Origin of the sequence: Rhodoferax aquaticus (assembly GCF_006974105.1) — a bacterium.
GTDB classification, from domain to species: Bacteria; Pseudomonadota; Gammaproteobacteria; order Burkholderiales; family Burkholderiaceae_C; genus Allorhodoferax; species Allorhodoferax aquaticus_A.
This window is the reverse complement of sequence record NZ_CP036282.1, coordinates 2,631,054-3,086,744: the sequence shown is the minus strand read 5'-3', so window position 1 is coordinate 3,086,744 and position 455,691 is coordinate 2,631,054. Positions and strand designations below refer to the sequence as shown.

The window sequence follows — 455,691 nt, the reverse complement described above, 5'->3', positions numbered from 1 at the left end:
GGTGCAAGACCTGTGGCCCGAAAGTCTCTCGGCGACCGGTTATGTGCGCAACGCCCGCGTGCTGCATGCGGTGAAGTGGGTGGTGCGCTGGATATACCGGCACACTGATCTGCTGCTGGTGCAATCGCATGCGTTCGAAGCGCCCGTTGCGGCCCTAGCACCGGGCAAGCCCGTAGCCTATTACCCCAACTCGGTTGATGGGACGTTTGCTGAGCCCCCATCCCCAGACGTCCTCCTTCCCGTAGTTCCGGCGCTGGATGAAGGCTTCGCCGTCGTGTTTGCCGGCAATGTGGGGGCGGGCCAGGCGGTGGAGGTGATGGTGGAGACGGCCTCTTTGCTCAAGGATGTTCCGCAAATCCGTTTCGTTGTCTTCGGGCAAGGCAGCCGATGGGACTGGATGCATGAGCAGGTGCAAAGCCGGGCGCTAACCAATCTTCATTTGCCCGGGCGCTTTCCGGTCAACACCATGCCGGGTTTGATGCAAAAGGCAGGGGCGCTGTTGGTGACTTTGGCCGACGAGCCGATTTTTGCCATGACTGTGCCCAACAAAGTACAGGCCTATATGGCAGCGGGTCGCCCCATCTTAGCCTGCCTCAACGGTGAAGGCGCGCGTCTGGTGGGGGAGGCGCAGGCCGGTTTGAGCGTGCCGGCGCAGGATGCCAAGGCCCTGGCAGCTGCCGTTTTGCGGTTGTACCAGATGCCATCCGAAGACAGGGCGAGGCTGGGTGCCAATGGGCGGCGCTACTTCAAGGCGCATTTCGATCACGACAAACTTGTAGATGAGCTGATGGCGCACTTGCGCGCTACGTCCAAAACTGGTGAGGATGCGGTATGAAGGTTCTGGTGTTCGGCGCAAGCGGCATGATCGGCAGCGCCATGTTCCGCGTGCTCAGTGCAAAAAAAGAGTGGCAGGTGTGGGGCACCTTGCGCTCTGCTGATGGCAAGAGATTTTTCTCACGCGAGCAGCAAGACAAGCTGCTGGCCGGTGTTGATGTGGAAAAGCATGACGCCCTGGTGCGGATGTTTGCGCGCGTGAAGCCGGAGGTGGTGGTCAACTGCATTGGCTTGACCAAGCACCACAAGGTGGCGGAGGATCCGCAGTTGGCGCTGCCGCTCAACGCGCTGTTGCCTCATCGCATGGCAGACCTATGCGCTGTGGCGGGTGCCCGCTTGATTCATGTGAGTACCGACTGTGTCTTTGCCGGTACCAAAGGCAATTATGCCGAAACAGATGCGCCGGATGCGGGTGATGTGTACGGCAAGTCCAAGTATCTGGGCGAAGTGGACTACTCGCATGCCATCACCTTGCGCACCTCGACCATCGGCCATGAACTGCAGAGCGCCTACGGCTTGCTAGAGTGGTTCTTGGCGCAGCAGGGAAGCTGCAAGGGATTCAACCGCGCCATCTTCTCGGGCCTGCCCAGTACTGAATTTGCGCGCGTGGTGCGAGAAGTGGTGATCCCTCAACATGATTTGCACGGGCTGTACCATGTGGGCGCAGATCCGATAGGCAAGTATGAGTTGCTGAAGTTCATTGCCAAAGCGTATTGCAAGCAGATTGATGTTGTTCGTGATGATGAGTTTACGATCGATCGTTCGCTCAACTCCTCGCGCTTTAGCCAAGTTACGGGTTACAAGGCGGCAGGTTGGCCGGAACTAATTCACGCAATGCACGCATCCAGATAACACGGGACAACCAGAACGGGGACAACATGTTCAATAACAAGGTGTTGATGATTACCGGCGGGACGGGGTCTTTTGGCCACACCGTCTTGAAGCGCTTTTTGGCCACCGATGTGCGTGAAATCCGTATCTTCAGCCGCGATGAAAAAAAGCAGGAAGAGATGCGCATTGCGCTCAACCATAGCAAGCTGAAGTTCTACATCGGCGATGTGCGTGAGTACGACAGCGTTTCGCAGGCCATCAAGGGGGTGGACTATGTGTTCCATGCTGCGGCCTTGAAACAGGTGCCATCTTGCGAGTTCTATCCGATGGAGGCTGTGCGTACCAATGTGCTGGGCACTGAGAACGTTATGAACGCCGCCACGGCCAATGGCGTCAAGCGGGTGGTGGTTCTCAGTACCGACAAGGCAGTGTACCCCATCAATGCCATGGGTATCTCCAAGGCGATGGCTGAAAAACTGATGGTTGCCAAGGCACGCACCCAGCGAGAAAACGAGACTGTAATGTGTGCCACCCGATACGGAAACGTTATGGCGTCAAGGGGCTCTGTTATTCCGCTGTTTGTGTCGCAGATCAAGGAGGGTAAGCCGTTGACGGTGACTGACCCGGCCATGACGCGCTTTTTGATGTCGTTGGAAGACTCCGTGGACTTGGTTTTGTATGCCTTCCAGCACGGCAAGCAGGGCGACCTGTTTGTGCAGAAGGCGCCGGCTTCCACCGTGGCCGACCTGGCCCAGGCGCTCAAGGAAATTTTCAGGAAAGACAACCCCGTTCGCATCATCGGAACGCGTCATGGGGAAAAACTCTATGAGTCCCTGATTTCTCGCGAGGAAATGGCCAAGGCGGAAGACATGGGCGACTATTTCCGTGTGCCTGCCGATAACCGGGATTTGAATTATGCCCAGTACTTCAGCGAGGGAGAGGAAAAGTTGTCGCATCTGGACGACTACACCTCGCACAACACGGATCGGCTGGATGTTGAGCGGATCAAAAAACTTTTGCTAGAACTGGATTACATCAAGGAAGAACTCCATGCTTAAAGTCATGACCATCGTGGGCACTCGGCCCGAGCTCATCAAGATGAGCCGTGTGATCGCCGAGTTGGACCGTCACACCCGGCACGTGCTCGTTCATACCGGGCAAAACTACGACTACGAACTGAACCAGATTTTTTTTGAGGACCTGGAAATCCGCAAGCCTGATCATTTTCTGGGCGCGGTCGGAGAAAACGCCGCGCAAACCATTGCGCAGGTCATCATGAAGGCCGACGAAATCTTTGCCAAAGAAGAGCCGGATGCCGTGCTGCTTTATGGTGACACTAATTCATGCTTGGCCGTGATTGCCGCCAAGCGGCGGAAGATCCCGGTGTTCCACATGGAGGCGGGCAACCGCTGCTTTGACCAGCGTGTGCCCGAGGAGCTCAACCGCAAAGTACTGGATCACCTGAGCGACATTAACCTCGTGCTGACCGAGCATGCTCGCCGCTATCTGATTGCCGAAGGAATCCGGCCAGAGACCATAGTCAAGACAGGCTCGCACATGGACGAAGTGCTGACGCACTACATGCCAAGCATCGAAAAGTCAGATGCAGTGCAACGACTCGGATTCAAGCGCGGCGAGTTTTTCGTGGTCAGCGCCCACCGTGAAGAAAATGTAGATACTCCAGAAAACTTGCGCGATCTGGTCACCACGCTAAACGCGCTAGCCGACACTTACGGTTTCCCGATCATCGTTTCCACGCACCCGCGCACTCGCAAGCGCTTGGATGCGCTGGGCGTGACAGAAATTCACTCATTAGTAGATTTTGCCAGACCTCTAGGTTTTTTTGACTTTATAAAGTTGCAGATGGAGGCCAAATGCGTGATCTCTGACAGCGGTACCATCACTGAAGAGTCCACTTTGCTGAATATTCCCGCTATTACCATCCGCTACGCGCATGAGCGCCCGGAGGGCATGGATGAGGGTACGTTGATCATGTGCGGCCTCAAGAAAGAAGAAGTGCTCTATGCCGTTAAAGTTGTCTGTGAGCAATTTGCCGAGCATGGTCCTATGCGCCAAGTGACGGACTATCTAGCACCGGCGGTCTCACGCAAAATTTTACGCTTGGTGATGAGTTACACCGGATATGTGAACCGCACTGTATGGCGGCAGTGAGGTCCACGTGTCGCTATAGCTTGCCCTGACTGCGCATCAGGGTGATGAAACAGGCAAACATGCTAGTGAAAGATACTGAGCCCTACATTGCCCCCTTAACAGCGCATACGAAGTTCTTTTGTACATATCTTCGCTGTTTATCTGCATGATCAGCCGGCTGAACGAGGGTATGAACATTCCTGGTGAGGTGCTTATTCGAGTACTTGAGCCCGCTGCTGTTTGAGGTGATGTGCCTCCTCATGATTGGACACGATCAGACGAGAATATCGTGCCCCAATCCCGCAAAGCACATAGGCGGACTAAATGACGAAGTGGTCACAGGAACCCGCATCAAACCAAATAGTGGATGCATTTTTCCAAATCGAACCCAAACTGTTCTATAAAGTGGGCTTGCAGGCCTGCCCTTTACTCATAGAGCGTCGTAGACCCAATGAAGAGAATTTTTGACTTAATGCTCGCACTGCTGGCCGCAATCCTATTTGGCGTGCCCTTGCTTATCACCTCTGTAATGGTGCGGATGACTTCGCCAGGGCCTGTGCTTTATTGGAGTGACCGTGTCGGCCGCAATAACAAGATTTTCAAGATGCCCAAGTTTCGCTCCATGTGTGTAGACACCCCCGCAGTGGCCACCCACTTGCTGAACAGCCCTGAGAATTACCTGACCCCCATCGGCTCCTTTCTGCGTAAATCCAGCCTAGACGAATTGCCTCAACTCTGGAGCATACTCAAAGGTGACATGAGCTTTGTCGGCCCCCGGCCCGCGCTATTCAACCAGAAGGACCTGATTGCGCTGCGCACCCAAGCGGGGGTGCACGCACTGGTACCTGGTCTTACCGGCTGGGCGCAAGTGAACGGTCGCGACGAATTGCCCATTCCTCAAAAAGTGCAACTCGACGTGTACTACCTGCAGAGTCGCTCCTTCGGGTTGGACTTGAAAATACTCTGGATGACAGCACTGAAGGTCCTCGCTAGAGATGGGGTTTCCCATTGAGCCAAATAAAAGATCAGTCTCCTCCGACTGCGATCGACGTCGTGCACCGTCTGTTGGGCGGTCTGGCCGCCCCTGTTTTGGCCCTGCCACGTCCCGCCAAACGTGCCATTGCATTAGCGGTAGACGGCGGTTTGTGTGTTTTGACGGTTTGGCTGGCTTTTTACTTGCGACTTGGTGAGTTTCAGCCTATTTCGGGAGCGATGCTATGGCCGGTTGGTGCATCGATTGCGATTGCAATACCTATATTTGTGACGGCTGGACTCTATAGGGCTATCTTTAGATACAGCGGACTACCTGCGATGGTGGCAGTCGCACGAGTGATGGTGTTGTATGGAGTGCTTTTTGCCACTGTTTTTACCTTCTTGGGTGTTCCCGGTGTGCCACGCACGGTGGGCTTAATCCAGCCACTGTTGCTGCTCGTTTTTGTGGGCTCTGCGCGGGCTATCGCACGTATTTGGCTTGGTGGGTTGTACCAAAGTCAGCTCAAAAAGTTTGCGGTGCCGCAGGTTCTGATCTACGGAGCCGGCAGTGCTGGGCGGCAATTGGCTGCAGCGATGGGCAATAGTCACGAAATGCGCGTGGTGGGCTTTTTGGATGACGATGATCGTTTGCACGGCCATGTGCTCAATGGTCTGCCCATCTACAACCCGGGGGACTTGGGGGAGATTCTGCCCCAAGTCCCCGTGACAGACGTTCTACTTGCGCTGCCTTCTGTATCCCGCCAGCGTCGTAACGAGATATTGGAATCGCTTACGCCGCACAGGCTTGCGCTGCGCACGCTGCCGGGTGTAGCTGATCTGGCTGCCGGCAGGGTTAGTCTTAGTGATGTGCGGGACCTAGACATTGATGACCTGTTGGGTCGCGAACCCGTCAAGCCCAATATGTTGCTCCTCAACCGAAACACCCTTGGCAAGGTTGTGCTAGTAACTGGGGCTGGAGGAAGCATTGGCAGCGAATTGTGCCGCCAGATTCTTAGGGCCAAGCCTAAGCTACTGCTTTTGTTGGAAATGAGCGAATTCGCCCTGTACCAAATCCACCAAGAGCTCCACGCCATTGCCTTGGACTCGGCTGTTGAAGTTGTGCCGCTTCTAGGGTCTGCCTGCGACGAAGTGCGTGTGCACGAGATCATGGATACATGGAAGCCGCACACTGTGTACCACGCCGCAGCTTACAAGCATGTGCCTCTGGTGGAACACAACCCGGCAGAGGGAGTGCGCAATAACGTTTGGGGAACCCGGGTCTGCGCGGAAGCCGCGATGCGCCATGGTGTTCAAAGCTTTGTGCTAATTAGTACCGATAAGGCTGTGCGACCCACCAACATCATGGGGGCTACCAAGCGATTGGCGGAAATGGTGCTGCAGGCCTTGGCACAGAACAATCGCAAAACAGCCTTCTCAATGGTACGTTTTGGTAACGTGCTTGGATCTAGTGGGTCCGTAGTGCCTCTGTTCAGGGCTCAAATCATGAGTGGGGGTCCTATAACATTAACGCATAGTGACATCACACGTTACTTCATGACCATTCCTGAAGCTGCTCAATTGGTTATCCAAGCTGGCGCTATGGCAAGCGGAGGTGACGTGTTTGTTCTAGATATGGGGCAGCCGGTACGGATCTACGATCTTGCTGAGCGCATGGTGCTGCTGAGCGGGTTGACCGTTAAAGACGATGACCACCCAAATGGGGATATCGAGGTTGTGACTACCGGCTTGCGCCCTGGAGAAAAACTCTACGAAGAGTTGTTGATCGGTGATGACCCTCAACCTACTCAGCACACGCGCATTATGAAGGCCCACGAGGTTTTTGTGCCATGGGACAAGCTACAAGAGGCCTTAGATTCTCTGAATTTGGCCATGAGCGTGAATGACGTGCCCGTGATTCGAGCCTTGCTGCAGCAATTGGTACCCGGCTACCAGCCTAGTGGCGAGGTGGTTGACTGGGTGCACTTGGCACTGGAGCGAGACGCAGTCGCAAATGAATAGATCCCATAAGTAACGCGGCCGACTTTGACTCAAAATTTGGATAACGGTCAGCTTACTTTGCGCAGAGAAGTTGGCGCTATGGACATCTTTACGAGTTTACTCAAGATACTGAGCAGCACCATCACACGTCCTTCCGCATCTGCCATTTGATAAACGGCTTCGAGCCCGGCAAATGGGCCATCCACCACAACGACTTGTTCACCGCGTTCAAAGTGTCGGTGCATGACTAGTCCTTGTGCTGATTGCGCACGAATCAGACTGATCAACTCATCGGAAACCTTTGCGGGTACGTTGCCGAATGTGACTAGACGGCTAACGCCCGTGGTTGAGCGAATAGGGGCCCAACTCTGCCCCTGTTTGCTGGTGTCTAGCCGTATAAAGAGGTAGCGTGGAAACAGTGGATCCTTCACGGCTTGAAGCTTGCCATTGCGAATTTTCTCTACAAGAATTTCGGGCAAGAAACACTCGAAGCCTTGACGTTCAAGGTTTTCGACTGCAACGAGTTCTTGGCGAATTTTTGTGTGAACTAAAAACCAGTTTTCCATTGTTATTGCCCCCCCCTTGGTCTTTATTTATGCCATTTACTTCTCGCATTATCTAGCCAAAGAAGCTGGGCGAGGTAGAGTCGACGCACTGGCCTCGGTTCTAGTCCCAATTTCAAACTATCTTTTGAGGCTTACTACAGCTTTGCTCTTGCAATGAGGTCCTGAGCGTAGATCCGGTCGGTAGATAATCCACGTGTCGTCACAGATATTGATAATCGACCACTTAAAGGAGCAACTTATGGCCAAGGGACAGCAAAAGACAAACAAAGAAGCGAAAAAGCCCAAGAAGGATACTTCTCCACCAAAGCCTGTATCAGGTGAGCCAATTCGGGCTGCTGTTACTACCGCGATCATTCCTCGCGGAAAGCTAAAGAGCAAGCCAGCGTAACCATCAAGACTCAGTTGTTTAGCAAGGCACTGATTTCAGACGCATGGGTTTGAAGCAGTGTGACCAAGCTAGGGTCGAAATCAGAGCCTGACCTTGCATAAATATGAGCCAATGCGTCCTTTAACGGCAAAGCTGCGTGGTACGGGCGCTGGGTTAGCATGGCGTCTAAAGTGTCGGCAATCGCGGCAATGCGAGCAACCAAGCTGATGTTCTCGCCTTTGAGTCCTTGAGGGTAACCGCTTCCATCCCAGCGCTCATGGTGTTCGAGGGCGATGATTGCGCCTAGGGCATGCACGCGGGCTTTGGAGCGTGACAGCATGGTGTGCCCAAGCATGGCATGCCCTTTGAGTATTTCGTGCTCCTCGGGAGTCAATGGAACTGCCTTATTCAGTATGGCATCCGGAACGCAAGCTTTTCCCGCGTCGTGCAAACTGCTTGCCACCCGGATGAGTTCAACGTCTTGTTCACTGGCCCCAGTCCAAGTAGCCAGCAAGGCTGCCAAATCCCCTACACGTTGCCAATGCGGCAGTGATTCAGAGCTACGCAGTTCGATCGCACTGCCAAGGATGGAAATCGTTGCACGTTGCGCGTGCTCAGAATCTTCACGTAAGAGCAACGCATCGTAAGTGCTTGCAACATTCCTAGAAAGGATTTCTAGCAGCTCCCGGGCTTCTGGCTTGATCGCTTCTGGAAACACCATGTAGATGATGCTTTCACTGCCAGCTCGGGTACGGAAGTAGCCCGCATAGTGCTGGTCGGCGTGGTGTGACTTTTTCTCTGATAGCACGCGATGAATGGTGTCTTGAACGTCAGCAGGGAGTTGGTGCAGGCCGTCCCCTGTCAATAGCTCGGAGTACCCGGCCGTAGCCGCAAGGACCCTGATTTTTCCGTTAAACGCATTGGCCGTGTAAGCCGAAACACGGCTGGCGCAGAGTCCCTCACCATTCAAGTTGAGCAACAAGTTGACCTGTTCCAACAAGGCGGAGCCGAACGTATGCAAGTTGTCAGAGTCGCAAATGTGTCCAATGCACTCTATGGACCGTCGTAGTCCTTGGCGGGCTTGCTCAATACGCATTAGGTCGCGGTAGGCTCGCAAACCGGCATAGAACACCGTAATGAGCTTGCGGCGGGTCAGGTCCGTCTTTTCTTTGTAGTCGTTGATGTCATAGTCGCGAATCACCTGTTCTTCGGGCGCTTGGCCAGGTTGACCTGTGCGCAAAACAATGCGAACGTTGACGTTGTGCAGCTCGTTGCGAATGTGTTTGGCCAAGTCTAAGCCTGCGACGTCTGTTTCCATCACCACATCTAGCAAGATCAGCGCAATGTCATTGGGCTTTGCCAGCACTGAGCGGGCTTCTTTGGCGCTGTAGCAATGGGTAAACAAGAGAGGGCGGCCATCCATCTCAAAGTCCGCCATAACCATTTTGGTCACCTCGTGCACAGCGGGTTCGTCATCTACGACGAGTACATGCCAAGGCACAATGCCTTCCCGTTTAGTGGAGTTCAGGGGCTCGTCACTAAAAACCATATCATCTGACATTGGCTCGCCTCAAATTGGTGAGAAACATGTATGCAACAGTCTAACGGATTGGTGCTGCGATACTAGTGTTTATGCAACTTCAAGAAGTACTTTATTCCCAAGGTTTCGGCACACGCCGGGTTTGTGCCGGGCTCATCCAGCAGGGTCTGGTTCATGTGTTTCCACTAGATGCGCCTGATACGCCCGTGCTTTGTACACAAGCAACTGCGGATTTTGTAGCGCCGGGGCTTCGCTTTCAGGTTCAGGGTGTCGTTTGGCCCTACGCTGAAAAAGCGTACATCCTGTTAAACAAGCCTAGTGGCACAGAGTGCTCACAAAAACCATCAACTTACCCCAGTATCTACACGCTTTTGCCTTCTCCACTGCGTTTGCGCCCACAAAAGGCCGCCGTGCAGGGAGTGCAGGCAGTGGGGAGATTGGATCAAGACACCACTGGGCTGTTACTTCTTACCGATGACGGCAAGTTTATCCACCGTATGAGCTCACCCAAGCACCATGTGGCCAAAGTTTACGAAGTTACGGTCAAGCATGCGCTGACACCGATTCAAGTTCAGCGTTTGCTGGATGGAGTGGTCTTAGATGATGATCCTAAGCCTGTGCGCGCTGCTGCATGTGAGGCGGTTGATGATTTCCATTTACGGCTTACCTTGACGGAAGGTAAGTACCACCAAGTCAAGCGAATGGTGGCTGCAGTCAGCAACCGTGTGGAAGGTTTGCACCGTTCTCAGATCGGAGGGCTTCGCCTTCCTTCTGATTTGGCACCGGGTCAATGGAGGTGGCTCAGCTCTGAGGATTTGGCGTCAATAGCGGCATGAGTGGTGTGCTTACGAGGCACACGCGATCCATTGGCGATATATACCAATTTGTGGGCTGAATTGGTGCTGATGCAAGTATCGCGACTGGACGATATGGGGCTTTAGATTTGAATTGCGCGCCAAGTACACTTGCTGTCTCTAGCAAAGTGGTTTATTTGTGAAATTTCTCAGCCTTGTATTGTCTTTTTTTGTAGGTGTTTGGGCCGTCAGCGCCGCCCAGTCAGCGGATGCAGCCCCCAGCAACCCGATTTACGTATTGAACTCGTTGGAGGCCAGTGTCAGCGTTGTGGACCCGCAGACTTGGACCGAAGTGAGGCGCATCCCGACTGGGAAAGAGCCTCACCACTTGTACCTTACGCCAGATGAAAAGTCGTTGATCATCGCGAACGCTTTGGGTGACTCCCTGTTGTTGATTGATCCGAAAACAGGGGCGGTTCAGCGCACGATTCGGGATATTCTGGATCCCTATCACTTGCGGTTTTCGCCTGACATGAAGTGGTTTGTGATTGCTGGCAACCGTCTTAACCACGTTGACATCTACCGCTGGGACGGAGTCAACCTTGCTTTGGCAAAGCGCATTTCTACCGGCAAGACGCCCAGCCATTTGTGGATCGACTCCAAGAGCACCACGGTGTATGCCACGATGCAAGAAAGTGACGAATTGGTGGTGATCGACCTACCCACCCAAACGATCAAGTCGCGCACAAAAACCGGGTCTTTACCGGCGGATGTGTATGGGACGCCTGATGATAGATTTGTAATGTTGGGTATGACCGGTGGCTCAGGGGTGGAGGTCTATGACGTCTCTGGCCCGTCCCCGCGCTTGGTGAAAACCATTCCCACCGGCGATGGCGCACATGCGTTTCGCAGTGCAGGCGACAAACGCCATGTGTTTGTCAGCAACCGGGTGGCCAATACCATCAGCAAGATTGACCACCAAACGATGACCGTGGTTGACAACTACCCAGCCCCAAGTGGCCCCGACTGTATGGACCTGAGTGCCGATGGTCGCTTCATCTACGTGGCGTCGCGCTGGGCCAAAAAACTCACGGTGATCGATACCACCACGCGTAAAGTCGTGCGACAGGTCAAAGTTGGCAAATCACCGCATGGTGTTTGGACCTTGGACCATGCGCCACGCTGACCTTGTCTCGCAGCACCCATAGGGCAAGGCACCATGCGCAAAAGAAACGGGTACTACGCTTCATTTTTGATAGCTGCTTGCGCTTATAGTTCGGGGGCTTGGGGCCTAAACCCCTGTAGCAAGCCTGTCTATTTGACACTGGATACGGGTCACATGGAAGTGGCCCCTTTGATTGCCGAAATACTGCTGCGAAACCAAGTCAAAGTGACTTTTTTTGCAGCCAATGAGCGCACTAAAGTGGGCGACGGTAGTCTGGGCAACCACTGGAGTGCGTGGTGGAAGGCCCGTGCCGCTGAGGGCCATGAATTTGCCTCGCATACCTATGACCATGCAGTATGGAGGGGTGATCTACCTGGGGTGCAGCCTCGGTTTCGGATGAAGCCGACTGCAGGCGCTCTGGAAGGCCGCGAGTTCACTTGGGATGCTGCCAAGTACTGCAGCCAGATCAGCTATGCGGCGGAGCGCCTCAAAGACTTTACCGGCAAGGCTCCTTTGCCTTTGTTCAGAGCCCCTGGTGGCAAGACCTCGCCACGCTTGTTGGAAGTGGCGCGTGGCTGTGGATACGCACATGTGGGCTGGTCAGCCGCTGGCTTTTTGGGCGATGAGTTGTCTAGCGAAAAATTCAGTAACGCAGCCTTGCTGCAAAAAGCCTTGCGAGATGTGCGCCAAGGGGACATCTTAATGGCGCACTTAGGGATTTGGTCGCGCAAAGACCCTTGGGCACCCGCTGTGCTCGAGCCTCTGATTGTGGGACTCAAGGCCAAAGGGTTTTGTTTTGATACCTTGCGCAACCACCCCGCCTATACCGATTGGATCGCCAGCCACCCAGGCTGATACCTCCGACTGCTACCATGGAAACACTCGTTAACTATTTCGAGCAAGCGCAGGCTTGGATCTTTGAGACCTTGGTGCAGCCCTTTATGTTTTTTGCGGGGCTCGGTGGGTTTTTGGAGGATGGCTATAGCGCCAGCGGCTGGTTTTTGGTTGGCCTGTGTCAACTGGCCGTAATGCTCTTGGTTTTTGGGCCTTTGCAGCGCTGGAAGCCTGTAGAGCCCATCATTGACAAGGCGGCGATTCGCACAGACATTGTCTACACCTTGATGCATCGCTTGGGCTTGGTGCGTTTGGCTTTGTTCTTTTCACTGGAGCCTTTAATCGATAGCGTGATTGGCCAGTTGCGTGTGGCAGGCCTTAGTACATTCCATTTTGATGATCTTTGGCCAGGGGTAAGCGACCAAGCTTGGGTGAGTTTGCTGGTCTACTTGCTGGTGTTCGACTTCGTGAACTATTGGATTCATAGGGGGCAGCACCAGTGGAATTGGTGGTGGAAGCTGCATGCGCTCCACCATTCTCAGAGGCAGATGACGATGTGGAGCGACAACCGTAATCACTTGCTAGATGATGTCATTCGCGACGGCATCATTGCCGTGGTGGCTCTGCTAATTGGTATCCCTCCAGCGCAGTTTGTTGCTGTGGTGGCATTCGTCCAGTTGAGTGAGAGCTTTCAGCATGCGAACTTGCGCGTCTGGTTCGGTGTTTGGGGCGAGCGCCTGTGGGTGAGTCCCCGTTTCCATCGCTTGCACCACAGCGTGGGGATTGGTCATGAATCCAACGGTCGCCAGACCTTGGGGGGGCACAATTTTGGTGTGCTTCTACCTTGGTGGGACATGTTGTTCGGTACGGCTAATTTTGAAGTCCGTTATGACCCAACCGGCGTGCGCGACCAAGTCGAGCAGGGCGTGGATTACGGGCGCGGCTTCTGGGCTCAGCAGTGGCTAGGTTTGCGGCGCTTGTGGCACTAACGGTGCAGCTATCGCAGATCAAGGCCCGATCCGTCAAGGTATGCTAGCCGCATGAATCTCTTATTTGATGCGTTTTGGCGCGCCGTTGCCTATTGCTTGCATCCGCGCGTCATTTTTCTGTCTTTGTTGCCTTTAGTCCTCATGGTGGCGCTGACGGGAGGGTTGGCCTACTTCTTCTGGGATGCCGCCATGGACGGAGTGCGTGCAACCCTAGATGGCTCGGAGCTGATGGGCCGAGGGTGGGCGTGGCTAGAAAGTGTCGGCGCTGGCAACTTCAAGATGGTGTTAGTGCCGCTGATTGTGATTTTGCTGGCGACGCCGGTCATCGTCGTTGTGTGTTTGCTGGCGGTCTCATTGCTCATGACGCCTGTGATGCTGCGTTTGGTTGAGTCGCGCAGATTTACAGGCTTAGAGCGCAAAAAAGGTGGTTCTTTCTTCGCAGGGCTCGCGTGGTCATTGGGTTCCAGTGTGCTTGCGCTACTGGCCATTGTGGTTTCCATGCCTCTGTGGCTCATTCCACCCTTGGTACTTGTATTGCCGCCCTTGATATGGGGGTGGCTGACCTACCGCGTCATGGCGTACGACGCATTGGCCGACCATGCCAGTGTGGACGAGCGTAAAGAACTCATGCGTCGCCATCGCATGGTATTGCTGGGTATGGGGGTTTTTGCTGGCTTTTTGGGTGCCGCGCCCAGTCTTATATGGTCCTTGGGCATGATGACATTGGTCTACGCTGCGGTGCTGGTGCCAATGTCCATCTGGCTATACACCTTGGTATTCGCGTTTGCCTCTTTATGGTTTGCGCACTTCTGCTTAGGCGCCCTCCATGCCTTGCGCGAGGAGCAAGCAGTGGCTACCTCCTCTGCAGCAAGTGGCTTGGATGTTGTCGATGTGCAAGCGACCGTGGTTTCTCCCACTACCTTAACGCAGTGAGCTCGTATGAACTTTGGTTTGGTCATTATTGGCGACGAAATACTGTCTGGAAAACGAGAGGACAAGCATTTCGCGAAGTCGGTCGAACTGCTGAGCGCTAGAGGCCTGCAGCTTGCCTATGCGGACTACGTGGGTGATGCCCCTGACCGCATTACGGCCACGCTTGCGCGAGCCTTCGCATCAGGAGATACGGTGTTTTCTTTCGGTGGCATAGGCGCCACGCCCGATGACCACACACGCCAATGTGCGGCGCGCGCGTTAGGCTGTGAAATGGCCTTGCATCCCGAGGCCGAAGCCTTGATTATCGAACGCATGCAGGACGTTGCGCGGGAAACAGGTACTCCCTACGAGCCCCAGCGCAGCGATAACGTGCACCGACTCAACATGGGCGTGTTTCCTGTAGGCGCGAGCATCATTCCTAATCCGTACAACAAGATCGCTGGCTTTAGTGCCACGGGATCTGGGGGAGGGCGGGTGCACTTTGTGCCCGGGTTTCCGATCATGGCTTGGCCCATGGTGGAATGGGTCTTGGATACCCATTACGCCCACCTGTTTGTTCGCGACGAGTGGAAAGAGCAATCCATCATTGTGTTTGGTGCCATGGAATCCACGCTTACACCGTTGATGGAAACATTGGAGCGCTTGTACGCCGTTAAAGTGTTCAGTTTGCCCAGCGTTGATCATCCGCAGTATGGGCGCCATATAGAGCTCGGTGTGAAGGGCTCCCCCGATGTGGTGGCCCAAGCTTTTGATGCCTTGCTTGGCGGTCTGCGCGCATTGGATGTGCCACTGGGCCCCGAATTGGTGCGGTCGTAGTTCTCACCTTTTTGGTGCATTTTGCTTTTTTGTGGTGCGTCTGAGCTTTGTGAACCAAATCGGTACTTTGGTGTCTTTCGTGGTGCGTGGTCACGCAATGCACGCTTTCTCAAGGCAGAATAGCCCAAGGAAATGAAAAACGGGCAAATGCAGGTTTTGGCACAAAAACTGCAGTGCAAGTGAAGTAAACCTTTTAACAACCGTGTAACAGGAGTATTTGATGGCCAAGACCGTCGCTGACGTGATGAAGATGGTGAAAGAAAACGAAGTCAAGTTTGTTGACTTCCGTTTCACCGATACCCGTGGCAAGCAACAGCACACTACTGTGCCTGTGTCCCATTTTGACGAAGATAAATTTACGTCTGGGCATGCATTTGATGGCTCCTCCATCGCAGGTTGGAAGGGCATTGAAGCGTCCGACATGTTGTTGATGCCCGATCCCAATACCGCCAACATCGATCCTTTCTTTGAAGAAACCACCATCATCATGAATTGTGATGTGGTGGAGCCAAGCGACGGCAAGTCCTACGACCGTGACCCACGTTCGATTGCTAAGCGCGCGGAAGCCTACCTCAAGGCCTCTGGCATTGGCGACACGGCCTACTTCGGTCCTGAGCCAGAATTTTTCATTTTCGACGGCGTTCGTTGGAGCACAGAACCCAACAATACGTTCTACGAAGTAGACGAGTACGAAGCCCCATGGAACACGGGTGCCAAGCTGGAAGGCGGCAACCGCGGTCACCGTCCCACCGTCAAGGGTGGCTACTTCCCCGTTCCTCCTGTTGACAGCACGCAAGACATGCGCGCTGAGATGTCCCTGATCCTCGAATCTTTGGGCATCCCAGTGGAAGTGTTCCACCACGAAGTGGCAGGCGCTGGCCAAAACGAAATCGGCACACGCTTTTCCACCTTGGTAGAGCGCGCTGACTGGACCATGTTGCAAAAGTACGTGGTGCACAACGTGGCCAATGCGTACGGCAAGACAGCCACTTTCATGCCCAAGCCATACCACGGTGACAACGGCTCCGGCATGCACGTGCACCAGTCCGTGTGGAAAGACGGCAAGAACCTGTTCGCCGGCGACGGCTATGCAGGTCTGTCTGACTTCGCGCTGTACTACATCGGCGGCATCATCAAGCACGCACGTGCCCTGAACGCCATCACCAACCCCGGCACCAACAGCTACAAGCGTTTGGTTCCTCACTTCGAAGCTCCGGTCAAGTTGGCGTACTCTGCCAAGAACCGTTCTGCTTCCATCCGTATTCCTTTCGTGGCAAACCCCAAGGGCCGTCGCGTGGAAGCACGTTTCCCTGATCCATTGATGAACCCTTACCTCGGCTTCGCAGCCTTGTTGATGGCAGGTCTGGACGGCGTGGAAAACAAAATCCATCTTGGCGAAGCAGCTACCAAAGACTTGTACCACTTGCCACCGGAAGAAGACAAACTGGTCCCAACCGTGTGCCACAGCTTGGACCAAGCTCTGGAGCACTTGGACAAAGACCGCGCGTTCTTGACCAAGGGTGGCGTGTTCACCGACAGCATGATCGATGCATACATTGACTTGAAGATGCAAGAAGTCACGCGTTACCGTATGTCTGTGCACCCTGTTGAATATGATATGTACTTCTCTTTGTAAGCCATAGGGCCGAACGGCCTTGGTTTTCAGCGAAAAAGGGACGGCAACAGCCGTCCCTTTTTCATTGGCGTATGGCTTTTCCTTTTGTATCCAAAGGTTTCCCTTTTTGTTAGGTTTTAGGTTTTTCGAGTTTTTGACGCATACTTGCCGCGTTGCCCTGTGTTTAGGGCGTGAACTTCGTATGAAAACCATTTTCTTTCTTCCACTTGCCTTGGCCTTTTTGATGAGCCCCGTTCTGGCTCAAGAGCGCATTTACCGCTGTGGCAACGAGTACACCAACACTATTACGGAGGCACAGGCCAAAACCTGCAAGCTGATCTCGGGTGGCAATGTCACCGTGGTTCCAGCAGCCAAGACCGCCGCGTCCTCAGCTCCCAAGGTCGCGACTCCCTCTCAGCCCGGCCAGCGCGTGGATGCGAACGACCAACGTGCTAAAGACTCCGATGCTAGGTTGATTCTTGAGAGCGAACTCAAAAAAGCCGAGGCACGCCAGGCCGAGTTGCTCAAGGAGTTCAACAATGGCGAGCCGGAAAAACAAGGCGCTGAAGCGCGCAATCACCAAAAGTATTTAGACCGTGTGGCTGAACTCAAGGCCAACATTGCCCGAAATGAGAGCGACATTGCGGGCATTCGCCGAGAAATCTCGCGCTTACCCAATGCCAGTGGGGGGGCAAGCAACTCCTCCAGCGCGAAGCAATAGCGAACCACGCCTAGCGCTGGCCCTGGTTAGGCATAGCACTTGCAACGAGTCCTAGCCCCAACACCAGCGAGCTTTTGTGCAATTTCAATCATTTGACCAACTGGCAACTTTGATTGCCGTAGTAGAGGCCGACGCCTCTGTGTTGTTTTCTAACTCAGCCTTAGAGGATGCTCTTGGCAGCTCGCGCCGGAGCATTGTGGGCTCTTGTTTTGCCGATTCCTTTACCGAACCGCACGCGCTCCATGTCGCGCTAGACGGCGCGCGCGGCAATAACTTTGCAGCGGTGCGTTATGACGCTTGGCTCAAGCGAGTCGGCATGGAGCCTATGCCCGTGCATGTCATCATCACCCGAACCGACTTGGTGGAGCACACCATCGTGGAAATGGTGCCTTTGGAGCAGCAAACTCGCCAAGACCGCGAGGAGCGCTTGGCCGAGCAGGCCCAGTCCAACAAAGAGTTGATTCGCAACCTTGCGCACGAGATCAAGAATCCATTGGGTGGCATACGGGGGGCAGCCCAGTTGCTCGAGATGGAGATGGAATCGCCCGAGCTTACCGAATACACCCAAGTCATCATTCGCGAAGCCGACCGTTTGCAGAGCTTGGTAGACCGCTTGCTGGCGCCTCACCGTCGCCCCCACTTGGTAGGAGATGTCAATATCCACGAGGTGTGTGAACGTGTGCGTTCTTTGATCTTGGCGGAGTTCCCCAAGGGCTTGCGTGTCGTGCGTGACTACGATATCTCCATCCCTGAGTTCCGAGGCGACCGAGAGCAGCTGATTCAAACGGTGCTCAATATTGCACACAACGCCTGCCACGCCTTGGCAGATCGGCGTCAGGCAGGCGATGCCGAGCTGACGTTTCGTACGCGGGTGACTCGGCAAATCACGTTTGGTAAACAGCGCTATCGGTTGGCATTGGAATTGCATGTGATTGACAACGGACCTGGCATTCCAGAGTCGATCAAAGACCGCATTTTTTACCCGCTGGTGTCGGGCAGAGAAGGTGGTTCGGGGCTGGGGCTTACATTGGCGCAAACCTTTGTGCAACAGCATCACGGATTGATCGAAGTCGACAGCGTGCCAGGCCGTACGGACTTCAAAATTTTGATTCCGCTCCCCTAAACTTGCAGTAACACAGGATCGCCCACCCATGAAGCCGATTTGGATCGTAGATGATGACCAGTCCATACGCTTTGTGCTGGAGAAAGCGCTGCTGCGTGAGCACTTGCCCACGCGCAGCTTCTCTAATTCACGTGACGTACTCAGCGCGCTCAATACCAGCGCCGACGACGAAGGCCCACAAATTTTGGTGAGCGACATCCGCATGCCAGGCGGCTCAGGTCTCGAGCTTTTAGAAAAGGTCAAGGCCAAGCACCCCGGCTTGCCCGTGATCATCATGACTGCGTTCTCAGACTTGGACAGCGCCGTCAGCGCTTTTCAAGGCGGTGCATTTGAGTACCTGCCCAAGCCCTTTGATTTGCCCAAAGCGGTTGAGCTGATTCGGCGCGCAGTAGATGAAAGTTTGCGTGAAGAAGTGGCTGAAGAACGCATGGGTGAAGCGCCAGAGATGTTGGGGCAAGCACCCGCCATGCAAGACGTGTTCAGGGCTATCGGGCGTTTGTCCCAAAGCCATGTGACCGTAATGATTACTGGCGAGTCTGGCTCAGGCAAAGAGTTGGTTGCACGCGCGTTGCACAAGCACTCGCAGCGCGCCAACGGCCCGTTTGTGGCCATCAACACCGCCGCTATTCCCAAAGACCTGCTTGAGAGCGAACTCTTCGGCCATGAGCGTGGTGCCTTCACCGGCGCGCAAACCATGCGCCGTGGGCGCTTTGAGCAAGCCGATGGGGGCACCTTGTTCTTGGATGAAATTGGCGATATGCCATTCGAGTTGCAAACGCGCCTCTTGCGTGTGCTCTCCGACGGGCATTTTTACCGGGTGGGTGGCCACAGTGCGGTCAAAACCAATGTGCGCGTGATTGCTGCAACCCACCAAGACTTGGAGCAGCGTGTCAAAGACGGTGGCTTTCGCGAAGATTTGTTTCACCGCTTGAACGTAATCCGCTTGCGTTTACCGCCCTTGCGCGAACGCAAAGAAGACATTCCTATGCTCACCCGGCACTTTCTGCAGCAAAGCGCAAAACAGCTGGGTGTGGAGCCTAAGCGTATTTCGGACGGCGCGCTGACGTGGTTGGAGGGCTTTGCTTTTCCGGGCAATGTGCGCCAATTGGAAAACGTGTGCCATTGGCTCACTGTGATGGCGCCGTCGCAAGTCATTGAGCCCAAAGATTTGCCGCCAGAAGTCATTGCTTCCCATGCGACAGACGTGGCAAGTGCAAAACCTATCCTTCTGCCTAGCTCCCCAGCGGTTGAACCACCTGCACCCGTCAGCCCGCACATGGTAGTCCACAGTGCGCCAGTCGTTGTTGCGACAGTAGGTCAACCCCCGGTGGCCAACGCAGTGGGGTGGGAAGGTGAGCTCGAGCAAGAGGCTTTGGCCTTATTGGGCAGCAATGCTAATGAGGTGTGGGACTCCCTGAGTCGTCGCTTTGAGTCGCGTCTCATCATGGCAGCTTTGGCCAATACCAAGGGCCGTCGCATTGAAGCTGCGCACAAATTGGGCATTGGCCGCAACACCATCACCCGCAAAATCCAAGAATTGGGCTTGGAATAGGGGCTGCTAAATCGGGCTCTGGTGTTCACGGATCTTTCACAGGCAGCTACGAATGGAGTAGCAACTTCACAAGTACCGGCTTTCGCCGGTCTTTTGCTTTTGTCGTTCGAAAGAGATCCATTGCGTGTTTCTCGTGCAGCCGCTTGTCGCATGCAAATCTTGCGCAATGCCGCACCAACTAGCGACTCGCCCATGACTATTTGAGCTCGTCGGTGCTAGCCGGTCACTTATAGGCTGCGACCCGCAGTGAGCGTGAAAGGTGGTCGCAGATGAGACCATTGCAGTGGCCAATACGCGTGATCAGCGAGGCAAGGTGTGTTGGGGTTGCACCCTCTCTTGCCGTGTAACGTGCAGCACAGTTTTGCTACTCCCCCATGGCAGAACTACGAAGCCTAGGGCCAGGGAGGGTTTCCCTAGGGCAAGAACTGGTTATGCTTTGTGACGTTGCAATAAGGGAGAGATGAAATGCCGACCACTGTGTATGGCTTGTGTCTAACGATTTTGCTCTGCTTTATGACGCCAACGTTTGCACAAGGCATTCAGGGGGAGGGTCCTGGCAGTACATCGTTGGAAACAATCCCTCGCCTTGATGACGCTTTTGCACCTCCATTGAACGCGCCGGTTACGGTAGTTCGGCAATATTTCACCGACCATATGCAGCGTCTAGGCAGTCTGCCTAGTTACGCCTCCTCCTTGGCCTTGTACAAGGCTTGGAATGCCGCTTTGCCGCAGGAACAATTGCCAAAGGACAAACTTTTGAACTTACTGGCTGATGGTGCACAGCACGACGCTTCCATCATATTTAATCAGCCTCACTTCGACGCCCCCGATGAGCGATTTTCTGGTCGCTTAATGATCGGTCTTGACTTGTATTTCGCTGGGCGTGATGAAGAAGTATTGGCACACGCCGAAAAAATCATCGTTGACACGCGAAAAGAACGAAGGTCCAAGTACTCCCGATACGCCCGAGGTTTAAGTCCGTTTGATGGATGGAGTCCATTTCGAGGCAGTTCCGCTGTCTTGGGTTTGGCAGGAGCTCTTGAGCTAAAGGCTCGCGTGTTGATGCGAAAAGGCAGTTTTCGACAAGCCTTGGCTGCTGCTGAAGATGGTATTGACGCCGCCGAGGAAGCCTTGGACATAGTCAAGGTCATGCCGCCTAATGAGGTTGCCGCTGCCGCTGAGTTTCAATCTAAGGAAACTCTTGCTACTCTGCAACTCCTAAAAATGCGAGCTCAAGTTGCGACCGGTTCGATCCTCCAAGGGACACGCACGCTGGAGACATACCTTTCGCTTTCCCGCGAAGTGGAAGCGCACCCGCGCTTTTTTTGGAATCTCGGTGTCTCGCAGTACAACCAGCGCAACTTTGTTCAGGCTGAGCAAAACTTCCGTAGAGCCGATGCTGCAGCTGAAAGGTCGGGGTACAGGTCGCTGTCATTCTTTAGATCAGACTGTGGGCAGGGCATCATTGGAGCCTTGGTAGGTCAAAAAAAGTGGGCAGCAGTGAACCGTGAACTGGCGCGATACGATGCACTTGCTGGTGAAGATGAGACCCTCAAATACCGCATTCGATACCAGTTTGAAAGAGGCTACGCATACCTGCTGACGAGTGAGCGGTTGGAAGAGTCAGAAACACTATTCCAGGAGTTGCTGGCGTATTCCACAGATGGTTTGTTGTCTGCGCATGCAAAGGGTCTTCGAGGCGTCGCACTTTGGAGACTCAGAAGAGATTCGGCTATGGCACTTGCACTACTCAAAGAAGCCGTGGACGTTTACATGAAGCCGATTTACTTTAGTGACCAGGCCTTAGGCCTCAATGCAGATGTGCGAGACCTTGTCATTGGCACATATGTGGAGGCGATATTTCAAACGGCCGGTGAAGACCCTATGCAAGCGCTTGGTCCTGCCGAGTGGGTTGGAAGTAGCAGCGTACAAAGCGCGCTTGCCGATGCAGCGATTCGGTCCGCGACTAAAGACCCAGCAATATCAGAATTGGTGCGAAAAGACCAAGATCTTAAAAACGAAATCCGTAACTTACGCACAAAGGCTGCTGTGGAGCTGGACAGCGAAGTAACTTCCAAGGTCAACGCTCTGAATCTTATTCGCGCGGAAGTGCAGGTGAAGATCAAGGCAATATTCCCAGAGTACGAGATGCTGGTGTCCCCGTCGCCGCCAAACCTTGCAACCGCCACCAAAGAACTAGCGGTTGACGAGGTGTTCGTCTTGCTTTTGCCAACGGACAAAAGCGTTTTTGTTTGGACGCTTTCAGCGGATGGGAAAAACGTATCGGCGCAGATTACGTTGCCAAAAGCCGAATTACAAAAAATGGTCAAGGATTTGCGCGTAACTCTAGACTTCGCAGAGATGGGTCGCAATCTCACGCCTTTTAACAAAATGGCAAGTGCAGAGTTGTATCGACGATTGTTGTTACCAGTAGAGGCGAGTTTAAAAGGCAAGAAGCACATCATAGTGGCCGCTGGTGGTGTACTTGGACAGATTCCTTTCGGTGTGCTCCTTAGTGAGCCAAGTAAGAACGTGAATGACAGCAGCCCCTTCCTCATCAAGCAGTTCGCTATCAGTCATGTGCCCAGCTTGAGTGCTTGGCTTTCCGTAAGAATGCTTGCACAAAACAAGCGCGCGCCTGAAACATTGATTGCTTGGGGGGATCCGACTTTTGGTGGTTTGAATAGGTATGAGGTTGCAGCAGGCAAGAGTGTGCGTAGTCTGGAATTGACTAGATCTCAGCAGCAAATGCCCGCAGGTGGGCCTATTGAGCGAGAAAGCCTGCGTTACTCAGACATTCCCAGATTGCCCGAGACGCGCGATGAGCTCATGGCAATTGCGGGAATACTGCAAGCGAATCCAAGTGCGGATTTGCACCTCGGTGATAAGGCTACTAAGACAAGCGTATTGAATAGCAGTGCAAGTGGGGAACTGGCGCGGAAAAAAGTAGTTGTCTTTGCTACTCACGGCCTGATGGCAGGGGACTTACCCAACCTTCAGCAACCTGCCTTGGCCTTGGCAAATGTTGACGATACCGACCAAGACTCTCTAAGCAACTTGTTGTTGCTTGAAGATGTCCTCGGCCTGAAGCTCAATTCAGATTGGGTTGTGCTTTCTGCTTGCAATACGGCTGCGGCAGATGGAAAGGTGGAGGAGGCGATGAGCGGACTAGCGCGAGGATTTTTTTATGCGGGCAGTCGAAGCTTGCTTGTTACTCATTGGGCCGTGGAGACGGAGAGCGCGAAATTGCTTACCACCAATACCTTTCAGCATTACACCGAAAATCCCGGCGCACGCAAGGCAGAGAGTTTGCGTCAAGCCATGCTATCCGTGATGGCAAAGCCAGCCTATCAGCATCCGGCATATTGGGCCCCTTATGCGTTAGTGGGGGATGGCGCACGTTGAGAACAACCTCGCTTGAAGTCAAATTCACCTAACTAGCTTGATCATGGGGCAAGCGCCTACGGCACAAGATCCACCACCACCGGTGCGTGGTCGCTAGGGCGTTCGTTCTTGCGCGGCGTTTTGTCGATGGTGCAGGCCGTGACCGAAGGGCGCAGGGCGTGGCTCACCAAAATGTGGTCGATGCGCATGCCGCGGTTGCGCCTGAAGCCTGCGTCGCGGTAGTCCCACCAGCTGAAGGACTTGGCGGGCTGCTCAAACAGGCGGTGGCTATCAGTGAGCCCCAAGGCAATTAGTGCGCGCAGGTGGTAGCGCTCTTCCTCAGTGCAGTGTATGGTGCCTTCTAGGTTTGCCGGGTCCCAGACATCGTCTTCGTCAAAGGTGATGTTGTAGTCGCCCATCAGCACCAGCTTGGGATGAGCGGCAAGCTCTTCTTTCACCCAGCGGCGCAGGGCAGTCAGCCATTCCATCTTGTATTCAAATTTGTCACTACCTGGCTCTTGCCCGTTGGGAAAATACGCGCCAATGACGCGCACCCCGTCGACCGTGCCTGTGATCACGCGCGACATGTCGTCGTCAAAGCCGGGGATGTTTTTGATGACATCGGTGGCTGGGGTGCGTGAGAGCAAGGCTACGCCGTTGTAGGTCTTTTGGCCAAACCAGTGCGCGTGGTAACCCGCAGCGGTGAAGGCGTCAGCCGGAAACTTCTCGTCGGTGAGTTTGAGTTCTTGCAGTGCGAGCACGTCCACGGGATTGGCGGTCAGCCAGTCCAGCACTTGGGGCAGGCGCACGCCCAGGGAGTTGACGTTCCAGGTGGCGAGCTTCATACGGAATTACGGGTATAGGTTACAAAACTGAAGGGCAGCCCGCTGGCTGCGACATGCCGCTCTCGGGTGGTCTCACGCCACGCAGCGCCCAAGGTGGGGGCAAAGGCATCGCCTTCAAACGCTGTGTCAATTTCGGTGACCACGGCGGTATGGGCCAAGGGCTCAGCTAGCGCATAGAGTTGGGCACCACCGATGACCCAAACGTCTGGAGAATGCTCGCAAAATTGTAGCGCACTGTGCATATCTGATGCGCGCTGAGCCCCACTTTCGCTCCAGTCTGTCTGGCGGGTGACTACTACGTTAGTGCGGCCGGGTAGGGGGCGAAATTTGGGTGGCAATGAATCCCAAGTTTTGCGCCCCATGATGACTGGGCAGCCCAGAGTAGTGCGCTTGAAGTGCGCCAGATCTTCTGGCAAGTGCCAAGGCAGAGTGCCCTTGATGCCGATCACGCCGTTCGCGGCGCAGGCGTAGATGAGGTGGAGTCGCATGCGGATGGGTCGCAGTCTGGCAAAGGGTCAGTGATTAGGCGGTGGGTCGATGATGAGTAAGGTGCCGTGGCTGCCCGGTGCTACGGCGTGGGGCACGCCTTGCGGCACTAAGTACAGCTGCCCAGCCTGCACCTCTACCACTTTATCGTCAATCTCTAGACGCATGCAGCCTTCAAGTACCAGTAGCGCCTCGGTGAAGTCATGGCTTTCTGCTGCGTACGCAGCTTCGTCCATGCGCAGCACCTTGATGTTGGCCCCCGCAGCCTGTCCCACTGCGGTGGATGCCCATGCCTTTTCCAAGCCCGCACTGCGGGCCAATACATCGATAACTGTCACAAAATTCCTTAAACCGCCACCGGCGCTTTGATTGCGGGGTGGCACTCGTAACCTTGCACCTCAAAGTCCTCAAACTGGTAGTCGAAGATGCTCTCGGGCTTACGTTTGATATGCAGTGTGGGGTAGGCCATGGGCGCGCGGCTTAATTGCAGATCCACCTGCTCAGTGTGGTTGCTGTAGATGTGGCAGTCGCCACCGGTCCAGATGAAGTCGCCCACATCCAGGTCGCACTGCTGGGCCACCATGTGGGTGAGCAGGGCGTAGCTGGCAATGTTGAAGGGCACGCCCAAGAAAATGTCGGCGCTGCGTTGGTAGAGCTGGCAGCTCAGTTTGCCTTTACCGCCTTCGGTCTCAGGAGGTGCGACATAGAACTGGAAGAAGGCGTGGCAGGGCATCAGCGCCATCTTGCTGAGTTCGGCCACGTTCCAAGCGCTCACGATGATGCGGCGGCTGTCGGGGTTGCTTTTGAGGGTGTTGATCACGTCGGCAATCTGGTCGATGTGGCCGCCATCCGGTGTAGGCCAGCTGCGCCACTGAACGCCGTACACCGGGCCCAGGTCGCCGGTCTCGGGGTTGGCCCATTCGTCCCAAATGCTCACGTTGCGTTCCTTGAGCCAGTTGTTGTTGCTAGACCCGGTTAGGAACCACAGCAACTCTTGGATGATGCTACGCAGGTGCACTTTCTTGGTGGTGACCAGCGGGAAACCCTCATTCAAATCAAAACGCATTTGATAGCCGAACACGCTCTTGGTGCCAGTGCCAGTGCGGTCGGCCTTGAATACGCCAGCGGTGTGCACATGGCGCATAAAGTCTTCGTACTGGGAGCGGATAGGGTATTTCATGGTTCTTGGCTACTTTGCGGCTGGGTGCGAGACGTATCCACTGGGTGTGGGTCTCGCATTTTAGGCCTTGGCAGCTGGACCTCGCGCTGCGTTGACGCTGGCTGTGTGAAGCCCCAGTGTGCATGGGCTCCGAGGCTTCACGGGACGGGCGGTTTGGAGTTACAAGCGTTTGATGTTGGGCAAACGACCGACTAACTTGCCATCGGCGTAAACCAGCCCTCCGTCAGCGCCGGGGTCTGCATAAAACTCGACATAGTGCGCGTTGATGTCATGGTCTTTAGGGGCTGCTGGCGCAATGGCGCGGGCTAAGCGGTTGAGCGTGAAGCTTGCGGCGCGCAAGATCAGGGCGAGCGTGAGGCGGGCAGTGCGGCTGGGTTTGCCGATGACGGGCGTGAGGCTGTTTGTCAGCGAATGGCTCATGGTGTTTCTCCGGCCTTGCCCGCAAGCGAGGGGCTTAGGCCTTAGGGTTTATGTTTTGTGTTTTATGTGGATAGGACTGGGGTAGTTCAGTGCGCCGCACGCGCAAGGTCGCGCAGTGAAAACTCGTTGTGCTGCAAATGTTCTAGAGGTGTTCATGGTGATTCCTGATAAAGAAGTGGTAACAAAAAAACGTCAAGGGTCTGTCACGCGGCTGCAAAGGCGCAGCAATCGCAGGTGACAAGACCGCAGACGTTGCCGAGGTTCAACAGTCAACTGCCAAGTCGCTTTAGCCCAATGAAATCCGTTTGGCTAGAGCGGCACCGAGCAGGGTTAGGGTGAAAACGAGGGAGGTGGGCGGTCGCCACCCAGAAAGAGTTGAGCAACAAACGCAAATAAATGATAAACGAGTGATTATCAAAAATAGGTGTTTGATGACCAAAAAAAAGTGGGACTTACTTTTTGTGTTTGATTGGCACCACACCGGTTTGGGTGCTAAGCCATAGGGAGTGTTCGTCAGATGCGGCCGCTCTGGTCGCAGGGATTGCAGAGGCGTGTGGCGCCGAATTGGGTTTGGGTTTTGCCGCACTTTGGCGCGCCGGGCTAGTTTCAGAAGGCGAAGCGTTCAAGACTTCCCCCAGCAATTCCAATAGGCGCTGGCGCGCTCTGCTTGGGTGTCTGCGGTAGTAGGTGAGTACCAAACCGACGATGAAACGCTCGTCATCGTCCTGCGGGGCGCTTGACGGCGCCTCTGGCTTGTTTACCTGCAACGCAGGCGCTGGTGGCTTCCCTGCACGGGGCTGGTCCATCCAGCCGTGTGGCTTGTGGTTGCGTGTTTCAAACTGTCGCGCAAGGCGCTCGCCAATTTGCCGTGACCGGCTTTTGATTTGGCTCCAGTAACTAGGTTGAATGCCTAGCTTCTCTGCAAACCGCCGCTCCAAGCCCCACAGTGTGGCTGCATCCGGGTTCTTCACTGTGTTGAACACAAACTCGTCGAACAGAAAAATGGCGTTGTCAAAACGTAACTGTGCGAGATCGGGCTCTTTGGACATGCGGCGATGATAAACGGTCCATATTCAAAGCCAAACACAGGGGTTGGCCGCCAAGGGCTTAGCGGCGTAAGACGCGGCCTGGGTTCATGGTGTTCTGAGGGTCTATCGCTGTCTTGATGCTGCGCATCAGTTGCAGTGCCACGGGAGACTTGTGTTGCTCTAACTTGCCCAGCTTAAGACTGCCAATGCCATGCTCTGCCGAGATGGAGCCACCGTAGCGTTGCACGGCGGCGTACACCACCGCGTTGACGTGCTTTTCTTGGTTTTTCAAAAACGCCTCGGCATCGCTGTCCACTGGTGCTTGCACGTTGTAATGCAAATTACCGTCGCCTAAGTGGCCGTAATTCACAAGGCGAACACCCGCAAATGCGGCCCCCAACGCTGCATCCGTTTCCCGCACAAAGTCGGGGATACGCGATACCGCAATGGAGATATCGTGCTTGATGTTCAAACCTTCTTGGGCTTGCGCGAGTGGAATGCTTTCGCGTATGTGCCACAGCGCGCGGGCTTGGGCCAAGTTTTCGGCCACTACGGCATCCAGCACGCAGCCGTCAGCCATGGCTGCTTCTAGCAAGCGCTCGAACTGTGCGCGGGCATGGTCTTCGGACTCGTGGTCTGAGTTTTCCAGAACAACACAGTAGGCAGCTTCGCCTGCAAACGGGACACGCATTTGCGGGAAGTGTTTGGTCACCAGGCTGAGCGCAAACTGGCCCATGACTTCAAAGCCAGTCAGCCCAGCGCTGAGGTATTTGTGAGCCAAGCCCAGCAGCTGGACTGCGGCTTCCAAAGAGGGCACCGCCGCAAACGCGGTAAGTTGAGACGCTGGCAAGGGGTACAAGCGCATGGTGGCAGCGGTGATCACGCCCAAGGTGCCTTCGGAGCCAATGAATAAATGCCTCAGGTCGTAGCCCGTGTTGTCTTTGCGCAAGCCCGTCAAACCCTCCCATACTTCGCCTTGCGCGGTCACCACTTCCAGGCCCAAGCACAGCTCGCGGGTGTTGCCGTAGCGCACAACCTGGGTGCCGCCTGCGTTAGTGCCCAGGTTGCCGCCAATGGTGCAGCTGCCTTCTGAGGCCAAGCTAAGTGGAAACAGGAAACCTGCTTGCTCGCAAGTCTCTTGTAGGTTTTGTAGCACACAACCCGCGTCCACGGTGATGGTGAGGTTGGCTGCATCGAGCTTGCGCACTTGGTTCATGCGTTGCAGGCTCAACACCACTTGCGTGCCACTGGCATCAGGCGTGGAGCCCACCACCATGCCGGTGTTACCGCCTTGGGGGACGATGCTCACGCCCGCCGCCACACAGGCTTTCACCACCAAAGCCACTTCCGCCGTGGATGCGGGGCGCACCACTGCCAAGGCTTTGCCATGTTCTCGCTTGCGCCAGTCTTGCTCGTAGGCGCTTAGGTTGCCTTCAGTTAAGACATGGCTTGCGCCAATGCCTTCCCGCAGTGTGTTCAGTAAAGCGTTGTATTTGTTCATAGGGCAATGCTGGCTTGATCGCCCGCGGCGTTGGCTTTGCCATGCTTGAGGCGCGTACGAATGTGCACGATGCAGGCCACAAAAAGTGTGATGCAGAGTACGACTTCCAACAAGGCGCAATAGCTGCTGGGCGCGCTATCGCTATAGGCGCGCACCACACCCTCTGTAAAGTACAACCAGACCACCAAGCTGACCCAGCGGTAGGTGTACATGCGATTTTTGAGCAGCCCCGCCAAGGGAATGCACAGGGGCAGCGCTTTCAGTGCCAACCATGATCCACCGGGGCGCAAAGGGGCTAGCACAAGCTCCCACGCCAGGCATAGAAGGATCAATCCGATCAGGCTGGCAGTCGCCGCCCACCGGCTTAAAGCGACAGTATTCAAAGTGGGTCTAGAGGTCTGGGTCAAGGTAGGGGCGGGTTGCGTAGTCATGTCAATGGCATCATAGCGGGATGCGATTCATTCAACTCATTCAGTTTTGGTTACAAGAGGTGGCCCGCGTGCCATGGTTGTACGCCATTCAAACCATGCGGGAGCGTTTTCGTGAGGACCGCTTGGGTCTCACGGCCAGCAGTTTGACCTTTACCACTACCATCGCGTTGGTGCCTGTCATTACGGTGGCCTTGGCTGTGTTTACTGCGTTTCCGATGTTTGCCAAGTTTCAGGACGTGCTGCAAAAGTGGTTGATTGCGAGCCTGGTACCAGACAACATAGCGCGACAGGTGTTGGGCTACCTGACGCAGTTCTCTGGCAAAGCCAGCAAGTTGGGCGCAGCGGGTTTGGCGGTGTTGTTTGGTACAGCCTTGGCGCTCATTTTTACGATTGACCGCACCTTGAACAGCATCTGGCGGGTCCGGACGCCGCGGCCCTTTGCGCAAAAGATGCTGATTTATTGGGCGGCTATCAGCTTGGGGCCATTGATTTTGGGGGTGAGCTTAAGCCTGACGTCGTATGCCTTGAGCGCTTCCAAAGGCCTGGTTGGGGGGATGCCAGGGGGGCTTGGCCTTTTGCTGGATGGCTTGCAGTACGTGCTGGTGGCCGCTGGTTTGGCAGCGATGTTCCGTTACGTGCCTAACACCCATGTGCGTTGGGACCATGCGTGGATGGGGGGCTTTTTTGTCTCCACCGGGATGGAAGTCGCGAAGAAACTGTTGGCGATGTACTTAAGCTCGGTTCCCACCTACTCGGTGGTGTATGGGGCGTTTGCGACAGTCCCCATACTCTTGGTCTGGATCTACACCGCATGGGTCATCGTGCTGCTAGGCGCTGCACTCACCGCACACCTTCCCAGCTTGCTGGCGGCCAGGCCGCGTGAGCGGGGTGAGTTAGGTTTGCAGTTCCAGCTGGCCTTGGAGGTTTTGCAGGTTCTGGATGCAGCGCGGCATGCGGACACCAAAGGGCTGGGCGCGGGGCAAATGGGCGCGCAATTGCAAATTGACCCCCTGCGTTTGGAGCCCGTGCTCGAAGCACTGGTCGCGCTGGACTGGGTGGCGCGCTTGAATGAAACCCTCGTGAATGGCCACGACGCGCGTTATGTCTTGCTGGTGAACCCCGAGCAGACCATGCTGGAGCCATTGCTCCAAGCGCTGCTCTTGCCCTTGAATGAAGTGACGCAAAAAATATGGGAAAACGGCGGTTTACGCAATACCAGTCTGCGCGAGGCACTATAAAAACTATAGTGAGACTTTGCCTAGCCACATGTCCTTGTACATCACCCAGTCGCCCATAAAGCTATAGAGCGGGCGCTTGAACGAGGCGGGCTTGTTCTTCTCAAAGCCAAAGTGACCTACCCAGGCGCAGGCGTAACCACACAGCAGGCCATAGAGCACCAACTGCACTTGGCCTGTGACAAACACCATGGCCAAGCACAGCAAGCCCAAAGAGGAGCCCAAAAAGTGCATGCGGCGGCAAGCCTTGTTGCTGTGTTCGCCCAAGTAAAAAGGGTAGAACTCGGCAAAGCTGCTGAAGCTTTGCACCGTAGCTGTATCGGCCGCTGCCTGCGTGGTGGAGGTTTCCATGCGCGTCTCCTTGGTTAGGTAGGGCCGATTATGGGTTTAGGGTTGCAAAAACTGCACTAGGGCTTTCAGCAGGTGCTCGGGCGTTTCGCTCATTTGGTGGTGCCCTCCGGGCAGCATGGCCACTTCGGCCAGCGCTGTCTTGGCGATCAAGCCTTGTGCAGCTTTAGGTGGTGTCATTTGGTCGGTTTCCCCTAAGACATACAAGACAGGGCAGGTGACTTTCGAGATAGCCTCCAAGCCGCCCGCGTAATTGTTGCAGGCGCTAAACCCCGCATGGAACACATTAACCTGTCGGTTGCTTGCCAGGACCCGACGCCCTAAGGCCATAGACGCCCCATATACCCATGTGCCCGGGCCTAACACAGACGGTGGCGCACACAGGGTTGAGCGAGAAAACACATTGACCATCTCCAGCGCCTGCATCGGGGTGTTGAGCGAAGACTCCAGTAAAGCGGGCGCTACTTTCATGGGGAAGGCGGTACCAATAAGCACCAACTGCTTGATACGCTGCGGCGCTCTGGCAGCGGTCTCCAAGGCGATGAGGGAGCCCCAGCTATGCCCGATGAGCGTAGCTTGCTGCAGGCCCACGGCGTCCAGCACTGCCATCACAAAGTCTGCAGCCTCTTCCACGGAAGTTGGCGCAGGGCCCGCGCTCTTGCAATGGCCTGGCAAGTCTAGGGCCAACACGTTCCAGCCGTGGTGTGCGAAGTAACGGCTTTGCAATGCCCAGACGCTGTGGTCGTGGAGCACTCCGTGAACAAAGACCATGGTCGGTTTGGCAGCATCAAACGGTTTGCCGCCGGTATAGCAATAGGTGCTGTGGCCGTTGACGGTGAGGTTCATGCTGCAGCTCCTGCGCCTGCCTTTTCAGCAATTTTGAGTGCGCGCTTGAGGTCGTCAATCAGGTCATCAGCGTCTTCCAATCCAATGCTTAGGCGAATGGTGCCTTGGCTGATGCCAGCGGCTGTCAGCGCTGCATCGTTCATGCGAAAGTGGGTGGTACTCGCGGGGTGAATGACCAAGCTGCGGCAGTCCCCTACGTTGGCCAAATGGCTGAAAATTTTGAGCGATTCGACAAACTTTTTGCCTTGCTCGCGGCTGCCCTCGAGGTCAAAGCTAAAAACCGACCCTGCACCTCGTGGCAGCAGTTTTTGCGCCAGTGCGTAGCTAGGGTGCGTGTCCAAAATAGGGTGGCCTACCCGTGAAACAAAGGCGTGGCGCGACAAGAATTCCACGACTTTTTCGGTGTTGCGCATATGGCGCTCCATGCGCAACGACAAGGTTTCTATGCCTTGCAAAATCAGCCACGCGGAGTGAGGGCTCAAGCAAGCACCAAAGTCGCGCAAGCCCTCACGGCGTGCGCGGAGCAAAAATGCGCCCACGGTGGACTCTTCGTCAAACACCATGTTGTGAAAGCCATCGTACGGTGCACTCAAGGTGGGAAATTTGTCGCCATGGCCCCAATCAAAGCTGCCACCGTCCACCACCAAACCGCCAATCACGGTGCCATGGCCGCTCAAAAATTTGGTAGCCGAGTGGTAGACCAAGTCCGCGCCGTGCTCAAAGGGTTTAATGAGCCAAGGGCTGGTGAGCGTGGAGTCCACCAGCAAGGGCACACCGGCGTCATGCGCGATGGCCGCTACATGGGGGATGTCCAGCACGTCCAAGCCCGGGTTGCCCACAGTCTCACCAAAAAAAAGCTTGGTGTTGGGGCGCACGGCGGCTTTCCATGCGTCTAAGTCATTGGGAGGCACAAAAGTAGTTTCAATCCCAAAACGCCGCAAGGTGTAGTGCAGCAGGTTTTGCGAGCCACCATACAGCGCCGTGCTTGCGACGATATGGGCGCCTGCTCCCATCAGTGTGGCCACGCACAGATGCAGTGCGGCTTGGCCACTGGCAGTGCTAACAGCACCAATGCCACCTTCAAGCGCGGCAATGCGTTGCTCTAGCACAGCGTTGGTAGGGTTGCTGATGCGCGAGTACACATGGCCTGCGCGCTCCAAGTTGAAGAGTGATGCAGCATGTTCGCTAGACTCAAAAACAAAGGATGTGCTCAAGTGAATGGGCACGGCGCGTGCACCCGTGGCGTCTGGCGTGGCGCCTGCGTGTAAAGCTAGGGTGTCGAAACTAGGGGCTGCGTAGCCTGGCATAGGGTTCTCCGGGGGACACTCGGTGTAGATATGCCGCAATTGTGGGCTATATTAAAGTGACCTTTTTAAACCGTGCGTTGCTAGGAAGAAACATGAAAGTCAGTGATATTTTGCGAGTCAAGGGCAGCGTGCTTTTCACCACGACGCCTGAAGATACTTTGGCCGATGCTGCGCAGCTCATGGCGGAAAAAGACATAGGCTCACTGGTGGTGATATCGCACGGGCGGGTGGTTGGTATGTTGTCCTTTCGCGAAGTCATTCAGGCGGTCGTGAAGAACGGTGGGACCTTTGGCACGACGACGGTGTACCGCGCGATGGATGCGGGCCCCTTGATTTGCACCATGGAAACCGAGATGGACGAGGTGCGCCGCATGATGCTGGAGCGACATGCGCGCTATATGCCAGTCATTGACAACCGAATGCTCATGGGTGTCATCAGCTTCTACGACGTAGCCAAAGCTGTAGTAGATAGCCAAAACTTTGAGAACAAAATGCTCAAAGCCTACATCCGCGACTGGCCGGATGACGCTAATAAAGACGCCGCCAACTAGGCAAATTGCGCGCATGGCCGCTTGGTGCGCGCTAGCTCGCGGATAATCGAGCGCTATGAGCGGAAACACATTTGGACATCTCTTTGCAGTCACCAACTTTGGTGAATCCCACGGCCCGGCCATTGGCTGCGTAATTGACGGATGCCCTCCGGGCATGGATTTGACTGAGGCTGACATACAAGGTGACTTGGATCGCCGTCGCCCAGGGACGTCCAAGTTTGTCACCCAGCGTAATGAGCCCGATGCGGTTCAAATTTTGAGCGGCGTGTACCAAGGCAAAACAACGGGTACGCCTATTGCGCTGCTCATTCAAAACACCGATCAGCGAAGCAAAGACTACGGCAATATTCTGGAAACCTTTCGCCCAGGCCATGCCGACTACACCTATTTTCAAAAGTACGGCATTCGCGACCCACGGGGTGGTGGCCGTTCCAGTGCACGCTTAACGGCACCCATGGTGGCGGCGGGTGCGGTGGCCAAAAAGTGGCTGAAAGAGCATTACGGCACAGCGTTTCGCGGGTGTATGACCCAGGTGGGCGAGTTGCCCGTGGGTTTTGAATCTTGGGACCATGTGCCCAACAACCCCTTCTTTGCCCCTGTCGCTGACGTCAGTGCCCTGGAGGAATACATGGAGGCTCTGCGTAAGGGTGGTGATTCCTGCGGCGCACGCATTCGCGTGGTGGCCAGTGGCGTGCCCGTGGGCTTGGGCGAACCTTTGTTTGACAAAATGGATGCAGACATTGCCTACGCGATGATGGGCATTAACGCTGTCAAGGGTGTTGAAATTGGTGCTGGCTTTGCCAGCATTGCCCAGCGTGGCAGTGTGCATGGGGACTCCTTGACCCCTGTCGGGTTCGCCAGCAATAACGCCGGCGGCGTGTTGGGCGGCATCAGCACTGGGCAAGACTTAGAGGTCAGTATTGCGATCAAGCCAACCAGTTCCATTTTGACGCCTCGTGACTCCATAGACGTGGAAGGCAACCCCACGGCCGTCGTGACCAAAGGCCGGCATGACCCTTGCGTGGGCATTCGCGCCACACCAATTGCAGAAGCGATGTTGGCTCTGGTGGTGATGGACCATGTGCTGCGTCACCGCGCACAGTGTGGCGATGTACACACTTCGCTCAAGGCTATTCCAGCCTCAGCCTCTTAGGGCATGGCGCTGACCGAGGCTCAGACTGCCCAGCGTCGGAATATTCTTCCCTTCGCAGCACTTACCGCGGCCTACTGCACCCACGCGGGTTTTTTTAATCCGTTTTTGCCGTTATGGCTCAAAGACCTGGGCTTGAGCTTGGTCTCCATTAGCTTGCTGACTTCCATTCAGGCGGCCACACGCATGTTTGCACCCTACGCTTGGGGGGCGTTAAGCGACCGCACGGGCGAGCGCGTCAAAATGCTGCGATGGGGGGCTGGCTTGGCCCTGGTTGGTTCTTTGGGTTTGTGGTGGAACGGCGGCATGTGGTGGCTGGGACTGGTGTTGTTGTTTGTGTTCACACACACCAGCGGCATGATGCCCATGACAGAGGCCGCAGTTGCCCACGTGGTGAGCCATGGGGGCGTGTTTGATACCAAGCTGTATGGGCGTGTGCGCCTATGGGGGTCTTTGGGTTTCATGTTGGCAGTGCTGGGAGCAGGTGCGTGGTTTGAGCACGTGGGTATGGCGAGTTTTCCTTGCATGGTTACCTTAAGCTTGGTCGCACTGCTGATCTGTGCGTACCAGATGCCGGATGCTAAAGAGACACCTCAGGATCGCCATGACAAGGTGCAGTCTATGCGGCCCGTTTTGGCCCAAGCTTCGGTGCGCTGGCTGTTTGGCTCCATGTTTTTCCATGTGCTGTCACATATGGGTATTTACACTTTCTTTTCACTCTACTTAGACGCCTTGGGCTACAGCAAAACCATGATTGGTCTGCTGTGGGCGGTATCGGTCACCGTGGAAATCGCTTGGTTTTTTACACAAAGCCGCTGGTTGCCGCGTTTTAGCTTGAGTGCATGGTTGGTGATATGTGCCACCGTGATGGCGTTTCGCATGGCCGTGACCGCATCGATGGCCTCTATGTTGTGGGTGCTGGTGATTGCGCAAGCCTTGCATGCCCTCACATTTGCGGCCCACCACAGCGCTAGCATTGCCCTGATATCGCATTACTTTCCGGGTAATTTGCGTGGGCGGGGCCAAGCCTTGTACACCGTAGTGGCGTACGGCATACCCGGGGTAATTGGCAGTTTGTTAGGCGGGTTGCTTAGCGAGCGCTTTGGTTTAGCCAGTGTTTTTTGGGCCACGGGGCTTACCAGTGTGCTGGCAGGCGCATGCGCTTACCAAGTATGGCGCAATCACCATCGGCTAGTGGCCCCAACCCCTGCCTAAGCTGCTAGGCTTACCGTGTTTGATTAACGACGCATTGGTACTGAACTATGAAAACCGCGCTCATATTGAATGGACCCAACCTCAACCTCTTGGGCACCCGCGAGCCCCACGTCTACGGCTCACAAACGCTGCAAGACGTGCAGCTCTTGTGCGAGCGGGCCTGCGTAGCCAATGGTTTTGTTGCCGACTTTCGGCAAACCAACCATGAAGGTGTCTTGGTGGATTGGCTGCACGAGGCGGGGCGCCTGCATGCGGCCGGTGATTTGGCCGGTGTGATTCTCAATGCGGGGGCTTACACCCATACCAGCGTAGCGCTGCACGACGCTATCAAGGGTACGGGCATTATGTTGATTGAGTTGCACATCAGCAACGTGCATGCCCGCGAGGTATTTCGCCACCACTCCTTCATCTCGCCAGCCGCCAAGGCTGTGATGGCGGGCTTCGGTGTGAACGGCTATGCACTGGCCATTGCGGGACTGGCTGGCATGCAGTCTGCTTGAACTGCCCGCCCTCAGTGACTAGGTGCGGTGTACTTGCGCACAATGGCGGTCACTTTGCCATCGCGCCTTAGCTTGTCTAGCGCTTGCTGCAAGCGTTCCACGTAGCCGGGGTCGGAGTTCAGGTTCATGGCGAAAAAGTAAGAGCCGCCTTCACTGAGCTTCATGAGTTTGCCCACTGAGTTGCTGCTCAGGTTCGCATTGCGCAGATTCCAGTCCATACCCACCTCTGTATCTACCATGGCGTCTACCAGCCCACGGGAAAGCAGTTTGAGTACGTTAGCGTTTGAGCTGTCTTCCACGAACGTTGAGTCGGGTACTCCCAGTCCCTGCAAGTCTTGCTGTGCCGCTTCGTCCCGCACAATGCCAATGCGCAGTTGATGGAGGTCACTCGGCAAGCGGACCTTGCTTTCTAGTCCCGCTTTGCCATAGACCCACGTAGTGCGGGGCAAAATAGGGCCAACCCACAAAAATTCACTTTCGCGCGAAGGTTTGCGTGCTGTGGTGTAGACGATGGTGTTAGGTTTTGCGCCTGCTGCTTTATACGCTCTGGCCCATGGCACTAACTTGAATTCACACTGCAGTTTTGCCTCCACGCACATGGCCCGCAATAGGTCGGTTGAGATACCTTTGACAGCCCCGTCTTCAGCAAAGTTGTAGGGAGCCCAGTCTTCTGTATAGGCCACGATTTGCGCTTTGGTGGGCTGCGCATTGGCATGGCTGCCATACGCCATCACCGCTGCCGCAAAGAGCCACAGTGTCCAGTTCGTGAAGGGCCTTAAGGCGCAAATATTCACAATTTCCCCTATTTGTTCCAGAAATGATACTAGTCTGAACTTGGTTTGGGGGGAAGAACTTTGGGTATACCTGCCCAATGGCGATCTACTGCAAGGTGGTGTTGAGCAGCGTATCGGCCATCCAAGCATGGGCATCGGACTGGGCGTAGTTGGCGTGGCTGAAGAGCTTGACGCAATAGTCGGGTATGGCGAACGGTGGCGTGTGCAGCGCAATAGCGGCTGCCTGCTGCAAGGTTCTGGCTGCCAAACGTGGCATGGTCATCAGCATATCGCTGTGACCAACGATGAAGGGTGCCGCCAGCACAGTAGGCAGGTGCACGGCAACTTGTCGTTGCAGGTTCAAATCGTCGAGCAGTTGGTCGATGTCGCCGCGCGCCTGGTTCCACGGGGTGACGACCACATGCTTGCACGCCAAATAGCTTTCCAGCGTTAGGCCTTCGGAACATACCGCATGGTTTTTGCTGCTCACCACAACGTATTGGTCTACAAACCAATCTTGCGCCACGATGTCGGGCGCGTAGCTGCTGGCTGGCAGGTCATAGCCAATTGAAAAGTCCACACGACCAGCGCGCAAGTCGTCCAAAGGAATGTTGTGGTCGGCATACCGCACGCGCAGGCTCAAGTGGGGCGCGAGCTTTTGAATGGCTGCAATGCACTTGGGCAGGACCGCAAATGCCGTGAAATCGGTAGAGGCAAATGTGAAAGTGCGCTCACTGCGACTGGGATGGAACGTTTGGCCACGCTCTAGCGTCTCGCCCAACAACTTGAGGGCCAGTGAGATGGAGTCCGCCATGGCGATGGACTTCGTGGTGGGCACCATCTGAGTCCCTTGGCGCACAAACAAAGCGTCGTCCAAAGCCACCCGCAAGCGAGACAAGCCATGGCTGAAAGCGGAGGGGCTCATCGCCAACTCATGGGCGGCCTCCGTCACTGAGCGCAGTCTGTAGAGCGCATGGAACAGCTGCAGCAAATTGAGATCTAGCCGCCTGAGATTGTGTTGAATTTCATTCATTTGATGATGATGAAAATGCACTTGTTTCATTTTAAGGGGGTCATTAAGATACCTCGAAATGCACTTTGTCTTCTCCCAACAACAGAACGGATATCCCAGTGAGCCTTGTGATTCGACCCGCCGTGGCTGCCGATGCAGCCGCCATTCATGCCTTTATCGTTGAGCTTGCCATCTATGAAAAAGCGGAGCACGAGGTAGTTGCCAGTGTTTCAGATGTAGCGCAAAGCCTGTTTGCACCCGAGTCGCCAGCCAAGGGTCTGATGTGCGAGCGCGATGGCGAGGCCATTGGCTACGCCGTCTATTTTTTGAGCTATTCCACCTGGTTAGGGCGCAAGGGCATGTACCTAGAGGATTTGTACATCTCTCCCAAGCAGCGTGGCGCTGGCGCGGGCAAACAATTACTGCGGCACTTGGCCACCATTGCCGCAGACAGCGGCTGTGGGCGCCTGGAGTGGAGTGTGTTGGACTGGAATACCCCAGCCATCGACTTTTACCAGTCCCTAGGTGCGAAGCCTCAAAGTGAGTGGGTACGTTACCGAATGGCGGGTGACACCCTCACCAACTTTGCCTACGGCACATAGGCACGGTTCATGATGCCGGGCCCTTGCGTCTAGCTGCAGAGGTCCTTGTTACTGCCTTCCCAATTGCACGTAATTTGCTGAGCACGCGCGCACGCCAGCCCGTATGATGACCGGGCTTGCACCACCGTTCTTGGCATGGGGGGTACTTTGGCTCACAACAATCCGCTGGACTTCACGGACAAAGCGACCGTTTTGGTGGTCGACGACTCCACCGAGAACTTGGCTTTGATGTCATCGCTTCTCAAAGGGACCTATCGACTCAAGGTCGCCAATTCGGGTGATAAAGCGCTGGTCTATGCCAAGTTGGATCCGCAGCCCGATGTGATTTTGCTGGACGTCATGATGCCGGGAATGTCTGGCTATGAGGTGATCAAAAAGCTCAAGGCAGACCCGGCTACGCGAGCGATCCCCGTGATTTTTTTAACCGCCATGGCGTCGGCAGAGGACGAACGACGGGGGCTTGAAATGGGTGCCGCAGACTACATTACCAAGCCCATTTCGCCAGCCACCATGCTGGCGCGCGTGCGCACCCAGCTTGAGAACAAAGTGGTGGCCGACTTTTTGCGGGACCAAAATTTGTTTCTAGAGGCGCAGGTGCAGCGCCGTAGCGGCGAGCTTTCGGCCATCCAGGATGTCACTATTTTGGCGATGGCTTCTCTCGCCGAAACGCGGGACTCGGATACAGGCAACCACATTCGGCGCACCCAGCACTATGTCAAGCAACTGGCGCTCAAGCTCAGCACCCATCCGCGTTTTGGCTATTTTCTGACGCCTGAAACCATTGAGATGCTGTACAAGTCCGCGCCGCTGCACGACATCGGCAAGGTGGGCATTCCCGATCGCATCTTGCTTAAGCCGGGTCGCTTTACACCTGACGAATTTGAGATCATGAAGACGCATACGACCCTAGGCCGTGATGCCATTGCAGCCGCTGAACGCCAACTAGGCATGGAGGTGGACTTCTTGCGCTTTGCCAAAGAGATCGCGTACGGGCACCAAGAGAAGTGGGATGGCAGTGGCTACCCGCTGGGGCTGGCCGGGGACGCCATTCCCATCTCCGCACGCCTGATGGCAGTGGCCGATGTCTATGACGCCTTGATCAGCCGACGGGTCTACAAAGAAGGTATGCCCCACGAAAAGGCTGTCGCCATCATTCAAGAGGGCAGGGGCTCGCACTTTGATCCGGACATGGTGGACGCGTTTATGGACCTGCAAGAAACCTTTCAAGCCATCGCCCAACGCTATGGCGACTCCGACGATGACTTGACCGCCAAGGTCACCCAAATGGCACGCTTGCAAGACCTAGGCGCGGCCTGAGCCATGCAAGAACAAACCGTAGCCGCACAGCGGCGCCAGTACAACAAATGGGTTGCCACAGAGTCCATTGAGGACTACGCGTTGCGGTACTCCCCCGCCAGCTTCAGAAAGTGGTCGCCAGCAGTGATTGGTACCACCATGATTGGGACCAACTCAGCCTTGTCCTATGAGGCCATTGGTGCCTTGTTGTTACTGGACTTTGGGTTTGCCAACGCGATGTGGGCCATGGTCTTTGCCGCCGTTGTGATACTGGCGGTGGGTTGGCCCATATGCCACTACTCGGCCAAGCACAGCATTGACATGGACTTGCTGACCCGGGCCGCAGGCTTTGGCTATGTGGGCTCGACCTTCACGTCGCTCATCTATGCATCGTTTACCTTTATTTTCTTGGCCCTAGAGACTGCGATCATGGCCCAGGCTGTGAAGCTGTGCTTTGGCATTCCCTTGTGGTTGGGCTACATCTTGTGCACGGTGGTGGTGATTCCCATTGTTTTCTATGGGGTCACCGCCATTAACCGGTTTCACCGCTGGACGCAGTTGGTCTGGATTGTGTTGCTCGTAGTCCCGTTTTATTTTGTGCTGACCCGCCAGGCCGACGCGGTGCACATGCTCGTCAACTTCAGTGGCGAAGTCAGTCAAAGCAAGGCCTTTGACTGGCTGCACTTTGGTGTTGCCGCCGGCATTTCATTCTCCCTCATTGCCCAAATTGGCGAGCAGGTCGACTACCTGCGCTTTATGCCGGAGCGCGGCAAGCACAACCGCTGGAGTTGGTGGGGCAATATGTTCTTGGGTGGGCCAGGCTGGATTCTGATTGCCTTCGTCAAGCAATTGGGCGGAGCTTTACTGGCCGCGGTGGCTGTTGTGGCAGGCTTGGCGGTGGTCGACGCCAAAGAGCCCATTCAGATTTTCCGACACGCCTTTGGCTTTGCCATTGCCAACCCGGACACCGCGCTGTTGGTCAGCGCCATGCTGGTGATCGTGTCCGAGCTCAAGGTCAATGTGACCAACGCCTACGCGGGTTCACTGGCGTGGTCGAACTTTTTCTCCCGCTTGACGCATTCACATCCCGGGCGCGTGGTGTGGCTATTCTTTAACTGCGGCATAGCGCTGTTGCTGATGGAAATGAACCTGTTCGAAGCGATGAACAGCGTGCTGGGCATGTACTCCAACATTGCGGTGGCTTGGATTTGCGCCGTGGTTGCAGACTTGGCGGTTAACAAGCCGCTGGGATTGAGCCCTCCTATCGTGGAGTTCAAGCGTGCTCACCTGTACAACGTCAACCCAGTCGGGGTGGTGAGCATGGTTGTGGCTTCCATCGCGGCCTCCATCGCGTTTGCGGGGTGGTGGGGTGAGCTTGCCCAAGCCTATTCATGGCTGATTGCCGCCGGTGTCGCCTTCGTGTTGGCGCCGCTGATGGCGTGGTGGACCAAAGGGCGCTACTACATTGCCCGGCAGAGCATTTTTCCGGTGGACGTCAAAACCCTGGTGCGTTGCACCGTGTGCGCGCAAGACTATGCGCCTGCAGACTCTGCCCATTGCCCACACCATGGCGGGGCCATTTGCTCCCTCTGTTGCACCCTTGAGTCCACCTGCCACGACCGTTGCAAGCCCACCGTCAAGGGGCCTGTGGCGTACTACCGAGAGGCGGTTCATCGGCTATTGAACTGGGTCTGGCCCCGTGCTCTGGGGATGCAAGTGACGCAGCGTGTGGCCAATTTTTCTTTGGTGTGGGTGGGCATGCTGCTGGTGATGGCCGGTATCTTGTGGGTCACGGTGCCCAGTGCGAGCACGGATGTGGGGGCCATGCATACCTTCGGTTTGCGGGCGTTTGTAGGCTTGGGTTTGCTAGCCAGTCTGACGACCTGGTGGATTGTCTTGGTGGGCGAGAGCCGTGACCTCGCAGAGTCCGAACTGCGCACGGCCAAAGACCGCGCCGAGGACGCGACCCAGGCAAAAAGCGACTTTTTGGCCAATATGTCGCATGAGATACGGACCCCCATGAACGCGATCATTGGCATGTCGTATCTGGCGCTGCAGACCGACTTGGATGTCAAACAGCGCAACTACATTGCCAAGGCACATCGCGCGGCGGAGAGCCTGCTCGGCATCATCAATGACATTTTGGACTTCTCGAAAATAGAGGCAGGCAAGCTCACCATGGAGCGGGTGGAGTTTCGCCTCGAAGATGTGATGGACCACCTCACCAATTTGGTGGGGCTGCGGGCCGAAGACAAAGGCTTGGAACTCTTGTTCAAAGTGCAGGGCGATGTGCCCACCAGTTTGCTGGGAGATCCCTTGCGCCTGGGGCAAATCTTGGTCAATTTAGGCGCCAATGCGGTCAAGTTCACAGAGCATGGCGAGGTGCTGATCAGCGTGGACGTGGTGCGCTGCGATGCGGGCATGGTGGAGCTGCATTTCGGAGTGCAAGACACCGGCATCGGCATGACCGCTGAGCAATGTAGCCGCATGTTTGAGTCTTTCAGCCAAGCCGATGCGTCCACCACCCGCAAATATGGGGGTACCGGTTTGGGGCTTGCCATTTCCAAACAGTTGGTAGAAGCCATGGACGGCCGCATCTGGGTGGAGTCGCAGTTGGGCAAGGGCTCTACCTTTCATTTCCAAGCCAAGTTTGGTTTGCAAGCGCAGCAGCAGGCGCGGCGCATGGTGCTGGCGCAAGAACTCACCGGTCTGCGCGCCTTGGTGGCGGATGACAACATGGCTGCGCGCGAAATCATGCAAGCCATGTTGACGGACTTGGGCATGGAAGTCACGGTGTGCAAAGACGGGGCCCAGGCAGCGCAAGCGGCTCTGCAAGCCCATGCAGCAGGGCAAGACTATTCCATCATGCTGCTCGACTGGAAGATGCCGGTGCTAGATGGTGTGGCCTGCCTGGCGCAGTTACGCGAAAGTCTGCCTGCTCACGCACTGCCCCAATGTGTCATGGTCACCTCCTATGGCCGAGAGCAACTGGCCCACTTGCCTGCTTCGGTGCTGGGCTCTGTCCAGGGCTTGCTGACCAAGCCAGTCACACGCTCCTCGTTGTTGGGGGGCATCGCACGCGCGCTGAACAAGACCGATTTGCTGGATGTCCATAGCGCGCGCGCCACGGAGCGCCCAGACCAACTGCGCCAAGACATGGCACGCGTGCAGGGAGCCCGGATCCTGTTGGTGGAAGACAATGAGATGAACCAAGAACTGGCAAGCACTTTGCTGCGCCAAGCGGGCGTCCATGTCACCCTCGCTCAAAACGGCCAAGAGGCATTGGACATTTTGGCTACGGAAGCGAATTTCGCCTGTGTTTTGATGGATTGCCAAATGCCCGTGATGGATGGCTATGAGGCCACCCGGCGCATGCGCGCAGACCCGCGCTGGCAAAGCCTGTGCGTGATTGCGATGACGGCCGATGTGTTGGCCAGCGACCGCGAGCAGGTGCAAGCTGCGGGCATGGATGACTACATCGCCAAGCCCGTGAATGTGCCCCAGATGTTTGCTACTTTGGCGCGTTGGATCAAAGCTGGCGCAGACTATGGCGCGGGTCTGGCGCGTCCCTTGGCGGGGCAACACAGCCTTGGCTTGCCACCTTTGGCCGGCATTGATATGGCGCAGGGTCTGTTCCACACCCTCAATGACAGCACGCTGTACCAACAACAACTGCGCAAGTTCTTAGCAGCGCAAAGTGCGTTTGAGCTGCTCTTTAGCCAAGCGTGGCAAGCCCATGATCTGGCCACATGCCAGCGGCTGGCCCATACCCTCAAAGGCAACGCAGGCACGATAGGTGCACAGCACGTGCAAACGCAAGCAGCCCGGCTCGAACTGGCGTGCGGTAGCGGTGATGCGGCCCAGGCGCAGCATGCGCTGGCGGACACCCTACAAGCATTGACGGAGGTGCTCCATGGCTTGCAGGCAGCAGCGTGGCTCATGGCGTCTTCTAGCCCGGATGTACCGTTGGATGCATCGTCAGAGGCAGTGGCCGCCAGCGCGGAGTCGGTTCGCCAAGCCTTGCAAGTGTTGCGTGGGCAGCTTGATACGGCAGACCCCGAAGCAGCAGACACGGTGCAGGCGCTGTTAACCCACGCATTGCCACCTGCCACACGGCAGACTTTGCTTTCCCTCGTTGCGCCTATTGATGCCTTTGAGTTTGAGCGTGCCGCTGCGCTGCTGGCGCCGCTGGTGCCTTAACCCAAGGCTCCATCCGAGCGCATTCCCTGTGCGGTCAAGCGCAGCACACGGTCCGCTTGGGCGGTCGCAGCGCTGGAGTGCGTGACCAAGACCAAGGCGGTGCCATGCTGGCGGCATTGCCCAACCAGGGCCTGCATCACGACGGCAGCAGTGCTGGGGTCTAGGTTGCCTGTGGGTTCATCGGCCAGTAGTAAACGGGGGCTGTGCACCAAGGCGCGGGCAATGGCCACACGCTGCAGTTGTCCGCCACTCAGCTGCTGCGGCAGACGGCTACCCAATGCCCCCAAACCCAGTGCTTCTAGCATGGTGTGTACGCGGGCATCGTCTTTGCGTTGTAGCAAGAGCAAGGGCAGAGCCACGTTTTGGGCGACATCCAAATGCGGCAGTACGTGAAATGCCTGAAAGACAAAGCCAATCTTCTCCCGGCGCAAGGCGGCTTTGGCGTCGTCTTTCATCGTGCTTAGCTCGGCGCCGTCTACCTGCACACTGCCGCTGTCCCAGGTGTCTAAGCCTGCCATGCAATTCAAGAGGGTGGACTTGCCAACGCCTGACTCTCCCATGATGGCAACAAACTCCCCTGGTCTGACGGCAAGGTCTACGTTGGCAAACACCGCCGTGGGACCGTAGAGTTTGCTGAGCTGGTGAATCGTGAGCATGGTGCGGCGTGGAGAACTCAGGCCGCAGCCTGCTGCTGAACCTGCTGAACCTGCTGCGCCACCAAGTCCAGCACCTGCGCGAGCGCATTGGGGCCGTCGGCGGCGACTGCATGGCGTTGGGGCATAGAGCGCAGCCACGTCACCTGGCGTTTGGCCAGCTGCCGGGTGGCGATGATGCCCAGCTCACGCCAAGCGGCGTGGCCTTGGCTGAGCGCGGGGTCAGCGTCCAAAGCCTCCCACGCTTGGCGGTAGCCTACACAGCGCATAGAGGGAAGGTCGGCGTGCAGGTCGCCTCGGGCGCGTAACTGCTGCACCTCTGCCACAAAGCCTGCCGCGATCATGGCGTCAAAACGCTGTGCAATGCGTTGGTGCAGCCACGCTCGGTCCATCGGCTCAAGTGAAATAAGGGCTGTAGCGTGCATGGATAAAGCGGGTTCAGTTTCTTTTTTTGTAGCATGAAAGTGTGAGAGCGGCAGGCCCGATGCGCGGTACACCTCCAGCGCGCGCTGGATGCGCTGGCTGTCGCCAGGGGCGAGGCGTGCGGCGGTGACCGGGTCGACCAGAGCCAACTCAGCATGCAGGGCGGGCCAGCCTTTGGCGTGGGCTTCGTCTTCCAGTTGGGCGCGTAAGGCCGGGTCCGCGCTGGGCATGGGGTCTATGCCATCGGCCAAGGCCTTGAAGTACAGCATGGTGCCTCCCACCAACAGCGGCAATTTGCCACGCGCAGCGATTGCGCGAATAAGGGTTCGCGCATCGTTTACAAACTCAGCGGCGCTGTAGGCCTGCAAGGGGTCACGGATATCAATGAGGTGGTGCGGCACGCTGGCCATCTCGGCGGCGCTGGGCTTGGCGGTACCAATGTCCATGCCACGGTACACCAAGGCCGAGTCGACGCTGATGATCTCTACCGCGTGGTGTTGCGCAATAGCCAGTGCGGCTGCAGTTTTGCCGCAGGCGGTGGGCCCCGCCAAACAGATATGAAAGGGCAGGGCTTCGTCAGTGCGGGTGTCAGAAAGCGTTACAGGCATGGCGTGACTGTAACCCGCCCCAAACACGCTTTAATGCGCGTGGACTATGCCTTTGCGCGCCACGGAACGCAGTAGCGCGCTTAAGCCCAAGGCGGCGACGCTGAGGCCCACAATCAAAGCAATCCAAAAGCCTTCAGCCCCCATGGCTTGGGCGGGGCGCCAGGGCAGCCACTCAGGCGCCAGTCCCAAGACACAGCCCAGCGGAAGGGAGAACCCCCAAAACGCGGTGAGGTGAATCACCATGGGAATGCGGGTGACCTTGTAGCCACGTATCGCGCAACTGGTGGCCACCTGCGTGGCGTCGGACAGTTGAAAGAGCGCGGCAAACGTCAGCAAGTGCGCAGCCAAGAGCAAGACCGCTGGGTCGTTGGTGTAGGCCGCCGCAATGTGGTGGTTGAACACGCCCATCCCTAGGGCACTCACGCTGGCACAGCCCAAGGCCAGTGCCACGCCTACCCACGCACGAAACCGTGCGGTGGCCGGATCGCCCGCCCCCAAGGACTGGCCCACACGCGTTGATAAGGCGATGCCCAGGCTCAAAGGCAACATAAACACCAGTGAGGAGAAGTTCAGAGCGATTTGGTGCGCTGATATCTGCGTGCTGCCAAACTTGGCAACCAGCAGGGCAATGAAGCCAAATGCGCTGGTTTCTGCAAAGTAGGTCACTCCAATGGGCAGGCCCAAACGCAGCAGGCTGGCAATTTTGGGCCAGTTAGGTCCCTCATAGTGGGCAAACGGCCAAGTGCTGCGGTAGGCCGGGTCATGGCGCATCCACCACAGCAAGCCCCCTAAGTTGAACCACACGCACAGCATGGTGGCCCAAGCGCAGCCCAAACCACCTAAGGCCGGAAATCCCAGCTTGCCAAACACCAGCAGTCCATTGACGGCAATATTGAGTAGCAGCGCACCGATCGCAATGACCATCAAGGGTTTGGTTTGGTTGAGGCTGGCGCTGTAGCTGTACAGCACGCGGTAGGCCGCAAATGCCGGCAGCGCTAGGCTGGTGATGTAAACAAACTGCTTGGCAATGTCTCGCACCACAGGCTCTAGGCTCAGGTGGTCAAACACCAGCGTGCCAGCGTTGGCCAGCACCATGGCCAGCAGCCCTATGCCCAGGCTCTTCCAAAGCGCTTGGCGCACCACATGGGGCACTAGGTGGAATTCACGCGCGCCTACGTGGTGAGACACCACGGGGCTCACCGACATCATGACCCCCATAACGGTGACGACCGTGATGAACCAGATCGATACGCCGAGCGACACGCCCGCCAAGTCTTGTGCAGAGGCATGCCCCGCCATGGCCACGTCGGCCACCGACATCCCCACATTGGCCAACTGCCCTATCAAAATGGGCCATGCCAACTGCCACAAGGCAGCAATTTCTTTGCGCACGCGCTGGGACAATGGGAGGAGGGCGTCGGGAGAAGTGTATACAGTCATGGAGGGCCCATTCTACGGCCCCGATGGAGCAGCCCCCCACTAGAAGCGCTGCATGTCGAGTAGGGGATGCCGCAGCCGCGCCAAGCGCCTCCATGCATGCAATTGCAAGGCTAAATTGCCCCTAGCCGCCCGTTGAATAAGCGGGGTTAGCTATATAAATAATAGCGTTTGGTGGCTGTGACGCTTAGCGCCGCACCCGCCCGTCTTCAGTCAGCATGGTCATTTCTACACACTTGGACCCTGCCTTGGGGCAGTTACTCAAGTCAAGACTTAGGCTCCCCAAGTCGTAGTGGTCCATTGCAAACACTATGTTCAAAAATCGCTCGTGGCCCAGCGCTTTGCCGGTTTGCCGCACCCATTGCGTGAAGGCCTTGGCGGCAATGCATCCTTCGTAGCCATCGTCCAAGGTGCGCAAGTCGATGCGCCTACCGTGGACGCCACCTTTGACCCATGGGCTTAGGCCCCATCCCGCTCAAGCAGCTATCACTGCACGACAACGCATGTTGGGGTACCTGCCGCAGGTGTTGACGCAATTTGTGACCTTGCGGTGTCTGAGGAAACCAACCCATCCCCTCACAAACCCTTGTGCAACGTGTGCAGGGCATACGTGTGTGCGAAGTGGTCTTGCTTGGGTGTGTGCCGTTGTGCCGCGATACCCACGAAGTCAGGGTATTCACTAGGAGCTAAGCATGTCGACTAGTGATTCAATTCAATTACTTCAATTTGAATGAAGTAATTGAGGATGGCGTTATCAAGGCACCAAGTCAACAAAGGGCCGTGTATTGATGAGGTAAGCAAGTGCCTGTGGAGCAAAGCGCCAATCTGTGCGGGATCAACAACTTATGAGGAGATAAAGCGATGCAACAACGTAGAGCGATTTTGGTAGCTGCCCTGGTGGCAGGCAGCCTTTTATCGGCCGCCGCCCACGCCGAAAAGACATTGAGTGCCTTGTTCATGGCGCAAGCTGCGTACAGCGAAGATGACGTTCGGGCCATGACCAGTGACTTTGAAAAAGCAAATCCCGGCGTCAAGGTGAAGTTGGAATTTGTCCCGTACGACGCCTTGCATGACAAGATTGTGGCGGCGCACGGCGCGGGCTCCGGCGGTTACGACGTAGTGCTATTCGACGTGGTGTGGCCTGCAGAATTTGCCAGCAAGGGCTTCTTGCAAGACGTCACCAAACGCATTGCGGTGGGCGACATCCCCAAGGTATTTCCCGGCGCGTGGACCACCGTAAGCTATAAAGACAAGTTCTACGGCATGCCTTGGATCTTGGACACCAAGTTCTTGTTCTACAACACCGAAATGCTGAAGAAGGCCGGAATCTCGGCACCTCCAAAGACTTGGGGCGAACTGGAAAAGCAAGCCAAAATCATCAAAGACAAAGGCATTGTGAAATACCCCGTAGTGTGGAGTTGGGCCCAAAAAGAGGCCATGATTTGTGACTACACCACCTTGTCGGTGTCCTACGGCGGCAAGTTCTTCACCGACGGCAAACCAAGTTTTCACCTGGGCGGCTCACTCGAAGCTGTGCAGTACATGAAGGCCTCTATCGACGCGGGCCTGAGCAACCCCAACTCCCGTGAATACGAAGAAGAAGATGTTCGCAAAGTCTTCTCCAACGGCGACGCAGCGTTCGCCTTGAACTGGGGCTATATGTACAACATGGCCAAAGACCCCAAAGAAAGCAAAGTGGTCGGCAAGGTCGGCATTGTGTCAGCCCCTGGCGTGGACGGCAAAACCGTGGCATCGGCGGTGAATGGCTCAATGGGCTTGGGCATCACAGCCAAAAGTGCGAACCCAGAGGAAGCTTGGAAGTTCATTGCCCATATGAGTGCGCCGGCGACCCAGGAAAAGTACGCCAAGCTTAGCCTGCCTATCTGGAAAGCATCGTTTAGCAAGCCCGCTGTGAAACAAGGCCAAGAAGACTATGTGAATGCGGCGGCCAAGTCCTTGGAGGTGATGGCTGCACGCCCAGAAACACCGGTGTACCAAGAGCTGTCGTCCATCCTGCAAAAGAACCTTCATAGCGTATTGTTAGGCAAGGCCAAGCCCGATGCGGCAATGAAGCTGGCGTCTGACGCAGCGGCCAAACTGAAGTAAGCGTTATGGGCAGTGCCGCAACCGCAAGACGCATGCAAGCATGGGGGCTGTTGACCCCCATGCTGGTGATCATGGTCGGGATTACGGCCTGGCCCTTGATGCGCACCATTTGGCTGAGTTTTACTTCTACGTCCATAGGCGGGGAACCGGCCCAATGGGTGGGCCTTGAAAACTACTGGCAGGCCTTGAGCAATACAGCCTTTCAGGAGTCCTTGGGGCACACGCTGTATTTCACTTTCGTTTCGGTCAGTTTGGAGTTGGTGCTGGGCGTAGCCGTTGGCTTGCTGCTCAACCAGCCATTCAAAGGCCAGGCTTTTGCGCGGGCCTTGCTGGTCTTGCCGTGGGCCTTACCCACCATTGTCAACGCCATGATGTGGCGTCTCATCGATGGCCCAGAGTACGGTGCATTGAACGCGCTGCTGGTTCAAACGGGCCTGTTGGAGGACTACCGCTCGTGGCTGGGCGACCCAGACATTGCCATGGAGATGGTTATCGTGGCCGACGTCTGGAAAAACTACCCGTTTGTCGCCTTGATCATGCTGGCCAGCTTGCAGTCTGTGCCTGCTGATCTCTATGAGGCCGCGCGCCTAGATGGCGCAGGCACCCTGGCTAGGTTTTGGTATGTCACCGTGCCCGGCGTGATGGCCCCTTTGAGTGTGGCCATCGTGTTGCGCACGATCGACGCATTCAAAGTGTTTGACGTGATCTACGTCATGACCAAAGGGGGGCCTGCCGACAGCACCAAAGCGCTGAGCTTTGTGGTGTACCAAGAGGCGTTTTCTTACCTTCGCATCGGCAGTGGTGCGGCATACGCCATCTTGATGGCGGGCATCTCCGCCCTCTTGATTGCCCTTTACGTCGCCATGCTCCGCAAGCAAGAAGGCAGCACATGAAGTATCAAAGATTAGGGGCACGCGTGGCCCTGTACGCCGCGGTGGCCTTGTTTGTCGTTGTCACTTTGGCGCCCTTGTACTGGCTGTTGGTGATGAGCGTCAGCACGCCGGTGGCCCTCACGCGCATCCCTTTGCAATGGTGGCCTGACAGCTGGGACTTTTCGCGCTACACCAAGCTGATTTCGGACGCTGGTGGCCCAGTTGCGGAGCGCTTCTTGGCGGCCCTGCGCAACAGTTTGGTGGTCTCAGTGGCCAGTACTGTGATCGCGATGGTGGCAGCCATTCCGGCGGCGTACAGCTTCTCACGCTACCCGGGCCGCCAAGGTGTTTTGTACGGTGCGGTCGCGGTGTACATGTTGCCCAGTGTGGCCTTTGTGTTGCCTTTGTATCTCATACTCAGTGGCCTTGGCATGCTCAACAACGTGCTCTCCTTGGTCTTGGTGTACTGCACCATCTTGTTGCCATTCACGACATGGATGCTCAAAAACAACTTTGATCAAGTCCCCCATGACATTGAGCAGGCTGCACACATTGACGGCGCAGGGGTGCTTGGGGTGATTTGGCGCATCACCTTGCCATTGGCGCTACCTGCGCTTGGCGCAACCGCACTGTTTGCGTTTTTGTTGGCGTGGGATGAGTTTTTCTATGCCTTGATTTACACCAACGATATTCGCGCCAAGACGCTGCCCGTGACGATTGCGGACTTCGCCGCAGGACGCGCCACGGACTACGGCTTGATCTCAGCCGTAGGTGTTCTGGCGGCGCTACCGCCCATGCTGATTGGCTTGCTGCTGCAGCGCACCCTGGTGTCGGGCCTGACCGCCGGTGGCACCAAAGGCTAAATGCAGACCCGTTTGCACTCCGTGTCTGCGGGCCTCCTCATGACCTTACCCTCTATGCAAGTGAATCAAAACGTACTGGCCATCGATATTGGTGGGACATTGGTGAAGTTGGGCGTGGTCGACCCAACGGGTTGTGTGCACCACAGCTTTCACATTGACACCCGTGCATCACGCGGAGCCCATGCCTTGTTTGACGAACTGGCCGGCATTGCGCAATCCCTGGTGCAGCCCTATGCACTGGCGGGTGTGGCCGTTTCAACCTTGGGCGTGATTGACACGGTGTCCGGCACGGTACGTGGCGCGTCGGATGCAATTCCCGGCTACCTGGGGCTTTCACCTAAACAGTTGCTGTGGGACGCTCTGCAGATGCCCGTGCTGGTCGAAAACGATGTGAATTGCGTAGCCCTAGCCGAAGGCTGGTTAGGTGCTGCGCAGGGTGTTGAGAACTTCGTGGCCTTGACCCTAGGAACAGGAATTGGCGGTGGGGTGTTCATGGGTTCCCAGTTGTACCGTGGCGCGCACGCCGCCGCTGGGGAATGGGGTTATATGGTGGTAGGCGGTGAACGTTGGGAAGACGTGGCTTCGCTGCGCGGCCTAGGCCGATTGGGTGCTCGCGCTATTGCGGGCTGCACGTTGGATGCAAAAGCCATATTTGAACGCGCCGACGCTGGCAGCGTGCCCCATGCAGCCGTGGTGCAAGAGTGGCTGGAGTTGCTGGCCAGCGGTCTTGCCAACTTGATCTATGCCTTTGATCCGCAATGCATTGTCTTAGGAGGCGGCATTACCGGGCGTGGGCCCCGCGTGCTGGCCGAAATACAAGCTGCTCTAGACGCTTTGTTGCACCCGGACTTTGTGGGCCTGCAAGAACTTCGATTGGCTGCGGCGGGCAACCACGCCGGTTTGCTCGGTGCGGCACGCGCTTGGTTTTTGGCACACCCCGCTGGGCTGGCCTAAGCATTTTCTTTATTGACCGTTTGAGAACACACCATGGCCACCGTATCACTGAGCAATATCCAAAAAACCTATGACAGCAAGACCCACGTCATCAAAGGCGTAGACCTGCACATTGACGATGGCGAGTTTGTCGTGTTTGTAGGGCCCTCGGGTTGTGGCAAATCTACGCTGCTGCGCATGATTGCGGGCTTGGAAGACATCAGCGCCGGGGAGTTGCGCATCGGAGAGCGCTTGGTGAACGACGTGTCAGCCTCCAAGCGCGGCGTGGCCATGGTGTTTCAGAGTTACGCCTTGTATCCCCACATGACGGTGTTTGAGAACATGGCTTTCAGTTTGAAGCTGGGAGGGGTTGATAAGGCCACGGCCCAAACCATGGTGCACAAGGCCGCGGAGATATTGCAGATCAGCCATCTTTTGGAGCGCAAACCCAAAGCCCTGTCGGGTGGGCAGCGTCAGCGCGTGGCCATAGGCCGCTCAATTGTGCGCGACCCTCAGGTGTTTTTGTTTGACGAGCCTTTGTCTAACCTGGATGCGTCGCTGCGGGTGCAGATGCGCATTGAGCTCTCCAAGCTCCACAAAGAACTGGGCACCACCATGGTGTATGTCACGCATGACCAGGTGGAGGCCATGACCTTGGCAGACCGCATTGTCATTTTCAACGGCGGAAAGATTGAGCAAGTGGGTTCGCCCTTGGCGTTGTACAACCATCCCGTCAACCTGTTCGTGGCAAGCTTTTTGGGCTCGCCCGGTATCAACCTTGCCACCGTGCAGTTGGAGCAGCACCTGGCTGATGGCGTGGTCGTTCGCCTGCAAGATGGCGACCTGCTGACCCTGCCACTGCGAGCCCAGGCGTATGCATGCGGTGCGCAGTTCACCTTGGGTATTCGCCCAGAGCATGTAACGAGCAGCCAGACTTCAGACGCCCTTGGAGTCCGTGGGCAGTTTGAGTTGGTCGAGCATTTAGGAGATGTGCAATTGGCGTACTATCGAATTCACGGAGCGCAGACCAATTGGAGCGTCAAGCTATCGGCGCAAACACCCTTAGATGAGCTTGCGGGCGCGAAGCAATTGTTTTTCGCGCCAGCGCATTGCAACTTGTTTGACGCTAACGGATTGGCGCTCCAGCGACACTGACACAGCCCCAGGGCAAGGACACACGCAAATGCACAAGGCCACGATGGCATGAGTTTTTCCGGCACAAATTTAGAGAATGCGCGGCTGCACAACCGCCGCGTGGTCCTGGAATCCATACGGCAGCACACACGCCTGTCCCGCGCTGATATCACCCGCTTGACCGGGCTGACGCCGCAAACCATCTCCAACATCACCAGTGAGCTGTTGGCGCAAGGCTTCTTGAGCACCTTGCCCGCAGAAAGTGGGGGGCGAGGTCAACCCGCCGTGCCATTTGTCATCAATCCACAAGGGGCTTATTCGGTGGGCGTACAGCTCAGCCAGCACAGCCTGCAAGCGGTAGCGGTCGACCTGTGCGGGGCGGTAGTGGCCAGAGCGCATGCCGCAGTGGATCGGGTTCGCCCCGCACAGGCCGTCGCCCCGTTGAAAGACGTCTTGCAGCGTTTGCAGCAGTTGGCTGGTTTTCCTATGGCCAAGCTCTTGGGCATGGGGGTGGCCACACCGGGTCCATTCGGTGTAGATGGCTTAAGTGCCATTGGTCCCACCACCTTGCCCGGTTGGCAAGATCTGTCGGTGGGCGAGCAGCTGTCGGCTGCATTGGGTTTACCTGTGATGGTGGCCAATGACGCGAGCGCTGCCGCCATCGGAGAGCGCTTGTATGGGGCTGGCAGCACCCTGAGCAACTTTGTCTACATGTTCGTAGGCGAGGGCTTGGGGGCGGGATTGTTTCTCAACGGGCAGGTGTTTGACGGCGTTGCCAACAACGCGGGGGAGCTGGGGCACATTGTGGTGGAGCGCAACGGGCGTGCTTGTTACTGTGGGAACCATGGGTGTCTGGAGCGTTACCTGTCCCTGTGGGCGGCCTATGAAGCCCTGGGGTTTGAAGACCCCACCCAGGCAACACCAGAGGACTTGCTGCACGCCATGGAGCGCAATGACCCGCGTTTGGCAGCTTGGCTGGACGAGGCTGCCACCTATATGCGCCAAGCCATCAACATGCTGGAGTGCATGTTAGACATTGAAACCATCATTGTGGGCGGCCTGCTGCCTGTGCCCATTCTGGAAAAGATCATTGCCCGTTTGGCGCCGTTGTACGCATCGGTCGGCAACCGGTCCAACCGCAAAGTAGCCCGGTTGCTCGTTGGCAACGTGGGGAGCGAAATTACGGCACAAGGTGCAGCCGCCTTGCCCATCTTCCATGAGATGAACCCCAGCTTTAACGTGCTGTTAAAGAACCATTGAACGCGTTGGCCCTAAAGACTGTGCGCTAGTCTTTAGGGCTGAATAACCCTTGATCCGTATCAAGGATTGGCGCGTCGGCATACGCTGCTTCCTGTAATTTCAGAAAATACTGAAAATTCAGAAAGAGGCGTAAATTCATGAACCTTCCTCCGCTTACCCAGCGCTTTGTCTTGCATTTTGGTGAGATGGGCAGTCGCTGGGGTATCAACCGCACGGTGGGGCAAATCTATGCCCTGTTGTATGTGTCAGCCAAGCCGCTCAACGCCGATGAAGTGGGCGAGGCCTTGAGCTTTTCGCGCTCCAATGTGTCCATGGGCCTCAAGGAGTTGCAGTCGTGGAACCTGGTGCGCTTGATTCACCAGCCCAAAGACCGGCGTGAGTACTTTCAGGCACCCGAAGACGTGTGGGCGATCTTTCGCACTTTGGCGGCTGAGCGGCGCAAGCGTGAAATCGACCCCACCTTATCCATGTTGCGTGAGGCACTGATGGAACAACCCAGTGTGAGCGAAGACATCCACGCCCAAGCCCGCATGACGCAGATGCATGACTTCATTGAGATGATGACCGACTGGCTGGACGACATGCAACAGATGGACTCAGACACCCTGCGCAGCCTCATGCAAATGGGCTCCAAAGTACAGAAACTGTTGGAGTTCAAAACCCGGGTGAAACAGGCGTTTAGCCTAAGCCCAGAGCCGGCCGAGCAAGCCTGGGGCGTGCAGCCAAGCCCTTCGCCAAACGATGGTGCCATCGGTACGCAAGCGACGCATGCGGCGGACACCGCGACCCAAGTGTCCACCACAGCAATGCAATCAATCCCGACCCCAGCTAAGGAGTAAGCCATGGACACCGTTGACCCTGTGGTCTTGGCCCGCATTCAGTTTGCGGCCAATATGACCTTTCACATCTTGTTTCCCACGATCAGCATTTCGATGGGCTGGGTCTTGCTCTTTTTCAAAAAGAGGTTCACCGCGACAGGGCAGCAGCACTGGATGGAGGCTTACCAGTTTTGGGTCAAAATTTTCGCGCTCACTTTTGCGCTGGGCGTGGTCAGTGGCATCACCATGAGTTTCCAGTTTGGCACCAACTGGCCGGGCTTTATGAATACGGTGGGCAATGTGGCTGGACCGCTCTTAGCCTATGAGGTGTTGACCGCCTTCTTCTTGGAAGCCACCATGCTCGGCATCATGTTGTTTGGCCGAGGCCGTGTGAGTGAGCGTGTGCACACCTGGGCTACGTTTTTGGTGGCGGCGGGAACCACCATGTCGGCGTTCTGGATACTTGCGCTCAATTCCTGGATGCATACCCCCGCCGGTTTTGAAATGGTCAATGGGCAAGCCCACGTCACCAGTTGGATGCAAGTCATTTTCAACCCCTCATTTCCCTATCGGCTTACGCATATGCTGATAGCGTCCGGCCTGACGGTGGCCTTTTTGCTCGCGGGTATCAGTGCTTACCGCTGGCTCAAAGGCGACCATGGGTTGGAGGTAAAAGCAGGCCTGCGCACGGGGATCTACCTCGCGGCAGCGCTGATTCCCGTCCAGATCGTGGTGGGCGACATGCACGGGGTCAACACCTTGCACCACCAGCCTGCCAAGATTGCGGCAATGGAAGGCATCTGGCAAACCCAGAAGGGCGCTCCCGCCGTGCTGTTTGCCTTGCCAGATGCGTCCACGCAGTCCAATCGTTTCGAGGTGGCCATCCCCAAGCTGGCTTCGTTGTACCTCACCCACGACTGGGAAGGAGAAGTCAAAGGGATTGACGCCTTTGGCACCCAGCACCCTCCGGTGGCACCTGTGTTCTTTGCGTTTCGCATCATGGTGGGCGTGGGCATGCTGATGCTTGCCGTGAGTTGGTTGAGCGCTTGGCGCATGCGCCGGGGCCGGGACCTGGCCACTTGGCAAGCGCGTGTCTTGGTAGCCATGACATTTGCGGGATGGGTGGCTCTGCTGGCGGGCTGGTATGTGACTGAAATAGGACGTCAGCCATGGCTCGTGCAGGGAGTACTCACCACAGCCCAAGCCGCGTCCCAAGTGCCAGCCAGCAACATCGCATTGACCCTCACGATGTACCTCAGCCTGTACGCCGTGTTGCTCACTGCGTATGTCAGCGTGGTCTTCCACTTGGCTAAAAAAACCAGCACCGCCAACACCTTGCCAGGAGCCCAACATGCTTAATACCGTACCCATTGTGATCCCTGATCTCAGTGTCCCCGCGGGCTGGTTGCCTCTGGTCTTCGCCTTGGTCATGGCCTTGGCCATGCTGGCCTATGTGATCTTGGACGGCTATGACCTCGGGGTGGGAGTGCTCTTGCGCCGTGCTGATGACGAAGCGCAAAAAGACACCATGATTGCCAGCATCGGGCCGTTTTGGGATGCAAACGAAACCTGGCTGGTTTTGGGTGTGGGCGTGCTCCTCGTGGCATTTCCTATGGCACACGGCTTGATCTTGGGGGCTTTGTACTTGCCCGTTGCGCTCATGCTGTTAGCGCTCACCTTGCGCGGTGTGGCCTTTGACTTTCGGGTCAAAGCACGTGCTGAGCACAAGCCCCTGTGGGACCGCGCGTTCTACCTAGGCTCATTGCTTGCCGGGTGGTCACAAGGCTACATGCTGGGCGGTCTCATTACCGGCTTCAAAGACGACTGGGCCACCCATTTGTTTAGCGCTCTGATCGGCTTGTGCTTAGTGTCTGCCTACTGCCTGTTAGGTGCGGGCTGGCTCATCATGAAGACCGAAGGCGCGTTGCAGCTCAAGGCCGTGGCTTGGGCGCGGGGGAGCTGGATGTTTACGGCCGCAGGTGTCGCAGCCATCTCTTTGGCCACGCCTTTGGTGAGTAGCCGCATTTTTGACAAGTGGTTTAGCTTCCCCAATTTGGTGATGCTTTTGCCCATTCCCGCCATGACGGTTGCCTTGTTCTTTGTGATCGCGCGCAGCCTCAAGCGCCTGCCTACGCGCCTAGCCCAAGGCAACCAGTACGGTGCGGCCGTGCCGTTTGCATGTACTGTCGGCGTGTTTTTGCTGGCGTTTTATGGCCTGGCTTACAGCTTGTTCCCGTGGTTGGTGGTCGATACCTTGACCCTGTGGCAAGCCGCGAGTTCTCCTGAGGCTTTGATGGTGATCTTTTATGGGGTGGTGGTCGTGCTGCCCGTCATCATTGGCTACACCGTGTTCGCCTACCGGGTGTTTTGGGGCAAATCCACTGCACTGAAGTACTGACGGGTCCTTATTGCGGATGCCTCTTTTCGGAGTGGGGATTGTCTGTCGGTTGGGCGGAGTGGGGTGGTTTACCATCGCGGTCCACCATGACCGACGCACGCCCCCTTTCCCCTCTGCAAATCCCTGAAGAAGACATCGAGATCAGCGCCATTCGCGCCCAAGGCGCGGGCGGACAAAACGTCAACAAGGTCAGCAGCGCTATCCACTTGCGCTTTGACATTGGTAAATCTTCTTTGGCTGATGATGTGAAAGAACGATTGCTGGCCTTGGCAGATAGCCGCATCACCAAAGCGGGCATCCTGGTCATCAAGGCCCAGACACAGCGCACCCAAGATATGAACCGCATGGACGCCCTGCTGCGCTTGCATGCGTTGGTCAACAGTGTGGCGGTGCCGCCCAAAAACCGCAGACCCACCAAGCCAAGCTACAGCTCGAAAATGCGCGTAAAAGCGGCTAAGGCGCAGAGATCACAAGTTAAAGCCTTGCGTGCCCGGGTGGCCGAGTAAGGTGGCCAAACGCTGACAGAGGCTCAAAAACACTCGCTAAACCTCCAAGGCGTCGATAAGATGGCAGTCTATGGAGCCCACCCAACCCCACGCAGCCTCTGAGGCGGACGAGTTCGTCATTGCGCAATTGTTGAGGCGTGTCGCGTGGGCAGCGCTTGTGATGTGCGTTGTGTCATTTATTGCGCTTGTGGTGGAATACGGATTGAACCCTGAGCGCTTGATTTCCGTAGCGGCAGTAACCCTGAGCTTGAACTTGGCCTTGTGGCGGCTGCATTATTCGGTGCGCCAAGGCGCTGCAGTCTTTGTCATAGGGACTTGGCTGGGCGCAGCCGTGTCCACCGTTGCACTGGCAGGTGTACACAGTGCCAACTGGTTGATTTTTGTAGCGCTGCTGTTTCTAACGGGTTGGGCGCTTGGTCGGGTATGGTTGTGGTGCCTCACGGCGGCGACGATTCTCTTGGCATTGGGGCTCACCTTTGCTGAGCTACAAGGCTACATAGTCCCCACGCCCAGAGCCTCTGCCATGGTCATCGCGGTGACGGTGGTGGGGAGCTTAGTCTTCATCGCCATCTTGACAGCCTCCGCCTACCAAACCCTTAGCAAGGGGCGCGACAGAGCACTGGCCTTGGCCAAAGAAATGGGCGCAAACAATGTCACCCTGGCCCAACGCGAGCGTGATCTTGAAATGATCATGAACCAAGTGCCTGCCGGCATTGCCTCGTTCGACACGCAATCACGCTTACGCATGGGCAATGTGCATTACGCGGCCTTGTTTGGTGCAAAGCCCCAAGATTTGGTGGGCCGCGCGGTGAAGGATTACGTGCCTGCAGACACCTTGGCTTATTTGATGGCGTACTGGGAGCGTTGCCTTGGCGGTGAGCGTGTGGTGTATCGCCGTGAAAACCACCATCCGGTGACTGGGGCGGTGACCGTCGTGGATGTGGTACTGGAGCCTGAATACGAGCACGGGCAGGTGGTCGGTATGTTTGCACTGATAACAGACGTCACCGAGAAGGTGGCGGCTGAAGCAGAGCTGCACGAGCTCAATGGTTCTCTGGAGAAAAGGGTGACCCAGCGCACGCTGGAGCTGGAAGTCGCCTTGGCCCGCTTGCGAACCTCGCAAGAAAAGCTGGCCCGCAGCGAAACCAAAGCCGCGCTCAGTACGTTGGTGGCCAGTGTGTCGCACGAGCTCAGCACCCCCATTGGCAATAGTTTGATGACGGCCACTACCTTGGTCGACGAAGGAAAAAAGTTCGAGAAGCTGCTCAGCGCACACCAACTCAAACGCTCAGAGCTCACCCAGTTTGTGCAAATGGTGCACGGCGGCAACGACCTCATGCTGCGCAACTTGCAGCGCGCCGTCGAGCTGTTGGCGAACTTCAGGCAAGTGGCGAATGACCAAGCCAGCCAGCAACGCCGCCAGTTTGACTTGGCGACCATGGTGGCTGAGGTGATGGAGACGCTGAGCCCCAGCCTGAGGCGCACGTCCCACAAAGTGGTGCTGGACATTGCCCCGGGCATCACCATGGACAGCCTGCCCGGCGCGCTGGGGCAGGTGATCATCAACCTGACCAACAATGCGATCTTGCATGGGTTTGAGGGGCGCACCGGCGGAGTTTTTACGATCAGCGCTCTGCCGCCCCACCCTCTGGAAGAAAGCCAGAAGAGCGACACCCAAGACCAAGGGGCCGCGCCTGCTGGCGCAGAGCCCGCATTGTTTGTCACCCTGGTGTTTGAAGACAATGGCGTTGGCATTGCGCCGGAGACGATGGAACGTCTGTTCGAGCCTTTTTTCAGCACCAAAAAGGGCAAAGGCGGCACGGGGCTGGGTATGGGGATTGTGGAGAGCCTCGTGTTCAAGACCTTGGGTGGCACCATCCGTGTGCAATCCACCGTGGGCGTTGGCACACGCTTTGAGGTTTGCTTGCCTTTGCGTGCACCAGAGGGCCACGCCCGCACTTAAGGCGTGAGGCTAAACGCCTGCGAAGTCACCTGCTAGTAGGGCTTTGCGCTGCGTGGGCTCAAACTTTTCGATGGCATAGCGCAGCATGGTGCGGGGCATGGCGGCGTGGTGACGTTTGATAAACGCCAGCAAGGCCTTGGCATCGCGCTTGCCCAACTCGCGCAACATCCAGCCACAGGCTTTGTGCATCAGGTCTTGGGGGTCAGCCAGCAGCATTTCGCACAGGGCCAAGGTGTCGCTGGATTCGTTTGCGCGCAAGAAGGCAAAGGTGGAGAGCACCGCAATGCGCCTGTCCCACATCACCGGCGATTGCGCCAAGGTGTACAGCACCGCGCGGTCATGTGTCAGCAAGTAGGGGCCGCTGATGTAGGGTGCCGAGCTGTCCACCAAGTTCCAGTTGTTCACCCGGTGGCGCTGTGCCATGTAGGTGGTGTAGACGGCTTCTTGTGTGGCTGCATCACCTTTTTCAAAACGCCGCACCATGATGGCCAGCGCCATCAAGCGTGCCTCGTTATACGGCGACTGCAGCAGCGCGATGCAGTCAGACAGCGCAAGTTGGTTGAACTGGCGCGCGTGCTGGCGCACCTCAGGCACACGGATGCCGTAGAACAGGTCGCCCTCGCCATACTGGCCCTTGCCGGTCTGAAAGTACTGCGCGGCAGTGCGCGCTTTGCCGGGGTGGGCCAGCGCCGCCAGTCGTTCCAAGGCCAGCTGGCCTTCGGCAGATAAGTTAGCTACTGCGTGAGGAGACTTTGCGCTGGGCATAGGTGTGGGTACAGCCACTAGCGAGGACTAGCGCCCGCGTAAGAACAGGCTGTCCAACTCGCTGAGTTTGAGTTGACGCCAGGTGGGGCGGCCGTGGTTGCACTGGTCGGAGCGCTCGGTATCTTCCATTTGGCGCAGCAGGGCGTTCATCTCTTCTAAGGTGAGTTTGCGGTTGGCGCGCACGGCGCCGTGGCAGGCCATGGTGCCCAAGAGTTCGTTTTGCGCGCGCTGAATCACGGTGCTGGCATCGTGCTGGGCCAGCTCGGCCAACACGCTGCGCGCCAGTTCCACCACATCGCCTTGGGCCAAGCTGGTGGGCACGGCGCGCACCGCCAGCGTTTTGGGTGAGAAGGGGCTGATTTCCAGGCCCAAGGTGTGCAAGGTGCTGCTGTGCTCTTCGGCGGTGGCCACTTCATCGGCCGTCGCCGCAAAGGTGGCTGGAATCAGGAGGGGCTGACTGGCCAAGGGGTACACGGTGCCATCAGGCGCGGTCATGCTGATTTGCTTTTTGAGCCGCTCGTAGACGATGCGCTCGTGCGCTGCGTGCATGTCCACAATCACCAAGCCCTGGCGGTTCTCCGCCAAGATGTACACGCCTTGCAGCTGGGCCAAGGCCCGGCCTAAGGGCCAATCGCCAGGCGGCAAGTCAGGCGCGGCGTTGGTTCCTGGGCCTGTCTGCGCGGGTGGGGGCTGGTCAGCGCCAAAGCTGGCGCTAGGTGCCCGCTGCCACAGCGCCGCTACGTCGCTGACCCGGTGTCCGCCACTGTCTTCATTTGCTCTGAAATTGATAGCTGGCTGCGCAGAATACATGGGCGCCAATGGCATATTAGTGCCTGAAAATGCGTTGGCGGCTAAATCCGTGGCTTGCGTGTTGTTGGAGGGAACCGCCTCGGTGCTGCGCAGGTAGTGGGGCAGCGTGTGTGCCGGCGGCGCTGAGGTGTCGCTATCGTGCGCAGTGGGCAACAGGCTGGCGGCAGCTTCAGCCAATGCGGCACGGGGCGCGGCCAAAGCGTCTTCTACCCCGTGGCGCATGGCTTGGTGCACTTCGCGGCTATCTCGGAACCGCACCTCGATTTTGGTGGGGTGTACGTTCACATCCACCCGCGTGGGGTCAATCTCTACGTACAGCGCGTACACCGGCTGGCGGTGGCCGTGCAGCACGTCTTCATAGGCGCTGCGCGCGCCATGCGTCAACACCTTGTCGCGCACAAAGCGGCCATTCACATAGCAAAACTGCTGGTCCGCGCGCGAGCGCGCTGCGTCGGGTATACCGGCACGGCCCCACACGCGCACGGTGGGTGTGAGGTCGCTGCGGGTGGCGCTGGTGCGGTAGTTCACCACCACCGAGCGCTCCACAAACTCGCTGCCCAGCACATCGGCCAAGCGTTGGTCCAGCGCGGTCATGGGGTCAGGGTGCTCGCAGCGGCGCCATTGCTCTACCAGTTTGCCGTCGGACCAAATGGCAAAGCCCACATCAGGGCGGGCCAGCGCATGGCGGCGCACGGCTTCTACGCAATGGGCCAACTCTGTGGCGTCCGTCTTCAAAAACTTGCGGCGTGCAGGCGTGCTGTAAAACAGCTCTTTGACCTCAACTGTGGTGCCCCCACTGCGCGCCACCGGGCTGAGTTCGCCGGTGCGCCCGTCTAGCAAATAAGCGGCTGATTCGCCACTGGCGCGCGACAGTATTGCGCAGTCAGCTATGGAGTTGATAGCGGCCAGTGCCTCGCCTCGAAAGCCCATGGTGGCCACAGACTCCAGGTCTTGCAGATTGCCAATTTTGCTGGTGGCGTGGCGCTTAAAAGCAATGTGCAGCTCATCGCGCACGATGCCACTGCCGTTGTCTTCCACCGAAATCAGCCGCACCCCACCGGCCAGCAGGCGCACGGTGACCTGGGTGGCGCCTGCGTCCAAGGCGTTGTCGACCAGCTCACGCACTACCGAGGCGGGGCGTTCGACCACCTCGCCCGCGGCAATTTGGCTGATCAGCTCGTCAGGCAGTTCACGGATGGGGCGGCGGGGGAGGGGGGGTAGAGGTGCGTTCACCTAGACATTCTAATTTTTGTGCCCACCCTTGCCTGAACGCGGTGCCTAAAGCGCGGGCTACGGGGCCTAGGGGTGAGCAGTGATAATCCCCGTCCATGGAAATCATTACTTTTTTGCTCGACTTCATTCTCCACGTAGACAAGCATTTGGAGACCTTTGTCCAAAGCTACGGCATGTGGGTGTACGCGCTGCTGTTCGTCATTATTTTTGTAGAGACCGGCGTGGTGGTCATGCCGTTCTTGCCGGGCGACTCGCTCTTGTTTGTGGTGGGCGCCATGTGCGGCGTGGGCCTGATGAGCTACCCGCTGGCAGTGGGCTTGCTGCTAGCCGCTGCGATTTTGGGCAACCAGTGCAATTACGCCATTGGCCGTTACTTTGGCCCCAAGGTGTTTCAGTGGGAAAACTCGCGCTTGTTTAACAAGGCGGCGTTTGACGCTGCGCATGCGTTTTATGAAAAGTACGGTGGCATTACCATCGTGGCCGCCCGCTTTATGCCGTTTTTGCGCACCTTCGCCCCCTTTGTGGCGGGTGTGGCCAATATGACCCGCGCCAAGTTCACGTTTTTTGATGTGACGGGCGGCACTCTGTGGGTGGTGGGCATCATCACCGTGGGCTACTTCTTTGGGAACATCCCGTTCGTGAAAGCCCACCTCGACAAAATCATCTGGGCCATGATCCTGATCCCTGGCCTGTTTGTCATGGCCGGCGCTTGGAAAGCACGCCGCAATGCCAAGGCGGCTTAGACCCACTTAAGCGCTTACGTTACAGAAAACCAAGTCTGCAAGTCCGCTACTGCTAAATCCAAAAACGCGCGCAGTGTGGCGGAGACGAAGCGTTGACGGGGGTAGACCAAGTGCACCGGGTCTGCCTTGGCTTGCCAGCTGGGGAGCACGCGTACCAAAGCGGTGGCAGCTGGGTTAGCCAGGGCGGCAGACTGCACCACGTAGGTGGGCAGCAGCGCCACCCCTTGGTGGGCTTGGGCCATCGACAAAATCAAGTTCAAGTCGTTGGCAATCAGCTGTGCGCCCAAGGGCACGGTTTCTAGCTGGGCACCGCTGGACAGCGTCCATTGCGCTTTGCCCAGTGCGGTGAACTGCAGGCATACATGCTGCGCTAAGTCCTGTGGCTCTGCCAAGGAAGGCGCTGTGTCGAGATAACCCGCACTGGCAAACGGTGCCCAGCAGGCCACGCCTACTTGGCGGGCCACTAGGCTGGAGTCTTGCAAGTTGCCAACGCGAATGGCTACGTCCACGCCTTCGCTTACCAAGTCCACCTGGCGGTCGGTGAGCAGCAACTCTAGCTGCACCGCAGGGTAGGCGGCCCGGAACTTGCCCGCTAAGCGGGCCAAGCCGTCGTAGCCCAAGTCCACCGGGGCGGTGACGTGCAGCTTGCCTTGGGGCTCTTGCAGCGACGCGCGCACCGCCGACTCCGCCACATGCAGCAACTCCAGCCCTTGCGATGCGTGGGCAAAGTAGGCTTGGCCCTTGTCGGTGAGCAAGAGGCTGCGCGTGGTGCGCTGGAGCAGGGTCACGCCCAAGCGTTGTTCCAGCCGGGCTACGCGGGAGCTGATGGTGGACACAGGCAAGCCCAAGCTGCGCGCCGCAGCGCTAAAGCTGCCCATTTGCACCACTTTGACAAACACGGCGGTTTCATTCAGGTCCAAAGGTTTGGTGTGCATGGCGTGCGTAGGTGTTAAGGCTTGATATTTCATTTAATGGAAATATGTTTGTGCATTTTCCCATCTAGTGGTGGCGCGAGGCCTGCCCTACATTCCTAGCAAAGGAACGATGACGATGAAAACACTCCGCTTTATCAAACGCAGCAACGGCAAACATTGGGTGGGCGATGGCTTTCCGGTGCACAACATCTTCTCGTACAACGACATCGCGCAAGACATGTCGCCGTTTTTGATGTTGGACTACGCATCGCCCACCACTTTTGATAGCACGACACGCAAGCGTGGTGTGGGCTCGCACCCCCATAGGGGCATTGAGACGGTGAGCATTATTTATGCGGGCGAAGTCTCGCACCGCGACTCTGCAGGCGCTGGCGGCACCATCGGCCCCGGCGATGTGCAATGGATGACGGCGGCCTCTGGCTTGGTGCATGAAGAGTTTCACAGCGCCGCCTACGCGCAGACGGGAGGCGACTTTGAGATGGTGCAACTGTGGGTGAACTTGCGTGCCAAAGACAAGATGATTCGCCCGTCGTACCAAGGCATCACCCAAGCGCAGATTCCCGTGATTGCCTTGCCGGCAGAGGCGGGCCATGTGCGGGTGATTGCGGGCGACTACCAAGGCACCGCAGGTGCGGCGAGCACCCATAGCCCTATGAACTTGTGGGACGTGGTGGTCAAAGCTGGCAGCACGGTGCAGTTTCAGTTGCCGCAAGGGCATAGCGCGTCTTTGTTTGTGATGCGCGGTAGCGTGGCGGTGGATGGCAAAACTGTGGGCCCCGCCTCTTTGGCGGTGCTAGAGCGCGCAGGCACTGTGCTGCAGTTTGAGGCGCTGGAAGACAGCACGCTCTTGTTCATGGGCGGTGAGCCTTTGAATGAACCGGTGGTGGGCTATGGCCCGTTTGTGATGAACACGCAAGCGGAAATCCACCAAGCGTTTGCCGACTTTCAGGCCGGGCGCATGGGGCAAATTGCCGAAGTCGCTTGAGCGTAGAGCCCAGCGCAGGGGCTTAGGCACCCACTTTCAAAAACAGCCCTTGGTCGGGGGCAAAGTTGGCGTGCAAGGGCAGTAGCGCCCCGCCCAGCGCGCGGGCGTCGGGGCCTACATTGCCCGCAATCACGGTGGCAGGCCACAGGCCTTCCCAGTTGTAGCTTGTGAGGGCTGCGTTGGTGCGCTCAATGACTTGGTTTTGCAGGGCGGGGCAGAAGGAGCCGTCAATGACCACGGTGTCTATGTCTAAAAACGCGGTGCCACTGACCACACAGTGCGCCAGGGCTTGCGCCGCCGTATCAATCCAGGCTTGGGTTTCGCTGGCAAATGCCTCGCTCAAGGCCCGTTCGTCGTAGGCCGCACTGGGGTCTAGGCCCTGGGCCAAGTAGCGTTGCTCCAGCTCCCAAAGGGACGCTTGGCTGACCAATTGCTCGGGCATTTGGGTGCCACCAGACAAGCCTAGGGGCAAAGAAGCCACCGCCCCCGCATTGCCATGGGCACCCATATGCAGGTGGGAGTTGATGACCAAGCCACCACCCACAAAAGTGTCCACAAACAAGTACAAATAGCTTTTGACATCGCGCCCACGCCCGCTCACCAACTCGGCCACGCAGGCGGCCACCGTGTCTTTGGCAAAGCTGACGGGCGCGTCAATCATGGCCTGCACGCGCGCGCAAGTCAATGTCATTCCATTCGGTGCTTTGTGCTTCGGACAGGCCCAGCATCTTGTGCCAGCCGCCCAGCTGAAACGGGGCCGCTACACCCACGCCCACCAAGCGCGGGGCCAAGTCGCCCAAGGCCTGCAGCATGGCTTTCATGCGCTGGTCAATGGCGGGCAGGAGGGTGGCCGCGTCGGGGAAGGCGTATTCCAGGCTTTGGCGCTGCCGCACCTAGCCTGTGAAGTCCACCAACAACCAGTCGGCACTGCGCCGCCCAATCTTGATGCCCAACGAAAACGCGCCATCGGGGTTGAGGGCAATGGGCACCGAGGGCTGGCCAATGCGGCCGCGAATGGGGTCATGCCGAATCAGCAGTCCGTCTTCGTCCAAGCGGGTGATGATGAGGCCGATGGTCTGGGCTGTAAGCCCCGTGAGCCTGGCCAAGTCGGCCTTGGCGAGGCTGCCGTTGAGGCGAATGGTTTGCAGGACAACCCGCTCGTTAAAAGCCCGCATACCCACATGGTTGGAGCCACGGGGGCGCAGTGGTTGAAGGGCGTTGGGCGGGGTGCTGTCTTGCGTCATGGACGCAGATTTTCACCGATCACGCCCTTGCGCAGAATAAAGTTAGCAAAAGGCTGCTTTTCGCCGGTGAGCACGATGGCATAGGCCGCGCGCGCGCGGTCGTAAAACGCAAAGCGCTCCACAGCTTCTGCACTTTGGCTAGGCAGCATATGGGGCACCAGCAAAGCCATCACCTCGCGCTGCACGGCAGACGCATAGTCGGATGCCGCGCCACTCACGTGCATAAACGCGGCAGGGTGGGGCACATCTTCGGCCAAGGGCATGAGTGCGGTAATGGCTTGCACCACTGGGGGCAAGGTGGTGCCGGGCAGGCGCAACACGGGCTTGCCCGCTGCAATACTCATGGCAGTGAAATTGGCATCAGCCACTACCAAAGCATCGTCGTGGCCCATTTCCATGAGCAGCTTGAGAAGCTCTGGCGTGAGCAGGGGCGAGATACCTTTAAGCATGCGCGTCTTCCGGTAGTTCCTGCACCGTCTTGGCGCCTGTCATCACGGCCACGGTGTCGCTCATGCTGATGGTTTTGGGGTTGACCACGGCTGCCCGTTTGCCCAGGCGTTGGATGTGGATGCGGTCTGCAATCTCAAACACATGGGGCATGTTGTGGCTGATCAAAATCACGGGCAAGCCTTTGTCGCGCACCCGACGAATGAGCTCCAGCACCATATTGCCTTCCTTCACGCCAAGCGCCGCAGTGGGTTCGTCCAAAATCACCACATGCTGGGCGAACGCCGCCGCACGGGCCACGGCCACGCACTGGCGCTGCCCGCCGGAGAGCGTTTCTACCGCTTGGGTCATGGAGCGAATGCCAACTTTGAGCTCGGCCATGCGGCTCATTGCTTGCTCCAACATGGTTTTCTTGTCGAGCAGCCGCAAGAGCTGGCCTACTGCGCCGGGCTTGATGAGTTCACGGCCCAAGAACAAGTTCTCAGCAATCGTCATGGCTGGCGCTACGGCCAAGTCTTGGTACACCGTCTCAATGCCGTTGCGTCGCGCATCAATCGGCGACTTAAAGCGCATGGGCTTGCCGTCAAGCAGCAGTTCACCTTCGTCGGGCACCGTGGCGCCCGATAGCGCTTTGATGAGTGACGACTTGCCCGCGCCGTTGTCACCAATCACCGCCAGAATTTCGCCAGCGCGTAGCTCAAAGTCGGTGCCGTCCAAGGCGGTCACTTGCCCATAGCGTTTGACCAAGCCTTTGGCCTGCATCACCAATGGCTCATGGGTCATAGAAGAAGTGCTAGATGTGCGCATTAGCGTGCTCCCTTACGCGACATTTGGTCAGCTGCTACGGCCAAAATGACCAAGATGCCAGTAATCAAGGTTTGGTAGACGGAGGCCACACCCATGAGCGTGAGGCCATTGCGAAACACGCCCACAATCACCGCGCCAACCAAAGTGCCCAAAATAATGCCGCGCCCGCCAAAGAGGCTGGTACCACCCAAAACCACCGCCGTAATAGCGTCCAGGTTCTCAGTTTGGCCCGCGTTGGGGTCGCCCACGCCGGTGCGCGCCACCGACAACAGGGCGGCAATGCCGTAGAACAATCCGGCCATGGCATACACCGTGATCAACACACGGTCTACGCTAATACCGGTCAGGCGCGCTGCTTCGGGCGCATTGCCCACGGCGTACAGATGGCGGCCCGGTGCAGTGTCGCGCAGTACAAACCAGGCGACTACATACAGAACCAGCATGGTCACGGTGCCCAGGCTGACTTCGGCTTGGCCCAAGTTAAACGTGTTGCCAAGCGCGGTGAGTTCAAGCGGCAAGTTGGGAATGATTTGCGCCTTGGAGTAAATCTGGGTAATGGCAAACGCAATGTTCAGCGTGCCCAAAGTCACAATAAACGGGGGCAGCTTGGCGCGCGTGACCAAGAGGCCGTTGAGCAAACCAAATGCGGTGGTAACCGCCAAGCCGCAGGCAATGGCGACATAGGGGTTCAAGCCGTAGTGCACGGCAAACTTGGTCATGATGACGCCGCCCAGGGCCATCACCATGCCGCACGACAGGTCAATCCCTGCCGTCAAAATAACCAGTGTTTGTCCGATGGCAATGACACCGACCACCATCACTTGCTGCAGCACCAAAGACAGGTTCTCGGCAGACAAAAAGCGCTCAGACTGGGTGGTAAAAAATAGGCAGGTGACCAACAAGGCCAGCCAGGGGCCCAATGCGCCCCAGGGGATATTGCGTGGTGAAGTGTTCATGGGCGCGGCCCCCAAAAAAGATAAAAACAGGGTGCGCCAGCCTGTAGCGTGGCGCACCCCAAAAGGCAACTTGCTCTGTGCTGCGTTTGTGTTTCAAACAGCTATGGGAGCAAGCGGTTGTCGCAAGTTACTTTTCGCCCCAGCACAGGTCCAAACCTGTTTTGGTGTCTTTGCTGTCGACGCCCTTAATGGCTTTGGCTGAAATCAAAGTCACGCCAGTGTCTGTGTAACCCGACGACTTTTTGCCACCCTTGGCATAGCTCACGCCAGCGGCTACACCCAATGCAGCCATCTTCAGTGGGTACTGTTGTGAGGTCGCGGTGATGATGCCGGAAGCGGTGTCACGAATGCCTTGGCAGCCGCCGTCCACAGACAAAATGGTCACGCCCTTTTCTTTGCCAGCTTTTTTCAGTGCGTTGTAGGCACCTGCAGCAGCGGGCTCATTGATGGTGTACACCACATTGATGTCCGGGTTCTTTTGCAGGCAGTTTTCCATGGCGGTTTGGCCCTTGGCTTGGTCGCCAAAGCTGTCGGCCATACACACAATGGATGCGTCGGTGGACAGCTCGTTGGACTTGGCATCCGCAGCGTTCAGGCCAAAGCCTTTCATGAAGCCGTTGTGGCGTTGAGCACCCACGGGGTGGCCGGGGAACAAGTCCAAAGTAGCAATCTTGGCGGGCTTGCCACCCATGACCGCTTTGGCGTATTGGCCGATCAGCACGCCCGCCTTGTAGTTGTCGGTAGCAAACAGCGCGTCAGCGCCGTCAAACGGGCTGTCCAGCGCAATCACTTGCACGCCTTTGGCTTGCAGCTTTTTCACGGTGGGGATGATGGCGTCGCCACTGGCGGTGATCAAAATGGTTTTCGCACCGGCGGCTGCCATGTTTTCCAGCGCGGTGATTTGGGCGGCGGTGTCGCCGTCAATCTTTCCGGAGGCAGTCAGCAACTTGGCTCCCAGCTTTTTCGCTTCGGCTTCAGCGCCTTCTTTCATTTTCACGAAGAATGCGTTGGTTTCTGTTTTGGTGATCAAGCCGATCACAGGCTCGCCAGCCGCAAAGGCGGTGGAGGTTGCCAAAGCAAGTGCCGATAGCATCAAAGTGGTGGTAACTTTTTTCATGTGGAATCTCCAGTGTGTTTGACTGTCCGTTGTGTGGCGTTTGGGCTTGCACCCCCAAACAAATTTGCGCTTTACCTTGCGGCGCCGGTGAACTATAGTCCCGTAGCACTTACTAAATCAAGTTACTTTAATTAAGGAAAACCCTGATATGGCGCAAAAAAGTATCGACCTGCAGGTTGCCACTGCCGGAGAAGCGCTGATCGATTTGATCCGCGAACCGGATGGCCGACTCAAGCCGTGTTTGGGGGGCGCGGTGTACAACCTCACCCGGGCACTGGCCCGCCAAGAGGTGCAAACGCTGTACCTCAATCCCTTATCCAAAGACCGCTTTGGGCGTGAACTCAGTGCAGCCATGCTGCAAGACGGTGTGCGCCTTGCAGTACCCGAACCCGTGCTGCAAGTCACATCACTTGCGGTGGTGGGGGTGAATGACCAGGGCCACCCTGACTACGCTTTTTACCGAGAAGGTGTGGCGGACCGTGCCATCACCGCACAGCAAATGAACGCTGCTTGTGAGGCGGCAGAAACACTTTCTATCGTGTGCACCGGTGCGCTGGCCTTGTCGCCCGACGACGCAGACACCTATTTGCCCTGGCTGGCTGCGCAACGCCAATCGGGCCGCACCGTGATAGTGGATGCCAACTTGCGCCCCTCGGTCATGCCGAATATGACGCGCTACCGCAGCCACGTGCTCACGGCTTTGCAGTTTGCAGACGTCATCAAAGTCAGCGACGAGGACCTGGACAACCTGAATATCGAAGGCAGCAGTGACGTAGAACGCGCTGGCGCATTGTTTGCCCAAACCCCTGCGCACTTTGTGGCACTCACACGGGGCGCGCAGGGCGCAGCGCTGCTCACGCGCCAAGGCCAGGTGTTTTACGCCCGAGAAACAGCAGCCGTCCAGGTGGTGGACACGGTCGGGGCAGGCGACTGCTTTTTGGCGGGCATGGTGGCGTCCATGTTAGAGCAAGGCTTGGCGGCTGATTGGGGCGCTGAGCTGGTGGAGCCTAGCCAAGCCCAGGCGCTGTTGTTCAACGCCATTGCCAGCGCGACCTTGTGCGTGATGCAACGTGGCGCGGTACCCCCTAGCCGGGCCCAGGTGCAGGCACGGGTTGCCACAGCGGGCTTGGAGTTTCGGGCATGAGCATCGCGCAAGTTTGGCTGGATCAGGCCGCAGCCCTCATCGCCACCGGCCAGCGCAAGATATTGGGCATTGCCGCCCCCCCGGGCGCGGGCAAGTCCACCTTTGCGCAAGCCTTGCAAGCGCACTTCCCTCACGAGAGCTTGGTGCTGCCTATGGATGGCTTCCATCTGGCCAACAGCGAGTTAAACCGCTTGGGCCGCGCGCAGCGCAAGGGCGCGCCTGACACCTTTGACGCGGCGGGCTATGTGAACGTACTGGCACGCATTCGCAGCCAAGTCATGGTGGCCAATCACTCTGCTGACACGGCACACACGATTTACGCGCCGGACTTTAGACGCGAGTTTTCAGAAGGCATTGCAGGCGCCATTGCGGTAGAGCCGCACATCAAACTCGTGATTACCGAGGGCAACTACTTGCTGTTGCAAGAGGGCGCGTGGCGCCATGTGCGGGCGCAGCTCGATGTCGCCTGGTATCTGTCTGTGGATGACACCGTGCGCAATGCACGTTTGGCGGGGCGCCACATGCGCTACGGCCGGACGCAAGAAGAAGCCTTGGCCTGGATTGCCCAGACCGACGAGCCCAATGCCGTGCGCATTGCGGCCAGCCGCCACTTGGCGGATGCCCAAGTGCCTTGGGACGAGCTTTAAAGAGTCTTAGCTACCAATACAAACGCCCCAAACCGCAAGCGCACAGCGCAGCTATTTGAGGCGAAGTACAAGCCCGCTGGGCGGCAAGGCCCCTACAGGCAAGGCTTAAACCAGATTACTGGTTAGCCCATTCGTGGCGGTCAGCTGCAGCAAACAGGTCGTGCGCAAAGTCGCGCTCATACTTAGGCAGGCTAGCGGCATAGGCGCGCAATTGTTCCGCTTCTTCAAAAGCGGTCAGTTTGCGCGGCGCTACAACGCTGCTTTGGGTGGCTGCAGCCCACAATGCCGCGACCAGCTTTTGGGCTGCCGTGGCCAATTCTTTAACCGCAGAACCCACGTTAGAGGCTGGGGCAGAAGCGGCTTGCGCAGTGTTCAAAGTGGTAGTCGTCATGATGAGGCTCCTTCAAAGTTAATCATGTTGCACTGCAGTATAGGGTAAACCCTAAACCCATGGGTTACAAAGGGGTTACTTTGGGGCAGCAGTGTGAAACCAGCAACACTTTCTCTCTACAGCACACTTTAGATTGCGCTCTTTAGGCCGTTCTCGGGTCGATCACAGTCCTATTTGGGGCGTAATCCGTATGTACCTCACTTCGCCGAGTGCAATGCCCGGCGGGAGCGCACCGCCGCAGCCAGCTCCTGCAGCACGGGCAAGGTTTGCGCCATGCTGATACAGGCGTCGGTCACCGACACCCCATGCTTCAAGGGTGTGCCAGGCAAGATGTCTTGTCGGCCTTCGTTCAGGTGGCTTTCAATCATCAAGCCTGTGATGCGCAGGTCGCCTGCGGCAACTTGGGCCGCCACTTCACCGGCCACGGTGATTTGGCGTTGGTGTTGCTTGCTGCTGTTGGCATGGCTCACATCAATCATCACCTGCTCGCGCAAGCCAGCCGCTTTGAGCAAAGCGCAGGCCGCGTCCACATCGGCCGCTGAGTAGTTAGGTTGCTTGCCGCCCCGCAGAATGACGTGGCAGTCATCGTTGCCGCGGGTTTCAAAAATGGCCGCTTGTCCCATTTTGGTCATGCCCATAAACGCATGCGCCGCTTGGGCCGCCTGAATGGCGTCGGTCGCTACTTTGATGCCGCCGTCTGTACCGTTCTTAAAGCCCACGGGGCACGACAGGCCGCTGGCCAGTTGGCGGTGGCTTTGGCTCTCGGTGGTGCGCGCACCAATGGCACCCCAGCTCACCAACTCACTGATGAACTGTGGGCTGAGCAAATCCAAAAACTCTGTGCCCACGGGCAGGTCAATGGCCAGCACATCCAGCAACAGCTTGCGCGCCATCTCCAAACCCTCATTAATGGCAAAGCTGCCATCCAGGTGGGGGTCATTGATATAGCCCTTCCAGCCCACGGTGGTGCGTGGCTTCTCAAAATACACGCGCATCACCACCAGCAAGTCGTCTTTCAATGCATCGGCTTGTTCCTTGAGCTGCCACGCATAGTCCATGGCCTGCTCGTGGTCGTGGATAGAGCAGGGCCCAACGACCACCACCAAGCGGTCGTCTTTGCCGTGCAAGATCTTAGAAATAGCCGCACGGCTGCTCTCCACCAGCGCCTGCGCTGCATCCGGCACAGGCAGCTTTTCTTCCAGCAGCGCTGGCGTGATCAGCGGGCGTACACCTGCAATGCGGGTGTCATCAATGCGGGTGGTGTCGTGGGTCGTCAGCGGCGCAGAAACAGAAGTCGTCATACTATGAATTTAATAGCTGCTTGCGCAGTGTGGATGAGGGTTGGGGCCGTATTTTGCCACTAAGTGACTGGAAAGCGCGGATTTGGCAGCCCAGCACTTGTAATGTCGAGCGTGTTCCCATCAACCTTGAAAAAGCGCACTTGCTCAGTGCCGTTCCAAGAAGTCGTTCGCGATCGAAGAATTTTGACGCGACGCCTTATAAATTTTGATTGACTCCCGTTCTGTCAAGATTGCTTGGATAGTCACTGTTTTGATCCAATGCGTTCTTCCCCCCAATCAAAACAGCCTTGCTGCTGGGGAAATGCTAAAAAAACTGAAGTTACGTTCGGCGGACTGAGTAGACTTCGCCCTGTAAAAGCTTTCTTTACTCCACATGCCACTGCAACAAGACATCCGTTTCTGTACCAGTTCAGACGGCGTGAAGATTGCCACTACATCAAGTGGCTCAGGTTTTCCAATAGTTCGGGCCGGCACCTGGCTCAGTCATTTGGACTGTGACGCCAGACACACAGAGCCACAAGCCTATATCAAGGCACTGAGCAAGGGCTACACCTATGTTCGATACGACACAAGAGGCTGCGGGCTTTCCGACCGCAGAGTAACCTCCGTAACGTTTGAGGACGGTATCAAAGACCTCGAGGCCGTTGTGGCCGCGCACGGGCTCAAGCGGTTTGCTCTTTTTGGAATGTCAATGGGTGCCGCAACTTCTATTGCATATGCAGCGCGTCACCCGGATCAAGTTTCCCACCTGGTGTTGTTAAGTGGATTTGCTACCTCCGTGTTCAGTACGCCCAATGTCAGCCAAACAGCAATTGATGAAGCGGAGTTGGTCATCAAGAGTGCTGAATTGGGGTGGAATAACTCGAAGTCGGTCTTCCGAAAGCTATTTGTAGCGCAGTTGCTCGGCAACCCTACGCCGGAACAACAACGCGAGTTGGAAGAGCGCATGCAGCTCTCGATGACTCCCGAAATCGCCGCAACCTATTTGCGCAACAACTACTCGATAGATGTCAGCACGGAATGCGCTCAGCTTCAGGTTCCAACCTTGGTGTTTCACTGCCGCAAGGACGAGATGATCGGTTTTGAACAAGGCCGCAAGATGGCTTCTCGTATTGCTGGCTCCCGGTTTGTTCCATTGGACGCGCAAGGGCATGTATTGCTGTCGACCGAACCTGCCATGAAGGTCTTTGAAGCAGAGTTGTCAGAATTTCTCGGCACTAAAGCACCAGCACGTCCATTGACACCGCGTCAGGCAGAAGTGCTCAGGGAAGTGGCGTTGGGCAATACGGATAAGGAAGTTGCCAAAGCACTGGGCTTGAGTCCCAGAACCGTGGAAATGCATGTGGCCGCTGCCATCAAAGCCCTTGGATGTTCGAACCGCGCTGAAGCGGTACATCGCGCCGGAACCCTCGGGCTACTGGATAGCTAAACCGCTTGCAGAGTAGCGCTACGGTATCGATTACCGTAGTCACAGGGGGGCAATACCGTAGTCTTCACGGTAGCCGTGCGTCTAGCTTCGTTCGACACTGACTCCACTGGAATCACGCAAGGAGAAAGACATGTTGATCGCCATTTCGCACCCTACATCCTCCATTTTTTCCGCCATCCACTGGATGGGAATCAAGCGAGCTGACTTGGGGAAGGATGAACCACAGGGGCTCGACCATGTCGTTCATGAAATGCAACTCAACCGCGGCCGAATACGCGAAGTAGAGGCTCCGTTGGGCGTCACATTGGAATGCACAGCTGGCCGGATATGGATTACCTTGGACCATGATCCGCGCGATGTGATCCTCGATCCTGGGCAGGCATTCGTGGTGGACCGCGACCAGCGTACTTTGGTAATGGCACTGGAAAAAGCGAGCGTCAGGATTTCACGCCCGGAACTAGCTTGAGCTATGGGCGGTTTAAATCATGAAAATTGAAACCGAGTTCGATGTCGAATATCAGGAAACCGGTAAGGGCGACGCTATCGTCTTTGTACCAGGATCTTTCTTAACGGGTTCATCTTGGCGGCCTATTGCTTCTCCATTGTCAGAGCGGTACCGGACGATTACCACCAGCTTGTCTGGATATGGAAAAACCCAGGAACGCAGAACGCCTGGTGGTAAGCACATGGAAGATCAGATGGACGTGCTGGAAGCGGTTCTGAAAAAGGTCGACGCTCCAGCGCACTTGGTAGCCCATTCATTTGGAGCCTATTGCGCACTGTTGCTTGCCATTCGCCGCCCCTGCAACTTGCTTAGCCTGACATTTTTTGAGCCTACAGTTTTCGGTTTACTGGCGCTAAGCAATGAAGCTGCTTTGCATCAGGACATGATCGGCACGCATGCGCCAGCACTGATCGCAATCATCGATGACAACGTCGGTCGTCAGCAATCAACAAGGTCTTAAATCAAACCGAAAGCGAGGGACAGATGGTTCAATGGATCGCCGGACTACCCGTTGCAATTCTTGTGGTGGCGGTGGCTGCTGTCGTCCTACTGAATTGGGTGTTCCCTCTGACTGGAGCGCAGTTGTTGCAGAAGTTGCTTCGGAACAAAGGCGGCCTTGTGCAAACGCAATTGCACATCAATGGCTTGGCCGTACCCTATCTTGTCGCAGGCAACGGTGAGCCTTTGATACTGGTACACGGGTTTACGGCCAACAAAGACACCTTCGACGCGATGGCACCCTATCTCACCTCAAGGTACACCTTGTATGCTGTGGACTTGCCGGGCCACGGAGATGCGGAAAGAGACATGAATGCAGACTTCAGCATGGCGGCACTGGTGGAATATGTCAGACAATTTGTGCAAGCGCTCGGGATCAACCGTGTGCATTTGGCTGGCAGTTCCATGGGTGGCGGTGTGGTCAGCTTTTATGCAGCGAGCTATCCAAACGAGGTCGCCAGTGTTTGGCTGCTAGATGCTGCGGTGACCCGTGAGTTCCTCACCGACTCGGAACATATCAAACGGTACGACGCGACTGGAACATTTCCCTATCTGATTCAAAACCATGCTGAGCACGCCCGCAAACTGGACCTGGTGTTTGGTAAGCCAGCCAAGATGCCCCACTGTTTGAAGTTTGCATTTGCCGAAGCGGCTATCCGAGACTTCGCAATCCAAAGCGCCATCTTGCAGCAGGTACGCAAAACGATCCCTATAGATCAGGTTTACAGCAATCTGCGTACACCAGCCCTCATCGTGACCGGTGACCATGACCTCGTTGTTCCACCCTCGTCAGCGCACACGCTAGCAAAAGTCTTTCCGCAAAGCACGCTTCAGGTCATCGAAGGGGCAGGCCACATCCCTATGGTGGAACGCCCGCGCAGGTGTGCACATGATTACTTGCAGTTCCGAACGAAGATCGCTGCCTAGTCAAAAGTAGGCTCCGCATTTTCAGAAACACCACGTCGAGCGACCACAATCGCGCCACTGCCGACATACTCCGTGTTCGATGGCGGACGGTCATTCTTGACAGTACCCGATTTGCTCCACATTTGATAGCTGCCCGCGCAATATCCATGGGCGCCAAGGCCATATTTCTCCAGTGTGAGGCCGCTTACTCCGTAGCCCCCACCGCCGCCACAAACGCAATCTCTAGCAAGTAGTCTGGGCTGGCCATTTCAGCGCTGACGCACACGCGGGCGGGAGCGCAGCCAGACGGGAGCCATTCGGCCCACAGCGCGTTGAAGGTGGCGCGCTCGTGCATGTGTTTGATGTAAATCGTGGCTTGCAGCAGCTGGCGTTTGCTAGAGCCAGCCAGCGCCAGCGTGCGCTCGGCTTGGGCGAGCAGGGCCAGGGTTTGGCTGCTGATGTCGGTGCCGCTTTCGGGCACTTCTACAAAGTAGGCGGTGCCCTTGTGTACGACAGCGTCTGACCATTGGGCTTGGGGGTTGATGCGTTGAATCATGCCGCCATGCTAACGCAGTGTGCGGCGTGTTTACACCAGCCCGCAGCGCTGCATGACTTCACGCCATGCGGCTAGCTTGCGCTCAAAACTCCATCTGGCGTTGGCCGGGCTGGTGCTGGGGAGTTGGTACACGGGCACGCCCAGCGTTTGGGTGTGGCGGGCGTGTTTGAAGCTCTCGCCGCCGTTGTGGGCGATGGCGCCTAAGTGCGGCAGCTGCAAGGCGGCGATGTTGTTGGGCACGGCGTTGCGGATGGCGCTGTCCAAGCTGCCGCTGCGCTCGCAGCTGGCATACACGTCCCACACGCCCAGGCCGCGCTCTAGCAGCCATTTGCTGCGATTTTCATAGCTGCTTGCGCTTATTCCATGTGCGCTAGAGGGCCAAATGGCCTCTAGGATTCGCCAAAATTGGTTTTGCGGATGGGCGTAGTACTGCTGCAGCTCCAATGAGCGCACCCCGGGAAAGCTACCCAGTATCAACACCCGGGTGGCGGGCGAGACCACAGGCGCTAAGCCTGTGAGCGATTCGGATGCTAAGTTGGAAGCGGGTGGTTTGCTGCGGGGCATGGAGTAGGTAGCTTATGGATGGCAAGGCACTGCTGCGTATTGTGGCGGCGCCTTGGCCTGAACCCCGCGCCTTTAGTTCAGCCGCATGCCTGCCACCAGTGCTTCCACGTTGTGCCGCATCATTTGCAAATAGGTAGCACCCGGCTCTGTGCTGCTGGAGAGCGCGTCTGCATACAGGCTAGCGCCCAAGGTGGTGCCTGCGTCTTGGGCGAGCTGGGCGATGAGTTTGGGGTTGCCCATGTTTTCAACAAACACCGCGCGAATCTTTTCACGTTTGATTTGGGCAATCAGCTGGGCGACTTGCTTGGCACTGGGCTCGGTCTCGGTGTTGACGCCTTGCGGAGCCAAGAACTGCACGCCGTAGCGTGCGGCAAAGTAGCCAAAGGCGTCGTGGGAGGTGATGACCTTGCGCTTGGCGACTGGCACTTGGTCAAACTGCGCTTGGGCCCAAGCGTCTAGGGCTTGCAGTTCTGTGATGTAAGCCTGTGCATTGGCAGCGTAGTGGGATGCGCCTGCTGGGTCTAGCTTGCTCAGCGCAGCCGCAATGTTGCGCGCATAGAGCACCACATTCTTGGGGTTTTGCCAGGCGTGGGGGTCAGCTTCGCTGTGGCCGTCATGCGCCATGCTGCGGGGTTTGATGCCGGTGGAGGCTATGAGCGTTGCCCCGCGGTAGCCGGTGGACTTGGCCAGTTTGGTCGCCCAGGGCTCAAAGCCCAAGCCATTGGTGACCCAAAGTTGGGTCCTCTGCAAAGCTTTGGCATGGCTGGGCTTGGGCTCAAACACATGGGCATCTTCGTTGGGCCCTACCAGCGTGGTGACTGTGACGCGCTGCGCCCCCACCACCCGCACCAAGTCCCCCAAGATGCTGAAGCTGGCAGTAACCGCTACGGTGTCTGCTGCCAAGGCAGAGTGCCCCAGCAAGCCGCAGGCACTAAGGCTTGCGAGCAAGGACTGGCTAAAACGACGACGGCTAAGTGCAATGGTGTGCATGGTGACAAACGTGCGGAGTGGATAAATCGGGTGGTATTTGTGTGGGCGGTGCGGCTAAGCCACACGGTGCGGGCGGCGAAGCACGCGCGGCAGGTAGCCGCCGGGTGCCACGAGCAGCGAAGCAAAATACAAAGCACCGGCGCAGCCAATGATGGTGGGGCCCGAGGGCGTGTCGCAGTGGTAAGACAGCAGCAGGCCCAGCGCGCCCGCTACCACCGCTTGGCCGCTGGCATTGAGCAGTTGGGCCGGCAAGGTGTCATGCCAGAGCTTGGCCGACACAGCGGGCAGCATCATGAGGCCCACCGCCATGAGCGTGCCCAGGGTTTGAAAGCCCGCCACCAGGTTGATTACTACCAGCATCAAAAAGCCTTGTTGCCATACCCAGCTGCCGTGGCGCAAGCGTTGCCACAGCGTGCCGCCCTTGCGGTGGTGGGCGCTTAAGAACACGGGGTCAAAGGTTTCCAGCACCAGCCCGCGATACATCAGCGCCAAGGCCAGCACACTGGCGCTGGACACACAAGCCACCAGCAGCAAGCCTGCGCGGTCCACGCCCAGCGCGCTGCCAAACAAAATGTGCAACAGGTCGAGTTGGGTGCCGTGGCTGGCGATCAGCGTCACGCCCAGGGCGAGCGCCACCAGGTAAATGGCGGCCAAGCTGGCGTCCTCTTTGAGTGTGGTGAAACGGCTCACGGCCCCGGCAATGCCCGCCACCAGCATGCCTGCGAGCACACCGCCCAAAGCCATGGCAGTGAGCGACAAGCCGCTGACCATGTAGCCAATGGCCACCCCCGGTAGCACTGCGTGGCTGAGTGCGTCGCCCAGCAAGCTCATGCGCCGCAGCGTGAGCAACACGCCCAAAGGCGCAGCGCTCAATGCCAGTGCGAGCGTGGCCACCAAGGCGCGGCGCATGAACGCAAACTCAGAAAAGGGAGCGACAACGGTGTCCCACACAAGGGCAAGGAGATAGTCCATATGACTTAGCAAGAGGAAGTGAGAGTGGGTGATGCGGGCTACACGGTGCACAGCGCCGCTTGCTCATCCCACGCTTCAGCCATGGCGCGGGCGCGGGCCCAGTGGTCTGGAGTGAGCACCTGTGCCGTGGGCCCCCATGCAATACAGGTGCGAGCCAGCAACAAGGTGTGCGGGAAATGGGCATGCACAACGGCGTCGTCATGCAGCACGGCAAGCACCGTGCGGCCCTGCAGGTGCCAGCGCTGCACCAAAGCGAGCAGGCTGTGCGTGGTTTTGGCGTCTACGGCGTTAAAGGGTTCGTCCAACAAAATGAGTGGGGCGTCTTGCACCATCAACCTGGCAAACAGCACCCGCTGCAACTGGCCGGTGGATAGGCTGCCCACTGTGCGTCTCTCAAACCCTTGCAGGCCAACCGTGTGCAAAGCATGTGCTACCTGGCTGAGCATGGCTGCTGTGGCAGTGCCCCACGCACCGGTACGCCCCCACAGACCCAAGAGCACACAGTCGCGCACATCCATCGGAAAGCTGCGGTCTAGCTCGCTTTGCTGCGGCAAGTAGGCAACGGCTTGCTGCGGTAGGTGCAATTGCACTGGCGGAAGGCTGCCAGTGGGTGCGTAGGCTTGCCCGTGCAAGATCCCCGCAATGCTTTTGAGCAGGGTACTTTTGCCCGCGCCATTGGGCCCCACTACGGCCGTGAGCGAACCCTGCAGCAGCTGCCCGCTGATGTGCTGCAGCGCAGGGTGCTGGCGGTAGCTCACCGTGAGATTGTTCAGCGTGAGCACAGGCGTTGGATACTGGGGCTGGCTCATAGCGGCGCGACCTCCAGCAGCGCCCACGCCACTCCCAGCCACAGCACCAACAAGGCAGGCATCACTGCCGCCACACGCCAGCTAGCAGGCCATGCCATCACACTGCAGCGCAGCACCGGGGCAGCCTCAGTCTCATCGTGTTCGGTGCCAAAGTTGCCGGGTGTAGCAGATGGTCTGTGCCTGAAAGTTTGGGGGCGCAGTGGGGTGAAGGCAATGGGTGTCTGCATGGTGGCGGAGCTGGCGAAATGAGCGATTGAGGTCAATGGCAAGGCTAGGAGCAAGGGCTAGGCGGCGGGCGAGCAGCTTTGTAAAGATGGCGAAGTCGTCACAAACCAAGGTGATAATGCAACCCGATTGCGATATAGTCTATCGCAACTTAATTGCATTTTTGCTTTTATTGCAACTTGGTTGCAATAAGTTTATCAACCACTGCTCTCCACTCTGGCGCCATGGCATCTCAATTTCCACCTGCTCCCGCTGCTGCGGACCCGATTGATGCGCTCTTGTCGGCCCATGGCCTGCGCCGCACGGCGGCCGCGCGCAAAGTGCTGGGCCTGCTGCTGGCGCATGCTGACATCAGCTACACCCATGCCCAGCTGCAAATTGCGCTGGCCGATGAGGGCGACGCCGCGCTAGACCGCGTGACGCTGTACCGTTTGATTGACCGGCTCACCCAGGTGGGCTTGCTCTTGTGCCGGGTGGACAGCCAGCGCGTGCGCCGCTACCAAGCCATGCCGCCCAGCGTGCACGCCATTCCGCACTTTGAGTGCCAAAGCTGCCACCGTGACAGCCCTTTGAGCGGCGCCTTGAAAGCCAATGCCGAAGATTTGGAGCGCGCCGCCCAAACTGCGCTGGAAGCACTGCAAGCCTTGGGCTACCAAGGCATGCACATGGACTTGGCGGTGCGCGGCGTGTGCGCGGATTGCGCCACTGGCGTACCACTTGCCGCGCCAAGCGCGACCCCAGGAGCCGCCGCATGATTCGCACCCAAGGTCTGACCTACGCCTACCCCGGCGGCAACGCCCTGGAGTTTCCTGATGTGGATGTGGCGCAGGGCGCAGTGCTGCTGCTCAGTGGTCCTTCGGGCTGTGGCAAGTCCACCTGGTTGGCGCTGGTGGCTGCACTGGTAGCGCCCAGCAGCGGCAGCTTGGTGGTGGCCGAGCAGCCTTTGCATGCTCTAAAAAATGTAGCGGCTGACGCATGGCGGGCGAGCGCAGTGGGCTTTTTGCCGCAAAAACTGCACCTGAGCGCTGCGCTCACGGTGTACCAAAACTTGGCCTTGAGTTTTTGGGCTGCGGGCTTGGCCGAAGACAGCGCGCGCATCCATGCCGCGCTACAAGCCTTGGGGGTGCACGGCTTGGCCCAACGCAAGCCAAGCCAGCTCTCGGGCGGGCAGGCGCAGCGTGTGGCCTTGGCCCGCGCCGTGCTGCTGCAACCCCGTGTGCTTCTGGCCGACGAGCCCACCGCCAGCTTGGACGATGAGGCCGCCGCCGATGCCGTGGCCTTGCTGCTCAACACGGCCAGCCAGCACCACGCCACGCTGGTGATCGCCACCCACGACGCCCGCGTAGCAACCCTTATTGGTGCCCATTCGCAAGGCCAAATTGGCCTGCAGTGCTTGTCCCTATTGCGCAAGCCGCTATCTAATGCAGAGCAATCTGGGCAAGCGGGGTCTGCCCTAGCGGCGTCCTCGACCAGGGGCGGGGAGGGCACCGTATGAAGACCTTGGCAATTTCTTGGCGCTATCTGTGGTCACGCCCCTTGGCGGCGGGGCTCAATGTGCTGCTGCTGAGCCTGGGGCTGGCATCCATCACGTTTTTGATGCTGGTGGGCTTTCAGCTGTCCAAAGCGTTTGACCGAGATTTGGCGGGAATCGACGTGGTGGTGGGCGCCAAGGGCAGCCCCATGCAGCTGATTTTGTCGGGCGTGCTGCATATTGATGTGCCGCCGGGCAACATTCCGCTCAAAGCCGTGCGCGAGCTTGAGAAGAATCCGCTGATCGCCAGCATCATCCCCGTGAGCTTGGGGGATAACTTTCAGGCCTACCGCATTGTGGGCACCTCACCCGCTTACATCAGCCATTACGACGCGCAACTGGCTCAGGGCGCGGTGTGGACCCAGCCCATGCAGGCCGTGGTGGGCGCAACTGTGGCGCGCAAGTTGGGCTTGCAGCTGGGCATGCGTTTTGTAGGGTCACATGGCTTGGGGGCAGGTGGCCACAGCCATGGTGACAACCCGTACACCGTGGTGGGCATTTTGGCGCCCAGCGGCAGTGTGCTGGACCGCCTGATCTTGACGGACACCGCCTCGGTATGGAAGGTGCACGAAGACTACACCGCCTCCCCCGACGACAGCGCCGAAGACCGCGCCGTGATGGAAGAGGAGCGCGAAATCACCATGGCGCTGGTGCGCTACAAAACTCCCATGGCGGCGGTGAGCTTCCCTCGCTATGTGAACACCAGCACCGAGATGCAGGCGGCCGCACCCGCGCTAGAAATTACCCGGCTGCTCAATATGCTGGGCTTGGGCACCGATGTGCTGCGTGCGTTTGCTGGTGTGCTTTTGCTGACTGCGGGATTGAGTGTGTTCATCGCCTTGTTGAGTGCGGTACGTGAGCGCCGGGCAGATCTTGCGCTCTTGCGCATGCTGGGCGCTGGCCCCGCCAAGGTGGCGGCATTGTTGCTGTGTGAGGCACTGTGGCTGGGCTTGGTGGCCTCTGTGCTGGGCTTGCTTTTGGGGCAGGGCTTTGCCGCAGCACTGGGCTGGTTCTTGAAACTCGATAACTCGTTGCTCATTGGCGGCTTGGTGTGGCCCCTAGAGCTGGCCGTGGTGCCTCTACTTGCGCTGGGTGTTTCTTTGTTGTCGGCGCTGTTGCCAGCCATAGGCGCCTACCGCGTGAGCGTGCTGGAACTCTTGCAGTCACGCTAATTGTTTAATCCTTGGAGATATGTTTTATGAAAAAAATGCTTCTAGCCCTTGTGGTGTGTGCGCTGACAGCTACGGTTTGTGTAGCAAAAGAGAGTGACGCTGAGACCAAGGCCGACGTTGCCAAGCACCGCGCCATGGCCGCTGCCCACTTGGCCGCAGCGCAGTGCCGTGAGTCTGGCAAAGACGAAGACCTGTGTAACAAGGAGCTACAAGCGGCTTGCAAGGGCTTGGCCATTGGCAAATTTTGCGGAATGAAACATGAGCACTAAACTTGAGCAAGTTGTCGGGTACGTGGCCCGCTGATGCTCGGTTTTATTTACAGAGGTGTCGCTATGCGCTTTACATCACTTAAACATTCACTTTTGGCCTGTGCCGTGGTGGTCTTCACTTTGCCCATGGTCGCAACTGCGCAGCTGAGTTCCCCTATGGGCGGCGCGATTCCTGCTGGCACGGGCGCAGGAGTGCACAGCCCGAATAGTCCCTTCGCTCCACTGGTAGACCGTGCCGATGTGTTGCCCTGGTCGGTGCTCACCACCATCAAAACCAAGGTGGAAAAAAACCGTGTGCTGCCGGTCTTCCCAAGCACCGTGCAAGCCTTGAACCAAAAGAGCCAGCGCATTCAGGGCTTCATGATGCCGTTGGAGCCTGGCGAAAAGCAAAAGCACTTTTTGCTGAGTTCGGTGCCTTTGACCTGTTCGTTTTGCTTGCCCGGCGGGCCAGAGAGCATGGTGGAAGTCAAAACCAAAACGCCGGTGAAATACTCGATGGAAGCCGTGGTGGTTGAGGGCCAGTTTGCGGTGCTCAATGACGACCCCTATGGCTTGTATTACCGCATCACCGACGGTGTGGCGGTGAAGTAAGACCCACGTCTATCGCACCATGAATCAGATTCACGCAGCGCTAGAGATGCCCGCAGTAGTGCCACAAGGGCAGGCCGCAGGCGATGCTGTGTTGTCTGCAGCGTCACCCACGTTGCCCGCTTGGCTAGAAGCGGGCTTGCAGTCTGGTGCGGAGCACGTGACTATTCTGGCGCAGCGGGCCTACCGGCTGCGCGCCGTGCAGGTGGACGCGCCCTTGCTGGTGGTGCCCCTGTCAGGCGTGAAGCGGCTGGATGTGGACGGCAAGCACGCTGAAGTGGCCTGCGGTGAGTTCGTCATGCTGCACCAAGCGTGCAGCATGGGTGTTGAAAACCTGCCCCCTCCCGGCACCCAGGCTTACCGCGCATGGGTGCTGTCCTTCCCATGGCGGGTGGTAGCGCTGGCGCGGACCTTGGTGGGCGCGCATGGGGCGGACGCGCCGCGCACGGCAGCTCTGGCAAAAGCATTCAGCGCCGGGGACATCACGGCACTTTTGCCCGGCGTGCGGGCTTATCTGGCCGCCATGGCACCTATGGGTGAGGTGCCCAATGCTGCGCAACGCGACCACGCCATGCTGGGCTTGCTGCTGGCACTGGCACGCTGCGGGCATGACCAATTCTTGCATGCACAAGACCCTTCGCTGGCAGCGCGCATTCGCTTGCTGGTGGCCGCAGCCCCCGCACGCAACTGGGCGTCGGGTGATTTTGAGCTGGCCTTGCATGTGAGTGGTGCCACGCTGCGCAGGCGTTTGGCGCAAGAAGAAACTTCTTTGCGCGCTATCTTGCGTGAGACGCGCTTGCAACACGGTTTGGGCTTGCTGCAGTCCAGCCGCAAACCGTTGAAGTCGATTGCCTTGGCCTGCGGCTACCAGTCGGTGGCGAGCTTTAGCAAAGGCTTTGTGGCCCAGTTCGGCGTGGACCCCGGGGCGGTGTCCTTCGCGTGAACTATGGGCTTGCGCCGTGCGTGAGCGTTTCACGCACCGTTTTGAGCGCCTGACCTAGGCGCTTTCTTGGAACATTGAGCTCAACACACAGCGTATCTGCGCTGCCTGTGTCGGCTTAAGAGATCGGCATTTCAGATCTTGTTTGTTACCAGGAGTTTGTATGAAGAAAAGTTTGATTTCCGTTTTGTGCGCAGTAGGTTTTGGCGCAGGTGTGTCAATGAGTGCACATGCCTTGGACTTGAGCAGCACCGATATTGCCAATGGCAAAACGTTGACTTCTGCCCAGGTGTTTGAAGGCTTTGGTTGCACGGGTGGCAATGTGTCCCCCGCCTTGAGCTGGAGCAACGTGCCCGCGGGCACCAAGAGCTTTGCTATCACCGCGTACGACCCTGACGCACCTACCGGCAGCGGCTGGTGGCATTGGACTGCGTATGACCTGCCAGCAGCGCTGCGCAGCTTGCCCAGCGGGGCTGGCAAAGCAGGCGCCTTGCCTGCTGGTGCTAAGCACGGGCGCAATGACTACGGCAGCCAAGAGTTTGGTGGCGCATGCCCACCGCCCGGCGACAAGCCGCACCGTTATATCTTTACGGTGTTTGCCTTAGGTGTCGACAAGCTCGAAGTACCCGCCGACGCCTCTGCAGCCTTGATTGGCTACATGCTGAACGCTAACAAGTTGGGCACTGCCAGCATCACAGCCCGCTTTGGTCGCTAGTCTGCTTGGCCCCCCTTTGCTGGCTACTTGCAGGGGTCTGGTGCGAGGAACGTGCCTATTGGGAGCCGGATGCCGGTTGGCTCAGTGCTGCTAGTTGAGCTTTCAAAGCCGCATTCTCCGCTTGAAGTGTGATGACGGTTTGCTTCAGCCGGGCAATCACACCTTCAGGTGTTTCCGGTTCAGTGCGCTCAACCACGTTGGCGGCGCGCACTTGCCGCGCCGCTTGTTGCAGTTCTTTCTTCCCACCCGCCACGGCGGTGACTTGCGCTTCGAGGGGTAGGGATGCCACAGTTGCTGCGGCGTTGATCGAGATTGCGCCTGATTTGACGGCTGCCACCAGCTCTGGGGCTGCAGATTTTTGAATCTTTTCTATCTGGGTGATGGCGGCGCTGCTGATACGCGCAGCCTTCGCTACCGCTTCTCGGCTACTAAGGTTAGGCACTGGATGGTTTGCCTCTTGTGGTGAGTCTTGCGCTGGTGCTGCGCCAGATGGTTGCGTATCGTCTGTTTTCTCACTAGGTTCCGCACGTGATTTGGACGCCAGTATGTCTTTCTTGCGCAGGGCCAGCACACCGCGTTGAAAGTCGGATACGCTGCGACGCCCCAAGTGCTGGTCAATCATCCAAAGATGCACGTCCTCCAGAGACTTGAACTGCTCGTTTTGGATCGTCCTATAGGGAATACCGTGCCTTGTGCAGATACTGTAGCGATTGTGTCCGTCCACTAAGACGTCACCCCACAGAACCAATGCGTCGCGACAGCCTTCGCTGCGTAGACTGCGCTCCAAAGCTTCGTATTCATCGGGGGTTAAAGGATCTATGTAGGCGAGGAGGTCTTGATTGATGAGGATGGACATGGGACATTCGAGTAAGGCGCACTGGCGCATCCGACGATTCTATTGGTGGAGGTCAGTGGGGTCGTTGATGTCGCTGATTGCGCGCGGCGCGACCGCTTGATTACTTGGGTGTTGGCATCCGGGCCATTTAGGAATGCGAACCCCGCTTCGGTTGCCATCTTTCTCGTTGATTCCCATCTTTTTGGAAATTTTTTCAAAAAGTGCGATCTTTTGTATTTCTTTGAAAAAGAGCGGTATATAATTCAAGGCTTCGCTGATCACAGCGTCTTAAAAGAAGGTAGTTGAAAGACTGCTTGGTTCGTTAAAAATTTACAGCCGATAAGTGTGGGCGTTTGAAGGCGATTGCCAAGTTCTTCGGAACTATGTCTTAACTGACATACAAACGCTCATGAAGTAAAAAAGATGTGAAATTCGTCAAAGAAAATCACGTCGATTCCAATTTATGAGTGGCTCGAGAGAGCAAAAAATTCAAGATCGAACTATAGAGTTTGATCCTGGCTCAGATTGAACGCTGGCGGCATGCCTTACACATGCAAGTCGAACGGCAGCACGGGAGCAATCCTGGTGGCGAGTGGCGAACGGGTGAGTAATATATCGGAACGTGCCCAGTCGTGGGGGATAACGCAGCGAAAGCTGTGCTAATACCGCATACGATCTACGGATGAAAGCGGGGGACTCGCAAGAGCCTCGCGCGATTGGAGCGGCCGATATCAGATTAGCTAGTTGGTGAGGTAAAGGCTCACCAAGGCGACGATCTGTAGCTGGTCTGAGAGGACGACCAGCCACACTGGAACTGAGACACGGTCCAGACTCCTACGGGAGGCAGCAGTGGGGAATTTTGGACAATGGGCGCAAGCCTGATCCAGCAATGCCGCGTGCAGGATGAAGGCCTTCGGGTTGTAAACTGCTTTTGTACGGAACGAAACGGTCTGCCCTAATACGGTGGGCTAATGACGGTACCGTAAGAATAAGCACCGGCTAACTACGTGCCAGCAGCCGCGGTAATACGTAGGGTGCGAGCGTTAATCGGAATTACTGGGCGTAAAGCGTGCGCAGGCGGTTATATAAGACAGATGTGAAATCCCCGGGCTCAACCTGGGACCTGCATTTGTGACTGTATAGCTAGAGTACGGTAGAGGGGGATGGAATTCCGCGTGTAGCAGTGAAATGCGTAGATATGCGGAGGAACACCGATGGCGAAGGCAATCCCCTGGACCTGTACTGACGCTCATGCACGAAAGCGTGGGGAGCAAACAGGATTAGATACCCTGGTAGTCCACGCCCTAAACGATGTCAACTGGTTGTTGGGTCTTCACTGACTCAGTAACGAAGCTAACGCGTGAAGTTGACCGCCTGGGGAGTACGGCCGCAAGGTTGAAACTCAAAGGAATTGACGGGGACCCGCACAAGCGGTGGATGATGTGGTTTAATTCGATGCAACGCGAAAAACCTTACCCACCTTTGACATGTACGGAAGTCGCTAGAGATAGCTTCGTGCTCGAAAGAGAGCCGTAACACAGGTGCTGCATGGCTGTCGTCAGCTCGTGTCGTGAGATGTTGGGTTAAGTCCCGCAACGAGCGCAACCCTTGTCATTAGTTGCTACATTTAGTTGGGCACTCTAATGAGACTGCCGGTGACAAGCCGGAGGAAGGTGGGGATGACGTCAAGTCCTCATGGCCCTTATAGGTGGGGCTACACACGTCATACAATGGCTGGTACAAAGGGTTGCCAACCCGCGAGGGGGAGCTAATCCCATAAAGCCAGTCGTAGTCCGGATCGCAGTCTGCAACTCGACTGCGTGAAGTCGGAATCGCTAGTAATCGTGGATCAGAATGTCACGGTGAATACGTTCCCGGGTCTTGTACACACCGCCCGTCACACCATGGGAGCGGGTTCTGCCAGAAGTAGTTAGCCTAACCGCAAGGAGGGCGATTACCACGGCAGGGTTCGTGACTGGGGTGAAGTCGTAACAAGGTAGCCGTATCGGAAGGTGCGGCTGGATCACCTCCTTTCTGGAAACTGCAATTTAATTTGAACGCTCACACTTATCGGTTGTTGGAAGGTTGTCGCTGAGGACTTAACTTGAACTCATGTTCAGGCTTGGTAAAAAGTGACCGGCTTGGGTCTGTAGCTCAGTTGGTTAGAGCACTGTGTTGATAACGCAGGGGTCGTTGGTTCGAGACCAACCAGACCCACCAATGTCGTTCAAGAGCGTCATCCAACGCCTTCTGGCTAAGATTTTGAATTCCTTGCGGAATTGGGGGTGTAGCTCAGCTGGGAGAGCGGCTGCTTTGCAAGCAGTAGGTAGCGGGTTCGAGTCCTGTCACCTCCACCAATCTTTTAATTTCTTATCTGATTAGTATTAATCAACACCAAAGTTGCTTCGAAAGAGGCTGCTTTGTTGTTGATCGGGATTACCTGATCAATCGGCTGTTCTTTAACAATTTATAGAGTTTAATCAGCGTTGCTAACTTTAAGCTGCGTGAGGAAACTGCACATTCGTAAAGGTTTAGTGCAGACCGTGCCTTGCGTAGTTGTTAGCAACAATTTTTGATTGCGTCAAAATGAATATCAAACTTTGTTTGAAATTCGAAAGTAAGTTAGACGAGTTTTTTACGAAAGTAAGAGGCGGCGTCATTTACGGCATAACGCGATTGGTGAAAGACCAATCAAACATTCCTTGAAAACAACTTTAAATCTCGCAAGAGAAGTCAAAGTTATAGGGTCAAGTGAATAAGAGCACATGGTGGATGCCTTGGCAATGATAGGCGACGAAGGACGTGATAGCCTGCGATAAGCTTCGGGGAGCTGGCAAATTAGCTTTGATCCGGAGATTTCCGAATGGGGAAACCCACCCTTAGGGGTATCGCATACTGAATACATAGGTATGCGAGGCGAACCGGGTGAACTGAAACATCTCAGTAGCTCGAGGAAAAGACATCAACCGAGATTCCGAAAGTAGTGGCGAGCGAAATCGGAGAAGCCTGCAAGTGATAGCACAAGACATAACGGAACAGCCTGGAAATGCTGGCCATAGCGGGTGATAGCCCCGTACGTGAAATGACCTGTGTGGTACTGAGCTTGCGAAAAGTAGGGCGGGACACGAGAAATCCTGTCTGAATATGGGGGGACCATCCTCCAAGGCTAAATACTCATCATTGACCGATAGTGAACTAGTACCGTGAGGGAAAGGCGAAAAGAACCCCGGGAGGGGAGTGAAATAGATCCTGAAACCGTGTGCTTACAAAAAGTAGGAGCCCGCAAGGGTGACTGCGTACCTTTTGTATAATGGGTCAGCGACTTACATTCAGTGGCAAGGTTAACCGAATAGGGAAGCCGTAGAGAAATCGAGTCCGAATAGGGCGAATTAGTCGCTGGGTGTAGACCCGAAACCAAGTGATCTATCCATGGCCAGGATGAAGGTGCCGTAACAGGTACTGGAGGTCCGAACCGACTAGTGTTGCAAAACTAGCGGATGAGCTGTGGATAGGGGTGAAAGGCTAAACAAACTTGGAAATAGCTGGTTCTCTCCGAAAACTATTTAGGTAGTGCCTCAAGTATTACCGTCGGGGGTAGAGCACTGTTTTGGCTAGGGGGTCATGGCGACTTACCAAACCAATGCAAACTCCGAATACCGACGAGTACAGCTTGGGAGACAGAGCACCGGGTGCTAACGTCCGGACTCAAGAGGGAAACAACCCAGACCGCCAGCTAAGGTCCCTAAAATTGGCTAAGTGGGAAACGAAGTGGGAAGGCTAAAACAGTCAGGATGTTGGCTTAGAAGCAGCCATCATTTAAAGAAAGCGTAATAGCTCACTGATCGAGTCGTCCTGCGCGGAAGATGTAACGGGGCTAAGCCAGTTACCGAAGCTGCGGATTTGCAATTTATTGCAAGTGGTAGGAGAGCGTTCTGTAAGCCTGTGAAGGTGCGTTGTAAAGCGTGCTGGAGGTATCAGAAGTGCGAATGCTGACATGAGTAGCGTTAAAGGGGGTGAAAAGCCCCCTCGCCGTAAGCGCAAGGTTTTCTACGCAACGTTCATCGGCGTAGAGTGAGTCGGCCCCTAAGGCGAGGCAGAGATGCGTAGTTGATGGGAAACAGGTCAATATTCCTGTACCGATGTGTAGTGCGATGTGGGGACGGAGAAGGTTAGCTCAGCCAACTGTTGGATATGTTGGTTCAAGCCTGTAGTCGTGCCTGGTAGGTAAATCCGCCGGGCTTAGATGAGGGGTGATAACGAGGCTGCTTGCAGCCGAAGTGAGTGATACCCTGCTTCCAGGAAAAGCCACTAAGCTTCAGCTACACACGACCGTACCGCAAACCGACACTGGTGCGCGAGATGAGTATTCTAAGGCGCTTGAGAGAACTCAGGAGAAGGAACTCGGCAAATTGACACCGTAACTTCGGAAGAAGGTGTGCCTTTAGTAGGTGAAGGGATTTACTCCTGGAGCCCAATGAGGTTGCAAAAAATCGGTGGCTGCGACTGTTTATTAAAAACACAGCACTCTGCAAACACGAAAGTGGACGTATAGGGTGTGACGCCTGCCCGGTGCTGGAAGATTAAATGATGGGGTGCAAGCTCTTGATTGAAGTCCCAGTAAACGGCGGCCGTAACTATAACGGTCCTAAGGTAGCGAAATTCCTTGTCGGGTAAGTTCCGACCTGCACGAATGGCGTAACGATGGCCACACTGTCTCCTCCTGAGACTCAGCGAAGTTGAAATGTTTGTGATGATGCAATCTCCCCGCGGAAAGACGGAAAGACCCCATGAACCTTTACTGTAGCTTTGTATTGGACTTTGAACAGATCTGTGTAGGATAGGTGGGAGGCTTTGAAGTAGGGTCGCTAGATCTTATGGAGCCAACGTTGAAATACCACCCTGGTGTGTTTGAGGTTCTAACCTAGGTCCATTATCTGGATCGGGGACAGTGCATGGTAGGCAGTTTGACTGGGGCGGTCTCCTCCCAAAGCGTAACGGAGGAGTTCGAAGGTACGCTAGTTACGGTCGGACATCGTGACGATAGTGCAATGGCATAAGCGTGCTTAACTGCGAGACTGACAAGTCGAGCAGATGCGAAAGCAGGACATAGTGATCCGGTGGTTCTGTATGGAAGGGCCATCGCTCAACGGATAAAAGGTACTCTGGGGATAACAGGCTGATACCGCCCAAGAGTTCATATCGACGGCGGTGTTTGGCACCTCGATGTCGGCTCATCTCATCCTGGGGCTGTAGCCGGTCCCAAGGGTATGGCTGTTCGCCATTTAAAGAGGTACGTGAGCTGGGTTTAAAACGTCGTGAGACAGTTTGGTCCCTATCTTCCGTGGGCGCTGCAGATTTGAGGAAGCCTGCTCCTAGTACGAGAGGACCGGAGTGGACACACCTCTGGTGTATCGGTTGTCACGCCAGTGGCATTGCCGAGTAGCTAAGTGTGGAAGAGATAACCGCTGAAAGCATCTAAGCGGGAAACTCGTTTCAAGATGAGATCTGCCGGGGCCTTGAGCCCCCTAAAGAGTCGTTCAAGACCAGGACGTTGATAGGTCGGGTGTGGAAGCGCAGTAATGCGTTAAGCTAACCGATACTAATTGCTCGTGCGGCTTGACCCTATAACTTTGATCGTTAGATCAAGGAAGTTATGCCAAGTTGACGCATTCAAAAATCCTGACAGTACGCAAGTACACAGGTTCGTTAAATCGATGAAGCTGATTAGCTCTATAAATTGGTTGTCTTGACTGGTTCATTCCACATCAAGATGACAAAAAGTTATGCCTGACGACCATAGCGAGTTGGTACCACTCCTTCCCATCCCGAACAGGACCGTGAAACGACTCTGCGCCAATGATAGTGCGGATCCCCGTGTGAAAGTAGGACATCGTCAGGCTATTCAACCGAAAACGCCCCCTGTGATCAGGGGGCGTTTTTTTTTGACCAAAAACTCCCATAACGAACTCTCTCCGTACTTCAGCCAGATTGGCTCTTAATGCTACGTACGTCCAGTGGGACTTCCAAATGGTCTCGTACTGTCAGCATGACTACTTCCCACGGATGTGGGTGAACACCTCCGGGAATTGAGGAGGCTCCAAAGTTCGAGTGAATGGAGTCATGAACAAGTAGTCAAACCGATTTAGTCCTGAGGTGCGATGGTAATCCCTTCGATAAACTAACCTACCGAGGTAATCTCACCTCGAAGTCCTTCGGAACGGCGTTGGCAGCTTTGAGTCTTTACTCATTCCCAAGTGCGAACGTCGCTTCGTAGGCTTTGGCGACAAGATCGTGGCCATGTACGCACGCGGCCTGGCGGTGCGCGAGATTCAAGGCTTCCTAGCCGAGTAGTACGTCACGCAAGTCTCGCCGGAGTTCATCAGCTCGGTCACGGACGCTGTGGTGTCCGAGGTGACGACTTTGCAGGCACGCCCTCTGGAGCCCATGCATCCAGTGGTCTTCTTTGACGCCTTGCGGGTGAAGATTCGAGAGGACGCGGTGGTACGGAATAAGGCCATCTACCTGGCCCAGGGCGTGCAGAGGACGGCACGCGCGACATTCTGGGCCTGTGGATTGAGAACACCGAAGGCGCCAATGTCTGGATGAAGGTGTTTAACGATCTCAAAACGCGCGGGGACAACGACATCCTTATTGCCGTTAACCGATAGTCTCAAGGGGATGCAGGAGGCGCTGGGTACCGTGTTCCCGGCCACCACGCTGCAAACTTGCATCGTTCACCTTACCCGCAACAGTCTGGACTATGCCAGTTGGAAGTATCGCAAGGCGCTGTCAGCAGCCATCAAGCCGATCTACACTGCGCCCAGTGCTGAAGAAGTCCTAGTGGAATTGGAGGCGCTTGAGGCAGGTTTATGGGGAGCCAAGTTCCCCACCGTAGCGGCAGCCTGGAGACGCAACTGGGACAAGGTTATTCCGTTCTTCGCCTTCCCGGCACACATCCGGCGGGTGATCTACACCACCAATGCCATTGAGAGTGTGAATGCTCGACTACGCAAAATCATCAAAACAAGGGGGCACTTCCCTTCGGACGATGCGGCCAGCAAACGCATATGGCTGGCCCTGCGCAATATCACTGCCGACTGGAGCCGAGCCAATAGAGATTCGAAAGAAGTGATGAACCAGTTCGCGATCCTCTACCAGGATCGCTTCATCAACAAAGTCTATTACGCTAACATTCGCTTTCACCATCCCGTGGGTAAGCAGTCCCGCCTCACACACAGAAATTCAGACACTCCCCCTGCAATGGGTGCACCGGGTTAACCACGTCAGACTACTCAAACCTATGGAAGCTATACCGTCGGCAGAAGCTGAGGCAAACTATTGGCGATAACTCGAACGGCAGTCCGAGATAGCCACTTCAACTTAAACTAACTTGCCGCCTCCAAAACCGGGGCTGTTCATACTGCCAAGCCAAGCGACTACGCCCGGTCTTTAGGCATGCTAGCTACTTTTGGGGCCACGAAACCCGCCGCCTCCAAAACCGCCCGAACGGCCGCCGCCGCCAAAAGATCTTCCACCACGTCTTGCCCCACGGTCTGCCATCATGTCCACACTTGTGCGAAGCGGGTCTGGTTGACCTTGCGAGGCGCGGGGTGACCGTGTTTCGCCACCATAGGACCCGCTGCTTGACAGTTGGGCGTGGTTGGCACTACCTTGATTGCTCTGGGGTGGGCGATTCCGTTGCGGGCGCGCGGCCTGATCTCCTCTAGTGGAGTTAGCTCCCCCAGCGTGGTTTCCAGCACCGCGAGCACTTGGTGTGTTGCGTCCGTTCGAGTTGGTTGCAGAGCGTCCGCCACCAGAGGTGTTTTTAGTTTCACGCACCCTTTGCAGCATTTCTGTGCGTGCATTGCGCGCGGCTGCCTGCATGACATCCCGGCTCGGCGGCTTGCCTGCGCCGCCCCATATGGTCTGGCGCCCCATTGCAATGGGCTCAGCCTTTTCCCCTGCTTCAGGGCCAAAACCTTCGACCACCCTAACTTCAATAGCTTGTTTGGTGAAGCGTTCGATATCTTTCATGAACCCTTCCTCGTCCAAACACACTAGGTTGACGGCGGCACCGTCAGCGCCAGCACGGCCGGTGCGCCCGATGCGGTGGACGTAGTCCTCGCTGACGTTCGGGATTTCATAGTTAACAACGTGTGGCAGATCATCAATATCAATGCCTCGGGCTGCGATATCCGTCGCCACCAGTGCTCGCACTTCACCACTTTTGAAACCTGAGAGCGCTTGGGTTCTTGCTGATTGGCTTTTGTTTCCATGCAATGCCATGGCACTGATACCGTTTTTTTCAAGGAACTCAGCGACGTTGTTGGCACCAAATTTTGTGCGCGTGAATACTAGGACTTGGCTCCAGTTGTGCTCATTGATGATATGAGCCAGCAGCGCCTTTTTCTTGCCGCGTCCCACAGGATGAATGACTTGCGTGATGCGTTGAACAGTCGTGTTGCGCGGAGTTACTTGCACGCTTTGCGGGTTCTTCAACAGGCCGTTTGCCAATTCGCGGATTTCGTCGCTGAAGGTTGCAGAGAAAAGCAAGCTTTGCTTTTCTTTGGGCACAATAGCCAAGACCTTTTTCACGTCATGAATGAAACCCATATCGAGCATCCGATCTGCTTCGTCTAGAACTAGCATTTGTACCTGTCCTAGATCAAGCATTCCTTGCTGCTGAAGGTCCAACAGTCGTCCAGGTGTCGCGACCAAGATGTCCACCCCTTTTTTTAGTTTGGAAATCTGTGGATTCATGCCCACACCACCAAAGATAACTGTAGAGGTTAGCTGCAAGTACTGACCATAAGTACGTACAGACTCTTCAACCTGTGCTGCTAGTTCTCGCGTTGGGGTTAAAACTAAAGCGCGTATGCCAGTTCCACCAAATTTGTTTTGGGCGCTGCGGCTCATTGAAAGGCGGTGTAGTAGGGGCAAAGTAAATGCGGCAGTCTTGCCTGTGCCAGTTTGCGCGCCTCCGAGCAGATCGTGTCCAGCCAAGACTACAGGAATGGCCTGTGCTTGAATTGCTGTTGGAGTGTCATAGCCTTGCTCACGCACAGCTTTTAGGATGGCTGGAGCCAGATTCAGTTCTTCGAAGTTCATAGTGATGCGCCTTTGCTAGGCGCTTGGCATATCGGCCTGTCCGTATGCGGGTGCATGCGTTCAGTCAAAGGCAGATAGATTCAAAAAGCGGGAAGAAATGTGTTCTCTCTATCCCCAGCAAGTTGCTGTTATCGTGGGCAACTGACGCTCCACAACACGTGTATTGTCGCACGGGAATGCGATTTAGACATAACAGTTTTGTGGCTGTGTGTTTTTTGAATCGGCGCAGCCGTAACAAACTGTCAGTTTTTGAGAACTATTGTCCATAAGAGCGAAAATGCCAGCACGATGAAGAAATTCACCATAAGACGCCTCGGTGTAGCACATGAGCCCGGCCAAACTGTGCCCACACTTCATGCCTGTGTAGAGGCCATACTCGAGCAAAGCGGCGTTCTTGTGGACGACGTCCTAGGCGGATTGCAAGCATTTGTTGCGCCAACCAACACCAAGATCCAAGCCGCCCAGAAGCATCCGCACAGCGAGACAGTCGTTCGGGACTTGTGCATACAGCGTGAGTCGGTAAAGCAAACCTTTGCGACCTCTTTGCGAATGGTTTTGTTTGGTGGTGGGCCAACCCAGACGAGTGACCAACCCTTGGTGCGCTTTGATGACTTCCAGTTTTTGGAAGACGAACAGATTGATGCCAATATTGAACTCGCCTTGGCGCAGCAAGAGGTGATGCTCGCCGTAGATGAAGTGTTGCCCGCGTTGCATGCGTTGGTTAGCACTTTGATGGGATGGGTGACTGTGCGGCCTGCGCTCAATCCGCTGAAGCCTGAGTCGTTTGTCTATGCCTTGCGCGAGACGATGTTGGTACACGTGCCTGAAACGGGTGTTCGTAAAGCTTTGATGGCTCCTGCCGCGACGGTCTTGGGGGCGAGTTTGCGCCAGCTGTACCGCGAGATGTCAGAGTGGCTGCGGTCACAGGGGGTGGAGCCAGCCTTGGTAGGGGCGGGCAAAGGCGACTCAGCGGCAAGAGGAAAGCCAGTCGAAAACACCGTGACACGCACACTGTTGACTTTAGATAGGTTGCGTAAGCTCTTAGCTGGCGATTTGCCCCTTGGGCCAGTCCAGTCGCAGCAGGGTGACTTTAGCCACACGGTACCGGCTTCCGTTGTTGCGCTGGAAGATCTCAAATTGGTGGAGCCAATGATTAAGCGGTTGGCAGATCGTGCCAAGTCAGCGGCTCATGCAAAACCATTGGTGTTGAAAGTTGCGGGTGACGGAACACCATTTAAGCGACCTTCTGCCTCAAAGAAGTATTTGGGGCGGCAGCTTGGTGAAGAGGTGGTGCGGCTGATGCTAGAGAGCTTGATGGGTGACCGGCGCCTTCTTGCAGAGGTTCGCCAAGGTCTTCAGAGCATGGAGCCATTGCTGATTCAGCTTTCCCATACAGACGCTCGTTTCTTTAGTGATCGCCAGCATCCAGCGCGTCAACTATTGGAGAAAATAACCCATCGTAGCTTGGCCTATAGCAGTCCAGAAGAGCCGGGGTTCCTCTCATTTTTGGGGGATTTCCATAAGGGGGTTGAGCTGCTTAAGGCCGGCAACGCAGACGCAGACGCATTTGCGCAGGTTTTGGCCGATTTGGAGCAAGCATGGGCCTATGAAGAAACTGCTCAAAGACGACGCGCCCAAGAGGCTGCTAGAGGCTTGGTACATGCCGAGCAGCGCAATCTCTTAGCAGAGCGCTTAGCGCAAGAATTCTTGGTGCGCCTCAAGCAAACCAGTGTCCCCAAATGCGTATCTGCCTTTTTGCTGGGACCGTGGGCACAAGTGGTTGCTGAGTCACAGTTGCGCTGCGTGGATGGCACCATTGACTCCGATGGTTACTACGCCTTGGTAGATGATCTGATGTGGAGCGCTCGATTGCGATTGGTTAGGAAAAATCGTGCCCGCTTAGTGCAAATTGTGCCGGCTATGTTGGTCAAGCTGCGCCAAGGGCTGGGTGTGATCGCTTATCCTCAGGATCGAATAGAAGCTTTTTTTGATGAGCTGATCTCTTTGCATGAGCAAGCGTTCGATACTGCAAAACCGACGCAAACTGAAGACCTCTCACTAGAAGCTGATGCTGATCAGGGTGATGCGGTTGATACATTGGCTCAAGCTGCGCCTAGCTTCTGGATTTCTGAGCCTGAAGCCGCTGAGACCAGTCTGTTGGACGAAGCGTATGCAATCGCCCCTGACCAGCTAGACCAACCCGAAATACCTGATCCTGAAGAAGCTCAGACGTGGACGGTTGATACGTTGGTTGTTGGTACTTGGGTTGATCTCGCACTGGCTGGCCAGTGGGTGCGCGCCCAAATGACCTGGGTGAGCCCCCACCGAACGTTGTTTATGTTTATCTCCGGTGGTGAGTTGGCGCATTCGATGTCACTGCGTACTTTGACACGACTGCGCAGTTTTGGCCTGGTTCGACTCGTTTCTGATGGGCGGGTGATGGACAACGCCCTAGATTCAGTCGCCCAAATTGCTCTGCGCAATGATGCTGATAAACGGCCAGAGCGGCGATAAATCTAAAGTGTGAAATTGGAACCTTGGGCGGAGCAGTCGATAATGCTGCTTTTACACCCAAAAAAACTGTATCGCAATGGCCCAATACGTATTCACTATGAACCGCGTCGGCAAGATAGTGCCGCCTAAGCGTCATATTCTTAAAGACATTTCGCTTAGCTTTTTTCCAGGTGCCAAGATTGGTGTTCTAGGAACCAATGGATCTGGTAAATCTACTTTGCTCAAGATCATGGCAGGGTTAGACAAAGACATTGAAGGCGAGGCGATGCCTATGCCCGGCCTCAATATCGGCTACCTGCCTCAGGAGCCCAAGCTCGACCCCACCCAAACTGTGCGTGAAAGTGTCGAGGCAGGAATGGGAAAAGTGTTTGCTGCAAAGGCCCGATTGGAAGAGGTGTACACCGCTTACGGCGCAGAAGACGCTGACTTTGACGCTTTGGCAGTGGAGCAAGCTGAGTTAGAGGCCATCATTGCAACCGCCGGAACCGACTCTGAGCATCAGCTTGAAATAGCGGCGGATGCTTTGCGGCTGCCTCCTTGGGACGCTAACATTGGTGTGTTGTCTGGCGGAGAAAAGCGACGCGTCGCACTGTGCCGCTTACTTTTGTCTAAGCCCGATATGCTGTTGCTTGACGAGCCCACCAACCACTTGGACGCCGAATCCGTAGATTGGTTAGAACAGTTTTTGCAACGTTATTCTGGAACGGTCGTTGCCATCACGCATGATCGCTACTTCTTAGACAATGCTGCTGAGTGGATTCTGGAGTTGGACCGTGGGTCTGGTATTCCCTATAAAGGGAACTACAGCGATTGGTTGACCCAAAAGGGCGCGCGCTTGGAAGCTGAGCAAAAGGGTGAAGAAGCTCGTGCCAAAGCCTTGAAGAAAGAGCTGGAATGGTCACGGCAGAACCCTAAAGCACGACAAGCCAAGAGTAAGGCCCGTTTGGCTCGCTTCGAAGAATTGAGCGACTTCGAATATCAAAAGCGTAACGAAACCAATGAAATATTCATCCCCGTGGCAGACCGCTTGGGCCATGAAGTCATTGAGTTCACCAACGTGACCAAATCATTTGGCGATCGGGTGTTGATAGATAACCTGAGTTTCAAGATCCCGGCGGGCGCGATTGTGGGCATTATTGGCCCTAACGGCGCGGGCAAATCGACCTTGTTTAAACTGATTGCTGGGCGTGAGCAAGCGGACTCGGGTACCGTCAAAATCGGCCAAACGGTGAAGATGGCGTTTGTGGATCAACACCGCGATGATTTGTCCAACGATAAGACCGTTTGGGAAGATGTGTCTGGTGGACTTGACATCCTTAATGTTGGCAAGTTTCAAATGGCCAGCCGCGCCTACTGTGGTCGGTTTAACTTCAACGGTGCTGACCAGCAGAAGAAGGTCGGAATGTTGTCCGGTGGTGAGCGCGGACGCTTGCACTTGGCAAAAACACTGATCGCAGGCGGCAACGTGCTGATGTTGGATGAGCCGTCCAACGATTTGGACGTTGAAACACTTCGCGCCTTGGAAGACGCCTTGCTAGAGTTCGCCGGTACCATGTTGGTGATTAGCCATGACCGTTGGTTCTTGGATCGTATTGCTACCCATATCTTGGCTGCCGAGGGCGAAAGCCAGTGGACTTTCTTCGACGGTAACTACCAAGAGTACGAAGCAGACAAGAAGAAGCGTTTGGGTGAAGAAGGTGCCAAGCCGAAGCGCATGCGTTACAAGGCCCTGAAGTAAAGCGTATAGCGGAGACATATGCAAGCCAGCGAGCCAGTTAGCGGCGTCCATTCTGAGTTGTACAAAGCCACCATTGACGAAGCGCTGGCCAGCAGTGGCCCGCTCATGGGGCGTTTGGTGGCAGCGGTGGTTCGCATGTTTTACAGCCGCGAACTCACGGCCCGGACGGTGCATGAACGGGACTCGCTGATCGTTGCCAGCAAGCTTCTCCAAAGCAAGGAGGCCGATTTACGCGCTTTGTTTACCAAGTCACTTCGCGCCGCCATTGAGGCACCGCAAGAAGTAAAAAAAGGCAATCAGCTCAATATGGCCGAAATGCATTTCGACCAATTAGAGTTGATGGACGAAAACCAGGTCATTGCCAGTGTCGTGATGGCAAGGGCGCAACAGACTATTCTTTTGGCGGCGGAAGCGGCGCTGACTGAGCTGACCGCGTTGATCTGCAGCACCTTAGGTTTGAAAACCGTGCGCCCTGATAGCAACCCGTTGCGGACGCAGGTTTACGTCACTGCTCTGCAAAACACGGTGGAGCTTGTTGGGGTGCCCGAGGGTGCCAGACGGGAGTGGATGGGCGCAATGAGTGAAGCCCTTGGCCCTGAGCTTCGGCAGTTGTATGCAATGTGGACGGAGCAACTCAGACGCCAAGGCGTTGAGGCGGCGGCTTATGTGGTTCTCCCCAAATTTGTAGACGCCAACGCCGGAGTTGGTAGGCCCGGTAGCGTCGCCGCAGACAATTTGCGATCTGATCTTGCAAAAGCGCCATTGCCAGCGACTGGCGCGACCCCGCGACCTATCCAGAGTTTGTCAAGCGTTGCGGGGCAACTCCCGGGATTGCCCGAGTTGCCGCCGGTACCTGCGGGTCCGATGGCTCAGGCTCAACAGCCTAACAGCACCGTCGACACTGAGAAGCTGCTCACCCTTGACAAGCTGCGCCGTTTGTTGGCCGGAGAGTTGGATACACCTGTAGCGGGCAACCGCATTGAAGACTTTGCCCGCCAGTTTGCCCGCGAGTTTGAGGGCGATGCAAATCAGCCCTTGCCCCCCATTACCGACTTTGACGGCACTGTCCCCGCGGCTCTTGAGGCGCTGACTGAGATGAAGCAAGTTGATCGCATGGTCAACGCACTCCAAAAGCGCCGTGGGCAAACCCAAAGTGTAGATGGCCTCGGTGGTGCATCGGTAGGCGCGGTACGGCAAGCTTTACGGGAACAAGCCTCGGGTTTGGCGCAAGTATTGAGCCTAGAAGTCGTCACTTTAATGGTCGACAATATGGCGCGCAACGCTCAGTTGCTAGAGCCCGTGCAAGCCTTGATAGCCAGCTTAGAACCCGCTCTATTGCGTTTAGCCTTGGTCGATCCGCGATTTTTTACCGATAAGCAGCATCCAGCGCGAGCTTTGTTGCAAGAGCTCACGCATCGCAGCATCGCGTACGAATCAAGTTCAGTGGCAGGCTTTCCTGAGTTTCTTGAGCAGCTCAAACAAGCAGTAGTCCCCCTCAATGCACTGCGCATTGACGACGCAGAACCCTTTGAGGCGGCCCTTCAGCAGCTGCGCGGCGTATGGATGCGCAGCGCGCAACAGAAGGAACAGGCGCGTGCCGAATCAGTGCGAGTGCTTCAGCATGCTGAGCAACGCAACCTATTGGCAGAAAAAATTGCCCGAAAGATTGAAGCACATCCAGACTCGGCCAGTGTGCCCGAGGTGGTCATTGAATTCTTGTGCGGGCCATGGGCCCAAGTTGTTGCACAGGCCCGCATTGTGGGCGGTGACGCTGCGGGTTCTGCGGACAAGTATCAAGCCCTGATTTCTGCCATGTTGTGGAGTGCCCACCCTGAGTTGGCCCGTAAGAACATTGGCAAGCTCACGCGCTTAGTGCCCCTGTTGTTGTCTACTGTGCGCGAAGGGTTGGAGACCATTCGTTATCCGGCAACAAAAACCGGAGCATTTTTGGAAGCCTTGATGGGTTTGCATCAGTTGGCGTTTAGTGCAACTGCAGCGTCCAACAAAGTGCCGGAATCGACGCAAGCCAACGACGTACCGTTGCCGGTATTGCCTCGCGTGAGCAATTTGTCGCGTTTGGTGGAGGAGGGGGATCCGTGGATTGCGCCCGAAGAGGCAAAAACTTCGAACTTCATGGAACTCCCTGATTTGCTCAAGACCAGCGCGCAAACCGCGCCAAGTGTTTTGGCAACGCAAATCCCAATCTCAGAAGAGCTCGTTGATGCGCTGCCCTTGGGCTCGTGGGTAGAGCTGCTAAGTGATGACAAATGGGTGCGCACGCAACTGACTTGGGCCAGTCCGCACGGAACGCTTTTCTTGTTCACCAGTGCTTTGGGCAACAGCCAGTCCATGACGCGACGCTCCCGCGACAAACTGCTTGCGGCGGGTAGTTTGCGCATCGTGACCGGACAAACCGTGGTCGACGGTGCTTTGGATGCTGTGGCGCAAATTGCAATGCGCAACAGCGTTGACACTACGTATTGAGCAGCTTTTGGCGCACGAGCTCTACGTGGTTACGTAGGGAATAGAGTTCGTCGGCATAGGACAAGGGAACAATGACCTTTTCTACGCGACCCTCCAGTATCTTCAGTTCGTCCAAGAGTGCATCTTTTTGCTGGCCCGCTTCGGCGCGCTCCTCAATATCGCGCAACTGTGCATACCAACGGAACACCCGTGAACGTACCCTAAAGGCGTACAGCGGCGGGGCAATTTTTCCAAGCGGTAGCAAGACGGCCACGATGATGCCGAGGGCGAGCCACATGCGTTCCACCAAATTAGCCCAAGAGAATGGCAAATAGCGTTGCAACGTAGGCACACCCGCCCGTAAGGTGCGCTCTGCTTCGGGGGCCAGCGGGTAATCTGTTTCGGTAGCCTTCGGAAAGTCGCGCGCACGGTTAAACCAACCTGCCCCCCCATGCAGGCTCAGCGTGGCCTGTGACACCAATTGAAGCAGTGCGGGATGCACCTCCTCACTGGCCAGCAGCGTCGTGGTGGTGGCGATCATGCGCACATCTTCTTTGGGTAGATTGCGCGCCAGGTCCACCACCCCTCGGGGCAACACGACGGGCGTCAAGTAGGGCAATCTGCGAGAGTAGGCCTCGTTTTGGCTAAAGTCTAAGAGGCGGATGCCTGGCGTTTGCAACAGCATTTGAACCAAAGGGGCCTCGGGTGCAGAGGCAAACACCAAAGCGTCTAGCTTGCCATTGAGCAGGTCCATGGTCGCTGGTGTGGGCTCCAATTGAGACAGCCTAACCGATGACATGTCCACATGGTTCATCTCCAGCAGTGCTTTCATCATGAGGGGAACCCCACTGCCCGGCGCTCCAACATTGATGCGCATGTGGCGCAATTGGGCCAATTGCGTCAGTTGGCCAGAAGCCGATACCCGCCGGGCTGCAGCGTCTCGGTAGAAAAGCCAAACAGGCTCCACAAACAAGCTGCCGAGTGACAGCAATGCATCCTCCCCATCCGGGTTGGGGCTTACGCTGCCGCCCTGCACAAACCCCAAGTCGGCCTGGCCGCTTCTTAGCAACTCCCAGTTGGCGGACGAGCCTTCTGAGGGCAGCAGTACAACTTCGATGCCATTGGCCTGTAGTTTCTTTGCGTACCGAGCACCAAACTCTGCATACGCACTCTGGCTGGGGCCTGTAGCCAAGGTGATGCGTTTGGGGGGAGTGGGGTTGAGCCACCAAAAGGCCAACCAAAGCAGCGCCACTGCAGCGATCACCAAGGGACTGGCAGAGGTGAGTAAGTCACGTACCGACAAGAGGAATGATTTGATTGACTTTGGCATCTTGCGGAGTGTGTTTTTGTGAAAACTGCCTTTTGCGCTTATCCATAAAGCGTAGCCTGCTATCAATTAAGAAGCGTGCGTTTGCTGCACGCAGTGCGCAGCGCAGATGGTTCCCCTAGTGAACTGTGACATAGCTTTGTACTACTTGCTGCGTGGCTGGCACCCGCAGTGCCAACTTGGGCGAAAAAACAGCTTTCCATACGGGTGGAATTTTGTCATGATGAATCTGCCGTTCCTACCCAGTCTTTGAGGCATCCAATGAGGGGGCAATCATTTTGCGCATCGTTCGCCTAAGCGTGTGTCTGTGTTTGCTTGTGCCTTGGTGCGCCGTAGCGCAGTCGCTGGAAGGGTCGCGCGCGTGGGGCGACGCAGAGGTCACCGCACTATGGTTTGGGCTTGTGCCTGTGTTGATTGTGTCCCTCGGCATTGGCCTGCACTGGTTTTGGGCAAAGTACACGCAGCGATTAAGTACCTTGACGCAATTCGGTGCGTTTCCCTTGTGGCTGGCCTGTCTGGTGCTCGCCATAGGGTTGGGTCTGACCTACGCGCAGGTGCAGCGCATGCAAACGCTGCTGTATACCGATGCTTGGTTGCGCTTTCAGCAGCAAACTGAGCGCATTGAGTCAGATATTCAAACTCGGTTTGAAAAGGTGTTGTTCCTTTTGCGTGGATTGCGCGGCGCGTTGTTGGTGCACCCGCAGATGTCGCGCGCGGATTTGCGCGACTGGATCCAATCTCGGGATCTTGATGCGGAGATCCCGGGTGCCGTGGGCATCAGCATAGTGGACAAGGTCCTTCGCAGCGACCTCAGTGCCTATGTGCAGAAGCAACGTAAAGACCAAATGCCCAGCTTCACGGTGCGCACGGTGGGTGAGGCTGCTGAGCTGTTCGTTGTGAGAGCGATTGAACCGCTTGAGCGCAATCGCGCTGCCTTGGGTTATGACGTGGGCTCAGAGCTTACACGTCGTAGCGCTGCACAAAGAGCCATGCTAGAAGGCACTGCGGCGTTGACCGGGCGCATCACCTTGCTGCAAGACCGCCTACAAACCTCAGGATTCATTTACTTTTTGCCGGTATACAACGAGCCCACGATTCCTGCTTCGCCACAAGCGAGGCGAAAAGCGCTGCGTACCTGGGTCAATGCGCCCATCGTGCTGTCGGACCTACTTGCGCCAACGAGAGAACTGGCGCAGGGGCTCACAGGGTTTCAGCTGTTTGATGACACGGCCATCTCTAGCAGCCGACTTGTCTATGACAGCCAGCATGACGATGGGATGTCGGGAGTGGTAGACGTAGACCAATCAGCGCGTGCGGCCATGTTTGCTACCGATCGGCCTATCCTGATTGGTGGGCAGGTGTTTGTTTTTAGGGCCTACACCAGTGAGGCATTTGAGCGCGGCGTGGACTTGTCTCAGTTATCGCGTCTGGCGATAGCTGGCTCGTTGTTAAGCCTGGCAATGAGCGTGGTGACATGGTTGCTTTTGGTCGGCCGTGCGCGCTCGCATGCCTTGGCAAGGAACATGACGCAAGACTTGGCGCGCCTATCGTTGGTGGCCCAACGTACTTCTAGCGCTGTTTTGTTTACGGACGCCCAGCAGCGCATCGTGTGGGTCAATGCGGGCTTCACCCGGCTTACCGGCTACAGCTTTGAAGAGGCTCTTGGGCAGCACCCCCGGTTTTTGTTGCATAGCGCGCAAGAGAGCGCGGAGGTGCGGGCCTCCATTGAAAAAGCACTTAACGATGGCTTAGACGCGAAAGAGTTGCTGCTCAACCGCGCAAAAGATGGCCACGACTATTGGGTGAATGTCGAAATACAAACGCTGCGCGACCCCAGTGGTGCCATTTCTGGCTACATGGCTATTCACACCAATGTGACTGAGCAGATTGAGGCTAGCGAAGCCCTTGCCCAAGAGAAGCAGCGCGCGGATCGCATTTTGGAAGGTACCAACGTCGGCACCTGGGAGCTCAATTGCCAGACGGGCGAGAGCCGGGTCAACGAGCGTTGGAGCGGTATGCTGGGGTTCGCGTTGGAACACGTGGCGCACGACACGTCCGGCTTTTGGGCTCGGCACGTCCACCCGGACGACTTGGTGCGCTCTAACAACGCGCTCAATAACTGCATTTCGGGCAGCCAAGACGACTACGCGTGTGAACTTCGCATTCAGCACAAAAACGGTCAGTGGCTGTGGGTGCTGAGCCGGGGCAAAGTGCTGTCGCGCTTGCCTGATGGAAAAGCCGAGTGGATTGCCGGCATCCATATGGACATTAGTGAGTCCAAAAAAACCGAAGCCGCTTTGCGCGACATGGAGTCCTTTTTAGACCGCGCAGGTCGGTCCGCAGGTTTAGGTGCCTGGCAAAGCGACATGCATTTTGACGAGATTGTGTGGAGCGCGCACACCTGTGATATCCACGGTCAAGAGCCAGGCTACCGGCCTACGTTAGACCAAATGCTTAGCTACTACCCATTGGATGCAAAAAATCAGCTGCGCAATGCTATGGACCAATCGGTCAACACCGGTGTTGGCTGGGATCTGACCTTGCCCTTTACCTCGGCACAAGGCACCGAGAAGTGGGTACGTATGGTAGGCGAGGTTGAATTTGACGACAGTGGACCTGTGCGCTGGGTGGGCGCGTTTCAAGACGTTACGCAGGCACAGCAAGCACGCTTAGACGCGGAGCGCAGCGAAAGCCTCTTGCGCGGTGCCATTGATGTGATCAATGAAGCGTTTGTCTTGTACGACCCGCAAGACCGCTTGGTGTTTTGCAATGAAAAGTACCGCCGCCTCTACAGTCAATCAGCCGATCTGATTGTTCCTGGAGCCACGTTTGAGAGCATTGTGCGTGGGGGAGCCGAGCGCGGCCAGTACCCAGCCGCTCTTGGGGATATAGACGCTTGGGTTGCCGAGCGCGTTGCCATTCACCGTGCGGGAGATACTGAGCTAGAGCAGCGCTTGGACGATGGCCGCTGGGTACGGGTGGTGGAGCGCAGGATGGCAGACGGGCATATCGTGGGCTTTAGAGTGGACATGACCGCACTCAAAAACTCGACCGAACAGGCCCAAGAGGCCAGTGCCCGCTTGGCCGACACGGCGGCCGCCTTGCAGTCGGTGTTGGATTCAGCGGTCAATGTCGCTATTTTTGCCACCGACCTTGACCGCATTGTCACGGTGTTTAATCAAGGTGCCCAGCGCATGCTGGGCTACAACCCAGAAGAGTTGATTGGAGTAACAGGCCTCAGGGATTTGGTCGATACAGGGCAGTTGTCGCAAGTGAACCAAGCGCTTCGGGCAACTTTGGGGCGGCAACCGCTGACTGCGGAACTGTTTGACTATGTCTGCCAAACCGCTGAGCAAACCCCTTGGACACTGGTGCGCAAGGACGGCAGCAAGTTCCTGTCATCACTGACCGTGTCACCAATGGTTAATGGCGCGGGGGTACAGGTTGGCTACCTTGGCATCGCCTACGACATGTCGCGGCAAAAAGAACACGAAGCGTCTTTGCAACTGGCGATGGCCCAGGCCCAAGAGTCCAGCATCGCCAAGAGCCAGTTTTTGGCCAATATGAGCCATGAAATTCGCACGCCCATGAATGCGATTTTGGGCATGCTGAAGCTTTTGTCAGCCACAGCCTTGTCCGAACGGCAGCGCGACTACACAGCCAAGACTGAAGGGGCTGCTCGGTCCTTGCTCGGGTTGCTCAACGATATCTTGGATTTCTCAAAGGTAGAAGCCGGAAAGATGCAGCTTGAGCTTCATTCATTTGAGCTAAACCATCTCATGGCGGATTTGTCGGTCATTTTGTCTGCCAACCTTGGGGCCAAAAACGTTGACATCGTGTTTGAGATCGACCCCCGTATACCCAGTTCACTCGTGGGCGATGCGCTGCGGTTGAAGCAAATACTGATCAATTTGGCTGGCAATGCAGTCAAGTTCACCGAGCAAGGGCAGGTGCTGATTGCGTGGCGACTGGTTGCTCAAAAAGACGCCCAAGTGGTCATCGATGTGTCTGTGAGCGACTCTGGCATTGGTATAGCGCCTGAAAACCAAGCACGTATTTTTGAAGGGTTCTCGCAAGCCGAGGCGAGCACCACCCGGCGTTTTGGGGGAACAGGCTTGGGTTTGGCCATTTGCACGCGCTTAGTGGGGCTCATGGGGGGCAAACTCTCTTTGCAAAGCACCTTGGGCGAAGGCAGCACCTTCAGTTTTCAGATTGAGCTAGCCATCCCACCCAGCGACCTGGCGCATGCGCTGATGGTGGATACAGAGCCAGCGAGCCCGACCAACGCCCGCCCCCCACGTCGCCATGTGCTGTTGGTTGATGACAACCTGGTTGTGTTGCGCGCCTGTACTGCAGCGATGCAAGCGCTGGGATGGGAGGTCGCGCATGCATCCACCGGAGAGGCCGGCGTAGAGGCCCTTCGTGCAGCCTTGGCGCAAGCCCGAGGTGCGGACGATTCTGTCTTCGATGCCATTTTTGTGGACTGGCAAATGCCGGAGCTCGACGGGTGGCAAACCCTTCGCCGCATGCGGCGCGAATACGGGCAGCGACCATTGCCCAAGTTTGTCATGCTGAGCGGCCAGGGCCGAGAACTGCTGGCGCAACGCAGCCAGCGCGAGCAAGAGCTTATTGATGCTTTTTTGGTCAAGCCTTTGACTGGCACTATGTTTGCCGGCGTGTTTGCCTCAGCGACTGGGGGGGTAATTGCCAATCCGTATGAAGTCGCTGGCGCTGGTGAAGCCTTGCCCTTGGCTGGCCTTCGCTTGCTGGTGGTAGAAGACAATTTGATCAACCAGCAAGTCGCGCAAGAGTTGCTGGCTGCCCAAGGCGCCGCAGTCAGTTTGGCGGGCAACGGGCGCCTAGGGGTGGACGCTATCGCGAGCGCGCAACCCATGTTCGATCTGGTTTTGATGGACTTGCAAATGCCGGAAATGGATGGCTTGAGTGCCGCCCGCTATATCCGCAACGAATTGCAGATGGCTGACTTGCCCATCATCGCCATGACCGCAAACGCCATGAGCTCTGACCGAGAGGCCTGTTTAGCGGCCGGCATGAATGACCATGTGGGCAAGCCGTTTGACTTAACCGACTTGGTGGCTACTGTGCTGCGCTACTCCCGCCGCAGGCCAGACACCGGGCCCGCCCACACAGTCGCTGGCGGGAGCACGTCTTCCAGCGCCCACGACGAAGTCGCGGCCATAGACTGGCCTGAGGGCTTTGATGGCCTGCGTGCAGTGCAACGCATGGGCGGCAAGCTGTCGCTATACAGCCGAACCCTGCAGGCCTTTTGGCAAGATGCGCAAACACTAGGCACCCGATTAGAGGTGGCTTACCTAGCGGGTGATGGGGGGGCCGTTCAGCGGGAGGCGCATGCGTTCAAAGGCTTGGCACGCACGGTCGGTTTGCCTGCATTGGCAGATGGCGCAGCGCAGCTAGAAACGCTTGCAAAGCAGGGGGAAGTTGATTCCCAGCTTCGCGAAGCTGCAAACCAGCTGGTTGCGCAAGTTTCACAACACGCACCCATGATAGGGCGTGTGTTGGCAAAGTTACAGCAGCTACTCGCATCTCAAGAAGCACTGAGTAGGCCTGGGCCTAGCGATGCGGATCTGCAGCAGCTATACCAAGCGTTGCAGGACGACGACATGGCTGCTATGGAACTTCATGCACAGATGCGCCAAGCCAGCGACGCCACCCTAGACGCTCGGATGATGGTGCTTGACACCGCCATGGCAGATCTCGATTTTCCTGCGGCGGCGGCGGCCTGCAAACTCTTGCTGGACGAACTGCGCACTTAACCCAATAATGCGTAAACAAGGAGTAAGCCATGGATGGAACCCAAGCCGCCAACTCAGGCCCAAAGCTCAAGGTGCTGGTTGCGGAAGACAATCTGATTAACCAACGCTTGGCCATCAATATGCTCGGTGCCTTGGGGCATACCGGTGTGATTGTGGGAGATGGTGAAAAGGCCTTGAAGTGCCTCGCCAAGTTGAAATTTGACGTGGTGTTGATGGACGTGATGATGCCTGTCATGGATGGTTTAGCAGCAGTGGCGGCTATCCGTGCCAAAGAGCAGACGGAAGGTGGACATACCCGCATCATCATGGCCACTGCGCACACCGAGTCTGAAGAAAAAGCAAAATTCAAGCGCGCAGGTGCGGACGGGTATGTCGCCAAACCCATCGAAATAGAGCAATTGAGTGCTGAATTGAACCGTGTTATGGCGATTCGCTAGCTCAGCCTCGCAGTAGCATGTCGAGCGTTGTTGAAGACTTGGTTTTGTAAGGGTGGCCTTTTCATGATGACTTCTTCCGCTAAACCATTGAGTGTCAGCGCATGGCTGCAACCCGGCGTGACCGTGATGCAGCAATTCCCTATGCGGACCAAGCTGCTTTTCATGAGCGCTTTGCTCATTGTTCCCCTCCTGATGGTGGGGTATGCACAGCTGTCTACTTTGATGGAGAGCTACCACACTACTCGCTCAGAGATCACAGGCTTGCGCGTGGTGTCACTCCTTACAGACGCGGCAACCGAAGTGCAAGTGCACCGCGCCGAGCTCTTGCTCTCTGGCAAGCCTGAGTTTGACGCGGCTCGCAGTCAAACCCAGCAACGTTTGGCTGCAGCCGTGGGCGCGGTGGACTTGGTGGTTCAAAAAGAGCCGCAACTCGACTTGAAACCCGCTTGGTCAGCGCTGCGCAGTGACTTACAAGGCCTCGCCACATCGACCACCGGTGGCACAGATGCAGCCGGGCTCGCCAAGCACACCAAAGCCGTCGACGACTTGCGTAAGCTCGCCCTGTATGCCGGCGAAACCTCAACTCTGGTGCTGGATCCGTATGCGGATGCATACTTTTTGCAAAACGTGTTGGTTGAAGATGCCATTCCATGGATAGAGGCGGTGAGCCGTACCCGTGCAGTAGGGGCGGCGTGGATGGCCCAAGCCAGCGACAAGGCCAACCATGCAGCTTCTTTGGCAACGTTGGTAGGCTTGGTGGATGCCCGAAGCAGTGCGATCTCTGAAAAGTTTGCCGCCATTCGCCGTGCAGGGCGTGATGACATTCCCAAAGAGGGCGCGCAAGCGGTGGCCGCAAGCCAAGCGTTTACCGCGCTCGCGGCGCAAAGTGTGGGACAAGAGCCTAGCGCTGAGGTGGCCAAAGCCATTTTTGAGTCCGGTGGCAAGGCACTGGAGGAGGGGCGCGCCTTTCGCAAGCAAGCATCTGCGTTGCTGCTGCGAATCTTGGAGGAACGCGCCAGCGGCATACTGTCGCAAATTGTGATCTTGGGCGGTATCTCTCTGATTGGCCTATTGGCCATGATGTACCTCATGGCAGGCTTCTACTTTGCGACTATTCAAAGCTTAGAGAAACTCCACGTAGCCCTGATAGCGGGTACCGCAGGCAATCTGGCCACCAAAATTGACACCTCTGGCAAGGACGAGATGGCCACCATTAGCGGCGAGTTTGAGAAGATGTTGGAGGTACTCTCCACCTTGGTTGCCAATGTGCGAAGCGCCTCGGCCATGGTGACCCATGTGGGGGGGCAGTTGGTGGAAGACGGTCACTTGCTGTCGCAGCGTACCCAGTCGCAAGCGGTGAGCTTGGAAGAGGCTACCTCGAATGTGGGCGAAGTCAGTGAGACGGTGGCGCGCAATTCAGAAGCGGCACAAGAGGTTAGCCTGATGACCAAGAGCCTTCAGCAAGAGGCTGAGCATGCGAGTGGGCTCATGGGGCAAACCGTAGGTGGTATGGAAGAACTGCAAGCCACCTCTGGGCGCATGTCTGAAATCATCGGCACGATTGATGGCATTGCTTTTCAAACGAACTTGTTGGCCCTCAACGCCGCAGTGGAAGCAGCCCGCGCGGGTGAGCAAGGCAAGGGCTTCGCCGTGGTAGCGGCTGAAGTGCGTGCCTTGGCCCGCCGCAGCCAAACCTCAGCGGCTGAGATTCGTCACCTCATTGTGGACTCTACCAACCGAGTGGGCACCACGGTTAAAGCGATTCAGTCGGTCAACACCCTGATGAGTAGCTTGGTGACGGGTATCAGTGAAATCGCGCAAAACGTAGACGCCATGGCGCAGGGCAGCGTCAAGCAGAGCATTGCTTTGGGCGAAGTTGTGCAGGCGGTTGGCGACCTGGACAAAGTCACTATTGAAAATTCGGGCTTGGTGGACCGCACGTCTCACCGATCAAGCCGCCTCATGCAACGCTCACGCCAACTGGAGGAAGCGGTGACCCATATTCAGCTTCGCCAGGGTACCGCGGACGAGGCGCTCAACATGGCCCAGCGCGCGCACGAGTTGATTCAGCGGGTCGGTTTTGAGGGGGCTTCCGAGGCTTTCCACAATCCAAACTCTGGTTTTGTAGACCGCGACTTGTATGTGTTTGTGTTCGACCGGGCTGGGGTGTACCGTGTCATGGGAGCAGACAGAACGCGTGTGGGGACAAGCCTGTTTGACGCTCCTGGGCTAGATGCTCAGCAGCTGCTCGACGACGCCTGGGACCGCTGCGACAAGGGCGGCGGCTGGGTGGAGTACAACATCGTTAACCCGGTTACAGGGGAAGTAAAAGGCAAGACTTCTTTTGTTCTGCCTATCGATAGCGAACGTTTGGTAGGGTGCGGTGCGTACCGCTCATTGGTTGATGCTTAGCGACTTTGCTACCAATGGGCAGCGGCTTGGCATTACAAGGGATGTTCTGCGTAAAACTTGCCGCCGTGAAACAGCAGGGGTGAAGCCCCTTGTGCATAGGTACAGCGTTCGACTTCACCCACAAAAATAACGTGGTCGCCTTCTTCGTAGCGACTACGGTTAAAACATTCGAACCGGGCCACGGCACCTTCAAGTAACGGAGCGCCGCCTGCCCCTGGCGTGAAAGCAACTCCGGCAAACCTGTCCAATCCCTTACCTGCAAATTGCTTCGCTAAGTCCTGCTGGTCGGCGCTCAGAATATTGATGGCGTAATGAGAGCCGGCGCTAAACGCCGCCATAGACCCCGCAGAACGGGCCAAACTCCAGAGCACCAACGGTGGCGACATAGAGACGGAGTTGAATGAGTTTGCCGTCAGACCAATGGGGGTACCCGTCTCAGACAGCGCTGTAACAATCGTCACGCCTGTGGCAAACATGCCCAAGGCAGAACGAAACTCAGCGGCAGAAAAATTGGGTGGAGTGGCCTTTTCGGGGCTAGCGTTAGAAAGCATGCCTGCAATTTAACTGATATTGCTCCAACGCGATGCGATGGGGTTGATTAGCTGGCTACTTAAGCAGGCACTCTACAATCTATACATGCTCAAAAAAAGAATCGTATTGGCAGTGCTTGCTACTTTATCCATAGCTTCTCAGGCAGTAACAACAAGGGTGTGCAGTGATTATTCGTCTGTGGTCCCGAATCTGAAACCATCGCTGTGTGAGTCCGCCAAACTGGAAGACATGCAGGCCCGATCGGTTCAGGGCCGAGTGCTTTGGGGGCGTGATGTGCAGGCCGAAGACGCGCAGTTGCGTGTTTTGGTGATTGGCGGCATTCATGGCGACGAAATGTCGTCTAGTGCTCTGGTTTTTCATTGGATCGCACTGGCGCAGACGCCACCAGCAGACATGCCTAAACCGATCCATTGGCGTTTTATACCTTCGCTCAACCCGGATGGCCTGTTTTCGCGCCCGCCCAAGCGTGTCAATGCACGCGGTGTTGATCTGAATCGCAACTTCCCTACGCCCAACTGGTCGCGCGATGCCAAGGTGTACTGGGAGTCGCGCACCCGCAAAGATCCCCGGCGTTGGCCAGGGGTGAAGCCCTTGTCTGAGCCGGAGTCCAAGTTTCTGCATGAACAAATGGACAGCTTCAAGCCGAATTTGATTGTCAGTGTGCATGCGCCTTACGGAGTGTTGGATTTTGACGGTCCCATGGTTCCGCCTAGCAAGCTGGGGCGCTTGTTTTTGGACCAAGTGGGGATCTTCCCAGGCTCATTGGGCAACTACGGTGGGGTGCACAAAGGCGTGCCGGTGGTCACCATAGAACTGCCTAGCGCAGCCAAAGCAGCAACTGACAAAGAGACCAACCAAATGTGGCTAGACCTGATGCGTTGGATCACTGAGCGCCTTGGCACCAATGCCAAAGTGGCGACGCAGTAAGGGTCTATCGCGCCGCTAGCGGCGCAAAGCAAAAAAGCCCGGTACGAACTTCGTACCGGGCTTTTTTTGTGGGTAAACGGCGTGCTTAGTGTCCCAAGATCTTGGACAAAAAGTCTTTGCTGCGCTCGCTTTGTGGGTTGTTGAAAAAGTCGTGGGGGTTGTTTTGCTCCACGATTTGGCCTTGGTCCATGAAAATCACACGGTCAGCCACGGCTTTGGCAAAGCCCATTTCATGGGTCACGCACAGCATGGTGATGCCTTGGCTCGCCATTTCAATCATCACGTCCAGCACTTCCTTGATCATTTCTGGGTCAAGTGCTGAAGTAGGCTCATCGAACAGCATGATTTTGGGCTTGAGGCACAAGGCTCGCGCAATCGCAACGCGCTGTTGCTGACCGCCAGACAGCTGCAAGGGGTACTTATGGGCTTGCTCAGCAATGCGCACGCGCTTGAGTTGTTCCATGGCCTTTTCTTCGGCTTCCTTCTTGGGCACCTTACCGACCCACATAGGGGACAGGGTCAGGTTCTCCAAAACCGTGAGGTGGGGGAAGAGGTTGAACTGCTGGAACACCATACCGACTTTTTTGCGAATGTCGTCAATGGCCTTGACATCGTCCGTCACTTCCACACCGTCCACCCACAAATGCCCTTGTTGGTGCTCTTCCAAGCGGTTGATACAGCGAATCAGGGTGGACTTACCGGAGCCGGACGGCCCGCAAATGACGATGCGCTCGCCTTGCTTGACGTTGAGGTCGATGTCACGCAGCACGTGGAAGCTGTTGCCGTACCACTTGTTGAGTTTTTCAAATTTGATGATGGGTTCTGACATAGTGATTCAATCAGCGAAATGTTAGGGGGCTGGATAGTGAGGGGGGCTGCAATGGCAGAGATCAATCAGCGCAGCTTGCTTTTGTTAACTTGTGTTTCGACCCAGCCGCTGTAGCGCGACATCGAGAAGCAAAACACAAAATAAATGGCCGCAATGAACAAGTAGCCTTCAATTTTGAAAGGCCTCCAGTCCGAGTCCGAATTCAGCGCCAATGAAAGGGCGCCTGTGAGCTCGTACAAACTGACAATAGTGACCAAAGACGTGTCTTTGAAGGTCGAGATAAAGTTGTTCATGATGCTTGGGACCACCATCGCCAGGGCCTGGGGCAGCACGATCTTGCGCTGAGTTTGCCAGTAGGACAGACCCAAGGTCGCTGCAGCTTCAATTTGCCCTTTGGGAATAGCCTGCAATCCACCACGAATGACTTCGGCCATGTAGGCAGCGGCAAACAGGGTGATACCGACCAGCACACGAATCAGCACATCAATCGAGAAACCTTCGGGCATGAACAGCGGGAACATAAACGACGCCATGAACAGCACCGAGATAAGAGGCACGCCACGGATGAGTTCCACGTAAATCGTACATACCGTCTTGATGGCGGGAAGGTTAGACCTACGCCCCAACGCCACCACGAGGGCAATCGGAAAAGCCATCGTCAGAGACAGCGTGGACAAGAGCAAAGTCAGCGGCAAACCACCCCAGCGGTCGGTTTCTACTTTGAGTAAGCCTAGCGAGCCGCCATACATGAGGGTAAAGAACACGCCGAGCACCAAGGCCCACAGCAACGCCAGCCATGCATGCCAAAACGCGCGCATGCAGCTTGCGACTAGCAGCCCTAGCATCAATGCCGTGGCGACCAGTGGACGCCATTGCTCTTCAAAAGGATAGCGGCCAAACAGAATGATGCGGTATTTCTCCGTCACCACACCCCAGCAGGCACCAACGCCCTCGACCCGACATGCGTCAAAGTTGGGTGCCCAAGAAGCGCGAAAAATGCCCCAGCTTAGTAACTGCGGCAGCCAGTACAAGATGGCACCGCCAATGACCAGTGTCATTAGCGAGGTAACAAAGTCGCCAAATAAATTGACGCGAACCCAGGCGATCAGGCCTCGGTGTTGCACCGGCGCTGGGCGAGGTGCAATGGGTTGAAATAAGGTGGCAGTCATAGGTTCTGTGTGCGGTTCAACGCTCTTTGATGGCTGAGCGGGTGTTGTACCAATTCATCAGCAAGGATGTAGACAAAGAAGTGGTGAGGTAGACCAGCATCACGATGGCGATGCACTCCACAGCTCGGCCCGTTTGATTCAGCGAGGTGTTGGCAATGGACACCACATCGGGGTAGCCAATGGCCACCGCCAATGAAGAGTTTTTGGTCAGGTTCAAAAACTGGTTGGTCATGGGGGGAATGATCACCCGCAGGGCTTGCGGCAACATCACCAAGCGCATAGATTGGCTAGGGTTGAGGCCCAAGGCGGAGGCCGCTTCACTTTGACCGCGCGCGACGGACTGAATACCCGAGCGCACCACCTCAGCCACAAAGGCCGCGGTGTAAATGGTCAGCCCCACCAGCACTGCCAGAAACTCGGGGGTTAGGGAGCCACCATTTTCAATAGCAAACTCTCCCTTGATCGGTGCATTGAAAGTTGAGGGGGCGCCGCCGATTAACCAGCCCAACACACCCGTAGCCAAGAGTAAACCGAGGGGCACCCAAAACATACTTTTCAGGACGCCAGTTTTTTCAAACTGCTGGTAAGCCCATTTGCGGTACAGGACCGCAAACACAGCGCCCAAAAGCAGACCCAATAAACCCCACAAATGGCCACTGGCCCACACCGGGATCGGAAAACTCAATCCCCCCTTGCTCAGAAACATGGGGCCTATGACCCACGCATCCAAGGAGTCGGGCAGGCCTTCTGTAAAGAGCAGGTACCACATCAGCAACTGAAGCAACACAGGGACGTTGCGGAAAAACTCAACGTAGGCATAGCACACACCACGCACCAGCGCATTGCGTGAAAAACGACCCACACCGATCAAAGTACCCAAAATCGTGGTCAAAACAATACCCATCACTGCAATGCGCAGTGTGTTGGTAAGGCCCACCAAAAATGCTTGCCAGTACGGTTGGGCTGAGTCAAACGCGTACAAACTCTCGCCAATGTCAAAGCCAGCAGGCCCTAACAAAAAATCAAAACCGCTTTGAATGCCACGCGCCTTCATGTTAGTGAGCGTGTTGTGGGCTAAGAACCAAACGGCAAGGCCGATCAGCACAATGGCAATCAGCTGATAAATCAAGCCTCTAAACGCTTGGCTGCGCCAAGACCAGCTTTTCTTTTTGGGGGGGGATGTCGATGTCATGGGTAAGTGCTCTCAAGAGGGTGCAGTGCTGTCCTGCAAGCTTGGAAGAGGGATAAAAAAAACTGCTGCCAGTACAAGATGCCTGTACCGGCAGCAGTTTTTATGTCAGCGCAAAAGTCTGAGTCAGCTTAGCGAATAGGGTACGCGTACATCAAGCCGCCCTTGTTCCACAGGTTGTTCAAACCACGTGGCAAGTTCAGAGGGGACTTCGGTCCAACATTGCGCTCAAAGCTTTCACCGTAGTTGCCGGTCGTCTTGATGGCACGTGCCAGCCATTCTTTGTCCAGACCCAACAGCTTGCCTGTGTCTTCGTTGCCACCGCCCAAGAGACGCTGTACCACGGGGTCGGTGCTAGTGGCCTTCATTTGATCTACGTTGGCTTGGGTTACGCCGTACTCTTCAGCTTCCAACAGGCCGAATTGCACCCATTTCACAATGGCAGTCCACTCGTCATCACCACGACGAACCATGGGTCCGAGGGGTTCTTTAGAGATGAGCTCAGGCAGGATGATGTGTTCTTTGGGGTCTTTGGCCACTTTGGCGCGTGTAGACGACAAGCCAGATGCATCGGTGGTGTACGCAATGCAACGCCCTGTGAAGTACGCGTTTTCAGCAGCTTCCAGCTTTTCAAACACGACAGGCTTGATGTTCAAAGCGTTAGCTTTGGAATAGTCTGTCAAGTTCTTTTCTGTTGTGGTGCCGGATTGCACGCAAACCGTTTGGCCTTTGAGCTGCTTAGCGCTCTTGATCTTGCTCTTGACTGGAACCATGAAGCCTTGACCGTCGTAGTAGTTGACGGTTGTTGCTGTCAGACCCAAAGACGCATCACGGGACAGTGTGAATGTGGTGTTGCGGGCCAAAACGTCTACTTCGCCAGACTGCAATGCGGTGAAACGCTGTTGTGCGTTCAAGGGAACGTACTTGACTTTTTCTGCGTCGCTCAGGGTCGCTGCAGCCAAAGCGCGGCAGACATCCACATCCAAACCAGACCATTTGCCAGCGGAGTCAGCGGCAGCAAAGCCAGCCAAACCGGTGTTTACGCCGCAAACAATTTGGCCACGCGCCTTGATGGCATCCAAAGTTTTGCCGGCGTGTGCTGGAGCCGCCAATACGGCGCCCATTGCGGCTACAACTGCAGCCAAGGTCTTCACGGTATTCAATTTCATTTGCTTTTTTCCTGCGACAAAAAGTTGGTTTCAAAAAAGGCCTTTTTGGGTTGCCCTTAGGCTAGGTCCCTGTCGGGAAGTTTAGCCGCACCCATTTCACCCAAAACTCGGGGTTTACTCTGGTTTTCTATGCATTATTTTCATAAGCTTAGACCGTTGTTCCTCGAGGCGTGCAAAGCATAAAGCAGTATCTGTGCCAAAACTGAAGAAAGACTGTCGCCGCTTGGGTGCTCTCAATGCTGTGTTTGCATGTGGTCATGCGCCAGCGGTCTAAGACGCTCGGCAGTGGCGTTGCTTGTCTCAGTTGGCCACCTGCAGCACCAACTTGCCAAAGTTTTCCCCGCTAAACAGCTTGAGCAAGGCGTTCGGGAATTGGTCAAGGCCTACGACCACGTCTTCCTTACTCTTCATGCGGCCGTCTTGGAGGTAGTTCGCCATCTCGGAGATGGCCACGTGGTAGCGGTCTGCATAGTCAAACACGACGATGCCCTCCATCCGTGCACGGTTCACCAACAGGCTCAGGTAGTTTTTCGGGCCTTGCACCGCGGTGGTGCTGTTGTACTGGCTGATGGCACCACAAATAATGATGCGCGCTTTGCGGTTGATGCGGGCCAAAACGTGGTCCAAAATTTCGCCGCCTACATTGTCGAAGTAAACGTCTACCCCTTGCGCACAATGCGCTTTGAGCCCATCGCGAACTGCGGTGGGCCCCGCCTTGTAGTCAATGCAGGCATCAAAACCAAGTTCCTTGACGACCCAGTCGCACTTGGCTGCACCACCCGCAATACCCACCACGCGGCAGCCCTTGATTTTTGCCAACTGCCCCACGGTTTGCCCTACAGCCCCAGCTGCGCCGGACACCACCACGGTCTCCCCAGCCTGTGGTTGCCCGACATCCATCAGCCCGAAGTAGCCGGTCATGCCCGGCATCCCCAGCACGTTGAGCCACTGGGTCAGGCTGCCCACCGAAAGGTCTATTTTTGCCAAGCCACTGCGGCGAATGTCCTGAGCACCCACTGATAGATACTCTTGAACACCAAAACCAGCGCTCACCATATCGCCTACGGCATAGCCAGGATGCTTGGACGCGATCACGGTTCCAACCCCTCCCGCGCGCATGACCTCGCCAATGGCTACCGGCGGGATGTAGCTTTTGCCTTCGTTCATCCAGCCGCGCATGGCAGGGTCTAAAGACAATGCCAAGGTTTTGAGTAGCACCCCGCCTTCAGATGGTTCCTCCACACCTTGCTGGGTGTGCTCCCAGTTGGCGTCGGTAGGTAGTCCTACCGGCCGCGAAGCCAAGCGAATTTGGTGATTGACGAGAGAGCTGATCGCGTGTGTTGTCATGGGGGTTACCTTGTGTGTGCAGCTACCGTGCCTGTAGTGTGTGGCACCAATGCGCATGGTAATTTGTAGAAACACCATACCCAGTTACCAATGTGACATGGGTCTTCGCCTGGGTTCCCCAACGGGTGCGCCGTGGGGATGCTGATCGTGGCTTTTTCGGCGTTTGCGCTTACGGGGTAAGCGCCATGTGCTACACAATTTATAGTGTTATGTAGCGCCCAGCGCGGTGATTGATGGCCAGTGTTTGATTGACCATGACCGCGCCCAAGACGGACAGCAAGACACTGTGCCAGTCCACCAAGGCTAGAGAACACAGCACAATGCTGCAGTCAATGGCCATTTGAATTTTGCCTGCGCGCCAACCAAAGCGCTCTTGGCAATACAAGACCAGCACGTTCAGGCCTCCCAAGCTTGCACGGTGGCGAAACAGAATCAGCATGCCAGCCCCCATGAGCAGGCCTCCCATGACTGCGCTGAACCACGGATTGAGTTGCTCAAACTGCACCACGCTCGGCAACACATTGGTCCAGACCGACAGCAAGCCCACAGCGCTGAACGTTTTCAAGGTAAATGCCTTGCCCATGCGCTTATAGGCCAGGCCATAAAACGGCAGGTTGATGATGAAGAACAGAGCGCCAAAGTTCCAGCCGCTTGCATAGTGGGCGAGAAACGCGAGACCAGCCGTGCCACCCGTCAGCAAGCCGGTGTGGCCAAACATCAGAACCCCAAACGCGACAAACAAGCTGCCTGTAACCAGTGCTTGGATGTCCTCGTAGGGTTTGTGCTTGAGCGAAGGCGACGGTGCCTGCATTACGCGGGTTCGGCTAGCAACTCTGCGTCAGCTTGCGTGCGAGAGCGAGCGGGGGGCTGGGTGTCGGAGCAAGAGTCACCGCCGCAACCGTGAATCGCCTGCATGGGCAGCGCTTGGGGCTGGGCAATACGACCGGTTGCGGGGTCAAAGCCCACGTTGCGCAGGTGCAGGGCCAAAGCGGCATCCATGCTTTGCGCATGGTGGGCAAACCACATGCCCAGCTCAAACGCCATTTGGCGCACCACGTCCAGCTCGCCTTGGCGACCGCGTTGCAAACCTTCGCGCATGATTTGCAGAATGACCTTGTGTTGGGAGGAGTGGCAGTTGCTGGAAGAAAAGCCGGTCTGCTCCATCCACCGGTCTTCGCCGGCGAAATGGGCCTCGGTATGGTCTATCAAGGTGCTCCACGCGGTCACCAGTTCGGCATCTGGGGCCTGCGCCACCACAGCGAGCAGATCAATGAACTCGTGATGAACATCGTCCATCAGGGGCAAGTTGAGCGAAAGGGCGTCGCTCCACACCATGATGGCGTGGTGGGTGTTAGCTGGGTTTGGCTGGGGCATGGGGTTCTCCGTTGCAGAGCTTCAACCATATTGCCTCTCAAGGTCCGGCACTTTGACGCACATCAGACAGCTGCCAAATTCCAGCCCGATAATGGGCTCCCTATTGCGTTGTCTAGCCCCCTTTATTGTTATGACTGTTTCGTTTCCACCTCCTTCACTATCGCGTGCCGAAGCATTGGGCGATGTACTTCAGACGCAAGGCTTTGCCGTTTTGGGTACCCAGCAAATGACGGACGCAGCCAAGGTGAACCCCGATCAGCTCTTGGATTGGTGCAGTTTGTGGAACACGCTACCGCCAGACGCCTACTTGAAAGACGGCGGGCGCTACAGGCGCAGGCGGCACTCTAGTTTTGTGATTGACGGCTTGCACGCCATGCAAGCACCGCATCGTCCCCATTGGCAGCCTGTGGACTACAACGCGCTGCACGGAGGCATGCAGCGGCACTTCGACCCGATGGAACCAGCGATGGTGAACCAAGCTGACTGGGCAAAGCTATTGGTCTGGTTGGCACAGGTGTGCTCGGGCCTCAAAGGCCCACAAACTTGGTATGCAGAGGCGCACCAGTTTCGCATTGACACCACGGATGGCATAGGGCGCCCCACGCCCGAAGGTGCCCACCGGGACGGCGTTGACTTGGTTGCGGTGTTCCTTGTCGCACGCCATGGGGTCAAGGGCGGGGAAACTCGCGTGTTTGACGCGGCGGGCCCCAACGGCCAGCGCTTTACCTTGACCGAGCCTTGGTCGGTCTTGCTTTTGGATGACAACAAGGTCATCCATGAGTCCACCCCCATTCAGCCCGAGCAAGATGGTGCCTACCGTGACACCTTGGTGGTGACCTTGCGGGGCGGCGGCTTCCAAGATGAAACGCCAACGCCCGGCTAAGCGGGGCGAACCTACCGTCTTTGCCCCTGTGGAGCCAGGTCTCGCGCGGTGCACAGTTCAACCTTAGACCCAACTCTAGGAGCCCCATGGCTTGTTCCTCGGTAGAGCTGCAGAAAAAGTGCGATGACCTTGCCTCCAAATGGCAGGCCTTGGTCCAAGCGCCTGTGTTTGATCGATTTGTTGAGTTCGCCGTGGCTTCAGCCAGCACGACGGAGTTCTTCGCCGCCAATGGCTTGCCGGGCCTGAAGCAATCAGCGCTCGGCATCGAAAAGCTGGTGCTCGCGGTGCTTGACACGTGGAGTGGTGGACCATTCCCTGCGGATGCCAAGCTCAGCTTGGATGGGCAAATGGCTGAGTTGGGGGCCCGTGTACTCACCTACATCCAGGACCATGCCTCTACGCTGTTAGAGCGCCGAGAACACCAAGGCGTGGGCCTTCACGCCAGCGTGGCACCGCCCAAAACCATACGGTTTGTCACGCATCACCCTGATCACTGGGCGCCCTTGATCGGGCAGACCGGGTACTTCAATATCCAAGCCCAGTGCTGTTCGCTGGAGCATTGCTTAGCGGCACGCCAAGAGCCTTCTATTGTGTTGGTGGATGCCCATGGTTTTAGTGGGTCCGCCTTTGCTGACGCGGTGCATGACCTGCGTGAGCGGTTCTCTGCCACCCGCATCCTGGGGGTAAGCCTGGCCGCAGACTTTGATGCCATCAATACCGCCTTGCGTGCGGGGTGTGACTACTGCTTTTCCAGTGAAACCGCCCACGCGCTGGTCATGGAGCGTATTGTCAAACTCTGCAATACCGAGGAGGAGCCGATTTACCGCGTGCTGGTCGTGGAAGACTCCAAAACCGCCAGCGCATTGATTCGTCGCACGCTGACCGAAGGGGGGATTGAGTCGCAAGCCGTCACTAGACCGCAAGACGTGCTGACCCACTTGATGCAGTTTCAACCTGACTTGGTGCTCATGGATATGCACATGCCAGGCTGCACTGGCGTCGAAGTGACACGGGTGATTCGCCAGCATGCAGAGTTTTTGTCCATCCCCGTTGTCTACCTGTCGGGCGAAACCAATGTGGCTTTGCAAGTGGACGCCTTGCGCATGGGGGGCGACCACTTTTTGACCAAGCCGTTTAACCCCGTGGTCTTGAACGCGGTGGTCAAGAGCAAGATTGAGCGCTATCGCAGCCTGCGGCGCACCATGTACCAAGACAGCCTGACCGGGCTGCTCAACCACACCTCCTCCAAGCAGCAAGTGGACACGGCCATTCGCAGTGCGTTGGCGCAAGGCACGGCATTGTGTGTGGCTATGGTCGATATCGACTACTTTAAAAAGGTGAACGACAGCTATGGACACCCCGCGGGCGATCAGGTGATACGCAGCCTGGCGTGGTTGCTCAAGCAGCGCCTTCGCAAAACCGATGCGGTGGGCCGCTACGGTGGTGAAGAGTTCTTGGTGGTGTTGCCTGGCACTTCTTTGGCCCACGCGCGGCAATTTTTAGACGCAATCCGTGCAGACTTCAGCCATATTTCGCACCCCCATGACACGGGCACGTTTACCAATACGTTCTCCTGCGGCATTGCCCAGTGGCATGTGGGCATGGTCTCCGACAGGGTGGTGAAACAGGCAGACGATGCCCTCTACGACGCCAAACGCAGTGGCCGAAACCAGATCAAAGTCTGTGAGCCGGATTTTTAGAACACCGCAAGGTCAAAAGGGCTGCAGCCGCCCATTCCATAAGCGCAGTTTGCTATTTAAATAATAGCGAACTGCGCGGGTCGACTCAGGCTTATTGCCGTTCGCGCTCAAAGATGGCTGCAATGCCTTGTCCACCACCAATGCACATGGTCACCAGCGCGTAGCGGCCATTGATGCGCTCCAGCTCATACAAAGCCTTCACAGTAATCACTGCGCCAGTGGCACCGATGGGGTGACCCAGCGAGATGCCGGAGCCGTTGGGGTTGACCTTGGCGGGGTCCAATCCTAGGTCTTTGGTGACCGCGCAGGCTTGGGCTGCAAATGCTTCGTTGGCTTCAATCACGTCGAGGTCGTGCACCGTCAAACCGGCTTTTTGCAAGGACAATTTGGACGCGGGCACCGGGCCTATGCCCATGTACTTGGGGTCCACGCCCGCATGGGCATAGGCCACCAAGCGGGCCAAGGGTTTGAGGCCGCGCGCCTGCGCCACGCGCTTTTCCATCAGTACCACGGCGGCCGCGGCGTCATTGATGCCGGAGGCGTTACCCGCGGTCACGGTGCCGTTTTCTTTGATGAAGACGGGCTTGAGCTTGCTCATGTCGTCGAGCTTGCAGTCGGGGCGGAAATGCTCGTCGGTAGCGTAGGCCACTTCGCCTTTTTTGCTCTTGAGCATGACAGGCGTGATTTGGCTGGTGAAGTAGCCAGCGGCTGTGGCCTTCTGGGCGCGCTGGTGGCTTTCCACGGCCAGTGCGTCTTGCTCTTCACGGCTGATGCCCCATTTGGCGGCAATGTTTTCGGCCGTGACACCCATGTGAATCGCGTGGAAGGGGTCGTGCAGGGCGCCTATCATCATGTCCACCATCTTGGTGTCACCCATGCGGGCACCCCAGCGCATGTTCAGGGAAGCAAAGGGCGCGCGGCTCATGTTTTCGGCGCCACCGCCAATGGCTACCTCGGCATCGCCCAGCAGAATGCTCTGGCTGGCGTTCACAATGGCCTGCAGGCCCGAGCCGCACAGGCGGTTCACGTTGTAAGCCGGGGTTTCCTGGGCGCAGCCGCCGTTGATGGCAGCGACGCGGCTGAGGTACATGTCCTTGGGCTCGGTGTTGACCACATGGCCGAACACAACGTGGCCCACGTCTTTGCCTTCAACATTGGCGCGGGCTAGTGATTCGCGCACCACGTGTGCAGCCAGGTCGGTGGCGGGAGTGTCTTTGAGGCTGCCCCCAAAGGTACCAATGGCGGTGCGCACAGCGCTGACGACGACGACTTCACGGGACATAGCAAACTCCTCTTGAAAAGAAATACGTAAAAAAGTGATAGGCCACGTTTAAAGCACTCCACATGCCTTGGCCATTAGCGATATACATCGCACAGTGTGCCTTGAAAAAGCGCTCAGTTTGCCCCGCAAGTTGTTCTAGAGATTGCAGCCGAAAACGCGTATGCTGGACTATGGCCCGTTTGCACACGTTCTTCGCTGCTTTTGGTAAGCGCCCAGCCGCTGCGCTGGTGTTGTTGCTGGTAGCGTTTGGAGCCAGCAGCGCGTTGGCCAAATTGCCACAGCGCAACATGACCGTAGAGTTGTGGGTGCTAAGCGAAGAGCAAGCTGCTCAGCGCTACCCCCCAAGTTCCGCCAACACCGTGCGAACACTTGCCACCCATGAAGACCTGCCAGAAGTACAAAAGGTGTTTGTCATGAATGGGGAGCGTGCACAACTCAAGCTCAACGCCGCCGTGCCAGTGCAATGGGTTAAATCCGCAGTCACGAGCTCTAGCGCATCGGCGGCAAGCAATGGCGACAGCAGCAGCACCCAAGGCCAAGGCTTGAGTCAGTCGCTGACCTGGGCTGATACCGGCCAAAGCATCAGTGCCTTGGTGCGTTGGCCCGGCGGTGCAGCACCTGCTGTCTTGGAGCTTGAAGTCGATGTGGCTAGCCTGCCCGACAACGCGCGGGGCAATCTGCCCAACCCTGGCACACAGCGTTTAGCCACCACCGTGGCCGTGCCCTTGGGCGTTTGGACCACCATCGCGGTGACCGGCGGGCGCGTGCCGGTGCAACAACCGGGTACCTACAGTGCAGGCTCCAAAGGGGCGAGCGAGCAAAAACTCATACAAGTGCGCGTGTTGGCACCATAGTGGGCTGGAATGTGCTGCCTTCAGTCGCGCACGTCACCCACGGCATGGGCACCAAAGTCCGCTCTGGCCAGGTAGGCCAAAACCTTCTTCGCAGCGTCAGCGGGGCTGCTTAACTGTCCATGGCTGTGCAGACCTTCAAAGCTCGCGCGATCCGGAAAATGCGCTGCATCCGCACCTCGCAGCTGCACTTGCATATCGGTGTCGATCACGCCCGGTGCAAGCGAACACACTTTGGCGCCGTTCGGCAGCAATGCTTCGTCCAAAGCGAGGCAGCGGGTGAAATGGTCCATGCCCGCTTTGGCCGCGCAATAGGCCGCTTGCGATGCCATAGCCCGGCGGCCTAAGCCCGAGGACACGTTCAAAATCTTGCGTGGCACTTGCCACGTTGAGGTCGCCTGCAGAAACGCGGCACACAAGGCCATGGGGGCCTCCAAGCCCACGCGTAACGCATGCGCTAGGTCGTCGGCCTGCGCCTCCCGCAGGGGCACCAAAGCAGGTATCACCCCGGCGTTGTTGATCAGCGTGGCACTGGCCCATTGCGCCTCTTGGGTGCCAACAAGCCATGCGCTCAGGCGGTGACTGGCACCCGCACTGTCGCTTAAATCTTGGCTCCATTGCACAACGGTGGCTTTGTGGGAGCTTGCCCATGTGTCCAAGCTACTTTCGGTTTTGCGTGACATGCACACCACCGTGTGGCCCGCCGCCAAAAGTTGCTGTGCCATGGCCAAGCCCATGCCGCGCGATGCGCCAGTTAAAACGAAGAGGTGTGTGCGTGGTGTGTCCATATCAGGCTCGACTAGGTAGGTGCGTCACTGTAACGGGTTCAATCGCAGCCTTGGCAAACGGTCTCTTGCGTGGCTGGCCATCCCTAGGCCCTAGACCTCTGGTGTGTGGCACACAAAGCAGAGCTTGTTGCCATCCGGGTCGCGAACATAGGCTCCGTAGTAGTCGGCATGGTACTGAGGCCGCAGACCTGGCAGGCCCTCGCAGTAGCCCCCGTTGGCTATGGCCGTGTCGTAAACAATTCTGACCGTCTCGCGATTCGGTGCCAGAAATGCCACCATTTGCCCATTGCCCGGATCGTGCGCTTGCTGGTTGTGGGGCACACCCATGAGAAACAGGGGTCTAGCCCCGTCGCCTGAATGCCAGCCTGCCCACGGGCGGCTTGTGTCGCAAAACCGCGCTTGAATACCTAAGGCAGACATCAAAGGCTCGTAGAAAGCGAGTGCCCGATCAAAGTCACTGACGCCCACAAAGATATGAGAAAACAAGTTGATCCCTTTGAGGTGGAGGGTGGAGTAAAGGGGCGGGTGCCCGAAGTCGGTCGTTCCAAGGCACCAAACCGCTGCAAGAGATGACACACATTACACAAGTTTTGCGAAACGGAACAAAGTCATCGGCGTGCAGCTAGTCCTTAGCGGTCCACGCTGGCCATGCGCTCAGGGCTGTAGCGCATGCCACTCACTTGAGCCATGGATGCTTCTAAAGCGCCCATTTCGGACGGCGTGATGGTCACCTGCAAGGCCGCCACGTTTTGCTCCAAGTATTTGCGTTGTTTGGTCCCCGGGATGGGCACGAGGTCTGAGCCCTTGTGCAAGACCCACGCCAGTGCCAGTTGTGCCGGCGTCACGCCTTTGGCTTGTGCCATGGTGTGCACGGCTTGGGCCGCGCGCATATTGGCGTCATAGTTGTCGCCTTGCAGGCGTGGGTCCAGGTGGCGAAAGTCGCTGGCGGGGTAGTCTTCAGCGCGCTTGGCGGTACCCGTTAAAAAGCCCCGCCCCAGCGGGCCAAAGGGCACCAGCCCAATGCCCAACTCGCGCAGCACGGGCAAGACATCGGCTTCCAAATTGCGCTCCCACAAGGAGTACTCGCTTTGCAGCGCGCTGATAGGGTGGGTGGCGTGTGCGCGGCGGATGTTGGCAACCCCGGCTTCTGATAGCCCCAAGTAGCGCACTTTGCCTTCCTCTACCAAGCGGGCCATGGCGCCCACCACGTCTTCAATGGGCACTTGCGGGTCGACCCGGTGTTGGTACAGCAGGTCAATCACATCGGTTTGCAAGCGCTGGAGCGAGCCTTCCACCGCAGTGCGGATGTGCTCGGGGCGGCTGTTGAGCCCTTGCACTTGCCCGTTGTTAATGGCAAAGCCAAATTTGGTAGCCAGTACCACGCCAGCGCGTCGCCCCTTAAGCGCTCGGCCCAAGAGGGTTTCGTTGGCATAGGGACCGTATTGCTCGGCCGTGTCAAAGAAGTTGATGCCCAGGTCCAGGGCCCGGTGGATGGTTTGGATGGACTCGGCCTCATCGGCCGGGCCATAGGCATCGCTCATGCCCATGCAGCCCAGGCCTATGGCGCTGACGCTTAAGCCTTGTGTGCCCAATGCGCGTTGTGGAATCTGTGGTGTAGTCATTGGGTTACCTTGGTTGTAAGAAGCACTTGTCGTATGTCGGGGAGGGCTGCTTAGGCAGCCGCCTTAGCGCGTGGCCATGGGAACACCCAGTCGCGTTGGTGCGCCACGATGGCCAGCAAGATCAGGCCCATGCCCAGCACTTGTGTGCCTTGTAGCACCAGGCGAAACACCAGCAAGTCCACGGCGATAGCCACCAAGGGGTAGATGAAGGACAGAGCCGCAATTCGTTGCGCGCTCAAGCGCTGAAACGCGGCGTACATCAGGTTGTACATGAGCCCTGTGTGCACCAGCCCTAGGGTGAGTAGCGAGGCCCATGCGGTGGGCGTGAAACTGCTGATGGAAAAATTGGCCCAAGGTGCCAGCAAGCCCACACCGAGCAAGAGCTGCAGTCCAGCAATTTGCGCCGGGGCTATGCCACTGAGCTTGCGGGTGGCCAGCGTGGCCACTGCATACAGCAGAGCAGCGGCGAGTGCCATCGCGACACCTTGCAGCATGTCTGCCTGCATGGGGCCACCCCATTGCAGCCCTGTGGTGAGGGCTACACCTAAGAGGGCCAGCACCAGCCACGGCATTTTTTGCCACTGGGGCGCCTCACCTTGCACCATCGCCGCGAGCAAGATCAAGAAGAAAGGTTGCACGTGGTACACCACGGTGGAAATGGCGATGCCGCTCAGGCGGTAGCTGGTAAACAAAAACAGCCAGTTCACGATCAAGGCCACGGCGCCCACCAGTAGCCAAGCCACTGCCCTGCGGTTCATCGGCTTCCAGCCGCGTTGCATGCTCAGCCAAATGAGCAGGGCTGCAGCGCCGATCAGGCAGCGAAACCACACCACACTCCAGGCGCTTTGGCCGCTGGCTATGACCAAAAGCCCAATGGTGCCGGATAAGGTCATCGCAAGCGCCATGCGCCAAGCACCGCCTTGGGGTAGCTGGGAGGGTTGAGTGCGTGAAAGAGTATGGGCCATAGTTGAAGAGGCTGTTGTGCGGTGATGGCGCAAGTATGGTTTGCCTTGAATGGAATAACAATTCGGTAAATAATCAAATAACTGTTGTAAAAAATTCAACAGTTGAGCGCGCCGCTGTGGTTTGTGCAGCAGGCTGCAGTACCCCAATCGGGCCACGGCAAGGAGAACTACATGGAAATGCTCAACGAGATGGCTGTGTTTTCGCAGGTGGTGGACAGCGGTGGGTTTTCTGCTGCTGCACGCCAATTGCGCCTCACCACCTCTGCAGTGAGTCGCCATGTGACGCGGCTAGAGCAGCAGCTAGGTGGGCGGCTGTTGCAGCGCACCACGCGCTCTATCAAACTCACCGAACTGGGCGCGCAGGTCTACGCGGGGTGCGCCCGCATGCTGTCAACCGCGCGCGAAGTGCATACGCTGGCGGGCAGCTACAGCGCGCGGCCTAACGGCCTGGTGCGGCTTACCGCCCCCGTGGTGTTTGGCCAGGTATGGCTGGCCCCGCGATTGCCGGGATTTTTGGCACGCTACCCCGATGTATCGGTGCAGCTGAGCTTGGTGGACCGCAATGTAGATTTGGTGGAAGACGGGGTAGACCTTGCCATTCGCATCTCGCGCGAGCTCAGCCCAACGCTGGCAGCGCGCACGGTGTGCGCCATGCGCTATGTGCTGGTGGCAAGCCCTGATTACTTGGCTACGTACGGTGTGCCCGCCCATCCCGCTGACCTGCAAACCCACGCCTGCATCTACCTAGGCTATGGTGCCTATGGAGACACGTGGACCTTGCACCCATTGGCGCAGGGCGCAGATGCCAAGACGCCACCCAAAGGCAAGGCCACAGGCCAAGGTAAGGGCAAGCGCTCGGAGTCTGTCGCACTAGACGACACCGTGCAGGTCAAGGTGGCCAGCCGCGCCGCGGTGAACAACAGCGCGGCCATCATGGCCATGGTCCAGGCCCATGGCGGCATAGGCTTGGTGCCAGACTTCAGTGCGCAAGCGGCACTGGCCAGTGGTGCGGTCCATCATGTCTTGCCCGATTGGGCGATGGGTGAGCCCTACACCGGCACGGTGTATGCGGTGTACACGCCGGGGCCGCATCTGCCTCTGAAAACGCGAGCCCTGATTGACTACCTGGTAGCGTAGTGGGGCGCTCGCGCAAAGCACCCTCTGTTTAGGTCGCGCTGCGCCGGGTGTGCGCCGCTTTGGCGTATGCAGCGCGGTCAAGGTCCACAATTTCCACGCTGATTTGCACATCCATATGGTCGGGTACAGAGTACTGGGCCTCAATGGCTGCAAGTACCGCCTCGGACAACTGGCGTTTGATCTCCGCATTACGGCCACTCAGAATCGCCAGCTTGCCGTGGATAAAGCCACGCAAGCCATCGCCTGCTGTGCCTACGGCAAATGCTTCCAAAGGAATCGCACGGCTTTTGATGTCAATCTCCGCGCCAAACTGCCCCGAGGCAAACAGGGCTTGGTTGGCAGCCCGCAGCAGCGCTTGGGCGTCCAGGGCTGGCAGGTTGGTGGTGTGTTCTAGGGTGAAGTGGGGCATGGCTGAGGTGTGGCAAGGTGGGCAAAAACGTTGACGGCCCGTCAACTACGATACCGTCACTGTTTATACCCTGTGCCCGTGTCTATCACCCCGCAAACCCTATGCAAACCAAAAACGCGCTCCTTGTCATCGATATGCAAACCGAGTGGCTGCAGCCCAGCGCCGGGCGCTTTGATTTGGAGGGCGTGTTGGCGCGCATCAACCAAGTAGCGCAGCACTACCGTGCGCGTGGCGACGCCGTGGTATTTGTGCGCCACAAGAATGAAGAGGCACCTGTGGGCAGCCCAGGCTGGCAAATTGATGCACGTTTGCCAGTGCTGCCCACGGACCATGTGGTGGACAAATCGGCTTGCGATTCCTTCGTGCAGACCACGCTATCCGCTCTTTTGCAGGGGTTGGGCGTGGGTCACATCACCATCAGCGGCATGGCAACTGAGTTTTGTGTGGACAGCACCGTGCGCGCGGCCCTGTCTGCGGGCTTTGATGTCACGGCATTGGCCGACGGCCACACCACAGGAGATCGGCCCCACCTCAGTGCCCAGGCCATCGTCACCCACCACAACTGGGTGTGGACCCATTTAGCTCCGCCCGCGGGCCGGGTGCTACGGGTGCTGACCACTAGCGAAGTGTTGAGCAACGCTGTGCCGGTTCCCTCGCAATAGACCTCGTGCGACCCAGTCGGTGTGTGCGAAAACCTGCTTGCAGAAGGCGAGGTTTTGGCGCCCAATACGTACTTTATTGAGGGCGCTCAAGCACTGGTCGTAGACCATGCCGCGTCACGCACAGAGACTTATGGACACATTGAGCTTGGCATCAGTAACTCAGTCTGCCGCGCGCTGGCTTCTGTGTGCTGCGCTACAAACATGTGGGCTTAGTGCTTTAGCGCAGACCTTGCCTTTGGCCGCAACCGATTGGCCCCCGTTTGAGTTTGCTGACGCCCAAGGCATGGCAACCGGCGCAGATACCGAAGTCATCCAAGCCGCATTCGAGCGCATGCAACTGAGCGCCAGTATCCGTATTCAACCGTGGGCGCGGGTAGAGCAGCAGGGGGCCAAGGGAGAGTTCGCCGCTATTTACAGCGTGATCAAAACCCCGGAGCGTATGCAAAACTTTGTGTTTTCAGACCCCATTAGCAGTTCCAAAATGGTGTTCTTCAAGCGCAAGAGCCAAGCCCTGCAATGGCAGTCGTTGGCAGATTTGAGCGCCTACACCGTTGGTATATCGGCGGGTTTTGCTTACCCTGAGGTATTCACTCAAGCCGTGCAGGCCAAGCAGTTCAAAGCGGTGGTGCCGTCGTATGGGGCCTCTGCTGATTTGTCTAGCCTGAAAGGCCTGCAAAGAGGGGTTGTCGATGTAGTTATTTGCGAACTTAGTGTGTGCCAATACCTCATCAAAACCCATGCCACAGACCTGACTGGCATAGACCACATGCCCACGCTCATTGGCACCGAGTTGCCCATGTATTTGGCTTTCTCAAAAAACTGGCCCCGGGCAGAAGCGCTGGCCCATGAGTTCAATCTGGCACTTGCCAAAGTCACGTCGAGTGGCGCACGCAAAAAGATCTACAAAAAATACGGTATGCAATCGGAGTGAACTCTGTCGCTTGAGTTAAGGCAGTGGCACCGCCCCGGGGGCACGGTGATCAGGTGCCCCCCCCATTTGCGTCAAGCCCACAGCATCGCCCAATGACTTTTTGAGGCGTACCGAGTTGGGGTTGAGCGGGTGCGCCGTAGCGGGGCTGGGCATGGCCGCTATAGCTGCGGCGCTGAGGTGTTCACGGGGGTGTGGCATTGCTTCTCCCTATGGTGGTTTTGTTGCTATGGTTTGTGTAGCTGCTTGCGCTTATTCCATGGGCGCAACAGGCACTTTTCCCCTGAATTCAAATATCTGCGCCTTCAATCAGAAACTTCACTTTGCGCACGCCTTGCCATTCGTCTGCGTCTAAGCGAAAGGCCAGCGTCACTTTGGGGGGCAGGGGGTCTGTGTGGCCAAACCAAATGCCGTCTACCGGCTCGCCTTGGTGCTTGAGCTTGAGCGCCAAATGCTTTTCGCCCACCAAGCGCTGCGACACCACTTCCAACTCTTCGCTAAACGTGGGGGCTGCAAAGCCTTGGCCCCACACTTCTTTGTGCAAGGTGTCCACCAGGTCGACCCGGCGGTACTCAGGGGCCAAGGGGCCGTCGGTTTCTAGGCGGCGGGTGAGGGTGGCTTCGTCTAACCACTCTTGGGCGACTTCGTTCAGGCCTTGTTCAAAGTCGTCAAAGTGCTCTTCGGCAATGGTGCATCCTGCGGCCATGGCGTGGCCGCCAAAGCGCAGCAGCACGCCGGGGTAGCGCTTGGCTACCAAGTCGAGTGCGTCGCGCAAATGAAAGCCGGGGATGGACCGGCCCGAGCCCTTGAGCTCATGTTCTTTGCCCGGTGCGGCGCTGGCGGCAAACACAAAGCTGGGGCGGTGCAACTTGTCTTTGATGCGGCTGGCCACAATGCCCACCACACCTTCGTGGAAGTCGGGGTCAAACACGCAAACGGCCGGTGGCGGCTCGTCGCCCTCGTCAAACAAGCCTTCCACAATGTGCATGGCTTGCTCGCGCATATCGCCTTCAATGACACGGCGCTCGCGGTTGATGTTGTCTAGTGCCTTGGCCAATTCGTCGGCACGCCCAGCATCGTCGGTCAGCAAGCATTCAATGCCCAAGGTCATGTCGCTCAAGCGGCCTGCGGCATTGATGCGTGGCCCCAAGGCAAAGCCAAAGTCAAAGGTGGTGGCGACATTCGCCTTGCGTCCAGCTGCTATAAAAAGACTAGCTAGTCCCGCAGGCATAGCCAGCGCGCGCACGCGTTTGAGGCCTTGGGCCACGATGCGGCGGTTGTTGGCATCCAGCTTCACCACATCGGCCACGGTGCCCAGCGCCACCAGCGGCAGCAGGACGTCTAACTTGGGTTGGCTGGCGGCATCAAACACGCCACGCTGGCGCAGTTCGCTGCGCAGTGCCATCAGCACGTAAAACATGACCCCCACGCCTGCGATGGACTTGCTCTCAAATGGGCAGCCGGGTTGGTTGGGGTTGACGATCACATCTGCATCTGGGAGCAAAACGGCCCCCACGTTCGGCACTGCCGTGTCCTCACTGCCCCCCGAGGGGGCGTGCCCCGCCTGGGGGCGGCCCGGCGACGGTGCTGCTGCCGGCAAGTGGTGGTCGGTCACCAGCACCTGCAGGCCCAGGCGCTTGGCATGGGCCACGCCGTCTAGGCTGGCAATGCCGTTGTCTACGGTAATCAGTACATCAGCGCCTTGGTCCTTCACGCGCTGGGCAATCGGGGCGGTCAGGCCATAGCCATCCACCACGCGGTCTGGCACCAGGTAGCTCACATGCTTGGCGCCCAGCAAACGCAGGCCGCGCACGGCCACGGCGCATGCGGTGGCGCCGTCGCAGTCGTAGTCCGCCACTACGCACAGGCGCAAGTTGTTAGCAATAGCATCGGCTAGCAAGACGGCTGCGCGGTCGGCCCCTAGCAGGGTGGTGGGCGGCAGCAGTTTGGCCAGGGCGTCGTTCAGTTCTTCGTTGCTAGTGACGCCCCGTGCGGCGTACAGCCGCGCCAAGAGCGGGTGCACACCCGCTTGCTCAAGCGCCCACACGCTACGGGGAGGAATGTCACGGGGAATAATGTTCATAGGCTTTGCAAAATCGATAAGGTCTTGGGGGTGCGCCAAGTGCGGGCGAGGCGGGCCCAGGCGCTCAGGGGCTGGGTGCTGTAGCTGTGGGCGCTTAGCTCGCCACACATGGTGAGCTGCACGGCTTGGCCGCTTTGTGCAGCGGCCAGCAGCGGTGCCAGCTCTTGCGCGTCTAGGGTATGCCAAGCAGCCAGCCAAGCTTGCGCGTGGTCTTGCTGGGCAGGGCGGCGTAGGGTGTCCACCACGCGCACGGCTTGCGCTTGGACGTTCGCGTGCGCTGGCAGATCACCGGTGCCGCTGACCCAAAACGAGTTCACGATGGCTTGCCGGCGCGCACTGCGGGCGTCGTTCAAGGGGTGGGTGTAGAGCAGCATTTGCATTTCATTTTGCAAACGGCGCAGCGTTTTGGCCTGCGCTTGGCGGGGCATCCACGCATCCACCGACTTGCCGTGTACCCGCTCCACGCTGGCCGTGGGCAGTCGCTTGAACACCTCGCCCTCGGCCAGCCAGGTGTTGGTGGTGAAGGGGTGCAGGCGGATGCCATCTTCCAAAAAGTAGGCTTGCATAGCAGCCATAAAGGCGCTGGACTCTTCGTCGCTCAAGCCCAAGTCCTCAGGCGCGGCCATAGACACATGGTCGGCATGAATTTGCCAGTGGCAGGGCGTAATGTGCGCCCAGGCTGCTGAAGGCTTGCCGGACGTGAGGCCCAAGCGCTGCGCGTCCCAAGCCGCCCACGGGATCAGGCCATCGTCGGCTGGCATGCCCATGGCCCTTGCTTGCACGTGCTCGGCAACGGCGCAGAGGCTCTCAGGCGCCAGTTGCACAGCGGGCAGGGGCGAGAGCACACGCAGCAGCGCCGTCAATTGGGGCAGCTGTAGCTGCGCCATAGCGGCACGGCATGCGTCGCTATCTGGGGCTGCATAAGGAATCAGGAGGTGCATGGGGCCGAATTGTCCTGTGAAATGGATAGGCGCATGCTGTGCAAGTTAAGCCCGGGGTCGCTGGGGTTGGGTTCCATTGCATCGGCAGCTTCGGTAAAGCCAGCTGATTGGTAAAGCTGGCGCGCTTGGGTGTTTGCGGCCGCCACCAGCAGAGTCAGCGCATCGGCATGCACGCTGCGCGCATAGTCCACGACCGCCTGAATGAGCCGCTTGCCCAGCCCTTGGCCTCTGTGCGACGGTGCCACCCACATAGCCACCACCAGCACTTCGCGTTCTTGGAGAACCGCGCCGCACATTCCTACGGGCGTTGCGCCGTCATGCGCGATGAAGTACTTGGGTGGCGTTTGGTGCGCCGCGCGCATTTGCCAATCGAGGTCTGAGTATTGGGCGGCGTCTTGTAGGGTCAAAAGAAAGGCGCGCGGTGCTTCGCGCAACGATTGCAGTCGCACAGATTTCAGCGCGGGCCAGTCGTGCGCTTGCGTGGCAGTGATGAACGTGGGCATGGGGCTAGGGTGGTGTGCAGCCAGCTTACCATTCTCGCAAGAGGGGGGGGCCTAGCGTGCCACGCCTGTTTCCAGCGAGAACAGCGCAAACTCGTCGCGCTGCTTGGCGGACACGGCGGCCCAAAAGCCCAAGCCTTGTGCATTAGTTTTGAACACCAATACATGGCACATGGGGATGGCCTGTGCCTGCAGACCCGCCAGTCCAGCGTGCAGCAACTGCTTGCCCACACCCCGGCGTTTGCAGGCGGGCGACACGACCAAGTGGTGGATAAACCCGCGGCGCCCATCGTGGCCACACAAAATGGTGCCCACTAGCGCATGCCCTTGGTAGGCGGCATAGCTCAAGCCCTCGTTCCTTTGCAAAAAACGCTCGATGGGGCCGCGCTCGTCAGACGTGTTGATAGGGGTGCTCGATGTGTGCCACAGGGCGATGGCAGCGTCATAGTCGCTGGGTTGAAACACTTTGAGGCTAATGTCCATGGTGCAAACTGCGGTAGGGGGAAAGATGTTTATCAGAGCTGCAGCATAGCCAATCCCCTGCGGGCACTGGCTAACAAACCGGCAGGCCAATCCCGCTTACCATTGCGCACCTCTCACATACGCCCATGAAAATTCCTTTTCTTCAGCACATTCCTTACGAACTTTTGATTGGCTGGCGCTACACGCGTGCAGGCCGGTCTACGCGGCGCAATGGGTTTATCTCGTTCATCTCGGGCGTGTCCATGCTGGGCATTGCGCTGGGGGTGGCAGCGCTCATCATTGTGCTGAGCGTGATGAACGGCTTTCAAAAGGAAGTGCGTGACCGCATGCTGGGTGTGGTGTCGCACATCGAAATCTACGCTGCAGGCGGCCAAGCCTTGGCCGATGTGAGCCAAACCATCGCCCAAGCCAAGGCCAACCCACAAGTGATGGGTGCTGCACCTTTTATAGCGGCCCAAGCCCTGCTGGCGCGCGGTGAAGATATGAAAGGCGTCATGGTGCGTGGTATTGACCCCGCCTTGGAGCATGAAGTCACCGACTTGTCGAGCGCAGCCCAATCGGGCGTGCTGAGCAAGCTGGTGCCTGGCGAGTTTGGTGTGGTGCTGGGCGCAGAGCTGGCCCGCAGCCTGGGCGTGCGCGAGGGCGACAAAGTGACCTTGGTAGCTCCCAGTGGCCAAGTCACCCCCGCCGGTGTGGTGCCGCGCTTGAAGCAAATGTCGGTGGTGGGACTGTTTGACTCAGGCCACTACGAGTACGACTCGGCCATGGCCTTTGTGCATTGGCAAGATGCGGCCAAAGTGTTCCGCTTGGAAGGCCCATCGGGCATACGCCTGAAGCTGCACGACCTGCACCAAGCCCGCCAAGTGGCCGAAGAGCTAAGCCGCACCATGACAGGCGACCTGTACCTGCGCGACTGGACCCGCCAAAACCGCACATGGTTTGCTGCCGTGCAGGTAGAAAAACGCATGATGTTCATCATCCTCACGCTCATCGTGGCGGTGGCCGCATTCAACTTGGTGAGTACCTTGGTGATGACGGTGACCGACAAGCGGGCTGACATTGCCATCCTGCGCACCCTGGGCGCAAGCCCCGGCAGCATCATGGGCATTTTTGTGGTGCAAGGTGCCATGGTTGGGGTGATTGGCACCTTGGCCGGGCTGCTGTTGGGGCTGGGCATTGCCTACAACATTGACGTGATCGTGCCCGCGCTAGAACAGGCCTTGGGGGCCAGCTTTTTGCCCAAAGACATTTACCTGATCAGCCGCATGCCGAGCGACCCGCAGCAGGGCGACATCGTGCCCATTGCGGTCATTGCGCTGGTGCTGGCCTTTGTGGCCACGCTGTACCCCAGCTGGCGTGCGTCCCAAGTTAACCCCGCAGAGGCTTTGCGTTATGAGTGAGATGACCCCAACCCGCCCCGAAGCCTTTGGCGCTGCGCACTACCGCATGGTGGCCGAGATGGCGGGCACCCCCCAGCCAGTGCCATCGACCGAAGTGGTGCTCCGCGCCCAAGGGCTCACCAAGCGCTTTACCGAAGGCCGCCTAGACCTGACCGTGCTGCATGGCGTAGATCTGCAAGTGCACCGTGGTGAAACGCTGGCCATTGTGGGTGCCTCAGGCTCTGGCAAAAGCACGCTGCTGCATTTGATGGGCGGGCTTGATGCACCTACCAGCGGCTCGGTGGAGCTGCTGGGCCAGCCCTTGGCAGGCCGCAGCGCCGCAGAGCAGGGGCGTCTGCGCAATAAGCACCTGGGCTTTGTGTACCAGTTTCACCACCTGCTGCCTGAATTCAGTGCGCTCGACAATGTGGCCATGCCATTGACCATTCGGCGTGTAGCGCCCGCTGATGCAGCGCAAGCAGCTATGAATATGCTAGCGTTGGTGGGCTTGAAAGACCGGGTGCACCACCGCCCCGCAGAGCTGTCGGGTGGCGAACGCCAACGCGTAGCCATCGCCCGCGCTTTGGTCACCAACCCCGACTGCGTGCTGGCCGATGAGCCCACCGGCAACCTGGACCGCAGCACCGCCGATGGCGTGTTCGAGCTCATGCTAGAACTCGCCCGCGCCCAAGGCACCGCCTTCGTCCTAGTCACCCACGACACCACCTTAGCCGCCCGCTGCACCCGCCAGTTGACCCTGGTGTCGGGGCGGTTGGGGCGACTTACTTAACTTGGATTCTGTTGTGCATGGTTTCCCTGTGCGCGTTAGTCTGTCGTTCGTTTTGAGTTTTTGCAGATGAACTAATAAAAATCCCCCAATTGATGCCATGCTTCTTGATCTAACTAGGCGTTTGATTCTAGTTGCGAAACTTGTTTAGCCATTTGAGATTTTTAAGCGGAAGCCATTTTTTAATAATAAAAATTGCTTTCAATAGTTATTCGCGCAAATATAAATTTTGCATATTTGTTTTTTGTGCTGCGCATCTTTTTTTCGGAATATAAAAATTCTGTGTTTTGCAAGTTTTGGCTATTTTTATTTGGTGTATTTGATTCTGTTACTTTGTTGGAAATTTATGGAAATCGATAATGTTATTCTTTTGTAAATTATTTGTTGTGAAGCTATGAATATTTTTTACAAGTTGATTGCTTATACGTTTTTCCTTGCAAGCCACTTTTGCTGGGCTCAGCCGATCGAGGCGCGCGTAGCTTTGGTGATTGGAAATTCATCATATAAAAATGCGCCTCTGAAGAACCCAGCAAATGACTCTCATGACATGGCAAAAAAGCTTGGTAGCCTAGGTTTTTACGTTGTTGAACGCAAAGATTTAACCATTAGGCAAATCGGCGCTACTTTGCGAGAGTTTGGTTCAAAGTTGACGCCAGGTGGTGTAGCGCTGGTTTTTTATGCTGGACACGGACTACAAATAAAGGGCAAAAATTATTTTCCTGCAGTTGATGCGGATATTAATGGTGAGGAAGATGTTCCAAATCAAAGTCTCTCAACTGAGCAAATAATGGATACCTTGGCGGATGCAAAGACAAGATTGAATTTGGTGTTCCTAGATGCGTGTCGAGATAATCCATTTGCACGCGGTTTCCGTTCATCGTCTCGTGGATTGTCGAGAGAGTCCGCGCCGTCTGGAACTTTAGTATCTTTTGCAACGCGACCAGGTAGCGTTGCATCCGACGGCGATGGTAGGAATGGACTCTACACCGGGGTCTTATTGCGCGAAATGGCAAATGTGAACATGCCTATTGAACAGCTTCTAAAGAAGGTGGTCGGCGGAGTAAAGCAGGCATCTGCCAATCAGCAAGAGCCTTGGATGGAGGGGAGCATAGAGGGTGATTTTTGTTTTGCGTTATGTGGTCCCGATGGCTCTAGTTCTGCAGATGATCATGCGCTATGGGGTTATGTCAAGGATAGTAATAATATTTCTGACTTTAATTCTTATATTGAAAAATTTCCAGCGGGTTTATTTGTTGCTATCGCGAAGAATAGAGTGTTAGCTCTGGAGCGCATTAATTTGGATCGCTTGCAAACCCTTAATAAGAGCGCCGCAAGTAGTACTGAGCCACCAAGCAAATATATTGTGCAGCCATCTTCAAAACCGAAGGAAAATCTCGTATTTTTGGAAGAGTCAACCAAGAATAGTTGGTCAAACAAGACCATTAAGGACTGCTTCGAATGTCCCGAAGTAGTTCTTTTGTCTGGCGGGAAATATGTAATGGGAGTTGACGATGGTTCAAATGCAGCTCCAGCTCATACGGTGACCGTTGGTGCATTTGGGATTGGCAAAATAGAGGTCACTCAGAGTCAATGGCAGTATATTATGGGAAGTAATCCTAGCCGTTTTAAGACTGTGGGTGTTGACTTGCCTGTCGAAAATATTAGTTGGAATGATGCAAAAACATTCGTTAAAAAACTAAGCGCGAAGACCGGGAAGAAATATCGTTTGCCAACAGAGGCTGAGTGGGAATACTCTGCGAGAGCTAATGCTTTGGGAAAGTGGAGCTATGGTGATGACGAAGATCGATTGGGTGAATTTGCTTGGTACGGTGCCAACAGTGGTGGTATGTCTCATCCTGTTTCTCAGAAAAGGCCAAATAATTTCGGTCTGTTTGATATGTATGGAAATGTAGAGGAATGGGTTGAGGATTGTTATCATCCAGACTATGCTGATGCACCAACGGATGGTACTGCCTGGTTAATCGATTGCAAGAGTGATTATCGCGTGCGCCGCGGCGGTAGCTGGGGGTATGACGCTAAAGAAATGCTGGCTTCATCGCGGTCGCATGCTGCTCCTGGGTTTGCTCGGCACTATTTGGGTATACGTGTTGCACGCGACTTGAATTAGTCCATATTGTTTCTGTTGCTAGTAGTTTTGTGACGCGCTGGCTCGTAATGATCCAACGAAGCTTTGCAAAAAAATTATTTTAGAAAATATGTGATTAACCTAGATTTGCAATTTGTATAGTGAATTTGGCTGAGTTGGCTTTTGTATATTCAAGGAGTAGCTGCAAGCGCCGCGCGCAAGGTCTCCACACACATGCTAGCGTTGGTGGGTTTGAAAGACCGCGTGCACCACCGCCCCGCAGAGCTGTCGGGTGGCGAACGCCAACGCGTAGCCATCGCCCGCGCCTTGGTCACCAACCCTGACTGCGTGCTGGCCGATGAGCCCACCGGCAACCTGGACCGCAGCACCGCCGATGGCGTGTTCGAGCTCATGCTAGAACTCGCCCGCGCCCAAGGCACCGCCTTCGTCCTAGTCACCCACGACACCACCTTAGCCGCGCGCTGCACCCGCCAGCTGACGCTGGTGTCGGGGCGGTTGGGGCGGATGGGGTGAGCTTGCTGTGAGTTCGCCACATTGCGTAGGCAGGGGCTGCGCGATCAATAGTCGCCGCCTCGCTGATCTTGGAACCATGCGGCAGCTCCTAGCATTCCAGCATCGGCGCCCAGCGTGGCCCGCTCAACACGCACGTGGTACACCGCTGGATATCGATGCAATGCCGACTCAATCCAGTTGAGCATGTTCGGGGCGAGCCCCACACTCCCACCCAATACAAGCACTTGAAGGTCCAACTGCGCATGCGCGCTGGCAATTGCACTGGCAACTGCATGGGAGGCCCGTTGCACGATGTCCAACGCAAGGGCATCTCCGCCACGGGCACTGTCTAGCAATTCGCTGCTGGTCATGCTGCGACCGAATCGATGACTGGCTTGTCGTGCCAAGGCCGTACCCGACGCAATGGCTTCCAAACAGCCCAAGCGTCCACACCCACACATGCTGGGGGCATCGATGGGAGGCACATCGATTGCAACATGCCCGATGTGACCGGCTAGGCCATGGGAGCCTTCACGCAGGGTCCCTCCTAAAACCAAGCCCCCGCCCACACCGGTAGAAAGGGTCATGAAGAGTAGATCTTGGCACGATGCCTTGCGTAGACAGTATTCTCCCCACGCAGCGGCCTGCGCGTCGTTGATGGCTACGACCGGCGCTCCCAGTAGCTGTGCCAGACGTGGTATCAATGGGAAGCCATCCCAAAACGAGATGGTCTTGTGATTGAAGGACTGAACCCTGTCTCCGTTCACATAGCCAGTCACAGCCACTGCAATGCCGCTAGGGAGCGGTCGGCCGGTTGCCAGGCGTGCAATGGTTTGCAGGAATTCGGCCTCCGTGTCTGGCATCGGTAGCTGTCGACGGTCTATACACGCTCCGTTGACTACATGGGCGGCAGCAATTTTGGTTCCGCCAATGTCAATGGCTAGGATCACAAGTGCTCCTTTGAAATGGCATGGGTAAACCATTCGGTGATGTGCTCAATCCGAGTAATCGCTGATCCCACGGTCACACAGAAAGCGCCTTGGCGCATAGCCAAGGCAGCCTGCTGGGGTGTGCGAATGCGTCCCTCGGCGACGACGCGGCAGCCCAGTTTTGCCAAACGTGCAATCAGCGCAAAGTCTGGGTTATCGGAGTCGGTTGCTGTCTCTGCGGTGTAACCCGACAGGGTTGTTCCGATCAAGTCGCACCCCAAGCTCCAGGCCGACACAGCGTCCGCCTCGGTGGCGCAGTCCGCCATTGCAATGCATCCAGCTGTACGGCAAGCCCCCAATAGCCGACTGCAGCTCTCTGGCCTCGTGCGCAAGGTGGCGTCGAAGGCGATGATTGCTGCACCCGCGCCGCCTAGGTCCAGCACATCTTGAATCCAAGGGGTGATCCGCACAGGGGAGTCCGTGAGGTCCCTTTTAACAATACCAATGACAGGGACTGTCACCACTGCGGTAACGGCGCGCACATTGTCCACGCCCTCAACGCGAAGAGCGCAAGCACCACCTGCAACTGCTGCCTGGGCCATCGCCACGACGATGTCGGTGCGGTCCATGGCACTGCCAGGAAGGGACTGACAGGACACGACAAGGCCGCTTTCAATTTGTTTCAGTACGGTCGAATTCAGCATCATGATCCATTGGATTTGGCTAGAGGGACGATCGCCGCCCCCCGCGTTTGTTCAGACATAGGTGTGGTGGGTCAGGCTCGCCCGTAGTCGTCTTGCAGTCTGACGATGTCATCTTCACCAAGGTACTGCCCCAGCTGAACCTCGATGATCTCGAGCGGCATATCAGTCACGTTCTCCAGCCGGTGAACTTCGCCGAGTGGGATGTCAATATGCTGGCCAACACGAAGATCCCATGCGTGTGACCCCACGGTGACCCGTGCTTGGCCGTCCACTACGACCCAGTGCTCTGCACGTTGGTGGTGCTTTTGCAAGCTTAGCTTTTGCCCGGGGTGCACCAGAATCCGTTTGACTTTATTGGTTGTCCGCTCGGATACCGTCTCATACCAACCCCATGGCCTATGCATGCGTGACGCTCCCTCCCCAACGGGCAAAGGAGTTTCATTTGCTATGCGCATGGAGCAGTTGATCGTAGAGGGGGTTAGGCCATCCATTGGGGAAAGCCCAGCGCGTCTAGATTTTTCGACAACGCATTGAACTCGGCATCGCGCATCGCCACCAAGGGCAGCCGCGTAGGCCCACAGTCAATGCCCGTCAACTTCATCATGGACTTCAACGCTGGCAGAGGGCGGAACTTTTTGACCGCTTCAACCATGTGCGCAGATAGCAATTGGAGTCGCTGTGCTTGGGCATGATCCCCTTGTGCAAAAGCAGCTTGAATTTGGTGATATAGCGCCGGAGCTAGGTTGTAGGTGCTGCCGACCGCGCCGACCGCGCCAGAGGCAATGCCACTTAACAGCATTTCATCCACCCCAAAAACCATGTTGTAGCGGCCGCCCTCCAACGCTGCACACGACTGAAACTCATACAGGGTCGGTGCCGTGTATTTGATGCCGGCTAGATTTGGAATGCGAGTGCCTGCTTGTTTCAGGAACTCCACCATGTCTAGCGTCACTCCGGATAGGCCGGGGATGTGGTAGTAGTAGAAGGGCAATTTGGGTGCCGCCGCCGCGATTGCTGCCATGTTGTCGACCAGCTCTGAAACGTTGGCTGGCCGCATGTAGAACGGAGGCAGAGCAGACACCGCTGCAGCGCCAATGCTTTGCGCGTGAGCCGCCAAGTCACAAGCATCTGCCAGCGCGGTGTGTCCCACATGCGCCACTGCAGCAATGCGACCTTTGGACGCCGTGACGTAGGCTTCCAGCGTAGCTTTACGTTCTGCAGTGGACAAAGAAGAGCCCTCTCCTGTTGTGCCGCAAACAAAAATAGATTGGATTTTGTGCTTAACCAAGCGTTCGACGATGGGTGCGGTTTGCGCCAAGTTCAGACTTCCGTCTTGGTGCATAGGGGTAAAGGTGGCGGGCACCAGGCCGGTCATCCAAAATTTTTCAGACATAGGTTTCTCCAGTTAATGTGTGTGGTTAGGTAGTGGTTTAAAGAACGGAGCGCGGGTCCAACGCATCGCGCAGTCCGTCACCAATGAAGTTGATGCTCAGCACCGCCAGGGCAATCATCAGACCGGGGACGATCCAAAGCCATGGCATGCCTTCGAGGATGGATAGCGTCTGTGCGTCACGCAACATGTTTCCCCAGCTGGGTGTAGGGGCCTGCACGCCAAGTCCTAGAAATGACAGGGCGGCCTCTTGCAAAATGGCATTGGCCATGCCAAACGTTGCTGCGACGGTCACCGTACCGACGACGTTGGGCAGCAAGTGCCGATACATGATTTGAATGGGGGGCACGCCGATAGAGCGCGCTGCCAGCACAAACTGCTGCTCTCTAAAGGACAGCATCTGGCCACGTACCAGACGCGCTACACCCGGCCAAGTCAGCATCCCAATCACCAACATGGTGTTGTAAATGCTCGGACCCAGGGCGGCAGCCACAGTGATGATGATGACCATGGAAGGAAAGGCCATCACCATGTCTGTCATCCGCATGAGAAGCAAGTCGGTTCTTCCGCTGGCATACCCGGAAACACTGCCGATCAAAACACCGATCAGCGTGGAGAGGGACACGGCAACCAAGCCCACCGACATGGAAACTTGGCTGGCGTGTATCACCCGTGACCAGACATCTCGGCCTGTGGTGTCGGTGCCAAGCCAATGCGCCGCACTCGGCGCTTGGCCCATGGCTTCCAAGTTGAGGTCATTGGGTGGGTAGCGTTCAATCAATGGCGCGAAAACTGCCGCCGCGAGCATCAAGGTCAAAATCACCAAACCGAGTAGAGCCAGTCGGTGGCGCATAAAGCGCTTGCGTGCTTTGCGCATAAGGCTCTCGCCTTGAACGGTTGGCAACGACGTCGCCACAGTGGGTAGAGTGGTAGTTGTCATGGGTTTTTAGTCGTAACGGATACGGGGGTCTAGCCAACCATAGGCAATGTCTGTCAGGAGGTTGCTGGCCAATACGATGGAGGCCGACATGAGCACGTAGCCCATGATCACCGGTGAATCGCGGCCCGTGACCGCATTGATAAACATGAGGCCAATTCCTGGCCATTGGAAGATCATTTCAATAATGACGGAGCCACCAAAGAGCACGGGCAGAGACAGCCCCACCACAGTGACGACGGGGATCAAGGCGTTGCGCAAGATGTGCCGTGTGGTGACTCGGAAGCTATTGAGTCCTTTGGCACGTGCAGTGCGCACGTAGTCGTTGTTCATCACTTCCAGCACACTGGCGCGTGTATAGCGCATGAACGTGGCTGTGCGCGCTATCCCCAAGGCGAGGGCAGGCAGGACCAGGTGGCGCAGGTTGTCGATTAACGAGTATTCAGTCCCTGCAGTCACCATGCCGGAGGTTGGGAGGATCTGCAGTTGCAGCGCAAAACCGTATACCAGCACCATTCCCAGGAAAAACTCTGGAATCGATATGCCTGCAAAACCGACAAAGGTGAGTGAGTAGTCCAGCCACGAATACTGTTTCAAGGCGGAAATCACGCCAAGCGTAACGCCTAAAACGATCGCAATGAACAAGGCCACACCCATCAACTGCAGGGTCGCGGGAAGCCGTGCTGAGATGATGTCGATGACAGACTCTCCGCTCTGAAAAGAGTAGCCCAGCTTGCCTTGCAGAAGCTGCCCAACCCATCGACCATATTGCTCATAGACGGGCACATCCAGCCCCAGTTGTCCGCGGCGCAACTTGATGAGGTCTTCGGCTTGTGGGGTTTCGTTGGATATCATCGCCAGCACAGCGTCGCCGGGCATCTTGGATGCTATAAAAAACACGATCACCGTAATGCCGAACAGGATGGGAATACTGATCAACAAGCGGCGCAGGATGTAGGTGAACATAGTGTGATTTCTGCAAGTGGTGGCCAGTTGGAGAGGCAATGTGTGCTGCCCCTTCCAAATGGCTGAGATCCAGGGTTACTTGGCTTCCCACTTCTCAACTTCGTTGTAGACAGGTACGTCAAAGATCAAGTTGGGCATTTGGGCATAGTGCTCGGATGCACCCACGATGCGCTTGTTAAACGCCATCGGCCGTACTTCATACCAAAGCCAACCGCGGAACATGTCTTCGTTGAGGATCTTGGAAATTTCGCGGTAGTGCGGTGCACGCTTTTCCCGAGAGGATTCGCTGAGCGCAAGGTCGTAGAGCTCGTCGATCCGTTTGTTGCAGTAGGTAAATGCGAGTTGAGTGCCGCAGCGGCTCGTGAAAGCACCTAACGATGGATCTAGGCCTTGGCCGTTGGCGAAATAGCCCATTTCAAAGGATCCGTCTTTGTAGACTGTTTGGATCTCGGCAGGGTTGAGCAAGCGAGGAACGATATTGATACCCACCGCAGCCAGGTAGGCCTGGATGGCGGTGACGGTGTCCTTGTTGACCTGGTCCGCGTAGTAATAAATGAAATCGATCTTGCGGCTGCTGTCCCATCCGGCGGCTGCCAGCAATTGCTTGGCTTTTGCTGGGTCGTACTTGTACGGGTTCAAAGCAGGTGACTGAGCCCAAGCTGCCGGGAACATCGTGTTGGATATCTTTCCGGTGCCTTTTTTCACCGTGGCAATGATCTTTTCGCGGTCTATGGCGTACACCATGGCTTGGCGGACCCGCACATCCTTCAAATACTCTTGGGCGTGGTTGAACTGGAGGTAGGTGGGCAAGCCCGCGTCCATATTGGGGAATACGTTGAGCGTTGCCACTTTCTGAACACGCTCGATATCGCTCACTGGAACTCCTCCGCCTTCATACGACATCACGTCGATTTCGTTGGTGCTGAGCGCATTAACGATGGATGGAATGTCAGCAAATATGCGATAGATGATTCGGTCGGCTTTGGGCTTACCCAAGAAATACCCATCGTTACGCGCAACTTCGATGTATTGGTCTGGGACGTACTTCGTCCACTTGAAGGGGCCTGTCCCCACGCGGTTTTGTGTCCAGTAGCTGGCTTGCTGCAGCTCGGAGGGTTTGATCGCAGCCAGCAAATGCTTGGGAAGCATAGAAATCGATATTTGCTGCAACTCAACCCACAGTGGACGCACACCCACCAACTCCACCTTGACCGTCAGTGGGTCTACTTTCGTGACCCCCGCGAGTGAGGATGCTTTGCCGTCACGAAACTCTTGATACCCCTTGATATCCAGCAGCTTGGCCGCATACGGAGAGGCAATTGCTGGGTCGGCATAGGTGTTGAGGGAGAACACCACGTCATCCGCGGTAAATGGTTTCCCATCGTGCCACTTGACGCCCTTGCGCAGCTTGAAAATCCAAGTTTTTCCGTTGTCTGGCGTCGACCACGACTCTGCCAACAAGGCCTTGACGCCATTGCCAGTCCAGTTCACATGCGCAAGTCCCTGTAAAACCGTTTCGTCTAGGCGGCGTCCACAGGTCGTCCATAGAGGGCCGGCCATGCACCCGGTTCGGAAGGCCTGCCGAATGACCCCCGAGGTAACTTCCGAACTTTGGGCAGAAGCACCGAGCGGCGCTGCCATCAATGTGGCTAATAAGACAGCGTTGGCTGTTGCTAGAAGTGAATGACGAACTGACATGGCGTATCTCCTTTTAGTAATGGATGCTTTTTTGCCAAAAAGCGAGGGGGAACTGGTGGGTCTAGGCGTGGTGGCAGGCAGCTTGGTGCTGTGGACCTAGCGCATTGAGGTCGCGAAGCACGGGGGCCGTTTCTCGGCAAAGCTCGGTGGCCCGCCAGCAACGTGGTGCAAAGCGGCAACCTACTGGGTGGTTGGCTGGGTTCGGCACATCACCTTGCAAGGTGATGCGTTGGCGCGTTCTTTCAGTCTTAGGGTTGGGCGACGGAATGGCCGACAGCAGCGCGATGGTGTAGGGGTGCCGGGGGCTGTCAAACACCGAGTCACGCTCACCCATCTCGACGATCTGACCGGCATACATGACTGCTACCCGGTCACTGATGTAGCGAACCATTGAGAGATCATGCGAGACCATGAGGTAGGTTAGGCCCAGTTGCGCACGCAGGTCAGCCATGAGGTTCACAACCTGGGCCTGAATCGAAACATCCAGCGCGGAAATGGGTTCGTCAGCCACGATAAGGGCCGGATTCGTAGCCAGTGCCCGAGCGAGGCCGATGCGCTGGCGTTGTCCTCCGGAAAACTCGTGGGGGTAACGGTTAATGAAAGAGGGGTTGAGTCCCACCAGTTGCATCAACTCCTGCGTGCGCTCCCTCCTCTCGGGTGCGGTACCCATGCGGTGCACGTTGAGTGGCTCGATGATGATGCTGCCCACTGTCATGCGGGGGTTCAAGGAGGAATAGGGATCCTGAAACACCATTTGCATGTTTTGACGAAGCTTGCGCATGGCTTTGGGGTTGACGTCCAAAAGGTCGTGATTCTGGAAAAGAACCTTTCCTGACGTGGCCTCAAGCAGACGCAAAATGGCTAAGCCGGTGGTTGATTTTCCGCAACCACTTTCGCCCACTAAACCCAAGGTTTCGCCCCGGCGCAGGTCAAAAGAAACGCCGTCGACGGCTTTGACTGCGCCGACTTGCTTCCTGAGCATGCCCTTGTAGATGGGAAAGTGCACCTTGAGGTCTTGGACCTCTAGAAGTTTTTCGGTACTTTGTGCGTATGTCATGTCGCGACTCCAGGCATCGGGGTAGTCAAGAACTCGTCGGAACGCCAGCAACGTACGCTTCTGCCGGGGATGATTTCAGACAGGAGAGGAAGAGAATTGCTGCACTTCTCCATTGCATAAGCGCAACGTGGTGCAAAGGGGCAAGAACTTGGCTCGCGACGCAAGTCTGGCGGCATGCCCTCAATGGACTGCAGACGGCCCTGGCCTTGACCTGAGAGCTTGGGAATGGCATTGAGCAAACCCCTTGTGTAGGGGTGGAGCGGGTGCTCAAACAGCGCGTCAACAGGGGCTTGTTCGACGATGTGCCCACCATACATCACGGCGACTTTGTCGACGACGCCAGCTACCAAGGCAAGGTTGTGGCTGATCCAAATAGCAGCCATGCCCAACTGTTTTTGTAAGGTGCGAATCAGATCAACAATTTGCGCCTGAATCGTGACATCAAGGGCTGTTGTGGGTTCGTCAGCAATCAGCAAACTGGGTTTGCATGCGAGCGCCATGGCAATCATGATTCGCTGACGTTGTCCGCCTGAGAATTGGTGTGGAAAGTTGTCTATGCGCTCCTGCGGACGGGGAAGACCGACCAAGCCAAGCATTTCAATGGCGAGTTCCCGTGCAGCTTTGTTGCCAAGCGCCAGGTGGAGTTTGATTGCCTCGGTCATTTGCACTCCGACAGACAACACCGGGTTGAGTGAAGTCATCGGATCTTGAAAAATCATGGCAATGCGTTTGCCTCGTATTTTTCGCATCTCGTGCTCTGGCAGCGCAAGTAAGTCCTGCCCCTCAAACAAGGCTTTCCCACCCTCGATACGGCCTGGAGGGAAGCGGATCAGACGCATCACGGACATGACGCTCACCGATTTGCCGGAACCACTTTCGCCCACTATGGCCATTGACTCGCCCGGGTTTAAGGTGAACGAGACGCCGTTTACGGCGTGGATCGTTTGGCCATCCGAGTAAAAGCGGGTGACCAAGTTGTTGACATCAAGAAGAGCTTGCATGGTCAAGTGCCTGATGGGTCGATGGGGTGTTCCGTTGCCGTAGCGACTGGGCCGGTCTCCAGTGCTTTGCCGAAGCGGCGCTCGATGTTGTGAAAGTGCTCGCGCATTTGTTGCTGGGCGAGCAGTGGTTCCCGTCTGCGCATGGCACTCAATAAGTCGCGGTGTGCTTGGACTGTTCCCATTGGATCTGCATCTTCACCAATGGACTTGGCAGGTAAAGCGTTGTAGACCACCCAAAACACATCGATGAGCCTTAGAAGTGAGTCATTTCCCAAGGTCGCATACAACATGCGGTGAAAGGCGCGATCCTCTTGTGCGGTCGGCTCACCCGCAGCGGCCTTAAGCGCCCAGGCATCCAGCAACACCTCGATTGCGTCAAGTTCTTGATCGGTGATGACTGCAGCGGCTTGCGCTACGGCGGATGCTTCAAGCCATTCGCGAATTTGCAGTATTTCTGCGGCCCGCGCAGGTTGAAAGAGCAAGCCATATGAAAGGAAGTCGAGAACCGAGTCGAAGTTGAATTCCCGGACACGCACACCATTGCCGTGGCGTGTTTCCACAATGCCTAGCGACTCCAATGCCTTTATGGCTTCTCGTACCGAGCCCCGACTGACTCCCAAATCATCGGCCAGTTGGCCTTCAGGCGGCAACAAATCGCCGGGGCCAAGCTTGCGGTCCATGATGAGTTGCTTGACCTGGTCTTGAATAGCCTGCTTGAGTAGGGGCCCCCTCACAAGCTTTTCCATAACGATTGACATGGATGTCTCCTGGATATGCTGAATTATTAGATATCGGATATCTTACTGTAGGATATCCGGTGTTTGCAACACGCATCGATGAATTTTTATGGGCCGACTGGCAATGCAACTCTTTGAAAGCGAATCAACACGTATGAACACCCCCCTTGTGGCTAACCCGTCTCAAAGTCCGACAGACTGCCTAAGCTTTAAGTGGCGGGAGTTGCCCGCCATTCCTCCTAATCAAAGGTGCTGGTCGCCCGCGATCCCTGTGGGTGCGCCAGAGTGGCACCAGATCGGATTGGGGGGCGCTATCAGCGGAGTTCACAACGACTGGCTCTTGGTTGGCGGCGGTGCAAACTTCCCTGAACCGGGTTTAACCGTGACGCGCCCCAACAACCTTGGCAAGGTGTACTGGGATGAAGCGTTTGCACTGAACTTGACAAGCAACGTTTGGTCAGCGAAGCCAATGAAACTGCCAAAAGCCCTGGCCTATGCTGCGACGATCAGCTTGCCCGAAGGCGTCCTGGTTCTGGGGGGCGAAGGCTTTGAAAGTGCCAATGGTTCGCTGTGTGAGAAGGTGCAGCCTTCTGCGGATGTCTGCCTCATGCGTTTTGATGGGCATTTGGAAACATTGAGCTTCCAGGACTACCCAAGCCTCCCCTATGCGATGAGCAGCCCAAGTGCTTGCCTGCTAGGGCGCAGTGTGTTTTTGCAAAATGGCCAAGATGTCTATAGCCTGAACCTAGACTCGATTGCCGAGGGTTGGTCTCGACTGGGCACGTGTCCCGGTGATGCACGATCAGCTGCGTTAACGTCAGGCGTCGGCGATAGATTCCTCATTGCAAGTGGCCGTTCTTTAAAGCCAGACGCTGATGTCATTCTTCGCGACGCGTATGCCTACGAACCCAAGACCAGGGCATGGACGGTATTGCCAGACATGCCCTTGGGGGCCATGGCAGGTATGGCCTTTGCCGTTCAAGGCAGATTCTTTGTTGTTGTGGGTGGCGATGGCAACGAGGCGCGCGCGCGTGAGTATCGTAGGCTAGACGCAGAACGCAAGCTAGCGCAGGAGGGGAGCGCAGGCTGGGTACACGCCAATACGGCAATGACCTTTTTGCACGACCATCACACTGGCTTTAATCAGCAAATACAAGTTTTCGATGGCCTCACAGGCACGTGGTCTCAGTGTGGCTTTCTTCCTAGCGCGGCCCCAGTTACATCGCAACCGGTTCAGTGGCGTGACGAACTGCTATTGGTTTCTGGAGAGGTATCGCCGGGCAAACGGACTCCGAAAATTTGGGCAGGTAAGCCGCAACTATGCAGCAAGTAGTGGCAGTTAAGGCTGCAAGAAAGACCGAACGGCAAGGTTCAGCCAGGTCTGTTTGGCGGGGACTGGGTAAGCCGGCGGAGTGCCCTGTTTCTGCCGGTAGGTGTGGGCTGGCTTTTGGCTGACAACGTCCTGCCGATTGCGGCAGCCGCCCTTGGGCGAAAACGCTGCGCGTACCGCACACCCACCTCATGTTGCCGGGTGTTACCTGCCTTTGGGGTTGTGTGCTTCGCCTTGAACTGGCTTGCGTGGTAGTTTGACCTTGGTCCACACAGGAGCCCGGCGCACCAGATCTACGACTTGTAGGACGGAGTGCGCGCGCATGGTTGCGATTTTTGCCAATGGGCTGTTGCCGTTGACGATGCTGTAGTGCAGCAGCCCAGTTTGTAAGGCAGCCATTTGCAGCATGACGGCTTCGGTGTCTTGAACTTCGGCTTTATCAAGCTTCCAGCAAGCGTGGAGCAGTTCGCTCATGTAGGTCCACATGGCTTCTGGGGCTCTGGCGTGGGACCAGAATGTGCGCTTCATTTCTGAGTCGGGCTCTAGGCCTGGCTCTAAGTACACAAACCGGAAATGGTCTTGGTGGGCTATCCAGTAGTCCAAATAGGCTTCCACGTACGCGGCGATCTTGGCATACGGTGAGCGGTGGCGCTGCGCAAGCTCTACGCAGCCTGTATGGCAAGCCAACAGGATGTAGTCGCGCAAGTGGCTTGCCAGGATGCCTTTGCTGGGGAAGTAACGGTAGATCGCCATGGGCGAGATGCCCGCAGCATCTGAAATGCCTCGCAAGGTCACGGCGTCTGCGCCGTCGCGGGTCAGTATTCCCTTGGCAATTTCAATGAGTTCTTCCTTGAACTCATTCTTGTCATTGGCGCTTCGGCGCCGTGTCTGCTTCACCACTGGCTGGGGGGCTTGGGTGTTGCTGGTTTCACTTGGGGGCATGGGGTCTGTCATGGGTGGCTAGAGGCTTTTGCTCTGGCGGTGGTTCTGTCGCACATTTTCCGGTTAATTGTAGTTGTACGCAAATTAAGCGTACATACACCCCTAAATCGTGTGGTTAAGATTATACGTAGATTACTAATACGCTTAATAAGCGTACAATTAAGCTTACAGTACTCAATAGTCTTTGCCATCCATGCTCTCTACCTCTCTTGTCACGCCGCTGCATGCAGCCCAGTTGCCCCGCGTTTTCGATGGCGGGCGGTCGCCGGCTGCTTCCCGTGATATGTTGATCTTTAGCTGCGGAACAGAGCGCTATGGCTTGGATTTGCGCTGCGTTCAGGAGATTCGCCGTTACACGCAGCCGACCCGCCTGTTTAGCGCATCGCTCGACTGCTTTGGCGTGGTGAACTTGCGAGGCTGCATCGTCCCGCTGTTTGATCTGCACCGCGTGTTGGGACACCAGCCTACCGTTTTGGGTACCCATTCGGTGGTCGTGGTTGCCAAGCTACAGCGCGGCACGGTGGGCCTCGTGGTGGATGCCGTAGATGAGGTGGTCACGATCCAGCCCCACGCCATCCAGAGCCCGCCGCAGGGCGTGCACGCGAGCACCTCGCCTCACATTTTGGGCCTCACCGAACTTCACCAGCGCCTTGTCGTTCTGCTGGATGGGGATCGCTTGATGCCAAACGCCACCTTGCAGTAAGCCCCGCTCAGGGTTCCTCTGCGGCACTTTGTTTATTACCCGCTATTCGATTTCTTTAATTCATGAAAACCAAATTTTCTCTCTCTAACGCGTCTGTCGCCACGCGAATATCCGTGCTGGGCAGCACGGGTATCGCTGTGGTTCTATTGGCCATTTGTACTTGGATGACTGTGATCCAAACGGGCACCGCCCGCGTTGATCGCGTGCAGGATGCAGGGGATAAAGCAGGCGCCCTGGTGGCCACCATAGACTCATTCGATCTGGCGTCTCGCAGTCTGCTGGACCGCACTTTCAAGGCTTTTCGTGCAGAGTTTGCAGTCACCCTGACGTTGAATGAAGCCCAAACCGAGCTCAAAAGTGCCGGCGTCACGCTCAATGGTGACTTCACCGCTGTCGATAACTTGTTCAAGACGACAGGCTCCGTAGGGACTGTGTTCGCCAAGAAGGGGGACGACTTTCTGCGCATCACCACATCGCTCAAAAAAGAGAATGGCGAACGTGCCATGGGCACTGTGTTGGACAAATCAGGCGCTGCCTATGCCGCACTGAGCGCCGGGCAGCCCTTTGTGGGCCGAGCGCTGCTGTTTGGTAAGTACTACTTGACGCGCTATGAACCCGTCAAAGATGAAGCAGGCCATATCGTGGGCGCTTTGTTCATCGGCTACGACTTGACGGCCTTTCAAGGTGCGCTAGAGAAAATGGTGAACGAGGTGCATCTCTATGGGTCTGGTGGCTTGTACGTGATCGACCCCAAAAAAGGCTGGGGCGATGCACAGTTTGTTTTTCACCCCCGCCAGCAAGGGAAAAAAGTCCTAGAAGCCTACCCGGGTTTGGCTCAACAACTGGAGACGATGGGCAATGCATCTGAAAGCACGGCAACCCCAAGTGCCAATGTTTTTGCAACCAAGGGCGATGACCACTGGGCTGTGGTGCGCAAGAGCACAGCCACGGGTTGGTGGGTGGTTGCCGAGGTGTCCGATCGTGAGGCGATGGCTGCCCATTGGGCCGCCATTGTGCCGGTGTGGTTGATGCTGGGTGGCGCTGCGCTTTCGTTGGGGCTGGGCTTGTTCTTAATGACACGGCACTTGGTGTCACGCCCCTTGCAAGAGCTCAGCACGGTCATCAATCGGGTGTCCGAAGGCGACTTGAGCCAATCTGCGTACAGCGACCGAAAGGACGAAATCGGTGCCCTCATGGGCTGCGTGGAACGCATGCGTATGGACTTGAACTCTTTGTTCGCTTACGTCCGAGAGAGCAGCGACAACATCTACATAGCGAGCTCCGAAGTGGCAGTGGGGAGTGCGGACTTGAGTGGACGCACCGAGCGTACCGCAAGCAATTTGCAGCAGACCGCTGCCAGCGTAGAGCAACTGACCGGCACCTTGCAGCAAACCGCAGAAAGCACGCGCCAAGCCAACGCATTGGCCCATTCAGCACAGTCTGAGGCGGTGCATGGCGGCGCATTGGTCAATGGAGTCATTGCCGCTATGACGGACATCAACCAAAGCAGTCAGCAAATCTCGGAAATCATTGCCGTGATCGACAACATTGCGTTTCAGACCAATATTCTGGCGCTCAACGCAGCCGTAGAGGCCGCCCGTGCAGGCGACCATGGGCGTGGTTTTTCTGTGGTGGCCACAGAGGTGCGCAATTTGGCAAGCCAGTCTGCATCGGCCGCGAAGGACATCAAGACCTTGATCAATTCCAGTGTTGAGCGCGTCCAGCAAGGGTTCACCATTGCCAACGAATCGGGCGATGCGATGCAAAACCTTATGCAATCCATCAAGCGGGTCAATAGCCTCATTCAGGGGATCAGCACCGCGACCGTGGAACAAACCCTGGCGGTGCAGCAAGTCAACCAAGCGGTTGGTCACATTGACCAAGCTACGCAAGAGAACGCAGCCTTGGTCGAAGAAAGCGCCGCCGCCGCTGAAAGTTTGAAGCAGCAGGCAGAGCGGGTCACCAGCCTCATCAATACATTGAAGCTGGACCGTAAGCTAGACCTGATCGCAGCGTGAGTTTGGGCGAACCGTTGGTTGGCCGTCCCTTGGCGGGACGTGTTGTCGTGCAAGGTAGATCGCGCAGGGCTGGCTGGGGTCAACACACCTCGCACGTTCACGGGCGTCTATTGATAGCAAGCTGGGACGCCAGTCGGAACCTTGAAATGCACCACGCGCAAAGTGCTCAAACTTTGGCGCATGCCATTGACCTTGGGAAACAGGGGCCTTGGGCCAAAATTCTGGTCATTCGCGATTCTCTGGTGACCTCGCTGGAAGTGCTCTCGGCCATCAGGCAGATGGGCGCCACCCTAGTGCGCGAGCACCAACTGGTGGCCTTTGCTTGGGTGATTGAGCCCTCGGTACTCGGATACACCTTGCTATGTGATCGCTATGCGAGCTTGCACAAAGGCTTGCTAGAAACCCCGGTCTTTGACAACCTTGCTGCTGCGGTCTACTCAGTTGAAAAAACGCTCGCCGAACACCCGCGACCCAGCTGCACAAACTAGACCGTTGTTGTTTCGACTGGTGCGAGGACGAGGTAATTGGCTCAAGGCATAGCCGCAAGCGCTGCGCGCACAGCTTCTATGCGCTTGCGGTTCAGGCCGCGATCGCCTTTGCCGATGCGGGAGGCAGAGCGCACTTGGATGACTTTGGCCGCAGGGTCAAACCAGAACTCCACGTCGTCTACAAACTTCATCAGTGGCGTGGTGTATTGCGCATACAGGTAGTCGGGGGCGCTGTTGATGAGCTTGGCGCCTTCCATGCCTTCCACAATCGCCTTGATCTTGGCGATGGTGGCAGGGCCGTCGCCGCGCAGTGCCAAGGGGGCAATGGTGGAGTACTGGCGCTGTGGGTGGTCTGGATAAAGGTCGGCCTGGCTGCTCACGCTGTTGTTGGTGGCTGACAAGCCTTTGAGCTTGCCCTGGTGCACACCCAAATCGGTGGGGGCTGTGCCTTGCAGCAGACCCAACTGGCCCGCTGCGATGGCACTGAGCACCAATGCCAAAACTACGATCACGATCCATTTGATGACCAACATACTGTTTCTTCCTTGTTTTATGCATTGCTAAGGAGCGTGCCCGCCCCCGTGGGCGCAGTATCGCACCGTGCTATCGCATATCTTTCCTTGGTTTATGTCAATGAGTTGCATTGGCGACAGCGTGCTTGCACCTGGCGGAGCGGCCTGAAACGTGCAGCCGTGCCTATACTTCTCGCATGAAAAACATTTCCGACCTTCGCAAGAGCTACGAACGCGCTGAACTGGACGAAAGCGCGTCGCACGCCGACCCATTGCAGCAATTTGAACAGTGGCTCAAAGAGGCCATCAGCAGCGAAGTGCCAGAGCCCAATGCCATGACGGTGGCCACGGTGGGGAGCAACTTGCGCCCCTCGACCCGCGTGGTGCTGATTAAGGGCTACGACGCGCAAGGCATCGTGTGGTATACCAATTACGAGAGCCGCAAGGGGCATGAGTTGGCTGGCAACCCCTATGCAGCACTGCAGTTCCACTGGGTGGAGTTGGAGCGCGTGGTGCGTATTGAAGGCGTGGTGGAAAGAGTAAGTGATGCTGAGAGCGACGCGTATTTCCACAGCCGTCCTCTGGACTCGCGCATAGGCGCTTGGGCATCGCCCCAAAGCGAGGTGATTTCAGGGCGCACGGTGTTGGTGACCAATGCCGCCAAATATGCCGCGCAATTCTTGTTGCAGCCACCACGCCCACCGCACTGGGGTGGCTATCGCCTGAAACCCGACAACTGGCAGTTCTGGCAAGGGCGCAAAAGTCGCTTGCACGACCGCCTGCGCTACTCGCTAGAGGCCGACGGCACTTGGTTGCGCGAGCGTTTGGCGCCTTAGGCACAGGCTTGCGCTTTGCTGACGGCTCGGCGGATTTAAGGGTTTGCCGGGGGCATCGGGCCAGTTCTGCACCCGTAAGCTGCGGCTCCAGTCATTGGGGCAAGTATGAAAAATCGTTGGTACAGCAGTGTGTTTGCAGTGAGCGCGTTGGCACTTGGGTGTGTTGCAACTGGTGCGTGGGCGCAGGCCGCCAAGCCTTTGCGCATTGGTTTGATAGGGCCGTTTACCGGGCCTTCGTCTGACTTTGGCCTGCCTATGCTCAACGGGGCCAAGCTTGCGGTGGACGAGATCAATGCGGCTGGAGGTTACTTAGGCCGCATGGTGGAGCTGGTGGTGAAAGATGACACGGCCAACCCCGATGTGGGGCTACAAAAGTCGCAAGAGCTGATGCAAGAGCAGGTGATTGCCACTATCGGGTTTTGCAACACGGGGGTGGCCATGAAGTCGCTCGATGTGTTTCAAAACGCCAAGTCGCCCTTGATCGTGCCCTGTGCCACGGGCACCCCCATCACCGCCAAGTACCCCGCGGCAGAGAGTTATGTGTTCCGTAACTCGGCACGCGATGCCATTCAAGCGCCCTTTGTGGTGAACGACATTGTGTCGCGGGGCTGGACCAAGGTGGCCGTGCTGGCAGACAAAACGGGCTATGGCGAGGCAGGCTTGCAAGATGTGGTGAAGGCACTGGCCGCTAAAGACCTCAAGCCTGTGTATGTGGGCCGATTTGACTTGGGCGTGACCGACCTGCAGGCTGACCTGAAAGCCGCCCAAGCTGCAGGTGCCAATGTGATTTTTAGCTACACCGTGGGCCCTGAGGCCGCCGCTATTGCCAAGAGCCGCCAGGCGATTGGCTGGAAGGTGCCGCAAGTGGGGGCCTGGCCTTTGTCATTCCCATTGTTTATTGACGGTGCACGAGACGCCTCAGAAGGCGCGCTGATGGCGCAAACCTTTATTGCTGAGCCCAGCAACGAGCGCAAGATGTCTTTCTTAAGCGCGTATGGGCGCAAGTTCAGCAGCAAAAAAATTGCAGTACCGATGGCAGCTGCCCAAGGCTATGACTCGGTGTATTTGTTGTCCTACGCTTTGCTGTCCATCCGCAATGGAGACATGTCCGGACCTTCGGTGAAAGCCGCCTTAGAAAACATTCCGCGCGTGTACTACGGCGTGACAGCCACCCACGAAAAGCCTTTTAGCAAAGACGATAAAGAGGCCATCAGCAGCAACATGCTGGTCATGGGCATGGTCAAGAACGGTGCGGTAACCTTCGCCTATGCAGAAGACCGATCACGCAACCTCATCGTGCAGCGCAAGCAAAGCGCGCACTAGGCGACAGCATGCGGTGGATTGATACCCACTGCCACTTGGACGCGCCTGAGCTCATGGCCCAGGCCGCCGCGATGCATCAGCGCACGCGTGCTAGCGGCGTGGTGCATTGCGTCATCCCTGCGGTGGAAGTGTCCAATCTGGCCACGGTGCGCGCGTTGGCCCATGCGCAGGGCGACAGCTATTGCCTGGGCATTCACCCCTTGTACGTCAAACGTGCTGCAGAAGGCGACTTGGCGGTGCTGGACGCCGCACTGGCCCAGTACCAAAGCGACCCGCGCCTCGTGGCTGTGGGTGAGATCGGCTTGGACTATTTTGTGCCGGAGCTGACCCAGAGCCCACTGCGTGAAGCACAGGAGCACTACTACCGCGCACAGCTCAAACTAGCGCGCAAGTACCAGTTGCCTGTGGTGGTGCATGTGCGCCGCTCGGCAGATAAGCTGCTGAAGCATTTGCGTGAGGTGGGGCAGGGCGGCTATCGCTGGCACGGCATTGCCCATGCGTTTAACGGCAGCTTGGAGCAGGCACAGGCATTTATCGATTTGGGCTTCAAACTGGGCTTTGGCGGCGCGGTGACCTACGAGCGCGCCTTGCAGTTGCGCCGCTTGGCCACCCAGCTGCCCCTAGACGCGCTGGTGCTAGAGACGGACGCGCCAGACATTCCGCCCCACTGGCTCTACACCACGGCCGAGCAGCGCGCAGCGGGTGTGCCCCAGGGCGTAAACACACCGGCGGAGCTGCCCCGCATCGCGCAGGTGATTGCGGAGCTGCGTGGCATGCCGCTACAAGACTTGGCCGCTGCCACCACGCGCAACGCTTGCGAAGCGTTGCCCAAGCTGGGCGCGCTGCTGGTATAAATCCCCATGGCAAAAACTGACACGATTGATTTTCCCGAAGTTAACTTTTCGGAAGAGGGCCCCATTCGGCACCTGCATTTGGGCAGCGAATGGATTCAAGGCTCTATGTATGTCGATGAACCCAATGCTTTGGTGCATGAGTACATCCAGCGCATGATGGCTTGGCTGCTGTTTGTCGACCCCACCACGGTGGGTAAGCGCCAAGCCCTGCAACTGGGCCTGGGAGCAGGGTCCCTGACCAAGTTTTGCGCCAAAGAGTTGCGCATGAAAACCACGGCGATTGAGCTGAACCCCCAAGTACTGCATGCCTGCCGTGGGTGGTTCAAGCTGCCCATGGACAACACCCGCATGCAAGTGGTGTTGGGCGATGCCGCTAAAGAGATCCAGCAAGCGCGCTGGCTGGGCGCGGTGGACGCGCTGCAGGTCGACCTGTACGACGAAGAAGCAGCTGCCCCGGTGTTGGACAGCGAGGCGTTTTATGCAGATTGCCGCAACACCCTGACGTATGAGGGCTGCATGACGGTGAACCTGTTTGGCCGCACATCGAGCTTTCAAAAAAGCGTGGACAAGATTGCCGCTGCGTTTGGCATGGATGCGATTTGGGCCTTCAAGTCCACCCGCGAAGGCAATACGGTGGTGCTGGCACAGCGCACCGTCACCCGCCCCAAGCGCGACGTGTTGGTGGCGCGGGCTGATTACATCAAAGACCACTGGGGCTTGCCTGCAGACAAATGGGTGCGGGTATTCAAGCCCGTGAAAACATGAGCACTTCCGCAAAACCGGCTGTCCCCACGGCACGAGTGCATGCGCATGTAGGCCCCGTGGATTGGCGCCTCTTGGTGCAGTGGTTGCACCAAGACGGCGTGATTGCCAAAGAAGAGGCGCAGCGCACCATTGCGCGCTGCTCTCAGGCTGAAAGCGCGCAGCACGCCTTGGTGCGGCTGGCCAGCGTGTCCATGCTGCGGGCCAGTGATGGCAAGCCCTTGGACATGGAGCTGTTGACCCAATGGCTGGCGGGCCGCGCGGGGCTGGACTATTTGCGCATTGATCCACTCAAGGTGGATGTGGGCAAGGTAGCCGATGCCATGAGTGCCGCCTATGCAGAGCGGCACAAGGTGCTGACCGTGGCGGTGGCACCTACCCAAGTTACCGTAGCAACTGCTGAGCCTTTCGTCACCGATTGGGTGGCCGAGGTGGAGCGCCAGTCCAAGCGCAGCGTGCGCCGGGTGGTCTCCAGCCCGCAAGAAATTCATCGCTACACCGTAGAGTTTTATGCCCTGGCCAAGTCGGTGCGGGCAGCCAGCAAGTCAGGTGTGAACAATGGCGCGAGTTTTGAGCAACTGGTGGAGCTGGGCAAAACCAACAAGCAGCTAGATGCCAATGACCAGGGCGTGGTGCAGGTGGTGGACTGGCTGTGGCAATACGCATTTGACCAACGCGCCAGCGACATTCACTTGGAGCCACGGCGCGAGCAGGGCGTGATCCGCTTCCGCATTGACGGGGTGCTGCACCCGGTCTACCAAATGCCTATGGGCGTACTCAACGCCATGACGGCGCGTATCAAGCTCTTAGGGCGCATGGACGTGGTGGAGCGCCGCCGCCCGCAAGACGGCCGCATCAAAACCCGCAACCCGCGTGGCGATGAGGTGGAAATGCGTATCTCGACCTTGCCCACCGCCTTTGGCGAAAAGATGGTGATGCGTATTTTTGACCCTGACAACACAGTCAAAGAGCTAGACGCCTTGGGCTTTACCAGCCATGACGCACAGCGTTGGGAGAGTTTGGTCAAACGCCCGCATGGCATTATTTTGGTGACGGGCCCTACCGGCTCGGGCAAGACCACCACGCTGTATTCCACCCTCAAGCGGGTGGCGACCGAAGAAGTGAACGTCAGCACCGTGGAAGACCCGATTGAAATGATCGAGGCCTCGTTCAACCAAACCCAGGTGCAGCCGCAGCTGGACTTTGGCTTTCCACAAGGCCTGCGCGCTTTGATGCGCCAAGACCCCGACATCATCATGGTCGGCGAGATCCGCGACCGAGAAACCGCGGAGATGGCCGTGCAAGCCGCGCTCACTGGGCATTTGGTGTTTTCTACCTTGCACACCAATGACGCGCCCTCGGCCGTGACGCGGCTGATGGAATTGGGCGTGCCGTCTTACTTGATCAACGCCACCTTGCTAGGCGTTTTGGCGCAGCGCTTGGTGCGTACCTTGTGCAAGGTGTGCAAAGTGCGTGACGAGTCCGCCAACCGCGAGGCCCTGGTCGAACTGGTGAAGCCGTGGCAAATCAATGGCGGCTACAAACCCTATATGCCCGTCGGCTGTGTGGACTGCCGCATGACGGGCTTTATGGGCCGCATGGGTTTGTATGAGCTGCTGGTGGTCAGTGAGGCCTTCAAGTCCAAGGTGAACGACGAGCCCGCGACCGATGTCCTGCGCAAGCAAGCCATTGCCGATGGCATGCGCCCTTTGCGGCTAGCCGGTGCCTTGCGTGTTGCCGAAGGCCTGACCGTGATTGAAGAGGTGCTGTCGTCCACCCCCAGCTTGACTTAGTCTCAGGTGAAACACTTGGAAAAGTGCCAATGTTTAAGGGCAAAATGGCCCGTTGTTTGTGAGCTACGTTTGATCTAAGGAAAACACACAATGAATATAAAAAGTCAAAAAGATTTTTTCTCGGGCCTGATGTTTATGGGCGTTGGAGTGGCCTTTGCGTGGGGTGCTACCAACTACACCATCGGCAATGGCGCACGCATGGGGCCTGGTTACTTTCCGCTGGTGCTGGGTGTTTTGCTGGCGTTGTTGGGCGGCATCATTACCTTCAAGGCCTTGGTGGTGGAGACCGTGGATGGCGACAAAATTGGCAGCATGGCCTGGAAGCCACTGTTCTTCATCATCGCGGCCAACTTGGTGTTTGGGGCCATGCTGGGCGGCTTGCCCATCATTGGCTTGCCGCCCTTGGGGCTCATCTTAGGGATCTATGCGCTGACCTTTATTGCTGCCAACGCGGGTGATGAGTTCAAATTCATCGAGGTCTTGGTGTTGGCCACGATTTTGGCAGCCCTGAGCTATGGCGCATTTATCTTGCTGTTGAAGTTGCAGTTCCCTGTGTGGCCAGCGTTTATCACTGCCTAAGGAACCCAGACCATGGATTTATTTGCAAACCTTTCTTTGGGCTTTGGGGTCGCCTTTACCCTGCAAAACCTGATGTATGCCTTTATTGGCTGCTTGTTGGGCACGCTCATTGGCGTCTTGCCGGGCATCGGGCCCTTGGCCACCATTGCCATGCTGTTGCCCGCGACCTACGCTCTGCCCCCGGTGGCTGCGCTCATCATGCTGGCCGGTATTTACTACGGCGCGCAATACGGCGGCTCTACCACCGCAATTTTGGTGAACTTACCTGGTGAGTCTTCATCCGTGGTGACGGTGATTGACGGCTACCAAATGGCCCGCAACGGCCGTGCGGGCCCCGCGCTGGCAGCGGCAGGTTTGGGCTCGTTCTTTGCGGGTTGTGTGGGTACTTTGATCTTGGCCGCGTTTGCTGCGCCACTGACCGAGCTGGCCTTTAAGTTTGGCCCGGCGGAGTATTTCTCGCTGATGATTTTGGGCTTGATTGGTGCCGTGGTCTTGGCCTCTGGTTCGCTGCTGAAAGCCATTGCCATGATCATCTTGGGCTTGCTCTTGGGCATGGTGGGCACCGACGTGAATTCGGGTGTGGCGCGCTTTAGCTTTGAGATTCCTGAGCTGACCGACGGCATTGGCTTTATCGTCATCGCCATGGGGGTGTTTGGCTACGGTGAAATCATCAGCAACCTGTCCAAGCACGAGAGCGAACGCGAAGTGTTCACCGCCTCTGTCTCCGGCCTCATGCCTACTAAGCAAGATTTCAAAGACATGGTTCCCGCGGTATTGCGTGGTACGGCCTTGGGCTCTATCTTGGGCATCTTGCCCGGTGGCGGTGCCGTGATGGCTTCGTTTGCGGCGTACACCTTGGAAAAGAAAACCAAGCTGCGTCCCGGCGAAGTTCCCTTTGGCAAGGGCAATATCCGTGGTGTTGCGTCGCCTGAAGCCGCGAACAACGCGGGCTCACAAACATCCTTCATTCCCTTGCTGACCTTGGGTATTCCGCCCAACGCCGTCATGGCTTTGATGGTGGGTGCGATGACCATCCACAACATCCAACCTGGCCCCCAGGTGATGACCAGCAACCCCGAGCTGTTTTGGGGTTTGATTGCGTCCATGTGGATTGGTAACTTGATGCTGGTGATCTTGAACCTGCCACTCATCGGTATTTGGATCAAACTGCTCAGCGTGCCTTACCGTTGGTTGTTCCCGTCCATCGTGCTGTTCTGCGCGATTGGGGTTTACTCCACGAATAACAACACCTTTGACATTTGGATGGTCGGTTTGTTTGGTGTGATTGGCTATTTGTTCATCAAGCTGGGCGCGGAACCCGCACCCTTGCTGCTGGGCTTTATCTTGGGGCCAATGATGGAAGAGTATTTGCGCCGCGCCTTGTTGCTCTCGCGCGGTGACTGGAGCGTGTTTGTCACGCGGCCTTTGTCTGCCAGCTTGTTGGCAGCAGCGGCTTTGTTGCTCTTGGTGGTGCTGATGCCATCCGTCAAGTCCAAGCGCGAAGAAGCGTTTGTGGATGACTAAGGCCAAGGCTTAAGCTGCGTTTGAAAAATCCCCGATGCGTCGGGGATTTTTTTTGCCTATCGTACAGCGTGGCGATAGTAATTGCCAATGCGATCCATTAGATCAATCAACCCAGAGCATGGGCATTAGCCCCTAAGATTGCACCTGTTCATTCATCGAACAATCAATTCAAGAGGAAATCACCATGTCTTTGATCAATACGCAAGTCCAGCCTTTCAAGAACGAAGCCTTCCACAACGGCAAGTTCGTGACCGTGACCAATGAGACCCTCAAGGGCAAGTGGAACGTGTTCATCTTCATGCCTGCAGCCTTCACCTTCAACTGCCCAACAGAAGTAGAAGACGCTGCCGAACACTACGCTGAATTCCAAAAGGCCGGTGCTGAGGTGTACATCGTGACCACCGACACCCATTTCGCCCACAAGGTGTGGCACGAAACTTCCCCCGCAGTGGGCAAGGCTAAGTTCCCCTTGATCGGTGACCCAACACATGCCCTGACACGTGCGTTTGACGTGCATATCGACGAAGAAGGTTTGGCATTGCGCGGCACTTTCGTGATCAATCCAGATGGCGTGATCAAGACGATGGAAGTTCATTCCAACGAAATCGCCCGTGACGTGAAGGAAACCGTGCGTAAGTTGAAAGCTGCGCAGTACACCGCCGCTAACCCTGGCCAAGTGTGCCCCGCTAAGTGGAACGAAGGCGCGAAGACCATTGCACCTTCCATCGACTTGGTTGGCAAAATCTAAGTTACCGGCTTCCCACCGGTGGGCGGTGTGTACCGCTCACCAGCCGGACAGGGTCCTGCTGCATGTGCAGCGGGCCGTCCGGCTTTTTTTTACCCAAAATATGGCTTAAGCGCTCACACAATGTGCGCAAGAAGCTACTAAATAGATAGCAACAAGGAACCACCATGCTCGACGACACACTCAAATCCCAACTCGGCGCTTACCTGGAGCGCGTAACGCTGCCGATCGAGATGGTGGCGTCCCTTGGTGATGACGATAACTCCGCGCAAATGCGTGAGCTGTTGCAGACCATTCAGAGCCTGCGCGCCGACAAAATTTCGGTCGCCTACGACGGCACCGACGCCCGCAAGCCCTCGTTCAGCCTTCAACGGGCTGGCACAGATACTTCTTTAAGATTTGCCGGTCTGCCTCTGGGGCATGAGTTCACCTCCTTGGTACTGGCCCTGTTGTGGAGTGGTGGCCACCCGCCTAAGGTTGAGCAAGTCCTCATCGAACAGATCAAGGCTTTGTCCCCTGCGCACGGCGGTGACTTCAACTTCGAGGTCTACATGAGCCTCACCTGCCACAACTGCCCGGACGTGGTGCAAGCGCTAAGCCTCATGGCGATTTTTAACCCCAAGGTCAAAACTACCGTGATTGAAGGCGGCGCGTTCCAAGACGAAGTGAATGCCCGCGAAATCATGGCCGTGCCTAGCGTCTACCTCAACGGCGCGTTGTTTGGCAACGGCCGCATGCTGGTAGAAGAAATTGTGGCCAAGCTCGACACCGGCGCTGCCGACAAAGACGCGGCCAAACTGTCTGCCAAAGACCCGTATGACGTGCTCATCGTCGGCGGTGGCCCTGCAGGTGCAGCAGCTGCGGTGTACGCCGCCCGCAAAGGCATCCGCGTGGGTGTGGCGGCCGAGCGCTTTGGCGGTCAGACCAACGACACCATGGCCATCGAGAACTACCCCTCGGTGCAAGAAACCGATGGCCCCAAGTTCGCTGCCGCCCTGGAAGCCCAGACCCGCTCGTATGGCGTAGACATCATGAACCTGCAGCGCGCCGACAAAATCGTGCCCGCCGCAGAGGCTGGAGGCTTGACCGAAGTGGTGCTGGCCAACGGTGGCACGCTCAAGGCCAAGACCGTGATCTTGTCCACCGGCGCCCGCTGGCGCAATGTCAATGTGCCGGGTGAGGCCGAGTACAAAAACAAAGGCGTGGCCTACTGCCCGCACTGCGACGGCCCCTTGTTCAAGGGCAAAGACGTGGCGGTGATTGGTGGCGGCAACTCCGGCATCGAAGCCGCTATCGACCTGGCCGGCGTGGTCAAGTACGTGACGGTGATTGAGTTCGCCGACCAGCTGAAGGCCGACGCCGTGCTGGTCAAAAAGCTGCACAGCCTGCCCAATGTGACCGTGCATACCAACGCCCAGACCACCGAGATCACCGGTGCGGACGGCAAGGTGAACGGTCTGAAGTACAAAGACCGCGCCACCGGCGTGGAGCACCACATTGCGCTGGAAGGCGTGTTTGTGCAAATCGGCCTGGTGCCTAACACCGAGTTCCTGAAGGGCGTGGTGGACCTGAGTAAGTTCGGCGAAATCGTGGTGGATTCACGCGGCCACACCAACGTGCCCGGCGTGTTTGCCGCTGGCGACTGCACCACCGTGCCCTACAAGCAAATCGTGATTGCAGCCAGCGAAGGCTCCAAGGCCGCGCTGAGTGCGTTTGACCACTTGATCCGGCACTGAACGGACCCATCGCCCCATTTGCGCTAAGCGTGTTGAGGCCTTGGTTTTTGATGCAAAAGGGCGCTGTGGCGCCCTTTGCTATTGCGTATGCAGCTATGAAATTGGTAGTGTGATTGGCTGGCTTGTGCTCCCCGAGCCTGCGGATCACTTGGCCCAACATGGTGGATGTGCGCCGGTTCATCCTTTACAGTGCAGTCGTTTGCATTTTCATCTTCAACTCAAAGCGTTCACAATGACTGCTCCCTCTTTGCTCAAACTTGACTCGGTCGTGGCACCCGATGTGTATTTCCTGCCACCTGAAAAGCTGATCAGTGGCAATCCGCAGCAAACCATGTGGATGCATTACACCGACCCCACCCAACAGTTTTTTTCTGGCGTATGGCGCAGTGAGCCCGGCAAGTGGCGCGTTGCCTACACTGAAGAAGAGTACTGCCACATGCTAGAAGGCCGCAGCATTGTGACCAATGCGGACGGCGAGGCGGTCACAGTCTCCGCAGGAGACAGCTTTGTCATCCCCCGTGGGTTCACGGGGACGTGGGAAGTGGTGGAGACCACAAGCAAGCGCTTTGTGATCTATGAGGCGGCCACAGCCTAGACTGTGTTGCGCCGCAGACGGTTTGGGAATCGCCGCCGCATCGCGATAGTTCCGCCGTGACTTCTGGGCCCTGTGCCATTACGACACAATGGGCCGACCACCAACCAGCGCTAACGCGCATCAGTACCCAAGATGCACCACCCGAAAATTTCCCAATGGCTGCTCACTTTCCTTGCGGGGTGTGTCCTGCTGGTACTCGCGCTATTGCTAGCTGGTTGGCTCGCCACGCTTGCTGCGCCGAGTGCACTTGGGTTGCAAGGGTGGCCCGCAAGTTGGCGTGAATTCGTCCTGCGTTCTTCATTCATGTCTCACCTCCCGATGACAGTTTTCAGTGCGCTGTTCGCTTGGCTGGTTTTGCGTTGGCAGCGTGCACGTGGATTGGTTGTGGTGCTGGTTCTTATTGCGCCGTGGCTGATGTACTGCGTGTGGGCAGCGTCTAGCTGGTACCAAGGAACACAGTTTTCACCGATGGAAATCGTGGGCTTGGAGTTATCTGGCCACCAATGGGTCGGGCGTTTCTCTGTGCCATTGGGCGTTTGGCTTGCAAGCTTTTTGAGCACAAATAGGCGTTAAATTGGTGTTTTCTCACGTAACCCATAGAGCTACTTCATGATCACCTGCTACCTGCGCTACATCATTGACCCCCACAAACTGCCTGAGTTTGAGCATTACGCCAAGCTGTGGATTCCTTTGGTGAACAAGCTGGGTGGGCAGCACCACGGTTACTTCATGCCGTCGGAAGGGGTAAACAACGTGGCCTTGGCCATGTTTTCCTTCCCCAGCCTTGCACTGTACGAAGCGTACCGAACCCAGTCGTTCCAAGACCCAGAATGCCAAGCTGCCTTCCAACTGGCAGAAGAAGGGCGCTTCATCCTCAGCTACGAGCGCAGTTTTTTCAGGCCGGTGTTTGCCTAGGTCTTCTACCCCTGGTGGATAGAGCGGCGAAGCCCATAGAGGACAATCCACCCCCCTTTGCATCTCTACCATCCCACGTGCCTGTACGTATCTATCTTGCCCCCATGGAAGGGCTTCTCGACTTTGTGTTGCGCGACATCCTGACCCGTGTGGGCGGGGTGGAAAAGTGCGTGTCGGAGTTCATCCGTATCACGCACACGCTGATGTCCGAGAAGGCGATGTTGCGTACGGTGCCAGAGCTGGCCTTCGGCGCGCGCACCTATGCGGGCGTGCCGGTGTGGCCGCAGCTGCTGGGCTCGGATGCGCCCTGCATGGCCGAGAATGCCGCTCGCTTGGCCGAGATGGGCTCGCCAGGCATTGACTTGAACTTCGGTTGTCCGGCCAAAGTGGTCAACCGCCATGGCGGCGGTGCCACGCTCTTGCAAGACCCGGAGATTCTTCACACCATCGTGGCCGCTGTGCGCGCGGCGGTGCCGGGCCACATTCCGGTGACGGCCAAGATGCGCCTAGGCTACAACGACGACAGCCTGGCTCTGGACTGCGCCCGCGCGCTGGAGGCGGGTGGCGCGGCCGAGATTGTGGTGCACGCCCGCACCAAAGCGCAGGGCTACCGCCCGCCTGCCTACTGGGACCGCGTGGCCGATGTGAGAGGCGCGGTGCAGGTGCCGGTGGTGGTGAATGGCGAAATCTGGAACGTGCAAGACGCGCAAGCTGCGGTGGCGCAAAGTGGCTGCAGCACCTTGATGTTGGGGCGTGGCATTGTGGCGCGCCCCGCGTTGGCCCGCAGCATTTTGGCCGCCATGGGCACCGCGCCTGGCAGCATCGCCCATCCGGGTGAGGATTGGAGCTGGCAAGACTTAGGGCCGCTGATGCACGCCTTCTGGCAAGTGGCCAGCACGCGCCTAGAGCAAAAGCAGCAGGCCGGGCGCGTCAAGCAGTGGCTCAACCTGCTGCGCCGCCACTACCCGCAAGCGCAAATTGCATTTGATGAGATGCGCACGCTCACGCGCCCCAGCGATGTGGACGCCTGGATACGGATTTCTATTCCCGTTTAAGGGGCTAATGGGCTGTTTGCGCGCATCGAATAAGCGCAGTGAGCTATGAAATTTGTAGCAGTTGCCTGCGGACTGGCGCACGGACCCTAGTCGCTGAAAAACCCCTCAAATCCGCTGCTGGGTTCAAACCGACCTTTGCGAATACACAGCCGAGTCGGGCCGGGAATTGCCTTGTGGGGCAGGTCGTGGCGCGCGTCACCGGGGTAGCACATGAAGCGCAGGCCGTCTTCCTCAAACACTTGGGGCAGTATGGTGGGTGGGCGGCGCTGCTGCGCTTCTTGCAGCACGCTAGCCACATGGGCATGGCGTGCCAAATGTGCCAAGCCCATGATTTGAGGTGGCGCTAGTGCGATCTGCCCGTCCCAGTATTGTTCAAGTGCAGTGCGGGGTGCTAGCCACACACTTTGCGTGGTTTCAAAGTTGTCGTGGCGGGCTGTTTGGGTATGAGGCACGGCAGCAACAAAGAAGCGGGTGTCGAAGCGCTTGCTCATCAAGGGCGAGAGCGCAGGCGTGATCCAACGTGACCAGGGGTGCACCGCTCGCGTGTGCAAGGTGAGTCGCTGCGTTTGAAGCATGGTGGCAAAGGGCGTGCCTCGCAATTGCGCTAAGGCCTCGGCTTGTTCAGGACGCTCAGATGATGTGCTGAACAAAATGCCAGCCTCTTCGTAAGTTTCGCGCAGGGCTGCCACAAACAATCCTGCGGCGACTGACTCCGGGGTGCTGGTTTCACCCAGTGTTTGGTGCAAGGCCAGCGAGGCTTGGTCTAGCAGGCCACTGGCGGCCAAGGCTTCGTCTTGGGCGTCAAGCTTTCCACCCGGAAAGACGTAGGCGCCACCCATCACGTCAGACTGCTCGCTGCGCCGCATCAAAAATACCTCTAGGCCTTGTGTGCCGTCACGCAGCAAGACCACGCTGGCGGCGTGGCGCACGGGAGCTTGGCTAGGCGCTTCGCTGCTGTTCAAGGTCATGGTGTGGCTTGTGTTTGTGGGGGTTGAATTGTGCGTGTGCAGCGCGATATAGGCAGGATATCAGCGAATGGACTTGGCGCCTGCAGACACTGCTGCCCTGTGGTACCTTCGCTGCCCATACGAAATTGAAGGGCCCGAGGAATGAATCAAGCAAAGAACGCAGCAATCGCCTTGGCACCCGAGCGCTTGCTTGGTATCAAACGCGGTGTTGAAAAGGAAAGCGTGCGCTCCTTGCCAGACGGTGGCCTGGCCATGACGCCCCACCCCAACGGCCTAGGCTCGGCACTCACACACCCCCACATCACCACCGACTTCAGCGAGTCGCAGGTTGAGCTGATTACCGGTGTGCATGCGGGCGTTCAAGAGTGCCTGGACCAATTGCAGCAGGTGCAAACCTTTACCGACAGCCAGTTGGGCGATGAAATGCTGTGGGCCTCTAGCATGCCCACTTGTTTGCCGGAAGACGATGCAATTCCCTTGGGGCAATACGGCAGCTCTAATGTCGGGCGCACCAAAACCATTTACCGCATGGGCCTGGGCTACCGCTACGGCAGGCGCATGCAAACCATCTCAGGCATTCACTACAACTGGTCTTTGCCCGGTGTCAGCAGTGAGCAGTACTTTGGTTTGATCCGTAACTTCAGGCGCCACGCATTCTTGCCCTTGTTCTTGTTCGGTGCGTCGCCTGCCGTATGCGGAAGTTTTGTGGCGGGCCGTGAGCACAAGCTTCAAGCGCTGTCTGAGCAGACCATGCACTTGCCGTATGCCACTTCGCTGCGCATGGGCCGTTTGGGCTATCAGAGCGATGCACAGGCCTCGCTGGCCGTGAGTTACAACAGCCTTGAGGGGTACGGCGCATCTTTGCAAGACGCCTTGACACGACCTTACCCAGGTTACGAAGCCATAGGCGTGCGCGGGCCTGACGGTAACTACCGGCAGTTGGCCACCAGCCTATTGCAGATTGAGAACGAGTTTTACGGCACCATCCGCCCCAAGCGGGTGATTCGCGCGGGCGAGCGCCCCTTGCATGCGCTGCGCGAGCGCGGGGTGGAGTACGTCGAAGTGCGCTTGATGGATTTAGACCCGTTTGAGCCTGTCGGTATCAACGCCCAAACGGTGCGGTGGCTCGATGTGTTTTTATTGCACTGTTTGCAAACCAACAGTCCACCTGACACGCCTGCAGAGATTGCGGCACTGGCGCGCAACCAACATAAGACCGCAGAGCGTGGGCGCGAGCCTGGCCTGCAGCTGGAGCGGGGCGATGCCCAAGTGATCTTGGTGGAGTGGGCGGCACAACTGCTCGATGAGATGCTGCCTTTTGCGGCTGCGCTGGATGCGGCTCACGGCGGGGCTGATTACACCACCGCAATACATGCGGCTCAACATAGCGTGCTTGCCCCTGACACGCTGCCTTCTGCCCGTGTGTTACGTGCTGTTCAAGAGGAGTACAAGGGCTCGTTCGTTGACTTTGTACGCGCCCAATCCGCAGCGATTCAGCGCGCCATGCGCCATGCCCCACTGGATGTCCAGCAAGCGGCGCACCATAGGCAGTTGGCGCAAATCTCGCGGGACGAGCAGCGCCATATTGAGCAAAGCGACAGCTTTGTGTTTGATGACTATTTGAAAGAGTATTTGTCACCCGCCCGCTTGGTGTTGAAGCGCTGAACACGCGAAGCGCTTGGCCCACAAAAAAAAAGCCAGTCACGAGGACTGGCTTTTTTGTGGGCGTCAGCGGTGCTTAGGCGGCAACGGCAGGCGCAGCAGCCGCCTTAGGTTCTGCTGGCTTGGCAGCGGCTTTTGCGGGAGCAGCTTTAGCCTTAGGTGCTGCGGCCTTGGGAGCAGCAGGCTTTGCGGCCGGCTTAGCAGCAGGGGCTGCCTTCTTGGCTACGGGACGCTTGGGCATCGCAACTTTAACCTTGGCTTTTTTGCCAGAGATTTTGTTAACCAATGCGCCAGAAGATGCTTCCAGTTTGGCTGCCACCGAGATCGCGGCTTCAGCGGCTGGTACAGCTGCCACTGCCAATGTGCTCAGTGTGTCCAAGCCGGTGGCTTGTTCAAAGCGGCTTGCATTGGCTGCAACTTGTGCAACGCCTTTGCCAGCCAAGGCAACAGCCTTGTTCACGGCAACGTCAGCGCCGTCAGAAGTCAATGTCACGCCTTGTACGTACAGGGCGCTGATTTTCTTTTGTGCGGACAATGCGTTGTTGCGCACGTCTGCGCTGATGCGCTTACCCACTTTTTGCACGCCGTTTGCCCATGCTTGGTCGGCGTAGCCCACGGCACGCTCGTTGCCCACACGGTAGGCGTTGATCACGTTCTTGGCAGTGTTGCCATAGGACTCGATCAGTTCGTTGGTCACAGTCGACAGGTTCTTAGCGCTCATGGTGAGATCCTCAAAGTAGTGGGTAAGGTTGTTGCTGAAACCGATTCTCACGATTCACCCTAGTGGAGACACCTTAATTCGCGTTGTTTTCCTAGAGGTAACGGTCTAAGCCCGCAGCGCTGGCAAGCCAGTGGCGTTGCCGTTCATGGCTGGATAAACTATGGGGGTTGCGCGCCGCTTTGCGCGAGCCGTCCCAAGCCGATGTAGTTCTGAAGGGGAGTGGCACTACCGCAGTTCCTCAAGTCTCTCGGTTCACCTGTTTTTCGCACTTTCGGCGCTTGTCGCCAAAGCACTCGGCACATCACTTCAAAGAAAGATCAGCAGCATGGCCATTCAGTGGTTTCCAGGGCATATGCACCTCACCCGCAAGGCGATTCAAGAGCGCATCAAAGAGATTGATGTGGTCATTGAACTGTTAGATGCACGCTTGCCTGGCTCCAGCGCCAACCCCATGCTGGCCGAAATCACTGCAGCCAAGCCCGCTTTGAAGGTGTTGAACAAGCAAGACCTGGCCGACCCTGTGCGCACTGCGCTGTGGCTGGAGCATTTCAATGCCTTGCCGGGTACGCAAGCGTTGGGCTTGGATGCCAGCATGAGCACCCCTGCCAAGGCCTTGGTGCAGGCATGCCACGCGCTTGCTCCCAAACGAGGCGGTATGGCCAAGCCGATGCGGGTATTGATCTGTGGCATTCCCAATGTCGGTAAGTCCACCCTCATCAACACGCTGAAGGGCAAACGTGCCGCCAAGACGGGTGACGAAGCAGGTATTACCAAGTTAGAGCAACGCATCACCATTGCAGATGACTTCTACCTGTATGACACGCCCGGCGTGCTGTGGCCGCGCATCATCGTAGCCAAGAGCGGCTACAACCTGGCGGCAAGTGGGGCCATTGGGCGCAATGCCTTTGATGAACAAGAGGTGGCGTTGGAGTTGCTGGACTACTTGCGCCAGAACTATGCACCGGCCCTAGAGGCGCGCTACAACTTCACGGGTGCGGCGGAGATGACGGACGAGCAAATCTTGGACGTGGTGGCCCGCAAACGCGGTGGCCTGATGGCGGGTGGCAAGCTCAATTTGCAAAAGGCCGCTGAGGTTGCGATCTACGACTTTCGTGCGGGCAGCTTAGGCCGCATCACGCTAGAAACCCCGCCTGAGTACGCCGAGTGGCTGGCCCACGGACAAAAGCTAGATGCAGAGCGTCAGGTCAAGAAAGATGCGATTGAGCAGGCTCGGTTGATCCGCTTGAAGAAGATTCCCCGGCCACCCCGCGTGCAAGATGGGGATAGGGAACTTTCTGACTGAAACAGGGCGTTTTCGCCCATGTAATCTGCGCAATTAGCTATATTTTTAATAGCAAATAGGTTTTGTTTTTGACGGTTGATTATTTTGAAATCCATACTTCCTCTTAGCTTGTTGGTGCGCCCTGATGGGGCCGACCCCAACCCCTTGGTGATTTACCACGGTAAAAACTGCCCCGATGGTTTTGCTGCGGCGCTCGCGGCTTGGTTGTTTTACGCAGGTAACGCTGAGTTCTTGGGCCTAGACCATGGGGATGTGAAAACGGTGGACGATCTACCCCCTTTGGATGGGCGCGCGGTCTACATCTTGGACTTCTCTTTCTCTGCCGAGCTTTTGCGTGCCATGGAAGCACGCGTTGCCAAATTGGTCATGCTGGACCACCATAAAAGTGCGGCCGATCGCCTAGAGGGCTTTGAGTGCACCTGCGGCGCGGTGTATTTCGACATGAAGAAGTCTGGAGCCCACTTGGCGTGGGAGTTTTTCTTGCCCGATCGCCCTGTGCCCCACTTGGTGCGCTATGTGGAAGACCGTGACATCTGGGTATGGCAGTACCCCGAGAGCGCCGCGTTCTTGGCGGCCCTCGACATGGAGCCTTGTGAGTTTGAGCGCTGGAGTGAGATTGCCAGCTTTGATGCAACCCAAATCCAGACCTTTATGGCCCGCGGCCAGGCCATGGACGACAAGTTTTGCAAGCTGGCAGAGCAAATCGCCGAGTCTGCACGCCCCTTGCGCTTTAACGGTGTGGACGGTCTGATGGTCAACGCACCCGGCGCGTTTCATAGTTTGGTGGGAGACATGCTTTCCGCCCAAAGTGGCACCTTTGCACTGATGTGGAGTGTGGACAAGACCGGCATCATCAAAGCGGGTCTGCGCTCTAAGCCTGGCTTTAACTGCATCCCCTTGGCTGAAAGCATGCGCGGCGGTGGGCATGCCCAAGCCTGTGGCTTCAAAATGGGGGCGGAGCGACTGCCTGAGCTGTTGACAGGGGTCTTTAGAGGCAGCGAGGCTGCTTAGTCAGGCGTTGGCATCCTCAATTCACCCCATCTCACTGGCCAGGGTTTAGGCGGGGCTGGCCACACTCCACTGCTTGGTGATGACACCTTGGCGATTCACGCTCTCCATCTGCACCCCAAAACCCCAAAGACGAGCAGCGTGCTTCAAGACTTCCAAGGTGCTGTCGCCCAGTGGGCGGTCTTGGTATTGCGTGTGGCGCAGAGAAAGCGATCGGTCCCCGCGTCGGTTAACGTTCCATACTTGGATGTTGGGCTCGCGCGTGCCTAAGTCATATTGCTGCGATAAGGCTTTGCGCACGTCGCGGTAGCCTTGTTCATCGTGAATGGCTGAAACCTGAAGCTCGCTTTGCTTGTCATCGTCGTGAATGGCAAACAAGCGCAAGTCTCTGATCAGTTTGGGGCTTAAAAACTGACCGATAAAGCTCTCGTCTTTGTAGTTGCGCATCGCATGGTCCAACGTGGGCAGCCATGGTTGTCCAACGAGATCCGGGAACCAAGCACGGTCTTCTTCGGTAGGGTTCTCGCAAATGCGCTTGATGTCGGTATACATCGCAAACCCCAGCGCATAGGGATTGATGCCACTGTAGGCGCGGTGGCCCACTGGAGGCTGAAAAATCACGTTGGTGTGCGAACTTAGCCATTCCAGCATGGTGCCGTTGCTCAGGTAGCCATCGTCGTACATGGTGTTGAGCAAGCGGTGGTGCCAAAACGTGGCCCACCCTTCGTTCATGACCTGGGTTTGGCGCTGTGGGTAGAAGTACTGGGCGATTTTTCGCACTAGGCGCACCACCTCCCGCTGCCACGGCTCGAGCAGCGGCGCGTTTTTCTCGATGAAGTACAGCAAGTTTTCTTGCGGCTCGCTGGGGAAGCGCTGTGCCTCTGGGGCCTCATCTGCCTTGTCCTCTTTCTTTGGCACTGTGCGCCACATATCGTCTACCTGCTGTTGGGCATAGGCCTCGCGGGCTTTGCGTTCGCTGAGCTCTTGCGCCAAACTCTTTTTGCTAGGCCTGCGGTACCGGTCTACGCCGTAGTTGGCCAGGGCATGGCAAGAGTCTAGAAAGGCTTCCACTGTTTCCAGACCGTAGCGCTCTTCGCACTCGGCAATGTAGTGGCGCGCAAACACCAAGTAGTCGATGATGGAGGACGCATCTGTCCACATGCGAAACAGGTAGTTGCCTTTGAAAAAACTGTTGTGCCCGTAAGCGGCATGGGCAATGACCAAGGCCTGCATGGCCGTGGAGTTTTCTTCCATCAGGTAGCTGATGCAGGGGTCTGAGTTGATGACAATTTCGTAGGCCAAGCCCATCTGGCCGCGCCGGTAGCGCTTGTCGGTGGCAATGAACTCTTTGCCATAGCTCCAGTGGCGGTAGTTAATGGGCATGCCTACGCTGGCATAAGCATCCATCATCTGCTCGGCAGTGATGATTTCCAGTTGGTTCGGGTAGGTGTCTAGCCCATAGCGGCGTGCGGTTTGCGCGATCACATCGTGATAACGCTCGATCAGATCAAAGGTCCAGTCGCGTTGGTCTGGCAGGGGCTGCTCGGGCCTAGGGCCTGCGGGCAATGGCGCTTGTAGCGGGGTCATGTGGGTGCCCCTTCTTTTTTGAACAGGTCACGGAACACGGGGTAGATGTGCGAAGGCTCCGTTACTTTGCGCATGGCAAAGTTGGGGTGCTCTTGGCCAATGCTCACGTACTCTTGCCACAGGTTTTGCTCTTCTTCGGCCACCTGCACATACGCGTAGTAGCGGCACAGCGGCAGCAGGCTTTCGGTGATGAGTTTGCGGCAGTAGATGCTGTCGGAGCCATAGTTGTCGCCATCGCTGGCTTGCGCGGCATAGATGTTCCACTCGTCAGGCGCATAGCGTTCTTGGGCAATTTTTTGCATGAGCTCCAGCGCGCTGCTGACCACGGTGCCGCCGCTTTCGGTGGCGTGGAAGAAGTCGTCTTCGTTGACTTCCTGGGCTTGGGTGTGGTGGCGAATGAAGACGATGTCGATCTTCTCGTAATGCCGCGTCAAAAACAGATAGAGCAGAATGAAAAACTGCTTCGCCAGTTCCTTGCGTGACTCATCCATGGACCCCGACACGTCCATGAGGCAAAACATCACCGCTTTGGCAGAGGGCACCGGGGTTTTGACGCGCCCCCTGAAGCGCAAATCTAAGGGGTCCAAGAATGGGATGTGCTTGATGCGCTGTTCTAGCGCCGCAATGGCCAGGCGCAAGGCCTTGATCTCAGACTCATGCCCCTGGCCTTGCGCCTCTAACAACGCTAGTTGCTTTTTCAACTCCTTGAGCTCGCGCCGTGGGCCTGTGCCTAGGGCGAGGCGACGGCCTAAAGCGCCGCGCATGGAGCGCACGACGTCCAGGTTGTTCGGCGTGCCTTCGCGGGTGTAGCCAGCGCGGTGGGTCTTCCATTCGGGAATGTCGTTGATTTGCTTGCGAATCAAATTGGGGAGTGCCAGGTCGTCAAAAAACACCTGCATGAATTCTTCTTTGCTCAGCGTAAAGACAAAGTCGTCGTTTCCCTCTCCGGAGTCACTGGCTTGGCCGCCTCCAGAGCCCGCGCCACCGCCTTTGGGGCGTTGGATGCGGTCGCCGCGCAAGTGGTCTTTGTTGCCCGGGTGCACGGTGTCACGCACACCACCTTGCCCATGGTGGAAGGTGGGTTCGTTGATGTCTTTTTTGGGGATGCTGATGTTCTCAGCCTGCTCCATATCGCGAATGCCGCGCCCGGAGACGGCTTTGCGCACAGCTTCGCGAATCTGCTCTTTGTGGCGGTTTAAAAACCGCTCACGGTTGCCGATGGACTTGTTCTTGCCGGCTAGCCGGCGGTCAATGATGTGCAGGGCCACGCGAATCCTTTCGGATCACACAACTACGAACCTACGAACTCTTTCTTACGCGCAAATACCATTCGCACAAGAGGCGAACCTGTTTGGCGGTGTAACCTTTGTCCACCATGCGGGTCACAAAGTCTTCGTGCTTTTTGGCTTCGTCAGCGCTGGCTTTGGCGTTAAAGCTGATGACTGGCAGCAACTCTTCGGTGTTGGAGAACATTTTTTTCTCAATCACCAAGCGCAGCTTTTCGTAGCTGGTCCAGTTAGGGTTCTTGCCCTGGTTGCCAGCGCGGGCGCGCAGCACAAAGTTCACAATTTCATTGCGGAAATCTTTGGGGTTGGCAATGCCTGCTGGCTTTTCGATTTTCTCTAGCTCAGCATTGAGCGCTACTCGGTCAAACACTTCGCCCGTGTCGGTGTCGCGGTACTCATTGTCTTGAATCCAATAGTCGGCATAGGTGACATAGCGGTCAAAGATGTTTTGGCCGTATTCGCTATAGCTTTCTAGATACGCGGTTTGGATCTCCTTGCCAATGAACTCGGCGTAGCGCGGGGCCAGTAGCTCTTTGATGAAGCCCGTGTACTTTTGCTCCAGATCGGCAGGGAACTGCTCGCGCTCAATTTGCTGCTCCAGCACGTACATCAGGTGCACCGGGTTGGCCGCAACTTCTGCGCTGTCAAAGTTAAACACCTTGGACAAAATCTTGAACGCAAAGCGAGTGGATACACCGCTCATGCCTTCGTCCACGCCTGCAAAGTCGCGGTATTCGTGGTAGCTCTTGGCACGCGGGTCGGTGTCTTTGAGGCTCTCGCCGTCGTACACCTCCATCTTGCTGTACAGGCTGGAGTTTTCAGGTTCTTTGAGCCGGGTGAGCATGGCAAACTGGCTCATCATGCGCAGAGTGCCAGGCGCGCATTTGGCTTGGCCAAGTGAAGACTCGCGGATGAGTTTTTCGTAAATCTTGACCTCTTCGCTCACACGTAAGCAGTAGGGCACTTTGACGATATAGATGCGGTCCAAGAACGCTTCATTGTGCTTGTTGTTGCGAAAGGCTTTCCATTCGCTCTCATTGCTATGCGCCAAAACTACGCCGTCAAAGGGGATGGCACCAAAGCCTTCGGTGCCTTTGAAGTTGCCCTCTTGGGTGGCCGTGAGCAAAGGGTGCAAGACCTTGATCGGCGCCTTGAACATTTCCACAAACTCCAGCAAACCTTGGTTGGCTTGGCACAGGCCGCCAGAAAAGCTGTAGGCGTCGGGGTCGTCTTGTGAAAAGCTCTCCAGCTTGCGAATGTCCACCTTGCCCACGAGCGAGGAAATGTCTTGGTTGTTCTCGTCACTGGGTTCGGTCTTGGCAATGCCCAATTGCTTGAGGGTGCTGGGGTAGCGTTTGACGACCTTGAACTGGCGAATGTCGCCACCAAACTCGTCGAGGCGCTTGACCGCCCAAGGCGACAAAATGCGTTGCAGGTAGCGTGGCGGAATGCCAAAGTTCTCTTGCAAGATGGGGCCGTCTTCGGCCGCGTCAAACAGGCCCAAGGGGCTCTCGTTCACCGGCGAGCCTTTGATGGCATAAAACGGCACTTGCTGCATCAGGTGCTTCAAGCGTTCCGCCAGAGAGCTTTTGCCGCCGCCTACGGGCCCCAGCAAGTACAAAATTTGTTTGCGCTCTTCCAAGCCTTGCGCCGCATGGCGGAAGTAGCTCACCACTTGCTCTATGGCGTCTTCCATGCCGTAGAACTCGGCAAAGGCGGGGTAGATTTTGATGACTTTGTTGGCAAAGATGCGCGAGAGTCGCGGGTTGTTGCGGGTGTCCAGCAACTCAGGCTCGCCGATGGCTTTGAGCATGCGCTCCGCTGCAGTGGCGTAGGCGAGGGGGTTACGTTTGCACTCGGCCAAGTACTCGTCCAAGCTCAACTCTTCTTCTCGGTTGCGTGCGTAGCGAGCTGCGTAGTTACCAATCGCGTCCATAAGACCTCCTGATCGAAAACCTCATCTAACCCGGGGACCATACCCTGCAATGTCAGTATAGGCCTGTCGGTTTTGACTGTCCAACAGTATGCTGGTTTAACACTATTCTAGGTAAGGGGCATTGGACTAAGCACCATAACTGGGTGGGGTGGGCAATGCTTATTAGTGGTTTGTTGTGGCCTTGCAAGTGCCGCTTTGGCGTTGAACGTGGGCCTCTGGATTGAGGACCGCAGTTGGTGGCCGTTCTCTCTTGGGTGCGAGCAGCTGCAATCAGAGTTTTTTGAAGTAATTTGGCCTCTGGCGCTTATCTGGATTGCGCAGGAAGCTATTAAAGGTGTAGCAAGTGAAATGCGGTCGGCTGGCTCCGGTGCAACTTTTGACTTGTATCAATGCGTCTAAGTGCGGGTCGGGACATGATGAAGGTCTTGGCTCCAAGCGTGTACCCACCCGGGGCACTGCGTCTTGGATCGACTCATCCATTTGACAAAGAGGGACGTATGTTTCATCACATTGTGTTAGCCACCGACGGTTCACCCGCATCCGACCATGCCGTAACTTTGGCTGTGGGCTTGGCGCGCACCCATGGTGCGAAACTGACGGCTGTGTATGCCATCGATCCCTACCCATACTTGGGCCTGGGCGAAGTCAATCCTATGGGTTTTCAGGCTTACATTTCCGCTGCGCAGACACAGGCAGAAGAAGCCTACGCCAAAGTTCGCGTCTTGTGCGCAGCTAGTGACAAGGCACCCTCCGTAGAGCTGCAAGTGCGTATGGTGGAGGACCAAGCCGTCTCAACCGGTATTGTGCAAACCGCGCAAGCAGAAGGAGCCGACTTGATTGTGGTTGGCTCTCACGGCCGAAGCGGTATCGCGCGCCTGATGCTGGGCAGCGTCGCCTCCAAGGTAGTTGCGGAGTCGCCAATACCGGTGCTGGTGGCGCGCTAAACACTAACACTTAGCGTCAGCGCCTCAGCGCCTCAGCGCCTCAGCGCCTCAGCGCCTGTGGGGGCGCTGTCCTAGCGCTCTCCCCACACTAAGCAGCGCTTATTGCGCAGCGTCTTTGAAAAAGCGTATGCGCTCGGCGTCAGCCGGGTGCGATGAAAACGCCATCCCCAGCGGCGAGTCTTCTTCCTCGTTCGCATCGGTTTTTTCTTGGCGTGTGGCTGCCGTGCCGGGGGTGTCGCTTGCTCCCTTTTTCTTGTCTGCTTGGTCTTGTTGGTACTGTTGCAGCCGCTCGAACATGCTCACCATGACGGCGGGCGAAATAGACGCAGCCTTGAGCACATGCACCGCGTAGGCATCGGCTTCGCGCTCGGCATCGCGTGAGTACTGGGCCTGCCCTAGCAAAATGGGCATGGTGGCCAGCACGGTGCTGAAGTCGCCAAACAGCACCGCCCCCAAACTACCCAGCACCGCGCTTTGCACCACCATGCGCATGCCGTGGCGGTGTTGCACATGGCCCAACTCATGGCCGATGACGGCGGTGAGGACCTTGTCGTCGCCTTGCACCAGCTCGACCATCTCGTCGGTCAAGATCATGGTGCCACCAGGAAGTGCAAAGGCATTGGGGCCAATATGGCTTTGCCGGAACAGAAGCTTCCATTCGGGCAGGGTGCCCGCTGGCAAGGGTGCCAAATTGCGTGCAATGGCTGCGCGCAAGCGGTTTTGTTCTTCCTCTGAAAGCTTGCTTGGGCCCATCCAAGTTTGGTCAATGGCGGCCAACGTGGTTTCGCCCAAGGCGCTATCCACTGTCAAAGGGGTGGCCGCCACCACGTAGCGGGACGCCGCTGGCAGTCCCCACAGCTGAATCGACACCAAAACCATGAGCAAAGCCAGTACGCTAGCGCCTACCCAACGCCAACTTTGCTGTGCGGTGACGATCCATGACTCGCTGTGTCCACCCGCTAGGCTCCACTGGTCCCAGGCCTGTACATCGCTGCACTGCACGGTACCACCATCCGGGAAATGGGCAATTCGCATGCCGTGGCGGGTCCGCTCGGGCCATTGCATGCGTGCTATGGGGGCGCTGCGGTCAATGCCATCGCCCAGCACGCGCAAAACGCCTTGGCGTAAATGCAGTTGCACCGCATGGCCACGGGCACTGGTTCCGTCAAAATACAAAGCGCTCAGTGGGGTATCCGGCACATCCATAAAGCTCACAAACCCATGTCAATCCCAAAGAAGTCGCCAGCGGCGTCCCCAGCCGCGTCGCCTTCATTGACGCGGGCTGCCCCAAAGAGTGCCAGCGGGTCGATGTTGGATTTGATGAACACGGACTCCAGCCGTAAACGCGCCATAGCCACGGCGGCAAACGGCCAATACAAGCCCAAGGTGATCACAACCAAGCACCAGTTCTTAATGGTTTGCCACAGCAGTGCGCGCACAGACAGCTTGCTGATAAAGCGCATGGAGCTGTTGCCTGTTTTGGTCCACACCAAGTTCTGAATCTTGGCGATGGTGTAGGGCTTGAGCACGACGAATACCACAGCCATGCCTACAAAGAATCCAAATCCCATTCCAAAGACACTGGCAATACCCAGGCTCGCACTGTCATTGCCACCACCGCTTGTGGCTAAGCCAAAGGCGATAAGCCAAAAGACGGCGCCGCTAGCCAGTACAGAAAGCACCGCCACGCCAATCGCTTTGCCAGAGAGTTTGTAGAAGTCCAGCGCAGTCGCTTTGAACGTGGTTTGTAAGCTGCCCAGGGCGTAGTTATTGTGCTGATAGCGCTTCAAGTTCCATAGCAACCATGGCGTTATTGCTATGCAAAGCAGCATGATGCCTGCCATGGTCCAGAGCAGCCACATGTTTTCCTTGGGGGCTGCATCTTCAGGTGCAAATGAGGCTAGACCAATAATGAGAATCGCTGGGATAAACAGGGGCATGGCTGCTGCGTATGCGCCGCCAAGGGTGCCAGTGAAGGACAGGCGTAAGCCGCGCCAGCTGGTGTTGGCCATGCGGAACTGCATCGAAGACTTCAGCAGAGCAGGCCATATTCCTGCAACGATGACCAGCGCAATAAGCCCCGCCATGGGCGACGCGTTTGACGCTGCTGAGTACAAGCCAAACAACACACCTACGAGCATTGAGCCTTTGAACATGGTCCGCGGATTGCCATGGAAGCCCAGTGGTGTCCCGTCTACCAAGGTGTTGCCGTAGAAATAGCGCATGCGCCGCACTTTGGCCCACGGGTAATAAATGCCCAAGGTGATGATGAGCAAAAAGATGTTGACGATCCAAATGCGGAAGTATTCGCTGCCGGAGCCCGTGAATTCAATGGGGAGCTGCACCGGACGCTGCAGTGGCGAGTGCGCCATGCCCGGTACATCCGATTGACTCATGCTGGCTACGTTCATCGCAACTGTCTCCTAGTTCGGTCAAAGTAGCCCAAATCATAGGTGCAATTCACCGCATTTTTGGGAGTGCGGTGTGGTGGCAGCCGCGATTTACCCAACCCCTTGTTGAACAGCAGGACATTGGGGGAAGGTCATGCGTATGCTGGCACCCACGTCGGCGTGCGGAGCAGCGCTTGCTGCGTCGAGCTTGTTCTTGAGTAACTCTATGTGTCCACCCAGCACGTTCGTGACCAGGTTGTAAACGATGTGCATACCCAAGCCCGATCCGCCTCTTCCCAGCTTGGTTGTGAAGAAGGGGTCAAACACCTTGTCCCTGTGCTGTTCTGGTATGCCAACGCCATCGTCACTGAAAACAAGTTCCACCCACCCCTCGTTGAGGGTCCGCGTGCGCAAGTGCATGGTGCCCTGCGCCCGTCCTTCAAAGCCGTGGGAGAGTGAGTTGCTAATCAGATTAGTCAAGACTTGACCCAGGGCGCCTGGGTAGCTTTCCATGGCAATGTCTGGGGCCAAGTCGGTGGTCAAGGTGTATGGCGTCTTGTTATACAAAGGAACCAAGGTCGTGAGCAGTTCCTTGAGCATGGTGCTTAGGTCAAAGGCGCGACGTTTGTCACTTGACTGGTCAACGGCCACTTGTTTAAAGCTTCGCACCAGCTCGGCTGCACGCATGAGCGTGCGAACCAGGACTTCTGCCCCTTCGTTGCAGGCAAGCAACGAGCTTTCAATGAGTGACTTGCGGGGCCTTGGCGCGTGAATTTCATTGACCAAAGTCTGGGTGTGGTCTTGCATGGTGCTCGCGATGGTGACGCCGATACCAATGGGGGTATTGAGTTCATGCGCTACACCCGCCACGATGGAGCCCAACGCGGCCATTTTTTCCGACCTTAGCAGTTCCCCCTGCATGCTGCGCAAACTTGCGAGTGCTTGGTTCAGCTCGGTGTTGGCCTCTTCGAGGGTTTGGGTTCTTTGTTGTACGCGGGCTTCGAGTTCTATGTTGAGTTCCCGAATCTCATGCTCGGTTGCCCGCTGCCTAGTCACATCTATGGGGGACAAAAGCGCAAGCGACTGTCCATTGAAATCCACCACCCGCCCAGACATTCTGCATAGCAAGATACTTCCGTCCTTGTGGCGCAGTGGTGTCTCAAGGCTGTCTAGCTTGCCCTCGCTCTGCAACGCTGCGAAGTAAGGCGCACGTTCGTCGGGATAGACCCATAACCGCACCTCATGGGCGGTGCGGCCAATCACCTCGTTGCTAGCAAAGCCAAATTGCGCGCTCCAGCTTTCATTGATTTCGACCATTTGGTGGTTGTCCAAACGGACCAACGCAAGCGGCACCGGGGAATGCCTGAACATGCTCGAAAACTTTTGCTCGCTCCTGCGTAAGAAAGCGTCAACCTCGCGCAGTGAGTCCTGCGAACGCCCTAGCTTGTTGATGTGTTGAATCAACAAAAACGTGAGCGCAGATACAAACAAGACCGTGACACCCGAGAAGAGAATGCGGTCAGTGCTACGGGCGCGCCAATTTGCCAAAACGGTACTCTGCTCCCTCGCAAATACCGTGGTGATCGGAAAGCCCTCGATCTTTCTGTAAATGTAGATGCGTGGGATCGCTTTCTTTTCGTCAAGAAAGTGTGTGTCTTCAAAGGTTCCCTCTGCAAGGGGGCTCTTGGATACGCTGCTGCTCGCCGAACTTTTGAGCGTATGAAAGACTTTGGATTCCGTGATGTCCATGCCCATTTGGGCCTCGTCGAATGGAGAGCGAACAATCAAAAATCCTGCGTCTGCAAACAATGCAACCAAGGCGTTGCTGTCCGCCGCGACACGTGCATACACGCCACTAAAGTAAGAAACACTGACATCTGTACTCAAAATGCCAAGGTACTGGCCGGTACTTGTATATATGTTCCGTGCGAGTGGAACCACGAGTTCTCCGTCGTAAAACCGCTTGAATGGTTTGCCGATCACGGGGTCCGTGTGGTCCGTGTTTTGCAGCAGAAAGGGGATGTAGGTGCGATCGTCAGCATCCGTTTGGTAAGCCGGGTAGTCAATGGAACTGACATACGCTTGGCCTCGGGGGTTCACAAACTGCAAAGACTTCAACACTTTGGTGAAGGATTGGGCCTTAGTCAGTACCCCACGAATCGTGGCGTCGGACACTTGCCCTCGGGTTTGAGCCGCTTGGATGGACTTGACGACCCCGTCAAGATTGCGACTTGCCTCGCGCAGGGTGAGTTGGGCATGCTCTTCCAATAGTCGCACAGCCACCTGTCCGTGCTCCTTCTCAGAAGCGAGGGTCAGCTGTTTGTCTTGCGCAATCGCCCACCATGTTTGGCTCAGTATGGCCAATACGGTGGCAACAACGGCCAGCAAAATGTAGCCACTTGCGTAGCCTTGTCGTTTGTGCGGGTCCTGTAGTGGCAAGATGTAAAGGGTGCGGGTTGGATGAAGGGCTGGGTGAGGTGCCTACTTGTAGATACCGGTACCGAGGCAGATTTGTGTACCGGGGATACGTTCGACATAACCACTCTTGGGCTCAATTTCTTTGGTCAAAGGGTGGGGCCATCGGTAGTCGACCCAGCCGCGCCCTGGGTTTTTACATTTTTCTGCCATTTTGCGTATGAGTGGCACGCCTTCCGAGTCCAGCATATCAATCATGACCTTTCCGCGTATTTTTGGGTTTTTACCATGTACGGCCTGGAAGCCTTGGTAATCCAAGCTATAGAGGTACAGGTCTCCATTGGGGTTGATGTCGCTGCGCACATTGAACGGGCTGTCTAGTTGGTTGAACTCGGTGAAAGCGTCGCCCATTCCATGTTGTTTGACATAGGCTTGCGCTTTTTTCATGAGGGCCTGCGCCTGTGCAGCGCTGCTTCTTACGGGGGCGTTTTGCGCCGCTGCGCCGCCCACGCACAAGCCCAGCGCTATGGAAAGTAGCGCCCTGCAGCTTTGCCGCATTACCCTGGACATATGCATGCGCTTGTTGACGGGGCAGTACCTGGCTTTGTTCATTTGTAGTACCCGCTGCTAATGTAAAGGCCCTCATAGCGCTCGGTATAAGAGCGCTTAACGCTTACTTCTTTGGTCACCGGGTTGGGCCACTTGTAGGTTTGCCAACCCTTGCCTGACTTGCTATTGCCTAGGCTTAGAACGGTTTTGATGACGAGCTTGCCGTCAGCGTCTCGCAAATCCAGCATGTTCTTGCCTATCATTTTGTCGTTGATATGCGCAAGCGCAACCCCTTGCGCGTTATAGACAAACAAGTAGAGATCACCCTTGATAAAAGCTCCTTTCGGATTGACAAACTCGCGAAGGGCCGCCTCTTTGCCGTTGGCTTTGACATAGGCGATGGCGTTTTTTACCAAAGCCTCCACTTCTTGTGCCTGCTGACTCTCACTGCCGTGCGCGAGTGTTAGGAAGAGCCCAACGATCAAACAGCACAGACGTTTACCAAGTAATCGGACCATCTTGCTCTCCATGCTGGTCTCCTGTGGTGGGTTGCTTGTATTTCTGATCGTACAAGCACCGCTGGGTAAGCCGAATGATAGGAGCAATCTTTAGATTTAGCGAGCGTCAAGAAGCCGCCCTATGCTTGCCGAGTGCGGCATGTGGTGCGATACTGAAACGGGCATAACCCATTCATTGTTAAGACTGGTTCAAGGAGTGTTCTATGAGCGTGGTACCGCCAGAGCAAGACGACGACTGGCTGATCGACGACGCTGACCCAGAGACTGGTCCGCAAGACGCCAACACACTCAAGCCTTGGCGCATCTTGATCGTAGATGACGAACCTGACATCCACTTGGTGACCCGCATGGCGCTGAACAAGGTGATGTCTCGCGGTCGCCCGATTGAGATACTGTCCGCATACAGCGGTGCCCAAGGCTTCGAGATCCTCTCGAAGGAGTCCGACATTGCACTCGTCTTGCTCGACGTGGTCATGGAAACGGACCACGCAGGTCTGATGCTTGCCCAAGACATCCGTAAACAACTGGACAATCAAATGGTGCGCATTGTGCTGCGCACCGGGCAGGCCGGGCAAGCACCAGAAGAAAGCGTGATTGTTGATTACGACATCAACGACTACAAATCCAAAACAGAGCTCACCCAAAGCAAGTTGTTTGTGACCGTCGTAGCTTCCTTGCGCGCCTATGAAGGGCTTGTGGCCATTGAGCACCATTACTTTGACATGGCAGAGCGCGAGCGTGTGGAAAACGAGTTACGAAGCGCAAAAGAAGCGGCTGAAACCATTGCCGCGTCTAAAGGCCAGTTTCTGGCCAATATGAGCCATGAAATCCGCACGCCCATGAATGCCATTTTGGGCATGCTGAAGCTTTTGCAGGACACAGATCTGAATCCCCGTCAGTTGGAGTACACCGATAAAACCGAAGGTGCGGCCAAGTCATTGCTGGGGCTTTTGAATGATATTTTGGACTTTTCCAAGATCGACGCAGGCAAGATGGTGTTGGATCCCCAGCCTTTTGCGATGGATCAACTGCTGCGGAACTTGGCCGTTATTTTTTCCGCAAGTTTGGGCAAAAAGCCCTTGGAGCTCATGTTTGATGTGGACCCCCATGTGCCCAGCACCTTGGTGGGTGACGCCATGCGACTGCAGCAAGTACTGATCAACTTAGGGGGGAACGCCATCAAGTTCACCCACCAAGGCGAGATTACGCTCCAAGTGAAAGTGCTGCAGGCTTCAGAGGCCAGCATTGATTTGCATTTCGCCATGAAAGACACAGGCATCGGCATTGCCGCTGAGCAACGCAGCAACATCTTTGCTGACTTTACGCAAGCTGAAGCATCGACCACACGCCGATACGGGGGGACTGGCTTGGGCTTGTCCATCTCTCAGCGTTTGGTCAACCTGATGGGCGGCACGTTAGAACTCGATAGCACCCTCGGGCACGGAAGTGACTTCCATTTTCAAGTCACTATGGGCATGCCTGAGGTCCAGGCAGATGCCCCATGGGTCGCGGGCACCGGGCTGGACACCTTGCTGATTGAAGACCACCCGACAGCACGTGCCCTTACCACAAGGATGCTCGAATCACTAGGGTGGACGGTGGATGCGGTGGCGGGTGGCGCCCAGGCGCTTGCGCATTTGCAGGCTCGCTTGGACACGGGTGTTGCACCCTACCAAGTGGTGTTTGTCGATTGGGCCATGCCCGGCATGGATGGCTGGGAGACCATGGCTGCGATGAGGAGCATGCTCCCTGTTGGCCAATCTCCGATTATGGTGATGCTCAGTGGGCATGGAAGGAATCAGCTATCGGACCGTAGCCTGCAAGAGCAAAGTGAGCTCAACGCTTTTTTGGTCAAGCCCATTACCGCAGGCATGCTGCGAGACGTGGTGCAGCAAGCGCAAGAAGGGCGTAGCAATGTACGCGCTATACCCCGCCCCAAAACGGAGAAGCCTAGGCGCTTGCAGGGCTTGCGCCTTTTGTTGGTTGAAGACAACTTGATCAACCAACAAGTGGCCAGAGAGTTGCTGGCCGCAGCGGGTGCCATTGTGGATATTGCCGAAAATGGGCAAGAGGGAGTCGATGCCGTGGTCATGGCCAAACCAGCCTATGACCTCGTTTTGATGGACGTGCAAATGCCCGTCATGGATGGCTTTGAGGCGACGCAGCGTATTCGCCAGAACCCCGCTTTTGCAAAGCTGCCGATCGTAGCAATGACTGCCAACGCCATGGCCTCTGACCGCGACGCTTGCTTGGCTGCCGGTATGGACGCCCATGTCGGCAAGCCCTTTGATTTGACTGAGCTCATCAGCGTCATTTTGGACCACACCAAACGCAAGGAAGGGGGGGCCTATAGCGCTGTCGGGGCCGTTGCGCCGGGCAAACAGACTGTAGAAGCTGGAGCGCCTTCTGAGATTGAATCTCTGCCGCGCACCGATGCTGTAAACGTCAAAGGCGCCTTGGCGCATATGGACGATAGCGTGGAGCTCTATGTGGGTGTGTTGGATGAGTACTTGCGTGACCTTGCCCTGCAGCCCGACAAACTAGATGCCGCGCTGCAGCGCAAAGACCTGCTCACCGCTACCCGCATGCTGCACACCCTGAAAGGTCTGTCCACCATGGTGGGGGCGAGCTACATGGCGGCTATTGCCAAGAAATTGGAGCGCGACGTCAAGGCGGCAGACAAAACTTTGGACGTTGACGCGGTAAAAGCGCTGTTTCGTGCGGCGGTGAATGCGACGCAACAGTCCATGGCACCTATTGCTCAGCAGCTTCGAGCCCATCTTCCTGCCTCCGCCGAGCCGACCAAAGTCCTAGATCGGGAGCGCGTAGTCAAAGACTTAAGCGCCTTATTGGCCATGCTGGAGCAAGATGACATGGAGGCCGTTGAAGTGTACGCAGTCCTCAGGCAAGCCCACCCAGGCCTCACTGGGCGATGGTGGGACACGCTGGCCACTACGATGGCAGATCTTGACTTTGTCGCGGCGGCCCAAGCGTGCCAAATGGGCCTGGATCAGTTGGCTTAGACGCAGGTTTTCTTGAGCCATTCTGCGAAGGCCGCACATTCCCAGCGGTCCATCATGCCAGTGCGCCAGCACAGGTAGTGGGCATGGGGGCTGGGGACATTCATGTCAAACAAGCGCACCAAGGCGCCGTTTTCAAGCCACGGCGCTCCCAGCTTGAGGCGGACTAGAGCAACGCCCATTCCCGCCGCTGCGGCATCGCACATAAGGCCGATGTCATTGAACTGGGACCCTTCTAAAGGTTCTGGCCAATCGAGGTGGTTGGCTGCGTACCAGGTACGCCAAGGTTCCAAGGGACTGCGCAGCAGAGGTTCACCTTCCAAATCCTGTGGCAGTGAAAACGGCCCTCGCTCACGCACAAAACTTGGCGACGCCAAGGGCGTTACTTCGTCCTTGATGAGGCAGGTGTGTTCAACATCGGCATAGCGGCCTGTGCCAAAGCGCACCATCAGGTCAGCGTCTTCGGCAACCACGTCAAGCAGTGGGATGGAGACCTGCAGGGTCAGCTCGATTTCAGGGTACGCCTCTGTAAACTGCCGCAGCCTTGGGATCAAGATGGAGCGTGAAAACGTGGGGGTCACGGCGACCCGCAACTTGCGCTTACCTGGGGCCGCGCTGGCGCTTGGGAACTTTTGTAAAGACGCCAAACCCTCCCGTACATGCGCCAAATACTCAATGCCTTCTGTGGTGAGCGAAAAATCAGCTCTGCCAAACAGCTTAGTCCCAATGATCTGCTCCAGCTGCTTCACGCGGTGGCTGACAGCGCTGGGGGTGACACACAGCTCTTCAGAGGCCTGGGTCACACTGCGCAAGCGGGCCAAGGCCTCAAACGTCAGCAAGCACTGAATGGGGGGTATTCGTGAAGGACTCATAGTGGGTCTATATGCCTAAGTAGCGCTGCTCAAGGTGGCGCTTAAAGTGTGCAGGGTTCAGCGACTCGCCGGTGGCGCGCTCTACCAATTCGGGGGTAGCCCAGCGACTGGCTTGGCTCCATATATGGTTTTGCAGCCAGTTGAAGATGCTAGATAGATCGCCTCGCGCAACTTGCGCATCGAGGTCTGGTGTGGCCTGGCGAAGCGTGTTGAAGTACTGTGCCGCATACATGGCACCCAAGGTGTAGCTGGGGAAGTAGCCAAAGCTGCCATCCGTCCAATGGATATCTTGCAAGCAGCCGTCGCGGTAGTTGCCCCGGGTGTCCACGCCGAGGTACGCCATCATTTTTTCGTCCCAGAGCGCGGGGATGTCATCCGGCGCAATGTCGTCGTTGACCAGGGCACGCTCAATCTCGAACCGCAAGATCACATGGGCGGGGTAACACAGTTCGTCCGCATCGACGCGAATGAAACCAGGGGCCACGCGCGTGTAGATGCGCGCGAGGTTGCTCGGCTCAAATGCGGATTGGTCACCCAGATGCTGGCGTATCAAGGGTGCAATCAGTTGCAAAAAGGCAGGGCTACGGCCCAGCTGCATTTCGAAAGCCAAACTCTGGCTTTCGTGGATGCCCATGGAGCGCGCGCGGCCGACGGGCAAGTGGGCCCATGCACGCGGCAGATTCTGCTCGTAGCGGGCGTGCCCGGTTTCATGCACCACCCCCATCATGCTGCGCATGAAATCCTCTTCGCTGTACCGGGTGGTAATGCGCACATCTTGCGCGACACCGCCACAGAAAGGATGCGTGGACACATCCAGTCGGCCCGCCGAGAAGTCAAACCCTAAGACTTCCATCACGGCCAAGCCCAACGCGCGCTGCTTCTCCACGGGGAAAGGGCCTTGCGCAGGCGTAAAAGACTCTGAAGCCTGTTTGTCTCGCACACGCTGAATGAGGCCCGGGAGCCATTGCTTTACGTCGCCAAAAATACGCTCAATGTGTGCGCTTTGGGTGCCAGGCTCGTACTTGGCCATCAATGCGTCGTAAGGCGACAGCCCTTGTGCTTGCGACAAAACCTGCGCCTCCTCTCGGGATAAGCGCACCACCTCACGAAAGTTATCCAAGAAGCCTTGCCAATCATGGGTCTTGCGCTGCGTGCGCCAAGCATGCTCGCACCGTGAGCCCGCAAGTGATTTGGCCTCTACCAAATGCGCTGGCATGACAAGGCTGTACTCCCAATCACGCTGCATTTCGTGCAGGTTGGCGCGATCCCAATCCGTCAAATTCTCCTGCTGGGCCGCTTGCAACTGGGCGGTCATGGCTGGGTCGGTCAGCGTTTGGTGCATGAGCATGTGCAACTCGGCCATGGCTGCGCTGCGTGCCTCGTTGCCTTGTGGCGGCATCATCGCGGCTTGGTCCCAGGACGCAATGGCGGCCAAGTGCTGGTAGCGGTACAGGCGGGTGAATGTGGCGGTCAGCGCGTCGTAGGCGGGAGTTGTCATGCGTGTTCTGTAGCCAAGAGAGTAAATCAGTAGAAAAGGCAAGCTTTGCAGCCACATTGTCACATCCAGCGCGGCCTGCTTGTCGGTTTTCATACCATTAGCTACAGTGGTTTTGGCGCTCTCGGTGTACAAACGGAGCCTCGTGTGGGAGCGCCTTGTGTGCGCTGACGGCTTTGGCTTTCTGATGTGGAACAGCCTGCTTGGCGAGTGATTCGCCTGAAACATGTCTTGAGGAAGCACTATGAAAGTTGTAATTCTGAACAATGCCGCTGAGGTTGCCGCCTACGGTGCACAGATATTTGTGAAACACATCAACGCCAAGCCCACCGCGGTGTTGGGGCTGGCAACAGGTTCTACCCCGGTTGCGCTCTACAAAGAACTCATAGCCGCTTACCAACAAGGGCAGGTGTCTTTCAAACATGTCAGTACGTTTAACCTCGATGAGTATTTGGGCCTCAGCGGGAGCCACCCCCAAAGTTACCGCCACTTCATGAACGGGCAGTTGTTTGACCATGTGGACATCAACAAGGCCAACACGGCGGTGCCAGCGGGCGATGCTGCGAACCCCTTGGAAGCGTGTGCCGCCTATGAAGCGGCGATTGTGGCTAAGGGAGGGGTGGACATTCAGTTGCTGGGCATCGGGCGCAATGGGCACATTGGTTTCAATGAGCCTTCGTCATCCTTGCGTTCACGTACCCGCGTGAAAACCCTGACCCGCGCCACCATTGATGACAATGCGCGATTTTTTGGCCCCGACGAATTTCAGCCACACCTATCTTTGACCATGGGGATTGGCACGATTCTGGAGTCCAAGAAAATAGTGCTACTGGCGACAGGCGAGAGCAAGGCTGATGCCATCAAGGCAACTGTGGAAGGGCCTTTGTCAGCCTCTTGTCCCGCGTCGGCCTTGCAATGGCATGAGCAGACGGTACTCATCGTCGATGAAGCGGCCGCCAGCAAGCTGTCTGACATCGACTTCTTCAAGCACATTGAGGCTGAGAACCAAAAACTGGTGCACCAATTCGCCACTTAGGAGACAGCGCTAGGTGCGCCTGGCGCTGACAGGGTGGCATCGCGTGTCACTTTAGAGCAGCGTGCTGGTTTTGGGCAAATATGCCCTGCTGCGCCCATTAAATAAGCGTGAACAGCTACTGTATTGATAGCGAAATGCGTTTCTTGGATCGGGCTCTAGTCGTTTCTGCGTAGTGCTGCTGGTCGTATCCGAGGTTACAGTGATGTAGAGGCTTTGCCTTCCATCACCATAACAACGAGGTACGACAATGCGATTTTCCGAAGACCACCTGGACGTGCTGACCTGCAGCGACAGCGTTCAGCGGCCTATCCATGTGTGGGCGGCTGAGCAGCCCAAAGCCGTTATTCTGGCAATTCACGGAGGGCTAGCCCACGCGGGTGACTATGTGACGCCGGCCCTGTATTTCAGGGCGCGAGGGTTTGCGACCGTGAGCTACGACATGGTGGGGCATGACCGCAAGCGGCGGGTGGATATTCCCAGCTTTGAAAACTTTTTAGCGGACACCGAGCTGTTGCTGAAGTGGATCAAGCGGAAGTACCCGCAGCTCCCGGTTTTTGTCATGGGCCATTCCATGGGCGCATTGATCGCAACCCACCTAGGGCTAGGGCGCTTTGCCAAAGACCCGGTCATCAAGGGCTTTGTGCTGTCCTCACCTTACTATGTCAACGCTATCCAAGTGCCAGCGGTATTGCTGAAGCTCTCGAGCGTGTTGTCCAAGTTGTTTCCCACCATGAAGGTGCCCATGGAGTCCATGACCGACATGCTGACCCATGACGCCACTATCACGGCGCGCCACCATGCCGATGAGTTAGACGACACACGTGCTTCTGAGGCTAGTTTCCGGTTTGCCGCCGCCTTACTGGGGGCTCAGGCTGCATTGAAGGGTACTCTGGCGGGCTGGCGTCAGCCTGTGTTTGCCGTGCTTGCCGGGCAAGACAAGCTTGCCAATGTCAGTGCATCGCAAGCGATGTTCAAGACCATGCCGCAGCACCTGTTGGACCTGCATGTGTATGCAGACAACTACCATGAGAACTTCAACGAAACCAACCGCGAGGAGATCTACGCAAGCTTGTTGGAGTGGCTGGAAGCGAGGCTATTGGCTGCTTAGATGCTGCACTGCTGGGTTTGCTTGGTCTGATCAAGGTGGGGCTGGCACGGAGATTGTTGACTTGTGTCAAGTTGCAAGGCAAGGGGCCAACCTATAGTTGGCCCTAGTTTTTGCAACGGTGCCATGCACCCATTTACTCCCGATCTATGCCAGTTGAACTTTACCGAGACGCAAGCCACACCTGTCTGATGTTTACCGACCTGATTGATGGGGACGCGCAGGCCGTGCAGTCCAATCAATTCTTGATTGTGGACAACGGCAGTGGCGCCATCATTGACCCGGGCGGCAACCTTGCGTTCAACGAATTGTTCATGGGCCTGAGCCGCCACTTCACGCCGCAAAACCTCTCCTATTTGTTTGCCTCGCATGCGGACCCTGACATCATTGCATCGCTAGACCGTTGGATGACATCCACACCTGCCAAGCTCGTGATCTCGCGCGTGTGGGAGCGCTTCGTCCCCCATTTCACCAAGGTGGGTAAGACCGACAACCGCATCATTGGCGTGCCTGACCAGGGTGGAAAGCTGCCTTTGGGGCGCAATGAGCTGTGGGTGCTGCCCGCGCACTTTTTGCACTCTGAAGGGAACTTCCATTTTTACGACCCTGTGAGCCGCATCCTGTTCACCGGCGACCTCGGGGTATCTATGACCAGCGGTCAACGTGCGCAAACACCTGTGACGCGGCTCGCAGACCAGTTGCCCCTTATGGAAGGTTTCCACAAGCGCTATATGGTCAGCAACAAGGTCTTGCGCTTGTGGGTCCAGATGGCGCGCAAGCTCGACATCAGCATGCTGGTGCCCCAGCATGGCGCGCCCATTACAGGCCCCGCCATTGCCGAGTTCTTTGAGTGGGCTGAAAACTTGTACTGCGGTGTCGATCTGTTTGACGAGCGCAACTACCAATTGCCCAGCGCGCGGCTGATCGCCTGAGGCGTAGGGTGCCCGCCAAGGCCGGAGTCTTTGCAGGCTGGGCTATGGGCAGACCCCAATCCCACTTTTTGCGCCACTGCTTTGATCGACATGTCGGTGCGCTCCAAGAGGCTTTGGGCCAAAGCCAAGCGCTGGTTTAGCAAGCATTGGCCCACGGTGCACCCTGTGATTTGCTTGAATTGGCGCGCTCAATGTACTGCGCCTGCCCCCCTTGGCGGTGCGGCGCCAGCACCCTACGCCGCGCCACGCGCTTGGCAATCTCGGCCCCCCAGTCGGTGCGCAGCAAGTGCAAACCACAGTCCAGCCCAGCGGCACTGCCAGCTGAGGTGACGATGCTGCCATCGTCCACGTACAAGACCGCGGAGTCTCCATCCACCTTGGGAAAGCGTTGGGCAACGTCGTCGGCCAATTGGCAATTGCCAATTGCCAGTGGCTGATGTCGTTAAACACCACCACGGCCACTGTGCTGGTGAATTGCTACAAAAAATATAGCTGTATGCGCAATAGATATGGGCGCAAACAGTACTTTTTCCTAAGTTTTGCGACCGTGATGGTGCATGCTTGACTATATATTTTTGTAGAGTAATATGCAAATATGTTGTGGAATCTACTTATTGTTTCAATGCCCACCGAAAACACCACGGCGCGTATGCGTGCGTGGCGGGCGCTCAAGGCATGTGGTGCAGCGGTGTTGCGTGATGGTGTTTACCTGGTGCCAGCAAGCCCCAGCACGCAAGCCAGTCTGGCGTCTGTGGGCGAAGATGTGCTGGCCCATGGAGGCTTGGCCTACCATTTGGCGTTGGATTCAGTCGCTCCCTACGACTTTGAACCTTTGTTTGACCGCAGTACCGAATTTGCGGCGTGGATGCACGATGTGCAAGCCTGCGGCGCGCAACTCAAGCCCGACAACGCGGCCGAAAGTGTGAAGGCAGCGCGTAAGCTGCGTAAAACTTTTACCCAGTTGTGTGCCATTGATTTCTTTGCGGGGGAGGTGCAAAAGCAAGCCGCGCAGGCTTTACTTGAGCTGGAGGCTAAGGTGCATCAAGCCCTGTCCCCCAATGAGCCCATGGCAGCGCCAGCCCAAGCCATAGCCCGGCTGGACCGCGCTGAGTACTTGGGTCGCACCTGGGCCACGCGCAGTCGCCCTTGGGCCGACCGTCTCGCCTGTGCATGGCTCATCAAGCGCCATATTGACGCCAACGCCACGCTTTTGTGGCTCAGCAGCCCCGAAGAATGCCCCACAGATGCGCTGGGCTTTGACTTTGACGGCGCGCGCTTCTCCCACGTAGGCGCAAAAGTGAGTTTTGAAGTGCTGCTAGCAAGCTTTGCGTGGGACAGCCCCGCATGGCAGCGCCTTGGGGCATTGGTGCACTACTTGGACGTTGGGGGCATTGAACCCCCTGAGGCTGCAGGCATTGAGCGTGTTTTGGCCGGGCTATGCACTGCGTTTGCGGACGATGATCAACTGCTCGTGGCCGCAAGTGCGGTGTTCGATGGCTTGCTGGCCTCTTTCGAGAAAGAAGTAAAGGTATGAACACAGCGACTGTTGCCCAGGGGCATGAGATGCCTGCCCCGGTGAGTTTTGCCCAGGCATTTTGGTTCTGGCTCAAGCTGGGGTTCATTAGCTTTGGGGGCCCCGCCGGGCAAATCGCCCTCATGCACACGGAGCTGGTGGAGCGAAGGCGCTGGATCAGTGAGAAGCGGTTTTTGCACGCCTTGAACTACTGCATGCTGCTCCCCGGCCCAGAGGCGCAGCAGTTGGCGACTTACATTGGCTGGCTGATGCACCGCACACGGGGCGGCATCGTGGCTGGGGTTTTGTTTGTGTTGCCGTCGCTGCTCATTCTCATTGGTTTGTCCTGGGTCTATGTCGCTTTCGGCAGCCAGCCCGTAGTTGCGGGTGTTTTCTTTGGCCTCAAACCCGCAGTGACCGCACTGGTGCTGCACGCGGCCCACCGCATTGGCACGCGCGCCTTGAAAAACAACTACCTGTGGGCGATTGCAGGGCTGGCTTTTGTGGGCATCGCGTTCTGGGGCTTGCCATTTCCCGTCATTGTGTTGGCGGCGGCGGCCATTGGCTTTTGGGGCGCGCGTTGGGCCCCGCAGGTGTTTGCCGTTGGTGGTGGGCACGGCGCAGCCAAGGCTAACTATGGCCCCGCCTTGATTGACGACACCACACCCACGCCTGCACATGCCAGATTTAACAAGCGTGCTTTGCTGTGGGTGGCAGGTTCGGGTGTGGGGCTGTGGGGCGCAGCCATGTTGGCGCTACTGGCTCTCTATGGTTGGCATGGTGCTTTTACCCAAATGGCGTGGTTTTTTACCAAAGCTGCACTGCTCACATTCGGTGGGGCCTATGCCGTGTTGCCCTACGTGGTGCAGGGGGCAGTAGATCACTACCAATGGCTCACCCCAGCGCAAATGATGGACGGCTTGGCGCTGGGCGAAACCACGCCCGGCCCGCTCATCATGGTGGTTGCGTTTGTTGGTTTTGTCGGCGCTTGGACACATGCCGTACTGGGGCCGGATGCCTTGTTTTTAGGTGGTGCCGTGGCCGCTGTGGGGGTGACCTTTTTTACGTTTCTACCTTCCTTTGTTTTCATCTTGGCCGGTGGGCCGTTTATTGAGTCAACCCATGGCAATTTGAAACTCACGGCGCCTCTGACTGCCATTACGGCAGCGGTGGTGGGCGTAGTTGCCAACCTGGCATTGTTCTTTGCTTACCACGTGCTCTGGCGCAGCGGGTTTCAGGGGCCGTTTGACTATGTCTCTGCCGCCATTGCCTGTGCTGCTGCAGTGTCTTTGTTCTATTTCAAGCACGGGGTCATGGCCGTCTTAGCCGCGTGCGCCGCCGCAGGTTGGCTGCTGGCGTATGCCGCCCCCACACTCATTCAACTTCACTAAACAAAGGGTTTCACTATGTTTCTCACTCCCATGCCTCTGCCATTTGACCCAGCTGCTACTGCAGGACTCTCTGAAAAGTTGCACTTAAGCCACCACCAAAACAATTATGGGGGGGCGGTCAAGCGCCTCAATGCCATTCGCGAAGAGTTGTCGCAGCAACCCATTGCGCTAATGCCGGGCTATGCACTCAATGGCCTTAAGCGAGAGGAACTCATCGCCACCAACTCTAAGCTGCTCCATGAGCTCTACTTTGATAGCCTGGGCGGAGCGGGTCAGGCCATGGTGCCCGCCATGGAGCTGGCCCTCATGGCAAGCTTTGGCAGCGTGGCCCGCTGGCGTGACGAGTTTGTAGCCATGGGAAAGGCCTTAGGGGGCGGGTCAGGATGGGTGACGCTGGTCTTCGTGCCCCAAGAGGGGCGTATGGTCAACCAATGGGCTGCTGATCACACGCACATGGTCGCTGGTGGAACGCCGGTCTTGGCGATGGATATGTACGAGCACGCCTACCACCTAGACCACGGCGCCAACGTGGCTGCCTATGTGGACGCGTTTATGGGCAACATTGCCTGGGACAAGGTGTATGCGCGTTACCAACATGCGGTGCATGCAGTGGGAGAAGCTTTGGCGGCGCCCCCCGATACGGTCGACGCCGCGTTTGTGGTGGATGTGCGGCGTGCGGGCGTGTTTGCACAAGCCTCCGCCATGCTGCCGGGGGCCGTATGGAAAGACCCCGCTTTGGTGGCGCAATGGGCGGCTGAGCTGCCCACGGACCGCGAGGTCTTGGTCTACTGCATCTATGGCCATGAAGTAGGGCGCTCAACCGCCATGCAACTCAAAGCACGTGGTGTGAACGCGCGCTACCTGAGTGGTGGCATCGATGCGTGGGAGAAGACCGGCAAGCCTGTACAAGCCAAGGCCTAGTGACCCCGGCGCTGGCTGCTACAAAATTTGTAGGCCGCCCCACGTGTCGTTAGAAATGTGTGTAATACACACTACTGTCTAGCGACCTGAAAGTTACAAGCATGAGGATTGTCGGTGAGTTCAAAAGGTGGGTGTGCTGCATAGCCACATGGGCGTGTGCGTCAGCGTGTACTGCCCAAGTGGTGTTCCCATTGCCTGCGGATAAGGACCGTGCCCGCTTTGACTTTGAGTTCACCGTTTTGCAGCAGGCTTTAAGTGTGGACCACAAGCAGGCATCAGGACCGTTGCCCTTGGCGAGCACGGTGGTCTGGAGCGAGCATGGCATGAACTTGGATCGCGCACTTTTAGAGCTTGCTGCCGGACGCATTTCTATAGTGCCGCGTTTCGCTACGCCCACGTTGGCGCAGAGCTTTACGGAGGTCGACTTTGCAATCGACAAGGGCTTGCAGAGCAAGCGGGTGCTGCTAACCCGAAAAGATGTGTTGCCCAAGTTGGCCGGTGTGCGTGATGCCATAGAACTGAAGCCCCTTCGCTTTGGGGTGCTGGTGGGTTGGCGAGACAAGCAGCTGCTCCAAGATGCAGGCTATTCGGTGGAAGCCACCAATGCGTTCGACGGCTTGTTTCAAATGCTGGCCAAGGGCCGCACGGACGCCATTTTGGTGGGTGCGTTGCACCATGCCCAAATTACACCCCTGATGTCGAAGTACAAAGGCTTGGTGACTGAGCCCTCGCTGTTCATTGAGGTGCCTACGGAGCAACGCTTTTACACCGCCCTCACAACTGAGGGCGCAGCGCTAGCCCGGCAGGTGCAAGCAGGCTTGCAGTCTTTGCAGCGCAGCGGGGAGTTCGACAAGATTCACCTGCACTACTTCGGGCAGCCCGAGCGTTTGTTGCAAGGGCGCAGAAGAGTCACGCTTACCCCCCACAACTAGCATCGCAGGGTGCCATGGTGTGCGCGAACTGCAGGTGTCGCGCTTACAGCGCAATGCCGGCCATGGCCGCTAAGGCGGCGGTGTCCATTGCCCCCACGTTGCTAAGAACCTGACCCGTCTGTGCGTTCTTGGTGATCACAAAAGGCACGGATTCAACCTTGAGGCTATTCAACAACTGCGTGTTGGTCTTGATAACGGCCTCTTGTTCGGAACTAAGTTTAGGGGTGTCTGATAGGCCGCCAGTGCCGGCTAGCAAAGATGCCTCATGCACCGCCATAAGTTCCGCTGGGTTCGGTGCTGCCAAAAGGGCTGCCCCTTGCGGCGCACTTTTGCCGTTGATGAATGAAATGGGAATCCAGACGAACTTTGCTTTCTTCATCAGCGGTTGGGCCGCGTTCCACAGGTGTGCACAGTGGGGGCACTGCGGATCAAACATCACGTAAACCGTGTTGGCGCTCATCAACGCGCCCACTGTGAACCCTTTGGCGGTGCTAGTGACTTGGTCCAAGGTGGATTGCGTAGGCTTTGCGCCGGAGCCGGAGCTTGCGACCGGCAAATCATCCGGTTTGCTGCAGCCAACGAGGGCCAGAGCCGCGCCTCCTAGCAGTGGAGCGGCAAGCAGACGGAGTGCGGAGCGGCGAGCAAGCGCGAAAGACGAGGCTGAAGTGGCAAGGGTCATAAACAAGGAAAGGAATGGTTGGAAAAGTCGGCACTGGCAGCAAGTGGTGTAGCCAAGCCTAGGGAGTTTAGGAAGATAGAGTGCGGTTGGCTTCTATAGGTTCCCGTGCTGGGTGTGATTACTTTTTAAGCATGGGCTGCAAAGCCCCGCTGCATGCGGGTTTGGAGGCTTGTAAACAATGTTATCCACAAGGTGGTGCACAGTATCGGCGGGTAAGTTGCGGGGGGCTGCTTGCAGAGTTTTTGAGGGTGTGTCAAAGCATATTTTGCGCAAATTTCCATACCATAAATTTTCTTCCCATTCGAGAGCCGGGTCACTGCGAATGTAAACACGCGTGGGTGTGATGCTTTTTAAGGCACCGTGTGCAAAGCACCTATTGGCGCGGGTTTGGGCAGTTGTGCCAGCACTTATCCACAAAGTGGCCCACAGTAATTTGGAGTAAGTTTTTGCAGGTATTTAGGGGACCGCGCCTAGCAAAATTTGTTTGTCCAAGGGGCTGGGCTGCTGGATTTGGCCTGTGGATGCCGCCAGCCCATCCTGTGCCTGTCGGGTGGTCCACACCGCGCGGCTTGAATAAGCTGAACCCGCACCCAAGTGAGGCAACAAGCGGCGTGTGCCCCACAACCATCACAAAGACTGGACTCTAGGTTGGCGATTTATTTACTCGGTCTCTTTGCCTTGTGCATCATTTTGGGCATTGCGGGGCAACCACTATGGAAGACCTACCAGCGCAAGCGGTGGGCGCAGCATCCGTTTCCAGCGCACTGGCGCAAGATCTTGCGTAAGCGCGTGCCATTGGTGGGGCGTTTGCCTACGCATTTGCAACTGCAGCTCAAAAAGCACATGCAGGCCTTCATTGCAGAAAAGCCGTTTATTGCCTGTGGTGGCTTGCGTTTGACGGAAGAAATGCGCGTCGTGATTGCGGCGCAAGCATGCTTGTTGGTGCTGAACCGCTCGCTAGCCCACTTTGACCATGTGCGGCAAATCTTGGTGTATCCGGCGGCCTTTGCAGTGGATCGCGTGAGTACCGATGGCGCAGGTGTGCAGCAAGAGCACCGCCAAGCTTTGGCAGGGGAGTCTTGGTCCCAAGGGCAGGTCATTTTGTCTTGGCAAGATGCTTTGGAAGGGGCAGCAGAACCCAGTGACGGCCGCAATGTGGTCATTCATGAGTTTGCCCACCAGCTAGACCAAGAAAACGGCGCGGCCCACGGCGCGCCACCGCCCAGCGTGGGCAATACTGCGCATGACCCGGTGCGCTGGCAGCGGGTGATGGGGGCCGCATTTTCCGACTTACAGCTTGCGGCGACGCAGGGGCATGCAACCTTGCTCAACCACTATGGCGCGCAAGACCCTGCGGAGTTTTTTGCCGTAGCGTCAGAGACCTTCTTTGAGCAAGGTGCTGCGCTGCAAAGCGACAATGTGGCGCTGTACCAAGCACTCAAGGCTTACTACCAAGTAGACCCGGCGGCTTGGTAAGCGCGAGCCGCCCAGGTGACGTATGGGTCTTACTGCGCCCAGAGCCTGCCATAGGCACCGCTGGCTTTGAGCTTATTCAGGCCCGTGTCACATCAACGGTGTCTTCGTTTGCGTTTGCATGTGCAAGTCAGCGGCTTCGTTTAGTGAATGCTACGGGGCGCCTGTGTCGGCACCCACGGCGGCCCACGCACAGCCGATTGAGTGCTTAAGCACCTACCTTCACGCCCTTCCAAAAGGCCACGTGGCCGCGAATGGACTCCGCCTCTGGCTTGGGGTCTGCGTAGTACCACACCGCGTCAATATTCATTTCGCCATTGACGATGAGCGAGTAGTAGCTGGCCTGGCCTTTCCAAGCGCAGGTGGTTTTGTGGTTGCTAAAAGTCACGTACTCGCGCTTGAGCGCACTTTCGGGAAAGTAGTGGTTGCCTTCAACCAAGACGGTGTCGTCGCTCTCCGCAATCACGGTGTTGTTCCAAATGGCTTTCATGGGGTTCCCTTTGCATGAGGTGAGGCAGTGTTAGCGCTGCAATAACGAGCCCATGGGCCAAGCTTGACGCCTTGGCCCATGGGCTTGGTTTCATTGTGCCTGCGCTTGGATCGCAGCGCTTGCGCCAATTGCCGTGGGGGCGCACATTGGTTGGCCCCAGCCGTTAGCCACTAGCGTGGCACATGTAGCCTCAGCGGTCACCGTGGCGTTGCGCAATTGGGTTTTGCCTGCGGGGCGCAAAGCCACGTAGCGCTTGCCATCTGGCGAGGGTGCCGGGTCGCGCAGCACATGCCCCGTCTTTTCCAGTGGCAAGACCAGCCTTAGCACCCCAGACATCGAAAGCCCTAGTGGCCGCGCCAAGTCTGCCACGGCAATGCGGCCCAATGGCGCGCGGGCGATGCGTGTGAGCAAGACCAAGTCTTGGTAAGACAGGCCGTGGGCCCAGGCCAGTTCCTCGTCTAAGGCGAGCTGGATTTGGGCATGTGCAAAGCTGGTTTGCAGGCACACATCTAAGGGTGAGTGAGTGAAGCAGCGTGTCATAGCGATGTCCTCACGCATTACTGGCTTGCTCGGTGGCTTGCGCTGCATGGGTCGGCTTGGTCGGAAGGTTGTATCCCCGCGCCGAAAAGCACTGCAACTCCTCTTGCCAAAGCGCCAGAGATGCAGCTAATTCCGCTGCATAGTCAAAATCTGGTTGTTCACGCTCTGCAATGCGGTCCAAAACTTCAAATTGAAACGCCTGCGGCCCATGGTTCAGCCAGTCGGCCAACAAGGCCTTGTTGCGATGCGTTTGCATGCTGAGTTCAAACCGATGGCGGTTCATCGCTCCCGCAAGGTTGCTGCTGCCGCCCACGTATACGCGTTGGTTCACCGTGTTGCGGATGGCAAATACGCCCATGGGCACCATGGTTGCCATGTATTGGTCTTTGAGAGTTTTGTTCTTTGACATATTGCAAAAAAAGGATGTGGCGCTCACCAAATATGCGTGAGCAGCTACTAAATTGATAGTGGTGCGGGCTTTTGCCCACGTCGGCTTGCGGCCGCTCAGTCGGTGCCGGGCACCATGGCGTGCTTGCCCATGGTCAAAACGACATGCCCATGCTGATTGGCAAACGCTTGCGCTTGTTCGTAGGTGCTAAACCAGTGGTTAAGGCTGCCTGTAGCGCCATTAGGGTGCAATAAGTGGGCCACTGCTTCTAGGCATTGCTCGCGCAATACAGGCAGGTAGGTCTCCCAATCGGCAAAGCCCGCTTCCACAGCCAAGGTGCGCAAGAAATGCTTGCGCTGCAGTGCATGGCGGCGTTGGTAGATCGTCTTCAGTGGTTCGTGTGCAAACACGCCGGCGGCATGGGCGCGCCGGATGGCGGGCATGGCTACGCTGATGGGGCCTTTTTGCGCGGCGCGATGCAACTTGCGCGCGAGTTGCAGCATGGCGTCGACGGCGGTACTGTCGCGTGCTTGCTCTTGTGGCGGTTCACCATCACTGATGGGGTGCGGTGGGGTGTGGATGCTTTCTTTGCGCATACCAGCTCCTTGTAGTCCAAGGGCCGTTCTCGCAATGGGCCAATGAGGAGGGGTATGCAAGCGAGGTGCTTGCGATGCAGGTGCTAAGGCTTTCGCGAGTGGGCGTCCTGTGAGCCCGCCGCGATTGTAGCAAGCACCGACCTTTGCGACGCTAGGCCATGGGCAGGCGCGACTTGCAGCGGGGGAAATTGCTGCATCCCCAAAAACCGGAGCCACCTGCGCGAGGCTTGCGTTCTAGCATCTTGACGCCGCAACTTGCGCAGGTAGGGCGCCAGTAGTCGCCCTCGTACGCAACGTCTAGCAACGCTTTTTGCTGCTCTGGAGAACGCTTGGCAATCAATGCAAGCAAGCCTCTACCGTCCAGCGCGTTGATGCCATTGGCCTTGGCAAACGAAACGGCATCTTCGGTGAACGTAGATGTCGTTGCGTAGGTGCCGCGTTTAAGGCCATGTGAAGCCATGACACCAAAGAACTCGCGCATCTCTTTCACGCCCACGGGTTTACCTTGCCAATGCTTGCATTGCACAACGGCTGCGGGTCCTTTGGCATTGCGGGAATGAAGCCAAATGTCAACCCCACCGTCAGCCCCATGCGATTGGGACTTGGTTTCGAAGCCGGCCTGCGCAAACAAGGCCTCGCACACGGCCTCAAATCGACGCCACTCAATAGAGGCAAACACCGCCTTGCTCCACAGCGACTTTTGCGCCAGTTGTCCAGCCTTCGCCAAGTGACGCCCCCTAAACTCCACTTCGATCACATTGGATTCGCTAGGTGGGCTGGATTTCAATGGGGCTGGCTTGGTTGCGTAAAACGGGGCCGGTCTGGTGCTGAGCGACCCCTTGAACTTGGGGAGGGACGGGGTGCGACTCTTGTAGCTCGAATAGGCCAACATGACTAACCCTGCGGTGAGCAGCAGCACGCCAGGCACCATGAGCGCTTTGGCAAGCATGAGGCCGATGGCGGAGTTGCCCAAAAGCTGCGGCCCAAAGAGCATGGCAGCGCCTAACAAGGAAACGGTGACCCCCATCTCGTGCGCAGATCGCCTCAGCGTCTGTGGACGGGTGCGTCGATTAGGACGTGCCAAATGCAAGCTCCCTCAAGGTTTGGGTGCGGTCCATCTCTTACCACTTGGACCGCTTGGTGCGTGATTTTACTTGAAGTATCGGGCCACCGCGCTCATGGAATATGCGCAACTAGCTAGCAAATATGTAGCAAATTTCGTTTTTTAATGGGACTGATTGCGTTACACGCTACGAGGGTAGCTTGGCGCTTACCCAACGCACAATATCCGCAGATCCCATGGCACCGGCTTGTCGGGCAACTTCCCGGCCATTGACATACAAGGCCAAGGTCGGAATGCTGCGGATGTTGAAACGCCCACCCAACGAAGGCACAGCTTCCGTGTCAACTTTGGCTAACCGAACCCGCGGCTCAAGCTGCTTAGCGGCGGCCTCATAAGCGGGTGCCATGGTCCGGCACGGGCCGCACCAGGGCGCCCAAAAGTCGACCAGCACAGGGATGTGATTGCGCGCAATGTGCTTGTCAAACGCCGCTTCGTCCAAGGCCGTTGGGTGCCCTGTGAACAAAGCTGCTTTGCAACTGCCGCAGTCCGGTTGGTGCGAGAGCTGTTCCACGCGTACCCGGTTGGTGGTGTGGCAATGGGGGCAAACAATGTGCAGGGTGTCGGTAGTCATGGTGCATATCTGGAGTCAAAACAAATAGTATCAAGTACCGTTATTGGGCGGCGCACGCAGCAGTGTTTCGCCACAATGGCTCAACGCTACCTAACGCACGGAGTCAGCATGTACATTGGAGAACTCGCAAAGAGCACGGGAGCCTCGCCCAAAGCGATTCGTCTGTATGAGTCTATGGGCTTACTGGGGAAGGTGCTGAGGAGTGGCGCCTACCGCGTGTACTCAGAGCGCCACGTGGCACAAGTGCGACTGATCAAACAAGCGCAAACCATGGGTTTCAAACTGGCTGACGTGGTGCCTGCTATGCGCGCCGGTAGCGTGGAGCCCGACTGGGCGCTGTTGATGCAGCAAGTGGAGCACAAACGCTCTGAGATTGCCCTTGAAATCGTTCGACTGAAGCAACTAGACCAGCAGTTGTGCCAGATCAATGTCGAAATACGCGTCTGTGCAGAACTCGCTTGACTCTGTCCCTAGGGGCAGACTTAGGGTGGTGGCTTCCTCAATTTGAAGCACCTCCATGCCAAAAAATGTACTCGTGGTACTCGGCCACCCTTCCAACACTAGCTTTAGTGCAGCCCTTGCAGACACCTACCTAAAGGCTGCGCATGCGGCGGGCCATACCGTGCGCTTGCTGCGCTTGGCGGACCTCAGTTTTGACCCTATCTTGCATGGCAGCAACCCGCATGCGCAGGCACTAGAGCCAGACTTGCTGGCAGCGCAAGAGAGCATTGTGTGGGCACACCATGTGGTGTGGGTTTTCCCCGTGTGGTGGGGCGGCGTGCCGGCCTTGCTGAAAGGGTTCTTGGACCGGGCCTTTACTTCCGGCTATGCCTATAAGTTCAACAAGGGTTCGCCGTTGCCGGTGCCCTTGTTGAAAGGGCGCACCTCGCACTTGGTGGTGCCCATGGACACGCCGCCTTGGTACTACCGCTGGGTCTACCGCATGCCCGCAATCCAGCAAATGAAAAAAACTACCTTGGAATTCTGTGGTTTGCGCCCCGTGCGGACCTTGATGCTAGGACCCATCATCCACTCCACCCCAGCGCAGCGCGAGCAAATGTTGGAGCAGGTGGCCAAGCTCGCTCGCACCCTATAACACAGAGTTGCCGGGTGAAAACCCCCTGCGCGGCCGCTGCCTAAAGTTTGGGCAGCCTCTCCAAACCCAAGCGGGGCAAGGGTTTGGCGGCTTGTGAACACGCTTATCCACAGACGAGTCCACAGTAGGGCGGGGTAAGTTTATTTGCGAATTCGCAATCAAGCCTTCGCCCACACCAACAACAGGTTGTTGGCGGGCATGTCAATGCGGGCTTGCAGCCGCAGGCCCGCAGCCTGCGCCTCATCTTGCACCGCTGCAACCGTACGTATGCCCCAGCTAGGGTCATGGGTGCGCAAACTTTGGTCAAACTCTTGGTTGCTCGGCAAGGGCACCACGCCGTCTTCAAAGTAGGGGCCGTAAGTAATGAGCAGGCCTTGTGCATTCAGTGCCTTGGTGCTGCCGCGCATCAAGGCACCGCAGGCCTCCCACGGGGCAATGTGCAGCATGTTGATGCACAGCACCAAGTCAAAGCCCGCAGGCTCCATGGTCCAAGGTTCTCGGCACACATCGAGTTGCAATGCCTCCAGCACATTGTCTAAACCTGCTTCGGCCGCGCGCACCTCAATGTTGTACAGGGCGCCGCGGTGCACTTCAGTAGGCTGCCAGGTCCAGTCGGGCATGTGCTGCGCAAACCAACACACGTGCTGCCCAGTGCCTGAGGCGATCTCTAGTGCATGGCCCTGTGCGGGTACCAAGGCCTGCAGCCGCTCCAATATAGGGTGTTTGTTGCGTTCAGCGGACGGGCTAAAGTCGGGCTGCGCCATAGGGCTTAGTGGGTCACCATTTCGTAAATGACTTCCTCGCTCTCCACCAAATCCAAAATGTCGTTGAGCACGTTCTCGTTGTCGGTATTGGTCCAGGTTTCTTCGGGGTTGCTGGCAAACAGAGGTTCAATGGCCAGGTCAAGGTACTGACCGTCGGGCATTTTGATGACTTCGCCACCTTCGGAGGTGGTGATCAGTTCCCAGTCATCGGGTACCGACATTTCTAGTTTGATGGTGACGTTGAGTCGTTTCATGGTGTGTTCCTCGTAATGATCTTGAGAGCGTAACCGATGCCATGTAGGGCCTGTAAACGCTAGCTTTCCCTAGTTTGAGGCCCTATGTGGCGGTACACATACGCTTGCGCGCCCCGAAACGCAATGGTGCCTTCGCGCTGTGCGCCCATGCGCTGCGCCACGGCGTTGGATGGTGTGTTGTCTGTTAGCACCACGCTGACTGCGGTTTGCCAGCCAAAGTCTTGGTAGGCGGCTTGCAGGGCGCGGGTGGCTGCTTCGGTCGCGAAGCCTTTGCCATGGTGCCCCAGCATGAGTGCCCACGTAATCTCTGGCTCAACCCAAGCCTCGGGAAACCACATGCCCGCCAAGCCCACGTAAGCGCCGCTGGCCTTTTCTTCCAATGCCCATGGTCCATAGCCACGCAGTGCCCAGTGCCCGGAATAGACCGCAAACTTGCGCCAAGCATCTTCCCGGTTGCAAGGGCCGCCATAGGTGGCAGACACAGGGCTGGCGTAAAACGCGGCCATGGTGTCAAAGTCGCTCTCGCGAAATGCCCGCAACAGCAGGCGATCCGATTCGAGGGTAGGGATGGTGAACGTCATAGGGTGTTGGGCTGTTGATGGGGCGGCACGGGGCAGCGTTTTTCTCAGCGATGATAGAGGCCTATGCACGCCCAACTCCCCACGCCCGATAAAGACGCCATTGCCTTGCTTCCTGCCTTTGAACGCTTGGGGCCTGATCGCATTACCTTGGTTAACACTGGGGCCCAGGCGCAAGAAGCCTTGGTGCAGTTGGCCAAGGCCAAAGCTTGGGGCTTTGATACGGAGTCCAAACCCACCTTCAAGGTGGGTGAAGTCTCAGACGGGCCGCATGTGTTGCAGCTCTCTACCCGTGCGCGTGCCTGGGTGATCCAGCTGCATGACCCGCAATGCTTGGCCATTGCCGCGCAACTCATGGCGATGCCCGGCATCACCAAAGCCGGTTTTGGCTTGGGGGATGACCGCAAACGCATCTTGCACAAACTGGGGGTGGAGCCTGTGGGCGTGCTGGAGCTCAACACCATTTTTAGGGAACGCGGCTACCGCAAAGACATGGGCGTCAAAGGTGCCGTGGCCGTGCTGTTTCACCAGCGCTTTATCAAGTCTAAAAAAGCAGCGACCAGTAACTGGGCCAACCCCACGCTGACAGATGCGCAGCTGCTCTATGCAGCCAATGACGCGTATGCCGCCATTCGCGTGTACGAGGCCTTAGGGCTCTGACATTGCCCTGCGTGTTGGGCCAGAACCGCATGTCGATGCAGCCTCTGACTCGCCGGCGAATTTAAGCAACAGTGGGCGAACTGACTTCAGGGCTGGCCGCTGCGGGCCCCTGCAGCAGGTCCTTGGCGCTGCGGGTCATGCTCTCCAACATAGCCAGCAGGCTCTTCAAGAAATCACCGCTGCGTGGCGAAGTGCGGCTGCCATCGGCGGCTGAGGCCGTGCTTTCTTGCAAATCGGCAAGCGCTGGGGCCGCTGCGGGTGCGGTAGCCGCGTCGATGTTGGCGTACACCGCCGCAACGCGCTGTGTCTCTTGGGTTCGCAGATCGAAGGAATAGGCACTTAAGGTTTCAGCATTGCCCGAGATGTCAATGCGCGCCGCTGAGTGCATGGCCTGCTCCAAGTCGCCAGCGAAGAAGTCTTGGGCCACCGCGTTGATTTGTTTGACCAGCGCGTCCACCGACGCCGCTTCTTGCGGGGTGAGGTCGCCTTGCAAGGCGTACTGCACATCCAACGATGCTTGACGGTAGGTGGTGAGCTGTGCCGCGTTGTTGGGTGAACTGCGTGTCTCGCTTTGCACTGCAGTGCTACTCACACCAAAGCTCTGCTTTTGGAACAGGCTGACCGTGGCCACATCCCCTTGTTGCGTGGTGATCTCAAGGTTAAAGCTGTCCCGACGGTCTACTCGGCTTGTCTGATAGCTGGACGATGTGCTGGCTGGCGCCCCTTGGTTGGTGTACAGCGCGCTGTCGGGTGCCTCGGACTTGGCGGCTGTGTAGCGGGTTGGCTCAGTGGCTTGCGCCGCCTGTGTGACCACCGGCTTGACCGGGTGAACGCGGTGGGCCCCGGTCGCTGCGCTGACCGCTGTCCGCAAGGCTGCAGGCGCAATCGAAATCAAGCTGCTAGACATAAGGACCTCCTAGGGGCACTGCCCGGGTTTGCCACGTAGGGCGAGGCATCTAAGAGCTTTATCGACCATAGCCTGAACCGGCTTGAGGCCTTTTCGTAGAAAAGTGGCGTGCCAATGCCGGTGCGGCTACCATGCCGCACTTATGAAAATCAGCCGAATCTTCCAGCCGCGCAACCCCATGTTTTGGTTGATGATGCTTCTCAACCTCATGTCCAGCCTGTTGGCCTGGGTCACCCACACGCAGGCCTTGGCGGCTTGGGTGAGCGTCGTGATTGTGTGTTTTGCTATTGGGAATGCCCTGTTCGGGGCATGGTTGGCGTGGCGCCTGGCGCACACTTAAGCCAACACGGGTGCGCGGGCTGGCTTGGCCCAACGCCGGGCAAAAAAAAGGGCCCTGAGGCCCTTTGATTACTTGTTGGCAAAACTCGCGTAGTAGGCAGCCACCGCCGGGGTCTGCGCAATGCGCTGCATGTGTGCGTTCAAGGCAGGGGCCACTTGTTCCACCAAGTCGGTGGGCACATGGTCCAGGTTGCCAGAGTTCAAGCCGCGTACATCCACAAACACCTTCAAGTCAGCCACCGTGAGTCGCTGGTCCGCAAAGTACTCGCCACCACGCGCCAGTAACTGGGCTTGCAGCCACTTGAGGTACATCGGCATGCTGCCGTTCACCAAGGCCAAACGCGCTTCTTTTTGTGCCTCACCCGTCATACGAAACGAAGGGCTGAGCCGCACGGTCGCGTCTTCTACCACCGACAGCACTTCGTCACACAGCAAGGCCTGAAACGCATCGGTCGGGTACAGACCTGCCAGCCGGCCCACATAGCGGGTAATGGCATCGCTCTGCGTCACCTGCGCACCATCTACATGCAAGACGGGTACTTGTCCGAAAGGGGTGGTCTTGCGAAACTCTGCGAACTCAGGAAACGCAAAACGGTGGTCTTCAAATGCAATTCCCCCAATGGCCATGGCCAAACGCGCGGGTTCGCCGCGACCCCCGTGGAAATTGAAATAGCTGAGTTTGAGTTGAGGCATGGTGTTTTCCTGTGGGTGGGTAAGACGGCACAAGACTGTGCCAAGCCCAGCCATTCTAGGGGGCTGGCGGGGTTTGCGCCGCCAGCGCGCCCGCGTTTACAAAGTGGGGTAGTCGGTATAGCCCACAGGGCCTGGGGTGTAGAAGGTGGCTGAGTCCGGCGCGTTCAACGCGGCTTTGGCCTTCACACGCGCAGGCAAGTCGGGGTTGGCCAAGAAAGCCGTTCCAAACGCCACCGCATCGAGCTTGCCTTCAGTGATCGCAGTCTCCGCTTCTTCTGGGCTGTAGCCCATGTTGCCAATGAGCACACCCTTGTACTTTTCGCGGGCCACGGGCATGACGTCAGCCTTTTGCACGCCAAAAAAGTCAGCACGCATCACATGCAGGTAGGCCAGGTTAAACGCATTGAGCTTGTCGGCCAAAAACGCCATCAGGCCCAGCGGGTCGCTGTCCACCATGCTGTTGTAGCTGTTCAGAGGCGACAAGCGCAGGCCCACACGGTCCGCACCAATGGCTGCAGTCACCGCCGTCAGCACTTCAAACAAGAAGCGGGCGCGGTTTTCTAACGAGCCGCCGTAGGCGTCGGTACGCTTGTTGGCACCGTCGCGCAAGAACTGGTCGATCAAATAGCCATTGGCACCGTGCACTTCCACTCCGTCAAAGCCCGCAGCAATCGCGTTCTTGGCACCTTGCACAAAGTCCGCCACGATAGCGGCAATCTCGTCGGTGCTCAGGGCATGGGGTACGGCGTTGGGCACTTTGCCATTGGGCGTGTGAATATCGCCGTCAATCGCAATGGCGCTGCTTGATACCGAGCCCTTGCCACCGTTGATATCAGGGTGTGCCGCGCGGCCTGCGTGCCAGATTTGCATAAAAATGCGCCCGCCCTTGGCGTGCACGGCGGCGGTGGTCTTCTTCCAGCCTTCAATTTGCTCGGCAGAGTACACGCCGGGCTCCGCCACAAAGGCCGAGGTGCCGGGGGTGACCATGGTGCACTCGGTGATCAACAAGCCGCCGGTGGCGCGCTGGGCGTAGTACTCGGCCATCAGCTCGTTGGGGAGGTGCTCCATCCCTGCACGAGTGCGGGTCAGGGGTGCCAAGATAAAACGGTTAGGCAGGGACAATGCGCCAACTTGCAGGGGACTAAATAGCATGGTGAGTTACCGGTGAGGTGATAGAACAGGGGCGCGAAGGTATCACGTAGCTAATACACATGGGGCCCACGGGTTTGTGCAAAATAGCTTAGGGCGGCGCGCTTAAATGCAAGACCTTCAGCCCAAAAATGGCAGCGCAGCCGAACGGCCCTGTGCCTGCCCGCAGTCAACTTGGGCCATTGAACACTGGCGCTGTGGCGATTTCTCAGTTGTATCCCATTGGTACACCCGTCACATCGGGCGCGCCGCCCGTCAGCGGCTTAGCTCAATACGGCAGCCACCAGCGCCAAGCCAATCGTCCACAGGTCTACGTCTGTTGAGCGTTCTGGGCGGGCTGCTTGGGCCAGGGTGGGTGTGCGCTGGCGGTCGCGCTCTAGGCGCATGAGGGCATCGGCCACATCGTGGGTTTGCTGTGCTTGGCCTGCGGGTTGCGCGGCTTTGGCGTAGCCCTGCAAGGCGCGCTCTACGGCGGTGGGATCTAAGAGGGACAGAGCCGAGCGGCAGTGGGCGCAGGCGTGGTCGGTGCGCAGGTCCACCGGTGCGCCGCAGCTGCTGCAGTGGATTACGGCTACCTGCTTGGCAATGTCGGCAATCTCGTGGCGGGTGAGTTGCCGCACAAAGCCTTTTTCAATCATGAACGACGAAAACGCACTAAAGCGCCCATGCCCCCGCGCACAGCGGTAGGTGATGTAGCGCCCGCTGCGCACCACGTCAAAACCTCGGGTTAGCGGGCCTGTGCAGCGTGGGCAGTCCACATTAGCGGCCAAAGGCTGGTGGGCCTCGGCGCGCTTGTCGTGCAAGAGCTTGAAAAGCTGCGCCACCCCAGCGGGGGCCAACTTCAGGTTTTCTTGCGGGTCTATCCACATGCCCTGGCACTGAAAGCACAGGTCCAGCTCAATGGGCGCGCCATCGTGGCCGGGCAAGGGCTGCTGGTGCATGGGGCTGCCACACGATGGGCAAGGCACGGCGCTTGGGTTGTTCATGGGGCTGGTTTGGATAGGACGCAAGAGCAGGGCGGCTTACGCGCGCTCTAGGTCCCGAATCAGGCTCACCACCTTGGTGGTGATGATGTCTACCGCAGGGCCGTTGGCACCGTGGGGCAAGATGACATCCGCGTTGCGCTTGGTGGGCTCTATGAACTGCTTGTGCATGGGGCGCACGGTTTCCAGGTATTGCTTGATCACGCTCTCCGTGCTGCGACCGCGCTCCGCAATATCGCGCTGCAAGCGGCGGATAAAGCGCACATCGGCCGCGGTGTCCACAAAAATTTTGAGCGACATCATCTTGCGCATGTCCGCATCAAACAGCGCAAACAAGCCCTCCACCACAATCACCGGCGCGGGCTTAACCGTGATGGTTTTGTGCGAGCGGTTGTCCGCCGCAAAGTCGTACTCGGGCATCTCGATGGACTCGCCCCGGCGCAGCGCTTTGAGGTGCTGCACCATCAAAGGCCAGTCAAACGCTTGGGGGTGGTCGTAATTGGTTTTGCGCCGGTCTTCGGGCGACATGTGCGACTGGTCGAGGTAGTAATCGTCTTGCATCACCACCGCCACCATCTCCGGCCCGATGGAGGCCAGCACCTCACGCGTCACCGTGGACTTGCCACTGCCGCTGCCGCCAGCGACGCCGATCACAAAGGGTTTGTTGTTGGCTTTGTTCATGTGATCTCCGTATCCAGACTGGCAAAGCGCGCTATTTTACAAGGCGGGTTGTAAGTTCCACTGGTCCGCGTGCGCATTGCGACTAGACCGATGGCTTGCTGTGCTTGGGCACAAAGCCTTCGGCCCAGAGCCATTGCACACGGGTGCCTTGCCCAACTTGGCTTTGTATGTCCAGTTGCACGCCCAAGTGCTGTGCGCGCTCTTTCAAGTGCTTCAGGCCGCGTCCGATAGAGTTTTGCGACAAGTCAAATCCCTTGCCGTCGTCACTGATTTGGATGCTGCAAACGCCGTCATGGCAACCTGCGGCTACGGTGATGTGCTTGGCTTCGGCATGCTTCAGGATGTTCGCAAACACTTCTCTAAGCATTTGTTGCATCTCCCACGTGGCAGCGGGTGACCATGGGGTGGGTGGCAAAGTCTGCACGCGCCAGCGAAGGTGCAGTCCGGCCCGCAGCAAGCGCGGCTCATGGTGAAAGCGGAACTGCGCCAGCACCGTGGACAGGTCTTGTTCGGTGTTACTCAGGTTGTCCATCGTGGCACGCAGGTGCTCCATTGCCTGAGCGATTTCGTTTTCAAGATGGATGGGCTCGACCTTGTCGCTACGCAGGGCCGCCAACATGCCAACCAACTGAGAGCCTAGGCCATCGTGCATGTCACGCACGATGCGTTGGCGCTCGGCTTGCACGGCGGCATGCTGTGCTTGCTCTTGTTCATGTTGGTAGTGCAAGGCCAATTCTGTGCGCTGGCGCTCCACTTCAAGTTCTAGGGAGTGTTGGTACTGCTTGTCGCTGCGCATGGCCTGCTGGAACTGCCGCATGATCAGCAGCCCCAAAGACATCAGCATAAGAAACGAAACCACAGGTGAAAAATAGTAAGTTTGGTAGCCCATGGGCTCTTGAGACATCCACAAGTTCCAGCTGTCTATGGCCCCAATACTGGTCATCGGAACGATGGTCAGGCAAATGATGGCGCGAGTCTCTGATGGCGCTTTGATGCTGTAGTAAATGATGCGTACGACCAAAAACGAGTAGACCGCGAGGGCCCACACCATCGTGATGGGCTTGAGCACGATGGCGTAACCGAGTGCAGCGCTGATCGTGGCCAAGAAGTACGCTGAAATCGTTGCTGTTTGTAGCCTGACAATCCATGGCGTCAGCGTGGATGTGAGCTGCATGGTCATGCGGGCAGAGAGCAGTATCCACATGGCGTAGCACATGTCCACCAGGCAGTACCACAGCCAATAGGGCATTGGCAGATCGCGTAGCGTCCACAGGGCAGAACCTAAAGCCCAAATGCCATTGAGCCAGGCCAGTCCCCGTGCTTGCGCGCTGCTTGGCGAGAGCCTGACATAGACCAATCCGGCCACAAACATAATCGCGCAAAGCGTGATGACCACGATGATGGGGTAGACCAGCAAATCTGTGTCCCGAGTGTGCTGCGCTGACACCCCCGAGAACGGCCCAATTTCAATTTGTGAGAGGCCCGAAAAGCGCCGGCAATCGCCCACAACCTGGATGTACACGGTGTTCTGCTCGGCTTGCAGCAAATGCCAAGGCATACGAACCAGCAAGGGAAAGTTGGTGTAGTCCGCATCCGGATTGTCGAACGAGCCAAACTGGGCCACGTGTTGCTGGTTGACCCAAACCCCAACCCGGTTGCCCGCACGGTGTATGAGCATGGCGAGTCCATGCGGGTCACCTGTGTCCGTCCAGTTAAACGTGAAGCGGTACGTGCTTTGAGGTGCCGAGCACCAGTCTTGGTGGTACCACGCGTGGGGCAAGTCCACCTGCTGCCAGTGGCCTTGGGCCATGAGTGCGGGGGACTGCAGTCCCGGGCTCAGTTCAAGGCGCGCAATGGTTTGGGTGAGCGATACCGTTGGAACTGGCAGGTCGACTGCAGGGGACTGCGCGCGCACGGGCAGGGCACAACTCCAGCCCACAAGTGCCCACACCAGCAGCCACCAAAGCAATCTGTGGGGACTAAGTCTGTTGCGGGGGGCGAATCCAGCCGCGCTTGCTGGCTTCATAAACGGCCTGGGAGCGCGAATTGACATAGAGCTTGCTGTAAATGCTTTTGATGTGAAACCGTACCGTATTGACGGACATGTCTAAGCTTTCAGACACTTCATTGTAGGTATAGCCAAGGCCAAGCTGCGTCAGAATACTGAATTCTTTGGGCGTCAATTCATCGGGCTTTGCCGGTACGGCGGGCACAGGTGCAGCACTCGCTGGCGCCTGTGGCACGCCCTGGCGCACTGCCGACAGCAAGCGTCTGGCGATGCGCGGCGAGATAGGGGAGCCGCCCGCAAACAGATCGTGCAAGTGGTCTATCAAGAACGCGTCGCCTTGTCCTTTGATGAGGTAGCCACTGGCGCCAGCTTGAATGCACTCAAACACCTTATCGTCTTCGCCAAACACAGATATGACCAGTGTTTGGCAAGACCACTGACGTTGGGCTACGTGATGAATCAAGTCAAGGCCGTTGCCATCAGGCAGGCCGAGATCGATGAGCAGAGCGTCTGGGACTTGTTGGTCAAGCTCTGCATAGGCTTGGGCCAGAGTGGACGCCACAAAGGCTAACTTCCAATCCGCATGCTGGGCGATGAGTGCTGCCATGCGCTGCAGCGTCTGCGGGTTGTCCTCTACCAGCGCTATGCGCTTGATATTTGCGGCAGGAACGGCGGCTTCGGCATCCATGGTGAATTTGTAATGATTCTACAAAGCGATTCCCACCTGTGAGGTGGGAAATCGGCGCCACGTCAGAGCTATCGTAACCAAACAAATGTGTGGCTACGACATCGTGTGTTGCTAAACCCGGCACCGGCGGGACGGCCGGGCCAGGTGGGCGGGTGCTTAGTTGATCTTGCGGATCATATTGTTGCCGGTGTCCGCCACATAAACGTTGTTGTTGGCATCCACGGTAACGCCAGAGGGGGAGCTGAACAAGGCTGAAGTACCCGTGGCATTGGTGCTACCCGTCGCTCCGGCGGTACCGGCCATGGTGGTGACTACACCATCCTTGGTGATCTTGCGGATCAGGTGGTTGCCGGTATCTGCCACATAGATGTTACCGCTGGCATCCGCGGTGACGCCACGGGGAGCGTTGAACGAGGCTAAAGTGCCGGTGGCATTGTTGCTACCCGCCACTTCGGCGGTGCCGGCCAGGGTGGTGACCACACCTGCCGGGGTGACCTTGCGGATCAGGTGGTTGACGGTGTCTGCCACAAAGACATTGCCGCTGGCATCCACCGCGACGCCCCACGGGGTGTCGAGCAACCCTGCAAATTCTCCGTCACTATCGCGTCTACCCCGGGATTGGGCGATGCCGGCCAGGGTGGTGACCACACCTGCCGGGGTGACCTTCCGGATGGTGTGGTTGTTGGTGTCCGCCACATAGACGTTGCCGCTGGCATCCACCGCGATGCCACGGGGGAAGTTGAACGCGGCTGCGGTGCCAGTGCCGTCGCGGCTACCCGGCGTGGTGGAGCCGGCCAGTGTGGTGACCCCACCTGCCGGGGTGATCTTGCGGATCAAGTGGTTGCTGGAGTCCGCCACATAGACGTTGCCGCTGGCATCCACGGCGACGCCATAAGGGTCTTTGAACGATGCCGCAGCGCCGTTGCCATCGGCGCTACCCGATGTGGCGGAGCCGGCCAGGGTGGTGACCCCACCTGCCACGCTGATCTTGCGGATGCTGTTGTTCAGGCGGTCCGCCACATAAACGTTGCCGCTGGCATCCACTGCGACGCCCTGGGGGGTGCTGAACAAGGCTGCAGTTCCGCTGCCATCGGTGAAGCCCGATGAGGTGTCGCCAGCCAGTGTAGTGACCACACCCGTATTCTCGCGCGCGATGGGTGTGGGGTTTGCGCTGGAGTTGCCGGAGCTCCCGCCTCCGCCGCAGCCGGTCAAGCAGAGCGCCAGCAAAGAACCTGCGGCAAGCAAGGCACGGCGACTGACCTGCGGGGTGCTCAGTTGCGGGCGCTGTTGCGACAAGTTGTGCATTTTTTGTCGACCCGCAAAGCTCGTCACGGCACTTTCATTTTCACAGGGGGTGGTAAAAGAATTCAACATAGAACAATCCAAAATTCGTTGCACCACTTGCTTGCGTGGTGTGCCGAGATTGTTCAAAAAGCGAGTGTTTTGCGCTTCACATGTTTATGTAGGTTTTGCAGAAAAATCCCACCTAAACGCCAGTCAACTGTAAGGGGATGTAATGGGCAAAGGCCGCCCATACCCACTGCCCTAGGCGCTGCAAAACGCATAGCATTGACCGGCTTATCGTAGGCAAGCAGGGTCGCAAGGCTGCACCCATGGGTACCATGCACCAGCATGTACCCACAAGCCATTTCCAGCGGAAACTCGCAATGCCAGCTCACACACCACGCGTCTACTCTTATCGGCTTGTGTTGGCTTTCAGTTGCGGCCTAGCTGCTTTGGCTGCTGGCTTGATTTGCTTGTTCAGCTTGCCCGCCCACGCTAGCGACGCGGCGCCAGCCAACCCAGAGCGCTACGCGGAGATCAGCAAGCTCATTCGCAGCAATATGCACATGGGCGCGCACCTGCAAAAAAGCAGTCACGCTCAAGACCGTGCTGGCTGTGCGCAAAAAGGTGAGCGCGAGCGACATTCCCACCTTGGTACAAATGCTGGGTGACCGCGACACCAACGTCATTGGCAGCGTGGCTGGCGAACTGCTGGTCTTGCTGGGCGAGCCAGCGCACGCGGCTTTAGAGGCTGCGGCGCACTCTGCGGATGGCAACACCCGTTTGAACGCTAGCCAAGCCTTGAGTGGCTTGGCGGACTGCGCAAGCAAGCGGCGGCGGGCTGAGCTTTGTCCTTAGTGTTTTTGGCGAAATATGCTGCTTGCGCTCATGGAATAAGCGCAAGCAGCTACTAAATCCGTAGCGCGCCAGCATTCAAGCGCAATTTGATCCCGCCGCCTAGGCCTGCCACACGCCGAAACCGGCGGATTGCAGGTCTATGGCTACTTCTATTTCTTTGTCCACCGCCTCGTCGTATGACATGGGGTTAAAGGCTTCAAATAGGTCGGGCAGCAGGCGCAGGCCGTATTGTTGGGCGAAGCGGTTGGCTTGGATGCCGGCCTTGTGCTTGTCAAAGCGCACATCGGGGTCTAGCCCGGTCATGCCCACGTACACGCAAGGCTTGCCCTCTACATAGCCTGGGTTGTTTTTTCGAAAGCGGGGCTCCAGCAGCACGTCTTTGGACAGCTCAATCACATAGACGTGGTGGTGTTTGCGGCGTGCCATGGGTAGATTGTGAGTGAAATTGGCCTCTAGCGCCCATGGAATATGCGCAAGCAGCTACTACATTAGTAGCAAACCTAGTTGAGTTCTTCCAACAGGTTTTGCACTGAGGCGAGCAATGGCGGCAGGGCGTTCTGCGCAATGTTCCAAACGGTGCTCACGTTTACGGTGGCATAGCCGTGGATCAGCTGGTTGCGAAACGCCACGATCTGCGGCAAATCTGGAATGCGGGTAGCTAAAGCCCCATCGAGCTTCGATAGCTGGTTGAGCGCTTCGCCAATGATTTCAAATTTGCGTTCTACAGCAGCCTGTGCCATGGCGTTGGCCTCGTAGGCGGCAACATCCAAACCTGTGGTGAACGATTGGATAGCCAGCGCGGCCTCGCGTACGTCCCACAGAAATGCGCGCGGGTCACGCTGCATAAATGGCTTCGCGGTGGCTATTGATGCTGGCCAACACGTAGGGGTTGCGCACCGCACCGGGTTCTACCAAGTCCACCCCGCGACCCAGCAGGGCCTCTAGGTCGGCTTTGGCACCAAACAGCGAATTCAGTCCTGGCTGCACGCCCGGTGCAAATTCGACCAAGAAGTCTGCGTCACTGTTGGCGGGGTCAAAGTCATCCGCCCGCGCTGCCGAGCCAAACACGTCCAAGCGCTGAATGCGGTAGCGCTGGCAAATGGCAGAGATGCCAGAACGGTGTTGGGAAATAGCGGGGTGCATGGGTGGGAGTTTACCGGAGCGCCTTGTCTATGTGTCAAATTGGCCTCTGGCGCGCATGGAATATGCGCAAGTAGCTACCAAATGCGTAGCAATTGCCTTAGCGCAAGCCTAGAACGAAGAGCCTGGCTCGCTTAAGAAAGCCAGCTCTTCAGGCGTGGAGGTTCTGCCCAAGATGGTGTTGCGGTGGGGGAAGCGGCCGAAGCGGTCGATGATGGCTTTGTGCTGTAGCTCAAAGCGCAGGTTGTCTTCTAGGCCGGGTTGCGAAAACAGGGTGACGGCTTGCGTGTGCACCAGCGCGGACTCGCTGTGCATGTAGGGCATGTACGCAAACTTGCGCTGCTCTATGGGCAGGCTTTGATCTTGCCCGCTGGCCACCAGCTCTTGCGCCAGCACCAGGGCCTGCGCGTCTTGCGCAAAGGCGCGGGGCGTGTCGCGGTACACGTTGCGCGAGAACTGGTCCAGCACAATGATTTCTGCCAAACGTCCCTCAGCCGTGGCGCGCCAGGCAAACAGCTCACACTTGGCAGCCGCCTCCAGCGTGGCGCCAAACCGCGCGCGAATGGTTTTGTCCAGCGCGGCGTCTTTGACGAAGTGCTGCTTGGGGGTTAGCTCTTCGAACCAGAAGTGGAGGGTGGGTTGGGGTGGCACGTATCTTTGCCCTCAAAAGAGTGAGTGGTAGGCGAGCCTACCTCTAAACCCCAAGAAGATGGTTTAACGGCTCAACACCCCGCAAAACATCTCTAATGATCTGCCCCCGGCGTTCACGGTTTATCCGATCGTTGGAGGCTTGAACGGCGGCTTTGTAGTAGGTGGCCGCAACAAGATCTCCCGATTCGAGGCTACCTTGGTCTACCGTCTTGAAGAACGCGTTAAGTGATTCAACTACAACGCTTGGTTGTAGCGGTAACCCTTCGCCAAAGGCGCGATCTATTTCGACGATCAAAGTGAACAGGTCATTTCGTTTCCAAACTCGAGATTTGCTGTCAAAGCCACATTCATCGATGAAAGCAAGCGTTTGGTCCAACCGTTTAGCAATTTCTTGCTCCATTGGAAATTCATCGTTGTAAGTGCTTAACAGTTCTTCCAAAGCATCGTCTCGATTGAAGTACCCCCCCATCATGCTCGCTATAAGTTGAAGCACATATTTGAGGTCCCCCATACGTTTAAGGTCTTCAGCACGAAACACCCTATGTATATCAAAGAACTCGTTGGAGGCGTAACGGTCAGCGAATGTTTTTAGTGCGCCGTTGTACAGAGCGTTGTTAACTTCGATGTCCGTTAGGCCATATGCAGTTGAGTTGATGCGCTTGAAAACCTCGATGATTTGAGCACTTGAGATATCTCCCAAATCTCTAACCGCCACGTCATAGTCCAAAAATCTTCTCTTCTCATCCTCTTCCAAGTTGGAGTATGGAGTGTTGCCTTTCAATGAAAGCCTCGGGTTTCCCTCGAAGTATTCAACCAGTGTAGTAACTCGTTGTTGACCATCAACAAGCAGCTGCGTCCCATCGCCCGTTTCTATATTGAGTTCACCATTCGCTAAGTAAATTTCCGGGAACGGGTACCCTTTAAGGACAGTGTCAATTAGCTTAGCCTTGTCAGAGTTTGTCCATACCAGTCGTCGTTGAAACTCTGGGCGCGGGATCAGGCGTGCATTACGGACCATCTGAATGAGTTCACGTACTTTCTTGTTAGACGCACTTGTTTTCATAATTTGTTCTCCAGATGTTGACACTCAAGAATTGCTCTTTCGTGGTATCTCAAAAGGTGTTGGCGTGAGAAGTACAGCCCACCAGAATACTTTTTGTAATCCAGCCTGTGGTTGGTAGATAGGCTCCGAAACACCTCAGACCATGAGGCCAATTTGCTTGGACTTGGTATTTTGGGAAAGTGATCAGGACGCAACCATCCGATGAGCATGTAATCGCCCAGTCGCTTGCTTTCCCATGGGAATGGCCTCGAACCATGCGAATAAACCGCCAGCTCATGCCAAAGTATTTGAAAAAGCTTGCCACTTACAACTGCAATGTCCACATCAGACTGCCCATGTCTATAGGAGCGGTACCTGGGCTTGAACCCAGATTCCTGCCCTGTTTTTTCGACTATGGAATAGCCAAGTTTTGCTGACCCTACGACATGTAGCGTCAAATCATTTTTCACTAATCCAAACTTGGCACAAATCTCATCTTGAATAAACTGCAGTTGTTCGTTTGAGACGTGTATTGCATCCCCGCCAATAACGATTTCTTCGGCTATCTCGCGTACCTGCTTAGTGGCGAGTAATTGTTTGAACTCATCTAAGGTGGGTGGCATTTGGTGTTGGTGCTTTCAAGTAACTCAACGCCTATTTCCCCCAGGAGTCCTTCAACCCCACCGCCAAGTTAAACACCGGCTTAGTGCCTTGAACGTGATCCACGCGGTCGGCCACAAAGTAGCCGTGGCGCTCAAACTGGAACTTTTGGTCCGGCACTGCATTCGCCAAGGATGGCTCAACAATCGCGGTTACCACTTTCAGGCTGTTGGGGTTCAGGCTCTCAATAAAATCTTTGCCGCCTGCGTCGGGCTGGGCGTCTAGGAACAAGCGGTCGTACATGCGCACTTCGGCGCTCACGCCGTTGGCCACGCCTACCCATGAGATAGCGGCGCTGGCTTTGACGGTGGCGGAGCCGGGGGTACCGCTCTTGGTGTCGGGGATGACGGTGGCCAGCACCTCGGTCACGTTGCCTGTGGCGTCACGGTTGGCGCCGGTGCATTCGATGACAAAGCCGCCTTTGAGGCGCACTTTGTTGCCGGGGTACAGGCGCTTGTAGCCTTTGGGGGGCGTTTCTTCGTAGTCTTCGCGCTCGATCCACACTTCTTTGCCCAGGGTGAAGTGGCGTTCGGCCACGGGGGCGCCGTCGGCGGGGTGGGGCAGCACGGGCTGGGTGCAGGGCTCTAGGTAGGCGTCGCCACCTTGTGCGGCAAACACTTCGCCCCAGTTGGTGAGCACCAGTTTCACGGGGTTGAGCACGGCAAAGCCACGGTGGGCCACGGTCTCTAGGTCTTCGCGCAGGCAGCCTTCTAGGGTGCTGTAGTCGATCCAGCTGTCGCTCTTGGTCACGCCAATGCGCTCGGCAAACAGTTGCAGTGCGGCGGGCGTGTAGCCGCGGCGGCGCAGGCCGACGATGGTAGGCATGCGGGGGTCGTCCCAGCCGCTCACTTTGTGGTCGTACACCAGCTGGGCGAGCTTGCGCTTGCTGGTGATGACGTAGGTGAGGTTGAGGCGGGCAAACTCGTATTGCTTGGGCGCGGGGTTGGCCAGCAGGCCACCTTCGCACAGGCGGTCCATCAGCCAGTCATAAAACGGGCGTTGGTCTTCAAACTCCAGCGTGCAGATGGAGTGGGTGATTTGCTCTAGCGCGTCCTCAATGGGGTGCGCAAAGGTGTACATGGGGTAGATGCACCAGGTGTCGCCCGTGTTGTGGTGGGTGGCGCGGCGGATGCGGTAGATGGCCGGGTCGCGCATGTTGATATTGGGGCTGGCCATGTCGATCTTGGCGCGCAGCACCATGGAGCCGTCTTCGTGCTTGCCGTCGCGCATTTCGCGAAAGTGGGCTAGGTTTTCAGCGGGGGTGCGGCTGCGGAAGGGGCTGTCGATACCGGGCTTGCCAAAGTCGCCACGGTTGGCGCGCATTTGCTCTGCGGTTTGCTCGTCTACATAGGCGTGGCCGGCTTCTACCAAGTATTCGGCAGCGCGGTACATAAAGTCGAAGTAGTCGCTGGCTTGGTAGGGGGCGGCGCTGTAGTCGCCTTGGCTGCCGTTCCAGTCAAAGCCCAGCCATTTGATGGCGTCAACAATGCTGTTGACGTATTCTAGGTCTTCTTTTTCGGGGTTGGTGTCGTCAAAGCGCAGGTGGCACACGCCACCGTAGTCACGCGCCAGGCCAAAGTTCAGGCAGATGCTTTTGGCGTGGCCTACGTGTAGGTAGCCATTGGGCTCGGGCGGAAAGCGGGTGCGGATTTTGGCGGTGTCAGGCTCGCCTTTGGCATGGTGGGCGGCATCTCCCGGGGTGCCTGCCCAGCGGCGTTGTGCGTAGGTGCCTTTTTCGAGATCAGATTCGATGATCTGACGCAAAAAGTTGCTGGGTTTTACGGCTTCGGGGGCTGCGGACTTGGCAGCGGGCTTGGCGTTGGCGGGTGTGGGGATGCTCATGCGCTTGATTTTAGACCGGAGAAGCCTTTGTCTATTGGCTGAGTTGCTCATTGCTTGATAGCGCCGCCGTGGCTATGATGTTTGTTCAACGCGCAGTTCACTTGCGCTCAAGCATTTCTAGGAGAAGCGTATTAGCCGGGGGCAATCTAATTTAGACAGCGTCACCATGCAAATGATGAGTTTGCATGAGACCTCACCCGTGTTGGTGTCGCTGTTTGACGAGAAAGACAACCTGCGCTACGCCAACCCCGCGTTTCGCCAAGCCTACGCGGTGCCCAATGTGCCGCAGCTGAGTTGGACTGACTTGGTGCGCAGCAATTTCAAAGAGGGTGTGGGCACCCAGATTCAAACTTTAGATTTTGAGACTTGGCTGGCCTCGGCCAGCTCGCGCCGGGGTAAGCAGCCGTTTCGCGCGTTTGAGACAGACCTCACCGATGGACGTTGGGTCTGGATGACCGAGACCGTGCAAGCCAATGGCTGGCTGCTGTGCATTGCGAGTGATATTTCTGAGCTCAAAACCCGCTCGCGCCTGCTGCGCCAAGCGCGTGACATTGCACAGCGCGCCGCACAGACCGATGTGCTCACCGGCATTAGCAACCGGGGCCACATCATGGAGCTGTTAGACCAGCGCTTGGATGAGCTGCGCAACGACGGTCGCTCGTGTGGTGTGGTGTTGATTGACTTAGACCATTTCAAGCAAGTGAACGACACCTATGGCCACCAAGGCGGCGATACGGTGCTGCGCCATTTCGCACGCACGGTGCAAAAGGTGTTGCGCCGCGAAGATGGCTTTGGCCGCGTAGGGGGCGAGGAGTTTTTGCTGCTGTTCCCGGGTGTAGAGGTGCAGACCTTGGAGCACGCCATCAAGCGCATTTTGGACAAAGTGCGCACCTCAAAGCCGCTGCCTGAAGCCCCCAAGTTTGGCTACACCTGCTCTGCTGGCATGCGCATGCTGCACCCGCAAGACGATGCCCGCAGTGCGTATGGTTTGGTGGACAAGGCGCTCTATGCTGCCAAGGCTGCTGGGCGAGATGGCTTTGTGTGGGCCAACCAGGCACCAGAACACTGAACTGGGTGCGCGCATGGGGCGCAACCGCTACTAGCAGACGAAAAAAAAGCGCACTGCAGGCAGTGCGCTTAGTTTGCTTGGCAACTTGCGTTGCCAATGCAGGGGTGCTTGATTAGCGAATAACAGCCAGGTCAGTCAACTTGCCGCCCTTAACTGTCTTCAATGTCAAAGCGCCGTTCAAGATGTCGCCCTTGGCATCAAAAGAGATGTTGCCAGTGACGCCCTTGTAGTCTTTAGTAGCTGCCAACACAGGCAGGTACTTAGCTGGGTCAGAAGAACCAGCCTTGACCATGGCGGCAACCATCAGGTTCACGCCGTCATACACGTAGGGTGCGTACACTTGCACGTCGGTACCGAACTTAGCCTTGAACTTGGTCTTGAAGGCTTCCATGCCGACCTTTTGTTGGCCTTCAACACCGCCAGCTTCAGCGCAATACACTTGGTTGTCAGCGATAGCGTCGCCACCCAACTTCACCAATTCTGTAGAGCAGATGCCGTCGCCGCCCATGAACTTGGCGTTGATGCCCAAGGATTTCATTTGACGCAACATGGGGCCTGCAACAGCGTCCATACCGCCGAAGAACACGACGTCAGCTTTCTTGCCCTTGATAGTGGTCAGGATAGCGGAGAAGTCAGTTGCCTTGTCAGTTGTAAATTCGGTAGCAACCACGGTGCCGCCGGCTTCTTTAACTGCCTTGGTGAACTCTTGTGCTACGCCTTGGCCGTAAGCGGTACGGTCATCGATAACGGCAATCGCCTTACCTTTGAGTTCTTTAACAGCGTACTTGCCCAGTGTGCCGCCCAATTGCGCATCGTCAGCCACCAAACGGAAGGCTGTCTTGAAGCCTTGGCGTGTGTACTTGGGGTTGGTTGCAGATGGGGAAACTTGGGGGATGCCAGCGTCAGAGTAGATGCTGGAAGCAGGAATGGTGGTACCAGAGTTCAAGTGACCGACCACGCCGGAAACCTTGGCATCAGCCAATTTTTGGGCAACTGCAGTACCTTGCTTTGGATCGGCTGCGTCGTCTTCAGTCATCAATTTGATGGTGACTTTTTTGCCGCCAATGGTAACGCCAGCTTTATTCAGTTCTTCAACAGCGAGGATAGCGCCGTTTTCATTGTCTTTACCCAAATGCGCGATAGCGCCGCTTGTTGGTCCAACGTGGGCGATGGTGACAACAGCGTTTTGGGCAAATGCGACCCCGGTAGACAGTGCGATAACTGCGGCCGCAATAGTGTTCAACTTCATAAAAACTCCAGTTTTAAAGTGAAAGTAAATTACTCACGGCGCGTACCTTAAGCGATGTTTTGATTTGGCATCTTAAGGTTTGTCCGTATATGCGTATTGTATTCAAAGAACTAATGAGCCATGAAACAATTTGATCCCAATAGCGGGATTTGTGTGGGGTCTTGTGTATGCAATTGGTGCAAAAAACCCAAGGTGCACGGGTGTGGTGCGCTATGGTTTGATGAGCAAGGCCCTCGTGTGAAAAATGGGCGTGAGCTCAGTCAACCAAGGTAGATGCAAATGCGTTGATAGCCTCGATGTCTGGCGGCAGGCTGGTGAAGGGGAGTCCTTCGTGGATCAATAGAGCCCGCAAACCACGGTCAATAGCGCGCGCGCTTTCTTCATCTTGGAAGCGGCCGGTGTGCACGTATTTTTTGTCGCCACGCTCTACCAAGATGTTGATGTTGTTGTGCTGGCCGTACCACTCCAAGATTTGCATGCGCGTTTTGGCAATGTCGCAAATGTTGTCGGCGTAGTTGTGGTTGTAGTACAGCACTTGGGGCAAAGAGCACTCGGTGATGAGGTACTGCACTTGCCCGTCTAACAGGTTGAGCATTTCAAACTGGCGCTGCGCGATGAAGTATTGGTTTTTGAGCACTTCAAAGTTTTGTTGCCACACCAGCGACTTGGCGTAGTCGGGGATGGTTTCCACCGTTTTGTGCTTCATGTTGAGGTGCAAGATGATGGCCGCAGAGAACAGCGATTTGTCGCACCCAGGGCCGCCAATGATGTTGATGACCTTGGTGGGGTACAGCCGCATTTTGCTTTCTGGCAAATGGTTAGCAGCTGAGGTGTAGGTGATGGTGCTCATGTGCTTGCTCCTCTCAAAAAGCAGGTCTTCCTATAGTAGCGCTTGCGCCCTGTTTTGTGCACCTTTTCATAGCAGCCGCGCAAAGTGGAAGGCGTTTGCCATGTACTGTTTGGCTTTAACGCTTTTTGCAGCCGCTGTGTGACGCGCATCTCGCGCCACCACGCTGCATTTCACGCCCCCGGTTTGCTGCTTCGTCCCAAGGCGGATGCGTGCCATTGCGCTGACTTTTACGCTTCGTTTTGTTGATCCCTTTTATCAATCAAAACACTGCTTGGAGTTACTTATGTTCGCGTTCACCCAAACCACCATCTCCGGCAGCCTTGGCCGAAACCTGAAGCCTGCTGCCTTGCTCTTGACTGCAGCCATGCTCATGGGCGCTAGCGCGCATGCAGCGCCGCAAGAGCAGTTCCAAGCCGGATTTGCCGCCTATATGCAAGGGCAAAAGGGCGACAGCGCGGCGATTGACAAAGCGGTAGCCGCCTTTACCGCCATGCTTCAAGCAGAGCCAGCAAACCCTGTGCTCATGGCCTACGCAGGTTCTGCCACTACCCTACAAGCCACCACCACCATGTTGCCCTGGAAGAAGATGCGCTACAGCGAAGACGGGTTGGCCATGTTGGACAAGTCTTTGGCGACTTTGACCCCTGCACACAACGCTGTCATGCAGCACGACTTGCCCGGGGCTTTGGATGTGCGTTTTATTGCTGCCAATACCTTCTTGGCGGTACCCGGCTTCATGAACCGTGCTGCGCGTGGTGCCAAGTTGCTGGATGAAGTGGTGGCAAGCCCTTTGTTGGCTCAGAGTCCATTGGAGTTCCGTGGCGCTGTGTGGATGCGGGCAGCAGCCTTGGCCCAGACCCAAAGCCGCCCCGCCGATGCGCGCAAGTTCTTGACCGAAGTTGTCAATAGCAAGGCGCCGCAAGCGGATGCCGCCAGTGCTCAACTCAAGACCTTGGCACCATGAGCCATCGTTCAACTGCGGTGATCGCCCTGCAGGGCGTGCACAAAACCTACCGGCTTGGGGCGCATGTGGTGCCCGCCTTGCGCGGGGTGGATCTGGTGGTGCAGCCCGGTGAGCTGCTGGCGCTTACCGGCCCCTCGGGCAGTGGCAAAAGCACCATTCTCAATATGTGCGGCTTGATTGACACGCCCGATAGCGGCGAGATTGTGCTTAGCGGCACACCCGTTACCGGCGCAGATGAAGTGCAGCGCACCTTGCTGCGGCGTGACGCCATGGGCTTTGTGTTCCAAAGCTTTAACTTGGTACCCGTGATGACGGTGGCTGAGAACGTGGATTACCCCCTGTTCTTGGCGGGTGTGCCGCCTGCGCAGCGCCGACAGCGTGTAGCCAAACAGCTGGAAGCGGTGGGGCTGCTAGAGCACGCAGACCACCTGCCCGATGCACTTTCGGGCGGGCAACGCCAGCGCGTGGCCATTGCACGCGCCTTGGTAAAGCGGCCCCGCTTGGTCATTGCGGACGAACCCACAGCCAGCCTGGACTCCGCAACGGCGGAGCAAGTGCTGAACCTGATGCGCGAACTCGGCCATGCCGAGGGCGCAGCCTTTGTGATTGCCACCCACGACAGCCGCTTGACCCAGCGCTGCGACCGGGTCTTGGCCTTGTTGGATGGGAGATTGTTATGAATATGCCCCCACGTTCGCCCGCTGCGCGTGGCGCTCTGCCCCCCGAGGGGGCGCGTTCAGCCTTGGGGCGGCCCAGCGGCTTAACCCTTATGTGGTTGAAATTTGCGTGGCAAAACACGCTGCGTAACCGCCGCCGGTCCTTGGTGACCGTGTCGATTGCAGCACTGGGCACCGCTGGCATTTTGTTGGCCGGGGGCTTTGCCTTGTTTACTTACCAGTCGTTGGCTGAGGCGGCAGCCCGCCAGTCTGGCCATTTGGTACTGGGCCAGCCTGCCCAGTTCACGAGTGAGGAAGACACCCCTTTGCAACATGGGCTAGAGAACGTTGCCGCATTGCGCGAGCGCTTGTTGGCAGACCCTCAGGTGCGCTCGGTGTTGCCGCGTGTGGAGTTCAGTGGGCTGATTAGCAATGGCGACAAATCGGTGGTGATGATGGGCTTGGGCGTAGAGCCGGACTCCGAGTTTTCGGTCAAAGGCCCATTTCTGAGCATGCGCGCTGGCGATGTGTTGGCCAGCGGTGTGGCAGAGCCAGAGATCATGATGGGGGATGCCTTGGCCCGCAACCTCAAAGCCCAGCCGGGCAGCAGCCTGACCTTGTTGGCCAGCACCTCTGACGGTGCACTTAACGCACTGGATGTGCGGGTCAAAGGCGTTTTCTCTACCGGCGTTCCTGAGGTGGATAAGCGCTTGGTCTATGCCGACATTGCCACTGCGCAAAAGCTGCTCAACAGCCAAAAGGTGTCTACGGTGGGGGTGTTTCTCACCCGCATGGAGCAGACCCAGCCTGCACAGGCGCGCATGGCCGCAGCCAACCCCACATTGACGGTGCAGACTTGGGAGGACCAAGCCTTCTTCTACAAGTCGGTGCGGGATTTGTACAACCGCATCTTTGGTGCGCTGGGGGCCATCATTGGCTTGATTGTGGTGTTTGTGGTGACCAACGCCATGTCGATGGCCATCATCGAGCGCACCCGCGAGATTGGCACGTTGCGCGCCATGGGTACCTTGCCCCAACAGCTGCTTACCACCTTGTCGCTAGAGGGCATGGTGTTGGGCGGTGTAGGGGCCTTGAGTGGTGCGGCCATTTCGCTTGGGGTGAGCGTGTTCTTGTACCTGGTGCCGGTAGAGATGCCCCCACCCCCCGGCAGTACCAAGGGCTACCCCTTGAGCATTTCCATTGAACCGACGATGTACCTGGCCACCATTGCTGCCATGGTGGCGCTCACCATGCTGGCCTCGGCCTGGGTGGCACGCAAAACCGTGAACATGCCCGTGGTGCAAGCCTTGGCGCACACCTAACTCCAGCCCTTTTTGAAAGACATGTTTATGAAATTCGCACCTCCTTGGCTTGTGGCCGCAGTGCTCGCTGCTGCGCTACCCGGCGGGGCCCTGGCCCAAACCCCTGACGTGGCCACCATGTTGAAAGCGGCGGACAAGTTTCGCGCCAGTGCTGACAACTTGCAGGTGGAAACGCAGATCACGGTGCTCAATGCCGATGGGTCCCAAGACAAAGAGCGCCGCTATACCGTGTTTGCGCAAGCCAAGCGCCAGTCTTTGGTGCTGATGCAAAGCCCCGCCGAAAAAGGCCAAAAGGTGCTGATGCTGGGCGATGATTTTTGGTTGCTGATGCCCAACAGCCAGCGCCCCTTGCGCATCACGCCGATGCAAAAGCTCTTGGGCGATGCGTCCACCGGCGATGTGGCCACCTTGAGTTGGGCAGACGACTACACCGGCACGCTCCTGGGTGAAGAGCCTTGCGAGGCGGCAGGCAGTCCCACCAAAATCTGCTGGCACCTCAGCTTGGCTGCGGCACGCAAAGGGGTGACTTACCAACGCATTGAGTTGTGGGTGGGCAAGGCCCGGTTTGAACCCATCAAGGCAGATTTGTACGTGCTCTCGGACAAATTGGCGAAGCAAGCGACCTTTGTGACCGATAAGCCCAGTGCACCGACCATGGTCACGGAGATGGTGCTGGCCGACAAGGTAAGCAACCACAAGACCACCCATGTGCGCTACCTCAGTCGCAAAGACCGTGTGGTGCCTGAGACTTGGCTCAACCCCATGTTTTTGGTCAAAACCCCGAACCTGGAATAAGCATGCTGCTCAGCCCCAAACGCCAACTACGCCTGTTCTTGCTGTGTGCCAGCCTCAGCGCACTGGTGGCACATGCCCAAGGCACTGCCAACAGTGAGGCTGAACCGCTCTCCACATCCGTTGGCGCATGGGACGCCAGTGGCCAGCTCCGTACGCAATGGGCGCAACCCCGGGTTGCGGATGCAGGGCCCTTGGCCATGGCTAACGCTGTGCAGGCAGGCACGGCTGTGGTGGCCACCCCGGGTGCCACTGCGGAGGCGGAGCTCAGGGCCCGTGGGCACGGTTTCACCTCAGTGGCTACTGTGCAGCACCAGTCTTTGCAGGGCGCATCTGCGCAAAACGCCCAGGTGCAAAACCAATCGTGGATGAATGAGGTGTATGCCTCGCACGACGCCGGGGCATGGCAGTTCAGCGCAGGCAAGAAGATCGTGTCGTGGGACGTGGGCTACGCCTTTCGCCCCAATGACCTGGTGCAGCAAGAAGAGCGACGCACCTTGGTCAGCACCACGTCCATTGGCCGCCCTGTGTTGACCGCAGAGCGGTTTAACGCTGACTCAGCGTGGTCTCTTGTGGCCGTCAACCCAGTCAACACCATAGATGCGCTGGGCGCGCAAGAGGCAGCGCTGGCCGCTCGCGCTTACTTGCGCGATGGTGCGGTGGACTGGCATGCATTTGCCCGGGCGGGGCAACACACCGGTGCCAGCGTGGGCGCTGCCGTGGCCTGGGTGGCCAGTGATGCGGTGGAGCTGCATGCCTCGGCCCGCTACGCCCGGCAAGTCGACAGCAAAGCCATGGCAACTGGGAGCCAGATCAACGGGGTGCTGAGCACCAACCCTTGGCAAGCCAGCCGCTTGCAAGACGTGGCGCAGGCTTTGGTGGGCGGCACCTGGACCCATGTGAGTCAGTTCAGCGTGCTGGCTGAGGCGTGGTGGGACGGCTCAGCGCTGTCCGATGACCAGTGGGACGCATGGGGTGCGCGCAATGCCCAGCTACAGCGCTTCGCTACGATGGGCGCTCCCGCCAGTGCGGTGGCGGGCAATTTGGCTTGGCAGGCCGAGGCGTTTGGCGCGTCCAGCAGCTTGCGCCGAAGCAACGTCTTTGTGCGGGCCAGTTGGGTGCAGGGCGCCTGGACTCCCGCTGTGGATGTGCTCTACACCCCTGCCGACCAAGGGCAGGCGGTGTCAGCATCTGTGGTGTGGCAGGGGGACCGTATGCAAGTGCAAGCAGGCGTGCGCAGCTATGGCGGACCTGGTACTGCGGTGATGGTCCAGCTTCCGACCCAGCAAACGGCGTACGTGCATGCCAACTGGTCGTTCTAAGCCCATCGTTTGAGCGGCTTAGGCAAAGCCGCGCCCAGCGTACGGCTTAGGCCTGAGGTGGTTCGGAGTCGCGCTCCAGCATGTCGCTGACCAGTTCCAAACGCAGCAGCGGGTTGTCCAAGGCCATGAGGTTTTGCCTTTGCGCTAGCGCCATAGGAAGGAGTTCGCACCAGCGGTTAGCCACCCAAGCACAGTTGTCAAACTGGTAGGGCGGCTGCAGCGGGAGTTGGCTTATATCGACCGTGCGCGACTTCAGCGTGTCTAGCACCGCCTCCAGCGCATCGGCCACGGGCTGCAAATCTTCAGGAATGGGCACCGGTTGGTCGTCAGCTAGCAGCTCTACCTGGGCCGTCCATAAGCCGTGTTTGAGTTGTGTTGTCTGTTGCCTGCGAAATCGTTGCATGCCACGACACTGGATGACCAGCAGGCCTGGGTTGGGCGCGTCCAGGCGGTCAATGCGCGCCAAGGTGCCTACCGACTCAAACTTCTCATGGGCAAAACCATCGCCAGTGGGGGCACTGGAGTCGCGCCGTCGTACTTCACTCCCTTGGGTCAGGCTGACGATCCCAAAGGGGGTGCCGTTGGCATGGCAACGTTTCACCATGTCCAAGTAGCGAACTTCAAAGATCTGCAGCGGCAGGTACCCGCCAGGAAACAGCACCGTACCCAAGGGGAACAAGGGCAAGTCAGACAAAGCGGTCAATGCGGTCATGGCAGGCTGCGCAAATGGCGTGGATGTGTGGGTGTCGCCATCATCCCAGAAACCGCTGTGCCGTGGGTGACAGAGGCTTACATGGCCTTGAACAAGTGCGCGTACAGGCGGCTAACCGTCAGCTTTTCAGTGCGAGTGCGCAGGCGCAGGTGCAACTTGCCAGCCTCGTCACGGTGGACGGCGTCAATCTGGCTCGCGTTCACCACGGTGCCGCGGTGAATTTGCCAAAAGGCTTGGCTGTCCAGTTGGGGCAGCAGTTCTTTGAGGGGGGTGCGAATCAGGTACTCCTGGCTAGCCGTGAGCACGCGCACATATTTGTCAGCCGCTTCAAAGTACACCACCTCGGCGATGGGCACCATGCGGATACTGGTGCCTACACTGGCCTGTATCACGGTCAGCGTTGGCGTGGCCGTGGCGGGGGCACCGGCCGCGCTGGGTGAACCAAGGCCTGCGCCCATGAGGTGGCGCAACTGATGGATGGTTGCTTCAAAATTGATAGCTTCTTGCGCAGGTTTGACGAGCGCTAGCTGCAGTTTTTGCACTGTTTTGAGTAAACGATCGGCTTGCACGGGTTTGAGCAGATAGTCCACGGCTTGGGCGTCAAACGCTTGAACTGCGTACTGGTCGTAGGCAGTGACAAACACCAGCTGCGGAAATGGCTTGCCCTGCGGTGCGTGGCTGTCCCACAGATCGGCCAGTTCTATGGCTGCATCCAATCCGGTTTGGCCCGGCATGCGAATGTCAAAGAACAGGATGTCAGGGCGCAATGTGAGGGCCTGCTCAACAGCGCTCACGCCATCGCCAGCAATACCTAGCACGCGTAGCTCGGGCCACACCCGCGACAAGTCGGCTTGTAGCGCGGCGGCCAAGAGGGGTTCGTCTTCTGCAATCAGGGCGCAAGGGCTCATGGACGCCTCTCAGGGAGTGGAAGGGCTGGGAAATGTCACGCTCACGCGCGTGCCACCTGTGGGTACTGCTTCTATTTGCATAGCAGCCCGCGGCCCGTAGACGGTGGCTAGGCGCTCATGCACTTGGGCTAAACCAAAGCCAGTGCCGGGGCTGCTTGTGTCGTTAGACGTCAGCTGAGGGGCGCTGTTTGACAAGCCTACGCCGGTGTCGGTCACCTCAAGCGTTACCACCCCTTGGTGTTGCCGCGCGCGTACCAGGATGCTGCCACCGGCCACCTGGGGCTCAAGGCCGTGCTTGATGGCATTCTCGACCAAGGGTTGCAAGAGCAGGGTGGGCACGGCCAATTGTTCCAGCTCTGCGGGGAGGTCCAAGGTATAGCGCAAACGGGGGCCCATGCGAACGGCCATGAGCTCTAAGTAGTCACGCAGCCGTTGAAACTCCGCTTGCAAGGGGTGGGCGGTAGCCCTCGACGCATTCAAAGTGGCACGTAGGTAGGCCACCATATGGTCCAGCATCGTTTGCGCCCGCGCAGGGTCTACGCTGATCAAGGCTCGCAAGTTGGCCAAGGTGTTAAAGAGCATATGCGGCTCTAGCTGGGTTTGGAGCAGCTTGAGTTGCGCCTCGGATGCTTGGTGGCGCACTTCTTTGATGCGACCTTCCAAGTGAGAGCTCTTGCCGCGGCTATAAAAATAGAAGGTGATGATGATGCCTATTACGATGCTCATCACCGCTTCAGGGAGCAGGTGCTTTTGGGGAATAGACCCTGACAAGGGCTTGCCCAAGAGTAGGCTTGCACTCAGCCAGCCCAGCGTACAGCCCCCCACAATGCCGCCCGCAGAAAGGAAGAGACCCTGCCAACCCTTGGGAAAGCCAGTTTCGGCTGCCGAGGGGAAAAACTCCGCGCCAAAGCTGATGAGGCCCCATGAGAAAAAGCCAATCAGTACGGAGTAGGTCAGCGGTGTGGCGTAGTCGTCGTGGGGCCGCAAGCTGTAGTTCAGCGCTGTGATCGCCAGGCAGAACGCCATGGTCTGCAAAAAGCCGCTGAGCTTGGCGTTCCAGTTAATGGTGTGTAAGCGGGGGTACATCAGGGCTTGTCGTTTTGGCGTAGCAAGCGTTCTCTTTCTTTTTGCACCATGCGCTCACGCAAGCCACTGGTGTCACCCACCAACCAGACTGACACGCCATGCAGGAATAGACCCAGTCCCCAGCCCAGCAAGGGCTTGACCGACCAGGCTCGCGTGCCCCACGCCATGTCGGAAGCCAAGTACAAGCCTAAGTTCACCAAGACGAACACCAAGGCATGGAGGTACCAGCCCAGCTTGGCCCCGGCGCGTTTGCGGGCAATGCGGTCAATGTCTTCTGTGCTTAAAGGGGTCGGCATGGTGTGTTTTTGGTGAAAGAGACGCAATAGGGCATTACAACAAACCCAGCCACTGGCCCCAAACCAGTTGGCCCAAGTAGCGGTGGGGGAGCAAGGTAAACCCACCAGCCACCAAGCATGCCCCGACATAAGTGCCTTGCATGATTCTGCTGTGGAGGCGGATGTTGCCATGAAACAGGTAATAAAACGCGCCGAACAAGCTGAACAAGGTAAACGGCACCAGCAGGTGAATAGGCGTGAAACCCGCGAGGTTGGGCAAAGCAAAGTCTCGGATAAAGCTGGCCGAGACCGCCGTCATCAGCATGAGCGTGACCCAGGCATAGCCAAACGCACGGTGCAGGCGGGGGCGTTGCGAGGCGCCTTTTCGTGCCCACAGGGCAATGGGACCCACGGCTACAGCGGCCAGAGCGGTGCTTAAGTGAACAGCAACTAAGGGGGTGAGTGTCATGGCAGTCTCTGGAGTAATTGTGGTTGCTTGTGCTGCGGTTTATGCGGTACGCCATACCCACAGGGCCAAGGTAAGGGTCGCTTTTGCGCAGACTAACAGCGTAAACATGGAGGCGCCCAACAGCGTCAGGGTGCTCAGCAGGGCACATGCCGACAAAGCCCACAACCAGGCGGGTGTTTTATGAATCAGTGCGTTGCGCATAAAGGGCTCCTGGTAGGCGAGTGGTGTTCGGTGTGAATGGCGTGACTGTGCCAAACACCAGGCCAGCTGCACAGCCGTTTACGACCAAATGGCGCAAAAACAGCGCCAAATGCCGCTACAAGGTGCGAATGAATAGTCTTTAGCTTCATTTGGCAGCGGCGAGCAGCTTTACAGAGCAGCAATACGGCTGTCGCACTGGCTTTCTACAATAGGCCGCATGAAAAAGATTTATTGGTCGGTGGGGGTTGTGGGTGTGGGTTTGTTGGCGGCAGGCGCGTGGTGGTGGACCCAAGGGAGCGCTGCCAGTGACGCGCAATACCGATTCGGCAAGCTAGAAGTCGGCAAGCTGCAAGCGACAGTGGCGGCCAGTGGAGCGGTGAACCCGGTGTCGCAGGTGTCCGTGGGCACCCAGGTGAGTGGGCAAATACGCGACCTCTTGGTCGACTTCAACTCGGAAGTGAAGGCCGGTCAGCTACTGGCGCAAATTGACCCCGAGACCTTTGAGTACCGCGTGCGCTCTTCCCAAGCCGATGTAGACGCAGCCCAAGCTGCGGTGATGACCGCGCAGGCCAACGTGACTGCGGCACAGGCCCAGGTCTCGCGGGCGCAAGTGGACCTGGACGAGGCCCGGCGCGACTTTGAACGCAAGCAAATGCTCGTTGAAAAGCAGTTCATCGCCCAAAGCGAGGCCGACAAGGCGCGCGCGCTGGTCAATACCAGCATGGAATCCTTGAAGGCGGTGCAGGCCCAAGTGGGTGTCGCACAGGCCCAGGTGAAGACGGCACAGGCTAATGTTGCGCAACGCCAAGCAAGTTTGGCGCAGGCCCGCATTGACCTGGCGCGCACCAAGATCACCTCGCCAGTCAACGGCATGGTCATCAAGCGTGCGATAGAGCGCGGGCAAACGGTGGCCAGCAGCTTGCAAGCGCCTGAGTTGTTTGTGATTGCGCAAAACCTCTCCGATATGCAGGTAGAAGCCGCTATTGATGAGAGCGATGTGGGCCGACTGCGCACCGGCCAAAAAGCCAGCTTCACGGTGGACGCCTATCCGGGGCAGACCTTTGACGGCGAGATTCGCCAAGTGCGCAAGGCGGCGCAAAACGTGGCCAATGTGGTGACCTATGTGGCGGTGGTGGGTTTTTCCAACGTGGGTGGCAAGCTCTTGCCCGGAATGACCGCCAATGTGCGCATCGTTACGGACCAGCGCAATGAGGTGCTGAAAGTGCCCAATGCGGCATTGCGCATGCGTATTGCGGGCGTTGAGCCCGAAAAAGAGGTCAAGCCGGATGCCAAAGCCGATGGCAAGCCAGAAACCAAACCTGAAGCCCCCTCAGATGCCAAAGCCGGCGGCGGGGCTGCGCGTGGCATGACCGAGTTTCGTAATCGCTTGGTGGCAGAACTCAAGCTCACGGCAGAGCAAACGACCAAGGTCGATGCCATTTATGCCGACTTGGCACCTAAGTTTGCGGCCTTGCGAGAGGTACCCGCAGAGGAACGACCTAAAGCCCGCGAACGTGTCTCTGCGGACCTGCGCGCCCGCATTGCCGATGTGTTGTCTGCCGAGCAGAAAACACAGTACAGCGCCTTGGTGGCTGAGGCTGCCAACCGTGGCAGCAGCGCCAGCACCCGTGGGCGGGTGTACACCGTGGATGCGCAAGGCAAGGTCAAAGCGCTGAACGTGCGTTTGGGAATATCCGACGGCTCGATGACCGAAGTCTTGCCAGACCGCAATGCACAGACGCAAGCCCTCAAAGAAGGTGATGAAGTCATCATAGGCAACAGCCAAGGCGCAGGTGGTGCCGCCAACAAGCCGCGCGCTGCGGGCCCTAGGCCCCCGTTTTGAGCATGGTACCTAGCCCTCAAACCCTTGCCGCGCAAGGCGCTGCCGCGCCCTTGATCGAAGCGCGGGAGCTCAGCAAGGTGTACTGGATGGGGACGCCCGCGCAGAAGGCATCTGGTGGCGGCCAAACGGTGCACGCCCTGCGGGGCGTGTCGCTGCGCATTGCGCAGGGGGACTTTGTGGCCATCATGGGTGCCTCTGGGTCTGGCAAGTCCACCTTGATGAACATTTTGGGCTGCCTAGACCAGCCCACGTCCGGCGAGTACCACTTGGCGGGCGAAGCGGTAGAGCGCATGGGCCGGGACCAATTGGCGTCCATACGCAACCGGCGCATTGGTTTTGTGTTCCAGCAGTTCAACCTGCTGCCCCGCACCTCGGCGCTGGAAAACGTGGAACTACCCATGGTGTACTCCGGCGTCAAGGCGGCGCAGCGCAGTGAAAAAGCGCGCATCGCCTTAGAGCGCGTGGGACTCGGTGCGCGCTGTGACCACACGCCCGCTGAACTCTCGGGTGGGCAACAGCAGCGGGTAGCGATTGCCCGGGCGCTGGTCAACAACCCGCAGCTGATCTTGGCTGATGAGCCTACGGGCGCGCTGGACTCTCAAACCAGCGAAGACATCATGCAACTGCTCACCGCGCTGAACCAGCAAGGCATCACCATTGTGATCGTGACCCACGAGGCCGACATTGCGGCTTGGGCGAGGCGTAAGCTGGTATTCAAAGACGGCCAAATCGTCGAGGACACGGAGCGCGCTGTCTTGGCTCCAGTGCCTAGTGAGCAAGTGCCTGCGCAACAGGCTGCGGGAGCAAAGGTATGAGTTTATTGGCCGCATTTCGTAGCGCCTTGCGCGCGCTGGCTGCGAACACGCTGCGCAGTATTTTGACGATGTTGGGCATCATCATTGGCGTGGCCGCGGTGATCACCATGATTGCGGTGGGGCAGGGGGCTACCTTGCGGGTGCAGGAACAGATGAAGGGCTTGGGCTCTAACATCATGCTGGTGATTCCGGGGGGGGTGTCACAGGCTGGCGTGCGTTTGGGCGCCCAAACACGGCAACGTTTGACCGAAGAGGACGCCCAGGCCATTGCCCTAGAGATTCCTGAGGTGCAGGTTGCCGCACCTACCTCACGCACTAGTGGCCAGTTAGTGTTTGGCAATACCAACTGGGGCACCTCCATCATTGGGGTGAGCAATGACTACCTAGAGGCGCGTGATTGGCCCTTGGCCAGCGGCCGCGTGTTTGATGCCGCCGAGATGGCGGGCTCCGCCAAGGTCGCGTGGATAGGGGCGACCGTGGCACGCGAGTTGTTTGGCGAGCTAGACCCGGTGGACCAGGTGATCCGCGTGCGCAATATCCCGATGACGGTGGTGGGCGTATTGGCGCCCAAAGGGCAAAACTCGATGGGCCAAGACCAAGACGACACGCTCATGATTCCGCTGGGCACGCTGCGCAACCGCATTTGGGGCGGTGATACCAGTAGCCGCTTGAAGCGCGTGGGCTCCATCTCTGTCAAAGTGCGCGATGGGCAAGACATGAAAGCGGTGGAAGAGTCCATTAAAGACTTGCTGCGGCAGCGATTCAAAGTTCCCGCTGGGGGCGAAGACCCGTTTAACGTGCGCAACCTCACCGAGATACTGCAAGCCCAAGAGGAGTCCAGCCGCATCATGACCTTGCTGCTGGCGGCCGTGGCAGGCATTAGCCTGCTGATTGGCGGCATTGGCATCATGAACATCATGCTGGTCAGCGTGACCGAGCGCACCCGTGAGATTGGTTTGCGCATGGCCGTAGGTGCGCGGGGGCGTGACATTCTGGCGCAGTTTTTGATTGAGGCCATGACGCTCAGCCTGATTGGCGGGGCCGTGGGCGTGGCCTTGGGGGCTGGGGCGACCTGGGCGGTGGGGTACTTTGCGGGTTGGCAGGTAAGCTTGAGTGCTGCGGCTGTGGTGTTGGCCGTGGGCTTTTCGGGGTGTGTAGGCGTGTTTTTTGGCTATTACCCGGCGCGCCGTGCGTCGGTGCTGTTGCCCATACAGGCGCTTCGCTATGAATAAGTGAGCTGTCTGCGCAATAGGCGTGGGTGCTCGCACCGTTTTTACTTAGGAGTGTGTTTTGGATATTGCATTGTTAATCAAAGCCGCCATCATGGGCGTGGTTGAGGGCTTTACCGAGTTTTTGCCGATTTCATCGACCGGGCATTTGATTCTGGCGGGTGCGCTGTTGGGGTTTGACGACGAAAAGGCCAAGGTCTTTGATATTGCAATCCAAACGGGTGCCATCTTCGCCGTGATCTTGGTGTACTGGCAAAAGATTCGGGACACGCTGGTGGCCCTGCCCACTGAGAAGCAAGCCCAGCAGTTTGCCTTGAATGTGTTCATTGCCTTCGTGCCGGCCGTGGTGCTGGGTTTGTTGTTTGGCAAGGCCATCAAAGCGCATTTGTTTACGCCGACCGTGGTGGCCAGCACCTTCATTATTGGGGGCTTCATCATTTTGTGGGCAGAGCGCCGTCAACAAACGATGGCTGGCGCGGTACGCATCGACAGTGTGGAGGCCATGACCGCCTTGGACGCTCTCAAGGTCGGCTTGGTGCAGTGCTTGGCCATGGTGCCGGGGACCAGCCGCAGCGGCGCCACCATCATTGGCGGTATGTTTTTGGGCCTGTCACGCAAGGCTGCGACTGACTTTTCGTTCTACCTGGCCATTCCCACGCTGATCGGTGCGGGCGTGTACAGCTTGTACAAAGAACGTGCCTTGCTCAGCATGGCGGACGTACCCATGTTTGGCGTGGGGCTGGTGTTCTCGTTTTTGAGTGCCTGGGTGTGTGTGCGTTGGTTGCTGCGCTTTATTGCGACCCATAGCTTTGTGGGTTTTGCCTACTACCGCATTGTGTTTGGCGTGGTGGTGCTGCTGACCGCATGGACCGGCACCGTGGTGTGGGCCGAATAAAGAGCGCTTCAACCCCCGGGTTTAGTCGCTTGCGTCTGTATAGCCCGCAAAACACTTGATGGCCTCTGGTGCAGGCACGGGGCGGCTGAACAAGTAGCCCTGAAACTCTTCACAGCCCAGCTCGCGCAAGAACGCCAGCTGGGCTTTTGTTTCTACGCCTTCCGCGATGACCGACATGCCAAAGCTGTGGGCCATGGCCACAATGGCACGGGTGATGGCCGCGTCGCCCGTATCTTGGGTGATATTGCGCACAAACGATTGGTCTATTTTTAGCGCGTTGAGGGGGTAGCGCTTGAGGTAGGCCAAGCTGGAGTAGCCTGTACCGAAGTCGTCCATGGAGAGCTTTACGCCCAAGGCTTTGCAGGCGTGCAAAGTGCTCAAGGTCGAAGCCACACTCTGCAGCGCCATGCTCTCCGTGACCTCCAGCTCCAAGATGTGGGGCGCAAGCCCGGTCTCTTGCAGTACCCGCTCGACCACACTGGGTAGTTTGCTGCCAGCGAATTGGCGCACGGACAGGTTGACCGCCATGCGAAAGTCGCTGTGCCCCATGGCGACCCAAGCAGCCGCCTGGGTTGCAGCCGTGCGCATGACCCACTCACCAATACGCACAATGATGCCGCTGTCCTCCGCAATGGGTATGAACTCTGCGGGCGATACCCAGCCCAGGCGGGGGTGCTGCCACCGTAGCAAGGCCTCAAAGCCTTTGAGCGCACCGGTGCGTGCGCAGACTTGGGGCTGGTAGAAGAGTTGCAACTCGCCGTTGTCTAGAGCTCGGTGCAGCTCGTTGTGGATATTCAACCTGCGCATGACCTGTTGGGTCATGGCGTTATCAAACAGCAGGTAGCTGCCGGGGCCCGCAGGCTTGGCATGGTGCAGGGCTGATTCCGCCTGCATGAGCAAGGGCGCCGCGCGGTCTTGCGACTGCAGGCAAGCCCCCGCGCATGCAGTCAAGAAAAGTTCTTGGCCTTGCACTTGGTAGGGTTTGGCCAACACAGCCAAATACCCTTGTGCGTGTTGCTCTACGGACTGTGCGTCTAGCGGGCCTTGAATTGCGATGGCGAACACGTCCCCCGCGATGCGGCTCACAGCGCGGTGTTCCAGCATTGCATGACCGTCGGTCGATGCGTTAAGGCTCAGGCGCATCGCTACTTCTGAGAGAACCCAGTCTCCCGCCACTTTGCCCAGGGACTCATTGACTTTGGAAAAACCGTCCACCCCAAAACAAATGATGGCGGTGCGGCCGGGCTGCTCTGCGGCGACCAGTGCTTCTAGCTGTTTTTCAAAGGTGTCGCGGTTCGGCAGGGAGGTCAGGGGGTCTAGCTGTGTTGCCGTGTCGTGCGCTAACGCAATGCGTGTGGCTGCATCCGCCAGCCCTGCGCTGCGGGCAATGCGGGCGTGCACGGTGTCTAGCAGTTCTTCACGGCGGTAGGGCTTGGTGAGGTAGTCGTCTGCCCCGAGATTCATGCCCGCCCGCACGTCGGACCGATCCGCCTTCGCGGAGAGCATCACAATGGGGATCACCGAGGTGGCAGGGTTCTCGCGCAATGCTTTGACCAAACCATAGCCGTCCAGGAGAGGCATCATGACGTCGGTAATGACGAGCGCCGGGTGCTGTGTGCAAGCCTTGGCGTAGGCATCTTGCCCGTCATTGGCCGCTATAACCTCATAACCTTCCATTTCTAGCATCCACTGCAGGTTTTGCTGCAGTGAGGGCTCGTCTTCGGCGATGAGGATTTTCATGCTTACCTTTGGGTTGGCGTGGGCACTCTTTGCAAAGGTAAGGTGATCGTAAAACAGCTCCCTTTGCCAGCCTCGCTTTGTACCGCGATTGTGCCGCCATGGCAATCTACTGCATCTTTGACGATGGACAGGCCCAGCCCCGTGCCCGCAATGGTGCCCACGTTGCTGGCGCGGTGAAAGCTGTCAAACAGGTGCGGCATATCGGCCGAGGGGATGCCTATGCCTTGGTCAGCAATGCGGATGACCAAGGCCTGCGCTTGCTCGAAGACACTGAGGCTGACTTCACCGCCTAGGGGCGAGTACTTAATGGCATTGCTCAGCAGGTTGCCCACCATGTTGCGAATCAAGGTGTCGTCTAGCAGGTAGTGCTGCTGTGCCTCTGGCAGTTGCAGTTTCATGTGGACCAACTCGTACTGCTTGCTGAGTGCACTGCGCGTTTCGTCGAGCAGCCCTAGGCAAAAAGCGGCAATCGCCAAGGGCTGTGGTTTGCATTCCAATTGTCCAGCGTTGGCCTGTCCGATGATGAGCACGTTCTCCAGCATGTGGGTCATGCGCGCAACGGAGTCGTCAATCTTTTGCAGCGTGAGCTGCTTTTTCTCAGCGGGCATGCGCTCGCCATAGTGTTGGAGCAACTCTACCGATCCGTGGATGGTGGCCAACGGGGTTCTGAATTCGTGCGAGGCCATGGAGATAAAGCGCGACTTCATGTCGTTGAGCTCCACTTGCTTTTCCAGGGCAATACGCTGGTTGCGCTCGGTTTCCAAGCGGGCCGTGCCATCCACCACGAACAACAAGGTGGCATCTCGCTTGCCCCACTCAATCTTGACCGCAGATAGCTCCAGAGAACGCACTTCACCCGCCTGTGTGATCACGCGAAAACCATAGAAGGCATCCACCGACTCACCGCGCAAGCGCCTCATGTGCCGATCTACAACCCCTGGCACATCGTCCGGATGAATGGTTGCGGTGAAGGGCTTAGCCAACAAATAGCTCAAGGGGTGCCCTACGATGCGCACCAAAGCCGGGTTGGCAAACACCATCTTGCCGTCTTGCACCACCACCACGCCGACCCCGACTTGTTCAATGACTGTTCGGTAGCGTGCTTCGGACTTGCGCAAGTCGTCCAAGGCTTGGTGGCGCTCAATCGCAGCGCTCACATGGTGGGCGACAAAGGACAGCACGTCTTCGTCATTGCGCGTGTAGTGGATGCCGCCTTCATAGCTTTGCACCACCAGCGCGCCCAGCACTTCACCGCGCATGCGCAAGGGCACGCCCAACCAGGTCGTGAAGCTGAGGTCCCCAGTCGCTTGGGTGATGTGGCCACTGGCTTGGAGTTGGGCAAAACGGGGGGCGTCAATGAGTTGTGCCTGACCAGTGCTCAGCACGTACTCAGTGAGTCCTTGGCGCATGGGCACATCATCCGCCTGCATGATGTCGCCATCGCGCTCGTCTACATAGTAGGGAAAATTGATGGTCTGTCGCGAGAGGTTGGCCAAGGCCACGTAACAGTTTTTCGCATACAGCACCTCGTTGAGCATGCCATGCAGTGCGCGCAAGAAGTCATAAAAGCTAAGGTCAGCCGCCGAGCGTTCGGCCATGCGGTACAGCACCCGCTGCAGGGCTTCCGCTTTTCGCTGTTCCGCTGCCTCTGCTTTGATTTCGCTGGTGCGCTGCTCCATCCATGATTCCAGCGCAATGGCTTGCTTCTCAATGCTCTGCTGGAGTGCCACATGTTCGACTTGCAATGCCTGGTGTTGCTTGCGTAAGGTATCAAGCTGGTGTTGCAGGTCATCACTGTGGCTCATGGCAGGTCTTAGGTCTCCATATTGCGCAGGGCAGCCTCCAACGCAGCTGCTGTGGCCAGCGGCTTTTCCATGGGGAAAAGGTGACTGCCATCCAGCATCATTATGCGACCTTTGGTGACTTTTTCAGTCATTCCCATGCCGACTTGCTTCATCTCTACCGAACTGCGGCCCCCAATGAATGCGACGGGGCATTTGAGTGGGTGGCGTTTGAGTAGCCGGTCCAAGTTGTCTGGCACCGTGTTGTAAATCTGGGTTTCGACGGCACGGTCAAAGCTCAGCATGCGTTTCTTGTCGCTACCTTTGCCCTCGTCGTGTGTGCCGTGGGCAATGTAGTCGCGCAGCACGCGTTCGTCCCATTTGGCAAAGGCCTTTTTGTGGCGAAAGTGCTCGAACGCTGCGTCTTGGCTGGGCCAACTGTTGCGCCGCGTGCGACTTACCGCGCCCGGTGATACCGCTCCCACGATTTGCGTGGTTTTCATCACGCTAAAGGTGGTGGCGCGCCAGCCACCCAAGATGGGGGAGTCCACCAGCACCACCCCGCGTGCGAGGTGGGGGGCCTGTGCGGCGGCCATGAGGCTGACAAAGCCCCCAAACGAGTGGCCAACCAAAAAGTGCGCTTGGCCTGTGGCATCAAAGCGTGCCTGCGCAAAGTCAATGAGCTGCTGCACCAAGTGGGGCCAGTTGTCTGTGACGGGGTATTTGGCATCGTGGCCAAACCGTTCGATCGCATCCACCGAGAAACCACGGGCACGCAGGCTATCAAACAGCACCGCATAGGTGCTAGCGCCAAAGCTGTTGGCATGCGAAAAAATGAGGGGCGTCATGGCGGCGTTGGCCCTCAAATAAGCTTGTCTTCTGGGGTGCTGATCTTCTTCAAGGGCATGTTGCGCGATGACTGACTCATCAGCGGCACGGTGGTCGACTCGCCGTTCCACATGGGGTCTTCAATGCTGTCAAACACCTCGCGCAGCTTTTGGCCCCAGCTGTTGTGCAGCATCTTGAAATAGGGATTTTGCTCGTCAATGCAGACCACCTTATTGGTTTGGAACTGGTTGACCTCATACACGACCATGTCCAGCGGCAGCCCAACGGAGAGGTTGGATTTGAGCGTGGAGTCCATAGACACCAGCGCGCACTTGGCGGCCTCGTCCAGCGGAGTCTCGGGCGTGATCACGCGGTCCAGCACGGGTTTGCCGTACTTGGATTCACCAATTTGGAAGTAGGGCGTCTCCGGCGTGGCCTCAATGAAGTTGCCCGCGGAGTAGACTTGAAACAGGCGCATGCCTTCGCCCTTGATCTGGCCACCAAAAATCAGCGACACGTTGAAGTCCACGCCCGATTGCTGCAAGGACGCTGCATCACGCTCATGCACGCGGCGGATGGCGGCACCCAGCACCCGCGCAGCATCAAACATGCTGGTGGCGTTCCAAATGGTGGTGCCTTCGTCGTTCTTGGAGTCTTTGAGTTTTTCGATTTGCAAAATCTCACGCACCGACTGCGAAATGCTCAGGTTACCCGCCGACAGCAAGACCATGAAACGGTCGTCGGCCTTCTCGTAGACGATCATTTTTCGAAAGGTATTGATCTGGTCCAGGCCCGCGTTGGTGCGAGAGTCCGAGAGAAACACCAGTCCGGCATTGAGTTTGATAGCGACGCAGTAGGTCATGGTTCTGTGGAGTGGCGCAAAAGGCCAAGTGTAGCGGGGCAGGTGAAAATGCAATGGGCCTGTGCTGCACTAGGGCGTGCAGCACCAGCCCTGAGCGCACTAGGCTTTCGCGGCCAGTGCTTTGAGTTGGTACAAAGCGTCCAAGGCCTCGCGGGGGCTCAGCGCATCGGGGTTAATGGCCGCAAGCGCCGTATCTATGGCGCTGCTAGCTATGGTTTCAGTAGCGGGTGGCGCTGCAAATAGGTCCACCTGGGCATTGCTCTCTGACGCTTGGGCCTCTAGGGCCTCAAGTGTGTGGCGTGCTTGGTTGACCACCGCAGCGGGCATGCCTGCCAAGCGTGCGACCTGGATGCCGTAGCTGCGGCTCGCGGGGCCACTTTGGATTTCATGCAAAAACACAATGTCGCGGCCCGATTCGGTGGCGCTGACATGCACGTTCACGGCCCCATGGTGCTTGGCCGGGAACTCGGTCAACTCAAAGTAGTGGGTGGCAAACAGCGTGAAGGCCTGGGTTTTGTCGTGCAGCTGCGTGGCTATGGCCGAGGCCAGCGCCAAGCCGTCAAAGGTGCTGGTACCACGGCCAATTTCATCCATGAGCACCAGCGAGTGGGGCGTGGCGCTGTGCAAAATCTGCGCGCCCTCCAGCATTTCCAGCATGAAGGTGGACTGGGCGTTGGCTAAATCGTCAGCCGCGCCAATCCGGGTGTGGATGGCATCGATCGGCCCCAAGCGGCAGGCCTGCGCCGGCACGTAGCTGCCCATGCTGGCCAGCAGCACAATCACCGCGATCTGGCGCATATAGGTGGACTTACCACCCATATTGGGGCCGGTAATGATTTGCATGCGCTGCTTGGTGCCCAAGCGCGTGTCATTGGCAATAAAGGCGCCGCTGCTGGTTTCTGCCAGGCGGGCCTGCACCACGGGGTGACGGCCTTGGGTGATATCTAGGCAAGGCTCTTTGACAAACTGGGGCGCACACCATTCCAGGGTGAGCGAGCGCTCGGTCAAGGCGCACAGCGCATCCAAGGTGGCCAAGGCGCGCGCCAGCTGGGTCAGCACAGGCACAAAGGCCTGCAGCTGGTCTAGCACTTGCTCGTACAGCCATTTCTCGCGCGCCAACGCGCGCTCTTGGGCGCTCAAGGCCTTGTCTTCAAATGCCTTGAGCTCGGGCGTGATGAAGCGCTCGGCGTTTTTGAGGGTTTGGCGGCGGCGGTAGTCCTCAGGCACTTTGTCGATTTGGCCTTGCGTGACTTCAATGAAAAAGCCATGCACTTTGTTGTATTGCACGCGCAAGTTGGCAATGCCGGTGCGGGCTTTTTCACGCACTTCAAGGTCAAGCAAAAAGCTGTCGCAGTTGGTTTGGATGGCCCGCAGCTCGTCGAGCTCGGCATCAAAACCGCTGGCAATCACCCCGCCATCGCGCACCAAGACCGCAGGCTCGGGGTGAATGGCGCAAGCCAGTAAGGCGGCGCACGCCGGTGGCGGCTGCAAATGGCCAGAAATTTCAGCCAAATAGGCCTCTAGCGCCCGTGGAATATGCGCAAGCAGCTCTGATTTTTGTAGTGTTTGCTGCAGCGCAACCAGCTCGCGCGGGCGCACTTGGCGCAGGGCAATGCGGGCGGTAATGCGTTCTACGTCACTGCAACCCTTGAGTCCGTCGCGCAGCTGCGCCCAAGCGGGCTGGTGGCTGGCGTTGGTGGCAGAGCGCAACGCCGTAATGGCCGATAGCCGCTGCTGCGCCACGGTGCGTTCACGGCGTGGGGTGAGCAGCCAGCTCTTGAGCAAGCGGCTACCCATGCCGGTCATGCAGGTGTCTAAGAGCGAAAACAAAGTGGGTTTTTCTTCGCCACGCAGGGTTTGGGTCAGCTCCAGGTTGCGCCGAGTGGTTTGGGGCAGGTCGATCAGTTCATCGTTGCGCTGCACCCGCACGCTGTGCACATGGGTGAGGGCGCGCCCTTGCGTGTGCTCCGCATAGCCCAGCAAGGCGGCAGCGGCTGCATGTGCGAGCGTGAGTTCATTCGCACCCCAAGGGGCGAGGCTTGCGGCATGCAGGTGTTCTAGCAATTTACGTTCACCCAAGGCAGCATCAAATTGCCAGTCCGGCCGGGCTGAAATGCTCATGGTGTTGCCGGGGTGCAAGCTGCGCAGGCGGGCTTCAAACGCGGGCGTTGCCCCCGCGCTGAACAAGAGCTCACCAGGGCTCACGCGGGCCACCCATTCGCCCAGTTCATCGGGCGTGCATTCGGCCAAAAACACCTCGCCTTGGGTCACGCTCATCCACGCCAAGCCACAGGCATTGCGTGGGCCTTGGTGCACCACCAAAAGCATGGACTCTGTTTTGTCGCTGAGCAGCTCCATGTCAGTGAGCGTGCCGGGCGTGACCACGCGCACCACTTTGCGCTCGACCGGGCCTTTGCCGGTGACTTCGCCCACCTGCTCGCAAATCGCAACCGACTCGCCCAATTTGATAAGCCGCGCCAAGTAGGTTTCTACGGAGTGAAACGGCACCCCCGCCATCACCACAGGTTGCCCACCAGACTGGCCCCGTTGGGTCAGGGTGATGTTGAGCAAACGTGCTGCTTTTTCTGCATCCGCATAAAAGAGCTCGTAAAAATCCCCCATGCGGTAGAACAAAAGTGTGTGGGGGTGGTCTGCCTTGAGCCCAAGGTACTGGGCCATCATGGGGGTGTGCGATCCAAAATCTTGCTTTTCCCTCTGGGAAGCGGGCTGTTTTTCGTTGTTTTCAGAGGGAGAGTTCATAAATGTCTAACGCGCCATGTTGTCCTGTGTTGCACCTCTATTAAGCCACATCGATCCGCCAAGTAATCCGCCAAGTTGCCGCCAAGTTCCAGTTTTAGCCTAAAATTGCCACATCCTGGCGGAGCAACCATTTTGACTCCGCCAAGAGCCAGCCAAGGAGTCCGAATGAAGCTCGCCCTGACAGACACCCTCGTCCAAAGTTTGTCCCTCGACAATGCGCCAACGTGGGACGAAAAAGTAAAAAAGGTAGTTTGGAAAAAGACAGACAAGCCTAATTATCTCGTCTATGACACCCACCGTAAGGCTCCTCCTGGATTCGCAGTCCGGGTAGGTGCTCGGGGCTCGATCTATCTTGTTGAGAAGATGATCAAGAAAAAGAAGATGAAGATCGATGTCTGCTTGGCTTGGGGTAAGCGTGGGGCAGAAAAGCCTATCTCAATCGACAAGGCTAGAGAGCTTGCCCGAGACAAAATCGCAATTGCCATCAAGCATGGAACCAACCCGAATCGAATCGCTGACGAAATTGAAGCATCCGAATTGACCTTCGGCATGGTTTGGGACCGATATATCGCCGACCTTAAAGGGCGGGCTCGTCCTATAAAAAAGAACTCATTGGACTCGGTCAACAAGGCTCGGGATAAGTTTGAAGACTGGGAGGACCGTAAGGTTCGATTGATCACTGGGCAAGAAGTGCTTGATCGATTTGATCTGCATGCGGTGACAAAGCAGCACAGGACCGCCGCTGAGGCCATGGGGCGATGGGCAACAGCCGCAGTCAACAACGCCATTCAAAACGAAATCCACAACGCCCATGCAGCAAGGCGAGAGCCGACGTTGGTCTACAACCCATTCACGATATTGCTGACCAAGAAAAAGTATCGAGATCGCAATCAGCTTGAGAGTGACTACAAAACAAAAGGGGTCCGAAACCCGCTCTCATTTTCTGAGTCCATTGGACCCTTCTTGGAGGCGGCATGGGAATATCGCAAAGAGAACCCACGTGGTGCCGACTTCTTGATCCTTGATCTGTTGTGGGGTTTGCGCGGTGACGAGTGTCGGAGTCTCAAATGGCGTGAAGATATTCCGGATGAAAAAGCTCACATTGAGCGCTGGGTGGATTTGAAGAACAAAGTGGTCTTCATCTACGACGGAAAGAATCGCGGCGATCACGAGTTTCCGATTGGCCCAATGGCTTTGGCACTCTTAAAGCTTAGAAAGTTTGATCGACGCAAAGGCATCCCTTGGCTTTTTGAGTCAAAAATGCCCAGCAGCCGCCAAGGACTGGTCTACATCAAAGATGGCAAAGAAGTGGACCATAAGGAACCAGAGAACGCAGGAGGGCAGTGGTTACTTCCTTCAAGAATCCCATGCAAGGTAGGTCACTACGCAGATCCATCTGTAGCCATGGATACCGTGCGTAAGAGGGCAGGTATTAAGGCTGTGAGGGGCCATGATCTGCGTAGAACATTCGGTGCAGCTTGTGAAAAACTAGGCCTCATCGATCGCCAAGTTAAACGCATGCTCGGACATGCAGTGGGTGGAGGCGAGACTCTTGGTCGCTACACCGCACCAGAGTGGAAGGATCACATGGAGCGCATGGTCAAGATTGAAAAGCTTATCCTGAAGTCAGCCCCTTCCCTTTACAACGCACTAAGACCAGCCAAGGAGCCGGAATTGCCTGAGGAAGATGAACAGATCATCCGGACTGGCCCAGCACGCAAGACTAGAAAGACAAAGTCATAATCATTAAAAACCTGGGGGCAGCATGGCAAAAGCAGTCGATTTGGCCGACCAAGACAATAGCGCGAAGAGGATAAAGACTGGAGGTCGCAAGGCCAAGAAGTCTCTTGACGAAATGATCGCAGATGCCGAACGTCGTAGTCGATTGGCAGTGCTCAGTGATGACACGGCAGTTGAAGCCGAACTTGCAGCCTTTTATCTCATCATTTCCGTCTCTCAATTACGGGAGCTGCGCAACAGTGGGCTGCCTAGCGAAGAAGACAAGCAGGCGGCCAGACTAAAGAAGGCAGCCGATGATGCTGCTAAGGCTGCTGGACGAAAGCCCAAACCTTCAGATGATCAAGACGCAAAGCCCAAGGGTTTGCGAATGATCAAGATAGCCGAGAAGGGCGCCATAGGGTCAAATCAACCGGTCACCTATTTGATGGGCGACCTCAGAAGATTCCAGAAAGAGAATGCTGGCTACAGCACTTTTGAAGTGAAACTTGCCTCTGCTGGCTTGCTCGGTTGGGTGTCTCAGCCGGTGCCGTTCTTTGCTTCACCAAAGACGGATCGAAGGGGGCGCCACACTCTTCATTGCAAGGGTTGGGGCATGGACTTGCCTGAGATGGAGAAGCTGTGCGTTGCGGCTCATTTCGGCAAGCTAAGGTGTGTTTGGTTGACCCCAGTGCAAGCTGTTCACTCCATTTGGCTAAAGGAGTCTGAACACAAGAAGTTTGCAAAACCTTGGCTGGCAATCCTAAAGGGGGAGGTCAATGAAGTAAAAGCTTCAATCGAGGCCACCGAGATTGCTGCCGTAGCCAGTGAGAAAGACCCTAAGAAGGCTAGCAAGTCCCTTTAAAGGGTTCAGCACATTAGAGCGGGGCTCTCTTTCCAGCAGAAGCCTTACGCACAGGCTTCTTGGCAGTCCTCTCTATCTCCGCTTGTTCAAACTTTGAAAACGCCTTGTTGGATGCGTGCATGAGCTCGTAGGTGAACTCACTAAGAGTAAGTCGTTTGCAGTTCTCAGTGAGCGTGCCGGTGATCAGTGCTTGGGCAAAACTGATCGGGCGTCCATCTTCTTGAATCACAAAGGGCCAGTCATCCATGGGCATGGCCGTCGAGAGCCAGGATTGGAACCCCCGCATTTGAGTTGCAGCTATCGCAGACTTTGGCTGGTTTATCTTTGGGATGGCCGATTCACTTAGACGGTTGAGGTATCCAAGCAAGTCGTAGGCTCGGTATTGCACTTCGCGATAGCCTTCTGCAGGCTCTATGAACTCAAGTGATAGGGGTGAGTTGCCTGGAATTGGAGTAGGGGGATTAGCCTTTAACGCTTTGCGCCGCTTTGCACGGTCCGCTTCCAACGTGGAGGTCTCACGACCCGTAGCAATGCTGACGTGAACAGGTGAGAGCAATGTCGTCTTCAGCTCTTTCACCGACATGCTGTTGAGCGTTCTAACAAGCTCAATCCGCTCATCTAGATCCTTCAAGCGATGCCTTTTTCCCGTATTGGCCATTGCCTCTCCAAAAAGTGCAATGAATTCTGACAGGTTTTCCCTCTTGAATACTTTCGACTATTGCGCGCATCCAGCCTGATTAAACCTGATTGAACCTGATACCAAGGCTTGCGGTGAAACAAAGTGATCAAGCTGTCTCACACTGCGCCTCTCGCAAGCAATTGGGCTTGTTTCAATGAAAGGAAATTGAAGATGACAAAGGCGGCAAAAGAGTCGGTGAGCTACAAAAAGGCATGCAAAAAGCAGCGCGCAAATAAGGCAAAAGGTGTCAAAAAAGTCCAGGGCTGTAAATCAAATACAGCTTTGGCTCCTCGCATCTTCAAGGCCATCGAGTCCAATGATGCTGAGGCTTTGTCCAAGCTATGCTTGGAGTTGGAAAAGCGCGGTGAGAGCTTGTTTGACATCGTCATCACTCCTGAGGGTTGCTCCGCTCCGCAACACATGCCTGCCTATGCGGTGTCATGCAGCGCACCTGACGCCTTCTTTTTCATGATGGAAAAGGCTGGTCAAGAGAAGCCTAAGTTGGAGCGTGCAACCTTTGATGGTCTGACTAAGGTGATGACCTATGAGCTCAACGATCGCGGTGAAGACCCTTGGGAGAACTTTGAGGGGGTGTATGTCAGCTTGGCTTTGCGTCACATGGACAAGGCCGTCGCAATGAACCTTGTTAGCTTGTGCAATGAAGAAGTGCCGGTGGAGTTCACGCCGCGCACGCTTAAGTTGGGGCAAATTGCGGCCATGAAATTGATCCTTGCGGATGCGATTCAGTGCAACACAAAGGATGACTTGGTGATCGCCCAAGCAGCATTTGAGAAAAATGGATTGGACATTTTTGAAATCATTCTTGAAGTGGAATTGCCTCAAGCTCCGACCCCATTGTTTTTGCCCCCGATAGCAGCAGCGGCGCTCAATCGCGCAGACGCTGTCATTGAGGTGCTATTTCGTAAGGGGATTTTATTGAATGACGTGGCATCCATCGAGTTCATGAATGCCTCAGCACCCAAAGACCAGACGCCCACATCGCTCCTGAAGTTTCAAGACAGCATGGAGTCAATATTTCATCCCTTGACTCTGGATGAAGCCAAATTTCTCATGGGTGAACAAAGCCCAATCAAAAAGCTTGTCCCCACCGCCTCGGCCATCTTCAAAACCATGGCACAAGAATGCATTGCTGAGCATGAGCAGGAGGGCCTAGAGTGCTTTATTCCGATGCCAGAACCGGCGGCGAATGCCCAGATGAGTAACCGCCTGTAACGGTTTCAACTCACTTACTTAAGGGGCCTGAGGCCCCTTTTTTGTGCACGTAGTATGCGCGGTGTCCATCATCATTCGGTGGAAATGCGCCTAAAAAACGTGCAGTTGCAGGAAAATATTCAATCAAATCAATGAGTTATTCTATGATGGCTAAGCTGCATACTACCTCCCTTGAATCGGCCCTATTTCCGCAGTTTTAGTGGCATTGATGACCATGAATCCGGCATCGTCGGTCATCAAGTGCTAGGTTGATATAGCCATGCCGGGATTGATGTGAGCTCTAACCTTCCGGCACATAGGCATGACCGACTTGAGCGCAGAGGAGTCGACCAGACACGGCTGACGATTGAATTCAATAAGCATTACCAAGTTGTAGCCTTTTTCAATATCTTGAAAAAATGGTGGTAGCAAAGGTGTTAGAACGCTGTTTTCAGAGGAGAAATCAAAAAAAAGGTGACGTTTTTTTGCTCGAATTTGTTAGCCATTTGGTAACACGCAAAAAGCGCATCGTTTCAGAGGGAAAAGAGCTCAAAAAGGTTCTAAACACCCCGCCGGGAGGGCAATGGTCTATAAATCTCAAATCAGCGCCACACACACCAATTCCTGCCTAAAAAACACATAACGACTATCTCCACACCAAACACAAAACGAATCGGTCAAAAAGGGCACATTTAATATGCCAGATTGGCAACGTCGACGTGGATGCTGGATTCAGATTGCTAGCTTGTAACGCTGGTTAGTTAGGGCTTAAGCACCTAGAGATACGGTTTTCACGACTGCCTCCAGTGCCCATGTCGCGAAACTGTCGCAACCTGGCTTGTGGCTCATGTGTAAGTGGTTTAAATTAGTGTGCCAATGCTCCGTAACTATCGCAACATGGTGTGTGGTTAGTGCGTAGGCTGTTGATCTTGGTGTGCCAATGATGCGTAGCTATAGCAACATGGTGTGTGGTTAGTGCGTAAGCGGTTGAACTTGGTGTGCCAATGATGCGTAGCTATAGCAACATGGTGTGTGGTTAGTGCGTAAGCGGTTGAACTTGGTGTGCCAATGATGCGTAGCTATAGCAACATGGTGTGTGGTTAGTGCGTAAGCGGTTGAACTTGGTGTGTCAATGATGCGCGGCTATCGCAACATGGTGCGTGGTTAGTGCGTAGGCTGTTGATCTTGGTGTGCCAATGATGCGCGGCTATCGCAACATGGTGCGTGGTTAGTGCGTAGGCTGTTGATCTTGGTGTGCCAATGATGCGCGGCTATCGCAACATGGTGTGTGGTTAGTGCGTGAGCGTTTGGACTTGGTGTGTCAATGATGCGCGGCTATCCCAACATGGTGTGTGGTTCATGCGTAAGTGGTTCAACTAGATGCTCGAATACTTCCCGATTGCCTAGTCTTTGAAGAGGTCGTAAATCAACCAGTCGAGAGGCCGCTTCTCATGAGCGTTTAAGCAGCACCTAACCTTTGAATTAAAGAGAGTAACGGCACATGCTGGAGAAATGTAATTTATTTACAAGTCTCAGATTGCGATTGATATGAATAAAAACGGATAACTTTACCGTTTCTACTCTAGAGTGCAAGTAAAAACAAGCCCTTTTTGATACCTTCTGGCGGGTCATATCGACCGCTCAAGTAAATACTTTTCGTTTTGTATTGCTCATCGATTTTTGGAATGAGACTGTGACTTATCGAAGCCCACCCTTTTGAAGGTGAATAAATGATAAGTGATTACAAAATGAGTAACTTAAGTGACGATACAGATTGCAATGCCGAAGCTGAGATGATTTTCGGTGTCGACGCTGTATCTGGAAATTCCAAACGCGACGCAATACATTTTGTGCGATCCAAGCCCCAACTAATAGTTGGCTGGAAACTTGCTGGTTACACACACGCCGAAATGGCTCTTGCCGTCAGACGGCTTGGCTTTTCAGTCTCCGCCATACATATGGCAAAGCTTCATACTCTGGCAAAAAGTCTGACGACATTAGCTGAAGCGAAGGCAGTGAGGGATGCACTATTCAAAGCAAAAATTCAAAAGGTAAATCCCGTTTGGCTTACGGCTGAAGATGCCACTCCAAGTTCAAAGGAAAGTGCAAAGTCGACGAAGAAAAAACGAGTCCGTAGTGCACCGTCAGACGCAAAAAGAGAGAGCCCTGCAGCAGTTCCAAAAACTGTTGAGCCAAGCGAAATAGCTGCCCTTAGCTCCTCCACTGTTTCAGTTGAGCAAAGATCAAGACCTAACATTCGGACCCCGCCGAGCCGGGTCACTATTAAAGACCAACCACTGGTGTTCAATGAGGTTGATGGTGAAGAGAATGACATTCACACGATGTTTGGTGGAACGCCTTGCTCATTTGCAGCTTTGCGAAAAGCGGTTTGGGAGATGGCGCATACAGAACGACCTCGATCAACATTGAAGTTTCCACCTGACGATAGGATCGAAGTTCCGCTTAGGTATCACAGAGATTTAATTGAAGGGAAGATAAAAAGTTGGGCAGAGCTTTGGGAAAAATACCGCTAAAAAACAAATGGATAAACAACAACCAAAAAGGAGAAGGTATGAAGAAGAAAGCAATATTTATTGCATCCGCAAAAGGAGGCGTAGGAAAATCCACAGTAGCAAAGGCACTGCTTGAGTATTTGAGAAATCAAAAGAAGAAGGACGGGACTGCAGTCAGAGTGCATGCATACGACACCGATCCCAATGTGGGCCAATTAGCATTGGCATACGGTTTGAAAGACAAAGAGGGGGAGTATGACGTCATTGAAAACAACAATAGGCCAGATGCCGGGGTCTTGATGTTTGATGCAAAGTCTGACGCCGACAAATTTGGTGACACTTTAGATACTGATGCTGACATTGTCTTAATGGATCTTCCAGGTGGCTTGATTGATCTAAGTTATGTCTATGGCGACATGAAATCTTTCAAAGATCAGTATCGTCAAGAAGGTTACGAAATCGTTGTGTTGTGTGTCATTACGCAAGTTCAAGCTTCCGGGGCTAGCGTAACGAAGGTGATGGATATCTGGGGAGATGATGTGACCTATGTTGTAGCCAAGAACCAAAGCTTTGGAAATGATGAGGATTTCTATTTCTTTGATGGTGAACTAGCAACACAGTTTGGTAATCCGGCAGCCAAAGTCCTGGCTGCAGGTGGGAAAATCATAAGCTTTCCTGCACTTGATCACGGAACTTTTGCCTTGGTGGATAAATGGTTGGTAACGTTCAGTCAAGCTATACCTAGACTTTTGAGCCAGCGCGGAATACTTACAGGTTGGAGGATTCGTTTGACCAAAATTGAAGGATTCCTAAAACAGACAGAGACGTGCTTTAGCAGCCTTGAATTAATCAATTAGGAGTTATAGCCCCACGCAATGCGTGGGGTGCTCTGCTGTGCACTGCTCGCCAATCGGTGGGGCTAATTCGCAGGCAAGACTGACGGTTCACTCATGCCACTAATCAACTTTCAAAATTGCTTCGGTGGTTACTCGCTCTGCTCATGGAGTATTTGCCAATGAAGAGGTCGTCCTAAGCTCCGGCTTGGGAAGACTTGCTTTCATTTCAGCTTGCAGTTGTGCAGCTTTCGCTTCTTCAATCGTGTCGCCCTGACCGAACGCGGAACATGGCTCACCATTTTCTGGCTCAAGGTCATCCAGCCGGCAACCGTGCTTTTGGATCATCCACGCAGCCATTGCGCCATGATCTTTTTGCAGAGCTAAAGCGAGCATCTGGGAGTAGTAAACCTTAGGCTTCTTGGATTTCTTCTTGGTGTCCCCAAAGGAAGGCTCATAGCCCGCCTTGTCGCGCCGAAGTGCGATGGGCGCTACAGGTCCATCACACGCTTTTTTAAGATGCTCAAAACGCCCAGACCAAACAAATGAAGCCAGTGCAGAGAGATTCCATCCATCCCCGAAATAACTCTCGGCACCTTCACCCATGGTCGGGTTGGTCCCGTATTTCAAGAAAAGATCAAGTGCTTCAAGCGTAAAATACTCGTCACCGGCTATGCGTGCCATAAGCGGGGCCCCGCTCTTGTAGGTGACATTCGGGTTGCCACCGGATTTAAACATCCGCTCCAGCAAATCAAGTTGTCCCCACTCCATGGCCTTAATCATCGGGTAGTAGCTAAAGCTGGCTCCTTGGTCCAAGAGCTCACCAAGCTTGGGAATACCTTGAGGAGCCTCAAGCTCTTCGGCGGCCTCTTCCATCGCATTAAAAAGGTTGTCCTGCTCAATGAGCCACTCAATCGCTTGAATAGTTTTTGGTTCAACGCATCCGGTAAGCCATGTTTGCTGATCCGGTGTGAGGCCCTTGAAGGATTGAAGAGCACTAAATACATCGTCCCACTCATTTTGCGAATCAGGGCGCAATCCATGGCGACACAGGGCCACGGCGTGCTCTGTTTTGCCTAAAAGAAGCGCGAGTGTGAGCAAACTATGGCGCTTCAAACGTTGACCAATGTCGAACAGTGCGCGTGAGCTCTGTTTCTTATCAAGAATGCTCGATCGGATGGAAAAACTTTGCCAGCCATGCCCATCTTTGCTCGAGCCGTCGATCCCGAAAAAACGGCGCTCCGGGGAGCTCCAAGATAAAAGGGTTTTCTCAAAGGCTTCGATCGGAGCGGTGCGCAGAGCAATTTCAAGAGGCGAAGCAAAAAGATAAGGGATGCGCTCGAGGGCCAAACGAAGTAACGCGTCCTCTTCCTTGCCTTGCGCGACATCAGAGATTCGACCGTAAAGAGCCCCGTCCAGGGCAAGCTCATTGAGAAGGGCTTGACGCCGCGTCGCCACCGCAAAACGCTCTTCAACCTGCTTGGGTTCTCCGTTGGCAGCAACGTAACCCTCACCAAGCTCCCAATCCAGAAACTCCTCCATGCACCCTTGTGCCAACAAATCCAGCGCGGCCTGGCGCGGTGCATAAGATTGCAAAGAGGCAATGTCGCTCAAAGCCTGCTTGTTTAGTGTTTGTGTTGCCATGAAATACCCTCTCTTAGAAGAATTCTAGCGGCGCATTACAAAGCGCGCACAGCTCGCTTGGAGGGCTTCACCGCAGGGATGAAAGCCTCATACTCTTCACGCTCCTCAATGGCGCAGGTGATGGCGTCTAAACGCGAGGCGATTTCAATGGCTCCACGAGCTCGGGCGGATTGAGCTGCGGTGACTCGAGCGGCGTTTGGGCGATCATTAAAGCCGTGGCCCTTGTTTAAAGCCAGCGCGAGCATCTCGGATTCATAGACCTTGGCTTTATTGATCGAGTTAGGCACATCATCGTCAGGATCATTTGGAGGCGCTTCTCTGCGCAGGGCAATGGGCTCCACAGCTCGACCTCACGCTATTTTGAGTAAATCCAATTTGCCGCTAAAGACTAGGCTGGTGATTACTCCATCCTGTCGACCAGATCTCCTCCCCTTAAATTGGCGTAACGATCCAGCATCTTTAACGTGGTGTGGCCCACAATTTTCATGATCTCATAAACACTCAGCTTGCGTTTAGTGAGAACCATCCGGGTAATCGCGGTGTGGCGCAGGTCATGGAAATGAAGGTCATCAATGCGCAGCTTCCTGGTCAACTTTCGAAAGCCTGAACTCACCGAGCTGGGAGTTGAGAAAGGCCAAAACACACGAGTCAGTCTCTTTGCTTTGGGGTCAGCAGCCAAGAGACGTTCATTTTCTTCATCTAGCAGTTTGATGAGCTTCTTGGCTGCCGCATGTGCAACTTTAGACAGCGGAACTTGCCGCGTTTTTTTGACCTTGGTGTGTGCAGCCGGGATGATCCACACTTTTTCGTTGAGATCAAATTCTTTTTGTTCAGCCATAACGATCTCCGCTTGCCGCGCTCCTGTTTCTAGCGCGATAGTCATCAAAAGTGGCCAGTGCTCGTCATTGACACAATTTTTGAACTCTGTGCGCAGGGCATCTTCCTCGTGTGGCTCTAATAGTCGGGTTCGTTCGTTATCCCATCCATCACCCAATACCGATATGGTGATAGCTGATAGCGGTGGCTCAACTCGCAACGACTCGGCTTGAAAACGGACCAGTCCCCTAAGCGCCTGAATTTGCTTTGCAATGGTTGCCTTTGTGTAGGGTCGTCCATATTGAGAATTGGTTGCACACATGTGTGTAACGTAGTCGTTAAGGAACTCTGTGGTGATATTGGCAAGAGCGGTAGAGCCCACCTCACGCTCCAGAATCTTGAGATTTTGAATCGTGGTTCTTTTACATTTGAGAGATAGTTGATACGCCTGTGAAGCTTCTTTAATTGTGGTGCGGCGATAGCGCTTTGTGTCTGGCATCGTCTTCACTGAGTCACGTGCTGCGGTTTTCATCGCATCCTCCCAGCGTTCTGCTTCAGCCTTTGTGTTAAACGACTCTGTGAGTGTTGGTTGGCTCTTGATTCTTATAGTTACCTGGTAGGTAACGCTTCCAGACTTTCCTTTTCTTGCTCTTATTGGCATGTCTTCTCCTCTCTTCTTATTGCGCCATATATGCGCCATATTGCATTTGGCGCGGCAAAACAGGAATGGCCTTTGGTCAGATGTAACTGATTTTCAGAGGAGTTAATGGCAAGATTTAGATCGGTTCGGTTCCTGCTGAATGCCGGTTCGATTCCGGCTCGAGGCACCACTGATGTGTGATTGAGCAGCAAAAGATATGAAATGCGCTCACATTAAATATCGTTATGTAGATGTTTAACGGCATTTAGTGCTCGCCAGTGCTCACGACTACTCAATACGACTGCGCCAAATATGCGCCATTTTTCTGAAACATTTTGGGCATTCCAAGCGCGTGCCTTGTGTCTGGAAATTGATTTGACGCAGAAAGCTTTATTTGCGAAGTTAGTGCTCAAAGGAGCATTAGTTGCAAGTGGAGAATCAAAAGCATCAGCCAGATTGGATCGCAATTAACGCAGCGGTAGCTCGCATTAAGGGTGAGCATGGATTCACTGGTGATTTGCTGAGTCAAGTGCAGTTAGCTCAGATCATGAACAAGCCAGTCAAGTTCGTCTGGAACCTAAAGGCACGCGGCCAAATGCCACAGATCCCAGTGATAACCATAGGCAATAGGGATACCTTTTGGATTGTGCATGTCGTGATGTGGATGATGAATACCCCTATGTCATCTATGCCGGTATTCGGTGCTGCACCAGAGGTCCCAAAGCCTCCAGTTGGTGAAATGGATCGCCCGAAACGTGCTTCGAGAGAGTCCAGCGTAAACGAGAGCGCAAGGGCAGAGGGTAGACGCAAGGAAGTAAGCCTAGCTAAGGCCGCATTGCTCGCAAAAGGTTTGAAAATTCTTGAGGAGCGCAGCCGCTCCAAGTAAGTCATGGGCTTTTCAGAAGACCTAGCCCAGACTGCAATATGGTGGACTTGAACATCTGTTGGTCAAAGCTTGCAGGTTTAATGGGTGCAAGGCATTTGAAGTCGATCGTGGGGTGATTAGCCTGATGGCTTCTATCTTCAATCTGAAACTTCACATCGGGATGACCCTGAGCATCAAGGGCGTCTTGCAGTTCGGATTCAATAAGCATGATCGTGGAGTCTCTGCGCTCACCTGGCGTTGAACGAGATGAGGCAGGGAGTTGGTCAAAAAATGCATTCAAGGGGCCAGAGCTGCGCGAAACCTTGAGCATTGTTATCGGTGCGGTGTTCCCCACTGTCAATGTGATTTCCAGCTCTTCCTGTTCAAAGAACGGATTGGTTTCCACGTTCCCTTTGCCCGTGGTCATGACAGAGAGGTGATCTTCACCGTCAACGCGCTCAATGATCTCGATATAAGCGTAGCCTGCAAAGAGCTCCGCAATGAAGTGAATCACGCGCTCTTCCTCATCGAAGATGAGTGTCTCGGGCAACTGGGCTCTGCACTGCACATCATGGATCAACGAGCCACCTTGGGCGGCAATGTTTTGTGTGGCGGCCTTTGTCTCGCACTCCAGCACGATATCAACGTAGTTGAAGGAAGCACTTTTGATGAATCTCTGGCTGTGGATTTCAATCTGCTGCGTGAGTTCAGCCATGGTCACTGTCTTTGGCTTGAGTTGGCTGCCTTTACAAACACTCTTAAGTGCATCCAGGTGCCAATGGTCAAGGCGTGCTCGGACTTCAACGGTGTGAAGTTCTTCAAGGCTGGGCCCTGAGTCCACCGCGACAAACACGAAGCTTAATTGGACGGGGAGGTGACTCTGAGGCATGGCATCCTTGACGTATGAGCTTCATAAAAGCGTCTTCCGTCACTGAAGTCAAACAAACGGGTGTTAATTGTTTTGGAAGCTTGCATCCATATTTATCGAGTTGACCCGTATTGAGTGCCGCATAACAACGCACTGCAATACACAACAAAAAGAGTGTTTCGACACAACTCTTCGTTGTGTAATTTTTGTTCGCAATTCAATTGACTTCACTCTTGCAATTTGAGAGGAATAAGACTCCACAAATCGGAGTCAGGGAATGGCAGAAGAATTTAACGATAAAACATTTGAAACAGAACAGGGTCACGAGCAATTCAATAACGCAGTTTTTGGTCATAAGTTTCCAAGCACTTCAAGCAATAGTGCGTCTCTTACTGGGCCAACCACAAAGACATCGCAACCGGCTATCAAACGGTTAGAGGCAGTAAACGGGCAGTCTTCTGATAACAGTGCTTCAATTTCCTCTGATGAGGATGTGGGTCAAGCCATTGGTGCTGGAGTTCTTAAATACAAATCGCTGATCTGGCGCACAGCCGACACGCTTAGGGGCACTGGGGTCAAAGAGAGCGACTACCCCAGCTACATGGCTCCGTTCTTTGCATTGGCCTTGGTGGAGTCTCGAATTAAGCGACTGCGCACTGAAAAGATGGCTGAATTTGAAAGTGAGACAGGCACACCATTCAATCAAGCTGATGCCAATCACATTCAATGGCTTCAAATAAACATTCAGAATGAAGGATACGGTTATCACCCCGATATTGCTCAGTTAGGTGTTGGTCTTGCTGAACTGGTTAAGGTCAAGACTGGAAACTTCTATGTTCAGGTCGAATCGTTCCTAAAGCAGTTTGATCCAGAGACAAAGCGTCTGCTTGGCGTTGACTATGCTCCAGGCCAGCCGAAGTTCTTGGACATTAAGGGCATTGCACTTGACCTCTCAAGTCGCCCCAACGATCCATTGTTTACCTTCTGTGCTGGTGCGGGTGACACGCCCGGTTGGGCTCATGTGGACTTGGTGGAATTTGACAACTCAGAGGTCACCACACTTGAAGAGCACATCAAGCGGATGTGGGCTGATATCTCTGCCGAGACTGCCGGTGAGCAATACACGCCTAAGGATCTGATCGCACTGGCTTGTGCACTTGGCATTGAAGCTCGGCGTCCCAACACCAACTCCTCACAGATCTGTGACGTTTATGACATGGCTTGCGGTGGTGGAAACTTCTTGTTTGCTGCTGAGGAGGCTCTGCGCAAGGAGTTCCCAGGGCTTTCGGTCCGTGTGCGCGGTCAAGAGCTCAATGATGCTCTCTACGCTCTGGCGGCTCTTGAAGCTCGCTTTCGGCCAGATGCACAGATTGCTTGGGGCAACACGCTCACCCATGACCACTACTTAGCCTACAAGTCAGGCTTCATCGTGGCCAATCCTCCCTACGGTGTGGATTGGAAAGCGTTTGCGGCCACCATCAAAACAAGCAATTGCGGTCGCTTTGATGCCTCGCGCATGCCACCTACCTCTGATGGTCAGTTGCTGTTTTTGCAGCATGCGGTCTTTCACCTCGAAGAGAACGGCGTAGGTGCAATCGTTCACTCTGGCTCAACGCTTTTCTCTGGTGATGCTGGAGGAGGGGAGTCGGAGACGCGTCGTTGGCTTTTCCAAGAGCAAGACGTTGTGGAGGCCATTGTTCAGCTTCCCAAGAATGAGTTCTTCAATACCGGCATTGCGACCTACCTTTGGATTTTGAATCGCAACAAGCCTGAGTCCCGCAAAGGCAAGGTGTTGCTGATCAATGCTGAAACGTGCTTCAAAAAGCTCAAGAAGAATCTCAACATGAAGAACTGTGAGATTGACCCGGCCAATCGCACTCGGATTTTGGATTGCTTCAAGTCATTCACTGATTCAGACATCTCGCGAGTGATGGACGTGGATGATCTGCTCTACAACAAGGTCAGTCTTGAGCTGCATCGCCATGACGAAGAGGGGCGTGCCATTCAAAAGAGCACTGCCATTGATGCGGCCAAAGTCAAATCGATCGTGGTCGATGGCATGCACTACTCAACCGCGACTGGCGGTGTGCAGCAGAGTGCTAGCTCAAATGTTGGCCCTTCTGGCTCAACTGGTTCTTCTTCAGGCCCTTTAACGGCCCCAGTTGATTCCACAGATGGTTCTGCCAAAGTGTTTGTCGATGACTTCAATGGAAAGGTTCGGTCTTCAGAGGCCCTCTCCATTGAACTTCTCGATGGCTCGGTGTGGACGATGAACCGTGAAGAGCACCGCATCCAAGAAGCCAAAGCCGGTGGTGTGGTGAATGAGCATGGGCTTGGAGTGCTCTCGGTTAAGGCCAAGGTCGCTAAGTCCAAGGCGGGAGAGAACATTCGCTGGGATATCTCGGTGGACCCCTTTATGGAGTCTGATACCGAAACCATCCCCTATTCATCCAGGAAAGACGAACACGGTAATTCACTCAATGACAAGCTCATTGCCGATTTCATTGCCAAGTGGGTGCGCGATCCATCGACCATTAAAGCCAAGAGTGTGGGCTCAGAGATCAACTTCAATCGCGTATTTCCAAAACTTGCACAAATCCGCGCATCAAAAGATTTGCTGCTAGAGATAGCTCTTGTTGATGAATCTCTTCGTGCTATTGAGGAAGAAATGTCCAAATTCCTAACGAAGTCAAAGTAAATATTATGAAAAATAAAAAAAACAATAGTGTTACAAGTTGGATCGAGACAATTCCGTTAGGCTGGTCAGTTGCGAGAGTTAAGGATGTTGTAAAAACTAAAGTGACGGATGGACCACACGAAACACCTGTATTCGTTGATGAATCTGAAGGCGTGCCTTTTGTTTCGGCCGAAGCAGTTTCGTCAGGTAAGCTAAATTTCGAAAAAGTAAGGGGTTATATATCTCATGCTGAACATAGGAGATTTTCTAGAAAATTTATCCCTAAAAGAAACGACATTTTTATAGTTAAATCTGGTGCCACAACTGGTGTTGCTGCATTTGTAGATACTGACAGAATATTTAATATTTGGTCTCCCTTGGCTGCGTTGCGTTGCAATGGTGATATTGTTAATCCAAGGTTTGGGTTTCACTTTGTATCATCATCCATATTTAGAGGCATGATTGAGTATTATTGGAGCTTTGGAACTCAACAAAATATAGGAATGGGGGTTCTTGAGAAGCTTTACATTCCTCTCCCCCCTCTCCCCGAGCAAATCACCATCGCGGACTACCTCGATAAAACGACAGCTTTGATTGATAAGCAGCGCGCACTGCTCGAACGCAAAAAAGCCTTGCTCCAAGAGCACAAAAAGTCACTCATCCATGAAGCGGTGACCAAGGGGCTCGACTCTAGCGTGCCTATGAAGGCAAGCGGGGTGGACTGGATTGGGGATGTGCCTAATGGATGGGAAATTGGCCGTCTGAAGGACGTAACAAAGGTTGGTGCAGGAAATCCAGCGCCGCTACCCGATCTACTTAGTGAAAACGAATCTGATGTTCCATTTCTCCGAGTGTCTGATTTGTCTTCGGCTAAAAACGGATTTTGTTCAGTATCGAAAGATAAAGTTAAAAACCCCGAAAACCTTGGGCTTAAGGTTTGGAAAGCAGGAACATTTGTTTTTCCAAAGAGTGGCGAATCCATTCGAAGTAATGTTCGTGCCGTTCTTGCAAGGGATATGGCTGTTGTCAGTCATCTTGCATGTGTGATTAATAGGAAAAACTTAAATACTCGACTTTGTTTTTGGTTATTGAATTCTCTTAATTTTGAGTCGAAGATCATTCAAACTGCACTGCCTGCTCTTGGGTTGAAAGTGATTCAGGATTATGAAATCGCACTTCCTCCAATGCCCGAGCAAGTCGCTATTGCAGAATATCTTGATAGAGCAACCGAACTGGTTGACCGGAATGTTCGGCTGATCAATAGAAAGCTTGACGCTCTTACACAATTGCGCACCAGCGTCATTCATGAAGCCGTGACCAAAGGCGTTCCTTCGTATGCGCAGCCGCAACAGGAGGCCGCATGAGTCAAGCCTCCCAAAAGTCAACAGTTCCCAACATGGTTTTGGCTCAGCGGTTTGGCTTGCGTGCAGATGGCGTGGCATGCCGTCCTCACGACAACGTGCAGCAAACCGTGATGGTTGATCTCATCCAATACAAGCAGGCCACCAACATCAAAGCCAGTTTGGCCGATCCTGATGACTCTGCTTGCACCCCTTTCAGACACTTGGTCTTGATTGGGCAAACGATTTACGAGAAGACGTGATGAGCACATTTTCACCACCGAGCACGCTCGGTAGAAGGGCAACCCAACAATAAAGGCGTCAGGGATGGCAAAGCAAGGTTTTATCGAGAACGATTTTCAGCATGGGATGTTCGTCCCATTTCTCACAAGCAATCCGGATTTGGGCTTAAGCTGGATCAAAGGGGATCAGATGCGCATGTCCGGTGCAGATCGGGCACGCTGGATTTGCTCCGAAGATCTCTTGCACTTTATCCGTGAAGGCAATGAGCGTAACGCTGAAGCCTTCAAACAGCTATTGCCCCAGTTCAAGGACGAAGCTGACCTGTTTGAGTCCTTCCTTAATGAGTCGCTTCTACCTAAGGTCGCTTCTTCTGGAAATGCTGCACGCCTTTTGCGTGAAACCATTGGCTTTCGTGATGTTCAGTTTCGGCTCTGGAATGAGGCACCCAAGGTAGGCCAAAACGAAACACAGAAGCTGGATTTCCTCAAAAACCGAGGGCGTGTTTTTACCGAGCTCTCGTTTGAGCGCACATTCACCAATGCCGGTCTTCGTTTCAATCGCAGGCCTGACGCCACCTTCTTTGTCAATGGCATCTACCTAGGCGCTGCTGAGCTCAAAACCGCCCAAACAGGGCAGTCAGCGGGAGTCAATGGCCGAAAGAAGATTGCTCACGATCTGATCGAGCTCGCTCAAATGGCTCTTAAAGAGGCTCGTGCACTCTGGAACCAAACCAGTGCCGCACCTTGGCCTGGTTATGCCAGCGATAAGCTGCCAGCAGTCATTCGAAACAAGATTGACGTGGACTGTGCGGTTTACATTAAAGCTTGCCATGTGGTGGCCGTCGACATGGGCGCGCTATATGTGACTTCCGACCTTGAGTGGGTGGTGGCCGATGTGGATCGCATCTTAAGCGGTCAAAACCAAGCCATGGAGTTCTCAAAGCTTTCAGAGCGTGTGGTCGACAAGATCAGCAGGGCTCCTGAGATCATGGGCATGACCCCCTTTGAAACCATCACTGAGCACTTGGAGAGTTTGTATTCCCTGCGTGATGGGGTTGATCGCGAAGCGTTCTACTTTAATCAAACCTGGTCGCCCAATTCCAGCAATAAGCAAAGTGAACCGCTAAAGCCACGACCAGCGCAGCGCATCATGCTCCATCGCACCGTTAAGCGTGTCCGTGAGCTCTATGCCAATGAATGTAAGCCCAAGATCAGTGAATCGGACATTCGCCAAGAGCTGGCGTTGATGTCGCAGGGTCTCTCAGCCAAAGAAGTCGATGAGATTGTGGAAGAGAGTCTCAAATACAAAAACGGGGCCAAAAGTCACTCAGTGCTTTTGCAAGGAGCAGCAGGACTTGGCAAGACCTATCTCATTGTCTGGTTGGCACAAGCCTTGTATGAGATGAATGACGCCAAGGGGCATGGCTATCAGCCACTTTTTGACCAAATCATTCTTCTGACTGATCGCACTGAGCTGCGGGCCAACATTGCCAAAGATGCGGCCAATTTGGGATCCACCAGCAAAATCATTGAAGAGGCTGAGACTTTTGCCGATCTGCGCCGCATCGTTGAAGCCGGGACCAATCGCATTGTGGTGGTCAACATCCAAAAGTTTGCCTCGCTCAGCAAGCTCGCCCAAGAAGACGCAACGCTCTCAGCACTGCTTCGCAGTAAACGCGTAGCCATCCTCATTGATGAGGTTCATCGCAGCCAAAACGGGGTCATGCATGACGCAACCCTTGAGCTTTTTAACGACTGGAACAGCCTCACGCCTGATGACAACAAGCGCAACCTCATCATTGGTCTGACCGCCACGCCAAAAGACGAGGCCCTTGCAAGCTTTGGTGAGTGGCGCAGGCCCGCTGCCCCTGGTGACCGATATCGCTGGGCTCCCTTTGCTTCCTATTCCATGGCACAGGCCATTAAAGACGGAGTGGTGCTCAACCCCATTCAAAGCATCTTCAAGTTCTCTGATGAGCTTGTGTATGACCTTGGTGAGATCCAATCATCCGTGGACGCCAAGGGCCTTACGGCCAGTGCACTCAAGGCGCCTACATCGGACGCCGTGTATGAGAACCCATCACGGCAAAGACTCGTGGCTGAGAAGATCGCAGGCATCTTTGTCTCAAAGACCATGATGGCTATTCGTCGCCGTGGACTGTTAGTGGGAGAGGGCAAAGCCATGGTCGCTTGTGCATCAATCAAGGCAGCGGTCGCAATGCAGGCTTACCTTAAAGAGGCCATGCAAACCCTTGCCAATGATCCAGCCTACAAGGATCGCTCAGCTCACATTGCAGCCTGTCCCGTTTTGATTCTCTACAGTGACAAGCAAGGGGAGACCCCATGCTCTCAGCTCAATGGTGGCAAGAGTCAAAAGGCGATCTTGGATGAGTTTCGGCGCAAGGGTGTTGAAGAAATCAATGAGCCCGGAAAGATCAAGTGCCGCAACGCCATCATCATCGTGGTGGACATGTTGCTCACGGGCTTCGATGAAAAGACACTCCACACACTCTTCATCAACAGAAACCTTGATGATGTTGCCCTCTTTCAAGCGGCCTGCCGGATCAACCGCACCAACAAAAACAAGCACGATTGCCTGATTGTTGACTTTTCGCGTGAGGGTGTGGTCTCTAAGAACTTGCCATTGGTGTTTGCCAAATACGGTGGGTTAACCGTCTCAGCACTCGATGCGATGCACATGAATGAAAAGATGGACGCGGCGTGGAAAGCGTTCTTCGGTGACAAAGACATTAACTCCCATTTTCAAACCTGGAAGGCCACCCTTGCCGGTGGTAAAGATCACCACGGTGCAGTAAAGCTCTCAGATTGGCTTGATCAACTTGTGCAATCGGACAAGTCTAGAGCCCTGCTTCTCAAAAAGGCAGGAGCTGCTTGGGTGGGCAGTCGTGAAAAGCTCATGGCCTTGCTGGATTTTGATCGTCAAGGCTTAACAAAGCACAAGGATCAGCGTCAGGTGGATTTCGTCCAGCAAGTGGTCAAGCACTTGGCCGCCAAGGGCAAGGCCGAAGATGAATCCATAGATGTCCTATTCGACGTCATCCAAGTAGAGCAGACAGAGACCTATGAGCTTGATGTGCTGGGTGAGAGCGGTCCCCAAGAGTCTCATGATTCCAAGCGCCAAGCCTCGATTGACGCTAATGGGCTGGCCATTACAGACATTGAGTCCTCCCTTGAAGTCATCGACATATTGCGTGTGCTTGAGCTTGAGGAGACCAAAAAGGCTCAAGCCATTCAGGCTCTGCGCGACTTTGTTCATGGCCTCTTCATAGAAATTGAAGCCTGCGGAGCAAAGGACGATCGTGTTGGAAATTCCGGCTTTTACCGTAAGGCTCTCACGGCTTGGCTTGAAGGTAAGTCTGACTTTCCGTGGGATGACCGACTGCAGCAATTCAACAGGCTGTTTAACAAGGCACGTTCCAGTGCGAAGTTCACTACCAGTGACTTCGCGCGAGTAGCCCTCACGGCATTGTCCAAGCGCTCCGAAATGCTCATGGACGATTACGACCACTACATATCAAACAAGAAGACGATTTAATAACAAAAGGGAGAAAGCTATGCAAAACATAATGAACTCATTGGCTCTATATGATTTTCTAAAAATATCATATACACCTGATCAAATTTTTGGAATTCTGAGTAGTGTTCATCCTTCTATCATTGAAAACAATAAGGTGAATACAAAAAGTGACAATTACTTTTATCCGCCATCAAGCAAAAGCAAGATTGGCCTGCTTATTGATTATGAAAACTGGTTGATGTCTGATCCAAATAAATATGATTGGAAACTGCGACTATTACTGGAGTTGTTCAGGGTGGGAATTGATTTCCTCGCTGAAGACGCAAAGAAAAACAAACTCTCAAAGCCAAATACGATGACGATTGTTTCTGAGAAAAGAGGAGTGCTCGATGTTTGGAAACTTATTGAAGTTGAGGGTTCAGTATGCGTGTCAACACTTACAGACTGGTCTGAATTTGATAAATTGGTTGAACAAGTAAAAAAAGTGGTTTAGTTTTTTAGAGTGACGGAAGTGCCCAGTCGTAAATGTCTTGAGCGAGATCATCCGGTGAAGCGTGAGTTACCACCCTGAACCCGTCTCGCTCAAGCTTCCACTCGTGCTCTTCAATCGTCTCTTCGATCTTCTTGAATTCTTTGGGCTCCATCAGATCGGCTTGAGGCATTAAGAGAAATAAGCCAATGTTGTCCATCTGCTTTACGCGCGAGTAGGTGGTCAAGTCACGACTGGACTTGAGAAGGTTGATTTCTACTGTTTGCGGAGACTTGTAGGCAACGGAGGTCACACTGCCACAGGCCCCAGAAGTCAAAATGTTGAGATCCAAGAAGTGCTTTTGACCTTCAAAATCCAAAAGCAGGCCTTGTCCTTCAGATGGCACGATCTTCTCAAAGTCCATCTTGGCAATTTCTTTAAGCCGTTTGTTCACCATCAGCCGTGCTGCTGGGGTGTCGATGAACTCAAACTCCCCGACCTTGCGCTTTCTAGATGGAGCCATGACAACCACTTCGGAATACAAACGCTCCACCGTAGCTTCACGATCATCACCTGATGTGTAACTTGGTGCGGCTAGGCTTAGGCAGTGAGTGTCGAAGCGAATTTCAGGGATAGCCGTTTTTGCCTTGGATGCCTTGGTCAAAGCTTCGTAGGCATAGGCCAAGATCTCGCGCACAGACTTCTGCGGAAACTGATCGTGATAAAAGCACTCAAACTTTTTAAAGTCGTCCAGTAACTTAAAGTGCAAGCGGTCACCTGGAGACTGAACAACCACGCCAATGGTGAACCGTTGAGGGACAAAGACATCGGGCTGTAGTTCCACCGTTGTCCACGCACCAGCAAACGACGGCTTTGGCGTCGCTGTGGCGATGCGGCTTAGATGGTTGGTGTCTATGCCGCTAAAAAGCGATGTTGGGCTGTTCATGCGATCACCCCCAGTTTATTGGATAGCCAGTCTGGCTGTGAGCGGGCATCCAAGGTCTGATGAATGCTCTGACTCAGGGCAGCGGCGTTTCCAGGCTGCAATTGTGCAACGATGGCGGCCAAGTCGGCAGCCGCGTCCACCAGAGCCTTGGCGTGTCCCTTGGCAGCGTTGGCCATGTCCACTTGAAACTTCTTGATGCCTGCGGCGTCCAGCGTGCTCTGGGCCTCTTTAAGAAGACTCCACTCGAGGTAGTTACGCCCAGCCGGGATCCACAAAAGGTCATGAAGCAAGGTTTCGTGGTCAATGGCGACATAGCCGCCTTTGCTTGAAGCAATGACGTTGCCAAAGTTGCGATCCCGCAGGTCCCCCCACTGATCAAACGCGGCGATCTTTCTTGCGTCTTTGCTGCGCAGACAATTCTTCTTGGCCACAAAGTAGGCCATGGAGTGAATCTGTTTGACGGTTTTGCCAGCCACCACTTCACTGCACCATGCTGGGCATAGTGTCATTCCATTAAATTCGGGTGGCAGTGGGGTGCACTTGCGAAGCTCTTCAACCGGAACCAGCAAGATAGCTCCAAAGGCGGGGCACGCCACATCACTTTTACGTGCCAGTAGCCATCCAATAGCTTCACAGAGTAGAGCTGGCGTGTCCGTAGGCAAAAGCTTCACAAAGCAGTCGCGCAGTTTGCCTTGGGTGTCGGCCACTTTGGCCATGTGGGTTGTCTGGTTGATGCCAGAGTTGGCCGGTTTTCCTCGAAATTCACGCCAAGCCGAGGCATCAAGAATGGGCACGCTCATCAAAAATTCTCCCTTTGGCCGTTAGGGCTCTTGTGTCGAACAAATTTGGGCATCTGTTTAAAGAAGGCATAGCATAGCGCATCAAAATGATGAGGGCGCGTGGTATTCTTCTGTTCGCTGTGGGGGTGGAGTGCCCATGCGGCCTAAACACACCCCTAGGAGCCCCGTTTGAAGCCCATTGTTGCAGGGTTTACCCAGACACAGCGAGAGCGGCTAGCGTTCCTAGAAATGCGTGCCTTTTTCACGGGGGAGCTGCGCCGTGGTGACATTGAGTCGCGATTCGGAATCAAACCGGCAGCAGCCTCAAGGGATTTGAGTGCCTACAGAGAGGCGGCTCCCTCCAATCTGGATTACGACCAGGCATCGCGCTGCTATCGCCCAACCGATGTCTTCAAACCTCTCTTTGATTTTCAACCTGAGCGTGTTCTCACTTGGTTGCTTGAAGGCTTCGGGGATGGGCTGGATTTGGGCATCAAGCAGGCTGCACCGTGTGAGGGGCCAGGGCACCTTGTAAAGCCGGATTTAGAGGTGCTTGGAGCGGTCACCCGAGCCTTGTGTGCAAAGACGGCTCTGCGTATCACCTATCTCTCGCTCTCTTCTGGTTCAAAGCGTCGTGAAATTGTGCCCGTGGCCTTGGCGGATAACGGCTTGCGTTGGCACGTGCGGGCATTTGATCGTGAGCGGGGGCGATTTTCAGACTTTGTGCTAACGCGCATCACCAAGGCAGTGGAGCTCAGTGACTCGGTAGCCGATCACGAGAGGCTTGGAGCCGATGAGCAGTGGGCAAGGATTGTTGATTTGGAGCTAGCAGCTCACCCTAGCGTTCAGTGGCCAAAGGCGGTGGAGGCTGACTACGCCATGACCGATGGAGTGCTCAGATTGAAAACTCGTGCAGCACTGGCGGGGTATGTCCTTCGGCGTTGGTCAATCGACTCCTCCATAGATCACCGACTGGATCCTGCTGCTCACCATTTGTGGCTGCGCAATCCTCAAACGCTTTATGGAGTTGAGAGTGCCACTCTTGCTCCTGGATACATCGAGAGTCAGAAGGCTCCAGCATAGGACTCAGGGAAGACGAATGAAACTAGAACAGATATCAAAAGGTGCACAGATCTCCGGCATTGAACCGGGCAAGGTCGTGCGCGTGGTTAGTGCTGACCCGCTTGGTGAAAATGCAGTAACAGTCGTTTACAAGGCCGATGATGGTCGTTTAGGTGAGCGGGTGCTGTTTCGCTCAAACGAGTCAGAGCTGCAGATTGCTTCGGCTGGCAGGCCTTGGAGCTTTGATGCCGATGGAGCTGACTTCAAGTTGGCCGCTGAAGCCTACCGGATCAATTTAGCCCATCTGTTCGATCCCATGATGGCAGTTCACACCTCCAATGTGGAACCTCTACCTCACCAGATCACTGCTGTCTACGAGTCGATGCTCCCGCGTCAACCGCTGCGTTACGTGCTTGCTGATGACCCCGGTGCCGGTAAGACCATCATGGCCGGTCTTCTCATTCGTGAGCTGCTCATGCGCGCAGACGCGGCCCGCATTCTTATCGTCTCTCCTGGAAGTCTGGTGGAGCAGTGGCAAGACGAGCTCTTTGAGAAGTTTGGGCTCTCCTTTAATCTCTTCTCGCGTGAGATGGTGGATCAAAGCCGAAGTGGAAATCCGTTTGATGACCATGATCTTCTGGTGGCTAGGCTCGATCAACTCTCTCGCAGCGAGGAGTTGCAAGAGAAGATCATGAACTCGCGCTGGGACCTGATCGTGGTGGATGAAGCTCATAAGCTCTCAGCCACATGGTTTGGCACCAAGATCAATGAAACCAAGCGCTTCAAGCTTGGGCAACTGCTCGGTTCAGTGACGCGTCATTTCTTGCTGATGACGGCTACTCCTCACAACGGCAAAGAGGAAGACTTTCAGCTCTTCATGTCACTGTTGGACTCGGATCGCTTTTATGGCAAGTTCCGCGATGGTGCCCACAAGGTCGATGTGAACGACTTGATGCGCCGCATGGTCAAGGAAGACCTGTTGAAGTTTGATGGCACACGACTTTTTCCTGAGCGTGTGGCCTATACCGCCAACTACAAGCTCTCTGAAGCTGAGGCTCAGCTCTACAACGACGTGACGACCTACGTCAAAGAGGAAATGAACAGGGCGGATCAACTTGATGGCAAACGCAAGGGCACTGTTGGTTTTGCTCTTACAGCATTGCAACGTCGCTTAGCCTCAAGCCCTGAAGCGATCTACCAGTCACTCAAACGTAGGCGTGAAAAGCTCAAGCGGCGTATTGAAGAAGAGAAGATCCGCCAACGTGGTGGCGGACGCATTCTTTCTGAGACCTATGAGGCCAAAGCTTCAGAGGACATCTGGGAGACCGCTGATGACATGGCCCCAGAAGACTTTGAAGAGTTTGAAGAGGAAGTGGTCGATCAGGCGACTGCAGCCCAAACCATTGCTGAACTCGAAACAGAAGTCTTCACACTTGGGCACCTGGAAGAGCAAGCCAAAACGCTGGTTCACTCTGGTCAAGACCGTAAATGGGAAGAGTTGCGTGAGTTGTTGCAAAACACTCCTGAGATGCGTGGCCCAGATGGCTTGCAGCGCAAGCTCATCATCTTCACCGAGCACAAAGACACGCTCAATTACCTGGCTGATCGCATTCGTGGATTGCTGGGCAAGTTCGAAGCGGTAGTCATGATCCATGGTGGTGTGCACCGTGAAGATCGGCGCAAAGTCCAGGAGCTCTTTCGCAATGACAAGGACACACGGGTGCTTCTTGCCACGGACGCTGCAGGCGAGGGTGTGAACTTGCAAAACGCTCACCTAATGGTGAACTACGACTTGCCGTGGAACCCCAATCGCTTAGAGCAGCGCTTTGGCCGCATTCACCGTATCGGTCAAACGCAGGTTTGTCACTTGTGGAACATGGTGGCCAATGAGACCCGTGAAGGCGATGTCTTTCAAAAGCTCTTCGACAAGATTGAGATTGAGCGCAAGGCTCTGGGTGGTCGTGTGTTCGATATCTTGGGTGAGGTCTTTGATGGCGTGAAGCTCAAGGACCTACTCATTGAAGCGATTCGCTACGGAGAAGATCCAGCACGCAAGGTTCATTTGCGTGAAGTGGTGGCAAGTGCACTAGAGACCGAAAAGCTACGCGAGATCATCAAGCGCAATGCTCTGGCTGAAGAGGTCATGAGTGAAGAGCGACTCTTTGCCTTGAAGGAAGAGATGGAGAAAGCTGAAGCCAGAAAGCTGCAGCCCTATTTCATCCGTTCTTTCTTTGCTCAAGCTTTTGAGCGACTTGGGGGAGATCTGCGCCAACGTGGCTCTGGCCGATATGAGATCACGTTCGTTCCGGCGACCATCCGTGAGCGGGATAGGCAGATCTCAGGACGTGATCGCAGAAACATGAACCCCGTGGTCACCAAATACGAGCGTGTGTGTTTCGAGAAAAACAAAGTGCGCGTGGAAGACAAGCCCAATGAGGCAGTGGCCAGCTTGATCCATCCTGCACATCCCTTGATGCAGTCGGTGGTGGATCTGATGATTGAGCAGCACCGAGGCAAGCTCAAGCAAGGGGCCGTGCTGGTGGATCCCAATGATGAGAGCATAGATCCCAAGCTCTTGTTCTTGTTGGATCACTCAGTGCGTGAAGGGGGTGAGTCTGGGGTTGTGGTCTCACGCCGTTTGCAATTTGTCACCATCGACAAGCATGGCCAGATTTGCAATGCAGGCTGGGCTCCTCACCTTGACTTAAATCCAATTGAGCCTGATCAACGCGCCATGGTGGCCGCAGAGATCGATGCCGACTGGATTAAGAAGGACTTGGAACAGGCTGCTCTCGCGCATGCCTCTGACAAACTGGTGCCAGAACATTTTGAAGAAATCAAAGAGCGCCGTGAACGTCAGATCGACAAGAACCTTGCAGCAATCTATGAACGTCTAATTAAAGAAATTGACTACTGGTCAGATCGTCATGAAAAGCTTAAGACAGATCTTTCCGCTGGTAAAGATGTGCGCCTGACTTTGGAGAACGTCCGCCGCACCATTGATGAGCTCACAGTGCGACTTGAAACCCGCACTAAGACCCTTCAAGAGGCTCGTCACGTGGTCTCCAGCATGCCCATTGTGGTTGGCGGTGCGTTGGTCATTCCGGCTGGTCTCATAGCCATGAAGGGTGGCGAGGCTGAAGGCCCAACTTGGAGTGCTGATGCACAAGCCAGAGCTCGGGTTGAGCGCATAGCCATGGAAGCGGTTCGCAAGGCAGAAGAGGCAAGAGGACATCAGGTGATTGATGTCTCAGCGGAGAAGTGTGGATGGGATCTCACAGCCATCGTGCCTGTGGCTGAAGGCAAGCTGCCTCAAGCTCGTCACATTGAAGTGAAAGGCCGCTCAAAAGGGCAGTCAACGATCACAGTGACTCGAAATGAAATTCTCTACGGGCTAAACCAATCCGACAAATTTATCCTGGCCATTGTGATCGTCGATGGAGACGAGCATGAAGGTCCCCACTATGTGCGCAACCCATTTACTCAAGAGCCGGATTGGGCAGTGACCAGCATCAACTTGGACCTGGCGTCCTTGCTCGTAAGGGCTGAAAAACAATGATCAAAGTAAAAACCCCAAAAAAACTAATCGAAGTAGCACTGCCTCTCGACCTAATCAATGAGGCGTGCACGAAAGAAAAGTCAATTCGTTTTGGACATCCATCGACACTTCATTTGTGGTGGGCCCGGCGCCCACTTGCTGCAGCACGAGCAGTTATTTTTTCGCAAATGGTCAATGATCCAGGTTTCGAAAGAGCTTTGGGGCGTGGAGTAAATAAGGAGAAAGCAAAACTTGAAAGGCAGCGACTCTTTGAAATCATTAGACGCCTTGTTTTGTGGGAGAACACATCTGATACGGCTCTGTTTGCCGAAGCTTTAGAAGAAATCAAAAAGAGCTGGCGGGAAACATGTGAGCTGAATAAAGGGCACCCGCAGGCTGCTGAAATTTTTAATCCTGAAATAATTCCTGGACTGCATGATCCATTTGCTGGTGGTGGCGCAATACCGCTTGAAGCCCAACGGCTTGGTTTGGATAGCTATGCATCTGATCTAAATCCAGTTGCCGTATTAATCAACAAAGCAACCATTGACATCCCTACACGTTTCTCTGGGAGAGCTCCTGTTGGACCGTTACCTGCAGGTGACCGACAGCTAAAGATGGTCAACGATTGGAGTGGGGCAAAGGGGCTCGCGATTGATGTGAGGCGCTACGGCGAATGGATAAGAAATGAGGCGTTTAGGCGCATTGGTCACCTTTATCCAGAAGCAGATTTGCCAAAAGATGCTGGGGGCGGCAAAGGCCGTGTAATCGCTTGGCTATGGGCAAGAACAGTTAAAAGCCCGAATCCAATGTATTCACATGTGGATGTTCCTCTTGCCTCAACATTTATCCTGTCAAGCAAGCCAGGCGCTGAGTTCTACATTGAACCCAAGGTGTCCAAAGACACGTATCAATTTCATATTCGCAAAGGAAAAACACCTGAGCACTTGGTCAATGGGACTAAGGCCCCCGGACGGGGGGCAAACTTTATTTGCTTGTTATCTGGCACTCCGATAAGTGGGGACTACATCAAAGCTGAAGGCACAGCGGGTAGGCTGGGAGCACGGATGATGGCAGTTGTGGTTGATGGTGGGAGAAGCCGTATTTATTTAGCTCCAACCGAAGAGGCCGAAGCTCTCGCGAAAGGGGCCAGACCCGAGTGGCGACCAAGCGGGGACGTTCCCGCAAGATTAACTGGAGGAACATGCGTTCCTTACGGCTTAAAAGAGTGGGGTGATCTTTTTACCGACCGCCAATTAGTAGCACTGAATACATTTTCAGAGTTGGTAATTGATGTCAGAGCACAAATAAAAAAGGATGCGATAAGTGCGGGAATGTCTGACGATGGGTTGTCGCTTGAGTCAGGTGGATCTGCTGCAACGGCATATGCGGATGCAGTCGCAGTCTACTTAGGAATGGGCCTGAGTCGACTCACTGATATATGCAATTCGTTGTGCAGGTGGGAGAACACAAAAACCCAAGTCCGAAATCTCTTTGGCCGTCAATCTATCCCAATGTTGTGGGATTTTGCTGAGAACAATGTATTTGGCGATGCCGCTGGAGACTACGCCATTAGCCTATCGAATTTAACGCGCGCGTTGGACGTGATGCCTGGCAGAGGCTTTGGAGAGGCAACACAGCAAGATGCGCAGCGCCAAACGGTCAGTATGAACAAGGTGATCTCAACTGATCCTCCTTACTACGACAACATTGCATATGCAGACTTGTCTGACTTTTTCTACGTATGGCTTAGGAGGTCCTTAAGGACCATATATCCCTCAGTGTTCACAACAATGGCGGTGCCAAAAGACGAAGAACTCGTTGCAACTGCATACCGACATGGTGGTAAAGATAGTGCTGAGGCTTTCTTTCTAGCAGGCATGACGGATGCAATGGGTCAATTGGCTAAGCAAACTCATCCTGCCTTTCCTGCGACGATCTATTACGCGTTCAAGCAATCTGACACTACTGATGTCGGCACCGGAAACACGGGTTGGGAAACTTTTCTTGAAGCCGTTTTGCGCGCTGGTTTTTCGATTACAGGGACGTGGCCCATGCGCACTGAGCTCAGCAATCGGATGATAGGTATGGGGGCCAATGCATTGGCTTCATCAATTGTTTTGGTCTGTCGTCCGCGCGCGGCTGATGCTTCTTCAATATCAAGGCGAGAGTTCTTGCGTGAACTGAAAGAAGAGTTGGTAGAAGCCTTGGATGCAATGATTGGAGGAACGGATGGCATATCTCCTGTAGCACCAGTCGATCTTGCTCAGGCCGTTATTGGTCCTGGCATGGCAATTTTCTCAAAGTATTCGTCGGTGCTCGAGGCGGATGGAAGCCCCATGACCGTTCACTCCGCACTGACACTCATCAATAGGATGCTTACTGAAGGCGTTGATGACTTTGATGCAGACACACAATTCTGTCTCGGTTGGTTTGATGAACAAGGTTGGTCAGCAGGTGAGTTTGGTAAGGCCGATGTCTTGACTCGTGCAAAGGGAACAAGTGTTGAGCATGTGCGTGAAGCCGGTGTTGTCGAGTCTTCTTCTGGCAAGGTTCGACTGTTAAAACCTGCTGAGTATCCAGCAGATTGGCATCCTGAGAGTGATAACAACACTCCTGTTTGGGAAGCGTTGCATCAGTTGATTCGTGAGCTTCGAGCTTCGGGGGAATCGGACGCTGGCCGGTTACTTGCAGGGATGCCTCAAAGAGCAGAGCCAATACGGAATTTAGCCTATCGGCTCTACACCTTGTGTGAGCGCAAAGGCTGGGCGGAAGATGCACGGGCCTACAACGAACTTATTGGGTCCTGGACAAGCATTGAGTCCGCCTCTCATCAAGCGGGACATTTTGGATCGCAAACCAAACTCGATATTTAGGGAGTAATAAAAATGAGTCTTAAACCATGGCGTGAGATCGCTATTCCTCACGAAGATGTCCTTAAGGGCACTTTCCAGCAGGCTGAGTTTGCCGCTGATATCTCCAAAGTGCACCAAGGGACAGCTACGCTTGAATATCAGGATGCGGCCTTGTTCTTTCAGCGCACCTTCATCACCGAAGGCATGCGATTGCTACTGGACTCCGTCGTCAAAAGGTTAGCTGGCAAAGGGGGCGACCCTGTCGTCCAATTGCAAACCGCCTTTGGTGGAGGCAAAACCCATACGTTGTTGGCCGTGTATCACTTGGCGCAAGGGGTAACGGCTGCCAGCAAGATGCAAGGCATTTCTCCCATTCTTGACGCAGCCGGAATTACTGAGCTACCTAAGGCCCGTGTTGCGGTCCTTGATGGCGTGGAGCTGCTTGATCTGGCCAGTAAACCGCGCGTGTATGGAAAGACCACTGTTAAAACCGTATGGGGTGAGCTGGCTTGGCAGCTAGGAGGAGAGTCTGCTTTTGCCAAAGTAGCAGAAGCTGATCGTGATGGCACTGCACCAGGCAAAACCGTGTTGGCCGAAATCATTGCAGACAGTGCTCCTTGCATTATCTTGATGGATGAGCTGGTGCGTTACGTTTCTCAGTTCGAGGAAGGCAAGACACTCTCGGGTGGCACGTATGACACCCAGCTTTCCTTCATCCAGTCGCTCACTGAAGCCCTCAAAGGTGTCCCCAACGCCATTCTGTTGGCTTCATTGCCCTATTCGGATCGTGAAGCAGGTAGTCAGCAAGGTATCAAGGCTTTGCGTGCACTGGAGCATTACTTTGGACGAGTCCAAGCGTTGTGGAAGCCAGTGGCCACTGAAGAGGCTTTTGAGATTGTCCGCAGACGCCTCTTTGAGACTGTTAGCAACCGACTTGCTGCAGAAGAGGTATGTCGTGCCTACGCCGATTACTACGCGGCCAACTCCTCGGATCTTCCTCCAGAGACGCAAGAGAGCAATTATCTTGAGCGACTCAAGCACTCTTATCCCATTCACCCAGAGGTGTTTGATCGGCTCTACGAAGACTGGTCAACGCTTCCCAACTTCCAGCGCACACGTGGGGTTTTGAAGTTGATGGCCAAGGTCATCCATCGCCTGTGGACCACAGGTAACAACGAGTTGATGATTCAACCCGGCAGTCTTCCCCTGTTTGACTCTGACACCCGGAATGAAGCCATCTACTACCTTGAGCAAGGTTGGGATCCAGTGCTTGATCGGGACATTGATGGTGAGCGTGCAGCAACTACCGAACTTGATAACGCTCGCCCTCTCTTTGGTTCCATTCACGCCTGCAGGCGCATTGCGCGCTCCGTATTTTTGGGCTCAGCACCGGACGCAGGAGCCGTTGGTGGTGCCAAACACCACCGAGGCATTGAGCTTGAGCGACTCCTATTGGGATGCGTGCAACCAGGGCAAGTGATTGGGCACTACAAAGATGGCGTTCGAGCCATGGTGGACAAGCTGCAATACCTCAACAGTGCCAATAACCGCTACTGGTTTGATACCCGACCTAACCTGCGTCGGGAAATGGAGGACCGCAAGCGCCGCTTTGATCTGCGCGAGGATGTCTATCCCTTCATCAAAGACAAACTGCGTTTTGCCAGTGGTGTATTTGGGGGCGTTCATGTCTTCACCCCATCGTCGGATGTGCCGGATGACTGGCAATTGAGATTGGTGGTGCTGCCACCAGAGGCTACCTTTAGCAAAGGCGCACAGTCGCCAGCAATTGATGCTGCTACTGCCATTTTGAAGAGCCGTGGTGAGCAGCCACGTCAAAAGCAAAACCGTTTGATTTTCCTTGCTCCTGACACAGACAGCATTGCGCGACTCAAGGACCAAGTGACTTCTTCACTCGCTTGGAAGTCCATCGTGGATGACGTCAAAGAAGGGCGCTTGAATCTGGATGGGCTTCAAACCAAACAGGCCTCAGCCAGTCTTGATCAAGCCAATGAGGCCCTCGGTCGCATGGTGCGTGAGACATTCAAGTGGCTACTGGCTCCTTTGCAGGAGGCCAAACCCGGCAAGGGCATTGGTGAGATTCAGTGGGACCACTTCCTGATCAACCCTGCAGCAGTCAATCGCACTGAGGAAATTGAGAAAGTGCTCAAAGAGCACGAACTTCTCATCACCGAGTGGGCACCTATTCACTTGGCCAAAATGCTCCAAACATGGTTTTGGAAAGATGACGCCACCGCAGTGGGGGCCTTGGAGACTTGGCAAAAGACGTGCTGCTACCTCTACCTCCCACGACTGCGCGAGGCTGACACCCTTCGAGCAACGATTGCAGCAGGCGTTTCCTCCCGTGATTTCTATGGGATTGCCTACGGGCGTGAAGGAAGTCGTTTCCAGGGCTTTCACTTCGCCCAAAGCACCACGCCCATCCTTGATGATGCCCTCTTGCTGATTGAGCCTAAGGCGGCTTCATCCTTTGCTGCAACCTTGGCACAAGAAGCGGCTGATCGTGAGGCCGAAGCCAAGGGAAAAGAGAACCCAGCGTCATCGACAGCAGGAGGTTCTAAGGCCGAGTCCACTGGTGGGGCCTCATCCACGACCACAGGGGCAGGTTCGGCAGGCACTGGCTCAAGCTCTGGATCGGGTAAGTCGGGCTCAGCAGCCACGGTGGCCAAAAAGACCGTGTTCTTTGGTTCGGTGGAGCTCGACGCTCGAAAAGCAAAGCTGCAATTCTCTGAAGTGGCTGACGAAGTGATCATGTTGTTTGCACAAAACCCTAACGTCAAGCTGCGCGTATCGGTCGAGGTTGAGGCCGAGCTGCCTTCTGGCTTTGATGACGGTGTGCAAAGATCAGTGCGCGAGAACTGCAATCAATTGAAGTTTAAAAACCATGACTTTGATTGATTAGGTGGCCTAAAGTTTTCATTTCGTAGATAGGGAGTCGTATGACCATCGATGTTGTGACCTTAGCCTTCGCCTTTGCTTTTGGAAGGTATCCTCGTTTGGTTGAGCCGAGTGCAACAAGTCTTACCCCTTTGCGAAAAGGTAAGAAGGATTCCAGATTGGACATGTCCGATGCTGTTGCGTATTCGATGGTGCGGCATTGGCCGGGTTACGAACATGATGTGAAGTTCAATCGCACTGAAGACTGCTACGTTTGGCGGTTTCATCGACATGCTCACGAGGTTGATCAGGAGCAGCACAAAGTCGAAACCATGTTCTTTTCAAATTTTGATCTTGAATCAGTGCAGGAGTATCGGCAGGAGGTTGAGCAGTGGGCTGCCCAATCCGACTACAAACCCAAGGTTGCCGAGGCGTCACTTTTCGATTGCTGCAAGGCCATGATCGTCGCTTACCAAGCAGACCGTAAGAGACTGGCGTTGGAAGAAGAACAAAAGCAACTTGAGATGCGCGCCGCCTCCATGGTCTTCCCTCCAGCGCTTGGAACGACTGAGTCCAATGTCTGGCTTACGGCTCAAAAGGGACACGACTTTACTGTAGACCGTCCTGGCAAACATAGCTTTTCACACTCAAAGAGGTATCCTTGCTCCATTGAGAAGGTGAAGGAAGCTCTCAAGGACCCAGAGTTGTTCGTGTTTGAGTTCGAGGTCAGCGAACTTGATGGAGACTTGTGTGCATATCGGTGTGTATTCAGGAGGGTCAACGACACTTCGGTCTCCCCCAAGTCGCCGGCTGACTTTAATTACTATGCTCCGTCGCTCAAGAGCCTAGGCCTGAAAGACGTCAAAGCCGGTAAGAAGAAAGTGCCAAGGAAGTAAGGCACCGTTGATAGTGAATGGTTTGGGTGACCATGCAAACTCTCCTGCGTGACCAATTACTTTTGATGGCTCGGGTGCCTGAAGAGCCATGGGGCGGTAGGGGAGGAGTCAACCCAGAGTCCAATCCCAGCACTACGGGCACTCTCTTCGGCTAGAGCGTAGCTGATGCGATCAACTTCTGATTGCTCCTTGGCATAGGCCTTGTAATGCCATGCCAGTCCTTTTTCGATGATCTGAAGGCCACAGTCAACGCCATCCACGTTGACCTTACCAATGGCGCGCCCATACCGATCGGTCTTTTTCCATTCAATGATGGCTTGCATTGAAAAGGCGCATTCAGACATCGCTTGTTTTGAGCGGTCTCCAAAAGGCTGTTTTTTCTCTGGTGCGTCAATGCCTGCCACTCGAACAACTACTTCACGCCGATCTACTAAGACCACGATGGTGTCACCATCTTTGACCGCTACAACCTTGCCCGTGATGGTGTCAGCGTGCAAAACATTCATGCCCGCATAGATGATCACGGCTGTAAAGATGTGGCGCACAAATGTCATGACAAGCAGTTTAGGCCTGGCTTTTGCCTTGAACTCTTTGCACCAATGAAATAATCCATGGCAATGACCAAGAAACTACTGCTGGTGGACTTAGAGAACGTCCAGAAGATTGATCTCTCATTGCTTGATGAGAGCTATCGGGCGATCATTTTCGTGGGGGCCAAACAAAATCCGCCCAAAGCAGCTAAGAAGCAAGCGACAGCTCACCGCTTTGAACGGGTTGATTTTCAAAAAATTGAAGGCTCCGGGAAGAACGCGCTCGACTTTCATATTGCGTTTCAGCTTGGGCGCACCATTGAGACTGCCCCAGAAACCGAGTGCGTGGTTCTCTCAGGGGACAAAGGCTTTGATCCTCTTTTGGCTCATTTGAACAAGAATGGCCTGGTGTGTCGGCGCGTGAAGTCCATGGCTGATTTGGTTGCAAGTCTTGAGCCGATTGGTTCAATTCAAGCTAATGATCCTGAGAGGACGGTTTGCCCCATGTGCCACAAGGCCAGCACCATTGAGCATCACGGAGGACGCTGGTGCTCCAACTGCGGTTCGTTTGCGGTGCGCCCAGACCCCAGTCAGTTGCCTTCCGCCAAACTTGGCATCAACGAGCGGCGCACCACCCCACTGCAGGATCTGCTGGAGGAGCAGCGCTACCGAAGAAATCTTCCCACATGTGGCTGGTGCAATCAGAAAAAAGACATGAGTGGAGGAATTTACGACGATGGCGAATGGATGTGCGGTGACTGCGTGGCAGGATACGCAACCTGACCAGTATTGTTAGTCGGCCATACGTTTTTGATGGCTGCAAAATGAGTCATTTTGGTCGGTTAATCCATGTAGGCGACTAGCGGTGTTGGCTTTGCCTGGAGTCTCAAATATTCTGGATGAAATTGCCGCCCAAGATTGAGCGCCAATATCTTTCTCCAGGTAGTGAACCGCGCTATGCCCACAACTGATCCCGATCAACTTATCGTGGCTGCCATGTTGGCAGTTGTGGAACACAAGCTAAGTAAAGGTGTTTGCAATTTGGAGGAGAAAGATCAAGACGGAGAGACTGCTTTAGTAAAAGCCTGTCTTGGTGGCTATGGCCGAATGGTCAACGTGTTAATCGAGGCAGGCGCAGACGTGAAAGCAAAGAGCTCAACTGGAGTCTCAGTTGCTGAGCTTTTGGCTAATCATGAATTTGTGGCTCAAAGAGGCATGCTGAATTCAATCTCAGATGCAGCCAAAACGAAACTGGGTTATGTCGTTGATCCTGATCTAGCATGTTTGAGTGGCTATAACCTCGGCATGCTTAGTGAAAGTTTTGAATTGGCTGCTGTCACTAATGAAGTTGAGCACGTGAAGGCTTTTTTAAACTACTTTGGGCAAGAAGCATTTGATATCAAAGTGGTCACCAAGAATGCTTACTTTGGCGGCGGAAATTTGACTTTTCCCTATCTCTTAAAAGAGACGAATGCCTTTGACTCAAGCTCAGGGAGCTTTAGATTTCTCTTTGAGATTTTGCAGAATAAAGATAAGCGACTGTTTTCTGGATTGTGTGAACGAGATTTGGTTGACTGGATATGGGAGCAGTATTTACGACATCCTGTCTGTGATGACGGTGACTTTTCTATGTTGGACGCAAGCCTCGAGATTCGATTGCCTGATTTGGCCTTGGCCCTCATTTATCACGAGAAAGTCGATTTGTTGGCTTTCGACAAGAATCTTAAAAGCCCTCTGCATCGATGCGCTGAAAGTAAGCACGTAAAGACCGTGGAGGCTCTCTTAGAAATGGGCGTAGACGTAGAGTCAAAGACGGGTGATGGCGAAACAGCTCTTGTTCTTGCGTGCAAGAAGGGGTATCTGGAAATGGTCGACTCATTGCTTCGATTAGGCGCCGACATTGATGGTCCCACAGAAAGAGGCACGACACCGCTGATGTGGGCGGCCAACTGCGGTGAACTCAAAGTCGTTGAGTTTTTACTCCTCAAAGGTGCAGATGCGCGTCGCCTGAACGATCTAAAAATGTCAGCACTTCATGCCGCCATCTATTCGGACAGACCGCAATGTGCACGACTCATGGTCGAATCTGGCCTGGAAATCGACTTTAAGGGGCCGGATGGACAAACTCCTTTGCACCTTGCCGCAGAGGATGTGCAATTGCTTCCCATGTTGGAATACCTTATCGAGGCTGGAGCTGATCCGTTCATCAAAGATGATGCAGGAGACCTCCCTCTTAACATTGCATTGCGGTGTCAAAACGTTAAGGCTGCTGCACTTATAGAAGCAAGACAGAGTGAGATTGAGAAGCAACAGATTTCAACGCTTTTGGCCGGAGACGCAGCTTCTGAGAGCGAAGGTAAAAGCAAAAAAGGTTGGATATAACTGATTAAGCCAATAGCTGGGTTGATCAACTCTGTCCTGTTGTTTGCCCAATCGCCTGCAGGTTGGATTGGGCTGCGATCAGTTTATCTGCGCGGTATGGTCGAAGGAAATTCGTGCTCGACTCCATTGGAGCTGAAAGCCAATCACCGTAATGCTCTTCGGACAGGACAACCACCATGCGTTTTTCATCAGTGGGTTTGTGAAACTGATTCATCAGCTCATGCTGGTCCGCGTTGATGGTGAGCATGGTGAAGCTATGGATCCACTGACCATCTGGCTGCTTCCATGAGTCCCAAAGTCCAGCAATGCCCATCGGTTGCCCATCAGCTCGCGTGATGCGCGTGGGCACGGCCTTGCCACTGCGCCAATCGGGTTCATAGATGGCATTGGCAGGGATGATGCAATGGCAGGCCTTTTTCCATGCGTCTCGAAAGCTTGGCTTGCTGGCCACGGTCTCACTGCGAGCGTTGTAGGTGCTGCGTGCTAGCTTCAGGTCAGTCGCCCAATGCGGGACGAGTCCGAACACACCAGCAACAGCCTCACACTGCGGCACAGCCTCATCCCCAACATCAGCGTGGGGATGGCGCCGAATAAATGCCCCGACGTAGCCTGGCCACAAGTCAACCTTCACCTCGCTTGCAGGTGCAGTGGCTGAAAAATGCTCTGCATAAGCCTTGGGATCTTTGATCCCTTCGTAGTGGGCACACATGCTCTTGATCCTACCTAACGTTTGTTCTGCAGCTTGGAGAACAAAAAACAGTCATGCTTGGGTATACTGTATGCATGTCCAGTGTTCTAGCAAGTAACCCCGACTTTCAGGTCGTCCAGGTGGATGTGAGTCCGATGCCTATCGCAGAGTGTTTGGCGTCAGTAAAGGCGGGTTTTCCGTCACCTGCAGAGGACTTGGGGGCTAAGCGCATAGATCTATCAGCCAAACTGGTTAAACACCCACAAGCCACGTTTTTGATACGAGCAACAGGGGACTCCATGATGGGTGTGGGCATTGCCGATCAGGATGTGCTCATCGTTGACCGCGCGATTCGGCCAGCCAATCGGCATGTGGTGATTGCAGTGGTGGATGGGGAGTTTGTCTGCAAGACCTTGTCGGTCAGGGCAGGGCGTATGAAGCTCAAAGCAGCCAATCCTTGCTACGCCGACATCGTGCCTAAAGATGGTCAAACCGTAGAAGTTTGGGGGGTTGTGACCTATGCCATCAAGGCCATGCCAGTCTGAAAAGCAAAAACTTGGCTCGAGCCAAGTTTTTCTAGGAGGAACTTGTGATCGCTCTTTTGGACGGCAATAACTTCTATGCAAGCTGTGAGCGGGTGTTTCGTCCCTCGCTCGAGCATGTGCCTTTGGTGGTGCTTTCCAACAATGATGGATGTGCCATCGCGCGCTCAAACGAAGCCAAAGCACTGGGCATCAAAATGGGGCAGCCCTGGTTTGAGGTTAAACACCTAGTGGAGGAAGCCGGTGTCGTTGCACTCTCAGCCAACTTCGCTCTATACGGTGACATGTCAGATCGCATGATGAGCCTGGCAGCCGGACTAGGACCCACACAAGAGATTTACTCCATTGATGAATCATTCCGGGGCTTTTATAACCGTTAGTATTGAAATTTCACAGAAAAATCCACAAGCTACGGTCACTAACGGTTTTGGACTTTTTTTGAATAATTTGTAGTCATTTGTCCATCGCAGTTCCACGCGTTCGTCGGACAAGCTAAGTCCCTTCTTGCAATGAAGCGATTAGCGGGCAAGTCACATTGCCGCTGCGAGAATTGCACGCGCCGACAAGCTCTGAAAGAACTTTCTCCATCCGAGACAAGTCCGCAAGCCTTTCGCGCACGTCCGTGAGCTTGCGTGTCGCGAGGCTGCTCGCCTCCTGGCAATGCGTTCCATCTTCAAGCCTGAGAAGCTCGGCGATCTCATCCAAGCTGAAACCAAGGCGCTGGGCGGACTTGATGAAGCGCACGCGGGTCACGTCCTCCGGCCCATACCGCCGAATGCCGCCGAGAGGTCTTTCCGGTTCGGTCAGCAAACCCTTACGTTGATAAAACCGGATGGTCTCAACATTGACACCGCCAGCATCAGCGAAAGTGCCGATCGTGAAAGTTGAAACTATTTTTTCCATACCCCTTGACTCCGTATCTAACTACGGAAGTAAGCTTACGGCATTGGAACTAAAAAGGAAAGATCCATGAACGAACCAAAGATCAGCCGCAGCGCGCTTTTGGCAGGTGGCATCGCGGCCATCCTCGCCTCTACGTGTTGCCTCGGGCCGCTAGTCCTTATTGGACTGGGCGTCAGCGGCGCATGGATCGGCAACCTGACTGCCCTAGAGCCCTATCGTCCAATCTTTATCGGCTTGGCTCTGGTCGCCATGTTCTTTGCGGGCCGAAGAATATTTCGGCCTTCGCAGGACTGCAAGCCGGGCGAGGTTTGCGCGATTCCGCAAGCGCGCACGGCCTACAAGCAAATTTTTTGGGTGGTTGCGGCGCTGGTGCTCATCGCGCTGGGTTTTCCCTATGTCGTCCCGTTTTTTTACTGATTAGGAGCTGATCATGAAAGCAAGCAACGTGAATCAATTGAAAAACCTCGTTTCGGCGCTCGCTCTCGCATGCGCCTTCGCTCCGGCCATGGCGGCAATGCAGACTGTCACCTTGGCTGTGCCTGGAATGACTTGCGTCACTTGTCCGATCACTGTCAAGAAAGCCATTTCCAAAGTGGATGGCGTCAGCAAGACCGAGGTGAATTTCGACAAGCGCGAAGCGGTCGTCACCTTTGACGACTCAAAGGCAAGCGTGCAGAAGCTGACCAAGGCAACCACGGACGCAGGCTATCCGTCGACCATTAAGCGTTGAGGCGATGATGATCTCTTTAACCATCACCGGCATGACTTGCGGCTCCTGCGCCGCGCATGTGAAGAAGGCCTTGGAAAAAGTCGCTGGTGTTGAGTCAGCGGAGGTGTCTTTTCCGGAGGGCGTAGCCAAAATATTGATGCGCAACGGGGCGGCGGAGGACCCGCTCTCAGCGGCGATAGCAAAACTGGGCTATTCATCCACGGTTGCTGATCAACCGAAAACCTCGTCAGCGAGCGGGATGCGCATCGCCATCATTGGAAGCGGCGGCGCGGCCATGGCTGCGGCCTTGAAGGCGGTTGAGCAAGGCGCGCGCGTCACGCTGATCGAAAGCGGCGCCATCGGAGGAACATGTGTCAATGTGGGCTGCGTGCCTTCCAAGATCATGATCCGGGCAGCCCATATCGCTCACCTCCGTCGAGAAAGCCCGTTTGACACGGGCATTTCTGCGGCGAGCCCGCTGATACGGCGCGATCGGCTGCTTTCTCAACAACAAGCGCGCGTCGACGAGTTGCGCCAAGCCAAATACGAAAACATTTTGGAGGCGAATCCTGCGATCACTGTGAAGCGGGGCCGAGCCCGGTTCAAGAACGCATCGACGCTATTGGTGAGCGACACTGACGGCAGTGAACATGAAGTGGCTTTTGACCGATGTCTGATCGCCACAGGCGCCAGTGCCGCGCGGCCGGATATCCCTGGGCTTGAAGGCTTGCCCTATTGGACGTCCACGGAAGCCCTGGCCAGCGACGCCATCCCAAAGAGCTTGGCGGTCATCGGCGCGTCCGTGGTCGCCGTCGAACTGGCGCAGGCGTTTGCCAGGTTGGGAAGCAAAGTGACCATCCTCGCGCGCAGAAGCCTTTTTGTCCGGGACGATCGTGCAATTGGCGAGGCGATCACCGCAGCGCTGCGATTGGAGGGAATTGATGTTTGGGAAAACACTCAGGCGAGTCATGTCAGTTACGCTGATGGCGCATACATACTTGCGACCGAGCGCGGTGAATTGAGTGTGGAGAGGTTGCTTGTTGCAACCGGACGAGTTTCAAATACTCAAAGCCTGGGTCTTGACGCGGCGGGTGTGAAGATGTCTTCCAATGGCACGATCGTCGTGGACAAATGCATGCGCACCAGCGCGCCGAATATTTACGCGGCGGGCGACTGCACGGATCAACCTCAATTCGTCTATGTGGCGGCGGCGGCTGGCACCCGCGCAGCCATCAACATGACCGGCGGCGAGGCTGAGCTTGATCTGACCGCCATGCCCACGGTGGTGTTTACCGATCCCCAGATCGCGACGGTGGGACTTGACGAGTCGCAGGCGCAGCGCCTGGGCATCCAGACCGACAGCCGCCTACTTACTTTGGACAACGTGCCGCGAGCATTGGCGAACTTTGACACGCGCGGGTTTATCAAACTTGTCGTTGAAGTGGGGACAGGCCGGCTGCTTGGCGTTCAGGCGGTGGCGCCCGAGGCGGGTGAATTGATCCAAACGGCAGCTATCGCCATCCGGATGGGCATGACTGTGCGCGAATTGGCCGACCAGCTCTTCCCCTATCTCACGATGGTCGAAGGCATCAAGCTTGCTGCGCAAACTTTCACCAAGGATGTGAAGCAACTCTCTTGCTGCGCTGGGTGAATGAAGGTTATGAGCGCTTTGGGATACCAACGACCTTTGGGTCACCCAATCGAGATTTCAGCGTTCTGTTTTCGTCCAGCAATACTTCGTTGATCGAGGCGAGCGTTGCGACTTTGGATTTCAAAAGCGTGATTTCCAACCGCAGCTCCCGAGTCTTCTCACGCTCAGCCTTGAGTTCCAGCTGCTTTGCGTCACGTTGAGCACGACTGGAGCGCCCCTGGGATTGGCGAATCAGTTCTGCAATGTCCGGGTGGCAGTTGTGAATGAGTGCGGTGCTTACACCGGCCTCTCGTGCAACAGCGGCTATCGTGAGATTGCTTTCGTTAGCTTTGGAGCGACCCTTTTCGATTCGCGTGATCGCCAAGCGCAGCTCTCTATCGCGAACCCCAGCCGTCTTGCGTTCTTCACTCACACCAATCGCTCCACGGGCTCATAGCCCAAAGCAGCGAGGACGTCGCGACAACGGGCTATGTCGCGACGAACACGCGCCATACCGGCCTCGCCAATGTCTGCGCAACCAAGTATCTCCTTGAGTTGGTCATAAAGGCCTTGGTAGAGCCGCGCGTGGGCGCGTCCAATCACAGCATTATTGCAACTCGCGCAACGAGTGGTCTCAAGGCCGCCGTTTCCGACACAGAGGTTGTCGTCAGCTGTGCACCACGCATGGCCATTGCTGCGAATCGCGGTGCTGTCGGAGATCGCTTTGATCATGGCACTACGATCCTTGAATATAGTCACGTCGGTGCCATGGCGCCAATTCATGATGCCTTGCCCATATCCGCCAGCAAGTGGTTCGTTTGGTTGAAACCATTGTTCGACGACTCCGCTTTTGATGTCATCGAGTTCGTCTTGAATTTCGTGAAAAAGCGATAGTTCCTGAGACTCATTGAGCGCGTAGCCAAGGGTCATGTCCATCGACCAATGCTTATAGTGGTCCCTGAGATACCGAAGATCGCCGAATTGGCTGCGGGCTGCATAGTTGGCAAATTTGCGGCGGAATTGATGGGTGCTAAGCTTCCAGTCTATGCCGTGGCGGGCCATAAATGCTTTGAGCTCGCTGCCCCACGCTCCAGCCGTCATAGTTCGGACATGGGCGTCATTGGCCTGGGTTCCGCTCAAGAAAACGGCGTTTTTGTGCCTCTGACACACCGAAATTTCAGGGTCGGATGGATCAACCGCCCGCCGCTGGACGATTTCCAATTCGATGGCTTCTTGATAGGGTTTCGCCCATCTATCCATGCCTCGAAGCGCGGTGACTACCGCCTCAGGGGCCAGCCATTCTGTATTTCCTTCGCCCGTCTTGGTGGAACGAGATCTCATCCACCAATAGATCTCGCCATCATCATCCTGTGCGCGATAACAAGCGTCCGATTCAATGAACGCAATTTCGTGATTGCGACAGCCTGTGAGGCTGGCAACCACAATGTAGCAGGCAGTGCGAACATCAAGGAGCGCTTGGTTGAATGTCGTCAGTCCGCCTTCCCAGTTGTTATGGATCAGATACTGGCGTTTGGCACCTGAGATGGTCCTTGCCTGTTGCCCTATGCGTTCCGCATCAATTCGGTCCAGCCCATCGCGCAGGTCCAGCAGCTTGTCAATGCCCAACACATTCCTCCATGCAATTTGGAAGATACTTGCGAACACGTCATCTGGAATGAGAGGTGTCCGTCCCTCTGCTAGCAAGGCGGCCCTGGCATCGCCGCGTAGGCCTGCCAGCAACTGGGCGGAAGCGCCTGGCCACGGCTCAATCGTCATTGGCTCATCGGTATATTGGCTCAATTCGTAAAGAGCCTCGACCGCCAGGAATCGCAGCATGAGAGTCGTTGCCTTGATAGGTTCGCCACTTCTTTTTGATAAGGCTTGCTTGGCAGAGTCGACATAAAGTTTGCATACCAACGGCGTCGCTTCACTCAGTCGAGGAATATGCAGCTCCTCCAAATGGCGTAGAAAAGAGCTGGCATAAAGGAAAAATGAACTAACGCTGCTTGATTTGGGCCGCACTTGGCCATCACGTCCGCGAACGAGATAACGATAAATCACGGCTTTCATGACACCCCTGAACGCGGCTGGAAGCCTAGAAAAACTCAAGACTGCACTTGCCGCTGATCGGTTGGTCGTTGTGTCAACGAGGCGCCACCGATCATCTCCATAATGGCTCAGCGCTTGCCAATGCCCGTCAACGTTGATAAAGGAGATGATGAGCCGATCTCGCTGAGCATCGAGAAGATTGCGAACATCGGCGGGTTGAGCCTCCACGGTTTGCAGAACGCTCATAACTTAAAACCTCCCAATGGATCATTGGAGCTCCAAAATGGATGAGGATCAATTCTGGCCCGCTCGCGCGCGGCAGCCACTTCCGACTGGGTGAAAGCCTTTTTTTGCATTCCGGCCTGAACAACATCGCGGTCGATCAGCCGCAGGATGTGAGCGTAGTGGCGCTCCCACTTTCTCTTGTCCATGCGGCCACGCTCGCTGTAGATTCGCCAATAGAACGAGAACAGTCGATACAGATCGTCCCCGGTCACCACGTAGTTCCGGCATCGAACACAATCGAGAAAATTCATGCAGGTCGCACCATCGCGCTTGGGTGCGAACTGCCCAATCTTGGTGTCGGTGCAGCCTCCAGTGGGAGTTTTTTCAGTCTCGCCAAGGGTGGCCGATAGAAGCTCTCTCGTCAGCGCCACGCCCATGAACTTCCAATTCTTCTTAGAGCCCTCGCCAGGACGGAGGTAGATATTGCCGGTGACCTGCGGCGTATTGCCGGCGGCCACGGCAGTGGCCACGAGATCATCGCCAAGAATTTCATTGATACGGTTGATGAACGTCTTTCGAAGGCGTGAGATATTGATTCGCAATGGGTCTCCGTTCGCATCGCGCAGATTAAAGTCCTTGACCAGCTTTTTGACAGTCAGACCTACCATGCTGGGACTTAGCGCCCAAATTTCTCCGGCCCTGGGGTTGCTCTGACTTGGATATAGCCACACCCTTTGCTTCAAATAGCCTGGCGCCTGTTCGCGCAACGGCTGCGTCAGTTCAATGATGCGGCGAATGAGTCGAGCGACGGATGGAAAGACCGTGGGCATGGACTCGATCATTTTTTCCGAACCCAAAATGACCGTCGAGTTTTGGCGACTACGGCGCTTATAGACGACGAGAAACTCCAGCTTGTCCTTTGGATGCGACCGTAGGCAATCCGGCCCCATTTCCAGCAGAGGCGTGGTGTTGCGCCCTGTATGAAGCGCGATGGTCAACAACGCATAAGAAAGAAGCTCGCGTGTCGGTTGAGCACCATCTTGGAAGATTGGCATGACTGCACTTTTCACCGCCGCAGCAAAGGCCTGCCGGTGTCCCCTTTGCATGGGACTCTCGCCTTGGCGTCTTCGATGAATGTTTGGAAAGGCATTCCTTGGAAAAGTTGCGTTGTCACCAGTTTTGACAATTTGAATCAAGCCTCTCTGCCCAAGCGCTACAAGCACTGCCTTGATGGCCTGAAATCGCGTGCTTTGCGTAACCGCCGAGGTTTTTCCATCATCAAGAAACACCAAAAATCCGTCGATCAAATTTCTGTTGATGTCCACCAACTTAAGGGAGCGGTCTTCTGCGACGCTGCGGAGGAGTAAATAGTCGAAGTAGGTATTGAGTCCATTCAGGCAATAGGAAACCACAGAAGCTGCCGACTTATCACCGTCGTGAGTGGTCAAAAACCTTTCGATTTGTCGCTGGCAGGCATAAATTATTTCGTCTGCCCCTGAGCCATACCACCTGCCAAAATCGAAGCTACGATTGCTGCTGGCATTGCATTCGGCAGGAAAGCGGACCATGGTGATGGCTGGGGGGATGGCCTCCAGCGCAATGACATTCTGACCCACGGGATTGCGAATCTGCTCAACCTTCGGGATCGTCAAGTCCGTTTTGACGAAGACCTTCTTTATCCCCATCAGGCATCCATCCAGTCGTTGAGTTCATCGTCGTAGGCCAACACCGCTTCGTCCGCGCGTTCGTTGACCAAGTGCAGATAGACCACGGTCGTCTGAATCGACGAGTGTCCGAGTTGACGCTGAACAAACACCAATGGGTCAATGCCCGAGTTGGACCGCTGCATGGCGCAGAGCGTGTGAGTGGCGTAGGTATGACGCAGCATGTGGGGGTGAACTTGGATACCGACTCTCGCGCCTGTATCACGCACGATTCGTTCAATCCGCTTGCCATCCTCCGAGAATTTCTCGCCACGTTGATTGAGGAAAAGCTGAGGATGCTTCACCTCACTCAGACAGGCGCGCTGCCCCCGCGTGTGGACGGCGTAGTGATGCAGGTCTTTCATAAGCCGTCGACTGACATAGATGTCGCGAGGCTTTGATCCTTTCGTTCGGATTCCATGCCCATCGCGAGGGTCGAGTCGGATGCGAATATTGGCCTCAACGTTCGCGGCGAGATTGGCCGCCATTACATACGACAATGGGAACGTGGCGATTTCCTCCCGACGCAGGCCTGTTTGCAAGGCGAAACGAATCAGGAGCCGGTGATGCTGATTGTTTGCAGCGGCAATCAATGCCTTAATTTCGTCTTTGGACAGGAATTTCGGAAGCGCGCGGTGTTTTTTTAGGCTGACGTCCCTCGCCATCGTTTTCCCGCCAGAGGCGTCGACATGGGCAAGATAGCCAGTCCGGCTGATATTGCGCTCCTCATAACCAAATGGAATAGCGTCTACCCAGCCCTCTTTGAGCGCGTATTTGTAGAACTCACAGACATACAGCAGGCGCTGGTTCACCGTGCTGCGCGCGAGCCCAATCGTGTCCAGACAGTAGTCCCGGTATGCTGCGACGAGGCTGTGTTCCTCACCACGTTGAACGTCATCCCAATTCAATTCGTGGACCTGGAGAAAGCTGAAATAGTCATACATGGCCCGTCCAGTGCTTGGCCACGAGCGCTTTGATCCAATCGTGCCGCGCAGAAGGTAATGCCGCATGAAGCTGTTCGCGTGGACGCAGCTTTCCATCGAGTCATGCAAAAGAATGGGGAACCCAGGATAGGGCTGCCCCTTGAGCAAGAAATCTTCGGTGGAGTAAACAAGTTCCATGAGCCTCTTATCTGGTGAGGCGCATCAAAGGCCTCGGTCCTTGAGCATTGCGACTGCCTGCTTGAAATTCAGTCCAAAAAGGTGCATGACGAGATCCACTGCGCCTCCACCGCCATGTTCTGCGCGGGAGTCCCAGAACTTCGGACCAGTGCAAAGCAACTCGACATCCTGGCCTGCGACATAGGCATGCCACCGCGAGGTGCGCGGGTCAGATCGAGGTTGAAAGCTGCGATCTTCCTTGGCGTGATCTGCCAGCGCCTTTAAGCAAAAGGACGAATCCATCGCACGCCAACGCATCAAAACAGAGTTATCCACAGACGCCATCCTCCCCCAGACCCCCTTCTGCTACTCGTCTCAAAGAGACAGGGGAAAGTCTACAGCCATCCTAACGGATGGCAAGCCCCAGAAGAGTGCTTCATAGGTCTCGATGGTGTGCGGGGAGATTTGAAGAAGCGATCCTTTGCCATCAGAGATCGGGTGCTGCGCTGGATTGGAATTCCCAGCAGCATTGGCATTGGCCCCACAAAAACACTGGCGAAGTTTGCCAATCATGTGGCCAAAAGCAGTGAGAGAAAGCCCGGAATTTATCCGGTCCAGCATGCTCAGGTGTGCGATCTCTCCGTGCTAACTCAGCAAGAGCTTGCGGAGCTTTTGCGTGCGACTGAAGTAGGTGAGATTTGGGGAGTCGGTCGTCAGATCAGTAAGCAGTTGCAGGCGGCAGGCGTTCAAAACGCTTTTGAACTGGCGTCAATGGATCCGGCTACGGTAAAGCGTGGCTGGTCGGTGGTTCTTGAGCGCACAGTGCGTGAGCTGCAAGGCACGCCATGCATTGGATTTGAAGAGGCTCCTGCCAACAAAAAGCAGATTGCTTGCACACGCTCCTTTGGGCACCCTGTGGAGTCACTCAGGCCCTTGATTGAGGCAGTCAGCGAGTTCGCATCTCGTGCTGCCGAGAAGCTGCGTTCACAAGATGGAGTGACGGGTTCAGTCTTGGTGTTTGTAAGAACAAGCCCGTTTCGCAAAACGCCCCAGTATTCACGTTCCATCGTTGTGCCACTAAGGCGTCCTTGCAGTGACACAGCAAGCATTGCAGGAGCCGCGATCATGGGCCTTAAAGCCATCTACAAGCCGGGATTTCAATATGCCAAGGCCGGGGTGATGCTTTTGGATTTATCCAGCAGTGCGGTGGAGCAGATTGAGCTCGACTTAGGTGAGCCAGAGTCGGAACGGGATCGCAATCGTTTGATGCTTGCTTTGGATGCCGTGAATGATCGGTGGGGGAGAGGAACAGTCAAGATCGGGAGTGCTAAATTTGGCAAGGCCCCGAAGGATTGGACGATGAAGCAGGAGCGCAGAACACCGGCCTACACGACCGAGTGGGATGACATGCCGGTAGCCCGTGCATAAAACTTGGCTCGAGCCAAGTTTTGCAATTTGGTGTCATGTTGAGGCGTTGTTGGCCACAAGCCAGGCAACCATTGATCAGACTTTTGCCTTAGATGAATGCGCTGCCGACTCCGCCAAGTTTTTGCATGGACGCGCTGTTAGGGGCCTTTGGCTGAGCACATTACCTCGTAATCCTTAAGAAACGAGCCCCCCAAGGGGCATAAGGTCTAACGAGCTACAACCAACTCCACCAAATCGCCGCCAAATAATCACTGATTACTTCACAACCCCAATATCCATGCGGGTTATAGAGTAACGCCAAAATGATGGGCCATCATGGGGGTGTGGGTCTTGTCGCTGTCAGTCATTGCGTGAAGTCTATCAACTTCAACGCGCCAAGCGCCGCCCCAGGCACTCTGCGCGGGGCGGTTCAACCTAACTTAGACCGTGCGCAACACCGTGCTGACGGCCTCACGCGGTTTTTGGGCCCAGTTGCCCGGTGCGGCGTAGCCCAGCGTAATCAACATCACCGGTACTTCGTTGGGGCTGAGTGAAAACGCTTGTGCCACGGCTGCGGGGTCAAAGCCGCTCATGGGGCCCGTGGACAAGCCCACGGACTGGGCGGCCAGCATCAACGCCATGGCTGCGAGTGAGGCGCTGCGAAACGCCTCGTCCCGCTGGAGTTGTGCGTTGCCCTCATGTGAGCCGTTGGCCATGGCAACCCAAGACTCCACCACGCTGGTCGGGAGTAGCTTGGCGTCAATAGATGGCTGCAAGCGAGCCGCCAAGGTGCGATGGGCTTGCAGGGTGCCACACACAATCAGTGTGAGCGGTGCTTCTGTGACCTTGGCTTGCTGGTACGCAGCTGCTTTGAGCTGCTCTTTAGCGGTGGCGCTACGTACTGCAATGAAGCTCCAGTTTTGCAAGTTGTAAGCACTTGGCGCCAAAGTGGCCAAGCGCAGCAGCTCTTGCAATTGCGCATCCGTCACGGGGCGGGCGCTGTCAAAGTGGTTGGTGGCGTTGCGCTGTTCCAGCGCTTGTTGTACGGAGAGTGTCATGGTGAGTGTCCTAGTGGTTGAGAAGGCTCTTAGATCGTGCAAACGGGTTGGGCAATGGCTGGTGATGCATGGGTGCCTTGCATGCGCGCGGCCAGCGCGCCGCTGCGGTTGCGCAAAAAATGTGTGAGTAAGTCCGCGTAGTGAGGGGCCACGGCCTCAACGACTGATGGGCGAAGTGCCAGTGCAGCCCGCCAAGCCTGCACTTTGGGCAGGCCATCGAAGAAGGCTTGCTCCGTGTAGTGGTCCAGCACATCAAAGTACCGAAATACGGGGCCAAACACAGCGTCTACCAGACTAAATCGTTCCCCCGCAAAGTAGGGGCCGGCCCCCAACTGCGCTTCAAGTTGCGCGAACTTGGCCCGTAGTTCCAAGGTTTTTTGACTCAGTGCCGCCTTGTCTTGTGCGCTGTACAGCGCCGCAATGGTGTTGAGTGTGGCTGAGCCAAACTCCATCCAGGCGCGGTGCTGGGCGCGTTGTAGGGCATTTTCGGGGTGCAAGCGCGGGAGGGTGGTGTCGTCCAGGTATTCGCAGATCACGGCAGACTCAAAAATGGCTTCGCCATCTACCAAGAGCACAGGGGTTTTGCCTAGCGGAGATACCTGCAAAAACCATGCGGGCTTATTGGCCAGATCGATGTCGATGCGCTCAAAGGCAATGCCTTTTTCTGCGAGGGCAATGGCTGCGCGCTGCACATAGGGACACAGTGCGTGGCTGATGAGTGTGAGGGTATTTGCCATGGTGTGGTGCCTCACAAGGCTGGCGCAAAGCGGTCGGAGCGGCGCAGGGCAGCCGCGCCATCACCCAGCAGCCACAGTGCAAGGGATGCAATGGTCAAGAACACGGGGTATTCCCAGCCACCGTTGGGGCTGGTGTGTACCCATCCGTTGCCAAAGTGCACGCTGGCCGCCACCGCCATGACGGGCACTAGCAGCAATGAGACTTGCCGGGCGTAGGCCCCCAGCACCAAGGCGATGCCGCCCAAGAGTTCAATAGCAAACACCGGGTAAGCCAAAAAACCTGGAAACCCCACGCTTTGAAAGAACTGTGCGGTTCCCGGCAGGGTGAACACCATGAGCTTGAGCAAAGCATGAGAAATCCACATGACCCCAAGGCTGACCCGCAGGAGGGTGATGCCGAGTTCAGTTGGGTTTGCTGCGGTAGTTGTTTGCATAAAGATAGATCCAAAGTGGTTGAGAAGGCTTGCACTTTATGATTTCCAATACGCAATGAAAATAGGCGTTGTGGCATTCATATAATGCAAAAATGCAATACAAAGTAAGCCCTGGCGATCTTGAAGTGCTGCTGGCCTTGGTGCGCGGTGGCAACCTGGCGAATGCGGGCGAGCGCTTGGGGGTGGACGCGTCTACGGTGTTTCGCGCGGTGCAAAAGTTGGAGAAGGGCCTGGGCCAACGCCTGTTCGAACGCTCGCGGCAAGGCTATTTGCCCTTGGAGCTGGCGCAAAACCTGGCGGTGCATGCCGAACAGGTGGAGGCGCAGTTAGAGGCGGCGCGCAGCGCGGCGCAACAAAGCCCTGAGCAAGTTGCAGGCTCGGTACGCATCACTACCACCGACACCATCCTGCACGGCCTGATTGCGCCTGCGCTCCAACTGCTTCAGCCCCAGCACCCCTTGCTGCGGTATGACCTGCATGCAGGCAATGAGCTGGCCAGCCTGACCCGCCGAGATGCCGACATTGCGGTGCGGGCCACCAAGCGCCCGCCGCAACACTTGGTGGGCAAGCAAGTAGGGCCCATACGTGTGGCCTTGTACGCGTCCGCTGCAAGCGGTCTGCAAAGTTTTGATGGCGATGTGGCGGCGCGCGCATGCTGGGTGGCCCCCGATGACGCGTTGCCGGACCACCCCTCGGTGGTTTGGCGCAAAAAGCACTTCCCTAAAGTCATGCCTACTTACCGGGTCAACAGCGTGCTCTCGGTGGCGGAGTTGGTCGCGCAGGGCTTGGGCATTGGCTTGTTGCCCATGTTTTTGGCACAAGGCCGTGCCGACTTGGTGCCGTTGACCGAGGCCTTGGATGAATGCCAAACCGAGCTATGGCTGCTCACCCATACCGAGTCGCGGCACTTGCGGCGCGTGGCAACCGTGTTTGGGCATTTGTCCAAAACCTTGGTGCTCACCTGAGCCCAAGCCAAAGCCCAAGCGAAAAACTAAACCTGTTGCAGTCTGAAGCGTGGTGACTCAACGCAAACTGGGTGCGGGTACCAGCGATGGGCCTGAGTCCTGCAAGGGGCCAAGCGGATTGGTTTTGACCTCCACTTCGTTGACCACAGGCTCGCCGCCCCAGGTGCGGTAGACCACCACGTTGTCCACCAGCACGATCAGCGCATTGAAGCGCCAGCCCGTCGTTTCGGTGCGACGCGTGAAGTTAAAGAAGTCGCTAAAGAAATTTCCTGTGCGCTCTTTGGAGATGCTCGACATGGTGAGCTCCCAGCCACGGCAGGCGTCGCGGGCGCCCATGCACTGCAAGATGCCGGGATCCAAGTCTTCGCGCAGCATGACGTTGCTATTTGCCAAGCGGCGCACCACATCGGCTTGGGTCAGGATGGTGATGTTGGGCTGCTTGACGGGGTCTATGCCCATGTGCGTCAAGGCCTCTAAGCCGCTCTTCATGGGTACCAATGATTCAATGGTGCGCCTGGCCTCTTCAAAGCTTTTGAAAATTGGTGCCTCATTGCGTGACTTGGGCAGTAGCGATGAGCAGCCCGCCAAGCCCCATGCGCACAGCAGCAGGCATGCGCTGGTGCGCCATAGGGTGAAGGCGCGCTTTGCTAGCCGTTGAAATGGAGTGGTGCTGAGGGTCACAGTACTTGGCACTTTACGCCCGGTGCCGCGCTTGGGAGGGTCGCATCAAGGCCCATTGCTTGAGCCAAATCAAGCTTTGTGCGCTTTGCAGCGTACCGGGGCACTTGGCGCGTGCTGTAGTCACAGGATTGTGAGATTCGCTACGCATACTGCGCAGCACCTTGGCACAGCGCCGCACCTCATTTGGATTGGGTTTATGAACAGCACCACCCCCGCGAAGGACTTGAACCCCGGACTCAGCCAAGCCGAGGTGGCCCTGCGCCAAGCGCAATACGGGCCCAATCGCCTGAAGCCCGGTTTGGAGCGCGCAGTGCTGGTGCAGTTTTTGCAGCAGTTTCGCAATCCGCTGGTACTCATTTTGTTGGTGGCCAGTGTGGTGTCTGCTGCCACGGGCGACGTTGCGGGTGCCGTGATCATTGCGCTCATTGTTTTGATGAGTGTGACGCTGGACTTTGTGCAGGCCTACCGCGCAGGCCGCGCGGCTGAGCGCTTGGCCTTGCAAGTCGCAGTCACCGCCACGGTCTTGCGTGATGGCAGTCAATATGAGCTGCCTGTGTTTGATTTGGTGCCTGGGGACGTGGTCTTGTTGTCCGCCGGTGACCTGATCCCTGCCGATGCGCGGGTGGTGCAGGCCAACGACTTCTTTGTGAACCAGGCACAGCTCACCGGTGAGCCTTACCCGGTGGAGAAGCGCGCATCTGCGTTTGCTGCTGCGCCCAGTGCTGAATGGGTGTTGGACGCTGAAGACGCGGTGTTCATGGGCAGCTCGGTCGTCAGTGGTTCGGCCCGGATTGTGATTGGGCGCATTGGCAGCGCAACAGCCTTGGGGCAAATTGCCGATAGCTTGGCCACCGCGGCGCCGCCCACCGCGTTTGAGATAGGCACCCGCCGCTTTGGCTTGCTCATCATGCGGCTGACGTTTTTGTTGGTGCTGTTTACCTTGCTGGTTAACGTGGCTTTGCACCGGCCCTTGCTGGAGTCCTTCTTGTTTGCCGTGGCTTTGGCCGTGGGGCTCACGCCTGAGCTGCTGCCTATGGTGGTGTCGGTCACGCTCACGCGTGGGGCTTTGCGCATGGCCGCGCTCAAAGTGATTGTGAAGCGCCCCAGCGCTATCCAAGACATGGGCGCCATGGACGTGTTGTGCACCGACAAAACCGGCACGCTGACCGAGGCCCGCATTCGCCTGGAGCGCCATGTGGACGCAACAGGCCAAAGCAACCCCAATGTCTTGGCCTTGGCCTACCTGAACAGCTTTTTTGAGAGCGGCTTGAAGAGCCCCTTGGACGATGCGATCTTGCAGCACGCTGAGATTGACGTAGGCGCTTGGACCAAGATCGACGAAGTGCCGTTTGACTTTGAGCGCCGCCGCGTGTCAGTGCTGGTGGAGCGTGCGGCTGAACAGGGCAGTGAGCGCCGCTTGGTGGTCAAAGGCGCGCCCGAAGATGTGGTGCGCCTGTGCACCCACTACCAAGACGCCAGCGGGGCCAGCCTGCCGCTGGATGAGGCCGCGCATGCCACTATCGTCGCCTTGTTTGACGGCTTGGGCGAAGAGGGCTTTAGGGTGCTGGGCATCGCGTGGAAAGACGTGCCCGTGAGCCATTCCCACGCCGTGGTGTCGGACGAGACGGAGATGGTGTTCGCAGGCTTTGCCGCATTTTTAGACCCACCCAAAGCCAGCGCGGGCCAAGCCCTGCGTGCCATGGCCGCCAGCGGCGTGGCCGTGAAGATCGTGACCGGTGACAACGAGCGCGTCACCCGCCATGTGTGCACCGAGCTGGGCGTGCCCATTACCGGCGTGTTGACCGGCACAGATGTCGCCGCCATGAACGACGATGCCTTGCGCGCCCGCGTGGAAGACATCAACCTGTTTTGCCGCGTGAACCCGGCGCAAAAGAACCGCATCATTCTGGCGCTCAAGGCGCGTGGCCATGTGGTGGGTTATTTGGGCGATGGCATTAACGACGCGCCATCGTTGCACACGGCCGATGTCGGCATCTCGGTGGATGGTGCGGTGGACGTAGCCAAGCAGGCCGCCGCCATGATCTTGCTGGAAAACGATTTGATGGTGCTGCACCAAGGCATCTTGGAGGGGCGGCGCACCTTCGGCAACGTGATGAAGTACATCATGATGGCCACCAGCTCCAACTTCGGCAATATGTTCAGCATGGCGGCCGCCACGATGTTTTTGCCCTTTTTGCCCATGCTGCCGCTGCAAATTTTGCTGAATAACTTGCTCTACGACGTGTCAGAGATATCGCTGCCGCTGGACGAGGTCGATGCCGAAGACCTGGCCGAACCCAAGCGCTGGGACATGGGCTTTATCCGCAACTTCATGCTCACCATTGGGCCTATCAGTTCGCTGTTTGACTTTTTGACCTTCTATGCGCTGGTGCAGATGTTCAATGCCCATGAGTCCCTGTTTCGCACGGGCTGGTTTGTGGAGTCCATTGCCACGCAGGTCTTGGTGATCTTTGTGATCCGCACCCGGCGCAACCCCTTGCGCAGCACCCCGAACCGCTGGTTGGTGTTGAGTTCGCTGGGCGTGGTGCTGGCTGCCATGGTGTTGCCGTTCACGCCCCTGGCGCCGTACCTCGGCTTTACATCGCTGCCGCTGGAGTTCTTTGGCTTGCTGGCGGTGTTGCTGGGGGCCTATCTCGCGATGGTGGAGCTGGGCAAGCAGTGGTTTTACCGGCGTTTGCGCAAGGTGTAGGAGATTTGGGGTGTTTTTTGGCTGCTAGCGCGCATGGGTATTGCGCACGCAGCTATCAATTGCATAGCGTTTGCCTTGGCGGTGCTTACCAAGGCAAGCCTTCCCCGTTGTAGGCGACAAACTGGCCGCTGTGTTCAGGGCCTCGGCTGCGGATGACGCCTAGCATGTCGCGCACCGCATCCTCTGCAGGGCGCGCTGCGGCGCTGCCAAAGGGGCGCGACAGTCGGCTTTGCACCGTGCCTGGATGCATGGCCAACACACAGGTGTGGGGCTTGCTGCGCCGCAGTTCGATAGACGCCGTTTTCACCAGCATGTTGAGCGCAGCCTTGGAGGCGCGGTAGCTGTACCAGCCGCCCAATCGGTTGTCGCCAATGCTGCCTACTTTGGCCGACAAAAACACCATGCTGCTGCGCCCAGGGCTTAGCAAGGGCGAGAAATGGCGCAGCACCATGGCTGGGCCAAAGGTGTTGGCGCGAAAGGTGGCTTCCAGCTGGGCGTAGTGCAAGTCACCCAGCTTTTTTTCGGGTGTGAAGTTGGCGCTGTGCAAGAAGCCCGCCGCGTGGATGATCAAATGAAACGGCCCTTGCGCCGCCACCCCTTGGGCCGCCTGCGCCACACTGGCCTCGTGGTCAAAGTCGACGGCAGGGGTGGACTGCCGGTGCAGGCCAAGTACCAAGCCGCAATCGGGGTCTTGGCTTAAGGCGTGCACAAAGGCGGCACCAATGCCGCCGGACGCCCCAATAACTATGGCGCGGTAGTCACTGGGTAAGGGCTGCACTTCTGTGGGTTCAAAGCTAAGAGTCGTGGGGCTGGGCATAGTGCGGTGGCAGGCAGTTCAGGTGCTAGGGGTGTACCACGGCGCGTGAAACCCCTGCGCCCTGCGGGTTGTGGGGGATTGGGGTAGAGTGAATTCACACTTTGGAGGCTCTCGCATGGTTCTCAATTACCGTCAGCTGCGTGTCGTCGTTGGGGCCTGCTGGCTAGGGGCGTTTTTGCAATCCCCAGCGTGGACCCAGACCAAAGCGCCCTCGGTGCCCTCAATGACTGCTGCGGCAAACGCAGCGTGCCCAGCCATCTTGCAGCACCAGTTTCCCCGCTTGCAAGACGATGCGCCGCAAAACCTGTGCCAATACGCCGGCAAAGTCGTCTTGGTGGTCAACACCGCAAGCTACTGCGGCTTTACCCACCAGTACGAAGGGTTGGAAGCGCTGTACGCCAAGTACAACGCCCGTGGTTTGGTGGTGCTGGGCTTTCCGTCGAACGACTTTGGCAGCCAAGAGCCCGGCAATTCCAAAGCGATTGCGGACTTTTGCTTCAACACCTATGGCGTGAAGTTCCCCATGCTGTCTAAAACCGTGGTGTCGGGCAAGGGGCGCAATGGTTTGTACGCAGCGCTATTCCAAGCCACGGGCAAGGCCCCGCAATGGAACTTTCATAAGTACCTGATTGACCGCTCCGGCAAGGTGCTAGCCAGCTTTCCCAGCGAAGTTGAGCCCCAAAGCCCTGCCATATTGGCTGCTATTGATAAGGCGCTGTAGTGCCCCTGAAACCGCATTGTTACGGCACAATGCGATGACTAAAAAAGGATTTATTGGCCCCAAGATGCGGGGAGCAAACTGGCGTGCCAACTTTAATGAGCGTAGATCCCAACCATTTGTCCCACGAAGTGCAGCGCCTTCAGCGTGAGCTGCAAGAAAGCCAAGATCGGTTGCAGGCCGCGACCCAGCTCTCGGGTGCTGTGTTTGGTTCAGTGGAGTGCAGTCTTGCCGTCGATGGGGTGTTGATGGTGGAGCGTGTGGGGGGTATCGCGAGCCATTTGCTGGGCTTTGACTGCGGCGCCTTCTGCCAGCAGCCACTGTCAGCGTTGCTGCCAACGATTGTTGCTTCCCCGTTGCATCAATCGCTCATGGACATTGCTGCGCAGGGTGGCACCGTGTCGCCGCAAAGTGTGCCAGAGCTGGGTTTGTTTCAAGGCCGTGCCTTGCACTGCTTCGCGTTTCAGTCAGGCCCACGCGGCGTGGTGCTGAAAATTTGGGACCAAGGTGCCAGTTTGGAAGCCGCTTCGGCGCGTTTGGGTACGCAACAACAACTGGCAACGCTGTTCAGCGAAAACCCCAACGCCATGGCGCTCATCAGTGCCAGCGATGGAACCTTTGTGGATGTGAATGCTGAGTGGATGCAGCTCACTGGCTTGCCTCTCAAAGATGTTTTGGGCCGTCGTCCAGAGACCCTTGGTTTTTGGGCTGGCGAGCGACACCGCGACACCGGCTTTCAGAGCCTGCGTGAAAAGGGGCAGCTTCGCAACATCGATGTTCCTTTTGCCCGCAGTGACGGGCACACGCTGATACTTCAAGTCAATGCGTCTCGTATTGAAGTTGCTGGTGTGCAGTTCGTGCTCAGTAGCTACAAAGATGTCAGCGCCGAACGCTTGGCACAGGCGGAGCTGCTGGCTTCTGAGCAACTGTTGAAAGCCACCAACAAGCGCTTGAGTCAACAAATTCGCATGTTTGAGTACATGGAAGATCTGGCCGCCGTGGGGCATTGGACCAGTGGCGCAGACCCCAGCAGTCTGCAGTGGTCCACAGGCCTGTACCGCATCTCTGGTTTGGAGCCTGGCACGCCGCTGGCCTCTCCTGCGGGGTTTAAACGCATCCATGAACAAGACCGGCCTGTGTTTGAGGAGGCGCGGTCCAAGCTGGACGGGAGCATTGTCGAATATCGGCGCTTGCACCGCGACGGCCGCGTGCACTGGCTGCGTTCCCGCATGCGGCGGTGGGCCGTTGAAGGCGAAGAGCCTTTTGATTTCGGCATGGTGCAAGACATCACCAGCGAGAAAGAGGCCGCACAGGCATTGCAAGAAAAGCTGGAGTTCATCAAGAAAATTACCAGCCGCCTGCCTGGGATCGTGTTTCAGTTCCGGGCCAAGCGCGATGGCGGTTTCGAGTTTCCATTTGTGAGTCAAGCTGCGTCCGAATTGTTTCCGGGCTGCTCTGCTGAGCAAATGATGGCCGACGCCAGATGCACGTTTTCCTTGCACCACCCGGATGATTTGGCGGTGTTGCTTGCGTCAGTGAAGCAGTCGGCGCGCGATTTATCGCCGTGGAATCACGAGTACCGCTTGCGCTTGCCGGATGGTGAAGTGCGTTGGCTACTAGGCCAAGCGATTCCAGAGCGCGAAGAAGATGGCAGCATTTTGTGGAATGGATTTTCAAGCGACATTACGGAGCGCAAGGCCGCTGAGCAACGTCTGCGCGACAGTGAAAGCCGCTTCAGGGCACTGACCCAGCTGTCGTCCGACTGGTACTGGGAGCAGGACGCGGAGTACCGCTTTGTCTCGGCATATGGAGACTTGGAGGCGGCTTCTCTGAGTGCAGGAAATGCTTATATGGGCAAGACCCGTTGGGAGTCTGGTGCCGAGGGCGTGAGTTCAGAGGGGTGGGCTGCCCATCGCGCCGCAGTGGAGGCGCACGAGGTGTTTCATGACTTTCAGATGCAGCGCCGCCGACAAGACGGCTCCTTGATGTGGGTGTCCATCAGCGGTGCCCCCATTTTTGACCAGGATGGAACGTTCACGGGTTACCGAGGTATCGGTCGAGACATCTCAGCACGCCGCATGGCGGAAGACAAGATTGAGCGCTTGGCTTTTTTTGATGCGCTCACGGGTTTGCCAAACCGCCGCTTGCTGATGGACCGCTTGCAGCATGCCTTGGCACTGACCGAGCGGGAAGGGCAAACCGGAGCCCTGTTGTTTATTGACCTCGACAACTTCAAAGACCTGAACGACACCCGTGGGCACGATATGGGAGATCAGTTGCTCAAGCAAGTAGCCATCCGCCTGCACGAATGCGTGCGTGACGCCGATACCGTGGCCCGTCTCGGGGGGGACGAGTTCGTGGTGATGCTGCAAAAGCTGAGCAGCGACCAAGACGATGCTGCCACCCATGCAGAGGCCGTAGGCCGCAAGATACTGGCCACCTTGAACCAGTCCTACCGTTTGAGCGGCAGTGATTTTCACAGCACACCCAGCATTGGTATTGCGCTGTTCCATGACAACAAGCTGTCGGTGGATGAGCTGTTGAAGCGCGCCGATTTAGCCATGTACCAAGCGAAGGCGGCTGGCCGCAATACCGCTAGGTTCTTTGACCCAGTGATGCAGGCCGCTGCCTCCGCACGCGCGGCCATTGAAGCTGACTTGCGGGTGGCGCTCTCCAATCGTGAGTTTGTCTTGTACTTCCAGCCCGTGGTGAATGAGTTAAGCCAAACCATCGGCGTTGAGGCCTTGGTGCGCTGGTTGCACCCGCGCCATGGGCTGGTCGCGCCGGGCGAATTCATTCCGGTCGCGGAGCAAACGGGTTTGATTTTGCAATTGGGGCACTGGGTGCTCGAGCAGGCCTGCGCCCAATTGGTGGTGTGGAGTGAACATGCGGACACGCGCAGACTCACCATGGCGGTCAACGTCAGTGCACGGCAGTTTAGGCATCCTGATTTTTCCAACCAGATTTTGACCTTGCTGCGCATGACGGGTGCCAATCCGTATCGCCTGAAGCTTGAGCTCACAGAGACTTTGCTGCTGACCGATTTTGACGATGTGATTGCCAAAATGAGCGAATTGCGGTCCATAGGGGTGAGCTTTTCCTTAGACGACTTCGGAACTGGCTACTCCTCTTTGTCGTATCTCAAGCAGTTGCCACTGGACCAGCTCAAGATCGACAAGTCCTTTGTGCGCGACGTGCTGACCGACCCCAACGACGCTGCCATTGCCCGCACCGTATTGGCCTTGGCTGCCAGTTTGGACTTGGGAGTCGTCGCAGAAGGGGTGGAAACCGCGGGCCAACGCGACTTTTTGTTGGCCAGTGGCTGCAAAGCCTTTCAGGGCTACTTCTTCGGCAAACCTACACCGCTGGAACAGTTGCGACTCGAGACTGCCCCAGACCGGTTTGGTTTACTACACCAGAGCGTCAGGCGCTGAGTTGTCGTCCGCAGGCGTGTCTTCGCTCGCCTCGGCGGGAGCAGCAGCTTGGCGCAGGCTCGCTTTTTCGCCAGCGCTGGCAAACTTGCTGTACTTGCCCAAGATGCTGACGAGTTGCCCGTAAACCCGGGGAGTAGCTGCCAAGCACTCGCCTTGCTCCAAGAAGTCAGAGTCGCCGGAGAAGTTACCCACCAAGCCGCCGGCTTCGGTGACGAGCAGTGAGCCCGCTGCCACGTCCCATGGCTGCAAGCCGGTTTCAAAAAAGCCTTCGGTGTAGCCGGCAGCCACATAGGCCAAGTCCAGTGCGGCAGCGCCAGGGCGGCGCAGGCCCGCCGTGCGTTGCATCACATCGCCCATCATGGACAGGTATTGGTTAAAGTTGTCGCCTGGGCGGAACGGAAAGCCCGTGGAAATCAGCGACTCTTTGAGCTGCACGCGCTTGGAGACGCGGATGCGGCGGTCATTCAAAAATGCGCCGCGGCCTTTGGTGGCCGTAAACAAGTCGTTGCGGGTGGGGTCGTACACCACGGCTTGCTCGACCTTGCCCTTCACAGCTAGAGCAATGCTCACGCAGTACACAGGCAAACCATGGATGAAGTTGGTGGTGCCGTCCAGGGGATCAATGATCCAGACGTATTCGGAGTCTTTTGCGCCGTGTTCTTTACCTGATTCTTCAGCCCAAATACCGTGGCCGGGATACGCGGTTAAGAGGGTTTCTATGATCGCTTTTTCTGCAGCTTGGTCCACTTCAGTGACGAAATCGTTGGCCTTCTTTTGAGAAATACGCACGGATTCGATATCGAGCGCGGCGCGGTTGATGATGGAACCAGCAGCGCGGGCAGCCTTGATGGCCACATTGATCATGGGGTGCAGATTAAGCGACATAAATTTTATTAAGAACTAGTGAGATCCATCAGGCGATGCAGACGGCGACAATACGCACATTTTACCGGGCTTGACCAGAGAGTGCACCCTAGCACTGTCGTTAAATCCAAATAACTGCGCCACCAAGGCCACAGAGCGGCCATTTAGACACCATGCAAACGCGATTCATCTTAATTAATACCAGCCATGCTGGCAATGTGGGCGCAGCCGCGCGGGCCATGAAAACCATGGGTTTTGATGACTTGGTGTTGGTAGCACCTCGGTGGGCCAATGTGTTGCGCCGGGAAGAAACCATCCAGCGTGCCAGTGGTGCTTTGGACGTGCTGGCTAAGGCCCGCATTGTGGAAACCTTGGACGAGGCCTTGGACGGGATGACGCACTTGTGTGCAACGGCTATGACGCCGCGTGACTTTGGTCCACCCACCACCACGCCGCGTGAGCATTTTGAAATGCTATCAAAAACGCAGCTGCTTGCGCAGTCTGCATGTGCGCCAGGGCCTGATTTGGCCCAGACTACGGCCGCTCATGTAGCGCAGACAGGCATCGCGTTTTTGTTTGGCTCCGAGCGCTTTGGCATGCGCAATGAAGATGTGTACCGCAGCCATGTGTGCCTCTCGATTCCCAGCAACCCCCAGTTTGGTTCCTTGAATATCGGTGCCGCTTTGCAGGTGATCGCTTACGAGTGGCGTTTGGCGCTCGGTGGGTTTAGCGCCATCGAACCGGCAGAGGCTGCCGCATCACGCAACAACTTGGCTGCGGATGCCGCGCAGGTGAGTGGCATGCTGGCCCACTTGGAACAGGCCTTGGTTGCTTTGGATTTTTTAGACCCAGAGGCGCCTAAGAAGTTGATGCCGCGTCTGAACCAGTTGGTCAATCGCGCGGCTGTGACGCAAGAAGAGATTCACATCTTACGGGGCATTGCCAAGTCCATTTTGCAAATGTCTGCACGCGCTGTAAGTGAAAAGGCGAGCGGATAAACTTAACCGTATGTTTTCTCGACTACGTTCCGACATCCAGTGCATTCTTGACCGTGACCCCGCTGCGCGCAGCACTTGGGAGGTGTTGACTTGTTACCCAGGACTGCATGCTTTGGTTTTGCACAGGCGCGCGCATTGGTGCTGGACCCACGGACTGAAATGGTTGGGACGTTTTATCTCGCACTTGGCCCGAGGCTTTACTGGCATTGAAATTCATCCCGGCGCCAAAATTGGTGAACGCGTGTTTTTTGACCATGCCATGGGTGTTGTGGTGGGGGAGACCGCCGAGATTGGCGACGGATGCACCATTTACCAAGGCGTGACCTTGGGTGGCACCTCTTTGTACAAAGGGGCGAAACGCCACCCCACCTTGGGTAAAGATGTGGTGGTCAGTGCGGGCGCGAAGGTCTTGGGTGGTTTTGTCGTGGGTGACGGTGCCAAGATTGGTAGCAACGCTGTAGTGATCAAACCTGTGCCCGCCGGTGCGACCGCGGTGGGCATACCGGCACGCATCATTCCCTCTAAACAAGGGGAGAGCGCAGATGTCACCAGCCAAGACCGCAAATTCACGGCCTATGGCATCACCCAAGACGATGACCCGGTAAGCCAAGCATTGCGGGGCTTGATTGACTCCGCAGCAGGCCAAGAGCATCAAATTGCCATGCTGTGGCAGGCTATTGAAAAGTTATCGACAGCTGCAGCGAACGGTGACTGTGTGCCAACCGATGCAGCCCGTAAAGAGTGCTTTGAAGCAGCCCGCTTGAATGAGCTTGTCGGGAAGTAGGCGCGCTTTAGCCCATTGTGCGGGGAGGGCGTTGCGCAGTTTTGGGCCTAAAGGCCTTGCACACTGTGTCTACCGTTTCTAGGTAGGGACCACCCAGCAAGTCAATGCAATAGGGCACCGCTGCAAAAATGCCCGGCACCAGTGACGTGCCTTGGTTGTCTCTCAGACCTTCCAGTGTCTCCGCGATGGACTTGGGTTGGCCAGGCAAGTTGATGATGAGGGTCTTGTCGCGAATCACTGCGACTTGGCGCGACAAAATGGCAGTGGGTACAAATTCGAGGCTGATGCGCCGCATTTGTTCGCCAAAGCCTGGCATTTCTTTGTGGGCAACTGCCAATGTCGCCTCTGGTGTGACGTCGCGCAAAGCTGGGCCTGTACCGCCTGTTGTCAAAACCAAGCTGCAACCTGCATCCACCAACTCGATGAGCGCAGCACTGATGAGCGTCTGCTCATCCGCAATCAAGCGCGCCTCAAAGGTGATGGGGTTCAGCAAGGCACTTGCAAGCCAAGTGCGCAGGGCGGGCAAGCCTTTGTCTTCATAGACGCCGCTAGAAGCCCGGTCACTGACCGACACAATGCCGATCTTGACGGTTTCAGGTGGCATCACTGCAGTGGAGTCGCTCACGCTTCGCCGTCTTCTGTGTCGTCAGCTGCGGCGGGGCCCGCTTTGCTTGCGGCGCGGTGTTCCAAAAGCTGCTCGCGCACGAGTTGGAAAATGTCACGGTAAGCGCGGCCATGGCGTACGGCTTCACCTGGCTTTTCGGGCTTAGCGTCTTTGCGCGCTTGGCGAATCAAAGAGCGTAGTTGTTGGCTATCGGTCGCGGGGCTGAGGGTGAGCCATTGGCCCACAGCGTCGTCCTCGGCAATCAGGCGGTCACGCCAGACTTCTGACTGGTGCAAGACCATAGTGTCTTGAATCGACGGAGTGTGCTGCTCCACCAGCGCCTTGCGCACGTCTTCCAACACTTCGGGGGTGAGCTTGCGCATCAACTTGCCGATGAACTGCATTTGGCGGCGCTTGCCTTCAAAGTTGGTGATGCGTTTGGCTTCGGCGACCGCCTCAATCAATTTGTCAGGCAACGCAATGCGCGTCATCAATTCGGTGCGCAAGGTGAGCAATTCTTCGCCCAGTTTTTGAAGTTCATCGCTTTCGCGCTTAAGGTCGGTGCGGGTGGCTTCGTCGGTGCCTTTGAGCTCGCGTTTGAACTCCAAGTCAAGTTCGCTGCCCTCAGCAACGAATTTGCCCTTGACGAAATAGCCTTTTTTTAGTTTACGTGACATAGCCAAGTATCATAGCCTCCGCTATGAAGAAACCAAAATCCCTCCTACAGACCAAACCCGCCGACAGCGGCTTTGCTTATAGTCGCCCTTATTTCGAGTCATTGGTGGACTCTGCCTTGGCCCACGCCAAGAAGCTTGGCGCCACGCAAGCGGGTGCCGAAGTGTCTGAAGGGTGCGGCCTTAGCGTCTCTGTGCGCCATGGTGAGCTAGAAAATGTTGAGCGAAACCGCGATAAGTCCTTGGGCGTGACGGTGTACTTGGGGCATCGCCGAGGCAATGCAAGTACGTCAGATTTTTCGCAGGCAGCCATTGCGCAGACCGTGCAGGCTGCCTATGACATTGCTCGCTTCACGGCCGAAGACACGTTTGCCAGCTTGCCGGACGATGCCGACTTGGCGTCTGCCAGTGACCGCGCCCGTGATTTAGACCTTTTCCACCCATGGGCACTGACTAGCGAAGAGGCTGCCACATTGGCTATGGAATGTGAAGCCGCGGCACTCGGCGTGAGTAAGAAGATCACCAATAGCGAAGGTGCTGCGGTATCTGCCCAACAGTCGCATTTTGTCAGTGGCCATAGCAATGGGTTCCGTGGCGGCTACGCCAGTTCACGCCACTCCATGTCGGTGTCGCCCATTGCCGGTAAGGGCAAAGACATGCAGCGCGACGCGTGGTACAGCTCGATGCGCCGTGCCTCAGATTTGGCATCGCCCCAAGCCATTGGGCGCTATGCCGCGCAGCGCGCTTTGAGCCGCCTGAAGGCGCGCAAGATTGCCACGGTGGAATGCCCCGTGTTGTTTGAGTCCCCGCTGGCTGCCGGCCTGTTGGGCTCCTTCGTGCAGGCAGTGAGTGGTGGTGCTTTGTACCGCAAGAGCACGTTTTTGCTGGACTCTTTGGGCAAGCCCGTGTTTCCCAAGCACATCGACATTTACGAAGATCCGTTCATCTTGGGCGGCAAAGGCAGCTCCCCGTTTGATGATGAAGGCGTGCGGGTGCAGGCTCGCAAAGTGGTGGACGCAGGGCGCGTGCAGGGTTACTTTCTGTCCAGCTACTCCGCTCGCAAACTGGGCATGAAGACCACGGGCAATGCCGGTGGCTCCCACAACCTGACGTTTACGTCGCGTCTAACCAAATCTAGCGATGACCTGGATGCGATGCTGCAAAAACTGGGTACCGGCTTGTTTGTGACCGAATTGATGGGCCAGGGCACCAACTACGTGACCGGTGACTACTCGCGTGGTGCGAGCGGTTTTTGGGTGGAAAACGGCCGCATTGCCTATCCCGTCCATGAAATCACCATTGCTGGCAATATGAAGGCCATGTTCAAGGGCATCGAAGCGATTGGCGCGGATACTTATAACTACGGTGCCAAGACGGTAGGTTCGGTGCTGATCAACCGTATGAAGGTGGCTGGCTCTTAAGCACCGCGAGTCATGGTGGCGGGGTGGCAAGCACCCCGCACCTCAGGCCTTTGGCGTTTATCCTGCCAAGGCTGTTTTTACGGCGGCAGACACGGTGCCCATTTCGGCTTTACCGGCCAAGCGTGTTTTCACCACGCCCATGACCTTACCCATGTCGCCGGGTCCTGCAGCACCCAACTCAGCCACAATAGCTTTGACTTCGGCCAAAACTTCATCGGCAGACATGCGTTGTGGCAAGTAGGCTTGCAGTACCTTGAGCTCAGCTTCTTCTTTGTCGGCCAAGTCTTGGCGGGCAGCTGTGATAAACGCAGCAATCGAATCTTTGCGTTGCTTAATCAGCTTGTCCACGATGGCCACCACGGCTGCATCATCCAAAACCACGCGCTCATCGACTTCTTTTTGCTTGCAGGCTGCCAGCAGCAAACGGATGGTGCCCAAGCGCTCGCTGTCTTTGGCGCGCATGGCCGTTTTCATATCTTCGGTAATTTGGTCTTTGAGTGATGACATGGCTTAAATCCTAAGAATGGTGAGCAAAATGAAAAAAGCCCGCTGGAGCGTCCCCAAGCGAGCTTTTTGAGCCTTGAAAGCTGTTCTGTTTAGAACAATTTCTTGGGCAATTGCATGCTGCGAATACGCTTGTAATTGCGCTTAACAGCAGCAGCCTTTTTACGTTTACGCACTGCGGTTGGCTTTTCGTAGAACTCGCGAGCACGCAAGTCGGTCAAAAGGCCCAATTTTTCGATGGTGCGCTTGAAGCGGCGCAGCGCTACGTCAAAGGGTTCGTTTTCTTTTACACGGATCGTTGTCATTACGTAATGTTATCCAAAATGTGCTGTCGCCAGTCACGGGGGGAGATCGGGCCCCACATGCCACGTTCAGCGGTATTCCCCGTCTGTAACTAGTATTGGCCGACGGGGTATGCCAGAAAAGCCTTGCATTATAACCCTAGGGGTCTTGCTGGGCGTGGATTTTTAAGACAAATGGCGCCATTTGCCCCGGATTTATGGGAATTTGCCTTAGGCTGGCTCGATGTTGGCACTGGGGCGTAGCTTGGCGGCCAAGCCGTGGGCGCAGGCAAAACCGCTGGCCCAAGCCCATTGGAAGTTGTAGCCACCCAGCCAACCCGTCACGTCCACCACCTCACCGATGAAGTAAAGCCCCGGCTGGCGGGACTCCATGGTTTGGCTGGAGAGTGCTTTGGTATCTACACCGCCAGCGGTGACTTCGGCTTTCTTATAGCCCTCGGTACCGGTGGGCAAGAGTTCCCAGCGGCTTAGGCGCTCTGCCAGTGCTGTGAGCGCCTTGTCCGACGCTTCCATGATGGGTCGTTCCCAGTTGTGGCCCAGCGCAGCGCCTTGTGCAACCCAGGTTTCAGCCAAGCGTGACGGAACCAAACTTGCCAATTCATTGGCAATGCGTTTACGCGAACTGGCTTTGGCTTGGCTAAGCGTAGCCGCCACGTCTACCAGCGGGGCAAGGTTCAGCTGCAAGGGGGTACCCGGCTTCCAATAGCTGGAAATCTGCAAGACACCCGGGCCACTCAAGCCCCGGTGGGTGAAGAGCAAGTCTTCGTGGAAGACAACCCGTTCCTTTTTGCTGCCCGTGGCAATGTGTACGGGCAAGGACAAGCCCGAGAGCTGGGCAAAGGGTGCCCATGCATCCGCGTCAAAGGTGAGTGGTACCAAAGCCGGGCGAGTTTCCACCATGGGAATGTCAAACTGCTTGGCCACGCGGTAGCCAAAGTCGGTCGCGCCTATCTTGGGAATGGACAAGCCGCCTGTGGCTATCACGATGGCTGAACTCTGGATGATGCCACGGTCACTATCAATTTCATAGCTGTCTGCGCTTACTCCATGGGCGCTAGAGGCTAAAAAGCGTATGTTTTTGACGCTGCACGGTTGCCAGCGGGTAACTTTGCCCAGTTCGCACTCTGCTAACAGCGTGTTGATGATGTCTTCGGCGGAGCGGTCACAAAACAATTGGCCTTTGTGCTTTTCATGGAAAGGCACTTGGTACTTTTGCAGCAAGGCTACAAAGTCACGTGGGCTGTAGCGAGACAGCGCGGAGCGGCAAAAGCGCGGGTTGTCGCTCAAGAAGTTGGCGGGCGCTGTGTCCACGTTGGTGAAGTTGCAGCGGCCCCCGCCTGAAATGCGGATTTTTTCGGCCACCTTCTCGCTGTGGTCCAAAACCAGCACGCTCAGGCCCAGCTGCCCGGCCACGCCGGCACAAAACAAGCCCGCTGCACCGGCACCCATCACTACGACATCAAACTTTTTCATGGGCGCAAGTGTAGACGCCCAGTTCACGCCCCAAGATGCGCGCCGTGAAGAATGGCGTCTGCGCCTATGGTGCTACTGCGTACAAAAAACGCTGAATTTGTTGCCTTCAAGGTCTCTGAAGTAACCCGCGTAGAAGCTGTCTCCACGTGGGCCAGCGGGGCCTTCATCTTTGGCGCCCAGCGCTAGCGCTTTGGCGTGGAGCCGGTCGACCGTTTCTTTGCTATTGGCAGCAAGTGCCACCATGGTGCCATTTCCCACGGAGGCGGGTTCTTTGTTGAATGGTTGGAGAATGGCAAGGCAAGGTTTGTCCATTGCGGTGCCCCAAGCAATTCCATGCCCGATATCCCAGAGCCGAGCCGCGCCAATCTCCGTCAACAAGGCATCGTAGAAGGCAGCGGCACGCTGCAAGTCATTGGTTCCCAGTGTGACATAGCCGATCATGAAAACATCCTCCGTTCATTCATTGCAAAGGGTTTTGACCATCCTAGATACCGGCGGCCAATTTTGCAATGGTAGCGACCTGCTGCGCAATGGGCTGGGGTACCGCTTGTGTGCCGCTAAGCACTTGGCGTATGTACGCGGCTGTGATGTCGGTGTCAGTGCTTTTCGGGAGATCGGGAAGGACGCCTAAGGACCCGCCTTGGTAGGCGTCCAAGTCTTGGGCTACGCCTCCCACAATGGCTTGCATTTTGGGTGTGCGCCTAGGGTCGGCCACCGCTTCGCCTTCGGTGCCGCGAATCAGCAGGGCGTTGGCATTCAGAAGTTGCAGGGTCGCGGCCATGGACACTGCGTACTCGGGGTGCGTGTAGCTGGTGACTAGCAAGCCTTTGCCTGCACACGGGTTCATGAGCTTGACCAAGCTATGTGCTGGGTTGCGCAGGTTGAGCACGCGCCGCACTTCTAACAGGCGCTGCAAGCCAGGGCACAGCAAAGCGGTCGGATAGAACTTGACTGCTCCCGGTGCTATCTCTGTCATAGCGGTCTGCGCAGGTATATCAAGCGCTGCAAGCACTTTGGAGGTAAACACACGGCTGGACTCAGTCGCGGTGCCGTGTATCAAGACAGGTAAGCCTTCGCGAGCCAAAAGCAAGGCGAGCAAGGGTGTGAGCACCGGCAGTTTGCGCGCACCGTTGTAGGTGGGGATCACGATGGTGGGGCTTGTTGTCTGCGCTGACGGCACACGCTGCATGCGCGCATAGGTGGCATCCAGAAAGCCGGCCATTTCTTGGTCGGTTTCGCCTTTGATGCGCATGGCCACGCAAAACGCCCCCATTTCCAAGTCGGTCACGCTGCCATCCAGCACTTGGCCAAACAAGTCTGCCGCTTGTTCTCGGGTGAGTGGCCGTGCACCATCTTTGCCGCGCCCAATTTCTTTGATGTAGTGCCCAATGGCCATGTCAGCGTGCTCGGTTGATCGTCGTGCGGATGCCTGGTCGCTCAGTGTTGACGGCGAGTAGGTAGTGATTAAACCGCAGCCACGTTGGCACTGGCCAACACGGGCCCTTGGGGCTCCTCAGGCGGGACAGATAGTTCGGTGCTGTCAAACACATGTGCGTTGCCGCTCACGCTCAGCGTCACACGGGTGCCCACCGCGGGCGCGGTGCTGCTGGGGCAATGCACGGTGACGCGCAGGGCTTGGGCCAGTTCGACTGTGACACTGCACTCCGCTCCGCCAAAGTCGCAGTCCACCACGCTGCCATACACGGATGGGCGCTCGGTCGGAGCGATGGATGTGACGGTGGGGATCAAGGCAACGTGCAATTGCTCGGGGCGCAACATGATTTGCGCGCTACCGATGCGTTGCTGGTTGCTGACCGCCACGCGACCTAGCGCACAGTCGGCCCAGCCTTTGGTGAGTTGGGCGGGCAAGACCATGCTTTCGCCCAAAAAGCTGGCAATGGCAGGGTCTTTGGGGTGCAAATACAGCTCGCGCGGAGGGCCCGCTTGCACCAATTGGCCAGCACGCATGACCGCCACTTGGTCGGCAAATGAGAGTGCCTCTGCTTGGTCGTGGGTCACCAAAATAGTAGTCACGCCTGCTTTGCTCAGCAGCTGCGCAACGGCCTTACGAGTGCTGGCGCGCAAGCCGGTGTCTAGGGCAGAGAAAGGCTCATCCAGCAACATTAAGGCTGGGCGCAGGGCCAAGGCTCGGGCCAAGGCCACGCGCTGCTGTTGACCGCCAGACAACTCATGCGGCCAGCGTTTGAGCAAGGCTGCATCCAATGACACCATGTCCATCAATTCGGTGATGCGGTCTGCGCGGTCTGGCGCATGGCGAGCGAGACCAAAGCCAATGTTGTCGGCAATGCTCAGGTGGGGAAACAAGGCACCATCTTGCGGCACAAAGCCAATGCCACGTTTGTGGGCTGGCATGGCGGTGGGGCCATTGGCCATTTGCACGCCGCCGAGTGTGACGCTGCCGGTGTCAGGGGTTTCAAAGCCTGCAATGATGCGCAGCAAGGTGGTCTTGCCTGAGCCAGAGGGGCCCACGATGGCCGTGCGGCTGCCGGTGGCCACCACGAGGTCGATGTCATTGAGCACGGTATGGGGCCCGTAGGCCTTGCACACGCCGTTGATATGCAGTGCGTCAGAAGCGGTCATCGTCCAGCGGTCTTTTTAGATTGAATGTAGAGCAACCAGGTCATGGGCAAAGAGAGCAATACCATGGTCAATGCATAGGGGGCAGCACTTGCGTAATCAATTTCACTGGTGTAAGACCAAAAGGCCGTGGCCAGTGTGCGCGTGCCGTTGGGTGCCAACATCAAGGTGGCTGTGAGTTCGGTGGTGATGCCTAAGCCCACCAAGGCGATGCCCGCTGCAGCGCTTGGCGCTGCGAGACGCATGGTGACGTGCCACAAAGCCTGCGCGGGAGAGCGCCCTAAGCTGCGGGCCGCTTGCTCTAGTTCTACGGGCGCTTGGGCAATGCCGGTGCGCAAACTGATGATGGCGCGCGGCAAAAACATGAGCATGTAAGCCAGTAACACGGTGACCACGGTTTGGTACAACGGCAGTGCCACACGCACGGTGACGGTGACCATGGCCAGCGCTATCACTACGCCTGGAAGTGCGCCTACCAAATAAGCACTGGACTCCAGCCAGCGCGCCCGCCGCCCCGGCGCGCGCACAGACAACCACGATACCGGTATGGCGGCCACAGCGGTGAGTACGGCACCTGCCGCACCCAAGGCCAGTGTTTGCCAAACTGCACTGCCGACCTCGTCCCAACGCCAGACCTCGGCGCCGCCTGCAATCAGCCAGCGGCCCAGCGTGAGCAGCGGCACACCTAAAGCCAGCGCTGTCGTCAGTGCGGGTAGCAGCATGACGAACCATGTGGCGCGCCCGAGCGCAACGCGCTGTTGCAGGCGGGCTGCGCCTGTGCCTACCCGCGCGTAGCGGGCCTTGCCGCGTGCACGGGATTCGAGTGCCAAAAGCACAAAGCAGCACAGCATCAGAACGCCAGACAGCATGTTGGCCGCCGGGCCGTTGTAGCTAGATTGAAACTGGTCCACGATAGCGGTGGTGAATGTGTCAAACCGCATCATCACAAACAAGCCGTACTCGGCCAGCAAGTGCAGGCCAATCAAGAGCGAGCCGCCGCACAACGCCAGGCGCAGCTGTGGCATGACGACTCTGAAAAACACGGCCCAGGGGTTCAAACCCATGGAGGCCGCTGCGTCTTCCATGGCAGGGTCTAAGCGGCGCAGGGCCGCTGACAGCGGCAAATACAGAAAAGGAAAGTACGCGATGGTAGCCACCATCACGCCACCGAACAGGCCGTGCAAGCCGGGGGTGACCGTCATCCACGCATAGCTGTGTACAAAGGCTGGCACTGCCAGGGGTGCCACAGCCAACCACGACCAGATGCGTGCTCCGGGCAGGTCGCTGCGCTCGGTCAGCCAGGCCAAGGCCAAGGCCAGGGCGATACAAATGGGTACGGTGAGTGCCAACAACCAAGCGGTGTTGAGCAGCAGCTCGCCCACACGGGGGCGAAAAATCAAGGCACTGGCGGTGGCCCAACCGGTTTGGTAGGCCACCCACAGCACAAAGCACAGAGGCACCAAGGACAAAAGCGCCACCACAAGGGCAGCGCTTCCTAACCAGTTGCCGACGGGGGCATGGCTTTTCAATGAGCGCCCCGCACGTGGGCGGGGCCAGTTCAACAGGGCAAGGCGATTGGCAGACAAAAAAGTAGCACCCTGTTCAAATTCTCAAAAATCGTGCGGGAGTCGATGGGCTGCGCCGGACTTACAGCAAGCCCGCTTGCAGCATCAACTCGGACACTTTGCGGCTGTTGAGTTTACCGGGCTCCACTGCAGGGATTTGCAATTCAGCAATAGGGACCAGGGAGCGGTGGGATGCAGCACCTACGCCTACGGCGTATTCATAAGAGTCGCCAGTCTTCAGAATGTCTTGGCCGGCTTTGCCAGCAATCCACGCCACAAAGGCTTGGGCCTCCGCTTTGTGCTTGCTAGACGCCAGCACGCCGCCACCCGAGATGCTCATGAAAGCGCCTGGGTCTTGGTTGCGGAAGTAATGGGTTTCTGTGTTGTTGCTGTTTTCGCCGGTCTTGGCTTGGTCGCCAGCGCGGTAGTAGTGGTAGATCACGCCGCCATCAATTTGCCCTGCGTTCACGGCTTTGAGCACCACACCATTGCCTTTGTAGGCCACGGCGTTTTCCTTCATGGCCTTGAGCCAGGCCAGGGTTGCAGCCTCGCCTTTGAGTTCGAGCATGGCGCTCACAATGGCTTGGAAGTCAGCACCGGCGGGGGACGCAGCCCAACGGCCTTTCCACTGAGGCTGCGCCAAATCTAGGATGGATTTGGGCAGCTGCGACTTGAGCAGCTTGGACTTGTTGTACACAAACACGGTGCTACGCGCGGCAATACCAATCCAGCGGCCATTCGCAGGGCGGAAGTTAGCAGGCACAGACGCCAAGGTGGCTGCGTCCAAAGGCGCAAAGAGGTTGGCACCGTCGACCAGGGCCATGGACGGGGAGTTCTCAGTCAAAAACACATCTGCTGGGGAGGCGGCGCCTTCTTGCACGATTTGGTTGCCCAACTCGGTGTCGCTGCCATTGCGCAAGGTCACTTTGATGCCTGTTTGCGCGGTGAAGCCAGCCACCCATTCTTTGGTCAGGCTGACGTGCTGCGCGTTGTACACCACGATGCCTTCTGCGCTGGGCGTGACCGCAGCGGTTTGCGCGTGGGAGGCCAACGGCGCGGTGATCAGTGTGAGACCCAAAGCCAAGGCGTGGGAGAGAGACGAGAACGAAAACTTCATGAACTTGCCCATGGTGACGTTAAAACGGAATCGTTGAAAGATTTCGCAATCTAAATGCGAATAACTTTCGTTTGTATTGTAGTGTCAACCCGGCCCATGGGCCAAGTTCTTGGGTCCGTTTGGGATTGATCTAGCGCAATAGTTGGAGGGATGGGTTTGGGTGTGTGCCGTGGTTGCTATTTAAAACGTAGCTGCTTGCGCAATATCCATGGGCGCCAGAGGCACTTTTTGCCAATAGAGTGACCTAAACCTCGTACAGCTCAAGCGGCAAGCCGTCGGGGTCGGCAAAAAACACAAAGCGCTTGCCGGTGAATTCGTCCACCCGCACCGGCTCGACCGCAATGCCTTGGGCTTCCAGCTCTGCTTTGCTAGCGGCGACATCGGCTACTTGAAAGGCCAGGTGGCGCAGGCCACAGGCTTCGGGGTAGGAGGGGCGTGCGGGTGGGTTGGCAAATGAGAAAAGCTCTACCTGCGAGCCATCGGGCAGGGCCAAGTCCAGCTTGTAAGACTGGCGCTGCGCGCGGTAGTTTTCAGCGAGCACCTGCAAACCCAGCACTTGTGTGTAAAAGTGCTTGGAGCGCGCATAGTCTGAGCAAATGATGGCAGCGTGGTGAATGGCTAGTAGTTTCATGGCCTAGTCTCTTGTGGGGTCCATTGCAGCAATACGTAGGCGCCGTCGTCACTGGCGCCTGTGCCAACTTCGATCCAACCCTGCGCTTGGTAAAACGCCATAGCCGCGTGGTTGGCGCGCACGCATTTCAAGTGCCAAGGGCTGGGTAGCCAGCTTTGCAAGGATTCCAGCAAAGCACCCCCAAGGCCTTGTCCACGGGCCGTGGGATGCACATACAGGTGGTGAATGTAGGGCGTCTCGGTTTGCACGGATACAAAAGCTAAAAGTGCTTGGGAGGCATCGTGGGAGCTTGCAGCACGCGCAAGCCAAATGGTTTCGCCTTCAGACACATCGGCGAATGTAGTTTTGGCCCGTGAAGCGTCGGGCAGCCACTGGGCAGTCGACACACACAGCGCAAACAATGCTTGCACGGCGTCAGTGTCATCGGCGCGTTTGGGCTGAATCAGGAAGGGGTCTGGCAAGGGCTGTTTCGCTCACATGGGTTGAGGGTTCGAATGGTTTGCGCGTTGCGCGCTGCGCCACACGTCCGCTGGTAGGCGCATGAAGTCAAGCTCTTGGGTCGACTGCACCGCTTCACGCACAAAGCCCAAGCTTTGGTAGAGCTGCTGTGCGCCTAAGTTGTCGGCGTACACCCGCAGTGTCGCGCTGTTCGCTTGGGTATGTGCAAGCGCTGCCGCTATGAGTTGAGTGCACAACATGCGCCCCAGTCCTTGGCCGCGCCTGTGTGGGTCCACCAAGATGCGCCCCAGATGCACAGCGCCCGGCGCTATCACCCAATGCTGCGCAAACGCTAAGGGAACGTCATCGCTATGTGCCAAACAGTAGCTAACGCTTTGATCGACGTACAGCAACTCAGCCAGCCGGTCTGCCTCAAACGGAAACGACACTTTGGGTCCCGCCCAGCGCAGGCAGCTGGCGGCATCAGGGATCCACGTGGCGAGGGTGATGTAGTCCGAAGGGCAGGGTGGGCGCAGGCTGAGTTGCATGAAATCAAATTGAATGGTGTGAGCGAATGACTCAGTCGCTAGAGCTCAAAACCCCCGCTGCACCATGGCCACCAACTGGTCAAGTGCCGCGCCCCATCCGGCTTCGAAACCCATGGCGGCGTGTTGCTTGCAACCTGCTTCGTCGGCGTGGATGACGGTGGCGGTGTAGCGGGTGCCTTGTTCGGCGTCAGCCAGTTCCACCATGGCGGTGAACAAGAAGTTCACCTCGTCAGAGCCGCTGGTGGCGGCCGGTTGGCTGGGGCGAAAGCCGGGCAGCAAGGCGTTGGTCCACACCAGCTTTTCTTGGGGGACGATGTCTAGGTAGCAGCCAACATTGGGAAACTCTGCCCCTTCGGGTGACTGCATGGTGGTGCGAAAAAGGCCACCGGGGCGCAGGTCGATTTCGCAATCGATGGTCTTCCAGGGCAGAGGGCAAAACCAAGGCATCAACAACGCAGGCTCAGTCCACGCACGCCAGATCAGTGCGCGTGGCACATCCACCAGGCGCGTAAACGTCAGGTCCAGTTGGGCATTGGCTTGGTACACAGGCTGCATGGAGTCTCTCCTCAGGACTTAAAAAGGGTGCGTGGGCTGGCGACTCTAGGGGGCGCTATTTGGGGTAGAGCACCATTTGCGTACAGCGAAACAGGGCCAGCGTTTTGCCAGTTTCTTTGTGGGTTACCACAGCGTCCCACACCTGCGTGGTGCGCCCGATATGGGCGGCGGTGGCGCGGCAGGTGAGGGTGCCGTCACGCGCGGTGCCCAAGTGGTTGGACTTGAGCTCTATGGTGGTAAAGCCTGTGGCCTCAGGCGGAAGTTTGGCGATACAGCCGTAGCCCGCGCAGGTGTCTGCCAACGTGACCACGGTGCCAGCGTGCAAAAAACCATTGGGTGCCATCAGCTCGGGCTTGACCGGGAGCTCTGCACACACTTCGGTGCCGTTGACCTGGGTGATGGTGATGCCGAGGTGGCCGGGCAAATGGCCTGCGCCTAAGGCGTTGAAGCGGTCTGGAGTGTTCATGGGGTGCATTGAATAGGTGTTGCGTGGCGTTGGCGAACAAATATACCCGGCTCAACACAGCTCAGTGCGTGTGTGGCCCGAGGCAGACGGTGCCCCAGCGCACATAATGGCCGATGACCGACACCGATCCTCCCCACAAGCGCCGCGTGCGCTACGCAGGCACCCACCCCCGCCAATTTGAGGACAAATACAAAGAGCTAGACCCCACTCGTCATGCGGCCGAAGTGGACAAGGTCATGCAGCGGGGGCAAACGCCCGCCGGCATGCACCGCTCCATTTGTGTGGACGAGATTCTGGGCATCTTGAATCCGCAGCCAGGTGAGACCGGGCTTGATGCCACGCTAGGTTTTGGTGGCCACACCCAAAGCCTGATGCCCCGCGTGTTGCCCGGCGGGCGCATGTTTGGCATGGATGTAGACCCCATTGAGTTGCCACGCACCACACTGCGCTTGCGTGCTTTGGGCTTTGATGAGGCGGTGTTGGTGCTGACCCGGGCCAACTTCAGTGCGCTGGAGACCTTGCTACCCCAAGCGGGTGGCGGCTTTGATTTTGTGCTGGCGGATTTGGGTGTGTCGTCCATGCAAATTGACAACCCGGCGCGGGGCTTTAGCTTTCGGGCCGATGGCCCGCTGGACCTGCGTTTGGACCCCAGCAGCGGCCAGTCGGCCAGCGAGTTGCTGCAAACCGTGACCCGCCAGCGCTTGCGCGACCTGCTCACCGACAACGCCGATGAACCCTTTACCTTGGTGCTGGCTGCTGCCTTGCAAGGGCAGTATGTGGAAACCACTTTTCAGCTGGCTGAGTTGGTGCGCACCACGGTCGACAAAGCGCTCAAAGCCAATATGCCTGCCGAAGAGCGTGCGGCGGAAATCAAGAAGGCGCTGCAGCGCACCTTCCAAGCCCTGCGCATTGAGGTGAACAATGAGTTTGGCGTGCTGGACCAGCTCTTGGCGGCGCTACCGGGCTGCCTCAAACCCGGTGGGCGGGTGGCGATTTTGAGCTTTCACTCCGGCGAGGACCGCCGGGTGAAGAAGGCATTTCAGACCGGTGAGCGCAATGGTACCTACGCCAGCGTGGCGCAAGACCTGATTCGCGCCTCGTTTGACGAGCGCCGCGCCAATCCACGCTCTACCTCGGCCAAGCTGCGCTGGGCGGTGCGGGCGTGAGGGGCGCTTAAGCGGTTTGCCGAGGGGTGGCGTCCAGTCTGCGCAAGCAGCTATATAAAACATAGCTGCTTGCGCAGTATCTATGGGCGCTAGCGGCCTAAATGCACTGGGATTTAGACGCCCGTAAAGGCAAAGTCCACCTCAGCCGCCTTGCCACTCACAATGCGTGCAATCGACTTGCCAGAGCCGCAGGCATGGGTCCAGCCTAGCGTGCCGTGGCCCGTGTTCAAGAACAGGTTGGGCAACTTGCTCTTGCCGATGAGGGGCACATTGCTCGGGGTCGCGGGGCGCAAGCCGGTCCAGAAGCTGGCTTGGGTGGTGTCACCAGCACCCGGGAACAGCGCTTCCACGCGGCGCACGATGGCCTCGCAGCGCACGCGGTTCAGGTCACGGTCATAGCCATTGAGCTCGGCGGTGCCAGCAATGCGCAGGCGGTCGGTGCCGTCGCTGCCGGCCACAGGTGTTAAGCGCGAGAACACCAGCTTGTATTCGTCGTCGGTCAAACTCACTTGGTGGGCCATGGCCGCGTCTTTCACCGGCATGGTGACGGAATAGCCTTTGGCCGGGTAGATGGGCAAGTTGATGCCCAAGGGCTTGGCGAGCACAGGGCTCACGCTGCCCATGGCCAGTACGTAGGCGTCGGCGCGCAGGCGCTGGAAGCGCCCCTCGGCATCGGTGGCTTCGATGTGGTCAATTTGCCCGCCGGCTTCGCGCAGGGCGGTGACGGTATGGCTCATCAAAAACTTCACGCCTTGCGCTTCGCACAGCTTGACCAGTTCGCGGGCAAAGCGGTTGGCGTCGCCCGACTCGTCCTCGGCGGTGTAGGTGGCGCCTGCCAAGCGAGCGCGAATATGGCGCAAAGCGGGCTCCAAGGCCACGGCCTCGTCCGCGCTCACCACGCGGCGTTCGCAGCCCAAGGCGCGCATTTGTTCAGCCGGGGTGAGGGCGGCCTCAAACTCTTTTTGCGAGGTGTAGAAGTGCAAAATGCCTTGCGTGCGTTGGTCATAGCTGATTCCGGTGTCGCGGCGCAACTGCTGCAAGGTGTCGCGGCTGTAGGTGCCTAAGCGCACGATTTGCTGGATGTTGTGCCGTGTGCGCGCCGGTGTGCATTCGCGCAAAAACTGCAGGCCCCACAGCCACTGCCGCATGTCGGCCCGCAGGCGAAACAGCAAGGGCGCGTCTTCTTTGCCCAGCCATTGCAAGAGCTTAATGGGGGCGCCCGGGTTGGCCCAGGGCTCGGCGTGGCTGACCGAGATTTGTCCGCCGTTGGCGAAGCTGGTTTCCGCCGCCGGGGTGGCTTGGCGGTCTACCACGGTGACCTCGTGGCCGAGTTGGGATAAAAAATAGGCCGAGCTGACGCCCAGCAGGCCGCTGCCTAAAACGATAGTGCGCATTGCAAACTCACTTGATGTGGCCCGCGCGCGAACACATGCTGGTGCTTAGAAAAATAGCAGCATCGTGTCACGCACAGATGCCGCTCCCCCTGTCCTTGGTACCTGAGAGATTCACACCCTAGTCCCCTGAGGTGTTTGCTCCTTCGGTGCGCTGCGCGGGCCCAAATTGGGTGGCAGCGGCTCTCCAGACGGCGTTAAAAAGAATTGCAGTACATCACCTGTTGGGGGATACCTGAGCGTTCATGGGAGTTTGCGCCTTCGGTGGAGCGCTTAGGTGCGCTCACTCTCCTGCGGGGTGGATTCTAACGCCAGTAGTGGTAGCGCCAAGCGGTGTGAAAGCCCGCCTTGCGGTACAGCGCAATGGCGCCCGCGTTGTCTTCTTCCACTTGCAAGAACACACGCTCTAGACCTTGGGCAAGCGCCGCCTGCGCCAAACCCGCCAAAACGCGCCCCGCCAAACCCCGCCCGCGCTGGCCCACCACCGTGCGCATGCCATGGACGCTGGCCCACCCTTGACTCAGTGATGCAGTGCCTGCGGCCACAGCTTGGCCGTCTTCGACCACACAGGCATACACCACCGTGGCGCTGCGGCTCAACGCCTGCACGCGAAAGGCGCCATCCACAGGGTCAAACCCTGGCGCGGTGTAAACGCTGGCCCATTCCGCGGTGGGCTGCTGGCTCACGATCGCCGGTGTGCCTTGGCAAAACGTGCGCAGGCTGCTCACGCTGCCCACTTGGGTCAATGTGGGTTGTTGTGGCGCCAAGCCTTGGCTGGCCAGGGCCGCGCACACATCCGCCAGCCCGGCGACATCGACCACGCGAAAGCCCGGGGTCATGCCATGCGCTTGGTAGCGGGCACTGATGGTCGCTACGTCTTGCGCACGCAGGCTGTGGTGGCGCAAGGGCACCGCACTTTTGGCCCGGCCAATCGTGGAGGGATCAAAGGGCAGTAGCCAGCCGTTAATGGCCTCTACCGAAGCGGGGGCTACGGCGTCTAGCGTGGCGCGCTCAATGCTGGCAATGTCGGCATCGCTCAGGGGCGACTGGAGGGTGGAGTCTGTCATGGCGGGATGAGGCCGGGTCTGATGAAGCGGCCTAGTTGGAACTCAGGCGGCAACGTCGTCGGCGTAGTTCTCGGGGAAGAAGTGGCGCTCGATCATCTCAATCAAGATGTGCAGCACCTTGATGTGCAGTTCTTGCACGCGGTCGGCAAACTTGCCGCCCGGGGTGTTGACATACACGGTGCTCAGCGGCTCCAGCGGCGTGTTGGCCTTGCCGCTCAGGATGATGACTTCCATGCCGGCCGCGCGCGCGGCTTGGGCGGCACGCACAATGTTTTTGCTGGTGCCACTGGTGCTTAGCGCCAACAGGCAGTCACCGGGGCGGCCGTGTGCTTCAAGGTAGCGCGAAAACACTTGCTCGTAGCCATGGTCGTTACCCACGCAGGTCAAATGGCCAGCATCGCTGATGGCGGTGGCGGCGAGGGCCGCACGGTCGCGGCGGTAGCGGCCCGTAAGCTCTTCGGCAAAGTGCATGGCGTCACACATAGAGCCACCGTTGCCGCATGAGAAGACGCGGCCTTTGGCTTCAAACGTTCGAATGAGCAGGGCTGCGGCCGCTTCGATGGAGGCCAAACCGGCGGGGTTGCTGAGCAGGTTGTCCAGTGCAGACTGCGCCTCACGCAGGCTGGATTCGATGTGTGATTTCAAAAAAACTCCAATGCCACGCAGCACGCGGGGCCAGTTGTGGGGGGAGTGCAGACTGTACCGAAAAACCGTGCTTCCTCTAAACTCGCGGGCTTCTAGGGGAAAACATGCTGGTTTTGGGTTTTGAGTCGTCCTGTGATGAAACAGGGGTTGCCATGGTGCAAACGCGCGAGCACGGTGTGCCCACCTTGTTGTCGCACGCGCTGTTTAGCCAAATTGAGATGCACCAAGCCTATGGCGGTGTGGTGCCTGAGTTGGCCAGCCGCGACCATATTCGGCGCGTGCTGCCTTTGACGCAAGAGGTTTTGGAGGCGTCTGGTCGCAGCTTGGCGGAAGTGGATGTGGTGGCCTACACCCGTGGCCCGGGTTTGGCGGGTGCCTTGTTGGTGGGCGCGGGCGTGGCCTGTGCCATGGCCGCGGCGTTGGGCAAACCGGTGTTAGGCGTGCACCATTTGGAAGGGCATTTGCTCTCGCCCTTTTTGAGTGAAGACCCGCCGGAGTTTCCCTTTGTGGCGCTGCTGGTCTCTGGAGGCCACACGCAGCTTATGCGGGTCGATGGGGTGGGGCGCTACGAGATGCTGGGTGAGTCGATTGACGACGCCGCCGGCGAGGCATTTGACAAGTCTGCCAAGCTCATGGGCCTGGCCTACCCCGGTGGCCCCTTGCTGGCGCGCATGGCCGAAGAGGGCGACCCTAAGGCCTACGCCTTGCCAAGGCCTTTGTTGCACAGTGGTAATTTAGATTTTTCATTCGCCGGTTTGAAAACGGCGGTGCTGGTGCAGTCACAAAAGATCATGGCGGCTGCTGATGTGGCGCAGTTTGAAGACTTGCCGCATGGCGTGCGCTGCGACTTGGCGGCGTCTACCCAAGCGGCGATTGTCGAGGTCTTGGTGAAGAAGTCGCTAACGGCTTTGAAGCAAACCGGTATGTCCCGGTTGGTAGTGGCCGGTGGTGTGGGCGCTAACCGCAATTTACGTGCCCAACTCAATGCCGAGTGCGCCAAGCGCAAGGTGCGTGTGCATTACCCAGAGATGCATCTGTGCACGGACAACGGCGCCATGATCGCCATGGCAGCTGCCATGCGCCTGCAAAGCGGCTTGCAAGCGGCGACCACGCACTATGCCTTTGACGTCAAGCCGCGTTGGCCTTTGGACATGATTTAGTGGGGTGAAAAGTGGCTTTTGCGCCCATCTATATTGCGCAGGAAGCTCATTTATTTGTAGCAAGTAATGAGCTGCCTGCGCCAGTGCGCATTACTGGATGCTGAGTTCGGTAGCGGTGTTCACCGGTACTTTTTTCGCCAGCTTCAAGGTCAGCACGCCATTGTCCAGCTTGGCTTCGCTCAAGGCGCTGTCAATGTCTTGGGGCAACTCATACGCTGCGCGGTAGCGTCGGCTTGCACCTTCTTTGGTGCTGATGCGCACCACTGCGTCTTCAATCGAAATCGTGAGTTGGTCCTTGGCGATTCCGGGTACGTCCAAGCTCAATGTGAATGAGGTTTCGTCTTGGGTGTAGGCGCATCCTTGTTGGCGAGCAGCAAAGAGTGCATCGTCCAAGAAACGGCCCGCGGCCGAGTTGACGTAACGGCGTGTGTTAGCTTGAAATGGGGATTGGGTTGCTGCGAAAAACATGGTGTAACTCCTGGTACAGATTGCGACCCTCACGGTAAGCGCCGCATGCACCTAAACTGCGCACCATTGCCGTCATTTCAAGAGAAAGATATCGATCTTTATTCTTTGTAGGTGGCTCTTGAATTCAGCCGTTGCGACGCAATTTCGGGCGACCTTTGCTTAGAAAAATCGGGCTTTGTACGTGTGAGGCCCTAGTTCGGTACACAGCTCGCTGGGCAAAGAGCCTCTGTCCGCGCTATAATCGACAGGTTTTGCATTCGGCAAGACGCACGTTTTTGGCAGTTCCAGTCGAAAACGCAAGTACTAAACCGAGTTGTGTCTTTACGGCGCAATCTCATACAAGGAAAACACATGATTGCTTCTAGCATTAAAGCCGCTGTCGTCAAAGACAACGCACGCCAAGCCGGCGACACAGGTAGCCCAGAAGTGCAAGTTGCACTGTTGACTGCCCGTATCAACGAACTCACCCCCCACTTCAAGACCCACGCCAAAGACCACCACGGTCGCCGCGGTCTGTTGCGCATGGTGAGCCGCCGCCGTAAGTTGTTGGACTACTTGAACTCCAAAGACCACGATCGTTATGCTGCCTTGATTTCCAAGCTTGGCCTGCGCAAGTAATTGGTTCATTGAATGACAGACGCCTGAGTTAGGTCACTAGCTCAGGCGTTTTTTACTTCGGAGACGGCAAAAACGGAGCGAAGCTGTGTCATTCCAAAGAAATTGGGCAAAGTTTCTCTGGAATGGCATCGTGTTCTGTGTTGTTGAATCCGGGCTTGGGCGAGGTGGCCTTTACCTTCCAAATCCGTGGTGCTGCCAGTGCAGTGCTGCAATAACAGGAGATCCACAATGTCAATTTTCAACAAAGTAAGCAAGACTTTTCAATGGGGCCAACACACGGTCACCATGGAAACCGGCGAAATCGCTCGCCAATCCACCGGCGCTGTGCTGTTGGACATGGATGGCACCGTGGTGCTGGCCACTGTGGTCGCTAAAACCGAAGGTAAACCTGGCCAAGACTTCTTCCCACTGACCGTGGACTACTTGGAAAAGTCCTACGCTGCGGGCAAGATCCCTGGTAGCTTTTTCAAGCGCGAAGGCCGCCCCAGCGAATTCGAAACGCTGACTAGCCGTCTGATCGACCGCCCCATCCGCCCCCTGTTCCCTGAAGGCTTTTTCAACGAAGTGCACGTGGTGGTGCACACCGTGTCGTTGAACCCTGAAGTGGATGCTGATATCGCAGCCATGATCGCGGTGAGCGCGGCTTTGTCTGTGTCTGGCGTCCCATTCAACGGCCCCATCGGCGCGGCCCGCGTGGGTTATGTCAACGGCGAATACGTCTTGAACCCCGGCCAAACCGCCCGCAAGAACTCCATCATGGACTTGGTGGTGGCTGGTACTGAATCTGCCGTGTTGATGGTGGAATCTGAAGCGGCTCAACTGTCCGAAGAAATCATGTTGGGTGCTGTGGTGTTTGGTCACGAGCAAGGCAACATTGCCATCAACGCCATCCACGAGTTGGTGCGCGACGCCGGTAAGCCTGTTTGGGACTGGAAAGCACCTGCCAAGGACGAAGCCTTGATCGCCAAGATCGACGCTTTGGCCAAAGACAAGCTGGTTGCGGCCTACCAAATTCGTAACAAGCAAGCCCGCACCCAAGCATGCCGTGCTGCGTACTCCGAAGTCATGGCCGCTTTGAAGGCGGACGGCGCTGCGTTTGACTCCGTAGCTGTTGAAGGTTTGTTGTTTGATATCGAAGCGAAGATTGTTCGCAGCCAAATTTTGGCAGGTGAGCCCCGCATCGACGGCCGTGACACACGCACTGTGCGCGCGATTGAAATTCGCAACGGCGTGCTGCCCCGCACCCATGGCTCCGCTTTGTTTACCCGCGGCGAAACTCAAGCTTTGGTGATCGCTACGTTGGGCACCGAGCGTGATGCCCAACGCATTGACGCTTTGTCCGGTGAGTACGATGACCGCTTCATGTTGCACTACAACATGCCTCCCTTTGCCACTGGCGAAACTGGTCGCGTAGGTACCCCTAAGCGTCGCGAAATCGGTCACGGCCGTTTGGCTAAGCGTGCTCTGGTGGCAGTGCTGCCAACGAAAGAAGAGTTTCCTTACTCTATCCGCGTGGTGTCTGAAATTACAGAGTCCAACGGTTCGTCTTCTATGGCGTCGGTGTGCGGTGGCTGCTTGTCCATGATGGATGCTGGCGTTCCTTTGAAGGCGCACGTCGCTGGTATCGCCATGGGCTTGATCAAGGAAGACAACCGCTTTGCGGTGTTGACCGACATCTTGGGTGATGAAGATCACTTGGGTGATATGGACTTTAAGGTGGCGGGTACCACCAACGGTATCACTGCGTTGCAAATGGATATCAAGATCCAAGGTATCACCAAAGAAATCATGCAAGTGGCGTTGGCGCAGGCCAAGGAAGCGCGCATGCACATCTTGGGCAAGATGCAAGAAGCGATGGCTGAAGCTAAGACCGAAGTCTCCAACTTCGCGCCTCGCTTGTTCACCATGAAGATCAACCCAGAAAAGATCCGTGACGTCATCGGTAAGGGTGGTTCTGTCATTCGTGCATTGACCGAAGAGACGGGTACCCAAATCAATATCGATGAAGACGGCACGATCACGATCGCATCCTCCGACCCTGTGAAGGCTGAAGAGGCTAAGCGTCGTATCGAGCAGATCACTGCAGAAGTTGAAATCGGTAAGGTTTACGAAGGCCCCATCGTGAAGTTGTTGGACTTCGGTGCTTTGGTGAATTTGTTGCCTGGTAAAGACGGTTTGCTGCACATCAGCCAAATCGCCCATGAGCGCGTGGAAAAGGTCACTGACTACTTGTCCGAAGGCCAAATCGTGAAGGTCAAGGTCATGGAGACCGACGAAAAGGGACGCATCAAGCTGTCTATGAAGGCACTGATTGAGCGCCCGACATCTGCCGCTGATCACGCGTAAGGTAGCTGCAATTTGCTATGGATTTGGTAGCTGCATACGCAATGTGCATGTGCGCTACCGGCCTAACATGCCATGAATGTTGTTGAGATATCGGCCTTTGGTGAGCCCGAGGTCCTTCGTCTAGCCCGGCGCCCAGAGCCTGTTGCGGGTGCGGGAGAGGTGTGCATACGCGTGAGTGCCAGTGGCATTAACCGGCCTGATGTCTTGCAACGCCAAGGCAAGTACCCCGCGCCTGCAGGTGCTTCTGACATCCCAGGACTAGAGGTCGCGGGTGTCATCCTCTCGGGCGACCTTGATGCCATGGCCTTGGCTGGCCTCAAAGTTGGTGACCGTGTTTGTGCCTTGCTTACTGGCGGTGGGTATGCGCAGTACTGCGTGGCTCCTGTTGCGCAGTGCCTGCCTGTCCCCCAAGGATTGACGGATATCGAGGCAGCTAGCTTGCCCGAGACTTTCTTCACTGTCTGGAGCAATGTGTTCGAGCGCGGCGCCCTGAGGGTGGGCGAGTCGATTTTGATTCAGGGGGGCGGTAGTGGCATTGGCGTCACTGCAATACAGTTGGCAAAGGCACGAGGCGCTCGCGTCTTTGTGACGGCCTCTGGTGCGGAGAAATGCGCGGCTTGTCTAGCGCTTGGTGCGGACTACGCCATTGACTACACAACGCAAGACTTCGTTGCGGAGATTGCGCGTATCACCGATGGTCGCGGCGTGGACCTTGTTTTGGATATGGTGGCTGGCCCCTACATTGAGAGGGAAGTTGCTTGCCTTGCTGATGACGGGCGGCTGGTCATCATTGGTGTGCAAGGTGGAGTGGCCGCACAGTTCAACGCTGCATCGGTGCTGCGCAAGCGTTTGACTATCACCGGATCTACACTGCGCGCGCGTTCGGTCGAATTTAAACAAGCGATTGCGCAAGCCCTTTGCAGAGAGGTGTGGCCTCTGCTTGAGGCTGGGCGCGTAAAACCGGTGATTCACACTGTCTTTAAGGCAGAAGATGCGATGTCGCCAACCGGGACTGGCGCGGTGCAAGCGCACGCGCTGATGGAGTCCAATCGGCACGTTGGGAAAATAGTTTTGACATGGGGTTCCACATGAAAAAATTGATTGTTGGCAATTGGAAGATGAACGGCGATTTGGCATCGAATGCAGCTTTGTTGCAGACATTGATGCCAAAGATTACCAGTGCGACTTGCACCGTGGCCGTATGTGTTGCGGCACCTTATTTGGCGTCGGTGCAAGCCTTGTTGTCAGGTAGTGCGATGCAGTGGGGCGCACAAGATGTGTCGCAACATGAGGTGGGGGCCTACACAGGTGAGGTATCGGCTGCAATGTTGCGCGATTTTTCCGCGCGTTATGTCATCGTTGGTCATTCTGAGCGACGTCAGTACCACGGGGAAACCGATGTACATGTGGCTCTTAAAGCCCAACGTGCATTGGCTGCAGGCATTACACCTATCGTCTGTGTGGGCGAGACACTGGCGGAGCGAGAGTTGGGGCAGACCGAAGAAATCGTGAAGCGCCAACTTGCTGCGGTCATCCACGCCAACGGCCACTGCATCAGTGAAATCGTGGTTGCCTACGAGCCAGTTTGGGCGATCGGCACGGGTAAGACGGCGTCGCCAGAGCAAGCGCAACATGTGCATGCTGTCTTGCGTGCGCAACTGCGTGCAGCGAGCGCACATGCAGATAAGGTACACATTTTGTACGGCGGCAGCATGAACGCTGCGAATGCTCAGCAGCTCCTTGCCCAAGCGGATATTGATGGAGGCCTGGTTGGAGGGGCCTCGTTGAAAACGGCGGATTTCTTGTCCATTATTGCGGCCGCTTCGTAAGCGTCGGCAGTACTACTTTTTTGATTTAGGAGATAGATGTGAGTATTTTGGTAACGGTGATTTTGACGGTTCAAATGTTGTCTGCCTTGGCCATGATCGGTTTGATTTTGGTTCAGCACGGCAAGGGTGCTGACATGGGGGCTGCCTTTGGTAGTGGTGGTTCGGGGAGCCTTTTTGGTGCCAGCGGTAGCGCCAACTTTTTGTCGCGGACTACGGCCGTTTTGGCCACAGTTTTCTTTGTTTGCACTTTGGCCTTGGCCTATTTTGGCAATCTGCGTCAACCGACTGCTGGTAGCGTTTTGGAGACTGCTGTTCCCGTTGCGCCTGCAGCTCCCGCCGGTTCAGCCGTGCCGGTGGCCCCTGCGCCGCAAGCGCCCCAAATCCCTGCAAAATAATCCCTTCATAAATGCATTCTCCCTTCCAAAACGGGGGGGAATTCAGGGTAAACTCTATCGTTGTCGAGAAAGCTAAATCTGCAAAGATCCTCACGCAATCTTGACATCTGAGAGCCGCCGTCGTGGTGAAATTGGTAGACACGCTATCTTGAGGGGGTAGTGGCGAAAGCTGTGCGAGTTCGAGTCTCGCCGACGGCACCAAATAAAAGCGGATTGCAATGTTTGTCTACTTGCGCAATCTTGTTGTGGTGATCAGAATCTCAAAATGAACCTCGATCAATATCTTCCTGTTTTGTTGTTCATCTTGGTGGGCATCGGTGTGGGCGTGGTGCCCCAAGTTCTGGGCTATGTACTTGGCCCTAACCGTCCTGATGCAGCCAAAAACTCCCCCTATGAATGCGGCTTTGAAGCGTTTGAAGATGCGCGGATGAAGTTTGATGTTCGCTACTACCTAGTTGCGATTTTGTTCATTCTGTTTGATCTCGAAACAGCGTTTTTGTTTCCTTGGGCGGTCTCTCTTCGTGAAATTGGTTTGATGGGCTTTTTGATAGGTCTCGAATTCGTAATTGTGCTGACGATTGGCTTCGTCTACATGTGGAAAAAAGGTGCCCTAGATTGGGAGTGATGCAATGATTGAAGGTGTATTCAATGAGGGCTTTGCTACCACGAGCTATGACTCGGTAGTCAATTGGGCTAAAACAGGCTCCATTTGGCCTATGACCTTTGGTTTGGCTTGTTGTGCTGTTGAAATGATGCATGCGGCGGCTGCGCGATATGACATTAGCCGTTTCGGGTCAGAGGTGTTTCGTGCGAGTCCTCGGCAGTCTGATTTAATGATTGTTGCAGGTACGTTGTGCAACAAGATGGCGCCAGCGCTTCGTAAGGTCTATGACCAGATGTCTGAACCACGTTGGGTTATTAGTATGGGTTCCTGTGCCAATGGTGGTGGCTATTATCACTACAGTTATTCAGTTGTACGTGGCTGCGACAGAGTCGTTCCTGTAGATGTGTATGTGCCAGGTTGCCCGCCCACAGCTGAGGCGCTCATTTACGGTATTTTGCAATTGCAGCAAAAAATCCGACGCACCGAAACAATTGCACGTGTGTAAGGTTCAATTATGACTGTCTATTCAGTGCGTCCCGAAGACCTGCAGGCGAGAGTGCTTGCTGTGCTAGGTGACAAAGCAATATCTTCATCGATTGCGTTAGGCGAGTTGAAGGTTGTTGTGGGTGCTGCGGAGTACCATGATTCAGCACTTGCTCTGCGTGACACGGTGGGGTGCCAGTTTGAGCAATTGATCGATTTATGTTGCGTAGATTACTCTGACTACAAAGACGGCGCCTATGAGGGTAAACGTTTTTGTGTTGTCTCGCATCTACTGTCGGTGACTTTAAATCAGCGTATTAGATTGGTCGTTTATGCTGAAGATGACGATATGCCAATCGTTGACTCAGTGTCTGACATCTGGAATTCAGCTAACTGGTTTGAGCGCGAAGCATTCGATTTGTTTGGTGTTGTCTTTGAGGGGCATACCGATCTGAGGCGAATTCTTACGGACTATGGTTTTATCGGACATCCGTTTCGAAAAGACTTTCCAGTGACAGGGCATGTAGAAATGCGATATGACCCCAAACTGGCTCGCGTGGTCTATCAACCTGTGACTATTGAAACGCGAGAGATAACGCCAAGAATCATCCGAGAAAACAATTACGGAGGCCTGCAGTAGGCAGAATCTTGCATGGCTGAAATCAAGAATTACACTTTGAACTTTGGACCTCAGCATCCTGCTGCGCACGGCGTTTTGCGTTTGGTGCTGGAACTAGATGGTGAGGTTATCCAGCGAGCGGATCCTCACATTGGTCTATTGCATCGTGCCACTGAAAAGCTGGCGGAAACAAAGACGTATATGCAAGCGTTGCCCTATATGGATCGCTTGGACTACGTGTCCATGATGTGCAATGAGCATGCATACTGCCTTGCGGTTGAAAAACTTTTGGGAATTCAGGTGCCGATTCGGGCTCAGTACATCCGTGTGATGTACGCGGAAATCACCCGATTGCTCAATCACCTGATGTGGCTTGGTTCGCATGGTAATGACTGCGGTAGCTCCACGATTTTGATATATACCTTTCGCGAGCGGGAAGACTTGTTTGACATGTATGAAGCCGCCAGTGGCGCGCGTATGCATGCTGCTTACTTTCGGCCAGGTGGTGTCTATCGCGATCTTCCCGACACAATGCCTCAGTTCAAAGCAAGTCGTGTACGCAATGCCAAGGGCGTTGCTGAACTCAACAAAAATAGGCAAGGTTCTTTGCTGGACTTTATCGAGGACTTTGCAAATCGATTCCCAGCTTGCTTGGATGAGTACCACACACTGCTAACAGAAAATCGTATTTGGAAGCAGCGTACTGTAAATATTGGTGTGGTGAGTCCTGAACGCGCGTTGAATCTAGGATTTACCGGTCCGATGCTTCGTGGGTCAGGCTTTGCATGGGATCTGCGCAAGACACAACCGTACGATGCCTACGCTCAGCTTGATTTCGACATTCCAGTCGGGAAAACCGGTGACGTTTATGACCGTTATCTGGTGCGCATGGAAGAGATGAAGCAATCCAATAGAATTATTCAGCAATGTGTCACTTGGCTAAAGGCCAATCCTGGTCCTGTCATTACGGATAACCATAAGATTGCACCACCTTCCCGCGAGTCGATGAAGACGAATATGGAAGGCCTTATTCATCACTTTAAGCTGTTCACCGAGGGTTTCCATGTCCCTGAGGGCGAGGCCTATGCGGCGGTGGAGCATCCGAAGGGAGAGTTCGGCATTTATATTGTGAGTGACGGTGCTAACAAACCCTATCGTTTGAAGATTAGACCCCCTGGCTTTGCTCATCTTGCCGCCTTAAACGAGATGGCGAGCGGCCACATGATTGCTGATGCTGTTTCTATCATTGGCACAATGGATATTGTTTTTGGAGAGATTGATCGATGATCTCTGACGCCATCAAAGCACGCTTTGCCGTAGAAGTTGCAAAGTACCCCGCGGAGCAAAGTCAGTCAGCCGTCATGGCATGCCTGGCCATTGTTCAGCAAGAGTACGGCTACGTCAGTACTGACAGCGAAACGGAAATAGCGCTCTATCTCGGCATGCCCAGCATGGCGGTGCATGAAGTTACGACCTTCTACAACATGTACAACCAGAAGCCTGTCGGCAAGTACAAGTTGAATGTGTGCACCAATCTGCCGTGCCAACTGCGTGATGGGTCTAAAGCCCTGCATTTTCTGGAGCAGAAGTTGGGCGTGAAGATGGGCCAAACGACTTCCGATGGATTCTTTACGCTTCAGCAAAGCGAGTGCTTGGGTGCCTGTGCTGACTCTCCAGTGATGCTAGTCAATGACAGGCATATGTGTAGTTTTATGACCAACGACAAGTTGGATCAATTGATTGAAGGTTTGCGTACAGCCGGAGATGCCCAATGAACGCGCTGAACGTTTTGTCCCAGTTCACGGCATCAGGATTGGAAACTTGCTTTCACGATCGCCATATCAATCCGCAGATCTTTGCTGGTCTTGATGGAAGCAATTGGAGTCTGAGTGACTATGTGGCTCGTGGTGGATATCAAGCGCTGCGCAAGATTCTGGCTGCCGATGGTGGAGAAGGTCTTACTCAGGACCAGGTGATAGCCACGGTCAAAGAGTCTGCGTTACGTGGGCGTGGTGGAGCGGGCTTTCCGACGGGATTGAAGTGGAGCTTTATGCCCCGCCAGTTCCCCGGGCAAAAGTATCTGGTCTGTAACTCCGATGAGGGAGAGCCAGGTACATGCAAAGACAGAGATATTTTGCAGTTCAATCCGCACATCGTGATTGAAGGTATGGCAATCGCCGCCTATGCTATGGGCATTTCGGTTGGTTACAACTATATCCATGGTGAGATATTTTCCGCCTACGATCGCTTTGAGTCAGCACTTCTGGAGGCTCGTGCTGCAGGCTTGCTTGGCGACAAAATCTTGGGAAGTTCTTTCAGTTTCCAGTTGCACGCAGCACATGGGTTTGGGGCCTATATTTGTGGGGAGGAAACAGCACTGTTGGAATCCCTAGAAGGTAAGAAGGGACAACCCAGATTCAAGCCACCATTCCCGGCTAGCTTTGGGCTCTATGGCAAACCCACAACGATCAACAACACGGAAACCTTTGCGGCGGTTCCGTGGATCATTCGGAACGGCGGTGCTGCGTATCTGGAGTGCGGAAAACCTAACAATGGCGGCACCAAGATCTACTCGGTCAGTGGAGATGTTGAGCGTCCGGGTAATTATGAGATTCCCATGGGGACGCCATTTTCTAAGTTGCTTGAACTGGCTGGCGGCGTCCGTAAGGGCAGTACCCTGAAGGCTGTTATTCCTGGCGGATCATCCTCACCCATCCTACCGGCATCTGTGATCATGGAGTGCACTATGGACTACGATTCCATAGCTAAGGCAGGTTCTATGCTGGGCTCAGGTGCTGTGATTGTTTTGGACGATACACGGTGCATGGTCAAGAGTTTGCAGCGCCTGAGCTACTTCTATATGCATGAATCGTGCGGGCAATGCACACCGTGCCGAGAGGGAACTGGGTGGCTGTCTCGAATGGTTGACCGTATCGAAAATGGCCAAGGGCGTCCAAGTGACATGGACCTGTTAGACAACGTTGCAGAAAACATCCAAGGCAGAACTATTTGCGCGCTGGGTGACGCTGCTGCGATGCCAGTGCGGGCAATGATTAAGCATTTCAGGCATGAATTTGAGCACCACATTGAGCACAAAAGCTGTGCGGTTCCGGCCTACGATTGAACGAGTCCCAAGATGATTGAAATTGAACTCGACGGAAAGAAAGTAGATGTAGCTGAAGGCAGCATGGTCATGCATGCAGCTGAGAAAGCAGGCACCTACATTCCCCATTTTTGTTACCACAAAAAACTCAGCATCGCGGCGAACTGCCGTATGTGCTTAGTGGATGTGGAGAAGATGCCTAAGCCCATGCCTGCATGTGCTACGCCTGTGACACAAGGGATGATTGTCCGTACCAAAAGCGACAAAGCCATTAAGGCGCAAAAGTCGGTCATGGAGTTTTTGCTGATCAACCACCCGTTGGATTGCCCTATTTGTGACCAAGGCGGTGAATGCCAGCTTCAGGATTTAGCGGTTGGTTATGGTGGTTCGCATTCTCGCTACGAAGAAGAAAAGCGGGTCGTTCCTGTTAAGGACGTGGGTCCATTGATCTCTATGGAGGAGATGAGCCGCTGCATTCATTGCACGCGTTGTGTACGCTTTGGACAGGAAGTCGCTGGCGTCATGGAACTGGGTATGTCGCATCGTGGCGAGCACGCCGAAATTGAAACATTTGTCGGCAGTGCGATTGAGTCCGAGTTGTCGGGCAACATGATTGATATCTGCCCAGTTGGTGCCCTGACGAGCAAGCCGTTTCGTTACAGCGCCCGCACTTGGGAACTGTCTAGAAGGAAGTCCATTAGTCCGCATGACTCCACGGGTGCTAATTTGATTGTCCAGGTTAAGAACAACAAAGTTATGCGGGTTGTTCCGTTGGAGAATGAAGAAGTCAATGAGTGTTGGATTGCGGATCGTGATCGTTTCTCATACGAGGCACTGAGTAGTCCTGATCGTTTGACCTCTCCGATGCTTAAGCAGGGTGGCTTATGGCATGCCGTTGATTGGCAGACTGCCCTTGAGTACATCGCAAATGGTATCAAGGATGTTATCTCCAAGGACGGTGCAAACGCTTTCGGTGCACTGGTAAGTCCCCACTGTACCGTTGAAGAGCTGCACCTTGCAACGCAACTCGTTCGAAAGCTTGGTAGTGATAGTGTTGACTATCGTCATCGCAATGCAGCGTTTGAAACTACAACTGCGGTTCGTTACCTTGGGCGAACGATTGCATCGTTGTCAACATTGCAGCGCGTGCTGGTAGTCGGCTCAAATCTTCGAAAAGACCACCCGCTATTCGCCCAGCGAATTCGTCAAGCGGCTAAAGCTGGTTGTGAACTGAATGTCATTGGTTCAGGCAGTTCAGATTGGGCAATTCCTGTACGACATAGTGCCAGCATTGCTTCCGATGCTTGGGTCAATGCGATGGCTGGTCTAGCGGCTGCTATTGCGGCTGAATTGGGTCTTTTGCCACCCGTAACTGCAGAGACAACGCCTACACTGACCAACATGGCAAGGTCTCTGCTCAGCGGTGAACGCAAGGCCATCCTGCTAGGGAATGGAGCCGCCCACCATGCTAAGTCGTCCAGTATTTTGACACTGGCTAATTGGATTGCGCAACATACGGGATCCACCGTAGGCTTTTTGACAGAAGCAGCCAATACCGTTGGCGCTCAGTTGGTGGGGGCGAAACCTCAGTCAAATGGATTGAATGCGGCACAAATGCTGGCGGGTGGCCTGCAGGCAGCATTGCTTGTCAACACAGAACCGGTTTTTGATTCAGCTGCTGGCTCGTCTTCTGCTACGGCCTTGGCTAAAGCAAAGATGGTGGTCACACTGAGTCCATTTAAGACAAACACAGAGTTCAGCGACGTGCTTTTGCCGATCGCGCCTTTTACTGAAACCTCAGGATCCTATGTAAACGCGGAAGGTCGTGTCCAAAGCTTCCACGCGGTAGTTAAGCCGCTCGGTGAAGCGCGGCCCGCGTGGAAGGTATTGCGGGTTATTGGCACGATGCTCGGCTTAGATGGTTTTGACTATCAGTCATCGCAGGCAATCTTGGCAGCGTTGACTGAATCAGGTCCTGAAGCAGAAAGTGTTTTGTCATCAAGCCGACTTGATAACTCCTGTTTTGCTGAAGTTGACCTCATACCGAGTGCAGTTGAACCTGTCGTCGCCAATATCTATCAACTCGATGGGTTAGTGCGTCGTGCGGATTCACTTCAACGTACCGCTGACGCTGTTGGAGTTTCTTCTGTGGCTTCAGTTAAGGGAGTTGCAGCATGATTGACGCAGTTTTTGCTGCTGGTTTGGGCTTGTTCGAAAGCGCTTGGTGGCAGTCCTTAGCGTGGCCCATATTTTGGACACTATTAAAAATAGTTGTTGTGGTGCTTCCATTGATGGGAGCTGTTGCTTATCTGACCCTCTGGGAGCGTAAGTTCTTAGGTTGGATGCAGGTGCGAGTGGGGCCAAATCGTGTCGGTCCTTGGGGCCTTTTGCAGCCCATTGCTGATGCATTGAAACTGTTGACGAAAGAAATACTGGTACCAACGGCTGCCAATCGTGCATTGTTCTTTATTGGTCCGATTTTGACGATCATGCCTGCGATGGCCGCTTGGGCGGTTGTTCCATTTGGCCCGGATGTTGCCTTGGGCAACATTAACGCTGGACTGCTATTCATAATGGCGATCACCTCCATGGAGGTCTATGGTGTCGTCATTGCAGGATGGGCTTCCAACTCGAAGTACGCATTTCTGGGGGCGTTGCGTGCGTCGGCTCAGATGGTTAGCTATGAAATTGCCATGGGATTTTGCTTGGTTATCGTGTTGATGGTTTCAGGCAGCATGAACCTCACTGAGATAGTGCAGGGTCAAGGCAAGGGCTATTTTGCGGATCAAGGACTGGGGTTTGCTTCTTGGAACTGGTTGCCTTTATTGCCAGTGTTCGTTGTCTACGTGATATCGGGTATGGCGGAAACTAACCGGCATCCTTTTGACGTAGTCGAGGGCGAGGCGGAGATTGTTGCCGGACATATGGTTGAGTACTCAGGCATGTCCTATGCCATGTTTTACTTAGCAGAGTATGCAAATATGTGGCTGATCTCGATTCTTGCTGCACTGATGTTTTTGGGTGGATGGTTATCACCGGTTGCCTTCTTGGATTGGATACCTGGCTGGATTTGGCTCGGACTGAAGACATGCTTTGTGGTTAGCCTGTTTATCTGGGTGCGTGCAACATTTCCTAGGTTCCGCTATGACCAAATCATGCGCTTGGGATGGAAAGTCTTTATCCCTGTGATGTTGTTTTGGCTAGTAGTGGTAGGTGCTTGGATGCAAACATCTTTTAATATTTGGAAATAGGAGCTTGCTATGTCATTGAACGCTCCTGCACGCGCGCGTAGCGCCTTTTCCATTAAAGATTTTTTATATAGTTTTTTGTTGCTTGAGTTGTTCAAGGGACTTGCGTTGACGGGGCGCTATGCCTTTAGACGCAAAGTCACTGTTCAGTTTCCAGAAGAAAAAACCCCACTATCACCGCGTTTCCGTGGCTTGCATGCTCTACGCAGGTATGAAAATGGGGAAGAACGTTGTATTGCATGTAAGCTCTGCGAAGCCGTATGTCCGGCGATGGCAATTACGATTGAATCGGACGTCAGGGCGGATGGTTCTCGTCGTACAACACGGTACGACATTGACCTGACGAAGTGTATTTTTTGCGGCTTCTGCGAGGAGAGCTGCCCCGTTGACTCTATTGTCGAAACTCATATTTTGGAGTATCACGGTGAAAAGAGAGGGGACCTGTACTTCACAAAAGAGATGTTGCTGGCTGTAGGGGATAAGTACGAATCCGAAATTGCGGCCAACAAATTGGCTGATGCCAAATACCGCTGATGCAGTCGAGAAAAGAGCTTTAGTTATGAATGTCACCACTGGCCTGTTTTATATCTTTTCGACCGTACTGCTCTTAGCTGCATTTAGGGTTATTACGGCCCGTAACCCTGTGCACGCAGCGCTCTTTCTGGTTCTCACGTTCTTTCAAGCAGCCATGATTTGGATGCTGTTAAAGGCAGAGTTTCTCTCCATTACATTGGTACTTGTGTATGTGGGGGCAGTCATGGTTCTGTTCTTGTTCGTTGTCATGATGATGGACATCAACGTCGAGAACTTGCGCATTGGCTTTTGGCGGCACTTTCCCCTGGCTGCGTTGATTGGCGTCGTGATCGCTTTAGAGATGACGGCTGTATTAATGGGTGGCTTTAGGGTTGCGGATGTTGCCCCGAGTCCAGAAGTAACCAATCTACCAAATACAAAACAACTCGGAATTTTGTTGTTCACCGAGTATGTGTATCCGCTTGAAGTTGCCGCCGCTATTCTTTTGGTTGCAATGATTGCTGCTATCGCTCTTACTCTACGAGCGCGGAAAGATAGCAAGTACGTTAATCCAGGTGACCAAGTTCGTGTACGGTCGAAGGACCGCATGACTGTGGTCAAAATGTCTGCTACAAAAATAGCGCCCGAATCTGAAAACATGGCTGAAGGCGCTGGGACCAAATCATGACATTAACACTAGGCCACTTTTTGTCTTTGGGTGCAATGCTGTTTGCACTTTCAGTCGTTGGTATTTTCTTAAACCGGCGCAACCTCATCGTATTACTAATGGCTATCGAGCTCATGTTACTGGCGGTGAACACGAACTTCATAGCGTTTTCCCATTACCTCAATGACATGCATGGGCAGATTTTTGTGTTCTTCATATTGACGGTCGCTGCAGCTGAATCCGCAATTGGATTGGCAATTCTGGTGCTCCTATTTAGAAATAAGTCCAGCATTAGCGTGGACGAACTCAATACGCTTAAGGGTTAATCACATGAGTCAAACCCTTTCCTCTTCCACTCTATTGGCTGTTCCCATGGCGCCCTTACTGGGTGCCCTTTTTGCGGGTGTTTTTGGTACAAAGTTTGGTGGCAATCACTTCGGACGACGTCTATGCCACTCCCTTACCATTTTGGGAGTTTTCATCGCCTTCGTGTTGTCCGCAATGACACTGTATTCCGTTGCTATAGATGGCGCTCGGTTTAACGAGACCCTTTATACGTGGATGGTGGTTGGCGGAATCAAGATGGAAGTAGGTTTCATGGTGGATGGGCTGACTGCCATGATGATGTGTGTGGTGACTTTTGTCTCACTCATGGTTCATGTCTACACCATTGGGTATATGGATGAAGATGCCGGTTACAACCGTTTCTTCGCCTATATTTCACTGTTTACGTTTTCAATGCTTATGTTAGTCATGAGCAATAACTTGCTTCAGTTGTTTTTTGGTTGGGAGGCTGTAGGGTTGGTTTCCTATTTGCTGATCGGCTTTTGGTTCAATAAGCCCACGGCCATTTTCGCGAATATGAAAGCGTTTTTGGTGAATCGTGTTGGTGATTTTGGGTTTATCTTGGGAATTGGGCTTCTCGTTGCATACACAGGCAGCCTAAACTACACAGAGATTTTTGGAAAGTCTGCAGAGCTGTCTGCAACTGTCTTCCCTGGCACGGATTGGCTGTTGGTGACAGTGATTTGTATTTGTCTCTTCATTGGTGCAATGGGGAAATCTGCACAGTTTCCACTGCATGTATGGTTGCCTGATTCTATGGAAGGCCCGACTCCGATATCGGCACTGATCCATGCCGCAACCATGGTAACTGCGGGAATATTTATGGTGTCACGCATGTCGCCATTGTTTGAATTGAGTGATACCGCACTTAACTTTGTTTTGGTCATCGGTGCCATTACGGCCTTGTTCATGGGCTTCTTGGGCATTATTCAAAACGACATAAAACGCGTGGTGGCATATTCCACCCTTTCACAGCTGGGCTATATGACGGTAGCCTTGGGGGCATCTGCATATTCAGTGGCAGTGTTCCATTTGATGACCCATGCGTTCTTCAAGGCGTTGCTATTCTTGGCGGCAGGTTCAGTGATCATGGGAGTCCACCACAACCAAGACATACGCTGGATGGGCGGACTTCGTAAGTACATGCCGATCACATGGGTTACCTCACTGTTGGGGTCGCTAGCGCTGATTGGAACGCCTCTTTTTTCTGGCTTTTACTCTAAAGATAGCATTATCGAAGCAGTCCATGAGAGCCATTTACCAGCCGCTGGATTCGCCTCATTTGCCGTGCTGGCGGGGGTATTTGTTACTGCCTTCTATTCGTTTCGGATGTACTTTTTGGTTTTCCATGGCAAAGAGCGATACGACCAGAACCCTGACGCGCACGACCATGACCACTCGGACCATGGGCACTCCAGCCATGGGGAGCACAAGCCACATGAATCCCCATGGGTTGTAACTTTGCCTTTGGTCTTGCTGGCCATTCCTTCTGTGCTAATCGGGTTTTTAACCATTGACTCCATGCTGTTCGGTGAATTTCTCAAAGACGCCATCTTTGTAGATCACGAGAAACATGCCGCTATGGAGGAGTTGGGCCAGGCCTTCCACGGAGCTATCGCAATGGCTATCCATGCGCTGAGTACCTTGCCGTTTTGGCTTGCTGTGGCCGGTGTTGCGACCTCTTATTACATGTACATGATCAATCCAGCTGTACCTGCAGCGATCAAGCGCATGGCAATGCCCATCTTCAATTTGCTCGAGAACAAGTACTACCTGGATTGGATCAATGAAAACCTTTTGGCAAAGGGCGCCAGAGGCCTAGGCAGCGTGTTGTGGAAATTTGGTGACCAAAAACTCATTGATGGAGGAGTTGTCAATGGGTCGTGGAAGCTGGTGTCTCGTGTGTCTGGGGTTGTACGGTTCGCGCAGAGTGGTTACCTATATCACTACGCCTTGGCAATGATTCTGGGAATCTTTGTTTTGATGACGTATTTTGTTTGGCTCAAGTAGGAGTATTGGAATATGGGTTTGTTGAGCCTTGCAATTTGGATGCCGATCGCCTTTGGCATATTGCTCTTGGTAGTTGGGCGTGATGAACATGCAACTGTCGTTCGGTGGGTCGCCTTGGTAGGCGCGCTGCTAAGTTTTTTGGTAACGCTGCCTTTGTATGGGCAATTTGAAATCGCTACCGCTGCGATGCAGTTTGTCGAAAACGTCCCATGGATTGAACGTTTCAACATTAATTACCATCTAGGAGTGGATGGTATTTCGCTGTGGTTCGTGCTGCTGACTGCCTTCATTAACGTGATCGTTGTTATAGCAGGTTGGGAAGTCATTACTCGGCGGGTCAATCAGTACATGGGTGCATTCCTAATACTGAGTGGCCTCATGATCGGTGTTTTTTGTGCCCTCGATGGAATGCTGTTCTATGTATTCTTTGAGGCGACACTGATTCCGATGTACCTCATTATTGGGGTGTGGGGTGGACCCAACAAGATCTATGCAGCGTTTAAGTTTTTTCTTTACACCTTATTGGGCTCCCTGCTCATGTTGGTGGCATTGATCTATCTGTACGCTAAGTCTGGTGGCAGTTTTGAATTGTCGGTGTGGCATGACCTCCCATTGCCGATGAATGCCCAGACATTGTTGTTCTTCGCGTTCTTTGCTGCATTCGCGGTCAAGGTACCTATGTGGCCCGTCCATACATGGTTGCCCGATGTACACGTGGAGGCTCCAACAGGTGGATCCGCCGTTCTGGCCGCCATTATGTTGAAGCTTGGCGCCTATGGGTTTTTACGTTTCTCCATGCCGATCGCACCAGATGCAGCCCATGAGTGGGCATGGTTGATGGTGGCGCTGTCATTGATCGCAGTCGTCTACGTTGGACTGGTGGCCATGATCCAGCAAGATATGAAAAAGCTAGTAGCTTACTCTTCAGTGGCTCATATGGGTTTTGTGACCTTGGGTTTCTTCATTTTCAACGCATTAGGCGTCGCTGGTGGTATTACCCAAATGATTGCCCACGGGTTTGTTTCTGCCGCCATGTTTTTGTCGATTGGCGTGCTGTATGACCGCGTACATTCTCGTGACATCTCAAGCTACGGCGGAGTTGTGAACACAATGCCTAAGTTTGCGGCCTTTGCCCTGTTCTTTGCGATGGCGAATTGTGGACTGCCAGGTACCGCTGGATTCGTGGGCGAATGGATGGTGATCTTAGGCGCAGTGAAGTTTAATTTCTGGATTGGCTTGGCAGCAGCCAGTGCCCTAATTTTCGGTGCGGCCTATTCGCTTTGGATGTTTAAGCGCGTGTACCTCGGGCCAGTTGCTAATGATGATGTGAAGGCGCTTGTGGATATCAATGCACGAGAGTTTCTGATGTTAGCGTTATTGGCAATCGCGACACTGTGTATGGGCATTTACCCCAAACCGTTTACTGACGTGATGGACGTTTCTGTGGCCGAGTTTTTGAAGCACGTCGCTGTTTCCAAGTTGAACTGATCCTACTGAATTGAGAGAAGAAAGATGATTGACAAAATCAGTTGGTTCACTGCCTTTCCCGAAATCATCTTGCTGGTGATGGCGTGTTTCATAGCGATCATGGATTTGTGGGTTAAGAGTCCACAACGGGGCCTAACCTACGCGGTTACGGTTTTAACGTTGCTCGTGGTTGCTGTCGTGCAGGCTAGTTATGCAAGTAGCGGTGCTACTTACTACGGCTTCGGCAATATGGTCGTCAGCGACACGATGGGGAATTGGCTCAAGTGTTTTGCATCCGTAGCGGTATTGGTTACTTTGGTGTACGGCCGCCCTTACGCAGCAACTCGAGACATGTTGCGCGGCGGGGAGTTGTTTACGCTGAGCCTATTTGCTTTGCTGGGCATGTTCGTGATGATTTCTGGGAATAATTTTCTGGTTATCTATATGGGCTTGGAGCTACTGACTTTGTCCAGTTATGCATTGGTGGCTCTGCGCAGGGATAACGCTGCTGCCACTGAAGCTGCGATGAAGTATTTTGTGTTGGGTGCAATGGCGTCTGGATTCTTGCTCTATGGGATGTCCATGATGTATGGCGCGACAGGTTCGCTGGACGTCAATGAAGTTTTCAAGGCGATTGCCTCTGGTCAGATTCGCCATCAGGTGCTGGTGTTTGGTGTAGTGTTTATCGTGGCTGGTCTAGCCTTTAAGCTAGGCGTGGTTCCTTTCCATATGTGGATTCCTGATGTCTACCAAGGAGCGCCGACAGCTGTAACTCTATTGATTGGCGGGGCACCTAAGCTTGCTGCATTCGCGATCACTATGCGCCTGCTTGTGGAAGGTATGTTGCCTATGGCGTTGGATTGGCAGCAAATGCTGATGGTGCTGGCGGTCGGGTCTTTATTCATCGGTAATTTGGCTGCCATCGCTCAAACCAATATCAAGCGCATGTTGGCGTTTTCCACCATCTCACAGATGGGTTTTGTCTTGCTTGGTTTGTTGTCCGGTGTGGTCAATGGAAACATTTTCTCTGCTGCAAATGCTTACAGCTCAGCCATGTTCTATGTGATCACTTATGTTTTGACCACATTGGCATGCTTTGGTGTAGTTCTGCTGCTATCACGCGAGGGTTTCGAGAGCGAAGAAATTGCTGACTTGGCGGGTCTCAACCAACGTAGTCCGCTTTACGCTGGTGTTATGGCGGCAGGTATGTTTTCCTTGGCAGGCATTCCCCCTATGGTCGGTTTTTATGGCAAGTTGTCAGTGTTGCAAGCGCTGATCGTGTCAGGTCAGCCGGTTTACTTGGGCTTGGCGGTGTTCGCTGTAATCATGTCATTGATCGGTGCGTTCTACTATTTGCGCATTGTGAAGGTGATGTACTTTGACGCACCCATTACCGCGACCCAAGTGGTTGCTGGTATGGATGTTCGCGTTACCTTGTCAATCAATGGCGGCTTGCTATTGGTCTTGGGTGTTCTTCCTGGCGCCCTGATGGCTTTGTGTGCGAATTCCGTTCTTCAGATGCTGGGCACTTAACTCCGTTCAAAAGTCAGCTACCTTGGGTGTTCTTACGTTGTGACTACGTCTTTGTTCGTTAGCCTTGTCGTGCTGTTGGCGTTAGTCGCAGCAAACCTTCCTTTTTTTACCAACAGGTTTTTGCTTGCGTTTGTGCTCTCAAAGCCAAAGGCTTTGCATATTCGTCTGCTAGAGTTGGTGATTTTTTACTTTTTGGCGGGTGGGTTTGGGCGATTGTTGGAGCGCCGTGTGGGTCAAATCGCTCCCCAGACTTGGGAGTTTTATGCGATTACGGGCACCCTGTTCTTGACGTTTGCGTTTCCAGGGTTCGTGTACCGGTACCTGTTGAAACGTGGAACGTGAGTCTGCTGTTTCTGCATGCGCGACAAGCACTTAATTGAGGTCAAGGAATCGACAGAAGAGATTCTGAAAGGACGATTTCTCCACGCTTTTCGTGACCATGTAACCCTACCGGATGGTGCGCGCGCTACCCGCGAGTATGTGCGGCATCCTGGCGCCGTGATGGTGATTCCTTTGCTGACCGATGGACAAGGTATTTTGCGTGTCGTGCTGGAGCGGCAGTTCCGTTATCCGGTGGGGCAGGTCATGATTGAGTTCCCTGCTGGTAAGTTAGACCCGGGCGAGAGCGTCATCCAGTGTGCACAACGGGAACTTGCCGAAGAAACAGGTTACCGAGCTCAGGAGTGGGCAAGGGCAGGGGTTATGCATCCGGTGATTGCGTATTCCACCGAGTTCATTGATATCTGGTTTGCCCGTGACTTGACTTTAGGTGCCCGCCAACTCGATAACGGCGAATTTCTGGATGTGTTCACCGCTACGCCAGACGAACTGCTTGGGTGGTGTCAGTCGGGCCAGGTGACAGACGCTAAAACCTTAACGGGCGCACTTTGGTTGCAAAATGTGTTAGCGGGCAAATGGTCGCTTGAGTGGCAGGCCTGCGCGTCGGCTACAGCTTGAGGCAGTGCACATCATGAAGGTCTTGGATTTACAGTGTGGGAACGGGCATGGCTTCGAGGGTTGGTTTGGATCTGAAGCCGACTATATAGATCAAAAGGCTCGTGCGTTGGTGCAGTGCCCGATGTGTAGCGATAGCCAAGTTCAGAAGAAGCTCAGTGCGCCTAGGCTGAATTTTGGCCCGAGAAATGAGGGTGCTGTACCGCTCAAGGCTATAGATAGCTCTGCCGGCACTGAAGGTGGTGCCGATCCAATGGACGCTTTAACCCAAGCCTGGCTAGACATTTCCAAACATGTGGTCGCAACCACAACCGACGTGGGCAGCCAATTCGCCGAAGAAGCCCGCAAGATGCACTACGGCGAAGCTGAAGAGCGCGCCATACGTGGCCGTGCTTCGCAGGAGGAAACCCAGTCCTTGCTGGAAGAAGGCATTAACGTGCTTCCACTACTACTGCCCAATGCATTGAAAAAGCCCTTGCAGTAGGAATTTGCAAGGGCTTTTTTGGCGTGCCTCAAACCAAGTGCGCCTCAATGTGGCGCACTGAGATTTGCTTAGGGGTACAAGCCACGCAATTCGCGTGCGTGCAAGATGCGCTTGCAAGCCACAATGAAGGTGGCTGTGCGTAAGGTCACCTTGTGGTCTTGCGAAACCTGCCACACGGCTGCAAAAGCCTCTTTCATGATGCGCACTAAGCGTGCGTTGATCTCGTCTTCGCCCCAGAAGAAGCTGGAGAAATCTTGCACCCATTCGAAGTAGCTAACGGTTACGCCACCGGCATTGGCGATGACGTCAGGAAGAACCAAAATACCGCGCTCTTGCAGTATGTCGTCGGCGGCCGGCGTTGTCGGGCCATTGGCACCTTCAATGATCAGCTTTGCCTTGATACGGCCGGCGTTGTCGACCGTAATTTGCTGTTCGAGGGCGGCGGGAATCAGGATGTCGCAATCGACCTCCCAAAAAGCGGCGTTGGGCAAGACATCGGCTTGTGTAAAGCCGGCCACAGTGCCTGCCTTTGCTACATGTGCCAATAGAGCCGTTACGTCTAGGCCCGAGTCTCGGTACACTGTGCCGCCATGGTCTTGGACAGCGACCACTTTTGCGCCGGTTTCAGTGAACAAACGCGCAGCCACGCCACCCACGTTACCGAAACCTTGCACCGCTATGCGAGCTGTTGATACGTCCATACCTAGGTGGCGCGCTGCCTCAACCCCCACGGTAAACACTCCACGCCCAGTAGCGTCGCGGCGGCCCAAGGAACCACCCAAATCCACAGGTTTACCGGTTACCACTCCGGTTGCAGTCGCACCTTCGTTCATGGAGTAGGTATCCATCATCCACGCCATGATCTGCTCGTTGGTGTTCACGTCAGGTGCCGGGATATCTTTGGTTGGCCCAATGATGATGCCGATCTCACTGGTATAGCGGCGGGTCATACGCTCAAGCTCACCGAGTGAAAGCTTCTTGGGGTCAACCCGAATGCCGCCCTTGGCACCGCCGTAAGGCACGTTAACGGCGGCATTTTTAATGGACATCCACGCGGACAAAGCCATCACTTCGGACAATGTTACGTCTTGGTGAAAACGCACGCCGCCTTTGCCTGGGCCGCGCGAGGTGTTGTGTTGTACGCGGTAGCCTTCAAAGTGGGCAACGGTGCCGTTGTCCAATTGAATCGGCACATCGACGATCAAGGCGCGCTTGGGGCGCTTAAGCGTTTCAGCCCAACGGGCGAGGTGACCCAGATAAGGAATCACGCGGTCGACTTGCTGCAAGTAGTTGCCCCAAGGGCCAAGGTTGTCGGCTTGCAAATACGATGGCACGGGGTGTTGTGCCGGCATGTTTCCGCTTGTGGCGGTGATGATGGTGTTTGACAAAATTGCTCCGTCTCGTTGTTAGAGCCTGCACTTTAGACTTCGGTGTAGGCCTTGTCCAAGGCTAACTTTTTTCACATCTATGCGTTTTATGCATGATTGTGTCTCTGGGCTCAAGCCTTGAGATTGACAATGCGCCCTGTGGCTTGTCCTTGGTTGTTAACCACAGGCGATGACAATGCATCCGCCTTTAGCGGATTTCCACTGGCGGCAAATTTGGCACTGGTTGCGGTGTACATGTCTTCCAAGAAATTTTGGGTTTTCTGGGGTACTTCGGAAGGCTTGCCGCTAGGTGCAGAGTAAGTAGCGTCGGCACGCCGGATCCTTGAACTCAAGTCACGAACCTGATCATGGTTCTTTTGGGCGTCCATTTCCGCAGCGTCAGCTTGGGCGCGCAAATTTTGCGCTGTTGCTTCTGCCTGGTCTGCATCGCGCTTGGCCTGCTCCAAGCGGGCTTTGTCCATCATGGCCTGTGGCGTAGGTCTGGCATAGCTCGCGGTAATAGTGGGCATACAAAGCTGCCTAGGTTCCCAAGCGCCAACACTTCAGGCACTTACATTGAGTTTGCGCCCGGTGACGTGCCCTTGCGTATTGATCACGGGTTGCTTCTGCACGGGCGCATGGGCCGTTGCAGCTTCTGACTTCACAGGGGCTTTTTCTTTCGGAGCCCGCTGTGCCTCGTCCGCCTGTTTGGTGGGGCGATCGTTGCGCACCGCTTGCTGGTTCACTGAAGAAACGTCCATGGCGAGCTCCCAAAATGAGATCACCCATTTTAGGTGTGGGTGCATCCAAACTCAAGGCCTCGTTGAGATGTGGCCAAAGCCGTTGGCACGCTACACGTTGAACTGCAATGCCGCCAAGCCCGCGTAAATGCCACCCAGTGCTACCAGCTCAGCATGTGTGCCTTGCTCTACCAGCTGACCGTGGTCTAGCACCAAAATACGGTCTGCCTTTTGCACCGTGGCCAAACGATGGGCCACGACCAGTGTGGTGCGGTCGCGCATGGCCGACTCTAGTGCTGCTTGCACCATGCGTTCGCTCTCCGCGTCCAATGCGCTGGTCGCTTCGTCCAAGAGCAGCAGGGGCGGGTTCTTGAGCATGGCGCGGGCAATCGCGATGCGTTGGCGTTGACCGCCTGATAAGCGTAATCCCCGCTCTCCCAAAAAGGTGTCGTAGCCCTGGGGCAGATCGCTGATGAACTCATGGGCAAACGCTGCATGCGCGGCAGCTTTGACCTCTTCATCGGTGGCATCAGGGCGGCCATAGCGAATATTTTCGAGCGCGGAGCTGGAGAAGATCACAGCGTCTTGCGGCACGATGCCTATGCGTTGGCGTAAGGCCTCTAGCGATAGCTCCCGCGTATTGGTGCCGTACAGCACAATATTGCCGCTTTGTGGGTCATAGAACCGCAGCAAGAGCTGAAACACCGTACTCTTACCGGCGCCGCTGGGGCCCACGATGGCCACCGTTTGGCCTGGGTGTATGTCCAAGCTAAACCCCGCAAGGGCAGGTGTGTCTGGGCGTGATGGGTAGTGGAATGTTACTGCTTCAAATTGAATAGCACTCCCCGCAGCAGGCATGGGCGATAGCACTGGTTTTTGAGGTGAAGTGATAGGGCTCTGTGTACCGAGCAGTTCCATGAGCCGCTCTGTGGCTCCGGCGGCGCGCAACAGGTCGCCATAGACCTCGCCCAAAATCGCAAATGCGCTGGCCAAGATGATTACGTACACCACCGTCTGGCCCAAATGGCCCGCGGTGATACGGCCCTCCATAACCGCTTGGGTACCTTGGAACAAGCCCCAAAGCAGAGCAGCCGACGTCGCAATGATGATGAAGGCCACCAGCACGGCTCGGGCGCGGGTGCGCTTCACCGCCGTGTTGAATGCTTGGTCGGTGGAGTCGTTAAAACGCGTGGCCTCACGCCCCTCGGCGGTGTAGCTCTGTACCACGGGAATGGCGTTGAGCACTTCCGCCGCAATGGCGCTGGAGTCTGCAACGCGGTCTTGGCTGGCGCGCGAGAGCTTGCGCACGCGCCGTCCAAACCACAGGCTGGGCAACACAATCAAAACCAGCACCAGCAGCACTTGAAACATAACGACCGGGTTGGTCCACACCAGCATGGCCAGCGCCCCCACACCCATCACCAAATTGCGCAGGCCCATGCTCAAGGACGAGCCCACCACCGTTTGCACCAGCGTGGTGTCCGCTGTGAGCCGGGACAAAACTTCGCCAGTTTGCGTGGTTTCAAAAAACTCTGGGCTTTGGCGCAGCACATGCTGGTACACCGCATTGCGCAAGTCTGCCGTGACACGTTCGCCCAACCAGCTCACCATGTAGAAGCGCCCGGCTGAAAAAATGCCCAGCGCCACCGCCACAGCAAACAAAAGCGCGAAATGCTCGCGCATGGCCATCACTTGCGCGCCTTTGTCAGTCTGCACCAAGCCACCGTCAATGAGGCTGCGCAAAGCCACCGGAAACGCCAAAGTGGCCACCGCTGCCAGTACCAAGAGCACTAGGGTGGACGCAATGTGGTTGCGGTAGGGCCGCAAAAATGGCAACAAGCCAGAAAGCGATTTGGGGCTTTGGGATTTGGGTCGTTCTGAAGTCATGGTCGCTTAGATGGGGGCGGTGTCCGCACTGTACAAGGTGTAGCAGTGCAACAAGCGCATTATTCTGTATGAGGGTCAAAAGTGCTGATTGCGCCCATGGAATAAGCGCAAGCAGCTATAAAAAGTGTAGTGGTTCGGGCGCGTTGTTGGAGTCTGCTTGGCTTTAGGCAAATGCTGCGTCTCCTACAGTTTGAGCGCCTTGGCATAGCCGGTCATTTCAAGGTAACCCCGCCCTACCAAGCGGCCGTTACTGTCCCACAGGGTACACAAGCCTTCCCAATAGATGGCACCGGTCGATGCGCGGCTGTCGAGTTCTTGGTTGTCCAGCATTGCTTTGACGGTGTAAATGTCCGCTGGGGTGCGCACGGTCCATTCCACGCCATATACGGCGCGGCTGATGGGGCTAGTCCAAAACCGCGTCGCTTGAAAGGTGACTTCGCCCCGGCTAAAGGTGTAGAGCTGCCCCGCGCTGCGAAAGGAGCCGCCATCCCACAGTGCCTGGCCTTGGGCGTCACGCAGGCGAAATGCGGTGAGCGCGCTGCCGTCTGTGAGGTTCATGCCAATCCAATCCCAGCCCACCGCGTTCGGGTGCAACAGGGCTTGGCTCCACTCATGGTCCAGCCATGCGCGGCTTCCCGGCTCGATCGCGTGGCTGACGTTGTTCAAGTCCAGCGTGCCTTGCACCGCGAGTTGCGGTTGGCTGTAGTAGTAGCTGGCTTGCTCGGGGTCTGGCCCCTTGCGCGAAAGCCCGTCTTTGCCTTGCAGCAGCACAGGCTGGGTGGGCGTCAAACGCAGTTGAAGCTTGAACTGTGGGCTGGGCAGCGTGGCATGCAACTCCGCGCCCACGCGTTTGAGCGACCAGTCACGCAGCACCACGTCGGTGTCGGTGGTGCTGGCGCTTGCCAAGTCGACGTTGGAGGTGCTGGCCGACTCTGTACGGGGCACGCGCCCTGACCAGCGCGCAGTGCGTTGGTCATGCCAGAGTTTCTTGCCTTGCACGTCGGTGATGGCCGCATGCGCAAAAATGAGTTGCTTGGCCGCAAAGCCTGAGCGCATGCCTTGGGTCTGCGGGACCCGGCTGCGAAAAAACGTGAGCTGAAACCCATACGCCGCCTCGCGCCCCCGGGCATTGGCATAGCCGGTGATGTACCACCACTCCGTTTGAAAATCAGGATGGGCCCCCGCGTCCCGCGGAAACTGCAAGCGCATTGGCGCCAAAGCATGGGCGCATGGAGCCATAGCCAGAGAGTACAGGCTTGCCGCTTGCAGCAGCTGGCGGCGACTTAACGCTGGCAGAGTGGGCATGTCGGGCGGGGTCATCTCACGCTGCAATCTGCAAGTAGGGGCGACGCAGCACACCTTGGTAGGCCCCGAATCGCATGCAGCAACCGGGCTTCTTCGTTGAGAGGAGGGGTGTCCATGTTGTGCTTAGATGCGGCATGCAAAGGCAAGGTGGGGTTGCGGCCAGATGGCTTGGAAGAGCATATTTCGGTTGCATAAGGCGAAGTAAATGGTGTGTTGCTGGCATCTACCAATCTTCTTTCACAGCCAGCACCGCATCTTGACCTGCCGCGGCGCGGCCCGATAGCCACACGGTGACTGTGCCCGCAGCAACCACTGCAGCACCCAAAGCACCGAGGCGCAGCCAAGGAACGTTCAGGTCCATCGTCCAGTGAAAGCTTTGGGGGTTGACCACATGCACCAGCACCAAGGCCACGGCCAAGCCCAGGGCAATTCCAGCGAGGGCGCCGAGTGAGGTCCACGCCAAACCTTCCAGCGCCACCACCTTCAAAACCTGCTGCCGTGTGAGCCCTAAGTGCACCAAGAGCCCAAACTCTTTGCGCCGCGCCAGCACTTGCGCACTGAAGCTGGCCGCCACGCCAAATAGACCAATACCTATGGCCACGGCTTGCAGCCAGTAGGTCACCGCAAAGCTGCGGTCGAAGATGGTGAGGGTAGTGGCCCGAATGCTTTGGGTGGACCCAAACTCCAAAAGCGCATCGGCCTGCGCCATGGCTGTGTTGCTGGCACTTGGTGCGGATGCGCGGGCTTGCTCGCGGGCCAAGTCGCGCAAGGCTTGCTCCACGCGCACCAGTTGTTGCTTGGCTGTATCGTGCTCAACGCTGCCCGGACGCGCTGGCTTAAGCCATAGCGACAAGTCATTGACGCGGGTGTCGCCGCTCAAGCGCTCAAAGTCGGCGGCGTCCATGGCAATGGTGCCAAACTGGCGAGCATAGTCTCGCCACACACCTGCTACATAAAACGTAGCTGCCTGCGCTGTATTCATGGGCGCTAGAGGTCTAAATGCCTCGTTAAGCGCCGGGAAATTCTGCCCCAGGCCTGCGCCATGCAGGTCCACCATGGCCTCGCTCACATAAATGCCAATGGCACCTGGCGGCACCGGCAATGGCGCGCCTGTGAGTGGCAATGGCACACCCCCATCTTGACCGTGCAAGGGGCGGGCGATCAAGGTCACGGCAGGCAGGGCGGGGTTGAGCAGCAGCGGCACGCTGCGCTGGGTGCTGAGTTTTTCTACCTCCGGCAATAGGCGCGCAGCGCGCACAAAGGCTGGGTCGAAATAGCTGGTGTCGTTGGCGCTGCCACTGTTGGCCGTGCGCACATACAGGTCTGCGGGCAGCACAGTATCTAACCACTGCGTCACAGAATGCCGAAAGCTGGCCACCATCACGGTCAAAGCCACGGCCAGGCTCAGTGCGGCCACCACGCCACTGACTGCTACGGCAGCACTTTCGCGCACACGGCGGGCGCGCTCCACGGCCAAGAGTGGCAAGGCCTGCCCTTGCACCCAGGGCGCCAAGCGGTCCAGCACCACGCCCACCAGCAAGGGCAAGGTGCTGATGCCACCTAGCAGCAGCAAGGCCACGCTGGCATACGCCGCCAAGGCAATGCCGCCCATGGGCGGCACCCATGCCAGCGCGCCTGCAATCAGTAGGAGCACAAAGCCATGCCATGGGCGCTTGCCTCCCGATCCTCCCAAGCCCAAGCCCAAGCCTGCGCCCAAGCCCTTGAGGGTTTGCGCAGGCGGCAAACCTTGCGCCAAACGTGCCGGCCACCAAGCACCCAGCACCGCAGCGCCTAGGCCCAAGACGCCAAAGCCCAAGGCAGCGTAGGCGCTCCATTGCAAGCGCGGCGCACCGCCCGTGAAGTAGCCGCCGCCCAAGTCCGCGCCCAAAAAGTGCAGCGCAGCCATGGCCAAACCAGTGCCCAAAGCAATCCCCAGCACGCTGCCTATCAGCCCAAGCACACAGGCTTCCAACAGCACCAAGCGCATGGCCTGCGCGCCGGTAAGCCCCAGCACACGCAGCAAGGCAAACTGCTGCGCCCGGCGTGTCACGCTCAGCGCCAGTACCGAAAACACCAAAAAACCCCCGGTAAACAAAGCCACCAAGGCCAATACAGTCAAGTTGATGCGGTAGGCACGTGACAAGGTGCCCAGGCGCGACACCGCCTCACCCGGCTCGCTCACGCGAACACCCGCAGGCCAGTCACTTTGGGCCTGCACCGCCTGGATAAACGCCGCCTTGTCCACCCCTGGGCGCAAGCGCAGGTCTATGCGGCTGAGCTGGCCTTGGCGGTCAAACAGGTCTTGGACAGCGCCAATGTCCATCACCGCCAGCGCCGCGCCACTGGCTTGCACATGGCCAGCCACACGCACGGGTTTGAGTTGCAGGCCTAGCTGCAAGTCGATGTGGTCTTGCGGCAGCTGCGTGCGCGCAGTCGCGTTCAAAAACACCGAGTCCGGCGCAAAAATGGCCAAGCGGTCAGCGTCTGCTGCGGGCTGCGGCATCAAGTCAGGTGCCATAGCCGTCACCTGCAATGCGTCTACGCCAACGACTTTGAGCAATACGCGGGGGGGTGTTGCGCCCGGGCGCAGCGCGTAGGTGCTCAGCTCTAGCACAGGGCTTACGTGGGCTACATCCGGGTGTCTGGCCAAACGCGGGTACAGGCCCTCGTCGAACAAACCGCTGAGCCCGCCGCTCGCACGCACCTCTAAATCCGGCTTGCCGCTGACCGACTGCGCTGCTTGCGCAAACTCGTCCAAAGCCGACGCGTTAATCACATGCACCGCAAAGGCCAAGGCCACGCCCAGCATGACCGACACCACCGCTGCGGCATTGCGCCAGGGGTGCTGTCGCAATTCCTGCCAAGAGTAGGTAATGAGGAGTGAGGCAATCGCGCTGCGCATAGGCCTCCATTGTGCGGCGTGCGCAGGCTGCGCCGCGTGCTGTGTGGTCATGTGGTGTGGTCTATAGTCGCTTGTCTCATTCTTGGGCCGCAAGGCCGCGTTGGCATGAAAGTTCTTGTTCTCGGTGCCTATGGCAATTTTGGCGCCCGCATCTGCCGGGCCTTAGGCGGCAATCCCCACATCCAACTTTTGGTCGCTGGCCGCGATGTCGCCAAGGCCCGAGCGCTGGCCACGCAACTGGGCGGTAGTGCCCAAGGCGTGGGCTTGGACATGCGGGGAGCCGAGTTTAGCCAGCGTGTGCGTGCGCTGGGTGTGGGCTTGGTGCTGCATACCGCGGGCCCATTTCAGGGGCAGGACTATGGCGTGGCGCGCGCTGTGGCGGCGGCGGGCGCGCACTATATCGACCTGGCCGACGGCCGCCGTTTTGTGTGCGACTTTGCCGATGCGCTGCATGCCGACTTTGCGCAGGCAGGCCGCACCGCCATCAGCGGTGCCAGCACCGTGCCCGCTTTGTCCTCGGCGGTGGTGGCGCATCTGACGCAGGGCTGGCAGCAGATTCACAGCATAGACATTTGCATTGCCCCTGCGCAGACGGCACCTCGCGGCAAAGCCACATTGGCTGCGGTGCTTAGCTACTGCGGCAAGCCTTTGTCGGTATGGTCTGGTGGGCAGTGGACCCAAACCATCGGGTGGGCCAAGCCAAAGCGCGTGAGCTTTGCACGCCTCAAGCCACGCTTGGGCGCGGTGTGCGACATCCCTGACTTGGAGCTTTTCCCCACGCATTTCCATGTGCGTGATCGCGTGGAGTTTCGCGCGGCGCTGGAGGTTGGCTTGACCCAGCGCGTATTTGCTTGGCTTGCCGCCTTGCGCGCCGCCGGTTGGCTGCCCGACCTGCAGCGGTTTGCGGGCTTCTTGAACGCCACCGCGCCTGTGTTCGATGGCTTGGGCACGGCCTTGGGCGGCATGGTGGTGCGGGTGGCAGGTATCAGTGCGCAAGGGCACGCCGTGCGGCGTGCTTGGCACATTGCTGCAGACCATGACCACGGGCCTGAAATCCCTTGTATGGCCGCTATTGTGTTGGCGCGCCGTGTTGCATCAGGAGAAGCTTTTGCGCCCGGTGCCCAAGCCTGCATAGGTTTGCTGGCATTGGACGCATTCGCCCCAGAGTTTGCGCGTTGGGGCATGGTGAGCGATGTGCTGGAAGAGCAGGTGGCCCATGCGTGAACAAGAGTTGCGTTGGCTGCGCTTGAGTTTGGTGGCGGTGTGGATCTTTACGGCCTTGGTGAGTGTGTGGGAGTGGCATGGCCAAAGCCGCTTGCTCTTGCTCAATGCTGGCCTTGGGCACCCGGTGTTAGTGGCCGCCTTGGTGTGGGGCGGCGCTGCGGCCGACTTGGCTCTGGGCTTGGCCATGTTGTGGCGCCCTAGCCGTTGGGTGTATGCCTTGGCCTTGGTGCTCATGGTGGTGATGACGCTCTTGGCCACCGTGCTCTTGCCAGAGCTGTGGCTGCACCCCTTGGGCCCCTTGAGCAAAAACATCCCCCTGGGCGTGATGCTATGGATCTTGGCCTTGCACAGCCCACGTAGCAGTTCCGGCAAAGGCGCACGCACTGAGGCTGCGAAGGGGGATGCATGAACACGTACTTGCTCCTGAAAACCCTGCACATCGTGTCCAGCGTGGTGCTGGTGGGCACGGGCTTAGGGTCGGCGTTTTACATGTTCTTCACCAACCGCAGCGGGGTCGTGCAAGCCCAAGCGGTGGTGTGTGCACTGGTGGTGCGGGCCGATTGGTGGTTCACCACGCCAGCCGTGGTGTTGCAACCGCTTACCGGCTTGCTGATGGTGTACCTCGCGGGTTTTCCGCTCACGACTCCATGGCTCATGGTGTCGATAGCCTTGTATGCCCTGGCAGGCGCCTGCTGGCTGCCTGTGGTGTGGTTGCAAATTCGCATGGCAGCGCTGGCCAAGCACGCAGCTGCCACCGGCCAAGCCTTGCCCGCCGAGTATTGGCGTTACGCACGGTGGTGGGAGCGCTTGGGCTACCCCGCATTTGCCGCCATGGCCGTGGTGTTTTATTTGATGGTGAACAAACCGACATTGGGGTGAGCGCTGTCGGCTTCGACCCAAAACTTTGTGACACTCGCTTCACGCAGGCTTTACCGAGCCGTGGTACCTTGCCAAACTACACATCCGTTTAGCCGGTTCACGCCAACTGGCGCAAGCCCACATCTCTGGAGCGCACTTTGGACACAAGCACCGTTGTTGAAGACACCCCCGTAGACACTTCCCCAGGCCCTTGGGCCCAGCGCGCAGCCCTTGTGGGCGCCAGTGTGTTGCTGGCCAACTGCGCCACCCAACCCGCTGGACAAGGCATTTCGCTACAGCGTGATGGACAAACCTACACCTCAGCCCATACCTCGGAAGAAGCCGCGCGCTTTGTGTTGCAGGCGCAGTTTTCGGCGTCTGATGCCGACCTTGCCGCTGTGAAACGCCTAGGTTACGCCGGGTGGTTGGCGCAACAGTTTGCAGCACCCTTGGGGCAAACCGGGTGGGATTGGCTAGAGGCGCGGGGTTACGGTGTTATTGCCAACGACACCCGCTACTTCGACCACTTTTACCCCGGCGACTACATGGTCTGGAACCAGCTCATCACTGCGCCAGACCCGGTGCGCAAACGCTTGGCGCTGGCGCTGTCGGAGTACTTTGTGGTGTCGCTCACAGGCCTGGACTTTGGCTGGCGCAGCCACGCCATGGCCGACTACTGGGACACCTTGGTACGCGGAGCTTTGGGTAACTTCCGTGACCTGCTCGAAGCGGTCAGCCTGCACCCCGCCATGGGCCACTACCTCAGCACCAAAGGCAACCAAAAAGAAAACCCCGCCACGGGCCGCGTGCCTGACGAAAACTACGCCCGCGAGGTGATGCAGCTCTTCACCATCGGCCTGGTTCAACTCAACCCCGATGGTTCTGAGAAACGCGACGCGGCGGGCAACCGCTTGGAGACCTATACGCAGAGCGACGTGACCCAGTTGGCTCGTGTGTTCACGGGCTACGACTTTGACCAACGGCAAAACGTGGTCGTGATGTTTGACGCCGAGAGCAAGCGCAAAGTGGGCAACACGTTTTTCGCCAAAAAGCCCATGGCCTTGACCCCCAACCGCCACTCCGATTTGGCCGTGCAGTTTTTGGGCACCCAGATTGCGGCCAACACTTCAGCGTCTGCAGCCTTGAAGGCAGCGCTGGATACGCTGTTTCACCACCCCAACGTAGGGCCGTTTTTTGCCCGGCAAATGATCCAGCGCTTGGTCACGAGTAACCCCAGTCCTGCCTACATCGGCCGCGTGGCCAGCGTGTTTGCGGACAACGGAGCTGGCGTGCGCGGCGACTTGCGTGCCGTGTTTGCCGCCATCTTGTTAGACAACGAAGCCCGCGCACCAGAGGGGCTGACCCACCCGCAGTTTGGCCATTTGCGCGAGCCTATGCTGCGCCTGGTGCAATGGGCGCGTACCTTTGGTGCCAGCTCCGCGCAGGGCAGCTGGAAGATTCCCGACCTCAGCAACCCGGCCACGCAGCTGGGGCAAAGCCCCTTGCGTTCTCCCTCGGTGTTCAACTACTTCAGGCCCGGTTATGTGCCACCCAGCACCCCGATGGCTGCAGCGGGCAGCGTGGCGCCCGAGTTTCAAATCGTCTCAGAAAGCACCGTGGCGGGCTATTTGAACTACATGCAAAACGTGATTCGCAACGGCATCTACGTCAACGACCCAGACTTGCCCAACAACGTTAGCAACTCCAAAAACCCCAAAAACGGCTACGACATCAAGGCCAGCTATGTGAATGAACTGGCCTTGGTCCTTGACCCCAAAGCCCTGCTCGCGCGGCTGAACCTGTTGATGTGCGCAGGCCAGCTTCCCGCCAAGCTGCTCGCGCAGATGGCGGATGCACTGAATACCCAGCCGCTCAACGCTACCAGTAGCGCGGACAAGCGCCTAGACCGGGTCAGCGCCGCCGTGCTCATGGTGATGGCCGCGCCCCAATACTTGGTTCAAAAGTAAGGAACGGCCATGGCACACCCCACAGACGCACTCCACAGCCGCCGCGCCTTTTTGCAACGCACGGGCCAACTGGCGCTCACCGGTACCGCCTTGCCCTTTGCTATGAATTTGGCAGCGCTGGGCGAAGCAGCTGCCGCCACCGCCCAAGACTACAAAGCCTTGGTATGCGTTTTTTTGTATGGCGGCAACGATTACGCCAACACCGTCGTCACCTATGACGAAGCGAGCTACGCGCAGTACGCCACGGTGCGCGGCGGCGGTGGCGAAGCAGGTGGGGGCATTGCCTTAGCGCGCCCAGATTTGGCTGCCACGGTGCTCAAGCCACGCCTAGCCTTGCCCGGCGGGCGGCAATACGCCTTGCACCCCGCCATGAAAGCCATGGCGGATCTGTTTAACGCCGGCCACGCCGCCGTGCAGCTCAATGTGGGGCCCTTGGTGGTGCCCTTGACGCGCGAGCAATATGCCAGCCCAGACCGCAAAAAGTACCCCTTGCCACCCAAGTTGTTTTCCCACAATGACCAGCAGTCGGTGTGGCAATCGTCTTCGCCCGAGGGCTCTACCGTAGGCTGGGGCGGCCACCTGGGCGACTTGGCCTTGGGCGGCAACGCCAAGTCTTTGTTCACCTGTGTGTCAGTCACCGGCAATGCCGTGTTTTTGTCGGGCGAGCAGGCGCTGCAGTACCAGGTGAGCACCCAGGGTGCGGTGCGCATTCGTTGCGCAACCGATGCAGCCGTGTATGGCTCGCCTGCGGTGAAAAACCTGATCTCCCAAATGATCACGCAGCCCAGCACGCATATGCTGGAACATGAGTACACCCGCATCACCCAACGGGCCCGTGAGGCCGAAGGGCATATTGCTGCCGCGCTGGCCTTGAGTCAGCCAGGCACCGGGGCGTCGGCGGGCAGTCCGCTGGCCACCGAATTTCCCACGGCCAACCCCTTGGCGGATCAGCTCAAAATGGTGGCGCGCCTCATCAAAGGGCGCAGCGTGTTGGGCAACAAGCGCCAGGTGTTTTTGGTGTCGCTAGGCGGCTTTGATTTGCACGACAACCTGATTGCGCAGCAGCCCGTGCTGCTGGGGCGTGTGAGCGAGGCCATGGCGGCGTTTTACCGCGCCACGGTGGAGATGGGGGTGGCCGACAGCGTGACCACCTTTACCGCATCCGACTTTGGCCGCACGCTCACCTCCAATGGTGACGGCTCAGACCACGGCTGGGGCTCGCACCATATGGTGCTAGGCGGCGCGGTGAAAGGCCAAGCTTTCTATGGCACGGCTCCACCTGTGAGTGTGGGCAACACAGCGGCGGCACAAGACCAGTGGCATGTGGGGCAGGGGCGTTTGCTGCCTAGCACCTCGGTAGACCAGTACGCGGCTACCTTGGCGCGCTGGTTTGGTGTGGGCCCGCAAGACCTGTACCGCGTGTTGCCCAACCTTGCACAGTTTGGCGCACGCGCCGGGCGGCCCGACTACCCCATTGACCTGGGGTTTTTGGCATAGGTTCTACAATACGCGCTTCACCGGGGGTGTCTGCTGCAAAGCGGGCTGAGAATTACCCCATGAACCTGATCTGGGTCATGCCAGCGTAGGAAGTGTGATGGGCCTCTTTTGCAGCGAGCCTTGTTTGTTCAAGCGCCACTTTGTCTGTAGCTCCGGTTCTTCATACGCCCAGCGTTGGCGCATTGCAAGAAGAGAGCTTTTATGAAACACATCACTTTGTCTGCCCTGGCCACTGCGTGCGCCAGCCTGGTGCTTGCCTGCGCCACTTTGTCCTCTGCCCAAGCGGCTGAACTGCGCGTGCTCACCCACAGCTCGTTTGGAGTGCCCAAGCCGCTGCTCAAGCAGTTTGAAACCGACACCGGCGTCAAACTGGTGATAAGCAAAGCGGGTGACGCGGGCGAAATGCTCAACAAACTCATCCTCACCAAAGCCAGCCCGATTGCTGACGTGGTCTACGGCATTGACAACTCCTTGGCCAGCAAAGCACTGGGTGCCGACGTGCTCGACGCCTACACAGGCCCAGCCGCCAGCCGCCCCAGCGCGGTGGCATTGCCCGGCCTGGTGCCCGTGGACTATGGCTATGTGACCGTGAACTACGACAAAGCTTGGTTTGCCAAGAGCAAGTTAGCTTTGCCTAAAACACTGGACGATTTGGCCCAAGCCCCCTACGCCAAGCTCTTGGTGGTGCAAAACCCCGCGACTTCTAGCCCCGGCTACGCCTTCATGCTCTCCACCATTGGTGCCATGGGCGAAGAAAAAGCGTTTGACTGGTGGGGCCGTATGCGCGCCAATGGCGTGAAGGTAGCCAAGGGCTGGAGCGAAGCCTATTACACCGAGTTCAGCCGCAACGGCGGCAAATACCCGCTGGTCGTGAGCTACGCCAGCAGCCCTGCGGCTGAAATTTTTTATTCCAAAGAAAAGCTGAGCGAGCCACCTACGGGCAGCTTGTCCTTGCCGGGTGGCGTATTCCGCCAAGTAGAGGGCGTGGCTTTGGTGAAGGGCGGCAAAGAGCGTGCTGCGGCTGAAAAGTTTGTGGAATTCATGCGCTCACCCGCCGTGCAGCAGCAAATGCAAACCGAGATGTGGATGTTCCCCGTGGAAGCCGGTGTCGCGCGTGCGGACGTGATGAAGTTCGCACCCGAGCCCACCCAATTTGACAGCCCAGAGGGCAAAGACATCGCGGAAAAAGGCGCTGGCTGGGTCGCCCGCTGGACCAAAGTGGTGCTGAAGTAAAGCGCTTGCGGAAGTTGCCAATGCACAGGCTTGCACACGCCGGGGTGGTATGAAACCTCTCGGCTTAGCCAAAGGGCCACCGTCCGTGGCCCTTTTTTCATGGCCAGCGGCCACCCGCTTGGGCGCGCGTGCGGCTGCGTACTTGCCTGTGCTGGTACCTGCAGTGTTTTTGCTGGTCATGCTGCTGGCCCCCGCGCTGCGGCTCATGCTGCAGGGCATGGCGCCTGGCTGGTTTGGCGCGCCTGTGGACCTTGAGGCCAGTGGCGGGTTGGCGTGGGTCACCTCCTTATTTGCACCCTGGCAAGACGCTTACTTGCGCGGGCGCATGGCCTGGTCGCTTACGCAGGCCGCACTGACCTGCATGATCTGCTTGCTCGTGGGCTTGCCGCTGGCTTGGGTTTTGGCGCGCTTTGAGTTTGCGGGCCGCACGCTGGTGCTGCGCTTGCTCATGCTGCCTTTTGTGGTGCCTACTTTGGTGGCGGCTTTGGGCGTGTTGGCGCTGATGGGGCCGCGCGGTCTGCTGGTGCAACTGGGGGGGCCTGATTTGCAAGGTACGCCGTGGCTGCTGCTCTACGGCAATGTGTTTTTCAACCTCTGCGTGTTGGTGCGCGCCGCGACCGAGAGCCTGGGGCAGGTGAGTGCGGCACGCTTGGCCGCAGCGCGCAGCTTGGGCTGCACCCCGTGGCGGGCTTTTTGGCGGGTGGAGCTGCCCGCTATTGCGCCTTGGCTGATGTCTGCGCTGTGCCTGGTGTTTTTGTACTGCTTCTCAGGCTTTGGCTTGGCGCTGGTGTTGGGCGGGCAAGACTACGGCACGGTCGAGGTCGAAATCTACACCCTGGTGGCCCATGAGTTGCAGTTGGGCTCGGCCAGTGTGTTGGCACTGTGGGTGATGGCCTTCACCGGCTTGGTGGCCTGGACCTATGCCGCTGTAGAGCGGCGCTTGGCCACGCCCTTGCGCGCAGATACCGTGCCGCGCCAATCGCCACGCACTCCATTGCAGTGGGCCGCAGTCATCGGCTGTGTGGCGGTGCTGGCCCTGGTATGCGCCGCGCCGCTGGTGGCCATTGTGTGGCGGGCGGCCCATGCGGGTGCGCAGGTGTGGGCTGTGCTGAGTGACGAAGCCACGCTGCAAGCCTTGTGGAATACCTGCCGTTTCTCCGCATCCGCCTTAGCCGTGGCCACGGTCTTGGGTGTGCTGCATGCAGTGGCTGCGCGCCGGTCCCTGTGGCTGCGCACCGCCGTGTTTTTGCCCTTTGTTGTGTCGCCTGTGATGGTGGGCTTTGGGCTCTTGCTGCTATACCCCAGCTGGACCAACAGCGCAGGCCTGCTGGTCGCCGCATATGCCTTGCTGGCCTACCCATTTGTCGCCAAGGCGGTGGCCTCTGCGCTTGATGGTTTGCCCGCCAGTTACGCCGATGCGGCGCGCAGCTTGGGGGCCAACCCATGGCGCGCGTTTTGGCGCGTGAGCTTGCCCCTGATTGCGCCAGCCTTGCGCCGGGGCATGGCGTTTGCCGCCGCTACGGCGGTGGGCGAATTTGCCGTGAGCTTGTTTTTGTCCCGCCCGGAGTGGGCGACCTTAACCACTTTGATATACCAGCACCTAGGCCGCCCCGGCGCTGCCAATATGGACGCTGCATTGGTACTGGCCTGTGTGCTGATGCTGCTGTCGTTTGCCGCATTTATGCTGATTGAATGGCCCAGCCGAGAAGAGAGACGCGATGCTTGAACTGCGACACATTTGCAAAACCTGGGAGCCGGTGCGCGGCGAGCGCCGTGTGCTGCTGCAAGGCGTGAACCTGTCAGTGCCGCCGGGCCAAACAGTGGCCATTTTGGGCCCGTCGGGTAGCGGCAAAAGCACGCTTCTCAAAGTGGTGGCGGGCCTAGAGCGCATGGACAGCGGGCAGTTGGTGTTTGATGGCCAAGACATCACCGACCTCCCGCCTGAGCGGCGGCGCTTTGCCCTGATGTTCCAAGACTTTGCCTTGTTCCCCCACCTGAGCGTGCAAGACAACGTGGCCTTTGGCCTGGTGGAGCAGGGCGTGGCCAAGCGCCAAGCCAGGTTGCAAGCCTGTGCCACGCTAGAGCGCTTCGGCATGGCGCAGTTTGCATTGGCGCGGGTGCCCCAACTCTCGGGTGGTGAGCAACAGCGTGTGGCCCTGGCCCGAGCGCTGATCACCCAGCCACGCGCCTTGCTCTTGGATGAACCTTTCTCTGCCTTGGATGCCGAGCTGCGTCTGCAGCTGCGCACAGAGTTCCAGAGCCGCATCACCGAGCAACGCATGGCCACCCTGTGGGTCACACACGACGAAGCCGAGGCCCGCGCCATGGGCGATGCAGGTTACCGGGTGGTAGACGGCACCTTGGCGCAGCTCTGGTGATTCCGTTTGTCAGAGGGGGGTAGGGCAAAAAATGCCGTTTTCGCCCGTGGATACTGCGTAAGCAGCTATCTTTTTAGGAGTAACTGATTCGACTCCAGTGGGCTACTGCGCAAGCGCCAGCACCACCGCGCTTTCATCCAGCGTTGCAGTGGCCGCTTGCTTGGCTTTCAGGCCGTGGGCAGGACCGGCAAAGCCCACCATTTGCAGGCCACCGGCCAGGGTGAGCACCACCTCGCCCCCCGATGCAGCGCGTGACACGCGGCTGACTGTGCCAATCAGCTGATTGGCTGCTTGGGCCGCTGCCTCAGTGCCCGCGTCTGCACGCACCGTAACCGCAGTGGCTTTGCACAGGGCCAACACGCGCAAGCCCTTGCGCAAGCCCAGGAGTTCCACGCTTTCGCCTGTGATGCGAGAGGCCAGCGCGCTGCCGTCGTCTAAGTGCAGTTCTACCCGCACTATGGCACCTAGGCGCTGCAGGCGGTGCACGGTGCAGGGCAGCATATTGCGCATGCTGGTGCGCAGGCCCAAGGCGGGCAGGGCGCTGGGAGCCGCGCTTGCTGCGCTGGCACTGCTCAGCGTGGCCAGCACTTGGGTTTTGGCATGGTTGAGTTGCTGCGCTGCATGCAGCAACTGCTCGCCCGCTGGTGTGAGCTTGGCCCCACCACCACCTGAGCCACCCACTGCCCGTTCCAGCAGCGCCGTGCCCGCCAGATTGCTCAGCGTGTCAATGGCTTGCCACGCGGCGCGGTAGCTCAAGCCCGCACCGCGCGCAGCCTCCGAGATAGACCCTACCTCGCCCACGCGGCGCAAGATGTCCAGCCGTTTGTCGACTTCTTCATGGCCCAAGGCTTGGGCCAGCTGCAAGGGAGCTTTTGGCATGGTGGTGAGCGTAGCAAGGTGAGGGGTGCGACGCAGTGTAGCGCTTGGCTATACTGCGCTATTCAAAATTTGGATAACGGGTTTATCCAACGCGCATCGCCCCATGACGCTATTGACCATGAACGCTTCTCGATTCTTGACATCTATGTTCGCCCTGTGCTTGGGCTTGGCGGGGGCTGCGCACGCTGCGCAGGTGGGGGTTGCCGTGGCTGCCAACTTCACCGCACCCATGCAAAAAATCGCCCAGCAGTTTGAGCAAGACACCGGCCACAAGGCCGTGCTGTCGTTTGGGTCCAGCGGCAAGATGTACGCACAAATCAAAAACGGCGCACCGTTCCAAGTGTTTTTGTCTGCCGATGATGAAACGCCTGCTCGCTTAGAGAAAGAAGGACTCACCCAAGCCACTAGCCGCTTTACCTACGCCACCGGGCGCTTGGCCTTGTGGAGCAAGCAGCCAGGGCTGGTGGATGCGCAAGGCGAAGTGCTGCGCAAGGCATCGTTTGAGCGCTTGGCCTTGGCCGACCCCAAGCTTGCGCCCTACGGCGCGGCAGCCATAGAAACCCTCACCGGCATGGGCTTGTTGCAAGCCTTGACCCCGCGCTTTGTGCAGGGCGAAAGCATTGCGCAGGCCTACCAGTTTGTGGCCAGCGGCAACGCCGCGCTGGGCTTTGTGGCGCTGTCCCAAGTGATGGTAGACGGCAAGGTGAGCGAAGGCTCGGCCTGGGTCGTACCTGCCAACATGCATGCCCCCTTGCGCCAAGACGCCGTGGTGTTGGCCACCGGGCGCGACAACCCCGCCGCACAAGCCTTGGTGGCCTACCTCAAGGGTGACAAGGCCCGCGCCATCATCAAAGGCTATGGCTATGTGTTTTAAGGCGGCACCGCGTTGCTAAGCGCTGACGACTGGGGAGCCGTGTGGCTCACCCTCCAACTCGCCAGCGCCACCACGGTGGTGTTGCTGCTGGTGGCCACGCCGCTGGCCTGGTGGCTGGCGCACACGCCCTCGCGCTGGCGTGCCGCCATTGGTGCAGTGGTGGCCTTGCCGCTGGTGCTGCCACCCACGGTGTTGGGGTTTTACTTGCTGGTGAGTTTGGGGCCGCATGGCTGGGGCGGGCAGTTCACCCAGTGGCTGGGCGTGGGCTTGTTGCCGTTTACCTTTGCGGGTTTGCTCGTGGGCTCGGTGGTGTATTCGCTGCCGTTTGCGGTGCAGCCCTTGCAGTATGCGTTTGAAGCGGTGGGCAAGCGGCCCTTAGAAGTTGCCGCGACCTTGGGCGCCAGCCCATTAGACGCCTTCTTTACCGTGGCCGTGCCGCTGGCTTTGCCCGGGTTTTTGACCGCTGGCATTTTGACCTTCGCCCACACCGTAGGGGAGTTTGGCGTGGTGCTGATGCTGGGTGGCAATATTCCCGGCAGCACGCGCGTGGTGTCTACCCAAATCTACGGCCATGTGGAGGCCTTGGAATACACACAAGCCCATTGGCTGTCGGGCGGCATGGTGGTGTTTTCGTTTGTGGTGTTGCTGGGCTTAGGGCTGCTCACCAAGCGCACGCCACGGGTGGGGGGCTGAGCATGGAGCACGCCATTCGCCTGCGCTTTGGACTCACGCGCCCCGGCTTTGCGCTAGACCTTGATTTGCATTTGCCCGCGCAAGGCATCACGGCGTTGTTTGGTGCCTCGGGCTCCGGCAAAACCACGGCGCTGCGCTGCGTGGCGGGGCTAGAGCCCTGCCACAACGCGCTGGTGCACATTGGCTCCCAGGTGTGGCAAGACGACGCACAAGGCATCAACCTGCCCACTTGGCAGCGTCCCTTGGGCTATGTGTTTCAAGAAGCCAGCTTGTTTGACCACTTGAACGTGCAAGGCAATCTGCTCTACGGCCTGCGCCGCCCCCTGTGGGCGCGCTGGACAAGGCACGCTGGCAATGCGCCGCAGGCCGATGTGCAGCGCCAAGCGCTGGAGGACGCGATTGCACTCTTGGGCATTGGCCATCTGCTGCACAAGCGCCCAACCCAGCTCTCTGGCGGCGAGCGCCAGCGCGTGGCCATTGCGCGTGCGCTGGCCAAGCAGCCACGCGTGCTGCTGCTGGACGAGCCTTTGGCGTCTATCGACCCAGCACGCCGCCAAGAAATCTTGCCGTGGCTAGAGCGCCTGCGGGACCAAACCCGCATTCCCATGCTCTACGTCACCCATGCGGCGGACGAGTTGGCCCGCCTGGCGGACACCGTGGTCTTGCTCAAAGACGGCAAAGCCACCGCCTGCGGCCCCGTGGCGCAGGTGCTGGCCAACACCCACAACCCCGCACTCACGGGTGACGATGCCAGCGTGGTTTTGAGCGGCGAGGTGTCTGCGCTAGACGCGCCGTGGCATTTGGCCTGCGTGCAGTTTGCAGGCGGTGCCTTGTGGGTGGCCGACGCGGGCTACCGCGTGGGCCAAGCCTTGCGCTTGCGGGTGCGCGCGGGTGACGTCAGCCTCACCACCGAGCCCGCACAGCACAGCAGCATTCAAAACCTGCTGCCATGCACTGTGCAGCAGCTGGCTGCAGACACGCACCCCGCGCAGGCCATGGTGGCGCTGCAATGCGGCAGCGCCACGCTGTTAGCGCGCATTACCCAGCGCGCCGTGGCGCAACTGGGCCTGCAGCCAGGCACGCCGGTGTGGGCGCAAGTGAAGTCGGTGGCAGTGCTGGCGTAGCTGCCAATTTCTTGAAATTCTGCTGGGAAGCTGTGCCATTTTCGGCCACTGGCGCGCATGGATGCTGCGCAGCCAGCTATGCTTTTGGAAGCAATTCCCGCCCGTGTTTGCTGCAATGTCTATCCCATCACAAGGGGCAAAAACAGCACCCTAGGATGCAAAGCTGTCCGGCAGAAATCTGGCGCTGTATCGGTTTCTGCCGCACATCGACCGTATATTGGTTCTGGCGCTGCGGCACCAGCGCGAGTCTGGGTACAAGGGCTTGTAGAGAGCAAGTTATCTGCGTAAACCGCTGGGCGTGGCACGGTTCCCCAAGAGGCGCCCGTCCTCTTCGGTCAACAGCTCAATCTCCACCTCGGCACTGCCCAGTGCCACGATGCCGAGTTTCTTGGCCGCAGCAAAACTCAAATCCATCAGGCGGGCTTGATGAAACGGCCCCCTGTCATTGATGCGCACCACAACCTCCTTCCCGTTGGCCACCCGGCGCACACGCACATAGCTGTGCAGGGGCAGGGTGCGGTGCGCTGCGGTAAAGGCCGATGCGTTGAAACGCTCGCCACTGGCCGTGCGCCGGCCATGAAATTTCTTGCCGTACCACGAGGCCAGCCCCTGCTGCTTGCGGGGCGCGTCGGCCGCCAGGGGGGCTTGCGGCTGTTCGTCTGGTAGCGCGCCCGGGTCGCTGGCCGCAGGTGCAGAAGTTTGCATCGGGGCTTGCACTGGAGCTTGCGGCATGGCTGGTAGAGCCTCAGCCAAGGGCGCTGGCGCAAAGTTGGTAGCCGCTGGCACGGGCAAGGGCAAAGGCATGGGCGCGGGAGGCGTCGCACACCCCACCAGAATGGCCATACCCAAGCCCATGAGTACCTTAAAACACCAAGATGTCATGGTGAACCCAACCGCTCCATCCTGCCGAGACTTCAGAAATCTGGGCAATGGCTGCGCAACCGACAGAGGCAGCGGCCACACGAAATGCCCAACCCAGCGGAAGGTGCGAGCCAGGTCCAGGGCGAGGTCTGTGTCATGAGTCCTTGTCATGGGCGACATTTTGCAGTGGCTAAGGGTAGGGCTAGAACAGAGCGCGCTGCGATGAAACCAGCGCAGCAAAGCTGTCACCCATGGGCTGGAGGATGGCGTCTGCAATCGGCTTGAGCTGCTTGTTCAGATAGTGCTCGTAGTCCACGCGGGATGGGCGGTTCTCCAGCGGTTCAGGTCCGTTCGTCGTCATCACATACTGGATCCAGCCACCGTTTTGGTACTGCATGGGGCGGCCTACACGCAGGTTGTAGTCGTCCGCCATCCTAGCGGCGCGCACCTGGGGTGGCACGTTGACCAGGTAGGCATCCAGCCGGTGGCGCAGGCGTTTGCGGTAGATGAGCAGGTCATCCTTGGCACCTGCCAAGGTGGCGCGCGCGTAGTCGGTCACAAACTCCCGGTAGGGCTGGCCATGGAAGATGCGTGACAACAGCCCCTCTTGGAATTGCCGTGCCAAAAGAGTCCAGTCGCTGCGGGCCATCTCCAGACCGCGAAAAACCATTTCCTCTTTGCCCGCTGCGTCAGTGCTCAGGCCTGCATAACGCTTCTTGCTGCCCACGTCTGAACCGCGGATGGTGGGCATAAAGAACTTGGCGTAGTGCGTGTCGAACTCAATCTCTAGGAAGTTCTCCAGGCCCTGTTCTTCACGTAGCGTGCGCGTCCACCAGGCATTGATGTCCCGCACCAGCTCTGCTGCCACGGCATGGGCCTCTGTATTGGTGTGGGTGCGCCCCAGCCAAATGAAGATGGAGTCAGTGTCACCGTATATGGCCTCGTACCCGCGGTTCTCCACAAACACCTGCGTGCGCTTGACGATCTCATGCCCGCGCAGCGTCACCGCCGACACCAGTTCGGGGTTGAAGAAGCGGCATTCGCTGGCGCCCAGAACCCCGGCGAAGGAGTTCATCAAGAGCTTCAGGGTCTGCGACAGGGGTTCGTTTTTGACCCGCTTGGCCTCATCGCGGCTGCGCGAAAGCGTGGTCACAATTTCCGGCAGGCAGTGTTTGGTGCGCGAGAACAGTGTCCCCCCCGGGCCCTTGATTTGGGCGGACGGGTCGCTGGCGTGCTGGCCTTCTGCATGGCCCACGGGGTCCACGCAATAGGTGCGGATGATGGAGGGGTAGAGGCTCTTGTAGTCCAGCACCACCACGGAATCGTAGAAGCCCGGCTTTGAGTCCATCACATAGCCACCGGGATAGGCCTTGCTCTGAATATCCCCCACGCTCGGTGCCACATAGCCCATGCGGTGCATGCGCGGCAGGTAGTGGTGGCTGAACGCCGCAATGGAGCCACCAAAATGGTCGGCAGCCAGGCCCGTGGTGTGCGCCCGCTCCATCACAAACTGCAGCAGTTGCGCCTTCTCAAAAATGCGCAGCACCAACTCGCAATCCCGGATGTTGTAGACGGCCAGGGCCGGTTTGTCATCGCGGTAGCGCCGGTTAATCTCGGCCATCTTGTCGTACTCATCGCCGATGGCCTTGCCCTCGCCCAAGAGCGCTTGCGAAACGCTCTCCAGACTGAACGATGGAAAACTCCATGCCGCTGCCCGCAGGGCCTCGATGCCATCTATGACGATGCGCCCCGGCGTAGGCGCAAACAGATAGCCTTGCTTGCCCGGATGCGTGCGCCACTCGGTGGGCTGTCGCTCCCGGCCCAGCAGCAGCGCCGTGCCGCAAGCGTCCGCCGTCTTCTGCAACACCCGCAGGTCGAACTGGATAACGCTCCACCCGATGATGACGTCCGGGTCGTTGCGCTCGAACCAGTCGTTCAGGCTTTCGATCATGGCCTTGCGGGTCGGCAGGTAAATGAGCGCAAAGTCCAGGGCCTGGGCGGGGCCGTTAGGCTCTGGCGCAGGCTCGCCCAGCATGAAGACCACGCGCTGTGCCATGCCGTCCAACGCAATGGAATAGAGCTCACCGTTTTCACTGGTCTCTATGTCCAGTGAGGCGACTTTCAGCACCGGGCGATAGTCTGGCTCTGGCCTGAGCCTGGTGCCGTCCGCCCCAGCCTCCACCGAGACACCGGCGGTGATGAAGCGCTCCATCAAATAGCGCTCATGTGGCCGAACATCGGCCTCCAGCAGCGCAATGTTCTGCGGCTGCAGCTTGCGGGCCAGTTGCCCGAGTTGGCGAAATTGTTTGGCGTAGACCCCGACGACGGGGTTTTGCTGAAAGGTCTTGAGGTCCAGTTCACGCAACTGCAAGCCGGGCAGGGACGCAAGCTGCGCCTCCACGGCCGCACGGAAGCGGGTTTCGACAAAGGCCACCGACGTTTGCGCACTCAGCAGCACTTTCAGCGGCCCGGCGTCGGTTGCCAGCCAGTACTCGATGTCTGTGCCTGTTGGTGTGTCCCACCAGCGGCGGGTAAGGATGAACCCCTTGAGTTTGGTAGTCACCACAGGCGCTTTAAATGGGAAGGGGAGTGAAGGGCAATCCCCCGATTTTCACTGATCCTCAAAGTAGAACCGTTATGCAGCCTTGGCGAGGCACAGCTTTCGTTGAGGCGGCGTGAGTGTTACTATAGTGTTACTTTTTGGAGGATGCCATGACAGCCACTACTTCGCTCAAACTCCCGGATGCCTTGAAGGCCACCATTGCCCAAGTTGCAGCGTTTGAGGGCAAGACGGCCCACGCGCTCATGGTGGATACCTTGCAATCTGCCATGGAAGACGCGCTGGTACGCCAACAGTTTTATGCAGATGGTGACGCGTCTTATCAGCAAACCTTGCAGACCAACACCGTGTTTGGTGGTGCCGATGTCAAAGCCTACCTCTTGGCCCGCGTAAAGCGCGGCAAGACGGGTGACACCACTGGCAGGCCAGAGGCCCAGCCATTGGATACACGCAAGCCGATGAAGCCAGCCCATGACTGAGCTGGTCTACAGCGATCAAGCCTTGCTTGATTTGGAAAGACTTAGCGATTTCTTGCTTGAAACCGATCCGCAAGCTGCGCTTGGCACTGCCGCACTGATTTTCGACGCGCTGGAGATTTTGGTTCAGCACCCCGAGATGGGCCGCAAGGTGCACTTCGGACAGCGAGAGTTGGTCATTTCAAGGGGGCGAACTGGGTATCTGGCGCTGTATCGGTTTTTGCCGCACATCGACCGCATATTGGTGCTTGCGCTAAGGCATCAGCGCGAGTCCGGTTACAACAGCTTGTAGGGAAATAATTCTGGGCGGGCCATGCGCCTGCAAAAAAGAATCAAGCTTCTAGCTTAAGCTTGAGACGCAACAGCCAGTGCTGTTCGCTGTCACATCTATCCAATAACAACGAGTAGAAAAAGCCACACCATGGGAATCAAAGACGCCAGCGCGCAAACACTAGACGCGTGCCGCAACGCCATGCAAACCGAGCAAACCCGCTCCCTGCAAGCCACCAACCATTGGTCACACGTAGACAAAGCCCAAGCCCACGCCGACTGGGACGCCTTCTACAAAGTGCTAGCCCCACTCGTGGGAATGCAAGCACCCGAGTCCGCCGAAGTGCAAGCCCTCATGGCCCAGCACTACGCCCTGGCCAGCCGCTTCTACACCCCCAGCCGTGATGCCTACATCGGCATGGGCCTGTTCTACAGCGAAAACCCCGCCATGCGCGACTTCCACAACACCTACCACCCCCAGATGGTGGAGTTTTTGGGTGATGCGGTGTATGCGTATGCGATGGGGAATTTGGGTTAAGTTTTGGGCTGCTTTGCCGCGATTGCAGTCATACAACTGGCGCTCGCATTTGTAAAAATTGGCCTGTCCGTGGCTAGAATCGCTCGAAAAAAGCCTGCGGGGTTTGTCGATGTTTTTATAACTGTATAAATTTCAGGCAAAACCTCCGCAAGCAAGACTGCAAGCCATCTTTAGGAGTTTTTCATGTCCAACTTATGGAGCAGCGGCCAGCTTATAGAGCAAGTTTTGCTCTGGACATTACGTTAAGTCTCACATGCTTGCTACTCTACCTTCCATTGAGGCGCTGGCTCAAATGCTCGGCTGCGAGCCAACCATGGAGACGGGCCCCCCGGAATTCGGTGTTGTAAGTTACGAGGTTACCTACGAGACGGACAATGACCGTATCACCCTGCAGGTGCTGCCTTGGGCTGCAGAGATTCAGCTGTCCGTGGTGGCGAAAAATCCGACGCGTATCTTTCGCTTGGCGCTAGGAGACGTTGCCGAACTCTCCGCGACCGAGGATGAGGAAGGGGTTCGAATTGACATCAGTTTCCTTCGTGAAGGCGTGCAGCCTTTACACCTTTCGGTCAGCCCGGTTGTCCTTTTGATCTGGGGAAATCAGGAAGACGCTCCCGAAAGACATCCGCCTTGGGAAAGGGATGACACTTAACATGCCAATCGACACGGACCCACAACAGCAGGAGGCGGCTTTGCCGCGAGTGTTGGTGGACCGGTCATTTTTACGTTAAACCTCACTCAATCATGAAGACGCACGACCTCTGTCAATCGTTGCTCAAAGATGCATGCGAAGACAACATTTCCTTCTATCGCGGGTTGATTGAAAAAGAGCCTCTTGACGCGGTAAAGGATGAGCATTGGCGAAAGGTCATTGCGCTGGCTCGCACATTGACACCCGAACAACGAGAAACTTTGTTGCAGTTTGCGCGGCAATCTGCAATTGATGCCATATCCACAATTTGCGGCGCCATCGACGGAAGTACTCAACTCGGCGGAGAATTTTTGTCGCTATCACTTGTGGATGGTGATGGGCAGCAACACACGGGGGCACTTCAAGATGAGTTTCTTTCCTTGGTGGAACGACGTGAGGCTTAACATGTTGCTCGTCACGGACACCCATCATAAAAATGCCGCTTCGCGGCGCGTGATGCGCGCCGTACAGCGCCAACGTTAGATTGCTTCACTCATGACGTACAGCTTCGAAGAATTCCGAATAGGACACTTGGTACGCACAGCGGCAGTGTGGACGCGCCTAAGTGAACTCGGTACGACAGAGGAGTCGTTAGTCAACTTCGACTTTTCCTTTTCAGCGCCAAGTAAGGCGGCTGTCGAGGCGCTCAAGGAAACACTGTCTACCTATCCGATCGAAGTGCAGAGCCGGGGTTTCTTGAAGAAGCGCTACACAGTGACCGGCTCAACTGGCGCGATCGCCTGGAACGAGGCGCAGCTACTGAAGTGGGTCGACTACCTAATTCAGGCTGGTCAGGACGCCAACTGCAAGTTTGAAGGGTGCGGAGCAAATGCACCGTAATGCGCAATCTAACTGGTCGGCCCACGCGGATATGCAACCGAAGGCTGCCACTGCGCGGCAAAGGTTGCATGCCGATGGCCTCCAACGTTAAGGTGCAGCGATGCGGCTCACGGTTCTTGGCGCATATCTCCCTAGGCTCTCGCCGGAGCGGCTAGCGTCCTGGGTCGCCAACGATGTTAGGGACTTCGTTGATGGGATTCACGAACTTCAGCAACGCGGCTTGGCGAAGTCTTGGTCCGAAGAAGAACTGATGGAACGGGCGGCAGAACTTCCCGAAGAGCTTGAAGCTTCATTGAATGCAGCCGCACTCTTTGAAGTGTTGGTAGAAGACCATGATGGCGAGTTCGATCCGTTCTCGATTTCTGAGAAGGAGACATCCTCAGTAGCATGGGAGCCTGCATATCTGACGGTCGATGGACAAGGACACATTGGGGAGGACGCCTCTGATTTGCCTGCAGCAAGTGCGTTCCGAGTGGCGTTTTATGTTCACGGCTGGCCAGAAACGGGCACTCTCGTTGGTCCTTTTGGCCAACTTCCCTTGCCGGGGTTCGAGCCGATTCCAGAGCGGCTATGGCAGTTGGCCCCATATGCCCAATTGGACTAGCATGCACCTTAACAGGTCGGCCCAGAGGCGACCGCCTTCGGCGTCGCCTGGCCTCAAACGTTAATGGGTGAAGTCGTAGCGTTTCAATGACCGTCTTCTGGAAATCTGACCGACCGCTTGCAGCCCATAGCCGCCTTTTGCCTCAACCCGCCCCACAGGTATTCATTCCGCCATACCATGGCAGGCCAAACCGAGCAGGCACCTGTGCCTTTTTATGACCTGCCAGCCGCATGCGCTGGCTTTCTACGATGGTGATAACTGACATGACGGATTCCACTAGCTATGTGCCCCCCAAAGTGTGGGCCTGGACGCAAGCCAACGGCGGCGCGTTTGCCAATATCAACCGCCCTATAGCGGGGCCTACGCACGACAAGGTGTTGCCGGTGGGGCGGCACCCCTTGCAGCTTTACTCCTTGGGCACGCCCAATGGCGTGAAGGTGACGATCATGCTGGAGGAGTTGCTGGCGCTGGGCCATAGCGGCGCGGAGTATGACGCCTGGTTGATCAAGATTGGCGATGGTGACCAGTTTGGTTCTGGCTTTGTGGAGGTTAATCCCAATTCCAAAATTCCGGCGCTGATGGACCGCAGCGGGGCTGAGCCGATTCGTGTGTTTGAGTCGGGCTCTATCTTGCTCTACCTAGCAGAGAAGTTTGGCGCGTTCTTGCCCAAAGACTTGGCGGGCCGCACGGAGGCGATGAACTGGCTGTTTTGGCAAATGGGCAGCGCGCCTTACTTGGGTGGTGGCTTTGGTCACTTTTACGCCTATGCGCCCAGCAAAATTGAATACGCCATAGACCGCTTTGCCATGGAGGTTAAGCGCCAGCTCGACGTGCTGAACCGGCGCTTGGCGGAGAGTGAATACTTGGCGGGCGACAGCTACAGCATTGCCGACATTGCGGTGTTCCCTTGGTACGGTGGCTTGGTCAAGGGCTGGTCGTATGGGGCGGCCGAGTTTTTGAGTGTGCACGAGTACCAACATGTGCAGCGTTGGGCGGATTTGCTGCTCCAGCGACCTGCTGTGCAGCGCGGGCGCATGGTGAACCGCACCAGTGGCGATTTGTCAGAGCAGCTACGTGAGCGCCATGACGCCAGCGACTTTGCGACCAAGACCCAAGACAAGCTGGAAGGCGGCAAGGCCTAGGGCGTAAAGAGCAAGATCATGGGGTGGGTCTCTAGTATGTTCAAGACCGCACCACGGCCCCGGTACTCGGCTTCGTCTGGCTGTAGCTTGGTGTACACCACCACGGGCACCATGCCAAAGGCCTTGGTCATGGGCTGGTTGGCCGAGTAGTTGCGAATCAGCGCCACCTTGCCCTGAGTGCCCGCTTCGTCCAGTAGGAAGTTCCAGTAATTGCGCGTGCCCGTGATTTGATTGGGGCATCGTTTCAGGCTGTCGCACAGGCGCAGAATTTCCGCCTTGTAGGCGTCAAATGATTCTTTGATCTCAGGCGCTGGCCTTGGGTTGTCTGATCTGCGGACCAATACATCGTCTTTGGGTGACGATGCCATTCCAAATCCGCTGAATCCAATGGCGTAGGGGTTGCTGGCTACAAACAACTGGTCATCTAGGTTGTTGAAGGTGCCCACGCTAGGGGCGCACCGCGCAGAGGACACTTCAATTTGAAAAGGCCTGCTTTTGAGCACATAGGTCCGATTGCGGCCAGCGGTTTGGTAACTTACTACCTTGCCGTCTTGAGAAATACTGACGTCACAAGCCTCTTTCGAAGCTGTGGTTACGCTCGCCGCCATGCTGGGCGGGGCTATTGTTTTGTTGTTGTCTGTAGCGCATCCAGCTACTAAAAACGGAACTAGGACAAGGGCTTGGAGGGAGTGCTTGGGTGCGTGCTTCATGGCACAAGTCTACCAATCAGGCAGACGCGAAACCCATGCTCTTGCTCCACCCGCAGCGGCCACCCAAACCGTGTTTTGGGTGGCATGGACATGGCACTAGCTCAGCACTCCACAATGTTCACCGCCAAGCCACCCCGGGCGGTTTCTTTGTATTTGGTTTTCATGTCTGCGCCGGTTTCGCGCATGGTTTTGATCACTTTGTCTAGGCTGACGAAGTGGCTGCCATCGCCGCGCAGGGCCATGCGGGCGGCGTTGATGGCTTTGACCGAGGCAATGGCGTTGCGCTCAATGCAGGGGATTTGCACCAGCCCGCCTACGGGGTCGCAGGTGAGGCCTAGGTGATGTTCCATGCCAATTTCGGCGGCGTTTTCCACTTGCTCCGGGCTGCCACCAATCACCGCGCACAGTGCAGCTGCGGCCATGGAGCAGGCCACGCCGACCTCGCCTTGGCAGCCCACTTCAGCGCCACTGATAGACGCGTTTTCTTTGTACAAAATGCCTACGGCGGCAGCCGTGAGCAGGAAGTCCACCACGCCAGCGTCATTGGCACCGGGCACAAAGCGGGTGTAGTAGTGCAGCACGGCAGGCACTATGCCTGCTGCGCCGTTGGTGGGGGCAGTGACTACGCGGCCACCGGCGGCATTTTCTTCGTTCACGGCCAGTGCGTAGAGGTTCACCCAGTCCAGCACTTGCAGGGGGTCACGCAAAGCAGCCTCGGGGTTTTCGCTCAAGGCGCGAAACAGCGGCGCGGCGCGGCGTTTGACCTTGAAGCCACCGGGCAAGATGCCCTCGGTGCGGCAGCCACGGCGCACGCAGTCTTGCATGACTTGCCAGATGCGCAACAGGCCAGCGTCAATCTCCGCATCGGTGCGCCAGTGTTGTTCGTTACGGCGCATTACTTGCGCAATGGTCAGGCCGTGCGCCTTGGTGAGTTCCAGCAACTGGTCGCCACTGGTAAAGGGCAGGGGAAGCACGGTGGCGTCAGGGGCAATGACCTTTTGACGGCTGCCGTCGCCCGCCACTTCTTCACTGACCACAAAGCCGCCGCCCACTGAGTAAAACACGCGGTTAGACAGCTCAGCGCCGCTGGCGTCAAACGCCACAAAGCGCATGCCGTTGGCATGAAACGGCAGTGGTGCCCGCATGAAGAGCAGGTCTTCTTTTTCATTGAAGGCCACGGTGTGCTGGCCTGCCAAGGTGATGCGTTTGTGGGTGCGAATGTCGGCCAGCTGCGGCGCAATGCTGTCGATCTCTACCGTGTCTGGCTCGTGGCCGCACAGGCCTAGCAAGACGGCTACATCGCTGGCGTGGCCCTTGCCGGTGGCGCCTAGCGAACCGTGCAGCCAGCAACGCACAGTGGTGACGTGCTCTAGCTGACCGGTTTGCTGCAGGCGGGCCACAAACTGGCGTGCCGCCCGCATGGGGCCTACGGTGTGCGAGCTACTCGGGCCGATGCCGATTTTGAAAAGGTCAAAGACGGAAACGGCCATAGAGTGCTCCTAGTTGGTGTCGATAGCGATGTCAGGCGTAGTCGCCTACAGGTACGCAGCTGCAGAACAGGTTGCGGTCGCCATACACGTTGTCCACGCGGCCCACGGTGGGCCAGTATTTCACTGCCTTCAAGCTGGCTACGGGGAAGGCACCTACTTCACGGCTGTAGGGGCGGTTCCACTCGGCGCCCATCAGGCTGGCAGCGGTGTGGGGAGCATGCTTCAAGGGGTTGTTGTCCTGTGGCCAGTTTCCGGCTTCCACTTGCGCAATCTCGCCACGGATGGCAATCATGGCGTCGATGAAGCGGTCTAGCTCCGCCAGTGTTTCGCTTTCGGTGGGTTCCACCATCAAGGTGTTGGGCACGGGGAAGGACAGCGTGGGCGCGTGGAAGCCGTAGTCCATCAAGCGCTTGGCCACGTCTTCGGCCATAACGCCGCAGGTGTCTTTGAAGTGGCGCAGTTCCAAAATGCACTCGTGGGCCACATGCCCGTTTTGCGATGCGTACAGCGTGGGGTAGTGGTCAGCCAAACGGGCGCTGATGTAGTTGGCGCTCAGAATAGCGGTTTCTGTGGCCAGCTTCAGGCCGGCAGCACCCATCATGCGGCAGTACATCCAGCTAATCGGCAGCACCGCAGCATTGCCCAAGGGGGCTGCGCTCACTGCGCCAGTGCCTGCAACGCCGCCAGTGGCGTGGCCGGGCAGGTAGGGCACCAAGTCGGCTACGACACACACCGGGCCCACACCGGGGCCGCCGCCGCCGTGGGGGATGCAGAAGGTCTTGTGCAGGTTCAAGTGGCTCACATCGCCGCCAAACTCACCCGGGGCTGCGGTGCCGACCAGTGCGTTCATGTTGGCACCGTCCACGTACACACGGCCACCATGGCTGTGCACCAATGCGCACAGTTCTTTGACCGAGGTCTCGAACACGCCATGGGTGCTGGGGTAGGTGATCATGATGGCGGCAAGGTTGGCGCTGTGCTGTTCGCACTTGGCCTTGAGGTCGTCCATGTCGACGTTGCCGTTGTCATCGCATTTGGTCACCACCACCGTCATACCGACCATCATGGCGCTGGCAGGGTTGGTGCCGTGCGCGCTGCTGGGGATCAAGCAGATGTTGCGGTGGCCTTGGCCCTTGGCCTCGTGGTAGGCCTTGATGACCAGCAAGCCTGCGTATTCGCCTTGGCTGCCCGCGTTGGGCTGCAAGCTGATGCCTGCGTAGCCCGTGGCAGCACACAACCAAGCGCGCAGCTGTTCGTCCAACTCGGCGTAGCCAGTGCGTTGGTCAGCGGGAGCGAAGGGATGGATGTTGGCAAACTCAGGCCAGGTGATCGGGATCATCTCGCTGGTGGCGTTGAGCTTCATGGTGCAAGAGCCCAGCGGAATCATGCTGCGGTCCAGCGCCAAGTCTTTGTCGCTGAGCATGCGGATGTAGCGCAGCATGCCGGTCTCAGAGTGGTGGGTGTTGAACACCGGGTGGGTGAGGAAGGCACTGGTGCGGCGCAGGGCCGCTGGAATCAAGGGCTGTGCGCCGGCTTGCAGCGCTTCCACCGTGGGCAGGCTCTGGCCTGGCTGGGCGAAAAGGCTCCACAGCAGTTCCACATCGTCGCGGGTGGTGGTCTCGTCCAGCGAGATGCAGATGCAGTCATCCCAAGCAATTCGCACGTTCACGCCCGCAGATAGAGCGCGTGCAGCTATTGATTTGGTAGCGCCATCGGTCTTTAGGCACAGTGTGTCGAAGGTTTCTGGGCTACTGTTGTTGATGCCCAGTTGCTCTAGGCCTTTGGCCAGAATGGCCGTGAGGGTGGCAACGCGGGTGGCGATGCGCTTGAGGCCCTCTGGCCCGTGGTACACGGCGTACATGCTGGCTACCACGGCGGGCAACACTTGGGCGGTACAGATGTTGGAAGTGGCTTTCTCGCGGCGGATGTGCTGCTCGCGGGTTTGCAAGGCGAGGCGGTAGGCGGGGTTGCCGTGCGTATCGATGCTCACGCCCACCAGGCGGCCGGGCATGGAGCGTTTGAATTCGTCACGGCAGGCCATGTAGGCGGCGTGGGGGCCACCGTTGCACAGCGGCATGCCGAAGCGTTGGGTAGTGCCGACCACAATGTCGGCCGCGCCTGCGGGGTCGCCAGCGCCCCATTGGCCAGGGGGAACTAGCAGAGTAAGGGCCAGTAGGTCAGCCGCCACGATGTAAGCGCCACCCTTGTGGTGCACGGTTTTGACATCGTCGCCTTCCTCGCCCAAGCGGCCGCTGGTGGAGGGGTACTGCTCCAGCACGGCAAAGTAGTCGTCGCCGGCAATCAGTGCATCCCATTCTTCCTTGGAGTTGGCCAACTTGACGGTGATGCCCAGCGGTGCCGCACGGGTTTGGACGACTTCGATGGTTTGCGGATGCGCGTCGCCCGCCACGATGAAGACATTGCCTTTGGCCTTGACCGAGCGTTTGGCCAGCGTCATCGCCTCAGCTGCTGCCGTGGCCTCGTCGAGCATGGACGCGTTGGCAATCGGCATGCCGGTCAGGTCGCACACCATGGTTTGGAAGTTCACCAGCGCTTCCATGCGGCCTTGCGAAATTTCGGCTTGGTAGGGCGTGTAAGCGGTGTACCACGCGGGGTTTTCCAAGATGTTGCGCAGGATCACACCGGGGGTGTGGTTGGCGTAATAGCCTTGCCCAATAAAGCTTTTGAGCACCTTGTTTTTGCCTGCCAATGCCTTGAGCTCGGCCAAGGCTGCGGCCTCGGTGATGGCGTCTGGAATTGCCATGGTGCTGGAGCGCGCAATGGAGCGCGGCACGACGCTGTCGATCAGTGCGCGGCGCGATGTCTCGCCAATGGCCTTCAGCATGAGCGCTTCGTCAGCAGCATCAATGCCAATGTGGCGGGCGTGGAATTCGCTGGCGTTCTCCAGCTGAGCAAGGGTAGGGGCAAGGGTGGACATAACAAGCGGTCAATCAAACCGTTCGCCCTGAGCCTGTCGAAGGGCAAGCGAAACAGTGGGAGAAAGGGCTGCGACAGGCTCAGCCCTAAGCGGGGCAGCGGGCTTAGGCGTTGGCAGCGAAGCTGGTGTAGCTGGTTTCGTCCATCAGCGCGTCGAGTTCGGCGGGGTTGGACAGCTTCACTTTGAAGAACCAGCCAGTGTTCAGCGGGTCGCTGTTGGCCAGTGAGGGGTCAGCGCGCAAGGCTTCGTTCACTTCGGTGATTTCACCGGTGACAGGCATGTACACATCGGCAGCGGCCTTGACGGACTCCACAACGCCAGCCACGTCTTTGGCAGCGAAGGTGGTGCCAACGGCGGGCAGGTCCACAAACACCACATCGCCCAAGGCGTCTTGCGCGTGGGTGGTAATGCCTACGGTGGCGATGTCGCCTTCAACGTTGAGCCATTCGTGGTCGGGTGTGTACTTGATGGTCATAGGGTGCTCCTAAAAAATGGGTGAGAAATAAATGCCGAAGCAACTGTAGCCGGGGTTTAGCCGCGGAAATAGTTGGTTGGGACAAAAGGCATGGCGCTGACTTCCATGGGCACGGGCTTGCCACGCACGATGGCGACCACACGGCTGCCGATGGCGCTATAGGCACTGTCCACATAGCCCATAGCGACAGGCTTGTCGATGGTAGGGCCCAAGAGCCCGCTGGTGACTTCACCAATCTTGTTGCCCTGGCCGTCTTGCAGTTCGGTATGGTCACGCACTGGAATGCGCTCCAAGGCAATCAGGCCGACGCGCTTTCTTGTGCCTTTTGGGGCTGCAGCGCCCGTGGGTTCTGCGAGAGCAGCTAGTATTTTTGTAGCGCCTGGGAAGCCGCCTTCGCGGGCGCCGCCGGCGCGTCGCACTTTTTGCATGGCCCAGTTGAGGCTGGCTTCTACGGGGTGGGTGGTGGTGTCAATGTCGTTGCCGTACAGGCACAGACCGGCTTCTAAACGCAAGGAGTTGCGCGCACCCAAACCAATGGGCTTGACTTCAGGTTGCGCCAGCAGGGCGCGGGCCAAAGCTTCGGCTTGGGCTGCAGGCACCGAGATCTCGAACCCGTCTTCGCCGGTGTAGCCGCTGCGTGTGAGAAACACGTCAATCTTTTCGCTGCCGGTATCGACGGTGAAGTTGCCGCCCGTCATGAACACGAGCTTTTCAACACCGGGCGCCAAACGTGCCAGTGCGGTCACGGCTTGGGGGCCTTGCAGGGCGAGCAATGCGAGATCGGGCAATGGAATGACTTGGCAACGGTTACCAATCTTGGCTTGGATGTGGGCAATGTCACCGACCTTGCACGCACCGTTGACGATGACAAAGATTTCGTCATTGCCTTTGTTGAAGAACATCAAGTCGTCAATGATGGTGCCTTCGTCGGTGAGCAGCAATCCGTAGCGTTGCTTGCCCACGGGCAGGTCGATCACATCCACGGGAATCAGGGTTTCAAACGCGGCGGCAGCATCTGGGCCTACCAAGCGCAACTGCCCCATGTGGGACACGTCAAACAAGCCTGCAGAGGTGCGCGTGTGGTGGTGTTCTGCCATCAGGCCCGCTGGGTACTGCACGGGCATGGAGTAGCCCGCAAAGGGCACCATACGTGCGCCTAGCTCAATGTGCAGGGCATTCAAAGGGGTCGTCAACAAGGATTCAGGGGATGCGGACACAGCGTTCTCCAACAGGCTTAGCGCCAAAGCGCTCGGGGGCAATTCAATATCCAAGTCACATAGCATGTGCCTTAGGCTGCCCCCGCTGTCCGCTTTACCTGAGAGATTCGCCGGGCCGGCTGCCCCATAGATGGGTGCTGACTGCGGTTTGCTCCTTCGGTGGGTTGCATCGCCAGCACTTTGGTGGTGGGTGCAACCTCTCTCCAGTGGGGATCGTCTTGATGCATCGCTGCAGCAAGGCGTTTGTCAGTCCTTTTGCCTGAGCGTTCAGACCGCTGCAATCAGCCGTCCTGCGCCTTCGGCGGTTTTCTGCGAGAAAACTCTCTCCTGACGGGGTGGGATTCTAAACGAGCCGGGCAGTGCGAGGGCCTGGGCCTGCCCACAAAGTTGTGCACTCCAAAGAAAAAGGCCCCGAGGGGCCTTGGTAGCGCGTGTGGTGGACTACATGCCCGCGTAGTTGGGGCCGCCACCGCCTTCTGGCGTGACCCACACAATGTTCTGTGTGGGGTCTTTGATGTCGCAGGTTTTGCAGTGCACGCAGTTTTGCGCGTTGATCTGCAAACGGTCTGTGTTGTCTTCGTTTTTGACAAATTCATAGACGCCAGCGGGGCAGTAGCGTGCTTCTGGGCCTGCGTATTTGGCCAGGTTGATAGACACGGGCACCGATGCATCTTTGAGTGTCAGATGCGCGGGTTGCTGTTCTTCATGGTTGGTGTTGCTGATGAACACGCTGCTCAAACGGTCGAAAGTGAGCTTGCCGTCGGGCTTGGGGTACACGATAGGTTTGCATTCAGCCGCTGGCTTGAGATATGCGTGGTCTGGCTTGTCACGGCGCAGGGTCCATGGGATGTGACCGCGCAGCACAAACTGCTCGAACCCGTTCATCAAGGTGCCCACGGTCAAGCCGTACTTGAACCAGTTTTTGAAGTTACGGTCTTTGTTGAGTTCGGTGTGCAGCCAGCTTGCGTCAAACGCATCGGGGTACGCGCTGAGTTCATCGTGCTGGCGTCCAGCGACGACCGCGTCATATGCCGCTTCTGCTGCCAACATGCCGGTTTTGATGGCTGCGTGGCTACCTTTGATGCGGCTGACGTTCAGGTAGCCGGCATTGCATCCAACCAATGCACCGCCTGGGAATACGGTCTTGGGTAGCGCGTTGATGCCGCTTGCGTTAATGGCACGTGCTCCGTAGGACAGGCGCTTGGCGGTGATTTCGCCTGCTTCATTTTCAAAGTAGTAGCGCACATTGGGATGGGTTTTCCAGCGCTGGAATTCTTCAAACGGGCTGAGGTAGGGGTTGCTGTAGCCCAGTCCAGTGACAAAGCCCAGTGCGACTTTGTTGCCATCTAAGTGGTACAAGAAGGCGCCGCCATAGGTGTCCGACTCCATGGGCCAGCCGGCGGTGTGCATCACAAAGCCAGGCTTGTGGCGGCTGGGGTCGATTTCCCACACTTCTTTAACGCCAAGACCAAAGCTTTGGGGGTCTTTGCCTTCATCGAGCTTGTATTTGGCAATCAGCTGCTTGCCGAGGTGGCCGCGTGCGCCTTCTGCAAACACGGTGTACTTGCCCAATAGTTCCATGCCGAGCTGGAAGCTCTCCATGGGTTCGCCGTCTTTGCCCACGCCCATATTGCCGGTGGCAACACCCTTGACGGAGCCGTCTTCGTTGTAAAGCACTTCGGCTGCGGTAAAGCCTGGAAATATCTCGACCCCCAGCGCTTCGGCCTGTTCTGCCAGCCACTTCGTGACTGCCCCTAAGCTGATGATGTAGTTGCCATGGTTGTGGGCAAAGGGCGGCAGAAAAGCATTGGGTACGCGGGTGCCAGAGGATTCGCTCAAAAATACATAAGCGTCGTCGGTTACCGGTTGGTTCAGGGGAGCGCCGAGTTCCTTCCAGTTAGGAATGAGTTCGGTCAGCGCCTTGGGGTCCATGATGGCGCCAGACAGAATATGTGCTCCAGGTTCAGAGCCCTTCTCCAAGACTACAACAGAGACGTCTGTGCCTTTGGTGGCCGCAAGTTGCTTCAAACGAATGGCGGTGGCTAGGCCACCGGGTCCGCCACCTACGACGACGACGTCGTATTCCATTGCTTCTCGGGGACCAAACTGGGCCAGAATCTCTTGGTTTGTCATGTTGTCTCGCTTAATAATGGGATCGTGGCGGATTTTATTGACCTCGACAGGCGCCAATCCGCTAGCTGTTGATTTTAAGTGGTGAATTCACAAAAAAGAACGATCGTTCTTTTTTGATTTGTGGAGGCTCTCTAAATGGCTTACAGCATTGATCTTTCGGGCCGTGTTGCGTTTATTACGGGCGCGTCGGGTGGTCTTGGGGCCCAGTTTGCCCTGACCTTGTCGCGCGCTGGGGCGGCTGTCATATTGGCAAGTCGACGTATCGACAAACTCAAAGACTTGCGGGCGACGATTGAAGGCGAGGGGGGCGATGCCCATGCGATTGAGTTGGATGTCACCGACCCGGACTCCATCAAGTCTGCAGTGGCGCATGCGGAAACTGAGGTTGGGTCTATTGATATTTTGGTCAATAACTCAGGGGTCAGTACGACCCAACGCCTCACGGAAGTTGAGCCAGAGGACTACGACTTTATCTTTGACACCAATGTCAAAGGTGCATTTTTTGTTGCGCAAGAGGTGGGCAAACGCATGATGGCCCGTGCAACCGGGTCGGCACCTGGCAGCTACACCGGTGGACGGATCATCAATATCGCGTCGGCCGCAGGTCTGCGGGTACTACCCCAAATTGGCGTGTATTGCATGAGCAAGGCTGCAGTCATTCAGATGACTAAAGCGATGGCATTGGAGTGGGGCAAGTTTGGTGTCAACGTTAACGCCATTTGCCCGGGTTATATCGATACCGAAATCAATCACCACCACTGGCAAACCGATGGGGGGCAAAAGCTTGTCAACATGCTGCCACGCAAACGTGTGGGGCAGCCTCAGGACTTAGACGCTCTGCTGGTCATGCTGTGCTCAGACCAAAGCCACTTCATCAACGGTGCGGTGATTGCTGCGGACGACGGCTTTGGAATTTGATGACTATATGGTTCTGCGACAGTCATTCGCTCCGAATGATTAGGAGCGAATGAAGTCAAATGACGATTACCGTGGTGCCAGGCGGATGGCGCCGTCCAAGCGGATGACTTCACCATTGAGCATGTCATTTTCAATGATGTGTTTAGCTAGCTTGGCGTAGTCTTGTGGTGTGCCCAAACGTGAAGGGAACGGCACGCTAGCAGCTAATGAGTCTTGCACTTCTTGGGGCATGCCAAACATCATGGGGGTACCAAAAATGCCCGGGGCGATGGTCATATTGCGAATGCCGTTGCGGGCGAGGTCTCGTGCAATGGGCAGAGTCATACCCACAATGCCGCCTTTGGAAGCGCTGTACGCCGCTTGGCCGATTTGACCGTCATAGGCTGCAACCGATGCAGTGGAGATCATGACGCCACGTTCGCCTGTGGGCTCTGGTTCGTTTTTGCACATCGCGTCAGCAGCCAAGCGAATCATGTTGAAGCTACCCACCAAGTTGACAGTGATGCACTTGGTGAACGTATTGAGTGTGTGCGCGCCATTCTTGCCAACGGTCTTTTCTGCGGGGGCGATGCCTGCACAGTTCACCAGGCCCATCAACTTGCCTAAAGAGACTGCTTTGGCTACTACGGCTTGTCCATCTGATTCACTGCTGACGTCTGCTTTGACGAAGGCGCCGCCAATCTCTTTGGCAATAGCTTCGCCTTTTTCGGCTTGCATATCAGCAATCACCACAGTCGCGCCGTTTGCTGCAAGCATGCGTGCTGTGCCTTCGCCCAAACCGGATGCGCCACCGGTCACGATGAATACTTTGCCTTGGATTTCCATATTGAACTTTCTAGGTAGGTTGCTGATAGGTAAGTCGTTGATTGACGTTTACGTAAACGTCAATGTGGCTTAATTATGCTTGATCAGAATGTGCAAATGACGCTGTTGCTACTCGGGGGGACGGCATTGCAGCTACTTGTCTCCTTTAGATATTTCGATAAAATTTTCTTGTTTTTGCGTTGCGCTCGAATTCCGCGCTATAATTGCGGTCTCGGAGATCCTTAGGCGCGTAGCTCAGCTGGTTAGAGCACCACCTTGACATGGTGGGGGTCGTTGGTTCGAGTCCAATCGCGCCTACCAACGGATATTTTGGTCACTTGCTTCTAGGGTTAACCTAGTTATTTGCAGCAGTGGCATTCCTTAGAATGTATTGCAGTGCAACACACAATCGGGCTACTCAAGCACCGAGCCTCGCAATGCAAAACAAGTCATCCAACGATTCAAAAAGTTCACAGCGGGTTATCAAAAAATATCCCAACCGTCGCTTGTACGATACAGACTCGTCGAGCTACGTTACGCTGTCCGAAATAAAGAACTTGGTGATGGATAGCGAACCGTTCTCCGTGCTGGATGCAAAAACCGGTGAAGACCTGACCCGTAGCATATTGTTGCAAATCATTCTCGAAGAAGAGGCAAATGGGTCTCCCATGTTCACTACCCCCGTGTTGGCGAACATTATTCGGTTTTATGGGCATGCCATGCAGGGCATGATGGGCGGCTATCTAGAGAAGAACATGCAGGCCTTGATGGACTTGCAAGCCCCAATGATGAAGGGCGTGATGCCCGCCAATCCGTTTCAACAAATGCAGGACCATCTGCAAAAACAGACTGAGCAGTTCCTCGGTACCTTTGGCCTTAAGCGTTAGGACATTGGTAGTTGCGGCTGCCTTCACACTTGATTGAACTATGACTGAATCTATGTCCGCACCTGTCTTGAGAACTGCACAGCCGAAGGTTGGTTTTGTGTCACTTGGTTGCCCAAAGGCTTTAACTGATTCTGAGTTGATTCTGACCCAACTGAGTGCAGAGGGATACCAGACCTCTAAAACGTTTCAGGGCGCGGATCTGGTCATAGTTAACACCTGTGGGTTTATTGATGATGCGGTTAAAGAGAGTCTGGATACGATAGGTGAGGCTTTGGCGGAGAACGGTCGCGTTATTGTGACTGGGTGTTTGGGGGCTAAGTCAGGTGCCGATGGTGGAAATTTGGTTAAGCAAATGCACCCAAAGGTTTTGGCAGTAACAGGGCCACATGCAACTCAAGAAGTAATGGATGCGGTGCACTTGAATTTGCCCAAGCCCCATGACCCGTTTCTGGACTTGATTCCTCAGCCTTTTGGCGTTGCCGGAATCAAGTTGACTCCACGTCACTATGCTTACTTGAAGATTAGTGAGGGCTGTAACCATCGGTGCACTTTCTGCATTATCCCGTCGATGCGCGGTGATTTGGTGTCACGCCCGATAGGTGATGTGCTGTCCGAGGCAAGAGCGTTGTTCGAAGGTGGTGTAAAAGAGTTACTCGTCATTAGCCAAGACACTTCAGCCTATGGGGTGGATGTTAAGTACCGGACTGGATTCTGGGATGGGAAGCCTGTCAAGACGCGCATGCTTGAATTGGTTCAGACGTTGGGTGAGATCGCTGCACCTTACGGTGCCTGGGTTCGACTGCACTATGTGTATCCGTATCCGAGCGTGGACGACATCTTGCCTCTAATGGCAACGGGCAAAGTGTTGCCCTATTTGGATGTTCCTTTGCAGCATAGCCATCCTGACGTTTTGAAACGAATGAAGCGACCAGCCAGTGGTGAGCGTAACCTGGAGAGGATTCAAAAATGGCGCGCCGACTGTCCTGAGCTTGTGATCCGTAGTACGTTCATTGCTGGATTCCCAGGGGAAACAGAAGAAGAGTTTTCCCATTTGCTAGAGTTTTTGCGGGAAGCCAAGATCGATCGAGCGGGTTGCTTTGCCTACAGCGATGTGGCAGGTGCGACGGCGAATGAATTGCCTGGGATGCTCCCAGTGGAATTACGTGAAGAGCGTCGAGCAAGGTTTATGGCTGTTGCCGAAGAAGTATCCGCTGAAAAACTGCAACACCGCGTTGGGTCGGTGATGCAAATTTTGGTCGACTCTGCGCCTGGAATGGGGAAAAAAGGAGGTGTAGGCCGCAGCTATGCGGATGCGCCTGAGATTGATGGTGTCGTGCGATTATTGCCGCCAGAGAAGATAAGCAAGTCACTGAAGGTAGGTGAATTCACCAAGGCTCGTATTGTTGCCGCTCAAGGACACGATCTTGTTGGTCTTCCCATTTGAATGGTCAAAGCGTCAAAAAGTTCAAATGCGCTAAGTCGGCCGTGGGAAAACATGCCGAACGCTGCCTGACTTTGCAAGAAAAATAGGGCCTTCATGTAATGCCGATTGCTTTGTCGCGTCATCCGTTGTTCGTTAAAGCGGCTAGCTATTTCACTGTTGTACTTCTTAGCTCGCTGGTCCTCATTTATGGATTGATTCCCGGCCTGCTGGCGGTGTGCTTGGGTTATTTGCTTGCCAATGCGATTGCACGTGTGGGCATACGGCGGGTGCGGCTTGGGCCCACTGGCGCTACGGTCGTTGTGATTGCCGTGCCCTTACTTGGGTTGATGGCATTGCTATTGAATGCCAGAGGGATGGTGTTTGGCGCCGTCGTTCAGTACGAGGCCATGCTGCACCATCTCGCCGGGACGGTTTTAGAGATTCGTCAGAAGTTACCAGGCAATCTGGCTATTCATCTTCCTGACGAGCTATTGGGCGCGCAAATCTGGTTGTCCGAGTATTTGAAGTCCCAGGCTCATGCAATTGCGGATCTCGGGACGTCAGGGCTAAGAGGCGGCCTGTTGGTCTATGTAGGCCTGGTTATTGGGGCGCTCATAGAAGGCGCCCCAGCTAAACGATCGGACGCAGGAGAATTGCGGGTGGAGATGCGAAAGCGCGCGTCTCACTTCATCGACGCGTTTCGCCAAATCGTGGTGGCGCAGTTCTGGATCGCCGCATTCAATGCTATGTGTACTGGTGTTTTCTTGTATTTTTTATTGCCTTTGTTTGGCGCGGATATGCCCTACGCGGGTGCATTGACAGCCTTTACCTTTTTCGCGGGCTTGTTACCTATTGTCGGAAACTTGATTTGCAACGGAGTGTTGACTTTGGCAGGGCTGTCCATATCGCCAGAAATTGGATTACTTTGCCTTGTGTTCTTGGTGTTCATTCATAAGTTTGAGTACGTCATCAACGCAAAGGTCGTAGGAAGCCGCACAAATACGGCTGCGTGGGAGTTGCTGCTTGTTATGTTCCTCGGCGAGGCTGTCTTTGCGCTTCCTGGGCTGATCAGTGCTCCACTGTTCTACGCCTATCTGAAAAAAGAACTTCAGATCAGTGGGCTGATCTAGAACTCAGAATTAGGCGGGTGCCCAAAAACTTTTGTGCACGCCAAAAAAAAGGCCTCATGTAGATACATAAGGCCTTTTAATACAATAGTGGTGCCCAGGAGAAGACTCGAACTTCCACGTCCTTGCGAACGCCAGCACCTGAAGCTGGTGCGTCTACCAATTTCGCCACCTGGGCACGAATTAAATTATAACACGGGGGAAGTTGGCAATTTCCTATTAATCTGTCACTCACTACCCTTACCATCAAGCATCAGCTACCTTGTGGTTGCACCAAGTCTCATCAAAGAAAGCGAGCATTGCTATTAAATACCCTACTGAAACTGCATCACACTCTGATGAGTTTGAAGGCGTAGTCCAAGGCCACCGAGATGGGCACGGGTTTATTGCACGCGATGACAATGGCCCAGACGTTTACTTGGCACCTAACGAAATGCGCGCGGTACTGCACAAAGACAGAGTCAAAGCGCGCATTGTGAGAAGTGACCGCAAGGGGCGCCCTGAAGGGCGTGTTGTCAGCATTGTTGGTAGATCGTCGCAACCAATTATCGGGCGGCTGTTGCAGGAAAGCGGCGTGTGGCTGGTGGTGCCCGAGGATAAGCGCTATGGACAGGATGTATTGATCCATAAGGGTGCAATAAATGGTGCGAAACTTGGGCAAGTGGTCGTAGTCGAACTGGTGGAGCCCCCCAGTTTGTTTGGGCAGCCAACTGGGCGAGTCAAAGAGGTACTCGGAGAAGTGGACGATCCCGGTATGGAGATAGAGATCGCCGTTCGCAAGTATGACGTGCCGTACCAATTCTCAGAAGCTTGTCTCTTGCTCGCGCGCAAATTGCCCGATGCCGTGAGAGCGCAGGATAAAGAAGGTCGAATTGATCTGACCGACGTTCCTTTGGTGACTATTGACGGTGAGGATGCCCGAGATTTTGATGATGCGGTGTACTGTGAACCGGCTACCCGTGGTCGCGGCAAGTCTGCAACCAAGGGTTGGCGTTTACTTGTGGCCATTGCCGATGTCAGCCACTATGTGGATACGGGTTCACCCATCGATGTTGACGCTTATGAGCGCGCAACCAGCGTTTACTTTCCTCGGCGTGTCATTCCCATGTTGCCAGAGAAGCTATCCAATGGATTGTGTTCGCTCAATCCAGCCGTCGAGCGCTTATGCATGGTTTGCGATATGTTTGTATCAGAAGAGGGGGACGTTGAAGCCTATCAGTTCTATCCCGCTGTGATGTGGAGCCATGCAAGGTTTACGTATACGGAGGTCGCTGCAATTCTTGGGAACACGCGCGGCCCAGAAGCACTCAAGCGTAATGAGCGGGTCGGTGACTTGCTCAATCTGCATGGGGTTTATCAGTCTCTTTTGAAGGCGCGGACAAAACGCGGAGCGGTAGATTTTGAGACCATCGAAACTCAGATTGTGTGTGATGAAGGTGGCCGCATTGAAAGAATAGTGCCGCGGACTCGCAATGTGGCGCATCGTGTGATTGAAGAAGCTATGCTGGCCGCGAATGTCTGCAGTGCTGACTTTATTGCGCAAAGCAAGCACCCTGGTTTGTTTCGTGTACATGAAGGTCCAACGCCGGAAAAGCGTGAGGCCTTGCGAAACTACCTTAAAGCGACGGGTGTTGGTTTAACTATCAGCGATGAACCGTCGCCCGGAGAGTTTCAGGCGATTGCCACGGCTACTAAAGATCGTTCTGATGCGCAGCAAATTCATTCCATGCTCTTGCGCTCGATGCAGCAAGCGATCTATACCCCTTTGAATAGTGGTCATTTTGGCTTGGCATTCGACGCGTATACACACTTTACGAGTCCTATTCGCCGATATCCAGATTTGCTGGTGCATCGAGTAATCAAGGCAATACTCGGCAAGACCAAGTACCAGCTTCCTGCGCTACCAACGCCGGGGGAAGCGCATGCAAAGCTTGCGCGTCGATTGGAAAAGAATGCTTCGGCTCGCCCCGATCAGACTCCACAAAGGTCAGTCAAGGCCAATGCCGCCACTTTAGCGTGGGCGGCGGCAGGTTTGCATTGCAGCGCCAATGAGCGTAGGGCGGATGAGGCGAGCCGTGACGTTGAAGCTTGGCTGAAATGCAAATACATGCATGAGCACTTGGGTGAAGAATACAGTGGGGTGGTCACATCTGCCGCTAATTTTGGAATCTTCGTTACGCTGGACGCTATGTATGTTGAAGGTTTGGTGCATATCACAGAGTTAGGTGGTGAATACTTCCGATTTGATGAAGCTAAACAAGAACTCCGCGGTGAGCGAACCGGTATTCGCTACGCAATTGGTACCCGGGTACAGATACAAGTGAGTCGAGTTGATTTAGATGGGAGAAGGATCGACTTTCGACTGCTTTTAGATAAGCAAGCAGTCTCCATGCGATCACCTTCTGAAAAGTTGGATGCGCGTCCCGCAAAAAGTATGAACGCAGATTTCTTAGATCAAGGTTTAAGCGCAGTTACCTGGAGTGATTCCAAGAAAAGGGGGGGGCGATCAACCAAGTCTAAGCAAGGCGTAGTGGAGGTGAAGCGCAATGCGGCGAAGCCAACCTCGACCAAAAAGAGTCTGCCGCGCAAGCGCCGCTAAAACGGGCCTTTTTGGAGCTGCCGGCCTGACAGCCTTTATCGGCGTTTGAGTATTTGTAGGGATTCTTTGGCATCCACAGGGTGTTCCACTTCTGCATGCCATGCCCATGTTGAATTCTGTGGCTGATCGTGCTCTCTTTTTTCTAGCTCAATATCGGTGACAAGCCAGGGGCAAAGCCCCGGCTCAGTGCCGAACCGCTGATGACCATAGACCTGCAGCGCTGCAATTTTCGCAGGGTCTAAACTGACAGCCTGAATGCACCCGCGTGGTTCAAGCAGTGCTACGGCTTTGTTTACCAGCACCGTGTAGCCCAAGCCATAGTTGAGCAAAGGCATCCACAGTGTCATGAGCAGGAGCCAGCACAACGACGCGCCGCTAGCTGGCAAGACAAGGCTTTTCCAAATTGCTGCCCGGTGCCGGCCAACGCGCCAATGAACCAGCCAAACCCACACCATGGTCGCAGCGCACGCTACAAAAAACTCCCACCAAGAAAAACTGGGGGTGAACCCGGGAGCAAGGCGCGCAACATTGGACGCAGGTTGACTGGGAAACCCCGTTTGCATAGCAATCCATACGACCCAGATCACAAAGCCACAACCCGAAAAGAATAAAAGTGTGAACCAATCAATCAAGGCGGCAACTTGCCTTTTGAGGGTGGGGAGGGCAAATGCCGCAAGGGTCGCAAGACTTGGTAGGGCAATCAGCAAGGTGCGGTCGGAGCTCCCTGTTAGCAATGTTGCTGCCACGGTAACTAAAGCGAACCATGCGGGAAGCCCAAGATGGCGGCTGATTTTGCTGTTGAATAACTGGCGCCTCCAACGCCACACGGTCCACAACGCTAGCGGCCAAGCAGGCCAAGCGAACCATATCAACAATTGCGCGTAGCCATTCCAATCTTGCCACTGAGCACGCGGAAGCTCTATCTTCCAGCGCCAGAGATCCATCACTAGGGCTAGAAAGGCGCCCAGTACCGTGGCTAAGAGAATGAAACTCGAGTCAATAAGCCTCTGAGTTGTTGTTGCTTTTGGGTTTTTTTCGTAAGGAGCGCCTTGGTCGAAGGCGTGAATCAAACTACCTCCTAGTCCAAAAAAAACAGCCATTGCAGGTGCGCCTGACAGCGTGGTGCCAGTCAATCCAACGAGCACTGTGACAAGAGATATCTTTCGATGATATGGAAGAGCCGCCAGAGAGAAGAACAGAAGTGCCGTGAATCCAAGCTGAGCGACTGCGGGGGTTGTCTCATGCGAAAGCTGTGCCAAGCCCAAACTTGCAATCAATGACAATAGGGCGCCATCCGCCATAGCGCGGGCATAGTCTTTGGGTTTTGCTTCTCCGCCAAACGCAAATGCCACCGGCTGTGCTTGCGGAGTACGAGCAAGGTAGTACGTGGCGTACCAAGTGGCCAACATTGCCATGGCTAGTAGCAGACCGAATGGAATTCGCGCCGCGAAGTCCGCAGCTACCCAAGGCGGCGCTAGGGCGATGGCGCCAGCACCCAGCCAATAAGGCAGAAGTGCTGGAAAGTTGGTTGACAAACCAGCTAGTGTGGGCCGTAGCCAATTGGAAGTGCCGTTTGCAAGCTCGGACATGTAGCCGAGTGCCGTGATGTCCGCACTTTTCCAAGCCTCTCTGCCCACAAAGCCAGACAGCACATAACAGATGCAGAGAAGCAGCAGCGCAACGCGAGGTAGTCTGCGAGCGGCTGCCTGGGTAACGATGGCGGGGTTGGGATGGTTCACAACGATGGGGCTAGGGTCATAAAAAAAGGCAGTGCGGAGATACCGGACTGCCTTTTTTGCGCATCAGGCCGAAACCTGAAATGAAGTTACTTTGCTGCGGTCTTGCCGAAACGATTACGGAACTTCTCAACACGGCCACCCATGTTGTCGACGGATTTTTGGGTTCCAGTATAGAAAGGGTGCGATTCGCTGGACGTGTCAAGCTTGTACAACGGCAACTCACGGCCATCATCCATCTTGATCATTTCTTTGGCGTTTACGCAAGAACGTGTTACGAACTTGAAGTTGTTGGACAAGTCCAAGAAACACACTTCACGGTAATTGGGGTGGATGCCTTCTTTCATATCTTCTCCATCAGTTGCGGTAGCCGCGTTGAGTCCTTGGGCAAACCATTGCGCAATTCAAAACCAAACGTACTTATCGCTGTTAGCCTTAGATTATAACCTAGCCGCCACGGCGCATCATGTCGAAAAATTCGTTGTTGTTTTTCGTAGCGCGCATCTGCTTCAAGACCATTTCCATGGACTCGATTTCATCCATGTTGTACAAAAACTGGCGCAGGATGCGGGTTTTTTGCAGAATTTCTGGGCTTAGTAGTAGCTCTTCGCGACGCGTGCCGCTGCGGTTCAATTGAATGGACGGGAAGACGCGTTTCTCGTATAGGCGGCGGTCCAAGTGGATTTCGCTATTGCCAGTGCCCTTGAATTCTTCAAAGATCACTTCATCCATGCGGCTTCCTGTGTCGACCAAAGCAGTTGCAATGATGGTCAGTGAGCCGCCTTCTTCTACGTTACGTGCCGCACCCAAAAAGCGCTTGGGACGCTGCAAGGCGTTGGCATCAACACCGCCAGTCAATACTTTTCCAGAACTTGGTACGACGTTGTTGTAGGCCCGAGCCAAACGCGTAATGGAGTCCAGAAGAATCACCACGTCTTTCTTCAACTCCACCAAACGCTTGGCGCGCTCGATCACCATTTCGGCCACGTGTACGTGACGTGCTGCTGGTTCGTCAAAAGTCGATGCAATGACCTCACCCTTGACTGTGCGCTGCATCTCTGTAACTTCTTCTGGTCGCTCGTCGATAAGCAAAACCATGAGGTAGCTGTCGGGGTAGTTGGCGGAAATGGCGTGTGCAATGTGCTGCATCATCACCGTCTTGCCGCTCTTGGGTTGAGCCACGATCAGTGCACGTTGACCTTTTCCTATCGGTGCGATGATGTCAATCACGCGTCCCGTAACGTTGTCTTCCCCCTTGATATCACGCTCAAGCTTCATCTGAGACTTGGGAAACAGCGGTGTCAAGTTTTCAAACATGACCTTGTGTTTATTTTCCTCGGGGCCACCGCCGTTGACCTTGTCCAATTTATTGAGGGCAAAGTAGCGCTCGCCGTCTTTTGGGGTACGAACTTCGCCTTCAATCATGTCACCTGTGTGCAGATTGAAACGGCGCACTTGGCTGGGGCTGATGTAAATGTCGTCAGTGCTTGCTGTGTAGCTCGTGTCTGGGCTACGCAAGAAACCAAAGCCGTCGGGCAGAATCTCCAGCACACCATCAGCAATGATCTGTTCGCCAGTGCGAGCGCGCTTTTTAATGATCGCGAACATCAGCTCTTGCTTACGCATACGGCCAGTATTTTCAATTTCAAGCTCTTCAGCTTGTTTGAGGACTTCCGACACGTGCAGTGCCTTGAGTTCGTTTAAGTGCATGGAAATGGTCCCGAAAGGGAGTTAACCGACGGATCGGTGAAAAATCGAAATCTTGCGAAAATTCAGGGGAGATTGGGTGAAGCTTGACCTGTAATCTTGCTTCTGTGTTCTCTACCTAGCTAAGTCTAGGTTGGGTACTTGCCCTCGTGAAGGCAGGTGAACGGGATTTATTATGACAGGAAATTTTGCGACCGTGCAGCGGTGTCACGGTCGCATGAAAAAAATCAAGCCAATTGCTGGTCAATAAAGGCTGTTAACTGCGCTTTGCTCATGGCGCCAACCTTGGTGGCTGCAAGTTGCCCGTCTTTAAACAACATGAGTGTTGGGATGCCACGGATGCCAAACTTGGCGGGTATGTCACGGTTCTCATCAACATTCATTTTTGCGATGAGCAGTTTGCCTTCATAGGCAGTCGACACTTCATCCAGGATGGGGGCAATCATTTTGCATGGACCACACCACTCAGCCCAGTAGTCCACCAAGATGGGCTGGGCTGCTTGCAGAACGTCAACTTCAAATGTGGCGTCGGTTACGTGTTTAATCAGATCGCTGGCCATGATTTTCCTTCTGAGAGTGCTTGATACGGCTAAAGTTGCGGCATTGTGACAGAAACCAAGTACCCCAATGCCGCACTTCCCGCTATGGAAGTTATAGAGAAAATTGATGCTGGGCCAGTGGTTCCGGCCCATTCGTTGCCAGAAGTTCCTGTGGACCACCCGGTGATGCAGCAATGGTTAGCCTTGGGCGAGGGTTTGCTGGACCGGCTAGCGCAAGCCATATGGGGGCGCGGAGTTCATCCGGCTCGCACAGTGGTTGTTCTGCCGTTCGCCCATCTCAGACCCTTGGCCGCTCGATTGTGGGCCCAACGTTTTCCTGATGGCTTTGCGCCTAGGTTCGAGACCAGCATGAGTTGGAGTACCTCACTGTCCCCTTGGTCGGCAGGGCCCACAGATATCGCATTTGATGCAGCCCTAGACAGCCTGACTGCGCAAGCCATGCTAGAACAAGTAGGCTTAGGCGAACAATCCGCAGCCTTAACGGTTCTCTTGGTTCAGGTAGCGCACCAGATTGGCCCCTTGGCTGCGGCCGTTCCCGCAGAGCGCAGAGGCCAGTGGGCGGTGGCCGCGCGTGCAGCGGTGGTGCTGGGCATGGACTCCACTGCGCTCGCGTGGGAAGCAGCGGTAGGCCAGGTGGCGGTGGAGTGGGCTGCAGTTTCGACCTATGCAAGTGATGTCTTGCTGTCGCCACAGACCTCGACGACCACTGATGCAGTCCTTGTGGTGCAAGGACTAGCCCTAGACCCTATTGCGGCAGGGTTACTGGAGGCATGGCGAGGCAAGGCTGAGGTAATCCCGTTTTCAGCGCCAAATGAGTTAGCACCTGCCGACGTGACCGCGAAGCCCAAGCAGCGTGCGCACTTAGGAACTCAGCTGCACAGCTGTCTAGACGCCGAGGATGAAGCACAGCGTGCTGCCGCTTGCCTGATTCGACACATCGCAGACGGGCGTTTTCCCGTAGCACTCGTCTCCAGTGACCGCGCGCTTACGCGACGCGTGCGCGCGATGCTTGAAGCGTCCGAAGTGCAGATTCGTGATGAAACCGGGTGGAAGCTTTCCACCAGTCACGGTGCAGCTCAAGTGATGGCTCTTTTGCGCGCCTGTGCTTGGAACGCATCGACAGATGATGTGCTTGCCTGGCTAAAAGGCGCACCTACTTACGCACGCATGGCAAGCGAGGTGGAGGCCTTGGCCCGTCGCGAACAGCTGCGTGATTGGCGCAAGTTCAGTGCTTGTTCCGCACTCAAGAAGCAAGCTCACTTACTAGTGGCGCACAGCGGTATCGAGCAGCAAAGAGCGCGCTTCAAGGGCGTGCGCCCCCTGCAGGCATGGCTTGCAGAGCTGCGGCTGGCTTTGCAAGAGAGTGGCATTTGGGACACGCTCCAGCCCGACAACATCGACTCTGAAACGGCAAAGCACAGCCTGATTGAAGTGCTGCGCCTGAGCAGCCCTAGCACACCAGAGTGGGATGCTTTGCAAACCGACGCTCTGTGGGCGGGGCACCGGTTTGACTTGGCTGGCTTTACGACTTGGGTAAACCAAACGTTTGAAGGCGCAAGTGCGTCACCGGCCTATCCAGCATTGGAGCAAGTCGTCATTTTGCCCATGAGCCAAATGATGGGGCGGCCCTTTGCTGCGCTGGTAATGGCTGGTTGCGACGAGGTACGACTGAATCCTTCCACGGACCCACCAGGCAACTGGACGGCTGCCCAGCGCGAGGCACTGGGGTTGCCGTCACGTGAACAACTGGAGGAACAAAGCCGCTGGGCTTGGTTGGGGGCCTTAGCTACCCCGAGCTGTGATGTGCTTTGGCGAACCAGCGATGACGCGGGCGAAACACTGCAACCTAGCGTGCTGGTTCAATTGCTACAGCTCGACATCGCGATGTCCGGCGCTCCCGAAATGGCGAGTGCCTGCGAAGACCCGCGGAGCGTCCGGCATGTGCCCGCTCAGCCAGTTGCGAGGCCCATGCCCATCGGTGCTGACGTGTTGCCCGCGCAACTTTCTGCCAGTGCCTATGAAGACTTGCGGACCTGCCCCTACCGCTTCTTTGCCATGCGGCAGCTAGGTTTGCAAGCGAGTGATGAACTGGATGCAGAGGTAGACAAGCGGGACTTTGGCTTATGGTTGCATGAGGTGCTCAAACGCTTTCATGAGGGCTTGCAAATTGAGCCCACGTCAGATCGTGCTCGTCGGACAACCATGTTGCAAGCCGCGAGTGAACACAGCACGCTGTCTATGGGCTTATCCGAAGGTGAGTTTCTGCCTTTTGCGGCGGCTTGGCCAGCCGTACGTGAGCATTACCTGGATTGGTGTGAAACCCATGACAGGACGAACGCCAGGTTTGCCAGCGCAGAGACTTCGCACACCCAAAACCTCGGCCCCATTACTTTGGTTGGGCGTATAGACCGCATCGACACACTGCCTGATGGCAGCCATTGGGTCATGGACTACAAGACAGAGCCTATGGCTAAGACTCAGGCGCGTATCAAAGACCCCTTCGAAGACACACAAATCGCGTTCTATGCGGCGCTGCTACCCGACGACACCTTGGATGCGGCCTACGTGAACATCAGCGAGCGGGACGCCACGCGTACTGTGCCGCAAGCTGACATAGTGCAAGCGCGTGACGCTTTGCTGGAGGCCATTCTGGAAGACATGACGCAGATTCAATCCGGCGCAGCTTTGCCTGCGCTGGGGGAGGGCATGGCATGTGATTACTGCAAAGCACGTGGACTATGCCGTAAAGACTTTTGGGAGGCCCCATGAGTCAGTTTGGCCAACCTGCCGCCTTTGAGCACAACGCACAGCCCGTTGCACGCAAGCGGTTTTACGAAATTGCGTGTGACCCACGCAGGAGCGTTGCGGTAGAAGCCTGCGCGGGTGCAGGTAAGACGTGGATGCTGGTCTCTCGCATCGTCCGCGCTTTGTTGGACGGCAGTGCTTCACACCAAATCTTGGCGATTACCTTCACAAAAAAAGCAGCGGGCGAGATGCGTGAGAGGTTGCATGAGTGGTTGCTGCAGTTTTCACAAAGCACGGATGCGCAGCTGGAGCAAGAGCTGCTGAGTCGCGGCTTTACCCAAGCGCCGGCGCCTGAGCAACTGGCCATGTTGCGTAGTTTGCACCTGAACTTATTGCGCCACGGGCGCCCCGTTCAGATACGTACATTTCACAGTTGGTTTGCGGCGCTGTTGCGCAGTGCGCCATTGGGGGTCTTGCACCAAATGGGCTTGCCCAGCGCCTACGAGCTGCTTGAGAACGATGCCAAGGCGGTAGCACAGGTGTGGCGGCTTTTCCTCACACGGGTGGCAAAGGACGCGATGGCCCACGCGGATTACATGGCCGCGGTCGCTGTGTATGGGCGTCACCAAACCCACAAAGCCCTAGAGGCCGCGCTATCCAAGCGCGTAGAGTTCGCATTGGCTGACGCCCATGGTGTGGTGGATGCCTCGGTACAGACCTTTGCGCAACAGTTTCCCGAGTTTGGGGGCTTGCAAACTCCGCAGGACTACCTGAACCAGGCTATCACCCAAACCCTTTTGCTAGATGCGGCCCGTGCCTTAGGGGCCAGCAGCCTCGTGAGCTGCACCAAAGCGGCCACTGCGCTAGAACAAGCGCTGGGCAACCATGATGTCGCAGGCATGTTTGACGCCTTGCTCACCAAGACAGGCACTGCCCGCAAGTTCAGTGACAAGTTGACAGGCATCGCGACCGTACAGGCTGCCCAAGACGCCCTATTGCGCGTCAGCGCAGCAAAAATGCAGCATGAGGCATGGCTGCACCAGCAGCGCATGGCGCGCCTGAGCCGGGGTCTGCTGGAGGACTACGCGGGCTTGAAGCGCGAACGCCGTTGGATTGACATGGGGGATCTGGAGCGCGCCGCCTTGACGCTGATGTCAGACCCGGTGCTCAGCGGGTGGGTGCAAGAGCGGCTAGACGCCCAAGTGCGGCATCTGCTGATTGATGAGTTTCAAGACACCAACCCACTGCAATGGCAAGCCTTGAGCGCCTGGTTGCAAGGCTATGGCGGCGCGGCGCGGGCACCTAGCGTGTTTATTGTGGGTGACCCTAAACAAAGTATCTACCGGTTTCGGCGCGCCGAACCGCAGGTGTTTATGGCCGCCAAGCGCTTTGTGGTGGATGGTCTGGGCGGGGATGTGCTCAGTTGTGACCACACCCGACGCAATGCGCCTGCCATTATTCAAGTCGTTAACCAAGCCCTCGGACAAGCCCAAGCGGATGGCCAGTTTGATGGGTACCGACCCCACAGCACAGAGTCCACAGACCTAGGGCGCGTCTTTAAGCTGCCTCGGCTCACGCGTGAAACGGGGGAGCTTGATGCGGTGGAGTCGACGGCATCTGAGTGGCGCGACTCTTTGACGACCCCGCGCCACACACAGGAGGAAACCCGCAAAACCATGGAGTGCCGCCAAGCCGCGCGTTGGTTGGCCCAGCAGTTGCACGTTTCGGGTGGCAGCTTGCAAGCCAAAGACATCATGGTGCTTGCGCGTAAGCGGGAGCGCTTGGGTCTGATGCAATCGGAGCTTGCAGCTCTGCACATCGCTGCGCAACAGCCTGAAAAAACCGAGCTAGGGGACATGCCCGAAGTGCAAGACATCGTTGCGCTGCTGGATGCCTTAGTGTCACCCCGGCATGATCTGTCCTTGGCTCGGGCACTCAAGTCGCCTCTCTTCCGTGTGGGGGATGAGGATTTGGTCCAGCTGGTCCTGTGCCAACGGGGCTTGCCTCAACCAGAAGACAGCGCGCGGGCGTCGTGGTTCGACACTCTGCAAGAGGCCACGGGCTTGCCCCAGGCTTTGTCGGCCATTGGGCCTATCTTGTTGCGATGGAGGGCGTGGTTACAGGGCACATCTCCCCATGACGCCATCAGCCGTATCTACCATGACGGTGACGTATTGGCGCGTTTTGCTGCAGCTGCCAGACCTAAGCAGCGGGAGAGCGTGCTCGCCAATCTGCGGGCCTTGTTGTCGGCCACGTTGCAGTTGGATGGCGGGCGCTATGTCACCGCCTATGCACTGGTGCGGGCTTTGAAGGCCGGTGGAATAGCCGCTCCGGTGCGCGCAGACACCCAATCAGTGCGGCTATTGACGGTGCACGGTGCCAAAGGGCTGGAGGCACCCTTGGTACTGCTGCTAGATACCGACAGTGAAGCCTTGAAATCCGAGACCATGGGGGCGTTGGTGCAGTGGCCCGGAGAAGATGCGTACCCCAAGCGCTTTGTTTTCTTGGCCAGCGAAACACGTCCGCCTGCTTGTGTGGCGGACGCATTGGCGCAAGAGCAAATGGCGCGCAAACGTGAAGAGCTCAACGCCTTGTACGTGGCGTTGACCCGCACACAGCGCACGCTGGTGCTAAGCAGTCTGGAGCCCCATGCACCACAAGCCGGAAGCTGGTGGCAGCGGCTAGAGGGCATGGCTGAAAACGCCCCTTGGGCGGATGGCGCTGCCCTGGAGGCTGCAGACCCTCTGCTGGTTGGCGCTGCTACATCACCTGGTACGAGCGAGCTTGGCGACATTGTGGCGCTCTCAGTGTTGCCAAATATGCCGCAAGCGCTCGTGGATAAAGCGCGAGATGCTACTGAAAAAATAGCACGGCTGGCGAAGATTGATCGCTTAGATTCCCGCATGGGGCAAGCCATGCACCGCTTGTTGGAGTGGGTGGAGCCAGCGCAAACGCTGGACCTTATGCACTTGTGGTCCGACGCGCAGCGGGCGCGCGTTGCGCTTGAGTTTGGGTTGACGCAGGCTCAGGTGCTGCAAGCACAGCACATGGCAGTTGCCATTGTGGGCGGGCAGGGTGCTTGGGCTTGGAACAGTGGGCTGCTCGCGTGGCATGGGAATGAAGTGGCCATGGTGTGCGCGGGCAAGAATGTGCGGATTGACCGTTTGGTTCGGCGGGCCGACAGTGGACAATGGTGGGTCTTTGACTACAAGTCTGCCTTCCAACCGCAGCACCAGGTGGAGCTGCTGGCCCAGTTGGAAGCCTACCGCAGCGGCGTCTCGCTGGCAAACCCAGGCCACACGGTGCGCGCCGCTTTTTTGACGCCTCAAGGCGCATTGATTGAAATTTGAACCCTTATATGACTGAAAACGCTCCCATTCTTGATCTTGCCGTCATCGGCGCGGGGCCTGCAGGGCTTATGGCGGCGCAAACCGCCCTTGATGCGGGCGTGGCCGTGCATGTCTTTGACGCCATGCCTTCTGTGGGGCGCAAGTTTTTGCTCGCCGGCAAAGGAGGGCTCAACCTGACCCATTCCGAAGGAGCTGACGCGTTTGCAGGGCGATATGGGGCCCGTCGATCGGCTATTGAGACCTTGTTGCAAGATTTTGGTCCCGATGCACTGCGCGCATGGGCCCATGGATTGGGAATCGAAACCTTTGTGGGCACATCAGGGCGGGTGTTTCCCAAAGACATGAAGGCGGCGCCGTTGTTGCGTGCGTGGCTGCAGCGCCTGCGGCATCCAGTGGGCACAGGCAGCGTGCAGTTTCACATGCGTCACCGCTGGGTGGGCTGGGGGAAAAGCACTCTCGCGCCGAATGTCTTGGGTGCCACGCCGCACGCCTTGCAGTTTGAGACCCCACAAGGTGTACGTACTGTGCAAGCGCGCGCTGTGGTGCTGGCCTTGGGCGGGGGCAGTTGGGCGCGATTGGGCTCCAATGGGGCTTGGGTGCCCTTGCTGGCAGAAAAAGGCGTGGCCGTGGCACCCCTGCTGCCCTCCAATTGCGGCTTCGAAGTGCAAGGAGGGTGGAGTGAATTCTTTAAATCCCAGTTTGCCGGCCACCCGTTTAAGGCCGTGGCGGTGCGGGTGCAGACCTCTCAAGGGCAACAATTTGAGCGCAAGGGCGAGTTTGTGGCCACTGCCCATGGTGTTGAGGGCAGCTTGGTCTATGCAGCCTCTAGCTTGCTGCGTGACGACATTATTCGCACCGGCAGCGCAACCATGGTCCTTGATTTATTGCCAACGCTGAGTCCAGAGCGGGTGTTGGCGGAGGTGAGCCACCCCCGAGGCAGTCGTTCGCTATCGAGCCATTTGAAGAGCCGTTTGAAAATTGACGGGGTGAAATCTGCGCTGCTGCATGAAGTTTTGCCTAAGGACACGTTTGAAGACCCCATCAAGCTTGCACTTGCCCTCAAGGCGGTGCCCATCACCTTGGTGGCTGCCCGTCCCTTGGATGAGGCCATTAGCTCTGCCGGTGGGGTTTTGTTTGAGGTGCTTACGCCTGACTTGATGCTGGAGCAAATGCCCGGCGTGTTTTGTGCCGGAGAAATGTTGGACTGGGAGGCGCCCACTGGGGGCTATCTCTTGAGTGCCTGTTTTGCCAGCGGTGCCAAGGCGGGGCAGGGCAGCGCCGCCTACCTGAAGAGGTGATGACGCTGTGTTGAGTCGTTTGCGCCAGCTCACCCAATCGCATGGTGCTTTGCGCACTGGAACTGGGTTGGTGAGTGGTGTGATCGCCTTAGGGTGTGGGCTGACCTGCGTTTTGTTGGTATTGACCTTGCACTTCCCGCAGTACCTCACAACGCCAGAGCTGCGCCAAGCTTTGAATTTAGCCTTGCTGCGGCCTTTGCTGTTGGGTGGCATGGTGGTGGGCGGTGGCATTGCGCTGGCCAACTTGCTGTTGGGCCGCGCTCCTTGGCTGTCTGCCGCTGCGTTTGCTTGCGTGGTGCTGAGCGCGCTGATGGGCGGCTACAAGGTGCAGCCTCCAGAGCTGAGTGGTCGCACGCCCTATATCGGCTTGGACTGGTTTGTGCTGGATTTGCTGGGGTCTACCCTCGTTTTTGTGTTCATCGAAAAACTGTTCCCACTTCGGCCCAAGCAGCCTGTGTTCAGGCCTGAATGGCAAACCGATTTGGCACATTTTTTTGTGAACCACTTGCTGGTGGGTTTTGTGCTGCTGGCAACCAACTTCTTTGTGCACCGATTTTTCTCGTGGGCCGTCAGCGTGGAGGTGCAGCAGGCCGTGCAATCACTTCCGTTTGTGCTGGAGTTGTGCGTGCTGATGTTGGTGGCCGATGTGATTCAGTACGCCGTGCACCGTGCCATGCATGAGCTGCCTTTTCTGTGGCGGTTTCACGCGGTGCACCACAGTATCAAGACCTTGGATTGGCTGGCAGGTTCACGCTTGCATGTCGGCGAAGTTTTGCTGATGCGCACCTTGGTGTTGGCCCCGATTTACGTGTTGGGCTTTTCGCGTGAGGTGATGGATGCCTACATCGTCATCATCGGGTTTCAGGCTGTGCTCAACCATGCCAATGTGGACTTGCGCCTTGGCTGGCTGCGCTACCTCGTGGTAACTCCCAACTTTCACCATTGGCACCATTCCCAAGACAAAGAAGCCTTGGACCGCAACTACGCGGGCCAGTTTGCCTTTATCGACTACCTGATGGGCACGGCTGTGAAATCGACCAAAACATGGCCCAGCGAGTACGGGGTGCTGGGCGATTACGTGCCGCTGGGGTTTTGGCGTCAGCTTTTGTTTCCCTTTCAGAGGCGCGCAAGGTCCCAAAAATCAGATGGACACTCGCCAAGTGGTTGCTGAACCCTAGTCGAAGTTGGTAGGGATTCCGAGTCGGGCTAAGGCGGCTTCTAGGCGCGGCCAAGGAACTCGGTTGCTCACGGGGTTGGCCCAGCCGTTCAAAATGCAGTAGTTCACGCGGTAAGGTTTGCGGTGGTGGCGCAAGTGCGTTGGCGTGTCGAGCAGTAGCTTCTTGGTTTGCAGCACCAGCATCCATCCTGGCTTTCTCTTGCTAGGCATGTGCGCCCAGCGGTGAAACAGGTTAGAGACCACAGCGAATACCAGCGTCCACACCCCACACAAGGTGGCAAACTGGGCCAACGCGCCCTCCAGTGGTTGTGGCTGCCAAGCGGCGAGGACCAAGGCACCGGCAATTGCCGAAGCGCCTAGGTTCTCCAGCAGTGAAATGCGGGTGATCTCCAAGGGGTCGCGGTGATGGCGGCGAAACGGGCCCACCAGCAGCGGCCCCCAGAGGGGCGTGCGCTCAGAGCCGAAGGAGTCGCACACCCAATGAATGACGCCTGTAAGCAAGTCCGCACAAAAGTAAGCCACCGGAATTGCCAAAAGGGCGAAGCTCCACGCCCACAGCGGCAGTGCGCGGTGCAGCTGGACGAGGGCATCCAGTACCATGGCGCTAAACAGTAGCAAACCCATGCCTTCCAATGCCCTGACCGCGTAGCGCTGAAGCACACCCATTTCTCATCCATGCAGAGTTATTACAAGCCGACACTAGACCCCGAGCGAGCACGCGCTGTGTGGAAGTCCATGCAAAGCCGCATTGTGGCGCAAGGTGTAGTCCAGCACGTTGGCGCGGTCGCTTGGCTGCGCTTTGTGGTGTTGAGCGCCTTGCTAGCGGGAGTGCTGTGGGTCACCTGGACCCATGCCACTGTGCTGGGCTTGGGGTTGGGAGCGTTAGCCACCGCACTGTTGCTCGCGCAGTTCGCCTTCTTGGGGCATGACGCGGGCCATGGGGGGCTTCATCGCAAGTCAGCATTGAATAGCCTCTTGGGGCAACTCTGCATGACCGTAGTAACGGGGATGGCCTTTGGCGAGTGGTACAGCCGCCACACGGCGCACCACCGCCACTGCCAAGACGAGGAACAGGACCCTGATATGGAGGTGAGCGTGGTCGTCTCGCTGACCGAAAATGCCGCGCGCACCAAAGGTCGGATCGGGCGTTGGTTTACGCGGCAGCAAGGGTGGCTTGTCTGGGGGCTGTCCTTGTTGTTTGCCCATAGCCAGCGCCACCTGGCCCAATGGGGGGCGCTGCGCCAGCCCCTCAGGTATTGGGCGGATTTAGTGGGTCTGTGCGTGCACTTTGGCTTGTGGTTTGCATTGCCGGTGCTGGTTTTGCAGGTCGACTTGAAGATCGCTGTGCTGGTCTACACCTTGCCACTGTTCGTGCTGGGCCCCTACTTGGCGGCCATTTTTTGGCTCAACCACATCGGAATGCCTTTGGTTCGCGGCACGCAGGGGCTCTCTTTTTTGGAGCACCAAGCGGCTACCTCCCGCACCATCACTAACCCCAAGCAGTGGGACTGGTTTTTCGGCGGCTTGAATTACCAGATTGAGCACCATCTGTTTCCCTCGGTGCCTTCGTTTCGCCTATACCGCGTACAAAACATTGTGCGTACCGCCTTTGCGCAAGACGGCATCGTCTATAACGGCAGTGGTTTTGTCGCTGCAGTGCGCAGCGTGGCTTTGCACTTTCGTGGGGTTGCTAAAGCTTTGTGATTTCAAACGCAGGTTGACCGGCCGTGGCCCTCGTATTTCCTGCGTAGTGCGCTACTGAAAATATAGCGTTTCTTGATTTTCTGAGGGAAACAAGTGGCTGTATGCACTTGAAAAAGAAGAAGTTGACGAGCCTTGACCCCGGCACTGGCTCCACAGTTAGAGCTGCTTGGTTCCCCACCTGACTCGGTTGGCCGCTTTACCATGCGGGAAGGCCCGTCACCTAGCATTGTAAGGGTTTTGTTGCCCTATTCTTTGGGTGATTCGCAAGTTCCGCCAAGCGTGTAATCCAGTTCTATGTCTCTACTGAACAGCCCGTCAACTGAGGATTTGTTTTTTCAGGCCAATGGCTTGATGGAGCACGGGCAGTTTGGGGAAGCCAAACATTTGCTTTTGCAGGCCTTAGACCAAGATCCGGACTGGGCTGAAGTGCACGCCAATCTGGCCTACGCCTGCGCTGAATTGGGTGAAACCGTGCAGGCTGAGCAGTGCTACTTGCGCGCTTTGGAACTCGCGCCCCACGCCGTGCAACTGCATATCAATGTAGGCACCTTGCTGGCTGAGCAAAAGCGCTTGCAGGAGGCGATTGCGCACTTTGAGTGGGCAATATCTTTGGAACCCGACTGCGTGGCCGCGTGGTCCAACCTAGGTGGTGTGTATGCCGGTATGCACAGGAACGCGCAGGCCGAGCAGTGCTGTCGCAGAGCATTGGAACTAGACCCCGGGCACGCCAAAGCACGCTTCAACTTGGCTTACGTATTGCTGCGCCGAGGAGACTTGGAAGAAGGTTGGGCTTGCTTCGAGGCGCGCGACTGGTATGCGGCTATGGCAGCCAAGCTGCATGCTCCGCGTTGGGATGGCTCCCCATTGGCAGGGCAATCTGTCTTGCTCGTGTGCGAGGCAGGGTATGGCGACGTGATGCAGTTTTGCCGCTATGTACCAGTGCTCAAACACCTAGGGGCGAGCCGCGTGAGCCTGTTATGCCAGCCCCCTTTGGTGCGCATCATGCAGGGCTTAGAGGGCTTGGACCATGTGCTGAATTTGAACGCGCCTTTGCCTGAACTCCACTGGGACTGCTGGTGCCCCTTGCTTAGCTTGCCGTTTCACTTGCAAACCCGCTTGCACACGATCCCCGGCACGCTGCCTTATCTACATGCAACGCCGAAGCGTCGGACTTTGTGGCAAAGCTTGCTACCGTCAAAAGGCTTCAAAGTGGGCTTGGTATGGAAGGGAAACCCGCGCTTTGAAAATGACGCAGACCGGTCGCTAAAGCACCTGTCTGTGCTGGGGCCCTTGTTTCAAGTACCTGGTGTGGCATTCATCAGTTTGCAAAAGGGAGTGGAGGGTGCGCACACCTTGGAAGCACCTGAACTGGGCGATGTCGGGCACATGACTGCGATAGGCGAGCGTCTGCATGATTTTGCGGACACTGCTGCCCTTGTAGCTAACCTGGACTTGGTGATCACAGTTGACACGGCGGTGGCCCATCTCACTGGTGCCCTCAATATTCCATGTTGGGTGCTGCTGCCGCACTACAAAACAGATTGGCGTTGGCTCCAAGATCGCAGCGACTCTCCGTGGTATCCCGGCGTGATGCGGCTGTTTAGGCAAGGCCCTGACGAGGACTGGGCACCTGTAGTTGCGGAACTAACTGCTGCGCTGCACGAACGTATGGGCGGCACACCGTAGAATCGCCGCATGTCTTATCTCGTGCTCGCTCGCAAGTACCGCCCTCGCAATTTCACCGAGATGGTGGGGCAGGACCATGTAGTTCAGGCACTGACCAATGCCCTGACAACCCAGCGCTTGCACCACGCCTACTTGTTCACTGGGACCCGTGGAGTCGGTAAAACCACCGTTTCACGTATTTTGGCTAAGTCCTTGAACTGCCAAGGCGTTGATGGAAACGGCGGAATTACTGCAACCCCTTGTGGCGTGTGCCAAGCCTGCTCTGATATTGATAGTGGACGGTTTGTGGATTACACCGAGCTGGACGCGGCTTCCAACCGGGGTGTCGACGAGGTACAGGCCCTGCTAGAGCAAGCGGTTTACAAGCCTGTGCAAGGCCGATTCAAAGTGTTCATGATTGACGAGGTGCACATGCTCACCAACACGGCGTTTAACGCCATGTTGAAAACACTGGAAGAGCCCCCTGAGTACCTGAAGTTCGTTTTGGCGACGACTGATCCACAAAAAGTGCCAGTGACGGTCTTGTCCCGTTGTCTGCAGTTCAATTTGCGGCCCATGGCACCAGAGACCATTCGTGAACACCTGACCCGCGTGCTGGGTGTGGAGAATGTGCCGTCGGAGGTGCAAGCTTTGCGCTTGCTGGCGCGTGCTGCCCGCGGTTCTATGCGCGACGCCCTGTCGCTGACAGACCAAGCTATAGCCTTTGGGAACGGCCATTTGCTTGAGGCGTCGGTACGCCAAATGCTGGGTAGCGTAGACCGGTCCTATGTGTTTCGCCTGATAGAGGCGCTTGCGGTGGGGGATGGCCGCACAGTGGTAGAAACATCCGAAGAGTTGCGCCTGAATGGGCTGAGCGCGGGATCTACCTTGGAAGAAATGGCGACGGTTTTGCAGCGCATGGCCGTAGTCCAGACACTGGCCCGTGCAGGTACCCCCGTAGCAGACGCGGGCGAGGATGACAGTGACCCAGAGGCGGCTCAGACGCAGCGCCTAGCTGCCCTGTTGCCTAGGGATGAGACCCAGCTGCTCTACAGCATTTGCTTGCATGGGCGTGCAGATTTAGGTCTTGCGCCAGACGAGTATGCAGCGCTCACCATGGTGCTGTTGCGATTGCTAGCCTTCAAGCCTGCGGAAGCAGGCACTTCCCCGATGAAGCCTCAAGTCGGCGTGGTGGAAAAAAAAACTCTAGCAGTTGCTAGTGGGCCCAGCCAGCACGTAGCTGCACCACATCAGACACAGGCTCCAGCACCTCAAACACCGCTGGCGCAGTTGGGTGTGGGGGCCGCTGCGGTTCCGGCAGCAGGCTCTGCGCCTCCCGCATTTGGGGTCAATTCGGCCAGTAGCCGGGTGGTGCAGCCTTGGGAGGACGCCCCCCCCGTTGCCTCATCAGGCCGCGCGGAGCCAGCACGGTCCGCGCCAATCGTTTTAGATTCTGAGCCGCCAAGTCATCCGCAGCAGGGCATGGAATTGCCGCCGGGGCATTTGCTGCAAGTGCGAGGCAGCGGTTCAGAATCAAATGCGGCTTCTGCGCCCATGGGAATTGTGCAGTCCGCTACCAAAGTTGTAGCATTTCCGGTGCGTGAGCAATCGGAGGGGCGCGCCGATGCAGCTTCGACCCAGACAAGTTCTGTGGTTCAGCCCACGCAAGAGGGAGATTTTTGGCATGCAACGGTGCAGCAGCTGATCAAAGAAGAGTCCATTGCGGCCTTTACCCGAGAGCTAGCCTTGCATTCTCAGCTGTTGGCGCGTGACGTGGACCAATGGGTGTTGCGCGTGGAGCGCGAGTCGCTGAACCAACCTGGGAGCCGTGAACGGCTGACCAACGCCTTGCATGCGGCGGGCCATGTGGTGAAGCTGGTAGTGGAAGTAGGGCGGGTGACGGATAGCCCTGGCAAGCGCAATGCAGCGGCAGCGGCTGAACGTCAACTGGCCGCTGAGAAAATTATTTTTGATGACCCATTTGTGCAATCCATGATGCGTGACTTTGGCGCGAAAATCGTGCCCGGTTCGATCAAGCCCATGGCATAGCCTGGGCACGTATCTGGATGCTGATCGTTTTTGAAACCCCGAAGGAAATTTGATGTTCAACAAAGGACAACTCTCTGGCCTGATGAAACAAGCGCAGGCAATGCAAGAGAACATGAAAAAGGCCCAAGACGAATTGGGCAATATTGAAGTAACCGGCGAATCTGGTGCGGGCCTTGTGAAAGTCGTGATGACCTGCAAGCACGATGTCAAACGCATCACCATTGACCCCAGCCTCTTGGCCGACGACAAAGACATGCTGGAAGATTTGGTAGCGGCTGCGTTCAACGCAGCAGTGCGCAAAGCAGAAGAAACGTCTGCTGAGAAGATGGGCAAAATCACCGCCGGCATGCCAGGGCTGCCCGGTGGTATGAAGTTTCCGTTCTAAGCCCGCGCAACTGTTGTATTGATGGCTGAAACGAATGCGCTGGATGCGCTGATCCAAGCCCTGCGCCGCTTACCTGGGGTGGGGGTCAAGTCAGCGCAGCGCATGGCCTTTCATCTTTTGCAGCATGACCGCCCTGGGGCCCAGCTTTTGTCTCGTGCTTTGCAGGATGCGGCAGGCCATGTGCACCATTGCGAGCGCTGTCACACCTTTACTGAAGATGTCATCTGTTCCACCTGCCTAGACCCTAGGCGCGACCATTCGCAATTGTGCGTGGTGGAAACGCCAGCGGACCAGTCTGCGCTGGAGCGCACCAATGCCTACAAAGGCTTGTACTTTGTGTTGATGGGCAAACTAAGTCCGCTGGATGGAGTGGGGCCCAAAGACATTGGTCTTAAAAAATTATTTGATCGAGCCAGCGATGGCCTTGTGCGTGAGGTTATCTTGGCCACAAACTTTACCGCTGAAGGTGAAGCCACGGCCCACGTCATCGCCGAAGGCTTGAAGGCCAGGGGGCTAACACCTACGCGCTTAGCACGTGGTGTGCCTGTTGGCAGCGAGCTGGAGTATGTGGATCTGGGCACGATCGCCCACGCTTTGGTGGATCGCCGTTGACTTGCGGCCTTTCGCCTTTCATTTGAAAGAAGAGTCTTTTATGCAAACCGCCCATTTCACCATTGCCTATTGGTGTGTGCTCATTGCCGTGCTTTTGCCGATAGCTTGTGCCGGCTTGGCCAAGTCGGGCATGTTTGGTAAACCGCGCCGTGAAGGTGGCTACGACAATGGCGACCCACGTGCCTGGTTAGCTCGCCAAACTGATTGGCGTGCCCGTGCCAATGCAGCTCAGGCCAATAGCTTTGAGGCTTTGCCTTTCTTTATGGGCGCGGTCATCATTGCGCATCAGTTGGGGGCCCACCAAGGACGCCTCGATATCTTGGCGTTCTTGTACGTATTTTTGCGCATGCTGTACATCATGATGTACGTAGCGGGTATGGCCAATATACGCAGCATTGTGTGGATGCTTGCCTTTGCCATCAACATTGGTATTTTTTTCTTGGGCTACCGCTAAGCGTGCCGATGACCGCCTAGCGGTCATCGGTTCATGATTTGCTTTGGGTGCGCTTCGGCTGGGGTTTTGCGGCGCTGACTTGGGTGGGGGTAGCGGCTCTGCCTGTTGCGGTTGCTTTGCCTTTTTTCCCACTGTTAGCGGGCACAAATAGAACCACTTGCTGGCCCTGTTTAAAGTTCGCGTTGCTGCCCACTTTGTTCCATTGGGCCACGTTGGCCGTACTGACGTTGAACTTGCGAGCGATCGTTGCAACGCTCTCGTTTTTACCTGCTCTGACTAGGGTTCGCTTAAGCACCACCTCAGGGGCAACGGACAACTGGCCGTTGTCGGCCAAATGTTCGGTCACGTCTTTGTCCATACGCGCAGAGCGTGGAACTAGCAAAGAAGACCCCGCGCGAATCACCATTTTGGGGGGAATGTTGTTCACGTTACGCAAGTCCGCTTCCGACATGCCCACCTTCTTTGCCACGTCAGCAGTGCGCATGGTTGTAGGTGCGAGCCAGACGGTCCAACTGGCTAAACGACCACCACTAAAACCCTCAAGATTGCTTTGAAAAATGGCCGCGTTGTCCCAAGGCAGCAGGATTTGAGGCGTACCTGCCGCCATGATGACGGGCTTGTTGACCGAGGGGTTTAAAGCCTTGAAGTCATCTAGTGGGACTTCAGCCAGCTTGGCAGCCAAGGTCACATCAATGTCGTTGCGAATGGTGACGGACTGGAAATAGGGGTTGTTGCTGATGTGCGGCAACTTGGAGTTGAACGAGTCTGGCGCAGTGACGATGTTTTTGATCGCTTGCAGCTTAGGTACGTAAAAGCGGGTCTCCATGGGCATGTTTAAGTCCGTGTAGCCGGTGTTGAGTCCGGCCTTCTGGTTCTTTGCAATCGCCTTTCCGACACTTCCTTGGCCCCAGTTGTAGGCCGCCAGTGCAAGGTGCCAGTCGCCAAACAAACCATAAAGCTTTTGCAGATAGTCCAAAGCAGCGCGCGTGGACGCTAGGACATCACGCCTGTCGTCACGAAAGGAGTTCTGTTTGAGCTCAAATGATTTTCCAGTTGCGGGCATAAACTGCCACATGCCCGCTGCTTTTGCGCTGGAAACTGCTTGGGGGTTGAATGCGCTTTCGACGAATGGCAACAACGCCAGTTCGGTCGGCATGTTGCGCATTTCTAGTTCTTCAACAATGTGGAAAAGGTATTTTTTCGACCGGTCGGTCATGCGGTAGATGTAATCGGGCTTGTTGGCATACCACTGCTCGCGGTCACGTACCAAGTCGTTGTCCAAGTCGGGCATGGCATAGCCGCGGCGAATCCGTTCCCATAAGTCCGCTGGTGCTGATAGCGATGCCACCGTGCGTGTGCTTGGGCTTTGCAGGCTCATGGGGGCAAGCGGCACCGTGTCGTTGGGCCCTAGCGCGGGTCCGCTCGCTTGGGTAATGGGCGGAGTTTTGAGTTCTCGCGTAGGAGATAGCACCAGCGCATCCGCGCCAGTGCCAAGCCTAGTTACGGTGCTTGTACTACCGGATAGCCCCCGTGAATCATTGACGCCTGAGCTGGCACAGCCAGCCAAAAGCAAGCCGATACACAGGACAGTGGTATTCAAAAAGTTCATTGGTATTGGTTTTTCCATTGTCGCAGCGTGGCAAAGACGCCATCACGCTGCACAGCCGCCGCATCAAACCGATGGGCGGATGCTTGAATCACTGCGCGGTCACAGCGCAAAAAAGGATTGATGCACTTCTCAAGGGCTATCGTGGAGGGTAAGGTAGGCAATCCTTGGGCACGGAGTTCTTTGCAGTGATGTTGGTACTGCTGGAGGCTAATGTTCTGGGGTTCAACCTCAAGCGCGAACTTCAGGTTGCTCAATGTGTACTCGTGGGTACAACAGACAACGGTGTCGTCAGGTAGTGCCGCGAGTTGCGTCAATGAAGCATTGAGTTGCTGGGCGGTACCCTCGAAAAGTCGCCCGCAGCCCCCGCTAAACAAGGTGTCCCCGCAAAAAACAAGAGGATGACCGTTGACGTCTTCACTGTAGTAGGCGATATGCCCAGCGGTGTGCCCGGGTACGTCTAGCACCTTGAAGGCGCAGCCGAGCAATTCGACCCGGTCGTCGGCGCTGAGCCGTCGTAAGGGCTCGGGCATGCGTTCATGGGCTGGACCGAATACCTGAGCGCCCGTTGCGTCTCGAAGGGTATTCACCCCACCCGTATGGTCTGCGTGATGGTGGGTGACTAAAATGCCCGCAAGTTGCAGCGCATGGTGCGCCAAGGCCTCAAGAACGGGCTGCGCGTCCCCAGGGTCCACGACGAGCGCACCTTGGCCATCGTGCAACATCCAGATGTAATTGTCGTCAAATGCGGGCAGTGGTATTAACTTCATGAGCGATCAAATTATAAGTTTGCAAGATTGGTTTCAAACCCCGCCAGGTCGCTACCTGTTGGAGTGGGAGCAAGATTGCATTGATCGTGCAGTTGTGGATATCTTTGGTTACCACGCCTTGCAACTTGGTGCGCCTCTTGTTGACGGTTTGCGTGCAAACCGCATGCCCCACCGCTGGCTTGGGGTGGACCATTCCGGCGCTCCTGCTTTGAATCGAACGCTAGTTACGGACTATAGGGCCTTGCCATTTCCGGCCAATAGTGTGGACTTGATCGTCTTGCCCCACACTTTGGAATACTCCCTAGATCCTCACGCCACCCTGAGAGAAGTCGAACGTGTGTTGGTGCCTGAGGGGCGCGTTGTGATCTGCGGTTTAAACCCAGCCAGCCTTTGGGGATTGCGACAAAAGCGAAGCCATATTTACCAGCGCTTGGGCTATGGGCAGTTGTTCTTGCCCGCAGAGGGTGAGTTTATCGGGTACTGGCGGATGCGCGACTGGTTGCGCCTATTGGGGTTTGAGGTAGAGCATGGTCATTTTGGTCTCTATAGGCCTTCCGTCGCTGGCACGGTTTGGCTAGAGCGGTTTGCCTGGATGGACAGACTGGGGCCCAAATGGTGGCCTATTTTTGGAGCCGCTTACTTTTTGGTTGCCATCAAACGGGTTCGCGGTATGCGATTGCTCGGGCCAGCCTGGAAGAAAACGCCTGCGCGAGCTGGGCAATCTGTATCTGTTGTAGGGCGTAGCCCGAGCCGTAGTCGTTTTGAGGAGTAGTGCGTGGCTGAAGTGTTGAATCAGGTGACCATCTATACCGATGGTGCGTGCAAAGGCAACCCAGGACCTGGTGGGTGGGGTGTGCTCATGCAGTCATCCGATGGAAGTAAAAAAGAAATTTTCGGTGGAGAAAAGGAAACGACCAATAACCGCATGGAAATGATGGCCGTTATTCAAGCGCTTACTGCTTTGAAACGACCATGCACAGTGGTTCTGCATTTAGACAGTCAGTATGTCCTGAAAGGTATCACCGAGTGGTTGGCCGGGTGGAAAGCCAAGGGATGGAAGACTGCCAGCAAACAAGACGTCAAAAACGTGGATTTGTGGAAGCGGTTGGACCTATTGGTGACCCAAGCCGGTCATGTGATCGACTGGCGCTGGGTAAAGGGGCACGCAGGGGATCCCGGCAACGAAAGGGCTGATGCGCTGGCGAACTCGGGGGTAGAACAGGTTCAGCGGACCAAGTAGGGGCAACTTTACGTGGTAAAGCAGGCAGTTCGTCATGCGTGCGACTTTTTCAGCGGTTACATTCGAACGTTCTGTGTTCCTTATCATTGGGTTTGACTTGCATGGTTTCTAAAGTTTTGTATCCCGCGGTGGCAGTGGTCGGATTGGTTTTGGCGTCTGCGGGCGCATGGTGGTACCAAAGCAAGCCACAGGGTCCACAAGAAGTGTTGGCGAATCCATCTGCGGCAACCGCATCCCCGGCAGCCGGCAAACCTGCAACTCCGCGTGCCGCGGGCGTAGAAATCACCAAAGTTGAGCAAGCATCTCTGCAGGACGATGCCCAGTCTGTCGGTAGTTTGCGGTCGCGCCAAAGTGTCATGATGCGGCCTGAAGTCGCAGGCCGCGTCAAGGAGCTTGGGTTTACCGATGGAGCTAGGGTCCGCAAGGGGCAGCTCTTGGTGCAGTTAGATGACACGTTACAGCGGGCTGATCTGCGGCAGGCACAAGCCCAAGTGTCCATTGCCCAAGCGAACTACAAACGCAACCAAGAGCTCGTGGCACAAAACTTTATTGCCCAGAGGGTGCTGGAAGAAAGCGCAGCCAACTTGCAGGTAGCACAAGCACAAGTGTCTCTGTCAGAAGCCCGCTTGGCCCGTATGGCGGTCTTGGCACCCTTTGATGGCACGGTGGGCCTCAGGTCCGTCAATGTGGGTGACTATGTAAAAGACGGTGCTGACCTGATTAACCTTGAAGACCTGAGCAGCATGCTGGTTGACTTTAGGCTTCCAGAGCGTTACCAGCGGAAACTCAAACTGCAGCAAACGGTGGAGCTGGGCTTGGAAGCTTACCCAGGGCGCGTCTTTAAGGCACATATTGAAGCCATTGACCCGCTGCTAGATACCAACGGCCGTTCCGTGAGTGTGCGCGCAATGTTGCCCAACACCATGGGCGAAGCCGTAGCTACCAAAGATTCCGGCAAAGATGGCAAAAAAGACGCGAAAGCCCCAACACCCGGAGCCAAGTTGGAGCCAGTCGTCCGCTCTAAAGCCAACGAGGGTGGCTCAACTGGCGTTGCTAAGGGTGCCCAGAAAAAGGCTGGTAAGCCCGGTGAAGGTCCGCCACTCGGGCCCCTACGTCCCGGTATGTTTGCCAAAGTAACAGCGATTTTTGGTGTGAATGAGGCAGCTTTACTTGTACCCGAAGAAGCCATTGTCCCCCAGGGTGGTAAGCAGTTTGTAGTGCGTGTAGTACCACCTTCCGAGGTGCCCGCAGCAACAAATCTCCCGCCCGACACACAGTGGGTTTCTTTGCGCCAAGAAGTCAAGCTTGGTGTACGTCGCCAAGGCAAAGTGGAAGTGCAAGACGGACTCGCCACTGGACAAACGATTGTTGTGGCAGGGCAGCAAAGGCTTCAAAAGGACGGTACCCCGTTACGCATTGTTGAATTGGGGCGAGGTGCTCCCGGTTCCAAGCCTCCAGAGGCTGCCGGTGCAGCCAACCCTTCGGGTGCTGTCGTGGCACCTGCAGCTGCACCCGGGGTGGCCGCACCTGCATTGGCGGCGCCTGCGCCAGCTAGCCGTTAACTCTTCGCGAGCTAGTCACTATGCAATTGGCGGAAACCTCTATTCGTCGGCCGGTTTTTGCAACCGTCCTTTCTCTATTAATCATGTTGGTGGGTGCGGTTTCGTTTAACCGACTTTCCGTTCGTGAGTACCCAAAAATTGACGAGCCAGTGGTTAATGTGACCACTAGGTTCGGAGGAGCTTCTAGTAGCGTCATGGAGGCCCAAGTCACCAAAATTTTGGAAGACTCCTTGGCGGGTATTGAAGGTGTCGATGTCATTACCTCGAGTAGTCGACAAGAGCGCAGCCAAGTAACGATACGCTTTTCCTTGAGCCGCGATGCAGACTCTGCAGCCGCCGACGTGCGTGACAAAGTCTCAAGGGTGAGGCAACGCTTGCCACAAGGTATTGATGAGCCGGTCATAGCCAAGGTGGAGGCCGATGCGTTTCCGGTCATTTTTCTATCAATGACTTCGGACACCCATACGGCTCTGCAGCTGTCTGAGATTGCCAATACTTTGGTTAAGCCTGTGCTACAGACAGCGCCAGGTGCTGCCGATGTGGTGGTGCAAGGAGAGCGCCAGTTTTCCATGCGAATTTTGCTGGATTCGGACAAACTCGCAGCCTACAAACTGGCGATTCAAGATGTGGAAGATGCATTGAGGAAGTCGAATTTGGAAGTGCCGGCGGGGCGCATTGAGAGCACTTTGCGTGAGTTCAATGTCACGGCTGCCACTGATTTGCAAAAGCCCCAAGAGTTCTCGCAGATCGTGATTCGCACAGTGAACGGATATCCCGTGCGTTTGGGCGACGTAGCCCGGGTGCAACAGGCCGCCGCAGACGAACGCTCTAGCGTCCGTCTCAATGGGCGTGATGCGGTGGGCGTTGGGGTTGTGCGCCAAGCTACGGCCAACCCGTTGGACTTGTCGGCTGGTGTGCGCGACTTGATGGTAAAACTCCAAAAAGACCTACCTGCTGGTGTGACGATTGAGGTGGCCAACGACAGTTCAGTCTTTATTGACCGCTCGATCAGCGGTGTCTATCGCACCATCATCGAAGCTGCGGTGTTGGTGGCCTTGGTGATCTTTTTGTTTCTTCACTCGTTGCGGGCAGCATTGATACCCTTGGTGACGATTCCCGTCGCTTTAATTGGTACTTTTGCGCTGATGGCGCTAGCGGGCTTCTCCATTAACACCCTTACGCTGTTGGCCTTGGTGTTAGCGATCGGACTGGTGGTCGATGACGCGATCGTGATGCTGGAGAACATCTATCGACATATTGAAAATGGCGTACCGCCTTTTCAGGCGGCCATTCGAGGTGCGCGGGAGGTGGGCTTTGCCATTGTGGCGATGACCCTGACTTTGGTGGCTGTTTATGCACCATTGGCGTTTGCACCTGGGCGGACAGGGCGGCTGTTTACAGAGTTTGCGCTGGCCTTGGCTGGCGCTGTGGCCGTGTCAGGACTCATCGCGTTGACTTTGTCACCCATGATGTCTTCCCTCTTGCTAAAGCATCAAGCCAACCCGTCTTGGTTTGACCGCAGTGTTGAGGGCGTACTCAACGCCATTACCCGTGGCTATTCATCGGTCCTGGATTTGGTGTTGCGGCAGCGCTGGATTGTGCTTGTGGTAATGGGCGGCTGTGCTTGGATATCTTGGAGCGTTTTGTCAGAGATTAAGCGCGAGTTAGCTCCTATCGAGGACAGAGGTGTCGTGTTGGCTCAAGTTAACGCACCAGATGGTGCAACACTGGAGTACACCAACCGGTATTCCAAAGCCATAGAGCGAATTGGGGAAAACTACCCAGAGTTTGATCGAGTGTTTGCCACAATGGGCAATCCCACTGTAGCTCAGGGCAATGTGTTTTTTAGGGCCGTCCCTTGGGAAGAGCGTACCCGCACCACCCAGGAACTTGCCAAAGACATGACCGGCAAGATATCAGGCCTTTCGGGCGTTACCGCATTCCCGATCACGCCGCCTTCTTTGGGGCAAGGCTTTTCGCAGAGGCCCATTAGCTTCGTGATCATGACTTCCGACAGTTACCAGAACCTGTCTCAAACCGTGCGTGCATTTCAAGAGGAGTTAGCTAAGAACCCTGGTTTTGTTCAAGTGGACACTGACTTGCGACTCAATAAGCCTGAGTTTCGCTTGGAAGTTGATCGTGAGCGGGCTGCCGACATGGGCGTGGGCATTGATGTGATTGCACGGTCTGTAGAGACCATGCTGGGGGGGCGAAACGTGACCCGATACAAGCGCGAAGGTGTGCAATACGATGTGGTGGTGCAAACCACAGCCAGCGGACGTGATACGCCGGATGATATTGACAAGATTTTTGTGAGAGGGCGCGCAGACACCATGGTGCCCCTGTCCGCCTTGGTCAAGGTGCGAGAGGTCGTCGTGCCACGAGAGTTAAATCACTTTGGGCAGCGCCGATCCGCCACCATAACGGCAAACTTGTCACCCGATTACTCACAGGGTGAGGCCCTGAGCTTTATGGACGCAACCGCCAAACAAGTGCTGAAGCCAGGCTATGCGACCGATTTGAGTGGCTCTAGCCGTGAGTTCAAGAAGTCTTCAGATTCTTTGACCTTGGTTTTTATGCTGGCCTTGCTTTTCATCTTCTTGGTGCTGTCAGCCCAGTTTGAAAGCTTTGTGGATCCGTTGGTCATTATGCTGAGCGTGCCGCTTTCGATGGCCGGTGCTCTGCTGGCTTTGAAGTGGTCGGGGGGGTCCTTGAATGTGTATAGCCAGATTGGTTTGATTACGCTGGTTGGCCTGATTACCAAGCACGGGATTTTGATTGTTGAGTTTGCCAATCAGCTCAGAGAGCAAGGCATGGAGACAATGCTTGCCATCAAACAATCTGCTGCGCAGCGTTTGCGCCCGATTCTGATGACTACTGGCGCCATGGTGCTGGGGGCTGTGCCCTTAGCGATTGCCAAAGGTGCTGGTGCAGAAAGCCGCCAGCAAATTGGCTGGGTGATCGTTGGGGGTATGACGGTAGGCACCTTCCTGACTATTTTTGTAGTCCCCACCATCTACACACTTTTTGCCAGAAAACACGCGCCAGGGCCACGTACCGAAGACGCCTTTGCGGAAGTGACCTGAGCCACCAAGTTAGTTGGTTTGGCGGAGCAAACGCTGCCTTTGGGCGATTGCTTCAAGCTCCGCTAGGGTATTCGCATTGGCAAAGCTGTCTGCGTTCTGTCCTTTGCATTCGAAAAGGGCTTCTACGGCATTTTCCAACCTTAGCCACTCGGTGACTTTTCGTCCACCTGATTGCAAATACGCGTGTAGTCGCAAGTGCACTGAAATGTGCATAAGGCAAAACGTGGGTTGTAGTCTGCGGACTGAAGTTCCGTCATCCGCCTGATGTACAGATACCGCGAAGGCTACTTGTGCCGGGCTCCTATCCAATGCTTGCATGAGTCTTTCTAGCAGACTGGAGGGAAACTCGGGGGTGTCGCAAGGCACTGTCAGCACATGCTGACTTGTCAGGGCAAATGCTTTTGCGTTGGTCAACGCTGTATCGAATCCCTCGAGTGGCCCCATGCATTGAGGCGCTGAGTCAGCCCAGACTGGGTAGCCATATGTGGCGTACTCAGCGACGTTGCGATTGGCATTAATGGCTATGTAATCCGGACACCCTGTGGTTTGCAGGGCCAGCCGTTGCGCGACCCATACCGCAAGAGGACTTCCTTGGTACTCTTGCAGACCCTTGTCTAGATTACCCATGCGGGTGGCTTGTCCACCTGCCAAGACCACGGCACACACGCCATTGGCCGATATGGAACGCATTTCGACGTCAGCCACCGATGTAGCTCATTTCAGCGCGAGATGGTGATGGTGCATCCGCGGCTGTTCCTGAGGCGCGGAGCGCTGAATACCGGTCGGACCGATGTTCCCATATCGACGCGATTGCGTTTGCGAGCTGGTCGTCGTTGGCGCCAGATCTCAACAGTGTCTTTAGGTCATGGCCTTGGCTTGCAAAGAGGCAGAGAAAAAGCTTTCCTTCGGTGGTAAGGCGTGCGCGCGAGCAGTCACTGCAGAAGGCTTGTGTCACGCTGCTGATCAGGCCAATTTCGCCAAGGGCGGGATCATGAACACCTCGCGAATCGGCGTAGCCCCAGCGCTGAGCGGTTTCCCCTTGCACATGGGCCGCTAGCTGAACCAGTTCAAACTCGCTGCGTAGCGTTTCCATGACTTTTTGCGAAGGAAAAACCTCATCCATTCGCCAACCATTGGTGGCGCCTACGTCCATGTATTCAATGAACCTTAAGGTAGCCCCTGTTCCCCGAAAATGGCGAGCCATAGGCAGAATTTCATGTTCATTGGTTCCACGTTTCACCACCATATTGACCTTGATTGACGTAAATCCAACGTCTCGCGCTGCCGCTATGCCTTGCAATACGTCCGATACGGGGTAGTCCACCTGATTCATCTGGCGAAACACGTAGTCATCCAGCCCATCTAGGCTCACAGTAATGCGCTTGAGCCCCGCTTGACGCAGTGCAAAGGCCTTACGCGCAAGCAGGGAGCCGTTGGTCGTAAGCGTGATGTCCAAAGGTTCACCATTGGGCGTTCTCAAAGTTGCCAACTGCGCAATCAAGGATTCGATATTTTTGCGCAGCAAGGGCTCTCCCCCTGTTAGCCGAATTTTGCGCACACCGAGGCTTACAAACTGCTTTGACAAGCGGGTTATCTCTTCAAACGTGAGTAGTGCTTGGTGTGGCAAGTACGTGTAGTCTGAATTGAACACTTCTTTAGGCATGCAGTAGCTGCAGCGGAAATTGCATCGGTCTGTGACACTGATGCGCAAGTCGCGCATGGGGCGCTCTAAGGCGTCGAGCAGGGTTGCCTGCGAGGGATCTGTGTTGGCAAGAGGCGATCTGGCGTTGTGGACCCCTATTTGGATGTTGCGTTGATCCAAAATGGGGACGATACGGTGGCTGAAGCGGTTCTGCATGGATACTATTGTCTACCGTTCGCTAGGCGAGTGCTTTTTGGGATCTTTCGACGTTGCGAACTCTTAGCGAAAGCAATGTTTCGCATTCTTACCTCATGCAAAAAAAGCTGATTTCTTTGATGGTCTTGTGGCCTATATCGATGCTGCATGCACAAATTGCTAGCCCGGAGGTCGGGTTGGGTGAGCAAGAATATTGGGCGGAGATGCCGATTGTGTTGAGCGTTTCGCGCTTGGCGCAGCGCTTGGATGAAACTCCCGGGGCAGTCACGGTATTAGACCGTAACTTCATTCGCATGTCGGGCGCGCGTGATGTGGTTGATGTGCTGCGTTTGGTGCCTGGTTTTCAGACGACCACCAGTTTCGAAACTGATGCGCCTATGGCAACGTACCACGGGCGAACAGACGACTGGGCCAATCGAATTCAGGTGTTGGTGGATGGCCGCTCCGTCTACGCGGGGCATTTGCAAGGCTCTGCGGGCATGGGCTGGCAAACCCTTGCGATCGAAGACATCGAACGCATTGAGGTGCTGCGTGGGTCCAACTCTGCAGCATATGGGGCTAGGGCATTTTTGGGCGTCGTTAACATTGTTTCTCGCGATGTGCGTGAGTTATCCGGACCTGTGGTGTATGCCAATATTGGAGAGAACGGAATCAAAGACACTGGCGCACGTCTGTCATGGGGGCAAGGCAGTGAAGCGCAGCGCTTGTCGGTAGATAAGCGTGGAGACTATGGCTTGCGCGGTGCGTATGGCGCGAATCAGATTGACCGAGTGAACTATGCCGCTCACCTGATGCTGGGGGGCGGTAATGAATTGCTGTTTCGTGCGGGAGCCTTGGATATCAACGCTGGCCGTGGCGTAGTGGGGGACATTGAGGGAAATAGCGCGCACATGCGCTACTTGGGTTCTCGATACATTCAAGCAGACATTCGGAACAGCTTGGGAGAAGACCACGATGTGTTGTTGAGTGCGTCACACACTGAGCATTCGGTTGTGGATAGTTTCCCGTACCAAACCCCCGGGCCCTACTTTGGTGCAGGCATCAGTGCAAACTCAAGCGAGTACAACGATGCGATATCACTTCAAGATACGCGGCAGCACACCGATTTTTTTCGCACGGTTTGGGGGGTAGAAGCTAGGCGGGAGCGGCTGGCGTCTACCTCTAGCTTTGACACCGTGGGGCAGGTGAGTACAGATTTCATTCGCTTGTTTGGCAACACGGAATTGCGCTTGTCCAAAGACTGGATTCTCAACGCTGGCGCTATGGCAGAACGTAGCTCCATCGCTGGGTTCACTTTAGCCCCACGCTTGATGCTGAACTGGCATCTCACCGAGCGTCAAACGTGGCGTATGGGCTTGTCGACGGCATACCGGCCTCCTAGTGCGTATGAAAATTATGCTGCAACGCGCTACTACGATGTCAATGGAGGCAATCCCACCCAGTACTACGTTAAAAGCAACGGCGGGCTAAGGCCAGAGCGCGTGGAGTCGCGCGAGTTAGGCTACCTAGTCAATGTGCCAGAGCTCGGGATGACGGGTGATGTGCGGGTGTTTAAAGAACGCATTGTGGATGGCATTGCCCACAACAACGCTTCCCCACAGGACTATCTCAATAGCGAAGACTTTGAAATAAATGGGCTTGAGCACCAAGTGGCGTGGAAGCCAGCCAATGCAACGCGTGTGTTCTTTAGCCAGACATGGACAGACATCAAGGCGACGCGATCTATAGACGACGCGACGGCCTTTCGTACGAATCAGAGTGCGCCCAAATATGCAGCATCGCTCGCGTTCATGCATACCTTTAAGACTGGTACTAGCGTCACGCTGATGCATCAGCGCGCTGAGGAAACTGCGTTGATGGCCAGCAACAGAGAGCTTTTCTCGGTCGGGCGAACGGATCTGCGCTTGGCCCACCGAATGAAGCTCGAAGGTCATGGCACGGAGTTCGCACTGACTCTGCAAAATGCAGATGTACCTTACCGAGATGGCAATAGAAAGTTTTTCTTTGACCAACGGCTATTCGTTTCAGTGCGCTATGAGCATTAGGGCTAAGCACATGCATTGGTTTCGATGGGCGTGCAGTGGGTTGCTAATGCTGTTAGGGTGCTTGGTTGCCAGTCAGGCTGCCCATGCAGCTTCGGTCGTTTGGGTGGTCTGTAGTGACCGAAGTACCCAGTACGAGGCAACTGTTGCAGCTATCACGGCAGAGCTTGAAAACGGTGGGGTTGCCCGCAGTGAGGTGGTAGTCGCTTACTTGAGTGATCCCGGGACCATAGATCCCAGCGTGCTGAATAGCGGTAAGCTCATCATTACCCTTGGAAGCGAAGCCTTGGCGAAAACCTTGGTTCGCGATGTGCGAGTTCCCGTGTTGGCTACTCTGATTCCGCGGGGTAGTTTTGAAAGCCTAGTCAAAGAGCCGATTCGTAAGCCCCAAGCGCCTGTGTATGCTTTGTATTTGGATCAGCCGTTTGGGCGGCAACTAGATCTCTTGCATTTGGCACTACCGCATGCCAAGAGAGTTGGAGTGATTTGGGGCAATGGGTCTGCTGGCAACCAGTTGGCACTTGCGGCTAGTGCGCAGAGTCGCGGCATGGACCTTGTGGTCGGGCGTGCCGCACCAGATGGCTCACTGGCGCAGGGGCTTAGGACCATAACGGATGATGCCCAAGTGCTATTGGCCATTGCTGACCCCAGTGTTTTCAATAGTGCGACCCTACCCAATATATTGTTGGCAACGTACCGGGCCCAGATACCTGTGCTTGCGTTCTCCCAAGCATATGTAAAAGCTGGCGCACTTTTGTCTTTGTACAGCACGCCCGAGCAAATAGGGTTTCAAGCTGGCGCTTTGGCGCGCAGTGTTTTGGGAGGGGCGAACCTATCCCATGGCCAATACTTACAGGAGTACACGGTAGGTGTTAACGAACATGTCGCGCGCTCGCTAGGGTTGACGTTGGATGCTGCTCAGCTGTCCGAGCGCTTAAAACGATTGGAGCGCAAGCCATGAAGTTGCGTGAAATGCGCAGACGCATGCTGGTGGCCGCGGTGTTGCCGGTACTGTTAGTCGTTTCTTTTGTTGTGGGTGCTTTCTCGTTTAGCCGGGTCGGTGAGTTGGGCGAAGCGCATGCACAAAGAGCCAAGCTGCTTCTGCGGCAAGTGTCCATGGCCAGCGAGTTTGGGCTCTTTTCGGGCAATCGAGCAAGTTTGCAAAGTGCCGCTAGCGCCGTAAAGCTTGAAGCGGATGTGAAGTCTGTTCGTGTCTATGACGTTGACGCTCAGCTACTGGTCAGCGCAGGAGCCTTCACGCCGCTAGATGCAGCCCAATTGCGTCAAACCGAGTTCGGGGTTGTGGTGAGGAAAGCTGATCGAGATGTGGTTGCCGAGCCTATCTATGCGGTCAATATTCAACTGGATGATATGTTTGCAGACCGAAGAGAGCCCAAGGTGTCGACGCCGAAGTTGCTCGGATACGCGGTCTTAGAGGTTTCTCGCAGTGCGCTCGCAGCACGGGAGCGTAACGTATTGCTGGTGTCCCTGGCGGTTGGGGTGATTGGAGTTTTTCTGGGGGGGTTCTTTGCTGCTCGACTGGGGGAGCGGGTCGTTCAACCGATATTGAACGTATCACGGCGAATCGAGCGTATTGGCCAAGGCGATTTCTCTGGGCGCGCGAACGTTCGTGCACATGACCCGCTCCAAGAGTTGCAAGACGGCCTGAATCAAATGGCCATGCGTTTGACATGGGGTCGAGATGAACTAGAGCAGCGCATTGTGAGCGCCACCCAAGAGCTAAGGCAAAAGAAAGAAGAGGCCGAATTGGCAACCCAAGCCAAGTCCAAGTTTCTTGCTGCTGCGAGCCACGATTTGCGACAGCCTACCCACGCTTTGGGAATGTTCATTGCGCGCTTACGCCAAATTGAACTTCCCGCAGATGCCTCGCAGTTGGTGGGGCGACTCGAGGCCTCGGTGCAGGCCATGCAAGATTTTTTGGATGGGTTGTTGGATTTGTCCCGTTTGGATGCAGGAGTGGTTCAGGTTCAGATGCGGCCCCTGAGTGTGAGCGAGCTCTTTACGTCTGTGCGTACTTCACTGGGGCAGGTCGCTGTAGACAAAGGGTTGTATTTGCGGATTCGGCCATGCTCTGTGTGGGTACACAGTGACCCCGTGTTGCTCCAGCGGATGGTCATGAACCTTGTCCACAATGCACTACGCTACACGGAGCGTGGAACAGTCCTGTTATGCGGCCGCTTGGTAGAGCAAGGTCGGAGCTTGCGGATCGATGTGCTGGACAGCGGTATTGGAATTGCGCAGACCGATCACACCCGGGTATTCCAAGAGTTTGTGCAGCTTGGAAACGCGGACAGAGAGCACAGCAACGGACAAGGTCTGGGCCTAAATATTGTGGAACGCACAGCGGCGTTGTTAGGGATTGGCATTGCATTGCGCTCTAGCTTGGGGTGTGGAACACGCTTCTCGCTCACCGTCCCTCTGGTGGTGGCACCGGATGTCGTGTCTTCTTCGGCAGGGCTTCCCGCCTTGGTCTCGCTGGCTGGCGTGAAAGTCTTGGTCGTTGAAGACGATATCCTCTCACTGGAAGCAATGCGTGACTTACTGGACTCCTGGGGCTGCGAGGTCCTGGCTGCGGCTTCTTCTGCGCAGGCTACGGAATTGCTGTTGCGCGGTCATCGCGTAGATTTAGTGGTCAGCGACTACCGACTTGGCGATGATGTCGATGGTCTAAGGCTCATCGCAGGTCTCCGTGCACTAGCCGGGCGCGAAATACCAGCCTGCCTGATGAGTGGCGACACGGATGCGGCGTTGATGGAAAAAGCCAAAGATGCGGGGCTGACCCTGCTCCACAAACCGGTACGGCCAGCTAAGCTACGCAGCTTGATGCGACATCTGTTGCCGGTTTCGCAGAGCGCCCATTAGTGGGGAAGGCTGACCCAGGATGAGTCACCCGAAAGAGATGCGTATCCGGAACGAGCTGCTGCCACAACGGCTTGTGTCCTGTTTTGCACGTCAAAATGCCGCAAAATTGCTGCTACATGGGTCTTTACGGTTTCTTCGGACACACTGAGACTTTGGCTAATTTCTTTGTTGGACCGACCATCCAATAGCTGCTGCAAGACCAACTCTTGTCGTCGAGTCAGTTGGGGGCGTACATCAACATCCCGTAAATGTTCGCTTGGCCCGCTTGGTGTTGTCGATTGTTTGAGGTACACATCGCCGCGCAAGACACTTTTTACCGCCTGCAGAAGTTCATCACTCAGGCTGGATTTTGTGACAAAACCCGCTGCGCCCGCCTTGAGGACATGGTGCATCATTTGTCCATTGACGGACCCTGATAGCACTAACACGGGCAGCTCGGGATGTTGTTTACCAAAAACATCAAGTGCCACTAAACCTGTCATGTCCGGCAAGTGGTAGTCCAGCAAAACTAAGTCAAGGTCTTGGTGTTGATCTGCCAAGGCGAAGCCTTGAGCGCAGTTACCCGCCTGTAGCACCTGAACTAGGGGATCTAAGCCCTTAAGGACTTGACTCAGCCCCTCTCGGACCAGCGCATGGTCATCAATCACAAGAATTTTCACGTCAGGACCTCAGTTCAGAATAAGTGTTCGCACTAGGCAACATGTTAATGCCACTCGGGCTTCAATTTCTGAACGCACTCACCGTCCAAAAAAAGCCCGCTAATGCGGGCCTAGTGGTTGTTGGGCTAGAGGTGAAGCCGCTTAGCCACCGTGTATTTTCATCATCAATGGGACTATGAGTAAGGCCACAATGTTAATTATTTTGATCAATGGATTAACTGCTGGACCCGCTGTGTCTTTGTAGGGGTCACCTACTGTGTCTCCCGTCACTGCAGCTTTGTGTGTATCCGAGCCTTTGCCACCATGGTGGCCATCTTCAATGTATTTTTTGGCGTTGTCCCAAGCGCCGCCGCCAGTACACATAGAGATGGCGACAAACAAACCGGTGACAATTGTTCCCATCAGCAAGCCACCCAGCGCGGCTGGCCCTAAGAGTAGCCCGACCACAATCGGCGCAACCACAGGCAAAAGGGAAGGGATCATCATTTCCTTTATGGCGGCGGTCGTAAGCATGTCAACCGCTTTGCCGTATTCCGGTTTTGCAGAACCATCCATAATGCCTTTGATTTCCCGGAACTGTCTGCGGACTTCCACTACGACAGCACCTGCAGCACGGCCTACTGCTTCCATGGCCATGGCTCCAAAAAGGTAAGGTATCAATCCGCCAATGAAAAGCCCAATGATGACCATTGGGTTGCTGAGGTCGAAGCTAATGACCTTGCCGTAAGCCTCTAGTTTGTGGGTGTAGTCGGCAAAAAGCACGAGTGCGGCAAGTCCTGCAGAACCAATGGCGTATCCTTTGGTGACGGCCTTTGTGGTGTTGCCAACAGCGTCCAGTGGGTCTGTAACGTCCCTGACAGACTTGGGCATCTCAGCCATCTCCGCGATTCCCCCGGCATTGTCTGTAATGGGGCCATATGCGTCCAAAGCAACCACAATACCAGCCATGCTCAGCATGGAGGTTGCAGCAATGGCGATACCGTATAGACCAGCCAATGTGTACGCTGTCCATATGGCTATGCATACAAAGATGACAGGCCACGCGGTAGATCGCATGGATACGCCCAAGCCAGCGATGATGTTCGTACCATGGCCCGTGGTCGAAGCTTGGGCAATGTGCTTGACGGGGGCATATTGGGTGCCGGTGTAGTACTCGGTAATCCATACCAATGCCGCAGTCAAAACTAGACCGACCGCACAGGCCCCAAAGAGTTTCATGGGCGCGCCTGTGCTACCTAAAGTACCATCTGCAATCAGCGCTTGGGTAACAAAGTAAAAGAAAAACAAGGACAGGCCACCGGCTACTGCCAAGCCCTTGTACAGCGCAGGCATCACGTTTTTCATGCCCGGCGAAGCTTTGACAAAGAAGCAGCCCACGATAGATGCCACGATGGAAACGGCGCCTAAGGCCAAGGGGTAGACCACAATTTGGGCCCCAGCGCCTGTGACAAGTAATGCGCCCAACACCATGGTCGCTATCAGGGTCACTGCATAGGTCTCAAACAAGTCGGCGGCCATGCCTGCGCAGTCCCCTACGTTGTCGCCCACATTGTCAGCAATCACTGCCGGGTTGCGTGGGTCGTCTTCAGGAATACCTGCTTCCACTTTGCCAACCAAGTCAGCCCCGACATCTGCACCTTTGGTAAATATGCCTCCGCCCAGACGTGCAAAAATGGAAATCAAAGAGGATCCAAACGCAAATCCAATCAAAGGATTCAGCTTCGCAGCCGTCACTGCGCCATCTGGCACCAAGTACCAGTAGAACGCCGTTACTCCAAGCAAGCCTAGGCCCACGACTAGCATGCCTGTGATGGCGCCACCCCGAAATGCCACATCCAACGCTGGTCCAATGCCTTTGGTGGCAGCCTGGGCTGTGCGGACATTGGCTCGTACAGAGACATTCATACCAATAAAACCGCAGGCGCCAGACAGCACCGCACCAATGACAAAACCGACAGCACTCAGTGGGTCCAAAAACAAGGCGATAAGAATTGTTAGAGCCGCACCGACCATCGCAATGGTCTTGTACTGCCGTGCAAGGTAAGCAGCGGCACCTGTCTGAATGGCAGATGCAATTTCTTGCATACGTGCATTGCCGGCATCTTGAGAAAGTATCCAACTGCGGGCCCAAAAGCCGTATGCAACGGCAATGAATCCACAGACTAGCGCCAGTATCAGCGCGGAATTTCCCGTCATAGAAGGTCTCCTCTTGTGTTGGTTCGCTTATGGAGGGGGCAACGCAAGCGTTGACCCCGCTGCGTTGCTTCCTCGAAGCCCCTGCTGCTAAGAGCACGGTGGAGACGATTGGCCAACGGGCGGACTGTAACTTGAAATATCTAGCCGTAGCGCGGCAAGCAAGAGCGGAGTAAGTAAAATCAGGGTTAATCCTTAGCACTTATTGATTTAACTTAACCCGAAGAAGCACCATGTCACTTGATAACGTCACCCCCGGAAAAAACGCGCCAGACAGCTTTAACGTGATCATCGAAATTCCGATGAATGCGGACCCCGTGAAGTACGAAGTGGACAAGGCCACTGGTGCAATCTTTGTGGACCGCTTTATGAGCACGGCCATGCACTACCCCACCAACTACGGTTATGTGCCCAAAACCATTTCGGGTGATGGCGACCCGGTGGACGTGTTGGTGATTACTCCGGTGCCATTGATTCCTGGAGTGGTCGTTCAGTGCCGCGCTATTGGCATCTTGAAGATGGAAGATGAAGCTGGCCAAGACGGTAAAGTGTTGGCCGTGCCTATCAACAAAATCTTGTCCATCTACTCACACTGGCAAAAGCCCGAAGATTTGAACCAACTGCGTTTAAAAACCATCGCCCACTTCTTTGAGCACTACAAAGACTTGGAAGAAGGCAAGTGGGTCAAGGTGCTGGGTTGGGAAGGTCCAGAGTCAGCCCAAAAAGAAATCACCGATGGTATTGAGAACTACAAAAAGTCTGAGGCTGCTGCCGGGTAATTGCAAGAAAAGTACAGTTTGCGCCCTTCAGTAGTGCGCAGCTAGCTATAAAAATAAGAGCATCTGGCCGCAAGCCATCTGCTCTTTTTTCTTTTAGCGTTTCGGATCGGGGTACACCCAGTTTTGCAGCATGCCATCCCTGCGAAAGGGTTGCCAGCTTTCTTCTGCTTGGCTGAGGCGATCTGCCACTACCCACCACGTGCTGGGGTTGAGTGCGATACCAAGGTGGCTGGCATACACCTCAATGTTCTCCGTCTTGGGTTGGGCTTTGCTGCTCCGCTGTACGCTGGCTTCCCAGTGCACCACGCCATCGGTCCTCGAGAAGACAGAGCTTGTAGGAACCGGTGGCGCAGTGGGGAGATCAAACCTCTCCGCCTCGTTTGCAATATTCTTGCCGCTTGTAAGTTCAAACAAGCGCCACGCATTGGTGTTTCTGTGCGTTCCAGCAAACGGGGTGCCCAAAGTGATCACGCTGCGCACCAAGTGAGGGAGCTCTTTGGCGAGTTCTCGCGCGTAGATGCCACCCAAACTCCAGCCCAGTAAGCTGACCTTGCCGCCACTGTCTTGCGCCGCCTCCTCGAGTTGATGTCTGGCAAGCGGCATAACGCCAGCACGAGGGCCAAAGTTGTGGCCTTGCTTCCAACCCACGGCGTTGTAGCCTAGGTTTTGAAGGTACAGCCGCAAGGCCAATGTAGAGGTGTCGCTGGCAGACAGGCCGGGGTACATGATGACGCTGTGCCCATCACCTGCCGGCGCGCGCATCAGTGCCGGCCAACTTGGGAGCACGGACCAAAATTCCCAAGGCGCACGAAATTCCATGGCCATAAGCAGGGCGCCTGGGGCGCGGTGGTCTTTTGCGGATGGTGTTGCCGACTCTTTTTTCACGGTGATCGTTGGGGTTGTTGGTGTTCCGCTGGCAATGTGTAGCTGCTGAAGGCTTTTGTGAGGTGGGCGCGGCGGGGTTAGTGGTCACTTGGGCCTGTCACACATCTGTACTATCGGCATTTTCAGGGCACAGGCTGTGCTTGGTAGTGGGGTCTCTGTCCCCTTCGAGACTGCGCTCGACGCCCTGTGTTGCAACGCAAAAGGTAGTAGAGGCTTTGAATAAACAGGCGTTTTGGACTTTTGCCCCAATAGCTATTCACGGAATGTGAACGTCCGTGTATGATGAATTGGAGCTTATTGGTCTTAGAAGTTCTTCGCACGCTGTCGCAGTCAAGGATTCACCATGGAAACAATGCAGGCCCCATCTTCAATGAGTAGCCAAGGCGCCCGGTACCATCAAGTGACGGTAGATTCGGGTCAGTTTTTGACACTCCGTTTGGGTGGCGAAGAATATGCTATCGACATTCTTCGAGTTCAAGAGATTCGTTCTTACGAAGAACCCACCAAGATGGTGAACTCGCCTGATTTCATAAAGGGCGTAATCAATTTGCGCGGTGTCATTGTTCCCATCGTAGATTTGCGCCTCAAGCTCAGTATTCCTAAGGTTGATTACACAGAGTTCACCGTAGTGATCATCTTAAACGTGCGTGGTACGGTCGTTGGCGCCGTTGTTGACGCCGTTTCTGACGTGGTCACCCTTCAGTCTGAAAACATCAAGCCTGCGCCCCAGTTTGAATCCAAGATCGAGTCACGTTTTATTGTGGGACTAGCCAACCTAGGTGAACGTATGTTGATCGTAATGAATATGGAGTCCCTGATGAGCAACACCGAGCTAGGCTTGGTTGGTGCTTTATAGGTTTGAGCGCCACTCCTCCGGGCGGGTAAGTTAGTCGTTGGCTGCATCTGACGGGTGCAGATGGGCGTGACAGTTGTATCAGTTTTGATAGAGGGGTCATGATGCGTTCATTTCTTTCTTCATTGCGCGGCCGGGTCATTGCCACAGTAGGTGCACTGGTCTTACTAGGATTACTAGCCCTTACCGCCAGCAACGTTTGGACCGCCAGATTCCACGCGATCAGCTCGCTCAACGACCAGGCGAAAGCTCTAGCACAGGCGCATGCCAATGATGTTGCTGACTGGTTGGGTGCGCGTCGTAACGTTGTGCTTTCCTTTGCGAGTGCGGTTGACGAAGCCGACCCGGTGAAATTCCTGCAACAGGCCAAAATAGCGGGTGGCGTTGACACGGCTTATATTGGCTACTCTGACAAGCGCACCGCGTTCTCTTCACCCCAAGAGCTTCCACCTGATTACGACCCCACGTCCCGGCCTTGGTACAAACTGGCGGCCGCTGGAAGTGGCCCCGTGGTAACGGAACCTTACCTAGACTCGGGGACCAAGAAGCTTGTAATCACCGTAGCATCTGCCGTCAAAGACGGTGCTAACGTAAAGGCCGTTACGGCGCTAGATGTATTCATGGATGGTGTGGTGCGCAATGTCGTGTCTATTCGGCCTACGCCGGCTTCGTATGGTTTCATCGTCGCCAAGGACGGGAAAATCATGGTCCATGAAGATACCGCCATGTTGCTGAAACCGGCAACAGAACTTTCCCCTGCGCTCGATGCGGCGGGGATTGCTGCGCTCGTGGGCAACACAGGCTTGACTGACGCCACGATCAACAACAAGTCCAATTTGATCACTGCGGCACCAATTGCGGGTTCAGACTGGGTGCTGGTGATTGCATTCAATAAGCAGGAAGCCTTGGCTGGCATCAGTGCCATGGTCTGGTCCTCTTTGGGGGGCAGCCTAGTGATCGCACTGGTAGCAGTGATCTTTATCGCTGGTTTGCTGACCAAACTGTTAGGGCGCTTAACTGTGCTGCGGGACGCTATGCACGAAATCGGGTCCGGCGATGGGGACCTTACTCTCCGGGTTACGACATCTGGCAACGATGAACTTGCAGTAATTGGCGCCGGTTTCAACCAGTTTGTCGAAAAGATTCATCGTGTGATTCAGCAAGTGCGCACCAGTGCAGACGGGGTGGCGATTGCTAGTGCCGAGATTGCACAAGGGAACAACGATCTGTCGGCGCGTACAGAACAACAAGCCAGTAACCTTGAGGAAACAGCGGCTTCGATGGAGGAGCTTGGCTCAACAGTGAAGCAAAATGCAGACAGCGCGCGACAAGCCAATCAACTGGCCATGAGTGCAAGCACCGTGGCCATCAAAGGTGGGGAGGTTGTTGGCCAAGTGGTTGAGACCATGAAAGGTATCAACGAATCTTCGCGCAAGATATCAGACATCATCAGTGTGATCGACGGCATTGCATTTCAGACCAATATCCTGGCTCTAAACGCGGCGGTAGAAGCGGCACGCGCCGGTGAGCAGGGGCGTGGCTTTGCTGTCGTCGCGAGTGAAGTGCGTTCCTTAGCAGGGCGGTCTGCAGATGCAGCTAAAGAAATTAAAAGCCTGATCAACGCCAGCGTTGAAAGAGTGGAGCACGGTAGCGTTTTGGTAGACCAAGCCGGTACTACCATGGCAGAAGTGGTGAGTAGCATTCGTCGGGTGACTGACATCATGGGTGAGATCAGCGCCGCGAGTGCTGAGCAGAGTGCAGGTGTCTCACAAGTGGGAGAAGCGGTCACTCAGATGGATCAAGCTACCCAGCAAAATGCCGCCTTAGTGGAACAAATGGCCGCTGCCGCAAGCAGTTTGAAGAGCCAAGCCAACGATTTGGTGCAAGTGGTTGCTGTGTTTAAGCTCGGAAATGCGCCTCACGGCGGGGCAGGTTCAGTGTCCAGTGCTTCCAAGCCAAAGTCAGCGCCCCTTAGGCAGGCTCAATTGCCCCCGCGCAAACCCAGTCCGTCTTTGGCAAAACCAAATGCCATGCAGGCTAAGCCACCAGCGCCTGAAGTTGCAGCAGTCAAGCTTCCTCCGGCTGCAGCCAAGGGTGGCGAGTCGGACGACTGGGAAACGTTTTAGACACCTCAGTGCGGATAGGTTTGGTGCAAGCTTTTAAAGCTGTTTCGTGCAGGGTCAATGCGCTGACAAGTTAAAAAATAATTCGTTATCAATTCGCAAGAAGGGGGTAGAGATGAAGCTTCGCAACCAGGTATTGGGTTTGGGCTTAGTGGGGGTGATCATGGCATGCATGGTCGGCGGTATTGGGTTGCTCAATGCCAATCGATCTGCAGGTGCTATTGAACAGTCAGCCACCACCTCTCTTGCGCTTCAAGCTAGCCAGGAGGCCGACATGATGCATGACGCCATTCGTGGAGATGTGTTCTTGGCTTTGCTAGGGGCTGCAAAGACAGATGCAGCCCAAGTTGCTGAAGCTCAAAAAGATCTAGGTGACCATGTGGGCGTGTTTGCAAAGAACATGGAGTTTCTAAATTCTTTAGAGATATCTGATGAGGTTAAGGCTAACTTGAAGATCACAGCGCCCCTTGTACAAGCCTATGCGGCGAGTGCTGAGACGGTTATCAAGTTAGCGGCCACAGATGCAGCCGCTTCACAAGCGGCTGTGCCAGAGTTTCAGAAAGCATTCAAAGTTCTCGAAGGGGCGATGGAAGCACAAAGTGCGTCTATTGAGAAAAATGCCCAAGACAATGCTGAAATGACCAAGGGTGCGGCCCGCCAGACGCTGGTGCAGCTAGCTGTTGCTCTGACAGTGGCTGCGGGCCTCCTCATGTGGGCGGCCTTGTGGCTTTCTGGCCACTTGGCGCGACCTATGGCGCATGCGGTCCAGATCGCCGACCAGCTTGCTTCTGGGGATTTGTCCGCTCAGGTGGTCAGCGAGGGCAATGATGAGACGCGCCAACTATTAACATCGATGGCGCGCATGCAAAGCAGTTTCTCAGGCATCGTTAAGAACGTTAAAAGTAATGCAGAAATTGTGGCGACCGCCAGCGCTGAGATTGCTCAGGGCAACCATGATCTGTCCGAGCGCACGGAGCAGCAGGCCAATGCACTCGAGCAAACCGCCGGTTCCATGGCTGAGTTGAGCAATATGGTGAAACAGAATGCAGAAAGCGCGATACACGCCAATCAGTTGGCAACCAGTGCCTCCAGCATTGCGGTGGAGGGCGGTACTGTGGTGTCGCAGGTGGTCGATACCATGAAAGACATCAATGCATCCTCACGCAAGATTGCTGACATCATTAGCGTGATTGATGGCATTGCGTTCCAGACGAATATTTTGGCGCTCAATGCTGCTGTCGAGGCTGCACGTGCAGGTGAACAGGGTAGGGGCTTTGCGGTAGTAGCCAGTGAGGTGCGGTCCTTGGCTGGGCGCTCTGCTGATGCTGCAAAAGAAATCAAAAGCTTGATTAACGCTAGCGTCGAGCGTGTGGAGCACGGTACGACTCTGGTGGACCAAGCGGGCATCACGATGACAGAAGTCGTGAGCAGCATCAAGCGCGTGACTGAAATCATGGGGGAGATCAGTGCCGCAAGCAACGAGCAGGCCAATGGAGTCTCCTTGGTGGGTGCTGCTGTTTCGCAGATGGACCAAACCACTCAACAAAACGCTGCATTAGTTGAGGAAATGGCCGCAGCTGCAAGCAGCCTTAAGTCCCAATCCCAAGAGCTTGTAGATACGGTGGCCGTTTTTAAACTCAGTAGTGAAGCGGGACATTCCTCACCTCAGGTACGCAGGCCGGTGGTTGCATCACCGGTTAAAGCCAAAGCAACGAATGTAGAAAACAAGAGGGGTGCGTTAGGCACTTCGTCTGGTGGCTCCTACAGTGGAGCGACCAAGCATTCAGGTCAAGTTGGTGCCAAAAACGCCAGACCTTCTTTAAAAATTGCGGGGCCAAGTCAGGCGGCTAAAGCGGGTGTCGTTGCAAACGACGACTGGGAAACCTTCTGATGCTGCAACTACGGGCGTAGGGGGCTGCGGTGCTCCAAAGCCTCCATGTACTCTTCAATGCCTGTACCTTCTCGCTCAAGAAAACGAGCAACCGCATCTGAAAAGCTAGGGTGAGCCAGCCAATGCGCACTGGTGGTTTTTACAGGAAGTAAGGCTCGGGCCATTTTGTGTTCGCCTTGGGCCCCACCTTCGAAACGGTGGTAGCTATTGCGTATGCACCACTCCAACGGTTGGTAAAAGCAAGCTTCAAAGTGTAAGCAGTCCACTCGTTCTAGTGCTCCCCAGTAGCGACCGTAGGCTACTTTGTGATGGCTTGGGGTGAAAGTGCCATCTCCGCTTATAGGGTATGCGCCGACTGCTATCAAACTACTAGCAATAGGGGTGCCATTACGCTCAGCTGTGAAGAGAACCCAGTTTTCCGGCATGGACTCCGCTATGCGCCTAAAGAAATCACGATTTAAATAGGGTGCGTTTCCATGTTCTAGATAGGTGCGTTCATAGCACCGATAGAAAAAATCCCAATCTTCGGCTGCAATTTGTTCTCCGAAACTGTGCCTAAAGGTCACGCCTGCCTCTTGAACTTTACGCCGCTCTTGCCGAATTTTTTTACGTTTTTCTTGGGTAAGGGCACTTAAAAAAGTGTCAAAATTTTCATATGGGGAGTCGCGATTCTGCCAATGAAACTGAACCGTGTGTCGGAGTAGCATTTCCGCACGTTGGCAGGTTTCTGTGTCTTGCTCCGTCCCAAAGAGCAGATGCAGCGACGACATGTGATTGCGCTTGGCCCACAGCAACAACTCATTGACGAGCGCACGCCGTGCGTTGGCGTCCAAAGCCATAAGGCGGGAGCCTGGAACCGGGGTGAACGGCGCAGCAATCAGTGCCTTTGGGTAGTATTCCAGCCCATGTTGTGCGTACGCATTGGCCCACGACCAGTCGAAGACGTACTCTCCATATGAGTGCGTTTTCACGTAGAGTACGCAAGCAGCTTGCAGCGCGCCTTGGTGGGTCAATACAAAAAAGTGTGGGGTCCAACCTGTGGCTGGACATGCGCTGCCACTAGCATGCATTGCCGCCAAGTACGCATGCCGCATAAACGGAGTGGGGGCTGCTTGAAGCGCTAGCAATGCGTCCCACTCAAACGCATTGACTTCGTCAGGCGAGGTAAGCACCTGGGTGACATAATTAACTTCGCCCATGGCAGACACCGAAAATTGTGCACGCTATGGGCTTGCAGCTAACTACAAAGAATGTTTGGTTCATGACTTTAAAAATATGCATTGCGCAGCTTAATTTTTGCGTGGGTGATCTTGAAGGCAATGTCGAAAAAATTGTGACTGCTGCCCGCACCGCGTATATGAATGGTGCAAGGCTTGTATTGACTCCTGAATTGGCAATTTGTGGATACGCCGCGGAGGATTTGTTTTTGCGTCCCGCCTTCATTCATGCCTGTGATGATGCCGTGAACTCGGTGGCCCAGCAACTTGCTGGGTTAAAGGGCTTATCGGTGGTGGTTGGCCATCCTAAAGGTGGGGACAGTCGTACCCGGTCGGTGTCTATACAGAAGCGATTCAACGCTGCCAGTGTTCTACGAGAGGGGGCTGTGGTTGCGACCTACGCTAAGCGTGAATTACCCAATTACCAAGTTTTTGACGAGCGTCGGTACTTTGCGCCTGGTTCTGATGTTTGCGTGTTTGAGGTTGGCGAGGGCAGCAGCGTGATCAGGGTAGGTCTTCTGATTTGTGAAGATGCATGGTTTGATGCACCTGCGCGGCTGGCGAAAGACGCGGGGGCTCAAATCCTTGCAGTGATTAATGCTTCTCCATTTCACGTTGGCAAGGGGGCGGAGCGAGAAATCATGATGGGGGAGCGTGCCCGAGCGGTCGGCCTGCCATTGATGTATGCCCATTTAGTAGGTGGACAGGACGAGGTGGTTTTTGAAGGCCGCTCGTTTGCGGTAAATGCACTGGGCGAGGTTTGGGCAAGGGCACCTAGCTTCGAAGAGGCTATGCTCGATGTGCTTGTGTCGACTGAGCAGGCTACACCCTTGCTTACAGCTTGGGTTGCGCCACTGCGCAGCGCTGAATCGGACCTTTGGGATGCGCTGGTGAGTGGCCTGCGTGACTATGTCGGCAAAAATAGGTTTCCAAGTGTGCTGCTAGGCTTGTCTGGGGGAATTGACTCGGCGCTGGTGATGGCGATTGCTGTAGATGCCCTGGGTGCGGACAAAGTACGGGCGGTGATGATGCCGTCTCCCTACACTGCCGAGATGAGTTGGCTGGATGCCAGAGACATGGCGCAGCGCTTAGGGGTGCAATACCAAGAAATATCTATCATCCCGCAGTTCAATGCATTCAAGGATGCGCTTGCAGCCGATTTTGCAGGGCTTAAAGAAGACACCACAGAAGAGAACATCCAAGCACGTATTCGAGGAACACTGCTGATGGCCCTGAGCAACAAGTTCGGAAGCATCGTACTCACAACAGGCAATAAGTCAGAAATGGCAACAGGCTACTGCACCTTGTATGGAGATATGGCCGGCGGTTTTGCCGTGATTAAGGACTTGGCCAAAACCCAAGTGTTTCATATGGCTCGATGGCGCAATGCCAATGATCCATATGCACGAGGGGCTGAGCCCATTCCCGAGCGGATCATCACACGGCCTCCAAGCGCTGAGTTACGTGCAGACCAAACAGACCAAGATAGCCTGCCTGCATACGATGTGCTGGATGCAATTGTTGAGCGCTATATGGAGAATGACGAAAGCATCGAATCTATTGTCGCTAGCGGTTATTTGGCGGCGGATGTCGACAAAGTAACGCGTTTAATCAAGATCAACGAATACAAGCGCAGACAGTCGCCTATAGGTATCCGCCTTACGCACCGTAGCTTCGGTAAGGATTGGCGTTATCCTATAACCAACCGTTTTCGCGCTTGACTATTCTTTCGGAGCTTCTATGAAACAAATTACCGCTATCGTTAAACCTTTCAAACTTGAAGAGGTTCGAGAAGCTTTGGCTGAATGTGGTGTGACGGGACTCACCGTTACTGAGGTAAAAGGCTTTGGTCGGCAAAAAGGCCATACTGAGTTGTACCGTGGCGCAGAGTACGTTGTAGATTTCCTCCCCAAAGTCAAGGTAGAGGTAGTCGTAAAAACAGACGACGTTGACCGATGCGTTGATGCAATTGTGAAAGCAGCCCACACCGGGAAAATCGGTGACGGCAAGATTTTTGTCACTAGTGTGGAGCGGGTGGTGCGCATTCGGACCGGCGAGCAGGACGAGTCAGCCGTCTAGTCTCAAGCCGCGTGTTTGAGCTCGTTTCGGAGTGCTCCCAGTACCGGGACGAGCCCGCTTCAAATTTGGTCCAACTGTATTCGCCCAGAAGGAACGATTGCTTCTACGAGGTCTTTGAGCAGGTCGACTGGTGCGTTAGAAGTTTTGACCAATCCCATTTGCCAATCACTCAAGAACTGCCGATCTGTGGTTTGGCTCAAGAATGCCAACAACCCGTCGTAAAAATTGGCAACGTTGAGAAGCCCGATTGGCTTGTCATGGTAGCCAAGTTGGCGCCAAGTCCAGACTTCAAAAAACTCCTCTAAAGTACCGATGCCCCCGGGCAGGGCGATGAAAGCATCTGAACGCTCGGCCATCATGTGTTTGCGTTCATGCATGTTTTCAACAATATGCAGTTCAGTACAGTCGCGGTGGGCCCATTCTTTTTCTACTAAAGCCTTTGGAATAATGCCAACAACGGACGCTCCAGCATCCAACGCAGCGTCAGCGACTATCCCCATCAGTCCCCCTTTACCGCCTCCGTAGACCAACTGGCCATTGTTTTTGCCAATCCATTCGCCAACTTGTCGTGCCGCAGCTGAAAATGCAGGATTGTCACCTGGCCTAGACCCACAATACACGCAAATCGAAAAGGCGGCTTTGTTCATAGGAAACGGTGGTAAATCGCGGTACTCCAGATACCAATTGCGAGCAGCAAGCTCAACAACACAGCGGCACTGCCCATGTCCTTGGCGCGCTTGGACAGGTCATGCCATTCTGGCCCAATCCGATCTATAGCTGTTTCCACAGCGGTGTTGAGTAGCTCAACGATTAAAACAATAACGACGGTGCCCATCAGCATGGCAGTCTCCAGCCAATTGGTCCCAACCCACAGTGCAAGTGGGATCAATATGCATGCCGCAATGCTTTCTTGTCGAAACGCAGTTTCATACCAGCCAGCACGTAGCCCGGCAATAGAGTATCCAGTGGCGTGCCACATGCGACTAAAGCCAGTGCGCAGTTTTTGTGGGTTGACAGATGTCGTGTCGACCGAAGGTGGATTTTTTGTCACAGAGTCTAGTGATGAATTGGCTACTTGCTTAGCGGTGGTGATACTACTAGCCGTGTACCTGCCATAGCGTCATGTAAAAACTGACGATTGGGTTGCAGGCGACTAAGCAGCGCCCAAAAAGCGATCCAACCAAGCACCAAAGTTAGTATCTCGGGTATGCTTAAATGAAACGGGGCTACAGCTGCAAACGGGGGTAAAAACCAAAGCCAGCTCAGCGCGTATCTGGATAAAGCCCTGAGCTGGGATATCGGGTTCCCCGAGTTGTCCACAATTCGGATATTCCAAGTTTTCATGGCTAAGGTCTGCCCCTTGGACCAGAACCACACAAAGTAAATACCAGCAACAACAAACAGAAAGCCTTGTAGGGCGTGCCGATTGTCCAGCCCGTGCCTAGTTTGGCTCAATGCGCCGAACAAGTAAGCAGCCAAGAAGTAGACTGCAAACATGAGCATGCCCTCATACATCCAGCAGGCCATGCGGACACCAATACTTGGGGTTTTAAAATTTTGATCCATTCCACTCGCTTCATGCCACCTATGACACCGTCGCGATTGTAGTGGCTGCATTGCGCGCAACCTCTGCCGTTGCTTGCTGTTATTGCTTGGTGCCTTCAGTTGGTCGCGGAACTACAGGTAGCAGAGTATTTCGATTGATGGACTGCTTCAGCGCTGCGAGCTCAGTTGCCATGATGTTTGATTTGCGTGTCACCGGCACTGGGGCTAGCTTTTCTTGTGCAACTGGGCGAACTGCAAGGGCTGCCCTTGGTTTGGGTTTAACAGCTTGGGACGCTAGCTGGTTTTTCTCATCAGTGCTAAGTGCTTGATAGGCTTCCCAATGGGTGCTTCTGTCGGCACTGGGAATTTTTTTTGTTTCAGCGAAGTTCAGCCTAGCCACGGTTCTATCTGCAGGCTTTAGAGAGGCCCACTCTTCCATGCGTGCATGGAGTTTTTCCTGCTCTGCTTGGTTCAATGATTGGAAGTTTTGCGATATCACAATCCACTTGCGTTTGTGTCCTGCAGCAAGCGTATCCCACGACTTTGCCAGCGGCTCAAGGGCTTGGCGTTGGTTCACCGTGAGTTCTATCCAAGTTGGGCGAACATCTTGCGCGAGTGAGGGTTTTTGCTGCGCAACCGTTTGGGTTGCATTCACTTCTTGGGCTTGGGCTTCATAAGCGCCCGACCAGCAGAGAAGTACTGTCGCGCAAATCCACAGCAGCGTGGCCAAGTCCGGTAGGCTGATCGTTTGTCCTTTGATCTGTGGAGTAGCGGGCATGGAAGGCTAGCGTTGTAAACTCGAATTGGTAGAGCGCAGATATTCTAGGAAGCCAGGATCTGTAAAAGCCGCTGGAGGGAGCTCGTCGGTTAGCAGCTCAGTGTCGACTTCTGCTACTTCTACCGCCCTGTACTGATCTTGCAAAGGACCGATCGCCAAAAGGCCTATCACTAAAGCGACAAGCGGAACCAGTGAGCCAAATACGTTCCACCTGGTACTGCTAAAGGGGCCTCCCAAAATCAGAGTGTTGCCTGCCAATCCAGTTGCATGTATCTCTATGGGAACAACTTTGCGTTTGCTCAGGGCAAGTGCGCGTGCCGCCTTCAGGCGTTCACTGACATCACGCGGTAGGTCGTTCTCTGCTTCAGATAATCGCTGTACGATTCTTTCGCTGAATGCCTGTTCGCGCGAATAGCGTGACTTGTTGTTTAGGGTGTTCATAGTCTAATTCCTTTCGCCAACAGAGCCTTGCTTAGGGCTTGGACCGCACGAGAGCAGTGTGTTTTGACGCTGCCTTGTGAGCAGCCCATCGCAGTGGCAGTTTCTGCGACGTTCATGTCTTCCCAGTAACGCATGAGAAATGCTTCCCGTTGACGCAAGGGTAGTTCTTGGATCTCGATTTCGATTTCTCGAAGCGTTTGATGTCGCTGAGCTTGCGTTTCTGGGCTTTGACTTTCTTCACCATCACGGTCTGATTGCAGTGTTTCAAGGAGATCAAAGTCGTCATCTGCGGATTCGCTTTCAAAATCCCCGAGATTTGAAAACAACGCGTTATGTGTTTTTTGTCTCCTAAACCAGTCTAGCGTGCTGTTCGACAAAATTCTCTGGAAGAGCATTGGCAACTCTTCAATGGGCTTGTGGCCATAGTGCTCTGCAAGCTTCATCATGCTGTCTTGGACAATGTCAAGCGCGACTTCGTCTCTGCGTACCTGGTAAACCGCCCGCTTAAAAGCGCGTTTCTCAACGCTTTTAAGAAAGTCTGATAGTTCTAGTTCGGTTGCCAAAAGATCGGTGCAGCTGATAATACGGTTGTTGCGAGCGAGCTTGTTGACTCAAAAAACCGCCACAATGCTCGCTTTCGATCGTGATTATGACACCGGAGTCACAAATAACCCCGCCGGTTGAGAAATGTCGACATCTAGATGCGATAATATTCGCTGCACATCAAAAGGCAAACGGGTCATGGTCTGGCGTGGATTCAATGCGCTTATGGTCTTGACCTTAAGTCTCGACGCAACGCCACAAGTGTTTGCGAAGAGGCACCCAAGGTTTTTCGTTAGAGAAATTCACAAAGGTTTATCATGGAATTATCAAAAGCTGAAGTTATTTCGGCATCAACAACTGCACTCGTACAAAAAAACTCGACAGCCAGCGCTTTGCCTGAGCTTCGAGGTGCTGAAATACTGATTAAGTCACTACAAGCCGAGGGCGTTGAATTCGTCTGGGGTTATCCAGGTGGCGCAGTTCTTCACATTTACGACGCTTTTTACAAACAGAACACCATACAGCATGTCTTAGTTCGCCATGAGCAAGGCGCAGTGCATGCTGCTGATGGATATGCACGTGCCACCGGTAACGTAGGCGTTGCTTTGGTTACTTCGGGTCCTGGCGCCACCAATGCAGTTACAGGTATTGCGACCGCCTACATGGATAGCATTCCTATGGTGATCATCACCGGGCAAGTGCCGACCCATGCGATTGGACTGGATGCCTTTCAGGAATGCGATACGGTGGGTATTACCCGACCGGTTGTGAAGCACAACTTCTTGGTCAAAGATGTCGCCGATTTGGCAGAGACTATGAAGAAGGCTTTTCACATTGCGCGCAGTGGAAGACCTGGCCCGGTGGTGGTTGACATTCCCAAGGACGTTTCCTTCAAGAAGATTCCTTACGCGGGTTATCCTAGCTCAGTGGAAATGCGATCCTACAACCCTGTGCGCAAAGGCCATGGTGGACAGATACGCAAGGCTATGCAGTTGTTGCTAGGTGCCAAGCGTCCATATATCTATACGGGCGGTGGTGTTTTGCTGAGCAATGCTTCTGCCGAGTTGCGTGTCTTGGTAGACATGTTGGGTTTCCCGTGCACCAACACCCTAATGGGCTTGGGTGCGTACCCCGCAAGTGACCCTAAATTTTTGGGGATGCTAGGCATGCATGGCACGGTTGAAGCCAATAATGCCATGCAGCACTGTGATGTTTTGCTGGCAGTTGGCGCGCGATTTGATGATCGAGTGATTGGCAACCCCAAGCATTTTGCCCAGAACGAACGCAAGATCATTCACATCGATATTGATCCATCCAGCATTTCAAAGCGAGTGAAGGTTGATATTCCGATCGTGGGTGACGTGAAGGACGTACTTTGCGAGATGATTGCGATGATGAAGGAAGGCGCGCAAAAACCTGACTCTGGTGCTCTGGGTGCTTGGTGGAGCACCATCGAAGGATGGCGTGCCAGTCAATGTCTGCAATATGACCCAGGCAATGGTGAGGTGATTAAGCCTCAATATGTTGTGGAAACCCTCTGGAACATGACCAAAGACGCTGACACCTACATCACTTCTGATGTAGGGCAGCATCAGATGTGGGCGGCCCAGTATTATCGTTTTGACGAGCCTCGCAGGTGGATTAACTCTGGCGGCTTGGGGACTATGGGTGTTGGTATTCCCTATGCAATGGGTATAAAGCTGGCGAAGCCCGATAGTGAGGTGTTTTGCATCACAGGTGAAGGCTCGGTGCAAATGTGCATCCAAGAGTTGTCAACCTGTTTGCAATACAACACGCCGATCAAAATCGTGTCTTTGAACAATCGATATCTTGGGATGGTAAGGCAATGGCAAGAGCTAGAGTATGAGGGGCGCTACAGCCACAGCTACATGGATGCGTTGCCGAATTTCGTGAAGTTGGCAGAGGCATACGGTCATGTGGGCATGTTGATAGAACGCCCTCAGGATGTTGAGCCTGCGTTGCGTGAAGCAAGGAAGCTCAAGGATCGGACTGTCTTCATGGACTTCAGAACAGATCCAACGGAGAACGTTTTTCCCATGGTGAAGGCTGGCATGGGAATCACCGAAATGTTACTTGGGTCTGAAGACCTTTAAGCGACGCACTTTATTCTGAAGAATCTATTGTTTGCCAAGCCCTGGCGTTACCGCGTTGGGGGGAGGGCAGCGAAAAGAGGATGCTATCCATATGAAACACATCATTGCAGTGCTTTTGGAGAACGAACCCGGTGCACTCTCCCGGGTTGTGGGTTTGTTTTCCGCGCGGGGTTACAACATCGAGTCACTTACCGTGGCGCCGACTGAAGACCCAAGTCTTTCCCGTATGACGATTCAAACGACAGGTTCGGATGATGTGATTGAACAGATCACTAAACATTTGAATCGCCTGATTGAAGTCGTAAAAGTCGTGAACCTTACCGAAGGCTCCTATATTGAGCGGGAGTTGATGATGGTGAAAGTTCGTGCTGTCGGTAAAGAGCGCGAAGAAATGAAACGAATGGCGGACATATTTCGTGGTCGGATCATTGACGTAACAGAGAAGAGTTACACCATTGAGTTGACCGGAGATCAGTCCAAAAACGACGCCTTTCTTCAAGCGATTGAACGAGGTGCCATTCTTGAGACAGTGAGAACTGGCTCTAGTGGCATTGGTCGTGGTGAGAGAATTTTGCGGGTGTGACGGTTTGTTCTGTGCGGGCGCTTCGGCAGGCTCAGCGCGCACAGTTTTATTGGCGAGTGTGTAATTCAATCGCTCTGAGCTGGGTTTGTTTTTTCAACTGGGCGCTATTCGCCACAATTTAATTCGGAGAGAGAAATGAAAGTTTTTTACGACAAAGATTGCGACTTGAGTCTCATTAAAGGTAAGACGGTTGCAATCATTGGGTATGGCAGCCAAGGCCATGCGCATGCCCAAAACTTGAATGACAGTGGTGTCAAGGTGGTCGTTGGTTTGCGCAAAGGCGGAGCATCTTGGGGTAAGGTAGAAAAAGCTGGCTTGCAAGTTGCTGAAGTTGCAGAAGCAGTAAAGGCAGCCGATGTAGTCATGGTGTTGCTGCCCGATGAGCAGATTGGTGCGGTGTACTCCAGTGAAATTGAGCCAAACATCAAGCAAGGTGCATCCTTGGTTTTTGCCCATGGCTTTAACGTGCATTACGGCCTCGTCACTCCTCGCGCGGACTTGGATGTTTGGATGGTTGCGCCCAAGGCTCCAGGGCACACAGTGCGTGGAACTTATGCCCAAGGCGGCGGTGTGCCCCATTTGATTGCTGTACACCAAGACAAGTCGGGTCGCACGCGTGACCTAGCACTCAGCTATGCTATGGCTAATGGCGGTGGTAAGGCTGGCATTATCGAGACGAATTTCCGTGAAGAAACTGAGACCGATCTGTTTGGCGAGCAAGCGGTTTTGTGTGGCGGTACCGTCGAGCTGATCAAGGCAGGCTTTGAAACTTTGGTGGAAGCTGGCTACGCGCCTGAGATGGCGTACTTTGAATGTCTGCACGAGCTGAAGCTGATTGTTGACATGATTTATGAAGGTGGTATCGCCAACATGAATTATTCGATTTCCAATAACGCTGAGTACGGCGAGTACGTCACCGGCCCTAGGGTTGTGACTAATGCGACAAAAGACGCTATGCGCCAATGTCTGAAGGACATTCAAACGGGTGAATACGCCAAGAGCTTTATTCTCGAGAACAAGGCTGGCGCGCCAACGTTGCTGAGCCGTCGTCGCTTGACTGCTGAGCATCCGATCGAGAAAGTGGGGGCGACACTCCGCGCCATGATGCCTTGGATTGCTAAGAATAAGCTGGTTGATCAAACGCGCAACTAAGCTAACTGTACACATCAAAAAGGGCCACATACGTGGCCCTTTGCGTTTTCACTCCGTGTTGCGGCTCGGTGCGGTACGCTGGCTTACACTTGCAGTGTGTGGTGCCGCCACAAGATGCCGACCTAACACGATGTTCAAGTGTGTTGGGAATAAGTGGGTTTACGAGGGATTCATATGCTAGATCGTGGGAATGATAAAACAGGTGCTTCGGATACCACTTTGATGCGCAAGAGGCGCAAAGGAATTTACATACTGCCGAACCTATTTACTCTCGCTGCGCTCTTTGGGGGCTTCTATGCCGTAGTAATGGCTATGAATGGGCGCTTTGATTTGGCGGCCGTAGGTATTTTTTGTGCCATGGTGTTAGATAGTCTAGATGGCCGTATTGCTCGAATGACGAATACGCAAAGCGCGTTTGGTGAACAGATGGATTCTCTGTCTGACATGGTTTCCTTTGGTGCTGCCCCAGCATTGATTTCCTATGAGTGGGCCCTTAAGGATTTAGGGCGATGGGGATGGTTCGCTGCCTTTGTTTACTGTGCGTGCGCCGCTCTTAGACTTGCACGATTTAACGTGAACACAGCAGTAGTTGATAAACGCTACTTTCAGGGATTGCCTTCCCCTGCGGCAGCGGCTCTAGTCGCTGGATTTATTTGGCTGTGTAACGACCTTGGATATGGCGGTAGCGAACTCACTTGGGCGATGTTTGTGGTCGCGTTGTACTCTGGCCTTACGATGGTAACTAACGTTCCCTTCTACAGCTTCAAAGATGTGCAAATGAAAAAAAGTGTTCCTTTTGCTGTTATTGTTTTGATTGCATTAGCGATCGCGCTGATCAACTTACATCCACCCATCGTGATGTTTGCCGCATTTGTTGTGTACGGCGTAAGTGGATATGTTGTCTACGGACTTAGGCGCTCTCGTGGAGTGCGAACTAGCGTTATTAGTACTTCCACAGATGAACCGGAAGAGCGTGGTTTGCATCGCTAGCTAGTCAGCGAAATCTTTTGTGCGAACTGATGTCATATTTTTCATTTATAGGTATACACAGGTTTGAGGTGGATCCATGTCAGATAAGTTAATCATTTTCGATACTACATTGCGCGATGGTGAGCAATCACCCGGTGCATCAATGACCAAAGACGCCAAAGTGCGCATTGCGCGGCAACTAGAGCGCCTCAAGGTTGATGTTATCGAGGCAGGCTTCGCTGCAAGCTCAAATGGCGACTTCGATGCCATTCAGCTGATTGCAAATACCGTAAAGGATTCAACAATTTGTTCACTGGCCCGCGCCAATGATCGCGACATTTCACGAGCTGCCGATGCATTGAAAGGGGCAAACCGTGCCCGCATTCATACCTTCATTGCCACTTCCGCACTGCATATGGAGAAGAAACTGCGGATGACGCCTGACCAAGTGCTGGAGCAAGCGAGGCAGTCCGTTCGATATGCCCGCAACTTGGTCGGAGACATTGAGTTCAGTCCTGAGGATGGTTATCGCAGCGATAACGACTTCTTGTGCCGCGTGCTTGAGGCCGTGATTGCAGAGGGCGCGACGACGATCAATGTACCTGATACCGTGGGTTACGCGATCCCTGAGCTGTACGGCAACTTTATTAAAACCCTGCGGGAACGTATCCCAAATTCAGATAAGGCGATATGGTCGGTTCATTGCCACAACGATCTAGGCATGGCAGTTGCCAATTCTTTGGCGGGTGTGAAGCTAGGTGGGGCGAGGCAAATTGAATGCACTATCAATGGACTAGGGGAGCGTGCTGGCAATTGCAGCTTGGAAGAAGTAGTCATGGCGATCAAAACACGAAAAGACTATTTTGATTTGACCATGAATATAGACGCCAAACATATCTTGGCAGCAAGTCGCATGGTGAGCCAAATAACAGGTTTTGTAGTGCAGCCAAACAAAGCGGTTGTTGGTGCAAATGCCTTTGCGCATGCCTCTGGTATTCACCAAGATGGCGTTCTAAAGGCTCGCGACACCTATGAAATTATGCGAGCGGAAGACGTCGGTTGGACCAATAACAAAATCGTGTTGGGAAAGCTAAGTGGCCGTAATGCCTTCAAGCAACGACTTCAGGAGCTTGGAATTCAGCTTGAGAGTGAAGCAGAGGTCAATACAGCATTCGCCAAGTTTAAAGAGTTAGCGGACCGCAAGAGCGAGATATTCGACGAAGACATCCTTGCGCTGGTTATCGATGAGAGTGCTTCGCACGACCAAGACGCGTTCGGATTTGTATCCATGTCGCAGCGTAGCGAGACCGGCGAGCGGCCTTATGCGAACATTGTGTTTACCGCTGGGGGCAAAGAGGTGCGGGGCGAATCCAATGGAAATGGACCTGTAGATGCTTCCCTCAAGGCAATCGAAACGCACGTGAATAGTGGCGCTGAAATGGTGTTGTACTCAGTCAATGCAATCAGCGGTTCTACCGAGAGTCAGGGCGAGGTAACCGTACGCCTACAAAGCAACGGGCGTGTGGTAAATGGTGTTGGTGCCGATCCCGACATCGTGGTTGCCTCAGCCAAAGCCTACCTGAATGCCTTAAGTAAATTGCAAAGTAAATCTGAGAGAGTGATGGCCCAAGGCTAGATGAACCGGGAAAACTTTACCTTTTTGTTGAGCTTTGGCTTGCAAGTAGTTGATTTAACGCAACTAATTTGAGTAAACTCTAACAATGTGGCCTGCGGTCTTCTGCTGAGTGCTTAGATTGGTGATTGCGTTGGAGTCAACTGTGAAAAATAACCCCGTCGGTTTCCTTGCAATAGTGTTTTTCAGCGCATTGTTGCTACTTAGTCATTCTGTGACATTTGCGCTTCAGCAGTCGTCTGCGACGAAACAAGAGGTCAAGAAGAAAGCCGCGGCCAAACAGCAAGTGGCCAAAAAGAAACCGATCGCCAAGCGCGCAATCGCGCAGAAAAATGCACGTGCCAAAGTGGCATTCGTGCCTTTGAAGCCTTCATTTGGGCAGTTGGCGGGCCTGCACAACGCGCCTGATCCCTTAGACTTGAAGTCTAGCGTAGCCTTCGTCGTAGATCAGGACACGAAAGAGGTTTTGTTCAAGAAGAATGAGTCAGCTGTGCTTCCTATCGCATCTATTACGAAGCTAATGACGGGCGTGGTGGTTAGTGAGGCTAAGCTTGCGATGGATGAATCCATTACTATCACGCAAGCCGATGTAGACACGGAAAAGGGTAGTACGTCTAGGCTGTCAGTGGGTTCGGAGTTGAGTCGTGGAGAACTTTTGCACTTGGCACTTATGGCCAGTGAGAACCGTGCCGCGCATGCATTAGGCCGGACATTTCCTGGTGGTTTGCCAGTTTTCGTGTCACTCATGAATGAAAAGGCACGTGCCTTGGGCATGACAAGTACGCGATATGTTGAGCCTACAGGCTTGTCAAGCAGTAATCAGTCGAGCGCACGGGACTTGGCTACCCTTGTGGGCTATGCGCACGGCGATTCCACGCTGCGCGAATTGTCTACTTCGACTGGTTATGAGGTAGCTGTTGGGCGTCGCACATTGCAGTACAACAATACGAATCGACTAGTTAAAAATCCTGCATGGGACATTGGGTTGCAAAAAACCGGGTATATCAGTGAAGCAGGGCAGTGCTTGGTAATGCAAGCCAGCGTGGCTGGCCGGAAGTTAATCATGGTGTTTCTTGACTCCGCAGGAAAGCTAAGCCGTGTGGCCGACGCGGAAAGGGTGAGGCGCTGGGTGGAATCTATTCCAGCTCAACATGGGAAGGCCGTACCACTGGCTAGCTATTCCTCAAGCCAAGCTACTGCCATCCAATAGACCGCCTACTTTATTGCAAATTGCTTGTAGCCAAGTGTTTGCGAGATTTGGTCGGCGGTGTCTAGTAGCTTGGGCAACCAAGCATCTTCCAATCTTTCTGACGGTGCAGAAATAGAGAGCCCGGCGACCAGTTTACTTTGGTCGTCGTAAATACCTGCAGCCATACAACGGACCCCAAGCTCCAATTCCTCATTGTCGTGGGCTTGGCCATACTGACGAACTTTTGAGAGCTCTCTCTCTAGATCGTTGATTTGCGTAATGCTGTTCTTTGTGTGGCCTTTTAGTCCGGTTCTTGCGGCATATGCGCGGGTACGTTGGGGGTCATCAGCAGCCAGAAACAGTTTGCCGACTGAAGTGAGATGCAAAGGGGCTCTACCACCAATCGCTCTAACAACTTGCATCCCCGAGCGCTCACTATAGGCACGCTCAACGTAAATGATTTCGTCACCTTGACGCATGCTTAGATTGACTGGCTGCTGGATCTGCTTGTGTAACTCTCGCATGGGTCCAAGCGCAGCATCTCTGACATTGAGCCTTCCTTTGACAAGGTTACCAAGCTCTAGAAGGCGCATGCCGAGCCGGTAGCTGCCTGCCTGTGGTCTGTCTACAAAACGTCCGCACACCAAGTCATTGAGAATACGGTGTGCCGTTGATGGGTGTAAATTGGCTTTTTCGCTTATCTCTTTCAGAGGCAGTGCTTCTTCTCTGGAAGCAAGTACATCCATCAGAGTAAACATGCGCTCTAGTACTTGCACGCTTGGAGTGGATGGGATGTCAGAGTCTTTTCTTGTCATAGCGAAGTTGGGCGATCTTACGGGAGGGGAGGGACATCATGGCGCGAGGCATCGTTAATGCTGATCCCGATTTATCCATTGCCCGCCACTATAGAGTTGATATGGCTTGAAACTCGCCTTGTATTTCATTTTTGAACTGGCCTCAATCCAGTAGCCTAAGTAGACATGGGGAAGGCGGTTGCTTCTGGCTTGTTCAATTTGCCACAGCACGTTGTACGTGCCGTAGCTGGCGCTAGGATCTGGCTCATAGAAAGTATAGACAGCGGAAAGAGCGTCTTCTAGGACATCAATAATCGAGACCATTT

Annotated in this window: 414 protein-coding genes, 5 tRNA genes, 3 rRNA genes, 1 other RNA gene, 5 pseudogenes and 5 riboswitches (2 of these 433 running past the window's edge); of the genes and pseudogenes, 228 read left to right on the top strand and 200 right to left on the bottom strand. The window is 56.1% G+C overall.

Features of this window, described 5'->3' with window-relative positions; translation table 11 throughout:
- From EXZ61_RS14180 to EXZ61_RS14155, 6 genes are all read left to right on the top strand, one after another.
- Positions 1-835 carry the 3' portion of a glycosyltransferase family 4 protein gene (locus EXZ61_RS14180; RefSeq protein WP_142812384.1) on the top strand. 404 nt of this gene lie to the left of the window's left edge, so the window shows 835 of its 1,239 coding nt (coding positions 405-1,239); its start codon lies off the left edge, out of view; it ends in the stop codon at positions 833-835.
- Positions 832-1,686 (top strand): dTDP-4-dehydrorhamnose reductase family protein, encoded by an 855-nt coding sequence (locus EXZ61_RS14175; RefSeq protein WP_142812383.1) that lies wholly within the window; start codon positions 832-834, stop codon positions 1,684-1,686. Before EXZ61_RS14180 ends, EXZ61_RS14175 begins: the two co-directional genes overlap by 4 nt.
- 26 nt (positions 1,687-1,712) lie before the next feature.
- A complete protein-coding gene (locus EXZ61_RS14170; protein WP_142812382.1) occupies positions 1,713-2,723 on the top strand; it encodes a nucleoside-diphosphate sugar epimerase/dehydratase in 1,011 nt (336 codons plus the stop codon).
- A complete protein-coding gene (gene wecB, locus EXZ61_RS14165; RefSeq protein WP_142812381.1) occupies positions 2,716-3,837 on the top strand; it encodes a non-hydrolyzing UDP-N-acetylglucosamine 2-epimerase in 1,122 nt (373 codons plus the stop codon). Before EXZ61_RS14170 ends, wecB begins: the two co-directional genes overlap by 8 nt.
- 430 nt (positions 3,838-4,267) lie before the next feature.
- Complete coding sequence (locus EXZ61_RS14160) at positions 4,268-4,828, top strand: sugar transferase (protein WP_142812380.1); 561 nt, start codon at positions 4,268-4,270, stop codon at positions 4,826-4,828.
- A 50-nt stretch (positions 4,829-4,878) separates the two neighbouring features.
- Positions 4,879-6,807 (top strand): polysaccharide biosynthesis protein, encoded by a 1,929-nt coding sequence (locus EXZ61_RS14155; RefSeq protein WP_201799139.1) that lies wholly within the window; start codon positions 4,879-4,881, stop codon positions 6,805-6,807.
- A 47-nt stretch (positions 6,808-6,854) separates the two neighbouring features.
- Here EXZ61_RS14155 and rfaH read toward each other — a convergent pair whose 3' ends face one another.
- Positions 6,855-7,352: a transcription/translation regulatory transformer protein RfaH gene (gene rfaH / locus EXZ61_RS14150; protein WP_142812379.1), complete on the bottom strand. Its 498-nt coding sequence runs from the start codon at positions 7,350-7,352 to the stop codon at positions 6,855-6,857.
- Positions 7,353-7,750: 398 nt separating this feature from the next.
- On the bottom strand, positions 7,751-9,280 hold the full coding sequence (locus EXZ61_RS14145; protein ID WP_142812378.1) for a DUF3369 domain-containing protein: 1,530 nt from the start codon (positions 9,278-9,280) through the stop codon (positions 7,751-7,753).
- A 71-nt stretch (positions 9,281-9,351) separates the two neighbouring features.
- Between EXZ61_RS14145 and EXZ61_RS14140 the strand changes: the two genes are divergently transcribed.
- From EXZ61_RS14140 to EXZ61_RS14090, 11 genes are all read left to right on the top strand, one after another.
- Positions 9,352-10,095, top strand: a complete 744-nt coding sequence (locus EXZ61_RS14140) for a 16S rRNA pseudouridine(516) synthase (RefSeq protein WP_142812377.1) — start codon at positions 9,352-9,354, stop codon at positions 10,093-10,095.
- Positions 10,096-10,273: 178 nt separating this feature from the next.
- Positions 10,274-11,239 (top strand): YVTN family beta-propeller repeat protein, encoded by a 966-nt coding sequence (locus tag EXZ61_RS14135; protein WP_237218966.1) that lies wholly within the window; start codon positions 10,274-10,276, stop codon positions 11,237-11,239.
- Positions 11,240-11,392: 153 nt separating this feature from the next.
- Positions 11,393-12,073 carry a polysaccharide deacetylase family protein gene (locus tag EXZ61_RS14130; RefSeq protein WP_237218965.1) on the top strand — a complete coding sequence of 227 codons (681 nt, stop codon included), beginning with the start codon at positions 11,393-11,395 and terminating at the stop codon, positions 12,071-12,073.
- A 17-nt stretch (positions 12,074-12,090) separates the two neighbouring features.
- Positions 12,091-13,041, top strand: coding sequence for a sterol desaturase family protein (locus EXZ61_RS14125; protein WP_142812374.1), 951 nt, complete (start codon positions 12,091-12,093; stop codon positions 13,039-13,041).
- Positions 13,042-13,092: 51 nt separating this feature from the next.
- Complete coding sequence (locus EXZ61_RS14120; protein ID WP_142812373.1) at positions 13,093-13,974, top strand: EI24 domain-containing protein; 882 nt, start codon at positions 13,093-13,095, stop codon at positions 13,972-13,974.
- 6 nt (positions 13,975-13,980) lie between these two features.
- Positions 13,981-14,790 carry a competence/damage-inducible protein A gene (locus EXZ61_RS14115; protein WP_142812372.1) on the top strand — a complete coding sequence of 270 codons (810 nt, stop codon included), beginning with the start codon at positions 13,981-13,983 and terminating at the stop codon, positions 14,788-14,790.
- 220 nt (positions 14,791-15,010) lie between these two features.
- Positions 15,011-16,426 carry a type I glutamate--ammonia ligase gene (glnA, locus tag EXZ61_RS14110; protein WP_142812371.1) on the top strand — a complete coding sequence of 472 codons (1,416 nt, stop codon included), beginning with the start codon at positions 15,011-15,013 and terminating at the stop codon, positions 16,424-16,426.
- A gap of 181 nt (positions 16,427-16,607) precedes the next feature.
- On the top strand, positions 16,608-17,126 hold the full coding sequence (locus tag EXZ61_RS14105) for a hypothetical protein (protein WP_142812370.1): 519 nt from the start codon (positions 16,608-16,610) through the stop codon (positions 17,124-17,126).
- Between the two features lie 76 nt (positions 17,127-17,202).
- Positions 17,203-18,249 (top strand): nitrogen regulation protein NR(II), encoded by a 1,047-nt coding sequence (glnL, locus tag EXZ61_RS14100; protein WP_142812369.1) that lies wholly within the window; start codon positions 17,203-17,205, stop codon positions 18,247-18,249.
- A gap of 28 nt (positions 18,250-18,277) precedes the next feature.
- A complete protein-coding gene (gene ntrC, locus EXZ61_RS14095; protein ID WP_142812368.1) occupies positions 18,278-19,801 on the top strand; it encodes a nitrogen regulation protein NR(I) in 1,524 nt (507 codons plus the stop codon).
- A 465-nt stretch (positions 19,802-20,266) separates the two neighbouring features.
- Positions 20,267-23,206: a CHAT domain-containing protein gene (locus tag EXZ61_RS14090; protein WP_142812367.1), complete on the top strand. Its 2,940-nt coding sequence runs from the start codon at positions 20,267-20,269 to the stop codon at positions 23,204-23,206.
- 56 nt (positions 23,207-23,262) lie between these two features.
- On the opposite strand, the gene EXZ61_RS14085 is transcribed toward EXZ61_RS14090, so the two are convergent.
- The 8 genes from EXZ61_RS14085 to EXZ61_RS14050 form a co-directional block, all read right to left on the bottom strand.
- Positions 23,263-24,030 carry an exodeoxyribonuclease III gene (locus EXZ61_RS14085; RefSeq protein ID WP_142812366.1) on the bottom strand — a complete coding sequence of 256 codons (768 nt, stop codon included), beginning with the start codon at positions 24,028-24,030 and terminating at the stop codon, positions 23,263-23,265.
- Positions 24,027-24,518 (bottom strand): dihydrofolate reductase, encoded by a 492-nt coding sequence (locus EXZ61_RS14080; RefSeq protein WP_142812365.1) that lies wholly within the window; start codon positions 24,516-24,518, stop codon positions 24,027-24,029. Before EXZ61_RS14080 ends, EXZ61_RS14085 begins: the two co-directional genes overlap by 4 nt.
- A gap of 27 nt (positions 24,519-24,545) precedes the next feature.
- Positions 24,546-24,854 carry a cupin domain-containing protein gene (locus EXZ61_RS14075; RefSeq protein ID WP_142812364.1) on the bottom strand — a complete coding sequence of 103 codons (309 nt, stop codon included), beginning with the start codon at positions 24,852-24,854 and terminating at the stop codon, positions 24,546-24,548.
- An 8-nt stretch (positions 24,855-24,862) separates the two neighbouring features.
- Positions 24,863-25,696 carry a thymidylate synthase gene (locus EXZ61_RS14070; RefSeq protein ID WP_142812363.1) on the bottom strand — a complete coding sequence of 278 codons (834 nt, stop codon included), beginning with the start codon at positions 25,694-25,696 and terminating at the stop codon, positions 24,863-24,865.
- Between the two features lie 159 nt (positions 25,697-25,855).
- Positions 25,856-26,116, bottom strand: a complete 261-nt coding sequence (locus tag EXZ61_RS14065; protein ID WP_142812362.1) for a hypothetical protein — start codon at positions 26,114-26,116, stop codon at positions 25,856-25,858.
- Between the two features lie 452 nt (positions 26,117-26,568).
- Positions 26,569-27,165, bottom strand: a complete 597-nt coding sequence (locus EXZ61_RS14060) for a hypothetical protein (protein ID WP_142812361.1) — start codon at positions 27,163-27,165, stop codon at positions 26,569-26,571.
- Positions 27,166-27,223: 58 nt separating this feature from the next.
- Complete coding sequence (locus EXZ61_RS14055; RefSeq protein ID WP_142812360.1) at positions 27,224-28,645, bottom strand: FAD-binding oxidoreductase; 1,422 nt, start codon at positions 28,643-28,645, stop codon at positions 27,224-27,226.
- Positions 28,642-29,076, bottom strand: coding sequence for a DUF2069 domain-containing protein (locus EXZ61_RS14050; RefSeq protein WP_142812359.1), 435 nt, complete (start codon positions 29,074-29,076; stop codon positions 28,642-28,644). The genes EXZ61_RS14055 and EXZ61_RS14050 overlap by 4 nt, the downstream gene beginning before the upstream one ends.
- A gap of 20 nt (positions 29,077-29,096) precedes the next feature.
- Between EXZ61_RS14050 and EXZ61_RS14045 the strand changes: the two genes are divergently transcribed.
- Positions 29,097-30,314: a YihY family inner membrane protein gene (locus EXZ61_RS14045; protein WP_142812358.1), complete on the top strand. Its 1,218-nt coding sequence runs from the start codon at positions 29,097-29,099 to the stop codon at positions 30,312-30,314.
- Positions 30,315-30,317: 3 nt separating this feature from the next.
- On the opposite strand, the gene EXZ61_RS14040 is transcribed toward EXZ61_RS14045, so the two are convergent.
- The 3 genes from EXZ61_RS14040 to EXZ61_RS14030 are packed head-to-tail and all read right to left on the bottom strand — an operon-like array spanning position 30,318 to position 32,812.
- Positions 30,318-30,662 carry an Mpo1-like protein gene (locus EXZ61_RS14040; protein WP_142812357.1) on the bottom strand — a complete coding sequence of 115 codons (345 nt, stop codon included), beginning with the start codon at positions 30,660-30,662 and terminating at the stop codon, positions 30,318-30,320.
- Between the two features lie 36 nt (positions 30,663-30,698).
- Positions 30,699-31,505 carry an alpha/beta fold hydrolase gene (locus EXZ61_RS14035; protein ID WP_142812356.1) on the bottom strand — a complete coding sequence of 269 codons (807 nt, stop codon included), beginning with the start codon at positions 31,503-31,505 and terminating at the stop codon, positions 30,699-30,701.
- Positions 31,502-32,812: an O-acetylhomoserine aminocarboxypropyltransferase gene (locus tag EXZ61_RS14030; protein WP_142812355.1), complete on the bottom strand. Its 1,311-nt coding sequence runs from the start codon at positions 32,810-32,812 to the stop codon at positions 31,502-31,504. Before EXZ61_RS14030 ends, EXZ61_RS14035 begins: the two co-directional genes overlap by 4 nt.
- Before the next feature lie 92 nt (positions 32,813-32,904).
- On the opposite strand from EXZ61_RS14030, the gene EXZ61_RS14025 reads away from it, so the two are divergent.
- From EXZ61_RS14025 to EXZ61_RS14010, 4 genes are read left to right on the top strand one after another with little or no spacing between them, the layout of a single operon-like run.
- Positions 32,905-33,363 (top strand): CBS domain-containing protein, encoded by a 459-nt coding sequence (locus EXZ61_RS14025; protein ID WP_142812354.1) that lies wholly within the window; start codon positions 32,905-32,907, stop codon positions 33,361-33,363.
- 55 nt (positions 33,364-33,418) lie between these two features.
- On the top strand, positions 33,419-34,516 hold the full coding sequence (gene aroC, locus EXZ61_RS14020; protein WP_142812353.1) for a chorismate synthase: 1,098 nt from the start codon (positions 33,419-33,421) through the stop codon (positions 34,514-34,516).
- A gap of 3 nt (positions 34,517-34,519) precedes the next feature.
- Entirely contained in the window at positions 34,520-35,728 is a 1,209-nt protein-coding gene (locus tag EXZ61_RS14015) for an MFS transporter (protein WP_142812352.1), read from the top strand.
- Positions 35,729-35,775: 47 nt separating this feature from the next.
- Complete coding sequence (locus tag EXZ61_RS14010; protein WP_142812351.1) at positions 35,776-36,228, top strand: type II 3-dehydroquinate dehydratase; 453 nt, start codon at positions 35,776-35,778, stop codon at positions 36,226-36,228.
- Positions 36,229-36,239: 11 nt separating this feature from the next.
- Here EXZ61_RS14010 and EXZ61_RS14005 read toward each other — a convergent pair whose 3' ends face one another.
- Together EXZ61_RS14005 and EXZ61_RS14000 are read right to left on the bottom strand one after the other, a co-directional pair.
- Positions 36,240-37,022: a substrate-binding periplasmic protein gene (locus tag EXZ61_RS14005; RefSeq protein ID WP_168224770.1), complete on the bottom strand. Its 783-nt coding sequence runs from the start codon at positions 37,020-37,022 to the stop codon at positions 36,240-36,242.
- 85 nt (positions 37,023-37,107) lie between these two features.
- Positions 37,108-38,034: a LysR family transcriptional regulator gene (locus EXZ61_RS14000; protein WP_237218964.1), complete on the bottom strand. Its 927-nt coding sequence runs from the start codon at positions 38,032-38,034 to the stop codon at positions 37,108-37,110.
- A gap of 98 nt (positions 38,035-38,132) precedes the next feature.
- On the opposite strand from EXZ61_RS14000, the gene EXZ61_RS13995 reads away from it, so the two are divergent.
- From EXZ61_RS13995 to EXZ61_RS13985, 3 genes are all read left to right on the top strand, one after another.
- Positions 38,133-38,615, top strand: a complete 483-nt coding sequence (locus EXZ61_RS13995; RefSeq protein ID WP_142812348.1) for a GNAT family N-acetyltransferase — start codon at positions 38,133-38,135, stop codon at positions 38,613-38,615.
- A gap of 228 nt (positions 38,616-38,843) precedes the next feature.
- Positions 38,844-39,932: an HD-GYP domain-containing protein gene (locus EXZ61_RS13990; protein ID WP_425353629.1), complete on the top strand. Its 1,089-nt coding sequence runs from the start codon at positions 38,844-38,846 to the stop codon at positions 39,930-39,932.
- Between the two features lie 3 nt (positions 39,933-39,935).
- Positions 39,936-44,111, top strand: a complete 4,176-nt coding sequence (locus EXZ61_RS13985; protein ID WP_142812346.1) for a response regulator — start codon at positions 39,936-39,938, stop codon at positions 44,109-44,111.
- Here the strand turns inward: EXZ61_RS13985 and EXZ61_RS13980 are convergent.
- The 4 genes from EXZ61_RS13980 to EXZ61_RS13965 form a co-directional block, all read right to left on the bottom strand.
- A complete protein-coding gene (locus EXZ61_RS13980; protein ID WP_142812345.1) occupies positions 44,108-44,767 on the bottom strand; it encodes an ABC transporter ATP-binding protein in 660 nt (219 codons plus the stop codon). The genes EXZ61_RS13985 and EXZ61_RS13980 overlap by 4 nt on opposite strands.
- A 17-nt stretch (positions 44,768-44,784) precedes the next feature.
- Entirely contained in the window at positions 44,785-45,795 is a 1,011-nt protein-coding gene (gene miaA, locus EXZ61_RS13975) for a tRNA (adenosine(37)-N6)-dimethylallyltransferase MiaA (protein WP_142812344.1), read from the bottom strand.
- A gap of 30 nt (positions 45,796-45,825) precedes the next feature.
- The gene (locus EXZ61_RS13970) at positions 45,826-47,235 is read right to left on the bottom strand and encodes an MATE family efflux transporter (protein ID WP_142812343.1); all 1,410 of its coding nucleotides are present in this window, start codon (positions 47,233-47,235) and stop codon (positions 45,826-45,828) included.
- A gap of 184 nt (positions 47,236-47,419) precedes the next feature.
- Entirely contained in the window at positions 47,420-47,650 is a 231-nt protein-coding gene (locus EXZ61_RS13965; RefSeq protein ID WP_142812342.1) for a hypothetical protein, read from the bottom strand.
- A 443-nt stretch (positions 47,651-48,093) separates the two neighbouring features.
- On the opposite strand from EXZ61_RS13965, the gene EXZ61_RS13960 reads away from it, so the two are divergent.
- From EXZ61_RS13960 to EXZ61_RS13910, 11 genes are all read left to right on the top strand, one after another.
- The gene (locus EXZ61_RS13960) at positions 48,094-49,338 is read left to right on the top strand and encodes an extracellular solute-binding protein (RefSeq protein WP_142812341.1); all 1,245 of its coding nucleotides are present in this window, start codon (positions 48,094-48,096) and stop codon (positions 49,336-49,338) included.
- Between the two features lie 5 nt (positions 49,339-49,343).
- The gene (locus tag EXZ61_RS13955) at positions 49,344-50,231 is read left to right on the top strand and encodes a carbohydrate ABC transporter permease (protein ID WP_142812340.1); all 888 of its coding nucleotides are present in this window, start codon (positions 49,344-49,346) and stop codon (positions 50,229-50,231) included.
- The gene (locus EXZ61_RS13950; protein ID WP_142812339.1) at positions 50,228-51,073 is read left to right on the top strand and encodes a carbohydrate ABC transporter permease; all 846 of its coding nucleotides are present in this window, start codon (positions 50,228-50,230) and stop codon (positions 51,071-51,073) included. Before EXZ61_RS13955 ends, EXZ61_RS13950 begins: the two co-directional genes overlap by 4 nt.
- Positions 51,074-51,112: 39 nt before the next feature.
- Positions 51,113-52,027, top strand: a complete 915-nt coding sequence (locus EXZ61_RS13945; protein WP_168224769.1) for an ROK family protein — start codon at positions 51,113-51,115, stop codon at positions 52,025-52,027.
- Positions 52,028-52,060: 33 nt separating this feature from the next.
- Complete coding sequence (locus tag EXZ61_RS13940; protein WP_142812337.1) at positions 52,061-53,161, top strand: ABC transporter ATP-binding protein; 1,101 nt, start codon at positions 52,061-52,063, stop codon at positions 53,159-53,161.
- A 48-nt stretch (positions 53,162-53,209) separates the two neighbouring features.
- Positions 53,210-54,400 carry an ROK family transcriptional regulator gene (locus tag EXZ61_RS13935; RefSeq protein ID WP_142812336.1) on the top strand — a complete coding sequence of 397 codons (1,191 nt, stop codon included), beginning with the start codon at positions 53,210-53,212 and terminating at the stop codon, positions 54,398-54,400.
- 137 nt (positions 54,401-54,537) lie between these two features.
- Positions 54,538-55,239, top strand: a complete 702-nt coding sequence (locus EXZ61_RS13930; protein WP_237218963.1) for a GbsR/MarR family transcriptional regulator — start codon at positions 54,538-54,540, stop codon at positions 55,237-55,239.
- Between the two features lie 3 nt (positions 55,240-55,242).
- Positions 55,243-56,577: a cytochrome ubiquinol oxidase subunit I gene (locus EXZ61_RS13925; protein WP_142812335.1), complete on the top strand. Its 1,335-nt coding sequence runs from the start codon at positions 55,243-55,245 to the stop codon at positions 56,575-56,577.
- Positions 56,570-57,616 (top strand): cytochrome d ubiquinol oxidase subunit II, encoded by a 1,047-nt coding sequence (locus EXZ61_RS13920; RefSeq protein ID WP_142812334.1) that lies wholly within the window; start codon positions 56,570-56,572, stop codon positions 57,614-57,616. Before EXZ61_RS13925 ends, EXZ61_RS13920 begins: the two co-directional genes overlap by 8 nt.
- Before the next feature lie 86 nt (positions 57,617-57,702).
- On the top strand, positions 57,703-58,122 hold the full coding sequence (arfB, locus tag EXZ61_RS13915; RefSeq protein WP_142812333.1) for an alternative ribosome rescue aminoacyl-tRNA hydrolase ArfB: 420 nt from the start codon (positions 57,703-57,705) through the stop codon (positions 58,120-58,122).
- A 70-nt stretch (positions 58,123-58,192) separates the two neighbouring features.
- Entirely contained in the window at positions 58,193-60,085 is a 1,893-nt protein-coding gene (locus EXZ61_RS13910) for a PAS domain-containing sensor histidine kinase (RefSeq protein ID WP_142812332.1), read from the top strand.
- A 9-nt stretch (positions 60,086-60,094) separates the two neighbouring features.
- Here the strand turns inward: EXZ61_RS13910 and EXZ61_RS13905 are convergent, their stop codons facing one another.
- Entirely contained in the window at positions 60,095-60,850 is a 756-nt protein-coding gene (locus EXZ61_RS13905) for a DNA alkylation repair protein (protein ID WP_142812331.1), read from the bottom strand.
- 27 nt (positions 60,851-60,877) lie between these two features.
- Positions 60,878-62,893, bottom strand: a complete 2,016-nt coding sequence (gene mutL, locus EXZ61_RS13900; RefSeq protein WP_142812330.1) for a DNA mismatch repair endonuclease MutL — start codon at positions 62,891-62,893, stop codon at positions 60,878-60,880.
- 95 nt (positions 62,894-62,988) lie between these two features.
- Between mutL and EXZ61_RS13895 the strand changes: the two genes are divergently transcribed.
- Positions 62,989-63,636 (top strand): VTT domain-containing protein, encoded by a 648-nt coding sequence (locus EXZ61_RS13895; protein WP_142812329.1) that lies wholly within the window; start codon positions 62,989-62,991, stop codon positions 63,634-63,636.
- A gap of 14 nt (positions 63,637-63,650) precedes the next feature.
- Here EXZ61_RS13895 and EXZ61_RS13890 read toward each other — a convergent pair whose 3' ends face one another.
- Positions 63,651-64,571: a LysR family transcriptional regulator gene (locus EXZ61_RS13890; RefSeq protein ID WP_201799081.1), complete on the bottom strand. Its 921-nt coding sequence runs from the start codon at positions 64,569-64,571 to the stop codon at positions 63,651-63,653.
- A gap of 115 nt (positions 64,572-64,686) precedes the next feature.
- On the opposite strand from EXZ61_RS13890, the gene EXZ61_RS13885 reads away from it, so the two are divergent.
- A complete protein-coding gene (locus tag EXZ61_RS13885) occupies positions 64,687-65,556 on the top strand; it encodes a pirin family protein (protein ID WP_142812328.1) in 870 nt (289 codons plus the stop codon).
- A gap of 22 nt (positions 65,557-65,578) precedes the next feature.
- Here the strand turns inward: EXZ61_RS13885 and EXZ61_RS13880 are convergent.
- From EXZ61_RS13880 to EXZ61_RS13860, 5 genes and pseudogenes are all read right to left on the bottom strand, one after another.
- Positions 65,579-66,800 (bottom strand): annotated as a pseudogene (locus EXZ61_RS13880) (ROK family transcriptional regulator).
- Positions 66,797-67,249 carry an RbsD/FucU family protein gene (locus tag EXZ61_RS13875; protein WP_142812327.1) on the bottom strand — a complete coding sequence of 151 codons (453 nt, stop codon included), beginning with the start codon at positions 67,247-67,249 and terminating at the stop codon, positions 66,797-66,799. Before EXZ61_RS13875 ends, EXZ61_RS13880 begins: the two are co-directional and overlap by 4 nt.
- Entirely contained in the window at positions 67,242-68,030 is a 789-nt protein-coding gene (locus EXZ61_RS13870; protein WP_178084858.1) for an ATP-binding cassette domain-containing protein, read from the bottom strand. Before EXZ61_RS13870 ends, EXZ61_RS13875 begins: the two co-directional genes overlap by 8 nt.
- A gap of 23 nt (positions 68,031-68,053) precedes the next feature.
- Positions 68,054-69,010: an ABC transporter permease gene (locus EXZ61_RS13865; protein ID WP_142812325.1), complete on the bottom strand. Its 957-nt coding sequence runs from the start codon at positions 69,008-69,010 to the stop codon at positions 68,054-68,056.
- Positions 69,011-69,137: 127 nt separating this feature from the next.
- Positions 69,138-70,127: a sugar ABC transporter substrate-binding protein gene (locus tag EXZ61_RS13860; protein ID WP_142812324.1), complete on the bottom strand. Its 990-nt coding sequence runs from the start codon at positions 70,125-70,127 to the stop codon at positions 69,138-69,140.
- A gap of 148 nt (positions 70,128-70,275) precedes the next feature.
- Here EXZ61_RS13860 and EXZ61_RS13855 point away from each other — a divergent pair, with 148 nt between their 5' ends.
- Positions 70,276-71,271, top strand: coding sequence for a PfkB family carbohydrate kinase (locus EXZ61_RS13855; RefSeq protein ID WP_142812323.1), 996 nt, complete (start codon positions 70,276-70,278; stop codon positions 71,269-71,271).
- Positions 71,268-71,918, top strand: coding sequence for a nucleoside/nucleotide kinase family protein (locus EXZ61_RS13850; RefSeq protein ID WP_142812322.1), 651 nt, complete (start codon positions 71,268-71,270; stop codon positions 71,916-71,918). Before EXZ61_RS13855 ends, EXZ61_RS13850 begins: the two co-directional genes overlap by 4 nt.
- Before the next feature lie 115 nt (positions 71,919-72,033).
- On the opposite strand, the gene EXZ61_RS13845 is transcribed toward EXZ61_RS13850, so the two are convergent.
- Positions 72,034-72,309: a hypothetical protein gene (locus EXZ61_RS13845; RefSeq protein ID WP_142812321.1), complete on the bottom strand. Its 276-nt coding sequence runs from the start codon at positions 72,307-72,309 to the stop codon at positions 72,034-72,036.
- A gap of 197 nt (positions 72,310-72,506) precedes the next feature.
- Positions 72,507-73,610, bottom strand: coding sequence for a 3-deoxy-7-phosphoheptulonate synthase (locus tag EXZ61_RS13840; protein ID WP_142812320.1), 1,104 nt, complete (start codon positions 73,608-73,610; stop codon positions 72,507-72,509).
- A gap of 373 nt (positions 73,611-73,983) precedes the next feature.
- Between EXZ61_RS13840 and EXZ61_RS13835 the strand changes: the two genes are divergently transcribed.
- The 4 genes from EXZ61_RS13835 (at position 73,984) to EXZ61_RS13820 (ending at position 76,969) form a co-directional block, all read left to right on the top strand.
- The gene (locus tag EXZ61_RS13835; protein WP_142812319.1) at positions 73,984-75,039 is read left to right on the top strand and encodes an alpha/beta fold hydrolase; all 1,056 of its coding nucleotides are present in this window, start codon (positions 73,984-73,986) and stop codon (positions 75,037-75,039) included.
- 130 nt (positions 75,040-75,169) lie between these two features.
- The gene (locus tag EXZ61_RS13830; RefSeq protein ID WP_142812318.1) at positions 75,170-75,505 is read left to right on the top strand and encodes a DUF2917 domain-containing protein; all 336 of its coding nucleotides are present in this window, start codon (positions 75,170-75,172) and stop codon (positions 75,503-75,505) included.
- Between the two features lie 19 nt (positions 75,506-75,524).
- On the top strand, positions 75,525-76,004 hold the full coding sequence (locus tag EXZ61_RS13825) for an alpha/beta fold hydrolase (RefSeq protein ID WP_142812317.1): 480 nt from the start codon (positions 75,525-75,527) through the stop codon (positions 76,002-76,004).
- Between the two features lie 158 nt (positions 76,005-76,162).
- Positions 76,163-76,969, top strand: coding sequence for an alpha/beta fold hydrolase (locus EXZ61_RS13820; protein ID WP_168224768.1), 807 nt, complete (start codon positions 76,163-76,165; stop codon positions 76,967-76,969).
- A 184-nt stretch (positions 76,970-77,153) separates the two neighbouring features.
- On the opposite strand, the gene EXZ61_RS13815 is transcribed toward EXZ61_RS13820, so the two are convergent.
- The 6 genes from EXZ61_RS13815 to EXZ61_RS13790 form a co-directional block, all read right to left on the bottom strand.
- A complete protein-coding gene (locus EXZ61_RS13815; RefSeq protein WP_142812315.1) occupies positions 77,154-77,504 on the bottom strand; it encodes a RidA family protein in 351 nt (116 codons plus the stop codon).
- 30 nt (positions 77,505-77,534) lie between these two features.
- Positions 77,535-78,068: a DNA-deoxyinosine glycosylase gene (locus tag EXZ61_RS13810; RefSeq protein ID WP_142812314.1), complete on the bottom strand. Its 534-nt coding sequence runs from the start codon at positions 78,066-78,068 to the stop codon at positions 77,535-77,537.
- Between the two features lie 72 nt (positions 78,069-78,140).
- Positions 78,141-79,058 (bottom strand): metal ABC transporter substrate-binding protein, encoded by a 918-nt coding sequence (locus EXZ61_RS13805; protein WP_142812313.1) that lies wholly within the window; start codon positions 79,056-79,058, stop codon positions 78,141-78,143.
- 54 nt (positions 79,059-79,112) lie between these two features.
- The gene (locus EXZ61_RS13800) at positions 79,113-80,030 is read right to left on the bottom strand and encodes a metal ABC transporter permease (protein ID WP_142812312.1); all 918 of its coding nucleotides are present in this window, start codon (positions 80,028-80,030) and stop codon (positions 79,113-79,115) included.
- Positions 80,031-80,068: 38 nt separating this feature from the next.
- Entirely contained in the window at positions 80,069-80,839 is a 771-nt protein-coding gene (locus EXZ61_RS13795) for a metal ABC transporter ATP-binding protein (protein WP_142812311.1), read from the bottom strand.
- Positions 80,836-81,066 carry a hypothetical protein gene (locus EXZ61_RS13790; RefSeq protein ID WP_142812310.1) on the bottom strand — a complete coding sequence of 77 codons (231 nt, stop codon included), beginning with the start codon at positions 81,064-81,066 and terminating at the stop codon, positions 80,836-80,838. Before EXZ61_RS13790 ends, EXZ61_RS13795 begins: the two co-directional genes overlap by 4 nt.
- Before the next feature lie 222 nt (positions 81,067-81,288).
- Here EXZ61_RS13790 and EXZ61_RS13785 point away from each other — a divergent pair, with 222 nt between their 5' ends.
- The 7 genes from EXZ61_RS13785 to EXZ61_RS13755 all read left to right on the top strand — a co-directional run bounded on the left by EXZ61_RS13785 (position 81,289) and on the right by EXZ61_RS13755 (position 86,279).
- Positions 81,289-81,819: a Fur family transcriptional regulator gene (locus EXZ61_RS13785; protein ID WP_142812309.1), complete on the top strand. Its 531-nt coding sequence runs from the start codon at positions 81,289-81,291 to the stop codon at positions 81,817-81,819.
- Positions 81,816-82,559: an ABC transporter ATP-binding protein gene (locus EXZ61_RS13780; RefSeq protein WP_142812308.1), complete on the top strand. Its 744-nt coding sequence runs from the start codon at positions 81,816-81,818 to the stop codon at positions 82,557-82,559. Before EXZ61_RS13785 ends, EXZ61_RS13780 begins: the two co-directional genes overlap by 4 nt.
- Positions 82,556-83,767, top strand: coding sequence for an ABC transporter permease (locus EXZ61_RS13775; RefSeq protein WP_142812307.1), 1,212 nt, complete (start codon positions 82,556-82,558; stop codon positions 83,765-83,767). The genes EXZ61_RS13780 and EXZ61_RS13775 overlap by 4 nt, the downstream gene beginning before the upstream one ends.
- A 26-nt stretch (positions 83,768-83,793) precedes the next feature.
- Positions 83,794-84,036, top strand: coding sequence for a hypothetical protein (locus EXZ61_RS13770; RefSeq protein ID WP_142812306.1), 243 nt, complete (start codon positions 83,794-83,796; stop codon positions 84,034-84,036).
- A 126-nt stretch (positions 84,037-84,162) separates the two neighbouring features.
- Positions 84,163-84,627 (top strand): DUF3299 domain-containing protein, encoded by a 465-nt coding sequence (locus EXZ61_RS13765; RefSeq protein ID WP_237219189.1) that lies wholly within the window; start codon positions 84,163-84,165, stop codon positions 84,625-84,627.
- Positions 84,628-84,646: 19 nt separating this feature from the next.
- Positions 84,647-85,567 carry a helix-turn-helix transcriptional regulator gene (locus tag EXZ61_RS13760; RefSeq protein WP_142812304.1) on the top strand — a complete coding sequence of 307 codons (921 nt, stop codon included), beginning with the start codon at positions 84,647-84,649 and terminating at the stop codon, positions 85,565-85,567.
- A 160-nt stretch (positions 85,568-85,727) separates the two neighbouring features.
- Positions 85,728-86,279 (top strand): YbhB/YbcL family Raf kinase inhibitor-like protein, encoded by a 552-nt coding sequence (locus EXZ61_RS13755; protein ID WP_142812303.1) that lies wholly within the window; start codon positions 85,728-85,730, stop codon positions 86,277-86,279.
- A 55-nt stretch (positions 86,280-86,334) separates the two neighbouring features.
- On the opposite strand, the gene EXZ61_RS13750 is transcribed toward EXZ61_RS13755, so the two are convergent.
- On the bottom strand, positions 86,335-87,135 hold the full coding sequence (locus EXZ61_RS13750; RefSeq protein ID WP_142812302.1) for a ParB N-terminal domain-containing protein: 801 nt from the start codon (positions 87,133-87,135) through the stop codon (positions 86,335-86,337).
- A gap of 39 nt (positions 87,136-87,174) precedes the next feature.
- Positions 87,175-87,396 (bottom strand): hypothetical protein, encoded by a 222-nt coding sequence (locus tag EXZ61_RS13745; protein WP_142812301.1) that lies wholly within the window; start codon positions 87,394-87,396, stop codon positions 87,175-87,177.
- A gap of 215 nt (positions 87,397-87,611) precedes the next feature.
- Between EXZ61_RS13745 and EXZ61_RS13740 the strand changes: the two genes are divergently transcribed.
- The 6 genes and pseudogenes from EXZ61_RS13740 to EXZ61_RS13715 all read left to right on the top strand — a co-directional run.
- Positions 87,612-89,148 (top strand): 16S ribosomal RNA (locus EXZ61_RS13740).
- A gap of 109 nt (positions 89,149-89,257) precedes the next feature.
- Positions 89,258-89,334 (top strand) — tRNA-Ile (locus EXZ61_RS13735).
- 61 nt (positions 89,335-89,395) lie between these two features.
- A tRNA-Ala gene (locus tag EXZ61_RS13730) sits at positions 89,396-89,471 on the top strand.
- Positions 89,472-89,859: 388 nt separating this feature from the next.
- Positions 89,860-92,738: ribosomal RNA gene (locus tag EXZ61_RS13725) — 23S ribosomal RNA — on the top strand.
- A gap of 162 nt (positions 92,739-92,900) precedes the next feature.
- Positions 92,901-93,013 (top strand): 5S ribosomal RNA (gene rrf / locus EXZ61_RS13720).
- Together the 16S, 23S and 5S rRNA genes with 2 tRNA genes alongside form the textbook arrangement of a ribosomal RNA operon.
- A 302-nt stretch (positions 93,014-93,315) precedes the next feature.
- Positions 93,316-94,284: pseudogene (locus EXZ61_RS13715) on the top strand (IS256 family transposase); the annotation flags it as partial.
- 288 nt (positions 94,285-94,572) lie between these two features.
- On the opposite strand, the gene EXZ61_RS13710 reads toward EXZ61_RS13715, so the two are convergent.
- Positions 94,573-96,222: a DEAD/DEAH box helicase gene (locus EXZ61_RS13710; RefSeq protein ID WP_142812300.1), complete on the bottom strand. Its 1,650-nt coding sequence runs from the start codon at positions 96,220-96,222 to the stop codon at positions 94,573-94,575.
- 342 nt (positions 96,223-96,564) lie between these two features.
- Here EXZ61_RS13710 and EXZ61_RS13705 point away from each other — a divergent pair, with 342 nt between their 5' ends.
- From EXZ61_RS13705 to EXZ61_RS13695, 3 genes are all read left to right on the top strand, one after another.
- Positions 96,565-98,736: a DUF1631 family protein gene (locus EXZ61_RS13705; protein WP_168224767.1), complete on the top strand. Its 2,172-nt coding sequence runs from the start codon at positions 96,565-96,567 to the stop codon at positions 98,734-98,736.
- A gap of 76 nt (positions 98,737-98,812) precedes the next feature.
- The gene (gene ettA / locus EXZ61_RS13700) at positions 98,813-100,474 is read left to right on the top strand and encodes an energy-dependent translational throttle protein EttA (RefSeq protein ID WP_142812298.1); all 1,662 of its coding nucleotides are present in this window, start codon (positions 98,813-98,815) and stop codon (positions 100,472-100,474) included.
- Positions 100,475-100,492: 18 nt separating this feature from the next.
- Positions 100,493-102,958, top strand: coding sequence for a DUF1631 family protein (locus EXZ61_RS13695; protein ID WP_142812297.1), 2,466 nt, complete (start codon positions 100,493-100,495; stop codon positions 102,956-102,958).
- Here the strand turns inward: EXZ61_RS13695 and EXZ61_RS13690 are convergent.
- Positions 102,948-104,267 (bottom strand): TAXI family TRAP transporter solute-binding subunit, encoded by a 1,320-nt coding sequence (locus EXZ61_RS13690; RefSeq protein ID WP_142812296.1) that lies wholly within the window; start codon positions 104,265-104,267, stop codon positions 102,948-102,950. The two genes, EXZ61_RS13695 and EXZ61_RS13690, sit on opposite strands and share 11 nt — an antisense overlap.
- 275 nt (positions 104,268-104,542) lie before the next feature.
- Here EXZ61_RS13690 and EXZ61_RS13685 point away from each other — a divergent pair, with 275 nt between their 5' ends.
- The 3 genes from EXZ61_RS13685 (at position 104,543) to EXZ61_RS13675 (ending at position 112,908) form a co-directional block, all read left to right on the top strand.
- Positions 104,543-110,059: a PAS domain S-box protein gene (locus EXZ61_RS13685; RefSeq protein ID WP_142812295.1), complete on the top strand. Its 5,517-nt coding sequence runs from the start codon at positions 104,543-104,545 to the stop codon at positions 110,057-110,059.
- A gap of 29 nt (positions 110,060-110,088) precedes the next feature.
- The gene (locus EXZ61_RS13680; RefSeq protein ID WP_142812294.1) at positions 110,089-110,496 is read left to right on the top strand and encodes a response regulator; all 408 of its coding nucleotides are present in this window, start codon (positions 110,089-110,091) and stop codon (positions 110,494-110,496) included.
- A 63-nt stretch (positions 110,497-110,559) separates the two neighbouring features.
- On the top strand, positions 110,560-112,908 hold the full coding sequence (locus EXZ61_RS13675) for a methyl-accepting chemotaxis protein (RefSeq protein ID WP_142812293.1): 2,349 nt from the start codon (positions 110,560-110,562) through the stop codon (positions 112,906-112,908).
- Positions 112,909-112,940: 32 nt separating this feature from the next.
- Here EXZ61_RS13675 and EXZ61_RS13670 read toward each other — a convergent pair whose 3' ends face one another.
- Positions 112,941-113,459: a flavin reductase family protein gene (locus tag EXZ61_RS13670; RefSeq protein WP_142812292.1), complete on the bottom strand. Its 519-nt coding sequence runs from the start codon at positions 113,457-113,459 to the stop codon at positions 112,941-112,943.
- 178 nt (positions 113,460-113,637) lie between these two features.
- Here EXZ61_RS13670 and EXZ61_RS13665 point away from each other — a divergent pair, with 178 nt between their 5' ends.
- The gene (locus EXZ61_RS13665; RefSeq protein ID WP_237218962.1) at positions 113,638-114,387 is read left to right on the top strand and encodes a M14 family murein peptide amidase A; all 750 of its coding nucleotides are present in this window, start codon (positions 113,638-113,640) and stop codon (positions 114,385-114,387) included.
- Positions 114,388-114,472: 85 nt separating this feature from the next.
- On the opposite strand, the gene EXZ61_RS13660 is transcribed toward EXZ61_RS13665, so the two are convergent.
- The 7 genes from EXZ61_RS13660 to EXZ61_RS13630 all read right to left on the bottom strand — a co-directional run bounded on the left by EXZ61_RS13660 (position 114,473) and on the right by EXZ61_RS13630 (position 121,464).
- Entirely contained in the window at positions 114,473-115,216 is a 744-nt protein-coding gene (locus EXZ61_RS13660) for an amino acid ABC transporter ATP-binding protein (protein ID WP_142812290.1), read from the bottom strand.
- A 65-nt stretch (positions 115,217-115,281) separates the two neighbouring features.
- Entirely contained in the window at positions 115,282-116,385 is a 1,104-nt protein-coding gene (locus EXZ61_RS13655; protein WP_142812289.1) for an amino acid ABC transporter permease, read from the bottom strand.
- 16 nt (positions 116,386-116,401) lie between these two features.
- Complete coding sequence (locus EXZ61_RS13650; protein ID WP_142812288.1) at positions 116,402-117,577, bottom strand: amino acid ABC transporter permease; 1,176 nt, start codon at positions 117,575-117,577, stop codon at positions 116,402-116,404.
- A gap of 128 nt (positions 117,578-117,705) precedes the next feature.
- Positions 117,706-118,743: an amino acid ABC transporter substrate-binding protein gene (locus EXZ61_RS13645; protein ID WP_142812287.1), complete on the bottom strand. Its 1,038-nt coding sequence runs from the start codon at positions 118,741-118,743 to the stop codon at positions 117,706-117,708.
- A 300-nt stretch (positions 118,744-119,043) separates the two neighbouring features.
- Positions 119,044-120,090, bottom strand: a complete 1,047-nt coding sequence (locus EXZ61_RS13640; RefSeq protein WP_142812286.1) for an NADP-dependent oxidoreductase — start codon at positions 120,088-120,090, stop codon at positions 119,044-119,046.
- Between the two features lie 199 nt (positions 120,091-120,289).
- Positions 120,290-120,901, bottom strand: a complete 612-nt coding sequence (locus EXZ61_RS13635) for a YitT family protein (protein WP_142812285.1) — start codon at positions 120,899-120,901, stop codon at positions 120,290-120,292.
- Positions 120,901-121,464, bottom strand: coding sequence for a hemerythrin domain-containing protein (locus EXZ61_RS13630; protein ID WP_142812284.1), 564 nt, complete (start codon positions 121,462-121,464; stop codon positions 120,901-120,903). Before EXZ61_RS13630 ends, EXZ61_RS13635 begins: the two co-directional genes overlap by 1 nt.
- Before the next feature lie 130 nt (positions 121,465-121,594).
- On the opposite strand from EXZ61_RS13630, the gene EXZ61_RS13625 reads away from it, so the two are divergent.
- Together EXZ61_RS13625 and EXZ61_RS13620 are read left to right on the top strand one after the other, a co-directional pair.
- Positions 121,595-122,347: a 2OG-Fe dioxygenase family protein gene (locus EXZ61_RS13625; RefSeq protein ID WP_142812283.1), complete on the top strand. Its 753-nt coding sequence runs from the start codon at positions 121,595-121,597 to the stop codon at positions 122,345-122,347.
- Positions 122,348-122,433: 86 nt separating this feature from the next.
- Complete coding sequence (locus EXZ61_RS13620; protein ID WP_142812282.1) at positions 122,434-124,047, top strand: diguanylate cyclase; 1,614 nt, start codon at positions 122,434-122,436, stop codon at positions 124,045-124,047.
- 91 nt (positions 124,048-124,138) lie between these two features.
- Here the strand turns inward: EXZ61_RS13620 and bktB are convergent, their stop codons facing one another.
- Positions 124,139-125,329 carry a beta-ketothiolase BktB gene (gene bktB / locus EXZ61_RS13615; RefSeq protein WP_142812281.1) on the bottom strand — a complete coding sequence of 397 codons (1,191 nt, stop codon included), beginning with the start codon at positions 125,327-125,329 and terminating at the stop codon, positions 124,139-124,141.
- Between the two features lie 170 nt (positions 125,330-125,499).
- Here bktB and EXZ61_RS13610 point away from each other — a divergent pair, with 170 nt between their 5' ends.
- Entirely contained in the window at positions 125,500-126,183 is a 684-nt protein-coding gene (locus EXZ61_RS13610) for a hypothetical protein (protein ID WP_142812280.1), read from the top strand.
- 20 nt (positions 126,184-126,203) lie between these two features.
- On the opposite strand, the gene EXZ61_RS13605 is transcribed toward EXZ61_RS13610, so the two are convergent.
- The 4 genes from EXZ61_RS13605 to EXZ61_RS13590 form a co-directional block, all read right to left on the bottom strand.
- Positions 126,204-126,968 (bottom strand): SDR family NAD(P)-dependent oxidoreductase, encoded by a 765-nt coding sequence (locus tag EXZ61_RS13605; protein WP_142812279.1) that lies wholly within the window; start codon positions 126,966-126,968, stop codon positions 126,204-126,206.
- 90 nt (positions 126,969-127,058) lie between these two features.
- Positions 127,059-127,454 carry a VOC family protein gene (locus EXZ61_RS13600; protein WP_142812278.1) on the bottom strand — a complete coding sequence of 132 codons (396 nt, stop codon included), beginning with the start codon at positions 127,452-127,454 and terminating at the stop codon, positions 127,059-127,061.
- Between the two features lie 143 nt (positions 127,455-127,597).
- Complete coding sequence (locus EXZ61_RS13595) at positions 127,598-128,590, bottom strand: aldo/keto reductase (RefSeq protein ID WP_142812277.1); 993 nt, start codon at positions 128,588-128,590, stop codon at positions 127,598-127,600.
- A gap of 50 nt (positions 128,591-128,640) precedes the next feature.
- Positions 128,641-129,555, bottom strand: coding sequence for a DMT family transporter (locus EXZ61_RS13590; protein WP_237218961.1), 915 nt, complete (start codon positions 129,553-129,555; stop codon positions 128,641-128,643).
- Positions 129,556-129,726: 171 nt separating this feature from the next.
- On the opposite strand from EXZ61_RS13590, the gene EXZ61_RS13585 reads away from it, so the two are divergent.
- Positions 129,727-130,692: a LysR family transcriptional regulator gene (locus EXZ61_RS13585; RefSeq protein WP_237218960.1), complete on the top strand. Its 966-nt coding sequence runs from the start codon at positions 129,727-129,729 to the stop codon at positions 130,690-130,692.
- A 28-nt stretch (positions 130,693-130,720) separates the two neighbouring features.
- Here the strand turns inward: EXZ61_RS13585 and EXZ61_RS13580 are convergent, their stop codons facing one another.
- On the bottom strand, positions 130,721-131,101 hold the full coding sequence (locus EXZ61_RS13580; protein WP_142812276.1) for a 5-carboxymethyl-2-hydroxymuconate Delta-isomerase: 381 nt from the start codon (positions 131,099-131,101) through the stop codon (positions 130,721-130,723).
- A 101-nt stretch (positions 131,102-131,202) separates the two neighbouring features.
- Between EXZ61_RS13580 and EXZ61_RS13575 the strand changes: the two genes are divergently transcribed.
- The gene (locus EXZ61_RS13575; RefSeq protein WP_142812275.1) at positions 131,203-131,763 is read left to right on the top strand and encodes a cysteine hydrolase family protein; all 561 of its coding nucleotides are present in this window, start codon (positions 131,203-131,205) and stop codon (positions 131,761-131,763) included.
- A gap of 130 nt (positions 131,764-131,893) precedes the next feature.
- Positions 131,894-132,694: a substrate-binding periplasmic protein gene (locus EXZ61_RS13570; protein ID WP_168224766.1), complete on the top strand. Its 801-nt coding sequence runs from the start codon at positions 131,894-131,896 to the stop codon at positions 132,692-132,694.
- Positions 132,695-132,709: 15 nt separating this feature from the next.
- Here the strand turns inward: EXZ61_RS13570 and EXZ61_RS13565 are convergent, their stop codons facing one another.
- The 5 genes from EXZ61_RS13565 to EXZ61_RS13545 form a co-directional block, all read right to left on the bottom strand.
- The gene (locus tag EXZ61_RS13565) at positions 132,710-132,892 is read right to left on the bottom strand and encodes a hypothetical protein (protein WP_142812273.1); all 183 of its coding nucleotides are present in this window, start codon (positions 132,890-132,892) and stop codon (positions 132,710-132,712) included.
- Between the two features lie 88 nt (positions 132,893-132,980).
- A complete protein-coding gene (locus EXZ61_RS13560) occupies positions 132,981-134,774 on the bottom strand; it encodes a single-stranded-DNA-specific exonuclease RecJ (RefSeq protein WP_142812272.1) in 1,794 nt (597 codons plus the stop codon).
- Positions 134,771-135,715 (bottom strand): phosphoglycerate mutase, encoded by a 945-nt coding sequence (locus EXZ61_RS13555; RefSeq protein ID WP_142812271.1) that lies wholly within the window; start codon positions 135,713-135,715, stop codon positions 134,771-134,773. Before EXZ61_RS13555 ends, EXZ61_RS13560 begins: the two co-directional genes overlap by 4 nt.
- Complete coding sequence (locus EXZ61_RS13550; RefSeq protein ID WP_142812270.1) at positions 135,703-136,218, bottom strand: GNAT family N-acetyltransferase; 516 nt, start codon at positions 136,216-136,218, stop codon at positions 135,703-135,705. The genes EXZ61_RS13555 and EXZ61_RS13550 overlap by 13 nt, the downstream gene beginning before the upstream one ends.
- Before the next feature lie 51 nt (positions 136,219-136,269).
- On the bottom strand, positions 136,270-136,698 hold the full coding sequence (locus EXZ61_RS13545; RefSeq protein ID WP_142812269.1) for a GNAT family N-acetyltransferase: 429 nt from the start codon (positions 136,696-136,698) through the stop codon (positions 136,270-136,272).
- 125 nt (positions 136,699-136,823) lie between these two features.
- Here EXZ61_RS13545 and EXZ61_RS13540 point away from each other — a divergent pair, with 125 nt between their 5' ends.
- The 4 genes and pseudogenes from EXZ61_RS13540 to EXZ61_RS13525 form a co-directional block, all read left to right on the top strand.
- Positions 136,824-138,098, top strand: coding sequence for a lipoprotein-releasing ABC transporter permease subunit (locus EXZ61_RS13540; protein ID WP_142812268.1), 1,275 nt, complete (start codon positions 136,824-136,826; stop codon positions 138,096-138,098).
- Positions 138,099-138,156: 58 nt separating this feature from the next.
- The gene (lolD, locus tag EXZ61_RS13535) at positions 138,157-138,867 is read left to right on the top strand and encodes a lipoprotein-releasing ABC transporter ATP-binding protein LolD (RefSeq protein ID WP_142814245.1); all 711 of its coding nucleotides are present in this window, start codon (positions 138,157-138,159) and stop codon (positions 138,865-138,867) included.
- Between the two features lie 391 nt (positions 138,868-139,258).
- Entirely contained in the window at positions 139,259-140,992 is a 1,734-nt protein-coding gene (locus EXZ61_RS13530; protein WP_142812267.1) for an SUMF1/EgtB/PvdO family nonheme iron enzyme, read from the top strand.
- 192 nt (positions 140,993-141,184) lie between these two features.
- Positions 141,185-141,484: pseudogene (locus EXZ61_RS13525) on the top strand (ABC transporter ATP-binding protein); the annotation flags it as partial.
- Positions 141,485-141,528: 44 nt separating this feature from the next.
- On the opposite strand, the gene EXZ61_RS13520 reads toward EXZ61_RS13525, so the two are convergent.
- The 10 genes from EXZ61_RS13520 to EXZ61_RS13475 all read right to left on the bottom strand — a co-directional run bounded on the left by EXZ61_RS13520 (position 141,529) and on the right by EXZ61_RS13475 (position 150,903).
- Positions 141,529-142,413 carry an ROK family protein gene (locus EXZ61_RS13520; RefSeq protein WP_168224765.1) on the bottom strand — a complete coding sequence of 295 codons (885 nt, stop codon included), beginning with the start codon at positions 142,411-142,413 and terminating at the stop codon, positions 141,529-141,531.
- Positions 142,410-143,099: an N-acetylmannosamine-6-phosphate 2-epimerase gene (locus EXZ61_RS13515; RefSeq protein ID WP_142812265.1), complete on the bottom strand. Its 690-nt coding sequence runs from the start codon at positions 143,097-143,099 to the stop codon at positions 142,410-142,412. Before EXZ61_RS13515 ends, EXZ61_RS13520 begins: the two co-directional genes overlap by 4 nt.
- 68 nt (positions 143,100-143,167) lie before the next feature.
- On the bottom strand, positions 143,168-143,500 hold the full coding sequence (locus EXZ61_RS13510) for a phosphomannose isomerase type II C-terminal cupin domain (RefSeq protein ID WP_342590551.1): 333 nt from the start codon (positions 143,498-143,500) through the stop codon (positions 143,168-143,170).
- A 74-nt stretch (positions 143,501-143,574) separates the two neighbouring features.
- Entirely contained in the window at positions 143,575-144,489 is a 915-nt protein-coding gene (locus EXZ61_RS13505; protein WP_142812263.1) for a dihydrodipicolinate synthase family protein, read from the bottom strand.
- 37 nt (positions 144,490-144,526) lie between these two features.
- Positions 144,527-145,426 (bottom strand): oligopeptide ABC transporter permease, encoded by a 900-nt coding sequence (gene opp4C, locus EXZ61_RS13500; RefSeq protein ID WP_201799080.1) that lies wholly within the window; start codon positions 145,424-145,426, stop codon positions 144,527-144,529.
- 6 nt (positions 145,427-145,432) lie between these two features.
- Entirely contained in the window at positions 145,433-146,389 is a 957-nt protein-coding gene (locus tag EXZ61_RS13495; protein ID WP_142812262.1) for an ABC transporter permease, read from the bottom strand.
- Positions 146,390-146,464: 75 nt separating this feature from the next.
- Complete coding sequence (locus EXZ61_RS13490; RefSeq protein ID WP_142812261.1) at positions 146,465-148,087, bottom strand: ABC transporter substrate-binding protein; 1,623 nt, start codon at positions 148,085-148,087, stop codon at positions 146,465-146,467.
- A gap of 61 nt (positions 148,088-148,148) precedes the next feature.
- Positions 148,149-149,144, bottom strand: coding sequence for an ABC transporter ATP-binding protein (locus EXZ61_RS13485; protein WP_142812260.1), 996 nt, complete (start codon positions 149,142-149,144; stop codon positions 148,149-148,151).
- Complete coding sequence (locus EXZ61_RS13480) at positions 149,141-150,145, bottom strand: ABC transporter ATP-binding protein (RefSeq protein ID WP_142812259.1); 1,005 nt, start codon at positions 150,143-150,145, stop codon at positions 149,141-149,143. Before EXZ61_RS13480 ends, EXZ61_RS13485 begins: the two co-directional genes overlap by 4 nt.
- A gap of 2 nt (positions 150,146-150,147) precedes the next feature.
- On the bottom strand, positions 150,148-150,903 hold the full coding sequence (locus EXZ61_RS13475) for a FadR/GntR family transcriptional regulator (protein WP_142812258.1): 756 nt from the start codon (positions 150,901-150,903) through the stop codon (positions 150,148-150,150).
- A 133-nt stretch (positions 150,904-151,036) separates the two neighbouring features.
- On the opposite strand from EXZ61_RS13475, the gene EXZ61_RS13470 reads away from it, so the two are divergent.
- Positions 151,037-152,215, top strand: coding sequence for a galactose oxidase (locus EXZ61_RS13470; protein WP_142812257.1), 1,179 nt, complete (start codon positions 151,037-151,039; stop codon positions 152,213-152,215).
- Positions 152,216-152,416: 201 nt separating this feature from the next.
- Here EXZ61_RS13470 and EXZ61_RS13465 read toward each other — a convergent pair whose 3' ends face one another.
- Positions 152,417-153,154 carry a TetR/AcrR family transcriptional regulator gene (locus EXZ61_RS13465; RefSeq protein ID WP_168224764.1) on the bottom strand — a complete coding sequence of 246 codons (738 nt, stop codon included), beginning with the start codon at positions 153,152-153,154 and terminating at the stop codon, positions 152,417-152,419.
- Between the two features lie 193 nt (positions 153,155-153,347).
- Here EXZ61_RS13465 and EXZ61_RS13460 point away from each other — a divergent pair, with 193 nt between their 5' ends.
- The 3 genes from EXZ61_RS13460 (at position 153,348) to EXZ61_RS13450 (ending at position 156,363) form a co-directional block, all read left to right on the top strand.
- Positions 153,348-153,857: a chemotaxis protein CheW gene (locus tag EXZ61_RS13460; RefSeq protein ID WP_142812255.1), complete on the top strand. Its 510-nt coding sequence runs from the start codon at positions 153,348-153,350 to the stop codon at positions 153,855-153,857.
- A 62-nt stretch (positions 153,858-153,919) separates the two neighbouring features.
- A complete protein-coding gene (locus EXZ61_RS13455) occupies positions 153,920-155,875 on the top strand; it encodes a methyl-accepting chemotaxis protein (RefSeq protein ID WP_142812254.1) in 1,956 nt (651 codons plus the stop codon).
- Positions 155,876-156,021: 146 nt separating this feature from the next.
- Positions 156,022-156,363 carry a hypothetical protein gene (locus EXZ61_RS13450; RefSeq protein ID WP_142812253.1) on the top strand — a complete coding sequence of 114 codons (342 nt, stop codon included), beginning with the start codon at positions 156,022-156,024 and terminating at the stop codon, positions 156,361-156,363.
- Positions 156,364-156,404: 41 nt separating this feature from the next.
- Here EXZ61_RS13450 and EXZ61_RS13445 read toward each other — a convergent pair whose 3' ends face one another.
- Positions 156,405-156,896: a DUF1499 domain-containing protein gene (locus EXZ61_RS13445; RefSeq protein ID WP_142812252.1), complete on the bottom strand. Its 492-nt coding sequence runs from the start codon at positions 156,894-156,896 to the stop codon at positions 156,405-156,407.
- Between the two features lie 176 nt (positions 156,897-157,072).
- On the opposite strand from EXZ61_RS13445, the gene pdxH reads away from it, so the two are divergent.
- From pdxH to EXZ61_RS13385, 12 genes are all read left to right on the top strand, one after another.
- On the top strand, positions 157,073-157,711 hold the full coding sequence (gene pdxH, locus EXZ61_RS13440) for a pyridoxamine 5'-phosphate oxidase (protein ID WP_142812251.1): 639 nt from the start codon (positions 157,073-157,075) through the stop codon (positions 157,709-157,711).
- A gap of 105 nt (positions 157,712-157,816) precedes the next feature.
- Complete coding sequence (locus EXZ61_RS13435) at positions 157,817-159,034, top strand: ABC transporter substrate-binding protein (protein WP_142812250.1); 1,218 nt, start codon at positions 157,817-157,819, stop codon at positions 159,032-159,034.
- An 8-nt stretch (positions 159,035-159,042) separates the two neighbouring features.
- Positions 159,043-159,888, top strand: a complete 846-nt coding sequence (locus EXZ61_RS13430) for a TatD family hydrolase (RefSeq protein ID WP_142812249.1) — start codon at positions 159,043-159,045, stop codon at positions 159,886-159,888.
- A gap of 6 nt (positions 159,889-159,894) precedes the next feature.
- Positions 159,895-160,653, top strand: coding sequence for a class I SAM-dependent methyltransferase (locus EXZ61_RS13425; protein ID WP_142812248.1), 759 nt, complete (start codon positions 159,895-159,897; stop codon positions 160,651-160,653).
- Positions 160,650-162,443 (top strand): type IV pilus assembly ATPase TfpB, encoded by a 1,794-nt coding sequence (gene tfpB / locus EXZ61_RS13420; RefSeq protein ID WP_142812247.1) that lies wholly within the window; start codon positions 160,650-160,652, stop codon positions 162,441-162,443. The genes EXZ61_RS13425 and tfpB overlap by 4 nt, the downstream gene beginning before the upstream one ends.
- A 90-nt stretch (positions 162,444-162,533) precedes the next feature.
- Positions 162,534-163,022, top strand: coding sequence for a tripartite tricarboxylate transporter TctB family protein (locus EXZ61_RS13415; RefSeq protein ID WP_142812246.1), 489 nt, complete (start codon positions 162,534-162,536; stop codon positions 163,020-163,022).
- A 12-nt stretch (positions 163,023-163,034) separates the two neighbouring features.
- Entirely contained in the window at positions 163,035-164,546 is a 1,512-nt protein-coding gene (locus EXZ61_RS13410) for a tripartite tricarboxylate transporter permease (protein WP_142812245.1), read from the top strand.
- A gap of 184 nt (positions 164,547-164,730) precedes the next feature.
- Entirely contained in the window at positions 164,731-165,294 is a 564-nt protein-coding gene (gene ahpC / locus EXZ61_RS13405; RefSeq protein ID WP_142812244.1) for an alkyl hydroperoxide reductase subunit C, read from the top strand.
- A gap of 164 nt (positions 165,295-165,458) precedes the next feature.
- A complete protein-coding gene (gene ahpF, locus EXZ61_RS13400; protein ID WP_142812243.1) occupies positions 165,459-167,027 on the top strand; it encodes an alkyl hydroperoxide reductase subunit F in 1,569 nt (522 codons plus the stop codon).
- A 232-nt stretch (positions 167,028-167,259) separates the two neighbouring features.
- Positions 167,260-167,622, top strand: a complete 363-nt coding sequence (locus tag EXZ61_RS13395; protein ID WP_142812242.1) for a cupin domain-containing protein — start codon at positions 167,260-167,262, stop codon at positions 167,620-167,622.
- Positions 167,623-168,231: 609 nt separating this feature from the next.
- Positions 168,232-168,537 carry an NIPSNAP family protein gene (locus EXZ61_RS13390; protein ID WP_142812241.1) on the top strand — a complete coding sequence of 102 codons (306 nt, stop codon included), beginning with the start codon at positions 168,232-168,234 and terminating at the stop codon, positions 168,535-168,537.
- A 104-nt stretch (positions 168,538-168,641) separates the two neighbouring features.
- A complete protein-coding gene (locus EXZ61_RS13385; RefSeq protein WP_142812240.1) occupies positions 168,642-169,592 on the top strand; it encodes a tRNA dihydrouridine synthase in 951 nt (316 codons plus the stop codon).
- A gap of 86 nt (positions 169,593-169,678) precedes the next feature.
- On the opposite strand, the gene EXZ61_RS13380 is transcribed toward EXZ61_RS13385, so the two are convergent.
- A complete protein-coding gene (locus EXZ61_RS13380) occupies positions 169,679-170,560 on the bottom strand; it encodes an NUDIX hydrolase (protein WP_142812239.1) in 882 nt (293 codons plus the stop codon).
- 141 nt (positions 170,561-170,701) lie between these two features.
- Here EXZ61_RS13380 and gshA point away from each other — a divergent pair, with 141 nt between their 5' ends.
- Complete coding sequence (gshA, locus tag EXZ61_RS13375; protein ID WP_142812238.1) at positions 170,702-172,225, top strand: glutamate--cysteine ligase; 1,524 nt, start codon at positions 170,702-170,704, stop codon at positions 172,223-172,225.
- A gap of 73 nt (positions 172,226-172,298) precedes the next feature.
- Here gshA and EXZ61_RS13370 read toward each other — a convergent pair whose 3' ends face one another.
- Positions 172,299-172,943 (bottom strand): hypothetical protein, encoded by a 645-nt coding sequence (locus EXZ61_RS13370; RefSeq protein ID WP_142812237.1) that lies wholly within the window; start codon positions 172,941-172,943, stop codon positions 172,299-172,301.
- Positions 172,944-173,268: 325 nt separating this feature from the next.
- Here EXZ61_RS13370 and ylqF point away from each other — a divergent pair, with 325 nt between their 5' ends.
- Together ylqF and EXZ61_RS13360 are read left to right on the top strand one after the other, a co-directional pair.
- Entirely contained in the window at positions 173,269-174,246 is a 978-nt protein-coding gene (gene ylqF, locus EXZ61_RS13365) for a ribosome biogenesis GTPase YlqF (protein WP_142812236.1), read from the top strand.
- 78 nt (positions 174,247-174,324) lie between these two features.
- On the top strand, positions 174,325-175,257 hold the full coding sequence (locus EXZ61_RS13360; protein ID WP_142814243.1) for a DHH family phosphoesterase: 933 nt from the start codon (positions 174,325-174,327) through the stop codon (positions 175,255-175,257).
- A gap of 45 nt (positions 175,258-175,302) precedes the next feature.
- On the opposite strand, the gene EXZ61_RS13355 is transcribed toward EXZ61_RS13360, so the two are convergent.
- The 3 genes from EXZ61_RS13355 to EXZ61_RS13345 are packed head-to-tail and all read right to left on the bottom strand — an operon-like array spanning position 175,303 to position 180,063.
- Positions 175,303-176,841, bottom strand: coding sequence for a SpoVR family protein (locus EXZ61_RS13355; RefSeq protein ID WP_142812235.1), 1,539 nt, complete (start codon positions 176,839-176,841; stop codon positions 175,303-175,305).
- Positions 176,838-178,109, bottom strand: coding sequence for a YeaH/YhbH family protein (locus tag EXZ61_RS13350; protein ID WP_142812234.1), 1,272 nt, complete (start codon positions 178,107-178,109; stop codon positions 176,838-176,840). Before EXZ61_RS13350 ends, EXZ61_RS13355 begins: the two co-directional genes overlap by 4 nt.
- A gap of 31 nt (positions 178,110-178,140) precedes the next feature.
- Complete coding sequence (locus tag EXZ61_RS13345) at positions 178,141-180,063, bottom strand: PrkA family serine protein kinase (RefSeq protein WP_142812233.1); 1,923 nt, start codon at positions 180,061-180,063, stop codon at positions 178,141-178,143.
- 497 nt (positions 180,064-180,560) lie between these two features.
- Here EXZ61_RS13345 and EXZ61_RS13340 point away from each other — a divergent pair, with 497 nt between their 5' ends.
- Entirely contained in the window at positions 180,561-181,007 is a 447-nt protein-coding gene (locus EXZ61_RS13340) for a universal stress protein (RefSeq protein WP_142812232.1), read from the top strand.
- A gap of 99 nt (positions 181,008-181,106) precedes the next feature.
- On the opposite strand, the gene EXZ61_RS13335 is transcribed toward EXZ61_RS13340, so the two are convergent.
- The 5 genes from EXZ61_RS13335 to EXZ61_RS13315 form a co-directional block, all read right to left on the bottom strand.
- On the bottom strand, positions 181,107-182,213 hold the full coding sequence (locus EXZ61_RS13335; RefSeq protein ID WP_237219188.1) for a M48 family metallopeptidase: 1,107 nt from the start codon (positions 182,211-182,213) through the stop codon (positions 181,107-181,109).
- A gap of 5 nt (positions 182,214-182,218) precedes the next feature.
- Positions 182,219-183,418 carry a YjgN family protein gene (locus EXZ61_RS13330; RefSeq protein WP_142812230.1) on the bottom strand — a complete coding sequence of 400 codons (1,200 nt, stop codon included), beginning with the start codon at positions 183,416-183,418 and terminating at the stop codon, positions 182,219-182,221.
- 90 nt (positions 183,419-183,508) lie between these two features.
- Entirely contained in the window at positions 183,509-185,836 is a 2,328-nt protein-coding gene (locus EXZ61_RS13325; RefSeq protein ID WP_142812229.1) for an ATP-binding protein, read from the bottom strand.
- A 42-nt stretch (positions 185,837-185,878) separates the two neighbouring features.
- Positions 185,879-186,424 (bottom strand): cache domain-containing protein, encoded by a 546-nt coding sequence (locus EXZ61_RS13320; protein ID WP_142812228.1) that lies wholly within the window; start codon positions 186,422-186,424, stop codon positions 185,879-185,881.
- On the bottom strand, positions 186,421-186,879 hold the full coding sequence (locus tag EXZ61_RS13315) for a cache domain-containing protein (RefSeq protein WP_142812227.1): 459 nt from the start codon (positions 186,877-186,879) through the stop codon (positions 186,421-186,423). The genes EXZ61_RS13320 and EXZ61_RS13315 overlap by 4 nt, the downstream gene beginning before the upstream one ends.
- Positions 186,880-187,082: 203 nt before the next feature.
- On the opposite strand from EXZ61_RS13315, the gene EXZ61_RS13310 reads away from it, so the two are divergent.
- Complete coding sequence (locus EXZ61_RS13310) at positions 187,083-189,902, top strand: response regulator (protein ID WP_142812226.1); 2,820 nt, start codon at positions 187,083-187,085, stop codon at positions 189,900-189,902.
- On the opposite strand, the gene EXZ61_RS13305 is transcribed toward EXZ61_RS13310, so the two are convergent.
- Positions 189,899-190,771, bottom strand: a complete 873-nt coding sequence (locus tag EXZ61_RS13305; protein WP_142812225.1) for a LysR substrate-binding domain-containing protein — start codon at positions 190,769-190,771, stop codon at positions 189,899-189,901. The two genes, EXZ61_RS13310 and EXZ61_RS13305, sit on opposite strands and share 4 nt — an antisense overlap.
- Before the next feature lie 7 nt (positions 190,772-190,778).
- Positions 190,779-192,269, bottom strand: a complete 1,491-nt coding sequence (locus EXZ61_RS13300) for a carboxypeptidase M32 (protein ID WP_142814242.1) — start codon at positions 192,267-192,269, stop codon at positions 190,779-190,781.
- A gap of 241 nt (positions 192,270-192,510) precedes the next feature.
- Between EXZ61_RS13300 and nagB the strand changes: the two genes are divergently transcribed.
- The 3 genes from nagB to EXZ61_RS13285 all read left to right on the top strand — a co-directional run bounded on the left by nagB (position 192,511) and on the right by EXZ61_RS13285 (position 195,339).
- The gene (gene nagB / locus EXZ61_RS13295; RefSeq protein ID WP_142812224.1) at positions 192,511-193,302 is read left to right on the top strand and encodes a glucosamine-6-phosphate deaminase; all 792 of its coding nucleotides are present in this window, start codon (positions 192,511-192,513) and stop codon (positions 193,300-193,302) included.
- A 247-nt stretch (positions 193,303-193,549) separates the two neighbouring features.
- Positions 193,550-194,410 carry an alpha/beta fold hydrolase gene (locus EXZ61_RS13290; protein WP_142812223.1) on the top strand — a complete coding sequence of 287 codons (861 nt, stop codon included), beginning with the start codon at positions 193,550-193,552 and terminating at the stop codon, positions 194,408-194,410.
- A 146-nt stretch (positions 194,411-194,556) separates the two neighbouring features.
- Entirely contained in the window at positions 194,557-195,339 is a 783-nt protein-coding gene (locus tag EXZ61_RS13285; protein WP_142812222.1) for an oxygen-binding di-iron domain-containing protein, read from the top strand.
- A 41-nt stretch (positions 195,340-195,380) separates the two neighbouring features.
- On the opposite strand, the pseudogene EXZ61_RS13280 reads toward EXZ61_RS13285, so the two are convergent.
- Positions 195,381-195,748, bottom strand: a pseudogene (locus tag EXZ61_RS13280) (GlxA family transcriptional regulator); the annotation flags it as partial.
- Positions 195,749-195,961: 213 nt separating this feature from the next.
- Here EXZ61_RS13280 and EXZ61_RS13275 point away from each other — a divergent pair.
- From EXZ61_RS13275 to EXZ61_RS13260, 4 genes are all read left to right on the top strand, one after another.
- Entirely contained in the window at positions 195,962-196,873 is a 912-nt protein-coding gene (locus EXZ61_RS13275) for a chromate resistance protein ChrB domain-containing protein (protein ID WP_237218959.1), read from the top strand.
- A complete protein-coding gene (chrA, locus tag EXZ61_RS13270) occupies positions 196,870-198,243 on the top strand; it encodes a chromate efflux transporter (RefSeq protein WP_142812220.1) in 1,374 nt (457 codons plus the stop codon). Before EXZ61_RS13275 ends, chrA begins: the two co-directional genes overlap by 4 nt.
- A gap of 15 nt (positions 198,244-198,258) precedes the next feature.
- Positions 198,259-199,164, top strand: coding sequence for a Fe-Mn family superoxide dismutase (locus tag EXZ61_RS13265; RefSeq protein WP_142812219.1), 906 nt, complete (start codon positions 198,259-198,261; stop codon positions 199,162-199,164).
- Positions 199,165-199,265: 101 nt separating this feature from the next.
- Positions 199,266-200,096, top strand: coding sequence for a substrate-binding periplasmic protein (locus tag EXZ61_RS13260; protein ID WP_142812218.1), 831 nt, complete (start codon positions 199,266-199,268; stop codon positions 200,094-200,096).
- Positions 200,097-200,139: 43 nt separating this feature from the next.
- Here the strand turns inward: EXZ61_RS13260 and EXZ61_RS13255 are convergent, their stop codons facing one another.
- A complete protein-coding gene (locus EXZ61_RS13255; RefSeq protein ID WP_237218958.1) occupies positions 200,140-200,604 on the bottom strand; it encodes a DsbA family protein in 465 nt (154 codons plus the stop codon).
- A gap of 819 nt (positions 200,605-201,423) precedes the next feature.
- On the opposite strand from EXZ61_RS13255, the gene EXZ61_RS13250 reads away from it, so the two are divergent.
- Positions 201,424-202,251 carry a M90 family metallopeptidase gene (locus EXZ61_RS13250; RefSeq protein ID WP_142812216.1) on the top strand — a complete coding sequence of 276 codons (828 nt, stop codon included), beginning with the start codon at positions 201,424-201,426 and terminating at the stop codon, positions 202,249-202,251.
- Between the two features lie 205 nt (positions 202,252-202,456).
- Here EXZ61_RS13250 and EXZ61_RS13245 read toward each other — a convergent pair whose 3' ends face one another.
- The 6 genes from EXZ61_RS13245 to trxC form a co-directional block, all read right to left on the bottom strand.
- On the bottom strand, positions 202,457-202,738 hold the full coding sequence (locus EXZ61_RS13245; protein WP_142812215.1) for a DUF427 domain-containing protein: 282 nt from the start codon (positions 202,736-202,738) through the stop codon (positions 202,457-202,459).
- A 90-nt stretch (positions 202,739-202,828) separates the two neighbouring features.
- On the bottom strand, positions 202,829-203,278 hold the full coding sequence (locus tag EXZ61_RS13240) for a MarR family winged helix-turn-helix transcriptional regulator (protein WP_142812214.1): 450 nt from the start codon (positions 203,276-203,278) through the stop codon (positions 202,829-202,831).
- Positions 203,279-203,288: 10 nt separating this feature from the next.
- On the bottom strand, positions 203,289-203,687 hold the full coding sequence (locus EXZ61_RS13235) for a GIY-YIG nuclease family protein (protein ID WP_142812213.1): 399 nt from the start codon (positions 203,685-203,687) through the stop codon (positions 203,289-203,291).
- A gap of 95 nt (positions 203,688-203,782) precedes the next feature.
- Entirely contained in the window at positions 203,783-204,262 is a 480-nt protein-coding gene (locus tag EXZ61_RS13230; RefSeq protein WP_142812212.1) for a hypothetical protein, read from the bottom strand.
- A gap of 151 nt (positions 204,263-204,413) precedes the next feature.
- Positions 204,414-205,289, bottom strand: a complete 876-nt coding sequence (locus EXZ61_RS13225) for a restriction endonuclease (RefSeq protein ID WP_142812211.1) — start codon at positions 205,287-205,289, stop codon at positions 204,414-204,416.
- Positions 205,290-205,512: 223 nt separating this feature from the next.
- On the bottom strand, positions 205,513-205,956 hold the full coding sequence (gene trxC, locus EXZ61_RS13220; RefSeq protein ID WP_142812210.1) for a thioredoxin TrxC: 444 nt from the start codon (positions 205,954-205,956) through the stop codon (positions 205,513-205,515).
- 108 nt (positions 205,957-206,064) lie between these two features.
- Here trxC and EXZ61_RS13215 point away from each other — a divergent pair, with 108 nt between their 5' ends.
- Positions 206,065-206,418, top strand: a complete 354-nt coding sequence (locus EXZ61_RS13215) for a MerR family transcriptional regulator (protein ID WP_142812209.1) — start codon at positions 206,065-206,067, stop codon at positions 206,416-206,418.
- 55 nt (positions 206,419-206,473) lie between these two features.
- On the top strand, positions 206,474-207,052 hold the full coding sequence (locus EXZ61_RS13210; RefSeq protein ID WP_142812208.1) for an NAD(P)H-dependent oxidoreductase: 579 nt from the start codon (positions 206,474-206,476) through the stop codon (positions 207,050-207,052).
- 158 nt (positions 207,053-207,210) lie between these two features.
- Here the strand turns inward: EXZ61_RS13210 and EXZ61_RS13205 are convergent, their stop codons facing one another.
- From EXZ61_RS13205 to EXZ61_RS13195, 3 genes are read right to left on the bottom strand one after another with little or no spacing between them, the layout of a single operon-like run.
- Positions 207,211-207,816, bottom strand: a complete 606-nt coding sequence (locus EXZ61_RS13205) for a DUF938 domain-containing protein (protein ID WP_142812207.1) — start codon at positions 207,814-207,816, stop codon at positions 207,211-207,213.
- 5 nt (positions 207,817-207,821) lie between these two features.
- Entirely contained in the window at positions 207,822-208,070 is a 249-nt protein-coding gene (locus tag EXZ61_RS13200) for a hypothetical protein (protein ID WP_142812206.1), read from the bottom strand.
- A gap of 59 nt (positions 208,071-208,129) precedes the next feature.
- Positions 208,130-208,651: a GNAT family N-acetyltransferase gene (locus EXZ61_RS13195; protein WP_142812205.1), complete on the bottom strand. Its 522-nt coding sequence runs from the start codon at positions 208,649-208,651 to the stop codon at positions 208,130-208,132.
- Between the two features lie 63 nt (positions 208,652-208,714).
- On the opposite strand from EXZ61_RS13195, the gene EXZ61_RS13190 reads away from it, so the two are divergent.
- Positions 208,715-209,308, top strand: a complete 594-nt coding sequence (locus tag EXZ61_RS13190) for a 3'-5' exonuclease (RefSeq protein ID WP_142812204.1) — start codon at positions 208,715-208,717, stop codon at positions 209,306-209,308.
- Positions 209,309-209,369: 61 nt separating this feature from the next.
- Here EXZ61_RS13190 and EXZ61_RS13185 read toward each other — a convergent pair whose 3' ends face one another.
- A complete protein-coding gene (locus EXZ61_RS13185; RefSeq protein WP_142812203.1) occupies positions 209,370-210,215 on the bottom strand; it encodes a hypothetical protein in 846 nt (281 codons plus the stop codon).
- A 142-nt stretch (positions 210,216-210,357) separates the two neighbouring features.
- Between EXZ61_RS13185 and EXZ61_RS13180 the strand changes: the two genes are divergently transcribed.
- A complete protein-coding gene (locus tag EXZ61_RS13180) occupies positions 210,358-210,555 on the top strand; it encodes a hypothetical protein (protein ID WP_142812202.1) in 198 nt (65 codons plus the stop codon).
- Positions 210,556-210,623: 68 nt separating this feature from the next.
- On the opposite strand, the gene EXZ61_RS13175 is transcribed toward EXZ61_RS13180, so the two are convergent.
- The 7 genes from EXZ61_RS13175 to EXZ61_RS13145 form a co-directional block, all read right to left on the bottom strand.
- A complete protein-coding gene (locus EXZ61_RS13175) occupies positions 210,624-211,247 on the bottom strand; it encodes a glutathione S-transferase (protein ID WP_142812201.1) in 624 nt (207 codons plus the stop codon).
- Between the two features lie 96 nt (positions 211,248-211,343).
- On the bottom strand, positions 211,344-212,399 hold the full coding sequence (locus tag EXZ61_RS13170) for an alkene reductase (RefSeq protein WP_142812200.1): 1,056 nt from the start codon (positions 212,397-212,399) through the stop codon (positions 211,344-211,346).
- A 260-nt stretch (positions 212,400-212,659) separates the two neighbouring features.
- Complete coding sequence (locus EXZ61_RS13165; protein WP_142812199.1) at positions 212,660-213,382, bottom strand: TFIIB-type zinc ribbon-containing protein; 723 nt, start codon at positions 213,380-213,382, stop codon at positions 212,660-212,662.
- 36 nt (positions 213,383-213,418) lie between these two features.
- Positions 213,419-214,060, bottom strand: a complete 642-nt coding sequence (gene udk, locus EXZ61_RS13160) for a uridine kinase (protein ID WP_142812198.1) — start codon at positions 214,058-214,060, stop codon at positions 213,419-213,421.
- 82 nt (positions 214,061-214,142) lie between these two features.
- On the bottom strand, positions 214,143-216,011 hold the full coding sequence (locus EXZ61_RS13155) for a sensor histidine kinase (protein ID WP_168224763.1): 1,869 nt from the start codon (positions 216,009-216,011) through the stop codon (positions 214,143-214,145).
- A 28-nt stretch (positions 216,012-216,039) separates the two neighbouring features.
- Positions 216,040-216,756, bottom strand: coding sequence for a response regulator (locus tag EXZ61_RS13150; protein ID WP_142812196.1), 717 nt, complete (start codon positions 216,754-216,756; stop codon positions 216,040-216,042).
- 156 nt (positions 216,757-216,912) lie between these two features.
- Positions 216,913-218,130: an NHL repeat-containing protein gene (locus EXZ61_RS13145; protein ID WP_201799079.1), complete on the bottom strand. Its 1,218-nt coding sequence runs from the start codon at positions 218,128-218,130 to the stop codon at positions 216,913-216,915.
- 516 nt (positions 218,131-218,646) lie between these two features.
- On the opposite strand from EXZ61_RS13145, the gene EXZ61_RS13140 reads away from it, so the two are divergent.
- A complete protein-coding gene (locus tag EXZ61_RS13140) occupies positions 218,647-218,898 on the top strand; it encodes a hypothetical protein (RefSeq protein ID WP_142812195.1) in 252 nt (83 codons plus the stop codon).
- Between the two features lie 99 nt (positions 218,899-218,997).
- Here the strand turns inward: EXZ61_RS13140 and EXZ61_RS13135 are convergent, their stop codons facing one another.
- The 7 genes from EXZ61_RS13135 to EXZ61_RS13105 form a co-directional block, all read right to left on the bottom strand.
- Positions 218,998-219,324, bottom strand: coding sequence for a hypothetical protein (locus EXZ61_RS13135; RefSeq protein WP_142812194.1), 327 nt, complete (start codon positions 219,322-219,324; stop codon positions 218,998-219,000).
- A gap of 74 nt (positions 219,325-219,398) precedes the next feature.
- A complete protein-coding gene (locus EXZ61_RS13130) occupies positions 219,399-219,743 on the bottom strand; it encodes a HepT-like ribonuclease domain-containing protein (protein WP_142812193.1) in 345 nt (114 codons plus the stop codon).
- Positions 219,733-220,041, bottom strand: coding sequence for a nucleotidyltransferase family protein (locus EXZ61_RS13125; RefSeq protein ID WP_142812192.1), 309 nt, complete (start codon positions 220,039-220,041; stop codon positions 219,733-219,735). Before EXZ61_RS13125 ends, EXZ61_RS13130 begins: the two co-directional genes overlap by 11 nt.
- Before the next feature lie 108 nt (positions 220,042-220,149).
- The gene (locus EXZ61_RS13120; protein WP_142812191.1) at positions 220,150-220,689 is read right to left on the bottom strand and encodes a DUF924 family protein; all 540 of its coding nucleotides are present in this window, start codon (positions 220,687-220,689) and stop codon (positions 220,150-220,152) included.
- A gap of 43 nt (positions 220,690-220,732) precedes the next feature.
- On the bottom strand, positions 220,733-221,752 hold the full coding sequence (locus EXZ61_RS13115) for a DUF262 domain-containing protein (RefSeq protein ID WP_142812190.1): 1,020 nt from the start codon (positions 221,750-221,752) through the stop codon (positions 220,733-220,735).
- A complete protein-coding gene (locus EXZ61_RS13110) occupies positions 221,749-222,354 on the bottom strand; it encodes a hypothetical protein (RefSeq protein WP_142812189.1) in 606 nt (201 codons plus the stop codon). The genes EXZ61_RS13115 and EXZ61_RS13110 overlap by 4 nt, the downstream gene beginning before the upstream one ends.
- Before the next feature lie 31 nt (positions 222,355-222,385).
- On the bottom strand, positions 222,386-224,233 hold the full coding sequence (locus EXZ61_RS13105) for a glutamine--tRNA ligase/YqeY domain fusion protein (RefSeq protein ID WP_142812188.1): 1,848 nt from the start codon (positions 224,231-224,233) through the stop codon (positions 222,386-222,388).
- A 166-nt stretch (positions 224,234-224,399) separates the two neighbouring features.
- Between EXZ61_RS13105 and EXZ61_RS13100 the strand changes: the two genes are divergently transcribed.
- A complete protein-coding gene (locus EXZ61_RS13100) occupies positions 224,400-225,302 on the top strand; it encodes a GGDEF domain-containing protein (RefSeq protein WP_142812187.1) in 903 nt (300 codons plus the stop codon).
- Between the two features lie 112 nt (positions 225,303-225,414).
- Here EXZ61_RS13100 and EXZ61_RS13095 read toward each other — a convergent pair whose 3' ends face one another.
- Together EXZ61_RS13095 and EXZ61_RS13090 are read right to left on the bottom strand one after the other, a co-directional pair.
- Positions 225,415-226,551 (bottom strand): branched-chain amino acid ABC transporter substrate-binding protein, encoded by a 1,137-nt coding sequence (locus EXZ61_RS13095; protein ID WP_142812186.1) that lies wholly within the window; start codon positions 226,549-226,551, stop codon positions 225,415-225,417.
- 256 nt (positions 226,552-226,807) lie between these two features.
- On the bottom strand, positions 226,808-227,401 hold the full coding sequence (locus EXZ61_RS13090) for a hypothetical protein (protein ID WP_142812185.1): 594 nt from the start codon (positions 227,399-227,401) through the stop codon (positions 226,808-226,810).
- Between the two features lie 283 nt (positions 227,402-227,684).
- Between EXZ61_RS13090 and EXZ61_RS13085 the strand changes: the two genes are divergently transcribed.
- The 5 genes from EXZ61_RS13085 to EXZ61_RS13065 are packed head-to-tail and all read left to right on the top strand — an operon-like array spanning position 227,685 to position 232,457.
- Complete coding sequence (locus EXZ61_RS13085; protein ID WP_142812184.1) at positions 227,685-228,365, top strand: hypothetical protein; 681 nt, start codon at positions 227,685-227,687, stop codon at positions 228,363-228,365.
- A complete protein-coding gene (locus EXZ61_RS13080) occupies positions 228,362-229,045 on the top strand; it encodes an ABC transporter ATP-binding protein (protein WP_142812183.1) in 684 nt (227 codons plus the stop codon). The genes EXZ61_RS13085 and EXZ61_RS13080 overlap by 4 nt, the downstream gene beginning before the upstream one ends.
- Positions 229,042-230,343, top strand: coding sequence for an ABC transporter permease (locus EXZ61_RS13075; RefSeq protein ID WP_201799078.1), 1,302 nt, complete (start codon positions 229,042-229,044; stop codon positions 230,341-230,343). Before EXZ61_RS13080 ends, EXZ61_RS13075 begins: the two co-directional genes overlap by 4 nt.
- 27 nt (positions 230,344-230,370) lie before the next feature.
- The gene (locus EXZ61_RS13070) at positions 230,371-231,138 is read left to right on the top strand and encodes an outer membrane lipoprotein-sorting protein (RefSeq protein ID WP_142812182.1); all 768 of its coding nucleotides are present in this window, start codon (positions 230,371-230,373) and stop codon (positions 231,136-231,138) included.
- A gap of 2 nt (positions 231,139-231,140) precedes the next feature.
- Complete coding sequence (locus tag EXZ61_RS13065) at positions 231,141-232,457, top strand: hypothetical protein (RefSeq protein WP_142812181.1); 1,317 nt, start codon at positions 231,141-231,143, stop codon at positions 232,455-232,457.
- A gap of 46 nt (positions 232,458-232,503) precedes the next feature.
- Here EXZ61_RS13065 and EXZ61_RS13060 read toward each other — a convergent pair whose 3' ends face one another.
- From EXZ61_RS13060 to EXZ61_RS21920, 6 genes are all read right to left on the bottom strand, one after another.
- The gene (locus EXZ61_RS13060; protein ID WP_142812180.1) at positions 232,504-233,169 is read right to left on the bottom strand and encodes an LON peptidase substrate-binding domain-containing protein; all 666 of its coding nucleotides are present in this window, start codon (positions 233,167-233,169) and stop codon (positions 232,504-232,506) included.
- Between the two features lie 77 nt (positions 233,170-233,246).
- Entirely contained in the window at positions 233,247-234,077 is an 831-nt protein-coding gene (locus EXZ61_RS13055; protein ID WP_142812179.1) for a LytR/AlgR family response regulator transcription factor, read from the bottom strand.
- Positions 234,078-234,086: 9 nt separating this feature from the next.
- Positions 234,087-235,163: a sensor histidine kinase gene (locus EXZ61_RS13050; protein WP_142812178.1), complete on the bottom strand. Its 1,077-nt coding sequence runs from the start codon at positions 235,161-235,163 to the stop codon at positions 234,087-234,089.
- A complete protein-coding gene (locus tag EXZ61_RS13045; protein WP_142812177.1) occupies positions 235,163-235,459 on the bottom strand; it encodes a 2TM domain-containing protein in 297 nt (98 codons plus the stop codon). Before EXZ61_RS13045 ends, EXZ61_RS13050 begins: the two co-directional genes overlap by 1 nt.
- A 34-nt stretch (positions 235,460-235,493) precedes the next feature.
- Complete coding sequence (locus EXZ61_RS13040; RefSeq protein WP_142812176.1) at positions 235,494-235,907, bottom strand: DUF2306 domain-containing protein; 414 nt, start codon at positions 235,905-235,907, stop codon at positions 235,494-235,496.
- A gap of 39 nt (positions 235,908-235,946) precedes the next feature.
- Positions 235,947-236,108, bottom strand: a complete 162-nt coding sequence (locus tag EXZ61_RS21920) for a hypothetical protein (protein WP_168224762.1) — start codon at positions 236,106-236,108, stop codon at positions 235,947-235,949.
- 217 nt (positions 236,109-236,325) lie between these two features.
- Here EXZ61_RS21920 and EXZ61_RS13035 point away from each other — a divergent pair, with 217 nt between their 5' ends.
- The 4 genes from EXZ61_RS13035 to EXZ61_RS13020 are packed head-to-tail and all read left to right on the top strand — an operon-like array spanning position 236,326 to position 240,890.
- A complete protein-coding gene (locus EXZ61_RS13035) occupies positions 236,326-237,951 on the top strand; it encodes an efflux RND transporter periplasmic adaptor subunit (RefSeq protein WP_142812175.1) in 1,626 nt (541 codons plus the stop codon).
- Between the two features lie 2 nt (positions 237,952-237,953).
- Complete coding sequence (locus EXZ61_RS13030; RefSeq protein ID WP_142814239.1) at positions 237,954-238,766, top strand: ABC transporter ATP-binding protein; 813 nt, start codon at positions 237,954-237,956, stop codon at positions 238,764-238,766.
- On the top strand, positions 238,763-239,998 hold the full coding sequence (locus tag EXZ61_RS13025) for an ABC transporter permease (RefSeq protein ID WP_142812174.1): 1,236 nt from the start codon (positions 238,763-238,765) through the stop codon (positions 239,996-239,998). The genes EXZ61_RS13030 and EXZ61_RS13025 overlap by 4 nt, the downstream gene beginning before the upstream one ends.
- A gap of 58 nt (positions 239,999-240,056) precedes the next feature.
- Positions 240,057-240,890, top strand: coding sequence for an undecaprenyl-diphosphate phosphatase (locus EXZ61_RS13020; protein WP_142812173.1), 834 nt, complete (start codon positions 240,057-240,059; stop codon positions 240,888-240,890).
- A 21-nt stretch (positions 240,891-240,911) separates the two neighbouring features.
- On the opposite strand, the gene EXZ61_RS13015 is transcribed toward EXZ61_RS13020, so the two are convergent.
- The 5 genes from EXZ61_RS13015 to mutS all read right to left on the bottom strand — a co-directional run bounded on the left by EXZ61_RS13015 (position 240,912) and on the right by mutS (position 248,783).
- The gene (locus EXZ61_RS13015; protein WP_142812172.1) at positions 240,912-242,630 is read right to left on the bottom strand and encodes an EAL domain-containing response regulator; all 1,719 of its coding nucleotides are present in this window, start codon (positions 242,628-242,630) and stop codon (positions 240,912-240,914) included.
- Positions 242,631-242,632: 2 nt separating this feature from the next.
- The gene (locus EXZ61_RS13010) at positions 242,633-244,435 is read right to left on the bottom strand and encodes a sensor histidine kinase (protein WP_142812171.1); all 1,803 of its coding nucleotides are present in this window, start codon (positions 244,433-244,435) and stop codon (positions 242,633-242,635) included.
- An 8-nt stretch (positions 244,436-244,443) separates the two neighbouring features.
- Entirely contained in the window at positions 244,444-245,259 is an 816-nt protein-coding gene (locus EXZ61_RS13005) for an alpha/beta fold hydrolase (RefSeq protein ID WP_142812170.1), read from the bottom strand.
- A gap of 14 nt (positions 245,260-245,273) precedes the next feature.
- Positions 245,274-246,101: a proteasome-type protease gene (locus tag EXZ61_RS13000; protein ID WP_142812169.1), complete on the bottom strand. Its 828-nt coding sequence runs from the start codon at positions 246,099-246,101 to the stop codon at positions 245,274-245,276.
- Between the two features lie 99 nt (positions 246,102-246,200).
- Positions 246,201-248,783: a DNA mismatch repair protein MutS gene (gene mutS, locus EXZ61_RS12995; RefSeq protein ID WP_178084885.1), complete on the bottom strand. Its 2,583-nt coding sequence runs from the start codon at positions 248,781-248,783 to the stop codon at positions 246,201-246,203.
- A 243-nt stretch (positions 248,784-249,026) separates the two neighbouring features.
- Here mutS and EXZ61_RS12990 point away from each other — a divergent pair, with 243 nt between their 5' ends.
- Positions 249,027-250,604 carry a tyrosine-type recombinase/integrase gene (locus EXZ61_RS12990; protein WP_142812167.1) on the top strand — a complete coding sequence of 526 codons (1,578 nt, stop codon included), beginning with the start codon at positions 249,027-249,029 and terminating at the stop codon, positions 250,602-250,604.
- A 22-nt stretch (positions 250,605-250,626) separates the two neighbouring features.
- Positions 250,627-251,442, top strand: a complete 816-nt coding sequence (locus tag EXZ61_RS12985) for a hypothetical protein (RefSeq protein ID WP_142812166.1) — start codon at positions 250,627-250,629, stop codon at positions 251,440-251,442.
- Positions 251,443-251,455: 13 nt separating this feature from the next.
- On the opposite strand, the gene EXZ61_RS12980 is transcribed toward EXZ61_RS12985, so the two are convergent.
- Positions 251,456-252,100: a hypothetical protein gene (locus EXZ61_RS12980; RefSeq protein WP_142812165.1), complete on the bottom strand. Its 645-nt coding sequence runs from the start codon at positions 252,098-252,100 to the stop codon at positions 251,456-251,458.
- A 393-nt stretch (positions 252,101-252,493) separates the two neighbouring features.
- On the opposite strand from EXZ61_RS12980, the gene EXZ61_RS12975 reads away from it, so the two are divergent.
- From EXZ61_RS12975 to EXZ61_RS12965, 3 genes are all read left to right on the top strand, one after another.
- Entirely contained in the window at positions 252,494-253,354 is an 861-nt protein-coding gene (locus tag EXZ61_RS12975) for a hypothetical protein (RefSeq protein WP_142812164.1), read from the top strand.
- Positions 253,355-255,063: 1,709 nt separating this feature from the next.
- The gene (locus EXZ61_RS12970) at positions 255,064-255,867 is read left to right on the top strand and encodes a hypothetical protein (protein ID WP_142812163.1); all 804 of its coding nucleotides are present in this window, start codon (positions 255,064-255,066) and stop codon (positions 255,865-255,867) included.
- A 38-nt stretch (positions 255,868-255,905) separates the two neighbouring features.
- Positions 255,906-256,703 (top strand): nucleotide-binding protein, encoded by a 798-nt coding sequence (locus EXZ61_RS12965; protein WP_142812162.1) that lies wholly within the window; start codon positions 255,906-255,908, stop codon positions 256,701-256,703.
- A 141-nt stretch (positions 256,704-256,844) separates the two neighbouring features.
- On the opposite strand, the gene EXZ61_RS12960 is transcribed toward EXZ61_RS12965, so the two are convergent.
- Genes EXZ61_RS12960 through EXZ61_RS12950 form a run of 3 tightly spaced genes read right to left on the bottom strand, consistent with a single transcriptional unit; the run spans position 256,845 to position 259,671 of the window.
- The gene (locus EXZ61_RS12960) at positions 256,845-258,323 is read right to left on the bottom strand and encodes a hypothetical protein (RefSeq protein WP_142812161.1); all 1,479 of its coding nucleotides are present in this window, start codon (positions 258,321-258,323) and stop codon (positions 256,845-256,847) included.
- Positions 258,324-258,358: 35 nt separating this feature from the next.
- Entirely contained in the window at positions 258,359-258,664 is a 306-nt protein-coding gene (locus tag EXZ61_RS12955; RefSeq protein WP_142812160.1) for a hypothetical protein, read from the bottom strand.
- 59 nt (positions 258,665-258,723) lie between these two features.
- The gene (locus EXZ61_RS12950) at positions 258,724-259,671 is read right to left on the bottom strand and encodes a site-specific integrase (protein ID WP_168224761.1); all 948 of its coding nucleotides are present in this window, start codon (positions 259,669-259,671) and stop codon (positions 258,724-258,726) included.
- Between the two features lie 532 nt (positions 259,672-260,203).
- Here EXZ61_RS12950 and EXZ61_RS12945 point away from each other — a divergent pair.
- On the top strand, positions 260,204-260,665 hold the full coding sequence (locus tag EXZ61_RS12945) for a hypothetical protein (RefSeq protein WP_142812158.1): 462 nt from the start codon (positions 260,204-260,206) through the stop codon (positions 260,663-260,665).
- Between the two features lies 1 nt (position 260,666).
- Here the strand turns inward: EXZ61_RS12945 and EXZ61_RS12940 are convergent, their stop codons facing one another.
- Positions 260,667-261,359: a hypothetical protein gene (locus tag EXZ61_RS12940; protein WP_142812157.1), complete on the bottom strand. Its 693-nt coding sequence runs from the start codon at positions 261,357-261,359 to the stop codon at positions 260,667-260,669.
- Positions 261,360-261,789: 430 nt separating this feature from the next.
- On the opposite strand from EXZ61_RS12940, the gene EXZ61_RS12935 reads away from it, so the two are divergent.
- From EXZ61_RS12935 to EXZ61_RS12915, 5 genes are all read left to right on the top strand, one after another.
- A complete protein-coding gene (locus EXZ61_RS12935; RefSeq protein WP_201799077.1) occupies positions 261,790-264,210 on the top strand; it encodes an HsdM family class I SAM-dependent methyltransferase in 2,421 nt (806 codons plus the stop codon).
- Between the two features lie 5 nt (positions 264,211-264,215).
- Positions 264,216-265,553 carry a restriction endonuclease subunit S gene (locus EXZ61_RS12930; protein WP_142812156.1) on the top strand — a complete coding sequence of 446 codons (1,338 nt, stop codon included), beginning with the start codon at positions 264,216-264,218 and terminating at the stop codon, positions 265,551-265,553.
- Positions 265,550-265,792, top strand: a complete 243-nt coding sequence (locus tag EXZ61_RS12925; RefSeq protein ID WP_142812155.1) for a hypothetical protein — start codon at positions 265,550-265,552, stop codon at positions 265,790-265,792. The genes EXZ61_RS12930 and EXZ61_RS12925 overlap by 4 nt, the downstream gene beginning before the upstream one ends.
- Before the next feature lie 64 nt (positions 265,793-265,856).
- Complete coding sequence (locus EXZ61_RS12920) at positions 265,857-269,327, top strand: DEAD/DEAH box helicase family protein (RefSeq protein WP_142812154.1); 3,471 nt, start codon at positions 265,857-265,859, stop codon at positions 269,325-269,327.
- 19 nt (positions 269,328-269,346) lie between these two features.
- A complete protein-coding gene (locus EXZ61_RS12915; protein ID WP_142812153.1) occupies positions 269,347-269,802 on the top strand; it encodes a hypothetical protein in 456 nt (151 codons plus the stop codon).
- A 4-nt stretch (positions 269,803-269,806) separates the two neighbouring features.
- Here EXZ61_RS12915 and EXZ61_RS12910 read toward each other — a convergent pair whose 3' ends face one another.
- Positions 269,807-270,724, bottom strand: coding sequence for a hypothetical protein (locus EXZ61_RS12910; protein ID WP_142812152.1), 918 nt, complete (start codon positions 270,722-270,724; stop codon positions 269,807-269,809).
- Entirely contained in the window at positions 270,721-271,524 is an 804-nt protein-coding gene (locus EXZ61_RS12905; RefSeq protein WP_142812151.1) for a hypothetical protein, read from the bottom strand. The genes EXZ61_RS12910 and EXZ61_RS12905 overlap by 4 nt, the downstream gene beginning before the upstream one ends.
- A gap of 228 nt (positions 271,525-271,752) precedes the next feature.
- Here EXZ61_RS12905 and EXZ61_RS12900 point away from each other — a divergent pair, with 228 nt between their 5' ends.
- Genes EXZ61_RS12900 through EXZ61_RS12880 form a run of 5 tightly spaced genes read left to right on the top strand, consistent with a single transcriptional unit; the run spans position 271,753 to position 282,749 of the window.
- Positions 271,753-272,586 carry a WYL domain-containing protein gene (locus EXZ61_RS12900; protein WP_142812150.1) on the top strand — a complete coding sequence of 278 codons (834 nt, stop codon included), beginning with the start codon at positions 271,753-271,755 and terminating at the stop codon, positions 272,584-272,586.
- A gap of 16 nt (positions 272,587-272,602) precedes the next feature.
- Positions 272,603-276,124, top strand: coding sequence for a helicase-related protein (locus tag EXZ61_RS12895; RefSeq protein WP_142812149.1), 3,522 nt, complete (start codon positions 272,603-272,605; stop codon positions 276,122-276,124).
- The gene (locus EXZ61_RS12890) at positions 276,121-278,979 is read left to right on the top strand and encodes a DUF1156 domain-containing protein (protein WP_142812148.1); all 2,859 of its coding nucleotides are present in this window, start codon (positions 276,121-276,123) and stop codon (positions 278,977-278,979) included. Before EXZ61_RS12895 ends, EXZ61_RS12890 begins: the two co-directional genes overlap by 4 nt.
- Positions 278,980-278,991: 12 nt before the next feature.
- On the top strand, positions 278,992-281,874 hold the full coding sequence (locus tag EXZ61_RS12885) for an ATP-binding protein (RefSeq protein WP_142812147.1): 2,883 nt from the start codon (positions 278,992-278,994) through the stop codon (positions 281,872-281,874).
- Between the two features lie 41 nt (positions 281,875-281,915).
- Complete coding sequence (locus tag EXZ61_RS12880) at positions 281,916-282,749, top strand: hypothetical protein (RefSeq protein ID WP_142812146.1); 834 nt, start codon at positions 281,916-281,918, stop codon at positions 282,747-282,749.
- Positions 282,750-282,805: 56 nt separating this feature from the next.
- On the opposite strand, the gene EXZ61_RS12875 is transcribed toward EXZ61_RS12880, so the two are convergent.
- A complete protein-coding gene (locus EXZ61_RS12875) occupies positions 282,806-283,303 on the bottom strand; it encodes a thermonuclease family protein (protein ID WP_237218957.1) in 498 nt (165 codons plus the stop codon).
- A gap of 57 nt (positions 283,304-283,360) precedes the next feature.
- Between EXZ61_RS12875 and EXZ61_RS12870 the strand changes: the two genes are divergently transcribed.
- Both EXZ61_RS12870 and EXZ61_RS12865 read left to right on the top strand, forming a co-directional pair.
- Positions 283,361-284,062 carry a PIN domain-containing protein gene (locus EXZ61_RS12870; protein WP_142812145.1) on the top strand — a complete coding sequence of 234 codons (702 nt, stop codon included), beginning with the start codon at positions 283,361-283,363 and terminating at the stop codon, positions 284,060-284,062.
- Positions 284,063-284,236: 174 nt separating this feature from the next.
- Positions 284,237-285,661 carry an ankyrin repeat domain-containing protein gene (locus tag EXZ61_RS12865; protein ID WP_142812144.1) on the top strand — a complete coding sequence of 475 codons (1,425 nt, stop codon included), beginning with the start codon at positions 284,237-284,239 and terminating at the stop codon, positions 285,659-285,661.
- Between the two features lie 25 nt (positions 285,662-285,686).
- Here the strand turns inward: EXZ61_RS12865 and EXZ61_RS12860 are convergent, their stop codons facing one another.
- Positions 285,687-286,370, bottom strand: coding sequence for an SOS response-associated peptidase (locus EXZ61_RS12860; RefSeq protein WP_142812143.1), 684 nt, complete (start codon positions 286,368-286,370; stop codon positions 285,687-285,689).
- A gap of 74 nt (positions 286,371-286,444) precedes the next feature.
- Here EXZ61_RS12860 and EXZ61_RS12855 point away from each other — a divergent pair, with 74 nt between their 5' ends.
- Both EXZ61_RS12855 and EXZ61_RS12850 read left to right on the top strand, forming a co-directional pair.
- Positions 286,445-286,894: a LexA family protein gene (locus EXZ61_RS12855; RefSeq protein WP_142812142.1), complete on the top strand. Its 450-nt coding sequence runs from the start codon at positions 286,445-286,447 to the stop codon at positions 286,892-286,894.
- A gap of 44 nt (positions 286,895-286,938) precedes the next feature.
- A pseudogene (locus tag EXZ61_RS12850) lies at positions 286,939-287,256 on the top strand (Y-family DNA polymerase); the annotation flags it as partial.
- A 127-nt stretch (positions 287,257-287,383) separates the two neighbouring features.
- Here the strand turns inward: EXZ61_RS12850 and merR are convergent.
- Positions 287,384-287,794 carry a mercury resistance transcriptional regulator MerR gene (gene merR, locus EXZ61_RS12845; protein WP_142812141.1) on the bottom strand — a complete coding sequence of 137 codons (411 nt, stop codon included), beginning with the start codon at positions 287,792-287,794 and terminating at the stop codon, positions 287,384-287,386.
- Between the two features lie 66 nt (positions 287,795-287,860).
- Here merR and merT point away from each other — a divergent pair, with 66 nt between their 5' ends.
- The 3 genes from merT to merA are packed head-to-tail and all read left to right on the top strand — an operon-like array spanning position 287,861 to position 290,154.
- Entirely contained in the window at positions 287,861-288,211 is a 351-nt protein-coding gene (gene merT / locus EXZ61_RS12840) for a mercuric ion transporter MerT (RefSeq protein WP_142812140.1), read from the top strand.
- A gap of 13 nt (positions 288,212-288,224) precedes the next feature.
- Complete coding sequence (gene merP / locus EXZ61_RS12835) at positions 288,225-288,524, top strand: mercury resistance system periplasmic binding protein MerP (RefSeq protein ID WP_425353581.1); 300 nt, start codon at positions 288,225-288,227, stop codon at positions 288,522-288,524.
- Positions 288,525-288,531: 7 nt separating this feature from the next.
- On the top strand, positions 288,532-290,154 hold the full coding sequence (merA, locus tag EXZ61_RS12830; RefSeq protein WP_142814235.1) for a mercury(II) reductase: 1,623 nt from the start codon (positions 288,532-288,534) through the stop codon (positions 290,152-290,154).
- 7 nt (positions 290,155-290,161) lie between these two features.
- On the opposite strand, the gene EXZ61_RS12825 is transcribed toward merA, so the two are convergent.
- From EXZ61_RS12825 to EXZ61_RS12805, 5 genes are read right to left on the bottom strand one after another with little or no spacing between them, the layout of a single operon-like run.
- Entirely contained in the window at positions 290,162-290,566 is a 405-nt protein-coding gene (locus EXZ61_RS12825) for a TetR family transcriptional regulator (RefSeq protein WP_201799076.1), read from the bottom strand.
- Complete coding sequence (locus EXZ61_RS12820; RefSeq protein ID WP_142812138.1) at positions 290,563-292,428, bottom strand: site-specific integrase; 1,866 nt, start codon at positions 292,426-292,428, stop codon at positions 290,563-290,565. The genes EXZ61_RS12825 and EXZ61_RS12820 overlap by 4 nt, the downstream gene beginning before the upstream one ends.
- Entirely contained in the window at positions 292,425-294,092 is a 1,668-nt protein-coding gene (locus tag EXZ61_RS12815) for a hypothetical protein (protein WP_142812137.1), read from the bottom strand. Before EXZ61_RS12815 ends, EXZ61_RS12820 begins: the two co-directional genes overlap by 4 nt.
- Positions 294,092-295,231 carry a tyrosine-type recombinase/integrase gene (locus EXZ61_RS12810; RefSeq protein ID WP_142812136.1) on the bottom strand — a complete coding sequence of 380 codons (1,140 nt, stop codon included), beginning with the start codon at positions 295,229-295,231 and terminating at the stop codon, positions 294,092-294,094. Before EXZ61_RS12810 ends, EXZ61_RS12815 begins: the two co-directional genes overlap by 1 nt.
- 24 nt (positions 295,232-295,255) lie before the next feature.
- Complete coding sequence (locus EXZ61_RS12805; protein ID WP_142812135.1) at positions 295,256-295,555, bottom strand: hypothetical protein; 300 nt, start codon at positions 295,553-295,555, stop codon at positions 295,256-295,258.
- A 120-nt stretch (positions 295,556-295,675) separates the two neighbouring features.
- Here EXZ61_RS12805 and EXZ61_RS12800 point away from each other — a divergent pair, with 120 nt between their 5' ends.
- Positions 295,676-296,638, top strand: coding sequence for a DinB/UmuC family translesion DNA polymerase (locus tag EXZ61_RS12800; RefSeq protein ID WP_237218956.1), 963 nt, complete (start codon positions 295,676-295,678; stop codon positions 296,636-296,638).
- 419 nt (positions 296,639-297,057) lie between these two features.
- On the opposite strand, the gene EXZ61_RS12795 is transcribed toward EXZ61_RS12800, so the two are convergent.
- From EXZ61_RS12795 to EXZ61_RS12785, 3 genes are read right to left on the bottom strand one after another with little or no spacing between them, the layout of a single operon-like run.
- Positions 297,058-297,675: a nitroreductase family protein gene (locus EXZ61_RS12795; protein ID WP_142812133.1), complete on the bottom strand. Its 618-nt coding sequence runs from the start codon at positions 297,673-297,675 to the stop codon at positions 297,058-297,060.
- Positions 297,676-297,704: 29 nt separating this feature from the next.
- On the bottom strand, positions 297,705-298,412 hold the full coding sequence (locus EXZ61_RS12790; protein ID WP_142812132.1) for a glutathione S-transferase family protein: 708 nt from the start codon (positions 298,410-298,412) through the stop codon (positions 297,705-297,707).
- Positions 298,413-298,423: 11 nt separating this feature from the next.
- Positions 298,424-298,846: a DoxX family protein gene (locus EXZ61_RS12785; protein WP_142812131.1), complete on the bottom strand. Its 423-nt coding sequence runs from the start codon at positions 298,844-298,846 to the stop codon at positions 298,424-298,426.
- A 92-nt stretch (positions 298,847-298,938) separates the two neighbouring features.
- Between EXZ61_RS12785 and EXZ61_RS12780 the strand changes: the two genes are divergently transcribed.
- Entirely contained in the window at positions 298,939-299,811 is an 873-nt protein-coding gene (locus EXZ61_RS12780) for a LysR family transcriptional regulator (protein ID WP_142812130.1), read from the top strand.
- 57 nt (positions 299,812-299,868) lie between these two features.
- Here EXZ61_RS12780 and EXZ61_RS12775 read toward each other — a convergent pair whose 3' ends face one another.
- Positions 299,869-300,492 carry a hypothetical protein gene (locus EXZ61_RS12775; protein WP_142812129.1) on the bottom strand — a complete coding sequence of 208 codons (624 nt, stop codon included), beginning with the start codon at positions 300,490-300,492 and terminating at the stop codon, positions 299,869-299,871.
- A 196-nt stretch (positions 300,493-300,688) separates the two neighbouring features.
- On the opposite strand from EXZ61_RS12775, the gene mgtA reads away from it, so the two are divergent.
- Complete coding sequence (mgtA, locus tag EXZ61_RS12770) at positions 300,689-303,202, top strand: magnesium-translocating P-type ATPase (protein WP_142812128.1); 2,514 nt, start codon at positions 300,689-300,691, stop codon at positions 303,200-303,202.
- Between the two features lie 85 nt (positions 303,203-303,287).
- On the opposite strand, the gene EXZ61_RS12765 is transcribed toward mgtA, so the two are convergent.
- Entirely contained in the window at positions 303,288-304,019 is a 732-nt protein-coding gene (locus tag EXZ61_RS12765; RefSeq protein WP_142812127.1) for an SDR family NAD(P)-dependent oxidoreductase, read from the bottom strand.
- Between the two features lie 115 nt (positions 304,020-304,134).
- Here EXZ61_RS12765 and EXZ61_RS12760 point away from each other — a divergent pair, with 115 nt between their 5' ends.
- Both EXZ61_RS12760 and EXZ61_RS12755 read left to right on the top strand, forming a co-directional pair.
- The gene (locus tag EXZ61_RS12760; RefSeq protein ID WP_142812126.1) at positions 304,135-304,740 is read left to right on the top strand and encodes a glutathione peroxidase; all 606 of its coding nucleotides are present in this window, start codon (positions 304,135-304,137) and stop codon (positions 304,738-304,740) included.
- A gap of 95 nt (positions 304,741-304,835) precedes the next feature.
- A complete protein-coding gene (locus tag EXZ61_RS12755; RefSeq protein WP_142812125.1) occupies positions 304,836-308,171 on the top strand; it encodes a sensor domain-containing protein in 3,336 nt (1,111 codons plus the stop codon).
- On the opposite strand, the gene EXZ61_RS12750 is transcribed toward EXZ61_RS12755, so the two are convergent.
- Positions 308,148-309,056, bottom strand: coding sequence for an inositol monophosphatase family protein (locus tag EXZ61_RS12750; RefSeq protein ID WP_142812124.1), 909 nt, complete (start codon positions 309,054-309,056; stop codon positions 308,148-308,150). The two genes, EXZ61_RS12755 and EXZ61_RS12750, sit on opposite strands and share 24 nt — an antisense overlap.
- 152 nt (positions 309,057-309,208) lie before the next feature.
- Here EXZ61_RS12750 and EXZ61_RS12745 point away from each other — a divergent pair, with 152 nt between their 5' ends.
- Entirely contained in the window at positions 309,209-310,033 is an 825-nt protein-coding gene (locus tag EXZ61_RS12745) for an RNA methyltransferase (protein ID WP_142812123.1), read from the top strand.
- A gap of 10 nt (positions 310,034-310,043) precedes the next feature.
- Complete coding sequence (gene cysE, locus EXZ61_RS12740; RefSeq protein WP_142812122.1) at positions 310,044-310,817, top strand: serine O-acetyltransferase; 774 nt, start codon at positions 310,044-310,046, stop codon at positions 310,815-310,817.
- A 7-nt stretch (positions 310,818-310,824) separates the two neighbouring features.
- On the opposite strand, the gene mog is transcribed toward cysE, so the two are convergent.
- The gene (gene mog / locus EXZ61_RS12735; protein ID WP_178084884.1) at positions 310,825-311,421 is read right to left on the bottom strand and encodes a molybdopterin adenylyltransferase; all 597 of its coding nucleotides are present in this window, start codon (positions 311,419-311,421) and stop codon (positions 310,825-310,827) included.
- Positions 311,422-311,438: 17 nt separating this feature from the next.
- Positions 311,439-312,098 carry a ribosome biogenesis factor YjgA gene (gene yjgA, locus EXZ61_RS12730; RefSeq protein WP_142812121.1) on the bottom strand — a complete coding sequence of 220 codons (660 nt, stop codon included), beginning with the start codon at positions 312,096-312,098 and terminating at the stop codon, positions 311,439-311,441.
- Between the two features lie 23 nt (positions 312,099-312,121).
- Here yjgA and pmbA point away from each other — a divergent pair, with 23 nt between their 5' ends.
- A complete protein-coding gene (pmbA, locus tag EXZ61_RS12725; RefSeq protein WP_142812120.1) occupies positions 312,122-313,516 on the top strand; it encodes a metalloprotease PmbA in 1,395 nt (464 codons plus the stop codon).
- 57 nt (positions 313,517-313,573) lie between these two features.
- Here pmbA and EXZ61_RS12720 read toward each other — a convergent pair whose 3' ends face one another.
- From EXZ61_RS12720 to EXZ61_RS12660, 13 genes are all read right to left on the bottom strand, one after another.
- A complete protein-coding gene (locus EXZ61_RS12720) occupies positions 313,574-314,023 on the bottom strand; it encodes a GatB/YqeY domain-containing protein (RefSeq protein WP_142812119.1) in 450 nt (149 codons plus the stop codon).
- An 89-nt stretch (positions 314,024-314,112) separates the two neighbouring features.
- A complete protein-coding gene (gene rpsU / locus EXZ61_RS12715; protein ID WP_142812118.1) occupies positions 314,113-314,325 on the bottom strand; it encodes a 30S ribosomal protein S21 in 213 nt (70 codons plus the stop codon).
- A 207-nt stretch (positions 314,326-314,532) separates the two neighbouring features.
- The gene (locus EXZ61_RS12710; protein ID WP_142812117.1) at positions 314,533-315,795 is read right to left on the bottom strand and encodes a BaiN/RdsA family NAD(P)/FAD-dependent oxidoreductase; all 1,263 of its coding nucleotides are present in this window, start codon (positions 315,793-315,795) and stop codon (positions 314,533-314,535) included.
- A gap of 72 nt (positions 315,796-315,867) precedes the next feature.
- Positions 315,868-316,236, bottom strand: coding sequence for a VOC family protein (locus tag EXZ61_RS12705; protein WP_142812116.1), 369 nt, complete (start codon positions 316,234-316,236; stop codon positions 315,868-315,870).
- Positions 316,237-316,279: 43 nt separating this feature from the next.
- Positions 316,280-317,191 (bottom strand): DNA-binding protein YbiB, encoded by a 912-nt coding sequence (ybiB, locus tag EXZ61_RS12700; protein ID WP_142812115.1) that lies wholly within the window; start codon positions 317,189-317,191, stop codon positions 316,280-316,282.
- 68 nt (positions 317,192-317,259) lie between these two features.
- The gene (locus EXZ61_RS12695; protein WP_142812114.1) at positions 317,260-318,396 is read right to left on the bottom strand and encodes an ABC transporter ATP-binding protein; all 1,137 of its coding nucleotides are present in this window, start codon (positions 318,394-318,396) and stop codon (positions 317,260-317,262) included.
- Positions 318,393-319,979 (bottom strand): ABC transporter permease, encoded by a 1,587-nt coding sequence (locus EXZ61_RS12690; protein WP_142812113.1) that lies wholly within the window; start codon positions 319,977-319,979, stop codon positions 318,393-318,395. Before EXZ61_RS12690 ends, EXZ61_RS12695 begins: the two co-directional genes overlap by 4 nt.
- A 61-nt stretch (positions 319,980-320,040) precedes the next feature.
- Entirely contained in the window at positions 320,041-321,075 is a 1,035-nt protein-coding gene (locus EXZ61_RS12685) for an iron ABC transporter substrate-binding protein (RefSeq protein ID WP_142812112.1), read from the bottom strand.
- Positions 321,076-321,319: 244 nt separating this feature from the next.
- On the bottom strand, positions 321,320-321,706 hold the full coding sequence (gene gloA2 / locus EXZ61_RS12680; protein WP_142812111.1) for an SMU1112c/YaeR family gloxylase I-like metalloprotein: 387 nt from the start codon (positions 321,704-321,706) through the stop codon (positions 321,320-321,322).
- Positions 321,703-322,167 carry a GNAT family N-acetyltransferase gene (locus EXZ61_RS12675; RefSeq protein ID WP_142812110.1) on the bottom strand — a complete coding sequence of 155 codons (465 nt, stop codon included), beginning with the start codon at positions 322,165-322,167 and terminating at the stop codon, positions 321,703-321,705. Before EXZ61_RS12675 ends, gloA2 begins: the two co-directional genes overlap by 4 nt.
- A gap of 12 nt (positions 322,168-322,179) precedes the next feature.
- Positions 322,180-322,692 (bottom strand): GNAT family N-acetyltransferase, encoded by a 513-nt coding sequence (locus EXZ61_RS12670; protein ID WP_142812109.1) that lies wholly within the window; start codon positions 322,690-322,692, stop codon positions 322,180-322,182.
- A 45-nt stretch (positions 322,693-322,737) separates the two neighbouring features.
- Complete coding sequence (locus tag EXZ61_RS12665; RefSeq protein ID WP_142812108.1) at positions 322,738-323,247, bottom strand: SRPBCC family protein; 510 nt, start codon at positions 323,245-323,247, stop codon at positions 322,738-322,740.
- Positions 323,248-323,302: 55 nt separating this feature from the next.
- Positions 323,303-323,722, bottom strand: a complete 420-nt coding sequence (locus tag EXZ61_RS12660) for a PaaI family thioesterase (protein ID WP_201799075.1) — start codon at positions 323,720-323,722, stop codon at positions 323,303-323,305.
- Positions 323,723-323,826: 104 nt separating this feature from the next.
- Here EXZ61_RS12660 and rsmH point away from each other — a divergent pair, with 104 nt between their 5' ends.
- Positions 323,827-324,879: a 16S rRNA (cytosine(1402)-N(4))-methyltransferase RsmH gene (gene rsmH, locus EXZ61_RS12655; protein ID WP_142812106.1), complete on the top strand. Its 1,053-nt coding sequence runs from the start codon at positions 323,827-323,829 to the stop codon at positions 324,877-324,879.
- Positions 324,880-324,992: 113 nt separating this feature from the next.
- Here rsmH and EXZ61_RS12650 read toward each other — a convergent pair whose 3' ends face one another.
- The 3 genes from EXZ61_RS12650 to EXZ61_RS12640 form a co-directional block, all read right to left on the bottom strand.
- Positions 324,993-326,273 (bottom strand): D-amino acid dehydrogenase, encoded by a 1,281-nt coding sequence (locus tag EXZ61_RS12650; protein ID WP_142812105.1) that lies wholly within the window; start codon positions 326,271-326,273, stop codon positions 324,993-324,995.
- Positions 326,274-326,352: 79 nt separating this feature from the next.
- Positions 326,353-326,471, bottom strand: a riboswitch (glycine riboswitch).
- Between the two features lie 12 nt (positions 326,472-326,483).
- Positions 326,484-326,574: riboswitch (glycine riboswitch) on the bottom strand.
- A gap of 1 nt (position 326,575) precedes the next feature.
- Positions 326,576-327,337: a GNAT family N-acetyltransferase gene (locus tag EXZ61_RS12645; RefSeq protein WP_142812104.1), complete on the bottom strand. Its 762-nt coding sequence runs from the start codon at positions 327,335-327,337 to the stop codon at positions 326,576-326,578.
- A gap of 42 nt (positions 327,338-327,379) precedes the next feature.
- Positions 327,380-327,982, bottom strand: a complete 603-nt coding sequence (locus EXZ61_RS12640; RefSeq protein WP_142812103.1) for an SIS domain-containing protein — start codon at positions 327,980-327,982, stop codon at positions 327,380-327,382.
- A gap of 104 nt (positions 327,983-328,086) precedes the next feature.
- Here EXZ61_RS12640 and tsaD point away from each other — a divergent pair, with 104 nt between their 5' ends.
- Positions 328,087-329,142, top strand: coding sequence for a tRNA (adenosine(37)-N6)-threonylcarbamoyltransferase complex transferase subunit TsaD (gene tsaD / locus EXZ61_RS12635; RefSeq protein ID WP_142812102.1), 1,056 nt, complete (start codon positions 328,087-328,089; stop codon positions 329,140-329,142).
- A 90-nt stretch (positions 329,143-329,232) separates the two neighbouring features.
- Here tsaD and EXZ61_RS12630 read toward each other — a convergent pair whose 3' ends face one another.
- A complete protein-coding gene (locus tag EXZ61_RS12630) occupies positions 329,233-329,610 on the bottom strand; it encodes an Hsp20/alpha crystallin family protein (RefSeq protein ID WP_142812101.1) in 378 nt (125 codons plus the stop codon).
- Positions 329,611-329,961: 351 nt separating this feature from the next.
- Here EXZ61_RS12630 and rpsO point away from each other — a divergent pair, with 351 nt between their 5' ends.
- From rpsO to EXZ61_RS12515, 23 genes are all read left to right on the top strand, one after another.
- The gene (gene rpsO / locus EXZ61_RS12625; RefSeq protein ID WP_142812100.1) at positions 329,962-330,228 is read left to right on the top strand and encodes a 30S ribosomal protein S15; all 267 of its coding nucleotides are present in this window, start codon (positions 329,962-329,964) and stop codon (positions 330,226-330,228) included.
- 228 nt (positions 330,229-330,456) lie between these two features.
- Positions 330,457-332,574 (top strand): polyribonucleotide nucleotidyltransferase, encoded by a 2,118-nt coding sequence (gene pnp, locus EXZ61_RS12620; RefSeq protein ID WP_142812099.1) that lies wholly within the window; start codon positions 330,457-330,459, stop codon positions 332,572-332,574.
- A gap of 72 nt (positions 332,575-332,646) precedes the next feature.
- The gene (locus tag EXZ61_RS12615) at positions 332,647-333,666 is read left to right on the top strand and encodes an NAD(P)H-quinone oxidoreductase (RefSeq protein WP_142812098.1); all 1,020 of its coding nucleotides are present in this window, start codon (positions 332,647-332,649) and stop codon (positions 333,664-333,666) included.
- Positions 333,663-334,403 (top strand): triose-phosphate isomerase, encoded by a 741-nt coding sequence (gene tpiA, locus EXZ61_RS12610; protein ID WP_237218955.1) that lies wholly within the window; start codon positions 333,663-333,665, stop codon positions 334,401-334,403. The genes EXZ61_RS12615 and tpiA overlap by 4 nt, the downstream gene beginning before the upstream one ends.
- Positions 334,404-334,441: 38 nt before the next feature.
- The gene (secG, locus tag EXZ61_RS12605) at positions 334,442-334,798 is read left to right on the top strand and encodes a preprotein translocase subunit SecG (protein WP_142812096.1); all 357 of its coding nucleotides are present in this window, start codon (positions 334,442-334,444) and stop codon (positions 334,796-334,798) included.
- Between the two features lie 116 nt (positions 334,799-334,914).
- Positions 334,915-334,999, top strand: a tRNA-Leu gene (locus EXZ61_RS12600).
- Between the two features lie 64 nt (positions 335,000-335,063).
- Positions 335,064-335,423 carry an NADH-quinone oxidoreductase subunit A gene (locus EXZ61_RS12595; protein WP_142812095.1) on the top strand — a complete coding sequence of 120 codons (360 nt, stop codon included), beginning with the start codon at positions 335,064-335,066 and terminating at the stop codon, positions 335,421-335,423.
- Positions 335,424-335,427: 4 nt separating this feature from the next.
- Positions 335,428-335,907, top strand: coding sequence for a NuoB/complex I 20 kDa subunit family protein (locus EXZ61_RS12590; protein WP_142812094.1), 480 nt, complete (start codon positions 335,428-335,430; stop codon positions 335,905-335,907).
- Positions 335,908-335,916: 9 nt separating this feature from the next.
- Complete coding sequence (locus tag EXZ61_RS12585; RefSeq protein ID WP_142812093.1) at positions 335,917-336,525, top strand: NADH-quinone oxidoreductase subunit C; 609 nt, start codon at positions 335,917-335,919, stop codon at positions 336,523-336,525.
- A gap of 12 nt (positions 336,526-336,537) precedes the next feature.
- Positions 336,538-337,791 (top strand): NADH-quinone oxidoreductase subunit D, encoded by a 1,254-nt coding sequence (locus EXZ61_RS12580; RefSeq protein WP_142812092.1) that lies wholly within the window; start codon positions 336,538-336,540, stop codon positions 337,789-337,791.
- Complete coding sequence (locus EXZ61_RS12575; protein ID WP_142812091.1) at positions 337,788-338,279, top strand: NADH-quinone oxidoreductase subunit NuoE family protein; 492 nt, start codon at positions 337,788-337,790, stop codon at positions 338,277-338,279. Before EXZ61_RS12580 ends, EXZ61_RS12575 begins: the two co-directional genes overlap by 4 nt.
- Positions 338,276-339,628, top strand: coding sequence for an NADH-quinone oxidoreductase subunit NuoF (gene nuoF, locus EXZ61_RS12570; protein WP_142812090.1), 1,353 nt, complete (start codon positions 338,276-338,278; stop codon positions 339,626-339,628). Before EXZ61_RS12575 ends, nuoF begins: the two co-directional genes overlap by 4 nt.
- Positions 339,629-339,640: 12 nt before the next feature.
- Complete coding sequence (nuoG, locus tag EXZ61_RS12565; protein ID WP_142812089.1) at positions 339,641-341,785, top strand: NADH-quinone oxidoreductase subunit NuoG; 2,145 nt, start codon at positions 339,641-339,643, stop codon at positions 341,783-341,785.
- Positions 341,782-342,858 (top strand): NADH-quinone oxidoreductase subunit NuoH, encoded by a 1,077-nt coding sequence (gene nuoH, locus EXZ61_RS12560; RefSeq protein WP_142812088.1) that lies wholly within the window; start codon positions 341,782-341,784, stop codon positions 342,856-342,858. The genes nuoG and nuoH overlap by 4 nt, the downstream gene beginning before the upstream one ends.
- 9 nt (positions 342,859-342,867) lie before the next feature.
- Complete coding sequence (gene nuoI, locus EXZ61_RS12555) at positions 342,868-343,389, top strand: NADH-quinone oxidoreductase subunit NuoI (protein ID WP_142812087.1); 522 nt, start codon at positions 342,868-342,870, stop codon at positions 343,387-343,389.
- Between the two features lie 25 nt (positions 343,390-343,414).
- Positions 343,415-344,056: an NADH-quinone oxidoreductase subunit J gene (locus EXZ61_RS12550; RefSeq protein ID WP_142812086.1), complete on the top strand. Its 642-nt coding sequence runs from the start codon at positions 343,415-343,417 to the stop codon at positions 344,054-344,056.
- Positions 344,053-344,361 carry an NADH-quinone oxidoreductase subunit NuoK gene (nuoK, locus tag EXZ61_RS12545; RefSeq protein ID WP_142812085.1) on the top strand — a complete coding sequence of 103 codons (309 nt, stop codon included), beginning with the start codon at positions 344,053-344,055 and terminating at the stop codon, positions 344,359-344,361. The genes EXZ61_RS12550 and nuoK overlap by 4 nt, the downstream gene beginning before the upstream one ends.
- 4 nt (positions 344,362-344,365) lie before the next feature.
- Positions 344,366-346,390, top strand: a complete 2,025-nt coding sequence (gene nuoL / locus EXZ61_RS12540; protein ID WP_142812084.1) for an NADH-quinone oxidoreductase subunit L — start codon at positions 344,366-344,368, stop codon at positions 346,388-346,390.
- Positions 346,391-346,402: 12 nt separating this feature from the next.
- On the top strand, positions 346,403-347,878 hold the full coding sequence (locus EXZ61_RS12535) for an NADH-quinone oxidoreductase subunit M (RefSeq protein ID WP_142812083.1): 1,476 nt from the start codon (positions 346,403-346,405) through the stop codon (positions 347,876-347,878).
- 24 nt (positions 347,879-347,902) lie between these two features.
- Positions 347,903-349,390, top strand: a complete 1,488-nt coding sequence (gene nuoN / locus EXZ61_RS12530) for an NADH-quinone oxidoreductase subunit NuoN (protein ID WP_142812082.1) — start codon at positions 347,903-347,905, stop codon at positions 349,388-349,390.
- A 39-nt stretch (positions 349,391-349,429) separates the two neighbouring features.
- Positions 349,430-349,732: a DUF2818 family protein gene (locus EXZ61_RS12525; protein WP_142812081.1), complete on the top strand. Its 303-nt coding sequence runs from the start codon at positions 349,430-349,432 to the stop codon at positions 349,730-349,732.
- A 15-nt stretch (positions 349,733-349,747) separates the two neighbouring features.
- On the top strand, positions 349,748-350,347 hold the full coding sequence (locus tag EXZ61_RS12520) for an NUDIX domain-containing protein (RefSeq protein ID WP_142812080.1): 600 nt from the start codon (positions 349,748-349,750) through the stop codon (positions 350,345-350,347).
- A 13-nt stretch (positions 350,348-350,360) separates the two neighbouring features.
- On the top strand, positions 350,361-350,828 hold the full coding sequence (locus EXZ61_RS12515) for a DUF1178 family protein (protein WP_142812079.1): 468 nt from the start codon (positions 350,361-350,363) through the stop codon (positions 350,826-350,828).
- A 68-nt stretch (positions 350,829-350,896) separates the two neighbouring features.
- Here EXZ61_RS12515 and EXZ61_RS12510 read toward each other — a convergent pair whose 3' ends face one another.
- The 6 genes from EXZ61_RS12510 to EXZ61_RS12485 form a co-directional block, all read right to left on the bottom strand.
- Entirely contained in the window at positions 350,897-352,180 is a 1,284-nt protein-coding gene (locus tag EXZ61_RS12510; RefSeq protein WP_142814233.1) for a Glu/Leu/Phe/Val family dehydrogenase, read from the bottom strand.
- A gap of 146 nt (positions 352,181-352,326) precedes the next feature.
- Entirely contained in the window at positions 352,327-352,725 is a 399-nt protein-coding gene (locus EXZ61_RS12505) for a hypothetical protein (protein ID WP_142812078.1), read from the bottom strand.
- A gap of 33 nt (positions 352,726-352,758) precedes the next feature.
- The gene (locus tag EXZ61_RS12500) at positions 352,759-352,956 is read right to left on the bottom strand and encodes a hypothetical protein (RefSeq protein ID WP_142812077.1); all 198 of its coding nucleotides are present in this window, start codon (positions 352,954-352,956) and stop codon (positions 352,759-352,761) included.
- Between the two features lie 90 nt (positions 352,957-353,046).
- Positions 353,047-354,822: an ABC transporter transmembrane domain-containing protein gene (locus tag EXZ61_RS12495; RefSeq protein ID WP_142812076.1), complete on the bottom strand. Its 1,776-nt coding sequence runs from the start codon at positions 354,820-354,822 to the stop codon at positions 353,047-353,049.
- 183 nt (positions 354,823-355,005) lie between these two features.
- Positions 355,006-356,142: a lipocalin-like domain-containing protein gene (locus EXZ61_RS12490; protein ID WP_142812075.1), complete on the bottom strand. Its 1,137-nt coding sequence runs from the start codon at positions 356,140-356,142 to the stop codon at positions 355,006-355,008.
- A 208-nt stretch (positions 356,143-356,350) separates the two neighbouring features.
- Entirely contained in the window at positions 356,351-359,029 is a 2,679-nt protein-coding gene (locus tag EXZ61_RS12485; RefSeq protein WP_142814232.1) for an ABC transporter permease, read from the bottom strand.
- 105 nt (positions 359,030-359,134) lie between these two features.
- Here EXZ61_RS12485 and EXZ61_RS12480 point away from each other — a divergent pair, with 105 nt between their 5' ends.
- The 8 genes from EXZ61_RS12480 (at position 359,135) to EXZ61_RS12445 (ending at position 368,186) form a co-directional block, all read left to right on the top strand.
- Positions 359,135-360,253 (top strand): saccharopine dehydrogenase family protein, encoded by a 1,119-nt coding sequence (locus tag EXZ61_RS12480; RefSeq protein ID WP_142812074.1) that lies wholly within the window; start codon positions 359,135-359,137, stop codon positions 360,251-360,253.
- Positions 360,246-360,662, top strand: a complete 417-nt coding sequence (locus EXZ61_RS12475; protein WP_237218954.1) for a DoxX-like family protein — start codon at positions 360,246-360,248, stop codon at positions 360,660-360,662. The genes EXZ61_RS12480 and EXZ61_RS12475 overlap by 8 nt, the downstream gene beginning before the upstream one ends.
- On the top strand, positions 360,659-361,132 hold the full coding sequence (locus tag EXZ61_RS12470; protein ID WP_142812072.1) for a DUF2269 family protein: 474 nt from the start codon (positions 360,659-360,661) through the stop codon (positions 361,130-361,132). Before EXZ61_RS12475 ends, EXZ61_RS12470 begins: the two co-directional genes overlap by 4 nt.
- A gap of 137 nt (positions 361,133-361,269) precedes the next feature.
- Positions 361,270-363,078, top strand: coding sequence for a DUF1800 domain-containing protein (locus EXZ61_RS12465; protein ID WP_237218953.1), 1,809 nt, complete (start codon positions 361,270-361,272; stop codon positions 363,076-363,078).
- A 9-nt stretch (positions 363,079-363,087) separates the two neighbouring features.
- The gene (locus EXZ61_RS12460; protein WP_142812070.1) at positions 363,088-364,575 is read left to right on the top strand and encodes a DUF1501 domain-containing protein; all 1,488 of its coding nucleotides are present in this window, start codon (positions 363,088-363,090) and stop codon (positions 364,573-364,575) included.
- 12 nt (positions 364,576-364,587) lie between these two features.
- Positions 364,588-364,685: riboswitch (TPP riboswitch) on the top strand.
- 91 nt (positions 364,686-364,776) lie between these two features.
- Positions 364,777-365,808 carry a thiamine ABC transporter substrate-binding protein gene (locus EXZ61_RS12455; protein ID WP_142812069.1) on the top strand — a complete coding sequence of 344 codons (1,032 nt, stop codon included), beginning with the start codon at positions 364,777-364,779 and terminating at the stop codon, positions 365,806-365,808.
- 85 nt (positions 365,809-365,893) lie between these two features.
- Positions 365,894-367,534, top strand: coding sequence for an ABC transporter permease (locus tag EXZ61_RS12450; RefSeq protein WP_237218952.1), 1,641 nt, complete (start codon positions 365,894-365,896; stop codon positions 367,532-367,534).
- Entirely contained in the window at positions 367,527-368,186 is a 660-nt protein-coding gene (locus EXZ61_RS12445; protein WP_142812067.1) for an ABC transporter ATP-binding protein, read from the top strand. Before EXZ61_RS12450 ends, EXZ61_RS12445 begins: the two co-directional genes overlap by 8 nt.
- A gap of 102 nt (positions 368,187-368,288) precedes the next feature.
- Here the strand turns inward: EXZ61_RS12445 and EXZ61_RS12440 are convergent, their stop codons facing one another.
- The gene (locus EXZ61_RS12440) at positions 368,289-369,065 is read right to left on the bottom strand and encodes a TOBE-like domain-containing protein (protein ID WP_142812066.1); all 777 of its coding nucleotides are present in this window, start codon (positions 369,063-369,065) and stop codon (positions 368,289-368,291) included.
- A gap of 118 nt (positions 369,066-369,183) precedes the next feature.
- Here EXZ61_RS12440 and modA point away from each other — a divergent pair, with 118 nt between their 5' ends.
- The 3 genes from modA to modC are packed head-to-tail and all read left to right on the top strand — an operon-like array spanning position 369,184 to position 371,756.
- Positions 369,184-369,939, top strand: a complete 756-nt coding sequence (gene modA / locus EXZ61_RS12435; RefSeq protein ID WP_142812065.1) for a molybdate ABC transporter substrate-binding protein — start codon at positions 369,184-369,186, stop codon at positions 369,937-369,939.
- A gap of 12 nt (positions 369,940-369,951) precedes the next feature.
- The gene (modB, locus tag EXZ61_RS12430) at positions 369,952-370,632 is read left to right on the top strand and encodes a molybdate ABC transporter permease subunit (RefSeq protein ID WP_142812064.1); all 681 of its coding nucleotides are present in this window, start codon (positions 369,952-369,954) and stop codon (positions 370,630-370,632) included.
- Between the two features lie 2 nt (positions 370,633-370,634).
- A complete protein-coding gene (gene modC / locus EXZ61_RS12425) occupies positions 370,635-371,756 on the top strand; it encodes a molybdenum ABC transporter ATP-binding protein (protein ID WP_142812063.1) in 1,122 nt (373 codons plus the stop codon).
- Positions 371,757-372,032: 276 nt separating this feature from the next.
- On the opposite strand, the gene EXZ61_RS12420 is transcribed toward modC, so the two are convergent.
- Both EXZ61_RS12420 and EXZ61_RS12415 read right to left on the bottom strand, forming a co-directional pair.
- Entirely contained in the window at positions 372,033-372,638 is a 606-nt protein-coding gene (locus tag EXZ61_RS12420; protein WP_168224760.1) for a septal ring lytic transglycosylase RlpA family protein, read from the bottom strand.
- 181 nt (positions 372,639-372,819) lie between these two features.
- Positions 372,820-375,180: a DNA polymerase II gene (locus EXZ61_RS12415; RefSeq protein WP_425353580.1), complete on the bottom strand. Its 2,361-nt coding sequence runs from the start codon at positions 375,178-375,180 to the stop codon at positions 372,820-372,822.
- A gap of 149 nt (positions 375,181-375,329) precedes the next feature.
- On the opposite strand from EXZ61_RS12415, the gene EXZ61_RS12410 reads away from it, so the two are divergent.
- The 8 genes from EXZ61_RS12410 to yghU all read left to right on the top strand — a co-directional run bounded on the left by EXZ61_RS12410 (position 375,330) and on the right by yghU (position 379,735).
- Positions 375,330-375,656 carry a hypothetical protein gene (locus EXZ61_RS12410; RefSeq protein ID WP_142812061.1) on the top strand — a complete coding sequence of 109 codons (327 nt, stop codon included), beginning with the start codon at positions 375,330-375,332 and terminating at the stop codon, positions 375,654-375,656.
- Positions 375,649-375,945, top strand: coding sequence for a type II toxin-antitoxin system RelE/ParE family toxin (locus EXZ61_RS12405; protein WP_142812060.1), 297 nt, complete (start codon positions 375,649-375,651; stop codon positions 375,943-375,945). The genes EXZ61_RS12410 and EXZ61_RS12405 overlap by 8 nt, the downstream gene beginning before the upstream one ends.
- 129 nt (positions 375,946-376,074) lie before the next feature.
- Positions 376,075-376,461 carry a TipAS antibiotic-recognition domain-containing protein gene (locus EXZ61_RS12400; protein ID WP_142812059.1) on the top strand — a complete coding sequence of 129 codons (387 nt, stop codon included), beginning with the start codon at positions 376,075-376,077 and terminating at the stop codon, positions 376,459-376,461.
- Positions 376,462-376,714: 253 nt separating this feature from the next.
- Positions 376,715-377,110: a hypothetical protein gene (locus EXZ61_RS12395; protein ID WP_142812058.1), complete on the top strand. Its 396-nt coding sequence runs from the start codon at positions 376,715-376,717 to the stop codon at positions 377,108-377,110.
- A gap of 92 nt (positions 377,111-377,202) precedes the next feature.
- The gene (locus EXZ61_RS12390; protein WP_142812057.1) at positions 377,203-377,553 is read left to right on the top strand and encodes a hypothetical protein; all 351 of its coding nucleotides are present in this window, start codon (positions 377,203-377,205) and stop codon (positions 377,551-377,553) included.
- 91 nt (positions 377,554-377,644) lie between these two features.
- Positions 377,645-377,989 carry a hypothetical protein gene (locus EXZ61_RS12385; protein WP_142812056.1) on the top strand — a complete coding sequence of 115 codons (345 nt, stop codon included), beginning with the start codon at positions 377,645-377,647 and terminating at the stop codon, positions 377,987-377,989.
- 220 nt (positions 377,990-378,209) lie between these two features.
- The gene (locus EXZ61_RS12380) at positions 378,210-378,593 is read left to right on the top strand and encodes a hypothetical protein (protein WP_142812055.1); all 384 of its coding nucleotides are present in this window, start codon (positions 378,210-378,212) and stop codon (positions 378,591-378,593) included.
- A gap of 263 nt (positions 378,594-378,856) precedes the next feature.
- Positions 378,857-379,735, top strand: coding sequence for a glutathione-dependent disulfide-bond oxidoreductase (gene yghU, locus EXZ61_RS12375; RefSeq protein ID WP_142812054.1), 879 nt, complete (start codon positions 378,857-378,859; stop codon positions 379,733-379,735).
- Here yghU and EXZ61_RS12370 read toward each other — a convergent pair.
- The 6 genes from EXZ61_RS12370 to EXZ61_RS12345 form a co-directional block, all read right to left on the bottom strand.
- On the bottom strand, positions 379,732-380,445 hold the full coding sequence (locus EXZ61_RS12370; RefSeq protein ID WP_142812053.1) for a hypothetical protein: 714 nt from the start codon (positions 380,443-380,445) through the stop codon (positions 379,732-379,734). The two genes, yghU and EXZ61_RS12370, sit on opposite strands and share 4 nt — an antisense overlap.
- 101 nt (positions 380,446-380,546) lie before the next feature.
- A complete protein-coding gene (locus tag EXZ61_RS12365; protein ID WP_142812052.1) occupies positions 380,547-381,935 on the bottom strand; it encodes an L-serine ammonia-lyase in 1,389 nt (462 codons plus the stop codon).
- Positions 381,936-381,966: 31 nt separating this feature from the next.
- Positions 381,967-384,873 (bottom strand): aminomethyl-transferring glycine dehydrogenase, encoded by a 2,907-nt coding sequence (gcvP, locus tag EXZ61_RS12360; protein ID WP_142812051.1) that lies wholly within the window; start codon positions 384,871-384,873, stop codon positions 381,967-381,969.
- Positions 384,874-384,976: 103 nt separating this feature from the next.
- The gene (gene gcvH, locus EXZ61_RS12355; protein ID WP_142812050.1) at positions 384,977-385,348 is read right to left on the bottom strand and encodes a glycine cleavage system protein GcvH; all 372 of its coding nucleotides are present in this window, start codon (positions 385,346-385,348) and stop codon (positions 384,977-384,979) included.
- 56 nt (positions 385,349-385,404) lie between these two features.
- Positions 385,405-386,496: a glycine cleavage system aminomethyltransferase GcvT gene (gene gcvT / locus EXZ61_RS12350; RefSeq protein ID WP_425353628.1), complete on the bottom strand. Its 1,092-nt coding sequence runs from the start codon at positions 386,494-386,496 to the stop codon at positions 385,405-385,407.
- A 144-nt stretch (positions 386,497-386,640) separates the two neighbouring features.
- Positions 386,641-386,782: riboswitch (glycine riboswitch) on the bottom strand.
- 20 nt (positions 386,783-386,802) lie between these two features.
- Positions 386,803-386,905: riboswitch (glycine riboswitch) on the bottom strand.
- Positions 386,906-387,006: 101 nt separating this feature from the next.
- Positions 387,007-388,698 carry an electron transfer flavoprotein-ubiquinone oxidoreductase gene (locus tag EXZ61_RS12345; protein ID WP_142812048.1) on the bottom strand — a complete coding sequence of 564 codons (1,692 nt, stop codon included), beginning with the start codon at positions 388,696-388,698 and terminating at the stop codon, positions 387,007-387,009.
- 135 nt (positions 388,699-388,833) lie between these two features.
- Between EXZ61_RS12345 and EXZ61_RS12340 the strand changes: the two genes are divergently transcribed.
- Complete coding sequence (locus EXZ61_RS12340) at positions 388,834-389,616, top strand: SDR family oxidoreductase (protein WP_142812047.1); 783 nt, start codon at positions 388,834-388,836, stop codon at positions 389,614-389,616.
- 66 nt (positions 389,617-389,682) lie between these two features.
- Here the strand turns inward: EXZ61_RS12340 and EXZ61_RS12335 are convergent, their stop codons facing one another.
- Entirely contained in the window at positions 389,683-390,441 is a 759-nt protein-coding gene (locus tag EXZ61_RS12335) for a 3-hydroxyacyl-CoA dehydrogenase (protein WP_142812046.1), read from the bottom strand.
- 223 nt (positions 390,442-390,664) lie between these two features.
- Between EXZ61_RS12335 and EXZ61_RS12330 the strand changes: the two genes are divergently transcribed.
- The 4 genes from EXZ61_RS12330 to EXZ61_RS12315 all read left to right on the top strand — a co-directional run bounded on the left by EXZ61_RS12330 (position 390,665) and on the right by EXZ61_RS12315 (position 393,860).
- Positions 390,665-390,741, top strand: a tRNA-Val gene (locus EXZ61_RS12330).
- A gap of 116 nt (positions 390,742-390,857) precedes the next feature.
- A complete protein-coding gene (phaR, locus tag EXZ61_RS12325; RefSeq protein WP_142812045.1) occupies positions 390,858-391,307 on the top strand; it encodes a polyhydroxyalkanoate synthesis repressor PhaR in 450 nt (149 codons plus the stop codon).
- A gap of 52 nt (positions 391,308-391,359) precedes the next feature.
- A complete protein-coding gene (rimO, locus tag EXZ61_RS12320) occupies positions 391,360-392,751 on the top strand; it encodes a 30S ribosomal protein S12 methylthiotransferase RimO (protein ID WP_142812044.1) in 1,392 nt (463 codons plus the stop codon).
- A gap of 98 nt (positions 392,752-392,849) precedes the next feature.
- On the top strand, positions 392,850-393,860 hold the full coding sequence (locus EXZ61_RS12315; protein ID WP_237218950.1) for an AI-2E family transporter: 1,011 nt from the start codon (positions 392,850-392,852) through the stop codon (positions 393,858-393,860).
- Positions 393,861-393,948: 88 nt separating this feature from the next.
- Here the strand turns inward: EXZ61_RS12315 and EXZ61_RS12310 are convergent.
- Positions 393,949-394,035 (bottom strand) — tRNA-Leu (locus EXZ61_RS12310).
- A 120-nt stretch (positions 394,036-394,155) separates the two neighbouring features.
- On the opposite strand from EXZ61_RS12310, the gene rnr reads away from it, so the two are divergent.
- Complete coding sequence (gene rnr, locus EXZ61_RS12305) at positions 394,156-396,456, top strand: ribonuclease R (RefSeq protein WP_237219186.1); 2,301 nt, start codon at positions 394,156-394,158, stop codon at positions 396,454-396,456.
- A gap of 35 nt (positions 396,457-396,491) precedes the next feature.
- Here rnr and EXZ61_RS12300 read toward each other — a convergent pair whose 3' ends face one another.
- From EXZ61_RS12300 to trxA, 4 genes are all read right to left on the bottom strand, one after another.
- Positions 396,492-397,808, bottom strand: coding sequence for a hypothetical protein (locus EXZ61_RS12300; protein ID WP_237218949.1), 1,317 nt, complete (start codon positions 397,806-397,808; stop codon positions 396,492-396,494).
- A gap of 473 nt (positions 397,809-398,281) precedes the next feature.
- Positions 398,282-398,539, bottom strand: a complete 258-nt coding sequence (locus EXZ61_RS12295) for a type B 50S ribosomal protein L31 (protein ID WP_142812042.1) — start codon at positions 398,537-398,539, stop codon at positions 398,282-398,284.
- Between the two features lie 100 nt (positions 398,540-398,639).
- A complete protein-coding gene (gene rho / locus EXZ61_RS12290; protein ID WP_142812041.1) occupies positions 398,640-399,902 on the bottom strand; it encodes a transcription termination factor Rho in 1,263 nt (420 codons plus the stop codon).
- Positions 399,903-400,126: 224 nt separating this feature from the next.
- Complete coding sequence (trxA, locus tag EXZ61_RS12285) at positions 400,127-400,459, bottom strand: thioredoxin TrxA (RefSeq protein WP_142812040.1); 333 nt, start codon at positions 400,457-400,459, stop codon at positions 400,127-400,129.
- A gap of 45 nt (positions 400,460-400,504) precedes the next feature.
- On the opposite strand from trxA, the gene EXZ61_RS12280 reads away from it, so the two are divergent.
- Genes EXZ61_RS12280 through EXZ61_RS12265 form a run of 4 tightly spaced genes read left to right on the top strand, consistent with a single transcriptional unit; the run spans position 400,505 to position 409,023 of the window.
- Positions 400,505-403,228 carry a PD-(D/E)XK nuclease family protein gene (locus tag EXZ61_RS12280; protein ID WP_237218948.1) on the top strand — a complete coding sequence of 908 codons (2,724 nt, stop codon included), beginning with the start codon at positions 400,505-400,507 and terminating at the stop codon, positions 403,226-403,228.
- Positions 403,225-406,554 (top strand): UvrD-helicase domain-containing protein, encoded by a 3,330-nt coding sequence (locus EXZ61_RS12275; protein WP_142812039.1) that lies wholly within the window; start codon positions 403,225-403,227, stop codon positions 406,552-406,554. Before EXZ61_RS12280 ends, EXZ61_RS12275 begins: the two co-directional genes overlap by 4 nt.
- A gap of 8 nt (positions 406,555-406,562) precedes the next feature.
- Positions 406,563-407,852, top strand: a complete 1,290-nt coding sequence (locus EXZ61_RS12270) for a TIGR03862 family flavoprotein (RefSeq protein ID WP_142812038.1) — start codon at positions 406,563-406,565, stop codon at positions 407,850-407,852.
- A 7-nt stretch (positions 407,853-407,859) separates the two neighbouring features.
- A complete protein-coding gene (locus tag EXZ61_RS12265) occupies positions 407,860-409,023 on the top strand; it encodes a sterol desaturase family protein (RefSeq protein ID WP_142812037.1) in 1,164 nt (387 codons plus the stop codon).
- A gap of 3 nt (positions 409,024-409,026) precedes the next feature.
- On the opposite strand, the gene EXZ61_RS12260 is transcribed toward EXZ61_RS12265, so the two are convergent.
- Entirely contained in the window at positions 409,027-409,695 is a 669-nt protein-coding gene (locus tag EXZ61_RS12260) for a fatty acid desaturase CarF family protein (protein ID WP_142812036.1), read from the bottom strand.
- A 9-nt stretch (positions 409,696-409,704) separates the two neighbouring features.
- Between EXZ61_RS12260 and EXZ61_RS12255 the strand changes: the two genes are divergently transcribed.
- Positions 409,705-410,733, top strand: a complete 1,029-nt coding sequence (locus EXZ61_RS12255) for a fatty acid desaturase family protein (RefSeq protein ID WP_142812035.1) — start codon at positions 409,705-409,707, stop codon at positions 410,731-410,733.
- Between the two features lie 121 nt (positions 410,734-410,854).
- On the opposite strand, the gene ffs is transcribed toward EXZ61_RS12255, so the two are convergent.
- Positions 410,855-410,951: signal recognition particle sRNA small type (ffs, locus tag EXZ61_RS12250), an RNA gene on the bottom strand.
- 76 nt (positions 410,952-411,027) lie between these two features.
- On the opposite strand from ffs, the gene EXZ61_RS12245 reads away from it, so the two are divergent.
- Genes EXZ61_RS12245 through EXZ61_RS12225 form a run of 5 tightly spaced genes read left to right on the top strand, consistent with a single transcriptional unit; the run spans position 411,028 to position 415,898 of the window.
- Complete coding sequence (locus tag EXZ61_RS12245; protein ID WP_142812034.1) at positions 411,028-412,419, top strand: tetratricopeptide repeat protein; 1,392 nt, start codon at positions 411,028-411,030, stop codon at positions 412,417-412,419.
- A gap of 9 nt (positions 412,420-412,428) precedes the next feature.
- A complete protein-coding gene (gene dnaX / locus EXZ61_RS12240) occupies positions 412,429-414,447 on the top strand; it encodes a DNA polymerase III subunit gamma/tau (RefSeq protein WP_142812033.1) in 2,019 nt (672 codons plus the stop codon).
- A 52-nt stretch (positions 414,448-414,499) separates the two neighbouring features.
- Positions 414,500-414,832 carry a YbaB/EbfC family nucleoid-associated protein gene (locus EXZ61_RS12235; protein WP_142812032.1) on the top strand — a complete coding sequence of 111 codons (333 nt, stop codon included), beginning with the start codon at positions 414,500-414,502 and terminating at the stop codon, positions 414,830-414,832.
- Positions 414,833-414,853: 21 nt separating this feature from the next.
- Positions 414,854-415,444 (top strand): recombination mediator RecR, encoded by a 591-nt coding sequence (recR, locus tag EXZ61_RS12230; RefSeq protein WP_142812031.1) that lies wholly within the window; start codon positions 414,854-414,856, stop codon positions 415,442-415,444.
- A gap of 40 nt (positions 415,445-415,484) precedes the next feature.
- Positions 415,485-415,898: an MAPEG family protein gene (locus EXZ61_RS12225; RefSeq protein WP_142812030.1), complete on the top strand. Its 414-nt coding sequence runs from the start codon at positions 415,485-415,487 to the stop codon at positions 415,896-415,898.
- A 31-nt stretch (positions 415,899-415,929) separates the two neighbouring features.
- On the opposite strand, the gene EXZ61_RS12220 is transcribed toward EXZ61_RS12225, so the two are convergent.
- Both EXZ61_RS12220 and gloB read right to left on the bottom strand, forming a co-directional pair.
- Positions 415,930-417,507 (bottom strand): transglycosylase SLT domain-containing protein, encoded by a 1,578-nt coding sequence (locus EXZ61_RS12220; RefSeq protein ID WP_142812029.1) that lies wholly within the window; start codon positions 417,505-417,507, stop codon positions 415,930-415,932.
- Complete coding sequence (gloB, locus tag EXZ61_RS12215) at positions 417,504-418,274, bottom strand: hydroxyacylglutathione hydrolase (RefSeq protein WP_142812028.1); 771 nt, start codon at positions 418,272-418,274, stop codon at positions 417,504-417,506. The genes EXZ61_RS12220 and gloB overlap by 4 nt, the downstream gene beginning before the upstream one ends.
- Here gloB and EXZ61_RS12210 point away from each other — a divergent pair.
- The 4 genes from EXZ61_RS12210 to EXZ61_RS12195 all read left to right on the top strand — a co-directional run bounded on the left by EXZ61_RS12210 (position 418,273) and on the right by EXZ61_RS12195 (position 424,162).
- Positions 418,273-419,046 (top strand): class I SAM-dependent methyltransferase, encoded by a 774-nt coding sequence (locus EXZ61_RS12210; RefSeq protein WP_178084857.1) that lies wholly within the window; start codon positions 418,273-418,275, stop codon positions 419,044-419,046. The two genes, gloB and EXZ61_RS12210, sit on opposite strands and share 2 nt — an antisense overlap.
- A 15-nt stretch (positions 419,047-419,061) precedes the next feature.
- A complete protein-coding gene (gene rnhA / locus EXZ61_RS12205; protein ID WP_142814227.1) occupies positions 419,062-419,514 on the top strand; it encodes a ribonuclease HI in 453 nt (150 codons plus the stop codon).
- Positions 419,515-419,615: 101 nt separating this feature from the next.
- On the top strand, positions 419,616-421,076 hold the full coding sequence (locus EXZ61_RS21985) for an efflux RND transporter periplasmic adaptor subunit (RefSeq protein ID WP_178084856.1): 1,461 nt from the start codon (positions 419,616-419,618) through the stop codon (positions 421,074-421,076).
- Positions 421,077-421,096: 20 nt separating this feature from the next.
- Positions 421,097-424,162, top strand: coding sequence for an efflux RND transporter permease subunit (locus EXZ61_RS12195; protein WP_142812027.1), 3,066 nt, complete (start codon positions 421,097-421,099; stop codon positions 424,160-424,162).
- Between the two features lie 9 nt (positions 424,163-424,171).
- On the opposite strand, the gene mobA is transcribed toward EXZ61_RS12195, so the two are convergent.
- Positions 424,172-424,867 (bottom strand): molybdenum cofactor guanylyltransferase MobA, encoded by a 696-nt coding sequence (gene mobA, locus EXZ61_RS12190; protein WP_142812026.1) that lies wholly within the window; start codon positions 424,865-424,867, stop codon positions 424,172-424,174.
- Positions 424,860-426,020 (bottom strand): GTP 3',8-cyclase MoaA, encoded by a 1,161-nt coding sequence (moaA, locus tag EXZ61_RS12185; protein ID WP_142812025.1) that lies wholly within the window; start codon positions 426,018-426,020, stop codon positions 424,860-424,862. The genes mobA and moaA overlap by 8 nt, the downstream gene beginning before the upstream one ends.
- 95 nt (positions 426,021-426,115) lie before the next feature.
- Between moaA and EXZ61_RS12180 the strand changes: the two genes are divergently transcribed.
- The 3 genes from EXZ61_RS12180 to EXZ61_RS12170 are packed head-to-tail and all read left to right on the top strand — an operon-like array spanning position 426,116 to position 430,945.
- On the top strand, positions 426,116-428,065 hold the full coding sequence (locus tag EXZ61_RS12180; RefSeq protein WP_142812024.1) for a TonB-dependent receptor plug domain-containing protein: 1,950 nt from the start codon (positions 426,116-426,118) through the stop codon (positions 428,063-428,065).
- Between the two features lie 10 nt (positions 428,066-428,075).
- On the top strand, positions 428,076-429,023 hold the full coding sequence (locus tag EXZ61_RS12175; protein WP_168224759.1) for an ABC transporter substrate-binding protein: 948 nt from the start codon (positions 428,076-428,078) through the stop codon (positions 429,021-429,023).
- A complete protein-coding gene (locus tag EXZ61_RS12170) occupies positions 429,020-430,945 on the top strand; it encodes a hybrid sensor histidine kinase/response regulator (protein ID WP_142812022.1) in 1,926 nt (641 codons plus the stop codon). The genes EXZ61_RS12175 and EXZ61_RS12170 overlap by 4 nt, the downstream gene beginning before the upstream one ends.
- On the opposite strand, the gene EXZ61_RS12165 is transcribed toward EXZ61_RS12170, so the two are convergent.
- The gene (locus EXZ61_RS12165; RefSeq protein WP_142812021.1) at positions 430,942-431,604 is read right to left on the bottom strand and encodes a response regulator transcription factor; all 663 of its coding nucleotides are present in this window, start codon (positions 431,602-431,604) and stop codon (positions 430,942-430,944) included. The two genes, EXZ61_RS12170 and EXZ61_RS12165, sit on opposite strands and share 4 nt — an antisense overlap.
- A gap of 141 nt (positions 431,605-431,745) precedes the next feature.
- A complete protein-coding gene (locus EXZ61_RS12160) occupies positions 431,746-433,800 on the bottom strand; it encodes a sodium-translocating pyrophosphatase (RefSeq protein ID WP_142812020.1) in 2,055 nt (684 codons plus the stop codon).
- Between the two features lie 230 nt (positions 433,801-434,030).
- Here EXZ61_RS12160 and ppa point away from each other — a divergent pair, with 230 nt between their 5' ends.
- Complete coding sequence (ppa, locus tag EXZ61_RS12155) at positions 434,031-434,576, top strand: inorganic diphosphatase (protein WP_142812019.1); 546 nt, start codon at positions 434,031-434,033, stop codon at positions 434,574-434,576.
- 93 nt (positions 434,577-434,669) lie between these two features.
- On the opposite strand, the gene EXZ61_RS12150 is transcribed toward ppa, so the two are convergent.
- Positions 434,670-435,338, bottom strand: a complete 669-nt coding sequence (locus EXZ61_RS12150; RefSeq protein ID WP_342590550.1) for an esterase/lipase family protein — start codon at positions 435,336-435,338, stop codon at positions 434,670-434,672.
- 493 nt (positions 435,339-435,831) lie between these two features.
- On the opposite strand from EXZ61_RS12150, the gene EXZ61_RS12145 reads away from it, so the two are divergent.
- The 3 genes from EXZ61_RS12145 (at position 435,832) to EXZ61_RS22395 (ending at position 440,328) form a co-directional block, all read left to right on the top strand.
- Positions 435,832-436,317: a chemotaxis protein CheW gene (locus tag EXZ61_RS12145; RefSeq protein ID WP_142812017.1), complete on the top strand. Its 486-nt coding sequence runs from the start codon at positions 435,832-435,834 to the stop codon at positions 436,315-436,317.
- A gap of 101 nt (positions 436,318-436,418) precedes the next feature.
- Positions 436,419-438,440, top strand: a complete 2,022-nt coding sequence (locus EXZ61_RS12140) for a methyl-accepting chemotaxis protein (RefSeq protein WP_142814226.1) — start codon at positions 436,419-436,421, stop codon at positions 438,438-438,440.
- 112 nt (positions 438,441-438,552) lie between these two features.
- Positions 438,553-440,328: a methyl-accepting chemotaxis protein gene (locus tag EXZ61_RS22395; RefSeq protein WP_201799073.1), complete on the top strand. Its 1,776-nt coding sequence runs from the start codon at positions 438,553-438,555 to the stop codon at positions 440,326-440,328.
- A gap of 8 nt (positions 440,329-440,336) precedes the next feature.
- On the opposite strand, the gene EXZ61_RS12130 is transcribed toward EXZ61_RS22395, so the two are convergent.
- Positions 440,337-441,527, bottom strand: a complete 1,191-nt coding sequence (locus EXZ61_RS12130) for a GNAT family N-acetyltransferase (protein ID WP_142812016.1) — start codon at positions 441,525-441,527, stop codon at positions 440,337-440,339.
- Between the two features lie 62 nt (positions 441,528-441,589).
- Between EXZ61_RS12130 and EXZ61_RS12125 the strand changes: the two genes are divergently transcribed.
- Positions 441,590-443,266, top strand: a complete 1,677-nt coding sequence (locus EXZ61_RS12125; RefSeq protein ID WP_142812015.1) for an NAD+ synthase — start codon at positions 441,590-441,592, stop codon at positions 443,264-443,266.
- A gap of 19 nt (positions 443,267-443,285) precedes the next feature.
- Entirely contained in the window at positions 443,286-443,624 is a 339-nt protein-coding gene (locus EXZ61_RS12120; protein ID WP_142812014.1) for a P-II family nitrogen regulator, read from the top strand.
- 59 nt (positions 443,625-443,683) lie between these two features.
- Here EXZ61_RS12120 and EXZ61_RS12115 read toward each other — a convergent pair whose 3' ends face one another.
- From EXZ61_RS12115 to EXZ61_RS12090, 6 genes are all read right to left on the bottom strand, one after another.
- The gene (locus tag EXZ61_RS12115) at positions 443,684-444,271 is read right to left on the bottom strand and encodes an LOG family protein (protein ID WP_142812013.1); all 588 of its coding nucleotides are present in this window, start codon (positions 444,269-444,271) and stop codon (positions 443,684-443,686) included.
- Positions 444,268-444,675, bottom strand: coding sequence for a diacylglycerol kinase (locus EXZ61_RS12110; RefSeq protein ID WP_237218947.1), 408 nt, complete (start codon positions 444,673-444,675; stop codon positions 444,268-444,270). Before EXZ61_RS12110 ends, EXZ61_RS12115 begins: the two co-directional genes overlap by 4 nt.
- A 20-nt stretch (positions 444,676-444,695) precedes the next feature.
- Positions 444,696-445,190, bottom strand: coding sequence for an RDD family protein (locus EXZ61_RS12105; RefSeq protein WP_142812012.1), 495 nt, complete (start codon positions 445,188-445,190; stop codon positions 444,696-444,698).
- Between the two features lie 79 nt (positions 445,191-445,269).
- Positions 445,270-445,746 carry a DUF3106 domain-containing protein gene (locus EXZ61_RS12100; protein WP_168224758.1) on the bottom strand — a complete coding sequence of 159 codons (477 nt, stop codon included), beginning with the start codon at positions 445,744-445,746 and terminating at the stop codon, positions 445,270-445,272.
- A gap of 207 nt (positions 445,747-445,953) precedes the next feature.
- Positions 445,954-446,388 (bottom strand): DUF3619 family protein, encoded by a 435-nt coding sequence (locus EXZ61_RS12095; RefSeq protein ID WP_142812010.1) that lies wholly within the window; start codon positions 446,386-446,388, stop codon positions 445,954-445,956.
- Positions 446,385-446,951 (bottom strand): RNA polymerase sigma factor, encoded by a 567-nt coding sequence (locus EXZ61_RS12090; RefSeq protein WP_142812009.1) that lies wholly within the window; start codon positions 446,949-446,951, stop codon positions 446,385-446,387. The genes EXZ61_RS12095 and EXZ61_RS12090 overlap by 4 nt, the downstream gene beginning before the upstream one ends.
- Before the next feature lie 297 nt (positions 446,952-447,248).
- Here EXZ61_RS12090 and EXZ61_RS12085 point away from each other — a divergent pair, with 297 nt between their 5' ends.
- The 6 genes from EXZ61_RS12085 (at position 447,249) to EXZ61_RS12060 (ending at position 454,592) form a co-directional block, all read left to right on the top strand.
- Positions 447,249-449,045 carry an acetolactate synthase 3 catalytic subunit gene (locus tag EXZ61_RS12085; protein WP_142812008.1) on the top strand — a complete coding sequence of 599 codons (1,797 nt, stop codon included), beginning with the start codon at positions 447,249-447,251 and terminating at the stop codon, positions 449,043-449,045.
- A gap of 91 nt (positions 449,046-449,136) precedes the next feature.
- A complete protein-coding gene (ilvN, locus tag EXZ61_RS12080) occupies positions 449,137-449,628 on the top strand; it encodes an acetolactate synthase small subunit (protein WP_142812007.1) in 492 nt (163 codons plus the stop codon).
- A 135-nt stretch (positions 449,629-449,763) separates the two neighbouring features.
- The gene (gene ilvC, locus EXZ61_RS12075; protein WP_142812006.1) at positions 449,764-450,780 is read left to right on the top strand and encodes a ketol-acid reductoisomerase; all 1,017 of its coding nucleotides are present in this window, start codon (positions 449,764-449,766) and stop codon (positions 450,778-450,780) included.
- A 174-nt stretch (positions 450,781-450,954) separates the two neighbouring features.
- Positions 450,955-451,770 carry a CDP-diacylglycerol--serine O-phosphatidyltransferase gene (gene pssA / locus EXZ61_RS12070; RefSeq protein WP_142812005.1) on the top strand — a complete coding sequence of 272 codons (816 nt, stop codon included), beginning with the start codon at positions 450,955-450,957 and terminating at the stop codon, positions 451,768-451,770.
- 76 nt (positions 451,771-451,846) lie between these two features.
- A complete protein-coding gene (locus tag EXZ61_RS12065; protein ID WP_142812004.1) occupies positions 451,847-453,385 on the top strand; it encodes a 2-isopropylmalate synthase in 1,539 nt (512 codons plus the stop codon).
- Positions 453,386-453,527: 142 nt separating this feature from the next.
- Positions 453,528-454,592, top strand: a complete 1,065-nt coding sequence (locus EXZ61_RS12060; protein ID WP_237218946.1) for a serine hydrolase — start codon at positions 453,528-453,530, stop codon at positions 454,590-454,592.
- 5 nt (positions 454,593-454,597) lie between these two features.
- Here EXZ61_RS12060 and EXZ61_RS12055 read toward each other — a convergent pair whose 3' ends face one another.
- Both EXZ61_RS12055 and EXZ61_RS12050 read right to left on the bottom strand, forming a co-directional pair.
- Entirely contained in the window at positions 454,598-455,386 is a 789-nt protein-coding gene (locus EXZ61_RS12055) for an IclR family transcriptional regulator (RefSeq protein WP_142812003.1), read from the bottom strand.
- A gap of 54 nt (positions 455,387-455,440) precedes the next feature.
- On the bottom strand, positions 455,441-455,691 hold the 3' portion of the coding sequence (locus EXZ61_RS12050) for an arginyltransferase (protein ID WP_142812002.1). It continues 493 nt past the right edge of the window; 251 of the gene's 744 nt are visible here — the last part of the coding sequence; the start codon falls outside the window, past its right edge; its stop codon occupies positions 455,441-455,443.

What these genes read in the sequence shown, in the direction of transcription:
- EXZ61_RS14175 (WP_142812383.1), top strand. Translation starts at nt 832, where the DNA reads ATGAAGGTTCTGGTGTTCGGCGCAAGCGGCATGATCGGCAGCGCCATG.
- EXZ61_RS14170 (WP_142812382.1), top strand. Translation starts at nt 1,713, where the DNA reads ATGTTCAATAACAAGGTGTTGATGATTACCGGCGGGACGGGGTCTTTT.
- wecB (WP_142812381.1), top strand. Translation starts at nt 2,716, where the DNA reads ATGCTTAAAGTCATGACCATCGTGGGCACTCGGCCCGAGCTCATCAAG.
- EXZ61_RS14160 (WP_142812380.1), top strand. Translation starts at nt 4,268, where the DNA reads ATGAAGAGAATTTTTGACTTAATGCTCGCACTGCTGGCCGCAATCCTA.
- rfaH (WP_142812379.1), bottom strand. Translation starts at nt 7,352, where the DNA reads ATGGAAAACTGGTTTTTAGTTCACACAAAAATTCGCCAAGAACTCGTT.
- EXZ61_RS14145 (WP_142812378.1), bottom strand. Translation starts at nt 9,280, where the DNA reads ATGTCAGATGATATGGTTTTTAGTGACGAGCCCCTGAACTCCACTAAA.
- EXZ61_RS14140 (WP_142812377.1), top strand. Translation starts at nt 9,352, where the DNA reads ATGCAACTTCAAGAAGTACTTTATTCCCAAGGTTTCGGCACACGCCGG.
- EXZ61_RS14130 (WP_237218965.1), top strand. Translation starts at nt 11,393, where the DNA reads ATGGAAGTGGCCCCTTTGATTGCCGAAATACTGCTGCGAAACCAAGTC.
- EXZ61_RS14125 (WP_142812374.1), top strand. Translation starts at nt 12,091, where the DNA reads ATGGAAACACTCGTTAACTATTTCGAGCAAGCGCAGGCTTGGATCTTT.
- EXZ61_RS14120 (WP_142812373.1), top strand. Translation starts at nt 13,093, where the DNA reads ATGAATCTCTTATTTGATGCGTTTTGGCGCGCCGTTGCCTATTGCTTG.
- EXZ61_RS14115 (WP_142812372.1), top strand. Translation starts at nt 13,981, where the DNA reads ATGAACTTTGGTTTGGTCATTATTGGCGACGAAATACTGTCTGGAAAA.
- glnA (WP_142812371.1), top strand. Translation starts at nt 15,011, where the DNA reads ATGGCCAAGACCGTCGCTGACGTGATGAAGATGGTGAAAGAAAACGAA.
- EXZ61_RS14105 (WP_142812370.1), top strand. Translation starts at nt 16,608, where the DNA reads ATGAAAACCATTTTCTTTCTTCCACTTGCCTTGGCCTTTTTGATGAGC.
- ntrC (WP_142812368.1), top strand. Translation starts at nt 18,278, where the DNA reads ATGAAGCCGATTTGGATCGTAGATGATGACCAGTCCATACGCTTTGTG.
- EXZ61_RS14090 (WP_142812367.1), top strand. Translation starts at nt 20,267, where the DNA reads ATGCCGACCACTGTGTATGGCTTGTGTCTAACGATTTTGCTCTGCTTT.
- EXZ61_RS14085 (WP_142812366.1), bottom strand. Translation starts at nt 24,030, where the DNA reads ATGAAGCTCGCCACCTGGAACGTCAACTCCCTGGGCGTGCGCCTGCCC.
- EXZ61_RS14080 (WP_142812365.1), bottom strand. Translation starts at nt 24,518, where the DNA reads ATGCGACTCCACCTCATCTACGCCTGCGCCGCGAACGGCGTGATCGGC.
- EXZ61_RS14070 (WP_142812363.1), bottom strand. Translation starts at nt 25,696, where the DNA reads ATGAAATACCCTATCCGCTCCCAGTACGAAGACTTTATGCGCCATGTG.
- EXZ61_RS14065 (WP_142812362.1), bottom strand. Translation starts at nt 26,116, where the DNA reads ATGAGCCATTCGCTGACAAACAGCCTCACGCCCGTCATCGGCAAACCC.
- EXZ61_RS14060 (WP_142812361.1), bottom strand. Translation starts at nt 27,165, where the DNA reads ATGTCCAAAGAGCCCGATCTCGCACAGTTACGTTTTGACAACGCCATT.
- EXZ61_RS14055 (WP_142812360.1), bottom strand. Translation starts at nt 28,645, where the DNA reads ATGAACAAATACAACGCTTTACTGAACACACTGCGGGAAGGCATTGGC.
- EXZ61_RS14050 (WP_142812359.1), bottom strand. Translation starts at nt 29,076, where the DNA reads ATGACTACGCAACCCGCCCCTACCTTGACCCAGACCTCTAGACCCACT.
- EXZ61_RS14045 (WP_142812358.1), top strand. Translation starts at nt 29,097, where the DNA reads ATGCGATTCATTCAACTCATTCAGTTTTGGTTACAAGAGGTGGCCCGC.
- EXZ61_RS14040 (WP_142812357.1), bottom strand. Translation starts at nt 30,662, where the DNA reads ATGGAAACCTCCACCACGCAGGCAGCGGCCGATACAGCTACGGTGCAA.
- EXZ61_RS14035 (WP_142812356.1), bottom strand. Translation starts at nt 31,505, where the DNA reads ATGAACCTCACCGTCAACGGCCACAGCACCTATTGCTATACCGGCGGC.
- EXZ61_RS14030 (WP_142812355.1), bottom strand. Translation starts at nt 32,812, where the DNA reads ATGCCAGGCTACGCAGCCCCTAGTTTCGACACCCTAGCTTTACACGCA.
- EXZ61_RS14025 (WP_142812354.1), top strand. Translation starts at nt 32,905, where the DNA reads ATGAAAGTCAGTGATATTTTGCGAGTCAAGGGCAGCGTGCTTTTCACC.
- aroC (WP_142812353.1), top strand. Translation starts at nt 33,419, where the DNA reads ATGAGCGGAAACACATTTGGACATCTCTTTGCAGTCACCAACTTTGGT.
- EXZ61_RS14015 (WP_142812352.1), top strand. Translation starts at nt 34,520, where the DNA reads ATGGCGCTGACCGAGGCTCAGACTGCCCAGCGTCGGAATATTCTTCCC.
- EXZ61_RS14010 (WP_142812351.1), top strand. Translation starts at nt 35,776, where the DNA reads ATGAAAACCGCGCTCATATTGAATGGACCCAACCTCAACCTCTTGGGC.
- EXZ61_RS14000 (WP_237218964.1), bottom strand. Translation starts at nt 38,034, where the DNA reads ATGAATGAAATTCAACACAATCTCAGGCGGCTAGATCTCAATTTGCTG.
- EXZ61_RS13990 (WP_425353629.1), top strand. Translation starts at nt 38,844, where the DNA reads ATGTCATCGCTTCTCAAAGGGACCTATCGACTCAAGGTCGCCAATTCG.
- EXZ61_RS13985 (WP_142812346.1), top strand. Translation starts at nt 39,936, where the DNA reads ATGCAAGAACAAACCGTAGCCGCACAGCGGCGCCAGTACAACAAATGG.
- EXZ61_RS13980 (WP_142812345.1), bottom strand. Translation starts at nt 44,767, where the DNA reads ATGCTCACGATTCACCAGCTCAGCAAACTCTACGGTCCCACGGCGGTG.
- miaA (WP_142812344.1), bottom strand. Translation starts at nt 45,795, where the DNA reads ATGCCTGTAACGCTTTCTGACACCCGCACTGACGAAGCCCTGCCCTTT.
- EXZ61_RS13970 (WP_142812343.1), bottom strand. Translation starts at nt 47,235, where the DNA reads ATGACTGTATACACTTCTCCCGACGCCCTCCTCCCATTGTCCCAGCGC.
- EXZ61_RS13960 (WP_142812341.1), top strand. Translation starts at nt 48,094, where the DNA reads ATGCAACAACGTAGAGCGATTTTGGTAGCTGCCCTGGTGGCAGGCAGC.
- EXZ61_RS13955 (WP_142812340.1), top strand. Translation starts at nt 49,344, where the DNA reads ATGGGCAGTGCCGCAACCGCAAGACGCATGCAAGCATGGGGGCTGTTG.
- EXZ61_RS13950 (WP_142812339.1), top strand. Translation starts at nt 50,228, where the DNA reads ATGAAGTATCAAAGATTAGGGGCACGCGTGGCCCTGTACGCCGCGGTG.
- EXZ61_RS13945 (WP_168224769.1), top strand. Translation starts at nt 51,113, where the DNA reads ATGACCTTACCCTCTATGCAAGTGAATCAAAACGTACTGGCCATCGAT.
- EXZ61_RS13940 (WP_142812337.1), top strand. Translation starts at nt 52,061, where the DNA reads ATGGCCACCGTATCACTGAGCAATATCCAAAAAACCTATGACAGCAAG.
- EXZ61_RS13935 (WP_142812336.1), top strand. Translation starts at nt 53,210, where the DNA reads ATGAGTTTTTCCGGCACAAATTTAGAGAATGCGCGGCTGCACAACCGC.
- EXZ61_RS13930 (WP_237218963.1), top strand. Translation starts at nt 54,538, where the DNA reads ATGAACCTTCCTCCGCTTACCCAGCGCTTTGTCTTGCATTTTGGTGAG.
- EXZ61_RS13925 (WP_142812335.1), top strand. Translation starts at nt 55,243, where the DNA reads ATGGACACCGTTGACCCTGTGGTCTTGGCCCGCATTCAGTTTGCGGCC.
- EXZ61_RS13920 (WP_142812334.1), top strand. Translation starts at nt 56,570, where the DNA reads ATGCTTAATACCGTACCCATTGTGATCCCTGATCTCAGTGTCCCCGCG.
- arfB (WP_142812333.1), top strand. Translation starts at nt 57,703, where the DNA reads ATGACCGACGCACGCCCCCTTTCCCCTCTGCAAATCCCTGAAGAAGAC.
- EXZ61_RS13910 (WP_142812332.1), top strand. Translation starts at nt 58,193, where the DNA reads ATGGAGCCCACCCAACCCCACGCAGCCTCTGAGGCGGACGAGTTCGTC.
- EXZ61_RS13905 (WP_142812331.1), bottom strand. Translation starts at nt 60,850, where the DNA reads ATGCCCAGCGCAAAGTCTCCTCACGCAGTAGCTAACTTATCTGCCGAA.
- EXZ61_RS13895 (WP_142812329.1), top strand. Translation starts at nt 62,989, where the DNA reads ATGGAAATCATTACTTTTTTGCTCGACTTCATTCTCCACGTAGACAAG.
- EXZ61_RS13890 (WP_201799081.1), bottom strand. Translation starts at nt 64,571, where the DNA reads ATGCACACCAAACCTTTGGACCTGAATGAAACCGCCGTGTTTGTCAAA.
- EXZ61_RS13885 (WP_142812328.1), top strand. Translation starts at nt 64,687, where the DNA reads ATGAAAACACTCCGCTTTATCAAACGCAGCAACGGCAAACATTGGGTG.
- EXZ61_RS13875 (WP_142812327.1), bottom strand. Translation starts at nt 67,249, where the DNA reads ATGCTTAAAGGTATCTCGCCCCTGCTCACGCCAGAGCTTCTCAAGCTG.
- EXZ61_RS13870 (WP_178084858.1), bottom strand. Translation starts at nt 68,030, where the DNA reads ATGACCCATGAGCCATTGGTGATGCAGGCCAAAGGCTTGGTCAAACGC.
- EXZ61_RS13865 (WP_142812325.1), bottom strand. Translation starts at nt 69,010, where the DNA reads ATGAACACTTCACCACGCAATATCCCCTGGGGCGCATTGGGCCCCTGG.
- EXZ61_RS13860 (WP_142812324.1), bottom strand. Translation starts at nt 70,127, where the DNA reads ATGAAAAAAGTTACCACCACTTTGATGCTATCGGCACTTGCTTTGGCA.
- EXZ61_RS13855 (WP_142812323.1), top strand. Translation starts at nt 70,276, where the DNA reads ATGGCGCAAAAAAGTATCGACCTGCAGGTTGCCACTGCCGGAGAAGCG.
- EXZ61_RS13850 (WP_142812322.1), top strand. Translation starts at nt 71,268, where the DNA reads ATGAGCATCGCGCAAGTTTGGCTGGATCAGGCCGCAGCCCTCATCGCC.
- EXZ61_RS13845 (WP_142812321.1), bottom strand. Translation starts at nt 72,309, where the DNA reads ATGACGACTACCACTTTGAACACTGCGCAAGCCGCTTCTGCCCCAGCC.
- EXZ61_RS13840 (WP_142812320.1), bottom strand. Translation starts at nt 73,610, where the DNA reads ATGACGACTTCTGTTTCTGCGCCGCTGACGACCCACGACACCACCCGC.
- EXZ61_RS13835 (WP_142812319.1), top strand. Translation starts at nt 73,984, where the DNA reads ATGCCACTGCAACAAGACATCCGTTTCTGTACCAGTTCAGACGGCGTG.
- EXZ61_RS13830 (WP_142812318.1), top strand. Translation starts at nt 75,170, where the DNA reads ATGTTGATCGCCATTTCGCACCCTACATCCTCCATTTTTTCCGCCATC.
- EXZ61_RS13825 (WP_142812317.1), top strand. Translation starts at nt 75,525, where the DNA reads ATGAAAATTGAAACCGAGTTCGATGTCGAATATCAGGAAACCGGTAAG.
- EXZ61_RS13815 (WP_142812315.1), bottom strand. Translation starts at nt 77,504, where the DNA reads ATGATTCAACGCATCAACCCCCAAGCCCAATGGTCAGACGCTGTCGTA.
- EXZ61_RS13810 (WP_142812314.1), bottom strand. Translation starts at nt 78,068, where the DNA reads ATGCCCCGCAGCAAACCACCCGCTTCCAACTTAGCATCCGAATCGCTC.
- EXZ61_RS13805 (WP_142812313.1), bottom strand. Translation starts at nt 79,058, where the DNA reads ATGCACACCATTGCACTTAGCCGTCGTCGTTTTAGCCAGTCCTTGCTC.
- EXZ61_RS13800 (WP_142812312.1), bottom strand. Translation starts at nt 80,030, where the DNA reads ATGGACTATCTCCTTGCCCTTGTGTGGGACACCGTTGTCGCTCCCTTT.
- EXZ61_RS13795 (WP_142812311.1), bottom strand. Translation starts at nt 80,839, where the DNA reads ATGAGCCAGCCCCAGTATCCAACGCCTGTGCTCACGCTGAACAATCTC.
- EXZ61_RS13790 (WP_142812310.1), bottom strand. Translation starts at nt 81,066, where the DNA reads ATGCAGACACCCATTGCCTTCACCCCACTGCGCCCCCAAACTTTCAGG.
- EXZ61_RS13785 (WP_142812309.1), top strand. Translation starts at nt 81,289, where the DNA reads ATGGCATCTCAATTTCCACCTGCTCCCGCTGCTGCGGACCCGATTGAT.
- EXZ61_RS13780 (WP_142812308.1), top strand. Translation starts at nt 81,816, where the DNA reads ATGATTCGCACCCAAGGTCTGACCTACGCCTACCCCGGCGGCAACGCC.
- EXZ61_RS13775 (WP_142812307.1), top strand. Translation starts at nt 82,556, where the DNA reads ATGAAGACCTTGGCAATTTCTTGGCGCTATCTGTGGTCACGCCCCTTG.
- EXZ61_RS13770 (WP_142812306.1), top strand. Translation starts at nt 83,794, where the DNA reads ATGAAAAAAATGCTTCTAGCCCTTGTGGTGTGTGCGCTGACAGCTACG.
- EXZ61_RS13765 (WP_237219189.1), top strand. Translation starts at nt 84,163, where the DNA reads ATGGTCGCAACTGCGCAGCTGAGTTCCCCTATGGGCGGCGCGATTCCT.
- EXZ61_RS13760 (WP_142812304.1), top strand. Translation starts at nt 84,647, where the DNA reads ATGAATCAGATTCACGCAGCGCTAGAGATGCCCGCAGTAGTGCCACAA.
- EXZ61_RS13755 (WP_142812303.1), top strand. Translation starts at nt 85,728, where the DNA reads ATGAAGAAAAGTTTGATTTCCGTTTTGTGCGCAGTAGGTTTTGGCGCA.
- EXZ61_RS13750 (WP_142812302.1), bottom strand. Translation starts at nt 87,135, where the DNA reads ATGTCCATCCTCATCAATCAAGACCTCCTCGCCTACATAGATCCTTTA.
- EXZ61_RS13710 (WP_142812300.1), bottom strand. Translation starts at nt 96,222, where the DNA reads ATGAACTTCGAAGAACTGAATCTGGCTCCAGCCATCCTAAAAGCTGTG.
- ettA (WP_142812298.1), top strand. Translation starts at nt 98,813, where the DNA reads ATGGCCCAATACGTATTCACTATGAACCGCGTCGGCAAGATAGTGCCG.
- EXZ61_RS13695 (WP_142812297.1), top strand. Translation starts at nt 100,493, where the DNA reads ATGCAAGCCAGCGAGCCAGTTAGCGGCGTCCATTCTGAGTTGTACAAA.
- EXZ61_RS13690 (WP_142812296.1), bottom strand. Translation starts at nt 104,267, where the DNA reads ATGCCAAAGTCAATCAAATCATTCCTCTTGTCGGTACGTGACTTACTC.
- EXZ61_RS13680 (WP_142812294.1), top strand. Translation starts at nt 110,089, where the DNA reads ATGGATGGAACCCAAGCCGCCAACTCAGGCCCAAAGCTCAAGGTGCTG.
- EXZ61_RS13675 (WP_142812293.1), top strand. Translation starts at nt 110,560, where the DNA reads ATGATGACTTCTTCCGCTAAACCATTGAGTGTCAGCGCATGGCTGCAA.
- EXZ61_RS13670 (WP_142812292.1), bottom strand. Translation starts at nt 113,459, where the DNA reads ATGCTTTCTAACGCTAGCCCCGAAAAGGCCACTCCACCCAATTTTTCT.
- EXZ61_RS13660 (WP_142812290.1), bottom strand. Translation starts at nt 115,216, where the DNA reads ATGTCAGAACCCATCATCAAATTTGAAAAACTCAACAAGTGGTACGGC.
- EXZ61_RS13655 (WP_142812289.1), bottom strand. Translation starts at nt 116,385, where the DNA reads ATGACTGCCACCTTATTTCAACCCATTGCACCTCGCCCAGCGCCGGTG.
- EXZ61_RS13650 (WP_142812288.1), bottom strand. Translation starts at nt 117,577, where the DNA reads ATGACATCGACATCCCCCCCCAAAAAGAAAAGCTGGTCTTGGCGCAGC.
- EXZ61_RS13645 (WP_142812287.1), bottom strand. Translation starts at nt 118,743, where the DNA reads ATGAAATTGAATACCGTGAAGACCTTGGCTGCAGTTGTAGCCGCAATG.
- EXZ61_RS13640 (WP_142812286.1), bottom strand. Translation starts at nt 120,090, where the DNA reads ATGACAACACACGCGATCAGCTCTCTCGTCAATCACCAAATTCGCTTG.
- EXZ61_RS13635 (WP_142812285.1), bottom strand. Translation starts at nt 120,901, where the DNA reads ATGCAGGCACCGTCGCCTTCGCTCAAGCACAAACCCTACGAGGACATC.
- EXZ61_RS13630 (WP_142812284.1), bottom strand. Translation starts at nt 121,464, where the DNA reads ATGCCCCAGCCAAACCCAGCTAACACCCACCACGCCATCATGGTGTGG.
- EXZ61_RS13625 (WP_142812283.1), top strand. Translation starts at nt 121,595, where the DNA reads ATGACTGTTTCGTTTCCACCTCCTTCACTATCGCGTGCCGAAGCATTG.
- EXZ61_RS13620 (WP_142812282.1), top strand. Translation starts at nt 122,434, where the DNA reads ATGGCTTGTTCCTCGGTAGAGCTGCAGAAAAAGTGCGATGACCTTGCC.
- bktB (WP_142812281.1), bottom strand. Translation starts at nt 125,329, where the DNA reads ATGTCCCGTGAAGTCGTCGTCGTCAGCGCTGTGCGCACCGCCATTGGT.
- EXZ61_RS13610 (WP_142812280.1), top strand. Translation starts at nt 125,500, where the DNA reads ATGGCCCGTTTGCACACGTTCTTCGCTGCTTTTGGTAAGCGCCCAGCC.
- EXZ61_RS13605 (WP_142812279.1), bottom strand. Translation starts at nt 126,968, where the DNA reads ATGGACACACCACGCACACACCTCTTCGTTTTAACTGGCGCATCGCGC.
- EXZ61_RS13595 (WP_142812277.1), bottom strand. Translation starts at nt 128,590, where the DNA reads ATGACTACACCACAGATTCCACAACGCGCATTGGGCACACAAGGCTTA.
- EXZ61_RS13590 (WP_237218961.1), bottom strand. Translation starts at nt 129,555, where the DNA reads ATGGCCCATACTCTTTCACGCACTCAACCCTCCCAGCTACCCCAAGGC.
- EXZ61_RS13585 (WP_237218960.1), top strand. Translation starts at nt 129,727, where the DNA reads ATGGAAATGCTCAACGAGATGGCTGTGTTTTCGCAGGTGGTGGACAGC.
- EXZ61_RS13580 (WP_142812276.1), bottom strand. Translation starts at nt 131,101, where the DNA reads ATGCCCCACTTCACCCTAGAACACACCACCAACCTGCCAGCCCTGGAC.
- EXZ61_RS13575 (WP_142812275.1), top strand. Translation starts at nt 131,203, where the DNA reads ATGCAAACCAAAAACGCGCTCCTTGTCATCGATATGCAAACCGAGTGG.
- EXZ61_RS13570 (WP_168224766.1), top strand. Translation starts at nt 131,894, where the DNA reads ATGGACACATTGAGCTTGGCATCAGTAACTCAGTCTGCCGCGCGCTGG.
- EXZ61_RS13565 (WP_142812273.1), bottom strand. Translation starts at nt 132,892, where the DNA reads ATGCCACACCCCCGTGAACACCTCAGCGCCGCAGCTATAGCGGCCATG.
- EXZ61_RS13560 (WP_142812272.1), bottom strand. Translation starts at nt 134,774, where the DNA reads ATGAACATTATTCCCCGTGACATTCCTCCCCGTAGCGTGTGGGCGCTT.
- EXZ61_RS13555 (WP_142812271.1), bottom strand. Translation starts at nt 135,715, where the DNA reads ATGCACCTCCTGATTCCTTATGCAGCCCCAGATAGCGACGCATGCCGT.
- EXZ61_RS13550 (WP_142812270.1), bottom strand. Translation starts at nt 136,218, where the DNA reads ATGCCCACGTTCATCACTGCCACGCAAGCGCACGACTGGCCCGCGCTG.
- EXZ61_RS13545 (WP_142812269.1), bottom strand. Translation starts at nt 136,698, where the DNA reads ATGGACATTAGCCTCAAAGTGTTTCAACCCAGCGACTATGACGCTGCC.
- EXZ61_RS13540 (WP_142812268.1), top strand. Translation starts at nt 136,824, where the DNA reads ATGAAAATTCCTTTTCTTCAGCACATTCCTTACGAACTTTTGATTGGC.
- lolD (WP_142814245.1), top strand. Translation starts at nt 138,157, where the DNA reads ATGGCGGGCACCCCCCAGCCAGTGCCATCGACCGAAGTGGTGCTCCGC.
- EXZ61_RS13530 (WP_142812267.1), top strand. Translation starts at nt 139,259, where the DNA reads ATGAATATTTTTTACAAGTTGATTGCTTATACGTTTTTCCTTGCAAGC.
- EXZ61_RS13515 (WP_142812265.1), bottom strand. Translation starts at nt 143,099, where the DNA reads ATGATGCTGAATTCGACCGTACTGAAACAAATTGAAAGCGGCCTTGTC.
- EXZ61_RS13510 (WP_342590551.1), bottom strand. Translation starts at nt 143,500, where the DNA reads ATGCATAGGCCATGGGGTTGGTATGAGACGGTATCCGAGCGGACAACC.
- EXZ61_RS13505 (WP_142812263.1), bottom strand. Translation starts at nt 144,489, where the DNA reads ATGTCTGAAAAATTTTGGATGACCGGCCTGGTGCCCGCCACCTTTACC.
- opp4C (WP_201799080.1), bottom strand. Translation starts at nt 145,426, where the DNA reads ATGACAACTACCACTCTACCCACTGTGGCGACGTCGTTGCCAACCGTT.
- EXZ61_RS13495 (WP_142812262.1), bottom strand. Translation starts at nt 146,389, where the DNA reads ATGTTCACCTACATCCTGCGCCGCTTGTTGATCAGTATTCCCATCCTG.
- EXZ61_RS13490 (WP_142812261.1), bottom strand. Translation starts at nt 148,087, where the DNA reads ATGTCAGTTCGTCATTCACTTCTAGCAACAGCCAACGCTGTCTTATTA.
- EXZ61_RS13485 (WP_142812260.1), bottom strand. Translation starts at nt 149,144, where the DNA reads ATGACATACGCACAAAGTACCGAAAAACTTCTAGAGGTCCAAGACCTC.
- EXZ61_RS13480 (WP_142812259.1), bottom strand. Translation starts at nt 150,145, where the DNA reads ATGCAAGCTCTTCTTGATGTCAACAACTTGGTCACCCGCTTTTACTCG.
- EXZ61_RS13475 (WP_142812258.1), bottom strand. Translation starts at nt 150,903, where the DNA reads ATGTCAATCGTTATGGAAAAGCTTGTGAGGGGGCCCCTACTCAAGCAG.
- EXZ61_RS13470 (WP_142812257.1), top strand. Translation starts at nt 151,037, where the DNA reads ATGAACACCCCCCTTGTGGCTAACCCGTCTCAAAGTCCGACAGACTGC.
- EXZ61_RS13465 (WP_168224764.1), bottom strand. Translation starts at nt 153,154, where the DNA reads ATGCCCCCAAGTGAAACCAGCAACACCCAAGCCCCCCAGCCAGTGGTG.
- EXZ61_RS13460 (WP_142812255.1), top strand. Translation starts at nt 153,348, where the DNA reads ATGCTCTCTACCTCTCTTGTCACGCCGCTGCATGCAGCCCAGTTGCCC.
- EXZ61_RS13455 (WP_142812254.1), top strand. Translation starts at nt 153,920, where the DNA reads ATGAAAACCAAATTTTCTCTCTCTAACGCGTCTGTCGCCACGCGAATA.
- EXZ61_RS13450 (WP_142812253.1), top strand. Translation starts at nt 156,022, where the DNA reads ATGCACCACGCGCAAAGTGCTCAAACTTTGGCGCATGCCATTGACCTT.
- EXZ61_RS13445 (WP_142812252.1), bottom strand. Translation starts at nt 156,896, where the DNA reads ATGTTGGTCATCAAATGGATCGTGATCGTAGTTTTGGCATTGGTGCTC.
- pdxH (WP_142812251.1), top strand. Translation starts at nt 157,073, where the DNA reads ATGAAAAACATTTCCGACCTTCGCAAGAGCTACGAACGCGCTGAACTG.
- EXZ61_RS13435 (WP_142812250.1), top strand. Translation starts at nt 157,817, where the DNA reads ATGAAAAATCGTTGGTACAGCAGTGTGTTTGCAGTGAGCGCGTTGGCA.
- EXZ61_RS13430 (WP_142812249.1), top strand. Translation starts at nt 159,043, where the DNA reads ATGCGGTGGATTGATACCCACTGCCACTTGGACGCGCCTGAGCTCATG.
- EXZ61_RS13425 (WP_142812248.1), top strand. Translation starts at nt 159,895, where the DNA reads ATGGCAAAAACTGACACGATTGATTTTCCCGAAGTTAACTTTTCGGAA.
- tfpB (WP_142812247.1), top strand. Translation starts at nt 160,650, where the DNA reads ATGAGCACTTCCGCAAAACCGGCTGTCCCCACGGCACGAGTGCATGCG.
- EXZ61_RS13415 (WP_142812246.1), top strand. Translation starts at nt 162,534, where the DNA reads ATGAATATAAAAAGTCAAAAAGATTTTTTCTCGGGCCTGATGTTTATG.
- EXZ61_RS13410 (WP_142812245.1), top strand. Translation starts at nt 163,035, where the DNA reads ATGGATTTATTTGCAAACCTTTCTTTGGGCTTTGGGGTCGCCTTTACC.
- ahpC (WP_142812244.1), top strand. Translation starts at nt 164,731, where the DNA reads ATGTCTTTGATCAATACGCAAGTCCAGCCTTTCAAGAACGAAGCCTTC.
- ahpF (WP_142812243.1), top strand. Translation starts at nt 165,459, where the DNA reads ATGCTCGACGACACACTCAAATCCCAACTCGGCGCTTACCTGGAGCGC.
- EXZ61_RS13395 (WP_142812242.1), top strand. Translation starts at nt 167,260, where the DNA reads ATGACTGCTCCCTCTTTGCTCAAACTTGACTCGGTCGTGGCACCCGAT.
- EXZ61_RS13390 (WP_142812241.1), top strand. Translation starts at nt 168,232, where the DNA reads ATGATCACCTGCTACCTGCGCTACATCATTGACCCCCACAAACTGCCT.
- EXZ61_RS13385 (WP_142812240.1), top strand. Translation starts at nt 168,642, where the DNA reads ATGGAAGGGCTTCTCGACTTTGTGTTGCGCGACATCCTGACCCGTGTG.
- EXZ61_RS13380 (WP_142812239.1), bottom strand. Translation starts at nt 170,560, where the DNA reads ATGACCTTGAACAGCAGCGAAGCGCCTAGCCAAGCTCCCGTGCGCCAC.
- gshA (WP_142812238.1), top strand. Translation starts at nt 170,702, where the DNA reads ATGAATCAAGCAAAGAACGCAGCAATCGCCTTGGCACCCGAGCGCTTG.
- EXZ61_RS13370 (WP_142812237.1), bottom strand. Translation starts at nt 172,943, where the DNA reads ATGAGCGCTAAGAACCTGTCGACTGTGACCAACGAACTGATCGAGTCC.
- ylqF (WP_142812236.1), top strand. Translation starts at nt 173,269, where the DNA reads ATGGCCATTCAGTGGTTTCCAGGGCATATGCACCTCACCCGCAAGGCG.
- EXZ61_RS13355 (WP_142812235.1), bottom strand. Translation starts at nt 176,841, where the DNA reads ATGACCCCGCTACAAGCGCCATTGCCCGCAGGCCCTAGGCCCGAGCAG.
- EXZ61_RS13345 (WP_142812233.1), bottom strand. Translation starts at nt 180,063, where the DNA reads ATGGACGCGATTGGTAACTACGCAGCTCGCTACGCACGCAACCGAGAA.
- EXZ61_RS13340 (WP_142812232.1), top strand. Translation starts at nt 180,561, where the DNA reads ATGTTTCATCACATTGTGTTAGCCACCGACGGTTCACCCGCATCCGAC.
- EXZ61_RS13335 (WP_237219188.1), bottom strand. Translation starts at nt 182,213, where the DNA reads ATGGATGTGCCGGATACCCCACTGAGCGCTTTGTATTTTGACGGAACC.
- EXZ61_RS13330 (WP_142812230.1), bottom strand. Translation starts at nt 183,418, where the DNA reads ATGAACGTAGCCAGCATGAGTCAATCGGATGTACCGGGCATGGCGCAC.
- EXZ61_RS13320 (WP_142812228.1), bottom strand. Translation starts at nt 186,424, where the DNA reads ATGAACAAAGCCAGGTACTGCCCCGTCAACAAGCGCATGCATATGTCC.
- EXZ61_RS13315 (WP_142812227.1), bottom strand. Translation starts at nt 186,879, where the DNA reads ATGGTCCGATTACTTGGTAAACGTCTGTGCTGTTTGATCGTTGGGCTC.
- EXZ61_RS13310 (WP_142812226.1), top strand. Translation starts at nt 187,083, where the DNA reads ATGAGCGTGGTACCGCCAGAGCAAGACGACGACTGGCTGATCGACGAC.
- EXZ61_RS13305 (WP_142812225.1), bottom strand. Translation starts at nt 190,771, where the DNA reads ATGAGTCCTTCACGAATACCCCCCATTCAGTGCTTGCTGACGTTTGAG.
- EXZ61_RS13300 (WP_142814242.1), bottom strand. Translation starts at nt 192,269, where the DNA reads ATGACAACTCCCGCCTACGACGCGCTGACCGCCACATTCACCCGCCTG.
- nagB (WP_142812224.1), top strand. Translation starts at nt 192,511, where the DNA reads ATGAAAGTTGTAATTCTGAACAATGCCGCTGAGGTTGCCGCCTACGGT.
- EXZ61_RS13290 (WP_142812223.1), top strand. Translation starts at nt 193,550, where the DNA reads ATGCGATTTTCCGAAGACCACCTGGACGTGCTGACCTGCAGCGACAGC.
- EXZ61_RS13285 (WP_142812222.1), top strand. Translation starts at nt 194,557, where the DNA reads ATGCCAGTTGAACTTTACCGAGACGCAAGCCACACCTGTCTGATGTTT.
- EXZ61_RS13275 (WP_237218959.1), top strand. Translation starts at nt 195,962, where the DNA reads ATGCCCACCGAAAACACCACGGCGCGTATGCGTGCGTGGCGGGCGCTC.
- chrA (WP_142812220.1), top strand. Translation starts at nt 196,870, where the DNA reads ATGAACACAGCGACTGTTGCCCAGGGGCATGAGATGCCTGCCCCGGTG.
- EXZ61_RS13265 (WP_142812219.1), top strand. Translation starts at nt 198,259, where the DNA reads ATGTTTCTCACTCCCATGCCTCTGCCATTTGACCCAGCTGCTACTGCA.
- EXZ61_RS13260 (WP_142812218.1), top strand. Translation starts at nt 199,266, where the DNA reads ATGAGGATTGTCGGTGAGTTCAAAAGGTGGGTGTGCTGCATAGCCACA.
- EXZ61_RS13245 (WP_142812215.1), bottom strand. Translation starts at nt 202,738, where the DNA reads ATGAAAGCCATTTGGAACAACACCGTGATTGCGGAGAGCGACGACACC.
- EXZ61_RS13240 (WP_142812214.1), bottom strand. Translation starts at nt 203,278, where the DNA reads ATGACACGCTGCTTCACTCACTCACCCTTAGATGTGTGCCTGCAAACC.
- EXZ61_RS13235 (WP_142812213.1), bottom strand. Translation starts at nt 203,687, where the DNA reads ATGTCAAAGAACAAAACTCTCAAAGACCAATACATGGCAACCATGGTG.
- EXZ61_RS13230 (WP_142812212.1), bottom strand. Translation starts at nt 204,262, where the DNA reads ATGCGCAAAGAAAGCATCCACACCCCACCGCACCCCATCAGTGATGGT.
- EXZ61_RS13225 (WP_142812211.1), bottom strand. Translation starts at nt 205,289, where the DNA reads ATGGGGGTCACCGTTTCCTTGTTAGGCGCTGCCATGCTCTTTGGGCCG.
- trxC (WP_142812210.1), bottom strand. Translation starts at nt 205,956, where the DNA reads ATGACTACCGACACCCTGCACATTGTTTGCCCCCATTGCCACACCACC.
- EXZ61_RS13215 (WP_142812209.1), top strand. Translation starts at nt 206,065, where the DNA reads ATGTACATTGGAGAACTCGCAAAGAGCACGGGAGCCTCGCCCAAAGCG.
- EXZ61_RS13210 (WP_142812208.1), top strand. Translation starts at nt 206,474, where the DNA reads ATGCCAAAAAATGTACTCGTGGTACTCGGCCACCCTTCCAACACTAGC.
- EXZ61_RS13205 (WP_142812207.1), bottom strand. Translation starts at nt 207,816, where the DNA reads ATGGCGCAGCCCGACTTTAGCCCGTCCGCTGAACGCAACAAACACCCT.
- EXZ61_RS13200 (WP_142812206.1), bottom strand. Translation starts at nt 208,070, where the DNA reads ATGAAACGACTCAACGTCACCATCAAACTAGAAATGTCGGTACCCGAT.
- EXZ61_RS13195 (WP_142812205.1), bottom strand. Translation starts at nt 208,651, where the DNA reads ATGACGTTCACCATCCCTACCCTCGAATCGGATCGCCTGCTGTTGCGG.
- EXZ61_RS13190 (WP_142812204.1), top strand. Translation starts at nt 208,715, where the DNA reads ATGCACGCCCAACTCCCCACGCCCGATAAAGACGCCATTGCCTTGCTT.
- EXZ61_RS13185 (WP_142812203.1), bottom strand. Translation starts at nt 210,215, where the DNA reads ATGTCTAGCAGCTTGATTTCGATTGCGCCTGCAGCCTTGCGGACAGCG.
- EXZ61_RS13180 (WP_142812202.1), top strand. Translation starts at nt 210,358, where the DNA reads ATGAAAATCAGCCGAATCTTCCAGCCGCGCAACCCCATGTTTTGGTTG.
- EXZ61_RS13175 (WP_142812201.1), bottom strand. Translation starts at nt 211,247, where the DNA reads ATGCCTCAACTCAAACTCAGCTATTTCAATTTCCACGGGGGTCGCGGC.
- EXZ61_RS13170 (WP_142812200.1), bottom strand. Translation starts at nt 212,399, where the DNA reads ATGCTATTTAGTCCCCTGCAAGTTGGCGCATTGTCCCTGCCTAACCGT.
- EXZ61_RS13165 (WP_142812199.1), bottom strand. Translation starts at nt 213,382, where the DNA reads ATGAACAACCCAAGCGCCGTGCCTTGCCCATCGTGTGGCAGCCCCATG.
- udk (WP_142812198.1), bottom strand. Translation starts at nt 214,060, where the DNA reads ATGAACAAAGCCAACAACAAACCCTTTGTGATCGGCGTCGCTGGCGGC.
- EXZ61_RS13150 (WP_142812196.1), bottom strand. Translation starts at nt 216,756, where the DNA reads ATGGATGCCGAAGCCGCCGTTCCTGCCGCAAATATCAAGCGCATAGCG.
- EXZ61_RS13145 (WP_201799079.1), bottom strand. Translation starts at nt 218,130, where the DNA reads ATGTTGAATTCTTTTACCACCCCCTGTGAAAATGAAAGTGCCGTGACG.
- EXZ61_RS13135 (WP_142812194.1), bottom strand. Translation starts at nt 219,324, where the DNA reads ATGGCACGCCGCAAACACCACCACGTCTATGTGATTGAGCTGTCCAAA.
- EXZ61_RS13130 (WP_142812193.1), bottom strand. Translation starts at nt 219,743, where the DNA reads ATGCAGCGTGACCCGCGCGCATTTCTGTGGGACGTACGCGAGGCCGCG.
- EXZ61_RS13125 (WP_142812192.1), bottom strand. Translation starts at nt 220,041, where the DNA reads ATGCACCCCGCTATTTCCCAACACCGTTCTGGCATCTCTGCCATTTGC.
- EXZ61_RS13115 (WP_142812190.1), bottom strand. Translation starts at nt 221,752, where the DNA reads ATGAAAACAAGTGCGTCTAACAAGAAAGTACGTGAACTCATTCAGATG.
- EXZ61_RS13110 (WP_142812189.1), bottom strand. Translation starts at nt 222,354, where the DNA reads ATGCCACCCACCTTAGATGAGTTCAAACAATTACTCGCCACTAAGCAG.
- EXZ61_RS13105 (WP_142812188.1), bottom strand. Translation starts at nt 224,233, where the DNA reads ATGAGCATCCCCACACCCGCCAACGCCAAGCCCGCTGCCAAGTCCGCA.
- EXZ61_RS13100 (WP_142812187.1), top strand. Translation starts at nt 224,400, where the DNA reads ATGCAAATGATGAGTTTGCATGAGACCTCACCCGTGTTGGTGTCGCTG.
- EXZ61_RS13095 (WP_142812186.1), bottom strand. Translation starts at nt 226,551, where the DNA reads ATGAAGTTGAACACTATTGCGGCCGCAGTTATCGCACTGTCTACCGGG.
- EXZ61_RS13090 (WP_142812185.1), bottom strand. Translation starts at nt 227,401, where the DNA reads ATGAGCACCATCACCTACACCTCAGCTGCTAACCATTTGCCAGAAAGC.
- EXZ61_RS13085 (WP_142812184.1), top strand. Translation starts at nt 227,685, where the DNA reads ATGTTCGCGTTCACCCAAACCACCATCTCCGGCAGCCTTGGCCGAAAC.
- EXZ61_RS13080 (WP_142812183.1), top strand. Translation starts at nt 228,362, where the DNA reads ATGAGCCATCGTTCAACTGCGGTGATCGCCCTGCAGGGCGTGCACAAA.
- EXZ61_RS13075 (WP_201799078.1), top strand. Translation starts at nt 229,042, where the DNA reads ATGAATATGCCCCCACGTTCGCCCGCTGCGCGTGGCGCTCTGCCCCCC.
- EXZ61_RS13070 (WP_142812182.1), top strand. Translation starts at nt 230,371, where the DNA reads ATGAAATTCGCACCTCCTTGGCTTGTGGCCGCAGTGCTCGCTGCTGCG.
- EXZ61_RS13065 (WP_142812181.1), top strand. Translation starts at nt 231,141, where the DNA reads ATGCTGCTCAGCCCCAAACGCCAACTACGCCTGTTCTTGCTGTGTGCC.
- EXZ61_RS13060 (WP_142812180.1), bottom strand. Translation starts at nt 233,169, where the DNA reads ATGACCGCATTGACCGCTTTGTCTGACTTGCCCTTGTTCCCCTTGGGT.
- EXZ61_RS13055 (WP_142812179.1), bottom strand. Translation starts at nt 234,077, where the DNA reads ATGAGCCCTTGCGCCCTGATTGCAGAAGACGAACCCCTCTTGGCCGCC.
- EXZ61_RS13050 (WP_142812178.1), bottom strand. Translation starts at nt 235,163, where the DNA reads ATGTACCCCCGCTTACACACCATTAACTGGAACGCCAAGCTCAGCGGC.
- EXZ61_RS13045 (WP_142812177.1), bottom strand. Translation starts at nt 235,459, where the DNA reads ATGCCGACCCCTTTAAGCACAGAAGACATTGACCGCATTGCCCGCAAA.
- EXZ61_RS13040 (WP_142812176.1), bottom strand. Translation starts at nt 235,907, where the DNA reads ATGACACTCACCCCCTTAGTTGCTGTTCACTTAAGCACCGCTCTGGCC.
- EXZ61_RS21920 (WP_168224762.1), bottom strand. Translation starts at nt 236,108, where the DNA reads ATGCGCAACGCACTGATTCATAAAACACCCGCCTGGTTGTGGGCTTTG.
- EXZ61_RS13035 (WP_142812175.1), top strand. Translation starts at nt 236,326, where the DNA reads ATGAAAAAGATTTATTGGTCGGTGGGGGTTGTGGGTGTGGGTTTGTTG.
- EXZ61_RS13030 (WP_142814239.1), top strand. Translation starts at nt 237,954, where the DNA reads ATGGTACCTAGCCCTCAAACCCTTGCCGCGCAAGGCGCTGCCGCGCCC.
- EXZ61_RS13025 (WP_142812174.1), top strand. Translation starts at nt 238,763, where the DNA reads ATGAGTTTATTGGCCGCATTTCGTAGCGCCTTGCGCGCGCTGGCTGCG.
- EXZ61_RS13015 (WP_142812172.1), bottom strand. Translation starts at nt 242,630, where the DNA reads ATGAAAATCCTCATCGCCGAAGACGAGCCCTCACTGCAGCAAAACCTG.
- EXZ61_RS13010 (WP_142812171.1), bottom strand. Translation starts at nt 244,435, where the DNA reads ATGAGCCACAGTGATGACCTGCAACACCAGCTTGATACCTTACGCAAG.
- EXZ61_RS13005 (WP_142812170.1), bottom strand. Translation starts at nt 245,259, where the DNA reads ATGACGCCCCTCATTTTTTCGCATGCCAACAGCTTTGGCGCTAGCACC.
- EXZ61_RS13000 (WP_142812169.1), bottom strand. Translation starts at nt 246,101, where the DNA reads ATGACCTACTGCGTCGCTATCAAACTCAATGCCGGACTGGTGTTTCTC.
- mutS (WP_178084885.1), bottom strand. Translation starts at nt 248,783, where the DNA reads ATGATGGCCCAGTACCTTGGGCTCAAGGCAGACCACCCCCACACACTT.
- EXZ61_RS12990 (WP_142812167.1), top strand. Translation starts at nt 249,027, where the DNA reads ATGAAGCTCGCCCTGACAGACACCCTCGTCCAAAGTTTGTCCCTCGAC.
- EXZ61_RS12985 (WP_142812166.1), top strand. Translation starts at nt 250,627, where the DNA reads ATGGCAAAAGCAGTCGATTTGGCCGACCAAGACAATAGCGCGAAGAGG.
- EXZ61_RS12980 (WP_142812165.1), bottom strand. Translation starts at nt 252,100, where the DNA reads ATGGCCAATACGGGAAAAAGGCATCGCTTGAAGGATCTAGATGAGCGG.
- EXZ61_RS12970 (WP_142812163.1), top strand. Translation starts at nt 255,064, where the DNA reads ATGATAAGTGATTACAAAATGAGTAACTTAAGTGACGATACAGATTGC.
- EXZ61_RS12965 (WP_142812162.1), top strand. Translation starts at nt 255,906, where the DNA reads ATGAAGAAGAAAGCAATATTTATTGCATCCGCAAAAGGAGGCGTAGGA.
- EXZ61_RS12960 (WP_142812161.1), bottom strand. Translation starts at nt 258,323, where the DNA reads ATGGCAACACAAACACTAAACAAGCAGGCTTTGAGCGACATTGCCTCT.
- EXZ61_RS12950 (WP_168224761.1), bottom strand. Translation starts at nt 259,671, where the DNA reads ATGAAAACCGCAGCACGTGACTCAGTGAAGACGATGCCAGACACAAAG.
- EXZ61_RS12940 (WP_142812157.1), bottom strand. Translation starts at nt 261,359, where the DNA reads ATGGCTGAACTCACGCAGCAGATTGAAATCCACAGCCAGAGATTCATC.
- EXZ61_RS12935 (WP_201799077.1), top strand. Translation starts at nt 261,790, where the DNA reads ATGGCAGAAGAATTTAACGATAAAACATTTGAAACAGAACAGGGTCAC.
- EXZ61_RS12930 (WP_142812156.1), top strand. Translation starts at nt 264,216, where the DNA reads ATGAAAAATAAAAAAAACAATAGTGTTACAAGTTGGATCGAGACAATT.
- EXZ61_RS12925 (WP_142812155.1), top strand. Translation starts at nt 265,550, where the DNA reads ATGAGTCAAGCCTCCCAAAAGTCAACAGTTCCCAACATGGTTTTGGCT.
- EXZ61_RS12920 (WP_142812154.1), top strand. Translation starts at nt 265,857, where the DNA reads ATGGCAAAGCAAGGTTTTATCGAGAACGATTTTCAGCATGGGATGTTC.
- EXZ61_RS12915 (WP_142812153.1), top strand. Translation starts at nt 269,347, where the DNA reads ATGCAAAACATAATGAACTCATTGGCTCTATATGATTTTCTAAAAATA.
- EXZ61_RS12910 (WP_142812152.1), bottom strand. Translation starts at nt 270,724, where the DNA reads ATGAACAGCCCAACATCGCTTTTTAGCGGCATAGACACCAACCATCTA.
- EXZ61_RS12905 (WP_142812151.1), bottom strand. Translation starts at nt 271,524, where the DNA reads ATGAGCGTGCCCATTCTTGATGCCTCGGCTTGGCGTGAATTTCGAGGA.
- EXZ61_RS12900 (WP_142812150.1), top strand. Translation starts at nt 271,753, where the DNA reads ATGCGTGCCTTTTTCACGGGGGAGCTGCGCCGTGGTGACATTGAGTCG.
- EXZ61_RS12895 (WP_142812149.1), top strand. Translation starts at nt 272,603, where the DNA reads ATGAAACTAGAACAGATATCAAAAGGTGCACAGATCTCCGGCATTGAA.
- EXZ61_RS12890 (WP_142812148.1), top strand. Translation starts at nt 276,121, where the DNA reads ATGATCAAAGTAAAAACCCCAAAAAAACTAATCGAAGTAGCACTGCCT.
- EXZ61_RS12885 (WP_142812147.1), top strand. Translation starts at nt 278,992, where the DNA reads ATGAGTCTTAAACCATGGCGTGAGATCGCTATTCCTCACGAAGATGTC.
- EXZ61_RS12880 (WP_142812146.1), top strand. Translation starts at nt 281,916, where the DNA reads ATGACCATCGATGTTGTGACCTTAGCCTTCGCCTTTGCTTTTGGAAGG.
- EXZ61_RS12875 (WP_237218957.1), bottom strand. Translation starts at nt 283,303, where the DNA reads ATGACATTTGTGCGCCACATCTTTACAGCCGTGATCATCTATGCGGGC.
- EXZ61_RS12870 (WP_142812145.1), top strand. Translation starts at nt 283,361, where the DNA reads ATGGCAATGACCAAGAAACTACTGCTGGTGGACTTAGAGAACGTCCAG.
- EXZ61_RS12865 (WP_142812144.1), top strand. Translation starts at nt 284,237, where the DNA reads ATGCCCACAACTGATCCCGATCAACTTATCGTGGCTGCCATGTTGGCA.
- EXZ61_RS12860 (WP_142812143.1), bottom strand. Translation starts at nt 286,370, where the DNA reads ATGTGTGCCCACTACGAAGGGATCAAAGATCCCAAGGCTTATGCAGAG.
- EXZ61_RS12855 (WP_142812142.1), top strand. Translation starts at nt 286,445, where the DNA reads ATGTCCAGTGTTCTAGCAAGTAACCCCGACTTTCAGGTCGTCCAGGTG.
- merR (WP_142812141.1), bottom strand. Translation starts at nt 287,794, where the DNA reads ATGGAAAAAATAGTTTCAACTTTCACGATCGGCACTTTCGCTGATGCT.
- merT (WP_142812140.1), top strand. Translation starts at nt 287,861, where the DNA reads ATGAACGAACCAAAGATCAGCCGCAGCGCGCTTTTGGCAGGTGGCATC.
- merP (WP_425353581.1), top strand. Translation starts at nt 288,225, where the DNA reads ATGAAAGCAAGCAACGTGAATCAATTGAAAAACCTCGTTTCGGCGCTC.
- merA (WP_142814235.1), top strand. Translation starts at nt 288,532, where the DNA reads ATGATCTCTTTAACCATCACCGGCATGACTTGCGGCTCCTGCGCCGCG.
- EXZ61_RS12820 (WP_142812138.1), bottom strand. Translation starts at nt 292,428, where the DNA reads ATGAGCGTTCTGCAAACCGTGGAGGCTCAACCCGCCGATGTTCGCAAT.
- EXZ61_RS12815 (WP_142812137.1), bottom strand. Translation starts at nt 294,092, where the DNA reads ATGGGGATAAAGAAGGTCTTCGTCAAAACGGACTTGACGATCCCGAAG.
- EXZ61_RS12810 (WP_142812136.1), bottom strand. Translation starts at nt 295,231, where the DNA reads ATGGAACTTGTTTACTCCACCGAAGATTTCTTGCTCAAGGGGCAGCCC.
- EXZ61_RS12805 (WP_142812135.1), bottom strand. Translation starts at nt 295,555, where the DNA reads ATGGCGTCTGTGGATAACTCTGTTTTGATGCGTTGGCGTGCGATGGAT.
- EXZ61_RS12795 (WP_142812133.1), bottom strand. Translation starts at nt 297,675, where the DNA reads ATGACACTCTCCGTACAACAAGCGCTGGAACAGCGCAACGCCACCAAC.
- EXZ61_RS12790 (WP_142812132.1), bottom strand. Translation starts at nt 298,412, where the DNA reads ATGGCAAATACCCTCACACTCATCAGCCACGCACTGTGTCCCTATGTG.
- EXZ61_RS12785 (WP_142812131.1), bottom strand. Translation starts at nt 298,846, where the DNA reads ATGCAAACAACTACCGCAGCAAACCCAACTGAACTCGGCATCACCCTC.
- EXZ61_RS12780 (WP_142812130.1), top strand. Translation starts at nt 298,939, where the DNA reads ATGCAATACAAAGTAAGCCCTGGCGATCTTGAAGTGCTGCTGGCCTTG.
- mgtA (WP_142812128.1), top strand. Translation starts at nt 300,689, where the DNA reads ATGAACAGCACCACCCCCGCGAAGGACTTGAACCCCGGACTCAGCCAA.
- EXZ61_RS12765 (WP_142812127.1), bottom strand. Translation starts at nt 304,019, where the DNA reads ATGCCCAGCCCCACGACTCTTAGCTTTGAACCCACAGAAGTGCAGCCC.
- EXZ61_RS12760 (WP_142812126.1), top strand. Translation starts at nt 304,135, where the DNA reads ATGGTTCTCAATTACCGTCAGCTGCGTGTCGTCGTTGGGGCCTGCTGG.
- EXZ61_RS12755 (WP_142812125.1), top strand. Translation starts at nt 304,836, where the DNA reads ATGAGCGTAGATCCCAACCATTTGTCCCACGAAGTGCAGCGCCTTCAG.
- EXZ61_RS12750 (WP_142812124.1), bottom strand. Translation starts at nt 309,056, where the DNA reads ATGTCGCTTAATCTGCACCCCATGATCAATGTGGCCATCAAGGCTGCC.
- EXZ61_RS12745 (WP_142812123.1), top strand. Translation starts at nt 309,209, where the DNA reads ATGCAAACGCGATTCATCTTAATTAATACCAGCCATGCTGGCAATGTG.
- cysE (WP_142812122.1), top strand. Translation starts at nt 310,044, where the DNA reads ATGTTTTCTCGACTACGTTCCGACATCCAGTGCATTCTTGACCGTGAC.
- mog (WP_178084884.1), bottom strand. Translation starts at nt 311,421, where the DNA reads ATGCCACCTGAAACCGTCAAGATCGGCATTGTGTCGGTCAGTGACCGG.
- yjgA (WP_142812121.1), bottom strand. Translation starts at nt 312,098, where the DNA reads ATGTCACGTAAACTAAAAAAAGGCTATTTCGTCAAGGGCAAATTCGTT.
- pmbA (WP_142812120.1), top strand. Translation starts at nt 312,122, where the DNA reads ATGAAGAAACCAAAATCCCTCCTACAGACCAAACCCGCCGACAGCGGC.
- EXZ61_RS12720 (WP_142812119.1), bottom strand. Translation starts at nt 314,023, where the DNA reads ATGTCATCACTCAAAGACCAAATTACCGAAGATATGAAAACGGCCATG.
- rpsU (WP_142812118.1), bottom strand. Translation starts at nt 314,325, where the DNA reads ATGACAACGATCCGTGTAAAAGAAAACGAACCCTTTGACGTAGCGCTG.
- EXZ61_RS12710 (WP_142812117.1), bottom strand. Translation starts at nt 315,795, where the DNA reads ATGAAAAAGTTTGATGTCGTAGTGATGGGTGCCGGTGCAGCGGGCTTG.
- EXZ61_RS12705 (WP_142812116.1), bottom strand. Translation starts at nt 316,236, where the DNA reads ATGATCGGCTATGTCACACTGGGAACCAATGACTTGCAGCGTGCCGCT.
- ybiB (WP_142812115.1), bottom strand. Translation starts at nt 317,191, where the DNA reads ATGGCCATTGGGCACTACATCAAAGAAATTGGGCGCGGCAAAGATGGT.
- EXZ61_RS12695 (WP_142812114.1), bottom strand. Translation starts at nt 318,396, where the DNA reads ATGACCGCTTCTGACGCACTGCATATCAACGGCGTGTGCAAGGCCTAC.
- EXZ61_RS12685 (WP_142812112.1), bottom strand. Translation starts at nt 321,075, where the DNA reads ATGAAGTTTTCGTTCTCGTCTCTCTCCCACGCCTTGGCTTTGGGTCTC.
- gloA2 (WP_142812111.1), bottom strand. Translation starts at nt 321,706, where the DNA reads ATGAAACTACTAGCCATTCACCACGCTGCCATCATTTGCTCAGACTAT.
- EXZ61_RS12670 (WP_142812109.1), bottom strand. Translation starts at nt 322,692, where the DNA reads ATGCAACTCAGCCTGCGCCCACCCTGCCCTTCGGACTACATCACCCTC.
- EXZ61_RS12665 (WP_142812108.1), bottom strand. Translation starts at nt 323,247, where the DNA reads ATGCAGCCTGTGTACCAAGCCAATGCCCAACTGGACCTGACGTTTACG.
- EXZ61_RS12660 (WP_201799075.1), bottom strand. Translation starts at nt 323,722, where the DNA reads ATGCACCCCATGAACACTCCAGACCGCTTCAACGCCTTAGGCGCAGGC.
- rsmH (WP_142812106.1), top strand. Translation starts at nt 323,827, where the DNA reads ATGACCGACACCGATCCTCCCCACAAGCGCCGCGTGCGCTACGCAGGC.
- EXZ61_RS12650 (WP_142812105.1), bottom strand. Translation starts at nt 326,273, where the DNA reads ATGCGCACTATCGTTTTAGGCAGCGGCCTGCTGGGCGTCAGCTCGGCC.
- EXZ61_RS12645 (WP_142812104.1), bottom strand. Translation starts at nt 327,337, where the DNA reads ATGACAGACTCCACCCTCCAGTCGCCCCTGAGCGATGCCGACATTGCC.
- tsaD (WP_142812102.1), top strand. Translation starts at nt 328,087, where the DNA reads ATGCTGGTTTTGGGTTTTGAGTCGTCCTGTGATGAAACAGGGGTTGCC.
- EXZ61_RS12630 (WP_142812101.1), bottom strand. Translation starts at nt 329,610, where the DNA reads ATGTTTTTCGCAGCAACCCAATCCCCATTTCAAGCTAACACACGCCGT.
- rpsO (WP_142812100.1), top strand. Translation starts at nt 329,962, where the DNA reads ATGATTGCTTCTAGCATTAAAGCCGCTGTCGTCAAAGACAACGCACGC.
- pnp (WP_142812099.1), top strand. Translation starts at nt 330,457, where the DNA reads ATGTCAATTTTCAACAAAGTAAGCAAGACTTTTCAATGGGGCCAACAC.
- EXZ61_RS12615 (WP_142812098.1), top strand. Translation starts at nt 332,647, where the DNA reads ATGAATGTTGTTGAGATATCGGCCTTTGGTGAGCCCGAGGTCCTTCGT.
- tpiA (WP_237218955.1), top strand. Translation starts at nt 333,663, where the DNA reads ATGAAAAAATTGATTGTTGGCAATTGGAAGATGAACGGCGATTTGGCA.
- EXZ61_RS12595 (WP_142812095.1), top strand. Translation starts at nt 335,064, where the DNA reads ATGAACCTCGATCAATATCTTCCTGTTTTGTTGTTCATCTTGGTGGGC.
- EXZ61_RS12590 (WP_142812094.1), top strand. Translation starts at nt 335,428, where the DNA reads ATGATTGAAGGTGTATTCAATGAGGGCTTTGCTACCACGAGCTATGAC.
- EXZ61_RS12585 (WP_142812093.1), top strand. Translation starts at nt 335,917, where the DNA reads ATGACTGTCTATTCAGTGCGTCCCGAAGACCTGCAGGCGAGAGTGCTT.
- EXZ61_RS12580 (WP_142812092.1), top strand. Translation starts at nt 336,538, where the DNA reads ATGGCTGAAATCAAGAATTACACTTTGAACTTTGGACCTCAGCATCCT.
- EXZ61_RS12575 (WP_142812091.1), top strand. Translation starts at nt 337,788, where the DNA reads ATGATCTCTGACGCCATCAAAGCACGCTTTGCCGTAGAAGTTGCAAAG.
- nuoF (WP_142812090.1), top strand. Translation starts at nt 338,276, where the DNA reads ATGAACGCGCTGAACGTTTTGTCCCAGTTCACGGCATCAGGATTGGAA.
- nuoG (WP_142812089.1), top strand. Translation starts at nt 339,641, where the DNA reads ATGATTGAAATTGAACTCGACGGAAAGAAAGTAGATGTAGCTGAAGGC.
- nuoH (WP_142812088.1), top strand. Translation starts at nt 341,782, where the DNA reads ATGATTGACGCAGTTTTTGCTGCTGGTTTGGGCTTGTTCGAAAGCGCT.
- nuoI (WP_142812087.1), top strand. Translation starts at nt 342,868, where the DNA reads ATGTCATTGAACGCTCCTGCACGCGCGCGTAGCGCCTTTTCCATTAAA.
- EXZ61_RS12550 (WP_142812086.1), top strand. Translation starts at nt 343,415, where the DNA reads ATGAATGTCACCACTGGCCTGTTTTATATCTTTTCGACCGTACTGCTC.
- nuoK (WP_142812085.1), top strand. Translation starts at nt 344,053, where the DNA reads ATGACATTAACACTAGGCCACTTTTTGTCTTTGGGTGCAATGCTGTTT.
- nuoL (WP_142812084.1), top strand. Translation starts at nt 344,366, where the DNA reads ATGAGTCAAACCCTTTCCTCTTCCACTCTATTGGCTGTTCCCATGGCG.
- EXZ61_RS12535 (WP_142812083.1), top strand. Translation starts at nt 346,403, where the DNA reads ATGGGTTTGTTGAGCCTTGCAATTTGGATGCCGATCGCCTTTGGCATA.
- nuoN (WP_142812082.1), top strand. Translation starts at nt 347,903, where the DNA reads ATGATTGACAAAATCAGTTGGTTCACTGCCTTTCCCGAAATCATCTTG.
- EXZ61_RS12520 (WP_142812080.1), top strand. Translation starts at nt 349,748, where the DNA reads ATGCGCGACAAGCACTTAATTGAGGTCAAGGAATCGACAGAAGAGATT.
- EXZ61_RS12515 (WP_142812079.1), top strand. Translation starts at nt 350,361, where the DNA reads ATGAAGGTCTTGGATTTACAGTGTGGGAACGGGCATGGCTTCGAGGGT.
- EXZ61_RS12510 (WP_142814233.1), bottom strand. Translation starts at nt 352,180, where the DNA reads ATGCCGGCACAACACCCCGTGCCATCGTATTTGCAAGCCGACAACCTT.
- EXZ61_RS12505 (WP_142812078.1), bottom strand. Translation starts at nt 352,725, where the DNA reads ATGCCCACTATTACCGCGAGCTATGCCAGACCTACGCCACAGGCCATG.
- EXZ61_RS12500 (WP_142812077.1), bottom strand. Translation starts at nt 352,956, where the DNA reads ATGGACGTTTCTTCAGTGAACCAGCAAGCGGTGCGCAACGATCGCCCC.
- EXZ61_RS12495 (WP_142812076.1), bottom strand. Translation starts at nt 354,822, where the DNA reads ATGACTTCAGAACGACCCAAATCCCAAAGCCCCAAATCGCTTTCTGGC.
- EXZ61_RS12490 (WP_142812075.1), bottom strand. Translation starts at nt 356,142, where the DNA reads ATGACCCCGCCCGACATGCCCACTCTGCCAGCGTTAAGTCGCCGCCAG.
- EXZ61_RS12485 (WP_142814232.1), bottom strand. Translation starts at nt 359,029, where the DNA reads ATGCGCAGCGCGATTGCCTCACTCCTCATTACCTACTCTTGGCAGGAA.
- EXZ61_RS12480 (WP_142812074.1), top strand. Translation starts at nt 359,135, where the DNA reads ATGAAAGTTCTTGTTCTCGGTGCCTATGGCAATTTTGGCGCCCGCATC.
- EXZ61_RS12475 (WP_237218954.1), top strand. Translation starts at nt 360,246, where the DNA reads ATGCGTGAACAAGAGTTGCGTTGGCTGCGCTTGAGTTTGGTGGCGGTG.
- EXZ61_RS12470 (WP_142812072.1), top strand. Translation starts at nt 360,659, where the DNA reads ATGAACACGTACTTGCTCCTGAAAACCCTGCACATCGTGTCCAGCGTG.
- EXZ61_RS12460 (WP_142812070.1), top strand. Translation starts at nt 363,088, where the DNA reads ATGGCACACCCCACAGACGCACTCCACAGCCGCCGCGCCTTTTTGCAA.
- EXZ61_RS12455 (WP_142812069.1), top strand. Translation starts at nt 364,777, where the DNA reads ATGAAACACATCACTTTGTCTGCCCTGGCCACTGCGTGCGCCAGCCTG.
- EXZ61_RS12445 (WP_142812067.1), top strand. Translation starts at nt 367,527, where the DNA reads ATGCTTGAACTGCGACACATTTGCAAAACCTGGGAGCCGGTGCGCGGC.
- EXZ61_RS12440 (WP_142812066.1), bottom strand. Translation starts at nt 369,065, where the DNA reads ATGCCAAAAGCTCCCTTGCAGCTGGCCCAAGCCTTGGGCCATGAAGAA.
- modA (WP_142812065.1), top strand. Translation starts at nt 369,184, where the DNA reads ATGAACGCTTCTCGATTCTTGACATCTATGTTCGCCCTGTGCTTGGGC.
- modC (WP_142812063.1), top strand. Translation starts at nt 370,635, where the DNA reads ATGGAGCACGCCATTCGCCTGCGCTTTGGACTCACGCGCCCCGGCTTT.
- EXZ61_RS12420 (WP_168224760.1), bottom strand. Translation starts at nt 372,638, where the DNA reads ATGACATCTTGGTGTTTTAAGGTACTCATGGGCTTGGGTATGGCCATT.
- EXZ61_RS12410 (WP_142812061.1), top strand. Translation starts at nt 375,330, where the DNA reads ATGACAGCCACTACTTCGCTCAAACTCCCGGATGCCTTGAAGGCCACC.
- EXZ61_RS12405 (WP_142812060.1), top strand. Translation starts at nt 375,649, where the DNA reads ATGACTGAGCTGGTCTACAGCGATCAAGCCTTGCTTGATTTGGAAAGA.
- EXZ61_RS12400 (WP_142812059.1), top strand. Translation starts at nt 376,075, where the DNA reads ATGGGAATCAAAGACGCCAGCGCGCAAACACTAGACGCGTGCCGCAAC.
- EXZ61_RS12395 (WP_142812058.1), top strand. Translation starts at nt 376,715, where the DNA reads ATGCTTGCTACTCTACCTTCCATTGAGGCGCTGGCTCAAATGCTCGGC.
- EXZ61_RS12390 (WP_142812057.1), top strand. Translation starts at nt 377,203, where the DNA reads ATGAAGACGCACGACCTCTGTCAATCGTTGCTCAAAGATGCATGCGAA.
- EXZ61_RS12385 (WP_142812056.1), top strand. Translation starts at nt 377,645, where the DNA reads ATGACGTACAGCTTCGAAGAATTCCGAATAGGACACTTGGTACGCACA.
- yghU (WP_142812054.1), top strand. Translation starts at nt 378,857, where the DNA reads ATGACGGATTCCACTAGCTATGTGCCCCCCAAAGTGTGGGCCTGGACG.
- EXZ61_RS12370 (WP_142812053.1), bottom strand. Translation starts at nt 380,445, where the DNA reads ATGAAGCACGCACCCAAGCACTCCCTCCAAGCCCTTGTCCTAGTTCCG.
- EXZ61_RS12365 (WP_142812052.1), bottom strand. Translation starts at nt 381,935, where the DNA reads ATGGCCGTTTCCGTCTTTGACCTTTTCAAAATCGGCATCGGCCCGAGT.
- gcvP (WP_142812051.1), bottom strand. Translation starts at nt 384,873, where the DNA reads ATGTCCACCCTTGCCCCTACCCTTGCTCAGCTGGAGAACGCCAGCGAA.
- gcvH (WP_142812050.1), bottom strand. Translation starts at nt 385,348, where the DNA reads ATGACCATCAAGTACACACCCGACCACGAATGGCTCAACGTTGAAGGC.
- gcvT (WP_425353628.1), bottom strand. Translation starts at nt 386,496, where the DNA reads ATGGTGCCCTTTGCGGGCTACTCCATGCCCGTGCAGTACCCAGCGGGC.
- EXZ61_RS12345 (WP_142812048.1), bottom strand. Translation starts at nt 388,698, where the DNA reads ATGACAAACCAAGAGATTCTGGCCCAGTTTGGTCCCCGAGAAGCAATG.
- EXZ61_RS12340 (WP_142812047.1), top strand. Translation starts at nt 388,834, where the DNA reads ATGGCTTACAGCATTGATCTTTCGGGCCGTGTTGCGTTTATTACGGGC.
- EXZ61_RS12335 (WP_142812046.1), bottom strand. Translation starts at nt 390,441, where the DNA reads ATGGAAATCCAAGGCAAAGTATTCATCGTGACCGGTGGCGCATCCGGT.
- phaR (WP_142812045.1), top strand. Translation starts at nt 390,858, where the DNA reads ATGCAAAACAAGTCATCCAACGATTCAAAAAGTTCACAGCGGGTTATC.
- rimO (WP_142812044.1), top strand. Translation starts at nt 391,360, where the DNA reads ATGTCCGCACCTGTCTTGAGAACTGCACAGCCGAAGGTTGGTTTTGTG.
- EXZ61_RS12315 (WP_237218950.1), top strand. Translation starts at nt 392,850, where the DNA reads ATGCCGATTGCTTTGTCGCGTCATCCGTTGTTCGTTAAAGCGGCTAGC.
- EXZ61_RS12295 (WP_142812042.1), bottom strand. Translation starts at nt 398,539, where the DNA reads ATGAAAGAAGGCATCCACCCCAATTACCGTGAAGTGTGTTTCTTGGAC.
- rho (WP_142812041.1), bottom strand. Translation starts at nt 399,902, where the DNA reads ATGCACTTAAACGAACTCAAGGCACTGCACGTGTCGGAAGTCCTCAAA.
- trxA (WP_142812040.1), bottom strand. Translation starts at nt 400,459, where the DNA reads ATGGCCAGCGATCTGATTAAACACGTAACCGACGCCACATTTGAAGTT.
- EXZ61_RS12275 (WP_142812039.1), top strand. Translation starts at nt 403,225, where the DNA reads ATGAGTCAGTTTGGCCAACCTGCCGCCTTTGAGCACAACGCACAGCCC.
- EXZ61_RS12270 (WP_142812038.1), top strand. Translation starts at nt 406,563, where the DNA reads ATGACTGAAAACGCTCCCATTCTTGATCTTGCCGTCATCGGCGCGGGG.
- EXZ61_RS12260 (WP_142812036.1), bottom strand. Translation starts at nt 409,695, where the DNA reads ATGGGTGTGCTTCAGCGCTACGCGGTCAGGGCATTGGAAGGCATGGGT.
- EXZ61_RS12255 (WP_142812035.1), top strand. Translation starts at nt 409,705, where the DNA reads ATGCAGAGTTATTACAAGCCGACACTAGACCCCGAGCGAGCACGCGCT.
- EXZ61_RS12245 (WP_142812034.1), top strand. Translation starts at nt 411,028, where the DNA reads ATGTCTCTACTGAACAGCCCGTCAACTGAGGATTTGTTTTTTCAGGCC.
- dnaX (WP_142812033.1), top strand. Translation starts at nt 412,429, where the DNA reads ATGTCTTATCTCGTGCTCGCTCGCAAGTACCGCCCTCGCAATTTCACC.
- EXZ61_RS12235 (WP_142812032.1), top strand. Translation starts at nt 414,500, where the DNA reads ATGTTCAACAAAGGACAACTCTCTGGCCTGATGAAACAAGCGCAGGCA.
- recR (WP_142812031.1), top strand. Translation starts at nt 414,854, where the DNA reads ATGGCTGAAACGAATGCGCTGGATGCGCTGATCCAAGCCCTGCGCCGC.
- EXZ61_RS12225 (WP_142812030.1), top strand. Translation starts at nt 415,485, where the DNA reads ATGCAAACCGCCCATTTCACCATTGCCTATTGGTGTGTGCTCATTGCC.
- EXZ61_RS12220 (WP_142812029.1), bottom strand. Translation starts at nt 417,507, where the DNA reads ATGAACTTTTTGAATACCACTGTCCTGTGTATCGGCTTGCTTTTGGCT.
- EXZ61_RS12210 (WP_178084857.1), top strand. Translation starts at nt 418,273, where the DNA reads ATGAGCGATCAAATTATAAGTTTGCAAGATTGGTTTCAAACCCCGCCA.
- gloB (WP_142812028.1), bottom strand. Translation starts at nt 418,274, where the DNA reads ATGAAGTTAATACCACTGCCCGCATTTGACGACAATTACATCTGGATG.
- EXZ61_RS21985 (WP_178084856.1), top strand. Translation starts at nt 419,616, where the DNA reads ATGGTTTCTAAAGTTTTGTATCCCGCGGTGGCAGTGGTCGGATTGGTT.
- EXZ61_RS12195 (WP_142812027.1), top strand. Translation starts at nt 421,097, where the DNA reads ATGCAATTGGCGGAAACCTCTATTCGTCGGCCGGTTTTTGCAACCGTC.
- moaA (WP_142812025.1), bottom strand. Translation starts at nt 426,020, where the DNA reads ATGCAGAACCGCTTCAGCCACCGTATCGTCCCCATTTTGGATCAACGC.
- EXZ61_RS12180 (WP_142812024.1), top strand. Translation starts at nt 426,116, where the DNA reads ATGCAAAAAAAGCTGATTTCTTTGATGGTCTTGTGGCCTATATCGATG.
- EXZ61_RS12175 (WP_168224759.1), top strand. Translation starts at nt 428,076, where the DNA reads ATGCATTGGTTTCGATGGGCGTGCAGTGGGTTGCTAATGCTGTTAGGG.
- EXZ61_RS12170 (WP_142812022.1), top strand. Translation starts at nt 429,020, where the DNA reads ATGAAGTTGCGTGAAATGCGCAGACGCATGCTGGTGGCCGCGGTGTTG.
- EXZ61_RS12160 (WP_142812020.1), bottom strand. Translation starts at nt 433,800, where the DNA reads ATGACGGGAAATTCCGCGCTGATACTGGCGCTAGTCTGTGGATTCATT.
- ppa (WP_142812019.1), top strand. Translation starts at nt 434,031, where the DNA reads ATGTCACTTGATAACGTCACCCCCGGAAAAAACGCGCCAGACAGCTTT.
- EXZ61_RS12150 (WP_342590550.1), bottom strand. Translation starts at nt 435,338, where the DNA reads ATGCGCGCGCCGGCAGGTGATGGGCACAGCGTCATCATGTACCCCGGC.
- EXZ61_RS12145 (WP_142812017.1), top strand. Translation starts at nt 435,832, where the DNA reads ATGAGTAGCCAAGGCGCCCGGTACCATCAAGTGACGGTAGATTCGGGT.
- EXZ61_RS12140 (WP_142814226.1), top strand. Translation starts at nt 436,419, where the DNA reads ATGCGTTCATTTCTTTCTTCATTGCGCGGCCGGGTCATTGCCACAGTA.
- EXZ61_RS22395 (WP_201799073.1), top strand. Translation starts at nt 438,553, where the DNA reads ATGAAGCTTCGCAACCAGGTATTGGGTTTGGGCTTAGTGGGGGTGATC.
- EXZ61_RS12130 (WP_142812016.1), bottom strand. Translation starts at nt 441,527, where the DNA reads ATGGGCGAAGTTAATTATGTCACCCAGGTGCTTACCTCGCCTGACGAA.
- EXZ61_RS12125 (WP_142812015.1), top strand. Translation starts at nt 441,590, where the DNA reads ATGACTTTAAAAATATGCATTGCGCAGCTTAATTTTTGCGTGGGTGAT.
- EXZ61_RS12120 (WP_142812014.1), top strand. Translation starts at nt 443,286, where the DNA reads ATGAAACAAATTACCGCTATCGTTAAACCTTTCAAACTTGAAGAGGTT.
- EXZ61_RS12115 (WP_142812013.1), bottom strand. Translation starts at nt 444,271, where the DNA reads ATGAACAAAGCCGCCTTTTCGATTTGCGTGTATTGTGGGTCTAGGCCA.
- EXZ61_RS12105 (WP_142812012.1), bottom strand. Translation starts at nt 445,190, where the DNA reads ATGGATCAAAATTTTAAAACCCCAAGTATTGGTGTCCGCATGGCCTGC.
- EXZ61_RS12095 (WP_142812010.1), bottom strand. Translation starts at nt 446,388, where the DNA reads ATGAACACCCTAAACAACAAGTCACGCTATTCGCGCGAACAGGCATTC.
- EXZ61_RS12085 (WP_142812008.1), top strand. Translation starts at nt 447,249, where the DNA reads ATGGAATTATCAAAAGCTGAAGTTATTTCGGCATCAACAACTGCACTC.
- ilvN (WP_142812007.1), top strand. Translation starts at nt 449,137, where the DNA reads ATGAAACACATCATTGCAGTGCTTTTGGAGAACGAACCCGGTGCACTC.
- ilvC (WP_142812006.1), top strand. Translation starts at nt 449,764, where the DNA reads ATGAAAGTTTTTTACGACAAAGATTGCGACTTGAGTCTCATTAAAGGT.
- pssA (WP_142812005.1), top strand. Translation starts at nt 450,955, where the DNA reads ATGCTAGATCGTGGGAATGATAAAACAGGTGCTTCGGATACCACTTTG.
- EXZ61_RS12065 (WP_142812004.1), top strand. Translation starts at nt 451,847, where the DNA reads ATGTCAGATAAGTTAATCATTTTCGATACTACATTGCGCGATGGTGAG.
- EXZ61_RS12055 (WP_142812003.1), bottom strand. Translation starts at nt 455,386, where the DNA reads ATGACAAGAAAAGACTCTGACATCCCATCCACTCCAAGCGTGCAAGTA.